Source organism: Mesorhizobium sp. C432A (genome assembly GCF_030323145.1).
Classification (GTDB): domain Bacteria; phylum Pseudomonadota; class Alphaproteobacteria; order Rhizobiales; family Rhizobiaceae; genus Mesorhizobium.
On sequence record NZ_CP100470.1, the window covers coordinates 4947730 to 5388900 of the forward strand.

The following is a 441171-nucleotide window of genomic DNA, read 5'->3' on the forward strand; positions in this document are numbered from 1 at the left end:
CTATAATGTCACCGACGCGCCGGCCTCCGGCGGACCGAACAACACCGGCACCGGCGTCGGCGATCCCGCGACCATGTTCGTGCCGATGTTCGCGCCGGACGAGCCGGGCAATCATTGGTACATAACGCAGGACCCCGACGAGGTGGCCCCCAAGACCTATGGCGCAGCCAACAGCTGGTGGAACGACGATCCGGCGAGCACCACCGGCAAGACCAGGCAGTCCAACATGGCCAAGTATTTCCAGCCACGGCCGATCAATGCTCCGGTGCTGGGGACGGGTGCAGGTCCGAATTACAGCTGCACCACCACGCCGATCACACCGCTGACCGACGTCGCCAACGCCGCCGGGCTGACCAAGATCAAGGCAGCAATCGACCTGATGGCGCCCAACGGCAACACCAATGTGCCGGAAGGCATGGCCTGGGGCTGGCGCACCGTCTCCAGCACGGAGCCTTTCACAGGAGGACGTCCTGAGACGGAACGAGGCAATGACAAGGTGGTCATCGTGCTCACCGACGGCGAGAACACCTATTCGACGGTGAGTTCCGACCCCGCCGGCAACAAGTCGACCTATGCCGGCTATGGCTATACCGGCGTTGGCTACAACGGCACTGCGGTCACCCGCCTGTTCGGCGGCACGTCGAGCGCCATCGGCCAGCTCAACTATTCGTCGAGCAACTACACCGCCGCGCTCAACGAGCAGATGGCGACGCTGTGCAACAACGCCAAGGCGGCCAACATCATGGTGATGACGGTGGCGCTCGATATGTCGACGACCGACGCCGGCGACAAGAGCGCGATGGAGGCACTGAAGACGTGCTCGTCGGACTCGCGCTTCCGCAAGGATCCGACCGACCCGAGCAAGCCTGCAAAACTGTTCTGGAACGCGACCGGCGCCACGCTGTCCGACAATTTCAAGGAAATCGCCAACGAGCTCTCGAACCTGCGCGTGGTGAGCTGAGGGTTGAAGCTGCTGATCTTCCCCCTTGCGGGGGAAATTGGCGGCTTCGCCGCTTTCGCCAATTTTCGACGCTGGCGCAAAGTCTCCGGCCATCATGCTCTTGCGGTGAGTCAAAACGCGTGCTCGGTATCGTCACCGCTTCCCGGAGATTGCCAGTGCCCGAAACCGCCAACCATCTCGCCTTCGCGCTGGTCTGCCTGGGCATGGTGCTGACGCCCGGGCCGAACATGATCTACCTGATCTCGCGCTCGCTGTCGCAAGGCCCGAAGGCCGGGCTGATCTCGCTCGGCGGCGTGGCGGCCGGCTTTCTGTTCTATGTCGTATCGGCAGCGCTGGGCATCACCGCGCTGCTGCTTGCCGTGCCGTTTGCCTATGACGCACTGCGCATTGCCGGCGCGCTCTATCTGCTATGGCTCGCCTGGCAAGCGGTGCGGCCCGGCGGGCGCTCACCATTCCAGGTGCGCGAACTGCCGAAGGACAGGCCGCGCAAGCTGTTCGCGATGGGCCTGATGACCAATCTCCTCAATCCCAAGGTGGCGGTGCTTTATCTGTCGCTGCTGCCGCAGTTCATCTCGCTGGGCAACGGCCATGTGCTGTCGCAGCTTCTGGTGCTCGGCGCCACGCAGATCTCGATCAGCCTGACCGCCAATGCCATCATCGCGGTAACGGCCGGTTCGATCGCCACCTTCCTTGCCGGACGGCCGCTATGGATGGTCATCCAGCGCTGGATGATGGGCACGGTGCTCGCCGCGCTGGCGCTTAAAATGGCGACCGACGCGCAACGCTGATCGGACGCAGCGCGCCGAGACTACATCGGCCGCCGACCTTCCCATTCGAATCGGCCGGCCGAACCTGCACGGAGGCCAGCGATTGAGATTTTCGCAGCCCTGCCCGGCAAAAGCCATGATCGCGGCTAAGTCAGGCAGGCATGACAATGATCTGCACCACCAATCATCCGCTCGCGCAAACCCGCTCTGGCGCAGCAAGTCCAAAACCAAACAGGCGCCTGCTGCTGATCGGCCTTGCAGCCATGGCCGGCCTCGCTGCTTGCAGTACGGTCTCGGTGCCGACCGGCGAAGGCGCCGGTGTGTCGTCCTCGGCCACCGCGACGCTGGCCGGCATCCGAGCTTCGGCCGGACTGCCGGCGCTGGTGCCGGACGCCCAGCTCGAGCAGGCCGCTCGGCAGCAGGCCGGCTATATGGCCTCACGCGAACGCATGAGCCACACGACGGGCTGGGGAAAGGATTTCGCGTCGCGGATGAAGGACAATGGGGTGCGGGGCGCCGCCGCCGAGAACATCGCCGAGGGCCGCTTCGACCAGCAGAAACTGTTCGACATCTGGATGCATTCGGCTGGCCACCGCCGCAACATGCTCGATCCGGATTTCAGCCGCTTCGGCCTCGCCTATGTACGCGACGGACGCGACAGCGCCATCCGCTACTGGAGCCTGGTGCTCGGAAAATAGCAGCCAGCGGTTACGGCGCGAGCCAGCCGTCAGCCTTTCGCGATCAGCTCGCCGATATCCCCAGCCGACAGGGGTTTGCTGAAATAATTGCCCTGCACCTCGTCACAATTGTTCTTGCGCAGGAAGGCGACCTGGTCTTCCGTTTCGACACCTTCGGCCAGCACCCGAAGGTTCAACTTCTGCCCCAGGGAAATCACGGCGCCAGTGACCGCTTGATCGTTCTCGTCGGTCGCGAGATCGTTGATGAAGGACTTGTCGATCTTCAGCCGCGCCACCGGAAACGTCTTGAGGGCGCTGAGACTGGAATAGCCTGTTCCGAAATCGTCGATCGATATCTGCACGTCGAGCTTTTGCAGTCCGTTCATCGTTGCGACCGCCAGCTCGAAATCCTGCATGATCAGGCTTTCCGTCACTTCGAGCTCGAGATACCTCGCCTCCAGGCCGCTTTCCTTCAATGCGTTGACGACGCGGTCGATCAGGTTCTTCTCCCGGAACTGCCGCGCCGACACGTTGACGCAGACGGTTATGGGCGACAGACCGGCGCGCTGCCAGGCTTTGTTCTGCCGGCAGGCTTCGTGCAGGATCCAGTCGCCGAGCGGCACGATCAGCCCGGTCTCCTCGGCGGTCGGGATGAACATCGCCGGCGAAACCAGGCCTCGCGTCGGGTGGTTCCAGCGCACCAGCGCTTCGACGGCGAAAACCTGCCCCGATCGCAGATCCACCTGTGGCTGATAGTGCAGAGCGAATTCCGACCGGGCGAGCGCGTTTCGCAATTCCTCCTGAAGCAGGAATTTTTCATGTGCCGTTGAGTTGAACTCCGGGGCATAGAACTGGAAATTGTCGCGGCCGAATTCCTTGGCGCGATACATGGCGGCGTCGGCATTGGCCAACAGCGTATCCGGGCTGGTCCCGTCCTTCGGGTAATTTGCGATGCCGATGCTGGCCGTCGTTCTCAGCCGATGCTCTCCGACAAGAACCGGTTCCGCGATCGCATCCCTGATCGTCTGCAGGGTTTCCGACACCACATCGACATTGGTGGTTTGGTCGAACAGGACGATGACAAATTCGTCGCCGCCAAGCCGCACGACGGTGTCGGTGGCCTTCACGCATCCAACCAAACGGCTGGCGACGGTCTTGAGGAGTTCGTCGCCGGCATTGTGGCCAAACGTATCGTTCACCAGTTTGAAATTGTCGAGATCGATGAACACCACCGTCATCCAGCGATTGTATCGCTGCGCGTAGAGGACCGCCTGGGAAAGCCGATCCTCCAGCAAAGCGCGATTGGGCAGGCCGGTCAGCGCATCATGGTTGGCCATGAAGTGGATCTGGTCTTCCGCCAATTTGCGCTCGATCGCGATGCCGGCAATGTGTGTGGTGAATTCGATCAGGCGGGTCTCGGCATGGGTGGGTTCGCGCACGGTCATCGAATACATGGCAAAGGCGCCCAACACGACGCCCCGATGCGACAGGATCGGGGTTGACCAGCACGAACGATAGCCATGGGGTGCCGCCAGTTCGCGGTAATTGTCCCAAAGCGGATCCTGCAGAATATCGGTAACAATGACCGGTTCCCGCCGGTAGATGGCGGTTCCGCAGGATCCCACCTTGGGACCGATGGCCGCCCCATCGATGGCGCTCGTATAGGCTTTCGCCAGGCCCGGCGCCGCACCGTGACGCAAATGAATGCCGTCCTTGTCGAGCAGCAGGACGGAACCGAATATCCCCTTCAACTGAGCCTCGACGAAGCGCATGAGGCGGTCGAGCACGTCCTCCAGCGGCGCGCTCGTGGCAATCATTTCGAGGATCTGCGCCTGCCCGCTGCGAAGGACATCCGCCTGCTTGCGGGCGGTGATGTCGTGGGCAGTGCCAACCAGGCCGAAGATTTCATTTTGGCGATTGCGCAACGGCACCTTCGTCGACGAAAGCCATTTGCCGTTCCCCGACGCATCGACGACAAACTCTTCCGCGTCGATCACTGGTTGTCCGCTCTTGAGCAGGCGCTGCTCGACCAGGCGAAATTTCCGCGCAACTTCCGGGGGGTGGAGATCAAAATCGGTCAATCCGATCATGTCGCTGGTCTTGTTGCGGCCGCTATCGGTCGCAAGGGCGCTGTTGACCACGACGAAACGGCTTTGCGTATCCTTGACCCAGAGATAATCGGGCACCCAGTCGATCAGCGCCTGCAGCGAAATGCGCTCGTCGACGATCTGCCGATTGGCGAGGAGTTCAGTGATGTCCTCATGCGTGGCGATCCAACTGCCATCGGGCATGGGCTGGTTACGGATCTGGATTGTGCGACCATCGACAAGTTTGGCGGTCCAGAGCCGCGAAGCCTTGCCCGAATTGATCGAGCGAGCCGTTGCGAGATAGGTGTCGGCGGCCGTCGCCGCCGTGCCGGCGGTGACGCGGCGTTCCACTATTTCGCTCAGTGTCACGCCAGGCCGCAATTCCTCGGGCGCAATGCGGTAGATTTCCGCATAGCGCCGGTTGCTCAAGATCAGCCGTTCATCGGCATCGAAAAAGCAGATGCCTTGCGAAATATTCTCGATCGCAGTCTCGAAGCGCAGGGTCTGCCCTTCGAGACCCGCAATGGTCGTGCGAAGTTCTCCCTCGAGCGTATCGTAGGAGACATCAGCCAGTCTTGCCAATGCGGCTACGCCCACCGGCCCGCGCGCCCCGACGGATCTTCTGGATGACTTCGTGACCAAACAGACCTCCTCCGGTTTGGCACCTGAAACAAGAAAGGGCCTCTGTCGCGCCAGACGAAAGTCGACTGACAATGTTACAGATGTGCTAATTCAAGATGAACTGTAACGGAATTGGATGCGTCAGCAACCAGATACCAAAGGTGCAAATGTCATTCCAAATCAACTTCCAACGGCTCATTATCGATATTTTTTTGCACACGCGGGTTTTGACGATCATCCGAGCAACAAATCATCAGGGGCAACCAGCTTGCTGCCAGCGACCGGCGCCCGCCTCAATCCATATGCGCGGCAGGAGCGGCCGCGCCGGCCGGAGCGGTCTTCGGCTTGCGCAGCAGGAAGACAAACGGAATGGCAACCAGCGTCATCACCATCAGCAGTTTGAAGTCGTTGACGTAGGAGATCATCATCGCCTGGATGTTGACCATGCGGTCCACCTGCGAAAGTGCCGTCGGATCGCCGCCTGCTGCCGCCGGCGAGGCCGCCCACAAATTGGGGTTGAACGGGTTGATGAAAGCCGACAGTTCGGTGTGATTGACCTGCGTGTTGCGCACCATGAGAACCGTCACCACCGACACGCCGATCGACGAACCGAGATTTCGAACCAGGCTGAACAGGGCCGTGGCGTCGGTGCGGAAGCGCACGTCGAGCGTGGCGAAGGCCACCGTCGACAGCGGCACGAACACCATGCCCATGCCCAGGCCCTGGATGACGCCGGAGCTGAGGATCAGCCAATCGTCCATCTGCGGCGTGAAGGAGGACATGGTGTAGAGCGACTGCGCGGTGAGCAGAAAGCCGATGACGACGAGGATCCGGGCGTCGATCCTGCTCATGAGCCGCCCAACGACAAGCATCGAAATCATCGTGCCGACACCGCGCGGCCCCAGGACGACGCCGATGGTGACGGTCGGATAGCCGAAGATGGTCGACAGCATCGGCGGCAGCAGCGACATCGAGGCCAGGATCAGCACGCCCATGACGAAGATGAAGGCCAGACCGGTGACGAAATTGCGGTCGAGGAAGATCTTGGGGTCGATGAAAGGCCGTTCCGCCGTCAGTGTATGGATGATGAAAACCCAGAAGCCGGTGATCGAAAGAGCAAGCTCGATCCAGATTTCGACCGAGGAAAACCAGTCGACCTCGCCGCCGCGGTCGAGCAGCAGCTGCAGCGCGCCGACGCCGAGCGAAATCATGGCGAAACCGAAGAAATCGAAGCTGCGGATCCGCCGGGCAACGACCGGCAAATAGGCTGCCATGCCGAGGAAGGCGATGATGCCGACCGGCAAATTGATGAAGAACACCCAGCGCCAGTTGAAATTCTCGGTCAGCCAACCGCCCAGCGTCGGACCCAGGATCGGCCCCAGCATGATGCCGGCGCCCCAGATGGCCATCGCCTGGCCGTGGCGTTCCCTGGGGTTGATGTCGAGCAGGAAGGTCTGCGACAGCGGCACGATGGCTGCGCCGAACACGCCCTGCATCAGCCGGAAGAACACTATGCTCTCCAGGCTCCAGGCAATACCGCACAGCATCGAGAACACGGTGAAGCCGACAACTGCCGCCAGGAACAGTTCCTTGCGGCCGAAGCGGTCGGCCAGCCAGCCGGTCACCGGCGTCATGATGGCGGCGGCAACGATGTAGGAGGTCAACACCCAGTTGATGTTGTCGGGCGAGGCGCCGAGGTCGCCGGTCATGGTCGGCAGCGCGACATTGGCGATCGTGGTGTCGAGCGCCTGCATGACCGTCGCCAGCATCAGCGCCACTGTGATCAGGCCGCGATGCGGCACTTCCTTGAAAGTTTCTGGTGTGGTCATCATGCGGAACTTCCGACAGGTAACAAAAACGTGTACACTAGGTTTCCGGGCGGCGAGGCCTTCTCTGGTGAAGAGACCCTCATCGCGGTGGGACGCGATCTATCGATGTGGGGGTTACATCGATCGAAGGTCTCGACACATCAGGCGCTTGCCGCCCGGAAATCCAAGGTCCGAAGGATGGGCGCCGAGATGGTCCAGGTTCTGGGCAGGCCGCGATGCGGCCCGGTCCAATCCACCCCTCGTTCAACCTGCCGTCGGACCGATCCTGTCATCTCAACTTCACCTCGCCTGCGGCGGGCGTTCTGCCGGGCCGTGATCCTGCTTTTCGAGATCACGGTCCATTCACAGTCTATTGTGCTTCGCCTGCGGTGGCGTGGCCGAAGATAGTGGGGAACCCGCGAGCAACGCCGGTATCCACCGTAACCGAGGCGCTCATGCCGGTGCGCAGCGCCATTTTGGCGTCGGCATCGGTCAGCTCCAGGCGCACCGGAATGCGCTGCGTGACCTTGACCCAGTTGCCGGTGGCGTTTTGAGCTGGCAGCAGCGAAAACTCCGCGCCGGTGCCGGCGCCGATCGCCTTGACGGTGGCCTCGAAAGTTCTGCCCGGATAGGTGTCGACGACGATCTCGGCCTTCTGGCCAGGCTTCATGTGGGTAAGCTGGGTTTCCTTGAAATTGGCATCGATCCAGGTGTCGCCGGTCTCGACCAACGCAAACAGCGGCGTGCCGGAACCGACATACTGGCCGACCTTGAACGAGGAGGCCTGGCTGATGACGCCGTCGGCCGGCGCCTTGACCGTGGTCTGCGCCAGATCGTAGGCGGCCTTGTCGCGCGCGGCGAGTGCGGCCATCACCGTCGGATGCTTGTCGGTCTCGATATCGGGATTGCCGGCGAGAGCCGCCTTGGCGCTGACGATGCCTTGCTCGGCAACGGCCAGTTGCTGCCTGGCCTTGTCGAGATCGTTCTTGGCCTCGTCCAGCGACGATTTGGCGTTGATGCCCTTCTGGGCAAGGTCGGCGGCGCGGTCATACTGCGACTGCGCGTAGTCGACCTGGCTGGCATCGGACTTTTCCTGCGCCAGTGCCTGGCTGTAGGCGGCGCGCAGCTGTTCGATTCCGACGCGTGCGACTGCGACCGCCGCGTCGGCCTGGGCTAACGCGATCCGGTAGGGCTCGGGGTCGACGGCAAACAGCACATCGCCCTGCTTGACCTGCTGATTGTCCGAGATGCCGACCTGAACGATGCGGCCGGCCGTGTCCGAGGCGATCGACACCTTGGCCTGCTGCAAATTGGCGTTCTCGGTTTCCTGATAGCGGCCGCCGGTCACCCAGACATAACCGCCACCAATGGCCAGCGCGGCCGGCAGGGCGACCGTCAGCAGCAAGCGGCCGATGCGGCGCTTCTTGACCGGAGCCGGAGCGGGTTGAACCGGGGGAGCCACCGCGACAGGTGCTGCGGCCGGCTGTGCAGGCGCTTCGGCAGCCGGCTGTGCAGGCGCTTCGGCAGCCGGCTGTGCCGGCGTCTCGATCTTGGTAACATTCTCGTCTAGTTTGGCTGCCGCGTTCATGCTGCTGCCCCTTCCGTACTCTTCAAGGACGACGTCTCGCCGTCCGCCAGGTTTTGCACGATGGTGTCCAGCGCCCGGATCAGGACGCGGCGGTCGTCCGGCGAAACGCCGACCAGCGATTCCTCATAAACTTCGCCCGCAAGGCTTTTGACCTCGGCATAGGCCGCGTTCGCCTTGGCTGTCGGGAAGATCATGCGCACGCGCCGGTCAGTTGCATCGGAGCGCCGTTCGATCCAGCCGCCCTCCTCCATCCGGTCGACGAGGCGTGAAACGCTGATCGGCTCGATTTCGAGAAGTTCGGCGAGGCGAGCCTGGGCGACGCCGGCCTCCTTGGCGACGCGAACCAGAAGCCGCCATTGTGCCGAGGAAAGGCCAAGACCGCTGGCGCGCGCCTCGAAGCGCTTGCGCATAAGGCGCTGCACGTCGTGGATCAAAAAGCCCAATCTATCTATGCCGTCGGAAACCATGAGCGGTATATATTATAAGCGTGCTTACCATTCAAGGCGCCGCATTGCGCCAGAGCCGAAAAAGAGGGATGGCAGCCATGCAGATGCGGTCACGGCACAGGCAATGACGGTTGCGGATGACCTCCCGACCGAGACGTGAATTGCCGTCGAGAACGCCGTGAGAAGAAAGGTCGTCTTGCGCGTCCTCGCCACCGGCACACCTAAGCTTTCGGCGGCATTTCGCCGGCGGCGAAGGCATCGAGCCGGCGGTGGTTCCACAGGGCATAGGCAAGGATGGTGCCCGCACCCAGCGCGCCCGGATATTGTCCCAGCGAGCCAGGCCGAGGCCGCCCAGCAGCGGCTTTCCACGATGGTGACCTGCCACAGTCGACCAGCGCCCTTCGATTTTACGACAGGCGCAATTTCGATCAAACTGGCCTCGCAAAAGCCGACAAAATGTGCCGCCAAATGCGAGGAGACCTATGAACCCGACCGAGAAAGCGCTGTGGTTTGTCGAGAGCCATCTGCCGGAAGCGATCTCGCTTGAAGATGTCGCGCAAAGCAGCGGCGTCTCGCGCTTTCATGTGACGCGCGCCTTTGGCGCCGCCACCGGCCGTTCGGTGATGGGCTATATGCGCGCGCGCCGGCTGACCGAAGCGGCGCGCAAGCTGGCTTCCGGCGCGCCCGACATCCTCGCGGTCGCGCTCGATGCCGGCTACGCCTCGCACGAAGCCTTCACCCGCGCCTTCCGCGACCAGTTCGGCACGACGCCGGAACTGGTGCGCGCGCAGGGCAGCCTCAGCAATCTCGATCTCGTGGAGCCGATCCTGATGGACCAGTCCTTCCTCGCCTCACTGCCGCCGCCGCGCTTCGAGACCGGCCGTCCCTTCCTCATTGCCGGCATCGGCGAGCGCTACAGTTGCGAAACCAGCGCGGCCATTCCGATGCAGTGGCAGCGCTTCGGTCCCTATATCGGCAACATTCCGGGCGAGACCGGTGACGTCGCCTATGGCGTCTGCGTCAATGGCGACGATGCCGGCAATTTCGACTATATCGCCGGGGTCGAAGTTTCGGATTTCTCGGACCTGCCGAAGGAGCTTTCGCGGGTGCGGGTGCCGGCGCAGAAATACGCCGTGTTCACCCATGCCGAGCACATCTCCACCATCCGCCGCACCGTCAACACGATCTGGAACAAATGGCTGCCGGCCTCGGGGCACGATATAGCCGACGGCCCCGAATTCGAGCGCTACGGCCCGGAGTTCGATCCGCGCAGCGGCAATGGCGGGCTGGAGATATGGGTCCCGGTGGCCTGAACGCCGCTACAGCTCCAGGTTCCAGTTCTGGCCGACCAGATCCTTGCCGAAGGCGTGATGGCGCTCTTCGTCCACCAGCCTGAAGCCGGCACTCTCGTAGATGTGGCGGGCGGCGGTCAGGATGTCGTTGGTCCATAGGGTCAGCGTCTTGTAGCCCTTGGCACGAGCAAAGCCGATGCACTCCTGAACCAGCCGCTTGCCAATGCCGAGGCCGCGCGCCGATGGTTCGACATAGAGCAGGCGCAGCTTCGCCACCGCGTCGGATTTGCGCACGACGAAGACCGAGCCGACCACCTCCCCTTGCCGTTCGGCAATCCAGCTGCGTTCCCATTCTGGATCGAAGGATTTTACGAAGGCGCCGAGGATTTCGGCGACCAGCGCCTCGTAGGTTTCGTCCCAGCCATAGTCCTGTGCGTAGATCTGTCCTTGGCGGCGCACCACCCAGCCGATGTCGCCGACCTGCAAGGGGCGCAGCATATACGGCACTTTGGACTCCGGGCTGTCGCCCAGGAGTTGCTGCACCGTCTGCATGGCCTTGACCAGCCGGTCCTGTTCGGCAGCAGGAAGCCGCTCCAGCAAGGCCGCGACCTGGTCGTGCGAAGCCCGGTTCAGCGGCGCGAAGGCCTGCCGCCCCGCCGGCGTTAGCGTGATCGACGATTGCCGCGCATCCGACGCCAGCGCCGCGCGCGAAATCAGCTGCAGGTGCTCGAACTTCTTCAGGAGCCGGCTGACATAACCGGCATCGAGGCCGAGATCGCGAATGAGATCGCTGGCGGTCAGGCCATCGCGATGCGCCAGTTCGTAGAGCACCCGCGCCTCGGTCAGCGAGAAGGCGCTTTTCAGCAGGCCTTCGTCGAGCAGACCTATCTGGCGGGTGTAGAAGCGGTTGAAAGCCCGCACCGCGTCGATGCGCTCGTTGCCGGGTTGATGATGGCCGGGTTGATGATGGATCGTCATGGGAAGCCTCCTGCCCATCAACGATCGGTCATTTATTTGACTTAGTCAAGTATGTACGAGATGCTCACGCGGTCGCTTCTCAGGCGATCGCGCGGCGCCGCCGCGCGATCACGACGAACAGGCCGAGCAGCACGAGGCTGGCCGCCGCGCTGGCGGCGGCAAATTCCGGCACCGGGCGAAAATCCTTGCCGTCGATCAGCAGCGATGCCGCGACCGGGCCGATCGCCAGACCGAAAAGCTGGGCTGCCGGCACCAGAAGCACGGCCGTGCGCGTCTCGTCGGCGGTGATCGCCAGCCGGATCTGATAGGGCACGATGAACAGAAGGATGAAGCCCATGATCAAGGCCGCGACCCAGAAAACCGTCAGGCCGGGGCTGCCGGCGAGCACCAGGGAACTGGCGACCGCAACAACGCCGATCGCCGCGATGGCGAAGCGGTAGTCGATACTCGCCTCGAAGACGGTAGCCGTCATTGCGCCCAGCACCTGCAATGCGAGGCTGGCCGAGACGATCAGGCCGACGGTGCGGCCATCGATTCCGTATTGTGCGCCAAGCGGCTCCAGAAACGCCCAGACCGAGCCGAAGAACATGAAGTAGCAGAAGACGCACAGCAAAGCGGCAAGCGAAGGAACGGTCAGCACATTGCTGAACTGTTCCTCCTTGGGCAGGTCGGCATAGCTATCCGGGACGATGAAGGCGGCGGCCACCGAGGCGATGCAGACGACGGCAAGAACGATGAAGCCGCCTGCCGATCCGGCGGACGGGATGACGTAAAGCGCCAGCAGCAGGGCGAGGGCGCATTGCGCCAGGGTCTGAAGGGTGACGAAGAAGCCGCCGATGCGCTCGGCCCGGCGCGAACGGGCGATCAGTTCCGTGGCGACCGCCACCAGCCCGCCCTCGGCGAGGCCCGCCACCGCGCGGGCGGCAATCAGCGAGGTCGAGGTCAGCGCATAGGCGGTCGCGCAGTTAGCCAGCGCCAGCAAGAGCAAAAGGCAGGCACTTTTCGAGCGCATATTGTGGGCGGACAGCATCATGGCGATGACCGCCGATCCGATGCCGATGGCGATCATCTCCGCCGTGGCGACCAGCGCGAGTTCGTCACCGCTGACATGCCCTTCGGTGTAGAGCGCGCCAAGAAGCACCGGCTGCAACCCGAGAATCAGCAGGCCGACCGAGCCGATCCACAATGCCGAGGCGAGCTGCGCCCCAGTCGGGTTGCCGACCAGCCAGTCGCCATTCCCGGCATCGGCGTTACCAGCAGAAGTCACGGTCGCCTCCCAACGTCCTTGCCTGTCGGCAAAAAAACTGACAGTCTGTCAGCATTTAGAAACTGATACTCGATCATATTCGTTTGTCAATCAGTAGCGGGACTTGGCACCAACAAGGCTGGGGATGGTCTTGGCGATCGAATGGTCTGGGCGATCGAGAGGATGGCGGCATGAACGAAGCAGTGCAGATGACGACCGAACCGAGGCGCAGGCCCAAACAGGAGCGCAGCCGCGAGCGCATCGACGCCATCCTGTCGACGACCATGCGGCTGATCGGCGAGAAAGGCATCGACGCCGTCACCATGAAGGAAGTCGGCGCACAGGCCGGCGGGCCGATCGCCACTGTCTATCATTATTTTCCCAACAAGTCGGCGATCCTGGCGATGCTCTACGAGCGGTTCTCCGAAGCGAGCCGCGCCCGGCTTGCCGCCATCGTTGCGGACATTGGCGGGCTGGGCGACGTCATCGCGGCGGCCGACCGGCTGCTCGACGACTACTATGAGCGCGTCGCCGGCGACCCCGCCATTCAGGACCTGCAAAACGCCATCCAGGCCGACAAGGCGCTGAAGAATCTCGACATCGCCGAAACCCGGCGCCAGGCGACGATGTTCTGCGACCATGTCGGCCCCTTTCTCGCAGCCGAGCGACGCGATGAGTTCGGCCGTATGGTTTTCCTGATCTTCCAACTGGCCGGCGGCGTCGTGCGCATGGCGCTGACCCAGGACCAAGAGGAAAGCCGCCACACCATCGAGGACTACCGGTCGATCATCCATACGCAGTTGGGGCTGTTTCTCTAGCGGCCGATTCGACCCCGTCCGGTCGGGTGGATGAGGTTTTCGAAGCCGTCGGCCAGGTTGGCGGTGCCGGCGGCAACGATCTTCGACAGGTTTCTGGCGCGACCCGGGGTCTTGTTGGCATCGAGCAGCACGGCCCTGCCCTCATGCACGACAAAGTCGAATTTGCCATAGTCGAAGCCCAGCTTCCGACGCAAGGCGCGCAATTCGTCGGGAACCGCAACCGGCTCCCGGCGGATGGTGTCGTCGCCCTTGACCAGGCGCTGCGGCGAGACATAGCGGGTGCAGCGCTCCCGATCGCCACAGAAAATCCAGAACCGCGCCGCAAACCCGTCGGGCTCGATTTCGGGAATGAATTTTTCCACGATCAGGTCGGCACGCCTGAAAATCTCCGGCGCCACATCGGCCAGCGAGGCATGCACCTGATAGCGGTCGAAGGTCTGCGCGCCCGGAAAAGGCACTGCCTTGCCGGCGCGAACGGATTTTCGGTTGAGCTGCTCCTCGGGCGTCCCCCAATGATTGAGGTTGCTCTTGACGATGACCTGGCCGCTCCAGTTGGCACCCTCCTCGAGGATCGCACCGCTGATGCGGCGCTTGGAAATGTCGGTTGCACCAAGATTGAGACAAATCGGAAATCCGCGCGCGTAGTCGACATAGTCCGATGGCGTCACTGTCGCGTCGACATGCAGGACGGCAATATCGGCGTTATGACTTGCCGAGGGTCCACGCATGATCTGCACGGAGTGACCGCGCCGTTTCAACTCCGCCAGGACGTCGAACAGCATGTAGGGGCTGTGCTGGCGCAGCAGGAGGCCCCGCCGGCTCTGGAAGCGGTCAAATTCATGCGTTATGACGGCAATGCGGGCCATGGCCTTTCCTGCATGAGGTAACTCGCAAGGCAACCAACAGCCTGGAAGGAAATATGTCCAGCCTTTCCCCAAACCGTTCCGCATGACTGAGCATTGGGACGCAATTCGCCGTCATTGGCGGCTTCTCGGGTCGCCGCTGTGTCCGCCCCCGGAAGCTGTCGCCGCCTATGAGCGCGAACTTAGGCTGCAATCAGTCGATGTGGTGCTGCTCGGGGTCACGCCGGAGCTTGCCGGCCTCGGAAGGACCATGCTCGCGATCGACGAGTCCACTGCCATGATATCGGGCATCTGGCCGGGCGATACCGCCTCACGCAAGGCGGTGATCGGCAACTGGCTGGAGTTGCCGCTGGGCGACGAAAGCGCCGGGGCGGTGATCGGCGACGGCTGCCTGTCGGCGCTGGACTCCTCGGTTGCACGGCAGGCGCTGCTTGCCGAGATCGCGCGTGTACTGAAGTCCGGTGGGCGGGCTGCATTGCGCGCCTATGCAAGTCCTCAGGTACAGGATGATCTGCAGGAGGTCCGGGCGCTGACGCTTTCCGGTGGTGTCGCGACCTTCCACGAACTCAAATGGCGCATTGCCATGGCTTGTGCAGGCAGCGATCCCGACCGCGCCATTCCGGTGCGGGCGATCCTCGATGCCTTCGATGCGCTGTTTGCCGACCGGGAGGCCCTTGCCGCGACGACCGGATGGGAGATGCCGGTGATCGGCACCATCGATGTCTATGCGAATTCGCAGACTGTCTACAGTTTCGCCCCGGCGGCGACGCTGGTCGAAGAGGCGAGCCGGTTTTTCGGCCGTGTCCGCCTCGCACCGACAGGGGCTTATGGGCTGGCGGAACGATGCCCGCTTCTGGTGCTTGAATCGCCGCGGCGCCCGTAGGGTCTGCCGTCGGATCGCGGCACGGCTCCAATTGGCACAATTGTGCTCACCGTTCGCCTTGACTCTCGAAAGCCACGCGCTTATTTCAGCGCGACGTTAGCACTCTCTCCAGGTGAGTGCTAACGCACATCCGGCACCGCCGGATCGAGGAACAGCTCTCACCGTTCTCATTCGAGGAAGAAAAAATGGCAAAGTCGAAGTTCCGCCCGCTTCATGACCGCGTGGTCGTACGCCGGGTCGAATCCGAATCCAAGACCGCCGGCGGGATCATCATCCCGGATACGGCAAAGGAAAAGCCGCAGGAAGGCGAGATCATCGCCGTCGGCTCCGGCGCTCGCGACGAAGCCGGCAAGCTGGTCCCGCTGGACGTCAAGGCCGGCGACCGCATCCTGTTCGGCAAGTGGTCGGGCACCGAAGTCAAGCTCAATGGCGAAGACCTTCTGATCATGAAGGAATCCGACATTATGGGCATCATCGGCTGATTATCGGCCTCACCGTCAACTGAATTTCGGGCTTGATCGCAAGCCCCCTGCCAGGAGCTAAAAAATGGCTGCTAAAGACGTAAAATTCTCCCGCGACGCCCGCGAGCGCATGCTGCGCGGCGTCAACATCCTCGCCGACGCAGTGAAGGTCACGCTCGGCCCCAAGGGCCGCAACGTCGTCATCGACAAGTCGTTCGGCGCACCGCGCATCACCAAGGACGGCGTCACCGTCGCCAAGGAAATCGAGCTTGAAGACAAGTTCGAAAACATGGGCGCGCAGATGGTCCGCGAAGTTGCTTCGAAGACCAACGACATCGCCGGCGACGGCACCACGACCGCGACCGTCCTGGCGCAGTCGATCGTCCAGGAAGGCCACAAGGCCGTTGCCGCCGGCATGAACCCGATGGACCTGAAGCGCGGCATCGACCTGGCCGTGACCGAAGTCGTCGCGGCTCTCGGCAAGGCTGCCAAGAAGATCAAGACCTCCGAGGAAGTTGCCCAGGTCGGCACGATCTCCGCCAATGGCGACGAGTCGGTCGGCGCCATGATCGCCGAAGCGATGCAGAAGGTCGGCAATGAAGGGGTCATCACGGTTGAAGAAGCCAAGACCGCCGAGACCGAGCTGGAAGTCGTCGAAGGCATGCAGTTCGACCGCGGCTATCTCTCGCCCTACTTCGTCACCAACGCCGACAAGATGGTTGCCGAGCTCGAGGACGTCTACATCCTCCTGCACGAGAAGAAGCTCTCCAACCTCCAGGCCATGCTGCCGGTTCTCGAAGCCGTCGTGCAGACCTCAAAGCCGCTGCTCATCATCTCGGAAGACGTCGAAGGCGAGGCTCTGGCCACGCTGGTTGTCAACAAGCTGCGCGGCGGCCTGAAGATCGCCGCCGTCAAGGCGCCTGGCTTCGGTGATCGCCGCAAGGCCATGCTGGAAGACATTGCCATCCTCACCGGTGGCCAGGTCATCTCGGAAGACCTCGGCATCAAGCTCGAGAATGTCGGCCTCAACATGCTCGGCCGCGCCAAGAAGGTGTCGATCTCCAAGGAGAACACCACCATCGTCGACGGCGCCGGCAAGAAGGCCGAGATCCAGGGCCGCGTTGCCCAGATCAAGCAGCAGATCGAAGAGACCACGTCGGACTACGACAAGGAGAAGCTGCAGGAACGTCTGGCGAAGCTCGCCGGCGGCGTTGCGGTGATCCGTGTCGGCGGCGCGACGGAAGTCGAAGTCAAGGAAAAGAAGGACCGCGTCGATGACGCTCTCAACGCGACCCGCGCGGCCGTGGAAGAAGGCATCGTTGCAGGCGGCGGCGTCGCTCTCCTGCGCGCTTCGGCCAACATCAAGGTCACCGGCGTCAATGCCGACCAGGCTGCCGGCATCAACATCGTTCGTCGTGCACTGCAGGCTCCGGCCCGTCAGATCGCTTCGAACGCAGGTGCTGAAGCTTCGATCGTTGCCGGCAAGATCCTCGACAACAAGGGCGCGACCTACGGCTACAACGCCCAGACCGGCGAGTATGGCGACATGATCGCCATGGGCATCGTCGACCCGGTCAAGGTCGTTCGTACCGCTCTCCAGGACGCGGCTTCGGTCGCCGGCCTGCTCGTCACCACCGAAGCCATGATCGCGGAGGCTCCCAAGAAGGAGTCTGCTGGCGGCGGCATGCCTGGCGGCATGGGCGGCGGCGGCATGGGCGGCATGGGCGGTATGGATTTCTAATCCAAGCTATCTGGCTTATGCATACGGAAAGGGCGCCGAGAGGCGCCCTTTTTGTTTTGGAAAGCGGATGGTTAGGCGGCGCTGTCCGCCTGCCGCGCAACCTTGCCTGCAAGCACCGCCTGCTCGACAAGCGCCGCCACCTCGTCGGCCACCACCAGCACCGGGCCACGATCGCGGGTGGCCCTCGCAATCACCATCAGCCCTTCCAGCGAGGATTCGACCAGCAGTGCCAGGGCATGCGCCCGGCGTTCGGGCACTCCTGCCCTGACAAAGGCCTGTCGCAGCAAGCCGATCCATTGCTCGAAAGCCGATCGGCAGAGTTCCGCCAGTTCCGGCACATCGGTGGGTGAATCCAGCACCACCGGCGCGATGGGGCAACCCAGCGAAAAATCATTGTCCTCCAGCATGCGCCCGACCGACTGGTATATGTGATGGACGGCCACTGCAGGATCGCTCTCGGCTGCCAGTGCTTCGCCCAGCCTTTTCGTGACGTCGGCAACGCTGTTGCGCGTCACCTCGATGACCAGTTGGTCCTTGCCGCCTGGGAAATGAAAATAGAGCGAGCCGCGCGGCGCCCCGCTGGCGCCCAGAATGTCGTTGAGCGAGGTGCCGCGATAGCCGCGCTGCCTGAGCAACAGGCCTGTGGTCTCAAGTATGCGGGTGCGGGTGTCGTTGGCCATGTCAACCTCTGTCAGCAGTGACGCATTATAGGGCCTTGCCAAGAATATGACAATCGGTCTATATAATATGTAAATCAGTCTATATATTACAAGGAGAGTGACATGCGCAGCTACCGTCTTGAAGGGTTTGGTGGAACCGAATCCCTGGCGATGCGCGACGAGGCGCGGACGGAACCGAAACCGCATGAGATCGTGGTGCGAGTCCGCGCCGCCTCGCTCAATCGGCGCGACACGATGATCCTTGGCGGCACCTATCCGTTGCCGCCGCGGCAAGGCATCGTGCCGCTGAGCGACGGCGCCGGTGACGTCGTCGCAATCGGCGATGCCGCTACCCGTTTTGCCGTCGGCGACCGCGTCACCGGCAGCTACTTCGCCCGCTGGATCGATGGCCGCATCAATGCCGGTCTGATCGACCAGCTCGGCTGTACGCTGGACGGCATGCTGACTGAGTTTGCCGTGCTCGACGAACAATGGGCGGCGCGACTGCCCGATCATCTGAGCTGGCACGAAGCGGCGACGCTGACCTGCGCCGGCGTGACGGCCTGGAACGCGGTGACCGGGACCCGGATTCCGAAGCCTGGTCAATGGGTTTTCACCATCGGTTCGGGTGGCGTTTCGCTGTTTGCTCTGCAGTTCGCCAAGTTGCTCGGCTGCCGGGTTGTCGCCATCACATCGCGCGCGGAGAAGGCCGACAGGCTGCGGGCGCTGGGCGCCGACCTCGTTGTCTCCAGCACCGACATACCGGAATGGGGCGGCTGGGCGCGCGAGCAGACAGGCGGCATCGACCTCGTCGTCGAAACCGGCGGCCCGGCCACCTTCGCGCAGTCGCTGATTGCCAGCACGCTTTATGGACACATCGTGCTGCTGACGCTGCAGGACGCTAGTGGCAGATCGATCGAGATGCCGGCAGCGCTTTATCAGCGCAGCCTCGTCACCATCAGCCGCCTGTTCGTCGGCAGCCGCAGCAATCTCGAAGCCATGCTGCGCGCCGTGTCGCAGCATCGCCTCAAGCCCGTTATCGACAGGGTCTTCCCCTTTGCCGAAGCCCCCGAAGCGTACCGCCACTTCCAGCAGGGCGACGTGTTCGGGAAGGTTGTCATCGACTGCGCCTGACCCAATTGCCCGCTTTTCAACCCCGAATCAGGAGAACGACCATGACCATCCGTGAAGCTTCCGCAGAATGGCAAGGCACACTGAAGGAAGGCGGCGGCCGTCTGCGGCTTGGCAGCGGCGTCTTCGAAGGCGCCTATTCCTTTCCGTCGCGGTTCGAGAACGGTCCGGGCACCAATCCCGAAGAGCTGATCGGGGCAGCACATGCCGGCTGCTTCTCGATGGCGCTGACCTTCATCCTCGGCCAGGAAGGCCACGTCGCCCGCACCATCCGCACCGTCGCCAAGGTGCATCTCGGCGCGACCGCCGCCGGGCCGACGATCACCCGCATCGAGCTCGAAACGGAAGCAGAGATTCCCGGCCTTCAGCCTGCCGAATTCCAGCGTATGGCGGAGACGGCGAAGACGACCTGCCTTGTCTCCCGCGCTTTGGCCGGCGTTACAACCATCACCCTCAAGGCCGAGCTGGCCGCCACCACTGCCACGGAACAATGAAAACCAGGAGGTATGAGATGAGCCAGGACAGCATCACGAGCATTCATCCGGGCGACCACTCTAGCCAGACGGCCGAGATCATGCGTCGCTTCAACGATGTGTTCCAGTTGCACGATCCGTCCGCGCTTGCCGAGTTGGTGGCGCAGGATTGCGTTATCGAAAACACCGTGCCGGCGCCGGACGGCGCCCGCCATGCCGGCAAAGAGGCATGCATTGACCTATGGTCGGCGATCGCCACCCAGCCCGGCACGCGCTTCGACCTCGAGGAAACCTTCGTCGCCGGCGAACGGGCGACGATCCGCTGGCGCTACTTCATGGCCGGCGGCAACTCCATCCGCGGCGTCAATCTGATGCGCGTCGCGGATGGGCTGATCGTCGAGGCGATGGGTTACGTCAAGGGATAGAAGCGTTGTCACGGAGGTGGCGCAAAAGCGCGCAGGCAGTGAAACGGTGCTCACCAAACTGAGCGAACTGATGTTTGTCGACGTGTTGCGCCGTTACTTGGAATCGCTGCCGCCACAAACCACGGGATGGCTGGCTGGCCTGCGCGATCCAAACCTGGCGAGGGCACTGGCGCTGATCCACGACCGGCCGGCGCATAACTGGACGGTGGAGGCGCTGGCGAAGGACTCCGCGCTGTCGCGCAGCGTGCTCGCCGAACGCTTCACCAGGCTGGTCGGCATGCCGCCAATGCATTATCTCGCCAAATGGCGCATGCAGATCGCCTCGGAGCTGCTCAGCGCCGGCACCAGCAACATGGCCAGCATTGCCGCTGAAATCGGCTACGAATCCGAGGCAGCGTTCAGCCGCGCCTTCAAGAAGATGATCGGCCTTCCGCCCTCGGCCTGGCGTCTAGGCATCCGGACCGGATCCGGAACCGACGAAGAGTAGGCCGAGGCCTGGCAGCTCCTGTTCTATCGATCAGCCAGCGCCAGCTTGGCGCCAAGCATGACAAAGGCGCCGGCGAAGGTGCGGCGCATCCAGGTCAGCACCATCGGCCGCGACACGACATGGCTGCGGATCGAGGCCGCAAAGATGCCGTAAGCGACGAAGACGACGAAGGTCAGTAGCATGAAGACGCTCGAGAGTTCGAGCATCTTGGCAAATGCGTTCGGTTCGGTCGTGCTGACGAATTGCGGCAGGAAGGCAAAGAAGAAGATCGACAGCTTCGGGTTCAGGATGTTGATCAGGATACCGGAGGTGATGACCTTGGCTGCCGAGCGGGGTGCCGCGTTTTCATCGACGCTCAGGCCGCCCTTCTCGTTCAGCGTGTTCCAGGCCATGTAGAGGAGATAGGCGACGCCGAGATATTTCAGCGTCTCGAAGGCGACAGCACTTGTGTGCAGCAGCGCCGCCAAGCCGGTGATGGCGGCGGCCATATGCGGGATGATGCCAAGCGTGCAGCCGAATGCAGCAGTGATCGAGGCGCGCGCGCCTCGCGAAAGCCCGGCGCTCAGCGTGTAGAGAACGCCGGTGCCGGGCGAAGCCACAACGATCAGCGACGTCAACAGAAATTCGATGCTCATGGTTCCTCCGACGCCCTGCCCGTGGTCGAAGCTATCGGGGGATGTGGGATGAGGCAAGGTGGGCGTCGGCTAGATCGTTGGCATCCCGTGCGCCTTGCGCGCCATCAGGCAATCGTCGCCGCCAGGCATGCAGGCGTGGCAGACGTCCGGGCGGATCTCGTAGATGCCGCAGGCCGTGTGCTTGCCGATCTCGCCCGTAAGCGCCGAACAGCGCACGCCCTCGCAGCGCATGCCGGACAGGTCGGCGGACACGAACTTTTCCGGAATCCGGTCAAGTTGCGCATCGTCCTCGGTCGAGAAGCGCGGCCATTCGGCCGAGTAGGAGCAGCAGGCGCCGCAGCTCTGGCAATCGAAGATTGCGGCCGCGCCGGCGTCCTCGTCGCCAGACAAAAAGTCGGTGGCGCCAGCCAGGCCGGCAGGCGCTATGGACCGACGACCGGCATCTTGCGGCAAGGCGCTATTTCTTCTTCTTGCCCTTCGGCGCGTCCGCCGGCGACTTGAACAGGTCGGTCGCAGCCTCTGTGGCCTCGGCGGCCTTTGGCGCGGCAGCGGGCTTGGCCTGCTTTGCAGTGGCAGCAGCCGGCGCTGCCGGCTGATCCTTGGTGGAAAACTTTATGGCCATGTCAGTCCTCGTCGGAAAAGCGGGATGATGGTGCGCGCGGATTGCGCAAGCGGCCGATCAGCGCCGAGACCGCTGTGATGTTCATTTCCTCGGGCGACCAGTTCCTCGCCTCGGCAATGTGGTGCGCCGCCAGTTCGCGATGCGTGCTGCCGCTATAGGCGGCATCCTGGTAGGTCACGCGCTCCTGGGTCTTTTTGTCCTCGCGGACATATTCGACCAGATAGTTCGGGGCTTCGGCACGGCCGCGCACGCCGACGCGCACCTGGGCATCGCCATGCGCGCGCTTGCAGCGCTCGAGCTTTTCCAGCACACGGCGGACATATTCGACCGGCTTGTCCAGGCCCGGGACCATGGACGCGATGGTCGCATCGGCATCGATCGGCGTCGGCGGTACGCGCTTGGTGGCCATCAGCGTTTGCCTGCCCGCTTCGGCAGCGTCGCAAGGGCTGCGGCCGCCGCCATGTCGTCGGCTTCCTTTTCCTTGCGCAGTTCGCGCAAGCGCGCGGTCTTGGCTTCGCGAGCCTCGCTGACGGCATCACGCTCGGACAGGATGCGGTTGAGTGACATCGACTGGGTTTGCGTCTTGCTGAACAGCGAGCCGGCCTGGTCGGCGGTCTTGGATTGCGTGGTCAAAACTTTCTCCTGTCGGGAGCCTGGTGCCGATAGAGCGAGAGCGGTCTTCGATTAGGACCAAAGCAATACGGCAGCGGGGCAGTATGGGCGGTTCAGATTGCTGGAGCGTCCCTTAGCACGTTCCGGCCGGCGTGCGGCGCACTTTTAGCGGCATGACGCACAAAATGAAAAAGGCCAGGCACCGCCTGACCTTCCATGAAAGCGCCGCGCATCCAGTTGGATGCGCAAGGCGCTCCTTTCAGCCTTTCATCGGTGCCAGTACATCCGTGGTCACCGGAAGGCCGAATCCTTATCAGGCCGCCTTCAACTGGTCGGCGGACATCTTGCCCGACTTGTTGTCGCGGGTCATCTCGTAGCCGAGCTTCTGACCCTCGACGATGTCACGCATGCCGGCGCGCTCTACGGCCGAGATGTGGACAAAAACGTCGGCGGAGCCGTCGTCAGGCTGAATAAAACCAAAACCTTTGGTGGCGTTGAACCATTTCACTGTGCCGGTGGCCATGAAGAACCCTTTCCCTGGCAAATATTCGTTCACCATCGTGCGACTGCACAACAGCGTTTTGTCTCGATTTTTGATGGGGAAGTTCGTCAAAGGCGCGCATGCATGCGCGGATAACAAAAGTCGGTCAAACAAATATCGACATGTTTCTTATAGACTTCTTTTAGCGCCGAGTCAATTTCTGGTTTGCCCGCAGCCCAAATTCAACCTGAGGATGCCTGAGGCATAAGCCTCAACTGACGAGGTGGCGGAGCGCAAGGCGTTCCCAAAAAATATTCCACGCCCCGGAACCAATCGCAAGCCGGCGCATTTCCGTGGTGTCAGCAATTCAGAGAGCAATCTCAGTAATGCTGGCAAAAGGACGCTTCCCGCACATTAAACGGTGCGAGAGGCGTTCTTGTATGTGCCGTTATCTGACACAATTTCCAAGGGAAAACCGTTTCACACTTTTCCTTAAACTTACGCTCGCCTACAGGATCGCGCTGATCAGCGGCAGGATCTCGTAGCGGAAACCACGGCCGGAGTTCGACACCGGATCGCCGTCGGTGACCGCTCTTGCCTCGGCTTCGCTGCCGACACGCAGGATCAGCAGACCCCAAGGGCCGGCCGGGTCGGCGACCGGCCCGGCCAGGATCATGGTGCCCTCGGCAAGCTTGCCGCGCAGATAGTCGGCATGCCGGCCCATCAACTCCCTCTCCTCCTCCGTCAGGGTGAAGGCGAAGTCCGGCCGAGGCGGGATCAGCCGGCAGTGGAAGATTGTTGGCGCGGTAGTCTCACGCGGTCCATCATTGCCGGCCATCGGTCACTCACCGTGATGTCACTAGTGTCCTATTCGTCCGGGCCGGGTTCCGGCCAGGTCTCCTTCGCTGCTTCCGCATACCAGTGCCGCATCGCCGGCGTTGCCAACACGGCGTCGACATAGGCGCGCGTGTCGGGCGCGAGCTTGCCGCCATAGGTGTCGAAGCGGGTGACGACAGGTGCATACATGGCATCGGCCGCGGTGAAATGACCGAACAGGAAGGGGCCGCCCTTGCCGTATTGTTCCCGGCACTGGCGCCAGATCGTTTCGATGCGCGCGCGCTGCATGTCGCCTTCGGCGTCGAGCGGCTTGTGGGCCTTCGGCCGGCGCAAATTCATCGGCCAGCCATAGCGCACCTCGCGAAAGCCGGAATGCATCTCGGTCGCCACCGAGCGAGCCAAGGCGCGGGCGCCGATATCCTGCGGCCAAAGTTTTTTCTCAGGAAACAGGTCGGCCAGATATTCAAGGATGGCAAGGGTTTCCCAGACGATCCTGCCATTGTGATTCAACACTGGCACCAGGCCGGTCGGCGACACTTTCGCCAGATTGGCAAAAGTCTCGGGCGTGCGCAGGCGCACGAAACCTTCCTCGAACGGGATCTCCAGATGCTTCATCGCCACCCATGGCCTCAGCGACCAGGACGAAAAGCACTTGTTGGCGATGATGAGCGTAAATTCAGCCAAGGCGGTCTCCCCAAAATTTCGTCACACTAGTCACATGATACGACGCGGCAAAGCGTTTCGGCGACCATATAAGCGACCAGATGCGACGATGATCGCCGCCCAGGGAACCTAAGCCAAGCCGGCCCGTTTGCCTCCTGCGAATGAATCCCCGGAATCCCAGGAGATGCAAAGATGGTGAACAAGGATCAGGTTGCCGGCGTGGCCAAGCAGGTCAAGGGCTCGGTCAAGGAGGCCGGCGGCAAGGCGACCGGCAACAGGCAGACCCAGGCCGAAGGCACGGCCGACAAGACCGCCGGCAAGGTGCAGAAGGTCTATGGCGACGTGAAGGACAAGATCAAAAAGGCGCTCTGATTCGATCTTGCAGGCAATGAGGAAGGCGGCTCAAGGCCGCCTTTTTCTTGTCAGAGGCTGAGGCTCTTGCTGAAGGCGCTGGTGAACTTGACCCCGCCCCGGTCGCCCGCCGCCTCGCCCAGCACCACGTCCATGCCGTCCCCGGTTACCCTCACCAGCGCGAAGCCACCCATATAGGCAGCCTTCGGCTTGAACAGGTCGAGGCCATCGCTTTTGTAGATCAGAGGCACTTCGTGCTGATGGCCATGGAAGATGGCGATGACATTGTAGCCCTTCAGCGCCGCCAGCATCGCCTGGCGGTCGGCCTCGCTCCACCAGTGCGGCGCGCCTGCGCCGTCATCGTCATAGGTGCGCTTGGCCGGGTCCCAGCGCTCGACCGAGAAAGTGTCCCAGCCATAGTGCTGGAACAGGATGACGGGACGGCCATCCGCCGCGTAGGTCGCCAGATCCTGCTTCAGCCACGGCAGGCTGCTCACCGCGCCATGGCCGGTGTCGCCGGCAAAGCGGTGGGTCTGGACGAGATGCAGGCCGCCCCAGTCCCAGGAATAGCAGTCGGTGTCGACATCGTATTCGGTGGCCGGCACCGGGGGCTTGAAGAACACGCCGGGGCGGTGGTTGACCTCGACATAGTCGCGCAGTTCACGCCGATACCAGTCACATGGGGCGGCGAGCCATTCTGGTCGAGATCGTGGTTGCCGAGGCCGACATAGACCGGCATGTGCACGCGGTCCGGGCCGACGCCTTGTTGATAGCGCTGGCTGAACTGCAACAGTTGCGTGCCTTCGCTGGGCTCGGTGATCTGGCCGCCGCCATCGTCGGTGATGTCGCCGCCGACGACGAGGCCGAGCGGCGCGCCGATGCGGCTGCCGGCCGAATGCAGGCCAGTGGCGACGCCGTCGATCTCGGCCGGCCATTGCCGGTCGGCGAGGCTGTTGAGAGCGGCGACATTGCGCAGCAAGGCGGCGTCGGTCTTGCCTTCCTCCAGGCAGTTGGGGCTGAGGCCGCTCGACATGCGGCAGGCATGGACGTCGGCGATGAACAGAAAGGTGGCGTCGATGGGCTGGATGCGCTTGCCGGTCTGGCCAAGCGCGGCGCGCGGCAGCATGCCAGCCATGGCAAGGCCGGCTGCCTGTGCGAGGAAATTGCGACGGGAGAGGACGAGCTTGCGATTCATGACCTGAAATTCAGCACAGCCGGCGCCCCACCGTCCAGTTGCCAGGAATGGCAGGTCGACACGGCACTGTGGCTCTGGCATTTCTTGGGTCATGCTGGCGCGCAGCAAATACAAGCAGAGGGGGAGGATTTCATGAGAGCCGTTTCGATAGGCGTGGTGCTGGCTGGGTTGCTACCGGCGGCTGCGGTGCATGCCGCCGATTGTGTCGACGCAAAATCGGCCAAGGCCGGCTTCGTTCTGGAAATGCCCGGCGTCCGCAGCGAGTTTCGGCCGGTGGCCGGCGGCATGGTGTCCGTCGCCAACACCTACGAATCGCAATCACCGCAGACACAGTTCCTGTTTGCAGGCCTGGTCGAAGTGTTTCGCGACAGCGGTACCGGACGGGTGGCGACGATCCCGTTTTCCGATCTGCGAAAACTGTTTCCGCTGAAGACGGGAGCCAAGAGCACGATCGAATTCGTCGAGCTGTCGCCGAACAAGCAGCCGAAGAGCACCAAGACACTGAGCCTGGTCGTCAAGGGCAAGGAGACGTTCAGCGTCGGCGGCTGCAAATACAACGTGCTGGCGGTCACGGAGACCTTCAAGAACGGCGCCGGCGAAACGCTGGACACATTTACCGCGCTTTATGCTCCCGATCTGCAAGCGTCTCTCGCCCGGCGCTACGACGAAGGGACCAGCGCGGAATCGGTGAACGGTTACGAGACGATCAAGCCGCTTTCCAACTAGAACAGCGCAGTTCCGGCCTCAAGGTTTTCCCGGCCGCAGCAGGATCCTGCGACGCCGCTTCGCTCTGCTCGGGAATGGCGGCGTTGAGCTGCCTTGAAGTTCGGCCAGGCAATCGCGCAGCACGCTGGCATCCTGTGCCGCCTTGGCCATCGACATGGCGCCGGAATAGGCGGCGATGGCGAGTGCCGCAAAGCGCTCGGGGTCGGTGCCCTGCTCCCTCCCCGACTGCTGGTCGGCTCGCACCTTGTCGGCAACCGCCTGACGCCATCCGGCAAAGATATCGTCCAGAGCGGCGCGGAAATCCGGGTCAGCGAGCGACAGTTCATGCGCCAGATTGTTGAGCGGACAGCCGCGCACGAAGCCTTGCTGCTCAAGCTCGGTCGCCACCGCCTCGAACACCGCGCGCACGCCTTCGCGCGCCGAGCCTGCCGCCCGTACAGGGTTGATCCAGGTTTCATCGAGGGCCGCTGCCACGCGCTCCTCGATCACCGCCAGAGCGAGCGCCTTCTTGGTCGGGAAATGATGATGCAGCGCGCCGCCGCTGACGCCTGCGGTCGTCATCAACTCGCCAAGAGCTGATGCATGATAGCCACGCGCCTGGAACGACGCTTCGGCGATATCGAGCACCTTGTTGCGCAGCCCTTCGGGATCGTTGGTGCGTTTTCGCGGCGGCCCTTTCGGAGCCCGAGCAATCTCTGCTGACATTTGCCAACGATAGCAGATTGACAAAACAGGACAACCGGTCTGTTTTATAAACCGGATGATCATCCTGTTTTTTGGAGACGACACAATGACCGTACCCCTGAATGCGCCTGCGACGGCAAGCCTGCTCGCTTCGCCTGTCGTCGAGTTGCGGCAGTACACGCTGAAGCCGGGCCGGCGCGAGACGCTGATCGACATCTTCGACAGTCGGTTCATCGAAGGCCAGGAACACGCCGGCATGACCATCATCGGACAGTTCCGCGACCTCGACCGCCCCGACATATTCGTCTGGCTGCGCGGCTTCGATGGCATGGAAGCGCGGAAGCAGGCGCTCACCGCCTTCTATGACGGGCCGGTGTGGACGGCGCACCGCGACGCCGCCAATGCGACGATGATCGATTCCGACGATGTGCTGCTCTTGAAGGCGGCATGGCCAGGCGCCGGCTTCGATCTGTCAGGCGCGCAGCGAGGCGCCATGGCGGCGGATGGAAAGCCAAGCGCAGACAATGGCTTGACCGGTGTTGTTGTCATCCAGATTCATCATCTGCGGTCTGGCGCCGAAGCCGATTTCGCCGGCAATTTCGAAACGGATGCCGTTCCGGTCCTTATCGGCGCCGGCGGACGGTTGCTTGGCGCCTTCATCACCGAGCACGCCGAAAACAGCTTTCCCCGCCTGCCGGTGCGCTTGAGCGAAAACGTCTTTATCGCGGTGACGGGTTTCAACAGTCCCGAGGCGCATGCCAGTTACGAAGCCGCAGTTGCCGCTTCGCCCCAATGGCAAGCGGCCGATGTGACCTGGCGGACCGAAACCTTGCGCCTGACGCCGACGTCGCAGTCGCTGCTGCGGTAACCGGATCGGCACGCGGCCAACCGAAGTTCATACTGAGCGATAGGCCGGCGGCTTGACCGCCCTCGCCGATCGGCATTGCCTTCGTGACGCGGGCAACAGCGAGAGCATTCGATGCGACTGGCCTTCAATGAGACTTTCTGGCAAACGAGCACTGGTGACCGGCGGCTCGGACGGCATCGGCCTGGCGATATCGGAAGCTTTCTTGCGCGAGGGCGCCGACGTGCTGATCGTCGGTCGCGACACCAGCAAGCTCGAGACCGCCCGCGAGACCCTTGCGGCGGAGGGCAACGTCGGCACCCAGTCGGCCGATCTCTCGACCTCTTCCGGCATCGATGCCGTGGTCGATCGCGCGAAAGCAACCGGCCCACTCGACATCCTCGTCAACAATGCCGGCGTCGCCTATCTGGTGCCGTTCGAGACCGTCACCGAGCACCAATTCCAGCAATCCTTCGCGCTCAATGTGACGGCGGCGTTCTTCCTTACCCAGCGGCTGCTGCCGCATCTCGGCGCCAACGCCTCCGTCATCAACATCTCGTCCTACTTCGCCGACAAGATGATCCCGAAGCGGCCGTCGAGCCTGTATTCCTTGTCCAAGGGCGCGCTGAATTCGCTGACCAAGTCGCTGGCCTTCGAGCTTGGTCCGCGCGGCATCAGGGTCAATGCGATTGCGCCCGGCACGGTCGACACCGCCATGCGGCGCAAGTCGATCGACAACCTGCCGGCGGCAGCGCAAGCCGAGCTGAAAACCTATGTCGAGCGCAGCTACCCGCTCGGCCGCATCGGCCAGACCAGCGATCTTGCCGGCATCGCCGTCTATCTCGCCAGCGATGAGGCGGCGTGGACCAGCGGCGGCATTTTCGCGATCGATGGCGGGTATACGGCGGGGTGACCGTTTGGACGGCCCTCGGCCTCGAACAAGCGGAGCACTTGACCAAACTTCCGATACCGCGTCTGTCTGCAGATTGAGCAATGCTTCAGACATTCGTGGTGCCATGCCGTCTATCGATCCACTGATCCTCTTCTACACAACGTTCTTCAGCAAACCCGTCGATATCGCGTCGATACAGTGCGAAATGCCCGGGCGGTGGACACTGGACAAACGACGGATTTCCGAGGCCGCGGCAGTCGTCTTCCATATTCCGAACTTTCGCGAAGTTGGCGATGCCTACAAATACCCTGGTCAATATTGGGTCGCCTGGTCGATGGAATGCGGCCAAAACTACAAGCGACTTGCCGACCCCAAAATCATGCGGCACTTCGATATCATCATGACGCATGAATCCCGGTCCGATGTCTGGGTACCCTACCTTCCGCGTGCGGTGTGGTGGAAAGATGCGCTGGCCAGACCAATCGTGCCGAAAACGGAAGAAGCGCCGGTCGCACTCTTCCAGTCGGCCGGCCTGAATTATAGCGGCCGTGTCGATCTGGCGAACGAACTGGCGCGCCACATGAAGATCGATTCTTATGGCCGATATCGCAACAACCGATCGGTCTCTGGCCCCGATCTGGGCTCGAAGACCAAGATCGAAACCATTGCGCGGCACAAATTCTGCCTGGCCATGGAGAACTCGATCGAGGCCGACTATGTCACCGAGAAAATCTATGACGCGTTCATGGCCGGCACGGTGCCGATCTACCTTGGCGCTCCCAATGTGGACGAGTTCGTTCCGGAGCACTCCTTTATTGACGCCAGGGCCTTCGCCAGCGCCAGCGATCTTGCAGCCTATCTCCAGCGCCTGATAGCAACGCCGCAAGACTACGAGGCTTATTTCGACTGGCGCTCAAAGCCATTGCCCGACAATCTCGTCAAACGGGTGCAATCATTGGAAACACCCGCGTTCTGCAGACTGATGAGCGTCGTGCGCCAGCGTCTGGAGGCGCGGACAAGCAAGCCTTCCGGACGGCGAACACTTCCGTTCGGCTATAGATCCTATCTCAGGACAAAGCTGCGCCGCTGGAGGAAAAAGGTTCCGAGCTGACGGTCCGCGATCAGGCGCGCTTTCAGCAAAATACGGAGGACAAAGAGCGTCCCTTGCGACGTCGAGACGGCTTCGACCTTGCCGCCATGCATCTTGGCAATCCCCGAGGCTATGTGGAGGCGCTCCCAGGGTGGACTTGAAATTCTCGGCTTCGCGATCCGAAGCTCGATCCGGATGCGATGCCGGATTTTGGTCGGGAAACTGAACAGAAGGACAAGCGCGTAAGCTACCTCATCGCTGCTGTTGCCTGTGAGACGCCGGTACGGATGGTAGTTTGGATCGTGTGGCAGCGTCGCTCGTAGGTAGACGTGAATTGCGCATTGCTGATCCTGGGGGAAGTTTGCGTAGAGCAATCCGCCAGCTCGACATGATCTCATCGAGCAAATCCGCAAGTTTCCGTCCACTTTATGGGATCAAGCCGGACTGAGGAGCAATTTCCTTCACACGAAAGTGGAGGGTGCAGGAGTCCCGAAGGGCGGCGCTACTGCTTCAACCGATTTACTGCCTGCCGACCGCAATCTCTGCTTGAAGGCCATTGTGCAACGCGATACGCCGTTGCCGAATTCGATCGTCGGAGAGACAAGTGACCGCTGCCACGACCAGAACCGAAACCGACACGTTCGGCCCCATCGAGGTTGCCGCCGACCGTTACTGGGGCGCGCAGGCGCAGCGTTCCCTCGGCAATTTCAGGATAGGCTGGGAAAAGCAACCGGCCTCGATCGTGCGTGCGCTCGGCATCGTCAAGCGAGCGGCGGCGGAAGCCAATATGGAGCTGATGCGGCTCGATCCGGCAGTCGGCAAGGCGATCATCGAGGCGGCGCAAGAGGTGATCGACGGCAAGCTGAACGATCATTTCCCGCTGGTCGTCTGGCAGACCGGCTCGGGCACGCAGTCCAACATGAACGCCAACGAGGTGATCTCCAACCGGGCGATCGAACTTCTGGGCGGCGTCATGGGCTCGAAGAAGCCGGTGCACCCTAACGACCACGTCAATATGAGCCAGTCGTCGAACGACACCTACCCGACAGCCATGCACATCGCGTGCGCCGAGCGCATCGTGCACGATCTGCTGCCGGCGCTGAAGCATCTCCACGCTGCGCTCGAGGTCAAGACGAAGGCCTTCGCCCACATCATCAAGATCGGCCGCACCCATACGCAGGACGCGACACCCCTCACGCTGGGTCAGGAATTTTCCGGCTACGCCGCGCAGGTGGCCTCTTCGATCAAGCGCATCGAGATGACGCTGCCCGGCCTGCAGGAACTGGCGCAGGGCGGCACCGCCGTCGGCACCGGCCTCAACGCGCCGGTCGGCTTTGCGGAAAAGGTGGCGGCGCGCATCGCCGAAATCACCGGCATTGCCTTCGTCACCGCGCCGAACAAGTTCGAGGCGCTCGCCGCGCACGATTCCATGGTGTTCTCGCATGGCGCCATCAACGCGGCGGCCGCCGCCCTCTTCAAGATCGCCAACGACATCCGCTTCCTCGGCTCCGGCCCGCGCTCGGGCCTCGGCGAACTGTCGCTGCCGGAAAACGAGCCGGGTTCCTCGATCATGCCGGGCAAGGTCAACCCGACCCAATGCGAGGCTCTGACGCAGGTCTGCGTGCAAGTGTTCGGCAACAACGCCTCGCTGACCTTCGCCGGCAGCCAGGGCCATTTCGAGCTCAACGTCTACAATCCGCTGATGGCCTATAATTTCCTGCAGTCGGTGCAGCTGTTGGTCGACGCTTCGATATCCTTCACCGACAATTGCGTCGTCGGCATCGAGGCGCGCGAAGACAACATCAAGGCCGCGCTCGACCGCTCGCTGATGCTGGTGACAGCGCTGGCGCCGACGATCGGGTACGACAATGCCGCCAAGATCGCCAAGACCGCGCACAAGAAGGGCACCACCTTGCGCGAGGAAGCACTGGCCACCGGGCTGGTCAGCGAGGCAGACTACGACCGGCTGGTGCGGCCGGAGGACATGACGCATCCGGGTTAAGCGATTCCAGGGGAAGTGCCTTCCTCGAAGCGCGCAGCCCTTCCTCTTTGGAATTGCGTCAACTAGAAATCCGAATTGTGTGGCGGGACAATTTGCTCCCGCCGCTGCTGGCCGCGACAAGAATTTTGCGTCGGTCGAACGATCCCGAAATGTACGTCCTGTGAACAATGTGTCGCCGGACTGGCGGCTTTGGTGAACAGTCGGCTTGGTCTATCTGACCGGGACATCAACCCTTTTCGGAGAGCCACCATGTCCATCAACACTTCCGCTGCCGGCGCCGGCATCGCGTCCAACAGCTCCACCACCATCCTGCTCGGCCGCATCCTGCTCGCCGCCATCTTCCTGCTTTCCGGCTTCGGCAAGCTCACCGCCATTTCCGGCACCGCCGGCTATTTCGGCGCCATGGGCCTGCCGGTGCCGACCATAACGGCCATTGTCGTCGGCCTGATCGAATTGCTCGGCGGCCTTGCCGTGCTCGTTGGCTTTCAGACCCGCATCGCCGCCTGGGTGCTCGCGGTCTTCACCATCGCCTCGGCCTTTGTCGCCCATACCGGCTGGGCCGACCAGAACCAGATGATCCATTTCCTGAAGAACGTCGCCATCACCGGCGGTTTCCTGCTGCTGGCTTCCTCGGGCCCTGGCGCCTACTCGATCGACGCCAAGCGCGGCTGAGCTTTCCCTCCCAAGCCTGAAAAAAGCGGCGTGGAATTTTCCACGCCGCTTTTTCGTTGTCTGCCCAAGCGCGCGCCCGTCCCATCCCTGCTAGGATCGGTCTCGAAACAGCCGGCGGACAGACAACGGAGATGACCATGCCCCGCGATGCATTGCTTCTGATTTCCCGGCTGCTGCTCGCCGCCCTGCTCGTTCCCTCCGGCTACCACGCGCTCGCCGACATTGCCGGGACGACCGGCTATTTCGCCGGCCTCGGCATGCCATTGCCGACGCTTGCTGCCTGGAGCACCGGGCTGTTCGAGTCGATTGCCGGTCTCTTGATACTGGTCGGCTTTCAGACGCCGGTCGTTGCGATACTTCTTGCCGCTTTCTGCATCGTTGCAGGCTCCATCGGCCACTACGGCCAGGGCGGCGATGACCCGATGCTCACCTTCCTGCACCAGCAGATGCTGATGAAGGATATTGCCATCGCCGGTGGATTCCTGGCGCTAGCCATGGCCGGCGCCGGGGCCTGGTCGATCGACGGGCGCCGCGCCGCGGTCTGATATCGTCAAATATCGTCCCAGGTTGATCCCTCGCCGAGGCAGGTCGACCCCCACTCCGTCTCGGCTCCGCCGAGCCACCTCTCCCCCGATCGACGGAGTAGAGGAAGGGCTCGAGCCTATTGCCGCCAACGCTTTCCAACGAGGCTCCCTTCCTTTCCCTCCGGAGGGGGAAGGTGGCGGTGCGAAGCAGCGACGGATTGAGGAAGCCGGTCCTCGAACGCGAGGCCGACGACGACATGGTTTTGCTGTCAGGCCGCGCCTACTTCACCGACACGCTCTGCCCACCCTCGACCGCCAGCACCAGCCGGCGGTTGGTGATCCGCGCCAGTTGCGCCAGCCGTCCGGCCGGGCGTTCGCCGTAAAGATCGGAAAGTGAGGCCGGCAGCACCAGCGCCAACGTGCCATTGCCGCGGTTTTCCCATTTCAGCCGCGGCATGACGCCGGGCATGGCCGCCGTCAGCAGATAGACGACGCGCAGCACCGCCGCCAGGATGCGGGCGCGCTCGAGATAGCGCGGCGTCGCCAGGCCGCGGATTTCCGGCGCCGCATCGTTGAACACGCCTTCGTGGCGGAACAGGCCGACCAGCGCCAGGAAGGCACGGCCGGGGTGATCGACGCCAATGAAGGAGGCGTGGGCAATGATGTTGAGCGACTGCTTGCCGCGATATTCCGGGTGTGCGCGCCAGCCTATATCGGCCAGCAGACAGGCAGCGTGGCGATAGCGCGCCTCATCCTCCGTCTCGTCGATGCCGAAGGCGGCAAAGGTCTTGTCCGTCCATTCGACAAGCTCATGCGCATGGGTGACCGAGCGCGACCGCAGCCGCGCCAGTTCCTCCGAAGCGGAGACCAGCGGATCGGCCTTCTGCTCGGCAGGGTCGAGCAGCGAATAGAGAAACCCTTCGCGCACGCCCAATGCCGAGACGATGATCTTCGACGGCTGCATCGCCGCCATGATCTCCTGCAGCACGACCGCGCCATAGGGCAGCAGCGAACGGCGGTTCTTCGACACGCCTTCGATGCCCTTGACCTTCTCGATCTCGCCTTTCGCCACCTGCTTCAGGAAATTGGCGGCGCTGTCGACACCGATCTCATAGTGGTGCATGACGCCAAGCGGGTAGTTGGTCATTTCCATGTGCAGCCGGGCAAGGTTTCGCCAGGTGCCGCCAACGGCGTAGAAGGGCCGTCCCTGCCCGCCCTTCAACAATTTGGCGCGCGCCAGTTCGTCGCGGGTGATCTTTGCCGCCTGGGCGAGCGAATTCCTGGCCATGTCCTGCAGCCGCAGGCCACCCAGCGGCAGCGTGATGCCGTCGCCGATCGCCTCGCCATTGATGTCGATAAGCTCCAGGCTGCCGCCGCCAAGATCGCCGGCAATGCCATTGGCGGGGTGGAAGCCCGAAATGACGCCAAGCGCCGAATAATGCGCCTCCTGCCGGCCAGTGAGCACGCGGATCTCGGTCTTGAGCACATCCTGGGCGCGGTGGATGAAATCGGGGCCGTTGATCGCTTCGCGGGCCGCGGCCGTTGCCAGCACAAACATGTGCTCCGCACCCGCCTGGTCGGAGAGCGCGCGGAAACGGCGGAACTCCTCCATCGAGCGCGTCACCGCCTCGGGGTCGAGCTTGCCGGTCGAAACGATGCCGCGGCCGAGGCCGGCCAGCATCTTTTCGTTGAACAGCAAGGTCGGCGAGCGCGCCAACCCTTCATAGACGACAAGGCGGATCGAGTTCGAGCCGATGTCGATGATGGACAGCGGCCGGCGATCCTGCAGCCGGCCTTGGGACGTTGAAATCATGAGCCGCTGTTCTTCTTGCGACGCTTGAACTGCGCGATGCGCTTGGGCGCATGCGACTTCAGCGCGTCACCCCGTCCCGACAGGCTCGGATTGGTCATGAAATATTCCTGCGCGTTGAACGGTTCCTCACCCTCATCCAGCACGACGCGCCGGGAGGTTCCGTCAGCCAATACGTCGAAACTTTGCTGGTTGTCCATGATGTTGCCCAGCATGATCTGGCCAAGGATCTGTTCATGCACCGTCGGATTGGTGATCGGCACCATGGTCTCGACGCGGCGGTCGAGATTGCGTGGCATCAAGTCGGCCGAGGCGATGTAGACGATCGCCTCGTCCGACGGCAGGCCATGGCCGTTGCCGAAGCAATAGATGCGGCTGTGTTCGAGGAAGCGGCCGACGATCGACTTGACTCTGATGTTTTCCGACAGGCCGGGCACCTGCGGCCGCAGGCAGCAGATGCCGCGCACGACGAGATCGATCTCCACGCCGGCACGGCTGGCGTCATAGAGCGCATCAATGATGTTGGGATCGACGAGCGCGTTCATCTTCATCCAGATGCGCGCCGGACGGCCAGCCAGCGCGTAGGCGACCTCGTCGGCAATGTGCTTGAGGATACGGCTGCGCAGCGTAAACGGCGAGATGGCGATCCGCATCTCATCGGTCGGCTCGGCATAGCCGGTGATGAAGTTGAACAGCTGGGCGACATCGCGCGCGATCGTCGGATCGGTGGTGAAGAAGGACAGGTCGGTGTAGATGCGCGCGGTCACCGGATGGTAGTTGCCGGTGCCGAGATGCACATAGTTGCGCAGCTTGCCGTCCTCACGCCGCACCACGAGCGACATTTTCGCATGGGTTTTCAGTTCGAGGAAGCCGAACACGACCTGGACGCCGGCGCGTTCGAGGTCGCGCGCCCAGCGGATGTTGGCTTCCTCGTCGAAGCGCGCCTTGAGCTCGACCAGGGCGGTCACCGACTTGCCGGCCTCGGCCGCGTCGACCAAGGCGCGCACGATCGGGCTGTCGTTGGAGGTGCGGTAGAGCGTCTGCTTGATTGCCACCACCTCCGGGTCGGCCATCGCCTGGCGCAGGAACTGGACCACCACGTCGAAGGATTCATAGGGGTGGTGGACGACGATGTCCTTCTCGCGGATGGCCGCGAAACAGTCGCCGCCATGCTCGCGGATGCGCTCGGGAAAGCGCGGATTGTAGGGGGTGAACTTCAGGTCGTCGCGCGGCACGGCGACGATCTCGGAAATCTGGCTGAGCGCCAGCGGGCCGGTCAGAACGCTGATGCGGCTCGAAGAGACGCCAAGCTCGCCGGCGACGAACTCGCGCAATTCGCCGGGCATCGACTTGTCGAATTCGATGCGGATGACCGAACCGCGGCGGCGCCGCTTCAGCGCCGTCTCGAACAGGCGCACGAGATCTTCCGACTCTTCCTCGACCTCGATATCGCTGTCCCGGATGATGCGGAAGGTGCCGGAACCCTTGACCTCATAGCCGGGGAACAGCTTGCCGATATAGAGGCCGACAGCCTCCTCCAACGGAATGAAGCGAACGTGCTGCTTGCGGTCGGGCAGACGGATGAAGCGCTTCAGCGCCACCGGCAGGCGCAGAAGCGCGCTCATCTCCTCGCCATTCTTGCGATGGCGCAATTGCAGCGCCATCGAGAAGCCGAGATTGGGAATGAACGGAAACGGATGCGCCGGGTCGATCGACAGTGGAGTCAGGACCGGGAAGACCTGGTCCTGGAAATGATCTTCCAGCCAGACTTTCTCATCCTTGGTCAGTGCATCGCGGGTGATGCTCTCAATGCCTTCCTTGTTGAGCAGCAACATCAGCGCCGAAAGGCTGTTCTGCTGGTCCTCCTGCAGCCGCTCGACCTCGCGCAGCAATTGTTCCAGCTGCTGCTCCGGCGTGCGGCCGTCGGGGCTCTTGAGCGCAATGCCTTCGCGCACCTGGCCCGCAAGGCCGGCGACGCGGACCATGAAGAATTCATCGAGATTGGCGGCCGAAATCGACAGGAAACGGACGCGTTCGAGCAGCGGATGGTGCTCGTTCTGTGATTCCTCGAGCACACGCCGGTTGAACTGCAGCCAGGAGAACTCACGGTTGACGAACCGATCGGGGTTGCCGCCCTCGGGGCTCGCCACCTCGACATTGATGAATTCGCTCTGCACCGGCTTCAGTTCGTTCATGGTTCCTGCTCTTCCCCGCCAACCGTCCCTTGGAGCGCCGCTGGACGTGCCATGCCTCTAACACGCTTTTGTGACGCATGGCCCTTCGGCGAAAACCATTCCGATTTCAGGGACATGCACTTAACCGGCTCACCGTATCCTCTGACAGGCTTTTGCGACAGTTTCATTTCATCGATCTTGCAAACAGGTCTGTTATGTTCCAGATGCTTTTCGACGAGATCAAGGAGACGACGATGGCAGGCGGTTCCATTCCCCACTTCCAGAACGATGCGGGCCATCCGGCAATCGACATCGGCGTCAAGGAATTCATGTGCACCGGCGCCAACCCGCCCTTCGACCATCCACACGTGTTCCTCGACATGGGCGACGACAATGAAAAGGTCTGCCCCTATTGCTCGACGCTCTACCGCTATTCGGCGAAGCTGAGGGCGACGGAAACGCTGCCGGCCGGTTGCCTTTATATCGACCAGGCCGCCTGATCCTTCCGCGACAAGCCCGATGGAAGACATCAGGTCCCGGCAGGTCATAATCGCCGGGGCCGGCATCGCCGGGCTGACCGCTGCCCTTGCCTTCGCCGGACGGCGTTATCCGGTAAAGCTGATCGAACAGGCACAGCACCTAGACGCGGCCGGCGCCGGCATCCAGCTTTCGCCCAACGCAACACGCATTCTTGGAAAACTCGGCGTGCTCGACCGGCTGCTGCCCGCAGCGTTGCGGCCGGAAGCGGTCGTGCTCAAGGACGCCGGGACGCTGCGCGAACTGGCGCGGGTACCGCTTGGGCAAGCCGCCGAAGCGCGCTGGCAGGCGCCTTATCTCGTCGCTCACCGCGCCGATCTGCAGGCAGCGCTGCTGGCGCAAATGGCCGAACGGCCGGAGATTGAGCTCATCACCGGCGCCCGCGTGACCCGCATCGTCAAAGACGCGCAATATGTCGCCGTGACCGCCGAAGTGGACGGCCGCGAGATCGAGGCACGCGGCAAACTGCTGGTCGGCTCCGACGGCGTCTGGTCGGCAGTCAGGGCGCAACTCGCAGGCGAGGACTTCGTCAAAAGCCGTTTTTCGGGCGAACTCGCCTGGCGAGTCACGATCGCGGCCGAGAGCGCCGCCGGCGAAGCCTTTGTCGCGATCGGCGCCGCCGACTGCGTCACCACGTTCCTGCATCCAGGCTTCCACATGGTCGCCTATCCCGTCAGCAAAGGCCGGGCCTTCAATCTCGCCGCCTTCACCAAGGGTGAGCGCATGGCCGAAGGTTGGTCGGGCCATGCCGATCCCGCGATCCTCACGGCTGCCCTGCGCGGCACCGCGCCGGGCCTGACGAAGCTCGTGGCACTGGCCGGCCCATGGACGGCCTTTCCGATCCACACCGTCGAACAACAGCGGTGGACGAGCCCGCAGGGCATCGCGCTGATCGGCGACGCTGCGCATGCGATGACGCCGTTTGCCGCACAGGGCGCGGCAATGGCGATCGAAGATGCCATCACGCTTGCCGACGCTATCGCCGATTTCCCTGGCGATCTGCTCAGAAGTTTTCAAATCTGGGAAAATCTTCGGCGGCCGCGTGTCGCCAAGGCCGCGCGTCGTGGGGCCGTAAACCGCCTCGCCTGGCATGCTGCCGGCCCGGTGGCGATCGCCCGCAATCTGTTCCTGGCCATGCGCTCGCCCGACAAGCTCGCCGCCGACCTCGACTGGCTCTATGGATGGCGAGCGGACATTCGGCAGTCTAGATCGTCGACGTAGCGATCCTTCCCACCCCCCTCTGTCCTGCCGGACATCTCCCCCCGCAAGGGGGGAGATTGGATGTCGCCGTCGCCTTCGCCAAAATCGCCGGCGTTGCAGCAGGAGCGCCGCGGGCAAAACGGCTGATCTCCCCCCTTGCGGGGGAGATGGCCGGCTGGCCAGAGGGGGTGCTGTCCCGCTGACTTCAAAAGATCCAACACTGTCGCGGTGCGATGAAGGACTGCTAGTTATGAAACCGCATTGAAAATCCCAGCGAGGCCGGCAGCGGGTTCCACCAGCCGGTGCGCAGGCCGGCGGTGCGCAGGCCGGCGGCTGTCCAGGTGTTGCAGCCGACCAGCGCGTTGAAATGGCCGTTCGCCTCGAAGAAGCGGTCGAAGCTGGAATAGGCGGCGTTCTCGATGACGACCGGACCATGCGGCCCTTGCTGGAAACTCGCGTCGATATAGTCGAGCAGCGCTGCAAAACGTTCCTCATCGATGTCGAAACCGGTGACAGCAGGGTGCGGCTCGGCGATGGCCCCGGCGATATCGACATGCATGACCGAGGCGTCCAGTGTCAGCGCCTTGAGGACGGGCACTGTCTTCAGCTGCGACCAGCTCGGCGTCTCCAGATAGAAGGCCCGGCCGCCCCAGCCAAAGACGATGTAGCGCACTTCCGGGGCGTCGACAGGGATGCCGGCAGCGACCAAGAAATGGAAGCGCCGGTGCACCTCGTCATCGACGGGAATGGCGATGTCGGTGTGGATCGGATTCTCCAGCACCAGAATATGGCGCGTGCCCTCACCCGCCGCTGACGCCGGCCACAGCGGACGCGGCACCAGCGTGCCGAGCGTGGCAGCGAGCGCGACCACGATAATCAGCATGGCCACGAAACGCAGGGCTTTTATCATGCGGCGGCGGCTTTGTGTTTCAATGGAGAAGATCAACCCCGGATAGCAAAAGAGCCCGGCCGCATTACGGCCGGGCTCTTTTGGTTCGCATGAAAATGCTCAGTGCAGGATCTGCGACAGAAACAGCTTCGTGCGCTCGTGGCGCGGATGGTCGAAGAACTCGGCCGGCGTGTTCTGTTCGACGATCTGGCCCTGATCCATGAAGATCACCCGGTTGGCGACCTTGCGGGCAAAGCCCATTTCGTGAGTGACGCACAGCATGGTCATGCCTTCCTCGGCCAGGCCCACCATCGTTTCCAGCACTTCCTTGATCATTTCTGGATCGAGCGCCGAGGTCGGCTCATCGAACAGCATGATGCGCGGGTTCATGCACAGCGAACGCGCGATCGCTACGCGCTGCTGCTGGCCGCCCGACAGCTGGCCCGGATATTTGTTGGCCTGTTCGGGGATCTTGACGCGCTTGAGGAAGTGCATCGCGATTTCCTCGGCCTGCTTCTTCGGCGTCTTGCGCACCCAGATCGGCGCCAGCGTGCAGTTCTCCAGGATGGTCAGATGCGGGAACAGGTTGAAGTGCTGGAACACCATGCCGACCTCGCGGCGCACCTCGTCGATCTTCTTGAGATCGTTGGTGAGTTCCTTGCCGTCGACGATGATCTTGCCCTTCTGGTGCTCTTCCAGCCGGTTGATGCAGCGGATCATGGTCGACTTGCCCGAGCCCGAAGGACCGCAGATGACGATGCGCTCGCCGCGCATCACCTTGAGGTTGATGTCCTTCAGCACATGGAACTCGCCATACCATTTGTGCATGCCGATGATGTCGATTGCGACATCGGTGGTCGAAATGTGCATCTTCTTGGCATCGACCTTGATCTCTTCGGCGCTGACGGCGTTTTCTATGACCATGGCAGGTTCCCCTTTTTGTTCTGTCTTTTAGCTATGATGCATGTCGTTGTCCCAAAACCGCTAAACACTTTTGGGCGACATGCATCAACGTTTGTGGCCGGTGTCGAGCCGGCGTTCCGTGTACATCGAATACCGCGACATGCCGAAGCAGAACAGCCAGAAGACGAAGGCTGCAAAGATGAGACCGGATCTCGCGGTCTGTGGCGTCGCCCAATTGGCGTCCGAGAAGTTCTGCTTGACGACGCCAAGCAGGTCAAACATCGAGATGATGATGACGAGGCTTGTGTCCTTGAACATACCGATGAAGGTATTGACGATGCCGGGGATGACCAGCTTCAGTGCCTGCGGCAGCACGATCAGCACCATCTTCTGCCAGTAGCCCAGGCCAAGCGAATCCGCACCCTCATACTGGCCCTTGGGGATCGCCTGCAGGCCGCCGCGCACCACTTCCGCCATATAGGCCGCGGCAAACAGCGAGACGCCGATCAGCGCCCTGAGATATTTGTCGAACGAAACCCCGGCGGGCAGAAACAGCGGCAGCATGACGCTGGCAAAGAACAGAACGGTGATCAGCGGGATGCCGCGAACGAACTCGATGAAGACCACGCACAGTGTCTTGACGATCGGCATCTTGGAGCGCCGGCCGAGCGCCAGCACGATGCCCATCGGCAGCGACACGGCAATGCCGACAAAGGACAGGCTCAGCGTCACCAGCAGCCCGCCCCATAGCTGGGTCTCCACATGCGGCAGGCCGAAGATGCCGCCGACCAGGAGCACGAACGCGATGATCGGCAGTGCCAGGAATAGAAGAATGGCGTTCAACCCCTTGCGCGGCACACGTGGCATCAGCAACGGCACCAGCAGCGCCACGAACAGGACGGCGACCAGGATCGGCCGCCAGCGCTCTTCCAGGGGATAGCGGCCAAGCATCAACTGGCCGAACTTCGCGTTGACGAAGGCCCAGCAGGCGCCTGACCAGCCGTCCGGCTGGATTCCGCCTTGCGCCACCGTGGCGCATACAGTCCGGTCCGGCCCCGTCCACTGGGCGTTGATGAAGGCCCAGTTGACGATGGGCGGCACGATCATCACCACCAGCGCAATAGCCACTACAGTCAGGATGACGTCGCCCACCGAACCGATCAGGTTCTTGCGAACCCAGGCCAAAGGCCCCCGCACGCCGGCCGGGGCTTGTTGAGCGAGTGCCATTTCGGTCCGCACCCAGGAGGTATCATGTTCCTGCATGGTCTTACCTCTCCACCAGCGCCATCCTGGCGTTAACCACATTCATCACCGCCGACGTCACCAGGCTGATGATGAGATAGACGACCATCATGATCAGCACACCCTCGACCGCTTGACCGGTCTGATTCAGCACTGTGCCCGCGATCGCCGTCAGGTCGGGATAACCGATGGCGATGGCCAGCGACGAGTTCTTGGTCAGGTTGAGATACTGGCTGGTCAGCGGCGGGATGACAATCCGCATGGCTTGGGGAACGACGACAAGCCGCAGGATAGATCCCGGCCGCAGCCCCAGGGCGCCAGCCGCTTCGGTCTGACCCTTGCTGACGCCGAGAATGCCGGCGCGCACGATCTCGGCGATGAAGGAGGCCGTGTAACAGGACAGCGCCAAATAGAGAGACAGGAACTCCGGCCCGATCTGAAAGCCTCCGGTCAGGTTGAAGGTCGATTGTTTTGGAAAGTCGAAGCTCAAGGGAAAGCCGCTCAGCGCATAGGCCAGGAGCGGAAGGCCGACGATCAGCGCCGCCGAAGTCCAGAATACGGGAAACTGCTGGCCCGTTGCCATTTGCCGCTGGCGTGCCGTGCGCGCGACAAAAAAAGCCATGGCGATGCCGACAAGCAAGGCGACAAACATCAGCCAGGAGCCGTCGCCCCAGATAGCGCGCGGAAAATAGAAACCGCGTTGGTTGAGGAAAGAGCCGAACGGCAAATTGAAACTGTCGCGAGGCGCCGGCAGTACCGCGAGCACGCCTGAATACCAGAAGAAGATCACCAGCAGGGGCGGAATGTTGCGGAACACCTCGACATAGACCGTGCAAATCTTGCGAACCAGCCAGTTGCGCGATAACCGGCCGACGCCGACAATGAAGCCAATGATGGTCGCGGTGATAATGCCGGCAACGGCGACGATAATGGTGTTGATAAGCCCGACGACAATGGCCTGGCCATAGGTCGAATCAGAATCATAAGCGATGGGCCTGACTGGAATGTCAAAGCCTGCTCGGTTGTTCAGGAAGCCAAAACCGGAAGTAATATGCAGGCGCTGCAGGTTGACGATGACGTTGTGGACGATCCACCAGACGCCCGCCACCAGCAAGATGACAACCACCGCCTGGAAGAAAAACCCGCGGACTTTCGGATCGTTGATGAAGGAACCGCGGCTCGGCTCCTCGCGAAGAACTTCCTGCGATGCCATTGCTCATCCCCTGGAAAGAGAAACCGGAAGGCAGATGATCTGCCTTCCGGATCACATTTCGATCAGCGGATCGGCGGTGCGTATTGCAGGCCGCCCTTGGTCCACAGCGCATTGATGCCGCGCGCGATCTTCAGCGGGCTGCCGGTGCCGACATTGCGCTCGAACATCTCGCCGTAATTGCCGACTGCCTTGACGATGTTGACGACCCAGTCATTGCTCACGCCAAGGTCGGTTCCGATCTTGGTTTCGGCTTCCTGACCGAGCACGCGCTTGATCTCCGGATTATCCGAGGTCTTCATCTCTTCGACATTGGCCTGGGTGATGCCCAGTTCCTCTGCCTGCAACAGGGCGAAGTAGGTCCACTTGACGATGTGGTACCACTGGTCGTCCCCCTGGCGTACGGCGGGGCCGAGCGGCTCTTTGGAGATGATCTCGGGCAGCACGACATGGTCGGCCGGCGCACTCAGCGTCAGGCGGATGCCATAGAGGCCGGATTGGTCGGTGGTGTAGACGTCGCAGCGGCCGGCGTCATAGGCAGCGTTGACCTCTTCCAGCTTTTCGAAGACGACCGGGTTGTACTCCATCTTGTTCGCCTTGAAGTAATCGGCGAGGTTGAGCTCGGTGGTGGTGCCGCTCTGCACGCAGACTGCCGCACCTGAAAGCTGCAGCGCCGAATTGACGCCAGGCAGTTTCTTGGCGTTGATCATGAAACCCTGGCCGTCATAATAGGTGACGCCGATGAAGTTCAGGCCAAGCGCGGTATCGCGATTGATGGTCCATGTGGTGTTGCGCGACAGGAGATCGATCTCGCCCGACTGCAACGCGGTGAAGCGCTCCTTGGCGCTGAGCGGCGTGAACTTGACCTTGGAGGCATCGCCGAAGACTGCACCAGCGACAGCGCGGCAGAAATCCGCGTCGATGCCTTTCCAATCGCCTTTGTCGTCAGGCGCCGAGAAGCCGGCCAGGCCCGTCGAGACACCGCACTGGATGAAGCCCTTCGCCTTGACGGTATCGAGCGTTGTCGCCGACGCGGCCGAAGCCATCCATCCAAGCGCAGCGGCACCGAGAATGCCAATTGCAATATGTTTCATAACCCACAGACCCTTTTCTGTTTTCAGGTAAACCCTGATCCTCAGGCAAATCCTGATCTTTTCCCGCGTGAACCCGGCTCCCATCCGGCTCATTCCGGAACCTCGCGTCGTAACCGACGCCCGGCCCCTCCCATTCACGAACTGCATCGAAGGCGATTATCTCTGTGAGGTCAAGGGAAATGACCGTTTCACGACAGCTTTGAAAACCAATTGCCGCAAATGCCTGAATTGCGGACAACACCATCAGGAAAGCAGCAAGCCCCGCAAACAAAAACGGCAAAGTCCGTCGACGCTAATCCACATCCACTCATGAAATCCGCGGCTCTGGATTGCTACGCATTCCAGACTATTCATAAGGGAATTGGCCTATGCAAAGGGCACCACCTGGCGGGCGCCCGCTGTTGCACGGCCAATGCCGCCGCTCTATGGCTAGCGCGTTCACCACGAGGCGAAGAGCAATGGCGACTGACGGCAACGAGATGGGTATCAACACGCGGCTTGCCCATTCGGGCAACAATCCGCACGACTATTTCGGCTTCGTCAATCCGCCGATCGTGCATGCCTCGACCGTGCTCTATCCCAATGCGTCGGCGATGGCGGCGCGCAGCCAGAAATACACCTATGGCACACGCGGCACGCCGACCACCGATGCGTTGGCGCATGCGATCGACGCGCTGGAAGGCTCCGCCGGCACCATAATCGTGCCGTCGGGCCTGGCGGCGGTGACCGTTCCGTTGCTGGCGTTTCTCTCGGCAGGCGATCACATCCTGATTGTCGATTCCGTTTACCATCCGACCCGCAATTTCGCCGACACGATGCTGAAGCGGCTGGGTGTCGAGGTCGAGTATTACGATCCGCATGCCGGCGCCGGCATCGCCAGCTTGATCAAGCCGAACACCAAAGTCGTGTTTACGGAATCACCGGCCTCCAACACCTTCGAGGTGCAGGACGTTCCGGCGATCGCCAAGGCGGCGCATGAAACGGGCGCCATCGTCATGATGGACAACACCTGGGCAACGCCGCTCTACTTCCATCCGCTCGACCACGGCGTCGATATCTCGATCCATGCGGCGACGAAATATCCGGCCGGGCATTCGGACGTGCTGCTGGGCACAGTGTCTGCCAATGCCAACTGCTGGAAGCAGCTTTGCGAGACGTTCTACACGATGGGCTGCTGCGCCGGCCCCGACGACGTCTATCAAGTCCTGCGCGGCCTGCGCACGATGGGCGTTCGGCTGGATCACCATCAAAAGAGCGCGCTTGCCATTGCCGTCTGGCTTGAAGGCCAGCCCGGCGTGGCCCGCGTGCTGCACCCGGCGCTCCCCAGCCACCCCGACCACGCGGTGTGGAAGCGTGATTTTTCCGGCTCGAGCGGCATCTTTTCCATCGTGCTCAAAGGCGGCGGCCAGAGACAGCAGCATGCCTTCCTCGATGCCTTGAAAATCTTCGGTCTCGGCTATTCCTGGGGCGGCTATGAGAGCCTTGCCGTGCCGGTCTTCCTCGGCGACCGTACCGTCGCCAAGGGCCCCTATGACGGCCCGCTGATCCGGCTGCAGATCGGGCTCGAGGATGTCGAGGACCTCAAGGCCGATATCCTGCGCGGGCTGGAAGCGGCCGCTGCGGCATGACACCAGCAAACTTGCGAAGCTGATTCCGCTAGCCCGCTTAACCCGTTGAAAGGATTGGCGAGCGACTTTCGTAGGACGATCGACGTCGCAAAGCCGCTCATGGGTAGACCAAGCGCAATGTTATTTCCCCAACGCGCGCTTTTTCGGATCGGTTTGACTTTCAAAATCGTCGGCCCAACGCCATTGCAGGCGCTGCGCCCACAATTCCAGCCGGACTGAGCTTACCATGGCCTTTCGTCTCTTTGTCCCCATTCTCGCCGGCGCGACGCTGCGCGAGCGCCTCATCGCCTGCATCGGGGCGATGATCGGCATTGCGCTGACCGGCGCGATCGGCGCGCTGGTGCTTGGCAACGGCCCGCATGTGCCGCTGCTGGTGGCGCCGATGGGGGCTTCGGCGGTGCTGCTGTTTGCGGTGCCTGCAAGCCCGCTGGCGCAGCCATGGTCGATCATCGGCGGCAATACAATATCGGCGCTGGTCGGCGTGATCGTGGCCCATTTCGTCCATCAGCCCGTTCTCGCAACGGGCATTGCCGTGGCGATGGCGATCGCCGCCATGTCGTTCTCACGCTGCCTGCATCCGCCGGGCGGAGCCGCCGCACTGACCGCCGTGCTCGGCGGGCCGGCCGTGATCGGTGCCGGCTTCCTGTTTCCGTTCGTGCCGGTGGCGCTGAACTCCATGATGCTGGTCGCGCTCGGCTATGCTTTCCACAGGCTGTCGCGACGCAGCTACCCGCATGTGCCGGCCCCTGCCCCGAAAAGCACGCACGGAACCATCGATCCGCCGGCTCAGGAGCGCATCGGCTTCCGGGCCGAGGACATCGATGCCGCGCTGGCTGCGCTCGACGAGACCTTCGACATCGACCGCAACGATCTCGAACAACTGCTGCGACAGGTCGAACTGCAAGCGACGATGCGCGCACACCGAACCATGTTGTGCGAGGACATCATGTCGTGCGACGTGATTTCGGTCGATGAACACGCGTCCGCCGATCGGGCGCGTCATCTGCTGCTCGACCACAATATCCGCACGCTGCCGGTTGTAGACAAGGACGCCAGACTGGTCGGCACCGTTGGATTGAGGGAATTGGCGCGAGCCGACGAAGCCGTCGGAAGCGTTACGTCGACAGCGTCGACCGCCGCCGCCGGTACGCCCGCCATGGCCCTGCTACCGGTGCTCACCGACGGCCGCACCCATGCAGTCATCATCGTGGACGGGGACAGCCGCATCCTTGGCCTGATCACGCAGACCGATCTGCTTGCGGCAACGGCACGAGCGCAGGCTGCTGACAAGCCGCTGGCGGAAGCAGTATTCTAGGCGCCGTCGGAGCCGGGCGAAAATGGCCGGGAACCTTTTGCCGGCGATGTTATCCAATGTCTTGATCGAGGTTTCGAACGGGGATTGGATCGAGGAACTGGCCATGCCTGCTATGTCTCTACCAATGCCCACTGCTGCCTCAAGCGAGATGCTTCTCGTGCGCCGCGCGCTGGCACGCGAAGGCAACGCCTTCCGCATCATCATGAAGACCCATAATCAGCGGCTCTATCGCATCGCTCGCGGGGTGGTGCGCAACGATGCTGAAGCCGAGGACATCGTCCAGGAGGCCTATGTCAGAGCCTTTGCCCATCTCGATGCCTTTCGCGGGGAGTCCTCATTGGCCACCTGGCTGTCGCGCATCGTCATCAACGAGGCGCTCGGTCGTCTGCGCAAAAGGCGGCGGACGGTGGCGAAAAACCCGCAAGCCGAAATCATCCAGTTCCCCCTCAATCCCAGCGACGATCCGGAGCGGACGATGGCGCAGCGGCAGATCCTCGAGTTGGTGGAACGGGCGACCGACAGCCTACCCGATGTTTATCGGACGGTGTTCGTGGCGCGGGTTATCGAGGGGCTCAGTATCGAGGAGACCGCCGAGCTGCTTGGCGTGCGGCCGGAAACCGTCAAGACAAGGCTACACCGCGCCCGCGCCCTGGTACGCAAGGCACTCGACGACCAGATCGGGCCGGTGCTGCTCGACGCCTTCCCGTTTGCCGGCCGGCGCTGCGACAGGCTGACCAGCGCCGTCATGCAGCGGCTCGGCCTGGAGAGCTGATCATCGCTGATTTGGCCGATTTCCCCGGGAACGTTTGCCGCCGCTGCGCATCCAATGACCGTCAACTGAAAAACACGGCCCGGCGCGATCCTGCGTCCGGGCGAAGGAGATGCCATGGTTACCCGACACACCGCCGCCCTCGCTGCCTTGCTGCTGCTTGGCGCTGCCCCGCTCGCGCAAGCCGCCGACAAGCCGACGGACCCGCAGATCGCCCACATCGCCTACACGGCAGGCGTCATCGATGTGGAAGCCGCCAAGCAGGCGATCAAGAAATCGAAGACCAAGGAGGTCGTGGATTTCGCCAACGACATGGTGCGCGACCACGAAGCGGTCAACGCGCAGGCACTGGAACTGGTAAAGAAGCTGAAGGTGACGCCGGAAGACAACGCAACCAGCCAGGCGCTGACCAAGGCTGCGGCCGAGGAGCGGGCGAAGCTCGCCAAACTCGACGGCGCAGCCTTTGACAAAGCCTATGTCGACAACGAGATCGCCTACCACAAACAGGTCGACGGCGCGCTTGAAACCCTTTTGATCCCATCGGCCAGTAATACCGAGTTGAAGAGCCTGCTGGAGACCGGCCTGAAGATTTTCCAGGGCCATGAACAGCACGCCGAGCATGTTGCAGGTATGCTGAAGTAAGGATCAGGCCATGTCGAAACGGCAGCTGTGGATTGCACTGGCGCTGGTCTTCGGGACCTCACCCGTGCAGGCCGAAACCATCCAGGTCACCATCGACAAACTTGTCTTTTCGCCGGCCACCGTCGACGCGAAGGTCGGCGACACGATCAAGTGGGTGAACAAGGACGTGTTCGCACATACGGCTACCGTCAAGGGTGGCTGGGAAGTGATGATCCCGCCGAAGACAACAGCGAGCCTGCCCCTGCGGAAGGCGGAAGCGGTCGAATATTTCTGCCGCTTCCACCCCAACATGAAAGGTCATCTGGCCGTGACGGCGCCTTGATCCCGGTCCGCAAGCCCGTCCTGCTGCGTTGAGGCTCGCCTGGCTTCATCCGGCCGGGTGATATGTGTCCACGAGCCGTCACAGCCCGGCTGGCGCCGTGCGATCCAGGCATCCAGCCCTTCGCGCAGATCAGCGGTCGGAGCCATGCGGGCGAACTGCTCGGCCTCGACAGCCAAGCCTTCCGCGATGCTCTGGTTCAGGCCCCGCGCCACTGCTGTGAGGATCGAGGCAATTGCTGCAGGAGAATGTCTGGTCATGCGCCGGGCGAGATCAATTGCGGCGGGCATCAGCTCCTCATGCGGCACCACCTGGTTGACGAGGCCGAGTTCGACGGCGCGCGGCGGCGGGAACCAATCGCCGGTCAACAGCAGCTCGAGCGCCCGCTTGCGCCCTGCCAGTCTCGGAAGCCGCTGCGTGCCGCCGAAAGCGGGCGGCATTGCAAGGTTGATCTCAGGCTTGGCGAACAAGGCGCGGTCGCTGGCGATAGCGAGCGGCACGGCTTCGGTGATCTCGCAGCCGCCGCCGAAGGCGATGCCGTTGACGGCGGCGATGACGGGCTTGCGGAATGCCTCCAGCCTTGCGGTCAGGCGCTGTCCGCGCATGACGAAGTCGCGCAGGGCAACGTCGACGCCGATGTCCACGCTGCCTGAGAATTCATGGATGTCGCCGCCGGCGGAGAAGGCGCGCTCTCCTGCTCCAGTGAGGATGACGGCGCGGATGGCATCGTCGGTCTCGGCGGCATCGAGGAGCGCAAGCAGGCGATCAATCAGCGCATAGTTCAAGGCGTTGAGCTTTTCCGGCCGATTAAGTGTGAGGATGGCGATCCCGTTGCGGGCCTCGGTGAGCACAAGCTCGGTCATGTCTTCTCCTTCCCTGTGTTTGTCGACGGAGAGGATCAGGCTTTCGGTTGTATGTATATTCACTAGTCGGTATACTTGCGTATGAGCGAAGCACCAAGCCCTACCCGCAAACGCATTGTCGATGCCGCAACGAAGCTGTTCTATGCCGAGGGGATCGGCCGAGTCAGCGTCGATGCAGTGGCGGAAAAAGCCGGGCTGACCAAGCGCACGCTCTACTATCATTTCAAGAGCAAGGACGATTTGATCGCGGCCTATCTCGACGGTCGCGACCAGCCGAACCTCAAGCAGATGGCCGGCTGGTTCGAGATGACCGAAGGCGATGTCGAGCGCAAGGTCGAGGCGATTTTTACCAATCTGGCGCGCGTGGCGAAGCACCCGAAATGGAGAGGCTGCGGCTTTCTGCGCACGGCAGCCGAACTCGCTTCCATGCCCGGACACCCGGCCGTTAAAGCGGGGGCGCGGCATAAGCAGAATTTCGAGACCTGGCTGGCCGGCGAACTCACAGGCCACGGCGTCGACGAGCCGCAGACCCTGGCGCGCGAAATCGTGCTTTTGATGGACGGCGCGTTCTCGATCATGCTGATCCACCGCAACCCCGACTATGTCGAGGCCGCCGGACAGGCCGCTGCAACGCTGGTTCGGGCAAGGTCAGGATCGGCGACTATCCGCTAGAGCGTTCACCGTTTAGTGGAGACGGCGAAACACGCTATCTCTTTGTTTTGACGCAATTCCGGACGGAGAACCGCTTCACATTTTTCGTGGAGTTGCTCTAGAATCCAGCCGCCAGCCATGCCGTGCCGACGGCAAGGGTGAGCAGCGTCAGTGGCAGGCCGACCTTGAAGAAGGCTGAGAAGGACAGCTGCGTGCCGGCCGCCCGCGCCTGTTCGGCGACGATCAGGTTGGCGACCGAGCCAAGCAAGGTGAAGTTGCCGGCCAGCGTCGAGCTCATCGCCACCACCAGCCAGGCACGCCCGGGGTTTTCAAGGCCGGGTATGAATGGCCGCAGCGCCAGCACGGCCGGAACATTGCTCATGATGTTGGAGAGCACCGCGGTGAAGCCCGATAGACGCCAGACGTCGTCCAGCCCGAGGTTCTTGGCCGAGGCGATGATGTCGGGCGTCAGCAGCGTCTTTTCGGCGCCGGCGACAACGATGAACAGGCCGGCGAACATGAACAGCAGCGGGCCGTCGATCTCGCGGTAAATGCGTGCCGGCTTGATGGCGCGGGTGAGCAGCAGGATGGCGCCGCCGATGAGCGCTGCCTTGGCAACCGGTACGCCGGCGAAGAAGGCGATGGCCAGGCCAATGCAGACAACCACCGCCTTCAGCACCTGTCCCGGCAGCATGCGGCCGCGATAGACTTCCGGGTTGAGATCGGCGGTGCGGGCGAATTCGGCGCGGTAGACGATGCGCACGATGACGACGACCGCGACGAGGCCGAAGAGGGCAACCGGCGCCAGGGCGGCCGAAAAAGCTGGGTAGGAAATTCCCGACAGCGCGCCGATGACCATGTTCTGCGGGTTGCCGGTGATGGTGGCGACGCTGCCGCAGTTGGACGCGGTGGCGGTGGCGATCAGATAGGGAATGGGATTGCGATTGATGACACGGGTGACGTGGACGACGATCGGCGCCATGACCAGGCAGATGGCGTCGTTGACCAGGAACGCCGACAACACGCCGGTCAACAGCGTCACCATCACCAGCAGCACGAAAGGCGCGTGCGCATGCTCGATAGCGTAGGCGCCAAGCGCCCGGAAGGCGCCGGACACCTTCAGATGCGCCACCACGATCATCATGCCGAGCAGCAGCGTAATGGTGTCGAAATTGATGGCGCGATAGGCATCTTCCATACTGAGTGCGCCGATGGCGATCATCGCCGCCCCCCCAGCAAGGCGATCCCTGCCCGGTCGAGACGGAGGCCTGGAATACGCCCGATTGCGACGCCGGCATAAGTCAGGACAAGGATCAAAAGTGCCGCTGCGCCCATCAATGTCATTGGCAGACATCCTTGTCCAAACGAACCGACGCAGGAACGGACTGTTCCCGCTCGGGCATTTGCCGGGCAGCTTTAACGCCGCTCCAGCAAAGCGAAAGCCTATAACGATCCGAATGCGAAAATCGGTGGGCAAAATCGCGGGTTGACCGATGCCGGGAGCAACCGGAGCTTGATCTTGAGACGGCCGAGATTGGGAATGAGACACGCGCGGCGGACTGCCGGTGGCCTGAGATTGCCATCCGCGAACTTCCCCTCGGAAGGCTCTCGTGGCGTATGTAATTAAATTCTAATTTAGGCTTTCCGGGTATGGATAGCTTAGCATATTTCGTCCTTGGGGTTTCAGATGGTCCAGGTTCTTGAGAGGGAATGCCGTGTCTCGGAGAACGAGGCTCTGCTGGCGCGTCCGATGGAATGTCCACAATGCCACGGAACCCGCAAGGTGTTTGTCTGTGCCCGGTGGGCCAGCTCGAACGGCCATTGCTGCCCCGGAGGAACACACCGGCTCAGTTGCCCCGGTCACAGCGTCGCGTGCATGGAGTGCGAAGAGAACCTTGAGCGTGTCTGAAGCGATCGCGACTATTTCCTGTCGGGAAAACGCAAAAAGCCCGCTCCGGCGAACCGGAGCGGGCTTTGCAACCATACGCCAAGAGTACCCTGCTGAGACCAGTACCCTGCCGAGAGCCGACCCGCTTTGCGTTTCCGCCACCGCAATAAATTGGTAGCGGCACTTCCAGAAAAGCGATTGTTGGCTAACCGCCGTCGAATTACTCGCCCGACTGGCCGTCGCCAGTCACACTGCTGCCCAGAATTCCAAAGTCCTGAGACTTAGTTCCTTGTCCCGCAGTCAGGAATCCATCCGCGTCCAGGCCGCGCCGCAGCAGTTCCCGCACCGCCGCGGACCGGCTTGGCATGCGCTTTTCGAAGCGCCAGTTTTCCAAGGCAGCCAATTCCTCGGCTGTCAGCATGATCTGCAGTCGCTCGGGTCGTTCCAGCTCGGTCATTCGCGCCTCCAACCGTCAAGACCAAAAAATATGGTGAGTTAGTATGTGTCTCAATTGCAGTATAGCTAGGGGTCCCCGTGCAGCGCGTCAAGAGAGGCTGATGGGTGACTCACATACAAGACCAACGATGAGGAAGACACGCCGATAGCACAACCCGCGCAGTCTGCTAACTACTTGATTTACTTGAGAATACTTTATATTCTTCTTGCCATCTGAAGGTCGTTGGCGCATCTTGACCACGACGGGACAACCGGCTCCTGAAAGGAAGGTTTCCATGCGCTACGGATATTCGGCTCGGCTACGGGAGGATCTCAATTCACGGGTCCTGGGCGCGCTGCGCTCGCGCGGAATGGTCAATATTGCGGTGGTTGCCGAGGACATACGATTGCGTAACCTGGACGAGAACGTCGCCCTTGAAGATGTCGAGCGGCTTGTGATGCAGACGGCCCAACTCTACGGCGCGGTGATGGAGTTGGACGGACTGACCTCCGTCGAGGCGGGGAGATTGACTTCGCTTGCCGACGATAAGCACGAACTGCCTGGCATCGGCAATTCCGACACCACAGGCGGCCAAACCGGTCACCTATTGGGATTGTCCTAAGGCGCGACCCGCTCTTTCAATCGACAAAAATCCGCGAGAGAGATTTGGACCGAGCGCAGCGGCGCCTTGAGCGTCCAGACAACGCCTTGTTCCCCAAATTTTAGTTGTCCGGTGCCGCTAAGCGCTTGTGGCGCAACCCGCTTGAGCACGACGGAGCCAAAACCGCGGCGCGTCGTCCCACTCAGGTTCGGCCCACCCAATTCACGCCAGATCAAGCTAAAGGTATCGGTGCCGTCGGTTGCCGGCGCCGTATCCCATTCGATTTCGACTCGTCCGCCGTGACGTGAAAGTGCTCTATGCTTTGCGGAATTGGTGGCCAGTTCGTGGAAAGCGATGCCGAGATACTGCACGGCATTCGGGCGAAGCGTGATCACAGGCCCGGCCACCGACAAACGGTCCTGCGCCGCGAAAGCTTTGAGTTGCGCCTTGAGCAGGTCGCCGATGCTGGCGCCGCGCCATTCGGCGTCGACCAGGAGATCGTGTGATTGCGAAAGCGCCGAGATGCGCTATCGCACCTGTTCGAGGAATGTCGCCGGACTGCCCGCCGATTTGCTCGTCTCATAGATCATCGAAATGATGACCGGATGCGGGCTTCGTCGGCTTGCGTTTGCGTGCGCAGATCAAGCAGCTGTTGATGGCGCCGAGAATTTCGCCCGATCCGTCGCGGAGCAGGCGTGGGTGGGCTATAAACGGAATAAGTTCGCCGTCCGGCCGCTCTGCCTGCAATGGCCTGGTCCCACGTGATATCGTGTCCTTCAACCATGGAAACGGCCATCGGGCACTCAGCATGCGCCATCGGCCGACCATCGAGGTGACGGAGTTTCCACGAGCCGCACCACAGGTCTCGGCCAAGACCGGACGATGCCCCCAAATGTCGGCAGCGGCCTCGTTGTAGAACGTGATGCGGCCGTTTTTGTCGGAACCTCGTCAGCCCGGGGCGGTTCTCCCGTTAGCCCAGCCTGACCCAGCAACAAGTCGCCTGGAAACCGTGTCGCCGATGGCAAACGACAACCATTACGGCAAACAGACCTGATCGGCATCCAGCTTCAAAGGCCGCGGAACGCTGTTTCGCAGCCTTTACGTTGCGCCGGCGGCTTCGCATCGACAGGAACCAATCTATGGCCAGAGCGTTTGCCGCTGCGTACTCTTCTCAGACGTAGCCAGACGGAGTGAGGGACATGGCTTCATCGGTACTTATCGGCATTCTGATCACTTTCCTGGTGATCATCCTGGTGCTCTATCTCATCCAGCGTCTGCCACTCGATGGCCGCACGAGGCAGATCGCGCAGATCGTTGTCATCATTATCGGCATCATTTCGCTGTTGAAATACCTGGCCGCATTTTAGGATAAGGATCGCCATGATATCCCAAACAATGGCATGGATCATTGGAACGGCGTTGTTTGCAGCAACAAGCACGGCCTACGCCCGACCCGACACGCGTTCGATGACCTGCGAGGAGACGCAGCGCCTGATCCAGAGCCATCACTCGGCGGTGTTGACGACCGGCCGGAATACTTACGATCGCTATGTCCGCCAATACGGCAACGAGTGCGACTGGCCGGAGGTGCCGGTCGCTGCCTCCGTTCCGACACGTGATGGCCAGTGCCGTGTCTATTGGTGCCGGGAACCGGTGTTCGATTTCCCGAACTGACATATCCAGCAGCCTTGCGGCGGTCGTTGCCATGGCGCTCCCGGGTTCAGACGATGCATTGCGCGAGGCGACATGGAACCCTTGCGCTGCGGGTGAATTGATTGTGCGCATGGCGCTGCAAGATGTAGCGGTGTGATGCCCAACCAGATGGAGGAGCGGTCATGCCCAATGATACAAGGCGGAGCGGCAGCTGCCTGTGCGGCGGCATCCAGTTTTCGGTGACGGGAGATCCCTTTCGGATTGGCCTTTGCCATTGCAAGGACTGCCGCAAGGCTAGCGGGTCGGCTTTTTCGGCGTTTGCAGTGTGGCCGCTCGAGGCGTTCGAAACGACGGGTATCGTCAGCAGCTACGGCGACAGAAGTTTTTGTCCCACCTGCGGCGGCCGGGTCCCTTTGGTTCGTGAGAATGAGGTGGAAGTGACGATTGGCAGCCTCGATGAGGTGCCCACCGAAGGGCTGGAGCCCAGCTATGAACTCTGGGTCAATCGCCGTGAGCACTGGTTGCAACGCTTGCCTGCCGCCCGGCAATTCGAGCACGACCGAGTCGATGACGAGCCGACAAACCGGACAGCCGAACCGATTTCTGACGGTGTCGAGACGCCGTCTAGCTTGCCGCAACGCAAGTCGGCCTAGCGCGAGCGGCGCAGACAGCCGGCAGGCACGAAATTCATTCTCGAAACCGCCCGATGCCGACAGGACCGGGTCCGACAACATTTCACCCGGTAGAAGCCAAACGCAAAAAAGCCCGCCTTGGCGTCAAGCCAAGGCGGGCGGTAGATCATCCGGCCTGCGCTGCCGTGGAACGATGGATTGGCCAAAGCCCTGGGCTGAGACCCATGCCGTTTGTAACCGGCGATTGACTACGGAGCGTCCCCGGTCAGCTGGAATTCGTCTTGTGGTTGCAACGATGCTACGTTTTGTTTGGAAACGAGAGCTTAAGACCACGCAATATCGTTACGTCAACTATGCTGTCCAAGTATGTCGTGGTGTGAACTGAAGGAATCTTCCTGTCTTGTACAAAAGAACGCTTTGTTTATTTTCTTTCCGTCACATAGTGTAGCGAATCTTGAATCCGGATGGGGCGGCTTTCATGCAGCCAGCGCCTTCGCAGGATCGCGGTCCGCACGTGCAATATCCACTTCACGGCAATCTTCATGCAAGCATAGTCAGCACAAAGTTCATGCGCAGACATTGGGGGGCACCGATGGACCAGCCGAGCAAAATGGAGAACCTGCAGTTCGCGCAAGGGATACTGCGGGAGCTTCGGCAGAAAGCCGAAGGCGACGGCGAGAAGCTTCTGACCTACCTCATCGACATGGCCTACCTTGAAGCCAGCGACCGTATCCGTGCCCACTGGGTCGGCAATCACGAGCCCGAAAACCGCAGGGCCAAGGGGTAGTGCCAAGGGGTAAACCCGAAACGGGGCGATGGTTGCCCCCACGGAGCGTTTGATCAGACGCTTGGGGCCGGCGAGGCCACCGGTCAGTTGGCAATACCGGCTGAGAGGTCAGCCAGAACCTCCCTCACCCGAGTTTCGCTGACGCCGCGCGTGTCCTTGACCCAGCTGGGCGTCGAAAGCGGCGGTTCGATAAAGCGAACATGGTTGTTTACGGGCCCATGCACATAGGGGCGATTCAGCCCGTAGATGAGCGCGCATGGGACGTTCAGGGCAGCGGCGGCGTGGGAAATCCCGCCATCAACCCCGAGGAACATGGTCGACGCAGCGATTTGGCACATCGCGTCAGCAATCGACGGGGTCGAGGTGAAGTCGATTGCCTCAGGAATGGCGGCGCGGATTTTTGCGGCACCGGCGTGCTCGCGCGGTCCGCCTACAATCCAGATTGCCCAGCCGCGATCATGATGGTCTCTGGCGATCGAAATGAAGCGCTCGACGGGCCATGAGCGGAAATTCTCAATGTCGGCAGTATAGAGCGCCAGTGCCGGTCGGTCGGCATCGATCTTCTTGTGCTGGCGCCATTCGTCCAGTTCGGCCGGATCGACCACAAGCCGGGGCGCCGGCCACTCTGCGCCCGCAGCCGGCTTTTCGCCAAGCGAGGCAATCGAGCAGACTTCCTCGAACAGCCGCGTCTTGCGGGGTCCGAAGGCCCATAGATGGGCCAACCAGCCGGCGGGGAAGCGATTGAGGAGGCCGAATTGCAACTCCTGCGGATAGCCGATGCGCTCCTCTATTCCGGCCATGAACGCCATCAGCGCCGCCTTGGTGCTGCTGGTCATCAGATAGGCCGTACGGTAATTTTCCTTGCGCAACTCGCCAACCAGGCGGCTGCGCTCGCCAAAACCGGGGCGCTGATGACGCTTGGCAAGCGCCCAGCCCTTCCTGACATGCGGCATCAGGCGCGCCAGCGGCGCTGCAACGGGCGAGGTGACGACATCTATGGGGCGATCAGGAAATCGCGCGGCAATGATCTGGATGGCGGAATGGCAACGGACGAAGTCGCCGACCGCGGGGAAGCCGACGAAGAGGATTGGATCGCCGGTCGTCAAGGAAGCGCTTCGCCGTCAAGGATGCGGGCATAGAGATCCAGATAGCCGCGCGCCGCTTTTTGGATGGGAAATCTCGTCGCGGCCGATTCGCGGCATTGCTGAGGCGTAAGGTCGGCGACGGCCTCGAAAGCGGCCGCAAATTCTTCATCGGTCTCAAAGAAGCGCCCGCTGTCGGCATCGACCGTCTCGGGCAATGCGCCTCGCGTCGTCGTCAGCACCGGAGTGCCGCACAACATGGCTTCGACCGGTGCGTTGCCGAACGGCTCCTCCCAGGCGATGGGGTTGAGGAAGGCTCGCGCTTCGCCGAGAAGGCGAAGCTTCGGCTCGCCGTCAACGATTCCGTGGAAACGGTATCGCCTGCCAAGGCTCTTGAAAAACAACCCTTCGCGGCGGGTCTGACTTCGGCCCAGCAGTTTCCAACGCGAGCCACCGGCGATATCGAGACCGAAATCGAATTTTTTGGCGAGATCGACGGCGCGGTTGAGGCCTTTGCTTGATCGTGCAATGCCGGCGAGAAATAGCAGGCGGTCGCCCTTTGCAGCCGACAAACGATAGGCGTCCACCGGAAAGCCATTGTAGACGAATGTCTCGCGCCCATGCTGGCGGGCATGATTGGCGCTGATAAAGCTCCAGTTCGCAACTGGCATGGGCTGGTCCGGCATAAAGCCGCGCTGCGTATTCAGCGTTGGAAATGGCACCTCGACGGGCCAACTATGGGTGTGGACGATTTGCGTGTCCCGCGGAATGGCTGCCCGGCATTCGGCATCGGTCGAAGCGTGCCGGACTTCGAAGAGCGGGTGGCTGGAGCCAGGGCCAGCGATCACCACGACTTCGTGTCCGAGACGAACCATCTCCGTGGCCAGCCATTCGACCTGACGCTGAATCCCACCGTAACCTCGGCAGGGTATTACGCCCTTCAAAACGAGCGTCACCCGCATTGACCTTGCCTCACAATGCTCTCAAAGACGGCCCAGTTGCGTCACGGGCTGGGCATTGTCAAGGTCGCGCCAGAAACGCAAAAAGCCGCGGCGGCCTCGATCGGGTTACGGAATCGTTAATCAGCGCTTGCTACTATACCGGATGACCAAGAATCTCGGCAATGCACCCAGGACCATCTCCAGGCAACAGCCAAAGACCTCCGCTCTTGGTGGGCTGACGCCCGCCCTGTTTCCCCTTGTGGTCGTCGCGCTCGGATACATGATCGGTCGGCAATTCTTCGGCTTCTAGGGCGACTCGTCTAGGCGCGCACGGTAAAGGCTCGCGCCACGCGGGGGACGCCGTCAATGTCCACCCAACCTCCAAAACCAACCGGCGGCACCGTACGCCGCTACCCACTGCCCCGCACGTAAGCAAATTTTGTGCAATCACGGGAACGTGATATTCACTGATCACCAGACAAGGGGGCGCTGATGAGGTGTCTGGTGATCAATCTTGATCGTTCTCGCGATCGGCTGGCGCATGTCGCGTCCGAGTTCGGCCGGATCGGAGTACCATTTGAGCGTGTCTCCGCCATCGATTGCCCCGATTGCTGCTCTGTCGCCAAAAGCCCGCTAAGCGCTGCTGAGGTTTGCTGTTCCTGAGCCACCGCTCGTGTTGGGAGATCGTTGCGAACGGCGCGGATCAATATGGCGCGGTTTTCGAGGACGACGTCGTTTTCGGCGCGGGCGCCGGCTCGCTGCTTGCTTCCGATCGATGGGTGCCGCGCGATGCCGATGTGATCAAGCTGGAAACGCATTTTGCCAAAGTGAGGGTCGGACGCAAGGAAGTCGCTCTCGATGATGGGTTTTCGCTTGCCAGACTTTATGGCCTGCACGCGGGCGCCGCAGGCTATGTCATCTCCAGATCGGCAGCGCAAAGATTGCTGCGCAGGACCATGCATCTGAGAGGAGAGGTCGACTTCGTTCTTTTTCACCCAGGATTCATGACCTGCTCGCTCAACCGAATCTATCAGATCATGCCGGCGCTTTGCGCACAGCACCATTTTGTTTCGGGACGAGAGCGCTTTCCAAGCCTCGTGCGACGGCCCGGGAGGCGGCCAAAACCGTTTCTCGATCGAATTGTCGGAGAAGCGGTGCGAACCTTCGCCTATCTTCGAAACCAGAGCCTGACCGGAACAAAGAAGATCGAGGCCGTCGCGTTCTCAGGCTCTGAGGTCGACGGCAAACCCGTCCACGGCGCGTTCATCTATGGGCAGCCCGAGCACGGCCACCTCAACAAGGCGGCCGGCATACCGATCCAGCGGAAGAATAGTTCGACCGCCAGATAAGCAGACGATAGCGGCTGCGTTACGAAACAGCCTTTTCGCGGACCGGAAGCTTCCAGCCCGGCCTGACAAAGTGGCAGGTATAGCCGTTGGGGTATTTCTCGAGATAGTCCTGATGCTCTGGCTCCGCCTCCCAGAAATCGCCCACCGGCGCAAGCTCGGTGACGACCTTGCCCGGCCACAGTCCAGAGGCATCGACATCGGCGATGGTGTCTTCGGCGACGCGCTTCTGCTCGTCGCTGGTGTAGAAGATCGCAGAGCGATAGCTCATTCCGACATCGTTGCCCTGGCGGTTCCTGGTGGTCGGATCGTGGATCTGGAAAAAGGATTCGAGCAATGTGCGAAAGCTAATCCTGGCCGGATCGAAAACGATCTCGATGGCTTCGGCATGGCTGCCGTGGTTGCGATACGTGGCGTTGGGCACATCGCCACCGCTATAGCCGACGCGGGTAGAGATCACGCCGGGATAGCGCCGGATCAAATCCTGCATGCCCCAGAAACAGCCGCCGGCAAGGACTGCACGTTCGGTGGACGTCGCCATATCATACCTCCATTGGATTGCTCCTTAGGTAGGCATTGTCGCTGGCTTCTTCCAGCATCTCAAGTGCATCACTCGTTGCCGGCCGAGCCGAACCGCCGCACGATGACCTCGAAGACGATGTCGGAAATCCACATGGCCGAGACGCCGATCAAAAAGGCGGCGGCGAGCGTCGTAGTGTCGTCGGCCGGATCGGGGATAGGCATGCCGGTTGCCCTGAACCAGGCGACGGCAGGCAGCGTCAGATACGCAGCCGCCAGCGCCCCGCAGATCGGCGAGGCAATCATCTCGCGCAGCTTGTAGCGATGGCGCGACAGTGCTCGCAGCACGCCGCCAGCTAGCCCGGCGGCGACGACCGGCCCCTTGATGCCGAGCATGTCGAAGAGGTCGTGCATCGGCTAAGGCCTCCATCCGCAGAGCTTTTGTCCCTTGCGGTTGTGCGCCAAGAGCGCTCTCGCCTCGGCGTCCGACAGGACGTCGACGGCTTCGGCCGACAGGCGCAGCGGGCTCGAAATCGCGCAGAAGCCGCCCGAAGCAGTCGTGCACCCGGCAAGCGCCACAAGCAGCGCAAGCATCAGTCCCTTGCCCATGATTTCAGCTCCTTTCGAACAGCGTCCGCCGGCAGTGCGCCGACGTCGTTCTGCACCTGCTCAGCGACCGCGCGCGCCGCGGCCTCAGCGGCCGCCAGTTTGCCGCGCTCGGCCCAGGCGCCGGCCAGCCGCTGGTGAGCGCCCCAGCAAAGGGCGGCGATGGCCGATGCCAGGAAGCCCAGCAGCACTTTGTTGCCAAGCAGGACGGCGAGGAGCGCGCTCACAGCAGCCACCCGGCGACAAGCCCGGCGGCAAAGCCGATAGCATAGGGTTGCGCGGCTTCGAGATAGGCGATGATCAGTTGTTGAAACCCTTCCATGTCAGTGCTCCCAGCCGGATTTGCGGGCCAGCCAGTGCCAGGTCTCGGTGACCGAGGCGATGGCGAGACCGGCGGCGATCTCCAGACCAGCTTGAGTGTCGGGGTCGGAAGAAAATGCCGCCGCGTCGTCGGCGCCGAGCAGGCCACGCGCGACCAGAACACCGGCGCCGTAACGCAAGCCGATGCGGATGAAGACGGCGATCATGTCGAACTCCTTGCGAAAATCGATTTCAGGATTTGAAGCAGCGCACGCCAGAACGGCAGGCGTTCGACGGGGCTGACGCGCCCGCCGGTAGACACCGGCGGCATCGCACTGCCGGGCTTCGGCGAGAGCGCTGATGGCTGGGTCGGGGAGCCCGGCAAAGGTGCCGGAGCGGGCTGTAGTGCCGACATCAACAGCGCCTGGGAACGGACCGACCGGATGCGATCGCTCCAACCCTTGCCGAAAACCGGCCAGGTCGGCAGCCGCCGCAGGAATGCCAGGCGGGCATCGCAAAGATCGTCGATGACTGCGCCCGGTGGCCTGGCGCCGACAGCTTTGAGCGTGGCCGGGCCGATCCTGCCGTCCTGTGCGGTGCCAACTGCCGCCTGCAGATATTTAGCCGCCCTGCCCGGCCCACTGTTCACGGCGAAGTCGAAGACGGCATAGTCGACACCGCCGGGAAGCTCGGCGCCCGCAGCGGCATCCCAATAGAAGCGGCGATAGACCGTCGCCACCTGAGCATCCGTGATATGGCGAAGGTCGTCCTTCGTCGCATCCGCCTTCACGTAGCGGCGGAAATTGGCCAGCGTCACGCCCTTCATGGTAGCGCCGCCCGGATCGGCCGGATTGTCGGACCAGCCGCCTTCCGATTTGAGGACGAGCGCAAGCGCCCGCGCGAAGTTGCGGTTCATTTTGCCTCTTTTGGGGTTGTGGGTTAGGGGGCGAGGATTACCGCCGGATCGATCCCGAGCGCTCGGACCAAGTTCACAGCATCAGGATCGTCGCTGTAGAGAGAGGGATGGTCCGGAGCGAACCAGCGGGCGAAATAGATCGGGTTGCCGGTGAACATGCCATAGGCCTGCGGCGTCTTGCCGCCGTCGATGATGCGCTTGCACTACGAATTTCAGCACAATGCGGCGGACTGCCGGGGCAGCACTCCAAGCCTAGCCATCCCATATTTGACGCGCATCTTCTGGGGCTTCAGGCACTTCGATGCCATTTTCAGGAAGCTCGAGGTCTTCACCATCAAAGCCGCCGAGATAGGCGCCATTGCCATCAACGAAGTATTTTGTCATGGTGTCGCCTCAAAATTGGAAAGGGCTTTTTAGATGTGGCTTTTGTACCGGTATCAGTCCCTGCAAATTGGACTGGCGGCACTTGTCGCGATCGTGTCCCGCGGCGTGGTGTAGCTGGCGGCATTAGTCGCCGTGCTCTCCGGCATGGGGCCGGGCTGATCAGCGCGCCACGGCTGGCAAGGCTGATCAGGGGATCATCGCTCATCTGGCTGATCGTTTCCAGAGTCATATATCTGGCCCGCTGCACTGCCCATTCATCGTTCTGTTCGAGCAGGATTGCGCCGACGAGGCGCACGATCGCATCGTCGTTCGGTAAGATACCGACGACCTCGGTGCGCCGCTTGATCTCGCCGTTGAGAGTTTCGATCGGATTCGTCGAGTGGAGCTTGGCGCGATGTTCCTTGGGGAAGGTCATGTAGGCCAGCACGTCGGGCTCGGCGTCGTCCATGATTGTCGCCAGCTTCGGCACCTTCGGCCGGATCTGGTCGGCGACGGCGCGCCATTGTACGGACGCGGCCTCGGGCGTTTCCTGGGCGAAAGCGGTGGGGATGAAGGCTGAGACGACCCTGCGGCCGCTCTTGCCGGCATGGGCCAGCACGTTCCTCATGAAGTGGACGCGGCACCTCTGTCATGTGCGCGCGCAGCACCTTGGTGACGGCCGCCTTGAGGCCTTCGTGAGCATCGGAGACGACGAGATTGACGCCGCGCATGCCGCGACGTGTCAGCTTGCGCAGGAACTCTGTCCAGATCGGCTCGGCCTCCGAGGTGCCAATCTCCATGCCCAGTACCTCGCGCCGGCCGTCCGCGTTGACGCCGACGGCGATGATAACGGCGACCGAGACGATCCGCCCACCGCGGCGGACCTTCAGGTAAGTGGCGTCGATCCACAGGTATGGCCAATCGCCCTCGATCGGCCGATCGAGGAAGGCCTTCACCTCCCCGTCGATCTCCTCGCACAGCCGCGAGACTTGGCTCTTGGATATGCCGCTCATACCCATGGCCTTGACCAGGTCGTCAACCGACCGGGTCGAGATGCCTTGCACATAAGCTTCCTGGATGACGGCGGTTAGCGCCTTCTCGGCCATGCGGCGCGGTTCGAGGAAACCTGGGAAGTAGCTACCCTTCCTGAGCTTCGGGATGCGCAGCTCGACCGTGCCGGCCCGCGTATCCCAGTCCCGGTCGCGGTAGCCATTGCGCTGGGCGAGCCGCAGCGGGTTCTTCTCGCCATAGCTGGCGCCGGTGGCCGCGCCCACCTCCATTTGCATCAGTCGCTCGGCGGCAAAGCCGATCATCTCCCGCAGCAGATCGGCATCCGGGGACTTCTCCAACAACCAAACCCTACCGGAAAGCGCCGATGACCACCCACACGCCGCTCGCTCGCTACAGCGCTACTAACGGCGCGCTCGTGAGCGACTTCGCTACCGCCGAGCTACACCACCTGATGGGACACGACCCTTGTCGCTCTTGGCGCCTATGTTGCGGTGCCGGATGGCTGCTATCGACAGGCGGCTTCTTTTTGGCTGTTTGCCCGTATCGGTAAGCGTAGACATATACATTTCGCGGTATACGGGGTCGCCTTACGAGAAATACTGCGCTCAGCAGGATCTGCTGCAGGCCAGGAGAGAAGCCGCTAATAATTAGGCCCACGCTCTCACGACGAGCCTCCAGCTACTGTTGGTAATTGTGGTGCCTGCGCCGGTGCCTTTGGCGGTGATATCAACAGCGGTGGACGAAAACCGCACATTGATGTTGGTGGCGTCCGGGACCAGCGATAGACCTTTGTTGCCTGTACCGCCGCCCGGATTAGCCAGTACTTCGTCTCCAATGGAATACCCGGCATCTGCCGTAGTGCATTGCAGCACGGCAAAGTAGTTTTTTGGCTTGACGCCGAGTCCATGCGCTAGCGTCAGTGATCCGGCATTCGTGATGGTCTGTTGCGGGCTTTCATAACACTTCTGAAGCAACGCCGCGGACGACTGGACATAGCGTGCATCCTGTTCGGCCTGCGACCATTGCAGCTTGATCCATCCTCCCCAGGCACCGCCAGCCTGCCTGCGCCGCCATAGCTTTTGGTCTGCCGCCGTAGTGTCGTTGACGAAATCATGCACCGTCTGCGTCCGGTAGCCAGTGCTTCCGTGCGCTTCCACAAACCCCAGGAACCAGTTTACGCCGTCTGGCGCATTAGCCGCCGCCGAGGCCACATACCAGCCATTGTCCAGGGCGTTGTTCCAATCGGTGATCGTCTGCGCGACGACACCAAGGTTGGGTCGGCTATCAAGTTTCAGATCAAACCCAGCCTTGACGAACCCCGTTGTAGCCAATTGCGTGGTATTCGTTCCAGGCGCTGCGGTCGGCCCCGTTGGCGTTCCGGTAAATGTCGGGCTGGCCTTCGGCGCCAGGCTGGACACCGCGATCCCACTATCCTTCCCCACCTTGCCCGTCGTGCCCGCGAAAGTGACAATATTGTCGGTTGCCGAAGACGCAGGCCCCAAAAAATCTCCTACTCCCGTCCCGTCGGCGCCTCTGTCGCCGGCCCGGTCGAACATCAGCCAGATGCCGTTGGCCGTCGTCGGCAAAGTGCCGGCGCCACTGACATAGGCGAGCGTCAGCTTGCGGTAGCGCGTCGCCGCCATCAAATCGTCGCGCAGCTTGACCACATGGCCGTCCTTGCGGTGGTAGAGGCGAAACTCCTCGAACCAGGGCAGCAAGGTCGAAAACACCTTGAAGCGGCCGGACTGCATGCGGTCGAGCATTTCCATCAGCCCCGCCTCGACCGAGACCGAGCCGTCGGCAAAGCGGGCGTGGCCGGTGAGCATGTTCAAGCCGTGGGCGGCATATTGCCTGGCGAGCGCCGTGCCCGCCCCTTCCAGCGTCTCGCGGCGGCCGTCGCGCGGCCAGGCCCAGGGCAGCCATTCGCCCCATGGCTTCAGCGCCAGCACCTGCATGGCCGGCGTCTGCTGCGAGGCCCGCGCCGCCTTGGAGATATAGACGACATCGGCCTCCGTATCCCAGGCCAGCTCGACCGCGGCCGACGGATGGTCCCAGCCGAAATCGAGCGCGCCGATCCGCGGCCAGTAGCGCGGCAGCCGGAACGGCTCGCAGGCGATCAGCTCCTCGGCAATCGGAAAGATGCGGCCGGAGCCCAGCACCGGAACGCCGCGCGCCCGCGCCTCGCGCTCATGTTCGGGATAGGCGGCGACGATCGCGGCGCGCTCGTCAGGCGAATAGTGTTCGACGTCGTCTATGGTCATGAAGGTGACGTGACGGGTCATGCAAGCATGCTCCAATAGAGTGTGGCCATTGATACCAGCGCTCATCAATGCGAAGCTGACCCAAGACTTGGGGGAACACATGATTCGGATTGCAATCGTTGTCGGCATTGCCGCCAGTGCATCGGCATGCACCAGCCAGGCGAATGTTCCTTACGATACGAGTAAAAAAATCTGCAGAACCCGTACCGATCCAGGAACAGGGTTCAAACGCGAGGTCTGCGTCCCCGACACTCCCAATCAATCCTGTATGCTCTATATATATCAGTATACCGGTCGAGAGAAAATATTGTGCGGCCCATTAACGCGCAAATCGCCAACCGCCGAAGGTCGTGCCAGGCAACTTGCCGGCACCAAATACCCCTGATTCGACTTATCAACTGGGTTTGATGCGGATCACCTTTGGCGCCTGCGCATCCATGAACATGTAGCACCTGCCAAGCAGCGCCTCTTTGCCGAGCTCATCGAACACATTCTGCCCCAGCGGCGTGATCAGCACCTCGCCCGTAGCCAGCCCATCCTGGTGGCGGGCCTCGATCTCTTGCCAATGCGCATTCGCAACGTTGGAAAGCACGACATTGAAGGCTGGATGATTGTAGCTGACCAGCACGTTGCCATCATCCATGTCGGACGGCTTCATGTCCGGGTGATAGTTGTAAATCATGGCAAGCGTCTGGATGGCGGCCATGGCTGCCGCCTCATCGGACAGGCCGGCTTCCGTCAGCACGCAGGTGCCGTTTTCAAGGATGGCAAAGTCACGGCCTCTGTCGAAGTAATAGCCGAACCGTTCCTCGATGCGATCGATGGGTTGTGAAAACGAGGGTCGCCATTTGGGCACCTGGGGCTTTGATACCTCAGCACCACCCGCCGGCGACACGACAAGCGACGACAAACCGCCTGTCAATACCTGCCGCCTGTTCATGGACTTGGTTCCTCGACAACCTGGCCACCAGTCTAGTCGCGGTTCGCGATTCCGCAACGCGCCGAAACGGGAAAGCTTCGCTCTCATCTTTTCCTTTATCGCTTTATGCGGTAGGTCTTGCCGTGCATCGGCGACATCGATGCGTCTGGGCTGGTGCATTCTGCGCGGCCTGTACTCTACGCGGGTGGGACAGCCACTCTTTGCCATGACAGATCTATTCGAGGCGATGCGCCTGTCCGCCGAGGACAGCGAGGTTGCTCATCTTTTTTTCAGCGAAGGCGGTAAGATCCTGCTGCCACTCGGCAAATCGACAAATGCCATGACAGGTCAGGAGATGCTGGAGCGGCTGCTGTCGTCCCCGCATGATGACGATGGCGCGCTTGCCAACGACCTTCTCGGCGAGCTCGGCAAGACGGTGCCGTTGGAAAGCCTTCGTCTCCTGCTGACATCTGCCAATGCTGAGACGCGAGCGGCGGGTGCGTTTATTGCCACCTTTCAAAACCAGAACATAACTTCGATGGTGGGTGAGCTGGCCGCGCTGCTTGGGGACAGCAACCCGCGCACGCGCTTCGATGCCGTGGAGTCTATCTTGCGATGCAGTACGCGGAACGATGGTCAGCATCTCGCGCAGGCGTTGTTTGCCCTTGATGATTATCACGATGGTGTACGCATGGGAGCCGTCAAATTTGTGCGCTTTGCAAAAGACTGGCAGTTAAAGCTTGCGCGTCAGCACGCCGCGTTGCTCAGGCCGCAAACGCCGTTTTCGGCGATCGCCGATATCTCCGGGCAATGGCGAGGTGATGCATCAGGCATGATCCGTGCTATGCTCGACCATTCAGAGCCGGTAGTGCGCCGTTACGGCTTGGGGCTGGCCAGCCGGGCGAGGTTGGTCGTTGTTGACGCGTTCGTCGAATGGGCGCAGGCGTCCGCCGATCCTGAAATCAGCAAACTGGCAACCGATTGCATCGAGCACAACCAGATATCGCACCACGCCGTATGGCAATCATCATTGCCGGCAATCGCCTGAGGCACCGCTGATCTCGGGGTCAAGATAGCGACGTGACAGGACGTAGAGCCTGCCGAACTGATTCAAAGTAATGTCGTATGATGTTGTCCGCGCACGATATTTGCGCCGGGCGTGGCGGTTCTTACCTTCTCCCCTTGTGGGGTGAGAAGCGGTCCGCGTGGCGGACGAAAAGCCAATTGCTTGGCTTTTCGAGCTTCGAACGCCCTGAGCCTGCGAAGGGCCGGGTGGTGGCCGATCCAACCTGCCGGGTCCCCGCCGCTCCGCAGCGTCCCGGCGTTCGCCGGCCTTTCGTCGTGCCACTGGCACGACGAATTCGCTTCGCGAACCAGCTGCTCACCCCACAAGGGGGAAGGGAGAACCTCCTGCGCCGTCAAGAACCGCAGCACCACGTCGCTCATGCCAAGCAGCGGCGTAAACGTCACCATGGTGATGCCGCCCGTCGCGTTGGTGCGGGTCAGGCCTTCGGAATAGATATCGAGCGGCGGCTCCTCGTCGAACCAGACGCCGTGCAGGGTTTCGCCCTGCCACTTTTCGCGGCCCTTCTCATAGCTCTTGAACGACAGCACCGATTCATCGGCCTGCACGTCGCCGCCGCCGCCCCAGCGCACCACGATGCTGTCGAGCGCGCCCGGCGCGCCGCGGCCCATCGTGGTCTGGCGGATGGCATCGGCGGGGATCATGCCGGTGCCCCATGCCGCCTGCTGCTGCGGCGGGCCGACCAGCACGCGCTGCGGGTTGTCTCGCGTGCCCTCGCCGGTCACGCCGGCAGCCCATAGCCTGACGGCGGCGTCGAAGGTCTTGCCCTGCCACCACGCGGGATAGCGGCCGGTGAGATGCATGGCCCATTCGGCGCCGCCGGCCCTGGTCTTGCCCAACTGGTTGCCGGCCATGAACAGACGTTCCCGGTTCTGCGCGCCGGCGGCGTGAAACTGCGCCTGCCTGGGATAAGGCCGGTAGGCGGCAAGCTGGTTAGTCCTGCGCCTGCGGTCCAGCTCCTGCAGCAGCGCCAGATAGTGGCGGCGCGTCTTCAGGCTGGTCGCCAAACGGCCCGAGGACGGCTTCGAGGCCACGGATGCGGCGGCGGATCTCGTCATCGCTCAGGGCTTCCAGATTGTCAGATGAAACATGCAAATCCTTGGCCAGATCCTTGGGTAGCACCGATTGCACGATCTTCAGATACTGGTCGGGCTTGTCGGCCCGGACCGCGGCAATGACGCCGGCGCCATGGGCGCTGAAATCGGCGCGAACCGCGTCGAGGAAATCATCGCCAAGCGTCTTCTTCGTCCGCTTCGGCTTGGCAGCGGCGGCAGTCGCCTTGCGGCCAGGGCGCGCACGCGGCGCCGTCCGGTCAGCCATGATCCGAGATCCCGGCGGGCTCGGCGGTAGGTGCCTGTTTCGCTGGCCGCTTGATCTTGCCGGACTTGATCTTGCCGGACTTGCGCCGTGCCGATTTTGGCCCTGACCGTGTTGGGGCGGCCTTGCGGGCTGCATCAGCGGCCGGCGCGTGGCGCTTTCCGGCAGACGCGGCTTTCAGGCTTGCCCTGGCGATCGCCCTTGCGTCGTGCGCGCCGCGCGGAAAGCCGAAGCCGCCGATGGCATCGACAGGACCACCGCGAACCATGCCGATCAGCACGCCCGGCACGACCGGCTCGATACGGCCGATGCGCGCCTGCGGGGCAGCGCCCTCGAACACGCCAATGGCGCTGACGACCTCGCGGCCGTCATCGTCGGTGATGATGGTGGCATAGCGGTTGGACAAGGGAGGCCTCGCGGATAAGGCAGAATGAACCGAGGATAGCGTTCCTTCACGCCCCCCTCTGTCCTGCCGGACATCTCCCCCTCAAGGGGGGAGATTGGCAGCTCCAGGGTCGCGACCAATTTGCAGCGCTGACGATTGGCGAAAGCAAGGCGGCAGTCCGATCTCCCCCCCGTGTGGGGGTTGAGGAGTGGTCCGCGCAGCGGACGGAAAGCCAATTGCTTGGCTTTCCGAACGACGAACGTCCGGCAGGCCAGAGGGGGGCTGTCCCGCCGACATCCGATATCCGCACGTTGTGGGCATCAGGAAAACAAAACCCGCCTCGTGGGCGGGTCGGTGGCGCAAATCAGCACCATGGACAAATCATAGCAAAGCTGCCCTCACCCGTCAATGCAGATAAGAAATAATTCCTACTCCGGTCAAAGCCTCGTCCTTGGCGGCGGCGCGCATTGCGCGAGGGCCGCATCGATGGGATGCTGGGTCTCGTCGGAGAGCGAAATGAGCGATGTGACCAGTCACTATGGCAGCGGCGGCATTGTCGAGCGCATCCTGTCGGCTGTGCCGGACGCAAAGGCCGGCAGCCTCGCAGCCAAACAACTCTATCCGTTCGATCAGCTTCATGGCCGCGAGCTGATCGCCACGCAGGACCATGCTGCGCGTCTTGCGCCCTCCGCCGGCGATCGGGTTCTGGACATCGGCAGCGGCATTGGCGGCCCGGCCCGGTTCCTTGCCGAGACCTATGGGTGCAGCGTCGACGGCGTCGACCTGACGCAGGCGTTCGTCGAGGCATCCCGCCGATTGACCGAGCTCTGCGGCCTCGGCGACAAAGTGCGTTTCCATGGGGCCGATGCGACAAGGCTGCCTTTTGCGGACGACACATTCGACGCGGCGATCTGCTTCTATGTCGGCATGAATATCGCCGACAAGGCGGCGGTCATCGGGCAAGCGTGGCGCGTACTGAAGCCGAAGGCCAGGCTTGTCTGGACCGAGGCGGTGCTGGCGGACGGCGAGCCTCACTATCCCTTGCCTTGGGCGGTGTCGGCTGTGGCCAGCCATCTCGTCGACCGCGAAACCCTGAAGGCTCTGTTTGCTTCAGCCGGATTCCAGGTCGACGACGTCATCGACGAAACCGGCGATCACGTCGAGCTGGCGTTGAAACGGGCAAATTCCGGCATGGTTCCGTCGCCCGCCCAGCAGCAGGCCAATGAGATCGTGCTCGGCGCCGAGTTCGTGCATCGGCGAAAAAACTACATAAGCAGCCTGAGCGAGGGAAAACTCGCGTCACTGGCCATCATCGCTTCCAAGCCGGCCTGAAAAACAAAACCCGCCTCGGCGGCGGGTTGGTGGCGCAAATCAGCAACATCGACAAATCATAGCATAGCTGCCCTCACCGGTCAAGATATGTCAGGAAAGAATTCCTACATCGACATCGATCGGAGACTCGGCGATGCTAGCGCTACCACATCCGGCGTCAAGTCATATGCATATGTTCTAAAGTGCCATGCCGTCGGCGGATGTTGTCTGATAATTTGTCCTTTGGCATCAAGGGGGCAAAAGAAGCCATGTCTGAGGACAAAATCCGAAATATAAATCTGACCGCCGACATCGTCGCGGCATTCGTGCGCAACAATTCAGTGCCTCCGGATAGCCTGCCGGCGTTGATCGAGAGCGTCAATGCAGCGCTCGCGGCCGTGGACAATCCCGTTGCTCCGCCGCAACCTGCGCCTGAGCCCGCGGTCAACCGCAAGCGCTCGGTAACGCCGAATTTCATTTACTGCCTCGAGGATGGCAAGAAGTTCAGGTCGCTGCGGCGTCATCTCGGCTCCGCCCATGGCATGACGCCGGAAGCCTATCGCGCCAAATGGGACCTGCCCGGCGACTATCCGATGACGGCGCCCAGCTACGCCGCCAAGCGCTCGGAGCTGGCAAAGGAGTTCGGGCTCGGCATCAGGACACCCGAGGCCCCGGCCGCCAAGGCGCCGGCCAAGAGCAAGACCAAGGCGTAAAGGCACGCCCCCTCCGTGCCGTACGCCTGCTGGAGGACGATCGTGGTGGCCGGAGAGCCCAATGACGTTCGCGTGGAACGTGTGGACCGCCGCCAATGGGCGGTGCTGGTTGCCGAGAATGGCACGGTGACCCAGCATCTGTTCATGGCCCAGGAAGCGGCCGAGGAGTTTGCCGACGGCGAGCGGACAAGGCTCGGCCTTCCCGCCAGGCCGCCGGCGGCGGATCCGCTGGCCTGAACAGTCCTTCAACGGGCTGCAGGATACAAGACGCAGCCTTCGACAGGCCGTCTAGCGACTGGTCATTAGCTGGCTCTTATGGAATCATTCCACTCCAACTCGGGGGAGAGCGGGATGGACAAACCAGCCATGGCATCCGTGTTCAGGATGCGGCAAGCGCCAGCCACTGTTTCGGGCGTTCGCAGCGTCGGCCAAGGCCAGGCCGATCCGGTCATCGGCAGAAGGCCGCTCGGCGAGGCGATCCGCTTCGTCATCGACGCCCATCCCCATTACGACATCAGCTGCGTTTCGATCGCCTATGGCGACGGCTCGGCCCCGCGCCTCGGCAGCCGGGAGGTCAAGGCGCTGTGGGCCGAATATGGCCGCCGCTGGATGGAAGAGTAGCGCAGGCCATCGGCCGACGCCTATCGCTTGCATCCCCGTCCGGATCGTAACAGCGGCTCATGCGTTGAGCGTGAGCCAAATGGGAGCAACAGCCATGAACGTCGCCAATCTGCAACTCGAAGGCCTGCTGATGGCCGTCGCCTCGATCAATCAGGTGCTGGTGCGCAAGGGCCTGCTCACGGTGGAGGATATCGACATTGCGCTGCGCAAGGCCGAGGCCATCGAAACCGGCGAGGAGCGGTCCGACGGCATGTCGGAGTCCAACCGCGACGCCGTCAACTTTCCGATCCGACTGCTGGAACTGGCCAATCAATGCCAGCCGGAGGCGGACATGCCGTCCTTCTCGAAACTGGCCCGCATGGTCGGTCAGATGAAGGAACCCTACAACGACCAGATGTGAGGCGGTCTGCCGACGCGGGGCCTCACCCTCGGCCAATCTTCGAGGCCAGCACGCTGCCCGGTCCATGCACGGCGGCAAACAGCAGGCCGGCGGCGAACGGGAAATGGGACATGAAGGCGCCGAACTCGGCCTGGTTGCCGGTCCAGTGCGACGGACCGTGGAAGGCAAAGCCGAGGAAGACCACGTAGACGGCGGCGACCAGGGCGGCCGGCGTGAAGAACGCTCCGGTCAGCAAGGCGATCACCAGCAGCGTTTCGAGGATCGCGGCGCACCAGGCCAGAAACAGCGGGAACGGGAAGCCGGCGGCGGCGATGTAGCCGGCGGTCATGTTCATATCCATGAACTTGAAGGCTGCTCCCATCGCGAACATGGCGGCCAAGGTCAGGCGGGCGATGAGAATGGCCGCGGTCTGCCACGGCGATTGAACGGCTTCCATGATGTGCTCCAAAGGTTTGCAACGGGTTTCGCCCCAAGGACGGGCGCCACGCCGCCGATCCTACACCAGCCCGCGAAATTCTTTCGCGGCAAAGCCGGACCTCGCAAAAGGAGGCGCTTGCAATCCTCTTGCCGCGCGTGGCCGCTCAGAGCTTCGCCATCAGCTCCCGCCCCAACCGTTTCGGCGGCTCGGCGCGCAGCACCACATTGGTCGTCACCGCGCCGTAGCGGCCGATGGCATCGACGATGCTTTCGAGGTCGGGCGGCGACGGCACGACCACCTTGACCAGAAAACAATCCTCGCCGGTCACCCGCAGCACCTCGACCACTTCCGGCATGGCCGCGAATTTCTTCAGGCAGGTCTGGATGTGCTCATGCGTGGTGCGCAGGCGGATCATGGCCATGGTGCCGAGACCGAGGGCGGTGGGATCGATCGCGGCCCGGTAGCCGGCGATGATGCCGCGCTCCTCCAGCCGCTTCACCCGCTCCGACGTCGCGGGCTGGGACAGGCCGACGCGGCGGCCGAGTTCGGAAATGCCGATGCGGCCATCCTCCTGCATGATCTCGATGATTGCCATGTCGGTGGGGTCGAGCCGTGGCCGGTAATCGCCGTTTGCCATGAACACCTTCAATCCATCGGAATTCTTCATCGCTTTCCGATGATCTCTCATTCCGCGAACAAGGAGAAGCCCTAGGATTGGGACATCATCTGCGGCGAAGAAACAGGATTTTCCATGACCGACTTCATCATTCTGCCGGGCAGCGGCGGATCGGGCGAGGCCCACTGGCAGACACGCTGGCAACAGGCCGACCCGGCGATGCGCCGCTTCAGCCCGGCAAGCTGGGAGCTGCCGGATTTCGACGACTGGGTGGCGGCGCTGGACGTCGCGGTGTCACAGGCACAGACCCCGCCGGTGCTCGTCGCCCACAGTCTCAGCTGCCTGCTGGTCGCGCATTGGCAGGCGGTGTCGAGCCGTCGGATCGGCGGGGCGTTTCTGGTTGCGGTTCCCGACCCGGCCTCGCCGGTCTATCCCGCTTACGGAATTCCCTTCGCCGATACGCCGCGCGGGCCGCTTCGCTTCCCCTCGCTGATCGTGGCCAGCACCGACGATCCCTATGATCCGAACGGCTATGCCGGTGAGAAAGCCACACAATGGGGCAGCGAACTGCACATCGCCGGGCCGCTTGGTCACATCAACAGCAATAGCGGGCTGGGCGACTGGCCGGCGGGAATGGAGCTGCTGACGGCCTTCGTGAGAGAGAGACAGGCCGACCACGCAATCGCACCGTAGGCGCCCGAAGCGTGCGCGCGGGCTTGCCCCGACTTGTCCCGCCAGCTATCTCTCGGGAGGGGCGTTTGTGAGGGAGCCTGCGAATGGTGTCCGTCCGATATCTGGTCCGCGATGTCGATCTGTCCATCGCGTTTTATACGAGCTATCTGGGATTCGCGCTGAAGCAGCAATTCGGTCCGGCGATGGCCATCCTGACGCGCGGCGACCTCTCGCTCTGGCTCGCCGGTCCCTTGGCGTCGGCAGCCAGGCCGATGCCGGACGGCCGGACACCCGAGCCGGGCGGATGGAACCGCTTCGTGCTCGAGGTCGAGCAATTGCCGTCAATCGTGACTAAGATGGTCGAGGCCGGCGTGCGGTTCCGCAACCAGATCGTCGAAGGTCCGGGCGGGCGACAGATTCTTTGTGAAGACCCGTCCGGCAACGTGATCGAGCTGTTCGAGCCCAGCTAGACTTCGGCCGTCGCCTCGGATTCGGCGCCGGGCTTTGCCTGGCCTTCCCACTGCCGCTCCGCCTCTGCTTTACGCTTCGGACAATCCTCGTAGTCATGCTCTCGCGAACCGCAATAGGAGCAGCATTTTGCCGGCGTGTCGGTTCGAAGCATTGTGGCCATGCACAAGAATGCACGAAAATTCATCCGGTTGCAGCAGCGTCCGCGACGTCGCTGCTGGGATGCGTGACCGCCAGCCTGGCACCGCCCTCAATAGCCGCCGCCGAGGATCGGCAGAATCTCGGCGGCAGACATTGCGCGCGGCGCGTATTCGTCCGGCCTATATCAAAGTTAAATGCGGATGCTGGGCGTGAGGTGGTAGGTGATCGCGATGGGGGGACTCTCAACGCGCTCGAGGTGTCCCATGGACGTTCGAAATCTGATTGCCAAATTGTCAGCCGCGGTATTGCACCGCCGCGCCGCGTCTTCGCCGATACTGTTCAGGCCGATCCGCAACTCGCTCGCCGACATCCCGTTGAAGCCGGCGCCGCGGCCGCCTTATCGTCCGCATCGGCCGATCTGGCCGGCAAGCAACATGTAGCTCGCCGGGCTGCAACCAGTTTGTGATTTCCTCGTTTATGGCGATCCCGTTTTCAAGGAGGCAAGTGATGAGATCGATCCGGGCGAGGCGCGAATGGTTTGGATGGTGAGCGCATGAGCCGTTTTCTGCCCCTGACGATCAGATTCGTGGACGGCAGCGCGATGACGGTGTCGTCGATCGCCGACGCCAGGAGGGCGCTAGGCGGAACATGGAAGAACAAGCAGACGGCGGCCTACAAGGCGGCCGACAGGCTGGTGGATGACGCGTTGAACGGCATTTGCCGCCCGGACATCGCCTTTGCCGCTTTCCAGAATGCCGCCGCCCAACAGGGCTTGCTGAAGCCGGCGAAGCCAAGTGCCGCCCTTGCCATGCTCGACGAATTGGCGTCGCTGGATGGGCATCGTTGAAAGACCGGCTGACGGATTGCCTGCGATGTCATGGCGAACGCCGGATAGCCTATCTCGGCTCGCGGTTCATGCTGAGATAAGTCGGGTCGAACTCGGCGATTTCCACCAGCTGCTGCCAGTCCAGAATGGTCACCATGTAATTTGCCCAGCCGATCACACCGATCTTGCGCAGCGCGCCGATGACCCGGTTCATGTGGACGACCGAAAGCCCAAGCACATCGGCCAGTTCCGCCTGCGACAGGGGAAGCCGGAAACTCATGCCGTTGGTCTGCTTGACGACCTGGAGCCGCACGAACAGCTCGCACACAAGATGCGCCAGATGCGAAGTCTTGGACCGCCGGCCCATGGCCACGATCCATTCCCGATGGATGGCGCCATCGACGAGCGTGTCCAGCCAAAGCAAGCGGCTGAGATGAGGCGCCTGTTCGGTGATCGTCCTTAGCCGACTGTGGTCGGCGGCGATCACCCGGCATGGCGACAAAGCTATAATGCCATGGTCCATTGTCTTGAGCAGGAAGGCGTGCAAATCGACAAAATCGCCTGGCACCTGCAACGAGGTGAACTGGCGGCCGCCATCCTCCAGCACCTTGTAGCGCGCCGCCAGACCCTCGATGATGAGCGTGCTGTAGCCTGGCCTCGATCCCTCTGAAACGATGTCCTGACCGGTGGCAAAATCCATCTCGATGGTCATGGCGGCGGCCAGCAGCCCCTTTTCCTGCTCGGACAAAGCGTCATGCTGGCCAAGGTTGAGATAAAGCGGTTCTAGCATCGAGGATCCAGTTCGAGATTTCGTGGACATTCGTGGCCTAGCCAAACGCCGGAGATCGGGTGCGGTTGCAATCGGCCGGCACGGCGACGGCTCCTGGCAGGAAATCTGCTCAGGGCACAGTCGCATGGAACCATGGGTGCGGGTTGGGATTTAATCCATGTCGCTCAAAAATGGCCCCGATTTTGAGACAACGACATGCATAAAAACACAGACCTGAAGCGCGTCGCCTGCGTCCTTCAACCGCGATGCGCCTTAGCGTTCTCACGCAGGGATCCTTGCACACATGGAACGGTTCTACTTCGACTTGTACAACGCCGAGACCCAGATTGATGAAGAGGGGCAGCTTTTTCCCAGCCGGGAGCGTGCGGGAGCCGAAGCGCTGCGCATATTGCACGATGTGGCGCGCGACGAGATACCGGAGGGCGACCACCGGCGGATCACCGTCAAGATGCTGAACGAGAACAGGGAGCAGATATTCGAAGCGTCGCTGACCATGGCGTCGCTGTGGAGTTGAACTCGTCGACCCTGTCGAGGACTGTATGGAACCTCTTGCCCTCCCCTCTGTTTCCTAAGGAGGGGCCAGCGGCAGAAGCTGCACGGCTGATTGACTGGAGGCATCTATGTCCTTGCAAAAGCTTCATCCCGAGCAGGTCGACGACACACGCAGGCTTGCCTATTCGACCTTTGCCCCGGCGCTGATCGGTTCGCTCACCAAGCGTCTGGCGCGGTGTCAGGGCGTCAAGGAACTGGGCGCCCTGGAAAAGTCGCTCATCCGCCTGATCGAAGACTCTGATGTCGATGGGCCGCAAGCCGAGGCGATGAAAGAGTTCGCCATCGAGCTGGTGGTGTCGACGATATCGGAAGCCCGCGCTCACCCCGACACCAAGAGCGATGTCGAAGCCGTTGGCGAGCGCCGCGCCGAAGGCCGCTCCGAGAACCCGCAGACGCTCGAGGAGCAGTTGCAATCAGGCCTCGAAGACAGTTTTCCGGCCAGCGATCCGCCCGCCGTCCTCTCGACCGCCATTTCCGGCGGCTCGAAGGACCTTGTCGGCACCGACGAGGTGTTGCGCCGCAAGAAGGAGGCGGCGCAGCGAAAGCAGGAGAAGGCCGACGCCGGTTAGCCGGACAAGTCGCGCCAGCTCGGGCGATGAGAAGCCGTCAGCCGAAGCGCTTTTCCGGTGACTGTCCGCTGGATGGTGACTGTTCGCCGGCCCGCGCGACGATCGCCTCGAGCGGCTCCGGCCGGTGCAGCAGAAAACCCTGGCCATAGGCCACGCCCATGCCGCGCAGAATGTCGAGCGCTTCCTGCTGTTCGATCTTTTCGGCCACCACCGCGCAGCCGAGACTTTTGGCGATGCCCGCTATGGCCGAGACGATCTCGCGGTCGAAACGGCTTTCCGCGATGTTCTCGATGAACGAGCCGTCGATCTTGATCTGATCAACCGGAAAGCGCCGCAAATATTCGAACGAGCTCATGCCGGCGCCGAAATCGTCGAGGCTGACACGGCATTGCCGCTCGCGCGCCTTGCGCACGAACTGCTCGGCGGCGTCGAAATTGGTGACGGCCGCGGTCTCGGTGATCTCGAAGCCGATGCCGGAATGCGGCGCCCCGGTCTCGGCGATGACGGCGTCGACGAAATCCCACAGCAGCGGATCGCTCAGCGTCTGCGCCGACAGATTGAAGCCGAGCATGATGGCGCCTGACCGCATCGCCTTGCCATGCTGCGAAAGCGCTGTCCTGATGATCCAGCGGTCCAGCCGCGAGGCAATGCCGAAGCGCTCGGCGACCGGAATGAATTCGTTGGGCGGGATCAGCTTGCCATTGCGCCCGGCAAGCCGCGCCAGCACCTCGACATGGCGGCTCTCCTGCCAGGGCTGGCCGAGCAGATGGATTTCCTGGCCGAACAGTTTCAGCCGCCCGTCATCCATGGCGTCGACAGTGTCGGCGGCGACACGCGCAGCGTTGAGGCCGCCGGAGCCCGACGCCGCATCGGCCGAAAACACCGCGAAGCGATTGCGCCCGGCCGCCTTGGCCGCATAGCAGGCGTCGTCGGCGCAGGCCAACGCATCGGCAACCGTGGTGGTGGTGTCCTCGACGAAGGCGATGCCGATGCTGGCCGCGAGTTTTCGCGAGGTCACCGGCAGTCCGAGGTCGGCGTCACGGACCGCCGCAAGGATGGCGCCGGCCAGCGCCTCGGCCTTGGCCGGTTGGCAATTGGGCACCAGCAGCGCGAACTCGTCGCCACCGAGGCGCGCGGCACGCGCCGATGCCGGCAGGCAGCCCAGAATACCGGCGGCCACACCCTTCAGCGCCAGGTCGCCGGCGGCGTGGCCGGCGAAGTCGTTGAGCGCCTTGAAGTAGTCGAGATCGACATAGAACACCGCCAGCGGCAAAGCCCGCTCGGTGGCGATGTGCACGGCCAGCAGCCGGTCGAAGGCGGCACGGTTCAAGAGGCCCGTCAGCGCATCGTGGTGAGCGGCGTAGGCGAGTTCCCGCTCGCGTTTCTTGTCCTCGGTGATGTCGCGCACGGTGCCGAGAATCTGGCCCGCCGTCTCGGGCGCCGCGATGAAGCGCACCAGCGATTCGACATGGCGGATTTCGCCGTCGCGCCTGACGATGCGGTATTGCGCGGCGACGACGCCGTCGGTCGAAAGCGGCGCCAGATGGGCGCGCTCTGCGGCATCCTTGTCGTCGGGGTGCAGATAGGAATGCCAGAGGTCGGCGGCCACCTCGTCGGTGTCGGCGACCAGGCCGAATATCTCCCTGGTGCGGGCGTCCCAATAGCTCTTGTTGGCGTCGATATCGTGATGCCAGATGCCGGTGCCGCTGGCCGCCAGCGCCAGGCGAAAGCGCACATTGACCCGCTCCAGTTCGGCTTCCGCCTCTTTCTGCCGGCTGATGTCGGTCTGCACGCCCATCAGCCTGACCGGCCTGCCCGTCTCGTCACGCTCGACAATGCCGCCGCGGTCCAGCACCCAGATCCAGTGGCCGTCCTTGTGCTTGAGGCGTAGCTCGGTCTCGATCGAGGCGGTCAGGCCGGAAATGTGCCGCTCTCCGCTGGCCAGCGCCCGCTGGCGGTCGTCGGGATGCGTCAGCTTCAGCCAGAGGTCGTCGCTGTTGGCAAGCTCGCCATCCTCATAACCCAGCATGTGCGACCAGGTTGGCGAATAGAAACAGTCGCCGCTCAAAATATCCCAGTCCCATACGCCGAGATGAGCGCGTTCGAGCGCAAGCGCCCAGAATTCGCCGTTGCGTATTTTCTCTTCAGCCATGCCCTGGTTTCGCTCACTCCGTCGCCGCCACTATGCACGCAAGCAGAGAAGAAAGCGTTACCGGGTGCGCCGCGCCCACAGTGCGGACAAGGCCTGCAATCGTGCCGGACCATGCCGTAAGGCGTCATCATGCGATTGGGGCTCGTCATGCCATTGGCGCCCTGATTGGAACCGCCCTGCCCGGGCCTGGCTCGACGATCCTTATCGCGCGGCGGCGCGCATTGTCCTCAAGCAGGCCGCGCAGTTCCTCACGGCCGCGCGCGATGCGCGACATCAGCGTGCCGGCCGGCACGCCGAGCATCTCGGCGGCCTCGGCATAGGAGAAGCCCTCGATGGCGACCATGGTCAGCGCGGCACGGCGGTCGGGGCTGATCGCCTGCAGCGCGTCGATGATCTCGCGGGCCGCGACATTCTCCAGCTGGTCGGCGGGAGAGGCCTGCACCTCGCCGGCCTCCAGCGGCAGCATCGAGGCCTCGCCTCGCCGGTTCACCTTGCGCATCTGGTCGATGAACAGATGATGCATGATCGTGAACAGCCATTTTCGCGGGCTCTCTCCCGTCTGCCAGTTGTCCAGCCGCAGCAGCGCCCGCTCCAGGCAGTCCTGGACGAGATCGTCGGCGGAATCGCGGTCGCGCAGCAGCGAGCGCGCATAGCGGCGCAGGCGCGGGATTTCGTCGAGAATTGCTCTCTGCTTTTCGTCCATGACCTTTTGTCTTCGTTTCGGCATGCCGTTGCCGCAAAACCGCTGCGCCCCCGGGTGAGGACAGCTTTGGCTGATCTGAAAAATTCCTCTGTTCATGCCTGTCGTCGGCTCCAAAAACGCTGGGCACTTTTGGGCGACAGGCATGACGCGCTCAGCGCGGGCGCGGCGTCGATGGTGACCCGGTGTGGGTAGAAGGCGCCGTGGTCGCGAATTTCAGTCATCTCGTCGAAGGGCTGCTCATAGGCCCACATCGCGTCGTTGCCGGTTTCACCCGCCGGCAGCACGTTCCAGTAGCTGGAGTCGCCCTTGTAGGGGCACAGCGTCGACCGCTCCGTCTTCCTGAGCTTGCGGAAGTCGATGTCCTCGAATGGGATGTAGAAGGAGAAGGGATGGGGCGGCTCGGTCACCATTTTGGCTTTTGCCGAGGAAGCGATGATGTTGCCGCTTGCAAACACGACGACACGCCCGTTGAAGGGCTCGACGGTGATCACCTTGCCCGGATTGCGCCTGAAGCCGGGTGACGGGTTCGCATGCTGATCCATGACTGCTCTCCTTGTCCGCTGGTGGTTCGATGCCGGTCGACGGCGTCAGCTCTCACTGGACACTGATGGGCTGGCGACAGCCGTCACACGCGACAGCTTCTGGCGCTTTTCGAGCTGTGGCTTTTCATAGGTCTTCTTCATCGTTCTTCCTTTTCTGACGTCTGGCAGCCGGTCCGCGCGGCTGCCGGCCGTGGATCATGGCTCCAAGGGACAACAGGCGCATCTCCCGTCCGGCCGATGCGCCGCCGAAGAAATCCGGGCCAGCGTGGCAAGAACGATTCGCATGTGTTTCGCCGCGATCCGACGGCGGTGGATTTATCTCAGCCGGGACGGCCATGCTTGGGCCGGGCGGAACACGGTTTTGGCGAATGCGGCCCTGTCAGCACGACCGCAAGGCTTGGACAGGCGCGAACAGCTACCGGCGCGGCTATGGCGATGGCTGCTTGGCGCCGGTGCACGCCGCGAAATATCGATAATAAAGGACGACAGGTGAGACTCTACAAAATCAAGATGATTTGCCAGATATTTTCGCCTTTTCGGCACGAGAAGCAAAATAAATTTTCGACAGACGAACTTTCACTTCGGAAAAATGTCCATTTCATCTCTGTTAACCAAATATTAACCAAAATTATCCGATACATACCGAAGTTATTCGCTGTCGTAATCCGAATCTAAGTTGTAATAATCATTGCACAGTTCGCTTCTGACATTACTGTATCGTTGATGTCTTGCGAAGCATGCAACGGAGGAGCTGTAGGAGTGAAATCCGGTCAAGACTGTGTTGCGAGGAACGGTCTGCCCGACGGAGGAAACACGCATGAGATTGCTGAAATATGCGCTGCTGGCGGGAGCGTCGCTGCTTCCCATCCTGCCCGCGATCGCCGCGACCGCGACGGGCAGCATGAATGTCCGCATCACGATTACCGACGAATGCAAGGTGCAGACGGCGAGCGATCTCGATTTCGGCTCGCACGGTGTCATTGATGCGAATGTCGACCAGACCAGCACCATCAACGTGCAATGCACGACCGGCAAGTCCTACAATGTTGGTCTGAGCGCCGGAGCGGGCGCGGGCGCAACGGTTGCTGTTCGCAAGATGACCGGGCCGGCGTCGGCGACGATCGACTACACCATCTACAGGGAAAGCACCCGGACGCAGCTTTGGGGCACCACGATCCCCACCGACACGGTCGGCGGAACCGGCAACGGCGCCATTCAGCCGCTGACGGTCTACGGGCGTGTTCCACCGCAGACGACACCGGCGGCGGGCCTCTACACCGACACCGTTGCGATCACCATAACGTACTGACAATCGATACCAACACGAGGACGATCATGCGATCCATGCTTTCATGCATCGGAGCCACGGCTGTTCTGTTGCTGTGCGCCGGTCTCTCACAAGCCGCTTCGCTCAGGGTGGCGCCGACAGGTCTCGAGCTGATCTCGCCCGACGCCTCGGCGGTTCTCAACCTCAGCAACGATGACCCCAAGCGGCCGATCAATGTGCAGATACGCGTCTTCGCCTGGAGCCAGGCTGGCGGGATCGAGACGCTGACGCCGACTACCGACGTCGTCGCCAGCCCGCCATCGACCAAACTCGGACCCAATGCCCAATACGTGGTTCGCGTCGTGCGCGTCAGCAAGGCGCCGGTGCGGGCCGAGGAAAGCTACCGCGTCATCGTCGACGAGTTACCCGACCCGTCGCGCAAGAAGGCCGGTACGATCGCGCTCGCGCTGCGCTATTCGGTCCCGGTGTTTTTCCGCGACGCCGATGCCGCTGCGCCGGCAGTCGCCTGGAGTGTTTCGCGCAAGGGCGGCAGTCTTGTGCTAACAGCCAGCAATACCGGTGAAAGTCGTCTCCGCTTGTCCAACCTATCCCTGACCCAGAACGGCAAAAAGCTCGGCAACCGAAACGGGCTCGTCGGTTATGTGCTGGGCGGCGCGACCATGCAGTGGCCGATCGGCAGCGGCAAATCACTGTCCGCGGGCTCCGTGCTTTTGAAGGCACAGAGCGATCTTGGACCCTTCGATGCCAACGTTGCCGTCAAGGGCAAGTAGCGTCGCTGTCATCGTCGCGGTTGCGACTTTCACACCTTGCTTGGCGGTGCGTTCGCAGGAATTTCCGGCCGTGACGAACCTCGAACAGCCGGCTTCCGTTTTGCCAGCGGGCCGCAGCCTCTATCTCGAGGTGTTCATCAACGACGTTTCGACCAAGCTGGTCGGCAATTTTATCGAGATGCCGGATGGTGGGCTGGCGGCGGCGCCCCAAGAGCTGAAGGAGGTCGGCCTGAAACCGCCGGAGGCCATAGCCGACGCCGGCGGCCTGGTCAGGCTCGACCAGTTGGCCGACGTTTCGTTTCGGATCGATGAGGTAGCCCAGAGCCTCTACGTCACCGCCGCCAATGACAGCCGCGAGGCGCGCATGGTGGATCTCGGCTTGCGCTTGCAGGACCGGCCGGCGCCGCAATCGGGCTTGGGCGCGGTTCTCAACTATTCGCTGTTTGCCAGCTCCAACACATTGTTCGACAAGGACGTCGAGCTGTTCCAAGGCGTTTCCGGCGGCTTCGATGCGCGCGTGTTCAGCCCCTATGGAACGCTCAGCCAATCCTTCATCGCCGGCTATTCCGAGGGCAGGCTGGGCGGCTTCACGCGGCTCAACACGACATGGAGCTATTCCGACCCCGACCGGCTGATGACCTACCGCGCCGGCGACTTCATCTCCGGTGGATTGTCGTGGACGCGTCCGGTCTATCTCGGCGGCATCCAGGCGCAACGCAACTTCCACCTGCGATCGGACCTGGTGACGCTACCCCTGCCCTCCTTCGGCGGCACGGCGGCGGTGCCGTCGACGCTCGAGGTCTATACGCAGAACGTGCGCACCTATTCCGGCGACATCCAGCCCGGACCGTTCCAGGTCACCAATTTGCCGGTGTTCACCGGCGCCGGACAGGCGCAGGTGGTGTTGCGCGACAGCCTCGGCCGCGAGACAACGGCCACCTTGCCGTTCTATGCCTCCAGCATGCTGCTGCGCCAGGGACTGCTCGACTTTTCCGTGGAGGCAGGGATGGCGCGGCGCAATTTCGGCATCTCCTCCGACGATTACGACGGCCGCGTCATGGGGGTCGCCACGGCGCGTTACGGCGTGACCGACCGGCTGACATTGGAAGCCCATGCCGAGGGCGGCGCGGATCTGATCAATGGCGGCATAGGCGCTGCCTTCCCGCTCGGGGCATATGGCGCGGCTTCGCTGGCAGTCGCCGGCAGCCATCATGACGGGCGCACCGGCTCGCTGGTCGATGCCAGGGTCGAGTTCGGTTATGATGGCTGGGCGGTCAATGCCCGCATGCAGCGGGCGTTCGGCGGCTATGATGACATCGCTTCGGTGACGGCACAGCCGGTCATACTCGATCCCGATGATTTCACCCGTTTCAGCGCCGGTGTGCCGCGGGCGGTCGACCAGGTGACGCTCAGCGTGCCGATGCCGATCGATTTCTCCAGCCTCAACTTCTCCTATACCCACCTCAAGGATGCCGAAGGCGAGACCAGCCAGATCGTCGGCCTCTCCTATAGTCAGGCGATCTTCAAGCGCAGCACGCTCTATGCCACGGCCTTCGCCGATCTCGACGACGGCGACAGTTATGGCATCTTTGCGGGGATTTCGATCCCGTTCAATGACGACGTCATGGCGTCGACGGGTGTCGAGCATGGGCCTGACGGCCTCAATGTCGTGGCCGACCTCGCCAAATCGGAGCGGGCCGAGGACGGCAGCATCGGCTGGCGGCTGCGCACCTCGGAGGGCGAGGTCCCCAATCGTTCGGCAGCGGTCAGCTACCGCGCGCCGTTTGCGCGTTTCGAGGCCGGCGCCCAGCAATTCGACAAGGACTTTCGCGTGACCGGCCAGATGGACGGCGCCATTGCGGTCGCAGGCGGCGGCGTGTTCGCCACCAATCGCATCGACGACGCCTTTGCCGTCGTCGATGTCGGCACGCCGGACGTGGAGGTGTTGCATCAGAACCGGCCGGTCGGGAAGACCGACAGCAAAGGCCGCATCCTGGTCACCGGGCTGAATTCCTATGAGCCGAACACGGTGTCGATAGACCCGAAGAACCTGCCCGTCGACGCCGATATTCCGACCACCAAGGAGACTGTCGTTCCGGCCGACCGCAACGGCGTCGTGCTGAAGTTCGGCGTGTCGGAGGCGGCGCAGGCCGCGCTGGTGACGCTGGTCGACCCGAGCGGCACGCCGCTCGAAGCCGGGCTTGCCGGCCGCGTCGACGGCGGCACGGAAGATTTCGTCGTCGGCTATGATGGGCAGGCCTACATCAAGGGCCTCGGCAAGCAGAATGCGGTGGTGGTCGGTCTGGCGGACGGCAGCTCGTGCCGAGCGGATTTCCCGTTCGAAGCGGTGCGAGGCCGGCAAGTGACGATCAAGGATGTGGTGTGCCAATGAAAATCCCAGGCCAAATGATGCGCGCTGCAGTCGTTATAATCCTCGTACTGCTGCCGTCGCTGGCCCGGGCGCAGAGCTGCACCGGTACCGTCACCGACATGAATTTCGGTCTCATCGACACGCTGTCGGCCACCGCAGCCACCGCGACGGCGACACTCAACATGAATTGCACCGGCGGCGTGGTGCGCATCCTGTTCTGTCCGCATATCGGCGCCGGCAGTGGGGGTGCTACCTCGGCGGCAGCCAGGCAGATGGCGAGCGGCGCCAACAGCCTTAACTACCAGCTCTATTCGGACCCCGGAATGAGCGTCGTGTGGGGTTCCTATGCCTGGGCCTATGCATCGCGCCCGCCGCCGCAGGTGCTGGTGCCCATTCTCATCGGCAATGCATCCGGCAGCGCCACGATCTACGCTCGGGTGACCGGCGGCCAGTCAGCGGTTCCGCCGGGCACCTATCAGTCGATATTTTCGGGCATCCACGTCGAGTTTCGCTACCAGAACGACCTGCTCGGCAACAGCTGCAACACCGGCTTCGGTCTGACGGCGCCCGATCCGACCTTCACCATCAACGCCACGGTCCAGGCAAACTGCCTGGTCACCACCCAGAACATCGATTTTGGCTCAAAGGGCGTGCTCACCGCTAATGCCGATGCCACCGGCCAGGTCTCGGTGACCTGCACGCCGTCGACCGCCTATACGGTTTCCCTGGATGGCGGCACGACAGGCGGCACGCCGACCAACCGCAAGATGTCGAAGGGGGCCGAGCGGGTCACCTACGGCCTCTACAAGGACATTGCGCGCGCGCAGCCCTGGGGTGATGCCGGAACGCCGGGAAGCACGGTGGCCGGCACCGGAACCGGTACGGCCCAGGCGCTCACCGTCTATGGCCGCGTGCCGCCGCAGACGACGCCCTCGGCCGGCGTCTACACCGACACGGTGGTGGTGACCATCACCTATTGATCGCGGGCCTCCTCGCCGTTGGCCGGCGCCAGCCAGCGCGCGTAAATCTCGCCGACGATGCCGCGGCGAAAGACCAGCACGCAGATCATGAAGATCAGGCCGGTGGCGATGGTCACCGGGAAGCCGGAGGTGGCGAGGGTGTTTTCCAGCCCGACTACCAGGCCGGCGCCGACTACAGGACCGACCATGGTGCCGATGCCGCCGAGCAGTGTCATCAGGATCACCTCGCCCGACATCTGCCAGGTGACATCGGTCAGCGTCGCGAACTGGAAGACGATCGCCTTGGTGGCGCCGGCAAGCCCAGCAAGGGCTGCCGACATGACGAAGGCGGCGAGCTTGTAGCGGCCGACCGAATAGCCCAGCGAGATGGCGCGGTTCTCGTTCTCGCGGATCGAACGCAGGATCATGCCGAAGGGCGAGTTGACGATGCGCCAGACGGCGAAGACGCCGATGAGGAAGACGGCAAGCACGACGAAATACATGTTGAGCGTGACGTTGAGATCGACGATGCCGAACAGATGCCCGCGCGGCACGCCCTGTATGCCGTCCTCGCCTTCGGTGAACGGCGCCTGGACACAGAAGAAATAAAACATCTGCGCCAGCGCCAGCGTGATCATCGAGAAATAGATGCCTTGCCGGCGGATGGCGAGGAAGCCCATGACCAGGCCGAGCACGGCCGCTCCGGCGGTGCCGAGCAGGATGCCGGCCTCGGGCGGCCAGCCCCATGCCTTGACGGCGTAGGCGCAGAAATAGGCGGCGGCGCCGTAGAAGGTGGCGTGGCCGAACGACAACAGCCCGGTGTAGCCGAGCAGCAGGTTGAAGGCGCAGGCAAACAGCGCGAAGCACAGCATCTTCATCAGGAAGATCGGATAGACGAAGAAGGGCGCGGCTATCAGCGCCAGTATGGCCAATGCCAGCAATACCCGCTCCAGCCGCACGGAGGCGGCGGTGCGCTGTTGGTGAAGGGTTGCCTCGCTCATCTCAGGCGTCCCTTCCGAACAGGCCGGCGGGGCGCAGGAGCAGCACGACCGCCATGATGACGAAGACGACGAGGTTCGACGCCTCGGGATAGAACACCTTGGTCAGGCCCTCGGCGAGGCCAAGCATATAGCCGGTGACGATGGCCCCGAGGATCGAACCCATGCCGCCGACCACGACGACGGCAAAGACGACGATGATGATATCGGAGCCCATCAGCGGACTGACTTGGTAGACGGGCGCGGCGAGAATACCGGCAAGGCCGGCGAGCGCCGCGCCGAGCCCATAGGTGAGCGTCAGCAGCAGCGGCACGTTGACGCCGAAGGCCTGCACCAGCTCGGGATTTTCGGTCGCGGCGCGCAGATAGGAGCCGAGCCTGGTCTTTTCGATCAGGAGCCAGGTGCCGATGCAGATAATGAGCGAGGCCACCACCACCCAGCCGCGATAGTTGGGCAGGAACATGAAGCCGAGATTGGTGCCGCCGGCAAGCTGCGCCGGAACGGCATAAGGGTTGCCCGACACGCCGTAGTAGAAACGGAACACGCCTTCGATGACCAGCGCCAGTCCGAAGGTGAACAGCAGCCCGTAGAGCGGATCCAGGCGGTAGAGCCGCGACAGCGCCACGCGCTCGACCGCCATGCCGAAGACGCCGACGATGAGCGGAACCAGGAGCAGCGCCGGCCAGTAGCCGATGCCGAGATGGACGAGCAGCAGGTAACCGATGAAGGCGCCGAGCATATAGAGTGCGCCATGGGCGAAATTGATGATCCGCAGCAGGCCGAAGATGACGGCCAGGCCGAGGCTCAGCATGGCGTAGAAGGAGCCGTTGATCAGCCCGACCAGCATCTGGCCGAGCAAGGCCTGGACGGGGATGCCGAAGATCATGGTCATGGCGCCGTCACCGAGGGTGTTGCAAGCGGGATGCGTCTGTGCGGCACGTACCCCCACCCGGACCTTCGGTCCGACCTCCCCACAAGGGGGAGGTAGGGCGGTGGCCCTCCACCCTCCCCCTTGTGGGGAGGGTCGCTGCGCAGCAGCGGGGTGGGGGTACTGCCGTGGGCTGTCGTCATCATACCCCCAACACCTCGTGCAGCTGTTGCGTGTGAGCGGCAAGCTCGCTTACGGCAAAACCCTCCACCACCTTGCCATGCTCCATCAGATAGAAGCGGTCGGCGATGCGCGCGGCGAAGCGGAAATTCTGCTCGACGAGCAGGATGGTCATGCCGCGCTTCTTCAAGGTTGCCAGCAGTTCGCCGATGCGCTGGACGATGACCGGCGCCAGGCCTTCGGTCGGTTCGTCGAGCAGCAGCATCTGCACGCCCGTCCGCAGGATGCGGGCGATGGCCAGCATCTGCTGTTCGCCGCCGGACAGTTTGGTGCCGGGGCTGTTGCGCCGCTCCTTGAGGTTGGGAAAGAGATCGAAGATCTCGTGGACGCTCATGCCGCCCTTGGCCACCACCGGCGGCAGGATCAGGTTCTCGTCGACGGTGAGCGTGGCGAAGATGCCGCGTTCCTCCGGCACGAAGCCGATGCCGCGATGGGCAACACGATGCAGCGGCAGGCGCATCAGGTCGCTGCCGTCGAAGGCGACGCTGCCGCTGCGCTTGCGGACCACCCCCATGATGGCGCGCAGCGTTGTGGTCTTGCCGACACCGTTGCGGCCGAGCAGCGTCACGGTCTCACCGCGAAAAACGTCGAGGTTGACGCCATGCAGCGCATGGCCCTCGCCATACCAGGCGTGGAGATCGCGCACGGCAAGCAGCGGCTCACTCATGCTCGGTCCCCCTGCTCGGTCCCCATGTAGGCGACCCTGACGCGCTCATCGTTGCTCACCGTCGCGTAGTCGCCGGCGGCGAGCACCTGGCCGCGCTGCATGACGGTGATCCAGTCGCAGAGGTCGGCGACGACGGTGAGATTGTGCTCGACCATCAGCACGGCGCGGTCCGTTGCCAGCGAGCGGATGATGCCGGAAATGACGCCGACATCCTCGTGCCCCATGCCGGCCATCGGCTCGTCGAGCAGCAGCACTTTCGGGTCGAGCGCCAGCGTGGTGGCGATCTCGAGCACGCGCTTCCTGCCATAGGAGAGATCGCCGGCCGGACGATGCGCGACATCGTCGAGACCGACGACGGCAAGCAGTTCGCGCGCCCGTGGAGTCAGTTGGTCAAGCGCGGCCAGCGAGCGCCAGAACTGGAAGCCGAGCCCGCTCGGCCGCTGCAAGGCGACGCGGACATTGTCGAGCACACTCAGATGCGGAAAGATCGCCGATATCTGGAACGAGCGGACGAGACCCATGCGCGCCACCCTGGCCGGCGCGGTGCGGGTGATGTCGTTGCCCAACAGTTCGATCCTGCCGCTGCTCGGCTGCAGGAACTTGGTCAAGAGGTTGAAGATCGTCGTCTTGCCGGCGCCGTTCGGCCCGATCAGCGCATGGATCTGGCCGTGATGGACGTCGAGGTCGACATTGTTGACGGCGACGAAACCGGCAAAGTCGCGCCGCAGGCCGCGGACGGAGAGCACCACCCGCGGCTTGATTTCGGCACCGTCCGGCTGGACGGCCACGGCTTGCACCAGCGTCACTTAGTGACGAGCGGGCAGCCGCTGTCTTCAGCCTTGATGAAGGCCTTGTCGCCCGGAATGGTCGCAAGGTAGGTGTAGTAATCCCAGTCCTTCTTGCTCTCCTCGGGCTTCTTGACCTGGTAGAGATACATGTCGTGCACCATCGAGCCGTCGGCCTGTACCTTGCCGTTGGCGTTGATGATGTCGTCGACGGGCATTTCATGGAGTTGCTTGGCGACCGCCTCGGTCTCGTCGGTGCCGGCCTTGTCGATGGCCTTGAGATATTGCAGCACCGCCGAATAGGTGCCGGCCTGGATCATGTTGGGCATGCGGTTGGTGCGCTTGAAGAAGCGCCCGGCGAAGTCGCGGCTCTTGTCGTCGCGGTCCCAGTAAAACCCTTCGGTGAGCACCACGCCCTGCGCCGCCTGCAGTCCGAGGCCGTGCACCTCGGCAAGCGTGAACAGAAGTGCTGCCAGCCGCTGGCCGCCGGCGACGATGCCGAACTCGGCCGCCTGCTTGATGGTATTGGAGGTGTCGAGGCCGGCATTGGCAAGGCCGATAACCTTGGCGCCGGAGGACTGCGCCTGCAGCAGGAAGGAGGAATAATCCGTCGATCCCAAGGGGTAACGCACCTCGCCCAGCACTTTGCCGCCGCTTGCCTCAACAACCTTTGAGGTCTGCTCCTTCAGCGAATAGCCGAAGGCATAGTCGACGGTGATGAAATACCAGCTGTCTCCGCCCTGCTGCACCAGCGCGCCGCCGGTGCCGACCGCCTGCGAGTGGGTATCGTAAGCCCAGTGGAAACCGTAGGGCGAGCATTGCTTGCCGGTCAGGTCGGCCGATGCCGCTCCGGTGACGATGTCGATCTTCTTCTTTTCCTTGGACAACCCCTGGACGGCGAGCGCCACTGAGGATGTCGTCAGTTCCATGATCGCGTCGACCTGCTCGGTGTCGTACCACTGGCGCGCAATGTTGGAGGCAATGTCGGGCTTGTTCTGGTGATCGGCGTTGACGATCTCGATCGGCGCGCCCTGCACCTTGCCGCCAAAATCCTCGACCGCCATCCTGGCGGCCTCGACCGACCATTCGCCGCCGAAATCGGCATAGACGCCCGACTGGTCGTTGAGGATGCCGATCTTGACCTTGCCGTCGGAAATTTCGCCGGCCGCCGCCGGCATCGCAGTCGCCGCAAGCAGCGCGGCTGAGACGAGATAGGATGCTTTCACAGGTGGTTCCTCCCTTGTGGCCGACGCCGGGAAACGCGGCGGCCTTGCAATGGTTCAACAGTTCCGTCCGGTTCTCGCTGAAATCCGGGCCAGCGCCCGTCACTTCTCCTCTTGGCAACCCCTCCGCCCTGGGTGCGCCGGGAACCGTAGCATCACATTTCGCGAGGCGAGAATGCTATTTTCGTAGCAGGCGTGCTAGCGCGGCCGCTACCAGTCGGGCTCAATTGGAGAGTCTTCGGAAAAGCCGCTCGGGCCAGGCAGAGAGAGCGTTGCGGCCGCAGCGTCCAGCAGTGCCCCCGGAAGCCCTTTGAGATGCTCGCTGTCCAGCGGAAGCGCAAGATAGCCCGTGGCAATGCGTGCAGCCGCTTCCGCCTGTTCACGATCTCTCATTGCCTTGACCGCAGACCGATCAGGCCGCGTGGCCAGCCAAGCCTTGTGCAGAGCGAACATTCGAGGGTCGACCGTCGGCATGCTTACGGGATAGCCACGCTCATCGATCGCCACAGCCTCCACCTTCGGGGCGTTGATGAGCCATTGCAGCCCCTTCATGGGTGCGCTGTCGAGGTCGTCGGCAAGCTGTGTAATCGAGGTAGTGGCGTTGTCCTTGAGGACATGTCTTGCCTGCGGACGGATCAGGTCGACCAGATAGCCATCACGGTTCGCTGCCCTGAAGGCCCGGGGCTGGAGCGGCTTGAAGGACCTGTCCACTTTACGCAACACGCCTATCAGGCCGGACTGGCTTACCCTCTCGCCGGTCACGAAGCTGATGCGACGTCGGGAATCGAAGAGCAGGTCGATGTCGCCGGTTGCCGTGAGACCGCTGGTGATCTGGACGCCCGCCAGAGCCTCGTAAGCGAACAGCGCATTCGTGCCGACGACCAGCAACTGCTTGCCCAGCAGGTCTGTTGCGGCGCACCGCCGCAATATCCGTGCGGCGATCGCCGGTACCCTGCCCAACCCCATTGCCACATTGACTTTCGCCAGGCCGTTCAGGCGATCGGCCAGACCTGCCAGCAGATCCTTGTTCTGCACCCTGCCCTCGGAAAACGCAGCGAACGCCTTCTCCGTCTGGCTGCTTTTCGGCCCGAGTGAATTCTCGACCTGCCGGACCTTCCGCAGCAGGTATTCAGCACCGCTGCGCTCAACCCAGCGCATGCTGCCTGCAAAGCGCCTTTGGCGCTGGTCATCAGCATGCTGCCAGGCCTCGTAGACCTGTTGCGTATCTATGAGTTGGCGCCGCTGCTCGCCGGTCAACTCTCTCAGCATCGTTTTCCACTCTTAAGCCAGGACCAAGTCAACATAGTGGAAAACTCTTGATTAACAATATGTTGCTATGTTTTTTCCACTATCGCAGCTATCATCTGCACGCCAAGTGGAAAATACTGTAAAAACAATAAGTTATATCCGAGAAAGGGAGGCCAGAACCTCACACGCGGGTTTTTAGCTGCGCGCACCATGGCAGCCGCTTGCCGTCGCCTCACCGCTTCTGCGGATAGATCGTCTCGCCGCGCTTCAGCATCTCGACAAAAGCCTCGATCTTCTTCCTGCGCCCCGCCTCCGTCTTCATGTTGTGCGTTCGAAACGCCAGCGCGAACCGGTTCTGGGCGGAAAGCTTTGCCAGCATCTCCTTCGCCTTCGGCTCGGCGTCGATGGCGGCCTGCAGATCGTCAGGGATCTTCATGTCCTTGCCTGAGGCATAGGCGCGGTCCCAGCGGCCGTCGGCCTTGGCCGCCTCGACCTGTTTCAGCCCGTGATCGGTCATGCGGCCCTCCTCGACCAGGCGGGCGACATTGTCGATGTTGATCTTGCTCCAGATGCTCTTCTTGCCGCGCGGCGTGTAGCGCTGCAGAAAGCTCTTGTCGTCGAGCGGCTTGCGTATGGCGTCGATCCAGCCGAAGCACAGCGCCACGTCGATGGCCTGCTTCGGCGTGATCGAGGCGAGGCCCGAGCCGACCTTGTGGACCTTGATCCAGACCTCGCTCTCGCCGGCATGATTTTCGCGCAGCCAGGCGTAAAAACTGTCGGGATCGGGGAATTCATGAACCTTGTCGGGATCGACCTTGAACGGCGCCATCATCACCTCGTTGTTGCCGGGCCGGCTGTATCGGCTGTCGATGCCAGTTTCCGTCAGCGGCGTCGATACCCCCTAGCCTATTGCGAGCCGGCTTGCGCCCAAGCCGGCGCTCATGGCAGTTTTCCGGCTGGTCGAGCCGGGCAAGGCAGACTGCAATTCGGGGGAAATGCCATGCGATCGATGTTACTCGGCCTCATCCTTCTGCTGCCGGCCTCTGCGCTCGCCGAACCCATCGAAACCCAGAAGATCATCACCGCGCTGACCGGCGACTTCAATGGGGACGGCGCCGCCGATCTGGCGATGATCGTCGAGAGCGAGCCCGAAGACGATACCATGGACATGCATTTCTTCCTGAGGGACAAAAAGTACAATTTTCTGAAACCCGCCGGCGTCGTGCATGAGCAGGTCTACGGCGAATGGAACGACTACGACCAGCCGCATTATGAGGGCTCCGGCATCGAACCGGAGTTGACCTTGCTGCCCAACGGCTCGATCAAGATCTATCTGCCGGGGCTGATCGGCCCCGGCGAGCGGACCGACATGACGCTGACCATCGCCTGGCGCAACGAGGCCTTCGTCGTCGCCGGCGTTGCCTATGACCATTACAAATACCAGTCCGTTGTCGTCTACAGCAGCTGCGACTACGACGTGCTAACCGGCAAGGGCAAAAGTATGCAGACGCAGGATGATGACAGCAAGGTGAACAGTATCGTGTCTGTCGAAGGCCAGGTCGTGCCCTTCGCGGAGTGGGACACGGGGACGCCTTTTAGGGTATGCGGGGATTGAGGGGTTGTGTGCGTCAAGTTCTGCAAAATGGGCGATCATGAAACTGGTCATGCGGCTTGGCGTAGAGCGAGCTTCTTGTGCTCGCGCAGATCATCCATGTTGATATAGCGGTTGGCCTCCATCCAGTTTTCGTTGGTTTCGACGGCCAGCGCCCTGACCAGGCGCAGGCAGCTTTCGGCGTTCGGGAAGATGCGCACGACATAGGTGCGCCGGCGGATTTCCTCGTTGAGCCGTTCAAGCATGTTGGTGGACTTGAGGTGCTTGTGATGCTGACGCGGCAGCCGGAAGAAAGTCAGCGTCTGTTCTATGGCTTCTTCCGCCCAGGTGGTCAGCCGCGGGTAGCGGGCGGACCATTTGGACAGCCACGCGGCGAGATCGGCCTTGGCCTCGGCGAGATCGCGCCGGTCGTAGAGCCAGCGCAGTTCCTGCAGACAATCGTCGCCGTGCTTCCTGGGCAGGTGATCGAGCGCGTTCCTGAGGAAGTGGACGTAGCAGCGCTGCCATGCTGCTTCCGGGATCACCTCGCCGATCGCCGCGACCAGGCCGGCATGGTCGTCGGACACGGCCAGTTCGACGCCCTTGAGACCGCGTCGTTTCAAGCCGACGAGGAAGTCCTTCCAGGCCGAGCGGCTCTCGCGATTGGCCATCTCCACGGCCAGGATCTGCCGGCGCCCGTCCCAGTCGATGCCGACCGCGATCAGCACCGCCTGGCTCATCACGATGCCGGCTTCGCGCACTTTCTCGTAGCGGGCATCGAGAATGAGGTAGGGGAATGGCTCCTGAAGCGGTCGTTCGGCAAACGCCTTCAGGCTCTCGTCCAAGCGCTTGTTGATGGCCGAGATCGACGAAGCCGAGAACGCATGACCGCACAGCTCTTCCGTGATCGCCTTGACCTTGCGGGTCGACACGCCCTGCACATACATCTCCGCAAGCGTCGCCACCAAGGCCCGCTCGGAACGCTGGTAGCGCTCGAACAGCTCGGTGGAGAAGTGACCCGCCCGGTCCTGTGGAACCCGCAGCTCAAGCTTGCCCACCCGGGTGACCAGGGTGCGGCCGTAGTAACCCGAGCGATACCCAAGGCGCTCAGGCGTGCGTTCGCCCTTCGAAGCACCCAGCGCCTCCTCCATCTCGGCCTCGAGAACCTCCTGCATTACCGCACGGATCACTTCGTGCAGCCCCTCCGGGTTCGAAAGCAGAATGTCTTTGACGGCAGCGCTGGTCGATTTACCTTCTGTCTTGGTCATGGTGGCGTTCCTTCCAGGAATCGGTGACGTTGAACATCACCAGCCTGCCATGACCGCCCTCTCTCAGCGAATTTGCAGAACTCTCAGCACACTACCGATTGAGGGGGCAGCCAATCTCCCCCCTCGTGGGGGAGATGGCCGGCAGGGGGGCCGCTGTCCCGCCAACGCACCGGCCAGTGTCAGCCACGTTTATCCCGCGATTCTTGTCAGAAAACAGATCGAGAGGCCGCGATCCTTCGCGCCCCCCTCTGCCCTGCCGGGCATCTCCCCCACTTGGGGGGAGATTGGCCTTCACTGCAGATGCGGTTTCTTCAAAAAGCTGTTTCGGTCGGCGGATTTCACTCGCAGCCAAGTCTCACGACCGTCACGCACGACCCTGAGAGGAATCTCCGAACCCGCCGGATTCTGCCATAGCTTGCGGTAGAAATCGGCGAGACCGTCGACCTCGCCATCGCGCACGTCGGAGATGATGTCGCCCTGGCGCAGGCCGGCCTTGGCGGCGGGGCCGCCTTCGGCGACGCTCATCACCACGACCGCACCGTTCGACTCGGCCGAGAAGGCGCCGAGCCATGGGCGTGGCGGCTTCGCCACCTGGCCGCGCGTCAGCAGATCGTCGAGGATCGGGGTCAGAAGGTTGATCGGCACGACCATGTTGATGTCAGCGACCTCGCCGTTGCGGCTCATCTGCAAAAGCAGCGAACCGATGCCGAGCAGCCTGCCATCCTGGCCGATGAGTGCCGCGCCGCCCCAGGACGGGTGCGCCGGGGCAATGAAGATCGCCTCGTCAAGCAGATATTCCCAATAGCCGGCGAATTCCTGCTTGGTGACGATGTGCGCCTTGACCGAGCGGCCGGTGCCGTCGGCAAAGACCACGGGGTCGCCGATATTGGCCTTTGACGCGTCGCCCAGCGCCACCGCCGGCAGGCCGAGCGGCGCCAGCGCCTGCACCAGGCCGAAGCCTGTCTCCTGGTCATAGGCCAGCGCATGTGCCGGCACGACGCGGCCGTCCTGGTCGGTCAGCCAGACCTCCTCGGCCTCGGTGATGAGATAGCCTATGGTGAGCACCAGCCCGTCGCCGCGGATAACGACGCCGCTGCCTTCGCGGCGCGTGCCCAAGGCATTGGCCGTGAAGGCATCGTCAGGAACCATGGCGCGCACGCCAACGACGGAGCGCAAGAGCGGGGAAACGGGATCGATCGGCATGCTTTCACCCTGGCAGATATTCGTGGGCAGTATCCTCTATAGGTATGCCGCGCTGCACAGGGCGCAAGGGCTTAGGCAACAAGGCAATCATTTCAGAGGCTGGCGCTGCTCCTCATCCGCCTGCCGGCACCTTCTCCCCGTATAGCGACGGGGAGAAGGGAGATGGCCGCAACATCGGCGCTCTTGGCAACGCTGGCAATTGGGGAAATCAGTAGGCGACAGCGTCCTTCTCCCCGTCACTATACGGGGAGAAGTGCCCGGTGTCCGAACCGGATAGATAGGTAACAGAATGGACCGATAGCATGGGTGACAGTTTTCTTGTCCGCCGGAGGACCGGCGATGGTTTGGCGAGAGACTGGCATCATGGACGAGCGGCTACGGTTTGTTGTGGAGTGTCTTTCTGGGGATGAGACGATGGTTGCGCTTTGTGCGGCCTACGGGATCTCACGCAAGAACGGCTACAAATGGCTAGGACGCTATCGGACGTTTGGGCCTGAGGGTTTGCACGACCTGCCGCGAGCCCCGCTCAATCATGGCCGGGCGACAGCTCAGGATCTGGTTGAGCGGATTGTGGCGGCCAAGGAGCTGCATCCGCTTTGGGGTCCAAAGAAGATCGTGGCACGGCTCAGGCGCACGGCTCCCGAGTTCATGTGGCCTTCAGCCTCGACGGTCGGCGCGATCCTTGCGCGGCATGGGCTTGTCCGCGCCCGCAAGCGACCCCGCCTGCGGGCCTGCGGCAATGGACCCTGGCCACAGCCGCAAGAACCGAACGCGGTGTGGACTGGCGATCACAAGGGCTGGTTCCGGACCCGCGACGGCTGGCGTTGCGAACCCTTGACGGTGATGGATGCGTCGAGCCGCTACCTCCTGGCGCTCGAAGCGACGGGATCGACGGCCGATAGCGAAGCCTGGCCGGTGTTCGAACGGCTGTTTGAAGAGCATGGCCTGCCGGATCGCTTCAGAAGCGACAATGGCCCGCCCTTCGCATCGGCCGGCGTCACCGGGCTGACGCCGCTTGTCGTGCGCTTCATCAAGCTCGGCATCACCTTGGAGCGGATCGCACCCGGCAGGCCACAGCAGAACGGACGTCACGAGCGCTTTCACCTGACCATGCTGCCGATGGCCGAGGCACCGGAAGCCGACCGAACGGCACAGGGCCAGGCCTTCGAGACCTTCCGCCAAAGCTACAATGAGGAACGTCCCCATGAGGCGCTGGGCATGGATACGCCCGCCCAGCACTACCGGTCCTCACAGCGCGCCATGCCCAGGACACCACCCGAGCCCGTCTATCCGGCCGAGGCCTCGGTCCGCCGCGTGCGCCACAATGGCGAGATCCGATGGAATGGCGGCTTCATATATGTCTCGCAAGCGCTGGCGGGCGAACCGGTCGCTGCGTTGGAGACCGAAGACGGACAATGGACACTCTCATTCCATGCCCACCCGCTCGGCATCATCGACACACGGCACATGAAGCTTGCCCGCCGCAGCGCCGCGCCAACCAATCCGCTTGGCGCTGCGGCGGACGCATAGGGGGAGAGAAGTGTCACCTATGTATCCGGTTCAAAGTGTTACCCATCTATCGGCTGGACACCGGCAGGGCGATGAGGGGCGGCGCCGACATCGATAATAGTTCAACACAAGTTGAACCTTTCTGAATTGCACCTATGTGTTCCCGTATCTAGGTTCCGCCGACTTTTCCGCCATCAGTCTCGCGCCGTCGCGCAAGTCGTTTCGCCCGCCAAACCAAGGAATTTCCCGCATGACCGAATACACCCCGCCGAAAGTCTGGAGCTGGAAGAAAGCCAATGGCGGTACGTTCGCCAGCATCAACCGGCCTATTGCCGGTCCGACGCATGACAAGGTGCTGCCGGTCGGCAAGCATCCGCTGCAGCTCTATTCGCTGGCGACGCCGAATGGGGTCAAAGTGACTGTCATGCTGGAGGAGCTTCTGGCGCTCGGCCACAAGGGCGCCGAATACGACGCCTGGCTGATCCGCATCAACGATGGCGACCAGTTCGGCTCGGGCTTTGTCGAGGTCAACCCCAACTCCAAGATCCCGGCGCTGCTCGACCGCAGCGGCAAGACGCCTGTCCGCGTCTTCGAGTCCGGCTCGATCCTGCTTTATCTCGCGGAAAAGTTCGGCGAGTTCCTGCCGACCGAACAGCCGGCGCGCGCGGAAACCTTGTCCTGGCTGTTCTGGCAGATGGGTTCGGCGCCCTATCTCGGCGGCGGCTTCGGCCATTTCTACGCCTATGCGCCCGAAAAAATCGAATACGCCATCGACCGCTTCGCCATGGAGACCAAGCGCCAGCTCGACGTGCTCGACCGGCGGCTGGCGGAGACTGAATATCTCGGCGGCGCCTTCTATTCGATCGCCGACATGGCGGTATGGCCCTGGTATGGCGGCCTTGCGCTCGGCCGCATGTACAATGATTCCGCCGAATTCCTGTCGGTGCAGGACTACGAGCACGTACAACGCTGGGCCAAGGCGATCGACGCCCGCCCGACGGTGCAGCGCGGCCGCATGGTCAACCGCGCCTTCGGCGACCCGGCCATGCAACTGCACGAGCGCCACGACGCCAGCGATTTCGAGACGAAGACGCAGGATAAATTGGTGGTGGCGGAGTGAGCTAATCTCCCCCCTTGAGGGGGAGATGGCCGGCAGGCCAGAGGGGGTCGGCTCGACTGGGCGCGACCTCCTGCGACTGATGAAGGTTAGCGCTCCACGCGCGGCGACCCCCTCTGTCGCCTTCGGCGACATCTCCCCCTCGAGGGGGGAGATTAGCCCATCAATTTCGCCAGCCTCGGCACGCCTTCACCCACGGCGCGTTCATCTGCGAGCGTAAAGCTCATCCGCATCGTGTTGCGGCCCGAACCGTCGGCGTAGAATGCGTTGCCCGGCACGAACGCCACGCGGGCTTCCTTGACCGAGCGGGCGAGCAGCGCGGTGGCATCCGAACCCTCAGGCAACGTCAGCCAGACGAACATGCCGCCTTCCGGTCGGCTCCAGCTGACGCCATCCGGCATTTCCGCTTCGAGTGCCGCAAGCAAGCCGTCGCGGCGCTGGCGATAGGCGCCGATCAGCTTTTCCACCTGGCCGTCATACACGGCCTCGGAGACGCGGTGCATGACCAGCTGGTTGATCGACGGGCTGTGCAGGTCCGACGCCTGCTTCATCAGCACCAGCCGCTCGACGACGCGGCGCGGCGCGCAGACCCAGCCGACGCGCATGCCCGGTGACAGGATTTTCGAGAACGAGCCGCAATAGAGCGTGCGGGCGTTTTCGATGCCGCCGGAGCGTTCGCAGTCGAGCGCCAGGATCGGCGGCTGGCCCTCGCCGTCATAGCGCAGCGCGCGATAGGCGGCGTCCTCGATGATAGCAATGTCGAGCTCGTCGGCGAGGTCAAGCACCGCCTCGCGCTGCTGGCGGTTCAGCGTCTCGCCGGTCGGGTTGGCGAAATCGGGCACCAGATAGGCGAATTTCACCTTGCCGCCTGCAGCGGCAGCAGCGGCCTGGTAGGCGGCAGGCGTCATGTTGCCGCCGTCCGGCGTCAGCCGGTCGTAGCGCGGTTCGTAGGCGTTGAAGGCCTGCAGCGCGCCGAGATAGGTCGGCCATGTTACCAGTGCTGTGTCGCCGGGCGACAGGAAAAGCTTGCCGAGATAATCCAGCGCCTGCTGCGAGCCGGAGGTGATGAAGATGTTGTGCTCGTCGCAGGCAATGCCGAGCTTGCCCATCTGGCCGGCCAGCCATTTTCTGAGCGGCAGATAGCCTTCGGAGACCTGATACTGAAGTGCTGCGCTCGCCTCCGCACCGCCCAGCACCGAGGCATAGGCATCGGCGATCGCCTGGGCCGGAAACAAGGCCGGATCGGGGATGCCGCCGGCAAAGGAGATGATGTCGGGCTGGTCGAGCAGTTTGAGCAGCTCGCGGATTTCCGACGCCTTCATGCGCGAGGCGCGCGACGCCAACAGGTCCATCAAACTCACGAGCCCACCTCCCGGGATACGGCATCTGGTCCAGCATGACCGTTCTGGCCATGCGATTTAGGTCAATCTGACTGACCTATTATCAGGCTCCCTCACCCGCTGGAATAGCCAAACCCTCATTCCGCGTGGCCCAGACGAAAAAGCAAACACATTTCTGCCCTGGACAGGGAAAATTGTTGCGCGCCGAGGGGCGCGGATGCAACCTCATTCCGAGCGGACCGGCATAAAAAGAAAAGCGGTCTCAACAAGGGGGGGTTAAAATGACGCTTGAGCTCATCGGGGCCGGATTCGGCCGCACCGGCACATGGTCGACCTTTGCCGCGCTGAACAGGCTGGGCCTTCCCAGCTATCACATGCAGGAAGTCATCCTCAACAAGGCCAACAAGGGCCATCTCGACTTCTGGCGCAAGGTGGCCAACAGCCCGCCCGGCAGCCAGCACGACTGGACCAGAGTCTTTGCCAATTACAAGGCGACGGTCGACAATCCGGGATGCTGCGTGTGGCGCGAATTGATGGCCGCCTATCCCGACGCCAAGGTGCTGCTCACCCTGCATCCGCGCGGCGCCGAGGCCTGGTACGACAGCACCATCGACACCATCCACTTCACCGAGACATTGTGGCAGTTCAAGGTGCTGGAATGGCTGACGCCGTTCGGCCGCAAATTCGGCGACATGTCGCACAGGCTGATCTGGGGCCGCACGCTTGCCGGCGTGATGGACGACCGCGCCAAGGCGGTGGCGCGCTACAACGCCTATACCGAGGAGGTGATAGCGGCCGTGCCGCCGGAGAAGCTTCTGGTGTTCAAGGTCAGCGATGGCTGGGCGCCGCTCTGCGGCTTCCTCGGCGTGGCGCTGCCCAACGAGCCTTTCCCCAACCTCAACGACCGCGAAAGCGTGAAGAAGATCATCCGCGACATCATCAAGGGCAGCTACATCATGCTGGGGCTGTCGGTGGCGGCGGTGCTTGCGGCGGTCGCGGCGCTGTGGTGGTGGCTGGGGTAGCCGCCGGACCGTCAGAATATTGCTACTTGCGCGTGATCCAGCCGAGCAGATCCGGCTCGACGTCTTCGTGGTCGGTCAGGTCGCGAACCAGGGAGGCGGCGAGCGCGCGCCACCGCTTTTCCGGGACATTGTCTTCCATCACCGATTTGATGAAGGCGGCGCGCAGGATGGCGCAATCGAAGGCGGATACATCGAAAAGCAGTTCTGCCATTTCGGTTTTCCCCGTTCACATCGGGCGCGCGAGCCTGTCGAAGTCTCAGGCGCCAGCGCCCCATACAATGGTCGACGACAGCGGATTCATACTCTTGCCGAACCAAGGTTCAACACAATTCGATTGTACGGTTTTTACCAAGCGATTGCGGTTCGTTGCCCGCTTTTGCGCCGATGCTAGATTTGCCGGGCGGCCTCTCCCCAGATGGCCGCAAATGGCCGGCGCGGCTCTGGCAACATGCTTTCACCGGCATTCGCGTCGGCCATTTCCAGCCCGTGCCAGGCTCAGCCCAGCAGCCGTTCGTATTCGGCCTCGGCCTGGCCGTAGAAACCATCGGCGACGGCGATCAGGCCATCCCGGTCGCGAATGACGATCTCGCCGCGCCGCGACCGGATCAGGCCGCGCCCTTCCAGGATCTGCAGGCCGATGGTGACGCCCGGACGCCTGACGCCGAGCATGACGGACAGGAACTCATGCGTGATCTGGATCTGATGGCCGACCACCCTGTCGTCACACATCAGGAGCCATCGGGCCAGCCGATCCTCGAGCTTGGCGCGGGCATTGCTCAGCGCAGTGGATTTGGTCTGGCCGTGCAGATAATGGGCATAGCGCAGCAGGAAGGCGCGAAGCGTCGGGCTTTTCTGCAACGCTGCCTTGAACGGCTCGGAATCGATGCACACCGCCTCGCCCGGCATTTGCATGTAGCAATCATGGGGCGCCCAGTCGGCGCCCATCACCAGAGCGGAGCCCGACATGCCTTCGTGGCCGATGATGCCGACCTCGGTGTCCAGGCCCGGCCGGTTCCTCGCCACCACCGAGGCCAGGCCGCTTTCCAGGAAGCATACCGAGGCGACCGGCTCGCCCGCCATTTCGAGCGGGGCTTTGAGATCGAGCACACGATGGTGCAAATGCGGCGCAAGCAGTGCGAAGTCGGCCGGGTTCATGCGGCGCAAAAGGCCGCTTTTCTCCTTGCTGACCGACTGGTCCATCGCTCTCTCCCCAAGGGCAAGAGCACATGTCATCTCCCAGCCGTCGGCGCCCTGCCCAAATGCAAACGGTCATTGGACGATAGCTGACTCGGATTCAGCCATTGTACTTCGTACAAAACCGACAAATCAGGGGCGACGCCCCATGGATCAATCCAGCAGCTTTCCTGGATCAGCGCTTCGGGCGGTCAGCCGCAACCATGCGCGCTTCGCGCACGATGGACGAGCGATCGTTGCCGATCAGCGATGCGATCTCTTGTATCTGCTGCTCGGAGGCCCCGGTTTCCCGCGCCAAGGCCGCGAGCGCCTCGGCGCTCAGACCGGACTGTCTCGGTTGCTCCGCCATGGCTCCAATGCCTCCTGTCGGGGCAGGAGTGCGATGGTCGCTCCCAAGCGTCAGCGCCCATTGATGTGGCCGACGATGCTGCACTGTACGCTTCCGAACAATCGATGGCGAGCGATATATTAGCGACGCTGGATGCGGCCCTAGAACGGCAGCCTTATCTCATCGATCGACCTCGACTCCGTCCAGCCAATGTCCTTCTGGATCTCCGTCGGCAGCGCGTTCAGTGCGCGCACGGTCTTCCTGTGCTTGCTGGCGCGCGCCAGGGCAGCACGAATTCTGCTGAGACTTTCAAACATCGGTTACCTCCATGCAGCAGCAGAGCGCTGCCTTAGGCCCGCTCTTGCGCCGCCTCTGTAACCGATCGATTGCGCGGCAACGGTGAAGCGCTTCACAAACCGATGCCGCCCAGAAACATTTGTATACAAATTAGTTGCGTTCCCGCGGTGGCGTGATCCGACCTATGGCAGGGCGATCGCATATGGCGCTCCCTCGGGTTCGGCGACCCACCTTCCCTTCGTCGGCGCAAGGCGATCACATATGAGTTCTTACGAAGAGGACCCCCACCCTAACCCTCCCCACAAGGGGGAGGGAACGCTGCCGCAAGCCACCCTTTCTGGCGTGGAACCCAGGCGATTTGCGGCGATCAGCGCCTACCAAGTCTCCCTCCCCCTTGTGGGGAGGGATTAAGGGTGGGGGTATTCGTAGAGCGCAAACCTGTCATATTCGATTGCCCCGCTCCGCGGACGGAGAGGAAATGCCAATCACCGAGGTCGCGGCCTTGATGGGCCTGGGTTTCCTCTCCCCATGGACATGGGGGAGGTGGCCGCGGCGGACGGAGTGGGGCTGGCGCCGCCTTATGCGATTGCCCTGCCCTCCTCCGCGCCATCGCCGGCATCCTCGTCCGCCGCCTCGGCTATGGACGAATCCCATCATGCGCAATAAGGATGGGGTCTGCCGTGGCGCTTTCGCGCCGAGGCAGGCGACGTTCGATCAATGACGCTGCGCCGGGCGCCTTTTACGCCGCCCAGCAAAAGTGTCGATACCGGGGGATCTGGTCATGACCGACAACAAGCCGACCGTAGACGTTACCAAGGACTGGCAGGCAACGCAGGGCCAGAAGTCCGGGGCCACGCGGCTGCGCCTGTTCGCCGTGCTGTCGTGGGTCATCGCCATTGGCGGCGAGATCGCCGGGATCGTACTGCTCTACAAGCACAAGTTCGACCAGGGAAACCTGCCGCTGCTGATCGGCATCCTGGTCGGGATCGCGATATTCGCCATCGCCGGCAGCCTGCTCTGGAAGGCGGCCAACCGGAAGGACCCGGCCCGCGAATCCGACACGTTCCGGTTCTTTGTCCAGAACCAGCTCGGCGCGATCATCACCCTGATTGCCTTCCTGCCGCTGGTTCTCTTGATCCTCAACGACAAGAACATGGACCCGAAGAGCAAGAAGGTGGCCGGCGGTATCGGCGCCGTGCTGGCCGTGCTGGCGACGCTGATCGGGGTCAGCTACCAGCCGCCATCGGTCGAGCAGTACACGCAGGACATGAACACCTGCGCGGAACAGATCAAGGCGGGGCAGCCGACCACGGCCTGTTCGCCCGAAGTCGCCGCCCAGGCGCAGGCGATCGCCACCGACTCCACCACGGTGGCCGCGGCGACGAAGGACGCGGCACACCCCAATGGCCAGGATGTCGTCTACTGGATCGCGCCGGAAAACGGCGCCGCCAAGTCCGACACCGAGCATGTCTTCCACCTCTGCGCAGCCGTCAGCCCGCTGAAGGACAAGACCGTCAACAGCGGCTCGGTGACCGAAGCCTACGCCCAGAACGCCATCCGCATCACGAAGCAGATCGAGATGGAACAGAAGCAGTGCGGGTTTACCACTACGCCGTGAGGGGCGCGTGGGCTGGCGGACCTAGAGGATCACCGCCAAACCGTCTGAGTTCAACTGGCGTTGGCGCTCTTCCGCAAAAGGAGGTCGTCTGAGCCGCGATCGTCACGGCTTTCCTTGAGGCGCAATGGGATTTGCGGTGGGGGGTGCAACAGCTGGCGCGGGCACTGCCGTGGTGCTCACAGCTGGCAACAGGCCATCACCGATTGCCTTGACGGCCGCGCCGACGATTGCGCCGCCGATGACAGCCACAATTGCGAAATAAGTGAGAACGCGTGACTGTCGCTCCTTGATGTCGGCCACCTGTGTTCGCACCCCCTCGTTCTTGTCGCTCAACGCTTTCAACTCATCTTTCATTCGCTTTTCGAGTGCGTAGAGGGAGTCTACGACGCCAGTGATGTTGTTGATCATGCCGGGGGGAATACCGATCGGGCCTAGCTTGTCCTTGTGTTTAACCGATGGCGCATCAAGGTCGGCGATCCAAAGGAGGAATAGGGGCATTCCGCGCTGCAGATGAATTGTGGCCGGACCTGCGTTGAAAACCGCAAAGATTAATGGGCCCGACCAGCCGGGATCGACGTGGAATCCCGATACATTTACGAGTCCCTTGGACTTGTATGTTGCTTTGATGGAGATGAACCCCATCACGTCAACAGGGATCGTGACCGTCTCCTCGGTCAGCAAGAATGCAAACTGGCCGGGCGGAATGGCGATCGGAGCGTTTTCCGATAAAATCTGCTTGGTGTGCGAATTGGGCGCCGGTTGTTCCAATCCAGGCGTGATATAGATTTCGCTACCGACGCGCATTGTGATGGCATTACAGTCAACCACATCGCGATGATCATGGTCGACGAGCTTCATTAACCCAGATTCGAGCCGTTGACTGCTCCAAAATGCCATTCCCGTTGCTCCTCCCCGTCACGAATCGTTAGGGATATTCAAATCCTTTTTATCACTAGACGACTCGGATGCCACATGGGCATCCGTTAAATGCAAGCAGTGACTTGGCTGCTCCTCTGCTTCGCTTTGTCTCCACGCTATCAATGTAAGTTGGGCACCTGAAGGCACGCCCTGTTCGGGAACCGTCGATAGCATTCGACTAGAAGTAGCAAAATACGCTTGTCTGAAAATCGAACATGCGCTACATATGATGTTCGATTATAAGACGGAGCACTCAAATGGACGTGCGCACGCGTTTCAAGCCGGACGTCGGCTTTCCCGATGAAGATGTTGAAGACCGTATTCGTGAAGCAGTTCGCGACCAGATGGGTATTCAGTCGGTTCTGCGACCGAGAACACGTAGTGCATGTGAGCCTGAGATCGATTCGCTCGTCGTGATCGAAATCATTTGCTCGATCGAAGAGGTTCTGGGCATCAAACTGCCGACCACCTTCGCACCGAAAGGTGGCTACGATAGCGTTGAAGCTTGTGTCGGTGACCTTGTGGCTGAAACGCGCGCCGTCTGGAACGCCTCAGTTAGGGAAGAAGAACACCATGACCGATGACCGCGCCGGATTTGCCTTGCCTCCTTCAGAGCCAGATCGCATGGCTCTCGGCGAACGTCTGCGTTCAGCTCGGGAGTATGTGGGTCTTAAGCAGGACGACGTGGCCAAACATCTGGCGATCCCCCGCAGCGCACTCTCCCATATTGAGGCAGGTCAGCGAAAAGTTGACGCACTTGAGTTGTCGAGAATGGCGAAACTCTATCAGCGACCAGTTAGCTGGTTTACCGGGGAGGATGCTGTCGAAGTTCCTGAGGAAGTCGCTCATGTCGCCAGGGCAGCTGCAGCGCTGTCCACGCAAGATCGTCAGGAATTGGCGCGGTTCGCGGACTTCCTAAGGTCGCGCGCCAAAACAAAGGGCGGGCAGTGATGGTCGATGCGCGTAACTCGATCTTGACCGGAACGAAGGCTGCCAGCGAGCTTCACCGTGACCTCGGGATTCGCAAACGTTTGGAGCGTAGCGGTGGCGGGAGAATTGACGTTTTTGGCGCGATCGGCCACCTCGGCGCGACCTTGATGTTTCAACCGTTGGACAAGCTGCTTGGTGCATACGTACCAGCAGATGAACCGGGTGTGCTGATCACGACAAAACGGCCGTTGCCCGTCCAGCGTTTCACCGGAGCGCATGAGCTTGGGCATCTTTATATGCAGCATGAGCCGAGCTTCGACGACGAAAAAATTCTACGTCGTGCTCCGTTCGCCGTAAGCTCGCCTGCGGATGCACAAGAACAGCAGGCAGACGCGTTCGCCGCCATATTTTTGGCCCCGTCCTGGCTACTTGCCATGATTGTTGCGAAACAGAAATGGTTGCCTCAAGCCCTGTCCGATCCTGCCACCGTTTACCAGCTATCTCTCCGTCTGGGCACAAGCTACAGCGCCACCTGCTATGTCTTGGAAAGGCATAAAGTCATTCGGCGAGATGAGCGCGAGAGGCTTCTTTCGCATCAGCCAAAGGACATAAAGCGTAGCCTGCTGACCGGCTATGAGCCACCGGACTGGAGATCTGACGTATGGCTGCTTACGAACCATGATGAAGGCAGCCTGATCGAAGGAGGACGCAATGACCTTTTCGTTGTGCGTCTTCGCGAAAACAGTGGCGCTGGTTATCTATGGGATTTTGATGCGTTAAAGTCAGCGGGCTTCGCAGTTGTGGCCGACGATCAAGAAGCAATCGATCCAGACCTCGTGGGCGGCCTCCTCACCCGGAAAGTGACGACCCGGTCCAACGATCGCAACCAAGGCGAAGTGACCCTGCAAGAGCGCAGGCCGTGGCTTCCAGGCAAGCCCCTCAACGAGCTTCACTTGCAATACGATCTAAGAGGACCGGAAGCGCCCGGCATGTGGGAGCCTGACCTGCGACGCGTCCTCGAGGCGGCCTGACGTGATCACGATTATCAAGGATCTTCGCTCCAAATTTGGGCCAGCGAGGGATCAGGACCCGCGCCCTACATGCATGGCATTTGCCGCGAGCGACGCACACGCGGTGTCGCGCGGAGCCTGGGTGCCATTGTCCGTGGAATGGGCATACTTCCACGCATTGAAGAGAGAAGGCACCAGGCCGCACGTGGGCGTATACTTCGAAACCATGCTGGAAACTCTACGCGGCGATGGGCAGCCCGTTGAGGCACAATGGCCTTATGACGCTTCAGAGTTCGTGGACTTTACAAATTGGCGGCCGCCAGCGGGTGCCAATCCAATCTTTCGGCAACAAGGTCAGAGGATTACGGCAACGGTTAGAAACCTCATTGCGCAAATAGACCAAGGCCGACCCGTCCTGTTTACAATGAGTATTTCTCACGCCTTTTATCAGCCAGCCCCACACGGGATAATTTCTTCGACAGAGGCCATGGAACCGAAGCGTGTTCATGCCTTGGTTGCGGTGGGTCACGGAACTGTTGGCAGCAAAAGCTATTTGCTTGTTCGCAACTCTTGGGGCGAGGCATGGGGTCTTGCTGGATACGCCTGGATCGACACGTCTTACCTCTCGCCGCGCCTGGTGGGTGCGGCCGTTATGGCAGGAGAAATTTGAAATGTATCTTCCGATTGAGCCGCAACCTACGAATGTTAAAGCTTGGCTTGCTGCGGCAACGGCCGTGGAGAACCTAGGTGGCGAGGCTAACAACGTGGTCATCGACATTGCTGATCCTTTGCTCGAGGACGAGACCGACGCACAAATTATTCGTGTCGTCGACAGCTTCCTTCGGACCCATCACTGCAACGCTCTGAATGGGGTCGCCAACACCATTTTTCCACAAAGCCTATTCGATCAGCATGGCCCGGATCAATTCTACCGCGCCTACCATGACCGCGTTTTTCCTCGAATGAAAACCATCACCCGCGACTGGGGACGATATTTCGAGCGACTGACCAGCTGGAAGAAGCTCGTCAACAATAAGGTAGAAGTGATCAATCCGCTGGACGATCTCGTAACGTTTATGCGCGGGCAGATCAGTTCAGACAAAAAGACATATCGAAATGCCTACGAGATGACCGTTTACGATCCTGGTCGAGACGCCGGGAAAGGATCCAATCGGCAGTGCCTAAGCTTCCTGAGTTTCAAACTGACGAACGACAATCGACTTTTGCTCACGGTAATGTATCGCAACCATGCCTACATCGCTCGTGGGCTTGGCAATTTCATCGGACTTGGTCGGCTCCAAGCGTTTGTGGCCGGCCAAGCCGGCGCGCAAATGGGCTCGCTTACCTGTATCTCCACCCATGCGATGATCGACCACGGAAAATCTAGCAAGGGCGATCAGGGTCAAGGCTGGTCGCGCGCAGAAGCTATTGCTTTGCTCGAAGAGTGTCGAAGTTTAATGGGCTAATCCTTCATCCCGCATGACTCTCTGTCTTCCGAAGTCATATCTTCAAACCAAATTTCACGCCGGTTCAAATCGGTTAGGACAACACCTATTCGCGCCGTCTGGAGTTGACGGAACACGGCGTAACCCTGAAGGATCGCCGACTCCCAGAGCCACATTGGCAGCTTCTCGGCTTCATAGCCCCGAACAAAGCGCTTCACGTCCTTCAAGATATCCAGCCCAAGCTTGGGCGTATTGGCGAAAAAGCGATGCTGCTTAGCGGTCTCGAAAATCCACGTCGTCAAACCTTCTTCGATCAAATTTGCTCGTGCACCGTCCTCGTTCTCGTCCAGGGCCTTTTGGCTCTTTCGTTTGATTTTTAGCAGCGCCCTTGTCGTCGGTGACCACCCAAGGACTGCCGCATAAGCAAGATGGAATACATCGTGGAAGCGGAAGTCATCTTCTGGGAGGTGATTGTCGGTCAGGCGATCGCCTAGTAGGAAACCGCCCGCTTTCTGAAACACAAATCGCGTCCCATTGACCTCGCGCTCGTAAATCAGCACTCGCATCTGCCGCGGAAGCTGTTCGTCAATGTGTAGGCCTTCATCGAGAAGTGGCGGAAACACCCGTTGTGTTGGCCAACGATCTTCGGTCTTTACAACGTTCCGGATGGCGGCCTCGGTTAGTGTAACTTCCGCAGCTCGAGCGACTTCACCCAAAAGCCCAAGGATGTAGCTGAGATCATTGTGCAGGGCTGCTACATCAGTATCTTTGGTTTCCGCGCCCTTCCGCTTCGCCAGATGGCCCGTCCCGCCGGCAAGCCCAAGGAGGGCGGACTCAAGTGTCTCGGTTCGCTGCGTTGCTACCGCGTTGTCAAATGTCGCGAAATTAGGCCCGTGGTGCAATCCTCTGGTCAAATTGACGAGAGATGACCCACCTCGCCGTGCGACAGCAGAAAGGTACCAAAGGACATCGCCCAATTCTTCGACTACGGCGTCCCGGTAGCCAAAGAACCCATCGGTGTCACGACGCTTTTTCTTGACCGCGCTGACCAAACTCCCCACTTCACCAACCAGACCCAGGATTGAGGTCCCGATTTCCCCGAACTCCAGTTGATCGGTTCTTGCCGCATGGTCTTCGAATTGTGCGACAGACATGGAGGCATCGTTTGCGGCCGTCATCTTTCCACACTCCATCTGCTGATTGTGCTGACTGGCAAGCCCAGACATCCTAGGATGCGCCCAAGAGAATCGATTTGGCCTTGGGAGCTGAACAATGCCCGTCTCGTTAACTGCGACTTTCGCGCGCACATGAACACCACCGTCGTTTTCGATACCTACTGGAGATTCGCTGCCGAGCGGCTCTCAATGTTTTATCGCAGATTGGCTGATCCATGGGGCCCTTGGACAAACGATCCGATCCTCCGCGAATTTAGGTTCACTAACACCTATCGCGCGGCCGATCGTGTTAGCCAATATTTGATTAGCGAAGTGCAGTACAGGTCAGAGCGCTCGCAGGAGCCGAAAGAGGTTTTTTTCCGCACAATTCTCTTTAAAATCTTCAACAAGGTCGACACTTGGGAAGCACTGGAACGAGAATTTGGGCTGCTGACTTGGAAAGATTTCGATTTCGAAAGAGCCGATCAGTTGCTGAGTCGTCTCCATGCGAAAGGCAGGAAAATCTACTCCGCTGCCTACATCATGCCGCCCCCCCCATTTGGCAAAACCCGGAAACACAGCAATCATCTGGCGCTACTAAACTTGATGATGACTGACCGATTGCCAGACAGGCTGCGACAGGCACCCGACCTTCAAACCGTTTATGAAACAATTCTAGGCTATCCGGGCCTTGGCCGCTTTCTGGCATTCCAGTATGCGATCGACCTGAATTACTCCACTTTGCTCGATTTCGATGAAAGCGAATTCGTTGTCGCTGGGCCTGGCGCGCTTGACGGCATATCTAAGTGTTTCAAGTCGACCGATGGCCAGTCAGCGGAGGAAATCATCAACTGGGTCACCGAACGGCAATCTGACGAGTTTGCAAGTCGAGGCATAGATTTCGCAGGTCTATTCGGACGACGGCTGCAGCCTATAGATTGTCAGAACCTTTTTTGTGAAATCTCGAAATACTCCAGAGTGGCACACCCGGATGTACAGGGTATCGCCGATCGCAAAAGAATAAAGCAGAGCTATCGTCGCACAGCTTTGAAGCTGCCTCAACCAAGGTTCCCACCGCGTTGGGGTGTCTCTACCAATCCTGCAGATGTCATAGTTAATAAGATCAGGTCAGAGGAACAACTTGAACTGCTCTAGTCTTTTCGGTTGAGGCGCGAAGCGGCCATTCACGGACGCAGGAGACAAAGTCGCCTTTAAGAGCAGCCAGCCTTCGCAGGATCAGCCTTCCCCCAAGACAAACAAGGCCCCTACCGGGGCCTTGCGCATCACCTCAGTGCCGGGCTCCGCCCCCTCACTTCCCCATCAGCTGCTTGGCATTCTCGGCCGTGATCGCGGTGGTCTCCACCGTCACCGTCTTGTCCACCTCGGTCGCGCAGTCGAGCAGGATCTTTTTCGACATCTCGATCGCTTCCTTGGCGCCCGTCGGGTAGGTGAAGGTTGCGACCCAGTCGCCCTTGGCCACCGCTTCGATGCCGCCGGCCGGGCCTGGCAGGCCGTCGGTGCCGATGATCTTGACGTCCTTGCCCGCTCCCTTGGCGGCGAGCAGCGCGCCGGCGGCCATCATGTCGTTGGAGGCGTAGAGCACCTTGATGTCGGGGTGTGCCTGCAGCATGGCGGCGAAGGCGACCTGCGCCTTGTCCGGCACCCAGTCGGCGGCCTGCTCGGCGACGATCTGGACCTTCGGGTTGCCTTTCACGCCTTCCTTGAAGCCGTTGAGGCGCTCCACCGCCGGCGTCGAGCTCGGCAGGCCTTGCAGCACGGCCGCCTCGCCGCCATCGGGCAGCAGGGTCTTGGCGGTGTACTTTCCGGCTTCCTCGGCGATCTTGAAATTGTCGCCGCCGATGAAGGCGGTGTAGTCCTTGCCCGGGTCGCCGACCGTCTTGCGGTCAAGCTCGATGACCGGGATGCCGGCATCCATGGCGCGCTTCACCGCCGGCGTCAGCGGTGCGGCCTCGAAGGGCGAGATCAAAAGGATATCGACCTTCTGGGTGATGAAATTGTCGACCTGCGAGGTCTGCGTGTTGACGTTGCCGGCGCCGTCGGCGATCTGCAGCGTGAAGCCAGGCACTTCCTTGGCCGCCGCCTCCAGCTCGTCATTGACGTGCTGGCGGTAGGGCTCGGCATTGTTGGCCTGCGAAAAACCGATGACGAACTGGCCGTCCTTGGCGCAGGCTTTCACCAGCGGCTCGGCGGCGTAAGCGGAGCCTGCAATGCACAGGCCGGCGCCTGCCAGCAGCACGGCCTTGAGGGTCGATCCTCTTAGTGTCGTTTTCATAACTCACTCTCCTCCTCGTCCGGCCGGGGGGCCAGACCTTGGTTTGACGTTCACGTGTTGCCGTCTCCTCCTTGTTTGTTTGTGCATGTCGTCATCGCAAAACCTTTTGCGCGACATGCACTAACGACCCAACCCCTCGCGGCGGCGAACGAGGGATTGAAGCACTGCCGCCAGGACGATGATCGCGGCGGTCGCGAGCAGCTGCATGGCGGGCGTGATGTTGTTGAGCTGCAGGATGTTGGCGAGCGCGCCCAGCATGATGGTGCCGGCAACGGTGCCGACCATGGAGCCGGCGCCGCCGAACAGGCTGGTGCCGCCGATGACCACGGCGGCGATGGCCGTCAGCTCATAGCCCATGCCGTCATTGGCGCTGCCGAAATTGAACTGGCCGGCATGCACGATGCCGGCAAGGGCGGCGGCAAAGCCGGTGATGGCGTAGACGGAGATTTTCACCATCGAGACCGGCACGCCGGATATGCGCGCGGCGCGCTCATTGCCGCCGACGGCAAAGACATAGCGGCCGAAGCGCGTGGTGTTGAGGACGATGGTGGCGATCGCGGCAAAGACGACGAACACAAGCGTCGCCACCGGCACGGTGTTGTTGAACAGCCGCTCGCCCAGCACGGCGAACACCGGCGGCGCCAGGCCCGGCCCTTCGCCATAGGAAATGTTGATGTACTGGTTGCCGGAGACGACCAGCGCCAAGCCGCGCGCGGCCTGCAGGCCAGCCAGCGTGACGATGAACGGTTCCAGCCTGAAACGCGTCGAGATGGTGCCCTGGATGGCGCCGAAGACGATGCCCAAAGCGAGCACGGCGAGGATGGTGGGGATCAGGCCGAAGCCGCCGGAGATCATCATCGAGGCGGTGACGACGCTGGACAGGCCAAGCACCGCGCCGACCGACAGGTCGATGCCGGCAGTGATGATGACGAAGGTCATGCCGATGGCGATGATGCCGGTCTCCGACACGGCGCGCACGATGTTGGCGATGTTGTCTGGGTTGAGGAACAGGATCTCGCCGTGGCGGCGCGGCGAGAAGATGATGCCGCCGATCGCCACCAGCACCAGGCCGATCAGGCTCTGGAAGCGCACGATGAGCGCCAGCGGGTCGCGATGCTTTTGAGGCGCCGCCATCACCGGGCTCGCTGCCACTGGATTGTTGTCCTGAGACATCAGGCCTCCCTGCCGTTAGCCGCGGCCAGCACCGTGTGCTCGTCGACGCCGCCCAAAAATTCCGCCACATTGCGCCCCTGGCGCAGCACCACGATGCGGTCGCACAGACCGATCAGCTCCGGCATCTCGCTGGACGCCACCAGAATGCCCAGCCCTTGCGCCGCGAGTGCCCTGAGCCGCTGGTAGATCTCGCCCTTGGCGCCGACATCGACGCCGCGCGTCGGCTCGTCGAGCAGCAACAGGCGCGGATTGCCGAGGATTTCTTTTGCCAGCACCACCTTCTGCTGGTTGCCGCCGGACAGCGCGCCGACGGCGATATCAGGGTTCTTCGGCCGGATGTCGAACTGGCCGAAGGATTCCTTCACCGCCTCGGCCTGGCGGCGCGGCGAGACCAGCCAGTTCGGCGAGATTCTGGATATGACCGACATCACCAGGTTGAGGCCGACCGCCATGCGCAGCATCAGGCCCGAGCCCCGGCGGTCGTCGGTGACGAAGGCGATGCCGGCGTGGCGGGCAGCACTGATCGAATCCAGTTTCACCGGCTTGCCGCCGACAGCAACCTCGCCCTCCCAGCGGCCGGACAGGCCGGTGCCGTAGAGCGCGGACAACAGTTCGGTTCGCCCTGCCCCCATAATGCCGGCCAGGCCGACGATCTCGCCTTCATGGACATCGAGCGAAACACCTTGCGGCGCCTGCCAGCCGGCGCTATCGCGGGCGAGCTTGAAGCTGGCGTTCCTCAGGCTGAGCAGCGGCTTGCCCGCCGCTTTGGCGCGTTGCGGATAAAGCTCATCCAGCGGACGTCCGACCAGCAGGCGCACCAGCTCGGCTTGCGGCGCGTGCGGCTCGGTGATGCCGGCGACGCGACCGTCGCGCATCACCGTCACCCGGTCGGCAATGCCGGGCACTTCCTCCAGCCGATGCGAGATATAGACGATGCCGACGCCGGTGGCTGCGAGTTTTCTCATGATGTCGAACAGCCGCTCGACTTCGCCGACGGTAAGTGCTGCCGTCGGCTCGTCCATGATCAGCACGCGGGAGGCATAGGACAGCGCCTTGACGATCGCCACCACCTGGCGCTGGCCGATCGACAGATCGGCGACCATGGCAGCCGGATCGATGGCGATCTCGATCGCCTCCAGCCGCTTCTTGGCCTCGCGGCGCATTGCCGGCACGTCGAGGAAGCCGCCGGGACGCATCAGTTCGCGGCCGAGGAACAGATTGGCGGCGACGTCGAGCGACGGCACCAGGTCGAGCTCCTGGAAGATGGTGGCGATGCCTGCCGCTTGCGCCTCGCGCGGGTTGTTGAAGCGCACGGGTTTGCCGTCGATCTCGATCATGCCTTCGTCCGGCGTGTAGACGCCCGACAAAAGGTTCATCAGCGTCGACTTGCCGGCGCCGTTCTCGCCGAGCAGCGCATGGATTTCGCCGGCCTTGAGGTCGAAGTCGACGCCGCGCAGCGCCTGCACGCCGCCGAAGCGTTTGACGGCGCCGGTCATTACCAGCAGCGGCGCGGTCATGTTAGCCTCGTGTGGGTCGGCCTTCCGCAGGAGGCGCGCGCCCGCAGAGTCGCCTGCAGCCGCACCGAACGTGGCTCTGAACCGGTCGCCGCGATGCGGGCGCTGAGTAGCGCCGCCGCCTGCCTGCCGATCTCGGTGCAGGGCTGCGCCACCAGCGTCAGCCGCGGCTCGAAACAATCGGCCCATTCGAAATCGTCGAAGCCGGCCAGCGACAGATCGCCCGGAATGCTGAGGCCTTTTTCGCGGATGGCGCGGACGGCTCCGATCGTCGTCATGTTGTTGCCGGTGACCAGTGCGGTTGGTGGCGACGGCAGCGACAGGATGGCGTGGGTGGATGCGGTCGCCGCCGCCGTGTCGACATTCTCGGCCGAGAGATAGTGCGGCACGCACTCAAGTCCATTGGCGGCGAGCGAAGCCTGGAACGCCTCGATGCGCTCGCGCGTCGTCGTCAGGCCCGGCTGTCCGGCGATATAGCCGATGCGCTTGTGGCCGAAGGAGGCGACATGGTCGATCAGCGCGCGCATCGACGTTTCGTTCTCGACGCCGATCTGGTCGAAGCGCTGGTCGGCGAAACGGTCGATCAGAACGCATGGCATCTTCTTGTCGGCGAGATAGTCGATGGCCCGCTGCGGCGAGCCCGACGGCGCCAGGATGACGCCGTCGACGCGGCGCTGATGAAAAGCGCGCACCACCTGCAGTTCGCGGTCGGGATCCTCCTGGGTGTCCGACAGGAAGACCATCAGCCCGAGCCGCGCGCATTCGGCCTCGACCGCGCAGATGATGTCGGTGAAATAAGGGTTGGAGATCGCCGAGATCGCCAGGCCGACGCTGTTGGTGGTCGAGGCCTTCAGCGAGCGCGCCAGCTCGTTGGGCTGGTAGCCCATGGCGGCAATGGCGTCGTTGATCAGCCTCGCCTTTTCCAGCGAAACGAAGCGCGTGTTGTTGACGACATGCGAGACGGTCGACACCGACACACCGGCGCGCCGCGCCACTTCAGCCATTGTCGGCAAGACATATCAGCGCCTGCAAGCGCTCCTCCCTTATGCGTTTCCCGTCCGCTCTGATGGCGGATTTCAAGGGAGCTTAGGGTGATCGAAACGTTTGCGCAATCGATTCGATCGAAATTTTTAGCGGGCTTATCTCCCCCCTCGAGGGGGAGATGTCGCCGAAGGCGACAGAGGGGGTCGCCGCGCGTGAAGCGCCAACCTTCCATCTGCAGCAAGGACGTCGAGCCCAGTCGCACCGACCCCCTCTGGCCTGCCGGCCATCTCCCCCTCAAGGGGGAGATTCGCGGTTTCACCGAACTCGGCCACCAGCCCCTCATACGCCTCGAAGGCCGGCAGTGCCTCGTAACTGTGCACCGCAGGCGTGGTTGCCCAAGGCAGCTTCTCGCTGGTCCATGTCTCGATGAACGGCGTGAACCAGCCGGGCTCGTCGAGCATGGTCGGACGCAGATTGACGAACCAGTCGAGCCCTTCGGGGCGCGTGAACATCCAGCTCATGCAATGTGGGCAGAAGAAATGTTTCGAGGCGCCGTGCAGCCCGCCGATCACCGGCTCGCCTAGCGTGATCTCGAAGCCGTCGGAGGGAATGGCGGCGTTTAGCGAATAGGCGCTGGCCGACATGCGCTGGCAGCCGATGCAATGGCAAGCCATGGTCAAAAGCGGTTTTGCGGAAATCTTGAGCCGCACACGTCCGCAGCGGCACCCGCCTTCGGCCGGCAATTTCAGGGTTGGCACGGCAGTCTCCCAGTATTCGAAGCGCCGGCGCTTCAGTCGCCGGTCAGCGCCTTCGTCGTCACCAGCGTGACGCCGGCATCGGTGAAATCAGCATTGTACCGGGCGATGATCTCGGTCGCGGTTTCGCCTTCAGTGTCCAGCGTGGAATGGGCATCGGAAACGACGGTAACGCCGAGGCCCTCGGCCAGGGCGCCCTTGACGGTGCCGGCGATGCAGAAATCGGTTTGCGCTCCGGCGAGCACGACTTCGCCGGCCCCCTGCCCGGCCACCCAGGCGCCAAGCTCGGCATTCGAGAAGGCGTTGCGGACGGTCTTGGAGAATGTCGGCTCGTCCTTGGCCTGGCCGAGTTCCGGCCATACCGGCCAACCCGGCTCGCCGGGCGCCAGCGGATCGCCGGCCGGCCCGTCATGCCTGACGAAAGCAACCTTGCGCCCCTCGCGCCGCGCCCAGTCGATCAGCGAGCGGGTACGCTCGGCGATACCCGGCGCATCATGGATCGGCGGCTCGACGCGCCCGTCGAACATGTTGGTCTGGAGATCGATGACGATGAGGGGAGCGAGGTTTGGCATGGCGCGAAGATAACGCGGGCGATGGGAGGGTCAAGACGGCGAAGCTGCTGATCTCCCCCTTGGGGAGATTACCTGTACCCTCATCCGATTCCGCCGGTCACCACGTAAGCACCAGCCGTGCGTCCATCCTCCAGCCGCATGACGGCCGCAACGATCGAGCCGTAAGCGCCTCGCCACACACTGTGCATTCTTTCGTGCTCGCCGGCGGGCACCAGGATGCGACCGTGAAAGCTTGTCCCGCTGCGCCGCAGAGCGACCGGTTCGCCATTGACGTGAACCTTGACGCCAGCGGTCTCCGCATCGAGTTCAACCGTCACGGCGATCTCGGCCTGGTCTCCTCGCCGCGTCGTCTCGGCAACAAGCGTAAGCCTCGGCGTCGGCGCATCGCTGGCCCGCAATCCACCAGGCCGCCCCGCAAACACATCGTCCGGCAATTCCGGCGTGCGCGGCGGGCTGGTGCGGCGTTGGGTGGCGCGCTCGTAATCGCCGGCGAGCCGCAGCAACTCCGCATCATCATAGGCCTTGCCCGCAAAGGTCAGCCCGACCGGCATGCCGATATCGGCCATCGTTCCCATAGGCACGGTGACGGTCGGAATGCCGAGATGACGCCACACCAGATTGCCATTGGCGACCCAGGTGCCGTTGCGCCAGGCGATTTCTGCAGAGGTCTGGTTGACGTCGGCATCGGCCGGGCCGACATCGGCGACCGCCGGCAGCACGACGGCGTCGAGCCGGTTCGCGTCCAGCCAGTCCTCGAAGTCGATGCGCCGCGTCGCCTCCAATCCCTTGAGACCTTCCGCCAGCGTTGGGATATCCAACAATGGCATCACGCCCTGCTTGGCGCTCGTGACGTAGTCGGCCAGATCGAAACCGTCGTCGCCATAGCGGTCCGGCAGCGCGCCCGGCGGCTGCGGGAAAATCTTTGGGCCGTCGACCGCAGCCAGATCGGGGATCGCCGGATCGGCATTTGCGCGCAGGAAATCGTCCCAGCCCCAGATGCAGAGATCCCAGATTTCGCGCTCTGCAAAGGCTTCCGGCACCAGCCCGCGTTCGACCATGGTTTTTGTGCCCGGACGGTCGCGCTCATAGTTCGAGACGACGGGGAAATCGACCTCGACCACCTCCGCGCCGAGCTTTTCCAGGTCACGCGCCGCCTGCCGCCAGAGGTCGAGCACCGAGGCGCGGGTCTCGATGGGTTTGGGCGCGCCGCCGTCGCGGCCGATATACATTTTCGGCACGCCGAGGCGTTTGCCTTTCAACGAGCCCTCCAAGGCTAGTGTAGTGTAGCTTGGCGGCCTGAGATCAGCGCTTTTCGCGATCGACACCCAGGGCTGCGCGCGCCAGAAATCGCCGCGCGTCTCGGCATCGTCGGCGACGATCACATCGAGCAGCTCCAGCATGTCGGCAATGCCGCGCGTGTGCGGCACCACCACATCCATGGTCGGCACCAGCGGCCAGTTGCCCCTGACCGAAATGACGCCGCGCGACGGCGTGTAGGCGACAAGTGCATTGTTGGACGCCGGCGCGCGGCCGGAAGACCATGTTTCCTCGCCGAGGCCGAAAGCGGCGAAGCTGGCGGCGGTGGCCGTGCCTGAGCCGTTGGACGAGCCGGAAGCGAAGGCCGCGGTCAAATAGTCGGCATTGCAGGGGCTCTCGGCGCGGCCATAGACGCCGCGCTGCATGCCGCCATTCGCCATTGGCGGCATGTTGGTCAGCCCGATCAGCACAGCACCACCGGCCCTCAGCCTGGCAATGGTGAAAGCGTCCTCATTGGCGACGAGATGCTCGAAGGCGGGCGAGCCAGCAGCCACCGTCAGGCCCTTCACCTTATAGCTGTCCTTGGCGGTGTAGGGGATGCCGTCGAGGGGCCCGAGGGTGGCGCCATTGCGCCGCCGCAGGTCGGACGCCGCCGCCTCCTCGAACATTGCCGGGTTAAGCACCGGCACGGCATTGAGCGCGATGCCATGGCGGTCGTAGTGCGCGATGCGCCTGAGATAAGCGCCCACCAGCTCGACGCTGGTGACGGTGCCGGCCTCCAGCGCCCGGCGCAGGTCGGCAATCGAGGCTTCGACGATGTGGAGGGGCATGGGATTCTCGAGATGCAGCGGCAAATGAATCTTCGCATCGTGCGATGCGAGTGTCACGCCTCAAACGGAAGGCGTGACGGCGACGCTTATGCACTCGGCTCATAGCATCTTGCTGTCGAGCTGGCCGTTTTCCTTCATCAGGTCGAGATAGGTCTTGGCGCCGGACCTGCCGTGGCCTGCCGCCTTGAAGAACCATTTGGCGGCTTCCTTGTAGTTTGGTTTCCCATCGACGCCGCGGTAGTAGAGCGAGCCCAGACTGAACTCGGCATCGACGCTGCCGGCCTTTGCGGCTTCCAGCCACCAGGACTCGGCAGCCTTGTCGTCTCTGGCAATGCCCACGCCGTTGGCCGAGGCATACGCTGAGGCGAGCTGGGCATCCACATTTCCCTGCCGCGCCGCCTTGAGCCACCAGCCCGCCGCATCCGCACTGCTTTGCGCAACGCCAACACCCTCGCAATAGGCCGTGCCGAGCGCTTTCTGCGCGAATGCATTGCGCTGGTCGGCGGCTTTGCGCCAGAGCCTTGCCGCCTGAACGGGGTCCTTCGTTACTCCTAGACCATCCCAATACAGTCCACCGAGAGCGAACTGCGCAAGGTCATTGTCCTTGTCGGCAGCCTTGCTCAGCCACTCGAACGCCTGCCTTTCATCCTTCCCGACGCCCTGCCCGTCCCGATACACGACCCCGACATTATACTGCGCTACCACATGGCCTTGGACAGCAGCCTTCATCCACCATCGGAAGGCCAGATCATTGTCTTGCGCAACGCCGCGGCCCTGGCTGTAGAGGATACCAAGCAGATATTGAGCGTCGGCGTTTCGCCCGTCGGACGCCTTTTGCGCCCAAGTCGCGGCCAACGCATCGTCCCGTCCCACGCCTTCGCCGAGCGAATACGCCCGGGCCAGATTGGCACCGGCTTCGGCATTCCCCGCTTCCGCGGCCTTGCGCCACCAATAGACCGCCTGCTCGGCGCTCTTCTCGACGCCTTGGCCCATCGAATAGTATCCGCCCAGATTCGACTGGGCGAACACAAAGGCCTGATTGGCGGCTTTGCTCATCCACGCAAACGCCTGGCCGTCGTCCCAGGGGTACCTTTTCCCTGGCCATAAGCGGCCGCCACCGCGTATTGCGCTTCTGTCAGACCGGTGGTTGCGGCCTTCATCCACCACCCGAACGCAAGGCGGTCATCCTGCTCAACGCCGTGGCCCCGCGAGTACAAAGTGCCCAGCAAAGCCTGGGCATTCGGCTCACCCAGATCGGCTGCCCTTTTTCACCCACACTATGGCGGCTTGATCATCCTTCTTGACGCCTTGGTTAAGATAGTAGGCGCGTCCGAGACAGAAAGCGGCCTCCAGGCTTCCTTGGTCAGCCGCCTTGCGCCACCATGAGGCAGCCTGCTCGAAGCTTTGCGCAACACCCCGACCCTGCGCATACAGGACGCCGAGGGCGTACTGAGCGTTCGTATTGCCCTTGTCGGCTGACTGCCTGGAAAACTTCAACGCCAGTTGATCGTTTCTTTCGACCCCTTGGCCATTTAAATAGACTTGGCCGAGAGAATATTCAGCCTCGCCGCTCCCCTGATCGGCCGCCTTGCGCCACCAATAGAGCGCCTGCTCATAATTTTGCGCGACCCCTTGGCCCTGCCAGTACAACACGCCGAGCTGGTACTGCCCATTCATGTTGTCTTTATCGGCGGCCTTTCGTGAGAAACTCTCGGCAAGCCGACTGTCCTTTTCAACGCCCCTGCCCATAAGGTAGGCCTGACCCAGTGCTGCTATGGCTTCCGCATTGCCGCCATCGGCGGATTTCTTCCACCAATACACCGCCTGGCTGTCGTTCTGAGCCACGCCCTCCCCGCGCCAGTACAGCGCACCAAGCTGCCCTTTTGCGTCAACATTGCCAGCGTCCGCCATGATCTTCATTTGACGGAATACCTCGGCATAATCCTTTGCCTGGAGAGCCGCTGCACCCTTTTGTGCCGCTGACCACTGCACATAGTAATTTCGGCCAGGACCGAGCAGCACAAAAGCCGCCAGCAACACCAGAACGACGATAAGGACCCCTCGGCGACGCGACTTGGGCGGGCTGTAGACAGGTGTATCCACTTTGGGCGCCCACTCGTTGTTGCTCACCGTCCCCAATCCATTTGCAGCCACCAGTAATCCATAGCGCAAGCCAGGCTGTTCTGGAATATCCAAAGCATTTGATGTCGCTACTGCGGTGCGCCGGCGAACAGGATTTCGCCATCGCCGCCAGCCGCCGGCCAATCCCTGATGGTGCGATCGTCGCCGCCGGTGACCAGTGTGCCGTCGGTGGCGAAGGCAACGGCGTAGATCGGGCCGGTGCGGCTGTCGAACATGGCGATCTGGTCTCCAGTGCCGAGATCCCACAGCCGCGCCGTGCCGTCGAGCGAGCCGGAGGCCAGGCGCTTGCCGTCGGCCGACAGCGCCAGCGTATAGACGGTGCCTTCGTGGCCCTCGAAGCGGCGCAATTCCCGAAACGTGTCGAGGTCCCAGAGCTTGATCGTGTAGTCGCCGCTGCCGGTGACGACATGATGGCCGTCGGCGGTGAAGACGGCGCCGTAGGTGCCCTGCTCGTGGCCGTGCCAGCTTCGCAATTGCTTGCCGCTTTCGACGTCCCAGAATTTCAGCGTGCCGTCGATGGAGCCGCTCAGCGCGCGCGTGCCGTCGGGCGAGATTGCGACCGTGCTGATCGGCCAGTCATGTCCGGTCATCACATGCAGCACCGATTTGTTGACGAGATCCCAGACGATGACGTTGCCGGTGTCGTGGCCACTGACGGCGCGCTTGCCGTCCGGGCTGATCGCCAGCTTGCGCACGCCGCCATTCGCGCCCGACGAGAAGACATGCAGCACCGCGCCGTCGGCAAGCTTTCGCAGCACGATCTCGCCATCGTCGCCGGCGGTCAGCGCGGTGGCGCCGTCGGGCATGAACAGCGCCGTGCGCGCCATGTCCTTGTGTTCACCAAGGTTGCGGATCAGCCGCTTGCCGGCGACGTCCCAGAGCTTGATCATGTGGTCGGTGCTGGCGCTCATGACGTCGCGGCCATCGGCCGAGACGGCGAGCCAGACGACGGCGTCGCGGTGGCCGTCGGGCTCGGTCGGCAGCGCCGGCGGAGGCGGCGGCAACGGCGCGACGGTTTGCGGTGGCGTGGCCGGAGCCGGCGGTGGAGCAGTCTCCGGTGGCGGTGTCGCCGGAGCGAGTGCGACTTGTGGCGGCTGAGGGGGAGCAGCCAGAGGCGTAGGCTGCGCCGGCTCGGGCGGTTTGGCTGCCTGCACCGGCGGAGTTGGCTCGGGCGGCATGGTGACCTGCGGCGAACTCGGCGGGGCCGGTGGCGTCGCCAGGTCCGGCGGGACACCGTCGATGCCCTGGTCCTTCGGCTCGGCTTTGGGTTCGTTCGGGGCGGCCACCTCAGCGCCCGGGCCGGCGTCACGCGCCCAAGGGAAGTGGTCGGCCAGCAGCGCCAACACGGCGAGCACCGGCAACATGAGGAAGGCGCGCCGCAGACCGGGGCGGCCCTTTGGGTCGATCTCGGCGTCGCGGCCAAAAAGCGGCGTTCCAGCAGGCTGGCTTCGCCGACCCGGCAGCAGTCTGGCCCAGAACAACAGGGCGCCAAGCAGGCAAAGCCCGCCGACGGTCAGGAACACCACCGGTCGCAGCGTGGCTGGGCCGTGCAGCATGTGATCGATCCCGCTCCAGCTGAAATCTCTGTCGCCGAGCAGCAGATACGCCCGCACCAGACAAGCCAAAGCGGCCGCCAGCAGCGGAAGCGCAAACAGCCTTTCGGCCAACCTGTCCATCGGACTTCCCCTCCGGTGCCGCACCTTGCTCCTCATGCGGCCGCCGCACGAAACAAATAGTGCAAAACTGCGCCCACGAAAGTGGGCGCGATCACGCAGCCAAATTCACTTCAATTCGGCCCATACCGGCGCGTGGTCGCTGGCGCCGTCCTCACCTCTGACACCGCGGTCGATGCCGGCAGCGGTGAGGCGGCGCGCCAGTTTCTTCGACAGCAAGATGTGGTCGAGCCGCAGCCCGGCATCGCGCAGCCAGCGGTTGCGGCGATAATCCCAGAATGTGTAGAGCGTTTCCTTCGGATGCTTCTTGCGGAGCGCATCGGTCCAGCCCTGCTCGAGCAGACGCTGGAACGACGCCCGGCTTTCCGGCTGCACCAGCGCGTTGTCGTCATAGGAGCGGGTGGCGTAGATGTCGCGCGGCTCGGGCACGATATTGTAGTCGCCGACCAGCGCCACCGGCAGGCCAGTGTCGAAGAGTTCTGCGGCATGCGCCTCCAGCCTTTCATGCCAGGCCAGCTTGTACTGGAATTTCGGCCCCGGCTGCGGGTTGCCGTTGGGCGCGTAGACACAGGCGATGACGATGCCGTTCACGGCCGCCTCGATGTAGCGGCTCTGCTTGTCGGCGGTATCGCCGGGCAGGACGTCACGGGTCAGCACCGGCTTGGACCCGCGCGCGAGTATGGCGACGCCATTCCAGGTCGGTTCGCCCTTCCACACCGCGCCATAGCCGGCCGCCGCAAGCGTCGTGCGCGGAAACTGCGTATCGCGGGCCTTCAGCTCCTGCAGGCAGACGACATCGGGCTTGGCTGCCGCCAGCCACGCCAGCAGGTTTTGCAGCCGGCTGTTGATGTTGTTGATATTGAAGGTGGCGATTTTCATTTGGCGATCAGGAAACGATCCGCCCTGTCCACGCCTTCACCGTCCCGGCCAGCGTCTTCAAATGATCGGCGGTCGAAAACCCCGACACGCTCTTGCGCGGCTTCAGGTCGTGGTCGCCATCCTCCAGCCAGATCACCTCGATGGCTTTGGAAAGGCCGTAGGTCGCGACCTCTTCTTTCGTGCCGAACTCGTCGCGGGTGCCCTGGAAGATCAGCGTCGGCGTCTTGAGGTCGGCGAGATGTTTTGTCCTGAGTTGCTCGGGCTTGGCTGGCGGATGAAAGGGATAGCCGAGGCAGATGAGGCCCGAAATCTCGCCCTTGGCGAACATCTCGTCGGCGACCATCGAGGCGACGCGCCCGCCCATCGACTTGCCGCCGATGATGAGCGGACCAGCGACGCCCCTCGCCCTCAGATCGGCGATGGCCTTGATGTATTCCGGGTTGACCGTCTCGGCGCGCGGTGGCGGCTTGCGCTGGCCATAGCGGCGGGCCGCCATATAGTGAAATTCGAAGCGCGCGACCTGGAAGCCGGCGGTGGCGAGCGCCTTGGCGGTGGCGGTCATCGAAGGCGAATCCATCGATGCGCCGGCGCCGTGGGCCAGCACGATGGTGACCGGGGCTGTGTCAAAGCCGTCGAAGAGGAAGCTAGTGGGCATCAGGCTGCGGGACCCCGATATAGTGGTAGGTGGTTTTGGAACCGTGAACTTCCTTACGCCACTGCTCCGGATGCAGGGTAACATGGGTGAAAATGGCTGCAAAAAACCCTACGAGCACGATGAAGAATGGCCGGCCGAAGCAAACGCGCTGCTTGTTCGACATACGGTCCTCGGGGCGCTGGGGAAATGGCCAAGTTCTGCGGTTGTAATATGTGGCCCAATTGATTTTGCTGTCTTCGAAAAAATTCCAGCCATTGCTCCAGTAGAAGAGCAGCTCGCGGCCTCCTGCACCGCCAAAACGATGAAGCACGCGGTTAATCCCATACTCGAAATCTGAACAAGATTATCCACGGCAGCCTCACCCCGCCGTCCGCGCCAGCTGCAGATCGACGAACTGTATCCCCTTTTGCGCAGTGCGCGCCCATTCGCTGTCAGCATCGAGTTCGAGATAGCGCACCCAGTGGCGGCGGGCTTCGGTCAGATTGCCGGCGTCGAACTCCAGCCGGGCAAGGTTGAACACCGGATCGGCGTAGCTCTTGTCGAGCGCGATGGCCTTGACCAGATGCCGGCGCGCCGAGGCGATCTTGCCTTCGTCGCTCATCAGCCCGGCGAGGTTGAACCAGGCCTCGACGAACGCCGGATCGAGCTTGATCGCTCTTGCATAGTCATGCGCCGCGTCGGCCACGCGACCGGCGCCACGCAAGCAATTGGCGCGGTTGAACGCGGCGATGGCGTCGCTCGGATCGATGCTGAGGCAGCGTTGGTAGAGCGCCGCGGCATCGTCGTGCCGGCCCTCCTCTTCCGCGCTTTCAGCCTCGGCGAACAATTCTTCCAGCGTGTCGTCGCCGGCTGCGCTTGCGCTGCCGAGATCGAACAGCAGCTGGCCGTCGAGTTCGCTCTGGCCATCCTCGAGATAGATCTGATCGGGCCGGCCATGCTGCGAGCCGACATTGAGCGATTTGGCGGTGAGCGAAGCGACCGGACCGGAGCGATGCACGGAGCGCGCGATCGCGCCCCAGGATGCACCGCCGGCGACCAGCCCGGCATATTTGCGGGCAAGGATCAGATCGCGGAACGAGTAGGGCTCACAATCGTGCTCGAAGGCGTCGAACAGGCTGAGCAGGTCGAGGTCGGCACCGGACAGTCTGGACTGGTCGACGAGAGACTGCCTGGACAGCGAAGACGCCTCCGGCGCCTTCATCAGACCAAGCAGGCGCAGGAAGCCATTTTCGCTAAGGAGCGTGCGGCCGGCGGCTCGCACGGCCGCGACACGGCATTCGATCTCGGCATCGCCGCCCTTCGCCGTGCCGGCCTTGGCGATCAGCGTTCGGCCGAACACAACATGGCTGGTGCGCCTGGTGACGCCGCGCCGCAACTGGCCGTGCTGACGCTCCACCTCGCGGGCCGCGAGCCGCAGCGGAAATGCCGCCAGCGCGCCGATGGTGCCGAAGACGGCGCCCGGAATTATACCGGTCGGCGCCGTCACCCCTTGCTCTTGCCGACGGCCTTGAGCAGATTGGCCTTCAACGGGTTTTCCTTGGCCGCACCCGCCTTACCCTTGGCGGCAGGTTTTTCAGCGTCGTCGGCCTTGCTCTTCGACTTGGCCGGCGGCTTGGCTGATTGCGACAGGCTCGCCTTCAACGCGTCCATGAGGTTGATGACATTGCCACGCTCGGGCGCCGCCGCAATGATCGGCTTATGGCCCTTCAGTTTCTCGCGGATCATCGTCATCAGCGCGATCTCGTAGCGGTCCTCATAATTCTTCGGATCGAAGGTGGTTTCCTTCTGCTTGATCAGCGCTTCGGCCAATTGCAGCATTTCGGGATCCGGCTTGCCGGCCGGGATGTTGCCGAAATATTCAGCCGTGCCGCGCACTTCGTTCGGGTTCCTCAACGTACACACGAACATGCCGTTCTCGCGCGCGCCGATCGTCACCACGCGCTCGCGGCTGGACAGGACAAGGCGGGCAATGGCCAGCTTGCCGGATTTGCGCATGGCCTCGCGCAGCACGGCGAAGGTTTCCTCCGCCATGGCGCCATCCGGCGCCATGTAGTACGGCGCATCCTGATAAATGACGTCGACCTCGTCTTCGTCGACGAAGGCCTCGATGTTCATCGTGTGATTGGATTCGATGCGCACTGCTTCGAGGTCGGCCTCATCGATGATGATGTACTGCTTGTCCTCGTATTCGTAACCCTTGACCAAGTCCGCGCGCTCGACGAGGCCGAGTTCAGGGTCGACCGGCTTCATGTTGATGCGGTTGTGGGTCTTCTTGTGCAATTGGTTGAACGATATGCGCTCGCTGGTCGTCGTTGCCGGATAGAGCCGGACCGGACAGCTGACGAGGCTGAGCTTGAGGTAACCTTTCCAACTTGCCCTGGGCGCCATGATACTCTCCTACGCGGCCACGCACTGACATTTCAGACTGAGCATGATCTTACCGAAAACCGGTTGCCACTTTTCGGGATCATGCTTACTGCAGCGCTTCGTCCAAAGGACGAATGGTGCTGCGGAAATCCTACACCGACCGGGCACGCTACAGGCAAATCCCTAGCGAAATCTTCCAGTGCCCTGAAGGTCCAAGGCCGAGAATAATTCAAATTGTCCGAAGCGTCGATGGACTTGGGTTCCTCGCCCCCATGAAATGGGGAGAAAAACCTTATTTGAAGGCCGGCAAATCCCTCGCGAAATCCTCCATGTCCGCCCAGGGGTCGCCCGAGGTCGCCAACAACCCCGGCAGCGAGGAATAGTTCAGATCCTGCGGCGCATCGATCGTCTCAAGGTCGCTCCAGCTCACCGGCGTCGACGCCGGCAGGTTGGTGCGGGCGCGCAGCGAATAAGGCGCCGCGGAGGTGTGGCCGCGCGCGTTGCGGTGGTAGTCGATGAAGATGCGGCGCTTCCGGTTTTCCTTGCCCATTGTGGTGGTGAAAGTGTCGGGCGCCGTGGCCGCCAGATGCGTGGAGATGGCGCTGGTAGCCTGGTGCAGCTTCTTCCAGTTCTGCTTTTGCGTCACCGGCACGGTTATGTGGATGCCGCCGCCGCCGGATGTCTTGGCGAACGGCACCAGGCCGAGCCGTTCCAATTCGCCCTTGATGTGGACGGCGGCCTCGACCACCTCGCGCCAGGCGATGCCCTCACCCGGATCGAGATCGAAAACGATCTGGTCGGGCTTGTCGAGGCTCAAGCGATGCGTGCCCCAGGTGTGGAACTCGACGACGCCGAACTGCGCCAGCGCCAGATAGCCTTTTGCTCCCTCGACCGACAGATAGGATGTGGTTTCACCTTCGGAGTTGGTGGCGTCAAAAGTGACCACCGACGGCGGCATGCCGGTGAAGGCGTGGCGCTGGAAGAAACAGTCCTTCGGCAGGCCCGTCGGGCAGCGCACCAGCGACACCGGGCGGCCCATAATGTGCGGCAGCATGAAATCGCCGACCAGCGCGTAATAGACGGCGATGTCGAGTTTGGTCGGCCCGGTCTTGCCGAACAGCCGCCGCTCCGGATTGGTCACCCAGATGGTGGCGAGATCGGCTTCGGCGATCAGCCGCTTGCGCTTCGGCAACACCGGCGTCGACAGGCCGACATCCCTGAGGCCGCGAAATACACCGTGGCGCAGCGAATTGTCCGCCGTGCGGTTGGCGTAGTGGATGCGGGCCGACAGCATCGGCCGCACCCATTTCATCTCGCGCATGATCTCGCGCGGCACACCCTCGGGTGCTGTCGCGCCGTCGCGCAGCGGCTGCAGCCGGGCCAGCAAGTCGCCCGCCGTAGCGGCATCGAAGCCGGTGCCAACCTTGCCGCGATAGTGCAGTTCGCCATCCGCGAATTCAGCCATGCCGAGTGCCGCCAGTCCTTCGGCCGCGTCGGAGACGGTGTAGCCGGCGATGATGAAATCGCCGGTCTCCAGCGCCTTGACCTTGGTCCAGCTCTTGGTGCGGCCGCTCTGGTAGATGGCGTTGGCGCGCTTGGAGACGACGCCTTCCAGCCCAAGGATCGAGGCCTGATCGTACAGCCCCTGTCCGTCGCCTTCGACATGGTCGCTCAGCTGGATGGCGGAGGTAGCGCCCTGCCCGGCTAGCAGTTCGGCGAGCAGGGCCTTGCGGTTTGCGAGCGGCGCCTTGCGGAGGTCCCAGCCGTCGAGATGCAGCAGGTCGAAGGCATAGAAATGGAGCTTGCTGCCCGCACCCGCCGACAGCGCATCCTGCAGCAGCGCGAAACGCGAGATGCCCTTCTCGTCCAGCACCATGATCTCGCCGTCGATGATCGCCTGGCTGAGCGGTAGCCGGGAAAAGGCTTGCGGCAGGTCGCCGTAACGCTTCGTCCAGTCGATGCCGCCGCGGGTGATCAACCTGACCTCGCCATCTCCGACATGCGCCATGGTACGATAGCCGTCGAATTTTATTTCATGGAGCCAGAGTTCACCTGTGTCTTCCACCGGCCCGCCCGGCGGTTTCGGCACCTGCGTGGCGAGCTGCGGCTCGATGCGCGACGGCGGATCGCCCCTGACCGCACCGGACAACGCGCCGGGTTTCAGCGCGCCGGGCTTGGGCGGCAGGCGGGCCGGCTTCCTCGGCGGCGCCACCAGCTCCTCGATCCGCTTGCCGGACTTCACGCTTTCCGGCCGCGCTTCCAGGATGTCGAGGCCGGTATCGGCGGCGAGATCGCGCTCCTTGAACAGCAGCCAGTTTTTCTTCTCGCTGTCTTCGCCGGGCTTGGGCTTCAGACGGGTCAGCATCCAGCCGCCATTCAACTTGTCGCCGGCCAGCCGGAACTTGAAGGCGCCGGTGCGCAGGCTCTTGTCGACATCGTCCATCGGCGCCCAGGTGCCGGTGTCCCAGACGATCATCGGCCCGCCGCCATATTCGCCTTCGGGAATGACGCCCTCGAAGTCGATATATTCGAGCGGATGGTCCTCGGTCTCGACTGCGAGCCGCTTGTCGGCCGGGTTGAGCGAGGGCCCGCGCGGCACCGCCCAGCTTTTCAGCACGCCGCCGACCTGCAGGCGCAAATCGTAATGGTCGGCGGTGGCGTGATGCTTGTGGACGACGAAGCGGTTGCCGTCGCCTGAAATGAGCCCGCCCGCCGGTTCCGGCGTCTTCGTAAATTCGCGCTTGGCGCGATAGGCCTTGAGTGTTGGCGGGGTTGGCATGGGTCAGGCGGGAGCGGCGGCGGCGGACGAACCTTCCCGGCGCCGCGTTCCTGCACAGTGCTGTCCCGCCAACATTTCAAATTTCCCAGCGCGGTGCGAAGAATGTGGAGATCACGCTCAATCGTCTGAGGCGGGCGTCAGGTCTAGCTCGGCCGGGGACAGCCCTTGCTGGAGCTGGCTCAGCCGGAACTCGTCGACCCAGTAGGCCTCGCCGTCGACCAGCACGCGGGCCGAGTAGACGCCGCCGGAAAAGCTTTGCGCGGTGACGTAGACCTTGTGGCGGTCGAGCGCCTTGCGCACCGCGGCGCGCTTGGAATTCTGGCTGGTGACGGAACTGGCCATGGCTCACTCATACACAAGACCGCAAGACATGGCGGCGGCATAAGGATGCTGGAGATCGGCCGCTCTGTCAATTTTGACCGCCTGCTTCTGGCAGCGCTACGATCCGACGGCAGCAAAAAACCGCTGCGCCTCGGCAGCGGACTTTGCAATGGCGACGACAATATTCGGTTAGTGGTCCGAAGGAATTATGAGCGCGGTGACGCGCGAGAGCTGCTGACGCCGGTTCAGCGTCGGCTTCTCGTAGATCTTCTTCATTGGTATCCCATGGCCCCCAATGACCGCCGGCAAAGGCGCTTGCGGCTGGGTTTTGTCAAGGGAAGCGCTGTTCTTCCGCCGAACAGCTATGGAAACTGGAGGAGCGGCCGCTATAGTTTTCCTCAGCCCCAAGGAGAACGGCAATGACCCTCAGCACCCGCAAACTTGGCAGCCAGGGGCTGCAGGTCTCGGTGATCGGCCTCGGCTGCATGGGCATGAGCCAGTCCTACGGCCCTGCCGACGAGGCGGAATCGATCGCCACCCTGCACCGAGCCATCGAACTCGGCTGTACCTTCCTCGACACGGCGGAAGTCTACGGCGCCTATGCCAATGAAGAACTGCTCGGGCGGGCGCTGAAGGGCCGGCGCGATGAGGTGACCCTTGCCACCAAATTCGGCTTCCGCATCGAAAACGGCAGACAGGTCGGCACGGAGCGTGACAGCCGGCCCGACCATATCCGCGAGGCGCTGGAGGGCTCGCTGAAGCGGCTCGGCACCGACCATATCGACCTTTACTACCAGCATCGCGTCGATCCGGCGGTGCCGATGGAAGACGTCGCCGGCACGGTCGGCCGGCTGGTTGCCGAGGGCAAGGTGCGCTTCTTCGGCCTGTCGGAAGCGGGCGCGGCGAATATCGGCCGTGCGCATGCCGTGCACCCTGTCTCGGCGCTGCAGAGCGAGTATTCGCTTTGGGAGCGCAATCTGGAGCCGGAGATCATCCCGCTGCTCAAAAAGCTCGGCATCGGCCTGGTGCCGTTCGCGCCGCTCGGCCGCGGTTTCCTCGCCGGCGACGTCAAGCGCGCCGAGGATTATCCGGAAGGCGATTTCCGCCGCGGCGACCCCCGCTACCAGGGCGCCAACTACGACGCTAATGTCGCGGCTGCGGCTGCGGTGCAGGAGGTGGCCGCGGCCAAAGGGGCAAAGCCCGCACAGATCGCGCTGGCCTGGGTGCTCGGCAAGGGCGACGGTTTCGGCATTGACATCGTGCCGATCCCGGGGACAAAGCGGCGCAAGTATCTCGAAGAAAATGTTGCTGCGGCCGCGATCACGCTCGAGCGGCCGAGATAGCTGCGCTCGATGCAGCCCTTGCGCCGGGCAAGGTCTCAGGGCCGCGCTACAATGAGCGGGTGATGACGACGATCGATCGGTAGAGGCGTCTAAGCTGCCAATCTCCCCCCTCGTGGGGGAGATGCCTGGCAAGGCAGAGGGGGGCGCGAAGGATCGCCCGCATCAAGTATTCTGCGTAGAGGTTAGCTCAAAGATGTAAGTGAAATTGGCCAATGTCGGCGGGACAGCGCCCCCCTCTGTCCTGCCGGACATCTCCCCCACAAGGGGGGAGATTAGCAGTTTCAGCCCCTCGCCTCACCTTGCGTAATCGATTTTCCTTGGCTAGCATCCTCGGGTCGGCGCCGTGCGGAGGAGAACGTTGCGGCGGACCGGCTGGAGCGCCTCGCGTCCCCTCGGGGCGTTCACAGGACACTCCATTTTTGAATTGACGCAAGGACCGTCCCGAGCCGCTCCCGGTTTCGGGCTCCTGCGTTCATGTGGAGGATATCTGATGAACAGACGCGAATTCCTGTTGTCGACCGTGGCGACCGGCGCCATGGCGCTGGCCGCGCCCATGGCCTTTGCCGCCGACAAATTGACCATATTGGGCTCGGTGCCCAATCTCGGCTTTCCGTTCTTTGTGCACATGCTGAACGAGATCAAGGCGGAGGCGCAGGCGCAAGGCGTCAATCTGACCGAGAGCGACGGCCAGAACTCGGCGCCGAAGCAGACCGCCGACATCGAGGCCGCACTTGTGCAGAAGGTCAACGCCATCGTGATTTCGCCGCTTGACGTCAACGCGCTGGCGCCGGCGATCGAGGAAGCGGTCAAGGCCGGGGTTCCCGTGGTCACTATCGACCGCCGCGTTGACGGCGTCGAGGGCATTCTGGCCCATGTCGGCGCCGACAATGTCAAGGGCGGCGAGGCCGAGGCGCAGGCCATGGTGGCGGCGTTCCCCAACGGCGCCAAGCTGTTCCATTTGCAGGGCCAGCCGGGTGCCGGGCCCGCGATCGACCGCAACAAAGGCGTCCACAATGTGCTCGATCCGCTCAAGGACAAGTACCAGATCATCTTCGAGCAGACCGCTAATTTCGCCCGCGCCGAAGCGCTGTCGGTGACCGAGGCCGGGCTTGCCGCCAACGGCAAGCCGGACGCCATCATCTGCGCCAATGACGACATGGCGCTCGGCGCGCTCGAAGCCTGTGCCGCGCGCAACTTCACCGACGTCAAGATCTACGGCTTCGACGCGCTGCCGGAAGCGCTGGTCGCCGTGCGCGACGGCAAGCTCGCCGGCACGGTCGAGCAGTTCCCCGGCGAACAGTCGCGCAAGGCGGTGCAGATCGCGGTCGCCTTTGCCAGGGACAAGACCGAGCCGAAGGAGAAGCTGGTGCTGTTGACGCCGATCGTCATCGGCAAGGATAATCTCGACAAGGCGGAGAGGTTGAACGAGACGAAGTGAGAGTAAGGCCCATGACGGGTGGAGGTCGCGCTCTGTCGCGCCCCCCTCTGTCCTGCCGGACATCTCCCCCACTTGGGGGGAGATTGGCCGTCACGTCTGTTTTCGCCAATCGCCAACGTTGTAAAAAAAGTGCTGCCGGCAAAACTGCTGATCTCCCCCCGTGTGGGGGAGATGTCCGGCAGAACAGAGGGGGCGCTGTCCCCCTGCCTATCGCAATCCGGGAGCAATGCTTGTCCGCCGTTGAGCCCACCGCATCATCGCCCCCGCTCCTTTCCGTCGAAGGCGTGACCAAGCATTTTTCCGGCGTCACCGCGCTCAGCGACGTTTCGCTCGAGGTGCGGCCCAGTGAGATCCTTGGCCTGCTCGGCGAGAACGGCGCCGGCAAGTCGACGCTGTTGAAAATCCTGTCCGGCGTGATGCCGCCGTCAAGCGGCCGCATCGTCTTCGACCGCGCCGACTACGCGCCGTCCAGTCCGCAGGATGCGAAGCGGCATGGGATCGTCACCATCTATCAGGAACTGAGCCTGATCCCGACGCTGACGGTTGCGGAAAACATTTTCATCGGCCGCGCGCCGCTCGGGCCGCTCGGGCTGGTCAGCTGGCGCAGGATGGAGGACGCCTCGCGCGCGATCATCGCCCGCGTCGGTCTCGACATCGATCCGGCGACGCCGGTGTCCTCGCTGTCGGTAGCCGAACAGCAGCTGGTCGAAATCGCCCGCGCTCTGTCGCTGGAAAGCCGCCTGATCATCATGGACGAGCCGACCTCGGCGCTAACCGAGACCGAGGTGCAGAAACTGATGTCGATCATGGACAGGCTGCGCAAGGACGGTGTCGCCATCATGTTCGTCACCCATCGGCTGGAAGAAGCGTCGGCGATCTGCGACCGGATGACGGTGTTGCGCGACGGCAGGCTGGCCGGTCATCTCGACCGTGACGGCCAGCCGATCCAGATCCCGAAGATCATCGAGAAGATGGTCGGCCGCGCCGCCTCCGAACTCTACGCGCGGCCGACGCAGCGCGACGTCGCCGGCGAGGTCCGGCTCTCGGTGCGAGGCTTGCGAACGGTGCGCGATCCGCTGGCGCCGCACGCCATCGTGCTCGAAGGCGTCGACCTCGATCTGAAGGCCGGCGAAATCCTCGGCGTTGCCGGTCTCGTCGGTTCCGGCCGCACCGAGCTTGCCCGCGCCATTTTCGGCGCCGACCGCATCGCGGCGGGTAACATCACGCTGGACGGCAAGCCGATCGCCCCGGCCTCCCCCGCAGACGCCATCAAACTCGGCATCGGGCTGGTGCCGGAAGACCGCAAGCACCAGGCGATCTTTGCAGCACTGGGCATTCTCAACAATTTCTCGATCGCCTCGCTCGGCCGCTACAGCAATGGCGCCGGCTTCATGGCCGAACGGCGCGAGCGCGAGGCGCTGGCCGGCTATCGCAAAGCACTGTCGATCCGCATGGCCTCGCCCGACCAGGCGATCGAGGGCCTGTCCGGCGGCAATCAGCAAAAGGTGATCCTGGCCCGCTGGCTGGCGCGCGACCCGAAAGTACTGATCGTCGACGAGCCGACGCGCGGCGTCGATGTCGGCGCCAAGGCCGAAGTGCACCAGATCCTGGTCCAGTTGGCTGCGCGCGGCATCGCCATCATGATGATCTCGTCGGAACTGCCGGAAGTGCTGGCGGTGTCGGATCGCATCGTCACCATGCGGCGCGGCCGTATCACCGGCGAAATGCCGGGCATCGAAGCGACCGAGGAAAAACTGATGGAACTGATGGCGCTCGACCGCAAGCAGGACGCAATCCAATGACCAGCACCACCGAACAGACCCAGCGCAGCGGCATCAACATCGCGCGGCTTCTGATGAGTTTTGGGCCGCTGATGTTCCTGGCGGTGTTGATCGTCATCTTCACCGTGCTGAAGCCGAGCTTCATCGATCCAATCAACCTGTTCAACATTTTGAGGCAGATCTCGATCACCGGGCTGATCGCGCTTGGCATGACCTTCGTCATCCTCACTGCCGGCATCGACCTGTCGGTCGGCTCGCTGCTCGCCTTCTGCGGCATGGTGGCGGCGGTGGTGGCCAAGGGCGGCACCGCCAACACGCTGTCGCTGTCGACCACGGGCACGCAAGGATATGGCTGGTTCGCCGCCTTGCTTGCCGCCGTCATCGTCGGGGCGCTGGCCGGCGGCGTCCAGGGCTTTGCCATCACCAGGCTGAAAGTGCCGCCCTTCGTCGTCACGCTGGGTGGTCTCACAGTGTTTCGCGGCCTGACGCTGACCATCTCCAATGGCGGACCGATCTCCGGTTTCGACGCCTCGATGCGCTGGTTCGGCACCGGGCTCATCGGACCGGTGCCGGTGCCCGCGATCATCTTCGCGGCGGCCGCCATCCTGTGCCACATCGTGCTGCGCTATACGCGCTATGGCCGTGCCGTCTATGCCGTCGGCGGCAATGCCGAGGCCGCACGCCTGTCGGGCCTGCGCGTCGACCGCATTCTGATCTCGGTCTATGTCATCGTCGGCTTCTTCGCCGGGCTGGCGGCCTTCGTTTTGTCAGCACGGCTCAACTCCTCCGAAGCCGTAGCCGGCATCGGCTACGAACTTACGGTGATTTCCGCCGTGGTCATCGGCGGTACCTCGCTATTCGGCGGCATCGGCTCGGTCGGCGGCACGGTGGTGGGCGCAGCGCTGATCGGCGTGCTGCAAAACGGGCTGCAGTTCAACAATGTCTCGTCCTACACACAAAGCATCGTCATCGGCCTGATCCTGATCCTGGCCGTGGCCTTCGATCGTTGGCTGAAGTCGCGGGTAAGGCGGTAAGGGATCGGCCATGGTTCAGATCAGGGCGATGACAGAGAACGATGTAGCGTCGGTATCGCGGCTGCTGGGAGAGTCTTGGCGGCGCACCTATTCGGCGATCCTCGGACCCGAGACCACTGCACGCCTCTCGGACGACAAGCATGCGCCCGAGCGGCTGGCCGAGGAACTTGGGGACGACAACAAGATGTCGTTCGTGGCCGAACGGCCGGACGGTTCGATCGCCGGCTACGCGATGGCGGCGATGGACGACCGTGGCGATGTCCTGCTCGACCGGCTGCACATCGACAAGACAGAGTTCGGCAGCGGGCTCGCCACCGACCTGCTGCACGCGGTGCTTGTCGCGCATGCCGGCATCCCCAGCATTGCGCTGGAAGTGATCGAGGGCAACGACCGGGCGATCGCCTTCTATCGCAAGCACGGTTTCGAAGTGGTCGAGCGCCACACGGCCGCGCACGGCGTTGGCGGCCACGCCTCGCTGATCATGCGCCGGCTGCTGTCGAGGGCGTAAGGGAAGGGAATAGGCCGTAGGGAATAGGGAATAAGGTGGCGCAGACCGATACCCTACGCCTACGGCCTACTGCGACGCCGCTTGCCGGCCGTCCTCGTCGTCCGGCATATCGAGAATTTCGATCAGCCGCGCCACCTTCGTTCCCGGCAAGGGGCGACCCTCGTTGACCAGCGCCTCGTCGGCACCGAGCCAAGCGAACGCCTCGCGCAGTTCTTCAAGGGTGGCGCCGGTCAGCGCGATGTCGGCTATGACCGCCTCGTCTACCGGCCCCAACACCGAAATGATGTCGTTGCGTGTCATGGTCACCTCCATGCTAAGTGCCGGCCGGTCGTCGAGATGACGCCGAGACCCGGCCATCCAGCCAACGGATTGCGAGAAAAAACCGCCGACAAAGCAGAATCTGGGTCTTCTTTTCGACTAAGCAAGGTGAACGCGCGCGCCTTTTGCCGTCAAGCAGCCGAGTGCGGATCGATGCTGTAGAGATGCACGGGATAGCCGGGACCGATGGCGTCGCGCACCCGGTCCGTCCAGGCGAGGAGCGCCGGATAACCCGACAGCGCAAAGCCACAGTCTTCGGCACGGTGGCCGTAGGCATAGACAGCAATGTCGGCGATGGTGAGCGTGTCGCCGACAAGGAAGGGCGTGTCGTTCAGGCTGCGCTCCAGCGCTGCCAGCGTGCGGGCGCCGGCTTCGCGCTTGGCCGGAACAATCGCCTGGTGGCGCTCCAGCCTTCCGGCCAGCGTCCAGAAGCGCAGGGAGCCGATGACCGGCTCGACATGGTACTGTTCGAAGAACAGCCATTGCATAATTTTGGCGCTGACATAGCGATCCGCCGGCAGCAAGGGCGTGCCTTCGGCGAGATAAATGAGGATCGCATTCGATTCGGCGATCGCACGGCCATCCTCGAGTTCGAGCACAGGAACGGCGCCGGCCGGGTTGAGCTTCAGGAAAGCGTCGGTGTGGCTCGCGCCCTCGAAAATCGACACCAGGCGGCTTTCATAGGGAATGTTGAGCAGGCCGAGCACGACCCTCGCCTTCCAACCGTTTTGCGACGGCAAATAATCATGAAGCGTGAGCATGGCTGTCCTTTCGCTGCGGTCGACGCCTGATTTGCACGGTGCCACGATACCAGCCACCCGAATCCTGCAATGTGTACGCGCGGAAACAGATAAACTATACGCATGAGAGCTTTATTGACTTCGCTGTATGTGCGATTTACCCGATAAACACTTGCGTCGGATAACTGCGCGGGCAAGCAATCAGTTTGCGTGTGAGAGGAATCGCAAGCATGAGCCTTTCGCGCCGAAGCGAGATCGCCGCCGAGGCCGTGGGGCCAACGATTGTCGCCGGCGAAATCCTGGTCGAGATCATGGCGACGGAACTGGGTTTCGGCTTCCTCGAGCCGCAATCGCTTGTCGGGCCATTCCCCAGCGGTGCGCCGGCGATCTTCATCGACCAGGTCGCCCGGCTGGGAGGCGGCGCCGGCATCATCGGCTGCGTCGGTCGCGACGATTTCGGCACGCTCAACCTGAACCGGCTGGAGCGCGACGGCGTCGACGTCTCCGCCGTCGATATCAGCGACCGCTTCCCGACGGGATGCGCCTTCGTGCGCTACCGGCCCGATGGTATCAGGGACTTCGTCTACAACATCGCCGAATCCGCCGCCGGGCAGATCCACCTGACCACTGCTGCGCGCCTGCTGGCGGACAGGGCCGGCCATCTGCATATCATGGGATCGACGCTGTCGGTGGCAGGGCTGAAGGAGATCGTCAGCTACGCAGTGCAGGCGGTTCGTGCCCGCGGCGGCTCGACCTCATTCGACCCGAATGTGCGCAAGGAGCTGATCGACGGCTCCGACGGCGCACTGTTTTCCGCCCTCATCGACGATGCCGACCTGCTGCTGCCGTCCGGCGACGAATTGCTCGCTACGGCGGGCGTCGATGACGAGCATCAGGCGGTGGCGGCGCTGTTTGCCAGGGGCGTCGGCGAGATCGTGCTGAAGCGCGGTGCTGACGGCTCTTCCTGGTTCGGCGCCGACGGCGCCAGGATCGACTGCGCCGGTTTTCAAGTCGAGGAAGTCGACCCGACGGGCGCCGGCGACTGCTTTGGCGCCACCTACCTGACTTGCCGCCGCCAGGGGATGGAGCCCGGCAAGGCGCTGCTTTATGCCAATGCCGCCGGCGCCCGCAACATCACCCGGCGCGGCCCGATGGAAGGCACCGCCGGCTTCGATGCGCTTGACCAATTCATCAAGGGAACAGCGAGACGGACATGAGCGCCAACCCGCTTGCAGGCCTCGCCAGCGCGCGCAAAAACGCCTCGCCCTACGGCATCACCTCGATCTGCTCCGCGCATCCGCTGGTGATCCAGACGGCGATCAGGCGCGCCGTTGCCGACAGGGAGAAAAACCTGCTGATTGAGGCAACCTGCAATCAGGTCAACCAGTTCGGCGGCTATACCGGAATGACCCCGGCGCTGTTCGTCGCCTTCGTGCTGGAGATCGCCTGCCGCGAGGGGCTGGAAGCCTCGCGCATCATCTTCGGCGGCGACCATCTGGGACCGAACCCGTGGCGCGCAGAGCCGGCGGCGCAGGCGATGGACAAGGCCGAGGCCATGGTCGGCGCCTATATCGCGGCCGGCTTCACCAAGATCCATCTCGACGCATCGATGGGCTGCGCCGGCGAGCCGGCGGCGCTTGACGACGAGACCATCGCCACCCGGGCGGCGCGGCTGGCAAAGGCGGCCGAAACGGGCGCGCACGCCGCAGGCAGCACCTTGCCGGTCTACATCATCGGCACCGAAGTCCCCGCCCCCGGCGGAGTCGACCATGCGATCAGCGAGTTGAAGCCGACTGAGGCGGCGGCGGCGCGGCGCACGATCGAGGTTCACCGGGAGATCTTTGCCCGCGAAGGCCTGTCCGAGGCCTTCGGCCGCGTCATCGCCGTGGTCGTGCAGCCGGGCGTGGAATTCGGCAGCCAGAACGTCGTCGCCTACGCGCCCGAGAAATCCAAGGGCCTGACCGGCTTGCTCGATGAGCAGCCGTCGCTCGTCTACGAGGCGCATTCGACCGACTACCAGAGCCGTGCGGCTTTGACCGCGCTGGTCGCAAACGGCTTTCCTATCCTCAAGGTCGGCCCCGGCCTGACCTTCGCCTTGCGCGAGGCGCTTTACGGGCTCGACCTGATCGCCTCCGAAATGGCCAGGGACTATGGCGACCGGTCGCTCGCCCGGACCATGGAAAGCGCGATGCTGGCAGCCCCCGGCCATTGGCACAGCCACTATCATGGCAATGAAGCAGAGCTCTATGTGCAGCGGCATTACAGCTACAGCGACCGCATCCGCTATTATTGGAGCAACCCCACCGCTGTCGCGGCCGTCGAGCGCCTGCGCAAGGCGCTGGACGACGTTGCCATTCCCGAAACGCTGATGCGGCAATGCCTGCCGGCGCTGCCGGCCGAACTCGGGCCGGCGGGCAATCCCGAGGCTATCCTTCTCGAAGCTGTCGATCAGGTGCTGGCCGACTATGACGCGGCCTGCCGTGGGACCTGAGTGCATTGCGCCGGGTTGATCTTTGCCTCAGCCCAGTGTCTCTGACGTTTCCATGAAACCAGCCATGTTCTTTCTCCTGTTCGCGGCCTCCCTGCTGGCGTCGCCGGCACGCGCCGACTGGAAGCCGGTCGAAAAGGTCGAGACCTACGCCATCGCAGGGCGGACCGGCCCGGAACTCTATGCCGCGATCGGCGAAGCCGGCCCCTTGCTCGGCAAGGGTCGGGTCATTGCGCACACCAATTTCAAGCTGACCTGGACCAGGGACTACAGGCCGAAAGGCGACGCCTGCGTGCTCAAATCGGCGCGCCCGAAACTGATCATCACCTACACCTTGCCGAAGCCGGCCGAACCGTTGCCGGCTTCCGTCCAGAAGAACTGGACGGTGTTCATCGCCGGGCTCGCCGCCCACGAGAGAGTGCATGGCGCAGCCATCGCCGAGATGGTGCGCAAGATCGAGGCGGTGAGCGTCGGCCTGACCGTTACTGATGACCCCGCCTGCAGCAAGATCAGAACCGAGCTGACGAGGCAACTCGCCCAGATCTCGCTGGCTCAGCGGCAGGCGAGCCGCGACTTCGACCGGGTCGAATTCGGCCCCGGCGGAAACCTGCAGAAGCTGGTGCTGGCTTTTGTGAATGGGGGGTAGTTTGCCGGCGAACCGGTCATTGCGCCGGGTGTTTCGAACGACAAGAAAACCGTCCGCATGGCCGCTTTACAGGCAGGCTTGGTAGCGCTACCGTCTGATCGTCGCGCGACCTGTTGGGGGAATGGGAGACGGTCGCGAGGCGGGAGAGGAGCGGTTTCCTTCGGGGCGTCGCAAGAAGCATTCGGGAGGAGATCGATGGCGTCTGTCGCGATCGGCGACGTTTACAAATCGTTCGGGACCGTCGAGGTCCTGCACGGCGTCAGTGTGGATATCGACGACGGCGAATTCGTCACGCTGGTCGGCCCGTCGGGTTGCGGAAAATCGACCCTTCTCAGGATGATCGCCGGCCTGGAAAAGATTTCTCGGGGCGAGATCGCGATCGGGGATCGGGTCGTTAACAACGTTGCGCCGAAAGAGCGCGACGTTGCCATGGTGTTCCAGAACTACGCGCTCTACCCGCACATGACGGTCGCGGAGAACATGGCGTTCTCGCTCATGCTCAAAGGTGTTTCGAAGGCCGATTGCGCTACCAGCATTCAGCGCGCCGCCGAAATCCTCGGGCTGGTGCCATTGCTGACGCGATATCCGCGCCAGCTTTCCGGCGGCCAGCGCCAGCGCGTCGCCATGGGCCGGGCGATCGTGCGCGATCCACAGGTTTTCCTGTTCGACGAACCGCTCTCCAATCTCGACGCCAAGCTCAGGGTGCAGATGCGCGCCGAGATCAAGGAACTGCACCAGCGGCTCAAGACGACCACAGTCTATGTCACCCACGACCAGATCGAGGCCATGACCATGGCGGACAAGATCGTCGTCATGCATGACGGCATCGTCGAACAGATCGGACCGCCGCTGGAGCTCTACGACAGGCCAAACAATCTCTTCGTCGCCAGTTTCATCGGCTCGCCCGCCATGAACCTGATCAAGGGCGAGATCGTCACCGACGGGTCTCCGTCCTTTCGCGGCGCCGGGGGAATTTCCGTGCCGCTGGCCGGCGCGCCGGCCGTTGGCAACGGTCATCCGGTGGTGCTGGGAATACGGCCCGAGCATTTGCGGCTATCGTCAGACCAAGGCATTCCAGTCACCGTCGCGGTGGTCGAGCCGACCGGGTCGGAAGTGCAGATCATCGGCCGCACCGCCGGCGGCGACGAGATCGTCGCCAATTTCCGCGAACGCCATGCCTTCACACCGGGCGAAACCATACGGCTCACTGCCGCGCCTGGCCTGATTCATCTCTTTGACGGCAAGACCGGAACACGATTTGAAACGCGTAACGGATGGTAAGGACCGCATAGCAAGGAAGATAAACCGGAGGAGACGACCATGAAATTCACGAGACGCGATGTAATCCGCACGACCGCAGGTGCCGCGGCGGGAGCTCTGGGAAGCCGGTTCGTCGGCTCGCCGGCTTTTGCCCAGGAGGGCTTGAAATACAAGCCCGAGGAAGGCGCAAAGCTGCGGCTGCTGCGCTGGTCGCCCTTCGTCAAGGGCGATGAGGATCAATGGCTGGCCAACACCAAGCGCTTCACCGAGGCGACAGGTGTCGAGGTTCGTGTCGACAAGGAAAGCTGGGAGGACATTCGCCCCAAGGCAGCGGTCGCCGCCAATGTCGGTTCCGGCCCGGACCTGATGTTCGTCTGGTTCGACGACCCGCATCAATATCCCGACAAGCTGCACGACGTGACCGAGCTCGGCGAGTATCTGGGCTCGAAATATGGCGGCTGGCACGACGGACCAAAGCAATATGCGACGCGGGACGGCAAGTTCGTCGGCCTGCCGCTGGCCACGATCGGCAATGCCATCGTCTATCGCGAAAGCTGGGTGAAGGAGGCCGGCTTCTCCGAATTTCCGAAGGATACGGCAGGCTTCCTCGAGCTTTGCAAGGCGTTGCAGGCGAAGGGACATCCGGCCGGCTTCACGCACGGCCACGGCGTCGGCGACGGCAACAATTACGCGCACTGGCTGCTGTGGAGCCATGGCGGCCAGATGGTCGACGAGAGCGGCAAGGTGGCGATCAACAGCCCCGAGACGCTAAAGGCGATCGGATACGCGCAGGAACTCTACAAGACCTTCATTCCCGGGACCGAAAGCTGGCTCGACGTCAATAACAACCGCGCCTTCCTGGCCGGCGAACTCGGCGTCATCGCCAACGGCATTTCCGCCTACAATACGGCCAAGATCAACAAGGACAACGATCCGAAGCTGGCTGAGATCGCCAAGGACATCCGCACCACCAACCTGCCGATCGGTCCCGTCGGGAAATCGGTCGAACTGTTCCAGGTGACCACCGCCGTCATCTTCAACTACACGCCCCACCCCAATGCGGCCAAGGCCTATCTGCAGTTCATGTTCGAGGATCCGCAGATGACCGACTGGATCACCTCCTCGGCGGGCTATTGCTGCCAGACGCTGAAGGCCTTCGACAACAATCCGGTGTGGACGGCCGACCCGAACAATGCCGCCTATGCCAAGGCCTCGGCGACGCTGCGCCCCAACGGCTATGCCGGGCCGCTCGGCTATGCCTCGGCGGCGACCATGGCCGACTATGTCCTGGTCGACATGTTTGCCAAGGCGGTGACCGGCCAGGCGACGCCGCAGGAGGCGATGGAGGAGGCGGAGAAGCGCGCCAACCGCTACTACCGCGTTTGATCACGGCACCGCCGGGCGCGTCTAGTGCGCTGCCCGGCCCGTCGCACAATCCCATGGCGGCCGTTGACGCCGTGACCTGATTCCCCGATGAGGAGCCCTCCATGGCCGTGCCGTCCGTTGCCGCCCAGCCGCGTCCGTCGATGCTTTCGCGGATCTCCGAAAGCCGCAACGCGCTGGGCTTCGGCTTCATGCTGCCGGCGGCGGCGCTGCTGCTGGTCTTCCTGACCTATCCGCTCGGGCTGGGCGTCTGGCTCGGTTTCACCGATGCCCGGATCGGCCGCCCCGGCATCTTCATCGGCGTCGAGAATTATCAGTACCTTTGGAATGACAACGTCTTCTGGCTCTCCGTCTTCAACACGCTGCTCTACACGGTCAGCGCCTCGATCCTGAAGTTCGTGCTCGGCCTGTGGCTGGCGCTCATCCTCAATGAAAACCTGCCGTTCAAATCGTTCTTCCGCGCGATAGTCCTGCTGCCCTGGGTGGTGCCCACTGTACTGTCAGCCATCGCCTTCTGGTGGATCTACGATTCGCAGTTCTCCATCCTGTCCTGGGCGCTGCAGCAAATGGGCCTGATCGACCACCGCATCAATTTCCTCGGCGATCCGGAGAATGCGCGCGCTTCGGTTATCGCCGCCAACGTCTGGCGCGGCATTCCTTTCGTCGCCATCACGCTGCTCGCCGGCCTGCAGACCATTCCGCAGTCGCTCTACGAGGCGGCCACGCTCGACGGCGCCAGTCGCTGGCAGTTGTTTCGTTATGTGACTCTGCCGCTGCTGACGCCGATCATCGCCATCACCATGACCTTCTCGGTGCTGTTCACTTTCACCGATTTCCAGCTGATCTACGTGCTGACCCGGGGCGGACCGGTGAATGCCACGCATCTGATGGCGACATTGTCTTTCCAGCGCGGCATTTCCGGCGGCCAGCTTGGCGAGGGCGCGGCCATCGCGGTGGCCATGATCCCGTTCCTGCTGGCGGCGATCCTGTTCAGCTATTTCGGCCTGCAACGCCGCAAATGGCAACAAGGCGGCGGAGACTGACATGGTCAAGACGGCCGCGACAAGGAAGGCGAAACGTGGGGATATCGACGAAGGCGGCATGGGCTACCTGCAGAGCCTGCCGCGCCGCGTGGTGACGGTCTATCTGCCGCTGCTGGTGTTCGTCTTCGTGCTGTTGTTTCCGTTTTACTGGATGACGATCACGGCGGTTAAGCCCAATTTCGAGATGACCGACTATGCGCAGTTCAATCCGTTCTGGGTGGTGCATCCGACATTGGAGCATATCCGCTATCTCCTGTTCGAGACCTCCTATCCGGGCTGGCTGCTCAACACGATCATCATCTCGACCGCCGCTACTTTCCTGTCGCTGCTGGCGTCTGTGTTCGCCGCCTATGCGATCGAGCGGCTGCGGTTTTCCGGGGCGCGGCAGGTCGGCCTCGGCATCTTCCTCGCCTATCTGGTGCCGCCCTCGATCCTGTTCATTCCGCTGTCGGTAATGGTGTTCAACCTCGGGCTCTACGACACGCCCTTCGCGCTCATCCTTACCTATCCAACCTTCCTGGTGCCGTTCTGCACGTGGCTGTTGATGGGTTACTTCCGCTCCATCCCGTTCGAACTGGAAGAATGCGCGCTGATAGACGGAGCGAGCCGGTGGCAGATCCTCACCAAAATCGTGCTGCCGCTCTCGGTGCCGGGCCTGATCTCCGCCGGCATATTCGCCTTCACCCTGTCATGGAACGAGTTCATCTACGCGCTGACATTCATCCAGTCCTCGGAAAACAAGACCGTGCCGGTGGGTGTGCTGACCGAGTTGGTGCGCTCCGACGTCTACGAATGGGGGGCGCTGATGGCGGGAGCGCTGATCGGCTCGCTTCCGGTGGTGGTGCTCTATTCGTTCTTCGTCGAGCACTATGTCTCGTCGATGACCGGCGCGGTGAAGGAGTGACGCGCCGGCTCACGCAAGGCGACCGGCGCGGTCAGATCGCGCCGATGATGCCGCCGTCGACGCGGATGTTCTGGCCGGTGATGTAGCCCGCACCTTCGGAAGCGAGGAAGGCGATGGTCGCGGCGATCTCCTCCGACGTGCCGTAGCGCTGCATCGGCACGCTGTCGCGGCGCTCCTCGGTGGCCGGCAGGCTGTCGATCCAGCCGGGCAGCACATTGTTCATGCGCACATTGTCGGCGGCGTAGGTGTTGGCGAAGATCTTGGTGTAGGCGGCAAGCCCGGCGCGGAACACGGCGGATGTCGGGAACATCGGGCTCGGCTCGACCACCCAGGCGGTCGAGATGTTGATGATGGCGCCAGCCCTCTGCTTGACCATCTGCGGCGCCACGATGCGCACCGGCCGGATGACGTTCATCAGATAGACGTCGAGACCGGTGTGCCACTGCTCGTCGGTGATTTCGAGGATCGGCGCGCGTGGCCCGTGGCCGCCGCTGTTGACCAGCACGTCGATGCGGCCGAAGCGCTCGAGCGTCAGATCGGCGAGCCGCTGCAGATCGTCATTCGACTGGTTGGAGCCGGTGACGCCGAGGCCGCCAAGCTCCTTGGCCAGAGCCTCGCCCTTACCGGAGGACGACAGGATCGCGACCTTGAACCCGTCCGCCGCCAGCCGCTTGGCCGCCGCCGCGCCCATACCGCTGCCACCCGCGACGACGACTGCTACTTTTTCTACACTCATCTCGATTTTCCTTCGCACGGGCTGGCGGGACTCTGAAGCACATGTTTCCGACCTTCGAGCAATGCTATAAACGGTTTTGCCATCTGGTTCGAACCAGAAAGCCTGAAATCAAGCTGTAGAAAAACTCCTGCATGCCTGAAGCCTTCCTGAGCCTGCCACCATTGAATGCGCTGCGTGCCTTCGAAGCCGCCGCGCGTCATCTCAACTTCCGCATCGCCGCCGAAGAGCTGAACGTGACGCAAGGGGCGGTGGCGCAGCATATACGCGGGCTGGAGGCCGATCTCGGCACAAAACTCTTCGACCGGCTGCCGCGCGGCCTGGCGCTGACCGATGAGGGCCGCGCCTATATGCCCAACATCCGCCGCGCCTTCGAGCTGATCTCGGAGGCCACCTTGCTGCTGCGGCCCGAACCGGCGCGGCTGACGATCAGCGTCACGCCGAGCTTTGCCACCAAATGGCTGATCCCCAAACTGCCGGAGTTCGTCGCGCACAACCCGCTGGTCGATTTGCGAATCCTGGCCAGCGAAAGCCTGTCGAGTTTTCAGGCCGATGGCGTCGACATTGCGGTCAGGCAAGGCCGCCTGCCCTCCGGCGCCGGCCTGATGGTGGATCTTTTGTTTCCACAGCAGATCATCGCCATCTGCAGCCCTGCCCTGCTGCCGACCGGCGCGAACGAGATCGCGGCGGCCGATATCCAGCATCACGTCCTGCTGCACGACGCGCACAATCTGTGGCCGGAATTCATGGAGAGAGTACTCGGCCTGAGGATGGCCACCGAGGCCAAACGCATGCGCTTCAACCAGACAGGCCTCGCGATCGACGCCGCCATTGCCGGCCAGGGCATCGCGCTGGCCAGCCGGTTTCTCGTATCCGCCGACATTGCCGCCGGCCGGCTGGTGCAGCCGATCAACGCGGAGATGCGTGGGACGCACGATTTCTATGTCGTGATGCCGCGCAAGCAACGGCACCCAGAACCGACGCAAGCCGTGCGGCGATGGCTGCTGGATGAGGGCGATGCGGCGCGGCTGTCATGGATAGCCGATCTCCCCTTTTACCGCCGCCGCGCAATGTCGGCCGCCACCGCCTTCGCCTCCCTGCCGATTTCTCGTAGCAGACCGGTGACCGGATTGTAGAAGCCGACGAGGTAGAGGCCGAGTTGAGAGGCGCGGGCGTTGACGCCACTGCGCTCCGGCTGCAATTCCACGGGCAGAAACTTTTCGTAGCCCGGGCGATAGCCGGTGGCGAGGATGACGGCGTCGAAATTTTCCTGCCTGCCGTCGGTGAACGCAGCGCCGCGCTCGGTGAAGCCCGCTATGTCGGGTGCGATCTTGATGGCGCCTTTGGTGATGGCGTCGACCGTGCCGACGTCGATGACCGGGATGCGGCCGACTTCGTCGATCTGCTGCAGGATGCCCTGCTTCGGCCTGACGATGCCGTATTTCTCGAGCTTGCCCAGCGCGAAATCGAGGATGATCGGGAACATCCAGTCGTTCAGCGCCTGCGGCATCGGCCGGCTGGCGATGCCGACCATCTGGATCGGCACGCCGAACAGCTGGCGCGGCACGATGTGGACGCCCTTGCGCACCGAAATGGTCGGACGCGCGCCACTTTCCGCCAAGTCGAGCGCGATCTCGGCGCCGGTGTTGCCCATGCCGACGATCAGCACGGAGCGGCCGGCAAAGGGCGCCGCTTGCGTATAGTCGGCGCTGTGCAGCACCTCGCCCTTGAAAGCCTCGATAGCAGGGAGCCGGGGGACGATCGGCTCGGCATTGTTACCGCTGGCGATGACGACATGGCGCGCCTTGATGTTGTCCGATCCTGTCTCGACCAGAAAACCGCCGTCCCCGAGGCGAATGGCTTTCACCGTCACGCCGAAGCGCGGGCGCAGATCGAATTTTTCCGCGTAGTCGTCGAGATAGCGGACCACCATTTCGCGCGGCACGTAGCGCGGATAATTTTTGGGAAAGGGCAGGAACGGCAGCGACGAGAACGACTTGACCGTATGCAGATGCAGCCGCCGATAGTGCCGCCGCCAGGCGGGCGCGATCTCCTGCGATTTTTCGAGCAGGATGAAATCCACTCCTGCCCGCTTCAGGCAGGCACCGACCGCAAGGCCGGCGGGCCCGGCGCCGACAATAACGACAGTGGTGTCCAAGCGATTCTCCTCCCGCTAGCTCCTTAGGCTACGCGTAGAAGCGCAGGCGGGACAAGGCGCGCCTCACCTTCTCCCCTTGTTGGAGAAGGTGGATCGGCGCGCTAGCGCCGAGACGCCTTCGCATCGCGGCGCGCACGCTGCGCATCCTGTCCGGTCTCGGCTCACCCCCGGTGACGAATGTCTATCCCGGCAATCGCCCATGCTGTCGGACGGGCTGCCTGTCGCCGGCCGCACCGCGGTCGAAGAGCTCTACGTGCATGGCGGCATGGGCCAATCGGCATGCATGCCGCCCCCGCCATCGCGCGCTGGCTGGAAGAGGCCGTGGTTCGGGCGATGGCAATCCGAAGCAGACATGGCTCCGGCCACAGCGATTTGCGGGATGGGAAGGGTGAGGCTGCGCGACGTCGTGTCGATGTAGCCCGCCATCGGCCCGAAGGGAGGGCTGGCGTTGCTCCCTAGCCGATATGCTCGGCGCGCAGCTTCTTCTTTATCTGCTCCAGGCCTGCCTCGCCGCCCGTCGCCAATTCATCGGCGATCCTTGCCAGCTTGTCATCGGCGGTGCGGTATTTGCTGCCCCAGGCGCCGAGCGTCGCCAGCACCGGCAACAGGTCGATGCCCGCCTCGGTCAGCTTATAGATCGCCTTGAGCTTGTGCGTGGGGTCGTCGCTTCTGGTGACAATGCCCTCATCCTGCAAGGTCTGCAGCCGCTCGGCCAGCGTGCGCGACGAGATGCCTTCGCCTGATAGCAGAAACTCCCGGAAGTGCCTTTTTCCCGCGAAAATCATGTCGCGGATGATCAGCAGCGTCCAGCGGTCACCGAGCAATTCGAGCGACAGGCTGATGGGGCAGCCGGATCTTTCCCTGGTCGACATTCTCAATGCTTCCATTTCTAAATCACTTTACTATTGACATCATTTTTCTCTCATGTCAATGGTTCCGAAAGTAAAGCGATCACCAACGCCGCCTGACCTGGCGCTGGTGACACCAGAGCTCAATCAGGAGAACGACGATGAGAAAACTGATCCTGCAGATGCAGATGTCGGTCGACGGTTTTGTCGGCGCGGCCGGCGATGAGCACTGGCAGCTCTGGGAATGGGGCGCCAACTGCCCGTGGGACGACGACTTGAAGCAGGATTTCAACGCGGTGTTCGCCGGCATCGATACCATTCTGCTCAGCCGCAAGATGGCCGAAGAAGGCTATCTAACCCATTGGGGCAATGCGGCAAAAAACTATCCGCGCGATCCCTTCTACGCCTTTGCGCAGCGCATCGTCGAGGCGCGCAAGGTGGTGCTGAGCGACAAGCTCGCGGCATCGCGGTGGGAGCGCACGACGCTTGCCAGCGGCGACCTGCCGCGCGAGGTCAAGGCGCTGAAAGCTGAAGGTGAAGGCGACATGGCGGTATTCGGCGGCGCCGGCTTTGCCTCGGCCCTGATTGCAGCGGGACTGGTCGATGAGTTCCAGCTGTTCATCAATCCGGCCGCGCTGGGCGACGGCGAGCGGATTTTCGACTGTGGCGGCTTCCTGAAATTGCGCCTGCTCGGCTCTAAAGCCTATGCCTGCGGAATGGTGGTGAACCGCTACGCGCCGGCAATGTGAAGTAGTTCAGCGATTGAATCCGTGGACCGCTTCAACTCTTTGTTTTTACGAGAACTCCGGACGGATCACCGCAACCCGCTCCTCGTGAACCTGCGCTAGAAATTGATCTCGACCGAAGCGGCACTTCGCTTTGCCGGCCCGTGAAACACCGCCTCGATGTTGTTGCCGTCGGCGTCGAGCAGGAAGGCGGCGTAGTAGCCGGGGTGGTAGGGCCGCTCACCCGGCGCGCCATTGTCGGCGCCGCCGGCATCGAGGCCGGCCTTGTAGAACGCATCGACCATGGCCTTGTCCCTGGCCTGGAGGGCCAGATGATGGCGCCCGGTCAGCTGTCCCCTCGCCGCCCGGCTGTCGAGGCTTGAGATGAACAGCTCGTCGGCCCAGAAATAGTCCTCGGCCTCGCCGCCGATCGGAATGCCGAGCACCTTGAAGACGGCTTCATAGAAGCGCCGGCTCGCCTTGAGGTCCCTGACCACCAGCTGGACGTGGTCGATGAGGCGGCCGCGATGCAGTTCCATGAGCGATATCTCCCGTCGCGAGACCACAAAGCTAGTGCCGCGGAGCGGCTCGTCAATTCGGCAGTCTATCTTGTCGGCGCGCTTGGCAGCCTTACACCCCTGCTTTTGTCATATCCGGATGGACTTCCACGCAGACCGGATAAAAAATGCAACCGGATTGTCGGATTCGAAATCCCGCCAACGTCCTTCGGACGCAAGCGGCGCAACGGAGCTGGAGCGAGTGGCGCCGCATCGAAACCGATCTCGGGAGAAGAGCATGAACAGTTCCTACCGTTGGGTGATCGTCGCGTGCGGCGCGCTGATGACCTGTGTGGCGCTCGGCGCGATGTTTTCGCTGGCGATCTTTCTCGAGCCGATGGCGCTCGACACCAACTGGTCGCGAACCGGCATTTCCAGCGCCATGACGCTGAATTTCTTGGTGATGGGTGCAGGCGGTTTCGCCTGGGGCGCCATCTATGACCGTGTCGGCGCCCGCCCGGTGGTTTTTGCCGGCGCGGTGCTGCTCGGCCTGTCGCTGGTGGTGGCGAGCCGAGCCCAATCGCTGCTGGTCTTCCAGCTGAGCTATGGCGTCATCGTCGGGCTGGCGGCCAGCGCCTTCTTCGCGCCGATGATCGCGCTGACCACCGCCTGGTTCGAGACCCATCGCAGCCTGGCCGTGTCGCTGGTCTCGGCCGGCATGGGCGTGGCGCCGATGACCATTTCGCCCTTCGCGCGCTGGCTGATCACGGCCTATGACTGGCGTACCGCCATGTTCGACATCGGGATCATGGCCTGGGTGCTGTTGCTGCCGGCCGTCTTCCTGGTGCGCCAGCCGTCGGCGGCGGTCGCGGCAGCGGATGGCAGCGCGCCCGCGCCTGCCGCGGCCCCCGGCATGTCAGTCGGCCAGGCGCTGCGCTCGCCGCAATTCCTGGTGCTGGGCATGACCTTCTTCGCCTGTTGCGCGGCGCATTCGGGGCCGATCTTCCACATGGTGAGCTATGCCATGTCGTGCGGCGTGGCGCCGATGGCAGCCGTGTCGATCTACAGCGTCGAGGGCCTTGCCGGCCTTGGCGGGCGCGTGCTCTACGGCGTGCTCGGCGACAGGTTGGGCGCCAAGCCGGTGCTGATCGTGGGCCTCGCCATCCAGGCGGTGGTGATCGCCGCCTATCTCGCCGTCGGCAATCTCGAGCAGTTCTATCTCCTGGCGATCATCTTCGGCGCCACATATGGCGGCGTCATGCCGCTCTATGCGGTTCTGGCGCGCGACTATTTCGGGCCACGCATCATCGGCACGATACTTGGCGCCGCGACCCTGTTGTCCAGCCTCGGCATGTCGTTCGGCCCGCTCGCCGGCGGCATGATCTTCGACGCCTATGCCAGCTATTCCTGGCTGTTCATCGGCTCGGCGCTGATCGGCCTCGGTGCTGCCGGCATCGCCATCGCCTTCCCGCCGCAGCCCGGCCGAGAGAGGCTGCAGGCGGCATGAGCGAAATTTCCCCTCGAGGGGAAATACTCATCACCCTGTCCCCGTTCCCGAGCGCAGCTCTTCCCTGCCCTCGTCGTCGCGGCTGAGCCTGGCGTCCGAGATCAGCACCACCGGGCATTGGCAGCGCTGCAGCACGCCGGTGGTCGTCTCGCCGAAGAAGAGTTCCTCGCCAGGGCGCCGCGCCACGCCCATGACGATCAGCGCCGCCCCCCTGCCGGCCTGGCGGGCAATGGCATCGGCGGCGGCGGCCCGGCTGCGGATGGCCGTCTCGATCTCGACGCCATAGCGGTCGGCTAGTGCGACGGTATCCTTCAGCACCGCCTCCCTGCGGCGATGCGAGACAGTGTCGCGCGGTTCGTCGCGGCCGACGCGCGCGACATAAAGTATCTTGACCCGCGCACCCGTGACCGCTGCAATCGCCAGCGCCATTTCGGCACCCCGGCGGGCGATCGCGGTGCCGTTGACCGGAACCAGAATCTTCCCGCCTTCAGGTCCTAGCCTTGGCATCTGGCGGCCGGCGCCGGTCGCCTTCAGCACCAGGCATAGCGGGCCCTCGAAGGCGCCGGCGATCTCGTTGATGCGGCGGGCAAACCCACCTTTCGACGTGACCGCGCGGCCGAGCCCGATCAGCAGCAGCCCATAGCCTTTGCGCGCCTCCTTGGCAACCGTTTCGGCCGAAAGCTCGGCCTCGTGGCGCCGCGTGACAGGCGCCGCGCCGGCCAGCTCCTCGTCCGAACTCCTGGCGGCCTCGCGGCTGTCCTCGGCACCCTTTTCGATCGGCTCGAGCTTCGCATCCGTGCCGGGCTCGGCCTCCTCCCCCTCGCCTCGGGCATGCAGCACCGTCGTCGGCCTGCCGGCGCCCACGACTCCTGCGAGGTAAGCAGCAAAGCGGCCGACAACGCCCTCATCGGTCACCACCAGCAGTCGTTCCAGATTGGCGATGAAGCCGCGTTGGTCGATCTCCTCGCGCTCCAGACGCTTCTTCTCGTTCTCGCCCATCGGCAAGCGGCCGAGTGCCCAACGCAAGGTCGGCGGCATGGCGAGCGTGGTGATGACGGCCATGGTCACGATCATGGTGAAAAGATTGTGCGACAGAACGCCGATCGACAGGCCAATAGAGGCGACGATGACTTCGGTCGAGCCGCGCGCGTTCATGCCGCAACCGACGGCGATGCCTTCCTTGCGGCTCATGCCGGCAAGCTCGGCGCCGATGAAGGCGCCGGCGAATTTGCCGAAGCTGGCGATCAGCACCAAAGCGGCCGTGAGTAGCGCAAGCTCGTGGTCGACAAGCACTGTGAGATCCGCCGAAAGGCCGGCGACGCCGAAGAAAACCGGCATGAACAGCGCCATGATGACGCCGCGCAATTGCCCTTCGATATGACGCGACAGGATCGGCGATTCCCCAACCAGTATGCCGGCGACGAAGGCGCCGAGCACGGTGTGGACGCCGATCAGATCGGTGATCAGCGCCATTGCGCCCATGATGGCGAGAATGACGGTGACGACGGCGTATTCGCTGCGGAACGTATCGTTGGTCCAGCGGATGGCGTCGAAGACGATGCGGCGGCCAATCGTGAAGGAAAACCCCATGAAGGCGGCGACGCCGACAATGGTGAAGGCAAGGCTGCCGAGCTCGATGCGCCCCTTGGTGGCGATGCCGATGGTGATGGCGATGATCACCCAGCCGATCGTGTCCTCGATGATGGCCGACGAGACGATGGTCTGACCGAGATCGCGGCGCATGAAGTTCATCTCGCGCACCACCATGGCGACGATCTTGACCGAGGAGATCGACAGCGCCGTGCCGAGGAAGAGACCGGCGACAATGCGCTCGGTTCCGTCGGCCAGCAGCGAGGCCGGCATGAACTGCGCGGCGGTGAAGCCGAGCGCGAAAGGCACGGCGACGCCCGCGGCGGAGATGGAAAAGCACGCACGGCCGACCCTGCGCACCAGCCGCAGATCCGTCTCCATCCCGGTGAGCAACAGAAGCATCAACACGCCGAGCTGGGCGATGGCGCTGATCATGCTCTTTTGGGTGGCGTCGCCTGAAAAGATCACGCGTTCTGCTTCCGGCAATAGCCAGCCGAGCAGCGATGGCCCGAGCAGGATGCCGCCGATGAGCTGACCCATCACCGCCGGCTGGCCGAGACGCTCCAGCAACTCGCCGATGCCGCGGCCGACGAGAAGCAGAAGGAGGATTTCGAGAACGAAAATGCCCTCGCTGGACATGCCGGTCTTTTCGGCTGCCAACGATGCGGCCGGCATGAATGCCAAAGCTGCCACGGCAAGCGCGACCGACCGGCGCCGGTTGACCACGAAGGACATGCACCCCCTCATTGTGCCCGGTATAACGTTTGCGGGCGAGATCGGTTGCACGCCACGCTCCCTTGGCGCGCCGCAGGTTCCTCCTTACCTGAATCGCATAACGGGCCTATCTGACTGCGGATAAACCGCCGAGACCCGGGCCGGCGACGGAACATTTTCAACCGATTGCGCGTTGCGCAGATGGGGATGACCGGCGTCGTTTCGGCCGGCCATGGCGTTGGGAGGCGCGTGGCAAGGGATGTCCCAGGTCAAGACCGTGAAAACCGACGAAGCGGCTGCAGCGCCGCGGGCCTCTGATGCGTTCGCGCTGAAGCTCACCTCATCGGAATTCGTGGCCACCATGTCGCATTTCCACCGCGCCGAAATCGCCCGCATGGCCGGCTGGCGCGACCGGCTGGACCGTACCAGCAACTGGGCGATTACTGTCGTCGCCGCCATGCTCTCAGTCTCACTCTCGACGCCCAGCGCCCATCACGGGGTGCTGCTCTTTGCCATGCTGCTGACCACGCTGCTGCTATGGATCGAGGCGCGGCGCTATCGTTTCTTCGATGTCTACCGGGCCAGGGTGCGCCAGTTCGAGCGCTATTATTTCGCGCAGATCTTCTCGCCGCAGCCCGACTACGCCTCCAACTGGCTGGCCATCGTCGGCGAAGGCCTGCGTTCGCCGCGCTTCCTGATCTCGCAACGCGGCGTTGGTGCGCCGGCTGCGCCGCAACTACATTTTCATGTACACGATCCTGATGCTGGCGTGGGTGCTGAAGATCACGACGCCCAGTCTGCAGCGCGAAGGGTCGCCGATAGGCTTGGGCGCGTCATTTCTCGACGCCGCGCGCGTGGCGCAGCTCGGCCCGGTTCCAGGCATCTATGTCGTGTGCATGGTCGGGCTGTTCTATGTCGGCCTACTCGCAGCCGCTTTCCTCATCTCAAGCGACGAGGGCGAGCTTTCGCATGGCACCGTGCATGTCTGAGAGCGGCCTCGAAAAGCGCAATCTGCCGCGGTGATCTTCAGCAGACATTGTCGACCATCAGAGCGGTCGCTTCCGACCGGCTTGCGGCTTCCTCAACCGGAAGCCGTGCGCGATGGCGCTTGTAGGCGGTGAGCGCGATGACCAGCACGCAGCATACGGCGTTCAGCCAGTTGATCGCCGCCAGCGCGGGATCGTTCAGATTGATGTGGGCGTAGAGTCCCGTCGTGGCGTTGGCGCCTGTCCACAACAGCCAGGTCGCGTAGGAAATCGCCGACGCCCCGTGCCTGTCCCGGGCCACCCGCACGATCTGCGGCAGGTAGGACACCACGCGCAAGCCATTGAAAATAGTGAAGAGATAAAAAGACAGATCAGCAAGTGTCATCCGAAACCCCTGTCATGGCCGGACGTCCCATAGCGTTCCTTGCAGTGGCGGCATGTGAGCCCGTTCACATGCCGGCTTCGATTTTCTTGTTGCGGCCCGGCACCCGGATTCTTTCGCCATGTGGGCGTTCGCCGTGAGCCAGCCCGACGAGGTCGACATGAACCAGATCCAGTTTCGGCCGACGGCGCGGGAGTACTAAACAGATCTCGTGCTTGGGCAAAGTTCGGGTTGACCGCTGCCAAGAGCGCGGCGACTATCCCTGCAACGTGCAGGAGGACATGAGAATGGACGAACCCGATCGCTGGCGGCACATGGCGAGCGCGCCCAAGGACGGCAGCCGCATCCTGGTCACGGTCAGGCCATCGGAGCAGGGGCCGGCCGAGGTCGACCTCGCTTACTGGTCGCGCGCCGACCAGTTCGGCACGGAGGGCTGGCGCTCTTCCGATTCGTCGCCAGGACGGGTGATCGAATACCCCGAACCGGAGTTGAAATGCTGGATGCCGCTGCCGACGGCCAATCTGAGCCGGGCTTCAATGCCAAGTCCGTGGCAAGGCGAAGACGTCCCGCTGCTCGACGGCTCCGGGATATGATCTCGGCGGGATGACCGTAGGAAATACGCTGCCGGCCCAATACTTGACGGCCTTACTTCGGCCGACGCACCGATCGCACCATGCCGCCGGGGCCGCTGCCGCAAAAGAAGCGGTCGCCGCCGTCGGATTCGAGCCCGGAAACGCCCGCCCCCGCCGGCATGTCGAGCCGTTCCAGCACCTTGCCAGTTTGCGGATCGACGCGCCGGACATCGCTCTGGTCGCCTTCCCAGGTGCCGTGCCAGAGCTCGCCATCGACCCAGGTGACTCCGGTGACGAAGCGGTTTGAGTCGATGGTGCGCAGGATTTTCCCGGTCTCGGGATCGATCTGGTGGATCTTGCGCTCCCGGTTCTGCCCCACCCAGAGCGTGCCCTCGGCCCAGGTCATGCCGGAATCGCGGCCGCCGCCGGGCGCCGGGATGGTGGAGAGCACCTTGCCGGTATCGGGGTCGATCTTCTGGATGCGGTCCCCGGCGAGCTGGAACAGATGCCGGCCGTCATAGGCGGTGCCGGCATGTGCCGCGACATCGATCGAGCGCAGCGTCTCGCCGCTTGCCGGATCGAAGGCGGTCAGCCGCTCGCCCGTCGCAAACCAGACATTCTGTCCGTCGAAGCTCACGCCGTGCACGGTGTCGACATCAGGAAAGGGCCCGTATTCGCGCAGGATTTCCGCTGCTGAATGTTTCATGTCCTGGTCCTCGATCATGGTCACCTTTCCTAGCCGTTCGGCAGCGGCGACGGGAGTAACAAGGTGGTCGTGAAACCAGCGACCGGGGGCGTCATCCAGCGCCGCGCCCGGCCGTGGCCGAAGGACTGCACTTTGCCGGTCTCGGCCAACTGCTCGAGCGCCCGCTGTACGCTGCGCTGTCCGGCGCCCAGCGCCAGCGCCAACGCCGAGCTGGCCCAGGATTCACCATCGGCCAGGAAGGCCAGCACCGCGGCGTGCCGCTCCTCGATCGGCCGCGCCAGCACCGCCACGGAGCCTGCTTCGCGCGGCTTTAGCGCAAAGCCCTGGCTGGTCGCGCCGATGCCCGCCAGCGGCCGCAATTCGGCGCGCAGCCGGCCGATCTCGACCCGCAGCCTGGCGCGATGCGATTCATCGGCATGCCGGCCGCCAAAGGCGCGGGCAATCAGCGTCGCCCTCGGCACATCCGCCGGCCAGGCTTCGGCAAGCGCGCGCGCCAGCGCAAACAGCACCGGCCGCGTTGCCAGCGAGATCGTTGTTTCCTGCTTGTGCACGATATAGCGGAACGTATCGACGACCAGCGCGCGCGACGCCTGCAGCGCCTCGACCTCTTCGAGCAACAGCGGATGCTCCTCGCCGCCTGCGATCAGCCGCGCCGCCGGCGTCTCCAGCGCCAGGAAGGCGCTGTCGACCTCCGCCATGAGACCCGGAATGCCGGCCCGGCGGGCGGCATGGCGCGCCCACTCAAGGGCTGCGCGCGCGGCCTTCGTCTTCAGGCGCCGCATGGCGATGCCGGCAACCGCGAGTTCATGCGCGGCGCGTGAGGCCGGCGGAAGCGGCGACGGATCGAGCCCAGCCAGCACGTCTTCAGCCTCGTCGAGGCGGCCGATCAGCAGCAGGCGGCGCACTTTGAGATGCCCGGCATGCGCCGCGTTCAGCCGGTCGCCATGCTTTTCCAATGTCGACCGCGCCGCGTCGAGCGCCTTGGACGGCCAGCCGAGATCACGCGAAACAAGTGCGATCTCGGCTTCGGCGACAACGCACCTGGCGCGCGCCACCGCCTCCTTTGGACCGAAGGCACGGCCGGCCCTACGCAACAGTACTTTGGCGCGATCGAAATCGCCGAGCTGCGCCATGGCAATGCCGCGCAACGCCAGCGCCGGGGCATCCTCGCGCAAGGCGACGCGGTCGAGTGCCGCCAGCGGATTGCCCGCCGCCAGCGCCAGCCCTGCCGCGGTGATCAGCGAGTCCATGCAAATCCCGTCACATTTGTAACTCCCACCGCTCCCCTTATCGGCCCTAACTTAAGTCACCACCGCCAAGCAGCAAGCCGCGGACGGCGACCTAGCCATCTGGACTGGTTGAAGACGCCCAGGCCTGCGTTGACGGCAATATTCGCATTCGCTAGCCTGAGCATCTCAGACAGTCGTGTTAAGCTTCTCAATAAGGAAAAACCGACCATGCCTGCTTCCGAGGACTTCGAGCCCACCGTGCGGCCTCGCCACCCCTGCTGCGGTGGCCCGCCTGCAAATGCCGTCACATTTGTAACTCCGCCCTCGCCGCCTCGCGGCCCTAGCCTGCCTCACGATCAACAGGCAACGACAAGCCACAACGGCTCAACAACTGGCAAAGGAAACAAGCAATGACCAAGCACGTGGCAATGAAGACCCCACCGGTCGTTTCAAGGCAAGAATGGGAAGCCGAGCGCGAAAAGATGCTGGTGAAGGAAAAGGCAACGATGCGCGCCAGGGACGCGCTGTCGGCCGAGCGCCGGCGCATGCCATGGATGGAAGTAGACAAGGCCTATGTGTTTGAAGGTCCCAACGGCAAAGCGAGCCTGCTCGATTTGTTCGAGGGCCGGCGCCAGTTGATCGTCTACCGCGCCTTCTACGAACCCGGCGTCCACGGCTGGCCCGAACATGCCTGCCGCGGCTGTTCGCTCGGCGCCGACCAGGTCGGCCATCTCGCCCATCTCAACGCCCGCAACACCACGCTTGCCTATGCCTCCCGCGCGCCGCAGGCCGACATTGCCAGCTTGAAGCAGCGGATGGGTTGGGAGATGCCCTGGTACACAATCACCGACAGTTTTGACAAGGATTTCGGCGTCGACGAATGGCACGGCCACAACGTGTTCATCCAGGACGGCAAGAAAGTGTATCGCACCTACTTCATCAACAACCGCGGCGACGAGCAGATGGGCACGGTCTGGAGCTACCTCGACGCAACGCCGCTCGGCCGCCAGGAAATCTGGGAGGATTCGCCCGAAGGCTATCCGCAGACCGAGCTCTACAGCTGGTGGAACTGGCACGACAATTACGACGCCGCACCCGACAAGACGTGGGAGGAAGTGTCGGCGGCCGGCGAAGCCGCGTTCCGCAACAAGGACGGCAAGTAAGGACCTGGAGCGGCGCCCATCCAGCTTGGTTTCCTGTCCCTCACGGGACAGGAAAGCCGGGCATTGATCATCAAGGGATTATGACCATGAGCGATATCGGCACAGGCACCGGCAGTGAGGTCCCTCAACGCTCCGATGCAGTTTCTCTCCGCACCGCCGAGTGGCTATGCCTCGCCGCGGCCCCTGTTTTCGCCGTGATGGCGCTGCTCACCTGCATTCACGCTGGCGACGGCGTCATGTCGTGCCTGGGGGCCGATGCCTCCCCGCTCACCGGCATGCCGGTGATGTATCTCTTGATGAGCGCCGTCCATCTGGCGCCCTGGCTGCGCGTGATTTCCGGCCGGCCGGTCCGGCGATAGGCTGGACCGCCGCCGCCATTCTATCGCTCTTTACGTCGGAGAGAGACAATGAAGCTGGTCAGGCTGAGAGCGCCGGGCGGGTTGGACAAGCTCGACCTGGTCGAGGAGGATCAGCCCCGGCCTGGGCCGGGCGAAATGCTGGTCAGGATTCGCGCCTGCGCGCTGAACATGCGCGACGATTTCGCCGTACAAGGCAAGGTGCCGCTCGCCGACGGCCGCGTGCCGCTGTCGGATGGCGCCGGCGAGGTGATCGCCATCGGCGACGGCGTCGACACGTTCAAGCCGGGCGACAGCGTCGTCAGTGTTTTCTACCCCTGGTGGCTGGCCGGCGACATGAGATCCGATACAAGCCGCGACATTCCCGGAGACAGTTTCGACGGCTTCGCCAGCGAGTATGTGTGCATGCCGGCGCACGCATTCACCAGGGCGCCGGCGGGCTATACGCATCTCGAGGCGGCAACGCTGACCTGCACGGGCGTCACCGCCTGGCGCGGGCTGGTGACATGCGGCAAGGTAAAGCCCGGCGACACGGTGCTGATCCTTGGCACCGGCAGCGTGTCATTGTTTGCGCTGCAATTTGCCAAGGCCGCCGGCGCAAGGGTCATCGCCACCTCGTCCGATGAAGGGAAGCTGGAGAAGCTCAGACGACTCGGGGCCGACAGCGTCATCAACTACAAGGCGGTGCCGCAGTGGGGCGGCAGGGCCAGGGAACTGACGGACGGACGCGGCGTCGATCATGTGATCGAGGTCGGCGGACCGGCGACGCTGGCGCAGTCGATAGCGGCCTGCCGGACAGGCGGGCATATCGCACTCATCGGCGTCCTGACCGGCTTTGCAGCAGAAGTTTCAATCCCGGCGCTGTTTTCAAACCAGATCCGCATCAGCGGAATTTCCATCGGCAGCAAAGCCGACCAGCAGGACATGATCCGTGCGATAGAGGTCAACCGCCTGAAGCCTGTCATCGACAGCAGCTTTCCACTGCAGGATATCGCCGCCGCCTTCAGGCACTACGAAGCGCAAAGGCATTTCGGCAAGGTCTGCCTCGAGCTTTAGATCCTGCGATCGGCATTCCTACCCAGCGGCCGGCGCCAGCGTCCCGCTTGCCATCAGGCCCCAGAGCTGATCGGCGGTCAGCTGTTTGGCCGAGCCGTCGTAAGCCACCCTGCCGAGGCTGAGCACGACGATCCTGTCGGCCAGCGCCCTGACCGTCGACAGGTCGTGCGTGACCAGGATGACGCCGGTGCCGCTGGCGGCGATCGAACGGATCAGCTTGACGACCTGCGCGGTCTGCTTGACGCCGAGCGCGGCGGTAGGCTCGTCGAGGCAGATCAGCTTGACGTGATCGGCAAGCGCGCGGGCAATGGCGATGGACTGCCGCTGGCCGCCCGACAGCGAGCGCACCAGAACGTTTTCGTCGCGAAGCGTGACGCCCAGCGCGGCAAGCCGGGCACGACACTGCTCGGCGGCCTTTCGGTCGTCGCGAACCGGGAAGACACCGAGCCAACGCCGCGTTTCCTCACGCCCGAGGATCATATTGTGGGCGACGCTGAGGTTCGGGCAGAGCGCCAAATCCTGATAGACGGTCTCCAGGCCGGCGCCGCGTGCATCCTGCGGGCTCCTGAAGGAAATCGGCTGGCCCTCGAGGGTCATCGCGCCGGCATCGGGCTGGATGGCGCCCGAAATAATCTTCACCAGCGTCGACTTGCCGGCGCCATTGTCGCCGAGCAGACAGACGATCTCGCCTTTGCCGACCGTGAAACTCGCCTCTTCCAATGCCGTCAGCGCGCCGTAGGATTTGCGGGCGCCGGCAATCGAGAATGCCGGACCTTGCGGGGCCTCTCCATTGCCCTCCGTCACGGCAGGGCCGGCCGAGGCGACGGCACCATTGTCCGCCACCGTGAAGTTGGTCGCGGCGGCCCGAGCGCGCCGGCCGCGAAAACCGATCGCAGCCTGGTCGGCCACCAACGCCAGCAACAGCATGCTTCCCACCGAAATGGATTGCCACCATGATTGCAGGCCGACGAAGATCAGTCCTGCATTGAGGATGCCGATGGTGGCAACGCCGATGGCGATGCCGAGCGGCCGGCCGGAGCCGCCGGAAAAAGCGACGCCGCCAAGGATCGCGGCGGTGAGCACGTCGAGCTCGAAGCGAACGCCGATGGTCGGCGTGATGCTGCCGAGACGACCGGCGATCAGAACCGAGACCAGGCCGATCAGCAAGCCATTGGCGGCGTAGAGGCCAACCACCGTGCGCCCCACCGGAATGCCGCAGAGTTCGGCTGCGCGCGGGTCGCCGCCTATGGCGTAGAGCCTCAAGCCGGTGACCGTGCTGGTCAAGATAAAGGCTCCGATGACAAAGACAGATGCGGCGATGATCACGGTGTACTGGATGCCGAAGATCTTGCCCCGCCCCAATTCGAGCAGAGCCTCGGGAAAACCATAGACCGCGGTGCTGGAGACGACGAAGGCAAGGCCGCCATAGAGCGCCAGCATCGCCAGCGTGACGATCAACGGCGAGATGCTCAGCCTGCGCACCAGCAGACCGTTGAGCAGACCGAGCAAAAGGCCGAGACCCAGGCCGACGCAGATTGCCAGCGGCGCGCTCTGCGTCGCCACCGCAACCTTGGCAGTGATGATGCCGATCAAGGCGACCATGCTGCCGATGGAGAGGTCGACATAGCCGGCGATCAGCAGCGCGGAGGTGCCGAGCACGGCGATCAGGATCGAGGTCGAGTTGACGCCGATGACGACGAAATTGTCGAGGCTGAAGAACGATTTGTTCAACAGCGAGAAGGCGATGATCAAGCCCAGCGCGACCAGCGCCAGCCCGATGCGGCCAGACGCTTCGCCCGGCGCCTTGACGCCCGGCAGCAAGGATGAAAACCGGCCCGTTTGCAGCGGTGTCGTCCCCGTTCGAAGGCTGTCTGTGCTCATGCTTGCCTCTCACTGAAGCGGGCGGTTTCAGGTCAGGCTGAACCGCCCGTATCGCGCGGGAAAAACAGGCGCTACTTTGCCTCGGATGACCAGGGGAAATTCACATACTGGTCGCGCGTATCGTAGCAGATGTTGCCGTACATCCTGAGATAGATATCGCGGCGCTTCGGGTCCTTGTAGACCGCGGCCGGGTCGGCGACATCGGCCTCGTACTGGGCCATGTAGTCGCTGGTCAGCGCCACGGGCAGGATATCCATCGCCTGCGGGATGCTCTTGCCCTCCAGCCAGTCGGCCGCGTGCTGGCCCATGGCATAAGCGAAGACCGGCGACGCCAGGCTGATGCTTGCCTTGTAGGGACCGCCGCCTTTCTTGATCGCGGCGACTGCCTCCGGTTCGCCGTCGATGCCGCCAAGGAACTGGTCCGGCCGCGCCTTGCCCGCCGCTTCCAGGGCAGCCAGCGCGCCGAGCACGACCGTGTCGGCGCCGAGCACGACATCGACGTCGGGATGGGCCTGGAGAATGGTGCTCATCGTGGCAAAGCCGCCTTCCTTGTTGACGGGATTGGGTGAGATGTCGGCGACGATGGTGACATCAGGCATGGCCTTGAAGATGTCGCGCATGGCGGCAAAGCGCGGCGCCAGGAATTCCATGCTGTCATGGGACAGGATGACGACATTGGCCTTGCCGCCGAGCTTGTCCTTTATGTAGGCTGCGGCCGCTTCGGCCAGCACCTTGCCGGTCTCGTATTGCGGCGCATTGAGCAGCGACGTGGCTGGCGGCGGCACGATGGTGCCGACATAGGCGCCCGACCAGATAAGCTCCTGCAGGCTGCGGCTCATGGAGGCCGGGTCCACAGGCGCCGCCACCAGACCGCCGATCTTGGAGGCGAGAAACAATTGCACCTGCTCGACCCCCTTGGCGGCGTCATTGTTGGCAAGCGCGCGGCGATATCCCAGCCCGCGATCCTTGGCGGCGGCGGCCAGGCCGCGGTCGACGCCCTGCATGAATTCACGCTCGTTATCCTGCGCGAAGGCCAGCACCTTGTTCAGGCCGGGCGGTGGGCTGCAGGCCGGCGCCTTCGGATCGAACGGCGCAAATACCGCCGGCTTGGTGAGCCCGGCCGGGCCGTCCTGCGCGCCTGCCAGAATGGTACCGCCCGCGAGCACACCGGCAACGCCGAGCAGCGTCGCCAGCATCATGTTCCTGTCAGATCGCATTTCACTTCCTCCCTGTCGTTGATTGTTGCCGCGCATCGCAAGCCTCGCGGTCGCTACTCTTCCCAGTCTCCCCAGATACCCACCTTCCCGCTCGCAAGTCAAAACTTTTTCCAGTGGAATTAATTAATCAGAGATAGTCGGGTGACTCGCCCACGCGATCACGCCTTGCCGATCAGCGACTGGACGACTTTGGCCAATTCCGTGCCGAGCACGCGATGCGCGTCGCTGTCGAGGTGAATGCCGTCTACCGCGCTCGACTCGACGACATCGCCGGCGTTGAAGAACGCGGCGCCGGCGCGCCGGGCGGCATCACGGAACAAGCCGGCAAAGTGCATCGACTTTGAAGCGCCGCCCAGGAACATCTGGCCGAACCAGTCGACCTCCAGCATCGGCGGCGGCGCAACAATCAGGACCGCGGGCGCCACGCCTGCGGGGCCAGCTTCGCTGCGCAGCACAATTCTGGCCAAGATCTCAATAGAATCAGCGACATCATTCGGCGTTACCGAGAACCTATGCTTGAGATCGTTGGTGCCGAGCATAAGGATGACGAGGTCGAGCGGCATATGCGTTTCCAGGCACACCGGGAGCGATTTGAGCCCGTTCTTGTGGAGACCTTCGATCGGATCGTCGTGCACGGTGGTGCGCCCGCCCTGCCCTTCTTCGATCACATCCCATCCGCTGCCGAGCTGGCGGCGCATGATGCCCGGCCAGCGCCGGTCGGGCGTGAAGCGGCGCCGTCCGACGCGGGCCAGGGTGGGAATGGCGCCATAGGTATTGGAATCGCCAAAGCACATGATTGTCCGGGTCTGCGTCACGGCATTGCTCCTCCAGGCTTGCATACTTTGAACGACAGCAGGCCGGCCGGCGTCAACTACATTTTTCCATCGGGTGGATTTAAGTGTTGCCTTGCCGTTCCCGCATTGCTACGTCAGCGCTTTGATCGGCTCGCCTTGCGGCCAACCTCCTTGCGCAGGGGAAAGCGTGACCGGCACCAGCTTCTTCAGTCTCGAAAAGATCGCCGAGGGCCGCAGCGGCGGAACCACGCAGGCCGAGAGCCGCGTCTACAACGAACGCCTGATCGTCTCGCTGATCCGCCGGCACGGCCAGCTGGCCAAGACCGATTTGACGCGGCTGACCGGGCTGGCCGCGCAAACCATCACCACCATCGTCAACCGCGCCGCCGACAACAAGCTGCTGCTGCGCCTGGAGCCTTTGCGCGGACGGCTGGGGCAACCCTCGGTTCCCTATGCGTTGAACCCGAAAGCCGCGTACGCCTTCGGCCTCAAGGTCGACCATCGCAGCGCCGATGTCGCCCTGGTCAATTTCGTCGGCGACGTGATGGCGTTCGAACGCACGCTGTTCCACTATCCGACGCCCGTCGAGGTGATGAAATTCGCCAAGGGCGCCATCGCGCGCATGTGCCGCAAGCACAGATCGATAGAGCAAGACCGCATCGCGGGTCTTGGCATCGCCTCGCCATTCCATCAGTGGAACCTGAGCGAAGAGGGCGCGGTGCCGGCGAGCAGGCTGGATGCCTGGAGGGAAATCGACATTCGCGCCGAACTGGACCGGGCGTTCGACTGGCCGGTGTTCCTCTACAACGACGCCACGGTGTCGGCCGCGGCCGAACTGATGTTTGGCGCCGGCGGATCGCGCGCCGACTTTCTCTATGCCTATGTCGGGCACTTCATCGGCGGCGGCCTGGTGCTCGATCATCACTTGTTCCCCGGCCGCAACAAGCTGGCCGGGGCGCTGGGCGACATGCCGGTGCCCGCGCCGGGGCGCAAGGGCGACCGGATGACCCCGTTGCTGCGCGTCGCTTCGCTGCATTCGCTGGCCGGCAAGCTCAACGACCAGGACAATGGGGACGAGGGCGCCGGCCGCATCTGGTCGTCGCCCGACGACTGGGGCGACCTTGGAGAGCCGCTCACCGCGTGGATCGATGAGGTTTCGGACGGGCTTGCCTATGCCGCCCGCAGTGCCGTTGCCTTGCTCGACATCGACAATGTGGTGATCGACGGCGCCATACCGAATGGCGTGCGCAAGGAGATCGCCAAGGCCATGCGCAGAAAGCTGGCACGGATCCTTGTCGATCGCCCCGAGCCGTTCTCCGTCATCGAGGGGACGTTTGGCCATCTCGGCCCCGTTATCGGCGGCGCCAGCATTCCGTTGCTGGTGAAATATTCGAACGACAAGGAACTGCTCTTCAAGGAATAGGCGCGCAGCCGCCGGCACCAGGCATTCCCCAAACAGCGAACTGTGAGACTTGTCACATACCTGCTCGTGAAGCGCGTGCTACTTGCACCCTGCGGTCGGTCGACGCCGAAAGAAATCGCCTGCCATGGTCTGGCGGTGACGGGCCTTTCACTTTATGCTGTGGCAGGTTGCATACTCTCAACGGACCTTGATGCCGCAAGCGGTGTTCTCGTCGGCGTCAGGCCGCGACCAGGAGTTTTGTCATGCTCCGACTTTGCGGATTCATCGCGGCCTTCATCCTTGCCGGCTTCACAAGCTTCGAGGCCTGCGCCGATCGAAGGGTCGCGCTCGTCATCGGCAATTCCGATTATCGCGACATCCCGGCGCTGAAGAACCCGGCCAAGGATGCCCAGGACGTATCGGCCACGTTCCGGCTGGCCGGCTTCGAGGTTTTCGTCGCCGAGAACCTCACCAAGCAGCAGTTCGAAGGCCAGTTCCGGGACTATCTGGCCGCCGCCGACGGCGCCGATCTCGCCGTCGTCTACTATTCCGGGCACGGCTTTCAGATCGGCGGCGAGAATTTCCTGATACCCGTCGACGCCTCGTTGAAGAAGGCGGCCGACATCGAGGTCCAGGCCATCAAGCTCAACGACGTGCTGGAGCAGCTGCGCTCGAAGTCGAAGATCCAGGTGATCATCCTCGATGCCTGCCGCAACAACCCCTTCCCGCGCAACAATTACTGGCTGCGCGACCAGCTTGTCACCGCCGGCAATACCGGGCTGGCGCAGGTGCGAAGCTCGCTCAACACGCTGATTGCCTTCGCCACCGAACCAGGCGCGGTCGCCTATGACGGCAGCGGCGACCTCAGCCCGTTTTCATCGGCCTTTTCGCGGCGCGCGCTGGCGCCGAACCAGGAGATCCGCACGGTCATGTCGGCGGTGCGCCGCGATGTCGTGCAGGCCACCAACGGCATGCAGGTGCCCTGGGAAAATTCCTCGCTGATCGATGACGTGGTGCTGGTGCGCCGCAACAACCGGCCTTCGCTGCCGCCAGTGCTGGAGAAGGTAGTGCTCTCGGGGGTCGGTCCTGTCGCTCTCGGCCTGCCGGAGCCGGTCGATGTCGATGGCGGCGCTATCAGCGTCAGCATCGAACGTCCGCCGGCAATGGGCCGTCTGGTGCTGGACGGCAAAGACGTCGCGGTGGGCGAACCGATCGCCGGCAAGGACCTGCCGCGCCTGCAAATGGATGTCCCCAAAGGCGCCGCCACGCAGGACGAGGTGGATATGCTGGCCTATGCCACGCATGACAATTGGGGCGGCGGGAGCCAGGGCATACTCGTGTTCCGCGTCAAGAGCGGCGAAGGTGCGGCGGGTCAGCAGATCATGGCTTCGCTCGAGGCCGAGCAGAAGCAGCAGGTGCTGGATCGCGGCATCCACATCACCGGCGCTGCCGAAGCGATCGAGAACCGCAAGCTTGATATTCCCGTCGGCGTCGGCCCGGTCGCGCTCAATCTGGATTTCCCCACCGACGATCCGGCGGTCAGCCTGAAGGTCACGGGGTATCCGGCAACGGGAACGCTGTCATTGCCTGATCGAACCTTGTCGCCGCAATCCAGCCTTCTGGCCGGTGAAGTCGACCATCTCCGTTACGAGCCGCAGATCGGCGCCGGCGCGCCGGTCGAGGTCGGCTTCGAAATCCGGGCCGACAGCAGCTCGGCTAAGCCCGCGACAATGAAGCTGTCGCCGACGGTCGATGCCTGCGATACCGCCGCCGGCGAGCCTCTCGACCTGCAAGGGGTGGTGCCCGGCCTGCTGCCGAACGAGATCGGCGCCGGTGCGGTGGCAGCCTGCGAGGCGGCCGTGAAAACCTATCCAGACGTCGCCCGCTTCCACTACGAGCTCGGCCGCGCCCTGCTTGCGGCAGGCAGGGTCGGCGAGGCCAGGTCAGCCATCGAGGACGCCGCCAAGAAAGGCCATGTGCGCGCCGTCTTCGAACTCGGCTATCTCAACGCAACCGGAACCGGAACGACCATAGACCGCACCCAGGCCAACGCTCTCTACAAGGCTGCCGCCGACAAGGGTGATCCTTACGGTATGACCTCGTGGGGACGCGCGCTGTTCAATGGCTATGGCGTCAACCGCGATACGGCCAAGGGCCTCGACCTGCTGCTCAAGGCGGCGGCCATGGGGCACACCTATGCCATGAACGATCTTGCCGCCATCTTCACCGAGGGCCGCAATGGCGTGCCTGCCGATCCGGCCCGCGCCGTCGCCTTCCTGCAAGCGGGGGTGCAGCGCCAGGACATGTATTCGATGAACCTGCTCGGCCGCAATTACCTCGCCGGCCAGGGCATCGACAAGGATCCGAAGACGGCGCAGGCCCTGTTCCAGCAGGCCACCGATCTTGGCCAGCCCTACGCGCCCGGCAGCCTCGCCCGCATGTACAGGGATGGCGCCGGTGTGCGCCAGGACCCGGCGGAAGCGCAAAGGCTGTTCGAACTGGCGACCACGCGCGGCGATCCGTCGAGCGCCTATGATCGCGCGGCGCTTGAAATGGCGAAAGGCGACAAGGCCGATCAGGCTGTCGCGGTGCGCTTCCTGGCATTCGCCGTCGCGCTCGATCTGCGCAAGGAGCTGCCGGACGCCAAAAAGGGCCTGGCGCAGTTCGGCACCAAGCCGAAAACGGCAGCTTTGGACGCCCTGCGTCGAGAGCTCAAGTCGAAGATTCCCGCGTCCGGTTCGCTGGACACGCAACTGGTCAATGCGGCCCGGGGGGTCTGGGAAGAAGCCAATCCGCGTCGGGATTTGTTCTGAACAATAAGGAGGCCATGGTGGGCAAGGCATTCAAGCAGACATTCGGGCAGGCATTCATCGGGATAATTCTATCCGGCGTTCTGGCCGGGCTCATGGGCTGCACCTCGGTGTCGCCGATGTTTGAGCCGGCGCCGCCGGTGAACCATCGCAAGGTGGTTCGCGTAGCACCTCAGCCAAAGGTGGTCAGATACAAGAAGGCGGCCACCGGCAAAGTGGTCAAGCCGGCCGAGGAGATCCCGCAAAAGCCGCCCGTGATTCCTTCTCTCGGCGGCAGCGGAGGCGGCGGTGGGGCTGGCGGCGGCGGCGGCGGTTGGGGATGAGATCGTCGACCAAGGGCGCTGCACTCAGCGGCCCCAAAGGGTCTTGCTAAATTCCGCATGAGCCTTGGACAACGTCAAGCCGAAATCGTCCATCCCTGTCGCGGCATCGGTTGGCCAGCGGACAATTCGGCGCAGCGCTGCACGGAAAAGGCAGCGGACGAACGCTGCCAGTGCAGAGGCCACGACCGCCGCCGGATCGAGTCTGCGAGCCGCCAATGCCCGATGGGCCTGTTGTGTTTCGAGATAGCGGGCCAGCGCAATATCGTGACGCGATGGTGCGCCAAGCTCCTGCCGGTCGCGCCCGGGGTCGTCATGCCAGATGGGCCACTCGGTCGGGCCAGGGTGATGCACGGTATCCTCCTGCGAAAAGAGATCCAGTGCGAACAATCTCCTCAAGCGCCGTGAGCAACGCGTGGGAACCTGCGTGATGGAATCGTGAAAAGCGCCTCGGCGGCGGAATAAGTGTTGAAATGGAGTGAGCTTGAGCGGATCGTCGTCGCGCTGTGACCGTGGCGGATCCGATGACCGGACCTTATCTTCACCTGCTGGGTGGTTTCGACTTTGCCGGCGTCGGGGCCACGGTTCCAGCCATCAGCCGCAAGGCGCGTGCGATGGTCGCCTATCTCGCGCTGCAGTCGGGGCATTCGCAGTCGCGCGAGAAGCTGGCGACCCTGCTCTGGGGCATCAACAGCGAGGCGCAGGCGCGAATGAGCCTGCGGCAAGCGGTATCGTCTGTCAGGAAGGCCATGCAGACGTGCGGCGGCGGCCGCTTCCTCACCGATGGCAACAGCGTCGCTCTGCATCTCGACGGCCTTGATTTCGACGTCGCGCGGTTCGAGGCGCTGGTCGCCAGCCCGGCACCCGAAGACCTCGAACTGGCGCTCAATGTCTACCGCGGCGACCTGCTCGACGGCTTCGGCCTGAAGGAGGAGCCATTCGAGGACTGGCTGAGGATCGAACGCGAGCGGCTGCGGGCACTGGCCGTCGCGGCGCTCGACAGGCTCGTCGCGCATTATGCAGCGACGAACGATCCTGCCGCATGCGTGCGCGCGGCGGCGCGCCTGCTGGCCATGGACCCGTTGAGGGAGGATGTCCACCGTGCCCTGATGCGCGCCTATGCGGCGCAAGGCAGGACCAATCTCGCGCTGAAGCAATATGAGCACTGCCGCACCGCGCTTCTACGCGATCTCAAGCTGCAGCCGGAGCCGGAGACGCGGCAATTGTTCGAGACGCTGCGCACACGCCGCACAATGGCGCCGGCACGGCCACCCACGACTGATGCGGATGACGCTACCGGCTTCAGCCACGAACTCGCAGCCCCCCCGACCCACTATGTCAAATCGGCCGGGATCAACATCGCGTATCAGGTGACCGGCGACGGTCCGGTCGACCTGATCCATGTGCCGGGATGGGTCTCCAACCTCGACCACGCCTGGGGCTCGCCGCGGCTTTCGCATGTGCACCGGCGGCTCGGCACTTTCTCGCGCCTAATCCGCATGGACAAGCGCGGCACCGGGCTCTCGGACCGCAATGTCGGTCTGCCGACCCTGGAAGAGCGGATGGAAGATGTGCGGGCAGTGCTGGATGCGGTTGGCTCAAAGCGCACGGTGCTTTTCGGCAGCTCCGAGGGCGGCCCGATGTGCATGCTGTTCGCGGCGACCTATCCCGAGCGCACAGCGGCACTCGTGCTCAATGGGGCCTACGCCCGCGGCAGGTGGTCACAAGACTATCCGTGGGCGAAGACAAGCGAGCAGGTGGAAGAGGATCTGGCGATCGTCGAGAAAGAATGGGGAGCGGCGGCGGATATGAGCAACGCGGCGCCCAGTCTGATGAGCGACACGTTCGAGACAGAATGGTTCGCCGCCTATCTCAGGAATTCTGCCTCGCCCGCCGACGCGATCGCCCTGTGGCGCTGGGGAGCCGAAATCGATGTTCGCGACATTCTGCCTGCTGTCCATGTTCCGACACTGATCATGCAGACGACTGGCGACGGCTGGGTGAAGCGGGAAGAAGGACGTTACCTGGCGACGCACATCGAGGGCGCCCGATACATTGAGTTCGCCGGCCGCGACCACGTCATCTGGGGCGAGAATTCCGATCGGATCGTCGACGAGATCCAGGCTTTCGTCACCGGCGCCTTGCCGGCGGCCCCAGGCGAACGGCTGCTTGTGTCGGTGCTGTCCCTCGATATGACGGGCTCGCCTTTCGGCATCGACCCGGCCGAGCGGCACGCCGAAGCGCTCCGTGGCGAACTCCTCGCGGCCGAAGGCAGAGAGATCAGGCGATCGGACGGCAAGGTGCTCGCGGTGTTCCAGCGGCCAACGCGGTCGATCCAGTGCGCGATCGCCATCCGCGATCGCTTGCGGCAATCCGGTGTCGAGGTCCGCTCGGCGGTGCATATCGGCGAGTGCGAGCAGCGGGGCCATCAATTTTCAGGCGCGGCGATCGAACTGTCATCGCGTCTGCTTGACCATGCGCGGCCGGGCGAAATCATCGCATCAAGGACGGTGCGCGATCTCGTGGTCGGCTCCGGCCTGCGGTTCGAGAAGCGTGGCGAAATGGCGGCAAGCGGGCTGCCCGGCGCGTTTCCGTTCTATGCGGTCGATGGTTCGGCTTGAGCCGCTAGGTCACCTCTTCCCTGCCCCGAACCGCAGCCCGTCCATCAGCAGCTTGACCAGCCGGCGCGAGCGGTCGCGCCAGTCCTTGGTGTCGGGGGCCGAGTAGATGCCGCCGAGTGCGTGCAGCACATCGGAGGCATCGACGTCGCTGCGGATCGAGCCTTCGGCCACCGCCGCCTCGACCAGTTGCCGCAAGGCCAGCGACACCCGGCCCGACATGTCGGAGAACACGGCGGAATTCGTGTTGAACAGGATGCGCAGGCTGGCCGCCAGGCCGCGCTTGGTGGCGATGTAGTCGACGAAGCGCTGCATCCACTGTTCCAGCGCCATGTCGGCCGAATGGTGGCTGGCGAGGTCATCGGCCGCCGCACAGAGCGCCTCGACTTCACGCCGGTAGACCACTTCGACCAGATGCTCGCGGGTTGGGAAATGCCGGTAGAGCGTGCCGATGCCGACGCCGGCCTGGCGCGCGATCTCCTCCAGCGAGGCATCGACACCGTGCTCGGCAAAGGCCGCTGCCGCAACCTCGACCAGCCGGTCGCGGTTGCGCTGCGCATCGGCGCGCAGCGGCCTTGGCGCTGCGGCTTCGCGCTTCTCGTCGGCAATTGCTTGCGACTGCTCGGTCAATTTTTTCTCCACTGTTGATATATGGGGGCTTGAACCCAAAGGGGTAAGCCCCCAACTAGATAAACGGAGGCGCCTCCGTTTTAGTGGAGCAGTCTTATCATATAATCAGGGGAGCCGATATGTCACGTGTTGAGATTGTGAAGACTGAAGCATCCCCTGCCGGCTGGAGAGTCGGGGCGGCAGAGCTGCCAATCTTCCCCCTCGTGGGGGAGATGTCCGGCAGGACAGAGGGGGGCGCTGTCCCGCCAGCCTATCAAGGCCTGACTAGCGCCTCCTCGGACAAGATTCGTGTCGACGCATGTAAATCGGGAACGTCGCATTCCTTCGCGCCCCCTCTGCCCTGCCGGGCATCTCCCCCACAAGGGGGAGATTAGGCGCACCGTCGCCTCTTCCCTTGTCCTCTCCCACTCGAGCCCATTTCAATCCCCTAGCGTCAAGCAACTGGAGCCAGACGCCTCATGACCGACCAAACCAAATCCACCACTATCCCAATCCGTCTCACCATCAACGGACACAGTCACGAACTGCAGGTCGAGCCGCGCGTCACGCTGCTCGATGCATTGCGTGATCGCCTCGACCTGACCGGCACCAAGAAGGGTTGCGACCAGGGCCAGTGCGGCGCCTGCACGGTGCATGTCGAGGGACAGCGCGTGCTGTCCTGCCTGACGCTTGCAGCACAAGCCGAAGGCCGCGAGATCACCACCATCGAAGGATTGGCCGGCGATGACGGCACGCTCAACGCGGTTCAGGCTGCTTTCCTCGACCAGGATGCTTTCCAGTGCGGCTACTGCACGCCCGGACAGATCATGTCGGCGGTGGCCTGCATCCGCGAGGGCCATGCCGGCTCGGATGACGAGATCCGCGAATACATGGCCGGCAATCTGTGCCGCTGCGGAGCCTATCCGCACATCGTTGCCGCCGTGCGCCAGGCGGCACTGGAGGTCGCGTCATGAGGGATTTTTCCTACGTTCGCGCCCATAGCATCGACGCCGCACGCCAAGCTGCCGCCCTGCCCGGCGCCATGCTGCTTGCCGGCGGCACGACGCTGGTCGATCTCGCCAAATGCGGCGTTGCCGAACCCGAGAGCCTGGTCGACATCACCCATCTCAAAGGGCTCGACGCCATCAAGGTCGACGCTGACAGTGCCATGATCGGCGCGCTGGCCAAGATGAGCCACGTCGCCGACCATGCCGAGATCAAGAGCCGCTTTCCCGCGGTCTCCGAAGCGCTGTGGCAGGCGGCTTCCGCGCAACTGCGCAACATGGCGACCATCGGCGGCAATCTGATGCAGCGCACGCGCTGCCCCTATTTCCGCGATCCCGCGAATTTTTCCGCCTGCAACAAGCGCTCGGCCGGCAGCGGCTGCTCGGCGATCGGCGGCGTCACCCGCGGCCATGCCGTGCTCGGCACCAGCGACGCCTGCATCGCCATGTATCCCGGCGATCTCGCCACCGCGCTGGTCGCCTTCGACGCCGTGGTTCATCTTGGCGAACGCCAGGTTGCCGTCGACGACTTCTTTCTCCTGCCCGGCGCCACGCCCGACAGGGAACATGCCATCCAACCGGGCGAGATGATCACGGCCATCAGCATCCCGGCTTCAGCCGCCGCCCGGCGGTCGACCTATCTCAAGGTTCGCGACCGGCAGTCCTATGAGTTCGCGGCTGCAAGCGCCGCGGTCGGCATCGACTTCGAAGCCGATGGCCGCACCATTCGCGACCTGCGCGTCGCGCTGGGCGGCGTCGCGACGAAGCCGTGGCGGGCGCACGCCGTGGAAGCGGCGTTGAAGGGCAAGGTGCCCAGCGAAGACAGGGTGCGGGCCGCCAGCTTGCTCGCCGTGGAAGGCGCCGTCGACCACGGCGCCAACCACTACAAGATCGAACTGGCGCCGCGCGTCGTTGCCCGCGCCATCCTCAAGACGGGAGCCATGGCATGACCATTCACGACCCAAGAACTCGGCACGGCGACGCTTCGGACGGCACTGCCGATCAGGTTGGCGGGCGGCTGTCGCGCGTCGACGGCCCGGCCAAGATTACCGGTGCGGCAAAATACGCCGTCGAACAGCAGCTCGACGGGCTTGCCTATGGCGTGCTGGTGGAAAGCACTGTCGCCGCCGGCAAGGTACGTTCGATCGACACGTCAGCTGCCGAGGCGGCCCCTGGCGTGCTCAAGGTGCTGACGCCCGATACCATCATGAGCCTGCGGACCGCATCGGACTGGTTCGGCACGCCGCCGCCCGACAAACCCTACTGCCCGCTGGCGCGCGACATCACCTTTTCGGGCCAGCATGTCGCCGCGGTCATCGCGGAGACTTTCGAGCAGGCCGTCGCGGCAGCGGCGATGGTCAAGGTCAGCTATGACGAGACGCCGGCCATCGTAGACCTCAGCGACGCCAAGGCCGGTGACGGCATTCCGATCGCCGCCATGACCAAGGAATGGGGCGATGCGCAGGCCGCTTTCGCCGTTGCCCCGGTGCGCGTCTGCGGCGCCTACAACACGCCGCGCGAATATCAGGCGCCGATGGAGCCGCATGGCCTCATCGCCCGCTGGGAGGGCGACAAGCTCACCGTGTGGGAACCAAGCCAGTGGGTCGACGGTATGGCCCGCACCTATGCCGAATGGTTCGGCCTGCCTTTCGAGAATGTGCGGCTGGTCTCGCCCTATATCGGTGGCGGCTTCGGCTCCAAGGCGCTGGCGCTCGGCCACGGCGCGGTAGCGGCTGCCGCAGCCGAGATGCTGGGACGGCCCGTGAGGGTGGTCATGACTCGGCCACAGACTTTTACCGGCTATGGCGGCCGTGCCGCGACCCGCCAGACGGTGACGATCGGCGCCGACCGTGACGGAAAAATCCAGTCGATCGTGCATCGCGGCGTCAATGAAACGTCGATCGACGGCATGTGGGTCGAGCCGTTGGGCGTGGTCACCTCGATCATGTATGCGACGCCCAACTTCTCCTCGAAGCAGAATGTCGTGCGGGTGAATTCGGTGGTGCCCGGCGCCATGCGCGCGCCGGGCGAAAACCCTAGCGCCTTCGGCATCGAAAGCGCCATTGACGAGCTCGCCTACGAGGTCGGCATCGATCCGCTGGAGATCCGGCTGAGGAATTACGCCGAGCAGGATCCGCACGCAAAAAAGGCCTGGTCGACGCGGCAGTTGCGCGAGGCTTTCGCCGCTGGCGCCGAACGCTTCGGCTGGGCCCAGCGCACGCCCAAACCGCGTTCGATGCGCGATGGCAACCAGCTGATCGGCTGGGGCGTCGCCGCCGGCTCCTATCCGGTGCGGCGCGCTTACGGCGAGGCCATCGTGCGTATCCTTGCCAACGGCTCGGTCGAGGTCGAAAGCTCCTCGATCGACATGGGCCAGGGCACCTACACGATCCTGGCGCAGACGGCGGCCGAAACGGTAGGCGTGGCGGCCGACCATGTCGTGGTGAAGCTCGGTGATTCCCGGTATCCCCGCGCCGGCGTAGCCGGCGGGTCGCGGCTGGCCGGCGTGATGACGGGCGCGGTCTACAAGGCGGCGACATCGGCGCTCGACCAGCTGGTTGGTCTGGCGATCAGCGATTCGCGCTCGCCCTTCCACGCGCTGCAGGCCAACACGCTGGTCGTCGCCAACGGCCGCATCAGGTCGCCGCGCGGCGATGGTCCCGATGTCTCGATTGCCGAGCTGCTGGCCAGCGTCGGCCGCGACCGCATCGAAGCCACCGGCGACACCATGCCGGCGAACTCGACCGCCGAGGATCGCTACAAGAACTACACCACCATCGCGGCGGCGCTGCCGCACACCGAGGGCGACTATTCGCGCCACTCCTGGTGCGCGCATTTCATCGAGGTGCGCGTCGACGAGGATTTCGGCACGGTGCGCGTGTCGCGCGTGGTATCGGCGCTGGATTCGGGCCGGCTCTACAACCCCAAGCTGGCCGAAAGCCAGTGGAAGGGCGGCATCATCATGGGCATCGGCCAGGCGCTGCTTGAAGAAGGCATTGTCGACCGGAGGCATGGCCGCATCGTCAACAACAATCTCGGCGACTATCTGGTGCCGACCAATGCCGACATCCCCGATATCGAGGTCATCTCGGTCGGCATTCCCGACCTGCACTCCTCTGTGCTCGGCGGCAAGGGTGTGGGCGAACTGGCCATCGTCGGCGTAGCGCCGGCGATCGCCAACGCGGTGTTCCACGCAGCTGGAAAAAGGATACGCGACCTCCCGATCACGCTGGAGAAGTTGATCTAGGAAGCGGCGTGCGTAATCTCCCCCTTGACGAGGGGGAGATGTCGCCGAAGGCGACAGAGGGGGTCGCCTCTCGTAGAGCGCCAACCTCCTTCCGCCGCAGTAGGTCGAGCCCGGTCGGACCGACCCCCTCTGACCGCTTCGCGGCCATCTCCCCCTCGAGTGGGGAGATTACGCGCTCAACCGCTTTCGCCAACCCAAAACGTCGCACCAGCCGTGGGCTACCACTCCAACGAAAAGGCAAGCTTGCCGAAATGCTGCCCGCCTGCCGACATGTGCGCGTAGGCTTCGGCCGCCTGCTCCTGGCTGAACACCTTGTCGACGACCGGGCCGATGCGGGCGGCGGCGATGGCGCGGACGGCGGCGCGAAGGTCAGATACCGACCCGGTGTTGTTGCCGACCACCTTCAGCGCCTTGATGATGATCGGCAGCAGGTCGACCGTGGCCTCGGCGCCGGTGACGAAACCGATGGTGAACAGCGTGCCGCCAGGCGCGGTGGCGTTGACGGCGCGGGCGAAGGTGGCGGTGCCGGCGGTCTCGACGACGAGGTCGGCGCCGAGGCCGCCGGTCAGTTCCAGCACCTTGCCGTCCCAGTCGGGCGTCGCGCGGTAGTTGATGAGATGATCGGCGCCGAGTGCCTTCGCCCGCTCCAGCTTCTCGTCCGACGAAGAAGTGATGATGACGGTTGCGCCGGCGGCTTTCGCCAGCTGAAGGGTGAAGATGGAGACGCCGCCGGTGCCGAGCAGCACGACGACCGAGCCCGGCCCGACATCGGCGGCGCGGACGGCGTTCCAGGCGGTGGTCGCGGCGATCGGCAGGGTCGACGCCGCCTCGAAAGAGAGACGGGCCGGTACCGGCACGAGCGAGTTGGCCGGCAGCGCGACATATTCGGCGAGCGACCCCGGCAGCGAAATTCCGCGCATCTGTGTCATCTCGTTAGGCCGGGGCGGACCGCCGATCCAGCGCGGCTTGGCATGGGCAACGACGCGATCGCCGACGGCGAAATCCGTAACGCCCTCCCCCAGCGCGACGATCTCGCCGGCGCCGTCGGCGACGGGAATGAGCGGAAAGCCGGGCACGCGATAATTGCCGCTGGCCACCGCCACATCGACGAAATTCAGGCTCGCGGCGCGCTGGCGGATCAGCACTTCGCCGCGCTGCGGTTCAGGCGTGGCAATGGTGGTGGCGCGAAAGGCGTCCAGTTTGGCGGCGGTCAGTTCGATGGCTTTCATGGCTCACGCATTCCTGTTTAAGGGGTCAATCGTCAGGATTGAGTGAAGCTATCTGCTGCGCTACAAGCAGATAATCCGAAATTTTTACATTTGAGTCCTGTGCTTTATGCAGCAATCACACGACCCCGCCAGCCTTGCCGAAATGGCCGCCTTTGCGGCCATCACCGAAGCGCGCTCCTTCACCAAGGCAGCGTTGCGCGTCGGGCGCGACTCGACGGTTCTGTCACGCCGCCTGCAATCGCTGGAGCAGCGGCTCGGCGTGCGGCTGCTGCACCGGACCACCCGAAGCGTATCGTTGACGGAGGCGGGAGCGGAGTTCCTGGTACGCGTCCGCGCCATCCTGGCCTCGGTAGACGAAGCCGAGGCTGCTGCTTCCGCGCATGCCAGCGGGACGCCGCGCGGCTTGCTGCGGCTGGCGCTGCCGGGAACCTTTGGGCGTATGTGGATCGGGCCGCTGTTGCCGCACTTTCTAGCGACGTTCCCGGATGTCCGCATCGAGGCCGAGTTCTCCAACCGGTTCGTCGATCTCGTTGCAGAGAACTTCGATGTCGCCGTCCGTCTCGGCGCGCTGGAGGACTCGCGCCTGGTGGCGCGCAAGATCGCGACACGGCGGCGGTTGCTGTGCGCTGCTCCCTCCTACCTCGCCCGCAGGGGCGCGCCGGAAGCGCCGGAAGCGCTGACCGAACACGCCTGCCTCGGCTTCTCCGGCTTCCAGACCTTTCCCACCTGGGAGATGACCGACAGTTCGGGCCGCCGCGTTAACGTCGAAGTCTCGGGGCCGATGGTTTGCGACGATGCCGAAGTGCTGGTCGAAGCCGCGGTGCAAGGCCTCGGCCTGATGATGAGCACCGATTGGCTGGTCGGGCGCGAACTCGCCGACGGACGGCTGGTGCCGTTGCTGGAGGACTGGACGCTGGCCGACGAAGGCGCTGTCTATGTCGTCATGCCCTCGGCCAGGGGACAAGCCGCCAAGACACGCGCCTTCGCCGACTGGATCGGTAAGCGCTTCGCGCCGGAGCCGCCCTGGACGTCGAGGCCGGTCTCAAAGGCTTGATCAATGGGGCGGGCCGGGGCTAAGACGGCATGCCGCTGTCGCGAGGCCTTTTGTCCTGTATGATCTCGTTGAATGTAGCTCGGAGGGGATCATGCAAAGTGCATTGGCGAAGTTCATCATGGCAAGTTCCGTTCTGGCCGCGCTGCAAGCCGCGCAGCCGGCTTTTGCCGCGTCCTGCAACTGGAGCGCCAAGATGGAAGAAGACGAAGGCGGCAGCGTGCTGACGGCTTCGGTGTGCGGCGGACCGAAGGCCGAGGCGCATCTGATGCTGGTCTGTTTCGACAAGCCGTTGCTGAGCTACGATCTGGGCGCGGCCGGCCAGCAGCTGGAGCCCGGCATCAGCGCTTCCTTCACCTTCAAGGGCGGTGACAAAAGCATGACCAAAAAGCTCGACCTCGAGGCCATGTACAATTACTTCACGGCTGAGCTGAGCAAAGACGATCCACTGCTCGGCTTGTTGCGCGGCAAGGGCGACGTCACGGTTACGGCCGACAAATATGGCGAGAACAGCTTTCCGCTGACGGGCTCGAGCGCTGCGATCGGCAAGGTGCTGGCGCAGTGCGGCAAAGGTTCGGCCGGCGAAGCGGACTGAAGCTCCCTACTTCGACCACGCAGCTTGGTCCCGCGCCTCCGTCAGGGCAAAGCCAAGCGGGTTCTAGCCGCGCCCCGGTTTGCCGTTTCGCTCATCGACGGGGGCACGGGTTTGGAGGCGGCAACATGCGGCCTGAGTTTTCAACGCGAGCTGCGCTCTCCCTCCGGTGTCGCCACCAGCAAGGCGGCGGTGGCATTGGCTGCGGCAATCGCTGCTTCCATCTGATGGCCACGCGCAAGGCCTGCCGCGAAGGCGCCGACGAATTCGTCGCCGGCGCCATGGGTGCTGACGACCTTGACGGGGACGGCCGCCAGCGCGAAGGCCGCGCCGGTCCGGTCGCAATAGGCGACGCCTTCGCCGCCGGCGGTGACGATCGCCGAGGGGTAGGCATCGATCAGCCGCCGCGCGGCTTCGGTTGCGCCGGCGAGCGTATCGACGACCGGAATGCCGGCCAAAAATTCCGCTTCGATGGCGTTGACGATGACGATGTCTATCAGCGCGGTCAATTCGGCCGACAGTGTTCGCGCCGGTGCGGCGTTGAGCACGACGCGGCCGCCGGATGCCTTCACCGCGCGCGCGGCAGCGATGTTTGCGGCGTCGGGCACTTCGTTTTGCAGCAACAGCACTGCCGTCTGTACCACCACCTCCCTTGCTGCCACGACGTCATCATCGTCCAGCGTGAGATTGCTGCCGGAGACGATCACCGCACCATAGTCGCCATCGCTGTCGAAGATCGCCACGCTCATGCCGGAGCCTGCGCCTGCCGCCACGCGCACGAAGCGGCGATCGACGCCGGCGCGATCTAGATTGGCCAGCAGCGCCGTGCCGAAATCGTCGTCGCCGACGGCGCCGATCATCGCCGCGCGCACGCCGGCGCGTGCCGCCGAGACCGCCTGGTTGCCGCCCTTGCCGCCGCATTTCGGCTGCCAGGCACGGCCGGTCACCGTCTCGCCCTTACGCGGACGGTCGGGCGCGTCCACCATGATGTCGTAATGCAGGCTGCCGAAGACGGTGACCAGCGGAACCGTCATGTGCCGCGGTCTTTTCGTTTCGAGGTGACCGCCGACATGGTGCGGCCGAGATTGCGCTCCGCCGCCTGATAGTCGCGCTGCGCCACCGCCACGAACAAAGCGTCGAGGATGTTGAGCTGGGCGATACGCGCCGCCGCGTTCTCGCCCATCAGCGGCGAGCCTTGCGCCGTCGAGCACAGCACGATGTCGGCAATCTGCGCCAGCGGCGAGTTGTCGTAGTTGGTGATGGCCAGCGTGCGGGCGCCGCTCTTGCGGGCAAGATGGATGGCGTCGATGACGGCCGACGTGTTGCCGGAATGCGAGAAGCCGACGGCGATGTCGTCGGCGCCGAGCAGCGAGGCCGACATCAGCATCATGTGCGAGTCGTCATAGACCGATGCGCGGATGCCGATGCGCAGGAATTTGTGCGAGACATCGCGGGCGATCTGGGCGGAGCCGCCGACGCCATAGAAATCGCGGTTCCTGGCGCGGTAGAGCAGATCGGCGGCACGGTCGAAATCGTCCATGTCGAGGATCGCGAGCGTCTCCTCCAGCGCCTGGATCGAGGTGCGGAACACTTTCTGCACGATCTCGGCCGAGCTGTCGTCGACCGACAGTTCCTGGTGCATCTCGGCGGTCGGGAGGCGGCTGTATTCATAGACGGCGGTGCGGAAGTCGCGGTAGCCGGAGAAGCCGAGTTTCTTGGCGATCTTGACCACCATCGCCTCCGACACGCCGGCCTCCTCGGCGATCTGCTTGAGCGGAATGGTCTCGTCGAAACCGCGCCGGCCGAAGACGGTTTCCACCACCTTGGCCTCAAGCGGGGTGAGATGCGGCATCATCATGCGGATGCGCGGCCCCACGGCTTTCAGATCGAGATTGCTCAACGTCATCCACGTCCCCTCGTCTCCGGCCCGAGCATGGCTTCCTGGACGATAGCCTGCGACGTCACGGCGTCCTGGCTGGCCATCGCGGCGGACAGGCGGTTATCCTTCTCCAGCCGGTCGACAACGCGCAGCAGGCGCTTGACGGTGGCGATGTTGACTTCGCATTCGCGCACCGGATCGAGCCCGGTCATGTCGGGGAAAGTGTCGAAGTAGATGGCGCCGGCGTAGCCGTCGCGACGGATCTGGCACAGCAGTTCGATGGTCTGCAGCGTGTGCACCGCGCCGACCATCAGGCCGTCGTCGCGCTTGGCATAGCCATCGTTGAGATGGACGCCGAGCAGCTTGCTGTGGCGAGCGATCAGCGCCGCGGCGAAGGCCGGCTGTTCGTCGGCATAGAGCACATGGGCGAAATCGAGCGTGACGCCGAGATTGGGTAGGCCGACCTCGCGGATCGCCAGCAAGGTGGTCGCCGCATCCGGCATCAGCGAGTAGGAGCGCGGTTCGTTAGGCTTGTACTCCAGGCTGATCTGGCAGCCGGGATCATGCGCGGCAACTTCACGAATCCCCTCGATTTCGTGCTGCCAGAGCGTCGCATAGTCAGTTTGAAATGCATAGTCGAAGCCATCCTGGCCCAGCCACAGCGTCATCAGACTGGCGCCGGCCGCGCGCACCGCATCGATACCGGCCTTGGTCAAGTCGATGGCTTCGCGGCGCACCGCCGGGTCCGGATTGGTGAAGGCGCCGAGCTTGAAGGCCGGATTGGAGTAGTAACGCATGGCAAAGCCATTGATGGAAAGCCCGAAATCGCCGAGCTTTCGGGCGATTTCAGCCGGCTTTTCACTGACATGATCGGGGAAATTAAGATCAAGATCGGTCAACCCGTCGACCTTGGCCGCGCGAGTGGCCATCTGCAGCATGGACGGCTTGCCGGTGAGATCAGGCCATTCGGCTTGCGGCCGCGAGGCGAAGGAATTCAGGCGGGTGGCGAAGCGACTGTTTGTCATGATCGACCTTTCAGTGATTTACTTCACATAAATACGAGTATTTGTAAAGTTATCATTTGCGAGGCGGTTTGTAGCGCGCAACATCCTGCTTGGCCGAGATCTTCGGCTGCGCCTCTGCATCCATGCCGGGAGTTTCGAGTCCCGCAACGGTGCGGATGCTGGTGCGAGCCCTTGCGCCCTGCCTGCCGATTGACCAATCTGGCCGACACTGTCATGAGCCGCGGTTGGGGGATCGCACATGCCAACGCTTTATCAACTGAAACCGGCCTTTCAGGCCAGGCTGCGGCCGTTGGCCGACCGGCTGGCCGATGCCGGCGTCACCGCCAACCAGATCACGCTTCTCGCCGCAGCACTGTCCATCGCCACAGGCCTGGTGGTCACTGCCTTTGCCTTCCGTCCCCTGGTGTTCCTGTTGATGCCGGTGGTGCTGTTTGTGCGCATGGCGCTCAACGCCATTGACGGGATGCTGGCCAGGGAACATGGACAAGCATCAAAACTCGGCATGTATCTCAACGAACTCTGCGACGTCGTCTCGGACCTAGCGCTGATCCTGGCCTTTGCCACCTTGTTCCCGGCCTGGGGTGTCGTCGCCTTCGCTATTACCGCCATGCTGGTCGAGTTCGCCGGCGTGCTTGGCGTTGCCGCAGGCAGCGGGCGCAACTATGCCGGGCCGTTCGGCAAGAGCGACCGGGCCCTGGCGCTCGGCGTCATCGCCTTCCTCATCGCCTGCGGCCTGTGGTTCCAAGCGATTGTGCCCTTTGTGTTTCCGGTCATGGCTACACTGTCAGTCGTAACCGCCATCAACCGGATACGCGGCGGCCTTAGAGCGGGCGGCGCATGATGCCAAAGCGTCAGGCGCCCGACCGCCAGAGGGAAACCATGATCCACCAGACCATTGCAGCCGGAGCACCGGCAAGCCTCGAGCGCATCGCGCTGGAGCGCACGTTCAAGAGCCATGACGGCACCGAGATCTTCTACCGCTACTGGCCGGCCGCCGGGTCGACGCCAAAGGGTGCGATCCTTCTGTTCCATCGCGGCCACGAGCATGGCGGCCGCATGGCGCATCTGGTCGACGAACTCGCCATGCCCGACCATGCCTTCTACGCCTGGGACGTGCGCGGCAATGGCCGCTCGGCCGGCGAGCGCGGCTATGCGCCATCCTTTGCCGCCCTGGTTCGTGACATCGACTGCCTGGTGCGTGAGATCGGCCGGGATGGTTTTGGCCAGCGCGACATCGCGCTGATCGCGCAGTCGTTCGGCGCCGTGCTGGCTGCTGCCTGGGTGCATGACTATGCGCCCGACATCCGCGCGCTGGTGGTGGCTTCACCGGCCTTTTCGGTCAAGCTCTACGTGCCCTTCGCCAAAGAGGGCATTGCGCTGTGGCAGAAGCTCAAGGGCCGCTTCTTCATCAATTCCTACGTCAAGGCGAAGTTCCTGACGCATGATGCCGAGCGCATCGCTTCCTTCGACGCCGATCCGCTGATCACGCGACCGATCGCCTCCAACATCCTGGTCGAGCTTTACGACCACGCTGCCCGCATCGTCTCGGACGCGCGCGCCATCACCGCGCCGACGCAGCTCTTGATCTCCGGCAGCGATTGGGTGGTGCGGCATGGACCGCAGCACGAGTTCTTCGTCAATCTCGGCAGCAGCGCCAAGGAGCGGCATGTGCTGCCCGGCTTCTTCCACGACACGCTGGGCGAGCGCGATCGCCAGCAGGCGCTGGACCTGATCCGGCCATTCCTCGAAAAGCAATTTGCCACGCCGGGGAGAACCATCGACTTGCTTCAGGCCGACCGCGCCGGCTACACCCGCGACGAGGCCGAGAGGCTCGCCTCGCCGCTGACGCTGCTGTCGCCCAAGGGTATTTTCTGGGCGATGAGTCGCGCCTCGATCCGCATGGGCGCCTGGCTGTCTTCGGGCATGAAGATCGGCATCGCCACCGGCTTCGATTCCGGCTCGACGCTCGACTATGTCTACGAGAACGATGCGCGCGGCACCGGCTTCATCGGCCGCATGGTCGACCGCACCTTCCTCGACGCCATCGGCTGGCGCGGCATCCGCCAGCGCAAGCTGCATCTGGAAGAGCTGATCGGCAACGCCGCCGCCAGCCTGAAGGCAGCCGGCCGTCCCGTCCACATGCTCGACATCGCCGCCGGTCACGGCCGCTATGTGCTCGATGCCGTCGCCAAATGCACTGAACCACCAGCAAGCGTGCGGCTGCAGGATTATTCCGAGCTCAATGTCGGGTTGGGTTCGAAGCTGATCGCCGAGCGGCGTCTGCCGACCAGCGTCAGCTTCCACCAGGCCGACGCCTTCGATGCCGACATGCTGGCCGGGCAAAAGCCGGCGCCGGACCTCGCCATCGTCTCCGGGCTTTACGAATTGTTCGCCGACAACACGATGATTTCCCGCTCGCTCGGCGGGCTGGCCAGCGCCATGCAGTCCGGCAGCCTGCTCGTCTACACCAACCAGCCATGGCATCCGCAGCTGGAGATGATCGCGCGCAGCCTGACCTCGCATCGCGGCGGCCAGGCCTGGGTGATGCGGCGGCGCACGCAGGGCGAGATGGACCAGTTGGTGACGGCTGCCGGTTTCGAAAAGATCGACCAGCGCATCGACCAATGGGGCATCTTCACCGTCTCGGTCGCACGGCGCGTCTGAGACCATGGCCCTGCCTGTCACTGACCCTGCCCCGGCGCGGGAACCCTATTTGGGCATCGTGCTGAGGGCCGCCCTTTGGCTGGCGCTGCTGGCGCCGTTCTTCTATTCGACCTATGGCTTTGCCAACTGGCTGGCGTCGCGGCGCGACCATGTCGGCAGCATCGTGTTTGCCTGGGAACACGCCATCCCTTTCGTCGCCTGGACGATCGTGCCCTATTGGTCGATCAATCTGTTCTACGGCCTATCGTTGCTGCTCAACACGACCAGGCGCGGTGTCGACCGGCTCGCCGGCCGTTATCTCTCGGCGCAGATCATTGCCGTCGCCTGCTTCATCGCGTTCCCGCTGACGGCGACATTCGTGCGGCCGGAAACCACCGGCCTGCCGGGTTTCCTGTTTGCAGTGCTCGGTGGTTTCGACAAGCCGTTCAACCAGGCGCCATCCCTGCACATCGCACTCCTGGTGATCATCTGGGACCATTGGCGTCACGTTCTGGCACGTCACCGTCTCGGCGGCATTCTCCGCCCCGTCTGGCACGTCTGGTGTTTTCTCATCGGCGCCTCGGTGCTGACGACGTGGCAGCATCATTTCATCGACATTCCGACCGGCGCGCTGCTCGGCCTGTTTGCGCTATGGCTGTTTCCGTTCAAGGGCGAATTGCCTTTCTGGGGTTTTCGTCTGACCGCCGACCCCAAGGCGCGGCGGCTGGCGGGCTACTACGCGCTGGGCGCCGCCCTTGCCTTGGCCGGCGCTGCCGGCGGAGCGTTTGTCTCCGCCGATTTTCTCATCCTGTTGTGGCCGGCATTGGCGCTGGCCATCGTCGCCTTCGCCTATGCCGGGGCCGGCGCCAAAGTGTTCCAGAAGGCGGCCGATGCCAGTGTCTCACTGGCCAGCCGCATCCTGCTCCTGCCCTACCGGCTTGGCGCCCGGATCAATGTGTGGGTATGGACCCGCCAACTGGCGCCGCAAGCGGAGATCACCGACGGTGTTTTCCTCGGCCGGTTTCCGAGTGCCGACGAGGCCAACCGCTTCGGCACAGTGATCGACCTTGCCGGCGAGATGGAACGGCCGCGCGGCGTGACCTGCCGCTGGATCAGCTACGCGATGCTCGACCTCGTGGCGCCGCCTCACGACAGGCTGGAGCGAGCGGTGGCGGCGATCGAGCTGGCGCGCCGGCGCGGCACCGTCCTGGTCTGCTGCGCGCTCGGCTTCCAGCGCAGTGCAGCCGTCGTCGCCGACTGGCTGGTGGTGACGGGGCGCTCGTACACAGCTGCACAGGCGCGCAAGAAACTCGCCGCGTCGGGCAGGCCCGTGCACCTTCAGATCGGGCTGGATGAACCGGGGCTGGAAGAACCGGGGCTGGAAGAACCGACATGAGTTGGCCGGCATGAGTGGCGACAATTTTCCCGAGAAGGCCGAAATATTCGCCGCCGGGCTGATGGTGCAGGCGGTGTGGCCGATCCTGCTGGTGGTCGCGGCTGTGATGGCAGCGCCGGTCATCGGCCTGGTGGCCGAACCGCAGACGACAGCGCTGTCCGCGGCGGCCTGGCTGGTCGCGGCGGCGAGCGCCGTGGCCACGCTGGCTCTTTCGGCCTTGCTTTTGTTCGATGCGCTGCTGTTCCGGCTGATGGCAAGCCACGCCAGCGAGGCCGCCGGGGGTGCCGCGGTCGACGATGTGCTGGCGCGCATGCGCCTGAAATCCACCACTGCCGGCGGCCGCTCGCTCGACCATCGCATGGCAGGCACGCGCCGCCTGCTGACAAGGCAGCGCATGGCGCTCGCCATGTTTGCTGCGGCATCCCTTTTCGCAGCATTTGTTTGAGCCATGACAAAACTTCACCTGCGCGCCAACACCTTCACCTTGCTGCAGACGGTGACGTCGGTCGGCCTGTCGGCGGCGGCCTGGGTGGTAACCGGCGTCAGACCAATCTGGAACGGCAGCCAGCCGTCGGAGCGGCAGCGCATCTACTTCGCCAACCATGCCAGCCATGGTGATTTCATCCTGCTGTCGGCCTGTCTGAGTGAGAAGGTGCGCGCCCGGACCCATGCGATCGCGGCGGCCGAATATTGGGGCAAGTCGCGGCTGCGCCGCTTCATCGCGCAGGACATGCTGTCGTCCGTGCTCATCCACCGGCAGTGGACCGACGAAACGCAACACCCGATCTCGATCATGCTGTCGGTGCTCGACGACGGCCACTCGCTGATCCTGTTTCCCGAAGGCACTCGCAACACGACGGAGGCGGATCTGCTGCCGTTCCGCTCCGGCCTCTACAATCTGTCGATGGCGCGGCCCGATGTCGAACTCATCCCGTGCTGGATCGAGAACATGTCGCGCGTGCTGCCCAAGGGCCAGTTCCTGCCGGTGCCGCTTCTGTGCCGCGTCGTCTTCGGTCCGCCGGTGGCGATCGCGCCCGGCGAAGAACGCCGCACCTTCCTCGAGCGCGCGCGCCAGACGCTGCTGTCGCTCAACCCGCGTCCCGATCGGGACCACTAGCATGACCAGGCAAAGAGACTTCGTATGACACTGCCGCCAATGCATGAAACCGTCATCCTGCTGGCCGGCCTGATCTGCGTGCTGACCATGGCGAGCATCGTTGCCGGTATCCTCTCATGGCGGGCGCCGAAGCCGCTGCCCTCGACGCTCGTCAACTTGAACCAGCGCATCAACGCCTGGTGGGTGATGGTGCTGGCGATCACCGTCGCCTTCTTCTTCGGCCGCACCGGCATGACCATCCTGTTTGCGCTGATCTCGTTTGCCGCGCTGCGCGAGTTCGTGACGCTGACGCACAGCCGGCGCAGCGACCACTGGGTGCTGCTCGGCATGTTCGGCATCATCATTCCCTTCCAGTACTGGCTGGTGTGGACCGCCTGGTACGGGCTCTTCACCATTTTCATCCCTGTCTACTGCTTCCTCTTGATGCCGGCGGTCACCGCGCTCAACGGCGACACCGAGCGCTTCCTCGAGCGCGTGTCCGCGCAGCAATGGGCGGTCATGATCTCGGTCTACTGCGTCAGCCATGTGCCGGCGCTGCTGACCCTCAACGTGCCCGGTTTCGAGGGCCGCAACCTCCTGCTCATCGCCTTCCTGATCATCACCGTGCAAGGCAGCGACGTGCTGCAATACATTTTCGGCAAGCTGTTCGGCAGGCATCTTCTGTCGCCCTCCGTCTCGCCCTCGAAGACCTGGGAAGGGCTGGGCGGCGGGCTGGTGGCATCGAGCCTTCTCGGCGCGCTGCTGTCGTTCCTGACGCCGTTCTCGCCGCTGGCGGCGGCAGGCGTCGCCTTCATCGCCTGCCTGATGGGGTTCCTCGGCGGGCTGGTGGCGTCGGCGATCAAGCGCGACCAGGGCGTCAAGGACTGGGGTCACCTGATCGAGGGTCACGGCGGCATGATGGACCGCGCCGACAGCCTGGTCTTCGCCGCACCGGTGTTCTTCCACATCGTCCGCTATTTCTGGACGTGAGCGAAGCCGTTCAATCGCGGATGGCCCGGCCTGCCTGCTGCAGCAATTCGAAGGCGGCGAAGCGCTTGTCGTGCCAGGGCACGAGGTCGCCACCGGCCGGGCGATAGATGTCGCCGATGCGCGACATGCCGGTCATCGCCGCGATCACATCGGGAAATTTTTGCGCCGCCACCGCAGCCAATATGGCTGAGCCGAGCAGCACCGGTTCGGGCGAGGTCGAACCGGCGACGGTCAGGCCTGTGGTGTCGGCCAAAAGCTGACGTACCAGCTCGCTTTGCGCCGCACCGCCGCTGACGACGATAGTGTCGATGGCAATGCCTTTTTTGGCCATCGCCGCCAGGATCTGGCGAACGCCGTAGCCGATGCCCAGCAGGCCGGCGACATAGAGCGCGACCAGACTGTCGAGGGACGTGTCCATGCCAAGCCCGGCGATCAGGGCCTTGGACTCAGGATCGGCGAAGGGCGAGCGGTTGCCGAGGAATTCCGGCACGACATGCAGTCCATCGGCTAGGTGCGCTACTGCGGACAGGTCGGCGGACTGTTTCGCCGCCTGCTGACCAAGCCAAGCGGTCAGGCCGAGACCTTCCGCCTTGGCTTTTGCGGATGCCTCAGCCGTGGCCGGATGGAAAGCGACGAGGTGGTCGATTGCAGCACCCGCCGCCGATTGCCCGCCTTCATTGAGCCAAAGCCCCGGCACCATCGAGGAAAAATACGGACCCCAGACGCCGGGCACGAAGGCCGGCTCGCTGGTGCTGGCCATGGTGCAGGCCGAAGTGCCGAACACATAGGCCATGCGCGACTGCAAGGTGCCGACCGAGCCCTGCCCGCCAACCGTGCCGACTCCCCCGGCATGGGCATCGATCAGGCCGGCCGCAACCGGCGTTCCCGGCAGCAGGCCGAGATCGGCCGCGGCGGCCTCAGTCAGGCCTTGGGCAAGCGCGGTGCCGCCCTCGACGATCTCGGTGCCGATGCGGGCAAAGCCTTCATCGGCGAGCGCGCCGAGGCCGATGGCGCGGAAATAGGCTTCGTCCCAGCGCCGCTCGTGGCCGAGATAGGTCCATTTGCAGGTCAGCGTGCAGATCGAACGCCCCAGGCTGCCGGTCGAGCGCCAGGTCAGATAGTCGGTGAGGTCGAAGAAATGCTCGGCGGCATCGAAGGTGGCGGGCAGGTTTTCGCACAGCCACAACAGCTTCGGCGTTTCCATCTCCGGCGATATGGTGCCGCCGACATAATCGAGCACGGCGTGCTTGCCGGCATTGATGCGCTGCGCCTGATCGAGCGCACGATGGTCCATCCAGACGATGATGTTGCGCTGGGCATCGCCGGAATGGCCGACCGGCAACGGCGCGCCGTCCTTGCCGACCACGACCAGCGAACAGGTGGCGTCGAAGCCGATGCCGGCAATGTCGCGCCCAGCGAGCCCCGACTTGGTCACCGCCTCGCGCACGCTGGCGCAAACCGCACGCCAGATGTCCTCGCTCGACTGTTCGGCGATTTCGCCGGGCTCGATGAACAGAGCGATGTCGCGCTTCGCCGAGGCAAGCATGGCGCCCTTGCTGTCGAACACCCCCGCCCTGGCACTGCCAGTGCCGACGTCGATGCCGAGGAAGTGGGACATGGGGAACCTCAGAAGTTAGGCAGTAGGCAGTAGGCAGTAGGCGAGATGGTCAGCAGTGAACGGCCAGTTGCAAGAGCCTCTCCCCATTCCCTACTGCCTAATGCCTACTGCCTCACAAATCATTGCTCTGCGGCAGGATCACCAGGTCCCGGATGGTGACGTTCCGTGGCCTAGTCAGCATGAACAGCACGGCTTCGGCGACCTCGACCGGTTGAATCAGGCCGCCCTTGGCCAGTTCATCCTCAAGCTTGTCCTTCGGCCAGTCGCTGATCAGCGCTGTCACCACCGGCCCCGGCTGCACCGCGCCGACGCGCAGGCCGTGCGGGGCGACCTGGCGGCGCACCGTATGGACGAAGGCCTGCACGGCGTGTTTCGACGCTGTGTAGATCGGCTCCCAGACCACGGGCACCAGTCCGGCGATCGAAGACGTGACGATGATGTCGCCGGTCTTGCGTTCGACCATATGCGGCAGCACGGCGTGGATGGAACGAAAGACCGCATTGATGTTGAGGTTCAGCATGCGGTCCCACACATCGGGGTCGCCTTCGAGCACCGGGCCGCCGACATAGGCGCCGGCATTGGCGTGGAAGATATCGAGCGGGCCGGCCTTGTCCAGGATTTGCGGCATCATCGTCGCGACGCTGGCCGGCTTCATCAGATCGATCACCAGCGGGATCGCGTCGGGACCGAGTTCGGTGCAGACGCTTTTCAGCGCGTCTTCGGCGCGGTCGACGAGCACAACGCGAACGCCGGCGGCAATCAGCGCTCTCGCGCATTCCAGGCCTATGCCCGACGCGGCGCCGGTGATCGCCGCGACCTTTCCACTCAAATCCTGAGCCATTCTATCCTCGTATCGATTGCGGTTGCGTTCAGGCGCGGCCGTGGGAAACCCGCGAGCGGCGTGCCAGGGAGTCGACGATGACCGCAATTGCCAGAACGGCGCCGGTGATCATGTAGCGAAGCGACGATGACAGATCGAGCAAGGTCAGCCCGCTGGCGATCGACTGGATGACGATGATGCCGAGCAGCGCGGAATAGGCGCTGCCACGGCCGCCAAACAGGCTGGTGCCGCCTATGACCGCCGCCGCAATGGCGTTGAGGTTGACGTCGCCGGTGCCGGCCTGCTGGCTGGCAGAGGCCAGCCGCGCCGCCGACAGCACGCCGCCAAGGGCGGCGAACATCGAGCACATGACGAAGGCGCTGAGGTAGATCGAGCGCACCTTGATGCCGGCGCGGCGCGCCGCTTCGCGGTTGCCGCCGACGGCGGTCATCGAGCGGCCCCATTGGGTGCGGGTCAGCGCATAGTTCATCGCCACCACCAGGCCGACGAACAGGCCGAACATCCACGGTATGCCGCGCGCCTGGTTGAGATAGCCGACGATCAGTTCGAGCAGGATGGTCAGGGCGGCGACGCGCACGATGAGGCCGCCGACAGACGGCGCCGACAAATTGACGGCCCGGCGGCGGCTGACGGTGCGCAGGCCGGCGATCAGCATGACAATGCCGGGCAATGCCGCCAGTGCATAGGACAGCCAGTCCGGCATGACCAGCAACTGGCCGAAATTCACCAGGTTCGAGCCATAGGGCAGATTGATCGAGCCGGTGGAGCCCAGAATATACAGCTGCAGGCCCAGCACGGCGAGCAAGCCGGCCAGCGTCGAGACGAAACTCGGCATGCCGAGCCGGTTGAACAGCAAGGCATAGAGCGCGCCGATGAAGCCGCCGACGGCGATCGCGGCGAGGATGGCGAGCGCCACCGGCCAGCCCTGGTTGACCCACAGCGTGCCGACCATGGCCGAAGCAAAGCCGCTGATCGAGCCGACCGACAGGTCGATCTCACCGACCATCAGCACACAGACGATACCGAGCGCGATGACGCCGACGGTCGAGCAGTCGAACAGGAGATTGACCAGATTGCTCGACGAGACGAAGACCGGATTGAGGGCAGTGAACACGCTCCAGATGATGACCAGTCCGACAATCACCGGCAGCGAGCCGAGGTCGCCGGAGCGGACGCGGTCGAAGAAGGCGCTGATGGCGCCACCAACGCCGGCCTGGTGCTTGACGCGGACGTCGCTGCGGTCGAGCGCCGTCGACGAGGAGGTGTCCTGCTTGGGCTCCGCGCTCATGGCCGCTGCTCCTGATTGTTCGCTTGTTCGGCGGCCTTGCGCCGTTCGGCGCGGCGCGACACTGCATTGTTGGCGGCGCCGGTGATGGCGCTGACCAGTTCCTGGTTCGAGGCGTCGGGTTCGAAGACGCCGTTGTTGCGGCCGAGCCTGAGCACCACGATGCGATCGGCGACGGCGCGCACGTCCTCCATATTGTGACTGATCATCAGCACGCCGAGCCCACGTTCGCGCACCCGGTCGATGAGGTTCAGCACTTCCGCCGTCTGGGCGACGCCAAGCGCGGCGGTCGGCTCGTCGAGCAGGATGACCTTGGGGTCGAGCAGCAGCGAGCGGGCGATCGCCACCGTCTGGCGCTGGCCGCCGGACAGCGAGGCGACCGCCTCGCGGACGCTTGGAATACGCGCCGACAATTCGTTGAGCAGCGTCCAGGCGCGAATTTCCATCGCCACCTCGTCCAGCCGCAGCGGGTTGAGCTCCTTGCCGAGAAAGATGTTGGCTACGACGTCCAGGTTTTCGCACAGCGCCAGATCCTGGAAAACGGTGGCGATGCCGAGCGTCAGCGCGGCGCTCGGGTCGGGCATCGTCACTTGCCTGCCGCGGAAATTGATGGTGCCCGAGCTCGGCTGGTGGACGCCGGCCAGAATCTTGACCAGCGTCGACTTGCCGGCGCCATTGTCGCCGACCAGCGCCACCACCTCGCCGGCATGGACATCGAGATCGATATCGGTGAGCGCCGAAACGGCGCCGAAATTCTTCGAGATGCCGCGCAGGCTGAGCACCAGCTCGCCTGCCGAAACCGGTCCGTCAGAGATGTCAGACATGGTGGCAAACCTTTCCGGATGGACGGTCAAGAGTGACTGCGAACTTCCGGCCGCCGCAAGGGCGGCCGGAAAGCAGGATCAGGATTCTAGGTCATCCTTTTATGCATGTCTTATCCCAAAACCGCTGCGCGATTTTGGGCGACCTGCATTGTCACTTTGTGATGCCGAGCTTCTTGCAGCCTTCGGCATAGCGGTCGACGCAGAGCTCTTCGGCGGTGTTGATCTTCTTGTCGATGATCTCGGCCTTGAGGTTTTCCTGCGTCACCACCGCCGGCGTGAACAGCTGCGATGGGGTGTCGTAGAGGGTCATTTCGGCCTTCGGCGTCTCGCCCGACAGAAGCTGGACGGCGACGTTGGCGGCAGCCGCCGCAACGATCTCGCTCGGCTTGGAGATGGTGTTGTACTGATCGCCGGCGATGATCAGCTGCAGTGCGGCGATCGTCGCGTCGTTGCCGGTCACCGGCGGTACCGGATCGACACCGGCGGCCTTGAAGGCGGCGATGGCGCCACCACCGGTGCCGTCATTGGCCGCAACGACGCCGACGATCTGCGTGGAGAAGCGGGTGATCTGGCCGCTTGCCCATTGCTGCGCCTTCGGCGGCGCCCATTCCGGCGTGTCGTATTCGGCAAGGATCTTGTAGCCGCTGTTGTCGAGGCTGGAATGGATGCCCTTCTTGATCAGCCCGGCGGCCGCGTCGGTCGGCGATCCGTTGATCTGCAGCAGGCCGCCGCTGGCGGGGTCGACCTTCAGCGCCTTGAGGTGTTCGACGAGCGAGTCGGCAATGGCCTTGCCGATGCCTTCATTGTTGAACGAGACGTAGAAGTCGGCAGGTGCGGTCGGGATCGGGCGATCATAGGCGATGACCTTGACGCCCTGGCTCTGCGCCAGCTTGACCAGCGAGGCGGCGGCGGTCGAGTCGACGGGGTCAAGCACGATCGCCTTGGCGCCTTGCGAGATCACCGAGTTGAACTGCTGCTGCTGGCGCGAGGCGTCGGCATCGGCGTTCTGATAGATCACCTTGCAGCCGGGGCAGAGTTTTTTCATCTCGGCGACGAAGCCGGGATAGTCGTGCTGCTCGTAGCGCGTCGAGGCCTGGTCGGGCATCAAGAAGGCGACCGTGGCGTCGGTAACCGGGGCGGCAAAGGCAGCGGTGCCGCCAAGAAGAGAAAGAGTGAGCGCGATGGCTCCCGTCGATTTCCAGGCAAATCTGGTCATTTCGATAGCTCCGTTTCAAGGAATGGTTTCATGAAGCCTTGGACACCACATGGCGCCGGGCCTTGACTGCAGTCGGCTGTTGCGAGGAACAACGGAGCACTTGATCCGTGCTGCGCATCCTCTTGATATCTCTGGATTTCGGGACAAGCGATCTCCAGCACGGGGCGCCTCCAACGCACCCCGCGTTCTTACCTCAGTAAATGTCTAGGCTCCTCCCGGTCCTCCCTGTTAGGCGGCAATCTCCGCGCTGACGTTTTCCGCCAGCAGGGCCCTGAAGCGCGAAGGCGACATGCCTTTCTGGGTCAGGAACTGGCGGTTGAAATTCGAGATGTTGTTGTAGCCGGCGGCGTAGCAGATCTCGGTGATCGGCATGTCGGCCTCGCTCATCAGCAACTGGCAGGCAAGGTTGATGCGCAGCCGGTTGACGTACTGAACCAGCGCCATGCCGGTATGACGGCGGAAGCTGCGCGAAAACGCGCTCGGGCTGCGCCCGGCAATCGCCGCCAGATCGCTTTCGCTGAACGGCTCGGTCAGGTTGGCGTTGATAAAGGCAAGCGCCTTGTTGACGCCGGCCGACATGAAGCCTGAGGGATCCGGCAGATAGCTGGCGCTGGTCAGCGTCCGTACATCGGCGGCGCGGCTCAGAATATCGATCAGCTCCATGAACAGCGCGATGCGGCGAACGCCTTGCGCCTCGACCAGTTCGGCCAGCACAGGTGCGGCGAGCTTGGCGGTAGCGGTGGAGAACAGCGCGCCGCGGCGGCTGAGCTCGAGAATGTTTTCACAACCGGCAAGTTCCGGCAACGCGGCGGTGGCGTCTGCGATGAACTCTTGCGAGAATTGCACGACGCGGCCGCGCAGCGGCACGCTGGCGCCTGCCGGCACGTCGCTGACCCAGTTGTGCGGCAGGTTCGGGCCGGTGAGCACGAGATTGCCGGGCTCGAACTCGCCGATGAAGTCACCGACGAAATAATGGCCCGTGGTGGCGACGACGTGATGGATTTCGTATTCGGGGTGGAAGTGCCAGCGCACCGTGTGGAAGGGGTAGCCGTGGGCCCAGGCCTTGAACGACTCGCCGCGTCTGATCTGGACGACTTCCAAGTCCGGATTCATGTCAGTTCCTCCCGGCGCCGGTCCGGTCATGCGACCAGTTGCAGTGCCATCTCCCGCAGGCCGCGTTTGCCGCTCTCTGCAGTGATCGAAGCTTAGGCGGCAATTCATGCAGCCGCCACCACGGTGTGTCCACCTCACTGATACTTTTTTGACGTTTTTGTGGTCAAGGCGATACGTTTGCGAGTACGCGGGAGAGATCAGGCCCCGCTTGCGAGACGGTAACGACGCAAACGTGTCGCCGGCGACGAGAGCTGGTCGTTCGATTTCGGCTCCGTCACAGTGATAGTATGCAAAAGGAGCGGATCGGCATGACAAGGACGTTCACCTACTCCGGCAGCCCTGCGCATATTGTCTTCGGCAATGGCGCGTCGTCCGAGGTGGGCACCTGGATCGAAAAGCTCGGCTGCAAGCGCGCGCTGGTGCTGTCGACGCCGCATCGGGCTGCCGACGGCGAGGCGCTTGCCAAGTCCCTCGGCGCGCTGGCGGCCGGCATCTTTTCGGGCGCCGCCATGCACACGCCGGTCGAGGTAACCCAAACGGCAATGGCCAAGGCAACCGAGGTCAAGGCTGACTGCGTTGTCGCGCTTGGCGGCGGCTCTACCACCGGTCTCGGCAAGGCGATCGCCTGGCGCACCGACCTGCCGCAGATCGTCATCCCGACCACCTATGCCGGCTCGGAGGTGACGCCGATCCTCGGTCAGACCGAGAACGGCGAAAAAACCACAATGCGTGACGCAAGGATCCTGCCGGAAGTGGTGATCTACGATCCAGAGCTGACCGTCGGCCTGCCGATAGCGATGAGCGTCGCGTCAGGACTCAACGCCATGGCGCACGCGGCCGAAGCGCTTTACGCGCAGGATCGCAATCCGATTTCCACCCTGATGGCGAAAGAAGGATTGCGCGCCATGAAGGCGGCGCTGCCGGTGTTGACCAAGGAGCCTGGAAATATCGATGCACGCGGCGATGCGCTTTACGGCGCCTGGCTGTGCGGTACGGTGCTCGGCGCCGTCGGCATGGCGCTGCATCACAAGATCTGTCACACGCTCGGCGGCTCTTTCGACATGCCGCATGCCGAGACGCATGCGGTGATGTTGCCGCACACGATCGGTTTCAACGCCGTCGCGGTGCCCGACTTGTTGAAGCCGGTCGCCGACTTGTTTGACGGCAGCGCCGGTAGCGGTCTCCACGATTTCGCCAAGGCGGTCGGCGCGCCCCTTACATTGAAAGAACTCGGCCTCAAGCAGGCCGATCTCGACCGCGCCGCCGAGATTGCGACCAGGAACCCATACTGGAATCCGCGGCCTTTCGACCGCGCCGCAATCCGCGCCCTGTTGCAGGACGCGTGGGAGGGAAGGCGTCCGCAAAACTGACGTCAACAAGCAAGGAACTTACCCGCCGCGAATTCATCAGGATACCGCCATGAGTGGCTCCGCCTGATCGGCGCAGGCCGCTCACGGTTTTGTGCGCGTGAAAAACTGCGCGGCTCGAAAAGCCCATTGACATCAGCCGTATTTTCGACGCAAACGTTATATTGTTACTGTTATACAGTTACACAGCCCGCCTCTCCGGCGACATACATTTCAGACTGCAAGGAGACCACGGATGCGTCGCATTCCCTTTCTCGCCGCGCTGCTCGTCGCGGTGCCGCTTTTGACCGGCACGGCTGCCCGCGCCGAAGACAAGCTGACCATCGTGGCGGCCGAGAATTTCTATGGCGACCTTGCCCGCCAGATCGGCGGCAGCAACGTCACCGTCACCAGCATCCTGGCCAATCCCGACGACGATCCGCATCTGTTCGAGACCAGCCCGTCGACGGCGCGCACCATCGCCGATGCCAAGATCGTCATCTATAACGGCGCCGATTACGATCCGTGGATGGACAAGCTGCTGTCGGCCTCGACAGCCAAGGATCGCACGACCATCGTCGCCGCCGACCTGATCGGCAAGAAGTCGGGCGACAACCCGCATCTGTGGTACGACCCGGCGACGCTGCCGGCCATCGCCAAGGCGCTGAGCGCCGACCTTGCCAAGCGCGATCCGGCCAATGCCGTGTATTATGAGGCGAACCTGAAGGCATTCCAGACCTCGCTCGAGGCCATTGACAAGGAAATCACCGACGTCAAGAACACCTATGCCGGCACCGAAGTGACGGCTACCGAGCCGGTCTTCGGCTACATGGCGGAAGCGCTCGGTCTCAAGATGCTGAACTACGATTTCCAGGTGGCCTTGATGAACGATGCGGAGCCGAGCGCCACGCAGGTGGCGGCGTTCGAAAACAGCCTGAAGGACGGCTCGGCCAAGATCCTGTTCTACAATTCGCAGGTGACCGACGAGGCAACGACAAGGCTGCTCGACATCGCCAAGCAGAACAAGGTCACGGTCATCGGCGTCACCGAGACGGAACCGGCGGGTCAGACGATCCAGACTTGGTTCGGCGGCCAGATCGACGCGGTCCAGAAGGCGCTCGCCGCCCGCACACAATGAATGTGACTGCGAATGAATGTGACTAAATGAACGCAATCGAATTCGACAAGGTCACGCTGACCTATGGGGACGCCGGGTTTTATCCGACGTCTCCTTTTCTCTACCGCAAGGCGCCTTTGTCGGCCTGCTCGGCGCCAATGGCGCCGGCAAGACGACGATGCTGCGCGCCATTCTCGGCCTGATCAAACCGGCCGGCGGCGCCATTTCGGTCCTTGGCAAATCGCCGACGCGCGGCAACGCCGACATCGGCTATATGCCGCAGGCGCGGCGCGCGCTTGGCGATGTCGGCGTCAGCGGCCTCGACTTCGTGCTGAGTGCCGCCGGCGGGCATCGCTGGGGCTGGCCCGTCGCATCGGCTGCCGAGAAGGAGGCGGCGTGGAAGGCTCTTGAAGAGGTGGGCGCCGGCGACCTTGCGCGGCGGCCGCTGGGCGAGCTTTCCGGTGGCGAGCGCCAGCGCATCCTGATCGCGCAATCCTTGATCGGCAATCCGCAACTGCTTTTGCTCGACGAGCCGCTGATCAGCCTCGATGCAGGCCATCAGCGCGCGATCATCGACCTGGTGCATCAGATCGGCGAACGGCTCGGCATTGCGGTGCTGTTCTGCTCGCACGAGATCAACCCGCTGCTGCGCGCCGTCGACCGCGTGCTCTATCTCGGCAACCGCAAGGCGGCGATCGGCTCCGTCGACGAGGTCATCAGCGGGCCGGTGCTGTCGAAACTCTACGGCACGCATATCAATGTGGTGCGGGTTGCCGGCCGCATCTTCGTCATGGCCGACGATGTCGAACTGGAGAGCGGGGCGCATGTCCACGATCTTTGACTATGAATTCATGCGCAACGCCTTTTATGCCTGCACCATCGTCGGCATCGTTTCGGGCGCGGTCGGCTATTTCCTCGTGCTCCGGGGCCAGACCTTCGCCGGCCATGCGCTCTCCCATGTCGGCTTTCCCGGCGCCACCGGCGCCGGCCTGATCGGGCTGTCGCCGTTTCTCGGCCTCACCGTGTTTACCGTCGCCGCCGGCATCGGCATCGGCCTGCTCGGCGAACGCGCGCATCGCGACGTCGCCATCGGCATCGTTTTGACGCTGTCGCTCGGCCTGGGCTTGCTGTTTCTGCATTTCTACACCGCCTTCGCCTCGCAGGCGACCAACGTGCTGTTCGGCAATGTGCTGGGCATCAGCCTGCGCACCGTGATCGTGCTTGCGGTGCTGGCGGTGGCGATCCTTGTCGCGCTTTTGCTGATAGCGCGGCCGCTGCTGTTCGCCAGCCTGCAGCCGGAACTCGCCGAAGCGCGCGGCGTGCCGCTCACTCTTGTCTCGACCCTGTTCATGGTGCTGGTCGCCGTCGCCACGTCCGAGGCGGTGCAGATCGTCGGCGTGTTGCTCGTCTTCGCGCTGATGGTGGCGCCTGCAGCCACCGCCCTCAGGCTTACCAGCGGCGTCGGAGCCGGCGTGCTGACCTCCATCGCGCTTGCCGTGATCATCGCCTGGATCAGCCTGACGCTCGCCTTCCTGACCGACTGGCCGACGAGCTTCTGGATCACGGCGCTGGGCGCGGCGGCCTATGTCGTCAGCGGCATGGTCCGGCGCCCGTCCGTCCGAGAGTCTCAGAGCGCCGACGCCGGCCCCTGAGGCTTGCCCTCCGGCAGGTCGATCGGGCCGGCTGAGGTGCAAAACTGACGTGAGGGAAATACACCCAAAAAAAGTCAGGTCTACAAACCGGCTCCTGAAACGTTTCAGCCGAGAAAGACAAATTCATCCAATCGCCTAGATCGCGACCTCTGTCGCGCCAAAGGGCCGCTCCGGAGCGGCCGGAACACCCGGAAAACCGCCATTTCAAGCGCATTTTGCAGCGGCGAATGGCTTGCGCGAGGCCGGCTGGAAAGCTGGCCGGGAGACGCAAAAGGGACCTCCCGCGGCCATTGCGGGCGGCGTTGACAGACCGCGGTGCTGCATGCGTATAGCAAGCCATGGGTCACGCCATGGCCGTGGCGGTTGAGACGGGGCTGGGGGGTTTCGTAACAACAGCATTGACGGCCCGGCGCCGGACGGGCGGCATGCACTCTCGAAGTGCGCCGCTCGCTCTTGGCTGACGCGCCGGCGACCCGGCAGCAGTCCTGGCCTGCGTTCTCTCGACCAGGCTCCGCAGAACGCCATCGTCTCAGCTTTTCGATCCGCATCGGTTCGAAGCGAACGAGGTGACGCCCTCTTAACCGATATTCGCTTCGCTACGTCCCCCTCCCCTGCTGGGCGAGGGGGACGCTGGCGATGAACCGCGCCGGCCGAGGTGTATCGGCACCGATCAGGCAAGCCTGACGACGTCGATCAAGCAAGCTTGACGACGAAGTGCTTGGTTACCGGCTCGAGGATCTGCCAGGTGCCCTTGAAATCGGCTTCGACCACGAACGCATCGCCCGGACCGACCTCGACAGGCGTGCCGCCATCGGGCGTGATGATGATGCGGCCGGCGATCATGTGCACGAACTCATAGTCGGTGTAGGTGGCGTGATAAGTGCCGGGCGAGGCCCGCCAGGTGCCCGACAGCACCTTGCCATCGGCGGTGGTGTGCTGCACGGCGGTCTGCATGGTCGGCCGGCCCGCCACAACGATCCAGCCCGGCAAGTCGCCGCCCTCGGCATGCTCGACAGCGCCGAATTTGAAAATGGTGGTGTTGGTCATGGGAGGCTCCGTTTGAATTGCATGGCTGCCGGTTGGATAGCCGATGCGTGTGACAGGGGCAACGCAAGGGCCGACCCCGGATGTCGGAGATTTGGCGAAGGAGGCGGTGGCCGCGCGTGGAGCGCCTGCCTGCATTGCCGCCAGCGCCGCGCAGCCTTCCACGGCGCGCGCGGCCGGCTGTATTCTCTCCTTTGAGACGGTGACGCCGAAGGCCTGCGTGTTCGGCAACAAGGACGCCCCGCGCTCGATTGCGCTGTTCGGCGATTCGCATGCCGACCACTGGTCGACGCCGCTGATCGAGGCCGCCGAGAAGAACGACACCAAGGTCGTCACCTGGCTCAAATCCGGCTGCCGCGCCTCGCGGCTGACGGTATGGGCGACCAAGCTGAAGCGGAACTACACCGAATGCGATCAATGGCGCGCGCAATCGATCCGGCAGATCATCGCCGCGCGGCCGAACCTGGTGGTGATCTCGGAGATCGCGCTGGACAGCCTGGACAAGATGTCAGCCGGCACGCAGGCGCCCGTCAGCCAGGATGCCGACGGGCGCGCCGGCCTGCACGCGACGCTCACCGCGTTCAGCCAGGCGGGCTTAAAGGTTGCCGTCATCCGCGACGTGCCGTTCAGCGACGATCATGTCGACACCTGCGTGGCGCGCGCGCTGTGGCGCGGCGAAAAGCCGTCGCTGTGCGACCAGAAGCGCACCGAAGCCGCCAACGACGCCAACGCGGCGGCGGAGCGCAACATCGTGCGCGCCGTGCCCGGCGCCAGCTACATCGACATGACCAACCAGTTCTGCGACGCCAAGACCTGCCACGTCTTCATCAACGGCAAGATCGCCTACCGCGACCAGCATCATTTGGCGACACCATTTGCGGAGACGCTGGAGCCGGCGGTGGAGAAGGCGCTGTTTTAGGGCCGGTGGGGCGAGGTAGAGGTAAAGATGCGACACTCCGAAATCGCCGAGATCATCGGCGTAGGTAACATGACGGTTCGCTTGAAAGCAGCTTGGAGCAACGAGGAAGGCGCCGTCTTCAATCGTCTCGACCTGTCGGAGCGCCACTTTTTGATAGCCAGCCTCCAACACTTGGTTGCCTTATCCTGCTCGACCGCCCCCTCGGATTCCATGATTGAGAGCAGTGTCCTTGGTATGTGCCCCTGATGCTCAACATGGCCCATATAAATGCCCAACTGGCGGCCAATCTCGGAATTCCTAAGCCCCTGTTGTGGCGCTTGACTTAGAAGCATATGAATGGCCGCCTTCAGTTGTGCCATAGCCGACTGCGCCATGAGGTAAGGTTGAGTGATGCTTGTCACCTTTCGTTCCTTCTGAAACGATCGAACTCTGGCGGCAGCTTACTCAGCAGCTGGGCTGATGACATGGCAAACAGATCCCACGTCACATCCAGCTGCTGGCGCACCTTTGCAAGACGACGGGCAGACCCCCCTCTCTTGCCTCCGGCCCCCCTCCGCAACCCTCTCTGAGCCTCATCATAGTAGAGGTTGCGCGCTGCCCCCTGAAAGGTTTGGTGAAACATGTCTTGCTGGCTTGTCAGCTGCTCTCTCAGTTCCCCAGGGACCGAAGGCGATCCACAAAGCAGATGGTCCGCATTATCTCCTAGTGTTGAAAAAAGCAGAACCGGCATTCGGATTAAGTGGCGCTGTCCTTTCTGCCAATCATTTAGATTGCTAGGATACCAGCGATGAACCTCGCCAAGTTTTCGCACCCCATCCTTGTTCTCAGGAAATAATTCATCCCGAGAAACAAAAGCGAGCCATGCCCAAAGCCCGTTATTTGCGAGCAGTTCCGGGACGTCTCGTGCCCCCATCGCAGCGACTATTTCTTCGGCCATACTCTTTGACGTTTTCCAAGCGCCGACGGTGAAGGACGCAGTGCCCGACAACCTCCTCGCGATCGTCTGGTCTTGGAGATCAACTGCCTCGTCGGGAATCTGTCCGATCATTGCCGCTTGAAATGCGAGCATGCCGTGCTCGGTGAACTCGTAGAGTGCAGCGTATTTCATTTGTCCACCTGACTAGCGGTCAGCATATCCACAATTCTATCCGACAGATGATGTCGCTGGCAGAATGAATCGATCAAGTCCTCGATCCACCTCCGTCTGTCTCCAACTTCATCCGATGAGGCCGGCGGCGGTTTACCAGGCATGACGGAATCGGCCCACATGATCCAGTCCTTCATCCAAGGCGTGTCTTGCGGAGAATCCTGCGACAACACGTCGTCAAACACCTGATACAGTATCGCAGGTAGCACCGCGCTAATGAAGACCGGGTCGGTTCTAACCCACGTACGCGCATCCGGGATGCGCTTATCGATCTGAACGACTGGATGGGCATTTTCTTGGATATCGAGCTTCCAGACTCGTGGCGCAATATCCTTAGGGAGGAAGCGAAGAATGCCCTTGCTGCCGCCCTCTTGGTGTTCTTTCTCAGAGTTCAGGCGCCAAGAGTCGCTGCTGCCCAATAGCAGGCCAAGCTGATCAGTGCTGGCAGAAGCCACACGCAACTGGCAGCTGGGATCACCGAACGAAGTATTGTTGATCTCAGTAGCATGCCTAGGCGAGCCCACCGCTCCGAATTGGACTGATTCCATTTGCTTGTTTTCTGTCAAGCGCACGCTTATTCGCGCGTCTTCAGGAAAACCTCGAAATACTTTTGGATCGGTGATGGCAATAGTGAGAAGTCTCTTTTCGCCAACCTCGGTAACCCGCACCGCGACGGATGACTTTGCAAGCTGCCGCCTGCCGGTCAGTCTAATCGTCCTGTGCATTTTTCCATACCTTTATTCGAGCATCCAACTCTCGCTTTATGTCAAAGCCCGAAACTTCAATGACCGAATTAGGGCCACAGTTCACCGCCCGGAGTTTGTTCTTTATGTATTGATATTCACAGTTGCTGGCGACCGTTGTCAGGTCGCTAGAACGAAAGTCGAACTCACTCCAAGCTGGGCTGCGGGAACCATCCGCATAGGCCATTGTGATCGAAACGTTCACTGGCCACTCTGTGTAAGCTGGGTTTGCCTTGAATCGAAAGCCATCGCCTACAGTCTCGAGCGCAAAGGGCGGGATCCTCGGCGGTGGCGGCGGAGGTGGCGGCTCAGGCGGTTTGTCCGGCTTCTTTACCTTCCCCGACTTCTTGCCTGGGTCTGGATCGGCTATGGCGAAGAACGTATCGAACACATTTTCGTCTGGTTCGGTTATGTCGGGCGTCAGGAAGTTTCTGAGCTCTGCTTGCAATCCCTTCACTAACCTCTTCACCTTAAAAGGCTGACGATAACCTCGATCCTCAAGCTTAGTCCTGATCTCCTTAGATTCCAGCAGATCTAGGTGAGCCTTCCCTTCACAGCAGTTGAGGTAGGTTGCCAGCTCGAGTTCCTCAACCAGCAAGATAACATCAAGTTCACCTGGAGTTTTCGCTCGAACGTCAGGCAAACTCATGCCTTCGCGATAGAACCTGTCAATGGGCCTGCTGTTTTCCGGCGTCTTCCTGACAATGGCCTTCAGTGAGACGTCGTGGGTTTTTGCACCCTTCTGGAGAGGGAAACCAATTTCAAGACAGACGGCCTTTCCTTCCCGCACCGCGTTCTGGAGAACTATGGCCCATTGCTCGTTTCTTAGGCCCTGCAATCCCGAATTTACGTCCGAAATCGAAATCGCGATGGGCTCGGCCCTTAGGGCCTCACGAATGAGTTCGAGATATCGCGCCACGTCTTTTTGAATGGCCTCCACCCGGAATTCCGAAACAACCCCTTCCGCTATTTCGTCAATGGTGCTGGCATCAAGAACGGTGTCATTAGTTCGGACTACAAGTGTCCCGGATATGATTGCAGGGGCGAAATGTTCGATAGACGAAGCCAGAATTCCTTCGCGCGTGAGTTCTTGGTGAGGATAAGGGATAATCAGTGCAAGCCCGCTCTGGGCGCTGGCGTCTCTGTACCCCGTCAGTCCAAAAGCAGACACGAGGCTGTCGTGAAATTCTGTGCTATCGTGAAGCCGGTAGATAGAGGCTTCGTCATCCTCCTCCGCAGCCAGATACGCATGAGTAGATCTGAACCCTTTGGGCGTCTGCATAGCTCGGAGGACAGTCATTCCACAGGCTACAGTCCTGCCGTCCTGCACCCTTCTCGTGAACCCGACAACAGAATGAACCCGCGATGCAATCAGAAACGTTACACGACCGATTCCTCGTCCGCCTCGGCCCGCTCCATCCTTGTTCGATTGCCCGAAATTGAGCCAGTAATTCCAAAAATTGCTGATTCGGCTACCAAGGTCACCATCAAGTCCCCTTGCATTGAAATCCTCGATCGCGATCCACGATACTTCGCCTCGAGCCCATTCCTCAGGCACTGCTAGTCCCGCCTGATTTCTCAGATCAATGGCTTCTGCAAGAAAAACCCTTTGTTCGCCGAGGTCTTTCTGATGGAAGGTGAAACTGATTGTAACAGGGAGCGTCAGATCGTGCCGGGCATCTAGACTGTTTTGGATTGCCTCCCGAACAAACGTATCCGAGTAAGGATAGTCCGCCCGGTCAAACATCTCGCTATCGAGTCCCTGCGAGATCGGTGTTGCCCCTACGCGAGGCCAAATCCACTTCCACATAATACTTCCCCCCATACTTCTCTAACCCAGATCGAGCCTGCAGCAAAATCTATTCCAACCTGAAACCCTCTGTCCGATCGCTGGCGTCGTCCCCAAACTTGGATTTCGCAGCTTCGAGTTCACGGTGCAGCGCTTTAAACATCTTACGAATGTCGTCGTCTCCGTACGCATATGCGCTTCTGTTTGACAGATTTCCGATCAGCCGTATGTCATTCATTGCCCGCGTAACACGGGCCTCAGCCAGCTGCACAAATTTCTTTCTCTTGTCTCTCACAATCGGCATCCTTTTGTACAAATTGGATTTGTACATAACATTTCGTATTTGTGCGGTCAAACTTTTAACAGGTACGTGATTCTGGTATGCAAAATGCATAAGAATTGGCGACTCCTTGCCGCACTTAGCCACATGGGCGTGAAAGGAGTGCTAAAGGCTCAGGGCAGGTTCTATGACCGGCCGCGAGAGCTTGGCTTCCGCACCGCTATCGAAGACCGGTAGCAGTGTTTTTGCGATCTGATATGCCAAGAACGGAGGAACAGCATTTCCGACCTGGACATACTGCTCGGTTCGGTTTCCGAGAAAAGTGTAGTTGTCCGGAAAGGTCTGCAAACGGGCGGCTTCGCGCACCGTCAGACTGCGGCACTGCGCGGAATCGGGATGGATAAAATAGTGGCCATCCTTTGAAATGTGACTGGTGACCGTGGAAGAAGGACGGCTCGCCAGTTGCACCCGGAAACGATCGTTGAATTTGCCAGTCTCCCAATTGCGGTGATTGGGTGCGAGCGCAGCAGGAAAATCTGCCGCCTTGGGACTGTTCCCAAAGACACGGCCGTAGCAGGCTGCGAACAAATATCTTCCGAGGTCCGAAGGCATATGTCCGCGTGTTTCGTTTTGGGGGAGTCGGTTCAGTTGCGTATCGGAAAGCCAGGCGCGCAGGTCGGGCGGACAGTCATTGGGCAGTGCAATCCCGCCGATGACTTCATGCCCGCGCGAAACAATGGACCGGTGCTCATCTTCGACCCTGCGAAGCTCATGCACGAACGCTTCCCGGCTTGGTGACGGGAGCCGGTACAGCTCACCCTTCACGATCCCGATCGCCTCTGCCATGGCGCCGGCCCACGCCGATGCGTTGTCGGCTCGACTGAGACCACTTCGCATTCTCGGCATGGCGCCCAGAACCATCGAAAGGGTCACCGGTTGCTCCCTGCGATTGAGACGCGGCAAAAGATATTCAGGCAGCCCCCCAATTACGTCTCGCCGCAGGCCTATAATAATTACCCGATGGCGGGCCTGCGGAACCCCATGGTCCTCGGCTCGGACGATGAAATCCTGCGGCCGTGGTTCGTCGCCGAACTGCAGTTGACCCGACGGCGCAAGGGCAAGGAGCCGATAGTTGTCGGTGCCGCCTGCGTGCCTTAGATCTTGCATGACCTTCTGGAATATGGCGCTGCCCTCGACCGCGGCGGACAGCATCCCCTTGACGTTCTCCATAACGAATGCAGTGGGTGCCAATGCCTCCAGCACCTTGACGTATTCGTCGTACAGGAAGTTCCGACTATCCAGTTCTGGTTGATAATTCGCCTTTCCGACGTTCCTTGCGCGTCCAACGAGGGAATACGCTTGGCAAGGTGGCCCCCCGATCAGAATCGTTCGACCACCGTGTCGCGAGCGAATTGCCCGAATCCGGCTGTCAAGAAAGCGAGATGTCTCCGGCCGCCCTAGTTCGAGACAGCGTGCTTCGTCTTCGGCCGCTGCCCATTCACGTGGAAAGATCGATCTCCAGTCGGGTTGCTCGCTTTCGCCATTGAGCCATGCATGATACTCGGACGGAAATTCATCGAACTGGCGCAGGAAAGCTCGCAGTCTAAGTGTCTGATGAGCGGAAGCTTCCTTTTCGATCGACACGTCGATCTGGTACTGCCGCTCGCCTGTCGGCGTCCGGCAAGCCGAAAAACCTTCTCCCAGGCCGCCTGGCCCTGAGAAGAGATCGACCACAGCAACCGGACTGGACTCGCGAGAAATCATTGGGAAACTCATTGGCTAATGTCTTCCCAGGTTCTGCCTCCCATGTAAAGGGCCTTGCCTGATGACGGACGTGGTCGACAAGGCAACCCGATCGAGAATGATGGCGGGTATACAGGGGAAGAATACCATCCCCGAATTGATGCTCCGCAAGGCGCTGCATGCAAAAGGCATCCGCTATCGCTTGCATTACGCCAAACTGCCGGGCCGCCCGGATATCGTGTTCCCCAGGTTCAAGTCCGTCTGCTTCGTTCATGGCTGTTTCTGGCACAGGCATCCTGGTTGCCGGTTTGCAACCACGCCCGCAACGCGCCCTGAATTCTGGCAGACAAAGTTCGCTTCGAATGTGGCCCGCGATCATCGAAACCGAGACGAGCTGATGGCCATCGGCTGGAGGGTTGCCACGGTTTGGGAATGTGCATTGCAGCGGAAAGATCTTGATCCCGTGGTCACCACATTGATTGGCTGGCTGATAGGCGGCGGCTCAGAAGTCATTGAGATTGGAGGGGGGTGACGGGCAAGTCCGGCATTCCCCTCGCGCGCTCCGCTCGCACCGCTTGCAAATCTCCCCCCAAATGCCATCTACATCACAGACGCACCGCCGGTGTGCCGGCAGCCACGGAGACAACCCTTGACGCAGCGAAGCGGCAGTGCGGACTTGCCGCTGCATGGCGGGCGGGTGCCGAAATGGCTGGGCGATCGCATGACGCGGCTGGGCGCGGTGCTGTGCGAGGCGATCATCCATCATTATGGCCGCGACGAGCTGTTGCGGCGGCTGGCGCATCCGTTCTGGTTCCAGTCCTTCGGCGCCGTCATGGGCATGGACTGGCACTCCTCGGGCATCACCACCTCGGTCGTCGGCGCGCTGAAGCGCGGACTGAACCCGATGTCGCGCGAGCTCGGCATCCATGTCTGCGGCGGGCGCGGCGCGCATTCGCGCAAGACGCCGCAGGAGCTGGCGGCAATCGGTGAGCGCGTCGGCATCGATGGCGCGGCGCTCGCCACGGCCAGCCGCCTGGTCGCCAAGGTCGACAGCGCGGCCGTGCAGGACGGTTTCGACCTCTATCTGCACGGCTTCATCGTCACCGACGACAGCCGCTGGGTGGTGGTGCAGCAAGGGATGAACGGCGACAGCCGCCAGGCGCGGCGCTATCACTGGCTGTCCGAAGGGCTGACCAGCTTCGTCGACCAGCCGCACGCGGCGATCGAGGGTGAGCGGCAGGGCGAGATCGTCAACCTCACCGACCATCGCGCCGAGCCGTCGCGGACCGGACAGCTCGACCTGTTGAAGACCATGAGCCCGGAGCGGATCCTTGACGAGCTTGCCGTGCTGGAGCCGCCGCCGAAAGCGGCGCCCGCGAAACCGCCGGCGCAGCCGATGCTGCCCAATCTGGTGATGCCGGCGCATCATGACGTGCGCGAGAGCGACATCGTCATGCACCGGCTGCACGGCAACATTTCGGCCGCCATCGAAAGCGGGCCGGCCGATTTTCCCGAACTGCTGTTGGTGCCCGGCGTCGGCGCGCGCACCGTGCGAGCGCTGGCCATGGTGGCGGAAGTTGTGCACGGCGCGCCCTGCCGCTTCTCCGATCCGGCGCGCTTCTCGCTCGCCCATGGCGGCAAGGACCGCCACCCCTTCCCGGTGCCGCTGAAAGTCTATGACGAGACGATCGCGGTGCTGAAATCGGCCGTCGGCAAGGCCAAGCTCGGCCGCGAGGAAGAGCTCGGCGCGCTGAAGCGGCTGGATGGCGAGTCGCGTCGGCTGGAGCGCTACGTCACCGGGCCAAGCCTTAAGGAGATCGTCGCCGGCGAGTTCGACCAGTCGCATCTGCTTGGCGGGCGCAGTGTGTTTGGGTGGGAGGGGGCGGCGGAAAGCGACGACGGTTCAGACAGGGGCCGCCAGTAGCGGCCTGTCCATCATGCAGAGATAGTGCGCGGCCGATAGAAACACGTGCTCGGCTTGTTTTGATAATGCTTGCAAAGACCCATTTCTCAAGTGATGCTCTGCCAGGCGAGGCTCGGCATGAAGACATTCGCATGGACGTTGGTTTTCGTGCTGCTGGCGATTGGCGGCGCGATCGCCCAAACGACGCCTGAGCCTGCCATACTGGCATATACACCGCCGATGCACTTCGTCGTTGTACGCAACAGCACGCCAGGATGCGAGCCGACATGCCCGGAATGGATTTCGGCGGAAGGTCACATCGTGGCCGGCACGCCAGCTTTGCTGAAGGCCTTGCTGAAAAAACTCGGCCCCCGCAAATTGCCTTTGGCGTTGAATTCCCCGGGCGGCGAGACCGATGCGGCGATGGCGCTTGGCCATATGATCCGCGCCAGCGGGCTCGACACGATGGTTGGCAAGACGGAGTTCTCCGAATGCGCGCCAGACACAAAAGCCTGCGGGCCGGGCGACCTCCGCTTCGGCGTCGCCAACCCCGTCGGCGCAGTCTGTTCGTCAGCTTGTACGATGGTTCTTGCGGGCGGCGTACGGCGCCTGGCAGACAGCCGCGCCTTTGTCGGCATTCACCGGATCATGCTGCCGACCGCCAAGAAAATCCACGGCAAGAAGACCATCGTCCTCGTTCCGATACCCAAATGGTATGAACGCAAGGTCGACAGCTATTTCACCGAGATGAAAGCAGGTTCGTGGATCGTATCGGCCATGCAAAAAATACCCGACGACAGCATACGATACCTCGTGACATACGAACTTTTGGACCTGAATCTGGTAACCGAAACCGGTCACGGCGACACGCGCACCTCCATCGATATCTGCAAGACCACGCCGCCGGCGGGCAACTGCCGAACGGTCAGGCAATAGGAATAGCGGGCCACGTAGGTCGTCGAAGCGCCTGTTTCTCAACAGCAACCCTTCACTTTACGCTGCGCCCTTCAACAGGTCTTCCGGCCGGCCCTCGATGAGCGCAGCAATATAGCTTTCCAGGCTGGTCGTGCCGCGCTCCGGGTTTTCCGGCTGCATCGGCTTGTCCAGCGTGGCCCCGGTCATGCGGGCATAGGACTCGGCCGCCGCTTTGGAGAAGCCTAGTTTTTCGTAGGTTTCTGTCCAGCGCTCCCGCGGCACCGTGACCACGCGCACGTTTTTGCGCAACGCCGCACTGAAGGCTGCGGCGACATCGGCGGCGGAGTAGCGCCGAGGACCCTCGATATAGTGCGTGCCGGTCTTGTCCGCCGGCTCCAGCAGACGTCTCGCCGCAGCCTCGCCGAGATCCTGCGGCGCCACCATCGGCAGCTCGAAATCCGCCGGGAAGAAGGAGGTGATGACGCCGTCGCGCCGCGCCGTCTCCAGGGCCTGATCCCAGTTGCTCATGTAATAGGCGGCGCGGTTGATGCTTGCCGGAATGGCCTGGGCCTTCAGCTTCTGCTCGAGGCCGTAAAGGACGGTGAGATCGCCGACACCCTCGCCGGCTTGCGCGCCATAGGTCGATTCCGCTACCACTTTTTCGAGGCCGGACCCCTCCAGTGCCGTCGCAATCGCGGCAACCGTCTTGCGCTCCTCGGCGTCGGTGTCGGTCGATGGATCGGCCGGCGGGTTGAGCAGAAACGCCCGCTTGCCGCGCCGCAAGATTTCACGCAGTGCCTCGACATCGAGCACATCGGCAACCGCGGCCTCCGCGCCCTGTTCAACCAACCATGCGGCCTTCGCCTCGTCGCGCGTCACCACCGTGACATCCTCGCCCTGCCGCAACAGCGCCATTGCCGCCGCCGAGCCGACATGGCCGGTACCTCCAAGAATGACATGCATGGTCTCGTCCTTCCCTTGCTGATTCATGCCGGATTAATGGCTGGGGCGGCGAAGGGTTCAAAAATCGGGGGACGATGCTGACAGGAGGTGACGCTGACTTTCCTCGCAATGCACGGCGCAGGGGTCGTTCGCATCTTGCAAAATTATGGAACGAGGTCGTGCCCAGCGAGTTATATTAGCGCAACCTTGAATAGGAGGCAGCTATGAGAAAGCTCCTGCTTGCTTCGGCTATCGCTATCACTGCGGCGGCGGCGATGATCGCCCCGGCGAATGCCGGCGGGCGCGTCGTGATCGGCATCGGCAACGGCTACTATGACGATGAGTACAATGACAGCTATGGCGACTATTACGATCGCTACGCTCCTCGCCCCTACTACCAGTATGATGCCTACGACAACGGCTTCAGGTACCACAGGTATCACAGGCACCATCGCCATTGCCGTATAGAGTTGGTCAAGCATTGGCGCCATCATCACAGGATCGTCGAGGAAATTCGCGTTTGCGAACGGTGATCCGATAGGGTGAAACCGGTTCGGCCGGCATCTGCCGGCCGGCCGCTTCACTACGCGGCTGCCGGCCTTATCGCGGCTTCCGCATCAGCATCATCCCATAATCCACGGCCAAAAGGTCGAGCCCGACCTTCAACAGCTTCACCACCACATCTCGTCCCTCGCCGGTGCGTTCGGCGAGCGCCTTCACCGACTGGCCTTCGAGGCAGATTTTGCGAACCACCTCCGCCACTTCCCAGTGGGCCATGGCGGCGATGGCATGGGTGTGGGCGCGGCCGGCGTTGAGCACGCGGTCGGGGATGCCGCCATTGATGCGGCCGCCGTCAATGCGCTCTTCCCACGGCATCGGCCGCAGCCCGTCACGCGAGGCGCGCTCGAAATCGTCGCGAAACCGCTGGCCGGCCTCACGCTGCTGGCGGGTCAGCGAGGTGATGCCGACCAGCGGATCGACATTGCGCACCCGCACGATGCCGCCGGTCGCGGTGTAGCCGTCATTGGAGACCTCGTAGACGCGCCGCGCCTCTTCGGTGCCGACGCTCAGCCGCTTGCGGCCGAAGCGATCGTCCTTCAGCGCGAAATCATGGCCGATCTCGCGGCGGATGCGCACCTGCTCGGCTTCGCCCGCAGGCAATTTCGGCGGTTTGGCTTTCTGCGCGGTTTTTTTGCTCATCGGGGGATCCTTGTGGGATTGGGTTGTTGAGCCGGAAGGTTGAGATCCTTCGCGCCCCCCTCTGCCCTGCCGGGCATCTCCCCCTCAAGGGGGAGATTGGCAGCTTCGGTCACGTCGCTGACTTGCAACGCCGGCGATTGGCAAATGCGGTGGTGACATCCAATCTCCCCCCTTGAGGGGGAGATGGCCGGCAGGACAGAGGGGGGCGCTGTCCCGCCGGCTTTCGATCATTGGTGGGGTCGTCCGGAGGCGAGGAACGGAGCCCAGCCGCTCACACCACCTCCGCCACAGGCCGGTGGAAGCGCGCCTGGTGGTATTCGCAGTAGCTTTTCAGCGCCCTTGTGCGCAGGCCGCAGCACAGCATCTCGAGCCCCGGCCGGCTGCCGGGAGCATCGTTGTCGGGGTCTTCCTCCAGCGTCAGGTCGAGCGGCGCGCGGCAGCGGTCGAACAGGCAGTCGATGAAGCGCATGGCGGCGACATGCGGCTGACGCCCGAGCGAGGCAGGGCGCGGCGCCGGCACATTGAAGCGGTAGATTTCGCCGTCCACCACCAGCCGTCCTTCACCCGGGATCGAGGGCGCCGGACGGGCTGGCAACAGAGGCCTGGCCGATGGCTGACGGGTCGGTTTGGCGGCCGGTTTGACCGGCGCGGCCTGCTTCGAAACTCCTACTTCCCTTACGGGCTTGCTTGGCTGCGCCGGCGGATTCCTCTTGGCGGTATTCTCGTTTGCCGCAGTCTTCCCCGTCGCATTCTTCCTCGGTCGGCCGCCGGACCTGCCGCCTCTGGGGTTGGCGAAGCCGATGGTCTTCAACGCGCTGTTGCGGTGGACGATGCCGATGATGGAATTGCGCGAGACCGGACTGCCGCGCAGCGCCGTGAAGCGGACGGCGATCCCTGTGGCCGACAGGCCATCCCTCAGCCAGACGGCGATCTCCTGCAATTCGGTGTCGGTATAGGCAGTCATGTCGGTATCCATTGATTGCGCGCGCAAAGGCCGAGCGCCGGCCCCGAGGGCCCACGGGAAAAAATCAGAGCGGATGGTCGGTGCGGTCAGCCGATACTGGCGGCCGGCAGCGAGCCGGCGAGATGCCGCAAGGCGGCTTCGGCGGCCGCTTTGGTGAGGGCGGAAACCGCCCTGCCCGTCAGCCGGTCGAACAGGATGACGGTGCCATCTTCCGTGCGGATGCAGGAAATACCCTGCCCGCCGGAGACAGCCCTTGGCGCACCGGCGGCGCCATGGGCTGAAGAGGTGGCCGGAGCCGGGAGAGGAGCGGCTCCGGCCGTTCCGGTCGATCGGGGGGACGACGGTTCGACCGGATCCGGGGCAGAAGCCCCGGTTTGCGTCCGGACCGGGGAGGAGGACAGCCCGGACGATGGGAGAAAGCTGAGGATGTCTGCGGAAACGCTTGCGATTTGTTCGATCATGCGCTAAGCGTACGATATGTACGAAACGTACGCAAGCGAAATCGTACATATTGGACGATAAATTTCAGGCAATTTGTACGATGCAGGAACCGAGGCACAGATTGCAGCAGGCGCGGGCGGAGGCGGGCTATGCCTCGCCGAGCGACGCTGCGCGGGCATTGCGCGACATCAACAAGAACACGCTGATCAGTCACGAGAACGGTAACCGGCCGCTGTCGCGCAAGGCGGCGGAGAAATACGGCCGCCTGTTCGGCGTCGATCCCGGCTGGCTCTTGTTCAACGGCGACGGCGGCAGCCTTTCGGGTGGCCATTTCGGCTTTGACGAGTCGGGCCGGCAGATCCCGATGCCGTCGCTGGCCACCGTCGACGTGCCCATCGTCTCATGGATCAGCGCCGGCGAACTCGGCAGCCAGGACATGGTGGTCAATCTCAGCGACTATCCGACCATCCCCACCACCGATCTGGAGCAGGGCCAATGGATTGCGCTACGCGTCGACGGCCCGTCGATGAACAAGATCTCGCCACCGGATTCGATCATCTTCGTCAACCTCAGGGACAAGCGGCTGGTGACCAATGGCTGCTACGTCATTTCGGACGAATCCGGCCAGGCCACCTACAAGCGTTACCGCCCCAACGAGAACCCGCCCTTCCAGCCGGCCTCCTACATGGACATCCCGCCGCCGGCGCTCGAAGGCGCCATCACCATCATCGGCCGGGTGAAGCGCTCGATGATCGATATGTGAGGGAGAAGGCGGTGAGGCGCAATCTCCCCCCTCGAGGGGGAGATGGCCGGCAGGCCAGAGGGGGTCGCACGCGTAAGGCGCTGACGTCCTCTGTCCGCGATAGGAAGTCGCGTCAGGACGTACCGACCCCCTCTGTCGCCTTCGGCGACATCTCCCGAGGGGGGAGATTACGCGCCCAAAAACTCGTTCGTAAAATACCCCCCGAAATCCGGCCGCTCTTTCAGCCCCTTGCCATCGGCGTCAAGCAGAATGCCGGCCCTGAAGAGGTAGGTTCCGATCGCCTCGATCTTGGCCTTGTCGATGGTGCCGATGACGCCGGCCTGGCTTCTGAGGAAGTGCCCGTCGACGAGCATCTTCAGCGAAGCGTGGATCAGCGCCGGGTCGGTCAGCGCGTCCTTGTTGGACGCGATCAGCAGGTCGCCAGCCTCTTGCGCATGATCGACCGCAAACTGATAGCCACGGCGCGTCGCCTCGAGAAAGGATGACGCCGCCTTTGGATTTGCCTGGAGATAGGCATCACTGGAGGCGATCAAGGTGGTGTGCTCGTCGGGCACGCCGTAGTCGGCGTAGCGGAAGCCGCGCTGCCTGACGCCTTTCAACTCGGCAGCGACGCCTTCCCAGGTCGAGACCTCCAGCGTGAAGTCGACCGAGCCGTTGGCCAGCGCCTCATAGGCCGAGGTGCCTAATGTCACCGTCTCGAAAACGCCCTTGCCGCCATCGTGGCGGATGATGGTCGAGATCAGCGTGTTTTCCCAGGCGCTGCCGAAGCCGCCATAGGTCAGACCGTCGAGATTCCTGGGACTCTTGATCTCGCCGCGATCCGCGTTGAAGACCAACCGGCCGGTCTCCTGCTGGACCACGGCGTAGACCGCCTTGAGATCGGCGCCGGCAGCCCGCTGGGTGAACAGGCCGACGCCGGCAATGCCGAAATCGGCGATGCGGTTGGCGACCAGCGTGCCGGCGCCAGTATCGCCATAGGGCAGGATCTCAACATCGAGCCCGGCCTCGTGGTAGAACCCTTTGTCGCGGGCAACGAACAGGCCGACATGGTTGGTGTTGACCGTCCAGTCGAGCGCGACGGTGATTTTTTGCGCAGCCGCATGAGCGCGCGAGGCCAGCGGCAATCCGGCGGCCAGCGTCAGCAGCAAAGCCTGCCGGCGTGTGAATTCGGTCATGAAAAACTCCTTTGAGCGGTCTGCGGAAACAAGCCCCGGTCAGTCCCGGGATTGAGCAGCGTGTCGAGGATGTCGGCTTCGAGCGCGGCGGCCTGGCGCGCGGCATCGCTGCCGGTGGTGCGCGGGCGCGGCAGCGGCACGGCAATCTCGCCGATGATGCGGGCCGGCCGCGCCGACATCAGATAGATTCGATCGGAGAGGTAGACGGCTTCGCGCACGTCATGGGTGATCAGCAGCGCGGTCCAGCGGTGGCGCTGCCACATGCCTTCCAGCCAGCGCTGCATACCCGCGCGGGTCAGTGCATCCAGCGCGCCAAAGGGCTCGTCGAGCAGCAGCATGTCGCGCTGCTGCACCACGGTGCGCAAAAGGGCGGCGCGCTGGCGCATGCCGCCGGAAAGCTCGGCCGGCCAGGCGCGCTCGAAACCGGCAAGGCCGAACTCAGCGAACAATGGCGCAACGGACGCGCGCGCCTCGCGGCGCTTCATGCCCTGCACCTCCAGCCCCAGCGTCACATTGTCGATGACGCGTCGCCACGGCATCAGCGCGTCGCGCTGCGGCATGAAGGCGAAGGGGCTGCCCTGCAATGGCGCGCCGTCGAAGCGCATGTCGCCCTCACCTTTCAGCGCGCCGGTCAGCAACTGGAACAGCGTCGACTTGCCGGCGCCGGAAGGGCCGAGGATGGAGACGAACTCGCCGGCCGCGACATGAAGCGAAATGCCGGCGAGCACCTCAAGCGCGCCGAAGTTCTTCCTGATGTCCCGGAGTTCGAGCCGCGTCATTGACGGTTCTCTTCTGCAGCTTCAACCTTGCCGTCGCGGCTTTCGCTCCCTGCATTCTCCCAAGGCATGGCGAAGCGCTGGACGAGCACCGCAATGGCGAACAAGACAAGCGTGAGCGCGGCGCTGACGGCGACCGCGGCGAGCACCAGATCGGGCCGAAAGTTGTTCTTGGCATTGAGCATGTAGATGCCCAGCCCCTTCGCCGCCCCCGCATATTCGGCGAAGATCGCGCCGACGACGGCGTAGGTGATGGAGATGCGCAGCCCGGCGAAGAAATAGGGCAGCGCCGAAGGCAGGCGCGCCAGCCAGAAGATGCGCCAGCGCCCTGCCCCCATGGTGGCGAGCATCTGCGAAATCGCCTTGCTGGTCGCGGCAAAACCCTCGACCAGCGCCACCATCATCGGGAAGAAGGTAACGAGCGCCACAAGCAGGATTTTTGGCATCAGCCCGAAGCCGAACCACAGCACGATGAGCGGCGCGATCGCGACCAGCGGCAAGGTCTGGCTGACGATCAGCAGCGGAAACAGCGCGCGGCGCAGCGGGGCCAAGAAATCGACCAGCGCCGAAAGCACGAAGGCAGCGACCAACGAGCAGGCGAAGCCGGCTGATGTGGCGCGGATGGTAGGCAGCGTGTTGTCGGCCAGGGCGGCGCGATGCTCCCAGGCCTGCTGCAGCACGCGCGACGGCGCCGGCAGCACGGTGGGGGCGACACCGCCGTAGCGGGCGTAGAGCTCCCAGGCCGCGAGGAGCAGGGCGAAGGCGAAGGCGGCGGGGATGGTCTTGGCGATGCCGGCGGCTAATCTCCCCCCTCGAGGGGGAGATGTCGCCGAAGGCGACAGAGGGGGTCGTCTCGCATAGAGCGCCCACGCCTTGCCGATGCGAAAAGGACGTCGGCGCTCCACGCGCTGGGACCCCCTCTGGCCTGCCAGCCATCTCCCGCTCGAGGGGGGAGATTCGTGGGCATCGCGGTCTTCGCCAATCGCCAATGGCTCCCCTCCTCTTTGTGCTGAGGGGTCAGAGGCATCTCCTCCACGCAATGGGTCAGATAAACCAGCCACGGCAATATCCTCAAGGAACGACGCTTGAGCCGCGGCTCAGACGGCGCTCGGGCTGTTCGCCGAGATCGTGATGTCGAGGGTGACGTGGCCGGCGCCGGGGCCGAAGCGGCAGAAGGCCTCGTTGAGCGTGGCAAACACGGCACCGGCATCGCCACGCAATTTGGTGCAGAAGTTCTTTGAGCGCTCAAAGACGCCGGACTGTTTCAGGAAATCGATGCAGCCGTAGATCTCGTCCATATGGTCGCCCGTGCCCATAACGTAGAGCGAGAACTGCGCCGCCACCGGCTGGCCGGTCGACGGCGTGGCCTGGACAGCGCGGATCGCGGCGATCTTGCGCTCGTCCAGCGGAATGGCGGGGCCGCCGGTCTCGTCGGAGCGGCAGATCGGATCGTCGGGCTCACCCGGACAGCCGCGCGAGACCGCCGCCGAAAGCACGCAGTGCTTGCCGCTTTTGGCCGCCGCCACGAACAGGTCGCGCATAGCGGGAAACAGCACCTCGGGCGGCCCGACCGTAAGGGTCGAGATGTCATCGGTTTCGATCCGCAGCCGGTCGCGCCACGGATCGAGCGCGCCGAGCGCGCCGAGGATGACGCCGACGAAATCGTCGGTCATGGGATAAAGGGAAATCTGTGCGCCTGAAAACATCGCCCGCCTCGCTCCGCTGGTATTATCCAGATCAGCTTTAGGGTCCGAAGGCTTGCCGCCCTCATCTCAGCCCCGACGATACGGAGCACCCCTGTGGATGGGCGGGTTAAAGCATTGTTCGAGACATTGGGGAAGCCGTTTGTTGAGGCACTGCGGCAAAGTGTTTTAGGCCAGACGTGCCGGGCGCCTGGGCGTTAACAGACGACTCGTCAGTTCGTTGCGTTATAAGGTTTCCACGAACTTCTTATAACTGCGTTGGAATTCAAGCTGATAAACGTAATTATAAGAAAACGGCAGAGACTCCGCGCAGCCCTTACGGTTTCTGGATCTCCTTATCCGCGACCCCATCCGGACTGTGCTCCTGCATCGCTCGGGCTTGCCTGTGCTGGTCCCCTCGCCCCAGCGCCACGCCATCCACAAGCTGATCGTCGCCTCGCGACGCGGGCCGAGCGCTGGCGCCAAGCGGGAGAAGGATCTCCATCAAGCGCGCCTGCTGACCCAAGTGCTCGAAGCCACGCGTCGCCAGGACGACCTTGCCTTCGCCTTCATGGAAGCGTGGGAGAGGGGCGAAAACTGGCGCGAGACGATCCGGGGCGGCTTGAACCTGTTCGACGCCGCCACGAGGGAAACAGTCAACACCATCCTGGGGAAATCCCTCCGCGAAATTGGTGCGACTCCTGAAGGATTCACGATGCGGGATTAGCTGAAGCGACCGCTGCTATATTCATTTCCATCGTCCCAACTGTACGAATTGGCTTGACGCTTATTCGTACATAAAGTACGATATCTCTTTTCTCAGAGAGGAATGTCCTTGAGCACAGCGAACCATGTTGCCTTCGCCGATCTCTCTCGTCCTTTGCAGTCATCTCCGTCGTTGCCGCCGCCTTTATTGCCGCCCCCTTTGTTGCCCTTGTCATTCGATCAGTGCCAACGCCTCGCCGGGGCCTGGCGAATGGCCAGCCAGGACATCGCCGACGACATCCGCTTCATCCGCCAATATCTGAAAGTCGTTGCCGAGAAGGACGAGAGGCTGTCGACCGGCACCCTTGTTCACAGCCGCGCCTATGTCGAGGCCTGCGCCGGCTGGCTGCCACAGACTGTAACGCGCTATCTGCGCCACCTGCGCCAGATCACCGAATGCGAACTGGCTATGACAGCTGCCGGGATTCGCTTTGCGCTGTCGAGTTATGCCTGGGAGGCATGAGGGGCGGCTGTCGCCAAACACAAGGAATTGCGCTGCCCGTCGCAGGCGCAATTCGTCAGGTTGAGAGGCTCGGGCGCGCCTGAACGGCGGGCGCCAAGGATGGCCCGGCCAGCGAATTCCGGCCTTGCTTTATTTCGACTGGCCTTATTTCTGGCCTTATTTCGATTTGGCTTTGCCGGACTTTGCGGCGGCAGGCTTCGCGGCCTTTGGCTTGGCGGCTGCCTTGGCGGGCTTGGCGTCAGCTTTCTTCGCCGCCTTTTTGGGCTTGGCGACCGCGCCATCAAATTCAGCCGTGGCCTGCTCCCAGTGTTCCTGATGCGCGCCTTCAGGCCGGCCGGCCTTTTCCCAGATCTCGTGCGCGCGCTGGCGAATGCGGTCCTGTTTGTCGTCCGTCACTTAAGCCTCCGTGGTTGGGTCCGGTCGGTTGGTCCAGATTCCACGAAAACATTAGCCGAAAATTCGGCCGGCGTCTTGAGTGACGAGACATCTCAGCGCGGGTCGGAAATCACCGCAACGCCGAGCAGCGCCGCCTTCTTGACGATCAGCCCCGCGAGGTCGGCATCCGAACGATCGGTGCCGGTGCGCTCCCGCAGGAGCGCGATCGCTTCCTTCATCGATAACAGCGCCGTGTTGCGCTCGGCCAGCAACTTGTCGCAACACGCCGCAACATTGGCGGAGTTCGGGGTCTCGACATGCGGCAACATGGCAATTCTCCTTCATCATGTTCATCATTCGGCCCTGCCGCCCTTTTAGGAAGAACGACAGGGCCGTATCACCGATGAATGGTTAGGTTGTCGAGCGTTACTCGACCACCTCGACAATCCTGCGCGTGCTGGGGTCGACCAACACGGTATGGTTGTCGACGACGGCGTATCTGTACTGAACGTCGGGAACCTCCTGCAGCTCGACAGTGTCAGGCAAGGCAGTGCCGACATTCAATTCGACGCCGAGCAGATTGACCGAGGCAAGCGGATGTTTCTTTACGTATTGGTGCACGACCGTGCGCTGTTCCGGGGTGATGATCACCTGCTGCTGTGCCGGCTGCGTGACGATGACCTCGTCGGCGGCGGCAATGCCGATACCAGCGATCATGGCGAGCCCGGCGACGGCGGGAATAAGGATGGTTTTCATCTTCGTCTCCTGTCGTTGTTGGCGAGCTCCGCCGTGTTCCCGCATAAGGCGAAAACAGCGCAGATCGAGGTGGCGGGCTCCTGGAGGCAAACGCAGCCGGTACGGTCTTGTTCCGCAAGCGGAGACTAAATTGATCGGCTTCCGGTCATGCCAGCAGAACCCGCACCCGCAAGATTCGCATTGAAGCACAATCCCTCAGGAGACCTTCGACATGGATGATGCACGGCTCCAATTCCGGTGGCGATTGCGGCCGGCGCCGGCATTGATCCGGTGACCGCGTCGCCCGGCCAAGACCGGAACCGACCGCCTTCGTGCCACGCCGTGAAGTTTCAAGCAAAGGTCATTGCTTCGGCGGCTGCGCAGGCACCTCGCCAGGCTTGATCACCGGCGTCTTGCCCTGATCCGGCGGCGGCTGCGTCATACCCTGGTCACCACTGGGCGGCGGCTGCAGCACGCCGCCGCAGGGACCGAGCGTGCTGGTCGATTCGCCGCCGCCATTGGCGACCGGCGGCTTCTGACCATCGTCCTGAGGCTGCGCCTGGCAAGGCGCGGCAGGGCCGTGCTGGTCGCCATTGTCCTGCGCAGCCGCCGGGTCGGCCAGCGCCAGGAGCAGCACGCATGGGATGAGGGGGAAAGTCTTCATGGTCCAGCTCCTCTGGATTCATCTCCTTGGCAAAGCAGACTAGTCCTTGGCAAAGCAGACTGGCGGCAATTGGTTCCACGGAGATGGAGTGGTTGCCGGAACCTGACAGCCGGAAGTGAGTTCCACCTTCTCGACGCAAAGCCGCCCGGAGGAGGCAATCATGGAAGAACGAAACAGAAAACCCAATGACGAGGTCGAGGCGCCACCGAGCAAAACGATGCCCGCGACAGGATCGCCAATGACGAGGTGGAAGCGCCGACGCCGCGCCGGCAGGATTAGGATGCGCTGCGTGGCGCAACGGTCCTGCCCGACGGAGCAGATGAGGAAAGCCTGCCGGACACCACCGGTGTCGAGAAGGAAGGCGAATTGCCCGAGGAGGATGACGACAACCCCTACCAGGACAGTGACGATGCCTTGCCCGACGACGCCGAGGAAGCCGCCATTGGTCACGACCTGGCGAGGCGCGGCGGCCCGTTCGACGACGTGTAAGGCAGCGACCGCGGACTTTCGAGAGGTTTCCCGGGACGTCCACGCCGTCACCAGTTGGACCAAGGATGAGCTGAAGGCGATGCCGGAGCATCGCGATTTTTCGAAGGATCCGGCTGGCCGGATCCTTCGTTTAAGCCGCCTTGGCGGTTTGGCTTAGCCCTTGTGGTCAAGGGCTGGACGGCGACAATCTCGGCACCTTCGACAGCCGAGAAGCAGCCGAGAAGCACGAACGCGAAGCCCAATATTTCAAGCGCCGTCGAGGCCGCTCGCCTGAAATCTTCAAAGTGCGCAAGAAATCCCCGCCGCGGGCGGTGCAGACACGCTCCGGCATCGCGGCGCTGCGAACCGGGCCATCGACCGCCGGCACTTGGGTGCCGACGGGCTCTGACCTTCAATTCGACCCGGGATCGCCGAGCGCCTCGGTGACGAAGGACGCCGCGATCAGGTCGTCGGCGTCGAGGCGTAGGGAGCCTTCGACACCTCCCATGATGGCTGCGACCTTCTGGAAGGTCTGCATCTCGTGTTCAGTAACGCTGGCGTCTCGCATCCTGGCTTTCAGATCGGCGATGCGTCGGCCCAGGGAGGCCGACGTTCCGATTTCTCTGTTCGACATGGTGTCCTGCTCCTCCCCCAACCCATGCTGTGGACGTACTCAAGGCTGCCTATATATAAGGCAGCGCGAATACAGTCGCCGCAACGCGCGATATCTGGGAAGGTTCCGGCGCCAAATAGTCACGAAATAATACGTGGTGGGACTCGGGTATGTTAAGCGCCGACGCGGAGATAGACACCGCAGCAAGCGGCTGCGGCAATCGGCCTGGCCAACCCGTGTCGCGGGTCGCGAACGCGGGTCGGACTTTGATCGCCGCGCGCGAACAGTCAGCGAGAGGCCGGAACCACGCCGGACACCGAGCGCGTTTCGGGCGAAAACACCACGAAAGCAAAAACCAGAACGGCAGCGGCGATAATGAGCGAGCCGCCGGCGACGATCGGTTCAAGCGCCGGGTTTCCCTGCAGCATCACGTACAGCGCCGGCAGCATGATCACCAAGCCGAGAGTGTAGAGCCCGTAGTGGATCATGGCGACGCGACGCGCCGCCTTTTGCGGATTGAGCGCGTAGTAGCCGCCGAAGATGGCGCTCGTCACCCAACCGAGCAGATTGATATGCGCGTGCGCCGGAAAAGCGGCGTGGTCGCCCGAGATCGCCATCTGCAGGCCGGCCGCAATCCCCAACATCAGGAACAAGATGGCAGTTTTGAAAAAGAGTTCCGAAATCCTCGGCATGTCATTTCTCCCCCTATGCGGTCTGCGACCGCTTGCGTCCTGGAGAATACACCCACGCGCAGAAATTTTCCACGCCGCGCTTATGGGCCATGCCTGCACAGCTTTTTGCACGCTGTTCGACTTTTCTGGCTGCCACAACCCGGCGCCGCCCCGCTACGGCGTCAGCAAGATGTCGGCGCCCGCTCGCTCGTCGAACACCACCGCGCAGCCGCGCCCCAGCGCCACTGCCGACAGCGCGTTGGCCACCGTCTCGTCCGGCGATACGAAATCACCGGTCAGCACTCGCAACTCCTCCACCGCCCTGGCCATTGACACGCAGTGCCCGGCAACGCGATCGCTCGTGCAGGCGTCAATGACGCTGACGAGGTCGATCATCTCGAACTTGCCCATACCGGCCTCCACAAAAACAGCGTCCCGTCGCGGATATGAACGCCGAGGCGAGAGACAATGTTCCGCAGGTCCGATGCCCAGGCGGAGCACTCGACAGCCCGACCTGGAACGGGCCGGCCGGCGACAACCGCTTCGCTTGACAATAGGCCCTGTTTGTTCTCTATTTGTTCGGCAAAAACGCCTCTCACAACAGACGCGGCTAATGCTGCAACGCCGCAAAGGGAACGGTCGGGATGGAGCCCACCATCCTGCATGCGGATCTCGACGCCTTCTACGCCTCGTCGAGCAGCTGCTCGACCGGCGCTCAGGGGCAAGCCGATCGCCGTCGGCGGCGGCGTCGTGCTTGCCGCTTCCTACGAAGCCAGGGCTTTCGGCGTGCGCGGCGGCATGCCCGGACGACGCGCGCGCGAGCTTTGCCCCGGACTGATCTTCGTCGGCGGCCATTTCGCCGACTATCAGCGGCTGGGCGACGCCGCCATCAAGGTGCTCGACGATTTCACGCCGCTGGTCGAGCGGATTTCCATCGATGAAGCCTTTGCCGACGTCGCCGGCTGCACGCATCTGTTCGGGTCGCCGGCCGAGATCGCCGCCACGGTGCGTCGGCGCGTCCGGGCAGAGCTCGGCCTGCCGATCTCGATCGGCGTGGCGCGCACCAAGCATCTGGCCAAGATCGCCTCGCAGGTGGCCAAGCCCGACGGGCTGGTGGTGGTCGATCCGGACACCGAACTTGCCTTCCTGCATGATCTGCCGGTCGGGCTGATGTGGGGCGTCGGCCCGGCGACCAGAGCGCGGCTGGCCGAGATCGGCATCGAGACCATCGGCCAGTTGGCAAAGACGCATGGTGGGGCGCTGCGAAGATTGCTCGGGCCCGCCGCCGGCGAAAAGCTGGCGTCGCTGGCATGGAACCGCGACCCGCGAAAGCTCGAAACCCACAGGCGGTCGCATTCCGCCGGCGCGCAGTCGGCGCTTGGCAGACGGCCGGCCGAGGCGCGTATCTTCGGACCCGTCCTGCTGCATCTGGCAGACCGGGTCGCCAGCCGGCTCAGGGCGAAATCACGGCCCGGGCGCACGGTGACGGTGCGCGTGCGTTTTGCCGATCTGCACGCTGTCACACGCTCGCTGACGCTCGAGCAGCCGATTTCGGCAACCGCGATGCTGGCCGAAATCGCCGGGGAGCTGGTGCGCGGCGTGCTGGCCGCCAACCCTCGAGAGAAGACCATCTCGCTGCTGGCGATTTCGGTGTCGCAGATGGAAGAAAGTGCCGAGCTGCAGCTGGAGCTGCCGCTCGGGCTTGCCGATGAAAAGCAGCGACCCGGCAGCAGGCAAGGCCTGGCGCGCTTTGGCGCCGACCGCGCCATCGACAAGATCCGCCAGCGCTTTGGCAGAGAGGCTGTCGGCTACGGCGCCGTGGCGCTGGAAGCCCGGCGCTCGGTTCCCGATGCCTTCCGCGAACTGGCGGAAAAGGAACTGTGAGTGCGGCGCGACGGCGAGGCCAATGTTTAGGCTGGGCCAGTCCGCGCTGCATTGCCGCTCTGTTTGAGCAGGCCGACCAACCAGGCCAGACCCGCCGCAGTTTCGGACATTTTTCGCACCGCAACCCGGCCACGCCATGCACGCCCAAGAACAACGCTTTGTCGATGAAGGTGGACTTGCAGTTAGTGCATCGGGACCAAGAAAACCCGGGACGGGACGACGGCGCCGCGAAGGTTGACAGTGCCGATCCGTCTGGCATTATCGCGTAAGCTTGGAGGATTCACTATGAAGAAAACCTATTCGAAGCCTGTTCTGGTCAAAAAAGGCAAGCTTTCGCAGGTTACGGCGCTCGCCAATGGAGCGGGTTCCGGCCCGATCGAGTGAGGTCGTTGAGTCGGACTTTCGCCTGATCTGGCGGCCCGCCTTACACTGGAGATGCGGCATGAAGAAGACCTATTCGAAGCCGGTGCTGGTCAAGAAGGGCAAGCTCTCGCAGGTTACAGCCGACAATGGTAACGGCTCCGGGCCAGTCGCAGTCTAGCAGCCGATTATCCGACGCCTCGTGCCGTCTGGCCGGGAACAGGGCTTTGGGTGCCCGACGTGGAGAGTGGAAAATGAAGAAAACCTATCTGAAACCGGTGCTGGTCAAAAAAGGCAAGCTCTCGCAGGTCACCGCGAACGGTGCTTCCAATCCGCGATAAACCCTTTCACCCCGATTAATCGCGACACGCTTCAGCGCACAACCACCAGATCGTCGAGCACGAGCTGCCAATAGTGGCTCGTGGAGAGGCGCACGCGCGTCACCGCCGCCAGCATCGGCGCATAGTGGACGGGCGCCAGTGCCGACAGGACGATCGTGTCGCTGGCGATCAGCCGGTCGCCAAGCCAGCTCTCGACCAGTGCGGTTTCGCCTTCGGACTTCAACCATGCCGCTGTCAGCATCACGGAATGGAACCCGAACGGTTTGTCGCTCGAGAATTCGGCCGGGTGTCCGCTGCTCGTATAGCAGACATGGTCTCCCGAGATATTGCCGTTGACGTAGCCTTCGCTGCCTTCGGTATGATCGCGCGCCAGTGCGTTCAGGTTGAACCAGGTCAACCCGGCATAACCGGACGGCACCTTGCGTAGGCCGCGCGTCGTGACATCGTCGAAACCGATGGCCTGCAAGGACGCGGCGCTGTCGACAGCCGCGTTCTCGGGCGACAGCAGGCCGAGCTCGGTCGGGTAGGCGGACAAGGCCAGTCGTCGTTCCATGCCATCGCCGGTGACTTCGATCGCGTCGGCGTCATCGGGCAGATCGAGACGGAAGCCAGCCCCAGCACTTAGCGGATGCACCGCCACCTCTTGCCCTTTCGCCATCACCGAGATGCTCGCCGAAGCACCGTCCGCTACGCGGCCGCTGAGCCGGCGTATCGCAAACAGGCCGACCGGCTGCAGCATTGCTTCCGAGGCCAGCCCGGTGGGCGAGCCCGGCAGCGGCCGGAGGTGCTGCGACTGGACCTCGTTGGCGCTGCTGGAGCGCCAGCCGGGCGGAACCGACACGGTGAAGCGGTAGCTGCCCGGCACATGGATGGGCGCGGCCCGACGTTTCGCCGACGCCAGGAAATTGGCAAAGCCGCCGCGGTTGCTCCGCGCCGCGGCGACGAAGCGGCCGTCGCCATCATGCAGTCTGACCATGATGCCGGCCATCGGGCGGTCGCCGAGCCCGTAGCGGCCGTCGCGATCGGCATCGAAATAGACAAAGGACGAATGATTGAGCTTGCCGTGGTTGCCCGACCAGTCCCGGCGCACGGCGTAGTCGTTGGCCGGATCTTCACGAAGCCGGGCTCTGAGACGAGACCGCGCCAGCCGCCAGGCGAGAGCCGCAACGACAGCGGCGAACCCGACAAGGAGTATTGCCTTGATCACGGACGGCTCAAGCAATGCTGTCGGCCCTGCTCATCTGGATCTCCTGCACATACATCGATCCATATATCGATGCTGCAGGCGCTTGAGCAACCGGACACGGGACCGGCGGACCACGGCATCGGCGTCACATACCCATTTCAGGCACCTATTCCGGCGATGGCACCGGCGGCTTCGTGGTCAGCGCGGCGCCGAAGGCGGCGACGACCACGGCGGCGACGCCCGCGCATTGCAGCGGGCTCAGGGTCTCGTGCAGGAACAGGAAGCCGGCCAGCGCGCCCAGCGCCGGCTCCAGACAAGTCAGCGTGCCGTAGAGCCTGGCCGGCATCCGGGTCAGCGCCACCATCTCCAGCCAGAACGGCAAGGCGCTGGAGAACAGCCCGACCAGCAGCGCGCTGACCAGGATCGCGGGTGCGATCAGGCCGGTACCCGCCTCGGCTAGGCCGAACGGCAGGGCGAGAGCAGCGGCAATGACCAGCCCGTAAGCCGTGGTCTGGCTGCCAAGCTCGGCGCCCGCCTTTTGCGCAAAGACGATGTAGAGCGCCCAGCAGCCGCCGGCGGCCAGCGCCAGCATCACGCCGATCGGGTCGAGTGCACTGCCGGAGTGGATGAAGGGCGACAACAGCAATATGCCGGCAACGGCCAGCACCACCCAGACGAAGTCGGTGGCGCGCCGCGACGACAGCGTCGCCACGAGCAGCGGGCCGCAGAATTCGAGCGCCACCGCGACGCCGAGCGGAATTCTGGCGAGCGCTGCATAAAACAGCAGGTTCAGCGCCGCGAGGTTGACGCCGTAGGCGATGAGCCAGGGCAGCACGGCGCGCGACGGCCGCACCCGCCACGGCCTCAGCACCGCCGCCAGCATCAGCGCCCCCACGACCAGCCGCAGCGCCGTGGTGCCATTGGCGCCGATCAGTGGAAACAGGCCCTTGGCGAAGGTGGCGCCGATCTGGATCGACACCATGGCGCCAAGCAACGCGCCGATCGGCAAGCCCTTCGCTTCAGCTGCGGCAATCTGCGTCGACGTCAATTCCAGTCCCTCCGCGCGGTGCGCCGCAGCGTTGGCCCGAGATATGGATAATAGGCCTGGCTGTCGTGTGGCACGGGCAGACTGTTGATGGGGCAAGACGTGGAAGGCGAACGCCGACGCATTTCCTCTCCTCCGTCGATCGGGGGAGAGGTGTCGAGCGAAGCTCGACGGAGTGGGGGTCGACCGTCCATCACATCCGCCCGATTGCCTGCTTGCCGGAGGCGGCGACCGTGGGTTTCATGAGCGCCTTCCCCCACTCCGTCGCCGCTTCGCGGCGCCACCTCTCCCCCTCCGGAGGGAGAGGAAAAGAGGCTGTCCGAACCGGATAGATAGGTAACAGAATGGACCGATAGCATGGGTGACAGTTTTCTTGTCCGCCGGAGGACCGGCGATGGTTTGGCGAGAGACTGGCATCATGGACGAGCGGCTACGGTTTGTTGTGGAGTGTCTTTCTGGGGATGAGACGATGGTTGCGCTTTGTGCGGCCTACGGGATCTCACGCAAGAACGGCTACAAATGGCTAGGACGCTATCGGACGTTTGGGCCTGAGGGTTTGCACGACCTGCCGCGAGCCCCGCTCAATCATGGCCGGGCGACAGCTCAGGATCTGGTTGAGCGGATTGTGGCGGCCAAGGAGCTGCATCCGCTTTGGGGTCCAAAGAAGATCGTGGCACGGCTCAGGCGCACGGCTCCCGAGTTCATGTGGCCTTCAGCCTCGACGGTCGGCGCGATCCTTGCGCGGCATGGGCTTGTCCGCGCCCGCAAGCGACCCCGCCTGCGGGCCTGCGGCAATGGACCCTGGCCACAGCCGCAAGAACCGAACGCGGTGTGGACTGGCGATCACAAGGGCTGGTTCCGGACCCGCGACGGCTGGCGTTGCGAACCCTTGACGGTGATGGATGCGTCGAGCCGCTACCTCCTGGCGCTCGAAGCGACGGGATCGACGGCCGATAGCGAAGCCTGGCCGGTGTTCGAACGGCTGTTTGAAGAGCATGGCCTGCCGGATCGCTTCAGAAGCGACAATGGCCCGCCCTTCGCATCGGCCGGCGTCACCGGGCTGACGCCGCTTGTCGTGCGCTTCATCAAGCTCGGCATCACCTTGGAGCGGATCGCACCCGGCAGGCCACAGCAGAACGGACGTCACGAGCGCTTTCACCTGACCATGCTGCCGATGGCCGAGGCACCGGAAGCCGACCGAACGGCACAGGGCCAGGCCTTCGAGACCTTCCGCCAAAGCTACAATGAGGAACGTCCCCATGAGGCGCTGGGCATGGATACGCCCGCCCAGCACTACCGGTCCTCACAGCGCGCCATGCCCAGGACACCACCCGAGCCCGTCTATCCGGCCGAGGCCTCGGTCCGCCGCGTGCGCCACAATGGCGAGATCCGATGGAATGGCGGCTTCATATATGTCTCGCAAGCGCTGGCGGGCGAACCGGTCGCTGCGTTGGAGACCGAAGACGGACAATGGACACTCTCATTCCATGCCCACCCGCTCGGCATCATCGACACACGGCACATGAAGCTTGCCCGCCGCAGCGCCGCGCCAACCAATCCGCTTGGCGCTGCGGCGGACGCATAGGGGGAGAGAAGTGTCACCTATGTATCCGGTTCAAAGTGTTACCCATCTATCGGCTGGACAAGGCTAGCTCGCCAGCCCATACACCAGGCTCACACGTCCATCCGAAAGCGCCTCGGCCTTGCGCAGTTCCAGTCCGTGCCGGGCGTGCACCGTGCCGAACAGCGCCTTGCCGTCGCCGGCGAGCAGCGGATAGACAATGAGCCGCATTTCATCCACTAGCCCCGCCTCGATCAGGCTGGCGGTGATGCGGGCGCCGCCCATGAGGTAGATGTCCTTGCCGGGCTCGCGCTTCAGCGCCGCGATGTCGTCGAGGCTGCGCAGGAAGCGCGTCGATGCCCAGGCGGCCGAAGTCATGGTGTTCGACAACACATAGTGCGGTGTCTTGGCGGCAAAGCGCGCCCATTCGAGTTCGGCCGGGTCGACCAGTCTGCCGGTCATCGGCAATGGCTGGTCCGGCTCGTTCTCAAGGATCGCGCTCCAGTAGCGCTCATAACCGGCATACATCACGCCGCCGAGCAGGCAGGCGTCGATCTCAGGCATCAGGCCGTATTCCTCCGACCAGTTGTCGACCCAGTCGGCAAAGCCTTCGGGGCCTTCGATCTTGCCGTCGATGGAGATCTTCATTCCGGTGATCAATTTACGCATGACTTCCTCCTTCGGGCTTGCGGGATGCAAGCACGTTGCCTGGTTTCATTTCCGCTGGCGCGCCGCGGTGTCTGGCGAAGGCGCGTGTTTCGCCGGCCCCTGCGCCGGCATCCGGCGCAAGGGATCGATGGTGCCCGGTTGGACCGGGCGATGCGTCAGGTCAGGTCAGGCCGGCAGGCGCCGGTCGTATTCCGCCACGATACGGCTAAAGCTGTCCCAGAACGGTTCGGGCTTCTCGGCCGCCACGCGGGCAACCAGGAGGTCGAGATGCACGTGCCAGCCGGCGGCATGCATCATCAGGCTCGAGCGGTCCGGCAGGCGGCGGTGGACCAGGGTGAGCAGGACGTCGTCGCCGCGCTGCGCCAATTCGAAGGTGACATTGCCGCTGCCGTTCCAGGTGATGGTGAGCTTGCGCGGCGGATCGCACTCGACGATCTGGTTGTGCATCCGCTGCTCGCCGCCACTGAAGCTGGCCGGCCTGTCGCCGGGCGGGTCGGTCAGTTCGTCATTGCGCCAGACCAGCTCGAAGGAAGAGCCTTCCTCCATCTCCATGTCGCCGGCCGCCAGCCATTTGCGGCGCAGATCGCTCTGCGTCAGATATTCCCAGACGCGCTCCCTGGTTCCGGGCAAAAGCCGTTCGACCCTCAACGTGGCCGGCTGGATCAGCTGGGCGTAGCCGTCGAAGCTGTTCATCTGGTTCATCGGTCGTCTCCCTTGGAAGGTGTTGGCCTGGGTGATTCCGGCTTCGATGGTTCTGGATTTGCCGGTGCCGGCGTTGACGGCGTTGTCGACGTTTTGCGCCCCGCCTCCTCGCGCAAAAGCTGTTCGAGGACATCGAGGCGGCTGTTCCAGAAACGCGCGTATTGGCCGAGCCACTGATAGGCGGTGGCCAGCGGGCGGGCCTCGAGGCGGCAGACATGGGTGCGCCCGCGCACTTCGCGCCGGATCAGCCCGGCATGCTCCAGCGCCTTGATGTGCTTGGAGGCGGCGGCCAGCGACATGGCAAAGGGTTGAGCCAACTCGCTCACCGTACGCTCGCCGCCGGCGAGGTGGTTAAGCATGTTCCGGCGCGTGGCGTCGCCGAGGGCGTGAAAAACCTGGTCCATCTGGGGCGCCTCTAATTCAACCATGTAGTTGAATATAGAGGCGAGATTTTAGATAGTCAACTAGTTGGTTGAATGTTTTTTGGGGATTAGCGCAAACGCCCTACCTCCCCCTTGTGGGGAGGTCGGACCGCAGGTCCGGGTGGGGGTGGTTGGCGCAGGCGAGCGCGAGGAGCGCAATCTCCCCCCTCGTGGGGGAGATGTCCGGCAGGACAGAGGGGGGCGCGAAGGATCGCTACATCTCAGCGAATCCAGATCTTCGGCAAAGCCGTTGCTACATGTAATCGACAGGCCGGCGGGACAGCGCCCCCCTCTGGCCTGCCGGCCATCTCCCCCACAAGGGGGGAGATCAGCAGCTTCAATCTCACCCGGCCATGGCCAGCGGCACCGCGCTCTTGTTGGGGATCTGGATGTCGATCTCCAGCGTCGACATGGTCTCGCCGCGGTCCATCGAAACTTGCAGATAATCCTGGTCGATCTGCACATGCTTGGCGATCACCGCCATGATCTCTTCGCGCAGGATGGAGACGAGATCGGGCTGGCTGCGGTTGCGGCGCTCATAGGCAAGCAGCACTTGCAGCCGTTCGCGCGCCACCGGCGCGCTGGTGCGCCGCTTGAAGATGTCGAGCAGGTTCATGCCGCCCTCCTTCCCAAAAGACGATCGAGGAAGCCCTTGCGTTCGAAGGGCACGATGACCGGCAGCTGTTCGCCCTCGAGGCGCTTGGCCGCGTCGATGTAAGCCTTGGCAGCGGCGTTCAGCGGCTCCGACAGCGTCACCGGCGAACCGAGGTTGGAGGCGCGCAGCACATCCTGGCTTTCCGGAATGATGCCGAGCAGCGGCACCGACAGGATCTCCAGCACATCGTCGATCGACAGCATTTCACCGCGCGCGGCGCGTCCCGCATCGTAGCGCGTGACCAGCACATGCTTGGCGATCTGCTCGCCCTCCTCGGCGCGCAAGGTGCGGGAATCGAGCAGGCCGATGATGCGGTCGGAATCGCGCACCGACGACACTTCCGGATTGGTGACGATGACCGCCTCGTCGGCAAAGCGCATGGCGAGCTGCGCGCCGCGCTCGATGCCGGCTGGGCTGTCGCAGAAGACATAGTCGAACACCGAGCGCAGCTTGCCGATGACCTCGGCGACGCCCTCCTCGGTCAGCGCATCCTTGTCGCGCGTCTGCGAGGCCGGCAGCAGGAACAGCGTCTCGACCCGCTTGTCGCGGATCAGCGCCTGCGACAGCTTTGCCGAGCCCTGGATGACGTTGACGAGGTCGAACACCACGCGGCGTTCGGCGCCCATGATCAAATCGAGGTTGCGCAGGCCGACATCGAAATCCACCAGCGCCACCTTCTTGCCGGTCTTGGCGACCGCCGCCCCCAGAGCCGCGGTAGAGGTCGTCTTGCCGACGCCCCCCTTGCCCGAGGTGACCACCACTACCTTGCCCATCAATAAAGCCTCCGTTGTTGTTCGTTATGTCGTTGTCGGGCGAGACGCATTAGCTGAAAGGGGCGATGCGCAGCATGCCGTTTTCGAGAAATGCCTGCACAGGCTTGCCCCGGACTGACGGGTCCATCTCCTCGGCCGTGCAATACCAGCCATCGACCGAGAGAAGTTCGGCTTCGTTCCTGCGGCAGAAGACACGCGCCGCCGTGTTCCCTTGAGCGCCTGCCGAAGCGCGGCCGCGCAGCGTGCCATAGACGTGGATGGAACCAGTGGCGACGATCTCGGAGCCGGACGCGACGGAGCCCAGCACGATGACATCGCCATGCGGATGGAAGATCAGCTGCCCTGAACGGATCGGCGAGCGGATCATCAGCGTGCCAGCGTCGGGTGCGGCAATTTTGGCGTCTTTCGGCTGTGCCTTGGCATCGCTCGCCGGTTTCAAATCGCCCGCCTTCAAATCGCCGGCCTCTGCCTTGATGTCACCGGCCGCCTTCATGTCGCTTACCGCAGTGTCCTCCTCCGCCCTGCCCGCCTTGCGGCTCGGCTGCAGCAGCCCGTCGGTGGTCGCCTCCTTGGCGCCGACCAGCACCGGCGGCAGATGCGTGCCAAGCTCGGCGCCACCATCGAGTTCCATGGCATAGATGCGGATTCCGCGCTGGCCGAGCAGATCGACCAGCGCTTCGATGGCCACGACATCGGGCTTGAGCACGTTCAGGTCGAGCACCACCGGGCGCCCCGCAAAATATCCCGGCGAATTGCCGACCCAGCGATCGAGGCTCTCCAGCCAAACGTCCAAAGGCGCCTCGGGCGTCAGCGTGAAAGCCACGAAGGAGCGGGCGCGAAAGCGAATGGATTTGGCCTCGAGGGGAGCGGCAAAGGTCACGGCGGGCGATTCCTTACTGAGAGGTAAACGCTAGCGGTGGTATGGTTAATGAAAGGTTAATGGACTGAATAACCGCATGGCAGATCGCAAGAAATTTGAAGATCGGGGTAGACGCCGGTTGCGGACGCCAATTGGCCACACAGACCGCGACATTCACGAACCTAAGCGCGATTGCTAAGGAACAACGCTGGCGTTGCAAGGGCTTTCTAAAGTATCACCACTGGGTGAAATCTGGGGCTTGGCGAGATGAAGTTCTTTCGTGTGGCGTTGGCGGCAATCACCGCCGCGGCAATCTACCTGCCGTCCGCGGCAAGCGGCGGCGAGATCGCTTGCGCAACCACCTACGCCGGCCGGCGAATCACCCTCGTTGTCCCCAACGCTGCCGGCGGCGGCTATGATACCTATGCCCGTGCATTTGCGCCGGCCCTTGCCAGCACGACCGAGCTCAATGTCAGGGTCGTCAATATGCCTGCGGCAGGCGGATTTGCGGCGCTAAAGCGTGTAACGAATGCCCCGTCCGACGAACTGGTCCTTATGATTGAAAGCGTCTCAGACATAATTTCGCAAGGTGACATTCCGGCTGGCGTCGACAACTGGATGAATCGGCTAAATCCGATAGGACTGATTCACATCGATCCCGAAGCGTGGATTGTTCGGAACGATGTCGATTTGCAAAGCGCCAAACATCTGGTCGCGTCGGTTTCATCGCTTGAAGCCGGCATCCTGCCGATAGTGCTCACCGCGCACCTCCTCGATATCAAGGTCGACGTGGTCTCGGGCTATGAAGGCAGCGGCGCACTCATGTCCGCGCTCCTGCGTGGCGAAGGCGATATGACATCCAATTCATTGACGACAGGCTTGCGCTCGACCGCCGCAGGCGAAGCCAAAGTCGGTCTGGTTCTCACGGAGGGACCTGACCCGAACGCGCCAGGCGTGGCTTTCCTGGCGGGTGAAGGAGGGTTGGTGTGGCAGCGCAGCCAAGGCCTTTCCAAGGAGAAGCAGGAAGAACGATTGCGGTTGGCCATCGCCGTCGCGAAAGCTTCGGCGACAGCGCGGGGATTTTTTGCCCCTGCCGACATGGAGCAGAAATCGCTAGGTTGTCTTCGTGACGCCGTCTCCGCCGCGGTCAAGAGCGATGGGTTCAAGGTGGCGCTTGAAGCTCAGAAACGTCCAATCGAGCCGCGCGACGCTGACCAGACCGTCATCGTGATCAACGATATGCTCAGTGCCTTCCATGAGGCGGAAGCGTATCTGAAAAAACACCCGGAACTCGAGCGGGATGCGCGAGCAACGCGCTGATGACCGGATATTGGGCTGCCCTCGGCACTGGACTGGGCAATGTATTCTCCTGGCCGAACATACTGATCCCGGTGCTTGGCACCTTGGTTGCCATGGCTACGTCCTTTCTTCCAGGGATTGGCGGCGCCAGCCTTGCAACCCTTCTGCTGGTCGCAACCGTGCATTGGGATCCGGTATCGGTGTTGTTGCTGTTTGGCGCCCTGACCGGCGGCGCGACCTTCATGGGATCTATAACGGCTATCCTCTTCAACATACCGGGCAACGCGCCAAGCGCGGCAACCCTGCTCGACGGCCATCCGATGTCCAGGGCCGGCCTGCCTCGCACCGCGATAGCCGCCGCGGCAACGGCCTCGGCCGTCGGATCGGTTTTTGGCGTCCTCGTCCTCATAGCGCTCATGCCGATCATTCGGCCGTTCATCCTGCAATTCGGACCGTTTGAATACGTGCTGCTCGGCGTGTGGGGCCTGTCGACGATCATTGCGGTTCCAAGCGCGTCCCGTCTGAAAGCGCTGGCGATGGCGCTGCTGGGGCTTTTGGTCGGTCTTGTCGGAACTGATCCGACCTATGGCCAACCACGCTGGACGTTTGGGAGCATCGCTCTCTTCGACGGCGTCGACATGGTCGCGCTGCTGCTTGGCTTTTTCACCGTTTCTGAAATCATCTCGTGGCGAAAAAGATTGCAGCTTGAAAAAGCGGCTGGCCTGGAAAACCCGAACGACTCGATCTGGACCGGTATGCTTGCTGTCTTTCGTCATTGGGGACTAACAATGCGATCGTCGGCCATCGGCGTGTTGGTCGGCATCATTCCAGGTGTTGGAGGAACGGTCGCCAGCTTCGTTGCCTACGGGCAGGCGATCCAGACAACCCCCAGGGACCAGCGCTCAAGGTTCGGATCTGGTGACATCAGGGGCATCATTGCGCCGGAAGCGGCCGTCGATTCGAAGGACGGAGGCTCGCTTCTGCCGACCGTTGCCTTCGGCCTTCCCGGCAGCGAGGGCGGCTTGATCCTGCTGACAGTCCTGACGGTACACGGCATCGTTCCGGGCATACCGATGCTGACGACCGGCTTGCCCCTGACGTTCACGTTGATTACCGCGCTGCTGCTGTCGAACCTGCTGACGTCCGCAGTGGGATTGGCGTTGACACCATATTTTGCGCGCCTGACTGCTCTCAGGATCGACCGCATCGCGCTCCCGATCATTGTCGTCAGCTTCGTGACGATCGTGCAGCTAAACGGGCTGCTGATCGATCTGTACGTAGCCGTCGCTTTCGGGCTGGCCGGCTACATGCTGAAGCGCCTCGCCTGGCCGCAAATTCCTTTTGTCATATCATTCGTCCTGGGCGGCTTCATCGAGCGAAACCTGGCGCTCAGTGTGGAGTTGGCCCGTGTCGGCAGGCTGAACCCTCTACAACGGCCGGCGTCGTTGACGATCATGGTCATAATCGCGCTTTCCCTCGCATGGATCGTGCGCGGTGGTGTTTTGCCGCCGCGACGTGTCAAGCCAAAGCGTGCCGATGCCGCAGTCGCATGGCTGTTGACCGGTGGATGCGCTGTGATGGCAGCGATATCGCTCCAAGGGCAGCCAGGCTATTCGATCTTCGCGCAGGCCGTGGCCTGGTGTTGTCTGTTTGCGATGCTCGCGGTCGCCCTTGTGCAAACGATCTCGCTTGTTGGCCACGAGAAACAGGGAGGCGGACGGACCCATACGATCCCGGAAAGCCATCGTGTGCCGTTGATGATGATGCTCCTGTTGCCGGCCGCTGTCTGGCTGGCGGGCCTCCCGGCGGCGCTATCCCTGTTTACCCTGATATGGATTGCAGCCGGTCAGAAGCTGACCTTGAAGTCGGCGGCACTGGCATCTTGCACCTCGGTTGCGGTCGCAGTGGCGACCTGGTTTTATCTAGATCGGATAGCGGCTATCGACCTTCCCGCTTCTGCGATGTCGCACTTGTTCTAGTGGTCGGGCTACATCCTGACGGCGACGATTTCGTATCTTGGAATTGTCTGGACGCTGTCGGCAGCGGCAAGCGGGGAAACGCTTTTCCCGGTATGATGCTGCTCCGAGCCGACAATCGTCAGGTTGGATTGCTTCAGCATATCCGCAAGGTCTGAATATGTAGTGCGATCTTCATGCAGCGGTTCACCCCAGAGCGCTTCGACGGCCGTCTTCAGCTCCGCCACGGCAGCGGCAGGAAAATGCGCCGCGACGGCGGCCTTCTCGATGGTCGAAAGCCTTCGGCCGATTTCAGCGATGCCGCGAGGCCCCCTCGGCTGGTCTTTTTCCGATAGCAACCTCTGGGAGAGAAGCAGGCGTCCGCCAGGCTTGAGACTACGCGCCCAACTGTCGACCACCTGCTGGCGTGCGCTGCGGTCGAAGAAATTAAGAACGCTATGCGCGACAACTGCCTGCACCGGCGCACAGTCGCAACCGCGAATGTCGGCGCGGTGGGTCTCGAGCGCAAAACCGGCGGAGCGGGCAAACAGCCTGTTCTGTTCGACCGTCGTTTCACAGCGATCGATCAGCACAAATTCGGGCTCGATGCCGACCGGCCTCGTTTGGCCCAGAACCATTGCCGCCAGGCCGGTGTCGGCCGCGCCCGACAGGAGAATGCGACAGCGGCCCTCCTGGGCCACGGCAGCCAATTCACGTCCAAAGAACCCCCGCCGGCCGGCTTGGCACCTTTCGATTCCAGCAGGCGGATCATGCTCCACGTGCGATGGTAGGGCATACACCCATGGCTCGGGTCACACAGCACCTCAGCCCAATCAAACGAAAAACGGGCAAGTTGCGTGAGTGGTTCGTCGGTGTAAATCGAGAGCCGTTGTCCTGCCGGTGGGCTTTCTCGCGGGCCGTTCATTGCGATTGCATCTTCCTTCGCCGGGCCATTCTTGTTCTCCAAAGCCATCTCACCGGCCATATCCAGCGGCCCGACTGAATGAATTGGTAAGATCCGGCTGAAGGCAGGAAGTCGATTCTCCCGGTGCCGGAACTGTCGATTGCCTCGAATGCAACTTTCAACGCCGCGATAATGTGGCCACGTCGTTCCTCACGGGCGGCTGCGCCACCTTTGAACTTCGGAAAAGTCGGATTGGGGTTGACCTCGAATATCACCAATGCGCCGTCTCGCAACGTGTAGTCCACGCGGCCGAACTGGATATGGCCCGTATTGCAGGCGCGAAGCAGGTCCTCAGCGTGCGGATTGTCCTTTACGAAGGCGAGTTCCTCGCGCACGAAATCCGGGTCGGTGCTGCTTGCCGATGACTTAACGTTCCAGTCGACGGACCTAAGTATGTGCTGGGACACAATCGCGTCCCCAATGCGGAATGCGCCATACTTTCGATAGTAGCCGTTCGAATCGCGATCGGCTTCAAAGGAGACGGCGATGCGCCGCTTCATCGGCTTGGCGTTGCCCTGGAGAACGGCGATCGCCTCTTCAAGTTGGCGTGGGTTTTCCAGAAGCTTGGTTTCCGGCCCCCAGAAGCCATCTTCCATCCGGATAAAAACAGGGTAACGGGTTGGTCGCTCATCCTGCTCCAGACGCGATACTTCGACCGGGTTGATTCCTCTAATACGAAGCCGGCGGAGCAGGGCGAACCGCTCCAGGACAGTCGCGGGATGGTTTAGAATTCGAGCATCAGGGTCGGCGCGCTTTGCGGCTTCGGCAATATCCGCCGCCGCCATCATTTCCATGCCATTCAGATACTCAAAATCAGTAAAAACCAAGGTACCCGCGGGAAAGTTCAGTCGGCGGAAGACTGACTGATAGGTTTCCATGCGCAAAAGCGGCAACAAGTGCCCTGCCGACGAAATCAGCCGCCGCATCGGCGTCTGATTCAACTCGTGCACCAACACTGTGATCATCGTTGCTCGCCACCCCGTCTCGACGTCGTATAGAGAAAGTGGCGAGAGTGTCTACAGGCACGCTGGTGCCGCGAAGTGGTTGGCACTTCGTATCGCAGCATCTGGGCTGCTTCGCCGGCATCGGCACCGTCCGCTTACGGATGTTGCTATGGCCAGCACGGATCAATTTAGGCGCAAAGCTGTCAGAGAATGACGGCCTCTGTCGCGACTGCCAAAGTGATAAGTGTCAACAAGACCACTCTGAAAGATCGTCCTGGGCCTCTGATCAGGACGTCGCCCGCCTCTTCCCCTCAATCCCCCGCGCAGCCTGCTCAACCACCGCCCGGTCCGTGCCCAGCCTGTCGATCAGCTCCTGCGCCTCGTCGCCCGATATGCCGGTGCGCACGGCGAGTTCCTCGACGGTCAGGACGTCGGTGCTGGCGATCTCGCGCGGCAGGGCGTCGTCGGCCGTCAGCGGCAGGGCTGCTTCGCGGTCGATTTCGGCCTCGGCCCGGTGCCAGTGGTGCTCGGGGTCGCCAGTGCCTTCGCGCTCCCAGATCTGGTAGGCGCGCTGCTGTATCTTATGATGCCTGTCGTCGTTCATAGTGGTTCCTCCCCTGGGCTTTGAGGACGATCCGAACGATCCCAGAAATCGCGCGGTCGCAATCGTTCGCGGCGCCCTTCGCGCTGGCTACTCGCATTGCCGTCTCGGCCCGCCGGAATATGGCTGGTAGCTGTTGTCTTCCGGACGGTAGGAGCGATAGCGGCTGAAGCAGGAGGCGACATGGTCCGGTTCGCCGCCGGCAGCCGCGTAGGCGCCCGCGCCCTCGACATAGCTTGCCTCTCGCGGCGCGACGCGGTCGGCGGCGAGATAGGGCGATACGCAGGTGCGCTGCTGTCCGCTATAGGACATGTAGCTGTTGTCGTCGGGATCGTAGGAGCGGTATCGGCTGGCGCACCAGGCGAGATGCGGCGGCGGCAGTTCGGCCGGCGCGATGGCGCCGGTGACTGTGGGATCGGGCTGCTGCCTGGCCGGGTCCTGGGCTGGCTCCCTGGCGGCGATGTCGGCAGGCGCGGACTGCTCGGGCGGCACACGTTCGAAGTCCTGCGCCGTGTTGTCCACCGGCCGCGCTTTCCGGGTCCACAGTTCCGCCACGCTGACGGTGGGCCTTGCTTCCCGCACAGGCTTGGCGGCAAGCAGCCAGGCTGCGAAAACCAGCCCGCTGCCGAACACCGCAAGGGTCAGCACGAAGCCGCCGACCAGTCCCAAAATCGCTTTCACTCGACACTCCTTGTGTCCCTGCCAATAAAATGCGGGACATCACGGCTTGTTCCAGAAAAGCAGGCGCGAGGGACCTAAGTCTGACCGACCCACAACCGGCAGCTCGCCGAGAACCGGGTGCGGCGCGATTTTTTTCGACGGTGAAAATCAAGGGAGCGGTCGAGCAGCCATTGGGCCACGTCGCAGCCGCTATTCCGCCGCCTCGGCATAGTGCTGAGGGACATAGTTGAGGATCGGGCCGAGCCAGCGCTCGACATCGGCCAGCGGCATGGCTTTGCGGCGGGCATAGTCCTCGACCTGGTCGCGCTCGACTTTGGCGACGCCGAAATAATAGCTTTCGGGATGGGCGAGATAGATGCCGGAGACCGAGGAGCCCGGCCACATCGCATAGCTCTCGGTCAGGCTGACGCCGGCATTGCGCTCGCCGTCGAGCAGCCGGAACAAGGTCGCCTTCTCGGTATGATCGGGCTGCGCGGGATAGCCGGGCGCGGGGCGGATGCCGCGATAAGGCTCGCCGATCAGTTCGTCGGGCGCCAGCTTCTCGTCTGATGCATAACCCCAGAATTCCTTGCGCACCTTCTCGTGCATGCGCTCGGCAAAAGCTTCGGCGAAACGATCGGCCAGCGCCTTGACCATGATCGAGGAATAATCGTCATTGGCGCGCTCGAAGCGCTCTGATATCGCCACCTCCTCGATCCCCGCGGTGACGATGAAGCCGCCGATATAATCCGGCTTGCCTATGTCCTGAGGCGCGACGAAATCCGACAGCGCGACATTAGCCTTGCCGTCGCGCCTGGTCAGTTGCTGGCGCAGCGTGAAGAAGGTTGCCAGTTCCTGCGAGCGTGCCTCATCCGTGAACAGCCTGATGTCGTCGCCGACGGCGTTCGCCGGCCAGAAGCCGATGACGGCGCGCGGCGCGAACCATTTTTCCGCGATGATTTTTGTCAGCATCGCCTGCGCATCCTCGAAAAGCTGGCGTGCCGCCGGTCCCTGCTTCTCGTCGTCGAGGATCTTGGGGTAACGCCCTTTCAGCTCCCAGGTCTGGAAGAACGGCGTCCAGTCGATGTAGCGCGCGAGCTCCGTCAGGTCCCAGTTGCCGAAAACCTTGACGCCGGTGAAGGACGGCTTCGGCGGCTCATAGGTCGACCAGTCGACCTTGTGCGCATTGGCCCTGGCCTTGGCCAGCGGCAGCCGCTGCTTGTCGGCCTCGGAGCGGGCATGCGCGTCGGCGACCTTTTTGTACTCGGCCCGCACTGTGTCGACGTAGCCGCCCTTGGTCTCGTTCGACAGCAAGGACGAGACGACGCCGACCGCCCGGCTGGCGTCATTGACATAGACCGTCTGTCCCTTGGAATAGCGCGGGTGGATCTTCACCGCCGTGTGCACGCGGCTGGTCGTGGCGCCGCCGATCAGCAGCGGAATGTCAAACCCTTCACGCTCCATCTCGGCGGCCATGTGCACCATCTCGTCCAGCGACGGGGTGATCAGGCCGGACAGGCCGATGATGTCGACATTTTGCTCGCGAGCCGTCTGCAGGATCTTCGCCGCCGGCACCATGACGCCGAGATCGATGATCTCGTAATTGTTGCAGGCCAGAACGACGCCGACGATGTTCTTGCCGATGTCGTGGACATCGCCCTTTACAGTCGCCATCAGGATTTTGCCGGCTGTCTGGCGCTCGCCATTGTCGATGCCATTGGCGGCGTTGGCCAGTTTTTCGGCCTCCATGTGCGGCAGCAATCCGGCCACCGCCTGCTTCATCACGCGCGCCGACTTCACCACTTGCGGCAGGAACATCTTTCCCGCGCCGAACAGATCGCCGACGACATTCATGCCGGCCATCAGCGGGCCTTCGATGACATGCAGCGGGCGCTCGGATGCGAGGCGCGCTTCCTCGGTGTCGGCGTCGATGAATTCGGTGATGCCGTTGACCAGCGCATGGGAAATGCGCTGCTCGACCGTCCAGTCGCGCCAGGCGAGATCACGCTCCCTGGCTTCCTTGCCGGCGGTGCCCTTGAAGCGTTCGGCGATCTCCAGCATGCGCTCGGTGGCGGTGCCGCCGGCCCTGGGCACGCGGTTGAGCACGACGTCCTCGCACGCTTCGCGCAACTCCGGCTCGATCGTGTCGTAGACGGCCAGCTGGCCAGCATTGACGATGCCCATATCCATGCCGCGCTGGATGGCATGGTAGAGGAACACCGCGTGCATCGCCTCGCGCACCGGCTCGTTGCCGCGGAAGGAGAAGGACAGGTTCGACACGCCGCCCGAGATATGCACATGCGGCAGCGTGGCGGTGATCTCGCCGGTGGCCTCGATGAAGTCGACGCCGTAATTGTCGTGCTCCTCGATGCCGGTGGCGACCGCGAAGACGTTGGGGTCGAAGACGATGTCTTCGGGCGGGAAACCGGCCTGTTCGGTGAGCAGCTTGTAGGCGCGGGTGCAGATCTCGACTTTGCGCGCCCTGGTGTCGGCCTGGCCGGTCTCGTCGAAGGCCATGACGACCACCGCCGCGCCGTAGGCGCGCACCAGCTTCGCATTATGCAGAAAGGCTTCCTCGCCTTCCTTCATCGAGATGGAGTTGACCAGCGGCTTGCCCTGCACGCATTTCAGCCCGGCCTCGATGATCTCCCATTTCGAGGAGTCGACCATCACCGGAACACGGGCGATGTCGGGTTCGGCGGCGATCAAATTGAGGTACTCGACCATCGCCTTTTTCGAATCGATCAGGCCTTCATCCATGTTGATGTCGATGATCTGTGCGCCATTGGCGACCTGGTCGCGCGCCACGTCGAGCGCCGGGACATAGTCGCCCGCCGTGATCAGCTTTCGGAACTTGGCCGAGCCGGTGACGTTGGTGCGTTCGCCGACATTGACGAAGGGAATCTCATCGGTCAGCGTGAACGGCTCCAGCCCGGACAGGCGCATCTTGCGCTCGATCTCGGGGATGGCGCGTGGCGGATATTTCTTGACAGCCTCGGCGATGGCGCGGATGTGGTCCGGCGTCGAGCCACAGCAGCCGCCGACGACGTTGACGAGCCCTTCCCGCGCAAAATCCTCGATCTGCGCGGCCATGAAGTCCGGGCTCTCGTCATAGCGGCCGAATTCATTGGGCAGGCCGGCATTCGGATAGGCGCAGACGAAGGTGTCGGCGGCGCCTGAAATTTCGGCCAGATGCGCGCGCATCGCATTGGCGCCGAGCGCGCAGTTGAGGCCGATGGTGAACGGGTTGGCATGGCGCACCGAATGCCAGAAGGCGGTCGGCGTCTGGCCCGACAGCGTGCGGCCGGAGAGATCGGTGATGGTGCCGGAAATCATCACCGGCAGGCGCACGCCCTTTTCGAGAAAAATCTCGTTGCAGGCGAAGATCGCCGCCTTGGCGTTCAGCGTGTCGAAGATGGTTTCAATGAGAATGATGTCGGCGCCGCCGTCGATCAGGCCGCGCAGCTGCTCGCCATAGGCCAGGCGCAGATCGTCGAAGGTGACGGCGCGGTAGCCTGGATTGTTGACGTCGGGCGACATCGAGGCGGTGCGGTTGGTCGGCCCGACCGTGCCGGCGACGAAACGGCGTTTGCCGTCCTCCTGCTGTGCTCTCACCGCTGCCCGACGCACCAGCCGCGCACCGTCGCGGTTCAGCGCGTAGACGGCATCCTCCATGCCGTAATCGGCCTGGGCGATCGAGGTCGAGGAGAAGTTGTTGGTCTCGAGGATATCGGCGCCAGAGATGGCGTATTGATAATGTATTTCCTCGATCGCCTTCGGCTGCGTCAGGATCAAGAGGTCGTTGTTGCCCTGCTGATGGCAGGCGCAGCCCGCGAAAGCCTCGCCGCGGAAATGCTCTTCGTCGAAGCCGAGACCCTGGATCTGCGTGCCCATGGCGCCGTCGAGGATGAGGATGCGCTCGCGTGCCGCTGCCGTCAGCGCCGCAAGCACTTCGGACCCATCGGGCTTTGCCGCGACGGGGCCGAACAATGCGTCCAGCGATGCAGAATTCTGCGACATTTTTTATCCTTGAGGCGACAACCATCACATAAGGATATCTTTATGTCAACATACGGAATGCAGGCGAACGCGTAGTGGCGAGAGTTTGGTGCGATGGTCATCCCGATCGACAATGTGACGGCGGCGCTCATCGTCGCCGCTGCGCCGTGCCTACACCACCACGTCCCGATATACCCTCACCTCGCCATCCTGGCCGCGGATGCGCCAATCCTGCCCGTCCCGTCCCTCGACATGGCATGGCCCGAGCGGCACCTTGCCGCCGCCTTCCGGCAGGTCCAGCACATAGATCGGATTGCAGATGCCCGACAGGCGGGCGCGCAGCGCGCCGGCCAGCGCCTGTCCCTGCGCAATCGTGGTGCGCCTGTGCGCCATGCCGCGCGCGAGGTCGCCATGGTGCAGGTAATAGGGTTTGACGCCGAGCCGGTACATCAGTTCGCGGCAGAGTTCCTCCAGCACCTCGACCGTGTCGTTGACGCCCTTGAGCAGGACACTCTGGTTGAGCAGCACGAAGCCTGCCTGGCGCATGACGCGGCAGGCCAATTCGGTGGCCGGCGTGATCTCCCGCGCATGGTTGAAATGGGTGACGATTGTGACCATCAGCCGGCCCTGCAACGCGCCAACCAGCCCCGGCGTGATGCGCGCGGGCAGCACGACAGGCACGCGTGTGTGGATACGCAGCAGCCTGACATGCGCGATCGTCTCGATACGGGCGCGGATTTCGGCCAGCGCCTTGTCCGGCAGCGACAGCGGATCGCCGCCGGTCAGGATCACTTCGCGGATTTCGGTATGGGCTTCGATATAGGCAAAGGCGTCTTCGAGCGCCTCGCGCGTGTAGCCGCGGCCGATCGAGGTCAGAGACTCCTTGCGGAAGCAGAAGCGGCAATAGACCGCGCATTGGTAGGTCGCAAACAACAGCACGCGGTCGGCGTGGCGGTGCGTCAGTCGCGGCACCGGACTGAAGGCATGGTCGGCGATCGGATCGTCGAGCTCGCCTTCCATTTCCGTCAGCTCATCCGGCGATGGAATGACCTGGGCGCGGATCGGATCGGCGGGATCGTTCCAGTCGATCAGGTCGAGATAGGTTTTGGGGGCACGCACCTTGTGGTGTACGGCCGCCTCCTGCGCCGCCGCGCGCTCGGCGGGTGACAGCGGCAGCGAGGCGAGATCGCGGACGTGGCGCACGCCCGCGCGGATGTCGTTTTGCCAGGCGGTGTCGGCGTCGCGTCCTTCGTCGGCTGTGGCCGAGTCATCGAAAATTGAGTCTGGGATCATTGGGGCCTCGGGGCAATTCTGGCGGTGCTATCGGCCGGATGGACGGTTCGGTCAACAGCAGTGGCTCGGCGCGGATTGTCGCTGTGCTGCGATCCTTCGCATACCCCGACTATCGCCGTAATCGACCAGCGCAGCAATTTCAGGCAATCTGACCGATAAGGCGCTCCAAGGGGAGATGGGCGCCGCCTAAGGAGGACTGCCATGAGCAAAATGCCGCGCTATGAGGATGCCGTTCAGCGCTTTCGCATCGAAGATGAGATCGCGCGGTTGTATGGCAACCCTGGAACCGGCATCAATGCCTATGTCGAATGCTGCGGCCGCTACACCGGAGAAGACCGGCTGGCGCTGCGCGCGATCTCGGCCGGCGGCGAGCTTCGCGAATTCAGCTTCGACGATCTCGCCGACATGTCGGGGCGCGCCGCCAATGTGCTCAAGGCCGCCGGCGTCGGTGCCGGCGATGTCGTCGCCGGCATGCTGCCGCGCGTCCCCGAACTGGTGGCGCTGATCCTCGGGACGTGGCGGATCGGCGCGGTCTACCAGCCGCTGTTCACCGCCTTCGGTCCGAAAGCCATCGAGCACCGCCTCGGCTATAGCGGCGCCAGGATCGTGGTGACCAACCCGGCCAATCGCGGCAAGCTCGACGAGGTCGAGACATCAGCGCAAATCGCCACCATTCTTGGCAATGGCGGTGTGCTGCCTGCAGGCGACATCGATTTCCGCGCCGCGCTTGCCGCCGCCTCGCCCGAGTGCCAGCCGGTGATGCGCAAGGGCGACGACTTGTTCATGATGATGTCGACGTCGGGAACGACCGGCCTGCCCAAGGGCGTCCCGGTGCCGCTCCGCGCCCTGCTCGCCTTCGGCGCCTATATGCGCGACGCGATCGGCTTGCTGCCCGACGACATCTTCTGGAATATCGCCGATCCCGGCTGGGCCTACGGCCTCTATTACGCCATCACCGGCCCGTTGCAGCTCGGCATCGCCACGACCTTCCATGAAGGCGCCTTCAACGCCAAGAGCACTTACGACATCATCGAGCGGCTCGGCGTCACCAGCCTTGCCGGCTCGCCGACCGCCTATCGCCTGCTGATGGCGGAAGGCGCGGAAGCTGCGGCCCGCGTCAAAGGCAGACTGCGCGTGGTGAGCAGCGCCGGCGAGCCGCTCAACCCGGAAGTCATCCGCTGGTTCGACGCAAATCTCGCCGCGCCCATTCACGACCATTACGGCCAGACCGAGAACGGCATGATGGTCAACAACCATCATGGGCTCTCGCATGTCGTTCGCGCGGGCTCGGCCGGCTTCGCCATGCCCGGATATCGCATGGTGGTACTGGACGAGGCCGGCAACGAGCTCGGCCCCAACCAGCCCGGCATCCTCGCCGTAGATATCGCGAAGTCGCCGCTGCGCTGGTTTGACGGCTATCACCAGGCGCAAACGCCGGCGATCACGGGCGGCTACTACCGCACCGGCGACACGGTGGAGTACGAGCCGGACGGTTCGGTCTCCTTCATCGGCCGCGCCGACGATGTCATCACTTCGGCCGGCTATCGCATCGGCCCGTTCGACGTCGAAAGCGCGCTGATCGAGCATCCGGCGGTCAACGAGGCGGCTGTCGTCGGCGTGCCCGATCCGCAGCGCACCGAGATCGTCAAGGCCTTCGTCGTCCTGGCGCCGGCTTACAAGGGCAATTCGGAGCTCGCCGAAGAGCTGGCCCAGCACGTCAAGAAACGGCTGTCGGCGCACGCCTACCCGCGCGAGGTCGAGTTCATCACGGAACTGCCGAAGACCCCGAGCGGCAAGATCCAGCGCTTCCTGCTGAGGAAGGCGGAGGTGGAGAAGCGCAAGGCGTGATTAGGCGCCAATCTCCCCCCTCGAGGGGGAGATGTCGCCGAAGGCGACAGAGGGGGTCGTTGCGCGTGAAGCGCTAACGTCGTCTCGCGCTGCAAAAGGAGTCAGCGCTTCAAGCGCAACGACGCCTCTGGCCTGCCGGCCATCTCCTTCCTCAAGGGGGCAGCTCCAACGCCGTCTTTTTTCAGCCCAATGTTGTCATGTATCCTTGGAATCGAACGTAGAGCAGGGTTTATATCATGCGGTGGGTCTGGACGTTTCTGTTTGCGCTGGTGAGCAGCGTGGCTTTCACGGCCTCGCCGGAGGACGACTATGTGGCCGCGCGTGACAAGGCGATTGCTGATATCGCGGCGCTGAACAGTGCGAACGCGGCAATCGAGACCATCGACGCTGAGAACGAGAAGGCGCTGGGCGACCTCCAGCAGCGTCTTGCCGGCATTATCGGGCCGCTGGCGGTCAAGGACTTTCCGCCAACCGGCACAATCAATATCGAAAGCCTCAGCGACTCCGATATCGGCTATGGCATGCTCGATGGGCTGCGATACACCAAGGGCGACGACGGCCCCAGCCTGGTGGCAACGACGCGAGGGCTGCTGGAGCGCTGGCTCCAGTCCAGAACCGCCGAGACCGACGAAAGTTTCAAACTGCCCGCCGGCATCGATGAGGCGCTTAAGCTGGATGCCTTCTATACCCAGGCGATCAACAGCGACGCCGCCTTCGAGGGAACGCTCGACTTTCCATTGAAGAAACCCGAAGGCGCCGACATCGCCTTCGCACGGCTCGGCGGCTGGACGCAGGACGTCGGGCCGATCTATGAGCAGGAAGTCATCGTTACGCTCGTCAAAGGCAACAGCGTGAGAATTATCGCAGCGCCGGCAGCCCCTGCCGTTCCGAAGATCGCCGCCTGCGACGCCGTGTGGGCTGCTGCGGACGCCGCCGCGCAGAAATTCCAGGAGGCCTACCAGGCATCGGACCTGAAGGACGAAAAAGCGTTCGAGTCCTCCAACGCCGCCTGGGACAAGGGCGACAGCGACTACCGGGCCTGCATGGCGCAGCGCCTGCCGGCTGACCCGGCTTTCCCGGCGCTGCTCGCCCAGGCGCAGGCGCTGGCCGATCAAATGGCTGGGAAGTAAGCCTCCCGCAGGGGCCCGCGCGGCAAGATCAGGCGGCTTGTTGCAATCTGAGGCGAATATGACTTCGCCGCTGGGTTGCAGAACGCTGCAACCTGGCGTCCTACTTTCGGACACTCATTCAGATTTCGGCTGGACCCTGGCAGCCAAAAGCTTACCGTTTGTTCTCGGATTCGTCTCGAAGCTCAAACTTAAGCTTTAGCTACTATGGTCGACCGAAGGACTACTGTCCTGGAAAGGTCTTCGGATCGAGTTGGCAGGTGCAATGCTCAATTCCGGCCGGTTGAAACGGGCCGTTTTTTCTTCCGCCAACTTGCCGGCGGCGATTGCCTTTGTCGTGCTTCTCGTCTGCGCCCTGGTTGCCGACCAGAGGAACAGAGAGGTCTCCGATCAGCTGGCGCGCGCCGACGTCCTGGCCAAGGTCAACATCATACGCGCCAAGCTCGAAGGCAACATAGGCGGCAATCTCCAGCTGGTTCAGGGTCTCGTTTCGACAATCGTTACCGAGCCCTATATGGGCCAGCAAAGATTTGCGGCACTCGCCCGTAATCTGTTCGAGCAAAAATCGCAGTTGCGCGATATTGCCGGCGCCCCCGACCTCGTCATCGCGCTGATGTATCCGCTGGAAGGCAATGAAAAAGCCATCGGGCTGGACTACCGCAAGAGCGATACGCAACGCATGGCCGCGCTTCGCGCCCGTGACCAGCGCGCGCTGGTGCTCGCCGGGCCGGTCAAACTGGCGCAAGGCGGACGTGGCTTCATCGGCCGTATCCCAGTCTTCGTGCCGACGGCGGGTGGCAGCGACCGTTTCTGGGGTATCGTCTCGGCCGTGATCGATGTCGATCGGCTCTACGCTGCCAGCGGACTGACCGACCCTGATCTGGATATCGATGTGGCGCTTATCGGCAAGGATGCGCTCGGCGGCGGCGGGGAACTGTTCTTCGGCGGCGATAATGTCGTGTCCGGCAATCCGGTGATGGCAGAGGTGCAATTGCCTTCAGGCTCCTGGCAAATTTCAGCCATACCGAAGGGCGGCTGGCCGACCGCTCCGAAAAATGAGTGGCTGTTGCGTCTGCTCATGGCGCTTGCCGGCGCGCTGGTGGTGCTGCCGATCCTCGTGGCAGGACGTCTTTTCGGTGAGCGGCAGAAAAGTGACGCCGAGTTGAGGCGCCTGTCCCGGCGGCTGGAGCTGGCGTTGGAAGCCTCTGCTATAGGCGTGTGGGAGCACGATACCGTCAGCAACGAACTCGTATGGGACGACCGCATCAACGAAATCTATGGCAAACCCGGCGGCGGCAAGACCCGTAGCTATGACGACTGGGCGCTGGCGATCCATCCCCAAGACTTCGAACGGGCTAAAGCAGATTTCGATTCGGCTGTTGCAACACAAGGCCCCTACTCTTCGCAGTATCGGCTCCTGCGGCCGGACGGCACCATTCGCCATGTGCGCACCCGCGCCAGTTTCTTCCGGGACATCGACGGCACGCCAAAAATGATCGGCGCCGAATGGGATGTGACAGGCGACGTGCTGCTCAACGAGAATCTCGTGCGTGAACGTCGCCTTTCAGAATCGAAAAATGCCGAACTGAACCTGGCCAAAGCCCGCATCGAGCATGTCGCGATGCATGATTCGCTGACCGGTCTGCCCAACCGTCGGTATCTGGACGAGATGCTTGCCGAAAACCGCGAAGCCGACGGCCGTGCGGCGTTGCTGCATCTCGACCTTGACCGGTTCAAGCAGATCAACGACACGCTCGGCCATGCAGCGGGCGATGCATTGCTGGTGCATGCTTCGAAAGTCATCAAGGCCAGCGTCGGCAGTGCCGATTTCGTTGCGCGCATCGGCGGCGACGAGTTTGTAGTGCTGAGCCATGGACGCGACGACAAGGAACTCGCCGCGCTGGCCGACCACATTATCGATGCGATGCGCCAGCCGGTCGACTATCTGGGTCACCAGTGCCGGTTCGGCGTCAGCATCGGCATTGCGGCCAATAGCGGCGTCGATGCAAGGCAGTTGCTTGTCAATGCCGATCTGGCGCTGTACCGGGCGAAAGGCCGCGGCCGCAACCGCTACGAGTTTTTCAACGAAGAGCTGCAGAGCGAGATCGTGCGGACCAAGCAGACCGCCGACGAGATTCTGGGCGGGCTCGAGCGGAACGAATTCATCGTCTACTATCAGCCGCAGTTCGACGCCAAGACGCTGGAGATCGTCGGCGTCGAGGCGCTGTCGCGTTGGGATCATCCGCAACGCGGCATGCTGACCCCCGACGCCTACATCAAGGTGGCTGAAGAACTTAATGTCGTGGCGCTTATCGACCGCACCGTCCTGGAGCAGGCGCTCGATAATTTTGAGCGTTGGTCGCGCAGCCACCTCAACATCCCGCGCGTCTCGGTCAACGTTTCCGCACGGCGCCTGGAAGACAGGGACCTGATCAAGGGTTTGCGCAAGCTTCCGATCAAGGAAGGGACCGTGTCGTTCGAACTGGTGGAGTCGATTTTCCTCGACGAAAACGACGAGCTGGTCAGCTGGAACATCGAACACATCAAGGGGCTCGGCATCGACGTCGAGATCGACGATTTCGGCACCGGGCATGCCTCGATCGTCTCGCTGTTGAAGTTGCGGCCCCGTCGCCTCAAGATCGACCGCCAGCTGGTCACCCCCATCACCAGCTCAACCGCACAGCGGCAGCTTGTGTCGTCCATCATCGACATCGGCAAGTCGCTCGGGATCGAAGTGATCGCCGAGGGCGTCGAGACGATGGAGCACGCGCGCATCCTGAAAGAGCTTGGCTGCGACATCCTGCAAGGCTTCCTGTTCGGCTACCCGATGGATGCCAAAGCCTTCAAGGCCTTCGCGCAGTCGCGCAAATGGCTGGCGGCGAGCTGACAAATCCTGGCTTTGCTGGACGCAAATGCGGACGCAGGACCTGCGTCAGGTCCGCAGCCCCGGCGCCTCGTGCCCGGTCCTCTCCACATATTCGGTATAGCCGCCGCCATAGGTGTGGATGCCTTCTGGCGTCAGTTCCAGCACGCGGTTGGAGAGTGCGGCCAGGAAATGGCGGTCGTGCGAGACGAACAGCATGGTGCCTTCGTATTGCGACAGCGCCGTGATCAGCATCTCCTTGGTCGCGATGTCGAGGTGGTTGGTCGGCTCGTCGAGCACCAGAAGATTGGGCGGATCGAACAGCATCAGCGCCATCACCAGGCGCGCCTTTTCGCCGCCTGACAGAACCCGGCATTTCTTCTCGATCTCGTCGCCGGAAAAGCCGAAGCAGCCGGCGAGTGCCCTGAGCGGCGCCTGGCCGGCTTGCGGAAACGCGTCCTCCAGCGTCTGGAACACGGTGCGTTCGCCCTCCAACACCTCCATGGCGTGCTGGGCGAAATAGCCCATTTTCACACTCGGCCCCCGAGCAACTGTGCCGGCATCCGGGTCAGACGCGCCGGCCACCAGCTTCAGCAGTGTCGACTTGCCGGCGCCGTTGACGCCCATGATGCACCAGCGCTCGCGGCGGCGGACCTGGAAGTCCAGCCCCTCATAGATCGAGCGGCTGCCATAGCCCTTGTGGACGTTCTTCAGCGTCACGACATCCTCGCCGCAGCGCGGCGCCGGCTGAAAATCGAAATTCACGATCTGACGGCGCTTGGGCGGCTCGACACGATCGATCTTGTCGAGCTTCTTCACCCGGCTCTGCACCTGGGCGGCGTGTGACGCCCGCGCCTTGAAGCGCTCGATGAAAGCGATCTCCTTGGCCAGCATGGCCTGCTGGCGCTCGAACTGCGCCTGCTGCTGCTTGTCGGCGATCGCCCGCTGCTGCTGGTAGAATTCGTAATTGCCGGAATAGGCGGTGAGCGAACCGGCGTCGATCTCGACCACCTTGTTGACGATGCGGTTCATGAACTCGCGGTCGTGCGAGGTCATCAGCAGCGCGCCCTCATAACCTTTCAGGAACTGCTCCAGCCAGATCAGGCTTTCGAGATCGAGATGGTTGGACGGTTCGTCGAGCAGCATGACGTCGGGCCGCATCAACAGGATGCGGGCCAGCGCCACGCGCATCTTCCAGCCGCCGGACAGCTTGCCGACATCGCCATCCATCATTTCCTGGCTGAAGCCCAGGCCGTCCAGCACTTCGCGGGCGCGGCCATCGAGCGCATAGCCGTCGAGCTCTTCGAAACGATGCTGCGCCTCACCGTACTTCTCGATGACCTCCTCCATCCGGTCGGCCTGTTCGGGGTCGGCCATGGCCGCCTCGAGTTCGGCCATTTCGGCCGCCACGTCGCTGACCGGCCCGGCGCCGTTCATCACTTCGGCCACAGCACTATGGCCCGCCATGTCGCCGACATCCTGGCTGAAATAGCCGATGGTGACGCCGCGATCGACCTGCACCTGGCCCTCGTCGGGCTGCTCCTGGCCGGTGATCATGCGAAACAGCGTCGTCTTGCCGGCGCCGTTCGGCCCGACAAGGCCGACCTTCTCGCCCTTCTGTAGCGAGGCCGAGGCCTCGATGAAGACAAGCTGGCGGCCGTTCTGCTTGCTGATGCTTTCAAGACGGATCATGAGGCGGTCCGGGGGAGTTGGTGCAAAGTTGAGGGATTTGCCCGGGGCCATACGCGAATGAGCGCAAGGAGGAAAGAGGCAGAAGCGCCACAGATGGTGGCGAGGACCCGTCATCGCGCCCGAAACAAAAATCCAGCGATTGTCGAAAACCGCCCTCGCGGAACGACATTGGCACGGCGGCCTGCATGGCCCCCAAACAGCGACACCAACAGGCAGGAATATGACGATGGCCAAGATGCTCGTGATCTACAAAACCCCGGCTGATCCGGAGGCGTTCGACCGGCACTATTTCGAGGTTCATGTGCCGCTGGCCAAGAAGCTTCCCGGACTGCGGCGCTACGACATCAGCAGGCGGCCCATCATCAAGCGCTCGGCGGGCGAGATTCCGTATCTGGTCGGGACACTCTATTTCGACAGCCTCGCCGATATGCAGAGCGCATTTGCCACCGAAATCGGCATTGCCTGCGCCGCTGACCGGCGTATACTCGCCCCAGGAGACGATGACTTGACGATGCTCCTGTTCGACGTCGACCAAGTGTGAATCTTAGCCGATCTCGGAGTGGAACGAAGGAGCCGCGCCGAAGCGGACGACGTTACTTCGCGTCGTGGAAGATGATTCCCACCGTATGCCGCCGTCCCGAGCGCAGGCGGCTGACGCCGTGCCGGAGATTGACGCGGTAGTGCCCTTTCGTACCTTGCACCGGGCGATTGTGGACAGCAAAGATCACTGCATCGCCCCGGGTCAGCGGCACCACTTCGGCACGGCTTTGCATGCGCGGGCGCTGCTCGGTCAGCACGAATTCGCCGCCGGTGAAATCCTCGCCCGGCTGCGACAACAGGATCGCGACCTGCAGGGGAAAAGCGAGGTCGCCATAGAGATCCTGGTGGAGGCAGTTGAAGTCGCCGGGGCCATATTGGAGGAGAAGCGGCGTCGGCCGCGTTTGGCCGCCTTCGTGGCAAAGCTGGAGGAAGGCGGCGTGGTCATCGGGATAGCGCCGTGCCGCGCCCATGCGATCGTTCCAGTCGTTCGCGACGCCGGCCAGCCTGGGATAGAGCGCGGTGCGCAGGCCACCGACCAGATCCGGCAGCGGATAGCGGAAATAGCGGTACTCGCCCTTGCCGAAGCCATGGCGGGCCATCACCACATGGCTGCGGAAATGGTCCTCATGCGGATAGAGACCGGCGATCTCGGCGCACTCCTCGGGTGCAAGCAGCGCCGGCATGACGGCGCTGCCGTGGCTGTTCAGTTCGCCGATCAGAGCACTCCAGTCCTGCGCTGCGACGCGCGCTTCGGCCGAATGGGCTGCGCGTTTGGTGCTTATCGAATGGATGGTCATCGATGCCTCCTTTGATGTGATCAAAGTGGGGCGAACGGCGGGCGTGAACCACCCGATTCCTGCGGAGGTGAAGCGCGATCTTCCCCTTCGCCCCCTGTGGTAGAAGGGAAAACGCGCTTCACCGCTTGCGATACACCTCCAGCTCCGGGTCGAGATCAACGCGCACCGCATTCGTGAACAAGCAGGTCGCCACCATGACGCCGGCGAAGGCGACGAGGTTGACCAGCAGTGTGTCGTCGTAGCGAGCCTTGATTGCCGCCCAGACATCGTCGGGAACGGCGTTGGTATCGGCAGCGACTGCCTTGCCGAATTCGATCAGCAGTGTCTCGTCGGCGCTGGGCTCGATCGCCTCGGGATCAAGACCGCTGTCGATCAGCGCGCGGCGGAAGAAGGTAAGCGGAATCTCGGCGCGGCATCTCTCGGAGACCGCCAGCGACAACAGCCAGATGGCGCGGTCGTCGAGCGTGGGCTTCAAGAGATCGCGCAGGGTGAACCATTCGGCATAGATGCGGTGGGCTGCCGGTGAATGCAGCAGGATGCGCTTCATGTTGGTCATGCGCCCGCGCAGGCCAAGTTCCCTGTCGTGCTCGGCGCGGATGTCTTGCGATGTCGAGGCGTAGTCGATCGGCGGGATCATGGCCATGGAACGGTCCTTGGTTGGTGGCAGCGAGGCATTCTGCGACACCCTCACCCAAGCGTCGTATGCAATTGCGGCACGGCGCGCAGCGTGTTGGACACCGTGCAGGTCGCTTCGGCGTCCTCGACGATCCGCTGCTTGGTCGCAGCGTCGAGATCGCCTGAGATGTCGAGCCTGATATTGAGCCTTTCGACGCGCGACGGCTCGTCCTTGGCCTTCTCGCCGCTGACCTCGGCGCGCACCTCGCCAAGCGCGGCGGCAACCCCGAGGCGGGAGGCGGCGATGCGCGCGCTCAGCACCATGCAGGCGGCGAGCGAGGCGTAGAGCAGGTCGAGCGGATTGAAGCCCGGCGCGCTGACGCCGGTGACGACATCGACTGCACCGCCGGTCGGAGTGGTGATGGAAGGCAAGCCGCCGGGCTGCAGCGTCGCCGTCGCGCCGGTGACGCGGGTCCTGACCTTCAACTCAGCCATCGCAAATCCTTCTGGCCGGCAGTCCGGCAAAGGGGTAAGGATCGCCCGTGGCGTGTCCTGTCCCGCTATATGGTATGTCCTGGGCCGATACCGCAACCTCCGCAGAAGCGGCACCCTGTCAGCAATCTTCACCACGCCCGTTCCCTCTCCGCCCTGCCCTGCGGTAGGCTCGCGCGATCCGCAACAGGATCGCGAGAGCCATGATCGTCCAGGCCTGCATCAATGGCGCGCGCGCCGCCGATTTTCACCCCACACTGCCGCTCGACTCCGACGCTATGGCGCGCGACGGGGCGGCTTCGATTGCCGCGGGCGCAGCTGAGCTGCATGTCCATGCCCGCAGCGCGGACCGCCGCGAGAGCCTTGCGCCGGCAGCGATGGATCCGACCATCGCAGGGCTGCGCCGTGCCTGCCCCGGTACGCTGATCGGCGTCTCCACCGGCGCCTGGATCGAGAATGACGATACAAGCACGCTGGTCGCCATCGCCGGCTGGCGCGAATTGCCGGACTATGCCTCGGTCAATCTCAGCGAGGCGGCCGCGCCTATCGTCATGGAGAGCCTGCGGCAGCGCGGCATCGGCATCGAGGCGGGTCTGGCGTCGGTCGCCGACGCCGAGCGGCTGGTCGGCCTCGACCATGGCGGGCGCGTGCTGCGCGTGCTGATCGAGATTTCCGAGCAGACGCTAGACGAGGCTTTTGCGGTCGCCGGCGGCATCGAACAGGTCCTGGAGCGCGCCGGCATTCGCCGTGCCATCCTGCTGCATGGCGAGAACGCGACGGTGTGGCCGTTCGTGCGCCGTGCCGCGGATCGCGACTGGTCGACGCGCGTCGGGCTGGAGGATGGGAAGCATCTGCCGGATGGCACGGTTGCGGCCGGCAATGCCGCGCTGACGGCGGCAGCCGTGGCGATGTTCCAGTCCATTCGATCAGCGTAGCAACAAACTGACCTCTTGCTGTTATTATAAATATCTCGTAGGCTATTTTCATATCAGGAAGAAATTCCACCACATTTTTCTCCTTTATGAAAGCCTTGCCTTTTGCGTGAGCATCTCGATCAAACCGATCGACGGCTGGTAAAGCTGTTGTCGCAGGATGCCCAGCCCGGCATCAACCGGCTCGCCGAGACGATGGCGATCTCGGTGCCGACGGTGCGCTCAAGGTTGCGCAATCTGCTCGACCGCAACCTCTTGAAGATCGTCGGGCTGCTCAATCTGACCGAACGCCCCGAGTTGATCTCGGCCATTGTCGGCATCAACGCTCAGGGACGTGGCCGCGCCCGGGAACTGGCGCAGCGCATTGCCGAACTGCCTTTCGTCAACTCGGCCTCGGTGGTTACCGGGCGCTTCGACATCATCGTCGACGTGACCGTCGCCGGCGATGTCGCCGACCTCTACCGCATCACCAGCGAGCTGATTCCGGGCGCCGGCATTCCCGGGGAAGTCGTGCGCAGCGAAACCTTCGTCGTCATGGCTTCATGCAACAAATGGGTCAGCCTTCCCGAAGGCTGCTGGTCGGAAGAAACACCGTCACGCAAGGAGCCGGCATGAGAATAGCTGTTCTCGGCGGCCTCGGCCTGCAGGGACGGGCGGCCATCGCCGATCTCGTCGCCAGCGCCGGTGTCGAGGAAGTCGTCTGCGTCGATACGTCGGCTGACGGCCCTGCCCGGCTTGCCGGGCTGACCGACCTTTCCCGCGTGCGTTTCGTCATGCCCGAGGGCGCGATCGGTCCGGCGCTTGCCACCGTGCTGGCGGATGTCGACGCCGCCATCGATCTGCTGCCGCAGCCATTGATGCGCGAGGCGGTGCAGGCCGCGATCGCAACGCGCACGCCGCTGGTCACCACCAACTACGGCAAGGCGATTGCCGATCTGGCGCCGGAGGCTGCACAGGCCGGCGTTTCGATCATGACCGAATGCGGGCTCGACCCCGGCATCGACCTCGTGCTCTATGCGCGCGCCGCAAAGCAGTTCTCTACGATTTCTTCGATCGATTCCTATTGCGGCGGCATCCCCGAACCGAAGGCGATGGCCAAGCCGCTCTGCTACAAGGTAAGCTGGAATTTCGACATGGTTCTGGTCAGCCAGAACCGCGACAGCGTGATGATCGAGTATGGCAAGCGCGTCGAAGTGCCGGCCGGCCGACAGCACGACAATGCCTTCATCCACGAGATCGAGGTCGCGGGCCTCGGCCGGCTGGAAGCTTTCCCCAATGGCGACGCTCTGCACTATGTCGAGATGCTGGCAGCCGCCAAGGGATTGCAACGCTCGGGCCGCTATACGCTGCGCTGGCCGGGATGGTCGGCGTTCTGGGCGCCGCTGAAGGAACTCGGCTTCCTCTCCGAAGACAAGGTGCCCGGCACCGGCGCCAGCCCACGCGAATTTCTCGGCCGTCTGCTCGGCCCGCAACTGCAATATGGCGCCGACGAGAAGGACCTTTGCGTGATGCGCAATGTCTTTTCCGGTCTCGAAGGCGGCCGCGCCAAAACGGTGACGTCGGACCTGATCATCGAACGCGACCTGGCATCAGGCCTGTTCGGCATGAGCCTTGGCGTCGGCTATCCCGCCAGCATCGTGGCGCAGATGCTGGCGCGGCGCGAGATCGCCACACCAGGGCTTTTGAACCCGCTGCTGCATGTGCCGGACGGGCCGTTCTTCGACGAGCTGGCCAGGCGTGGCATCAAGGTTGCCGAGACGGTGGCCTGGGACTGAGGATTTTCGAACGGTGGCTGCCGCCGGAAAACGGTGCCGCCGCTCAAAAAACACCCAAAAGGGTGGAATAACAAAGTGGAACAACAACGATAACAGGAGGAATGCCAAATGAAGATTGCCAGACTTTTCATCGCCGGACTTGCGCTTGCGGGCCTGACCGCTGCTGCCAGTGCCGGAACGCTCGACGAGATCACCAAGCGCGGCGAACTGCGCGTCGCGGTACAGACGCAAGGACCTCCCTTCTCGCTGGTCGGCGCGGCCGGCGAGCGCACCGGCAGTTCGGTCGAACTCGCCGAACTGATGGCCAAGGAAATGGGCGTCAAGATCACCTTCCTCGACTATGATTGGGACGGGCTGATCCCGGCGCTGCTTTCGGGCAAGGCCGACCTGCTCGTCGCCGACATGACGCCGACGCTGGCGCGCGGCATGAAGGTCGCCTTCACCACACCTTACATGTATACGGGCAGCACCGTCTTCACCAAGGCCGACAGCAAGTTCAAGACAACCGAGGACTGCAAGGCCAAGGGCACCAAGATCGCCGTGCTGTTAGGCGCCACCGGCGAAAAGGAAGCCAAGAACGCCTTCCCGGATGCCGACATCAAGAGCTACAAGGGCGGCGGCCCGCTGCTGCTCGACGCAGTCAACAACGGCCAGGCCGATTGCGGCGTCAACGACGTCTCGGCGGTCAAGGGTCAGTCGACAGCCTATCCCGCCGGCACCTTCACCATCATGCCGGACCTGTTGTCGAAGGAGCCGCTTGCCTTCGCCACCCGCTACGACGAGCCGGACCTGTTGATCTGGATGAACCTGTTCCTCAACCAGGTCAGCATCGACGGCCGCCTGCAGAAGAACCTCGACTACTGGGTCAATTCCGACGCCTGGAAGAAGGATCACTAAGCAGAGGTAAGCAGGGAGTAGTGAGTAGGAAGTAGTGAATGGTGAATGGTGAATGGCCATTCCGGACGCCCTTCACTGCTCACCACTCACTACTCACTACTGCCCATTCACCATTCACAATTCACCGCCATGCTCGAAAATTTCAGCTTCCGCACCATCGTCGAATATCTGCCGCTGTTCGGGCAGGGTCTGATCACGACCGTGTGGCTGTCGGCGCTGTCTTTTGCGGGCGCGCTGGCCGTCGGCATCGTGCTCGCCGCCATGAACCTGCAGCGCGGCCAGCTGTTTCGCGTGCTGGCCAAGGGCTATATCGATGCCGTGCGCGCCACGCCGTTGCTGGCGCAGCTCTACTTCCTCTATTTCGGCCTGCCGCGTCTCGGCTTCGTCCTGCCCGAGCTCGTCGTCGGCATCATCGCTTTGTCGCTGAACAGCGGCGCCTATGTCGCGGAAATCATCCGCGCCGGCATCCTGTCGATCCCGCGCGGCCAGGTCGAGGCCGGGGTTGCCTCGGGAATGACCTATGTCCAGCGCATGCGCCTGGTCATCCTGCCGCAAGCCTTCAAGGTGACGATCCCGCCGCTGCTCGGCCAGGCGATCGTGCTGGTCAAGGATTCCGCGCTTTTGTCGCTGATCTCGGTTTCCGAACTGACGCGCGCCGGCCAGTTGCTGGCGTCCGACCGCTTCATGCCGGCGGAAGGCTTTCTCACCATCGCCGCTTTCTATCTGCTGCTCTATTACTGCCTCAAAGGACTGGCGGGGCTGTCCAGTCGCTGGCTCGGTCTGCAACCGGCAAGGAGCAGCACATGATCTGGCAACAGCTGCAAAGCCTGGCCGGCAGCTACCCCCTCGCCTTGCGCGGCCTTGGCATGACCGTGATGCTGTCGGCGATCAGCCTGGTGCTGGGCACGCTGCTTGGCTTCGGCCTCGGCATATTGCGCACCGGCGGCAACCGGCTGATCTCGAGCGTGATCGGGGCCTGGGTCGACCTGATCCGCGGCACGCCGTTCCTGGTGCAGATCTTTCTGATCTTCTTCATCCTGCCGGAATTCGGCATCGAGCTCGATGCCTTCACCGCCGGCATCATCGCGCTCACCAACCTCGCCGCGTGCTTCATCTGCGAGATCGTCGCCGCCGGCATCCGCTCGGTGCCGACCGGCCAGGTTGAGGCAGCTCTGGCGTCTGGCCTGTCGCGCTGGCAACGCATGCGCCAGGTGGTGCTGCCGCAGGCGATGCGCATCGTGCTGCCGCCGCTGGTCGGGCAATATGTACTCTTGATCAAGGATTCCTCCGTCGTCTCGGCGATCGGGCTGACCGACCTCACCCGCGTCGGCTGGCTTGTGGTGCAGCGTGTGCCCAACGGCCTGCTGGTCTTCTTCCTGGTCGGCGTCGGCTATTTCGTCGTCTGCTATCCGCTGATCATGCTCGCCCGCCGGTTGGAGCGACGCATGGGCGCGGCGCATGGCGAGGTGCAGCTGTGACATCGAACCCAAAGGGCTGACCGCCATGACCAATCCAAGCCCGACCAAGACAAACCTGACCGAAACGGGCATGATCGACTTTCGCGGCGTCAACAAATGGTTCGGCTCGCTCAATGTGCTGAAGGACATCACGCTCAGCGTCGAGCCGCGCGAAGTGGTCGTCGTCTGCGGCCCAAGTGGTTCGGGCAAGTCGACGCTGATCCGCTGCATCAACGGCCTGGAAGCGATCAAGGATGGCGACCTCGTCGTCGACGGCCAGCGCCTCGGCGACCCCGCCACCAACATGACGAAGCTGCGCACCGAGATCGGCTTCGTCTTCCAGTCGTTCAACCTCTACCCGCACAAGACGGCGCTGGAAAACGTCACGCTGGCGCCGATCCATGTGCGCAAGATCCCCCGCGCCGAGGCCGAGCAGGCCGGGCGCGACTTGCTGGCCAAGGTCGGCCTCGCCGACAAGGTCAACGCCTACCCGTCACAGCTGTCCGGCGGCCAGCAGCAGCGTGTGGCCATCGCGCGCTGCCTCGGCATGCGCCCCAAGATCATGCTGTTTGACGAACCGACCTCGGCGCTCGATCCCGAGATGATTTCCGAAGTGCTCGACGTCATGGTCGCGGTGGCCGAGGAAGGCATGACCATGATGGTGGTAACGCACGAAATGGGCTTTGCCCGCAAGGTGGCGCAGCGCGTGGTGTTCATGGACGCCGGCGCCATCGTCGAAAGCGGCACGCCGGAGGCGTTTTTCTCCGACCCGAAGACCGACCGCAGCCGGGCTTTTCTAAGCAAGATTCTAAGGCATTAGAGTTTAGCCAAAGCCGGTCGTCCGAAAGGCCGCGGGGCAGGAACTGTCGACGCACAGCGCCAAACAACGAGCCGCCGGTAGAGTGGATCGGCTACGTTTAGGTCTCCGCTACGCCTCTGGGAACTTCCACGTGCCGTCCATAACCTCCGCGCGTGGTCGATAGAGCCGTACCATCCAGTTCCAGCCGGGCCACCATCGGCTGTACGGTCAAGCCACCGGCGCCGCGCCGCGCCGCTCGAGCGCGGTCCTGCGGATGATTTCCGCGATTTCCGGGCTGCTGCTGCACAGCATCTGGAAATCCGCCGCGTGCAGCGACAGGAGTGAGACAGAAGTCGCGGCAGTGACGGTCGCCATACGCGGTTCGCCGCTGATCAGCGCCATCTCGCCGAAGAAGGCGCCAGGGCCAAGCTCCACCGGGTTGGGCGTCGCGACGCTGACGCGGCCCTCCACGACGAAGAACATCCGATCACCGGTCTCGCCACTGCGGCAGATCACGGCGCCCGCCGGCACCGTGCGAGGCCTTAACGCGCGCACGATCTCGACCAGCGTGGCCGGGCCAAGCTTCTGAAACAACGGAACGCCGGCAATCAATTGCCAATTGCGGACGAAATCCTCGCGACGGACTTCTTGATAAAAGCCGGAGGCAAGAATGCCGGCCCAGAGCCCGAAGATGCCGATGCCACACATCATGACAGCCCCGGCAAGGACGCGGCCGGCGAAGCTTTGCGGAATGTCGTCGCCATAGCCGGTAGTGGACAGCGTGACCACCGCCCACCACATTGTCTCGGGGATGCTGCCGAACTTTTCCGGTTGGACGTCGCGCTCGATGACATAGGCCGCGAGTGCGACACCGAACAGAACCAGGCCGAAGACCGTGGTGACGCCGACCAGGTTGCGCGCTTCGTTGGCCAGAACCCTGCCAAGCAGCGGGAAGAAGGTCGAGTCGCGCAGCGGCTTCAGCAGCCAGACAGCACAGTAGAGGCTCCGGTCGGGCGTGCCGTCGAGCAGAAATGCGGCGACTGGAACCAAAACCGCGAGCACATCGATCGCGATTGCCGGCGTCCTGTCCCTGAGGTCTCCCGCCCAGCGCTTGAGCAGGGTCTCGGCCATCTGCAGAAGATAGGCGGCCCAAATGACAGCAAGCACGGCAGCCAGAGCCAGTCTGCTTCGTCCGGACATGTTCGGCATCGTGAGCGCAGCCACCGCCAGAAGCCCAGGCGCAGCGAGCACCGCATTTAGCGGTGCGTAGATTCTCAGAAAAGGCAGTACCGACATTCTATCCCACCAGCGGCCACTGTGCTCCAGAATAGAGGCCTTCCGGGCAAGCGCAAAGGGTGCTTTGCGATCGCAAGATCAGGTCACGCCAATGGCTTTCGGGCGCCGCTATCGGCGCTCCACGGTCGCACCGCAGGCGACGGATCAGCTCGGGAGCCGCCACATTCGCACGCGACCCGCACCGCGCAATTCCGTTTCCTCGAGTGGGTCGCAAGCAAATTTCGGTCCAAGCAGTTGGCAAGTTGCATCGGAAATACGGATTTCATCGGGCTCCGCGGACGTTTGAATACGTGAGGCGAGATTAACGGTCTCACCCCACAGGTCATAGGCGAACCGCCTCTTGCCTATGACGCCGGCGACGATCGGTCCTGAATGAATTCCAATTCTCAGCCTTATCGGCTCTCCTGCGAAGCGTTCCCGCTTGACCGCCTTGCGCAGCTCAATCGCATAGCGCGTGAGGGCCTTTGCATGATCGGATCGCGCCGTGGGCAGGCCGGCGACCACCATCACACAATCGCCAATTGTTTTGATCTTTTCGCAGCCGTATCGCTCAGAGAGCCGATCCGCCGCCTTGAAGAAGTAGTTTAATATAGCGAGCGTCGTCACCGCTCCGACGCTGCGCGCTCGTTCCGTAAAACCGACGATGTCGGCAAAAAGCACACTCACCTCTGCGTGGTTGTCGGCAATTTTCTTTTGCGCTTTCAATCGCTCCGCGATCGAGGCCGGGAGAATGTTGAGGAGCAGGTTTTCGGCGCGCTGATATTCACGCGCCAATCCCTCCTGGCTCTTCCTCAACGCCTCGTTCGTCGATTGCAATTTTTCGTTGAGTTGACGCTCCCTCTCTTGCAGGAGCGTCATTTCATAGGCCTTCTGTTGAAGCCGCTGCCTGTTGTCTCGTTCGGCAGTGGCGTCCAGAAAAAGCAGCCACACGAACGCATTGTCAGCAAAAAAATGGAGGTCGGCGACACGCCCGCCGGGCAGTTCAACCATGTCCATGCGAAACGGAAGCTCCGGGCAAGGCAGCAAACCCTCCATGAATTCAAGCTGCTCGGCAACAGGCTTGCCGATGCGAAGTGATGACAGCCCGTAATGTTCAACATTACCGCCCTTGGCAGCTATGCAAAGCTCAGGGTCGATTTTCAGATAAGCGACAGCGTGCCCGTCGAAGAAGAAATTGAAAAACCAATTTCTGACTTCTTTTGGCAATTCATGCATGGTCTATTTGGTGACCATCAAGGCAAGTTGACGAAAGGCGTCATCTACCTGCTCGCCCGAAAGCGCACTTGTTAGATAGATTTGCCATCCACGTTGCCTCAACTCGTTGATCTCACCATCCGATATCGCCCACCGATCGGCCAGATCGGACTTGTTGAACAGCAATACGAACGGCATGGCGCCGAATTCGGCCTCGACCCGTTCGCGCAGCGTGAGTGCCACGGCAAGAGTAGCGGCGCGGGTTCCATCGACGACAAGCACGAGCCCGGTTGCACCGCGAACATAGCTGACGCGGAATGAGCCGATATCGTCTTCGCCGGCCAAATCCCACAAAATCAGATCCACGGTTTTGTCCGGGAGCGCGACGCTCTTCTTGTCGATTTTCACTCCAACGGTGGTCAAGTAGGTTTCTGAGAAGATGCTCTGCACAAACCTGCGGACCAGACTCGTCTTTCCGACAGCGAAACCGCCCAGCATGCAGATCTTTTTTTGCAACATGTTGGGCTCCGCTAGTCCAGGTTTACGGTAATCGAAACCCGGCGATTGGTGGAGCTACCGGTTAGACTGTTTTCAGGTACAGCCGGCTCAAAAGTGCCCGCGCCCCGAACCAGCAGCAATTCGGGAGCGACGCCCCGCTTGTTGAGAAGCGCACGAACTGTCTCGGCGCGGGCGGCGCTGATCGACGCGTTGGCCGTCTCACGGCCTGTGGTGTCCGAATGCCCGGTCAACATGAACCGCGCCGTTACGCCGGAATTGCGGGCACTCTGGGCGAATTCCTTTATTTGATCCGCCAACCTGTCGAGAACCGGCGTCTGCTCCGGTCCCGGCACAACCTTGCCGGAAGAGAAGAAAATATCGGTCGTCTGGATGGCCTGCCTCAAATGATTAAGTTCTGCAAGGTTCAGTTCACGCAGCTGCGAGACATCCAGAACCACGCCGTCCGCCGAAAGTTGTTCAGCGGCGGCCCGTGCCCGGTTGATCCAGCCGGCAGGAGCCTCACCCACGGCCACGATGCGACCCTGGATGATCGAGAGCTGAACGGTTTTCGGCGGGGACAGCGCCGCGGTCAGCCGCTTCACCACAAACTTCGGATCAAGGCTCTGATAGAATTGCCACTGTGCATGAACGCGGGCAGGATCAACGTCCGTTCCGGACAGCAGGGCTTGCGGGTCGGCGGCAAGCGGGTCTCTCAAGCCGGAAATGTAGAAATGTCCGCCCCTCGCGCTTTGTTGGGCGACGATGATTCCCGGTTGGGCCTCAAGTCGCGACACATAATACTGCCAGTGCTCCGCCGCGCGCGCTTCGGGGCTCACGTCACGAACCTTGGAGATGTCGAATTCGGGTCCGCCTGCCGAAAGCTGCCGGGCCGCCGCGCGCGCGCGATCGATCCAGGTGTCGGGAGCCTCGCCCTCGGCAACGATGCGATCATCGACAATCGAAAGTCGTACTGTATCCGGCGGATACAGCGACGCCGTCAGCCGCTTCAACACGAACTCCGGCTCAAGACTCTGATAGAATTGCCACTGCGCATGAACCCGGGCGGGATCGACCTCTGTTCCCGACAACAGCGATTGCGGATCGGCGCCAAGCGGGTCTCGCAGGCCGGCGATATAGAATTGGCCGTCGCGTATCTTTTGGTCTGCAACGATGATGCCCGGCTGGGTCTCCAGTCGCGACACATAGGCGTGCCAGCGCTCCGCCTCGCGCACTTGGGGACTTACGTCACGAACCCCCGAGATATCGAAGACCGGCCCGCCTGCCGAAAGCTGCTGGGCCGCCGCGCGCGCCCGGCTGATCCAGGTGTCGGGAGCCTCACCCTCGGCGACGATGCGGCCATCGACAATCGAAAGTCGCACTGAATCCGGCGGAGCCAGCGACGCCGTCAGCCGCTTCAGCACGAACTCCGGCTCAAGGCTCTGATAAAATTGCCATTGCGAATGAACCCCGGCCGGATCGACTCCCGTGCCTGACAACAGCGACTGCGGGTCGACGGCAAGCGGGTCCCTCAGGCCGGCAATATAGAACTGGCCATCGCGTACCTGCTGTTCGGCAACGATGATGCCCGGCTGGGCCTCCACTCGCGACACGTAAGCCTGCCAGCGCGACACGTAAGCCTGCCAGCGCTGCGCTGATTGCCAGGAAAGAAAGTACCAACCGCCTGCCAGACTCAAGAGCAACAGGGCAACGGCTGCCACCAGCCACGGAAATCCGTCGTTTGATTCCTCCTGCTTCAGCTCGACGCAGGTCTGCAACTGCGCCTCTACGCTGGCCAGCTGCGAACCGTCGCCGTCAAACTGCTCTAAGGCCTGGGAGCTTTCCTCATGGATGCGAAGCAACACATCGCGAACGATTTCATGCAATTCCTCCGGCGGATTTCCCCGGATCACCGAAACCAGGGTCGCAAACGGTCCAACTTCCGACCAGAGACGAAGCTCGCCGAAACGGATTGTGTCCAGGCCGCTCTGCTCTTTCTCGTTAAATGAGTCTTTTACAAAATCCTGAATCGCACTGAGCATCGAAGAAATGAGCTGAGGATCTTCGCTCGTTGCATTGTCGGCCGTTACATGCGCTATCAAAAGGCCGGAATTCCGATGAATGAGAAACGCATGTTCCACACGGTATACAAGGGAATGCTTCAGAACAACTGCCGAGAAGCTTGCCCCTGTTCTCCAGGCTTCAAGTCTCCACTTGAGCCCGTGCCAGGTGAATATGTGCCTTAGAGTTTCATTCAGCGACTGAAAGGTCTGGTCGATCTTTTCGCCGATCGACTTGCGAATTGCCGGCAGAAACACCGGGTACAATATGTCCGTCAGCGTGCGCGGGCTCTTCTGGATCGACCGTTGCACAGCCCGTTCGACAGCTGGCGCAAGCGCCTCGCCGAGTTGCGCGTAAGGCGCTCGTCCGGCAGCACTGGGAAGAACGTCGCCCACGGCCGCCGCAAGCTGCTCGGGTTCGTCGAGCAGATGCGTAACGCGTGAAAGCTCCGAGATTTCGCGGCTGACCAGCAACTGCCGCAGCGTTTCCATGCGCGGATCGGCGGTGGGAACCGCCTCGAACTGCGCACGGTAGTCCGGATCAACGTTCCGGGCAATTTCGATCAAAAGACGAGCCAGAGCCTCGCGATCAATCTCTGTATCGTTCGAGGCTGTTCTTTGCGGAAGGTTGAATGGGTCGACGGTGGACGTCAAGGTCCCATCAACTCACTTTCCAGCTGCGGTCCGAGTTGCTCTTGCTCCCGACGGGATCCTGATTGAGACATTTTGCAACCTCGACAAACAGGCCAGCCAAAAGATTTCGGTCGGTCTTGACGTTGCTGAGGTCGGCAAACATCTTCTCGATCAGCATCTGAACGCCTTCATTCTTCTGCTTGATTTCCTCACGCAGCAAATGATCGTTTCGATTTATCCGGTCCGAAACGTCGCGCTCGAGCGCGCTCAACTGATCCGACAACGTGCGCACCTGCTTTTCAAGAGCCTGGTTTTGCTCGCGAAGATTCCGGTCGATCTCCTTGTCGGCATCGGCTCGTGAATCTTTTTCGCTCCGCAATTGCCCTGCAAGCGAATCGATCTGCTTCTTTGCATTCGACTCGTACATTTCGAGATTGCGCTTGGCCTCGGACTCGACATCCTTGAAGCGCTGCAACACCCGTTCTTCAAGCTTGGAAAAACGGCGGTCATAGTCCTGCATCTGGTTGCCGAACAGCAGGTCACGGATCTTGTCGACACCGACGGCGTCGCCGGCGGTTCCGTTTTCGCGGGCCTGAACTCCCATGAAGTTCAGCCCGTTTCCTTCTGTGTTACCTATCAGATTTACGTCCGCCTTCTTTTCTGAAGAAGCGGAATTCGAAGATTCCTTAGCCATCCATATACCCCCATTGAACACATGCCGTCAGGTAAGCATGTCAGCAATCGGGCCGCAAGCCGGATTCGTCTTGACTTATGCCTATTCATGGGGCAGCCGAGCGCGATGGCTAACGGCCCGGCAATGGCAATCAGGGGCGATGCCCTCTTGAAGGCGCGGAGCGTGCGGACGGTTCCGGGTATCCAAAAAGCGGCCTTCAGTCGAACGTCGCCAGCGGCTCGGCGTTGATCTCGACCCACTCACAGCGACGGCTTTCGTGGTAAAAAGACTGGAAGGGCGGCGGGAACGACGGGTCGGCGAAGGCGCCGACGGGAATGGCGATCACACCGGGCTGCGTGTCGATGCGATAGTGGACGGCGGCGCCGCACTCCGGGCAGAAATTGTAGATGACGCGGCCGCCCTCGTCGCCGGTGCGCGTGAACTGCTTCGCCCGCCCCTCGATCGATACATCAGCTTGCGCAAACCGGACATTGTAGCTGAAGACGCTGCCGGTGCGGCGCTTGCAGTCGAGGCAATGACAGACCGAGATGCGCACCGGCTCGCCCGAACAGACGGCTGAAAGCTGGCCGCAGAGACATTGCGCGCGGCGCGTGACCATTGTTTCTTCCTCCCTTCACATCACTGCGTATCGGCGCTGGCCCTCAGTTCCGTCCGCTTCTGTTCCGAAACCATGGCTAGATCCAGCACCTTCTGCAGTTCGGCGGCATGGTGGAATGAAGGCTCGGCCTGCACGCCGCTGCGAACCGCATCGACGAAGCGCTGGTAATTGGTCGGCACCGTGCCGGCGTCGAGCACCTGCCATTTGGCGTTCTCGATATCCTCGCCGATACACGCCTTCAGTTCCGAACCCTCGAGATTGTGCACGACTTCGATGCCGCCCTTGTCGCCATAGATGCGCAGGCGCAATTCGTTGATGTGGCCGGTCGCCCAGCGGCTGGCGTGAACGACGCCAAAGGCGCTGTTGGAGAAATCCAGCGTCATGGCGAAGCTGTCATTGGCGTCGAGGTCGTATTCGCCGATGCGGTTGCCTGGCGCCTTGTCGAAGGTGCGCAGCCGGCAAAACACGTGGTCGATGTCGAGTGCGGCCCCATAGCTGGCGAAATCGAGGATGTGGATGCCGACATCGCCGAGCACGCCGTTGGAGCCGTGGTCACGCGACAGCCGCCACAGCCATTTCGGGTCGGTGCGCCAGTCGCCCCAGAATTTCGACACCAGCCAGCTCTGCAGATAGGAGGACTCGACGTGGCGGACGGTGCCGATCTCGCCGGCCAGCACCATCTGTCGCGCCTTCTGCAAGGCAGCGACATTGCGATAGGTGAGGTTGACCATGTTGACGATGCCGGCGGCCTCAGCCGCTTTGGCCATCTCGCTTGCCTTGCCGAAGTCTTCGGCCAGCGGCTTTTCGCACAGTACCGGCTTGCCGGCCGCGATCAGCGCCATGGTGGTCGGGTGGTGAATGCGGTCGGGCGTGACGTTGGCGACCGCATCGAACTCGCCCCACGCCAGCGCGTCTTCCAGCGATGTGAATCGCTTCGGTATCTTGAACCCGTCGGCGAATTCGCCCACGCGCTTTTCATCGACGTCGACAGCACCGACGATCTCGACGCCGTCGATGCCGCCGAAACGGCGGGCATGCTCCTGCGCCATCCAGCCGGTACCCAGTATCAAAAGCCGCATTCTCTGCACTCCGAGCGAATTGGTTCGATTCAATCATATGGCGCAGATACGGTCTAGGAAACCCATGCGGAAAGCCGCTACGCCTTTTTTCCTGGATTTTGCTTTAGCGGAAGCCGGCCTCGCCCGAAGCGTGCAGCTTGCCGCCGCGCTCGACGATCGGCTCCAGCGCCTTTTCGACCGGCACGTTCGGCGCCTCAAGGATCGCCGACTTGGTGCCCTGCGGATTGTGCGCCCACTTAACCGCATTGCGCAGCACCTTGTGCACATTGGCGTCGTGATAGGTCGGATAGGTCTCGTGGCCCGGGCGGAAGTAGAAGACATTGCCGGCGCCGCGGCGATAGGTCAGCCCAGAACGGAACACCTCGCCGCCCTGGAACCAGGAGATGAAGACGGTCTCCAGCGGTTCGGGCACGGCGAACTGCTCGCCATACATTTCTTCATTCTCGAGCTCGAAATATTCGCCGACGCCTTCGGCGATCGGATGGCTGGGACTGGTCGCCCAGAGCCGCTCGCGCTCACCCGCCTCGCGCCATTTCAGCGTGCAGGGCGTGCCCATCAGCCGCTTGAAGATTTTCGAGAAATGGCCGGAATGGAGAACGATCAGCCCCATGCCTTCAAAGACCCGGCGGGCGACGCGCTCGACGATCTCGTCGGCAACGGCGCCATGGTCCTTGTGGCCCCACCAGACCAGCACGTCGGTCTCGGCCAAGCGCGCCTCGGGCAGGCCATGCTCGGGCTGTTCGAGCGTGGCGGTCGAGGCGGAGATCGCCTCGTCGGCATTCAGCGCCTTGGCGATGGTCGTGTGCATGCCCTCGGGATAGAGGGCTGCGACCACCTCATTGGTCCGCTCATGGATGTTCTCGCCCCAAACGACAGCGCGTATTGTCATGATGTCCTCGTGGTGAAGCCGACCCGCAGCGGTCACTCATAGTCTGCCTTGGGGTCAAAGGGGAATAGGCAGTGGGGAATAGGCAATAGGGGCAGAAAAACAAGGAACAGGCGATGGACGCTCCTGGGCCCTATGCCTACTGCCTACTGCCTTACGCTCCCCGGCCTTCCTGAGCGACCCGCGTCAGCGGCTTGGTCAGGCGCGGCACGACGACGAGGCGCTTGATCTTGCCCTTCTTGTAGGCGGCAAGGAAGCGGGCGTAGTCCTTGAAGACGACGCAGCCATTGGATTCCGCACGGCCGCCGCGCAGCATGTAGGTGTGGGCGAGCAGGCCGTCGCGGCCGTATTTATTGCCGCCGCTGACGGGAGTGAGACGGAGCGCCTCGACGCCATGGAAGCGGGATTCGCGCAGTCGCAGATCATAGGTGTTGGGCGGCGTCGGGCCGACATTCTTCTTGTGCACGAAGCGCGGCTGGTCGACCATTGAACCCAGCCCCGAATGGGCCTCCAGCCGCGAGCCGTCCGGCATATAGACGGTCTTGGCCGAGATATCGTAGACGGCGACGCCGCCGCCCATTCCGGGCGTGGCGAACAGATCCTTGAAGGCGCGACCGACACCGCCCGCCGGGACGTCCGGCTTGGCATAGGCCAGCATCTCGCCGGCCTGTGTCTTCGACCGTTTGCCAGGCTTGATCCGGCTTGATTGGATGCTCTGGCTGTCTGGCACGCCAGGCAGTGCGGCGACCTCCGAAGTACTGCGTGGCGAGCGCGGCGACGAATTGCCCGGCGACTGGGGTGCGGGGCTCTCGGGCGTCCTGTCGGTCTGTGGCTTGGCTGCCCTGGGCTTGCTGGCTTGCCGAGCCTCGGCAGGCTGAGCGGTTTCGGCGCGTGGACGCCAACCGGGCAACGCAATGTTGTCGGGCAGATCGTCCTGCGGCGGCAGCGAAGCGACCTGAACCTCGGCCTGCTCAGGATCCTGCCCTCCGGCGATTGCTTCAACGGCCGGCGGCGGGGCCAGCATGTCAGCGTCTTCCGGCAAGCTGTTGGCCAGCGCCAGCGCCAGGCGCGATGAGCGTTCGATCTCAGCCACTTCCGGCCCAAAGCGTTCCGAGGCCGGGCCATGCTGATCGGGCAGCCGGACTTCGGCGAAACGGGCAGCGACCGGAAGGCTGGCAAGCATGAAGGGCGCATTCGAGGCCTTGGCGAAGGCGGCAGCCAGCTTTTGCGGCGACAGCTCTGCCTTGGCCACCACGCCGTCGAAGCGCATGCCGCGCGAAGTGGCGAGAGCGACGCTGGTGTTTGGCGCAATGTTTGAGGCGACACTGCTCGGGGCCACAGCGTGCGTGGCCGGCTTCAGCCGCGCCATCTTGCCGTCATTCGCGAAGTTCGCGGCGGCATGCGCGCAGCCGGCGTCGCATTGGCTGAGCAGCGAGGCCTGTGATTTTTGCGCCGAAAGCCGCGGCGCCCACGAATTGGCGAGGCTGCGGCGCGAATCGGCAAGTGCTGCGTTCGGCAGAAGCAGACTGTGCGGAAGGCTGTTGGAGGCTGCGGTGAGGGAGGTACCGAGCGAATAGAGGCCGGCCATGGTTGCCACCGACCACAGCGCCAAGGCCGCGCCGACAACCGGCACCACCACCCAGCGCTGGCCGGATCTCTTCGAAGTCAAACCCCGTTCAGGAGTATCGCCCCGGTCTTTCAAACGCAAAAACGCCATACAACCACTCTCAATCGGCATGCAGGCTTGCGACCCTCGCATCCGTGACATCCACAGTTCGCTGGTGCCCCCTGCACCTTTCGCGTCTGTTGCCGATTGAATCAAAAGATGGACAAAGTTGGTTAACCAATCCCTCCATCAGCCACCGATTATGCGGCGCCTGATACGAAAAAAAGAGCACTCCATGGTCTGCGCCACGGTAGAATGCTCTCCCTCACCCCCGCCTTGCTGCCCGTTTTTGCGATCCAAGTCAAGGAACGCTGCGTCAGCTTGCTGCAAGCCTGTGCTGATTGCCCGCTGATCGGCCTTCTCAATCAGTTGACCTTCCGGTGGCTGGAAGGTCTATCTGCTCAGAGACGGAGACCTCCGGCGACGGAAATTTACCGATGAGAACCGGCATCACGACCGAAGAATCCGACTGCAGGTCGAACCCCTGCTGCGGCTGGCTGAGCACGGATGGATGGGGCAAGGACATCGCGCCGTGAGATGGACTGTGAAAGCGGCGCTGCTGTGGCTGGTCTGTGCCCTTACGATGGGCGCCTCCGTCGGCAGCGGACCGATCGTCACGGCCCGCCAGGCGTCGATGAAGGAGATGGCGGCGGCTGCGAAAACCATTGCCGGCATGTTCGACCGCAGGCAAGCCTATGACGCGGCAGCCTTCAAGGCGGCAGCGGACACGCTGCGCGCGCGCACCGGCCCTGCCCTGATTGCCGAATTTCCGAGCGGCTCGCTTGGACCGCCTTCGCAGGCCAGGCTGGAGATCGATCAGTCACGGGCCGAATTCGAGGCCCTGGCAAATCATATCGGAACGCTGGCCGACGCTCTGGCCGCCAAGGCCGAAAGCGCGCCGGCCGTCATCACCGATGACATGCGCATGGGCACCGGCCTGGCGATGGGCGGCGGCAGCCTGCTCGGCAAGCGGCCGAGCGCCGTTGAAGTCGATCCTACCAAACTGCCGGCGGAGCATATCCTGCATCTCATCCTGCAGGATTGCTCGACCTGTCATTCGAAATTCCGGCAAAAGGTACAGTGAAGCGACATTATCCGGCGGAGCATTTCTTGCTGGCCTGCGCCACAGTCACTTTGCATACAAGTAAATTCGTTTGTGCTAATATATCGCCGGTCGTGCATATCCATGCATGACGAGCATCGGGAGGATGCAATGAAAACCATGAATCGCAGGTCTGCAATTGCCCTCGGTCTGACGACCGCCGCGGTAGCGCCTTTGTTCACCTTGGCGGCATCGGCAAAAATCAAGAAATACGGCCCGAAAGAGGGCAAGGAGATTGCGCCCGGTGTCAGGGTGGTGGAGGTCGGCACCGGCAATGCAGACATTCCCGCCTACAAGAGCATCGCAATCATCGACGTTGTGTTTCAGCCCGGAGCACATGCTCCTCAAACCGTGATGGACAACGACATGGTGTGCACCATTACCTCAGGTGCATTCACGATCAAGAAAGCGGACAAGGAATTCAAGCTCAAGACGGGTGATATGTACACCTGCTCCAAGGGCAAGACCGATGAAGCGACGAATACAAGCAAGGAGGTCGGCGTGCATCGCATCGCCATATTGATACCCGCATAGCAGATGGAATTCCGGCCGGACCACGCCGTCGCGAGTCCGGCCGGCCAGACGAGGCGATCTCGTTCCGTCGTCAGCGCGGCCATCTCACGCCACACTCCCTGATCGCCGGGCGGGCGGGAACGGCGCGGATGCGGTCTTCGGCGCTATGGCTTTGTTGGGCATTATCTTTTGGGGAAGCTGGCTTGGTTTTAAAACCATCGGCTAGGTCGAATGGCTGATCAATCAGCGCATCCACGTGGCCATACGGAGATCGAAACCCGCAGGAGTTTTGCCGGCCACCAGGCGGTGTTCGAGGCGATCGAGCGCCACGAGCCGGAGCAGCCGGCCAGGCGATGCGCGCCGGCGGGCTGCCTTCAATCATACAGCGCGATCCGGTCGTCGGTAACCAGGACGACCGAATTTCGGCCTTCAGCGGCTGGTTGCGCTCAGGGGGCGGGCTTCGACGGGTTTGAAGCGACCAGCGATCCGAGTTTGCCGGCTTTGGCCAGACTCGGCTTTTCGTAAGTTTTCTTCACAGAATCCCTCCTCTAATGGCATCAATTTCCTCTGCCAGGCCTGTTTTGTCAAATCTGGCAGCAGTCCGTCACAGGTCCCGGCGGCAATTCGTGCCGTTACGCCGGCTCGCGCTTCAGCGCCTGCGCCATGCAGTGAATGCCGCCGCCGGTCTTGGAAATCTCGCTCATGTCGACGGCAGCAACCTCGAAGCCGCGCGCTTTGAGTTGGCCGATCAGCGACTGGCTCGACGTCGGCGCGATCACCCTGTCCTTGCCGAGCGACATGAAGTTGCAGCCGAGCGCCATCGTGTCCTGGAAGGGCACGTCGATGATCTCGTGGCCCTTGCCCTTCAGCCAGTCGACAATGCCGGGCTCGGTGCAGGCGAGGCACACCGCGGTGAGCTTTTCAGCGATCGGCACCACCATCAGGTCGATATGGACATAGTATTCGTCGATGAAGGCGAGGCGCGTTTCCCAGCCTTCCTTTTCGAACCAGTCCTGCACCTGGCGGGCGCCCTCTTCCTGCGTGCGGGCGCCGCCGCAGCCGATCAGCACCACGCCCTCCTCGATGACGTTGAAGTCGCCGCCTTCGAAGGTGCCAGCCGTGACCATGTCGTAGATGGGGATGCCGAGCTTTTCATAGGTGCGGATGGCGGCATAGTTCTCGCCGCGCCGCCACCAATTGGCCATGGCGGTGATGAAGGCGCCGTAGGGCGTCATGACGCTGGAGTCTCTGGAATAAACCTGCATCGGCAGCTCCGGCGTCGGCTCGTGCCAGTGGATGTTGACGCCGAAATGTTCATAGGCGGCGACGAGGTCCTTGTGCTGCGCCTGCGCGATCTGGACGTTGCAGGGCGCCTCGCGCAGATGCTTGCGCGACAGCGAACTGGTCGAGAGGTGGCGCAGGAAATTCGGCGAGCCGAGCAGAACGTCGGTCAAGACGTCGGTCTCGTTGGCGAAACCCCATGATGTCAGCGGCTTGGTGCCGCCGGCGGGGTTGCGGCGTTGCAGCGAGAACGGCTCGGCGACGATGCGGTCATGGACGGTCATAAGGTTCTCCTCGATTATGCAGCTTGATTGGGTTGGCTGCTCGGAATCCACCAATCGCGCCCCCGCGCGGTGGTGACATATTCCGGCCAGCGGAAATTGATCGGCGGGTCATAGTCGCAAAGCGGCGCGATCCAGTTGGAGCCACCAATGCCGCCGCCGGTGCGGGTGACGAATTCGTCCATGGCTGCATCACGCGCGGACTTGTCCTCGAGCAGGCGGAGGGCTGCAAGCGCAACCGTCTTGGCGGCGCAAATGACCATCGGGTCAATGGTGGCCGAGATACCGCCCAGCGCGTTCATCGCCCAGGATGGATAGGCATGGCCATTCGCCGAGCGCAGCGCCGGGCGAGCGACATAGAAGCGTGCGGTCGGCGTGTGCCACGACATGTCGGTGTAGTCGTCGGAGGTCGAGTTGATCTGCGACGGAGGCAAATCGCGGCGCAGGATTGCCTCGGCCTCTTGCGGCGCAACCAGCCGCTCCATCTCGTCGATGAAAGGGTTGTCGGTCGCGGTGCCGCCGGCATTGACCTGGACCTCGCGACCGATCGCTTTCGCCGCCTCGTCCCAGCTCGGAGCGCCAACGGTGGACAGCGCCTCATAGGCAATCCCCGCCATGGCGTGATTGGCGAGGCCCGGCCTCGACTTCGACACCCAATGGCGCTCATAGCGACAACCGCTGATCGCCGCGGCCGCGGCCGCATTACGGTCGAGCACCGCGGTGACCTGCTCTGCCATGGCAATGGTCGGCACGCGGATCATGTACTGGATCTCGGCCAGCCCCGCCGGCAGATTGTCGGCGGTCGCCTGCCCGGCGGTGAGGATCGCCTCGCTGATCGACCAGCCGCCCTGGTGAGGCAGCATGGAATCGCGCAGCGCCTTGGAGGTCATGTACATCGTCATCAGCGCGTCATTGGCGCCGGGCGCCCGCACCGCCGAATGCGCCTGCGGGATCGGCGCGCCATCGCTTGCGCGAACCCAGTTTTCGGGTTCGTCGCAGACAAAACGGTAGATCATCGCATAGGCGGCGCCGCAATGCGTGTCCCAGCGCGCCGTGTTGCAGAGCGGCAGCATATAGAAGGGGTGGAAGGAGATCATGCCGGCAAGGCCGTCATAGTAGCCCTTGGCCGCATGGATCGGCTTCGAGCCCCTGACCTTCTCGGCCGGCTCGCCGGTGAAGCGCAGCGTCCCCTTGATGCCGTGGCGTTGCATTGCCGCCTTGGTGGCGAGAAGTCCGCCGAGGCCGGCAATGCCAAGCCCGGAATGCGGATCGGTGTGGCCGCCGGCCTCGCTGCCGAGGCCCGGCCGCGATCGCTTCACCGTTGCCGCGTCCTGGCAGTTGCCAGGCACGGCGTCGTATTCGCCGTACATGCCGATGGTCGGCCCCGGGCCATTCGTCCAGTGGGCGCAAAAGGCGGTCGGCATGCCGGCCGACCCTTCCTCGACCGAAAAGCCCTCATGCTTCAGCCGCGCGACATACCAGGCCGCCGACTGGTATTCGCGCCAGGCTGTTTCGCCGAAATCGAAAATGGTGCGCGTCCACGCCGACAGCGACGGCTGGATGCTATCGAGACAGGCAAGCGCGGTGGCTTGCGCCGAGGTCGTCACCGGTTTCTCCATGCGGCCCAAGAAAGCAGTGAAGCGGCATTGCAAAAAGTGATATGTTTTTCCGGTTCATGCAAATTCGGTTCACCTGAGGCCTCTTGCGAATACCTTCCACACAGGCGCTGCGCGCCCTCGACAGTTTTGCCCGTCACGGCAGTGTCTGGCGCGCAGCCGATGAACTGCATTTGACCCGCAGCGCCGTCAGCCATCAGTTGCGGCTGCTCGAACGCGACCTCGGCTTCGACCTGCTGGAGCGCATCGGCAAGGGCGTGGCGCTGACACCGCGCGGCCAGCGCTATGCCGCCGATGTGAGAAAGGCGCTGACGGTGCTCGGCGATGCGGTGACGCGCCAGGCCGGCACGGGCGTCGGCGGTTCGTTCGCCGTTTCCTGCACGCCGGGCTTCGCCTCTCTGTTTTTATGCACGCACATCGGCGAGTTCCGGCAGATGTATCCGGACGTGGCGCTGTCGATCCTGACGCCGCGGCGGCTGGACGATGTCAGCAATCCAGACGCCGATGCCTTCATTGCCTTTGGCGTCGGCAACTGGCCGAACCGCTCGGTGGAGTTGCTGTGCGAAATCTCGTTCACGCCACTTTGCAGCCCGACACTGCTCAACAAGGTCGGCGGCTTTTCAAAACCGGCCGACGTGCTGCGCGCCAATCTCCTGCATCTCGGCGACACCGAGGACTGGGCGCGCTGGCTGGCGCTGTCCAAGGTGGAAAACCCCGACACCGAAAGCGGTATCTTCTTCTCGGACATGAACCTCGTCTTCTCCGCGGCGATCGCCGGACAAGGCATCGCAATGGGCGACGAACTGACCAGCCGCCGCGCGCTCAGCGAAGGCCGTCTGGTGCGCCCCTTCGATATCGCGATCCCCTCGCCGCGCTCGTATTTCCTGGTGTCGGAACATGCCAAGGCCAGCCACCCGGTGCTGGAAGCGTTCAATGGGTGGTTGAGGTCGAAGCTGTCGGAGAACCGGATCAGCCCGTACTAGCCTCCCATCCGTGAATCAAATTTGCCGATCAGGCGAAAACTATTCGGTTGCGGTGAGCCGGGGCCCTGCCCTACGCTCAAGCCACGACCAAGGAAGAGGCAGGATGCAGCAACCCGGCCGGGCCGCAGAGATCAAGGCAATCGGGATCGGCAAGAGCTTCGGCTCGTTCCGGGCGCTGGACGACCTGACGCTCAATATCGGCCGTGGCGAGTTTTTGACGCTGCTCGGCCCCTCCGGCTCGGGCAAGACCACCTTCCTGATGATCCTGGCAGGCTTCGTGCAACCGACCGCCGGCAAGCTTTTCAGCGACGGTTTCGACATCACCGATCGGCCGGCAGAGCAGCGCGCCGCCGGCATGGTGTTCCAAGGCTATGCGCTGTTTCCGCATATGTCGGTCGAGGCCAACATCGCCTTCCCGCTCAAGGTGCGCAAGAAATCGGCTTCCGAGATCAAGCGCCGCGTTGCCGAGATGATCGAGCGCGTCGGCCTCAAGGGCCATGAGACGAAACTGCCGGCGCAGCTTTCCGGCGGCCAGCAGCAGCGCGTGGCGTTGGCCCGCGCTTTGGTGTTCGAACCCGGCGTGCTGCTCCTCGACGAGCCGTTCTCGGCGCTCGACAAGAGCCTGCGCGGCCAGATGCAGGCCGAGATGAAGCGGCTGCATCAGGAGACCGGCACCACCTTCGTCTTCGTCACCCACGACCAGAGCGAGGCGCTGGCGCTGTCGTCGCGCGTCGCCATCTTCAACCATGGCAAATTGCTGCAGGTCGGTGCACCGGACGAGGTGTATGACCGGCCGGCCAACCGCTTCGTCGCCGAGTTCCTGGGCGAGATCAACATGCTGCCGTTGAAGGGGGTCAAGCCCGCCGACAATGGCTCGACGGGCCTCTGCGAGGAGCGCGCGGTCAACATGCTCTGCAAGGCCGAGAAAGTCCGTGGCGATGCGATCCTGGCGATCCGGCCCGAGCATATGTCGATCGCGCGCGAAGCCGCCGCCGGCGAGAATGGCATCGCCGCCACCGCCATCGGCTCGACCTATCTGGGTGCGGCGACCAAACTCGATCTGACGACGCGCCAGGGCGCCAAGGTGACCGTCTCGGTGCCGAACGAGGTCGCGGCGGCGGCGCTGAGCAAAGGCAATTCCGTCTGGCTGACCTGGCCGGCGGAAAAGGGTTTCCTCCTTCCGGACGGAGGATGACGACGAGAACGGCGAAGTCTTCCAGCAAAGAATCTGGAGCGCGCCATAACCACCGGAACCAATAACGAAAAAGGGGAACTAAAATGACAGACCAAAGCAAAAAACAAGCCATGGACGCGCTATCCGCCCGGGCTGTGCGCGGCGAGATTTCGCGCCGGCAATTCACCCAGCTTGCAGCCTTCGTGCTGGCCGGCACGCCGATGCTGCTGCGCTCGACCGGCGCGTTTGCGCAGGCCAAGGAACTGGTGCTGGTCAACTGGGGTGGCGATGCCCTCACCGCTTATGACGCCGCCTATGGCCAGGCCTTCACCAAGGAGACCGGCATCGCCGTCAAGATGGACGGTTCGGGCCCGACCGAAGGCGCGATTGCCGCACAGTTCAAGAGCGGCGCGCCGACCTGGGATCTCGTCGATGTCGACCCGTTCTCGGCCATCACGCTCGGCGCCCAGGGTGCGCTCGAGCCGATCGACTACGCCGTCGTCGACAAGAAGAAGATGCGAGAAGGCTTCGGCTGGGAATACGCGGCCTCGACCTATTTCTTCTCCTACGTCATCGCCTATGACTCGGAGAAATACGGCAAGGACGCGCCGACCGGCATGGCCGACTTCTTCGACGTGAAGAAGTTTCCGGGCAAGCGCTCGCTCTACAAATGGGGCGTGTCGAGCTGGGAAGCAGCGCTGCTTGCAGACGGCATCGCGCCGGCCTCGCTCTACCCGCTCGACCTGAAGCGAGCGCATGACAAGATCGCCGCTTTCAAGGAAAACGTCGTGGCTTACTGGGGCGGCGGCGCCGAGAGCCAGAGCGTGCTGCTCAACGGCGAAGCCTCGATGGCGATCGTGTGGTCGACCCGCGCCTCGCTGATCGAGCAGGACTCGGGCGGCAAGATCAAGTTCATCTGGGATCAGGGCCTGATTTCGCCCGGCGCGCTGGCCGTGCTCAAGGGCAACCCCGGCGGCAAGGACGCAGCGATGAAGTTCATCGCCAGCGCCCAGGATCCGCAAAAGCAACTGGTGATGTTCGACAAGCTCGGACAGGGTCCGGCCAATCCGGCCGCCGATGCGCTGATCCCCGCCGACAAGAAGCGCATCAACCCGGTCGATCCCGAAAACATGAAGAAGCAGATCGCGCTCGACATGGACTGGTACGCCAAGAATTACGGGGCAGCACTCGACGAATACACCAAGATCATCTCGGCCTGACCAGGCCGGGCACGAGCTTCGATGAGAGGCACCCTCTCCGACAGGATGGGCGCGGCGGTGCTGATGGCGCCGCTGCTCCTGTTCCTTGTGCTGGCCTACGCCTGGCCGTTCCTCGGCGTCGTCAAGTGGAGCGTCACCTTGCCGACACCGGGGCTCGGCCAGTATGGCGCGCTCGCCACCGATGCTCTGGTGCAGTCTGTGTTCATCCGCACGCTGCGCATCGCGCTGATCGTCACCGTGGTTTCCGTGGCGGCGGCATACGCCATCACCATGGTGTGGGTGCGCGGCAGCCCGGCACAGCGCATAATCGCTGAATTCTGCATTCTCGTCCCCTTCTGGATCTCGGTGCTTACCCGCGCCTTCGGCTGGGTGGCGCTTTTGTCCAACCGCGGCCTGATCAACACCTGGCTGCAATCGATCGGCTTCATCTCCGAGCCGCTGGCGCTGGTGCGCAACGAGTTCGGCGTCATCGTCGGCATGACGCATTTCCTCATTCCCTTCGCGGTGTTCCCGCTGGCCTCCACCATGCGCAGCCTCGACGAGCGCGTGCTGCTCGCGGCGCGCGGGCTCGGCTCCAGCCGTATGCGCACCTTCTGGACCGTGTTCGTGCCGATGACGCGCTCCGGCATCATCGGTTCGGCGATGATCGTGTTCGTCTTCTCGCTCGGCTTCTTCGTCACGCCGGCGATCCTCGGCGGCGGCCGCAGCGTGATGATCGCCGAGCTGATCTACCTCAGGATATTCCAAAGCCCCGACTGGGGACTGGGTGCGGCGATCAGCGTCGTGCTGGTGCTGTTCGTCGGCGCGCTCATGGCGCTGCTGTTCCGCTATGTCAGACCGAAGCAACTGATCTGATGCCGACCTATCGCCCCGGTCCCGTCTCCCTGATCCTCGCCGTGCTAGTGGCGCTGTTCCTGCTGCTGCCGCTGTTGGCGGTCATCCCGGTGTCGCTGACGCCAAGCCGCATGCTGGCTATGCCGACGGGCGAACTGTCGCTGCGCCACTACCGCGCACTGATCGAGGATCCGCGCTGGCTCGACGCCGTCCTGCTGTCGATCCGCATCGGCATCGTCAGCAGCGTCATCTCCACCGTGCTGGCGCTGTGCTTCAGCCTTGGCGCCTGGATGTTCCAGCCGCGATTTACCGCCGCCCTTGTCGGCTTCGTGCTGTTGCCGATGGTGGTGCCGCCGGTGGTCTCGGCGATCACGCTCTACTTCCTGCTGACGTCGATCTCGGGCATGAGTTCGTTCTTCGGCTACGACACCTGGCTCGGCGTCGCCATGGCGCATTCGGTGATGACGGTGCCTTTCGCCACGGTGCTGATCCTGGTCTCGCTCAGCCAGCTCGACCGCCGCATCGACCTTGCCGCGCGCGGCCTTGGCGCCGGCGTGTGGGAACGCGCCACGCGCATCATCATGCCCAACATCAAGTTCGGCATCGTCACCGCCGCGCTGCTGTCCTTCGTGCTGTCCTGGGAAGAGATAGGCGTCACCCTGTTCATCACCTCGGTCAACGCCATCACGCTGCCGCGGCTGATGTGGATGGGCCTGCGCGACAACATCGACCCGGCGATCGCCGCGCTCTCGGTGATCCTGATCATCATCACCGTGCTGGTGCTGGCGGTGCGGACTGTGGTGGTGAAGATGCGCGGCGGGCACTGAGCCAAGGTGGCCAACAACAATCGGCGATAGCCAAGCCGCTGTGTGAAGGGCGTTACGGACGGTGAGCGCCGGGTACATTACGCGGCGTCATGGGAAACCTGCCGCTGGTGACATTTGCCTTCGTGTCGGTGCTCGGAATGGCGGTTCCGGGACCGGACGTCGTGCTCGCCATCACCAACGGCTCCCGCTACGGTTTTCGACGCGCGTTTCTCGGCATGGCCGGCGTCGTACTGTCTGATTTCGTTCTTATCAGCATCGTCGCGCTGGGCTTCGGCGCTCTTCTGCTGGCTTCGGAATTCTATCTCTCGGCTCTCAGGATGTTCGGCGCGGGCTATCTGCTTTTCGTCGCCATCGGTACCCTGCGCACCGCGTCCCGACCTTCGTTCAACCCTAACCTTCCCGAAACACGCCATTCAGCCAAGGCACTCATTGGGCGCTGCTTCCTGGTGGCGGTCACAAATCCGGCGGCCTGGCTGCTTTTCCCCGCGATCCTGCCGCATTTTGTCCGCGTGGATGAGCCGATCGCGATCCAGTATGGCATCCTGGCCATTATCGCCGCGCTTGCCGATGTGTTTGTGCTGACGTTTTACGCAGCCCTTGGCGCGCGGGCTGCAAGGCTTCTGGCTGGGCCAAACGCCGTGTGGATCGACCGGTTGTACGGTATCGCCCTGCTTGGTCTTTCGAGCACTTTGATCCTGCAATCCCTCGGGCATCTGAGATAGTCGACACAGGACTACACAGGGCCGGATTTAGCAATCGGCCCGTAGTCAGCTTGCGAAGAATCTCGACAGCCTTGCAGCCGTGTCTTCGGGGTGCTCTTCCGGGAAGAAATGCCCACCCTTGACCGAGCCGCCTCCGACGTTATCAGCCCATTGCCGCCAGATCGCCAACGGGCCACCTTCCTCCGCATACCAGTTTTCCAACCCGCCCTCGCCGCTCCAGAGCGCAAGCAGCGGGCATCTGATGCGACGGCCGTCAGCCTGGTCCTGCGCGTCGTGCTCGCGGTCGATGCCTGCGGCGGCGCGATATTCCTCGCAGATGGCGTGGGCATGGGCGGGATCACGCAGCGCCTCGATATAGGCGGCCCTGACCTCAGCGGGAAAAGCATCTGGAGCCGAGCCCCAGCCGGCGATCGCATTGTCGACAACTGCGTCGGGTGCTGCGGACAACAGGCGCTCAGGCAGCGGTTCCGGCTGGGCGAGCAGGCTCCACGGCCAGAAGGCCAGCGCCAACCTGGCATCGACCCGATCCCAGGCGGAGGCCGTGGGGACGATGTCGAGAACGGCGACCTTCGATACGATTTCACGGTGGTCGAGCGCCATGCGGTAGGCGACGCGGCCGCCACGGTCGTGGCCGGCAACCATGAAACGGTCGAAACCGAGAACGTCCATAACCTGCACCATGTCGCGCGCCATCGCTCGTTTGGAATAGGCGGCATGATTGGCTCCGGAAGCCGGACAGCCGCTTTGTCCGTAGCCTCTCAGATCGGCGGCAACCACGCTGAAGTGCGGCGCCAATGCCACGGCGATGTCCCGCCACATAACATGCGTTTCGGGAAAGCCATGCAGGAGCAGCAGCGGCGGCCCTGAGCCACCGGCCCTGACGAAGATCGATGTCTTCTTCATTTGAACGGTCCTGGCGTCAAAGCCCGCAAACATCAGCTGCCGCCTACCATTCCGTGGCTGGAAAGGATGCGCAACACCTGGACACCCTTCGGCAATTCGATCAGGAACTCCTTGTCGCGGTCGAGATGGTGGATGCTTTGCGGATCGCCGCCGGTAAAGGCGGCCATTGCTTCGACGCTCTCCCAATAGGAGATGGTGATGAATTCCGAATGCGTCGGCGTGTCCTCGCGAAAAGTCTGCACGCCAAGCGCTTTCTCGATCAGCGGCTTGATACCAGCCTCGTAATTGTAGCGCTCATAGGCGTCGGCCCTGTCGGGCGAGGTCCTGCCGCGCCAGATGCGCGCAATGGTCGGGGTTTTCGGTGCCATCTGCGACAAACGCCTGAACGCGAGCCGCGTTCCGAACATCTCGACTGGTGGCAGCCGGATCGCGGTCCGAACCTGCGAGCAGAGGCCGGCCAAGTTGACTAGCTGTCGCGGTCAATGCACAAGGAGCCATGGTCTGAGGGCGGGACGGTGACGCATCGGTCTGCAAAACCGACGTAGTGGGTTCAATTCCCACTCAGGCCTCCACACTATCTCTTTGAAGTTGTTGGCGATCCCGACAGGATTCGAACCTGTGACCATCGGCTTAGAAGGCCGGTGCTCTATCCAGCTGAGCTACGGGACCGCTGGCCGGCATTTGATATCTTGGCCGGCTGATGTCTATGTGCCAGGCGCTGACCGCCGGTCAATGCGTCCAGGGTATCCTGCGGTCATAGCGGAAATTTTCCGCATAGGAAATCTGCCGGCGCTTGGTCTCTTTCGGCTCCTCGACACGGAAGGCCAGCCCCTGCTTTTCGGCATAGGCCACCGCTTCTTCCCTGGTGTCGAAGGTCAGCCTGATCTGGCTCAGCATGTCGCCCGATGTGGTGTAGCCCATCAGCGGGTCGATCTTCTTGCGCTGGGCGGGATCGAATTCCAGCACCCAATGGCCGGTTTTGGCCTTGCCGGACTGCATCGCGGTTTTGGCTGGGCTGAAAATACGCGCGGACATGGGCACCTCGTAGCTGCGTTGGCGGTAGCGCCGCCTTATTTCAGTCAATACTGTGCAACACTGCCGACGGCAAGGCCGAAGCGGCCTGCAACCAGGCCGCTTCGGCAGCGGCATCGACTGGATACACTGGCGTAGCATCAAAAGTCATGGTCATGATGGCGACACAAAGAGGCATGGACGCAGGGATTTTGCACGCCGAGGCCGACAGCCAAGCGATTTTCGACGGCGCGATCGTGATCGGCGCCGGGGCAGCCGGCTTGACCGCAGCCCATGCGCTGCTCAAGACCGGCGTGCCTGTGATGGTGTTGGAAAAGGAAGCCCGGCTGGCCGAGCCATGGCACGGGCGGCACGAGCGACTGCATCTCAATACGCATCGCGACCTTTCGGCGCTGCCGGGCGTTTCCTTTCCTGCCGGCACCCCTGCCTTTCCGCACCGAAACACCATCATCGGCCATTTGAACGAATTCCACGCCATGCACCGGCTGCCGGTCGAGTTCGGCATCGCGGTCGAGGAGATTGGCTTCGAGGGCGACCACTGGCTTGTGCGGACCAGTGCCGGGCCGCGGCAGGCGCGCCATGTCGTCATCGCCACCGGGCGCGACCGGCAGTCCTTCATTCCGGCCTGGAAAGGCATGAAGGCCTTTGCCGGACGCATCATCCATTCGGCCGCATTCGGCGACGCCAAGGCCTATGCGGGCAAGAAAGTGCTGGTCGTCGGCGCCGGCAATTCCGGCTTCGACGTGCTCAATCACCTGGCGGCAGCCGGCACGGGACAGATCTGGCTGTCGGCGCGCAACGGTCCGGCACTGCTGCCCAAGCGCCTCGGCCAGATCGCCGTCCACCGGTTTTCGCCGATCCTGGCGCGGCTGCCGTTCAAGCTCGCCGATGCGGTGATGGCGGCGACGCAGCGATGGGCCTTCGGCGACCTCACGGCCTACGGCCTGCCGCCGACGCCTTCGGGCGGCGCAAGCCGGCTGGCGTCGGATTATACCGCCATCGCCACCGATGACGGCGCCGTCGATGCCATCAAGGACGGCAGGATCATCGTGCTGCCAACCGTGCGGGAATTTACCGGCGACACGGTCGTTTTCGAGGATGGTGCGACGATCCAGCCCGATATCGTCATCGCCGCGACCGGCTACCGCACCGGGCTCGAGGCCATGCTGGGCAAGCTCGGCGTGCTCGACGAAAAGGGCGTGCCGCTGTTCAACGGCGCCGACAGCGACCCGAAACTGCCGGGCCTGTGGTTCACCGGCATGCGGCCAAGCGTCCGTGGCTGCTTCGCCAATGCCCGCATCCAGGCCAAGGCGATCGCAGCCAGGATTGCGCGGGAGCGCAGACCGCCAAGCCCCGTTTGATGTTTTAGGGGTTGCGCGACAGGGTTCGGAACCTTATACGCCGCAGGGCCTCGGAGTGTAGCGCAGCCTGGTAGCGCATCTGGTTTGGGACCAGAGGGTCGGGAGTTCGAATCTCTCCACTCCGACCATTTTTTCACACAAAGCCCGTCCTTGCCCAAGGTCACCCCCCAAGATCGCCAATGGCTGCCTCGCCGGTAGCGCATGGCGGCACGCATTGCCCAAGCAGCAGCCGCTCGCCGATCGGACCCTACATTGGAACACCGGTTCGCTCCGAGAGTTGTGTATGTTCAACCAAGGAGCCAACAATGAAAACCCTTCTCATCGCCTCGATGATCGCGTTCGCCGGAACGGCGGCTTTGATCGCACCGGCGCAAGCCGCCAGTCTGACTATCCAGTCCGATGACGACGATCAATATTCGTCCGACGGTGGCGATATACAGATTCTTCGCCATCACCAGCGCCACAAAGACTATAGCGACGACTATGGCGACGACTACAGCGACAACCAGGATGGCCAATGGCGGCGCCACCATCGCCATCACCGCTGCCATATCGAACTGGTCAGGCACTGGCGCCATCACCACAGGGTCGTCGAAGAGGTCAGGGTCTGCGGCTGATCCGATCGCTTTGGACCTGCTCCGGCCGGGTTGGCGGCCGGAGCACCAATCTGACCTAAAGCGCGTCGCTTTGAACGGACTCACGCGACGCGCTTAAGGTGCTTGTTTGATGCATTTCGTTCTCTCAAAAACCGGGGCCACTTTTTTTGCGACATGCATTAGGCGCCGGTATCATCGACAGCATCCCTTCTGCGGGTTTGGCTGAAAATCCGACGCAGGGATAATCCTCCCGCTTCCACCTCTATCGCCGGTCTAAAAGCGCGTCGCGCTGAAACGGATTCAGGCGACGCGCTTTGATTTTTGTTTTGATGCATGTCGTTCTCTCAAACCGGGACCACTTTTGAGCGACATGCATTAAACTCCGGGCAAAGGGGAGATTCTGGATGCTTGGTCTCGAGGCATGGCTTTCGCTGATTGGCCCTGCCTACTTCGCTTACATCGGCATCACGGTTCCGTTCGTCGTCGTCTGGGCCATTATCTGTGCAGCCCTGTGGATCTGGAACAACCGGCCGAGCAAGAGGCAAGGCCCTCCCCGCTCGTGGCCCGCCAGCGTGCTGTTCTTTCTCGTCGTCGCCGCGTGCTACGTGGCAGCGCATACGGTGGTCTATCTGCTGGTCCGGTATTTTGCGGCGTTGTGGGCATAAACGTAGCTCTATAGAGCGCTCTCGATATCGGTCTTCGAAAAATCGTCGCCAACATAGAGCAAGCGGCAGGCTCGATCCTTTGCCACTTCATAGGCAAAGCAATCGCCGAAATTGAGCCCGGCCGGATGAATACCCTTGCCCCATCGCCCATACGCCTCGGCTATGCGCCGGCCAGAGGCTGGTGTCACCGCCGGGACCTCGAAGCCGAGCCCGTCGATCAGGCCGGCCATTTCCTCACCGACATTGCGCCTATCCGCCACGATCAGCGCCTCGGCCACTGTGCCAGCCGAGATCAGAATATCGTCTTCGGCTTCCAGCGCCGCAATGCAGGCACTGGATTGAGGTTCGGCAAGAACGATCGCCATCAGGGCCGAGGTATCGACCACGATCATTCGGGCAGGCCATCAGCGCCATAGAGGAAATCCTGACTGCGCGCTGCATCCGGCCCGGCCTTCGCCTTGGCAGCGCCGGATGCTCGCATTGCCTCCAGCAATGCCCGGCGGCCTTTCCTGTCAGGGGCAGCCTTCACGGGAACAAGGCGCACGGCTGCATGACCATGGCGGGTCAGGATAATTTCATCCCCAGCCTCGGCACGACGCACCAGTTCGGTGAGCTGCCCCTTGGCGTCTGTAACGGATACCTGCATTGACCACTCCTTTATGGACCATGCTCTGGTCCATATTCAAAAAGTAGACCATCTAATGGTCCATTTCAATGCAGGACGATGAGATCTTGCGGCTTGGTGAAGTCTGAATGACAGCTGGCGCGCAATCGTAGGCCTTGCGGCGATTCTATCTGAAGGTAAGCTCGCCGGGCGAGAACCCCAATCATCACTCCCGGCGAGCCTACAACCCGATCAGGAACGCGATCAGGACCGGGGTCAGCCGGCAAACGCAGTGTTGCAAGATGGATGCCAGAGGTTTCTTCTCGAAATGGGACAGGAGCGGAGTCTTCTCCTTCCACTGCCTACACGTCGAACTCGCCCTGCCCTTCGTCCATTGCGCTGACGGTTTCGGCGGCGAGCGCCCTGGTGATCGGCGTCTTGCGCTCGAGCGCGGTGCGGTCGAGGCGCTCGACCACGCGCATGGCGGTGGCCAGCGAGCGCTCGATGCGGCGCACCAGATATTGCACGACATGCGGCTCGACCTCGACCTGGCGGTCGGCGAAGAGTTTGGTGATGACACCGGCCAGAAGCAAATCGTCCGGCTCATGGATCTCGACGGTTGCCGCCGCCTTCAGCCGCGAGGCAAGATCGGGCAACCTCACCCTCCAGGCGGCGGGGAAGCGCCGCGCCGTCAACAGCAAGGTGGCCCCGGCGCCGCGCACTTCATTGATGAGATGGAACAGGCCCGCCTCGTCGATGGCTGTCTTGTCGACATCGTCGATCAGCGCGGGCCTGCCGCCAAGCCCGGTGATGGCATTGCCGATGCGCTGGGCATCGACCGCCACAGCGTTGGCCCGCGCCTGCCAGATCGAGCCCAGATGTGTCTTGCCGGAACCGGCCGGGCCAGCGAGCACGATCACCGGCGACGGCCAGTCCGGCCAGCGATCGACAAGGGCTGCCGCCTCGCGGTTGGTGGCCGACACCACCAGTTCGTCGCGCGAGTAGCCGGTGCCGTGGCCAAGGTCGAGCGGCAGTTGGCGCGGCGGTTCGGTCTTATGATCCGTCACGTTCAGCCGCGCGGCGACCGGTGGCCGCCGCCGCGAGCGGCGGGCAGCGGCGGGACGGGCTCGGTGGAGTGTCCCTTGTAGAGCGGCGATTCGAGATAGCGGGCAATGGCAAAGCGCACCAGCACGGCAACCGCCGCCGAAGCAGGAACGGCAATCAGCAGGCCGACGAAGCCGAACAAGGCGCCGAAAGCGAACAGCGCAAACATCAGCCAGACCGGGTGCAGGCCGACGCTTTTTCCGACCAGCCGGGGCTGCAGGATGTTGCCTTCGATGAACTGACCGATGAAGAAGACCACCGCGACAGCAACGATCATGGTCCAGTCCGGCCAGAACTGGACGAAGGCGACGCCGACGGCCAGCACCAGCCCGGTCAGCGAGCCGACATAGGGAATGAAGGAGATCAGCCCGGCGAAGAGCCCGATCAGGATGGCGAAATTCAGCCCGGTCAGCGTCAGGCCAGTGGCATACATGCCGCCGAGCACCAGGCACAGCGTGCCCTGGCCGCGCACGAAGCCGGCCGTCGCGGTGTTGATGTCCCTGGAGATCGCCCTGACCGTCCCGACATAATCGCGCGGCACCCAGCTGTCGACGACCGCCACCATGCGATCCCAGTCGAGCAGCATGTAGAAAGCGACGACCGGTGTGACCACGAACAGGCTGACCACCGACACCAGAGCAACGCCGGAACTCCAGATCGAGGTGAAGACGGTGCTCAGCAGGCCGAAACCGGACGTGAGCAGCGAATTCAGCCCGTCGCGCAGGCCATTGGCATTGACGCCGAATTTCTGCTCCAGCCATTTCGGATCGAAGCTGGTGATCAGCGACTGCAGCCGGGTCAGATATTCCGGAAGCTTGCTGGCGAAATCGGCCATCTGCGTGGCCAGAACCGGAACCAGGATGACGAAGGCCAGCACCAAAAGGACGATGAAGGCGATCAGGATGACCACCGTCGCCATCAGCCGGGAGAGGCCGAGGCGTTGCAGCCGGTCGGCGACCGGGTCGAGGAAATAGGCCAGCACCATGCCGGCAACGAACGGCAACAGGATGCTGGAAAAAATGTAGAGGAACAGCGCCAGGAAGATTGCCGTGCCCAGCCAGAAGAAAATCTGGCGGCGAAACGCCAGGGACGCAGCCGCCTCTGCCAGCGCTGCAGTCGCGGCATTCTTGTCAACTACCCGGGGTGGAGCCTTCGCCATAGCCGCTCATATGCCTCAGCCAAGCCACGAGATAGGCCGCGGCCGAAGCCACGGTCAAGACCCCGGACAGCAATATGAGCGTAGGCCTGAGCGGGTCGAGGTGGAGGCCAAGGGCAAGTTCGCCCAGCACCACGGCGCCAGCACGATCTGGGCGGCGGTGTTGGCCTTTCGACACATAGAGCGGCTTCATCTCGACCGGATGCGCCATGACCGTGGACAAAAGCACGGCGCAGATGATCAGCGCATCGCGTGACACCATGGTCACCACCAGCCACAGCGGCAATTGCCCGATGAAGCCCATGACCACGAACACCGAGACCAGAAGCACCTTGTCGGCCATTGGATCGAGATAGGCGCCGAGTTTCGAATGCTGGTTGAAACGGCGGGCGATGAAGCCGTCAACGCCGTCGGAAATGCCGGCGACGAGAAAGCCGGCAAAGGCCCAGTCCCAGCGCATATTCAGCATCGCCAGTACGACGGCCGGAACCAGCACGAAGCGCAGGATGGTGATGAGGTTGGGAATGGTCAAAGGCATGTCCCGCCATGCTTGTTCTGCAGATCGATGGTGGAGATGGATTGTGGCTGCAAGGACCCAGCGGTGAAGGGGCGACTGTCCACGTATTTATCTTGGGCAAAAGCCCGGTATCCTGTCGTCATCCTTGCCCCCCGAAACCATTCATGCGAAGAGCCGCCGAGGGAAACAGGGATGCGCCGACGATGAGCAAGGGCGACCGGGCCAAGCGCAAGAACGGGCTCACCTATGCCGAGGCGGGCGTCGACATCGATGCCGGCAACCTCATGGTCGAGAAGATCAAGCCGCTGGTGCGCGCGACGCGCCGGCCGGGCGCCGATGGCGAGATCGGCGGTTTTGGCGGCCTGTTCGACCTCAAGGCGGCGGGTTTCACGGATCCGGTGCTGGTTGCCGCCAATGACGGCGTCGGCACCAAGCTGAAGATCGCCATCGATGCCGGCAAGCACGACACGATCGGCATCGACCTCGTCGCCATGTGCGTCAACGACATCGTCGTGCAGGGCGCCGAGCCACTGTTCTTCCTCGACTATTTCGCCACCGGCAAGCTCGACCCCGACCAGGGGGCGGCAATCGTCGGCGGCATAGCAATCGGCTGCCGACAGGCCGGCTGCGCGCTGATCGGCGGCGAGACGGCCGAAATGCCCGGCATGTATCACGACAAGGATTACGACCTGGCCGGTTTCGCCGTCGGTGCTGCCGAACGCGGCCAGTTGCTGCCGACCGACGATATCGTCGAAGGCGACGTGCTGCTTGGCCTGGCTTCCTCGGGCCTGCATTCGAATGGCTTTTCGCTGGTGCGCCGCATCGTTGGCGTCAGCGGTCTTGCCTGGGGCGATCCGGCGCCGTTCAACGATGAGGCGACGCTGGCAGAGGCGCTGCTCGAGCCGACCCGCATCTATGTGAAGTCGGTCCTCAAAGCGATCCGTGGCACGCACGGCATCAAGGCGCTGGCCCACATCACCGGCGGCGGTTTCCCCGAAAACATCCCGCGCGTCCTGCCAAAGGACTTTTCCGCAGAGCTCGATCTCAATGCCATCGATGTGCCGCAGGTGTTTTCCTGGCTGGCGAAGACTGGCGGCGTGGCGCCGGAGGAGATGATGCGCACCTTCAACTGCGGTATCGGCATGATCCTCGTCGTCGCCTCCGGCCAGGCCGCACAGGTCGCAGCCGTGCTGCAGGAGGCCGGCGAGACGGTGACGCCGATCGGCCGCATCGTGCCGCGCCGCGACGCCGGCGTTATCTATCGGGGCTCGATCGGCCTATGAGCAGGAAACGCACGGTTGTTTTGATCTCGGGACGCGGCTCGAACATGACGGCGCTAATCGCGGCGGCGAGCGACCCGGCCTATCCCGCCGAGATCGTTGGCGTCATTTCCGACCGGGCCAACGCCGCCGGCCTCGGCATCGCGGCCGCGCGCGGTATCCCGACCAAGGTCATCGTGCGCGCCGACCATGCCAGCAAGGAAGCCCATGATGCGGCGATCGACGCCGCGCTGATTGCGTTCAATGCCGAGATCGTGGCGCTGGCCGGCTATCTGCGCATTCTCTCCCGCGGCCTGGTCGAGAAGTGGCAAGGGCGCATGCTCAACATCCACCCTGCCCTGCTGCCGGCCTTCAAAGGGCTCGATACGCATGCGCGCGCCCTGCGCGCCGGCATTCGCATTCATGGCTGCACGGTGCATTTCGTCACATCAGAGATGGATGACGGCCCGATCATCGCGCAGGCAGCGGTGCCGGTGATGGTCGGCGACAACGAAGACACGCTGGCCGCCAGAGTGCTGAAGGCCGAGCACCGGCTTTATGCGCTGGCACTCGGGCTGGTCGCCGACGGCAAGGCGCACATGGAAGGCGGCCGCACCGTGCTGGCGCATTTCGCCGACGATGCCGAAAACGGAACTTCCGTGGTGATGGCGCCCGACCCGCTGCGCGAAGAACGCGATCTCGAACATCTGGCGCGGATCACGCCGTAGGCCGACATGGCGACACCGAGACAATTGCTCCTGCTGCGCCACGCCAAGTCGAGCTGGGACGACCCGGCGCTTGCTGATTTCGACCGGCCGCTCGGGCCGCGCGGGCTGAAGACGGCGCCGCTGATGGGGCGCGAACTGGCCCGGCGCAGTTGGCTGCCTGACCTGGCGCTGGTGTCGCCGGCGCTGCGTACGCGCGAGACATGGCGGCTGGTCTCGGCGGAACTGTCGGCGAGCGTAACGGTGGAGTTCGCCGAGGCGCTTTTCGAAGCCACGGCTGGCGACATTCTGGCCGAGCTGCAGCAGGCAGTCGCATCGGCTAGCTGTCTCCTGGTGCTCGGCCATAATCCCGGCCTGGAGGACTTTGCCCGCCGGCTCGCCGGTCCGCGATCGGGTGTGGCTGCTCTCAGGAAACTTGAAGAGAAATTCCCGACCGGCGCCCTTGCCCGCTTTGTCATCGACGGCGACTGGGCGGATCTCGGCTTCGGCGCGGCCCGGTTGACGCATTGCATCAAGCCGAAGGATCTAAGCTAGACCAAGCTGCCTAACGGGCTAGCCGCAGGTGACAGCCGCAAACCGTGTTTTGAAAAGACCACGGTCAAACAAGGAGATAGGACCAATTGCTGGCGGATTGATTCAAGATCTTTGCGGCCCCGAGTCGATTGCATAAAAACAAGAGCGGTGGGCCGGGCCCACCGCTCTTTGTGGTCGTAGATTTCTCAGAAAATCAACGACCCCAGATGCCCTGGCCGGATTCCGGCTGGTTCGAGTCGCCCTTGATCGTGAAATCGCCGAGGCTGGCCGGCTTGCGGATCGAGGCGGTATAATTGTGATCGATGTTGCCGGCGGGCGCTGTTACAGCAGGCTGGTTGACGCTGTCGGAGCCGTAGTGGTCGCTGCCTGCGAAAGCGGTGCCGGTGGCAAGGAGGATGGCAGCAGCGGTAAGTGCGATCTTGGTCATTTCAGGTAATCCAGATTTTTCAGTTCTGTCCGTCAAGTGGCGTGCCTTGGGAGGAATTCGCGTCGCTCGGACCACCCCGAAATGGGTGTGCGTTGCTGCCATTGCCAATCACAAAAATGTGCGAACCGAACCGTTCGGTTCGGTCTAGGAAGGCGCGAAATGGCGTAGTTGTTGCTATATTCTATTCTCTATACGGCTCCGACCTCGCAACGCCCCTCGTTGCGTTACGCTTGCATCTCAAAAGGTCGTGAAGCCCAGTACGTCGCGCATGTCGTATTCGCGGGGCGGCCGGACGGCGACCCAGCGTGCTGCCGCAATGGCGCCGCGCGCGAACATCGAGCGGTCGGCGGCCGAATGGGAAAGCGTGAGCGTCTCGCCCTCGGCCAGCAAGCTCACGCTGTGCTCGCCGACGATGCTGCCGCCGCGCAGCACGGCAAAGCCGATCTCGCCGGCAGGGCGTGGACCTGTAACGCCGTCGCGGATGCGTTTCGCCACATCGTCCAGCCTGACGCCATGTCCGCGAGCGGCCGCCTCGCCCAGTATCAGCGCCGTGCCCGACGGTGCGTCGACCTTCATGCGGTGATGCGCTTCCAGGATTTCGATGTCGGTGTCGGGACCAAGTGCTCGCGCCGCCTGCTCGACCAGCCCGGTCAGCATGCTGAGCCCGAGCGAGTAGCTGCCGGAGCGAACGATGGCGACGGAGTTCGAAGCAGTAGCGATGGCGGCGAGATCGGCCGGCTCGAAGCCGGTCGAGCCGATGACCAGCGCCGGGCCGCCGCGGGCCGCGCAAGCTTGTGCAAGATCGACGGAGGCCGCAGGCGTGGTGAAATCGATGACGACATCCGCAAGCGCCAGTGCTTCGTCGCGCTCGACCAGCCCCTCACCGATGCTGCCCGGCCTGTGAAAGCGGGCGACGAGCGCCAGCCTGGGATCGGTCTCGACGGCCAGCGCCATCTCCCTGCCCATGCGGCCGAGCGCACCGGCTATGGCTATTTTCAATGGATGCGGCATGGCGGCTTTCACTGGAAATGCGAGTCGCAACAATGATCTACCATGCCGCCCTGCCAGATTGATTCAGCCGGCGCCATGCGTCTTGAGCATCATGCCGGCGATCTCCTTGACCAGCTTGGCGGCAACCAGCGCGGTGAGATTGGAGACGTCCTGGCTTGCATTGTATTCGACGACATCGGCGCCGACGATGGGCTGGTCGATCCGCTGGATCAGGTTGATCACTTGCCGGGTTGTAAGACCACCGGGTTCGCGGTGCGACACGCCGGGCGCACAAGCCGGGTCGAGGCCGTCGAGATCGATCGAGAGATAGACCGGCGTCTTGAGATCGAGCTGCAGATCCTCGCTGAAATGCCGCGCCTCGATCATTTCGACGCCGAAGCGCTTGAGCTGGTCACGAAGCTCATCATTGAGGGTGCGCAAGCCGATCTGGATCAGCCGGTCAGCCAGCCCCTCCTCCAGGATGCGCGCGAAGGACGAGGTGTGGGACCGCCTGTTGCCCTGATAGGCATCGTAGATGTCGGGATGGGCGTCGATCTGGACGATCGTTAGCCTGGCATGGCGGCGGCGCACGGCACGCAGCACCGGCCAGGCGATGGCATGATCGCCGCCGAGGCTGATCAACGGGTGGCCGGCATCCAGCGCGCGGCCGACCTCGGCCTCGATTCGCTCCCACGGATCGCCGGCGCCTGAAAAGTCGATGTCGCCGTGGTCGACGAAACTGTCCGCCACATCGAAGCCGGTTTCGCTCCACGAGCTGTGCGCGTCGCTTTTGAGTTCGCGCCGGATCAGGGCCGGCGCTGCAGCCGCGCCCTTGAGATAGGACGAGTTCTCGTCATGTGGTATTCCCAGAAGCGAAACCCTGGTCATCGGCGTGCGATCTCCGGCAACAGGCAATCTCCCTAAACCCGGCATCTGGCTGGCGATAGCAGTGCCGCTTGGGCCAGTTGCGAAGGCGATCAGGCGTCACTTCCCGATCGCGCCGCCCAGTCTTTGCCTGACGATCGCGATATGGAAATCCGTGCCGTGCAACAGCCCGTCATCGTTGAAGTCGTAGCTGGAATTGTGCAGCGGCGGCGAGGTCTCGCCATTGCCGAGAAAGACGAAGCAGCCCGGTACGTGATCGAGGAAGCGGGCGAAATCCTCCGAGGCGGTCATCGGCTCCGCCGCGATGCTGGCGGCGCCATAGGCCAGCACGCGCCTTGCGGCGACAAAGGCCGCGTCCACCAGGTCGGCATCGTTCTGCAGCGGCACGAATTCCCTGCTATAGGTCACGTCGGCGGTGACATTGTAGGCGGCGGCGGTACCCGCTGTGATGACCCGCATCTGGCGCTCGATCTCGGCGCTGACCTCGGGACGAAAACTGCGGGCGTCACCGAGGATGCGGGCGAGGCCGGGCAATGCGTTGCGGGTGCCGTCGGTGATCAGTTCGGTCACCGAAACCACCGAAATGTCGGCCGGGCTCAGCCGGCGCGAGACGATGGTCTGCAGATTGGTGACCAGCGCGCAGGCGGCGACCAGCGTCTCGTTCCCGGAATGTGGCCGCGCCGCATGGCCGCCGATCCCCTTGAGCACGATCTCGAAATTGTCCTCCGCCGACATGAACGGGCCGGCACGGGTCTCGAAATGTCCAATGGGCAGGCCCGGCATGTTGTGCAGGCCAAAGATCTCGTCGAAGGGGAAGCGCTGCAGCAGCCCGTCATCGAGCATTGCCAGCGCGCCCTTGCCCCACTCCTCGGCCGGCTGGAAAACGAAACGCACGGTGCCGTCGAAACCGCCCTCGGCGGCGAGCAGCTTTGCCGCGCCGAGCAGCATGGTGGTGTGGCCGTCATGGCCGCAGGCATGCATGATGCCGGGGTTCTGCGAGCCATAGGCTGTCGCGGACTGCTCGGTGATCCGCAGCGCATCCATGTCGGCCCTGAGCGCAATCGCCCGGTTGCCGCTGCCGCGCTTCAACGTGCCGACGATGCCGGTGCCGCCGACCCCCCTCTGCAACGTCGTCCAGCCCGAATTCGCGCAGCTTCGCGGCGACAAAGCCAGCGGTGCGCTTTTCCTCGAAACCGAACTCGGGGTGCGCGTGCAAATCGCGCCGCCAGCCCGTCATCTCCCGCTTCAGCGCATCACGATCGAGTTCAGCCATTTTTCTCCCCGACCTCTTTTGCAAGCTCACTGGCGACATCAAGCAGGATGTTGGCGCCGGCGACAAGCTCGGCATCTTCAGTGTGTTCGCGCGAATTGTGGCTGATGCCACCGGCGCTCGGCACGAAGATCATTGCCGCCGGCGCGAGGCGGGCCATCATCTGCGCGTCATGGCCGGCGCCCGATGTCATGCGCCTGACGCCGAGACCGCGGTTCTTCGCGGCCGCCTCGATCAGTTCGACGATGCCGATGTCGAACAGCACCGGTTCGAAGCGGGCGAGCCGCTCGACCGAGATCGATACGTTCTCCGAAACCTCAAGCTCCTCGAGATAGGCAGCAAGGGCCGCCTCATGCGCCTGCAGGCGCTGTTCGTCGGGATCGCGCAGGTCGATGGTGAAGACGGCGCGCGCGGGAATGACGTTGATGGCGTTGGGTTCGAAGCGCATCGTGCCGACCGTGGCCACGGTTGGCCCATTTGAAGCCCTGGCCCGATCGTGCAGGAAGGTGATGATGCGGGCGGCGGCGTGGCCGGCGTCGCTGCGCATCGACATCGGCGTGGTGCCGGCATGGTTGGCGGCGCCGTCGATGGTGATGCGCTGCCAGGAAATGCCTTGCAAATTCTCGACCGCGCCGATCGGCACGCCTTCACGCTCCAGCACCGGCCCTTGCTCGATATGAAGTTCGAGATAGGCATGCGGCTTGAGGAAGCCGGGTTCGCGGTCGCCGGCATAGCCGATGCGGGCGAGCTCCTGGCCGAGCACGCTGCCATCCGTGCCGATGGCGGCCAGCACGGCCTCGGCGCTGACGCCACCGGCATGGCATAGCGAGCCCATCATGTCAGGCGTGTAGCGCACGCCTTCCTCATTGGTGAAAGCGGCGACCGCGACCGGGCGCGACGGCGAAAAGCCCGAAGCCTGCAGCGTCTCGATCACCTCCAGCCCGGCCAGCACGCCGTAGCAGCCATCATAGATGCCGGCATCGATAACGGTGTCGATGTGCGAACCGATGAGCAGCGGCGCCTGCCCGGCATTGTCGGGGCTTTGCCAGATGCCGAAGATATTACCGACCCGGTCGATGGCGACTTCCAGCCCGGCCTGCCTGAGCCAGCCGACAAAGAGGTCACGGCCCTGTCTGTCTGTGTCGGAGGCGGCGAGCCGGATCAGCCTATCCTCACTGTCGCGGCCAACGGCGCCGAGTTCCCGGATGCGGCCAAGCAGACGCTGTGCATCGATCCCGATCATGGCTATGCCTCGGCCTTCAGCTTGCCGGCCAGCACATCGGCGGGGCTCTGCCCGACCAGCTCGGTATAGCGATGCGGGTCTGTGGCGCCTTCGGTGTTGATCAGCAGCACGCGGGATTTGTCGTCGAGCCCGAGCGCGGCCTTGTGGTCGGCCACCGCCCGGATCAGCCCGGCCAGACCGACGCCGCCGCTTTCGCCGGCGACGATCACTGGATCATTGCCAGCCGGCCGTGCCAGCCGCCGCATCACCGCGACCGCCTCCTCCTCATCCACTGTCATGAAGGCATCGGCAACCCGCGCCAGAACGCGCCAGGCAACTTGCGAGGCCTCGTAGCATTCGAGCATCGCCATCACCGTCGGCTGATCGTGTGCGACCTTGACCACGTGGCCCGCCCGGGCGGCTGCGACAACGCAGGCGGCGCGGGCCGGCTCGACGACGATGAAGGTCGGCCTGGCGTCACCGAGCACGATGGCGAGATGGCCGGCCAGGGCGGCGGCAATACCGCCGACACCGGCCTGCACGAAGACATGGGTCGGCGGCTGCGGCAACTGGCCCAACGCTTCGCGCACGATCGCCGTATAGCCCTGCATGACCAGACCGGGGATGCGCTCGTAGCCCGGCCAGGAGGTGTCGGACACCACGGTCCAGCCTTGCTCCGCTGAAACCTCGGCGGCCTGCCTGACCGAGTCGTCATAATTGCCGTCGACGCGGATCATCTCGGCGCCATAGCGGGCTATTGCTGCAATGCGCGCCTCGCTGACGCCGGCGTGAACGAAGATTGCCGCTTTCGCGCCAACCAACTGTGCACCTTGCGCGACCGAGCGGCCATGATTGCCGTCGGTGGCGCAGGCAACCGTCATGCCGGCAGCGACCGCCCGGACGTCGAACCGGTTGAGATCGGCCACGTCAACGGGCCGATGAAGCGATCGGCTCGCCTCCTCCAGCACCAGTCGAAAAACGGCATAGGCGCCGCCGAGCGCCTTGAAACTGCCGAGACCGAGGCGAAAGCCTTCATCCTTGATGTGGACGGCGCCGAGGCCGAGTTCGCCGGCCAGCGTCGGCAATGCATGCAACGGAGTTGCCAGGTGATTGTCGCGATGGGCCAGAAAGCGCTCGACCGTATCGGCGCCGGCATTCCCCAGCGTTTCGGCCTCGACCGGATCGAGCGGCCGACGGTGCAAGGCATTGCTGTTGAGCAGGAACACGGGTGGCCTCCTTTGGGTGTGACGAAATCATATTGCAGCCGAGGCGCAAATAGCGCTGTTATTGGCGCTTCGAAATGCAAGTTTGTTTCGCCAGGATAGCGCTTTGCCTCGATCGCCTTCGCTCGACAGTTTCGACCTCGCCATCCTTGCCATCCTGCAGCGGGACAACACGACGCCGCAGCGGCTGATCGGCGAAGCCGTCAACCTGTCGGCGCCGGCGGTGCAGCGGCGCATCAAGCGCATGGAACAGTCCGGCGTCATTGCGGGCAATGTCGCCGTGGTCGACCCGGCGGCGGTCGGCCATCCCATCACCATCTTCGTCGAAGTGGAACTGGAGAGCGAACGCTCGGACCTGATCGACGCGGCCAAGCGGCAATTCTCGGCAGAGCCCGAAGTGCAGCAATGCTACTACGTCACCGGCGAGGCCGACTTCATCCTAGTCATCACCGCGGCCGACATGGGGGCCTATGAGGCCCTGACGCGCAGACTGTTCTTCGACAGCAAGAATGTCCGAAAATTCCGCACCTTCGTTGCCATGGACCGTGTCAGGGTGGGGCTGACGGTGCCTCTGCCGGGATAGCCAGTCACTTTTACGCAATTCCGGACGGAAAACCGCTCACACTTTTCCTGGAATTGCTTCAGCCAGCCGGCCGCAGCCAGACCTTGTTGTCGTGGAAGGCCGCACCGCCATAGGGCGCTGGTGCGTCGGCGCCGGTGAGCACATTGATGCCTTCGCCACGCTCATGGGCGCTGTTTGGCCAGATGCCCTCGGCGATCACCACGCCGCGCTTGAGGCCTTCGAACAGCTTTGCGTGCAGCACCACCTCGCCGCGCCGGTTGCCGACCTCGATACGGTCGCCGTCGCCCAAGCCAAGCGCGGCAGCGTCGTCCGGATGCAACAACAATTCCGGCCGGCCTTCCTTGGCCTTCGACACCGGCGTTTCCGAGAAGGTCGAATTGAGGAAGTTGCGCGCCGGTGATGTCGTCAGCCGGAACGGATGCTCCGCATCCGCGACCTCGATCAGGTCGACATGGTCGGGGAATTCGGGGAGTTCCGCCACCGGCCCGAACAGGCCCATGCTTTTCGGCGGCCGGTTGGGCGCCGCCTGCCCGCTCCAGTTGGCGCGGAAGTGAAATTTCTTGTCGGCATGGCCGAAACCATCGATAAAATGCGCCGCCTCGAAATCCGGCTGCAGGTCGACCCATTTGTCTTCCTTGAGGCTGGCGAAGGAGCCCAGCCCGCGCTTGCCGAGGATGATGTCGATATGCTGCTGCTCGGTCAGGCCAAAGCCCGGCCGGTCGGCGACGCCGAGACGCTGCGCCAATTGCTCGATGACGAAATGGTTGGTGCGCGGCCCTTCCGGCGGTTCGATCAGCTTGGGACCGAGCGTGATGTGCTGGTTGCCACCGCCCTTGTAGACGTCGTCATGCTCGAGAAACATCGTTGCCGGCAAAACGACATCGGCAAGCTTTGCCGTGTCGGTCATGAACTGTTCGTGCACGCAGGTGAACAGGTCATCACGCAGAAAACCATGTTTCACCAGCCGCTGCTCGGGTGCGACATTCACCGGGTTGGTGTTCTGGATCAGCATCGCCGTCACCGGCGGGCCACCGTAAAGCGCGTCCGCTGCGCCGGTCAGCACCGGACCGATGCGCGACTGGTCGAGATGGCGAATATTGGGATCGCGCATCGCGGTGCCTTCCAGCACATCCTGGTTGAGCTTGAAGATGCCGGAATTGGAATGGAAGGCACCGCCACCCTCATATTGCCAGGCGCCGGTGACGGCGGCGATGCAGGACGCCGCGTGCATGTTGACCGAACCATTGCGCTGACGCCCAAAGCCATAGCCGAGGCGGAAATAGGTTTTCCTCGTCGTGCCGACGAGGCGGGCGAAAGCCTCGATCTCGGTGACGGCAAGACCGGTGATGGCGGAAGCCCATTCCGGCGTGCGCGTCTCCAGATGCGCTTCCAGCCCCTTCGGATCGTCGGTGTATCTTTCGAGATAGGCGCGGTCGGCCATGCCTTCCCTGAACAGCACATGCATGACCGCGCAGGCCAGCGCGCCATCGGTGCCGGGCTTCAGCACAAGGCCTATATCGGCCTGCTTCATCGTCGCGTTCTCGTAGACATCGATGACGACGATCCTGGCGCCACGCTCCTTCCGCGCCTTGATGGCGTGGGTCATGACATTGACCTGCGTGACCACGGCATTGGTGCCCCAGATCACCACGCAGTCGGACTTCGCCATCTCGCGCGGATCGGGACCGCGCAAGGCGCCCGCTCCCATCATCCAGCCGGTCCAGGCCAGATTGGTGCAGATCGAGCCGAAGAAGCCGGAGTATTTTTTCGCATGGCGCAGCCGGTCGATGCCGTCGCGCTGCACCAGCCCCATCGTGCCGGCATAGAAATAAGGCCAGACGGTCTCGGAGCCGTATTTTTCCTCGGCCGCGATGAAGTTCTCGGCGACGACGTCGAGTGCCGCTTCCCAGCTGGATTCCTTCCAGACGCCGTCGCCCTTGGCGCCGGCGCGCATCAGCGGCTTCAGCAGTCGGTCCGGATGATGGACACGATCGGCATAGCGCGCGACCTTGGCGCAGACGACGCCAGCCGTATACGTATTGGACTTGGCGCCATGGACACGGCCGATGCGGTTGCCATCGAGCAGCTCGACCTCGAGCGCGCAGGTCGAAGGGCAATCATGCGGACAGGCGGAGTGGCCGATTCTGAGCTTGGCGTGCTGGTTCATGCGGCGTTTTTAGCGGGTTTCGCAGGCGGCGTGTAGGGCCAGATCTTACCCTCCCCTTGATGGGGAGGGTCGGCGCGCAGCGCCGGGGTGGGGTGCGGCGCAGACCCCCGCCCCGCTCGGCTTTGCGGATCGACCCTCCCCACAAGGGGGAGGGTAAATCACTCCGCCGTGCCTTCCTCATACTCGGCCGACATGGTCAGCCACTTTTCCTCGTGACCGGCAAGCTGCTGTGCCAGTTGCGAGCGCTCCTTGGCCAGCCGGGTCGCGGTCGAGGGATCCTTTTCGTAGACGGCCGGGTTGGCGAGCTCGTCCTCGATCAGGTCGATGCGCTTGCGGATGCGGTCCATCAGCGCTTCGGTGGCGCGTATTTCCTTGGCCAGCGGCTCAAAGGCGGCGCGGCGCGCGGCTGCATCGCGGCGGCGATCGGCCTTTGATGCCTTCTCGGCCTCGCGCTTGCCGCGTCGGTCGCCGGACACGCCGGTGACCAGCGTCTTGTAGTCCTCAAGGTCGCCGTCATACGGGTTGACCGCCCCGTCCTTGACCAGCCACAGCCGGTCGGCGGTCGCTTCCAGCAGATGGCGGTCATGCGAGATCAGGATGACGGCGCCGGGAAACTCGTTCAATGCATGGATCAGCGATTCGCGACTGTCGATGTCGAGATGGTTGGTCGGCTCGTCGAGGATGAACAGGTTCGGGCCTTCGAAGGCCGACAGGCCCATCAGCAGGCGCGCCTTCTCGCCGCCGGACAGGTCCTTGGCGGCGGTGTTCATCTTCTCGGTGGTGAGACCGAACTGGGCGACGCGGCCACGTACCTTGGATTCCGGCGCCTCCGGCATCAGCCGGCGGACATGCTCATAGGCGTTTTCATCAGGCCTGAGATCGTCGAGCTGATGCTGCGCGAAGATAGCCACTTTCAGGCCCGGCGCGACCGTCATGGTGCCGCTCTCCTGCTTCAACCGGCCCGACAGAAGCTTGGCGAAGGTCGACTTGCCGTTGCCGTTGGCGCCGAGCAGCGCGATGCGGTCGTCGGCATCGATGCGCAGCGTCATCTTCTTCAGGATCGGCTGGCCCTCGGTGTAGCCGACATTGACGTTGTTCAAGGCAATGATCGGCGACGCCACCGTTTTCACCGGCTCCGGGAAAGAGAACGGCCTCACCGTGTCGTTCACGATCGCCGCGATCGGCTTCATCTTCTCCAGCGCCTTGATGCGCGACTGCGCCTGTCTCGCCTTCGAAGCCTTGGCGCGGAAGCGTTCGACGAAGGACTCCATGTGTTTGCGCGCGGCTTCCTGCTTGACACGGCCCTTCTCCTGCAACTCCTTCTGCTCGGTGTACTGGCGCTCGAACTGGTCGTAGCCGCCGCGCCAGAAGGTCAGCTTCTTCTGGTCGAGATGAACGATGGAATTGACGGCGCGGTTGAGCAGGTCGCGATCGTGCGAAATCAGAAGCACCGTGTGCGGGTATTTCGAAACATAGTTTTCCAGCCACAGCGTGCCTTCGAGATCGAGATAGTTGGTCGGCTCGTCAAGCAGCAGAAGGTCGGGCTCGGCAAACAGCACGGCGGCAAGCGCGACGCGCATGCGCCAGCCGCCGGAGAAGGACGAGGCCGGGCGGCGCTGCGCGGCGTCGTCGAAGCCAAGGCCGGCGAGGATGGTGGCCGCGCGGGATTCCGCCGAATGCGCATCGATATCCGCCAGCCGCATATGGATGTCGGCAATGCGGTGCGCGTCGGTGGCGGTCTTTTCCTCCTCGAGCAATGCGGTGCGCTCGAGGTCGGCCTTGAGCACGATTTCGATCAGCGGCTCCTCGGTGCCGGGCGCTTCCTGCGCCACCTGGCCGATGCGGGTGTTCTTGGGCAGGCTTATCGAGCCGGTCTCGGAGGGAAAGTCGCCGGTGATGGCCTTGAACAGCGTCGTCTTGCCGGTGCCGTTGCGGCCGACGAGGCCGGCCTTGGTGCCGGCCGGCAAGGTCAGCGAGGCATGATCGAGAAGCAAGCGTCCGGCCATGCGGAGCGAAAGATCGTTGATGATAAGCATGCCGGGGCTTTTGCACGGGAGGGCGGCGCTTCGCAAGGGCCTGGGCGCCGGCGGGGGCATAAGGCATGAAGACGGCGCGCCTTAAGCGCGCCGTCCATTGCAAACAGCAGACTGACTTTTCAGAGGCTGCCTGGTTCAGGCTTTGGGTTTGCGCTTCGTCACCTTGGCCGCGGCGGCCGGAACGGCCGGCTTGCGGCCGAGGCCCGAAGACTTGGCCAGTGCCGAACGGGTCGCGGAGTAGTTCGGCGCCACCATCGGATAGTCCGACGGCAAGCCCCATTTGCCACGATATTCCTCCGGGCTGAGACCATGGTCGGTCATCAAGTGGCGCTTCAGCGACTTGAATTTCTTGCCATCTTCCAGACAGACGATGTGGTCGGGAAACACCGACCGCTTCGGATTGACAGCCGGGTTCAGCGCGGGGCTTTCCACGGCGGCAATGCTGCCCAGCTTGCGCACCGATGCGCTGACGCTGGCAATCAGATCCGGCAGGCCAGACGCAGGGAGAGGATTGTTGCCGACATAGGCCGAGACGATGTCAGCAGTCAGTTCAATAGCGGTCTTGCTGTCGATGGTGTGCAATTCTGTTTCTCCCGCCGGTCATGAAGTTGCCGGCTTTTTTTAAGACTTCTCTTGATGTATCGACCTAGCTGCACCCCCCAACGGGTCGCTAAAGTCTCAATAAACGATCAAGAATCGGAACAGGAGGATGTTTCCACAACAGGTTGCAACGTTGCAAATTAGAAAATCTAATACTTGGAAACGGCCGACTTCGCGCCAGCAGATTTCAACTGCACGGACGCCGCAGGTTTAGAGTCGGCCAGTATGTCCAGAATGCGCTTCCAGCGGGCGCACCGGCCGAAATCTTTTTGCTCTATCGCCTTTTCGGCCTTCATGGCGGCGTAGAGCGGCGCCTCGGCGCCGAACTCCTTGAGCAGCCAGAATGCTTCCTGTCTGGCGAGGCGTTCATCGTCGTCAAGCATGTTCAGCCTCCGAGCGTTCTATGCCCACCGCAATACAGCTGCCGATGACGAGGACCGCACCGGCTATCGCGGTCAGCGTCAGCCTTTCGCCCGAAAGTGTCAGCAGCAGCGTCGATGCGATCGGGGTCAGATAGGCGATGACCGCAACCTTGCCGCCGCCTTCAAGCTTCAAGGCGCGCGACCAGAAATAATATCCCAGCCCCATCGGACCGGCGCCGAGATAGAGGCCAAGCAGGAGGTGCTCGCTGGATGGCCAGGCTGCGCCGTCGTGAATACACCACAGCAAGGTCAGGCCGACGCCGACCAATGCCGAAGGCAAAAGCAAACGCTCCGACGGTGTGGCCAGGCGGGCGACCGCAATCGAATAGAAGGCCATGCACAGCGCCGAGCCGAAGGCAGCGAGATAGCCGACGATGCTGCCCTGGAGAAAAGGCTGGCCGCGGCCACCCGAGATCACCAGCGCCACGCCGACAAAGCCGAGCACGGCAGTCAAACCCAGCAGCACGGGGCGTTGCCGCTTGCCCAGCACGATGACCGCCGCCGCGACCATCAGCGGCCAGGTGTAGGCGACGAGATTGGCCTCGATCACCGGCATGGACGCAAAGGCGATGTATTGCAGCACCATGGTGCCGACCAGGCCAATAAAGCCGACCGCGACCGGCGCCAGGGTGCCGTCAGCACCCTTGGAAAAGGCTGCGTCTTGCAGGCCCCTCTTCCGGCTCGCCAGATGGATGACGGCGAACACCAGAGCCGCTCCACAAAATTGCAGCAACTGCACCAGCGACACCGGATGGCTGGCCAGCAGCGATTTGCCGACCAGCGCGTTGGTCGACCACAGGGCGACCGCGCCGGCGGCGAAGACCAGGGCCGATGGCGAGCCCGATCCATCCCGGAATCGCCGAGACGGTGCCTTGTCCTTATCGCCGACCATGATGTTACCGACGGCCAAACCGGCGTCCACTTCTATGCTCTGGCTACCAGGATTCCCTTGACCCGCCCGGGACCGGCGCATCGGCCGCCGCCGCAACGGGACGTTCTTCCTCGAAGCGCCGATAGGCCGGCAGCTGGTTCGTCCAGACGTCTTCGGCCAGTTCGTTGACCCATTCGCGATCGTGATCATTATCGGCTGCGAGATAGAACATGCGATTGTCGTCGACATAGGGCTTGGCCACAGAGCGCTGGTTGAGGACCAGCGTGACGCGCGAGCCGAGCTGGATCGGCGCGGTGCGGTGCAGCACACCGAGAAACTGGCCGAGTGTGGCGTAGTTCATCTTGTGGTCGATGCGCATGACCTGGTTGCGCGGAATCTCGCGGCCGGATTCAAGGATGGCGCGGCCGGTCTCGGAATCGTCGCAGTAGATTTCGAGATGGCCGCCGACCAGCGGATTGCTGATCGACAGCGGAATGAGTTCGGTGACCGGGACACCGTCGCAATGCCAATCGACGGCGCCGTCCTTGGGATTCATGAAAGTGACGGTCGAGCCGACGATCGACAGCGGATAGGGCTCGAGCTTGGTGCCCATCATGTCGGACAGACGTTCCAGGCGCAGCTTGTCATGCAGCAACTCCTTGATCTCCGGGATAAAACGGTCGGCGCCGGTGATGAAGGTAAGGTCGAGGTGCTTGTGCACGGCGTGGCTGGCCTTGAGCTTCAACGCCGCCTCTTCGATCGCCGCCAGCAGCGCCGGGTCGTAGCCATGCAGATACTGCGCAACGCCGAAACCGGACACTTTCCAGGCCGTCTCATGACCGATAATGGCTTCTCGGCTCATCGCGTAGCGCAGTTCAGGTATGGTATGGGCGTTCATTCTACTTCTCCAGGATGGGGGCATCACTTGGTAAACTGTCGATTAATTTCCCCACCCCTGTAAAATTAGGAATGCTGGTGCTAGTGTAAGCCCAGCTTAAGGTCGAAACGCGTGCGTCTGCTCAGTCAGGTCAACCTCAATTCGCTGAAGATTGTCGAAAGTGCCGCCCGGCACCGTAACTTCACGCGCGCCGGCGAAGAGCAGTTTATTACTGCCTCCGCCGTCAGCCAGCGCGTTAAAAGCCTCGAGGACCAGCTGCGCTTCAAGATCTTCCAGCGCGGTGGCAATGCGGTGTCGCTGACACCCGAAGGCGAGACCTATGTGTCGCGCGTTCGCGAGGCGCTGGAGCGCATCGTGGCGGCCAGCATGGAGGCGACCGGACAGTCGCAGGCGCATGTGCTGAAGATTTCGGTGCTGCCGACGTTCGCGGCGCGCTGGCTGTTTGCCCGCCTGCCGCTGTTCCAGCGGCAATATCCCGAAATCGAGATGCGCGTCTCGACCTCCTACGCCACCAATGAGTTCGCCACCTCCGAGTTCGACCTTGAGATCCGCTATGGCGACGGCAGCTTTCCCGACCTCAAAGCGGACCTGCTGTTCAAGGAGGATTTGACGCCGGTGTGCAGCAGGAAGCTGTTCCACGAGGTTCTCGGCGATAGGCCGCCGTCAAAGGTGACGCCCGACGACCTCAGGCATTTCACGCTGCTGCATTCCGACACCTGCACGCAGAACTGGCAGTCGTGGCTGGGTTTTGCCGGCGCGAGTTCCGTGCTCGGCGAGACCAAGAGCATCTATTTCGATTCCTGCATGATGTCCTATGAGGCGGCCAATGCCGGCATGGGCTTTGCAGTCGCCAACCGCGCCTATATGGCGAGCGAGATCCGCGCAGAGAGACTGGTGGCGCCGTTTGCCGTGCATCACCCCAACACCGCCGGCTGGTATTTCGTCTGCCCGGTCACCGCGCCCTACACGCGCAAGGTGGAACTGTTCAAACAGTGGATCATGGCCGAGGCGGCGCTGACGCAGTGCCAGCTGGACGCCGGGATTGCCAGCGGCCCGGTGCTGCGCAAGGCCATTGCCTGAGGTCGGATTCTTTCCGCGGCCTTGCGGGATTTGCGGCCGTTTCAGCTGGTTTTGCGCAGACGGCACGAGCAGAACCGGCACGAAAACTGCCACCTCATGACGCAGGCGAGAGACTCAGCTATCTTCGGTTGTTGCGGCGGACCTGATATCCGCCTGGCCGGCGCTATCAGCTCACCTCCCAAGCGGCGCCGGCCTTCTTCTCCCGAAGGCTACCTTCAGCCTTGTCGTCCCGCTAAAACGATCATTGCGCCGGCTGATCGCCGCTGGCCGCCGGCTTTGGCGCCGAATCCGTCTGCGGGGTTTGATCGAGCACCGGGGCTTTGGTTGGCTGGATGTCGCCGTCGCAGGCGGCGAGCGCCAAGCTGGCGGCCAACAGAATCAGAAGCCTCTTCATGGCGACCTCCTAGGTCTGCCCTCTCCTTCGTAAGGCAACGAGGTGGTTCTTCGTAAGGCAACGAGGTGGTTCGGCTTTGGTTGCACGCTCGCAAACGACGCCGCGTCGGCTGGAACCAAACGGCGGCTCTGAGGTTGGTTGCCCAAAGGAGATCGCGCCATGATCCGTCTGCTCATTACCGGCCTTTTCGCTTACGCGACCTATCGCATCGCCAAGGAGATCATCAAGGACGTGCCTGACAATTTCGATCCGTTGCCGGTGCCTGGCGACGAACGCGCCGCCTTGCGGCGCCAGTCGGCGGCAACGGGTGTCGCGCCACGGCGGTAAGGGCGACTTCCGCCCGTTGCGAACAAAGCGGAAACGATGCTTGATAGGCGATGACCATCGCCATCAATGATTCGTCCTTGCGGCCCGCCTATCTGGCGAAGCTCAACGCCGAGCAGCGGCTCGCTGTCGAACATGGCGACGGCCAGATCGCCGGGCCGCTGCTGGTGATCGCCGGCGCCGGCTCCGGCAAGACCAACACGCTCGCCCACCGGGTCGCGCATCTGATCGTCAAGGGCGCTGATCCCAGACGCATTCTGCTTATGACATTCTCGCGCCGCGCCGCCACCGAAATGGCCAGGCGGGTCGAACGCATCGCCGGCGAGGTGCTGGGCCGAGACGCGTCCGTCATCGCCGACGCGCTGAGCTGGGCCGGTACGTTTCACGGCATCGGCGCCAGGCTATTGCGCGACTATGCGCTGACGATCGGCCTCGACCCGGCCTTTACCATTCACGACCGCGAGGATTCCGCCGACCTGATGAATCTTGCCCGGCATGAACTTGGATTCTCGAAGACCGAAAGCCGTTTTCCGACCAAGGGCACCTGCCTGGCGATCTATTCGCGCGCTGTCAACGCGCAGGCGCCGCTTGGCGAGGTGCTGGGTTCGGCCTTTCCGTGGTGTGCCGGCTGGGCCGAACAACTGAAGGCTCTGTTCGCCCGATATGTCGAGGCCAAGCAGGCGCAGAACGTGCTCGATTACGACGACCTCCTGCTCTACTGGGCGCAAATGGCCGCCGAGCCGGAGATCGCGGCGCATCTGGGCTCGCGTTTCGACCATGTGCTGGTCGACGAATACCAGGACACCAACCGGCTGCAGGCCTCGATCCTTTCGGCGCTGAAGCCGGACGGCGCCGGACTGACAGTGGTGGGCGACGACGCGCAGTCGATCTATTCGTTTCGCGCCGCGGAAGTGCGCAACATCCTCGATTTCCCGCAACAATTCGCGCGAGCCGCCGATGTCATCATGCTGGAGCGCAACTACCGCTCGACCGTGACTATTTTGGCGGCAGCCAACGCGGTCATCTCGGAGGCGTCGGAGCGCTTCACCAAGAACCTCTGGTCGGAGCGCAAATCCTCGCAAAGGCCGAAACTGGTCAGCGTGCGCGACGAGGCCGAGCAGGCGAACTATGTCTGCCAGGCCATCCTGGCCGAGCGCGAGGCCGGCACGGTGCTGAAATCGCAGGCGGTGCTGTTTCGCGCCTCGCACCACGGCGGCCCGCTGGAGATCGAACTGACGCGCCGCAACATCCCCTTCGTCAAGTTCGGCGGGCTCAAATTCCTCGACGCCGCCCACGTCAAGGACGTGCTTTCGGTGCTGCGTTTTGCCGAGAACCCGCGCGACCGCGTCGCCGGCTTCCGCGTGCTGCAGCTCCTGCCCGGCATCGGCCCTTCGGCGGCGAGCACCATCGTCGAGACCATGGCGACATCGCTCGACGAGGAAATGGGGCTGGCCCGCTACCGGCCGCCGCAACGCGCGGCTGAGGACTGGCCAGCCTTCGTTGCGCTTTATTCCGGCCTGCGCGCCCGGTCGGGGAAATGGCCGGCCGATCTCGAACAGGTCAGGCTGTGGTACGAGCCGCATCTTGAGCGCATCCACGAGGATGCGACGACGCGGCGGACCGACCTCATGCAGCTCGAGCAGATCGGTTCCGGCTATGCTTCGCGCGAGCGCTTCCTGACCGAGCTGACGCTGGATCCACCGGATGCGACCAGCGACCAGGCCGGGCCGCCGCACCGCAACGAGGACTATCTGATCCTGTCGACCATTCATTCGGCCAAGGGCCAGGAATGGAAGAACGTCTTCGTGCTCAACACCGTCGATGGCTGCATCCCGGCCGATCTCGGCGTCGGCACCAAGGAAGACATCGAGGAGGAGCGCCGGCTGCTTTACGTCGCTATGACGCGGGCCAAGGACGGCCTGCATCTGGTGACGCCGCAGCGCTTCTTCACCCACGGCCAGGCAGCGCGCGGCGACCGCCACGTCTACGCCTCGCGAACCCGTTTCATCCCGGCCTCGATCCTCGGCGCTTTCGAGCAGACCTCGTGGGCGAGCGTCCACGCCAAGGACGATCCGCGCCACAGACCTGAAGTCCGCGTCGACCTCGGCGCCCGCATGCGCGGCATGTGGAAATAGCCGCAACCGTGAATGCCGGCAGGGAGCGACCTCAAGAGCAAATCGTCCTGTCATGGCATCTCTCAGGGAACCTCGGGCCGCCAGCCGCGTTTTCTGGCGTCCAACCCGCGATCGGAGGGCGGCGGCCGCCGCCCTTCCGCCCATCCAGAGAGGCCAGAATGCACGACGCGATGTTCTTCACCCCGGTTGCCGTTAGCGTTGGCGCCGGCCACAAACGCATGCTCGCCTCGCTGTTCGACATGCATGATTTCCTGACCGAATTTCCGCCGTCACGCCGGCGCCTGAGCTATGGCGCGGCCGTGAGGGCTTGCGAGGCGGCGCGCGCCGGAGAAATCTCGACCGAGGCCGCACGCGATGCCCTGATCACCTTTGCGGTCACGGCAGGCATCCTCTGGCCCGCGGTCCAGCCGGCCGTCTCGGTCAAGCCGGTCGCACACGGTTATGGCGGCTACGCCGTCTGAGACGGCCGGGACCAGGCCTGCCCAGCAAAAAAGATCACTCGGACTTGCCGGCAGACGTCGAACGACAAACACGTCTTGGTGATCCCACCAAGCGTCCACTTCATCTTGGAGTAACTCGGCATTGGAAGCGTCTTGAGATAGTTTGATCACGAACCCAAGATCCATGGCCCATGCCGTATTTCTCAACCGCGATGTCGGCCTGTTCACTGTTCAAATGCAAACCGAAAGCCAAATTCACTCGGTGGCGTCTCCATTTGAAGAAAAGGCAGGGTTCGCGAGCCGTGAGTTGTGAAATCGGAATGCCACCAGGCCGCACAAAGCTGAACAGACGAACCAGCCATCGCGACCAGTTGTTATCGGCATGTGGAAAAGAATGAAAGCGCAAAGACTGCATCATAGAGCCGGCCAAAAACTGCCTCCTCCGGTATCGATCGCGACTAAATGGCTTTAACCTTGAATTCGTTCGCCAGGAAAGAAATCGCTTGTGGATAATCGGAACTGACGAGATCGATGTCTTCATCCTTTACAAGGTGCCGCGTCACGCATCCATACCTTGAGGCGAACTCGAGGAGTGAAAAAGGCCCCCGGCCTAGATGCCGTGTTAAAATTCCTTTGAGTTTTTGCATTGCTTGCCCATTTCTGAGATATTAACTGGCCTTTGAGACGTCAGACACAAATCCATTATGGCTGATCAGGAAAATGAAAGGATGGAACAACGGAAACTCTACGGATTATTTGTTCTCTAAGTAATTGTCGTTCCAACAGTTTAGGCCGACTTCTGGATCACTGACTCATCCGATCTATGAGCAGTGGATAACGGTACAAGCCGCCGAGGCGGGTACCACGCGCGATAGCGAGCGACGCTGCAGCCACCGTTTCGCCATCGGGTTGATCCACACCTCGAAGCAGAAATGGACGGCCAACCCGCAAGCAGCGGCGGACGCAGCAAGCGAGGACTATTTTAGGTACATCTGAAGGCATCATATCGATGCGGCAGGCCAACGGATCGCAGCGCCACCATTAGACCGAAACACTTGCGTTAAGGAACGAGGCCTGCTGCAGTCGACACCATGGAAGCTGACGGCGCCGCTGCGTGTTCCAGGTCGCATTGCCGCGATCAGTTTGAAAAGCGCCTGCGCCCGACCGGAGCCTCGCCTGGCGCCCGCATTTCAATGCAACGTCGGATCACCGGCCAGCAGGGCGCGCGGCCCGGTCGTTTCGAAACTGACCTGGTCGCGGCCGTTGGACTTGGCCTTGTAGAGGTGCCGGTCGGCCGTCAGGAACATGTCGGCATAGGTGGTGGGTCCGCTGAAGGCGACGCCACCGATGCTCACCGAGAGCGGACAGGGCCGTCCATCCGGGGCAAACTCGACCTCGCGGATGCGCCGCCGGATCCCCTCGGCAACCAGCCAGGACTGCGACGGGTCGGCGCCAGGCAGGAAGATGGCGAACTCCTCGCCGCCGATGCGCCCGACGATGTCGGCGCCGCGCAGCTGGGCCTTGATCGTCTGCGCAATCAGCTTGAGCGCCTGATCGCCGCAATCGTGGCCCAATCGATCGTTGATGGTCTTGAAATGATCGGCGTCGACGATCAGCAGGGCGCCGGCATCGACGACGGCCTGGCTGCGCGCCTGTTCGAGATAGGCCTCGACCAGCATCGAAAACGCGCCGCGGTTGAACACCGCGGTCAGGCTGTCGGTCGCCGCGACGATGCTCAGATTCTTCTGGGCGATCGCCAGCTGGCGCATCTTGTACATCAGGAAAGAGAAGAACGATCCACCCAGCACGAGCGGCAGCAACAGGTCGGTGAGCTGCGCCCAACGCAACGCTTCGGGCGACAGCGACGGAAAATTGTAGGAATCGACAAGGAAGGCCGCCGCGATACAGATCGCCGTGCCGACAACCGTGACTGCTATGACCCTGCCCAAGCTCGTGGGCGAAAGATCGACCCGCATGCCATTTCTCCCACTGTGTTCGCCATTTTGCAGCGGGAACACAAATGAAACCCTAAAATCTTACCTGCAATTCGAATGTGGTTAACCAGAACAATTCCAGGAAAGTGTGAGCAGCTTTCCCGGGAGAAGCGCGTGGGCGCTTTCCCTGAGAATTACCAAGACAAAGGGATAGCGCGTTTCACCGTTTCCGTTAAACGATAAAAAACTCCGGCAATCGAAAGGCGCGATCGGTTGCCTTGTGAGTGGCGACAAAAAGCCCGCCACTTGCGCGGCGGGCTTTCCGACTGGCCGGAGGCTTCTCGTCAGCGCATGTCCCTCGGGAAGTCTGGGCCATGCGGTAGGAGAGTGCCGTAAAGCCTCACGGCTGGCTCGACACTCCCGGCGAAACCTGTCTCAGCGACGCGAGATCATAAGGCATAGCTGCCGCAGATCGCTGTCGTAGGTGCCCTCGCTGGCGAGCACATCGACGCAGCGCTTCTTCATACGTGTCAGCTGGCTGTTCGACATGCTGGCGACGATACCGGGTGTCCCAGGGGTGCCTGGTGTTCCAGGAGTTCCTGGAGTGCCGGGGGTACCGGGCGTGCCCGGCGTTCCGCCAATGCCGACGCCGACACCGACGTTGATGCCGCTGCCGACGTTGACGCCGACACCGGCATTGATACCTCCGCTGCCGCCGACCGTGGCCCCAACACCGGCATTGATGCCACCGGCTCCGCCGACCGTCGCGCCAGCGCCAGCCTTAATGCCGCTGCTACCGCCGACTGAGGCGCCGAGGCCTGCTGTAACGCCGCTATTGCCGCCGACCGTTGCGCCAGCACCCGCCTTGATACCGCCGCTGCCGCCAACCGAGGCGCCGGCACCGGCCTTGACCCCGCCGCTGCCGCCGATCGAAGCGCCAACACCGGCATTGATGCCGCCAGCACCGCCGATAGATGCGCCGACACCGACGCCAATTCCGCCGCCTGCATTCGCGGGAGCGGCAAAAATGACGATAATTGCACCCGCCGCCAGTGTTCTAGCGATTTTTTGAGTGATATTAACCATGACACTCTCCTTGTTGCCGTTCTGCTTTGTGCATTGCAACATGCCAGCAAACCAAAGCAGACATATGCTTATGCACTCACAGCTACGCACGAGTCTTCCTTATAGTTTCTTTATTTTTTCCAAGAATAAGGATTGTAGTTCTCAAGGCGTGCACTGGTCTGCTAAAAAAAAATATGTTTTTGCTTCAATATTTAAACTTTGTTTAATTCTCTCGACAGAAATTCCACCGGAGTTGGAGCGGGTTGTGGCTGCGGCGGCCTGGAGCCGAAGGCCCACAAAAGGCGGGCCACTGACAGCCCAGCCATCTGGCCCAGTCACCGGGCAGCGTTGTGCCGACAGGGTCCTCAAACCCGGCTTGGATCCAGAGCTGGTGCCGGGCATCGACGGCCGCGCAAATGCACCGGTTAACGCTCCCGTGCGTTTAAACGGGAAGCGCGGTCAGGAGATCAGGCGTAGGCGCGGCCTTCGTCGGTGCGTTGGAAAAACGCCAGGTCGAGCTGCACCGAAGGCCGGCCGAGAATGGTCAGGATGGTATGCGCCTGGCCGCGGTGATGGGTCTGGTGGTTGAAGACGTGTCCCAGCGCCGGCGCCAGCCGCTGCGAGACGGTGCGCATGTCGGAAACGGTCATGTAGGAGAAGCGGCCGGACAAAGCCTTTTCGGTCAAACCGCCGACCCAGTCGACGATCCGCCTGTCCTCGGCCTCACGCGCCAGCTTTAGACCAGGCAATGCGCGGTGCAGGATGGCGTCGAGCTTCGTCGGCGCGTCACCCTCGCCGGTGAAGCGTTTCATCCAGATGCGGTCGGTGGCCAGCAGATGGTTGAGCGTGCCCATCATCGAGCCGAAAAATGCGCCGACATCGCGGTTGAACTCTTCTTCGTCAAGTGCGGCGACGGCATCGTAGATGCGGCCATTGGCCCATTGATTGTAGGCCGCGAACATCATGAAATGCTGTTTCATCTTTTTCCCGCCGACGAGTTCCGCTTCAGCCGCAGGCGCCTAATTAGACCGCGAGGACGCAGCCGCCAATGACCATTCTGTTCTATGAACTCGTCGGACACGACGCGACCCGTCCGCTCAACCGGCATTGCTGGAAGGAGGCGGCGGCAGCAGCTTAGGGAATAGGCAGTAGGCAATAGGGTCTGAGCGCTGTACTGCCTACTGCCTACTGCCTGCTGCCTACTGCCTACTGCCTATTCCCCACACAAGTCTCCTGATCGCCATGCCACCACCCCCCGATTTCACCGATGATTTTCGCGCCGGGCTGGTCACGCTGCTGCGCTGGCGCCGGGATGTGCGGCGCTTCGAGCGGACGGCTTTGCCCGAGGATACGCTGGAGCGGCTGCTGGAGCTTGCCAGCGTCGCGCCGTCCGTCGGTCTCAGCCAGCCGTGGCGCTTCGTGGTGGTCGAGAGCGCCGAGCGGCGGGGCGCGGTGAGAGACTGTTTCGAGCGCTGCAATGCCGAGGCGCTGGCATGCTTTTCGGGCGAGCGCGCCGCTCTCTATGCCCGGCTGAAGCTCGCCGGTCTCAATGAAGCGCCCTGCCAGTTCGCGGTTTTCGCCGACCGCACGACGCAACAGGGCCACGGGCTCGGCCGCATGACCATGCCGGCGACCATCGACTATTCGGCCGTCATGGCGGTGCACACACTGTGGCTGGCGGCGCGGGCGGAAGGCATCGGCATGGGCTGGGTGTCGATCCTCGACGCCGCCGAGATGGCCGCAATCCTGGACACCCCGCCTGAGTGGACGCTGATCGGCTATTTCTGCCTCGGCTATCCCAGCGAGGAGCATGAGATGCCGACGCTGGAGCGCGAGGGCTGGGAGCGCCGGCGGCCGCCCGTTGTTATCAGGCGGTAGTGATACTGACAGTCACTTCGCGCCCTCTTTGCCGACCAGCTTGACGCAGATCGGGTCGCCCTTCGGCATCAGCGTGCATTGCCATTCGGGGCCGAAGCCGAAGTTCGTATCTGTGCGGAGTCCCGGAAAGAGCAGCATAACAAGGCCCACGGCAGCAAAAATGCCGATAATCAATAGGCTCCCTTTTATGTCGCCCGGCCTGAGGTGGTGGTAGGGCCAGCGCGTCCCGTCAAACATGGTCCGATGTCTTTCCATTCCGCTGGTTTCCCTTCGAAACCGTGCGTGCCTGCGCAATCGCCATTTTCCCGCAAAGCCTTGCCTTTGACCACAGCGTTGCGAACGGCCATGCGGGCGGTCGCGGTCGAATAACGCTGCCGGGGCGCCTCCCCTTGGCAATGGGCCGGGCGGCTTGTATAGAGCCCGCCACTCCACATTCCGATCTCAAGACTTTCCATCTCAAGACAAGGACGACCCCATGGCGCTCGAACGCACCTTTTCCATGATCAAGCCGGACGCGACCCGGCGCAATCTTACCGGCGCCATCACCAAGATGCTGGAAGAGGCCGGCCTGCGCGTCGTCGCCTCACGTCGCGTGTGGATGAGCCGCCGCGAGGCCGAAGGCTTTTACGCCGTCCACAAGGATCGTCCGTTCTTCGGCGAACTGGTGGAATTCATGTCATCGGCGCCGACCATCGTGCAAGTTCTGGAAGGCGAAAACGCCATTGCCAGGAACCGCGAAGTGATGGGCGCGACCAACCCCGCCAACGCCGCCGAAGGAACCATCCGCAAGGTCCACGCGCTGTCGATCGGCGAGAATTCCGTGCACGGCTCCGACGCGCCGGAAACCGCCGCGCAGGAGATCAAGTACTGGTTCTCCGACACCGAGATCGTCGGCTGAGCCGACCATCAGCTTTGAATAAAAAGGCCGGCTCATTGCCGGCCTTTTTCGTTGCTGCCCGTGATCAACTCGCTGCGTTGAATCGCAAAATGTCGCGGCCGTCTTTGTCGGCGATGATCAGCTTGCCGCCATCGACACGGTATGACGCCGCCTTGGCGAGCGCCTCGAACATGGCCTTTTCCTCGGCCATGATCTCCGGCGCGCAGGCCTTGTAGGTCGAGCCGATGTCGCTGATGACGATGGTCTCGCCATCGACTTTGGCGGTGGCGAAATAGGCGTTGCACGGGCCGCTGCCGCCCGCCTTGCCGGCTTCGCTGACCCGGAACGTCGCCTGCGGCTCCGAAATCACGCCGATACCGTCGATATATTCGACTAGCCAGCTCTGGCCGAACAGCGAGGCCGAGGTCGGCTTGTCGCTCGGCGCCACCATTTTCAGCACAATGGCGTGCGGCGCCTCGCTGAGCGGATCGACCTGATAGCGCGAGTCCGTGACGAACAGCAGCTTGTCGTCGGCGGTGATGCGCGCCTGCAGCGCATAGGTCATGTTGGGCCGGATCACCGTTGGATCGAAGCTGATCTCGAACTTGATCGGCACCTGGCCGGCCGGCGCTACCTTGCGCTCGCCGACAATGGCGGCCGGCGCATCGGCCAGCGATACATCGGCAAGTTGAACCGACAGCACGGCGTTGGGCGGCAGCGCGATGCGCTCGCGATACATCACCTCGCCCTTCAGGGTTTTCTCGGCGGCGACGGAAGGCTCGGGAACGGCCAGAACGCCGATAACCAGCGGCACAAAACCGAAGACGAAGAATTCGGCGATCCTGTCCAGCATGCCCTTGCTCCCTTTTTGCCGATGCGATTTGGCCAAGGGAATGCGGTCAATACATGGCTGCGCCGAGATTTATTCGGGCCGCGCCTTCCAGCGCGCCGCAGCCTGGTCGTCGGCGTCCTTGGCCTCGACCCAGCCGCCATCGGTGCCGTCCACGCGGTGCTCCTTCTTCCAGAAGGGTGCACGCGATTTCAGGAAATCCATCAGGAAATTGGCCGCTTCGAACGCCGCCTGCCGGTGCGAGGACGCCGCCACCACCAGCACGATGTTTTCGCCCGATGCGATCTTGCCGTGGCGATGGATGACGGTCAGGCCTTGCAACGGCCAGCGCTGAAGCGCCTCGCCGGCGATCCGGCTGATTTCGGCCTCGGCCATGCCTGGATAGTGCTCGAGTTCCAGCGCCGACAGCTGGCCCTGCTCGTCGCGGCAAAGTCCTGAGAAGGACACCACGGCGCCGATGTCGGCGCGACCCCCGGTCAGTTTCGCGATCTCGGCGGCAACGTCGAAATCGTCGCGCTGGATGCGCACCGTCGGCGCGCCGGACATGGTGTCAGCCCCCGGTCATCGGCGGAAACAGCGCGATCTCGCGCGCGCCGGCTATCTTCTCGCGATGCTCGACATGTTCCTGGTTGATGGCGACGCGGATCACATCAGGATATTGCAGCGCGTGCTCATATTCCTCGCCACGCGATTTCAGCCAGCGCAGGAGGTCGGCCACCGTCTCGATACCGGCGGGCAGTTCGACATCCTCTTCCGGCTTGCCGATCCGTTCGCGCACCCAGGCGAAATAAATGAGCCGGGTGATCATCTCACTCGTCCATGATGTGCTTGAGGCCGGCGCGGAAATAGTCGTAGCCGGTGTAGAGCGTGACGAGGGCTGCGATCCACAGCAGCACCAGTCCGGTCTGCGTGGTCAGCGGGAAGATCTTGTCGCCGGCAGGCCCGGCCAGCAGGAAGGCGATGGCGACCATCTGGATGGCGGTCTTCCATTTGGCGAGCTGCGTCACCGGCACCGAGACTTTCAATGCCGCCAAATATTCGCGCAGCCCCGAAACCAGGATTTCGCGGCACAGGATGATGATTGCCGCCCACAACGACCAGCCTGCGATGCCGGCATGGCGGTCGGTGTCGGCGGCGAGCAGCAGCAGGCAGGTGGCGACCAGCAGTTTATCGGCGATCGGATCCAGCATCTTGCCGATGTTGGACGTCTGCTGCCAGGCGCGCGCCAGATAGCCGTCGAGATAGTCGGTGATCGAAGCCAGCAGGAAGATGATCAACGCCGACCAGCGGGCGAAGTCGCTCGATTTCAGATGCCCCTCGAGAAAAAAGCACAGCACCACCAGCGGCACCGCGACGATGCGGGCATAGGTAAGCATGTTAGGCAGGTTGAACGCGCGCTTGGCCATATCTCAGGGACTCTTTCTGCCTGCGTACTCAAATCAGAACCGGATGTAGGGGGTCAACAGGCGAGATTCGATTGGCCAGACGAAAATAGCGCGCGATTGCCGGGATTCGAGTGGCCTGCGAGAAAAGAACGGCTGCTGCCATTTGATCGGGACAGCGGCGTCACCGGCGCTCAGCTCTCATGGAAATGATTGTAGACGAGCTTGGCGACCTGCTCTGAAATACCGTCGACCTTGACCAGATCCTCGACTGCCGCGCGGCTGACCGCCTTCGCAGTGCCGAAGGCCAGCAGCAGCGCGCGCTTGCGGCCGGGACCGATGCCGGCGATCTCGTCGAGCGGGCTCTTGACCAATTCCTTCTTGCGCCGCGCGCGGTGCGAACCGATGGCGAAGCGATGCACCTCGTCGCGCAGCCGCTGGACGAAATAGAGCACGGGATCGCGGACGGGCAGCGAAAACGAGTCCCTGCCTCTGACGAAGAAACGCTCGCGGCCGGCATCGCGGTCCTGGCCCTTGGCGATGCCGATGGCCGCCACGCGATCCTCGATGCCGAGGTCGGCGAGGATCTTGCGCACCGCGCTCATCTGGCCCTGGCCGCCATCGATCAGGATGACGTCGGGCCAGGCCGGGAAGCTGCCGGAGATGTCTTCTTCGATGTCGTCGCCTGCTCCACCGGCTGCCGCGTCGTCGGGAACGACATCGCCATGTTCCTTCAGCAGCCGCGAAAAGCGCCGTTCCATCACCTCGCGCATCATGCCGAAATCGTCACCGGGCGTGATCTCGGTCGAGCGGATGTTGAATTTGCGGTACTGGTTCTTCACAAACCCTTCCGGCCCGGCGACGACCATGGCGCCAACGGCGTTGGTGCCCATAATATGCGAATTGTCATAGACCTCGATGCGCACCGGCGGCTTCGGCAGGCCGAAGGTCTCGGCAAAGCCGGCGAGCAGCCGGCCTTGCGTGGAGGTTTCGGCCAGGCGGCGGCCGAGCGCCTCGCGGGCATTCTGCAGCGCGTTGTCGGTCAAATCCTTCTTCTCGCCGCGCTGCGGCACCGAGATCGACACTTTACGGCCGGCGCGGGTGGACAGCGCTTCGGCCAACAGTTCCTGATCCTGGACGCCTCGCGACAGAAGGATGTTCCGTGGCGTCGGCTTGTCGTCATAGAACTGCGCCAGGAACGAGCCCAGCACTTCCGCCCCCTCCAGTGCCGGATCGGCCTTGGGGAAATAGGCGCGGTTGCCCCAGTTCTGGCCGGTGCGGAAGAAAAACACCTGGATACAGACCTGGCCGCCCTCCTGATGGATGGCAAAGACATCGGCCTCGTCGACCGTGGCCGGGTTGATGCCCTGATGGCTCTGCACATGGGACAGTGCAGCCAACCGGTCGCGATAAATGGCGGCGCGTTCGAAATCGAGCTCCTGCGAGGCCTGCTGCATGGCGGCAGAGATTTCGGTCTTCACCTTCTGGCTGCGGCCCGACAGAAAATCCTTCGCCTCGCTGACCAGCTCGGCATAGTCGCTATGCGAGATCTCCCCGGTACATGGACCGGCACAGCGCTTGATCTGGTAGAGCAGGCACGGCCGGGTGCGGTTTTCGTAAAAGGAGTTGGTGCAGCTCCTGAGCAGGAAGGCGCGCTGCAGCGAATTGATGGTGCGCCCGACCGCGCCGGCCGACGCAAAAGGTCCGAAATAGTCGCCCTTGCGCGATCGCGCACCGCGATGCTTGTAGATGCCGGGCGAGACGTGATCGCCGGTCAACAGGATGTAAGGGAACGACTTGTCGTCCCGCATCAGCACATTGAAACGCGGCCGCAAGCGCTTGATGAGATTGGCCTCGAGCAGCAGCGCTTCGATTTCGGTGCGGGTGACGACGAACTCCATCGTCGATGTCTCGCGCACCATGCGGCCGATGCGGGCGGTGTGGAACCGGCCTTGGGCGTAGTTGGTCACCCGCTTCTTCAGGCTGCGCGCCTTGCCGACATAAAGCACGTCGCCGGCAGCGTTCATCATGCGGTAGACGCCGGGCGCATTGGGCAGCCGCTTGACCAATGTCTGGATGACCTCGGCGCCGACCATGCCGTCGGCGTCGCCGGCATGCGGCGCCCAGTCTATCGCTGTGAAGGCGACATCGGGCCCGGTGGCCTCGGGCTCGACGATCTCCTCGACCGCTTCATCCTCAAGGTTGATCTCGGGCGGCATATCGTCGGCGGCGCCGGCGCGCGTCTTGTGTTTCTGGTCTGCGGGACTCATTCCACCATGCCTGTCACATCCGGCGTCTGCCATGCAAGATGCTGGCCGCCGTCGAGCGCGATCATCTGGCCGGTCACCGAGCGCGCATCCCAGAGATAGCGGATGGTGGCGCCGAATTCGGCCAATTGCGGGCCGCGCTTCAGAATCAGGCCGTCGACCTGCTTCTGGAAATCATCATCGTCCTGGCGCGCATTCTTCAGCGTCGGACCGGGACCGATGGCGTTGACGCGGATGCGCGGACCGAGCGCCTGTGCCAGCATTTCGGTCTGCGTCCACAAGGCCGACTTCGACAGCGCATAGGAGAAATAGCGCGGCGTCGGCCGCCAGACGCGCTGGTCGATGATGTTGACGATCAGCCCCTCCTGCCCTGGCGGCAAGGCGCGGGCGAAGTTTTGCGCCAACAGCGCCGGCGTCTTCACATGGATGGCGAAGTGAAGGTCCCATGCCGCCCAGTCGAAGTCCTCGACGCTATCGTCGACGAACAGCGACGCATTGTTGACAAGAAGCGTGACCGGGCCGAGCGCTGCCGCGGCGCGGCCGACGAGATCGCCAACCGCATCCATGTCGGTCAGATCGGCGGCTACCACGCCGGCGCGGCCGCCTCCGTCCCTGATGTTCGCAGCCAGCGCGTCGGCCTCGGCGGTCGAGCGGTTGGCGTGGATGGCGACGGCAAAACCGTGCGCGGCCAGATCCTCGACGATCGCCTTGCCGATCCGCTTCCCCCCGCCCGTCACCAGCGCCGTTCCGGCGGCTTCGATCATCTGTCAATCCTCAATCTGCGCCTCAATTCGGCTGGCGGCACATTGTGACGCGTCCAGGGGTTAAATGCCGTTTCCACCTGGGGCAGGAATGTGGCGAAACGGCTTTTTCGCCGCCGGCACCGCCCCGGATTCGGGTCGGCAGGACCGCAATATAGGACGCTGAACCCGTTGCACCAAGCCGAGTGCAGTGCAGCATCGCCTGCGTACTGACATTTCGCTGTTGCGAAGATGCAACGTCAAGCTTCGGCCTCATTCGTGCCGGGGAATGACCCATTTTCAGGTTCGCTGCCGCCGCATTTTGACACGACATTCGGAACCGTTGAGTGCCAGATCCGTTTCACCCCCCGGACGGGTTGATGGCGCTCAGGACAAACAGGCCTACGTGTCTTGTGGCTTAAGGAGTAAACAACAATGCAAACCAATCTCAAATTCGCGCCGCTCGCGGTTGCGCTCGGGCTCTTCGCCCTCAGCGGTACCGCTTTTGCTGCCGATGTCGTCTCGGAAGAGCCCCCGGCGCCGGCCCCGATCGCCGAGCTCCCCGTCGCTTCCTGGGCCGGCCCGTATGCCGGTCTCAGCGCCGGCTACGGCTTCAGCGGTCATGCCAAAGTCCAGGACGGCGGCCCCGACATCAAGACCAAGGGCTTTGTCGGCGGCGTTTTCGGCGGCTACCAGTGGCAGCAGGAAAACTTCGTGTACGGTGCTGAAGCCGATCTCGGCTACAATGGCGTCAAGGGTGACAGCGGCGGCGTCAATTCCAAGGGCGGCTTCGAAGGCTCGCTGCGCGCCCGTCTGGGTTACGCCGTGACCCCGGAAATCCTGCTCTACGGCACCGGCGGCGGCGCCCTGAAGAACCAGAAGGTCTCGGTCCCCGGCGACAGCGACAGCAACACCATGCTCGGCTGGACGGCCGGCGTCGGCACCGACATCAAGATCACCGACAATGTGTTCGGCCGTGTCGAGTACCGCTACACCGACTTCGGTTCCAAGAGCTTCGACAGTGTCGGCACCAAGGTCAAAGAGAGCGACAACCGCGTCACCTTCGGCGTCGGTATGAAGTTCTAACTGTCGTTCAAGCCACGACACAAGAAAGCCGGGCCTCGCGCCCGGCTTTTTTTGTTTCGCCCGTCAGGCCGGCACAGCCACCTTCAGCCCCGGAAACTTCTCATCGAAACGCGCTGCCCAGCGGGTCAGGCGGCCGCGGCCCTTTTCCCATTTGCCGGCGAAGCGCAGAGAGAGATAGCCGAGGCAGGCACGCAACGCCAGCTGGCCAAGCGTGATCTTCTTCGGCAGCTTCGGCGGATTGGCGTTGAGGAAATCGAGTGCGGCGGTGATCTTGGTCCACTGGCGATCGAGCCAGGGTTGATAGACCATCTCCTCCGGACGCGTGCGCCGCTCATAGACCATCGACAGCGCGCAGTCGCATATGCCGTCGGCCAGCGCCTCCAGCACTTCGGCCTTGAGGCGCTTGTCGGCATTGCGCGGCAACAACAGGCTCTTGGAAGCGCGGTTGAGATGCTGAGTGATCGCGCGGCTGTCGTGGATCGAGCGGCCGTCGTCGAGCACCAGCACCGGAATCTTGCCGAGGGGATTGGCTGACATCAGTTCAGCAGGCTTGTCCTCGGTCTTGACCGGCACCAGCTCGACGGCAATGCCGGCATGGAGTGCTGCCATGCGCACCTTGGAACTGTAGGGGGATGAGGACGCGTAGAGCAGCTTCGGCATGATCGGTTCCCTGTTTTCGGACGGCCAGTGCATGTCGCTCAACAATGCGGCTCCGGTCTTGAGAACGACGCGCGTAAAACAAAGGTCTAGAGCGCGTCGCCTGAACCCCATCGAATGCGACCGCCTTAGTGTTGGCCGATCTTCCCTGAGGGAGCAACTGCCAGAAGGGCAAAACCAGGCGGCCAATCCGCCGACAATGAAATCGCCAATGCATGTCTCACAGAAGTGGCCTCAATTTCGAGAGAACGACATGGATCAAAACAAGGCCTAAATCACCACAAAAAAGCTCCCGGGAATCTGCCAGTCGGCAAAGTTCCCGGGAGCTTTGAGATGGAACGTCGTTACTTCTTCTTGGCGGCTGGCTTTTTGGCCGGTGCAGCCTTCTTCACAGCTGCCGTCGACTTGGCGGCGGCGGCCTTCATCGGAGCCTTGGCGGCGGGTTTTGCCGCTGCCTTGGCTGCCGGCTTCTTGGCGGCGGGCTTGGCTGCTGCCTTCGCAGCAGGCTTCGCCACAGCCTTGGCGGCCGGCTTCTTGGCGGCGGGTTTCGCTGCTGCCTTGGCGGCGGGTTTTGCTACTGCCTTAGCTGCCGGCTTTGCCGCTGCCTTGGCGGCCGGCTTTGCCGCTGCCTTCGGTGCTGCCTTCTTTACTGCTGCAGGTTTCGCGGCAGCTTTCGGTGCCGCTTTCTTTGCCGGCGCTTTCGCCGCCGGCGCCTTCGTCGTGGTCTTTGCCATGCGATGCCCCTTGCGTTTGTGCCGATGGCCGTGAGTGACCCGGCGAGCTAATGCATATCTGACTCGTGCGTATCTAGCCAGCGAAGCATTACATAGAATTTCGCAGATTAAGTTTCGGTTACGCTGAGAGCATGATCGCAATGATCGGCACAGAAATCGGCAAGAAATCTTCCCGCTTCGCAGCGAACTGTTGCGAGAGAAATCTCTGATATCGCGACTCACACGTTCTTCTCGTCAAGCTCACATTCTCTTGCAACGCCGTCGATCTCACGCGGTCATCGGCGGCCTATTGGATGGCAACAATCATCGCACCGCAGAGGCTGATCTTGCTTCATCCCCACGGTTGCAGGAACAGCACTAAACTAAACGCGAGCTTTTTACTCGTATATCGAAAGTGGTTGGATGGAAGCCAGGAAAGACAGTACTTGAAGGGACAGCCTGTTGTGTTGGACGTTTCCCAGACGAGAAGGGAGGTCGCCAGCTTCGGCGCAAGAGATGCCCAACGGAAATGGGAAACGAAAGATCGGGGAATCCTCCTCCCGGGAAGCCGCGGTCCCTTGGAAGCCAACGGGTGCGGGCCCCTAAGCGCCAACCCGTTCGCGCACCTGCAGCCGGCGCGAAGGCTCGGCGTGGTGGAGGTGGACGGCAAACGTATCCCACGGCGGCGCAATGCCGATCTGCATCAGGATCCGCCCGATCTCGCCGCGGTGATAGCCGCCATGCGTGACGACATGTGTCAGCATTTCCTGGCGTGACATCATCGCCCTGTCGCCGTCGGTGAAGGTGAAAGGCACAGGCTCTGACATGAGCTTTGGCGAGACGGCTTCGATATAGTCGAGATACCAACGATCCACCGCAGCGACATCAGCGCTCAATTCATCGAGTGCCGGTGTGTCCTCGGTGTTGTCGGACGCATAGCCATGACGCGTGCCGGAAAGATGCGCGGCGAATATCTTCGATACGACAAGGTTGTGGTTGATGAGACGGGTCGCCGTGTGGCGCTGATCGACATGCTCCTGCTGGTCGAGGCCCGCAAGCTTCTGCAGCAATTCACCATTCGCCCAGGCTTGATAAACGAAGAGGCTGCGGAGCAAATCCAGCGCGTCCATGGTCTGTATCCTTTGCAAAAAATGTGAGTATATTATCTATATTCTTGGCTGCTGGAGCAGACATGTCTACTCGCATTGCAAAGCCGCGCTCACGCATGCGCAAGCAGCCGCGCCAGGCGCGTTCGAGAGCGACGGTCGAGGCGATCATCGAAGCCGGTGCTCATGTTCTAAGCGCGCTCGGCTGGGCCGGCTTCACCACCAACAAGGTGGCCGATGCGGCCGGCGTCAGCATCGGCTCGCTCTATCAATATTTTCCCGACAAGCTGTCGCTGGTCGAAGCAATTCGCCGGCGACATTTCGATCAGGTGCTGTCGGTGATCGCCGAATCAACAGAAGGCGACAAGCCGCTCAAACGATTCGCGCAGGAGCTGGTGCGCGGCATGATCGATGCGCACAGCATCCATCCGACGCTGCATCAGGTGCTGCTCGACGAGGCGCCGGGCGATCGCGGCTCACGCGCCGCCCATGCCTCGTTCCAGTCGCGCTATCTTGATCACTACACGGCGGCGGTGGCGCAATATCGCAGGCGCAGAAAGGACAATGAGACCGTGGCCCGGGTGCTGTCCTCAGCGGTCGAGGGCGTCATCCACAATGCCGCGCGGCGAGACATGCTCGACTTGCCGGAACTGCAGAAGCAGTTGGTCGAGCTGATCTGCGCTTACGTATCTGGTGGGAAGGCGATGTGAGGCAGCGGCAGCAGTTCGGAGATTGGCGAAACCGGAGCGACATCAGATCTCCCCTTGCGGGAGATAGCAGGTTCAACGGCGGTTCTTATCCGACCTTAGCGCAGGACGCGGCAGCGGCCGTTGTAGACCATCCAGCGGTCGAAGCCCGAGACGCAGAATTCGACATTGTCGCCGATCGAGGCAAAACCCTGGCCTTCCTCGATCAAGTACCAGATGGTGCGGGCGCGGCCATCGGAAAGGCTGACGGTGGCGCCGCAATAGCGGCGGCCGATCGGCCATTCTTCGCTGGCCGGGAGATAGCGATGCTGGTGGATGCGTTGGAAATCGGTGATCGAAACATCCGGCAGATGCGGCACGTGATGCACCTGGTAGGAGAAGCGGCTGGAGATCTTGCTTAGCACCCAGGCCTCGCCGCAAACGCCGCTGTCCTCGTCGGAATAGACGGAAAGATCGGCGGCCTGCGCTGGCTGGCCGAGGGGTGCGGCCAGCGGCGTGCAAAGCGAAATCAGGGCAGCAAGAGCGGATTTGGCAAAGCGAGTCATGGCAGCCTCTCAAAGGTCGACTGCGCCCACTTTGCGGATTCGGCGGCGCGCGGTCAAGCGGTCGCGCTGCCGATGGTTTCCCGCTCCGCAACCGGTTTTTCCGGTGCGAAGCTGCGAAACCACGTCCTGACGTTTGAAAAAGCTCGCCTTGCCCATTAGGAAAAGCGGCCTGCCCATGGCCGGCGGGCCGCCGAAACCCGGTTCAGCCTTGCTTGGCGTCGCCCTGCGGTATGGCGGCCGGGTCCATCCACATCGCTTCCCAGACGTGGCCGTCAGGATCGGCCAGGCTGCGATTGTACATGAAGCCATAATCCTGCTGGGCGTTGATGTCGGCGGCGCCGCCATTTTTAGCCGCCGCCTCATTCATCGCATCGACCGCCGCGCGGCTGTCGCAGGACACGGCAAGCATGACCTCGCTCGAGGTGGCCGGTGGGATGGGGCGATCGGTGAACTGACGCCATTTGGCATGGGTGAGCAGCATGACGTTGATCGTTTCGCTCAGCACCATGCAGGCTGCGGTGTCGTCGGTGAAGTGCGGGTTGTTGTCGAAACCGAGAGCTTTGTAGAAGGCCATCGACGCAGCGAGGTCGGCGACGGGCAAGTTGACGAAGATCATACGGGGCATAGCGTCTCCTTGACAGTACACAGTTGAAACCGGACCGGCGTTGCGCCGGACCATCCTCCGATGCCTTCTCTCAACGCACCGGTTTTGCTTTGCCGCGCACCCTCTCGGTCTGCGCCTTCTGCATCGCTTCGACCTCTTGATAAGCCGAGCAAAAACTGCATCTCGGCCGCCGAATATTTCTCCAGCAATGCGTCGCCCGCCTCGAGGATCGGATGGTAGCAGCGCCGGACGAGTTCCTCGGTGCCCGCCGCGACCATGACCTTGCGCCTGTCATCGGGATCCGGCTGGCGGCTGACGAAGCCGCGCTTTTCCAGCCGGTCAATCAACGTCGTAACCGCCGCCGGCGTGAGATTTGTCTCCCTCGCTACGACGTTTGCCGGCCGCGGGCCGTGACTGATCGCGCCGAGACAGCGGCGCTCGGCAGCGCTCAGCACATAGATTTCGGCAACGGTCCCATCGAACGTTTCAACGGCATCCTGCCAGCGCGACATCGCGAAGCCTATCGCGTTGACCCGTTCCTTTTTTGTCGATCTTGGCTTCGATTCGAAATCTAATAATTAGACATCTATCTATCTGATTCTGGGATTAGCGTCAACGCCAAGCCGATTAGATGTGCATCTCCATGGTTTCGGTTCGTTGAACACAGCTGAGCATTCGCGGATGGCGCCACCGTCAAAACTTCTAGCGACTTTGTGTCTTTGCCGCGGGCGTCGCCCGCTGCGAAGCGTCGCTACTCCCCGGCCAGCCATTCCAGCGACCAGTGCGCCGGCTTTTCGACCGCCAGCAATCTGTGCAGGACCGGCAGCACGATGCGCAGTTCGCGCTCCAGCGTGAAGGGCGGGTTGACCACCACCATGCCGCTGCCGTCGAGGCTTGGTTCACGCGATGCCGGCCGGATCTCGAACTCGATGTCGAGCAGTTTTGGAACGCCGGATTGCTTGAGCGCCTTGCGGAAGGCGATGATCGCTTTGCGGTCCTTGATCGGATACCACAGCGCGTAGATGCCACCCGGCCAGCGCCTGTGCGCTTTCTGCATTCCGTCGACCAGGCGGTCGAATTCGCCGGCTTCTTCGAACGGCGGATCGATCAGCACCAGGCCGCGCTTTTCCTTTGGCGGCAGATGCGCGCCAAGCGCCAGCCAGCCGTCGAGTTCGATCACCCTTGTCTGGAAATCGCCGGCAAACAGCGTCTTCAGCCTGGCAGCATCTGCGTCGTGCAATTCGATCGCCGACAACCGGTCCTGCTTTCGCATGAGGTACCTGGCGATCAATGGCGAGCCCGGATATTTCTTCACCCCGCCATCGGGATTGAGCGAACGCACCGCTTCAAGATAGGGGGCAAGCAGCGCAGCCGCCGATTTTTCGATCGGGGCGTGGATGAGGCGGCCGATGCCGCCTTGCCATTCGCCGGTCTTTTGCGCTTCCGCCGACGAAAGATCGTAGCGGCCAATGCCGGCATGAGTGTCGACGACACGGAACGCCTTGTCCTTTTGCTTCAGATAGTCGAGCAGAAGGCTGAGCACGACATGCTTGACGACGTCGGCGAAATTGCCGGCGTGATAGGCGTGACGGTAGTTCATGCTGCGCTCATGTCGAGGAGCCTCTGCCCCAACGCGGCGGTGGCGGCTTCGAGTTCGGGTTCTCCGGCCGGCGACCGCCGAAAGCCAGAGTAAGCAGGAAGCCGATCAGGCCGACGGCCATCAGCCCATAGCCAACCGGCCGTGCGCGTTGATCGATCTCACCGGCGCCGGAGCGCAGTATCAGATCCACTGCGCGTATCGGGATATCGTCGGCGTCGCCCGGGCCGGCGGTGAAGAGATAGGCGCCTGGACTGACGGTTTCGATCACGCCGGCCTCGTCGCGAAAGATCTTGTCGGGCAGTTGCGGGCTGACCTGGCGCGGATTGTCGGCGTGGTTGAATTGCAGCGTCGAGGCAAGCACCGTGCGCCCGGCTGTGGCGGCAGTCAGCGTCAGCACGGTGCGCTGCTGCGAGACAATGCGCTCGGCCTTTGCCGTCAGGTCGACCAGCACTCTGACCGGCGCGTCGCCAGCTTTCAGCGTCACCGTCACAGGCCTAAACCGTCCCTGGTCGTAGACGCGCCAGGTGCCGATCTCGTGGCCGGAGAAATTGCTCATGGCCCAGGGATAGACGAAGCCACTGGCGGCGCCGGCAAGCAGTATCAGGACAAACAGAAAGCGCATTGAGGAGATCCGGGTGTTCGACAGATTGCCAATAACGCCCCGAAGGCCAAAAAGCGATGGCTGACGCAGCGGAGCCACCTTTGTGGAGTGCGTTGGCGGCACGCAAGCCATGTGGCACTTATGGCGAATGAAGCCTTCCGCAGAAGCATCGACTCGTCTTTTCCAACCGATGCCGGTGGCTCATGCCCAATAGCACCGTGCTGATCACCGGTGCCCGCGCGCCGGTGGCGCTGCACCTGGCGCGGCTGCTGCATGGCGCCGGTCGCCGGGTGATCCTGGCCGACAGCCCGGCCCGGCCGATCGCCGCAGCGAGCACGGCCTGCGCCGCCTACCATCGCCTGCCGCCGCCGCGCTTTGCCGCCGACGCCTATGCCAAGGCGGTGGAAGCGCTTGTCCGCGCGGAAGGCATTGAACTCGTTATCCCGACCTGCGAGGAAGTCTTTTATCTCGGTCGTCTCTGGCAGCACCGCGCCATGCCGGCCCGCCTCTTCGCACCCGAGATGGCGATGCTCGCCCGCGTTCACGACAAGCATGCCTTCATCCGGCTGGCGCAGAGCCTTGGGCTCGACGTGCCGGAAACGATACTGCTGCAAAGCGAGGCCGATCTCGACGGCGTTCGTGGCCAATCGCGCGAATTGGTGTTCAAACCTGTGTGGTCACGTTTTGCCCGTGACGTACTGCTGCGGCCATCGCCGGACGAACTCGACGCCGTCCGCCCCTCGCCCGCCGCTCCTTGGGTGGCGCAGCGCTACGTCGCCGGTGAAGAGATCAGCGCCTATGCGGTGGCGATCGAGGGTGAACTCAAAGCGCTGGCGCTCTACCGTTCGCTCTATCGCGCCGGCAAGGGCGCCGGCATCTGTTTCGAGCCGGTCGAGGATATCGCGGCGCGGCGCTTCGTCGAAACCTTCGTCGCCGGCGCCGGCTGGACCGGCCAGATATCCTTCGACCTGATGCGCGAGAACAACGGCAGGGTGCTGCCACTGGAGTGCAATCCGCGCGCCGTGAGCGGCCTGCACTTCTTTCGCGATCCGCGGCGCTTCGCCGACGCGGTCCTGGAGGATGGCGCCGAGGTGAAGCCCGACGTGACGGCGCCGCAGACGGTGAGGCTTGCGATGTGGATCTACGGGATGCCGGCGGCACTGCGCTCCGGTGGTCTCGGCAGCTTTCGCCAGGCGATGCACGATGCCGATGAGCTGCTCGACTGGCCGGGCGACCCCGCGCCGAAGCGGGCGCAGTGGCGCACGCTGGCCGAGATCGCCGGCACAGCACTGCGCCAGCGCATCAGCCTTCAGGCCGCGTCGACGCGCGATATCGAGTGGAATGGGCCGGAGCAGGACTGAATAGAGCGCTTTCCTACAGCTCGATCTGGTACACCCTCGGCTCTGCCGCCGTCGGTGGCATCTTGCCGTCGATGATCGCCGCTATGTCGCGGCGCAGGAAATCCAGCGGGCCGATCGCCGGCTGAACCTGCGGCCATATACGGGCGTTGGCGCTGGCCGATTTCAGCACACGGCGATCCTGCTGCAGGGCAAAGGCAAAGAGCGGCCGGAAAGCAAGCGCCTTGAGTTCGCCGAACAGGCCCTGTCGCGGGCCGATCAGCCAGCCGACGCCTTCGACGGTCCGTTCGTCCGCCTGACGCAAATGGAAAGTGGTCGCCAGCGCCAAGCCGCCCTTGCCCCAATATTCGAGTTCGACGATGCCGGGATGGCGGTAGCGGCCGATGGTCCTGGCGCGCTCGCCTTCCAGCAGCCGGCTGACCAGCCCCTGTTGGCGGTCCTCGCCGGTGTAGCAGCTTTCGACCCAACCCTTGCCGCCGGTCACCTCGACGCGCACGAGATGGCGCTTTGCGGTCAGGCCGCGCAGCACACCCTTGTGGGTGAAGTGGGTGTGAGTGGCGTCGAGAATGTTCTCGGCGGCGTCGAGCACCGTCGATCGCGCCGAGCTTCGCACCCGCTTCACGACGACATCCTTGCCTTGCATGCAATGGAGATAGGGCTCGCCCTCAGGCGTGCCTGCCGAGACGAAGACGACGCCGTCGCGCTCGATCGTGCTGTAGCGGCGGATACGGTAATGCGGGACGTCGCCGACATGGCCGGGAATGGCGGTGCAGCGCCCTTCCCCATTGTAGCGCCAGCCATGATAGGGACATTCGATCTCGCCACCGACGACCTTGCCGGTCGAGAGTTCGACCAGGCGGTGAGCGCAGCGGTCGAAGAGGGCTGCAATCCCCTGCGCCGAGCGGAATAGCACCAGCGGCGTGCCATCGAACAGGATGCGCTTCGGCTTGCCTTTGATATCGACTGACCGCACTACCGCCTGCCAATAGTCTTTGTCTTTTTGCTGCTGGGCTTCGCTCAAAGTTCAAATCTCCTGAGCAGAGGGATGCCGATCTTCGCGAGCACAAATTCCATGATACGCACTGCAGCGCGCTGGCGGCGCCGAAGATGGCCGGCATAGACGGCGTTGTACTCCACCGTTGCCACGGCGCCGCGCAAGCGTTTGAAGGCGGCGGCACCGGCGCTCATGTTGAAGAACAGGCCGTGCGCCATCGCATGGTCCTGTGCGATCGCCATCATCATGCGGTAGAGCCCTTCGCTCACTGGAAGACTTGTGTCGTAGCCAACGATTGGCTGCGTCAAGGTCCTGCCGTTCTGAGACAAAGCGGCGACGGCGACCAGTTCACCGCCGGGACGACGCAGGCCTGCCAGTTGCAGGATGCCGCGACGGTGCGTCTCGCCGATATAGCGGGCGGTGTAGTGCGGGTTGAGTGGCGTGTATTTGTCGAGATAGAGCATCCGGTAGAGCGCTTCGGCGCGCGCATAGTCGGCCTCGGTGAAGTCGCCATTGCCGACCCACTCGAACGGCGTCGTGCGCAGCCGCTTGCGGTCGCGCTTCATGTCGTTGGTCATAGCCGAACCGCGGCCGGCGAAGATGTAGATTTGCCGCGCCGCCAGCATTCGAAAACCCTCTGCCTTCAGCGCTGCGATTGTCGAGGGATCGGCGATCTCGTTCAGGGAGCGGATGAGAACAGCGCGATCGGGAAAACGCGCCGTGAGATCGTCGCGGATCGCAGCGACCGCGTTGCGATCGAGCAGCGGCACCGGATTGGTCGAATAGAGCCAGTTGTTGACCTGAACCTGATGGTCGAGGCCGCTCATCCTGACCAGCGGCGCGCACAGGCCAATCAACATGCGGATTGCTCTTTGCAGCATGGGCGACGAGACGAAATTGCGGGTCTCGTCGATGGCGTAGTCGATATAGGCGCTGGACGGGCAGCAGATATAGCAGTTCGGCGCCTCGCTTCTGTCGTTCAGCGTCAGTGGAAAGAAGCGGCCAGCGATCTCGAAGGCCTCGACGGCGACCGTCAGATTTCGCACGAGGTCGCGCACCGGCACCTCGTTAAAAAGCTGAACGAAGGCTTCGACCTCACGCGGGTTGTTTTCTACCCGGTTCGTCTGATCGAGTGGCAACATAGCGAGCCGGTTCATGATGCCGCTCCCAGGTGGCATTCGACCCGACGCAGTTTGCGGCCGGTCTCCAACGGCAGGTCCCTGCGAACAAGGCTGACCGAAGCTGTCGCCTGGCGCGCCGCCAGCAAATTGCGCACGGCCTGATGGGCGGCGGTGGCGGCTTCGTCGGCAAGCCCGGGGGCCAGGCTAAGTTCGATTGCATCTTCAGCGGTCTGGACCAGGCGAAAATCGTCAATGCGCCGGTCGGCCTTGAGCAACACATTGCGTAGTATGTCGGGCGTGACGAGGAGCTGCCCGTGCGGCGAGGCGAGCCGGAAAGCGTCGTCCATGCGGCCGACGATCTCGTCCAGCGTGCGCAGCGGCGAGCCGCAGCGGCATGGCTTTTCGGACAGCCGCAGCAGATCGTTCATCCGGTAGCGCGCCATGATCTGGGTCCGGCGGCGAAAGGCGGTGATCAGCGGCATGACCAGGCCGTCGCCGGCCGGTTCGAACTCGAAGAACACCGAATCCTCGGCCAGATGCAGCCCGCCCTGGCGGCAGGTGACGGCGAACAGCCCTTCCGTCGCCATGTAGATCTGGTCGAGCTGACGACCAAAGAATGCCTCGATGACCGGCCGGTCAACCGGGTCGAGCGTTTCGGCGGCGCTGAAGACACGCTGCGGCTTGAGCCGAAAGCCCTCGGCCGCGAAGTGCCGCAGTATCTTCGGTGGCGCGATGATCACCGTCGGCGCGAAATCTTCGAGAGCGCCGCGCCAGCTCTCCGGACCGCGCGTCAGATCGAAGAAGCGCAGGTCGATACGCCGCGATTTGCGCGCGCTGTCGTAGAGCCCGGTGTTCTGCGGCAGGATCACCGCAACGCGCTGCCGGCGCCAGAGCAGATCGGGCACGGCTTTGGCCAGGATGGTGCCCAGCCAGCGGTATTTTTCCGCTTCGGAAATGATGAACAGGCCACGATTGCCCGACGTGCCGGTGCTGGCGCCGACTGTCAGTTCGCCAATGCGGCCATCGCCGGCCTGCGCCTTCCAGGCCTCGGCGGCCGAGCCGCCATGAATGTTGAAGCGCTCGAAATTGCCCATCACCGTCGCCTTGTCGATCACCTGGAGGTCGCCGAGGTGACGTGGCGCCTTGCCGTAGAACGGCGCGCGCGGCAGGTCGCGGTCGAGAAAGCGGCGCAAGGCTTGCGCCTGCCAGCGCTCGAAACTCTCGCGGCTTTTGCGCGAAACCCATTGCGTCAGCGCAAACGAGCGGATCGCTTCGGCCGGCCCGTTCATGCGCCCCGTCCGGCAAGATCATACGCCGTCAACGCCGGATCATGGCAAAGCACTACCTCGCCGCCGGACGCCATAAACCGGCGCAGCGTTGCGCTGGTCGGCTCAAGCGCCGTGGCGTCCTCGGCCAGCAGAGTAGCCGGCAGACCGGGCGTCCGGTTTTCCACCAATGCTCTGATCAGCCATTGCGCATCGACGGCGTAGAGCAGTGGCCGCTCCAGATTGGGGAACAAAAGGCCGAACTGGCCATCGGCATGGCCGGGCAGATCGACTGCGACGACGCTGCCGTCGCCGAACAGATCGGCGCCGCCTGGCACGCCGCCGCGAGGTTCGATCCGCCGCTTCGACGACAGCACGTCGAGCCGGCTCTCGAAATCGGGCGGGAACAGTTCCTTGAAAAGGCCGTGGCGCAGATTCTGCAGGGAAGTCTTGGCCTTCGCCCGCGCCCAGGCGGTGTCATTGGCGATAAGCCGAGCGTTGGGAAACAGCGACAGGCCCGACATGTGGTCGGCATGGAAATGCGTGACGATGACGGTGCGCACATCCTGCAAAGACAGGCCGAAGCGCGCCAGTACCGCGAGCGGCTGCTCGGCTTCGTTGAGCTGAGGCCGGAGGATCGCACTGTAAAGACGCAGCGCCGTGCTGCGCCCACTGCCTTGTGTCACATGCGGCGTGTAGCCGGTGTCGATCAGGACGGGGCCGGCTCGCGGATGCATGATCAGGCCGTAGCGGACACGTAGCCTGACCTTCGCCCAGCTGCCGCCGCGCAGGATCAGGCGCTCAGCTGCGCTGACAGAGGCGCTGTTGGCGAAGACGATCTTCACGCTGCCCTCCTGCTTTCCATCGCCTTGCCGAATGTGCGATCGAGCCCTTCCTCGAACGACACTTTCGGCGCCCAGCCGAGGATGCGGCCTGCCTTGGAAAGATCGAGGCTCTGCGCATAGGCGAACAGGCCAAGACCGTAGCGCGTCACCGGCGGTTCCGGGCGGCCGGGCAATATGTTCGCTACCGCCTCCGCTATCCCGGCCGTCAGCATGGCGGGCCAGAGCGGCATTCTGCGCCAGCGCGGCTGCACGAGGGCGCGGGCGCAGGCCGCCTCGGCAATGCGGCGGACCGGCACCACTTCGCCGCCGGAGATGTTGAATATCTGTCCCTCGGCAGCGCTCCCGGCGGACAGCGCGGCAAAGACCGCATCGACGACATCCTCTATATAAGTGAGATCGATGCGCGCCCTGCCGTCGCGAAACAGCGGCAGCGGGCGCTGCCGTGCCACCTGCAGCAGACGCGGCAGCAGCGTGCGATCGCCGGGACCGTAGAGGCCGCGCGGCCGCAGCACCACCGGGCCGGTTTCGGGCGCCGCCAGAACGATCTCCTCGCCCTGCCGCTTGGTGCGGGCATAGTGGTTGACTGGAGGCGGCAAGGCCGCATCTTCGCTGACATCGAGCTGATCGCGGTAGGCGAAACAGACCGTCGGGCTGGAGATATGGACGAAGCGGCGCACGCCTTGCCCGCGCGCGAAATCGCTGAGGTTGCGGGTAGCTGTGACATTTGCCGTCTGGAAACCCGCCAACCTGCCGAAGGGCGCGGAAAGTGCCGCGCAGTGGATGATCGCATCGACGCCGTCGAGAGCGCGCGCGGCAGCTGCATCGAATGGTTGAGACAAATCCAGCCGAACGACCCGATGACCAGCGGCTTCGAGCGCGGCGCAGCGTTTGGCGTCCCTGCCAAGACCCAGCGCCGGTGTGCCCACTGCCGCCAGCCGCGCCATAATATGCGCGCCGAGGAAGCCGCTGGCGCCGGTGACGAGGACGCGTCCCACGGTCATGCTTCCAGCGCCATGCCGCCGAACGACACGCCGGCCGAGGTGCCGAGGAACAGCACCTTGGCGCCCGGCCCAATGCGTTGTTCGCGGCGTGCGACATCGAGCGCAAACGGGATGGAAGCGGCGATCTGATTGCCGTAGCGCGCCGCGATGTCGACGAGCTTTTCCCTGGCGAAGCCGGTCTGGCGCGCCATGTGGGCGAGCGCCAAAGGGCTCGCCTGATGCGGCACGACGAGGTCGACATCGTCGTGCCGCCAGCCGGCGCGATCGAGCAACTCCGCTACAAAGCCGTTGAAATGGCGTGACGTGACGCGAAACAGTTCCTTACCCTCCATGTGGAACAGGCTGTGGCGGGCGAATTCCTCAGGCTCACGATGAAAGTCGAACCGGGTGCCGCCGGAGCCGATGCTGCAGGCCTCATAGGCGGAAGGGTAGGTGCGCATCAGGTTGGCCGCGACTCGACCCTCGGCAGGGGCTGCCTGTTGCAGCACGGCGGCCGCCGCGCCATCGCCGAAGAGGGCCGCAATTTCCGGCTGGTCCTGCCACGGCAGCGCGCGCGAGGCGATTTCAGACGAGAACACCAGCGCCGTCCGGCATTGCCCGGCCTCGATCAGGCGCGACGCGGTCTCGAAGGCTGTGAGGAAGCCCAGGCAGGTGCTGTTGACGTCGAAAGCGGCCGCCGACCCATCGGCAAGGCCGAGGCGCTGCATGACCAGCGGCGCCGTCGACGGCAACGGCTGGTAAGGCACGCCGCAACCGCCGATGACCAGATCGACACTGCCTGCCTCAAGTTCGGCATCGGCAAGCGCCAGACGGGCTGCGGCACAAGCAAGGTCGACCTGCGATTCGGCGTCGCAGACATAGCGTTCGATGACGCCGGTCGCGGCCTCGAAATGTCCATCGCCAAACCCCAGCCGCGCATCGAGGGCGCGCGACGTCACGCATCGAGCCGGCACGGCCCGCCCGGTTCCGATGATCCTGATCCGCATTCTCAGCCCGCCCAATGAGCCTGCATCCAGTCAATCCATAAAACGGATCCAATGTGATGGCCATCATCAAGACGAATGCGTGGGAACTATGGAGCCTTCAGTGGATTGCGGCTAGAATCTCTCGCAAGTATAAAGACCCGTACGGGGGCGATTATGGCCAGATCTTTTTTCCGCTTTATTTCTTCAATTTTTGGCGCGTCCGACGCCAGACAGGAAGGAAAAGCCGAGGCCAACAGAGCCAATACAGGGGGCTTGATCAGAGCCGAATGGCCCCATGACTATCAGTTCCTCTTTATCGAACCACCTGCGAACGAAGTCGCGGAAGCGTTGGACGGCTGGAAGTGGATCGGACTGGATGGCCTTGAACCAGCTGCGGTGTCAGCTTTCGGCGACATATTTTTCCGTGCCGGCGACGGGTCGGTTCGTCATCTCGATATGCTCGACGGGAAATTGACCAGAATTGCGGGTCATTGGGCGGAATTTCAGGCCGACTTGCAGAATGAAGCGCGCCGCGACGAGTTGCTGCTGGCGGGCCTTGTCGTTGCCGCCCGAAAGAACGGACTGATTCCGGCAGCCGGCCAATGCTATGATTTCAAGAAGCCGCCGGTGCTTGGCGGCGAAATGAGTCTGCGAGAGATGGAAACGACGTTTTTCGTTGTGAAGGTGCATATCGCCGGCCAAATCCATCGGCAGGTGAAAGATCTCCCGCAGGGCGCGAAGATAAACAAGGTTACGATCAGCGACCGATAACGCGACTTACGCCTTGCGCTCCCAGCGACGGTCGGGCGTCTGCTGCCAGTAGGTGACAGCGTGGCCCGCTTCTTTCAACACCTTCCAATGCGTCCGCGCCCCTTCGACCTGGGCCGCGTCATGGCCGTCGAACAGGAACACGGCGCGTTCGTAGCCGGCGAGATCGGCGGGTGCGGCGCCATCGACGAGGAAGCGTATCTGCGCCTGGTTGGGGTTGGCGTCGCTCGTGGTGAGCAGGATTGGCTGTTCGGCCGGATGGGCTTCACGGTCGGTCGCGTGCGCGAGGAACGAATCGTCCCTGAATGTCCACAGATGCAGGTCGAGCGCATCGCGCCGCTCCTCGGTCCCTGTCTGCACCACGGCGCGCCAGCCGCGATCGACGCTGCGCTCGAGCAGGCCGGGAAGCGCATCCTCCAGCGTCGATTCGGTCAGGTGGTAGAACAGGACATCGGCCATTCCCTGCCTTATCCCTCGTAATTGTCGCGCACCAGCCGGTCGAGCAGCCTGACGCCGAAACCCGAGCCCCAGGACTGGTTGATCTCGCTCGGCGGAGAGCCCATCGCGGTGCCGGCGATGTCGAGATGCGCCCACGGCGTTTCCTTGACGAAGCGCTGCAGGAACTGCGCGGCGATGATGGCGCCGCCATAGCGGCCGCCGATGTTCTTCATGTCGGCGTTCTTGGAATCGATCAGCTTGTCGTATTCGGGCCCAAGCGGCATGCGCCACAGCCGCTCCTGACTCGCCTGGCCGGCCGCCGTCAACCTGTCCGAAAGTTCGTCATTGTTGGAGAACAGGCCGGCATAATGCTGGCCGAGCGCGACCATGATGGCGCCGGTCAGCGTCGCCAGATTGACCATGAATTTCGGCTGGAAGCGGTCGTTGCAATACCACAGCGCGTCGGCCAGAACGAGGCGTCCTTCGGCATCGGTGTTGAGCACCTCGATGGTCTGACCCGACATCGAGGTGACGATGTCGCCGGGGCGCTGGGCATGGCCGTCGACGGCATTTTCCACCAGCCCGACGATGCCGACGACATTGGCCTTGGCCTTTCGCGCGGCCAGCGCCTGGATGAGCCCGATGACGGCCGCGGCACCGCCCATGTCGCCCTTCATGTCTTCCATGCCGGAGGCCGGCTTCATAGAATTGCCGCCGGTGTCGAAGGTGACGCCCTTGCCGACGAAGGCGACCGGTGCGTCCTTGGCCTTGCCGCCCTTCCATTGCATGACAGCCATCCGGGCGCCGCGCGGCGAACCCTGCGCGACACCGAGGAGCGAGCCCATGCCGAGCTTCTTCATTTCCTTCTCGGTGAGGATCTCGACCTCGACGCCGAGCGCTTCCAGTTCCTTGGCGCGGGCGGCGAATTCGATCGGGCCGAGCGTATTGGCCGGTTCGTTGACAAGGTCGCGCGCCAGAAGCACGCCGTCGATGACCGCAACCTCGTCGGCGAAGGCCTTTTTCGCCGCGGCAGGATCGGCGGTGTGGATGGTCACCTTGACCGGTTTCTTCGGCTCGGCATCGTCCTTGTCTTTCCTGGTCTTGTATTTGTCGAAGGAGTAGCTGCGAAGAATGATGCCGGCGGCAAGGTTCGCCGCTTGCCTGCCGCCAATCTTTGCGCCCGGCACATCGAGGATGACGGCCACCTCCGCTGCCTTGCGCAGGGACGCGGCGATGGTGCCGCCAAGCTTCAGCCAGGCAAAGTCATCGAGGCCGGCGACCTTGCCGGCGCCGACCGCCACCAGTCGGTCGAGCGATGTTCCCTGCGGCGCCAGCACTTCGACGACACCGGCGAATTTTCCGGAAAACTCCGCCACCGGAAACGCCCGCGCCAGCGTTCCTGAGGGGTCGCAGGCCTTTGCCGGTTCGCCAAGACCACCATCGTCGGCCGCCAGCACGATGATGCTGCCCTTTTTGGGTGCGGCAAATTTGGCGAAGGCGATCAATGGTCTCAAAGTCATCAGGTCCTGCTTTCGGGAAACGGCTCAGATTTTCAGGAAAAATGCATTCTCAGGGAAGATGCGCGACATTTGGTCGTTTTCCTTGATTTGGCAAGACTTTGCCGGAATCAGGGCTCATATGCGCAGCGGAATCGATAACGATTCGTCGCGGCACGGCTCCGCTTTCCTGCCGCAACCTTTTGTTAACCATTGATGTTCTCCCTTTCTTATTCATTGCCGCCGACACTCCGGCCTGCGGAACGGGCGATGTGGGACGGAGAATCGGATCGAACCGCCTGAAAGAAATGGCCAAACGCACCCAGTTGTACAGCCGCAGCCGGACGACTACCTTGTCGGCGGGCATGATGCCGTTCGGCAAATCGAGAAAAGCCTTACATGAAGGTCGTTGAACGCTACATCATGCGTCGCGCACTGGCGGTGTTTCTCGCTGCGCTGATCTGGACGCTGGCCATTGTCTGGACGACGCAGGTGCTTGCCCGCATCGACCTGGTCACCGACAGTGGCCAATCGGCGCTCACTTTTTTCGAGGTCGCGGGCCTCATCATCCCCACCATCATCCCGATCGTGGTGCCATTCGCCCTGGTGGTGGCGGTGGCCCAGACGCTCAGCGTCATGAACTCCGATTCGGAATTGGCCGTCATCAACGCCGCCGGCGCCTCGCGCTGGACGATTGTGCGGCCGGTCCTGCTGATCGCGCTGGCGGCCAGCGTCTTTTCCTTCGCGGTCGACAATGGCGTCGAACCCTATGCCAGGCAGAAGAACCGCCAGCTGATAGCATCCTCGCGCGCCGATCTCTTGTCGCTGATCATCCAGGAAGGCACGTTCCGCAAGATCGACGACGGGCTGTTCCTGCAGATCGGCGAGCGGCTGCCGGACAACCGGCTCGGCGGCATCTTCGTGGCCGATTCGCGCGAGGAAGGCGCCAATCTGATCTATTATGCCAAGAGCGGCAGCGTCGTCGAAAAGGGTGACGAGAAGGTGCTGATGATGAATGACGGCGTCATTCATCGCAAGACGCTGACCGGCGACCTGTCGGTCATTCGCTTCACGTCCTACGCCTTCGACCTTTCCGCCTTCATGTCGGCGGCGAACGATATCATGCTCCTGCCCAAGGACCGAACGACGCAATACCTGCTCAACCCGGATCCGAACGACAAGATCTTCCAGCGCAGGCCCGGCGCCTACAAGGCCGAGCTCGACCAGCGCTTTTCCGAATGGTCCTATTCGCTGGTGTTCGCGCTGATCGCGCTGGCCGTGGCAGGCGATGCGCGCTCACACCGCGAGGCGCGCATCCACCCGCTGATCACAGCCATCGCCATTGCGCTGTTCGTGCGCTGGCTGGGCTTCTTTGCCGCCGGCAAGGCCGACAAGATCCCGCAATACGCCTATATGGTCTATGGCGTGCCGGTCATCGCCTCGGCGGTCGCCATCTGGTTCATCGTCACCTCGCGAAGCATGGAACTGCCCGGCAGCTGGGCCGACTGGATGACGAATTTCGCCGGCCGCGTCAGCGATGGCTGGACGGCGCTCAAGCTGCGCCTCAATCGGCGCTACACATCCGGCCAGGGAGCCTGACGATGGGCTGGACCCTGGGCCGCTACTTCTTCTTTCGCTACGTGTCGATCACGATCTGGTTCTTCATCGGCCTTCTGGCGCTGGTGTTCCTGATCGACTTCACCGAGCTGTCCGGCCGCATCACCGGCCTGCCGGGCTTCACCTACGGCACGGCGGTCGCCATCTCGGCGCTGAGGATGCCGATGATCATGCTGCAGACGGTGCCGTTCGTCGGCCTGTTCTCGGCGATGGCGACGCTGGTCTCGCTCAACCGAAAATACGAGCTGGTGATTGCGCGCTCGGCCGGAGTGTCGGCCTGGCAGTTTCTGTTGCCCTGCTGCATCGGTGCGCTGTTATTCGGCATATTGTCGGTCGGCGTGCTCAATCCGATCGCCGCGCATGGCTTCTCATGGTCGGAGCAGATGGAAAACCAGCTGCGATCCGGCAATTCGAACGCGGTGGCGGCCGATGCCACGCCGTGGATCCGCCAGAAAACCAACTCCGGCGATACCATCATCGGCGCCCGCGCCATCCTGAACCAGGGCCTGGAAATGGCCGACACCGTGTTCTTCGTCCTCGATCCGCAGGGCAATATCGTCGAGCGCAAGGACGCCGCCCGGGCCTTTCTGCGCGACGGCTACTGGGAATTGCAGGACGTCAAGGTGTTCAAGGACGGCAACATCCGTTCCGAAACGACCGACCAGTTGCCGACCAACCTCAAGCCGGAATTCGTGCAGGAACGGCTGGCGCGCCCCGAAACCATCCCGTTTTACGACCTTCCCGGCAAGATTGAGGTTGCCCGCTCCTTCGGCCTCAAGGCAAATGCCTTCGCCATGCAGTTCGATTCGCTGGTGGCGTTACCGTTCCTGCTTGTGGCCATGACGCTGATTGCGGCAACAGTTTCAATGCGATTTGCGAGGATGGGGCAGTCGGCAACGATGATTCTGGGTGGCGTCCTCGCCGGCTTTCTGCTTTATGTCGTTTCGGTATTGGTCAAGGCATTCGGCGTTGCGGGATTCGTGCCCACAGCCGTGGCTGCATGGGTTCCGGTTGTCGTGGCTATGTTCTTTGGGGTGACATTCCTGCTATACAAGGAAGACGGCTAGTGAGGGAGGCGGCTTTGCGCAGCCATAGGCAGGCCGGTTTGGCGCGCCTCTATTCGGCGAGCGCCTTGGCATGCCTGCTCGCCTGCGGCGTGCTGACGGGCCCTGCGCTGGCGCAGGACGTTACCGACGTGGCAACGAAGGTTCCCTCCGGCTCCCAGATGCTGCTGGCGGCCGACACGCTCGTCTATAACAACGACAACCAGACGGTCACCGCCATCGGCGGCGTCCAGATCGACTATGGCGGCAACAAGCTCGTCGCCCAGCGCGTCGTCTATGATCGAAACACCAAGCGGCTGGTTGCCAGCGGCAATGTCGAGATCGTCAACAGCGACGGCACCAAGATCAACTCGCAGCATATCGATATTACCGACGATTTCGCTGACGGTTTCGTCAATGCGCTGCGCGTCGAAACGCCCGAAAAAGCCTATTTCGCCGCCGAAAGCGCCGAGCGCATGGGCGGCGTGCTGACAACGTTCCACAACGGCGTCTATACGGCCTGCGAGCCTTGCGAAGACAAGCCGGACAAGGCGCCGACCTGGCGGATCAAAGCCAGGAAGATCATCTGGAACGGCGAAAAGAAAACGGTTCGCTTCGAGAACGCGAATTTCGAATTCTTCGGTTTCCCGCTGGCTTATCTGCCGGCGTTCGAGATCGCCGACCCGACGGTCAAGCGCAAAAGCGGCTTCCTGATCCCCAGCATCGGCTACAACAATCGTCTCGGCGTCGGCGTCAAAGTCCCCTACTACTTCGCTTTGTCGCCGACCTACGACCTCACCGTTACCGGCAGCGGCTACACCAAGCAGGGTTTCCTCGGCGAGGCCGAGTGGCGCCAGCGCTTCAACAATGGCCAATACACGCTGAAGCTTGCCGGAATCAACCAGCAGGACCCTGGCGCTTTCCGTGATTTCGCGGCTTTCCCCGGCGGCTACAATGTCAATTCGGGGCCAGCAGGCGATCCGAACAAGTTCCGCGGCATGATGGGCACCAAGGGCCAGTTCGCCATCAATCCGCGCTGGGACTTCGGCTGGGATATCCTGCTTCAGACCGACAAGAATTTTTCGCGTACCTATACGATCGAAGGCTACAACGACGCCGTGCATCAATCGTCGGTCTACCTGACCGGCCTAAACGACCGCAATTATTTCGATGTGCGCGCCATGCGCTTCCAGGTTCAGGAGAACACACCGGACGGCAACGTCGCATCGCGCAGCGACAAGCAGCCCTGGGTGTTGCCGTCGCTCGACTATGCCTACATCCCCGACATGTCGGTGGCCGGCGGCCAGCTGTCGTTCAACGTCAATGCGCGCATCATCCGCCGCGACGATCTCGATCAGGCCTATTTTACCCCCTATGTGCCGGGCTCAGGCGTCCAGCGCGTGCGCGGCATCGAGGGCGAATCCGGTCGCCTCACCGCCGAGGCCGAATGGAAGCGTACCTTCACCACGGACGGCGGATTGCAGTTGACGCCCCTTCTGGCTCTGCAGGGCGACGTCGACTATCTCAACGCTTCTTCGGCTTCGCTGACTGCGGTAAACCAGATGGCAACGAATGTCGGTGCCGCCGACGACATGCGGTCTTCCTTCGCCCGGTACATGGCGACCGCCGGACTTGAAATGCGCTGGCCGGTGCTGTTCTCGATGACCGGCTCCAGCCATATCGTCGAGCCGATGGCGCAGGTCTTCATGCGCCCGAATGAGCAGTATGTCGGCGGGCTCGCCGTTCCCAACGAGGATGCACAGAGCTTCGTCTTCGACGCCACGACCCTGTTCGAGCGCGACAAGTTCTCCGGCTACGACCGCGTCGAAGGCGGCAGCCGCGCCAATGTCGGGTTCCGCTATTCCGGCGCCTACGACAGTGGCTGGGGCACCAACGCGATCTTCGGCCAATCCTACCAGTTGGGCGGGCGCAACTCGTTCGATTCACCGGATCTGGTCAATGCGGGCGCCGATTCCGGCTTGGAGACTTCGACCTCCGACTATGTCGGCCTTGTCGGCTTCAGCAGCCCGAGCGGCTTCTCCGGTTCGCTCAGCGGCCGCTTCGACGAGCAGACCTTCGAAGTTCGCCGTGCCGAGGTGAAGGCCGCCTATTCCGGGCTGCCGGTTTCGCTGAGCGCCAAATACGCCTTCATCCAGGCGCAGCCGCTCTATGGTTTCACCACCGACCGCCACGAAGTCACGCTCGGCGCCTCGACACACCTGGCCGAAAACTGGCGCGTCTTCGGCACCGGCACCTACGACCTGCAACAAAGCGTGCTGGTCAAGGACGGCGTCGGCTTTGCCTACAATGATTCCTGCTTCACCTACCTGATGACGTACTCGGAATCACGCGACATCAACACCAAGGAAGTGTCGCAGAATGTCGGCTTCAACCTGTCGTTCCGCACGCTCGGCGATTTCGGCTCGTCCCAAAGCTCGATCGACTCCATCCAGTAGAGCCGGCTGACGACATCGTTTTGCCGCATAAAGCGGGCACGGATTTCGCCAATATCGGGCTGGAATCGGCCAAAACCGGGCTAGAATGGGATGCTTTCGATGAGGAAATACCTGTTTTCGGCAGGATTCGCGCTCCTGTTCGCGGCGACCTCGGTCTCTGTCACCACGATGGTACCGCCGGCCTTCGCCAGTGAAATCAAGTATGTCGTCAACAACATGCCGATCACCACCGGCGACATCGCGCACCGGGCTGCCTTCCTGAAACTGCAGCGCAAGAAGGGTGACGCGGGTCAGGAAATGATCGACCAGACGCTGCGTATGGCGGAGGCCAGGCGTCTCGGCATCCGCATCTCCGACGCCCAGGTAGAGGCTGCCTATCAGCGCTTTGCCTCGAGCAACAAGATGCAGCTCAAGCAGCTCGACGGTGTCATGGCGCAGTCCGGCGTGACCAAGGAGCATTTCAAGGAATTCATCCGCTCCCAGATGGCGTGGAACCAGGCGCTGAGCGCACGCTACGGCGGCGGCGGCGGGGAGGTGAGCGAACAGGATCTGGTCAAGCGCATGCTCGAAAAAGGCGGCGCCAAGCCAAGCGCCACCGAGTACATGCTGCAGCAGGTGATCTTCGTGGTGCCGAAGGCCGAGCGCAGTGCCACACTCGCCAAACGCAAGCGCGAGGCCGAAGCCATGCGAGCCCGCTTCAATGGCTGCAACACCACGCGTGAATTCGCCAAGGGCCTGATCGACGTCACCGTTCGCGACCTCCCCCGATTGCTGGCGCCACAACTGCCGCCGGACTGGGCCGAGCAGATCAAGGCCACCAAGCTGGGCGGCGCCACGGCCGTGCGCGAGACCGATCGTGGCATTGAATTCATCGGCATCTGCTCGTCGCGCGAGGTTTCCGACGACAAGGCGGCCCAGATGGTGTTCCAGAGCGAAGGCAGCGACAAGAACGCCGACGAGCTCTCGGCCAAATATGTCGAAGAGCTGAAGGCGAAAGCCAAGATCGTTACGCGCTGAACCGGCCCAGCCGTGCGTGAGACAGAGCTTCCGCTGGCGCTGAGCGTCGGCGATCCATCCGGCGTCGGTCCGGAAATCGCCATTGCCGCGTGGCAGAGCGCCCGCGGTTCCGGTGCCGCGCCCTTCTATCTTCTCGCCGATCCGGCGCTGATTGCCGCGCGGGCGCGCCGGCTCGGCGCGGCGGTGGCAATCGCCGAGACGGTGCCGGCCCAAGCAGCTGGTGTCTTTCAACACGCCTTGCCCGTGGTGCCGCTGGCGGCCCACTTCACCGACGATCCCGGCCGGCCCGACCCGGCCAATGCCGCCGGCATCATCGAGGCCATCGATCGCGCCGTCGCCGACTGCCTTGCCGGTCACGCGGCCGCGGTCGTCACCTGTCCGATCGCGAAGAAGCCGCTTTACGATGCCGGCTTCGGCTTTCCCGGTCACACCGAATATCTGGCGCATCTGGCCTCGCTCCACACCGGCGGCACGGTGACGCCGGTGATGCTGATCGCCGGCCCCGAATTGCGCACCGTTCCTGTCACCATCCACATCGCGCTGGCCGAGGTGCCGAAGACGCTGACGACGGAGCTGATCGTTGCCATCGCGCGCATCACCGCCGGCGATCTTGCACGCCGTTTCGGCATCGCCAGGCCGAGGCTCGCGCTTGCCGGCCTCAATCCGCATGCCGGCGAAAGCGGCGCCATGGGGACAGAGGACGAGCGCATCATTCGTCCTGCGGTCGACATGTTGCGGGCGCAAGGCATCGATGCCTTCGGGCCGCTGCCGGCCGATACGATGTTTCATGCGCGCGCCCGCGCCGGCTACGACGTGGCGGTCTGCATGTACCATGACCAGGCGTTGATCCCGGCCAAGGCGCTGGCCTTCGACGAGGCCGTCAACGTCACGCTTGGCCTGCCGTTCATCCGCACCTCGCCCGATCACGGCACAGCCTTCGACATCGCCGGCAAGGGCATCGCACGTCCCGACAGCCTGATCGCGGCGCTGAAGCTGGCCCGCCGGCTGGCCGATACCGGCGCAAAGCCCGCAGCTGCATGAGCCAAAAATCATGAGCCCAAATCATGAGCCCAAAATTCATGAGCATTGACGGGCTGCCGCCGCTGCGCGAGGTGATCGAGCGCCATGGACTGCAGGCAAAGAAGGCGCTTGGCCAGAATTTCCTGCTCGACCTCAATTTGACCGGCAAGATCGCGCGGGTCGCCGGCGACCTCAGCGACAGCACGGTGATCGAGGTCGGCCCCGGCCCCGGCGGGCTGACCAGGGCGCTGCTCGCTGCCGGTGCCGGCCGCGTCGTCGCCATCGAGCGCGACGAACGCTGCCTTGCGGCCTTGGCCGAGGTCTCCAACCACTATCCGGGCCGGCTCGAGGTGATCAGCGGCGATGCGCTGAAGACGGATTTTGCCGCTCTTGCCAAGACCGCGTCACAAGACGGCCCGGTGAGGATTGCCGCCAACCTGCCCTACAATATCGGCACCGAGCTGTTGATCCGTTGGCTGACCGTGGCGGACTGGCCACCCTTCTATCAATCGATGACGCTGATGTTCCAGCGCGAGGTGGCCGAGCGCATTGTCGCCGGTGCCGGCAGCGATGCTTATGGCCGGCTCGGCGTGCTGGCGGGCTGGCGGACCGAGGCGAGGATCGCCTTCGAGGTGCCGCCGCAAGCGTTCACGCCGCCACCCAAGGTAACGTCCTCGGTGGTGCATCTGGTGCCGCGCGCCAGCCCTTTGTCAACCGACGTGAAAAAACTCGGTCGCGTCACCGAAGCCGCTTTCGGCCAGCGCCGGAAAATGCTGCGGCAGAGCGTGAAGAGCCTGGGTGGCGAGGCACTGCTGACGCGCGCCGGCATCGATCCGACCCGGCGTGCGGAGACGCTCAGCGTCGAGGAATTCGTGCGGCTGACAAACGCGGTTTGACCGGCGGCGCTAGCGCCGCCTAGCAATCGTCATTCAAACGCATTACATTGACGTCGAAGGAGATTGCCATGCCAGCAAATGCACTGGTCCAGACGCGTATCGACGCCGACATCCGGGATCGAGCTTCGGCGGTGCTCGAAAGCATGGGGCTGACGGTCTCGGATGCGGTGCGGATATTGCTCACCCGAACCGCCAACGAGGGTGCGCTGCCCATCGATCTCGTCACAAACAACGAGGCGTATGATTTATGGTTTCGCGCCAAGGTTCGCGAAGCGCTCGACGACACCCGACAAGACATTCCTGATGATCAAGTCGAGGCGCATTTTGCCGAGAGACGCGCTGCGGCGCGGCGTTCGGGTGAACCTAAATCTTGAAGATCGTCTGGTCGCCATTCGCGCTTTCAGATCGCGACGGCATCTTCGCGCATATCGAGGCCGACAATCCTGCGGCCGCGATCGCCACCGATGAGCGGATCGTCGCCGCAATCAACCGTCTTCGGGACCTTCCCCAAAGCGGCCGGATCGGCGGGCTTGCAGGGACACGAGAGAGCGTCATCGTCGGCACGCCATATGTCGCGGCCTATCAGCTGACCAACAGCACGATTCGAATCCTGCGCGTGCTTCACGGAGCGCAGCGTTGGCCGGACGATCTGCCAGGCAGCTGATGCGGCTAATTTAGATTGCCAGCGGTGGACGAGCTATTCCGTCTTCTCGTCCAGCAACCCCGAGACGAAATCGAACAGCCCGGGCCGGCGGTCGCGCCGCAGCCTTTCCGCCGTCACGATGCCACGCACTTCGGCGAAGGCGCGGTCGAGATCGTCGTTGACGATGACAAAGTCATATTCCTTCCAGTGCTCGATCTCGTTGCGGGCGTTCTTCAGCCTGGTCTCGATCACGTGCTCCTGGTCCTCGGCGCGGCGCTTGAGGCGCGACTTCAATTCCTTCATCGACGGCGGCAGGATGAAGATCGAGACGATGTCGGCGCGCATCTTCTCCTTGAGCTGCTGGGCGCCTTGCCAGTCGATGTCGAAGAGCATGTCACGGCCCTGCGCCAGCGCCAGTTCGGCCGGCTCGCGCGGCGTCGCGTAGCAATTGCCGTGCACCTCGGCCCATTCGAGCAACGCGTCGGAATCGCGCAGCCGCTCGAACTCGCGCGTGGTGCGGAAGTGATAGTGGACGCCCTCGATCTCCGAGCCGCGGCGTGGCCTGGTGGTGACCGAGACCGATAATTCCAGGCTGCCGTCGCTTTCCAGCAGGTTGCGCGCGATCGTCGACTTGCCGGCGCCCGACGGCGACGACAGGACCAGCATCAGCCCGCGGCGGCGAATGCGGGATCCGAGATCCCTGGCAACCATCGGCTCCTTGGCACCCATTCGGGTTTACTCCAGATTCTGGACCTGTTCGCGAAACTGGTCGACCACCGCCTTGAGTTCCAGCCCGATGGCGGTGACAGTGGCGGCGTTTGACTTGGAACACAGCGTATTCGATTCGCGGTTGAATTCCTGCGCCAGAAAATCGAGCTTGCGGCCGATGGCGCCGCCATTTGCCAGCAGCGCTCTGCCCGACGCCACATGCGTCTTCAGCCGATCGATCTCTTCACGGATATCGGCCTTGGTGGCCAGGAACGCCGCTTCCATGTGCAGCCGGCCGGCATCGAGATTGGCCGACGCATCCATCAGCAGCCGCACCTGTTCGGCGATCCGCTCGCGGATCGCCGCCGGTTCGCGCGACGGGTCGGCCTCGGCTTGAAGCGTCAGCGCCTCAATGGCGTCGATATGGCCGGAAAGCAGCGAACGCAGCGCTTCGCCCTCGCTCTGGCGTGCCTGCTCGAGACCTGTAAGCGCCGTTTCCAGCGCCGACAGGATTGACGCGTCGAGTGCTGCCCGCACCTCCTCGGTTTCGCTGGTTTCAGGGATATCGAGCACGCCGCGCAGAGAAAGCAGACCGTCGGCAGTTGCCGGACCAACACCGAACTGGTCCTGCAGCCGCTTGGCCAAGCCCGCCAGATCCCTGAGGAAGGCTTCGTTGACCACCGGCTGCGCCTGCTGGCCGGCGGCGCGGCCGACGGTCAGCGTCGCCTGGAAATTGCCACGCGAAAAGCGCTTCTGCAGCGTCTGCCGCACAGTCGGTTCGAGCCGCTCGAAACCTTGCGGCAACCGCAACCTGACCTCGACGCTCTTGCCGTTGACCGACTTGACCTCCCAGGCGATCGAGGCGCCGTCATGTTCGGCAACAGTGCGTGCAAATCCGGTCATGCTCTGCAAATTCATGATGCGGCTCGTGTCTCCCTGATGGTCCGATTCTACAAATCGCGCATGCGTTCGATATCACGGGCGGCGCGAATGTCAGAATCGCAACACCAGCAAGATGTTGATTTCCGCTGTCGTTTCGATCTCGCAGGGCTGAAATCGAGAAGCAGAGGCACCCGAGCAAGACCGAAAACGCTTCGAACCCCGCTACTCGTTCAAAGCAGCAGCGCGTCCGCCTCTGTCCGCATCGCTTAAGGTCGATCCGTCTGAAAGCGCCGGCCTGCTATTGGGCGGCACCCCTATCGCCGGCATCACCGCTGTCACCGGCGGCATCGCCACTTGCGTCACCGTTGTCGTTGCCATCCGCCGGTGCATCGGTCTGGCCCGGAGTCTTGGCGCCCTTGGCGGCGTCTTCAGCCTCCTTCTTCTGCAGTGCCCGGTAGCGGGCAACGTTCTCATTGTGCTCGGCAAGCGTGGTGGCAAAGACGTGGCCGCCGGTGCCGTCGGCGACGAAATAGAGATCATCGGTCTTCGACGGGTTGGCGACGGCTTCGAGCGCGGCGCGGCCGGGATTGGCGATCGGCGTCGGCGGCAGGCCGTTGATCAGATAGGTGTTGTAAGGCGTCTGTTTCTGGATGTCAGACTGATAAATCGGCCGGTCGGCGGGTTTGCCCTTGCCGCCGAACAGGCCGTAGATGATGGTCGGATCGGATTGCAGCCGCATGCCCTTGGCCAGACGGTTGAGGAAGACGGCGGCAACGCGCGAGCGCTCGTCGCCCCGGCCGGTTTCCTTTTCGACAATGGAGGCCAAGGTGACGAAGTCGTCGACATTGGCCAGAGGCAGGTCGGGCGCGCGCCGCTGCCAGACCTCGTCGACCAGCTTCTTCTGGTCGGCGAGCAGCTTGTCGACCATCTGTTGGCGCGTGGCGCCGCGGGTAAAGCGCAGCGTGTCGGTGGCGAGGCTGCCCTCAGCCGGCTTGGCGGCCGGCATGTCGCCGGTCAGCGCATCCTGCTCGGCGATGCGCTGCAGCGCCTGCTCGACCGTCAGGCCCTCGGGAATGGTCAGCGAATACATCACCGACTTGCCGCTCTTCAGAAGCTCCATGATGTCGCGCATGGAGGCGCGCGGCTTTATCTCGTATTCGCCTGCCTTCAGCGCTGAATCATTGCCATAGACCCGCACGGCGATGCGGAAGATGCGGGCATCGCTGATCAGCCCACGCCGTTCGAGCTGGTCGGCAATATCCTGGACGCCGGTGCTCGGCTTGACCAGGAAGGTGTCGCCGGCCACCGACGGGCCCGGTTCGTTGAATGCCTGCTTGCCGAAATAGAGCGAAACGCCGGCGGCGAGGATCATCAACATCACCGCGGAGATGACGAAGTTCATGAACACGACGACTTGGCTGCGCGAGGCGCGCGAGCGCTTTGGTGGTGGTGTGCCGGCTTCCGGGCGCAAAGCTTCGGCCGCGGTCTTCGGCACGATCGGGCCGGTCTGCTGGTTTTGTCCGAATTGTCCGCTGCCGCCCGGATTGGTGTTCATTAGCGCCCTACCATCTGATCTCTTAGAGCGACCATGCGCCCGATTGGACGCACAGCGTGCCCTAACATTTCAAGCCTACGCATCGTGCTTTTAAAAAAGCGCCTTCGGTTTCAGGCCGATGCGACGAATCCCCAGCGGCAGAGTAGGCTTGAATATGGCAAAATTGACGACAGACCGCTGGCGCGCCGGTCGATACCGCAATCAGCCTGTATAACGCTGGAATACCAGCGAAGCGTTGGTGCCGCCGAAGCCGAAGGAGTTGGACAGCGCCACGTCGACCTGGCGATGCCGTGGCGTGTTCGGAACAAGATCGATCGCGGTTTCGCGTTCCGGGTTGTCAAGATTGATGGTGGCTGGCGCGATGTTGTCTCTGATAGCGAGGATCGAAAAGATCGCCTCGGCGGCGCCCGCGGCACCCAGGAGATGGCCGATCGACGACTTGGTCGACGACATCGAGATTTTCGAGGCGGCGTTGCCGACCAGCCGCTCGACGGCGCCGAGTTCGATCGTGTCGGCCATGGTCGAGGTGCCGTGCGCGTTGATGTAGTCGACGTCGGCGGGCGTCAGCTTGGCCCGGTTCAGCGCCGCCGTCATGCAGCGGAAGGCGCCGTCGCCGTCTTCGGCCGGTGCGGTGATGTGATAGGCATCGCCGGTCAGGCCGTAGCCGGTGACCTCGGCATAGATCTTGGCGCCGCGCGCCTTGGCGTGTTCGAGTTCTTCCAGCACCACGACGCCGGCGCCCTCGCCCATGACGAAGCCGTCACGGTCGCGGTCATAGGGACGCGAGGCCTTCTCAGGCGTGTCGTTGCGGTCGGTGGACAGTGCCCGGCAAGCAGCGAAGCCGGCAAGCGATAGTCTGGTCACCGGCGATTCCGCGCCGCCGGCCAGCATCACGTCGGCATCGCCGAAGATGATCAGCCGGGCGGCATCGCCAATGGCGTGCGCGCCGGTCGAGCAGGCGGTGACGACGGCGTGGTTGGGGCCTTTCAGCCCATGCCGGATCGATACCTGGCCAGATACCAGGTTGATAATGTTGCCGGGAATGAAGAATGGACTGATACGGCGCGGTCCGCGCTCTTTCAGGATGATAGCGTTCTCGGCGATGCCCTCGAGGCCGCCAATGCCGGAGCCGATCATGACGCCGGTGGCGCAGCGCTCGGCTTCGGTGCTGGGCTCCCAGCCGGAATCCTTCAGCGCTTCGTCGGCGGCCGCAATCCCGTAAAGGATGAAGTCGCCGATCTTGCGAAGTTCCTTGGGCTCGAGCACGGCTTCGGGATTGAGCGTGCCGTTGGTGCCGTCACCGCGAGGAATGACGTGGGCGATCTTGCAGGCAAGATCTTCCACTTCGAACTCGGTGACGCGCTTGGCGGCGCTGCGGCCGGTCAGAAGTTCCTTCCAGCTGTGCTCGAAGCCCATGCCGAACGGCGAAACCAGGCCAAGGCCCGTGACGACGACACGCCTCATCGCAGGTCCTCCCCGGTGATGACTGCGGATAGTGTCAGGCCGAAGCCTTGTCGATGTACTTCACGGCATCGCCGACGGTCAGGATGGTCTCGGCCGCATCGTCCGGAATCTCGACGCCGAACTCTTCTTCGAAGGCCATGACGAGTTCGACCGTGTCGAGGCTGTCCGCGCCCAGATCATCGATGAAGCTCGCCTGCTCCGTCACCTTGTCGGCATCGACGCCAAGATGTTCGATGACGATCTTCTTGACGCGCTCTGCGGTGTCACTCATTTGGGGCATCCTCGTCTTTTGTTTGTCTGTCTTCGTTAGCGGGCAGAATGCCGCTAATCAAGCTGAAAGATGGTCCTGCCGGAAACGCAACGATGCCGGACCGGTTTTTGCCCGAACCGCCGGGTTGCGGGCCGCATTACACGAAAAATGGCTGAGGTCCAAGGCGAAATGGTCTCTTTTCACAAGCCGGCCATGTCTTCTTATCACCCGGCAATATCCTGTCAGATCATGGCCATGCCACCGTTCACATGGATGGTCTGGCCGGTGACGTAGGCTGCCTCGTTGGAGGCGAGATAGGCGACGGCCGACGCCACTTCAACACTCGTGCCCATGCGGCGCGTCGGGATCGCGGCCATTATCGCGTCTTTCTGCTTGTCGTTGAGCTTGTCGGTCATGGCCGATTCGATAAAGCCCGGGGCGACGCAGTTGACGGTGATGTTGCGGGTGGCGATCTCCTGCGCCAGCGACTTGGAAAAGCCGATCATGCCGGCCTTGGAGGCGCAATAATTGGTCTGGCCAGGATTGCCGGTGACGCCGACCACCGAGGTGATGTTGATGATGCGGCCATGGCGGCGGCGCATCATCGGATGGGTCAGCTCGCGGGTCAGCCGGAACACGGCGGTGAGGTTCACCTCCAGCACGCTGTCCCAATCCGCGTCCGCCATGCGCACGAACAGGCCGTCCTTGGTGATGCCGGCATTGTTGACCAGTATGTCGACGCCTTCGAGTTCGGCTTCGGCCTTCTGGCCAAGCGCCTTGACCTCGTCACGGTCGGCAAGATTGGCCGGGAACAGCTTTACCCGGTCGCCGAGTTCGCCGGCCAGGGTCTCCAGTTTCTCGACGCGGGTGCCGTGCAAGCCGACAATGGCGCCTTGCGCATGCAGCACCCGGGCAATCGCCTCGCCAATGCCGCCCGATGCGCCGGTGACGAGCGCCTTGCGGCCGGTCAGTTCGAACATTTTCGTCTCCTGATCTTAAGAGAACACCCTTCCCACGGGACGGGTTGAATCGCCAGTGGATTATGCAAGCGCGGCCAGCGCCGCCTCGACATCGGCCGGCGTGCCGACGGCCGATGTGGCGATGTCGCGGCTGATCCGCCGCGCCAGGCCGGAAAGCACCTTGCCGGCGCCGATCTCAAAGAGCGTGGCGACGCCATTGGCGCCGAACCACTCCACCGTTTCGCGCCAGCGCACGCGGCCGGTGATCTGCTCGACCAGGCGGCGCGCGATCTCGTCGGGGTCGCTGGTCGGGACTACAGTGACGTTGGAGACGACGGGCACCACCGGTGCATTCTTGGTCACGCCGGCCAGCGCCTCGCGCATGACATCGGCCGCCGGCGCCATCAGCGCCGAATGGAAGGGTGCGGAGACCTGCAGCATCAGCGCCCGCTTGGCGCCCTTTTCGGTGCACAGTTTCGCGGCGAGTTCCACCGCCGCCCTGGCGCCGGAGATCACCAGCTGGCCGCCGCCATTGTCGTTGGCGATCTGGCAGACCTTGCCGGATCCCGTTGCGGCCTCGGTGCAAGCGGCTTCGACGTCGGGCTGTTCCAGTCCGATGATCGCCGCCATAGCGCCCTCGCCGGCCGGCACCGCCGCCTGCATGGCGTTGCCGCGGATGCGCAGCAGCCGGGCGGCATCGGCGACCGAAACGAAACCGGCCGCGGCAAGGGCGGAATATTCGCCGAGCGAATGACCGGCAACGTAGGCAACCTTGTCCTTCAGCGAAAAGCCGCGCGCTTCCAGCGAGCGGATTCCCGCCAGCGAGACCGCCATCAGCGCCGGCTGGGCATTGGCAGTCAGGGTCAGCGCCTCTTCCGGGCCTTCCCAGATCAGTTTCGACAGCTTTTCGCCCAGCGCATCATCGACTTCCTCGAACACCCTGCGTGCCTCGGGGAAGGCGTCGGCGAGGTCCTTGCCCATGCCGACAGCCTGGCTGCCCTGTCCCGGAAAGGTGAATGCGACGGCCATTTGGGCGCTCTCCAGCGGCTGATTTTTCCTGCCTGTGACGCAAGGCGGACCGCCAAGTCAAGCCCGAAGGCGGCATTTCGGCTCTCGCTTGAACCGGAGCTGACCTCGAGTCCCTGTTCCCAAAGGCTTTTTGCCGATCACACCTGATGAAAACCGCTCACGAATCGTTTGCTGGCTCTTCTTATTTTCGCCACAGGCGCTAGCTTTTGCATGACAGTTCTATGACAGAACGGTGGCGCGAGTGGAAATGCGCGTTGCTTGGGCCGGGGGAAGAGACGTGGCTAGGATCAGGAAGGGCGCGACCGTACCCGCGCCACAGTTCTTGGAAGACGATCCGTCCACCGGCTACCTGCCGGGGCGCAGATGGCCGGTCATCCGCTACGGTCTGGTCACGCTGCTTGCCTCCGCCATCCTGGTGTTCGCCATCGAATGGATCGTGCGCGGCGACTTCTTCGGCACGGTCGACTTCTTCCTGCAGCCATTCAAGCCGGGCTGGACCACCATCATTGTCTTTGCATTGGTGCTGATGGGACTGGACGCCGTGCTTGGCCGCAGTCACCAGAGCCTGATGATCGTGGCGCCGCTGACGCTGGCGCTGGCCTTTGTCGGGCATCAGAAGTCGCATTATCTCGGCGATCCGCTCTACCCAACCGATTTTCTTTATTCGCGCCAGATCATGGCACTGATGCCGCTCCTGGTGCGCGAACGGCCCTGGACGGCGCTCGCCATGGCGGTCGGCATCGTCGCCGGCCTGTCGCTGCTGATCTATGGCTGGCGGTTGTGGCGCCGCAAGGTTCCGATCCTCAGCCGCAAAGGGCGGCTGGCGCGGCTGACGCTGGCAGTGCCGCTGCTCGCCTTCTTCGTCTCAATCATGGACTACGCCACCTTCTCGTGGACCCGCGACCGGCTGCAGATCATCCCGATCATGTGGGACCAGAAGGAGAACTACGCCTCCAACGGGTTTGCGCTGGCCTTCGCGCTCAACGTGCCGATGGCGCATGTCTCGGCGCCGGCGGGCTATTCCGACAAGGCGATCGACGCGATCGACAGGCCTGCTGTGGCGGCCTCGGTACCGGATGAGAAACCCGACATCATCGTGGTGATGAGCGAATCTTTCTGGGATCCGACCAAGCTGCCCGGCGTCACAATCACGCCTGACCCGATCCCCAATGTGAGGGCGCTGCGTTCCGGCTATATGTTTTCGCCGGAATTCGGCGGCATGACCGCCAACATCGAATTCGAGGCGCTGACCGGCTTTTCCAATGCCTTCCTGCCGGCGGGCTCGATCCCCTACCAGCAATATGTGCGCACGCCGACGCCGTCGCTGGCGACCTTCCTGAAAAGCGAGGGCTACCGGGCGCGCGCCATCCATCCGGGCACCAACTGGTTCTGGAACAGGGGCGCCGTCTATGCCGATTTCGGCTTCAACGATTTCCGCTCGGAAGAGACGCTGCCGCCACTGGAAAAGCGCGGGCCGCTGGCTTCCGATGCCTCGATGACCGACGAGATCATCGCAGAGGCCGACGCCAGCGAGCGGCCGGTGTTCTTCTTCGCCGTCAGCCTGCAGAACCACGGTCCCTACGAGCCGTACCGCTATTACAATCCGACCCACAAGGTCGCGGCGCCGATCAGCACATGGGCGCGGGAATCGCTGCTCAGCTATGCCGAAGGCTCCGCCGATGCCGATCGCGGCCTCGAGCGGCTGATCGAATGGGCGAAGAAGCGCGACCGGCCGACGGTCATCGCCTTCTTCGGCGACCATCTGCCGCCGCTCGGCCCCGTCTATGTCGAAACCGGTTACCTGAAGGACAATGTCGCGCCGCGCAAGGAACCGACGCCGGCGGCGGCACTGGAGCATCATCAGACGCCGCTGGTCATCTGGTCTAACCGCACCGGTCCGGCGCAGGATATGGGCGCCGTGAGCCCGGCCTTCCTGCCCTACCACATCCTGACAACGGCCGGGATCACGCACCCCTACTACACCGGCTTCCTGGGCGCGCTGCGCGAACGCTATCGCGTCGTCGACCGCAATCTGCTTTTGACACCGTCAGGTGAGGCCACGCCGGACTGGGCGCGGCAGAAGGACGTTGATCCGGCGATCAACGATTACCGCTTGCTGCAATACGACATGATGTTCGGCAAGCGTAAGGCGGCTCCGGACTTCTTCCCCGAAACGATCAACGGTGGTACCCCCGCATACGAGTTGATGCCTGGTCTTTATCCAACCCTGCGACGCCAGGACGCTGTCCGGAGCATGCGTTACCCTTGCCTTCCAGCCAAATTGCTATATAGACGCCCGCAATCTGCCGGTCCTTGCTGGGGGCTGAACGGAGGGCCGGAGGTTTTACCCAAAACCTTCGTGTGAAGCCAGAAGCGCTTCCGCCTCCCGTGTCTCCGCTCTCGACCGTCTCGAAATGCTCCTTTCTTCCCCGCCCCTTCGGGATCAGCGGGTCAGAGAAGTTGCAGAGGCTTTTGCCGCGAGGATCCGGGAGAGAAACGAAGAAAGGCACTGAACCACTATGGCTCTATACGAACATGTGTTCCTTGCCCGGCAGGACCTCTCGCAGCAGCAGGTCGATGCGCTTGTCGAACAGTACAAGGGCGTCATCTCCGCAAATGGCGGGTCCGTCGGCCGGGTCGAGAACTGGGGACTGAAGTCCCTCACCTACCGGGTCAACAAGAACCGGAAGGCTTACTACACGCTTATGGACCTCAACTGCCCGCCGGCAGCGCTCAACGAGATGGAGCGCCAGATGGGCCTGTCCGAGGACGTGCTGCGTTTCCTGACCGTCAAGGTCGAGGCGCATGAGGAAGGCCCGTCGGCCATGATGCAGAAGCGCGAAGAGCGCTCGGAACGCGGCGGCTTCGGCGACCGCGACCGTGGTGATCGTGGTCCGCGCTCGTTCGGCGACCGTGATCGCGGCGACCGTGGCGATCGTCCGCCGCGCTCATTTGGCGACGCCGGTGGCGATCGTGGTCCGCGCCGTCCGCGCGAAGGCGTTGAAGGAGGTGCAGAATAATGGTCGACATCAATCAGATCCCGACCCGGCGCCCGTTCCATCGCCGCCGCAAGACCTGCCCGTTCTCCGGCGCCAACGCGCCCAAGATCGACTACAAGGACGTGCGTCTTCTGCAGCGCTACATTTCCGAGCGCGGCAAGATCGTGCCGTCGCGCATCACCGCCGTCAGCCAGAAGAAGCAGCGCGAACTCGCCAAGGCGATCAAGCGCGCCCGCTTCCTCGGCCTGCTGCCCTACGTGGTTCGCTAAGACTTTCGAGCGGGCGGTTCGCCGCCTGCTTCCTTCTCCCACGGCGACGGGCGCCGCAGGGGTAATTTGATGATGCATGTCGTTGTCCCAAAACCGGGACCACTTTTGGCGACATGCATTGAAATCCCGAGTTGAGCTGAAAAGCCTCTAACTGCCGCGACAGGCAGGACAGCGACACCGGCGCCAAGGCGCTCAGAGCTTCCTGACCTGTTCCATTCAATTCGGCGCCGATCCCGCGGTCGGTGCCAGACGAAGGAACAAGACCATGCAAGTGATTCTTCTCGAACGCGTTTCCCGCCTCGGCCAGATGGGTGATACCGTCAAGGTCAAGGACGGCTTTGCCCGCAACTTCCTCTTGCCGCAGGGCAAGGCGCTGCGCGCCAACGAAGCCAACAAGAAGAAGTTCGAAGGGCAGCGCGCGCAGCTCGAAGCCCGCAACCTCGAGCGCAAGTCGGAAGCCAGCCAGGTTGCCGAAAAGCTCGACGGCAAGAGCTTCATCGCCGTACGTTCGGCCGGCGAGACAGGCCAGCTCTACGGTTCGGTGTCGACCCGCGACATCGCCGACCTGCTGACCGCCGAAGGGTTCTCGGTCAACCGCAACCAGATCCAGCTCAACCAGCCGATCAAGACTATCGGCGTCACCAATGTGGCGATTGCGCTGCATCCGGAAGTCGAGGTCACCATCAGCCTCAACATCGCCCGCACGGCCGACGAAGCCGAGCGCCAGGCCAAGGGCGAGACGCTGACCACCGCCGAAGCCATCTATGGCGATGACATCAACGACAACGCACGGCCGGAGAACTTCTTCGACCCGAACACCGAGTTCGAAGGCGGCGAAGAAGACAACGCCTGATCCCGCACGGGGCCTGATCGGGAAGCGAGGGGAGCAGCGCTCCAATCACTTCCTCGTCATCCAGCCTTTCTGGACCAATGCCCGGGCCTCTCGCCCGGGCATTTTTGTGCCAAATGGAACTTTTCGAACCCCTATATATTGTTGCAGAATTGGTCCGCCAGTCTGACCGTGAGGGGACATTTGGTGATGAATATTCTGTTGAAGCGCGTTCTCGACCGCCTGGTGCGTACGGGCAATCTGAAAGTCACCGGGCCGAAGGGCTCGACAGTGGTTTTCGGCGACGGCAGCGGCGAGCCGGTGCATATGCACATCAAGACCGCGCATGCCGAGCGCGCCATTACCTTCGATCCGATGCTGGCCGTGCCGGAAGCCTATATGGACGGCGAACTCGACATCATCGAGGGCGGCGTACTGGGTATGATGCGCATCGCCTTCCAGAACATGGGCAGCGGCGGTATCGACGCCACCTGGTCGAAGGCCATCGAGGGTCTGCGCCACGCCTTTCGCCGCCTGCAGCAGATCAACACCGCATCACGGGCGCGCCGCAACGTGCAGCGCCACTATGATTTGTCGGGTGACCTCTACCGGCTCTTCCTAGACGACGACATGCAGTATTCCTGCGCCTATTTCGAACAGCCGGACATGACGCTCGACGAGGCGCAGATGGCCAAGAAACGCCATATCGCCGCCAAGCTCAGGCTAAAGGCCGGCCAGACCGTGCTCGATATCGGCTCCGGCTGGGGTGGGCTCGGCCTCTATCTCGCCAAGGCTTTCGATGTCGACGTGCAAGGCGTGACGCTGTCGACCGAGCAGCACGGCGTCGCCACCGACCGGGCGCATGCGCAAGGCTTGCAGGACCGCGTGCATTTCGACCTCAAGGACTACCGCGAACTCAACGAACGCTTCGACCGCATCGTCTCGGTCGGCATGTTCGAGCATGTCGGCGTCAACCACTTCCGCACTTTCTTCGACAAGTCGGCGACGCTGTTGAAGCCGGACGGCGTCATGCTCTTGCACACGATCGGCCGCTCCGGCGTGCCGTGGGCGACCAGCGCCTTCATCCGCAAGTACATTTTTCCGGGCGGCTACATTCCTTCGCTGTCGGAGGTGATGCCGGCGATCGAGAAGTCGGGCCTTGTAGTCACCGACATCGAGATTCTGCGGCTGCACTATGCCGATACGCTGAAGCATTGGGGCCAGCGCTTTGCCGCCAACCGGGACAAGGCCAAGGCCATCTATGACGAGCGCTTCTGCAGGATGTGGGAGTTCTATCTGGCGGCTTCGGAAGCCGCCTTCCGCTGGCAGGATCTGGTGATCTTCCAGATCCAGATCGCCAAGAAGAACGACACGCTGCCGATGACGCGCGACTACATGGCCAAATGTGAAAAGGCGCTCGAAATGCGCGAAATGGGGCATCGTCAGGAGGCGGCGGCCGCCGAGCCTGCTGTCGCCAGGTCTGTGCCTGCCAGGTCCGTTGCTGTCAGGTCCGTTGCGGCCAAGCCAGCGCGCCGTCGCAAGGTGGCGGATCGCGAATAACGCCTCGATTGCGATTGCCGCTTGCCATTGACGGCTCTGACACTGAAAAAGGTCTCGTTCTCGCGAGACCTTTTTTAATGACCTGCCTGCCCACCATCGCCACCACCCTTGTCGAGTTCGCCCGCGCCTCGGTGCTCGCGCCACGCGGAGCCTGAGCGTGGAACTCCCCGCCTCGCTGCGACAAGGCGTCGAGCGCCTGCTCGAAACGATACCGCTGGCGGTGCTGCGCCAGGCGGCGAAGACGCTGTCTGACCGCTACCGCGCCGAATTGCGCGACGGCCGCCTGCACATGGCCGAAGAGATGGCGGTAAAAGCCTATCTGGCGACGCGGCTGCCGGCGACCTACGCGGCGGTACGGGCCGGTCTCGACGAACTCGCCTATGCGCGGCCCGATTTCCAGCCAACGAGCTTGCTCGATGTCGGCGCCGGTCCTGGCACGGTGCTTTGGGCCACTACAGACCTGTGGCCCGACCTCGAAGAGGCGGTTCTGGTTGAAGCAAGCGCCGCGGTGCGCAAGGTTGGCCAGTCGCTCGCCCTTGATACCATCGCCACCAGGATGGACTGGCGCGCCGGCGACGTGACCATCGACCTTGCCGATCTCAAGCCTGCCGATCTGGTCACCTGCGCCTATGTGCTGGACGAGATCGCGCCGGCATCGCTGCCGAAGCTTGTCGGCCGGCTCTGGCAGTTGACCGGCGACACACTGCTGATCGTCGAGCCCGGCACACCGGCCGGCTGGCAGCGCATCCTGGCAGTGCGCAGGCAATTGCTGGAGGCCGGGGCGCACGTGCTGGCGCCTTGTCCGCATGAGGCGCCCTGCCCGCTTGAGCCGCCCGACTGGTGCCATTTTTCGCGCCGCGTCGCCCGCTCGCGCCGGCACCGCCTGGCCAAGGACGCCGACGTGCCGTGGGAGGACGAGAAATTCATCTACGTCGCGGCGTCGCGGCAAGCCGCGCCTGTACGTCAGCCGCGCGTGATTGCGCCGCCGAAATCGGGCTCCGGCAAGGTGCTGCTCAAACTGTGCCAGCCGGATGGCGGCGCCGGCGAGACACTTTTCACCAAGCGCGAGGGCGAGCTGTTCAAGGCAGCGCGGCGGCTGGACTGGGGCGATACATTGGACGGAAGAAGCGGGTAATCACCGAGATTGTTCTTGCTCTGTTCCAACGACTCGGATAGAAGTCAGCGCCTTTCTGAGTCAACCGGAATCGGGGCGCGGAAACACTCTTCTGTGGACGGTTTGCCGCCCCTGTGAACAACGGGGCATCGAGGTTGATTGGTCGTGCGGTGATGCAGAAAGGTCAGCACCGATTTATCTCGTTCTGATATCGAGAAGCCGGGATCAAAATCGGGGACATCATGGCAGAGGCAGCGCGAAAATTCGGCGTGGCGGAGCAGCAACCGCTTTATCGTGAAGCGCCGAACAACATCGAGGCCGAGCAGGCGCTGCTCGGCGCCATCCTCGTCAACAACGATGCCTTCTACCGCGTCTCCGACTTCCTCAAGGCCGGCCATTTCTACGAGCCGCTGCACCGGAAAATCTTCGAGGTCGCGGCCGAGCTAATCCGCATGGGCAAGGTGGCGACGCCGATCACGCTGAAAACCTTCCTGCCGGCCGACGAGAAGGTCGGCGACATGACGGTGGCGCAATATGTGGTTCGTCTGGCGGTCGAAGCCGTCACCGTCGTCAATGCCACCGATTATGGCCGCGCCATCTACGATCTGGCCACGCGCCGGGCACTGATTACCGTCGGCGAGGACATGGTCAACATCGCCTATGACGCGCCGGTCGACATGGCGCCGTCCGAACAGATCGAGGATGCCGAGCGGCGGCTGTTCGAACTGGCCGAAACCGGCCGCTATGATGGCGGCTTCGAGAGCTTCACCGACGCGGTCAAGACCGCCGTCGACATGGCCAACGCCGCCTATATGCGCGACGGCCATTTGTCGGGCCTCGCCACCGGCATGCGCGATCTCGACCGCCGCATGGGTGGCCTGCAGGCGTCGGATCTGATCATCATTGCCGGCCGTCCGGGCATGGGCAAGACGTCGCTCGCCACCAACATCGCCTTCAACATTGCCGAGATGTATGAGCCGGCGCAGCAGGCCGACGGCTCGTTCAAGGCAGCCAATGGCGGCGTCGTCGGCTTCTTCTCGCTGGAAATGTCGTCCGAGCAGCTCGCCACCCGCATCATTTCCGAACAGACGGAAATTTCGTCGTCAAAAATCCGCCGCGGCGAGATTTCGGAGATGGATTTCGAAAAGCTGGTCGCCTGCTCGCAGACCATGCAGAAGATCCCGCTGTTCATCGACCAGACCGGCGGTATCTCGATCGCGCAGCTGTCGGCGCGGGCGCGGCGGCTGAAGCGTCAGCGCGGCCTCGACCTCATCGTCATCGACTATATCCAGCTGATGCAGGGGTCGAGCGCGAAATCGTCACAGAACCGGGTGCAGGAAATCACCGAGATCACCACCGGCCTCAAGGCGCTGGCCAAGGAACTCTCCGTTCCGATCATCGCGCTGTCGCAGCTGTCGCGTCAGGTCGAAAGCCGCGAAGACAAACGCCCGCAGCTGTCCGATCTTCGCGAATCCGGCTCGATCGAGCAGGACGCCGACGTGGTGATGTTCGTCTACCGCGAGGAATATTATCTGAAGAACCGCGAACCGAAGCCCGGCACCGACGATTACATCAAGTGGGAACACGAGATGAACGAGATGCGCGGCAAGGCCGAAGTCATCGTCGCCAAGCAGCGCCACGGCCCGACAGGTTCGGTGAGCCTCGCCTTCCATGGCGAGTTCACACGGTTTTCCGACCTCGCCGAAGAGCATCATATTGCGGAGAGGTTCGAGTAGCTTTTTGGCCTACCGCAGCGCTCCGTCACACCCCCCTCTGGCCTGCCGGCCATCTCCCCCGCAAGGGGGGAGATCAGCAGCTTTGCGAATGGCGCTCATCTTGCGACGTTGGGGATTGGCGAAAGCAGCGACGATAGCCAATCTCCCCCCTTGCGGGGGAGATGTCCGGCAGGACAGAGGGGGGTGTGCAAGATCACCCTCCTTCGGTCATTTGCAGGCAGCATCACTCCATGGCTAAATCGCGCGTCCAGTTCATCTGCCAGAATTGCGGGTCGGTGCATCAGCGCTGGGCCGGCAAATGCGATGCCTGCGGCGAGTGGAACACACTCGTCGAGGAAGGCACGTCCGGCGGCATCGGCTCGGGACCGGCCAACACGCGCAATGCGCGCAAGGGCCGCGCCGTGGTGCTGACCAGCCTGTCCGGTGACATCGAGGATGCGCCGCGGATCATCTCCGGCATTGGCGAACTCGACCGCGCCACCGGCGGCGGTTTCGTGCGCGGCTCGGCGCTGCTGGTCGGCGGCGATCCCGGCATCGGCAAGTCGACGCTGCTTACCCAGGCCGCAGCAGCATTGGCGTCAAAAGGCCACCGCATCGTCTATGTCTCGGGCGAAGAGGCTGTCGCGCAGATCCGGCTGCGGGCGCAGCGGCTTGGCGTCGCCGACACGCCGGTCGAACTTGCCGCGGAGACCAATGTCGAGGATATCCTGGCAACAATAGCCGACGGCAGAAGGCCGGACCTCGTCATCCTCGATTCCATCCAGACGCTGTGGACCGACATGGCCGACTCGGCGCCCGGCACCGTCACCCAGGTGCGCGCCTCGGCGCAAGCGATGATCCGCTACGCCAAATCCACCGGTGCTGCCATCGTGCTGGTCGGCCATGTCACCAAGGAAGGCCAGATCGCCGGTCCGCGCGTCGTCGAGCACATGGTCGACGCCGTTCTCTATTTCGAAGGCGAAGGCGGCCATCACTACCGCATCCTGCGCACGGTGAAGAACCGTTTTGGGCCGACCGACGAGATCGGCGTCTTCGAGATGTCGGACAAGGGCTTGCGCGAGGTCGCCAATCCGTCGGAGCTGTTCCTCGGCGAACGCCACGCAAAATCGCCGGGTGCCGCGGTATTTGCCGGCATGGAAGGGACACGTCCGGTGCTGGTCGAGATCCAGGCACTGGTGGCGCCGTCCACATTGGGCACGCCGCGCCGTGCCGTCGTCGGCTGGGACGGCGCACGGCTGTCGATGATCCTTGCCGTACTCGAAGCCCATTGCGGCGTGCGCTTCGGCACCCACGATGTCTACCTCAACGTCGCCGGCGGCTACCGGATTTCCGAGCCGGCGGCCGATCTGGCGGTTGCCGCTGCACTGGTTTCGTCGCTCACCGGTCTTGCCCTTCCCGCCGATTGCGTCTATTTCGGCGAAATCAGCCTGTCGGGCGCAGTGAGGCCGGTTGCGCATGCGCAGCAGCGCCTTAAAGAGGCCGAAAAGCTGGGTTTTGGAAGTGCGGTTCTGCCCTTGGGCAGCGAGGAGGTTGTCGGGGGGATCGGGGCCGGCGCTTTCCAGCCGACCGAACTTGCCGATCTCGTCGCACGCATAGCCGGCTCACGGCGCAGCCGTGTCGACGTGGAAGATTGACGCGGCTCGCCCGAGCCGTGAAAAGACAATCTGAGTGGGGCGAAAGACATGCCGATTACGCTGCTGGACGGAATTCTCGTCGGCTTCACCCTGGTCTCGGCGATGCTCGCCATGGTTCGCGGCCTGTCACGCGAAATCCTGTCCGTCGTGTCCTGGGCGGCTGCCGCCGCGGCGGCATTCTTCTTCTACAAGCCGGTGCTGCCTTACGTTCAGCCCTATGTCGAAAGCGACAAGATCGCCATGGCGGCATCCGCCGGCATCGTCTTCCTCATCGCGCTGATCGTCGTTTCCGTCATCACCATGAAGCTTGCCGACTGGATCATCGATTCCAGGATCGGCGCGCTCGACCGTACGCTGGGCTTCCTCTATGGCGCCGCGCGCGGCGTCCTCGTAGTCGCCGTGGCGCTACTGTTCTTCAACTGGCTGGCCGGCGCCAAGGCCCCTGCCTGGATCGCCAACGCCAAGTCGAAGCCGCTGCTCGAGACCATCGGCGCCAAGCTGGAAAGCCTGCTGCCCGAAGATCCGGAAAACGCCATCCTGAAGAAGCTCAATCCGAATCAGCCGGCAGCCGAGACGCCTCCGGCGGCCGATGCACCGGCGGCGGATGCTCCGGCAACCGGTGACGATACGCCGGCGCCCGACGACGAGACCGACGCTCCGGCCGATAACGCACCCGCGCCCGCTGCTCCGGCTCCGGCCGCGCCGGCAAACTGATACGGACGGATGGTGCCGGACAGGCGCCATCCCGGCAGTTCCGGCCTGACTACGTTGCTTTCGCGGCGCTATCGCACTATATGGCCATTTTAGCGGAGCTTGAGCCCCATGGCAGTTTCGAAGGCAGACGCGGACGACGTGCTTTCCGCCGAAGCAGACGATCATTTCCACGACGAATGCGGGGTGTTCGGCATTTTCGGCCGGCAGGACGCTGCGGCCATCGTAACGCTAGGCCTGCATGCGCTGCAGCATCGCGGCCAGGAAGCGGCCGGCATCGTCTCCTATGACGGCACGCAGTTCCATGTCGAACGCCATGTCGGCCTGATCGGCGACACCTTCACCAAGCAGCACGTCATCGACAGCCTGCAAGGCAACCGTGCCATCGGCCACACGCGCTATGCCACGACCGGCGGCGCCGGCATGCGCAACATCCAGCCCTTCTTCGCCGAACTCGCCGATGGCGGCTTTGCCGTCGCCCATAACGGCAATCTCACCAACGCCATGACCGTGCAGCGCGCGCTGCAGAAGCAGGGCGCGATCTTCTCGTCGACCTCCGACACCGAGACGCTGCTGCATCTCGTTGCCACCAGTAAGGAACGCGATTTGAATTCGCGCTTCATCGACGCCGTGCGTCAGGTCGAAGGCGCTTTCTCGCTGGTCGCGATGACCTCCAAGAAGATGATCGGCTGCCGCGATCCGCTCGGCATCCGCCCGCTGGTGCTCGGCGACCTGGACGGCGCCTGGATCCTGGCCTCCGAAACCTGCGCGCTCGACATTATCGGCGCCCGCTTCGTGCGCGACCTGAAGCCCGGCGAAATGGTCGTGGTGACCTCGAAGGGCATCGAGAGCCTGTTCCCCTTCGAGCCGCAGAAGACCCGCTTCTGCATCTTCGAATATGTCTATTTCGCCCGCCCGGACTCCTCGGTCGAAGGCCGCAATGTCTACGAAGTGCGCAAGCGTATCGGCGCCGAATTGGCGCAGGAAAGCCCGGTCGAGGCCGATATCGTCGTGCCGGTGCCGGATTCCGGCACGCCGGCGGCAATCGGCTTCTCCCAGGCGGCAGGCATCCCCTTCGAACTCGGTATCATCCGCAACCACTATGTCGGCCGAACCTTCATCCAGCCCGGCGATTCGATCCGCCATATGGGCGTCAAGCTCAAGCACAACGCCAACCGCCGGATGATCGAGGGCAAGCGCGTGGTGTTGGTCGACGATTCGATCGTGCGCGGCACCACCAGCCAGAAAATCGTGCAGATGGTGCGCGACGCCGGCGCCAAGGAAGTGCATATGCGCATCGCCTCGCCGCCGACCAGCGCGTCGTGCTTCTACGGCGTCGACACGCCGGAGAAGTCGAAGCTTTTGGCATCGCGCATGTCGATCGAGGAAATGGCCGAGTTCATCCGTGTCGATTCGCTCGGCTTCCTCACCATTGACGGGCTCTACCGCGCCGTCGGCGAAGCCAGCCGCGACAATGAGCAGCCGCAATTCTGCGACGCCTGTTTCACCGGCCAGTACCCGACCCGCCTGCTCGACTTCGAAGGCCACGACAATGTGCGCACGCTGTCGCTGCTGGCGAACAACGGGGCGTAAAGCCCAACTGCTATCCTTGAAAGCGCTCGCATGACCCTCGACCTCTCCGGCCGCGTCGCGGTCGTTACCGGCGCCTCGCGCGGCATCGGCTACTTCATCGCCAAGGAACTTGCCGCCGCCGGCGCGCATGTCATTGCGGTAGCCCGGACCGTCGGCGGGCTGGAAGAACTCGACGACCAGATCAAGGCCGAGCGCGCGAAAACCGGCAAGGGCGAAGCGACGCTGGTGCCTCTCGACCTCTCAGACATGGCCGGCATCGACCGGCTGGGCGGCGCCATTCACGAGCGCTGGGGCAAGCTCGACATTCTGGTGGCCAATGCCGGTGTGCTCGGCGTCATCTCGCCGATCGGCCATGTCGAGGCCAAAACCTTCGAGAAGGTTATGACCATCAATGTCACCTCGACCTGGCGGCTGATCCGCTCGGTCGACCCGCTGCTCAGGCTGTCCGACGCCGGCCGCGCCATTCTCATGTCGTCCGGGGCCGCGCATTCGGCGCGCGCCTTCTGGGCGCCCTATGCGGCGTCGAAGGCGGCTGTGGAAGCCATGACGCGTTCCTGGGCGCATGAGACGCAGAGCCTGGCGCTCCGCATCAATGCGGTCGACCCCGGCGCCACCCGCACCGCCATGCGTGCGCAGGCCGCGCCCGGCGAGGATCCGGAAACGCTGCCGCACCCCTCAGAGGTGGCAAAACGCATCGTGCCGCTGGCGAGCCCCGAGATGAAAGAGACGGGGCTGATCTTCCAGGTCAAGAACAACCGCTTCGTCGCCTACCGGCAGCCGGAATAAACCGGGTTGTAGCGGGATTAAACAGGCCTCCAGTTACGTTTCTTCGAATGTAGGACATTCGAAACCGGAGGACCGACATGCGTAGACTTCTTCTCGTTGCCGCCGCCGCGATTGCCGCCACAGCCGGCGTGGCGCTGGCGCAAGACGCAAAGATGAGTTTCTTCGTCACCAGCGTCGGTTCCGGCAAAGGCGCCGATCTCGGCGGTCTCAAGGGTGCCGACGCGCATTGCGCCTCGCTGGCGGAAGCGGCTGGGGTTACCGGCAAGGAATGGCACGCCTATCTCTCGAGCGCCAATGTCGATGCGCGCGACCGTATCGGCAAGGGTCCCTGGGTCAACGCCAAGGGCGAGAAGATTGCCGATGACGTCGCCTCGCTGCACAGCGACGCCAACGCCATCAACAAGCAGACGGCGCTGACCGAGAAGGGCCAAGTGGTCAATGGCCGCGGCGACAAGCCGAACCGGCACGACATATTGACCGGCTCGAAGCCTGACGGCACCAAGATCGCCGACCAGACCTGCGGCGACTGGACCTTGAGCGGGGCGGAGGGCGCGGCGATGATGGGCCATCACGACCGCACCGGCCTTGATGAGTCGGCGGCGGCGAAATCCTGGAACTCCTCGCATGCCTCGCGCGGCGGCTGCAGCCAGGAGGCGCTGAAAGGCACCGGCGGCGACGGCCTGTTCTACTGCTTTGCCGCGAACTGAGAGACGTCTGGGAGCGGTTCGTTCACGGGTCTGTGATGGTCCTGCAGGTCCCTCCCCCATCGCCCTGCTTTCGCCATCAGCCGGGAGTTGCTAGGGTCGACCCGACTCCGACACCCAGCAAAGCGAGGAATTCCCATGGCTGCTCCCAGCGTAGCATTGGTCTGGTACCTGGTGATCGCCGGCCCGCAAGGCGGCATGGTGGTGCTGCCCAGCACCTTCGACACCCGCGAACAGTGCACAAACGCGATTACCGAATATCAGAAGCAGCCGACGCCGGCCGGCTGGGCGGTCAACTGCGTGCCGAGCGCCTCCCCGTTTACCGATGAGGGCGACGCGGAAGAGCCTGCGGCGCAGTAGCGCAATCTCCCCCCTCGAGGGGGAGATGGCCGGCAGGCCAGAGGGGGTCGCCTCGCGTAGAGTGCCAACCTCCTTCCGCACAAAGGGCGTCGCGTCCAGTCGGCCGACCCCCTCTGTCGCCTTCGGCGACATCTCCCCCTCAAGGGGGGAGATCAGGCGCGCGCCTTCACCGTCAGCTCCGGCTTGCTGTTGATGGTCTGGAAGACCACGCAATAGCGTTCCGTCAGCTTGATCAGCGCGTCGATGCGATCCTGCGGCTCATCCGTGTCGAGGTTGAAATTCAACCGGATGGCGCGAAAGCCCACGGGGGCGTCCTTGGCCACGCCCAGCGTGCCGCGAAAGTCGAGATCGCCTTCGGCCTCGACGGTGGCTGCGCCGAGTTTGAACTCTAGTGCGGTGGCCACCGCCTTCAGCGTCACCCCGGCGCACGCCACCAGCGCCTCAAGCAGCATGTCGCCCGAACACAATTCGAGCCCGGAACCGCCGGTCGCCGGATGCAGGCCGGCGACCGCCAGCGCCCTGCCCGTCTCGACCTTGCAGGCAATCGACTGGTCGTCGATGGAGCCTTTGGCGCGAAGCGTGATCAGCGCTCGCGAGGAATCGTCGCGATAAGCCTCCTTGATCGGCGCCTGCATGGCCTTGAGTGCGGTGGCGTCCATGTTGCATTCCTTTTCGAGTCCGTCGCGCTTTGATAGCACTGATATGCCAGCGAGACAGCGCCCCCCTCTGGCCCGGCCACCTCCCCACAGGGGGGAGATCTGCAGCTTCGCCGATGGCGCTTTCTACGCCGGCGATTAGCGAAGGCGGTCGCGACATCCAATCTCCACCCCTGTGGGGGGAGATGTCCGGCAGGACAGAGGGGGCTGAAGGAATGCTACCTCACGAAGAGTTACTTTGACTTCGACCGCCCCGGCCATACCTAAGCAGAGTCATTCCCGCGGAGACATCATGCCGTTCAAGCTGAAACTGATCTCGCTTACCCTGTTGGTGCTTGCAGCCTTCGCGCAGCCAGTCCTCGCCGAAACGCCCGAGCGCTCCGCACCGGCAGGCGGCGTGCTGTCGCTGCTGCCGGCACCGCAGACGACCAGCCATTCAATCACCATTGCCGGGCGCAAGCTGGACTATCAGGCTAAGGCCGGCACGCTGTCACTGCTATCCGGCAAGGGCGAGGTCACCGCGGAAATCTTCTATGTCGCCTATACGCTGCCGCCACTGGCGGGCGCGGAGAAGGCTCGCCCCATCACCTTCGTCTTCAATGGCGGCCCGGGCGCGGCATCCGCCTATCTGCATCTCGGCGCACTCGGCCCGCGTGTCGTCGCGACCGGCGCCGATGGCCAATTCCTGCCGCCGCCGCAAAAGCTGATCGACAATCCCGACAGCTGGCTCGACATGACCGACCTCGTCTTCGTCGATCCGGTCGGCACCGGCTACAGCCGCGAGGCCCCCGGCCAGGACACAAAAGATTTTTGGGGCGTCAGCCAGGACGCCAGTTCGATCGGCGCTTTCATCCGGCTCTATCTCGCCCAGAACGGCCGCACCGGATCGCCGCTCTTCCTTGCCGGCGAAAGCTATGGCGGGTTCCGCGCGGCACTTCTCGCCAGGACCCTGCAGGAAGATGTCGGCCTGAGCCCCAACGGCATCGTGCTGATCTCGCCTGCACTGGAGTTCACGCTGGTGCTGCCCGACGAATTCCAGCCGCTGCATTGGGCGCTGGAACTGCCCTCGATGGCGGCGGTGCGCCTGCGCAGCGAAGGCCTCAGCGGCGAAGCACTGCGCGAAAAGGTCGCCGAGGTCGAAAAGTATGCGCTGGGCGACTACCTCACGGCTCTGACCGGCGGGCTGGAACAGGGCGGGCGGCTGGCCAGCCAGCGCGTGGCCGAGATCACCGGCCTGCCGCTCGACCTCGTGCAGCGCAATTCCGCCCGCATCCCGACCGGCCTGTTCGCGCGCGAATTCCAGCGCGCCAGTGGCAAAGTGCTCAGCCCGTATGACGGCACCATCGCCACCAGCGACATCGCCCCGGAGAGCGCCCGCAGCGCCGGCCCAGATCCGGTGCTCGACCGCAGCGTGCCGGCGCTGACCTCGGCCTTTGTCGGTTATGCGCGCGACGAGCTGAATTTTCGCACCGATGTCAGCTACAGGTTGCTCAATGGCGATGTGACCCACGCCTGGGACTATGGCGGCTCGCGGCAAGGCTATGCCGGGGTGATGGACGATCTGCAGCGGGCGCGCTCGCTCAACCCGGGGCTCGGCGTGGTGATCGTCAACGGCGACACCGATCTGGTCACTCCCTATCTGGCCTCACGCTATCTGGTGAGCCAAATCCCGACGCTCGGCGGGGCAAAACCTATCCGTCTCGACGTCATCGAGGGCGGCCACATGATGTATCTCAGGCCGGGCGGCCGGCGCGCCCTGAAGGAGGCCGCTTCGGAGCTCTACCAGGCAACACAGTGAACGGCGTGCCCACGCTGTCGGCCAGGCTGCGCCAACGCAAGCTTGCCACTGGCGTAGCGCCCCGCAGGCTTTCGCCCGTATAGCCTGCAATGGGAGCCTGATTGGCGCAGGCTTCTTCTTCGTCCTCTTGACAGCGCCGGACACGCCGCATGGCCGATATTGCCATTCTGGAAACCCGCGAAAGGGTGCTTGCCGGCATCCTGTTCACCGGCTGCGCCTATTTCCTGTTTTCGACGCAGGACGCCGCGATCAAGCTTCTGGTCGTCGGCATCAGCGTCTGGCAGATCATGTTCTTCCGCTCGATCGCTGTGCTTATCGGCTGTGCTGCAATCGGCGGACCGCCCATCTTTGCCGACACAATGCGCTCGCCCATCGTGCGGCCGATGCTGGTGCGCAGCGCCTTCACGCTCGGCGCCTGGCTCTGCTACTACAACGCGGCCCGCTCCCTGCAGCTGGCCGAACTCACCACCATCTATTACGCCGCCCCGATCATCGTCACCGTGCTGTCGGTGGTGATGCTTGGCGAAAAGGTGCCGCTGTTGCGCTGGCTGGCGGTGTTCATCGGCTTCGTCGGCGTCTTCATCGCCTGTGATCCCACTCGTCTCGGCTTGTCCGTGCCGATGCTCTTGGTACTGGCTGCGGCAGTGCTGTGGGGCATTGCCGTGGTGCTGTTGCGCAAGACGGCGCTGGCCGAGCGCACGCTGATCCAGCTTGTGCTCAACAATTTCTACTTCCTGGTGTTTTCCGCGGTGCCGGCGCTGTTGGTCTGGCAGATGCCGGACTGGCGCCAGTTGCTGCTTTTGATCAGCGTCGGCGCGCTCGGCGGCGTGGCGCAATTTATGCTGTTCGAAGGCATGAAGTGGGCGCCGGTGTCGATCGTGGCGCCGTTCGAATACACCTCATTGGTCTGGGCCTTCGGGCTCGGCTTTGCGGTCTGGGGCGACGTGCCGCGTCGCGAGGTGTTTCTGGGGGCGGCGTTGATCGTCGGCGCCGGCCTGCTGATCATCGGCAACGAGCATTTCCGCAAGCGGCTATGAGTACTCCCGTGCTGACAGCATGGTGGCAGGAGAAGACGGATAGGCTGCTGAGATGACGGAAGCGCTCGACGGCCCAGGCACCACAGATACCGCTGCCGAGCGTACGCTCGGCATCATGCTGGTGGCGGCTTCGGCGGCTTTCTTCGCCCTCACCGGCGTGCTGACCAAATCGATCCACGCCGACCCGCTGACCATCACTTGCTGGCGCGGCTTTGTCGGCGCGATCCTGATCACCTTCTATGTGCTGTGGCGCCGGCGCCGCTCCGGCGGGCGGGAAAGCTTGCGGCTTGGCTGGCGCGGCTGGCTGCTGGCCCTCGAGGGCGCCGCGGCCAGCATCGCCTTCATCTCGGCGTTCAAATTCACCTATGTCGCCAATGTCGCGGTCATCTACGCCACCGCGCCTTTCATCACCGCGCTGCTCGCCTTCGTGCTGGTGCGCGAGCCGTTCCGGGCGCAGACGCTTGCCGCCGCCGCCGTTTCGCTGTGCGGCGTAGTGATCATGGTCGGCTCCGGCTTCGGCAGCGGTCATCTGTTTGGCGATGGGCTCGCGCTGCTGATGACCGCCGGCAGTGCGCTCTACATGATCATGGTGCGCGCCTTCCGCGACACGCCGGTGGTGTGGGCGGGCGCAGTCTCGGCGCTTCTGCTGTTCGTGCTCGGCTGGTTCGTCACCGACCCCCTGGCGATTTCTGCTCGCGACGCCGTGCTGCTCGTCGCCTTCGGAGGATCGTTCGCAGCGGCGTCGATCCTGTGGACAGAAGGCTCGCGGCTGATCCCGGCGCCTGAGTCCGGCCTTCTCGGTGCCGCCGAAGTGCCGTTTGCGATCCTGTTCGCCTTCCTGTTCCTCGGCGAGATCGCGCCGGCCGCCAGCCTGATCGGCGGCGCCATAGTACTCTGCGCGGTTTTCGCCCATGCGGGGCGCGACTGGCTGGCTGCGAGAAAAAGTGCGGCAACCCAATAATTATTTTCCAAGTCATGGAACCATCATGCGGATCAGGCAGTTTTATGTGCGACGGGTCACCCCCCAAGTCCCCCCAAACCCCTCGACCCGTCCTCCTCAAAGCCGACCGTAAGGTCGGCTTTTTCTTTGGACATCAGCCGGCAAAGCCGGGCAAGGCGAGGTTGTCGCTGAGCAGGATGGCAAGATCGCGCGCCGGCCGCTCAGCGCCCTGGCCGAGTTTTATCGCGAATTGCGCTGTCGGCACCGGCGGCAGGGCGAATTCGCGCGGTGCTTCGGCAATGCCTGAATGGGCAAAGCGGGCGGTGCGCAAGGTCAGCGCGATGCCGGCATTGACCGCCGTACGCAAGCCGGCAAGGCTGGCGCTGCCGGCGGCGATGCGGTAGCGGCGGCCGGCAGCATCGAGGGCCGCGAGTGCTGCTTCGCGAAAGCCGCAATAGGGGTCGAGCAGCGCCAGCGGCAATTCCTCTTCCCGCACGGCAAGCCCTTTTTGCGAGCACAGCCACAGCATCGGCTCACTGAACAGCCCGACTTCGTCATTGGCCGGCGTCTTGCGCATGACAACGGCCAGATCGAGCTGCCCGGCCTGCAGCGCCTCGCCAAGCTCGGCCGAACGGCCGACGCGGAGTTCGACCCTGACGCGCGGATGGCTGGTCGCGAAGGCGCGCAGCAGCTCCGGCAGGCCGCTATCGGCGAAATCCTGTGTCGTGCCGATGGCGACGCGACCAGCGGCACGCGCGCCCTTGAGCGCCAGCCAGGCCTCGCTGTGCACGGCAAGAATGCGGCGGGCATGACCGACAAGATCCTCGCCGGCCGGCGTCAGCCCGCGCCCGCGCCCCTGCGCCACCAGCAGCGGTTCGCCGACGATCTCCTCCAGACGCTGCATTTGCGCGGTCACCGCCGAGGGCGAGCGGCCGACAGCAGACGCAGCCTGAGCCAGCGAGCCGCCATCGACAAAGGCAAGGAAGGTTTTGAGCAGATCGGGATCGAGAGCTTGCATGCTTCGATAATACAGAACCTTTTGTTCGAAACAATTCGATTTTTTTGATTCAAAGATGATGGCATTGTCTCTCCAACGGCAAACAGACGCCGCTCAAACGAAGGAGAGAAAAATGCCCATCATCAACATCAGCGTCACCGGCAAGCCCGACGCCAAGCTGTCCGCCACAATCGCCAAGGAAATCACCGAGCTGACGGCAACCCATCTGCGCAAGGACCCGACGATTACCGCCGTCGCCGTCACCTATGTCGACCCGCAGCATTGGTTCGCCGGCGGCAAATCGCTGGCAGAGCATGGCGCCAATACCTTCTGGCTCGACATCAAGGTGGTCGACGGCACCAACACCAAGCTGGAGCTGGAGGCTTATCTGAAGGCGATCTTTGAGGCCTTCGGTAAGTTGCTGGGTGGTGTGCACGAGGAAAGCTATGCCTTCGTGCATGAAGTCCCGGCCGCGGCATACGGTTATGGCGGCAAGTCGCAGGAGTTCCGGTTCATCAGTGGGCGGCTGAAGGCCACGGCCTGATTGCTACCCAGCGGGAGGATGAAGCCTTGTATCAAGCGCGAAATCCTCCCGGAGATGCAAGCTATAAAGGCCTGCCGCCCGGTTGGGATCGAACACCAGGTTCCAGCTGTGCTGGGATACCGCGCTGGGGATCAGAAAGAACGGATGCTTTGCCAGCAGACCATCGCCGAACTGCTGCTGTCCCGCGCCTGGGATGCCGGGACGCAGCCAGTTCGCGTTCGGAATATCGTCGGTTTGGACCACATAAATCTCTGATGGATCGACGATGTCGAATGCCGTCAGCACGTGAGGGACAGCATCCAGCGTGCGAAACCCCTTGTGGACCGCCACCTCCAAGATGGCGGTCGACGGGTCGATGGACGCATATACGGCTCTGATCCCTTTGCTGTTCCACCTTCCCCCAAGCTTGAAGGCTCCTTCGCCACTGTCCCAGCTCGCCTTGAAGCGTCTATGATCAAGCCTCCAGCCCAAAACCTGCCCTGTTCCGAGGGAGCCCGGCAAAGGCGTCACGCGTAGACACCATAGTCGAGCCGCTCAAGAAACTCCTGCACAAGCGCAGTGCCCGCCGCCGTGGCCAGCAGATCGATCGGCCGGCGATTGTCCAAACCCATGACAGACTCGATCATCCATTTTTCCGCGTCTTCCTGAGTCCCGAGCACGGACGTGGCCTTTGTCAGGAGCTTGGCGAAGTTCCAGGTTCTGGAACCTTGCTCCCGACTGAGGGTCTTGGAGTGATCCGATTTGTGCCGCTGAAATGTCCGCTCGCTCATGCCGAATGCGGTCTCAAACGCATCGGCGGGATCAATGACCATCAGATGCCTGACGAGGCTTTCGAGCGCCTGGCCCGGAATTCCATGCAGGATCATTTCATGTGCCTCAAGAGGACTGGCTACCGAGAATCCAAGAACCTTCCGTCCACCAAACAGGTCGACCATTCGTTCGAACTCCGGCTCCATATGTGGTGCCTCGGCAAAACCCAGCGGGGAACTGGCCATATTACCTCTCCGTCACGTGTCGCTTTATTTACGACACGTGTCGCAACATTTCAAGGCCTGCGTTTGGGTCATTGCCTGGCGAGGTCAGGTGGAACACCGCTCCCTCGCACCCGCGCATTGACCTTGCTCCCCATTGCGCTACCCTCTGCTCTCGAAGCGGACGAAGAGCCGCATACCGGACCGTTGGGAGAGACGCGGCATGATCCTGACACTGGCGCTGCTTGCAGGCCTCGTGCTGGCCTGGCTGCTGATTGGCGCTATCGAGACGTTTCGTCTCGACCTGCGCTTTACCCAGGCGCTACTCTATGTGCCGTTCAAGCTCGCCTACCGGATCGATGACCGGCGCATCCGCATCGCCCGCAACGCGCCGACGCCGGTGATCTATGTGGTCTCGCACCAGTCACGCTTCGAGCCGGCGCTGATGCTGTCGCTGCTGCCCGACGACACGCTGCACATTCTCGACGAGGCCTCGGCGCGCTCGCCCTGGATGGAGCCTTGGCGCGAGCTTGGCCGCACCATCGCCTTCAACGCCGAGCATCTCTTCGTCAGCCGGCGGCTGGTCAGGGTGCTGAAGGGTAAAGGCCGGCTTGCCGTCTACCTGCCCGATGACGTCGAGCCCGATGTGAAGACGTTTCGCCTGTTCCGCGCCGTCACCCGCATCGCCATGCAGGCCGACGCCCGCATCGTGCCGATCTTCGTCACCGGCTCGCGCGACCTGCCGGTTTCCTTGACGCCAAAGAACCGGGCGCCGCGCCACTGGTTCCCAAAACTCTCGATCAGCGTGCTGGAGCCAATGACGATTGCCGAACTGGTGGCGCGCAACCCCGACCAGGCTTCCAACACCAATGCGTTGTTCGACCGCATCGCCGAGGCGCGGCTTTATGGCAGCAACCTCGATCGCGGCCTGTTCCTGGCCATGCGCGATGCCGCGGATCGCACCGGCGCCTCGCATCCGATCATCGAGGATGTGATCAGCGGCTCGCTCAGCTATCGAAAAATGTTCATCGGCGCGCGCGTGCTCGGCCGCCGTTTCGAGGCGGTGGCGGCGCCCGGCGAAGCGGTCGGGGTTTTGCTGCCCAATGCCAATGGCGTGGTGCTGTCCTTCGTCGGCCTGCTCTCGGCCGGCCGGGTAGCGGCGATGATCAACTACACGGCAGGGCCGGCCAGCGTAACCGCCGCGGTCCGCACGGCAGTCATCCGAACAGTGGTTTCCTCGCGCGCGTTCGTCGAGAAGGCGGCGCTTGCCGACATCATCGCCGCGGTCGAGGCCGGCGGCGCCAAGATGCTGTGGCTGGAGGATGTGCGCGCAAGCGTCACCACACTGGAAAGGCTCGCAGCAGCGGTGCTCTGGCGGTTCCCGCTGCAGCGGCAGGCTGCGGCCAAGCCCGCCGCAATCCTGTTCACCTCAGGCTCGGAAGGCACGCCCAAGGCCGTGGTGCTGTCGCATCGCAATCTCCACGCCAACGCCATGCAGGCTGAGGCGCGCATTACCATTTCGCCCTCCGACATCCTGCTCAACGTACTGCCGGTTTTTCACTCTTTCGGCCTGACCGGCGGCACCATCCTGCCGCTGGTGACCGGGGTGAAACTGTTCCTCTACCCGTCACCGCTGCACTACAAGATCATCCCGGAGATCGCCCGCAAGGTGAAGCCGACCATCATGTTCGGCACCGACACTTTCCTTGCCAACTATGCCCGCACGGCCAAGGATGGCGATTTCTCCAGCCTGCGCTTCGTCGTCGCCGGCGCGGAAGCGGTGAAGCCGGAGACGCGGCGCGTTTATCGTGAGCGCTTCGATGCCTCGATCATCGAGGGGTTCGGGCTGACGGAGGCCGCTCCGGTCGTCGCCGTCAACACCGCCATCCATGGTCGCGACGGCACGGTCGGACGGTTGTTGCCGGCGATGCGCATGAAGCTCGAACCGGTCCAGGGTATCGAGGGTGCCGGCCGCCTGTGGCTCGACGGGCCGAATTTGATGATGGGCTACATGACCGCTGACCGGCCCGGCGAATTGCAGCCGCTGGACGGCTGGCACGACACCGGCGACATCGTCTCGGTAGACCGCGAAGGCTTCATCACCATTCGCGGCCGGGCAAAACGCTTCGCCAAGATCGCTGGCGAGATGGTGTCGTTGGGTGCCGTCGAGATGCTGGTGCAGTCGCTGTGGCCGGAAGAGCGCCACGCCGCGGTGGCGGTGCCGGACAAGAGGCGCGGCGAGCGCATCGTGCTGGTCACCACCGCCGACGACGCCGATCCGGAAGAACTGCGCGCCTTCGGCAAGAAAGCAGGGGCGGCCGAGCTGATGGTGCCCAACGACATCGTCAAGGTCGAGGAGATCCCGGTGCTGGGTTCCGGCAAGACGGATTATGTCTCGACGCAGAACCTGGCGATCGAGAAGCTGGGGTTGGGCCTGGCGGCTTAGCGTATCTCCCTCCTCGAGGGGGAGATCGCCGGCAGGCCAGAGGGGGTCGCCTCGCGTGAAGCGCCGACGTCCTCTTCGCTCAAACGAGGTCGCGTCCGGGGCGTACCGACCCCCTCTGTCGCCTTCGGCGACATCTCCCCCGGGGGGAGATAACAACTACCCGATATCCGAAGGCGGCACTTTTTCGCCCTCGCGCTTGGCGCGCTTCGAATACGCCCGCACGCTGAAAGGCAGGAAGATGAGATAGCCCGCGACAGAGGCAGTCAGCGTGTACCAGGGATAGGTCATCAACAGCAGCACGTAGAGCACGACCGCCAGGATGATCGGCAGCACCTTGTCGCCGGGCACTTTCAGGCTTTTGCCGGAATAGACCGGCAGCCGGCTGACCAGCAGGAAAGCGACCAGCACAGTGAAGCCGGTGGCGACGAATGCCGTCAGGCGGTCCGGCTCGAGACCGAGCCGCAGGAAGGACAGATAGAGCGGCAGCATAACCAGCACGGCGCCGGCCGGCGCCGGCACGCCGACGAAGTATTCGCTCTGCCAGATCGGCCGGTCATGGTCTTCGTCGAGCACGTTGAAGCGCGCCAGCCGCAGGCCACAGGCGATGGTGAACAGAAGAGCTGCGATCCAGCCGAAGGAGCCGGCGCGGTCGAGCAGGAAGGCGTAGAGCACCAGTGCCGGCGCGACGCCGAAATTGACGATGTCGGCCAGCGAATCCATCTGCGCGCCGAATTTGGATGTCGCCTTCAACATGCGCGCCAGGCGCCCGTCTATGCCGTCCAGGAAGGCGGCGAGCAGCACCATCACCACGGCCGGCTCGAAACGGCCCTCGAAGCCGAAGCGGATGCCGGACAGGCCGGCGCAGATGGCAAGCACGGTGACCAGATTGGGCAGCACCATGCGCATCGGAATTTCGCGGATGCGCGGGCCGCCGCTGCCATGGGCCTCGAACTTTTTGAACGGCGCGCCCACCGCTTACGAAATCCTGACGAGCGGGGTTGCGGCGACGCCGCCGAATTCGGCGAGCACGGTTTCGCCGCCGACCGCCGTCTGGCCGACGGCGACGCGCGGCACCGCGGTCGACGGCAGGAAGACATCGACGCGCGAGCCGAAGCGGATCAGGCCAAAGCGTTCGCCGACGGCAATGGAGCCGCCGGTCTCGGCCCAGCAGACGATGCGGCGCGCCACCAGGCCGGCAATCTGCACGGCGACAACGATGCCGTTGGGACTGTCTATGACCAGCCCGTTGCGCTCGTTCTCCGAGCTTGCCTTGTCGAGTTCGGCATTGAGGAACTTGCCCGGCCGGTGCTCGATTTTGGTGATGCGGCCGCGCACCGGAGCGCGGTTCACATGGCAGGAAAAGACGTTCATGAACACCGAGATGCGGGTCATCTCGGTGTTGCCGAGGCCAAGCTCGCGCGGCGGCACGGCCGGGCCGACCGCCGAGATGACGCCGTCGGCGGGACTGACCACCAGCCTGTCATCGACCGGGGTGACACGCTCGGGGTCACGGAAGAAATAGACGCACCAGGCGGTCAGGATCAGGCCGATCCAGAACAGCACCGAGGAGAAATAGCCGAGGAACAGCGTGCCCGCACCAAAGGCGGCAATGAACGGATAGCCCTCGCGATGGATCGGAACGAAGGCATTCTTGATCGAATCGACAAGGCTCATCGGATGGGGCTCATGGGATGGGGGCGGTCCCTGTTTCAGGTCCGGCCTCAATACCGGAAAGGCTCCGCTGCCGCAACGCAACATTGGGCAAGGCCGCATCGTCCGCAGCCGGCAGGAACGGTGACGTGCTTGCCTGTCGGCTGCTTTGCCGCCAGAATTCGGGCCAACGCCGGCTGAACGCGCGGCGAAAAGGCCGACTGCCATGGCGCCAAATTCAGGCAAAACGTATCTTGTTGCCATACGATCGTCAGCCGTGGGTGCCGTTTTGACCGTACTTGTGGCAGCGAGCGACCACGCAGTTGCGCAAGGCAAGCCATCCTTCGACTGCGCCAAGGCCGCCAGCGTGGCGGAAAAGGCCATTTGCGCCGATCCGGTCCTGGCGCAAGCCGATGCCGACGTCGCGAAGAATTATACCGCGCTGCTGAAGAGGCTCGATGCTCATGCCGGCAAGGCGCTGCGGGACGACCAAAGCGATTTCATCGCGTATCGCGACCAGATCGCCGGCTTCAACGAAAGTTCGCCCAAGAACCAACAGACTTTCGATCTCGGCGAATTCCTGCGCGACCGCGCAACCTTCCTGTCCGGCATACGCAAGCCCCCCGATGCAGGTTTGATCGGCACATGGAGCAGCGTGCGCGGCAGCGTCGACATCAAGGCTGTTGGCGGAGGCAAGGTCGAAATCTCGGAAGATGTCGTTTCCAATCCAGTCTCGGGAAGTGGGTCATGCGAGATCGACGGCACGGTCGAGGAGCGCAATACGCTTCGACTTGAGGACACCGACGACAACGACAAACCGACTGGATTCGTCTTCACCTTTCGCCGCGACGGCGATGCGCTTGTCGTCGAGCAGAGCGGCGCCGGCAAGGATGGCAAATCGGAGCCCCTGTCATGCGGTGCCAACGGCCATGCCGATGGCACGTTCTTCCTGACGGAGAAAAAGTAGGCTTGCTGTCGCTAACCCGCCGCAGCGGAGCAATCAAAGTGGGCATTGAGCTCGGCCATAGCGGCCTCAGCGAGGCTTTCATCATCCTTGCCGCGCAAGAGCACACCGCCGTTCCGCAACGATTGGAAAAGGAAGACTTGGCCTGATGCCAGCACCACCCAATTCACGATTGCTCCTTCCTCCTTCTGCACCACCGAATTCGCAGAAACGATGGCATCCGTCGGGTCGAAGCCTGCCTTGCGGAGCAGGAGGTCGACGGCGGCGGGAGCATGGTATTGTTCCGCCAGCTCAATGACCGCTGTGATCTCGGTCTCTTCAGCAATGCCAAGCTTGGCGCCAACTTTCGGGGCGTTAGCCGCTAGCGGGCTCTCGCCTGGCGGTATGACAAGCAACTCTTCTGGAGCGATGTACTCGTAGACCGTGACGTGTGTCTCCGTCGCACTGCATAGTCGGGTCTTCTTCGCGCTGGTCTGAAGTTGAAAAACCAGCTGTTTCTCTCCTTCTATGTTCAGCATCCTTGCCATGCCGAACGCGATTTTGATCTCGGGCGGCGCGATCTTGGCGCAGGCAAGGCCGGCCCCGACATCGCGCCAGCTGAAGATCATCTGGCCTGCCAAGTTGCCAACGGACTTATGAAGAAGCCTGCCTTCGCGCTTCGGATTGGCCATCACCAGCCGGTGTATGACGTCGTCGTAATCGTCACTATCGACAACTTGCAGATCAGGCCATGACGCGATCCAGCGCGCCAAAAGGTTTTCCATGGGCGCGGCCTCATCCGCAACGTAGAACGCATGATCAAGTGTATCGAGAAAATCATCCCGCCCGCCCTCGAAGCCCGTCTGCTGGGCGGCTTCGTTGGGATGGTCTGCAATCCAGCTGGACATCTTTTCCAAAGTCGCAAGCTGGCCCTTTGCGCCACAAGCAGTGAGTCCAGCTCGTGCGTTGGCAATCATGGCGCCGATTTCCTGCCCGGCATTGTGGATGAATTGACTATGGCCGCCGTTCTTTACCTCCGAAGAGTACGAGTCGGCATGAAGGACCTGCATCGCCTTGGTGTCGATTTCGGGATAACGATAGAGTCCTTTGGAAACCATCGCTGTGACGAATTGCATGACAGCGAAGACGAGAAAAAACGGCTCTTCATCAGGATCCTCGACGTTCGAACGCAGTACGACGACCGGCAACGGCAGGCCGAATTCCAACTGCTTTCCAGAATCTGATGCCGACTTCTCGGGCGTTTTCTTGGATTTGCGGGAAAAGAAACCGAACATCGAAAATACTCTCTTGGTCGCAAAACTTGCGCGAATGGGTTATTTCCGACGCGACAATATCAGCTGCCCTCAAGGATTAAAGGCACTCTGATCCAGAGGCATCCGCACGATGGTTTGCCGAAATTGTCGACGGTGTCGGGGCGCCACAGATTCATACGTCCTTGGCAGGAAAGCGCTTCGCGACAATGCCGAATTGCGGCGAGTCGACAAACCAGGGTCAGAGATGCCATCCTCGAAATCAGTCGCCCTGAACGCCAAGGTCATTACAGAAGGCCTCGCTTTCGGAGAGTCTCCCCGCTGGCACGACGGACGCCTGTGGCTCTGCAACTGGGGAACCGGAGAGATCGTCGCGGTGGATGAGGACGGCGGGAACCAGGTGATGCTCACCGTGCCGGCCATCCTGCCCTATTCGATCGACTGGTTGCCGGATGGCCGATTGCTGATCGTCTCGGGTCGGGATGGCTTGTTGCTGCGGCAGGAGGCGGATGGAACGCTGGCCACCCATGCCGATCTTCGGTCGCTGTCAACAGCCCGTGGAACGAGATCGTCGTCGACGGGCGCGGCAACATCTATGTCAATGGCGGCGGGTCGGCGCCTGCACCGGGCGAGCATTTCGGGCCCGGCACCATCGTGCTGATCACGCCGGACGGCTCGGTTCGACAAGTGGCCGAGAACATCGCTTTCGCCAACGGCATGGCGGTGACGCCGGACAACAGGACACTGATCGTGGCGGAGTCGCATGCCAACCGGCTGACCGCCTTCGATATCGCGGAGGATGGCGGGCTTTCCAACCGCCGGGTCTGGGCCGATCTCGATGGCTTTCCCGACGGCGTCTGCCTCGATGCCGAAGGAACTGCCTGGTATGCGGATTGCCCGCACCGGCCAGGTGCTGAGCGTCGAGGCGCCAGCACCTGGCACGGGCTGGCCCTCCTACATCTCAGGCAGACGCTGATAGTTGGCGATATCGGCCTTCACACCCAGCCGGGCAATGGTCTCCTGCGGGTTGAAGCCCGCCCGCTCGTGGGCCGCCTTGACGATCGGCACGACATTGTCGACGGCCGCCTGGTTTTCCCATTCGACAATGGTGACCAGGTTGAACTCACCCGGACCCGAAAATTGCTCGAGCACGAAATCCTGGACGAAGCCTTGCTGCAGGCGCAGCAGTTCATGCGTTGCCCTGACCTTGCGAAGGATTTCTTCACGGGCCTCGGCAGGAACGACGAATTTGTCGACCTGAACACGGCTGCCTCGGCAAGTTTATCCATTTGAATCTGTCTCCGTTCTTGAACGACTTGGGTTCGGTGGCTCAGGAACGGGTTTGCGATCTCAACTTAGGTTGAGGTCAAGGGGAAATTTTCGGTGGTGATGATGGCGACGACGCTGCATATCACCCCCCTTGAGGGGGAGATGGCCGGCAGGCCAGAGGGGGTCGGTTCGACTGGATGCGCCCCCCTTGCGACCGATGAAGGTTAGCGCTCCACGCGCTGCGACCCCCTCTGTCGCCTTCGGCGACATCTCCCCCTCAAGGGGGGAGATCGGCGCTCCGCCGCCTAGCTCACCTCCGAAGTCCGCCTGCGCACAACCACACCCAGCTCATCGCTCTCGCGTGCAACTCGAAGCCTCTCTTCGGCTTCTGTCGCTTCGCGCTGGCGGTCCCACATCGACGCGTAGAGGCCATGCTTTTGCATCAGCTCGGCATGGGTGCCGCGCTCGGCGATCTCGCCGTCCTTGAGCACGATGATCTCGTCGGCGGTGATCACCGTCGACAACCTATGCGCAATGACGATGGTGGTGCGGCCCTTGCTGACCAGGTCGAGGGCGGCCTGGATTTCCTGTTCGGTGTGGCTGTCCAGCGCCGAGGTGGCCTCGTCGAGCATCAGGATCGGCGGCGCCTTCAAAATCGTGCGGGCAATCGCCACGCGCTGCTTTTCGCCGCCCGACAGCTTTAGCCCGCGCTCACCGACCATCGAGCGATAACCTTCCGGCAGCCGTTCGATAAACGGGCCGATCTGGGCAAGCTCGGCGGCTTTCTGCATATCCTCTTCGCTGGCACCGATGCGACCGTAACGGATGTTGTAGGCGATGGTGTCGTTGAACAGCACGGTGTCCTGCGGCACCATGCCGATCGCGCCGCGCAGGCTCTGCTGGGTCACATCCCTGACGTCCTGGCCGTCGATCAGCACCTGACCACCCTGGACGTCGTAGAAGCGGAATAGCAGCCGCGAAATCGTCGACTTGCCGGCGCCGGACGGTCCGACAATGGCCACCGTCTTGCCGGCCGGCACCTCGAAGGAGACACCTTTCAGGATCTTGCGGTTGGGATCGTAGGCAAAATGCACGTCGCGGAACTCGACCTTGCCGGCTGTAACGGCCAGTGGCTTGGCATCCGGCTTGTCGGTGATTTCCTGCGGCACATCGAGCAGGTCGAACATTTGCTCGATGTCGGTCAGCCCCTGGCGGATTTCGCGGTAGATGAAGCCGATGAAATTGAGCGGCACCGCAAGCTGCATCAGCATGGCGTTGATGAAGACGAAATCGCCGACCGTCTGCGTGCCGGCCTGCACCTCCAGCGCCGACATGCACATGACGATGACGGTGCCGAGACCGAAGATGATGCCCTGGCCGAAATTCAGCCAACCGAGCGAGGTCCATATTCTGGTCGCCGCCATTTCATAGCGCGCCATCGAACGGTCGAAGCGCTCAGCCTCCATACCCTCGTTGTTGAAGTATTTGACGGTCTCGTAGTTGAGCAGCGAGTCGATCGCCTTGGTATTGGCGTCGGTGTCGCTGTCATTCATGTCGCGGCGGATCGAGATGCGCCAGTCGCTGGCGCGCACCGTGAACCAGACGTAGAGCCACACCGTGGCCGCCACCACGACCACATATTTCCAGCCATAAGTGTAGGCGAAGATGCCGGTGGTCAGCGCGAATTCGAGGATAGTCGGCGCCGTGTTCAGCATGATGAAGCGCACGATCGTCTCGATGCCCTTGGTGCCGCGCTCTATGATGCGCGACAGGCCGCCGGTGCGGCGCTCGAGGTGAAAGCGCAGCGACAGCTGGTGCATGTGAACGAAGGTGCGGAACGCAAGCTGGCGCACCGCATACTGGCCGACGCGGGCAAACAGCGCATCGCGCAGCTGGTTGAAGCCGAGTTGCACCAGCCGCACGACATTGTAGGCGACGACCAGCATCACCGGCGCCAGCAGGAAGGATGGCAGCGGCGGCGGCGATTTGGCGTCACCGGCCAGAGAATCGGTCGCCCATTTGAAGAAGTACGGCCCGGCAACCAGTGTCAGCTTGGCAACGACCAGAAGCAGCGTTGCCCAAGTGACGCGTGCCCTGAGATCGGGGCGGTCGGCCGGCCACATATAGGGCCACAGATTGCGCAAGGTGCTGAAGGTCGAGCTATCGGAAACGGTTTTTTCTGCCACTTGTCTTGCCTTTTGGGTGAGAAATCAGCGGCCGGAGCAGCAGGAATTGACGAGTGCGGTCAGCGATGCGGAAACGTCGGCGAGCGCGGCGCGGTCGAGTTGATAGCGCGAGCGCTGGCGGTCGGGCTCGAAGCGGACCAAGCCTGCTTCGACCAGGATTTTCAGATGCTGGGAGACCGTCGACTGCGCGAGGTCGAGATGGTCGACAACCTCACGGCAGCAGCAGGAGCGGCTGGCCGACAGATGTCTAAGGATCTCGATGCGCGCCGGGTGCGAGAGTGCGGCGAAGCTCGCGGCAACGGCGCGGCTTTGGGGCGGTGCGCAGTTTGCGTGGTCTGGTTCAGCGAGCGAGTCTGCCATCGTTCATCGGCGATAGACGATGAACGGGTGCGTGGCAAGCTATCCCGATGGGTAGAGCGACCTAATCTCCCCCCTCGAGGGGAGATGTCGCCGAAGGCGACAGAGGGGGTCGGTACGTCCTGACGCAACGTCGTTTGCAGCAAAGAGAAGGTCGGCGTTCTATGCGCGGCGACCCCCTCTGGCCTGCCGGCCATCTCCCCCTCAAGGGGGAGATCAAGCGCTCGGCCGCTACTGCGTCTTCACCGGCGCCGTTGTCACCTGCTCGCCCATCGCCTTGAGGTCGGCGGCTTCGCCTTCCTTGGACTTTTCCGGAACCTTGAACACCTGCCCCGGCCAGATGCGGTCGGGATCGCTGATCTGGTCCTGGTTGGCGAGATAGATGGTCGAGAAGCGCACGCCGTGACCGTAGACGCGCCGTGAGATCCGCCACAGCGTGTCGTGCCTGCGGATGATCACCGCGCCGTCGGCATGTTCAAGCTTTGGCGCCACCGTCTCTGGCACATCGGGCGTTGCCGCCGCGACGACGGCTGGAACCTCAGCGGCAGGCGCTGCCGGTGCCGCAGGTGCCCCGGCAACCGCCGGGTCAGCCGGAGCCGGCGCTTCAGCCGCCGGTGCGGCTGGTGCGGATGCGGCAGCAGCTGGTGCGGGCTTCGCAGGGGCAGCCGCGATAGTGGCTGGCGCCGCAGGCTTCGGAGCGGCCGGTGCTTCGGCAGCAGCCGGTGCGGCCGGCTCAGCAGGCTTTGCTTCGGCGGGCTTGGTCTCGGTGGGCTTGGCCTCCGCGGGCGCCACGGCGGCGATCGCTTCGCCGGGTTCGCGCTCGAACGGCACGGCGGCGCGGGCCACGACCTTCACGCCGTCGGCGTCGAGACCGTCGACATGGATGGTGTAGCTGCCGACCGGGATGTCGCGCGTCGCCTCGACCAGGAAATGACCGTCGGGCGAGGTCACCGCATCACCAAGCAGGATATCGTTGGCATAGGCGCGCACCTTGCGGCCGGCGTCAGCCAGACCGGCGACGAAGATCTTGTTGCCGTCGATCTCGACCGCTTCGACGACGATCTTGGGTGCAGCCACGCCTGCCGCCGGCGGCGCTGCAGGTACTGCTGGCGCTGCAGGGGCAGTTGCGGCTTCCACAGCCGGAGCAGCAGGTGCTGTTTCAGCGGGAGCGGCAGGCGCTGCCGCGACCACGGCAGGCGCAGCCGTAGCAGGCGCCTCAGCGGCTGGGGCAGCGGCCTGATCGCCGGCGGCCGGTGCCGCGGGCTTGGTCTCAGGCGCCGGGACGCTAAGCAGCTCGGCCGGCTTGCCGGGTTCCTCGACCATCGCCAGCACCTGGCCGGCGGCGTCCTTGGGAACCGAAACGACGGCGGTCTGCACGGAAGGGGTAACCACATCGTCGGCCGTCGCGCGCAACGCAATCGTATAGTCGCCGGGCTTCAGCGGATCGTCGAGAACGATGACGAAGGCGCCGTCCGGACCGGCGACAGTCGAGCCAAGCACCGAGGAGCCGTTGAGGATCTCGATCTTCGAATTGGGCGCAGCATTGCCGGCAACGACGATCGAGCCGTTGCTTTCGACGCGCACGACGTCGAAGCTCGGCGCAACCGGCCCGGCCGTGGCCGGCGCGGGAGTTGCTGGGGCTGCAGCCGGCGCGGCAGGTGCCGCCGGAGCCGCAGCTTCGGTCGCGGGAGCGGTTGCGTCCGCAGGTGCAGCCGGAGCCTTGACATCGGCGGGCGCGGCAGGCGCCGGCGGCAGCCTTCCCTCGGTCCCGGAATCGGCCGGCTTCTCAGCCGGCGGCGTCAGCGCTGCAATCTCCGCTGGCGGCTTGGGGTTGAGATACGGGTCGAGTGCGCCCGATACATAGGCGGTTCCGACGATCGCGACGGTCCCACCCGCCGCGAACAGAAACGCCTTCAAAGGATTAATTGCCATATTTCCCTGCCCCTTAGCCACCTAAAGCCGGTCTAGCGTGTTTTATCTGGACCGACAAGAAAAAGCCCGGGCTTGTCAGCCTCAGGGGCTTGACCCCGCATTCAGACCCAATCACCAATCACGCATGAACACGATTCGATCCGTCTGCGTCTACTGCGGCTCGTCGCCGGGCCGCGATGAAATCTATGCCAAGGCCGGGCACCTGCTTGGCCGCTCGCTCGCCAAAGCCGGCCTGCGGCTGGTCTATGGCGGCGGCACCAAAGGCATTATGGGCGCAGTCGCCGAAGGCGCGCTCAAGGCCGGCGGCAAGGTAACGGGCATCATTCCGCGCTTCCTCATCAACAAGGAGGCGACCGAAACCGCGCTTGACCGGCTCGACGAGTTGCTGATCACCGACAACATGCACGAGCGCAAGCACAAGATGTTCGAGAAATCCGACGCCTTTGTGGCGCTGCCCGGCGGCATCGGCACGGTCGAGGAAATCGTCGAGATCATGACCTGGGGCCAGCTCGGCCATCACCGCAAGCCGATCGTCTTCGCCAACGTTCAAGGGTTCTGGGATCCGATGCTGGCGCTGCTCGACCATATGGCCAGCGAAGGCTTCATCCACACCGCACAGCGGGTCAGGCCGCTGGTGGTCGAAGACCCCGAGGCAATCGTCGCCGCCATCATGGTGGCGGGGTCGTCGGTCGATGCCCCGACGGAAGGCGTGCAGTCGGTGATTGATAAGATGTGATAGTGAATAGTGAGAGAGGCCCCGCTGCCCATCACGCCGTAGCGCGAAGATCCTCGACGATGGTGCCGGCGGCAGCGACCTCCGCCTCATGGTCCGGCTCCCGCCAGGTCTCGGCGAGACCCGCGGCATACCATTCCTGCATGGCCGGCAGGCCAAGCAATTGCGCGGGATAGGCTGCAGCTGCCCCTTCGAAAGACAATCCATAGGACTGGACGCGGAACGCCACCGGGGCGAAGAAGGCATCGACGGCGGTGAAGTGGCCGCCGGCAAGGAACGGCCCGCCGAACCGGGCAAGGCCATCGTCCCAGAGATCGCCCAAACGGAACAGATCCTGCTTCAGCGCGTCCGACATCGGCAACGGTTTTACCCGCAAGCCGCAATTCATCGGGCATGCGCCGCGCAAGGCCGTGAAACCAGAATGCATTTCGGCGGCGGCCGAGCGCGCCCAGGCTCGCGCCTTGGCCTCGGCAGGCCACACACCGTGGTGGCGCTCGGCAAGGTACTCGGCAATAGCCAGCGAATCCCAGACAGCCCAGCCGTCATCCACCAGGCAAGGCACACGCCCGCTGGGCGAGAACGCCCGGTAGAGATCGAAACTGGGCCCGGTCGGAAACGGCGTCAATTGCTCCTCGAACGGAATGTCGAGGGTGCGCATCAGCACCCATGGCCGCAGCGACCATGACGAATAGTTCTTGTTGGCGATATGCAGCACGTACATCGAAAGGCTCCCTACTTCGGGGCCAACGCCACCGGGCGGATTTCACGGCCACGAAACATCGACCAGGAATACATCGCCAATGCCGCCCAGATCAGCGCGAAGGCAATTGCTTGCGTGGTGCCGAACGGCTCGTCGAAAATCAGCACGGCGATCAGGAACACCATGGTCGGTGCGATGTACTGCATGATGCCGATGGTGGAGAGGCGCAGAAGCTTGGCGCCGAAGGCGAACAGAAGCAGCGGCACCGAGGTGACTGGGCCGCAGCCGATGAGCAAAGCCATATCGGTGCCGTTGCTGGAGATGAAATGGTCCTGGCCGTTGACGACCAGGAAGACGATGTAGGCAAGCGCCGGCACCGACAGCAAAAGCACTTCGAGCAGAAAGCCCTGGCTCGGGCCGATCGGCAGCGTCTTGCGGAAGAACCCATAGGCAGCGAAGGAAAACGCCAGCGCCAACGACACCCAGGGCAATTTGCCGGCATCGACGGTCAGAACGGCAACTGCGACCGCCGCCAGCAACACGGCCGCGATCTGCAGCCGGTCGAGCTTCTCGCCGAGCAACAACGCGCCGACGACGATGCTAACTAATGGGTTGATGTAGTATCCGAGCGCGGTCTCGACGGTGCGGTCGACCGAGATCGCCCAGACATAGATGGCCCAGTTGACGGAGATCAGGGTCGCCGTCAGCGCCGCCATGGCGATGCTGCGCGGCGAGCGGATCGCCGCCTTGAAATCGGCTGTGCGGCCGGCCCAGACCAGCACTGCAGCAGCAATCGGCACCGACCAGACGATGCGGTGGGCGATCACCTCGATCAGCGGCAGATGCGCAACCGCCTTCATGTAGAAGGGCAACAGGCCCCATAGCAGATAAGCGCCGAGCGCGAGGAGAAAGCCGCTGCGGGCTTTGGAGTCGGCGTCGGGCTGGATCGTGTCGCTGGCCATGGCAAACGCTATGGCCCAGTGGGCCATCCAAAACCATCGCAAAATTATGATGGATCAATGGACTTCCGCTGATGGTTCAAGGGGCGCCGCCAGTTCCTCGCCCCACTTCGAGGGGCGAGGAACCCAAGTCCTGCAAGCTTACTCCGCCGCCACCAATCCCGCCATGTCGCGGTTCTTCATCAGCTTGTAGACGATCGAATCCATCAGCGCCTGGAAGGACGCATCGATGATGTTTTCCGAGACGCCGACCGTCCACCAGCGTGCGCCGGTGCCGTCATGCGATTCGATCAGGACGCGGGTGATCGCCTCGGTGCCGCCATTGAGGATACGCACCTTGAAATCGGCGAGCTCCATGTCGGCGATCTCGCTCTGGAATTTGCCGAGGTCCTTGCGCAACGCGATGTCGAGCGCGTTGACCGGGCCGTGGCCTTCGGCCACCGACATCTTCTCCTCGCCCTCGACCATCACCTTGACGATGGCTTCGGAGACCGTCTTCAACTGGCCGTTGGCATCGAAGCGGCGCTCGACCATGCAGCGGAACGAAGTGACGTTGAAGAACTCCGGCAGGCCGTGCAGCATTTTGCGCGCCAACAGCTCGAAGGAGGCATCGGCGCCCTCATAGGCGTAGCCCTCGGCCTCGCGCTCCTTGACCACCGAGATCAGCGCATCGAGACGATGGTCGTCTCTGGGCACATCGATGCCGCGCCGCTTCAGTTCGGCGAGGAAATTGGCCTTGCCGCCCTGGTCCGAAACCATAACGCGGCGGCGGTTGCCTACCGCCTCGGGCGGCACATGTTCATAGGTCGCCGGCTCCTTGGCCAGTGCGGAGGCATGGATGCCGGCCTTGGTGGCGAAGGCCGAGGCGCCAACATAGGGCGCCTGCGCTTCCGGAGCACGGTTCAGCAATTCGTCGAAGGCGCGGGAAAGCCGGGATATCCCGGTCAGCGCCTCGGCCGAGATGCCGGTTTCAAACCGATCGGCGAAGGCCGGCTTCAGCGCCAGCGTCGGTACGATCGAGACCAGATTGGCGTTGCCGCAGCGCTCGCCGATGCCGTTCAGCGTGCCTTGGATCTGGCGCACGCCGGCCTCGACGGCGGCGAGCGAATTGGCCACCGCCTGGCCGGTGTCGTCATGGGCATGGATGCCGAGATGGTCGCCCGGAATGCCTGAAACAATGACCTTGTCGACGATGGCGCGCACTTCCGAGGGCTGCGTGCCGCCATTGGTGTCGCACAACACCACCCAGCGCGCGCCGGCTTCATAGGCAGTCCTGGCGCAGGCCAGTGCGTAGTCCGGATTGGCCTTGAAGCCGTCGAAGAAATGCTCGCAATCGACCATCGCTTCCTTGCCCGCGGCGATTGCTGCTTCGACCGAAGCCTTGATGGAGTCGAGGTTTTCCTCATTGGTGCAGCCGAGCGCGACGCGGACATGATAGTCCCAGCTCTTGGCGACGAAGCAGATGGCGTCGGACTTGGACTGCACGAGCGCTGCCAGGCCCGGGTCGTTGGACGCCGACACGCCTGCCCGCTTGGTCATGCCGAAGGCGACGAACTTTGCCTTCGCCGTGCGCTTCTGCTGGAAGAAGGCGGTGTCGGTCGGATTGGCGCCGGGATAGCCGCCTTCGACAAAGTCCATGCCGAACTCGTCGAGCAGCTTGGCAATCGCGATCTTGTCCTCGACGGAAAAGTCGATGCCCGGCGTCTGCTGGCCATCGCGGAGGGTTGTGTCGAAGAGATAGAGGCGTTGCTTGGTCATTGTTCTGTTGGCGCGCGAGCACCCCCCTCTGGCCTGCCGGCCATCTCCCCCTCAAGGGGGGAGATCGGCAGCTTTAGCGTCGGATCTTTTCCCGCAGCGATGAAGATTTGCGAAAGCGCCGATGACAGCCAATCTCCCCCCTTGAGAGGGAGATGTCCGGCAGGACAGAGGGGGGTGCCGCGCGCTGTCATTTCCCCGCAAACCCATCCGTCGCGCGTATCAGCCGATCCAGAATCCCCGGCTCCGAATAGGAATGGCCGGCGCCTTCGATGAGGTGGAAATCCGCCTTCGGCCAGGCCTTGTGCAGGGCCCAGGCATAGCGCGCCGGGCACGGCATGTCGTAGCGGCCGTGGACGATTGTGCCGGGAATATCCGCGAGCTTATAGGCATCGCGCAGAAGCTGCCCCTCCTCCAGCCAGCCGGCGTGGACGAAATAGTGGTTCTCGATGCGGGCAAAGGCGATGGCGAAGTCGTCCTCGCCGAACTTGTCGCTGGTCTCCGGCTCCGGTAGCAGCGTGATCGTCTCACCTTCCCACAGGCTCCAGGCAAGGGCGGCTTCCAGCTGCGCCTTGCCATCGGCGCCGACCAACCGCCTGCGGTAAGCGGCCATCATGTCGCCGCGCTCGGCTTCAGGAATTGGCGCCAGGAAACGCTCCCATTTGTCGGGGAACATCTCGGAGACGCCGAACTGATAGTACCATTCGAGTTCGGCGCGGGTCAGCGTGTAGATGCCGCGCACGACAAGCTCGCTGACGCGATTAGGATGCGTCTCGGCATAGGCCAGCGCCAGCGTCGAGCCCCACGAGCCGCCGAACACCAGCCATTTTTCGAAGCCGCACATCTCACGCAGCCGCTCGATGTCGGCAACCAGGTGCCAGGTGGTGTTGGCCTCGAGCGAGGCGTTGGGTGTCGATTTCCCGCAGCCGCGCTGGTCGAACAGGATGACGTCGTAAAGCTTCGGGTCGAACAATTGCCGATGTTTTGGCGAGAAGCCGCCGCCGGGACCGCCATGCAGGAAAACGGCCGGCTTGGCGCCCCTGGTTCCGGAGCGCTCCCAGTAGATATGATGGCCGTCGCCGACATCGAGCATGCCGGACTCGAACGCCTCGATCTCTGGATAAAGAGTACGAAGTTCACTGTTCATTTCATTGCTCATATCTTCAGGCCGTGCGCGGGCCAGTCCGTGGTTTCGTGGTCGGGATGCTGGAAGGAGATGATCTGCTCCTGGCGGGAGTAGAAATCCGGATCCTGATGCATGGGCTGGTCAAAGATCGTTTCCACCCAAGGCAATCGGACCGCGTAGTTGACCTGGATCTGCGGCGCCAGATCGGAGCGGTCGTCGAAGGCGCCGATGGCGATCTCCAGTGCGCCAGGTTGGCGATAGGTCAGCGGTGTACCGCAGCGGGCACAGAAGCCGCGATCGATGTTGACCGACGACTGGAAATAGGTGGGCTCTTCGCGCATCCATTCGACGCCATCCTTGGGCACTGTCACCAGCGCGCCGAAAAACGAACCGAACTGTTTCTGGCACATGCGGCAATGGCAGATGGACGCCCGGCCGAGCTTGCCCTTGATGCGGAAACGCACGGCACCGCACTGGCAGCCGCCGGTTCGAACTTCATCCGTCATGATTTTCCCTCTGGCGGCCGGTGTTCGGTGTCCCATTGGTCGGTGTCATGGTCGGGATGCTGGTAGGAGACGAGCTCGGCGAGATAAGGCGCCGACGACATGTCGGCCATAGTGTCCTCGGCCGGCAATTGCGGGATGGTATCGACATAGGGAAGTTTTGCCTCCGTGCCCCACTGGATCAGCGGCACGATATCAGCCGGATTGTCGAAGGCGCCAATGGCGAGGCCGATGCCGTCGGGCGCGGTAAAGGTCAGCGGCGTGCCGCAATTGGCGCAAAAGCCACGATCGACATGGCTGGACGAGGCGAAATATTTCGGTTCGCCGCGCGTCCAGTCGAGTTTGGCGCCACGCACCGAGACCAGGGGCGCGTAAAATGAGCCGAACGCCTTCTGGCACATGCGGCAATGGCAGATCGAGGCGTCACCCAGCGCACCCTCGACGCGAAAGCGCACCGCGCCGCACTGGCAGCCGCCGGTGTAGATCGGCCGGTTGTCGAGGCTCATGGCGTTTCACTCCGTTTCATAGTCATTCGGGCGCATGGCAGACGGCCTCGACATTGTTGCCGTCGGGATCCAAGACGAAGGCGCCGTAATAGTCCGGGTGATAATGCGGGCGCAGCCCCGGCCCGCCATTGTCCTTGCCGCCGGCGGCGAGCGCCGCGGCATGGAAGGCGTCGACCTCGGCGCGGCTGCGCGCGGTGAAGGCGACGTGCTGATGGGTCCTCGGCTTGTCATCGCTGGCCTGCAGCCAGAACACCGGCCGGTCGCGGCCATAACCGCCGACCTTGGCGCCGCCGGTATATTCCAGTGGCACCATGTAGATCAGCGAGGCGCCAAGCGGCGCCATCGCCTGGTCATAAAAGGCTTTCGACGCGCCGAAATCGGCGACATTGATGCCGAGATGGTCGATCATGAAACAAGTTCCTCCCTTGCTGGCGCCGGCACGTCGGCGCCGGCCAAGCCGGCCTCGATCACGATGTGCTGGCAGACATTGTCGATATCGCGGATGACGTCGTCGTTCCAGAAGCGCAGGATGGTCCAGCCACTGGCACTCAATTGAGCGCTGCGTGCCTTGTCGCGTTCTGCATCTTCTACGTCGGCATGCTGACTGCCATCAACCTCGACTACGAGGTGGTGGGCCGAACAGGCGAAGTCGACAATGTAGGGCCTAATCGGTACCTGTCGGCGAAAGCTCATCCCCATCAGCCGGTGAGCCCGCAACTCATTCCACAGTTTCAGCTCGGCATCGGTCATGACGCGACGCATGGACTTTGCATTCTTGCGCTGACGCGATGGAACGAGGTCGTGACCCATGCTCAGGCCACTCCGCGCTGGCGATTAGCGAAAACCGAGGCGAGGGCTGATCTCCCCCCTTGCGGGGGAGATGTCCGGCAGGACAGAGGGGGGTGCTGTCCCGCCAGCGTCTCAACCGGCAGCCATTGCGTTCTCAGAAAGTGGCCGAAATGAAAGTGGGCAAGAAGGAACGCTGGCGTTCCTTCACACCCCCCTCTGTCCTGCCGGACATCTCCCCCGCAAGGGGGGAGATTGGCTGTCGCTCCGGCCTTCGCCAATCTTACAACGGTGTCTCGCGCCACCCTCACCGCTTTACCTCCCACGTCGTCACGCGTTCGCCAGTGATAGGATCCTTGCCGTCTTTCAGCTGCACGCCCTGCGCCAGAAGCTCATCGCGGATGCGATCGGCTTCGGCCCAGTTTTTCGCTGCGATCAGTTCCAAGCGCTTGGCGATCGCCTTGGCGACCGCAACCTCGTCGACCTTGGCCGCGCCGATATCGAAGCCGAGGAACAACAGCGATGCCTTCAGCGATGCGGCCGCTTCGTTGCCCTCCGCGGCCTCACCGGCAAGCTGCGTGAGCTGCTGGAAGGCGGCATAGGTGGCGAGGTCGTCAGACAGCGCCGCCACAACCTCCGCCGGAACTTGCCCTGCCGACGGGGCGAGATCGGCGGCGCGCTTCCATTTGCGCAGCGTATTCTCGGCCTCTTCCAGCTTGCGTACGGAAAAGTCGATCGGCTCGCGGTAATGCGTCATCAGCATCGCCAGCCGCAGCACCTCGCCCGGCCATTTGCGGCCGCCGAAAGTGTCGGTCTCCAGCAGTTCGGCGATGGCGTAGAAATTGCCGAGGCTCTTCGACATTTTCTGGCCCTCGACCTGCAGGAAGCCGTTGTGCATCCAGACATTGGCCATGACGTCGGTGCCGTGGGCGCAACGCGACTGGGCGATCTCGTTCTCATGGTGCGGGAAGATCAAATCGAGGCCGCCGCCATGAATGTCGAAGACATCGCCGAGATAGGCGGCCGACATGGCCGAGCATTCGATGTGCCAGCCCGGACGGCCCCTGCCCCACGGGCTGTCCCAGCCGGGCTCTTCCGGTGACGACAATTTCCACAGCACGAAATCGCCCGGGTTCTTCTTGTGAGCGTCGACGGCAATTCGCGCACCGGCCTGCTGTTCGTCGAGATTGCGCTTCGACAGCTCGCCATAATCCGGCATCGAGGCGGTGTCGAACAGCACTTCGCCGGCGGCGACATAGGCGTGGCCGCGTTCGATCAAACGTTCGATGAGGGTGATCATGTCAACCTTGCCGTCGGCGCGGCGCGCAACGAACTCGGTGGCGCGCGGCTCGACCGTAGGCGGCAAGCAACCGAGTGCGGCGACATCCTTGTGGTACTGGTCGGCGGTCTTTTCGGTGACGCGGCGGATCGCCTCGTTGAGCGTCAGGTTTCCCGACGCGATCTCGGCGCCGAAATCGCGCAGCGCGCGGGCGTTAATCTTGTCGTCGACATCTGTGATGTTGCGCACATACGTGACACCAGCCTCGCCGTAGAGGTGACGCAGCAAACGGAACAGCACGTCGAAGACGATCGCCGGACGCGCATTGCCGATATGGGCAAAGTCGTAGACGGTCGGACCGCAGACATACATGCGCACATTCGACGGGTCGATCGGGACGAACACGTCCTTCGTCCGCGTTAGCGTGTTGTAGAGGCTGAGACCCTTCGATGCGTCAGACATGCGTGCCCTTCCGGTCCGTTAAGTTCTGGATGGAGCCTACCTGTGCCAAGGCACAAATCGGGCTCCAGCCTGCTGGCCGGGGCGTTTGTCCACTCTGGGGAAAGATGAGGCGAAAACGTCCGGACCAGCGCGAAGCTAGCCAATAATGCAAATGCCACAAATGGCGAAAAACGTTTTCATCGGCGGCTTTATCGCCTTGGCCGGTGTTGCCGTCAAGTCGCAACTTCCGGCAAAAGCGTCGCTGGATCATAGGTCAGGAGCCGCTGAAACATTTTATTAAACATGTCGGCACAGTCATGAAACATTCGCCGGCTAGTCCACCATAGGTCACGATTCGGTCAGATTCGGCCGGCAAACGCAGACACGGAAATGTTACCAGGGAAGAGATCGATGTCACGAACCAAGCAGGAATCGAGCCGCGCCAAGCAACCGGCGCTCGCCAACCACTACCGTGCGATCGGTCCGGCCGCGATCGTCGCCGCCCTTCTCCATACCGCGAAGAATAAAAAGCCGGCGCCGAAAATCACTTCGCCCCGCGCTGCCTGAACAGGCATCGTGCCGGCCGCCGACAAGGCGTGCGCCGGAACGGAAGGCTGAGGCGCCCATAGCGCGCCTGAAAACAACAGCTCTTCCTATTGAGCAGGTTCTTCCCGAAGACCGGACCTGGCTTCTTGGGAGCGCGCTCTAAAACAGCGTCATCTGACTGTCGTCCGCGCCGGGCTTCTGGCGCCTGACCTTGCCGGGCTCGACGATGCCCATGTCCTGTATCTCCGGCCCGATGTTGGCGACCTTGTTGACGAGGTCGGAGACCGGAATTGCCTCGAAGAAATCGGGCAGCGCGGGCTTGAGCAGGTCGGCCACATCGCGCGGTTCGAGCGTGCGGCAGTCCAGCCAGCCGGGCAAAATCTTCAGGCGCGATCACCACCGGCATCCGGTCATGGATATGGGCGATGCCGGCATTGGCGTTGACGGTAAGAATAGCGCCGGTGTCCATTTCCGAACCGCCCGGCTCGGCATAGGTTTCGATCAGCCCGGCAAAGGCGATCAACCCGCCATGCCTAGGCCGTATCCAGTAGGGCTGGCCCTTCTTGCCGCTGCCGGATTGCTGCCACTCATAGAAGCCGGAGGCCGGCACCAAGGCACGGCGATGGCGCATGGCGGCTTTGAACGAGGCTTTTTCAATAGCGCCTTCCGAACGCGCGTTGATGAGCAGCGGAAATTTCCTGGTGTCCTTGACCCAGGTGGGGACCAGCCCCCAGCGCACCAGCATCGCCTGGCGATCCGGGAAATTCGAGCCCGGCATGCGCGGCGGCCCCGACAGCGCCATTAGCACCGGCTGCGTCGGCGCGATGTTGTAGCGGGCCGGAAAATCCTCCAGCTCCGCCAGGCCGAACAAGGCGGCGGTCTGGTCCGGCGTGGCCGTCAGGGCAAAGCGTCCGCACATGGGAAAGCTCGATGAATTGATCCGATCGCGAACGTGGCGATGGAACCGGCGCTGCGCAACCGCTAAAGCTGCTCGCTGCCAGCCGGTCCACAAGGGTTTGGCCTCACATAGGCGAAACGAGATCGATGAACGAGCAGCGCAAGACACTTCCCGCAGTCTCGGTCGCCGTCGTGCGCGGCAGGACGGTGCTGCTGGTCAAACGGGCGCGGCCGCCGTCGCAGGGGCTTTATGCCTTTCCCGGCGGCAAGGTCGAGCCCGGCGAGACGCTGCAAGAAGCAGCGTCGCGCGAATTGCTGGAGGAAACCGGGCTGCGGGCGCAGGACTATCGTCCGCTTCGCGACATCCACATCGACGGCAGCGGCGAGAATCACGCGGTCGACTATCTGCTGACCGTGTTCGGCGCCGTTTATGCCGGCGGCGAAGCGACGGCCAGCGACGATGCCGAGACCGCCGCCTTCTATAGTCTTGATGAAATGGCGACGCTGCCGCTCGCGGGTGACGTCATGGAGGTGGCTGAAGAGCTTTTGGCCTGAAGCAGGCCCATATCTGCCCGCTCCGAGAATCGCCTTGCAGGCGACAAAATGTTTCGTCAGATAGACTTATGACCCGCACCTCGCTGTTCCTTGCCGCATGCATCGCCGCCGCCACGGCTTTTGCCGTGCAGCCGGCGCTGGCCGCCGAGTCGCCGTTCGAGCCCGGGCTGATGCGACTGGCCGAGGTGCTGGGGTCGCTGCATTTCCTGCGCAATCTGTGCGGCGAAAAGGGCGACCAGTGGCGCACCGAGATGGAAAAGCTGATCGATTCGGAAAATCCCGATCCGGAGCGGCGTGCCCGCTTCATCGCCAGCTTCAACCGCGGTTACCGTTCCTTCGGCGGCACCTATACCCAATGCACGCCGTCAGCGACCGAAGCCATCAGCCGCTACATGAAGGAAGGCGAGACGCTGTCGCGCGACATCGCCTCGCGTTACGGCAACTGACGAGCGCCAGACGGCGTTTAGCCAACGCCTTTTCGAGCACCCGCCTTGTATCCACGGCACGTTGATGCAATCTTGGTGTTGCACTTGCGCAACAGTATTAACGAAACGTTAGCGCGCGAATGCGGAATTAACTCAAACTGAAGGTTTTCATCCCGCTCACCGGTCTAATCGGCTAAGTTTGAATCGGACCGAACGCAGGCGACGAAGTTTGTAAAGACGATCAAAAAAATGTCGTATTTACAGATACTTACTTAGCCTGCGTGAGATAGGGGCAGCCCAAGCCGGATCCGACCCGTCGGACCGCCGCTTGAAAAGGTGGACATCGCAAATGGAACATGGCGTCAACGACATCGACGCGCTTGTCAGGGAAGAAAAGCGCCTGACCGCGGTGGAAAGCCATAGCGAGGCCTGGGCGGAAGGTCTGTCGGCCGGCATAGAACCTGAGATCATCGCCGAGGCAGCGCTTGAAACCGCGTTCGGCGAGATGCTGCGAGCCAATGGCGAAACCTCGGCCCTTGCCCTGCTCGATCGCATGCGTGAAAAGGTGATCGCCGGCGCCTTCGAGCCGGAGCGGTTTCGGCACTAGGCGTCGCGCGTCTCAGAGGGTGCACTGCCAGCTTACCGGTTCTTTGACGACGGCGAGTCGTTTGGGCATCATGCCTGAAGAGCCTAGGCCCGAGGAGAGGCAAGCGGTGAATTTTTCGATGTCAGGCCGGCCTCGCGGCGTGGTCCTCAGCATCTGGCTTGCCGCTTCCTGCGCCGCGGTTCCGCTGGCGCTTGTCCTGACCAGCAACCCTGCCTATGCGCTGAGCGAGATCAAGCGCGAGGAGCTTCCAGCTCCTGCCGGGCCACCAGCCAATGGTGAGACGGCGCCGTCTGAAAATTCAGTGCCAATGCCCGATCTGCCCGGCACGGCGCCACCGGCCGCCAGCCAGCCGAAATCGCCCACGGAGCCCGAACAAAGCCAACCGGAAGCCCCCGCCAACGATGGCGGCGTGGCCAACCCAAGTGCCGATCCCGAAGGGCCGGTGCCTGAAGTCGTCTACGACCTTTCCAAATTGCCGGAGCCCGTCAGGCGCATGCGCGATCTGATGGTCGAGGCCTGCGTCAGCGGCGACATCGAGAAGCTGCGGCCGCTGATCGGCAAGGGCGACACCATGACCCAATTGTCGCTGGGCGAAATCGAGGGCGACCCGATCGCGTTCCTGAAAGGGCTATCGGGCGACAAGGAAGGTCAGGAAATCCTCGCTATCCTGGAAGAGGTGCTCAATGCCGGCTATGTCCATGTAGACGTCGGCACACCGCAGGAACTCTATGTCTGGCCCTATTTCTTCGCCCTGCCGCTGGACAAGCTCAACGCCAGACAGCGGGTCGAACTGTTCAAGATCGTCACCGCCGGCGACTATGACGACATGAAGCAGTTCGGCGCCTACATCTTCTACCGCGTCGGCATCACGCCGGCCGGGCAGTGGACATTCTTCGTCGCCGGGGATTGAACGGCGATTCCCCTGGGATGGCTACTGGCTAGGGCTAGAAAGCTCGAGGCCTGTGTCAGGCCATATGCGGATACCTTCATTTCGAAGGGCCGAAATCGCTTCGACCGCCGCGTTGGGATCCATTTGCAGCACCTCGGCGGCATGCCGCAATTCTTCCTTGTCCCGCAGCCTGTTTACCACCCAAGCCACCTTGCGCTCGATATCCACGCCATAGGCCGCCTTCGCCTTGCCAACAGCGTCGCTCGGGATTTCCTTATAGATGCCAACCAGCACTCCAAGATCGATGGCATCGCGATATGCAATTGCACGGTCCTGACATCGATCCGCGTTCGCCAGCAACTTCTCGGCAAACATATCCGCCGGGACCAGGGCGGATACATTCAGATCGTCGTCGAAATGGCCTCGCAGTTTTATGCGGCCTTCGCGGATGACTTCAAACTTGATCGTTTGGCCTTTCAACCGCACGATCGTCCGCAAGCCATATTGATCGATCTGGAAGTCCCGAACAGCCTCGACCGGCTCAGGAAAGAATGCTCTGACGCCACGTTCGGCTGCGGAGGTCCGCAATTCGCGATAGCCATCACTGTCGGCACACAGGAAGTCCACATCCAGTGAGCGGCGATATTCCCCGAATTTCATAACGATCGCAGTGCCACCGCCGAACCAGCACTGGTTTGCGGTCAGGAAATGGCGATCCATCAACCCGAGCGCTTCGGCAATGATCTGGTGCTCGGGCCTCTTGAATTCCATCATGACGCTCGCGGTGTGTCCTGTTGATATTCCGGCTGCGAGGAACGATCAGGTGAGGGAAATCAGCCGGCGGTCAAGAGCACGCCGTGACCGAATTTGTCTGCCAAACTTTGGATAAGCATCTTCTCACGCACAGTAAGACGCTTTTGATCGACAAACCGCCAATTACGCTCATACAGCGCAAATGCCTCTTCGGCCGGAATCGGGCGTGCCGCATCGCGGTTCCAGGCGAGCGCCTGGAGCTCCGGAAACTCCGCAGGGACAATCATGGGCGCGATATCTGCGTTCATAATGCCCTTAACGTAGTGGATAGCGCTTAAAAAATCCAACGCAGCAAGAAACCGCTAAGCCGGCAGCGCCTCGGAAAACTCTACCGGCCTGCCCTGCCCGGGCGTGACGATCTCGCCTTCCCACATCACGCGACGACCGCGCACGATGGTGCCGATCGGCCAGCCGGTGACTTCCTTGCCGTCATAGGGCGTCCAGCCGGCCCTGGAGCCGGCTTGCGCATTGGTGATGGTCTCGCGCCGCTGGAGGTCGACAATGGTGAAATCGGCATCGTAGCCGGCGGCGATGCGGCCTTTCCTGGCCATGCCGAAGATGCGCTGCGGGCCGTGGCTGGAGAGGTCGACGAAGCGCTGCAGGGTCAGCAGGCCTGAATTGACGTGGTCGAGCATGATCGGCACCAGCGTCTGCACCCCGGTCATGCCAGACGGTGAGGCCGGATAGGGCTTTGCCTTTTCGGCCAGCGTGTGGGGGGCGTGGTCGGAGCCGAGCACATCGACAATGCCTTGCGCAATGCCGTGCCAGACGCCGTCGCGATGGCGGGCCGCGCGAACCGGCGGATTCATCTGGATCAGCGTGCCCAGCCGCGCATAGTCGTCGGCGGTGAGCGTCAAATGGTGCGGCGTCGCCTCGCAGGTGGCGACATCCTTGTGCTGTTCGAGGAACACGATCTCTTCGGCAGTGGAGATGTGCAGGACATGGATGCGGGCGCGGGTGCTGCGCGCGATGCGCACCAGCCGCTCGGTGCAGCGCAAGGCCGCGATCTCGTCGCGCCAGACGGGGTGTGAGGACGGGTCGCCCTCGACGCGCAAGCCGAGGCGCTCGCGCAGCCGGAACTCGTCCTCCGAGTGAAAGGCGGCGCGGCGGCGGGTGTTGCGCAGGATCGATGCGACACCCTCGTCGTCCTCGACTAGCAGGTCGCCGGTGGACGAGCCCATGAACACCTTTATCCCGGCAGCACCCGGCAGCCGCTCGAGCTCACCGACATCATTGGCATTCTCGCGTGTGCCGCCAACCCAGAAGGCGAAGTCGCAATGCATCCGGCTGGTGGCGCGGCGCACCTTGTCGGCAAGCGCCGCCTCGCTGGTGGTCAGCGGATTGGTGTTGGGCATTTCGAAGACGGCGGTGACCCCGCCCAGAACAGCGGCGCGAGATCCACTCTCGAGATCTTCCTTGTGCTCCAGCCCCGGCTCGCGAAAATGCACCTGGCTGTCAACGACGCCGGGCAGGACGTGCAGCCCGCGACAGTCGATCGCTTCGCCGGCCGAAGCTTGGCGAAGATCGCCCATTGCGACGATGCGACCACCCTTGACGCCGACATCGCGCGCGCCCTCGCCATCATGGTTGACCACCGTGCCGCCTGTCAGGATGAGGTCGTAGGTGGTGGCCATGGGCGTTCGGTCTCTTGCGGGGGGAGTATCGTCGGCTTACGTAAAGGCCGCCCGTTTTGCAAGATCAGGTTCTTTGCCACCCATGCCTTTTGCCCTGCTCAAAGACCGCGCTCTCATTTCCGTGTCAGGCCCGGATGCCGAGCATTTTTTGCAGAACATCCTCACCACCGACCTCGACACGCTGGCCGTCGACGCGGCAAAGCCCGGTGCGCTGCTTTCGCCGCAAGGCAAGATCCTGTTTGATTTCCTGATCTCGCGTAGCGGCGAAGACGCATTCCGGCTGGATTGCCGTGCCGATATCGCAGACGACTTCCTGCGCCGGCTGATGCTTTACAAGCTGCGCGCCAAGGCCGAGATTGCTAGGCAGGATCAAGTGCTTGTGACGGTTGCCTGGGGCGATGATTCAAGCGCCTCACCTTCTGATTCAACGACACTTGCCGATGTCCGCTTCCGCGATGTGGTTGTGAGCCGTTCCTATGGCGGCGCATCCGCAGGTGGCGACCCGGCTGCGTGGAAGGCGCTCCGCATCGCCAAAGGCATTGCCGAAAGCGGTTCCGATTATCAGCTCGGCGATGCCTTCCCTCACGACGTGCTGCTCGACGAGACCGGCGGCGTCGGCTTCAAGAAAGGCTGCTATGTCGGCCAGGAAGTGGTCTCGCGCATGCAGCATCGCGGCACCGCCAGGCGCCGCGTGCTGATCGTTTCGGCCGACCGCGCCTTACCCGCGCCCGGCACGGAGCTGACGGTTGCGGGGCGGCCGGTCGGCACGCTCGGCTCGACCGCGGGCACGGCCGGACTCGCCATTGCCCGCATCGACCGGGTCAAGGCGGCGCTCGACGCTGGCCAGCCGGTACTGGCCGGTGATGTCACCGTCTCGCTCGCCATCCCGGCCTGGGCGCAGTTCAGCTTTCCCAGGGAAGCCATCGGCGCGGAGGATGCCTGATGGCTGCCGATCGCGTCGGAGCGCCACCGCGCGCGTGGCAGCGCATGCTGTCGGGACGGCGGCTCGACCTGCTCGACCCCTCGCCGCTCGACATCGAAATCTCCGACATCGCCCACGGGCTTGCCCGCGTCGCCCGCTGGAACGGCCAGACCCGCGGCGATCACGCCTTTTCGGTTGCCCAGCATTCGCTGCTGGTCGAGGCGCTGTTCAGCGAGTTGCAGCCGGACGCCTCGGCCAACGCTCAGTTGGCAGCACTGCTGCATGACGCGCCGGAATATGTCATCGGCGACATGATCTCGCCGTTCAAATCGGTAATGGGCGGCTCCTACAAGGAGTGTGAGCTGCGTCTCCAGCGCGCCATCCATCAGCGCTTTTCGCTGCCGCCCGAACTCGGCGTCGGCTTGCGCAAGGAGATCAAGCGCGCCGACCAGATCGCCGCCTATTACGAGGCGACGCTGCTTGCCGGTTTCTCGACCGCGGAAGCAACCGAGTTCTTCGGCCGGCCGCGCGGGTTCAATGCCGACCGCTTCGACTTTAAGCCGCACTCGGTGACCTCGGCGCAAGCTGCCTTCCTCAAACGCTACGCAACGCTTGAAAAGCAACGCCAGGCAACGGTTGCCGTGCATTCGGCGCAGTGAACATACGCTAAATTAACCAGCGGTAACCACAGTACCGGGTTTCGATCACGGTCAGCAGGCACGCCTCATGTCCGTTGCGCACGTCAAGGGTGGTTCGCCCGTCCGCAGACGGGGAGCCGGAGGCGTCGCCGCGCCACGGCAGATCGCCGACGAACTGCGCCACCAGAACGAGCGCTTTTCCGCGGCCGTCGAGAATATGTCGCATGGGCTGTGCATGTTCGACGCCGACGAGCGGATGATCATCTGCAACGGCAACTATATCAGCATCTTCTCCCTCGACGCGAAGATCGTGCGGCCCGGCATCGCGTTCCTGGACATTCTAAAGCACAGCGTCGACATCGGTGTCGCCTCACAGAGCGCCGAAGACCTGTATGCCATCCGCAAGCCCTATATCGAGCGCGCGCAAGCCTCGACCTACGAGGAAATACTGTCGGACGGACGCATCGTTTCCATCACGCACCGGCCGCTGGCCTCAGGCGGCTGGGTGTCGATCTATGAGGACATTACGGAGCAAAGGCGGGCCGAGCAGGAACTGAAGGAGCAGCACCGCCGCTTCGATGCGGCGCTCGCCAACATGTCGCAAGGCCTGTTGATGTACGACGCCGAAGGCACGCTGATCGTGCGCAACCAGCGCTTCCTCGACCTCTACAAGGTCACGCCTGACGACTTCCCGCTCGGCATGAGCCAGCGCGCCCTGCTCGAACAGATGGTGCGACTGCGCATCTATCCGTCGATGGACATCGACGGCGAGATCGCCAACACCAGAGCCAGCCTGCAGGCCGGTGAGGAGCGTTCGACAGACCGCAGCCTTGCCGATGGCCGAACGCTGCTGGTTGCGCGCCGGCCGCTTGCCGGTGGCGGCTGGGTGGCGACCTTCGAAGACATCACCGAGCGCCGGCGCGCCGAAGAGCGCATGAGCCACCTTGCCCATTACGACACGCTGACCGACCTGCCCAACCGATCGATGTTTCGCGAACGGCTCGACCAGGCGATGGCCGGCGATACACCGTTGGCGATCTTCTCGCTCGACCTCGATCGCTTCAAGGCCGTCAACGACACCTGGGGACACCCGGCCGGTGACTGGCTGCTGAAATGCGTGGCGGAGCGGTTGCGGCACAGCCTGCGCAGCGACACCGATGTGGTCGCCCGCCTCGGTGGCGACGAGTTCGCCATCCTGCAGTTCAATCCCAAAGGCGCCACCGATGCGGAACAACTGGCAAAACGCATCGTCGCTGTCGTCAGCCAGCCGTTTCGCGACAAGGGCCGCGACATGCATGTCGGCATCAGCCTTGGCATCGCGCTGTATCCCGGTGACGGCAAGGACGCCGACACGCTTTTGAAGAACGCCGACATGGCGCTTTACAGCGGTAAGAGCGAAGGCCGCAACGTCTACCGCTTTTTCGAGCCCGGCATGGATGCCTTGGTGCGGGCGCGCCTGGCGCTCGAAACCGATCTCGAGACGGCACTGAAGCGGCGGGAGTTCGTGCTGGAGTTCCAGCCGATCACCAACATCGCGTCGGGCAAGATCGTCGGCGCCGAAGCGTTGATGCGGTGGAATTCACCGACGCGCGGCCTGGTGGCGCCCGACGATTTCATCGCAGCCGCCGAAGACAGCGGGCTGATCGTTCCGCTGGGCGAATGGGCGCTGAAACAGGCCTGCAGCGTGGCCGCCGGCTGGCCGCCTGGAATGCGCATCGCCGTCAATGTCTCGGCAGTGCAGATCAGAAGCGCCGACTTTGCCCGCAGCGTGATTTCGGCGCTGGCCGTTTCCGGCGTGCCGGCCAGCCGGCTCGAACTGGAAATCACCGAGACCGTGCTGATGGATGAGAGCGAGACGGTGCTGAAGACGCTGAGACAGCTGCGCGAACTCGGTATCCGCATCGCGCTCGACGATTTCGGCACCGGCTATTCGTCGCTCGGCTATCTCAGGCGTTTTCCCGTCGACAAGATCAAGATCGACCGCTCCTTCATCCACGATATCGACAACAAGGACACGGCGGCGATCGTGCGCACGATCATCGGGCTTGGTGCCGAACTTGGCATCACCGTCACCGCCGAAGGCGTCGAGACCGAAGCGCAGCTCGACATATTGCGCAAGGCTGGCTGCGTCGAGGTGCAGGGCTTTCTGATCGGCATGCCGTCAAAGGCCGCCGACATGGCTCGACTTCTCAAGACGAGGGCAGCGTCCCGGCGCGCCTGAACATCCCCGGCGTCATTCCATGCGCGGCGCGGAAGGTGCGCGAGAGATGGCTTTGGTCGGAGAAGCCGGCCGCAAAGGCGGCACCGGCGAGATCTGAACCTTGCCGGATCAGCAGATCGGCACGGCGCAGCCTGCGGTCACGGATGAAGGCAGCAGGGGTGAGACCCAGCACTTTCCTGAAATCGCGGATAACTTGAAAGCGCGTCACGCCTGCGGCTTCAGCGAGCCGCTGCAAATCGAGGCCCGAGTTCAGATGGTCTTCGATGACCTGTTCATAGACCCGGAGCCGGCTTTTCGATCCGAAGCTTTCGACCGCCTCGCGCCGCCGGCCGCCCCAATCGCCATGGCGCAGGATGAGCTTGCGCAAGGCGATCAGCATGGATGTTTCGGCGCTCGTGGCATCACCCGATGTCGAAGCCAAGTGCGCGACGCCTACTGCCTGGACGAGATCGGCATCATCTACGATCGCTTGTGAAAACAACGGCGGGCGATCCTGCCCGAGTTCGTCCGCGATCGCACCCACGAGCGAGGCCGAGGGATAGAAGGTGCGGTAAGCCCAGCCCTGGTCGGCGCCCGCCTCGCCGTCATGCCATATCTCCGGATTGACGAGCAGAACCGTGCCCGACGGCGCGAGGACAGTCTCGTTGCCGATGCGGACCCGCTCGCACCCTTGCGTGATCAGGGCGACGACATAGGTCGGGTGCGTGTGCAGCTGGTAGCGATGCCGCGTGAAGCGCGCCTTGAGCATGCCAAGATCGCGAAAGCGCGGATGACGCCAGAACTGCGTCGTCTCCTGAGGCTGTTGAATTCCAGACACGGTCAATCCTGTTCAAGACGCTGCCGGCGCAAATCCTTTACGTGCTGGCATCGACAAGGCCGAATTTACGATAGCCGGCAAGGAGAGCGCAATGCTGCACAACGACCCCATCGCCGCCCTCACCCCGCAGGTGGTGGAATGGCGGCATCACATCCACGCCAACCCCGAACTCGGTTTCCAAGAGTATGAGACCGCGCGCTTCGTCGCCGACAAGCTGCGCACCTTCGGGCTTGACGAGGTTCATGAAGGCATAGGCGGCACCGGCGTGGTTGGCGTCCTCAGAGGACGACCAGGCGTGCGCGCCATCGGGCTTCGGGCCGAACTCGATGCCTTGCCCGTGCTGGAGAAGACCGGACTGCCCCACGCGTCGAAAAAAGACGGCGTGATGCATGCCTGCGGCCACGACGGGCACATCGCGATGCTGCTCGGCGCCGCCAAGCTGCTCGCCGACAACAGAGCCTTCGACGGCACCGTCTGTTTCATCTTCCAGCCGGCGGAAGAAAATGAAGGCGGCGCCATGCGGATGATCGAGGACGGACTGTTCGAGCGCTTCCCCGTGGAAGCCGTCTACGCCGTCCACAACTGGCCGGGGCTGCCGCTCGGAAAGATCGCGGCCCGTGCCGGGTCGATGATGGCGGCCGTCGACACTTTCGAACTGAACTTTGAGGGGGCCGGCGCGCATGCCGCCATGCCGCAGCTAGGCGACGATCCCGTGCTCGCGGCCGGCGCCTTCGTTCAAGCCGTGCAGCGCATCGTCAGCCGTTCGGTCGACCCGCAAATGGCGCTGGTCGTTTCGATCACCCAGATCCATGGCGGCAATGTCGGCAACATCGTGCCGGGCAAGGTCTGGCTGCAGGGAACCTGCCGCTTCTTCGAGCCCACTTTGTCGGACCATTGCGAAAGGCTGATCGGCGACATCGCGCAAGGCATTGCCTCGGCGCATGCACTCACCGCCAAGCTCGCCTACAAGAAAGGCTACCCGCCGCTGGTCAACACGTCGGCTGCCACTGACCGGGCCGTCCAGGCGGCAACCGCGGTTATCGGCCGCGAGCAGGTCGAGACCGCATTCAACCCGAGCCTCGGCTGCGAGGATTTTGCCTACATGGTCCGCGAAGCCGGCGGCTGCTATGCCTGGGTCGGCGCAGGAGCGGTCAGACTGGGCGAAGGGCTGCACGGCGATCGCTATGTCTTCAACGACGCCATCGTCCCCACCGTGCTCCGCTATTTCGTCACGCTCGTTGAGCAGACGCTACGCTGACGGCCGAGCGCCTCAGCGCAAAGTCTCGACGTATTTCTCGTGGAAGCTGACATAGCCGGGTTGGACGACTTTGAGATGGCGCTCGATCAGCAGGTGGAAGGCCGGCAGCTGATGGAAGGGCACGCCGGGATTGGCGTGGTGCTCGGCGTGATACGGCATGTTCCAGGCGACTTTGCGCACCAGCCAGTTGGTCAGCGTGGTGCGGGTGTTTTCCAGCATGTTGGCGACAAGCGGGCAGCGGCCATGCTCGGCCAGCAGATAGAGCCTGAGGAAGGGCTGGCCGAGCAGCGCCGGCACGATCCAGACATAGAGCAGTACACTTGCCTCGAACCACAGGGCTAGCGCGGCGACCACGACATAGAAAGCGATCATGGCGCGGGCTTCAGTGCGCACCTTGGGCAGGCCTTTCGGCGGCACGTAGCTGTCGTGGCAGCCGCCAATCGCGTTGGTGTAGAGTGTCTGCAAATGCCCCCACCACACCGGCAGGCCCGAGACGTGGACGATGTATTGCCGCATCGTCTCCGGTTTCGGGAAGGCGAGTTCCGGATCGGTCTCTGGATCCTGGGTGAAACGGTGATGGGCGAAGTGGAAATAGCGAAACCAGTCGGCGGGCAGCGCGATCGCCAGGCTGCAGACCCTTGCGGCGGCATCGTTGAGCCACTGCGTCTCGAACGCCGTCCTGTGCACCGTCTCATGCAGCAGCGTGAACAGGAAGACGATAAGAATGCCTTGCGGCAACATCAACAGCGGCCAGTACGACACCTTGGCCGCAATCAGCCCGCCGATAGCCACAATCGCGCCGAGATGGAAGGCGAGTTGGACCAGACCCGGCCCGTCCGACTTGCCGGTCAGGCGGCTGCGCTGCTCATTGGTCAGAGACGCGACGACGTCGCGATGGTCTCTGGGTTCAAACTGGGCCGATACGGTCATGGCGCCAAGCTACTCGAATAAGAAAGCTTTCGAAAGACGAGGATTTCTGCGACACAGATAAGCTGACCTTACCTATCGGATCACCCAATGACCGCGCTTCCTTCCCTGAGAGGACTTCAAGCCTTCGAGGCGGCGGCGCGCTCGGGGAGTTTCGCCGCAGCGGCGGATGAGCTCTCGATCTCGGCGGCTGCGGTCAGCCAGCTCATTCGCACCGTCGAGGAGCAGATGGGTCGAAAACTGTTCCATCGCGTCAACCGCCGCGTGGTGCTGACGGAAGCCGGCGTCGAGATGCTGCCCCGGCTGACCCTGGCTTTTCGGGAGATCGGCAGCATCGCGCGTGGCAGCGATGCCTTCCGCCCGCGGCTTGTCGTATCGGTGCCGCCGTCCATGGCGATGGGCTGGCTTTCCGAACGCCTCGCCGGCTTTGTCGCCAGCCACGGCGCCGTCGACATATCCCTGCGCGGCGATGACGATCCGGTGCCGTTCGACCGCGAACTGATCGACATCCGGCTGTCCTTCGGCCCGCACTATCGTGAACACCCGAGCGAGGAGATCGTCAGGGACGCCGTCTACCCCGTCTGCGCGCCAGAACTCACCGCCAAAACCGACAGCCTCGCCGGCCTGCCACTGATTCACACCGACTGGGGACCGACCGGCGCGTCGTTTCCGTCTTGGCGCACATGGTTCGAGGCGGCGGGCATAGAGCCCGGCCGCACAGTGCAGCGCGGCCTGTCGGCGAACTCGTCGCGGGCAGCGCTCGACCTTGCCATTTCAGGGCTGGGCGTGGCGCTGGCGCAAGGCATTTATTGCGCCGGGGCGCTGGAATTGGGCCGTTTGGTCCGGGCTAATGCCCTATCGATCGCGCTGCGTCAGCCCTATTGCCTGACGATCCCGGAACGCAGTGCAAGGCGCGACCTGGTGGCGGCGTTTCGCAATTGGCTGATTGAGGAATGCCGGCGGTCGGTGGGTTCGCCGGTGCTCGGCTGATGGACCGAACTGCTCAGAGATGGCCGGCCAGTGCGGCGACCATGTCCTTGTTCGTCGCCACGGGAATGATCTCGAACTCCACCAGGTCAGACCATTCGATGACCCAGCGCTGCAGCAGCGTGACGTCATCGGCCTCGACCAGCAGGAAGCAGCGGCTCATATCAGCCGCGATCCAGGAGTGGTGCACGACAAGCGCGTCCGGCTTCAATCGGCCGCGCTCGCCGAAACGGCGGTAGATCTCCTTGCGGTCGCAGCCGGTGAAATCCTCGATGACGATGAACTGCATTTTTCCCCCTCGGTTGAATTACCGCCCGGGACGGCAAACTAACGCCCGGGACGGTCCAGCCGCTCCAGGAACCATTGCGTCAGCCGCACCCAGACTTCGTCCTTTTCGCCGGAATCCTCCCAGCCATGGTCGAGGTTCGGGTTGTCGTTGACCTCGATGACGAAGACGCCATCCTTGGTTTCCTTGAGATCGACGCCGTAAAGCCCGTCGCCGATGCAGCGCGCCGCCTTCACCGCGGTGTCGACGACATGCGGCGGCGTCTCTTTCAGCGTGAAGGTCTTGATGCCGCCCTGGTCGGGCTTGCCGCTGGCCTTGTGGTTGACGATCTGCCAGTGTTTTTTCGCCATCAAATAATGCACGGCAAACAGCGGCTGCCCGCCGAGCACGCCGACGCGCCAGTCATATTCGGTCGGGATGAATTTCTGCGCGATCAGAAGATCGGAATCCTCCAGCCACTCGGTGGCGAGCGTCTTCAGTTCTTCGAAGTTGCCGCATTTCTTGACGCCGCGCGAGAACGATGAATCCGGGATCTTCAGCACCAGCGGAAAGCCCAGCGTCTGCGCCGCCAGTTCGAGGTCCGAGGTGCCGGCTATCATCACCGTCGGCGGCACCGGCACCTTGTTGTAGGCCATCAGTTCGTTGAGATAGACCTTGTTGGTGCAGCGGATCATCGACAGCGGGTCGTCGATCACCGGCATGCCTTCCTGCTGGGCGCGGCGCGCGAAGCGGTAGGTGTGGTTTGAGATCGAGGTGGTCTCGCGGATGAACAGCGCGTCGTAATTGGCGAGCTTGGCCAAGTCCTTCCTGGTGATCGGCTCGATTTCGACGCCCATCTTTTCGGCGATCTTGGCCCAGTAACGCAGCGAGGAAATCTCCGACGGCGGCAGTTCCTCATGCGGATCGACCAGCGTGGCGAAGGTGTAGCGTGCCGGGGTGCGGCCCTTGGTGTCGCGCCACTCGCGGTTGGTGTACGTCTCGAGCGCCTGCACGAATAAGGCTTCTTCCTCCTCGGCCATCCTGGCCAGCGGCAGGAAGCCGATCTTGCGGATCGAAGCCCATTCGGCGCTGTCCTTGATGTGAACCTCAAGCGCCGGAGCGCGGAACCAGTCGAACAAAAGCTTGGCGAAGCGGTCCCAGACCTTCGACGGTCCGATGCCGAAGAAGATGCAGATTTTTTGCGGGAAAACGCCTCCGAGATCCTTGCGGCATTTGTTGAGCGCCAGCTCCAGTTCCGGCAGCGCGTGCTCGTAGAGCTTGCGCTCGGACAGGTCGATCATCGTCTCGACCGTCGGGATGACCTTGTGGCCGCGCGAACCGGCGAGCAGAGAGGCATAATAGCCGCGGCTCTGGTAGGCGTAATTGTTCGACAGGTTGATGACCTTCGGCTGCTGGCCGCGAAACAGCGCCGGATGCGCAAGATAGTCACGGTTGGTGATGATCTTGTGCGGCGTCGCCGCCGGGTCGAGATCGTTCTGACGGCCGGTGAGGATGACCCAGGTCATTGTTATCAGCGTTTCCCAAGAGTGATGGCAGCACGCAGTCCGTCGCGGCCGAATTGCGCCATGTTCATGAAGATGCCGTGCGGCACGGGAATGTTGGCGGCATCGAGGATGGTCTCCTGTCTTTCGTCCTCGACCCAGGGATCGTGGATCAGGATGTGGTCGCCATCGTCGCCGATAGCCAGCACCCAATGCGGCACCTTCTTGCCGAACATCAGGAAGCCGCTGATCAGCACCAGCACCAGTTTTCCCTGAGCCAGGGCGCCGCGGATATCGTCGATGGTGAATGGACGGTAATTCACCGGGATGCCGTAAAGTTCCGCGCGGCGGCGAAAGTCCACCTGGGCAAGTTCCATCACCCGGCGCTTGTCTTCGCTGCGCACCGATTGCAAGAACAGCGCGCCATAGAAGGACACGAAGATTTCCGCCGCAAGCCCGCTTTCGTAGCCGGAAACCGCAAGGCCGAAGGGCTCGCAGCCGCCCGGGCCGGACATCATGAACACGGTCGTTGCCTCGCGCCATAGGCGGATTTCCATGACCGGATCGGGCACGAAGCCGGAATCGAAATTGGCCATCGCCATCATCAGGCAGCATGGACCGCAGGTGAACTCGCAGGTCTGCTGGTAGAACGGGACTTTGGTGGCGACGGGAATATCGCCGCGCAAGGTCTTTTCGTAGCGCAGCGCGGTGGCGCCATCCTCGTAATAGTGGGGCTCGCGACCGATCTTGCGGTAGCCGCTCTGCTCATAGATGCCGATGGCGCGAAGATTGTCCTCGCGCACTTCGAGACGCAACATCATGCGGTCGTGCTCGAAGGCAGCTTCTTCGGCCGCTGCAAGCAGCATGCGGCCAGTGCCGCGGCCGCTGAAAAACGGGCTGGTGGCAAGCGAATAGAGCCGGGCGACGCCGCTGCCCTTGCGAAACAGCACGATGGCGTAGCCGGCGACACGACCATCGCTTTCGGCGACCAGCATCTCGGCTGTCTCGCGTTCGATCAACAAGCGGAAGGAGCGCCGGGAAATGCGGTCACTGGAAAAGACCGCCTTCTCGATGGCGGCGAGGTCATCGACGTCGGACGCGCGGGCCTTGCGAATCTCGGCAGGCATGCGGGTTTGGAAAACCTCGATTGGGTGGAGGAAAAGGCCGCGGTCAAAAACGTCGCAAACATCAGCCGAAACGCCGATATCAGCCAAGCGCTATCGCACCTTGAATAGGGCCGAATTGTGACAGTTCCACCGCGAGTGGCGGGCGGTGACCGCGGCACCGCCAGGTGCGGCGCCGCCTCGGCGCATGACGCCAAAACGGAATGTGCTCAACTGGCGATACCGGCCAGAAGCTGACCGTAGGCGCGCTTGGCGACCGCGGCCAGCTGCTCTCGCGGCAGCGAGCCGACGACGGCGCAGGCATAGCCCTTGTCCAGCCAGTAGACCGCCTCGGGGCCGTCGGCGTCCGCCATGTAGGTGCCCTTGGACTTGGCTGAGGAATCAGCGGTAACGAACAAGGAGATGCGCTGACCCTTGGCGTCCTCGTAAAGCAGCATCGCTGCCTTGCCCTGGCCGGCGGGCAGCAGCCGGCCGCCAACCAGCTGGAAGCCTTCCGCCACCAGATCCGGCGCGACCAGTTTCAGGCCGACGCGGTTGGACAGCCAGGTCTGCAGGTGATCCTTGTCGCTTGCCGGCACTTCCACCGCATGGCGCTGTTCGGCGGCATAGATGACATGGGCGGCGATCGCCTCTTCGGCCAGTTGGTCATCGGCGCCATCTTCCCTGCCGATGCCGTCGATGCCGGCAAAATAGCCGCCAAGACCGCCGATGACGAGCACTGCGGCCGCCGCGGCCGCAAGCCACCAGCGCGACTGCCGCGCCGCCGCTTTGGTCGCGCCTTCACCGCTAACGATCTGCTTGAACAGCACCGGCACGGGCTCGTCGAGCACACCGGCAAAGGCGGCGCGCAACGCGGCGCGGTCGGCGGTGTAGCGGGCGCTTTTCGCCTTCATTTCGGGATTGGCGTCGATCCAGGCGTCGTAGGCGGCGCGCTCGTCGCCCGGCAGCTCGCCGTCGAGAGCCATGTGGATATCGCGTTCGGAAAAATCGCGGCGGGTCATTTCTCGACGATCCTTATCGAGCGGCGGCGCGCCGTGTCATCGAGCAGGCTGCGCAGCTCCTCGCGTCCGCGCGCTATGCGCGACATCAGCGTGCCGGCGGGCACGCCGAGAATGTTGGCGGCTTCGGCATAGGAGAATCCTTCGATGGCGACCATGACGAGAGCGGCGCGGCGGTCGGGGCTGATCGCCTGCAATGCGTCGATGATCTCGCGCGAGGCGGCGTTCTCGGCCTGCTCGGCGGGGACTGCCTGCGCCTCGTTTGCGTCAAGCGGCAGGATCGCCGCCTCACCGCGCCGGTTCACCTTGCGCATCTGATCGATGAACAAATGATGCATGATCGTGAACAGCCACCTCCGGGGGCTTTCTCCCGTCTGCCAGCTTTCAAGCCGCAAGAGCGCTCGTTCGAGGCAATCCTGGACGAGATCGTCAGCGGATTCGCGGTCGCGCAGAAGCGAGCGTGCGTAGCGGCGCAGGCGCGGTATTTCGCCAAGGATTGCTGCCTTCTTTTCGTCCATGACCGCTGGTTCTGAGGTCGCCCTTGTTTAACCCGATTGAACGCGCCTTCCCGGCGCGGCGCAAGCGGCCAGCGCGAAGCGGTCTGCCGCCCCGGTCACCCAAGCAGTGAGATAACGAGTTGATCGGCTAAATTATTCCCCGCAATCAACAAAAGGGCCGAATTATCCTAAATCGGTCAGTGCGAAATCATGGCCTTTGTACAGCAGTGGAAGATCGCGGCTTTTCGCGCAGGCGTAAGCAAAACAGTCCCCGAGATTCAGATCCGCCTTGTGGCCAACGGCTTTGCCGTAGCGGGCACTCGCGTCAATGGCCCGAGAGCCGATGTTGTCGTCAATGGCCAGACTCTCTCCCATGATCTCCACAATGAACTCATCGATCAGATCGCGGGCATGGAGAAGGGCTTCAGCGCTGGGTCTGCGCGGGCCGGCGCCGGCCCGTGCCAATGCCTGTGTTGCTTCGAAGTGAACCAACGGAGAAACCCAGACCTGCCCGGAAAAACCGGATAGCTGCTTCAGCAATTGCTCCCACCCAGGTTCCTGGTTGAGAATGGCGACGATCACCGACGCGTCGACAAACATCAGTCTTGCCACATCTCGTCGGTGAACTTCTTCATATCGAAATCGGGATTGGGCAGGCCAAGCTTCCTGGCCCTGTCCTGAAGACTGGCGATCCGATCGCGCAGCGGCACCTTCGCCCGATTGCGCTCAAGTTCGTGCACGAGCGCGACCCGCACCGCCTCCGTTTTGCTCGGAGCGTTCGTCTCGCGTTGCAATCTGCTGGCCAGCGCATCCACTTCGTCGTCGCGGATATAGAGCGGCATCGAATATCCTCCGTTGGATATTCATATATTCCACCTCGTATATCACTTCAAGTTGCAGCGTTGGCCTCCCTCGCCGCCCGCGTCAGCAGCCGCTGGTAGAACAGGCCGATGCCGATCAGCACGGCGCCAAGACCGATGAAGGACAGCGCCCTGAGCACGCCTTCCAGTTCCGACATGTCGAACAGGAAGACTTTTACCACGGCAATCGCGATCAGCGCCGCCGAGGCAATGCGCAGCACCTGCGACTTCAGCCAGACGCCGGCGGTGAGCAGCACGACGCCGATGATCAGCCAGAGCGCCGAATAGGTGTAGGTCTCGAGCTGGCCGAGGCCGCTCCACAGGCCGATGAACTCGCCCTTGAACACGCGCCTGACCGACAGTGTGGCGTAGGCGAAGACAAGCAATGCCGCCACCACCGCCAGCATCTGCGCATACCATGGCGGCCGCTTGTCCCTGGCATAGAGCGCCAGCCCGCCGGCGGCGATGGCCGGCAACAGGTAAGCCAGGAACAAGAGGTTGAACACCGGGATCTGGCCGGTCGATTCGTCGGTGAACAGCGGATTGAGCACCAGGAAATGCTGGAGGACGATGAAGGCGACCGAGAGCACGCCGGCGGCCATCGAGCCGTAGCGCAGCACAGAGCTTGGCGAGCGCATGTCGATGGCCACCAGTATTGCGCCGGCGCCGATGGCGATCAGCGTATAGATCGCCTGTTCGGCGAGCGTCACCGGGCCGGTGTCGATGACGCCACCATGCATAGCGTGGCGCACCAGCATGGCAACGGTGAGCAGCGCGAAAAGGGCTGCACCCGCTTCCATGGCCAGGCGCGGCCGGCCATTTGTGGTGCGGGCGAGTTGCCAGGCGGCAAAGCCGAAGGCCAGCGCCGGTACGCCGTATCCCGGCAGCAGCCAGTTGAACACCGGCGTCGTCGTCAGGAACTCGGCGCCGACGATGGTTGGATCGAAGGCGACGCGGCCGAGCACGGCGACGACCGCGCCGACCGAAATCCAGCCCAGCACGGGATAAGAACGCCAACGCGTCGCCAGCGCCGGCACGATGGCGGCAACGCCGGCAAGCAACGTGGTCCAGCCGGAACCGAAGGCCATGTGCAGCATCAGGAGCCCGGCCAGAGCCGAGCCGCAAAGCGCGAAGGAGACGGCGACGTCGCCCTTGAGCGGCGGCTGTTCGGCGCGCGCAATCCATTCGCCGCCGGCGGCGAAGATGACGACCAGAAGGGCAGCTATCGCTGCGTAGACAAGGTCGCGGTCGAGATTGCCGTAGGCGAGCCACAGCGTCAGCAGAATAAGCAGCGGCGCAGCGACGCCCCATGCCGCCCAGCATGCCGCGCGGACCCGTGCTGAGGCGGCGAAGCGGCGTGCGGCCCAGAAGCCGGCGCCGATGAAAACCAGGCCGAGGGCAATGCCGATGCGCAGCGTCAACGGATTTCCGGCCGCCACCGGCATGCCGTCAAAGCCGATATTCCCCTGGGTTATGTCGGAGCCGATGGTGGTGGGCGGAATGATGCCGAGATGGATCATCACGCTCGCCACGCCGGCGGCATGCAGCAGCGGCAGCGCGCGCGGCCGGTAGAGTGCGGTGGCGACAAGGGCGACGAGGACGAAGGCGCCCGGCAAGGCGCCGCCGGCGGCGACCAGCGTCGTGTCGACGGACAGGCCCAGCGCTGAAAACGCAACGAAAACGCCTGGCACGATCGAGGGCCAGTCGAAGCCGGTCTTCGCCGTCTCCGCTTCGCTGTCACGTGTGCCCAGCCACACAAAGGCAAGCACCGCCAGCGTCACCGCGTCGATGAACAGGATGACGGCAAGGTCGGCGACGAGCGTGCTCATCATGTAGGCGATGGTCCAGGCGCCGGTGCCGAAGAAGGCGGCCGCAATCAGGAATTTCCAGTCGCGAATGCGGGCGATCACGGCTGTGGCGGCAAGCACGATCGCCAGGTAGACGAACAGCGCCCATGGGTTGGGCGCCTGCGAGGACACAAGCGCCGGCGTCGCCATCGAGCCGACAAGGCCGATGCCGGCCAGGGCCTGACCGTGGACGAGAGCGGCGACAATGGTCGCTACGCCGATGGCGCCGAGCACGGTGAAGGCGAAGGCCGGGCCGAGGAAACCGTAAATGGCGTGCGCGGCATAGACCGTACCGAACAGGATGAAGGCGCCGGCAGCCGTCAGGATCGCCGGAATATAGGCGCCTGCAGCCCCTTGCACCGGCACCTTGAAGCCGGTGCGGCGGATGAACTCGCCGCCGCCGATCAGCACCACGCCGAGCAGCGCCGCCAGGGACAGCCGCACTTCGGGGCCGAAAATGCCGGCCTCGATGGTGTAGCGGATCAGGAACAGGCCGCCCAAAGCCAATGCGACGCCGCCGACCCAGACCGCCCAACGGGTGCCGAGCGCGGTTTCGACCTCGGACTGGCGGGCTGCCTTCGCCGTGGCGGCAGGCGCGGATCCGGTGAATGCCGCCTTGGCCGCGGCTGACAGTTCTGGCACGGCCTCGCTGGTGGCCGCATCGGCTTCGGCGGCCGGTGCCTGGGCATGTGCCGCGTCGGCTGTTGTTGGCGAAGCTACGTCGGCAACTGGTGCGCTAGCGTGAGCGGCATCCGCCGGTGCGCTTGCAGCCTGCTCGACCGGTTTGGCAAGGGGCGGTGTCGCATGCACTCCGGACAGAACCAGGCTGCGCAGCGCTCCGAGTTCGCGCTCGATCAGACTGACGCGGCCCTGCTGGCGCAAGACGAGGACAAAAAGCACGATAACGACGACGGCGCCAATCAGGCTTTCAAACATGGCGGTTCCCCCAAACCAGGCCAGTTTTCACTGACGATTGCGGCGGCCACACGGCCACCCCAGACGGCTATTCAAGTCACGCCACCGCAATGGTGGCCGAAAAGAAGTTATCGAGCATGTTTCGTCGGCAAATTCCAGCGGCCTACGGTCTTTATCCTCACCCATCATCTGAGATAGCCAGGAATGGCATGCCGCCGCCACTTGCCCAGGAGCCATGCTATCCTCGGATGAACTACGAGGAAATCGAATGCCGAAACGAAGTGCAGGGCTGCTGATCCACCGGACAAGGGCCGGCATTCTCGAATTTCTGCTCGTCCATCCCGGCGGCCCGTTCTGGGCAAGGAAGGATGAAGGCGCTTGGTCGATCCCCAAGGGCCTCGTCGAGGACAATGAAGATGAGTTGGCCGCCGCCCGGCGCGAGGCTGGGGAAGAACTCGGAGTCAGCATCGATGGCGATTTCGAACCTGTCGGCAGCTATCGGCAAGCCGGCGGCAAGATCGTCATCGCCTGGAGCGTCAAAGCCGATTTCGATGCCGATGCCGTTAAAAGCAACATGTTCACGATGGAATGGCCGCCCAGGTCAGGCGTGACGAGGGAATTTCCCGAAATCGACAGGGCCGGCTGGTTTTCCTTCGCCGAGGCCAGCCTCAAGATCCTCGGCGGTCAGCGCGCCATCCTCGATGATTTCATGGAGCATCGCAAAGCCGGCTGAGGCTCTTGCCCTATGAGTACCCCCACCCTAACCCTCCCCACAAGGGGGAGGGAATGCTGCCGCATGCAGCTTTTGCTGTGAACCTGGACGGTTGCGGAGGTCAGCACCCACCGAGTCTCCCTCCCCCTTCTGGCGCAGCGTCTGCCGTAAGGGCGGCCTTGCCGCCCGAATGATGCTTGCGCAAGGCGGCGAGGAAGCCGGCACGGGCATCGGGCTGTTCGATGCCGCGCGGCTCGTAGACATGGCGGGTGAAAAAGAAACCGGTCAGATGGAAGGCGTCCTCGAGTGCCGCGTGGTCCGCCCGCAAGCCGGAGCTGCGCTGCAGGAAGGCCGGCAGCGCCAGCATCTTGTCGCGCCACGGCGCACCGGCGGCTCGCGACACGGCACGGCCGGATTTCGGCGAGACATAGGCCAGATCCTGCCTGGCGCCGGTCGCCGCGCACTGGCTGAGATCGAGGCCGAAGCCGAGTTCGTCGAGGATGAGCAGTTCGAAGCGCGCCACCAGTTCCCCGGCGGCATCCGAATCGTCCAGATGGGCGATCATCACGGCAAGCGTCTCATACAGGCCGCCATGGGCGTCGCGCTCCGGCAGGAGCCTGAGATGCGCGGCCATGGTCTGCAGGCCGTAGACGGCGACTGCGCTGTCCATCAACCGGGCGGCATTCATCTCGATCGCCTCGGCCTGGAAGGTGCCGAGATGCTCGTCGAGGCGTGCCCGCCACAAAAGGTCGACGCGGTTGCCGGGCTGCAGCACCGGCTGCTGCTTGCGCGAGCGCCCGCCGCGCACCAGGCCGAGATGGCGGCCATGCGCACGCGTCATTACCTCGAGAATGGCGCTGGTTTCGCCATGCTTGCGGGTGCCGAGTATGATTCCCTCGTCGCGCCATTCCATGGCAGGAGCTTGTCACCGGTTGCGTGGCGAAATCAAGATTTTGGCGCGCCGCGTGCGATCTGTGCTGACATTGGATCCCCGCACATCGTCGAAAGGCTCTGATCACGCGAATTCCCCGGTGATCGGCCAGGACGTCGTCGATGACGCAGCGCGATCGCTCGGCTTCGACTTGGTTGGCGTCGTGTCCGGCAACGGTGATCAGCGCCTTCCACAGCGTCCAGCCGCGGCCGCGCGCCCAGGTCGCTTCATCGACGTCGATGGCGGCACGGAACGCCTCCCGGCTGTCGCCCTGGAAGAACGTCCAGGCGATCGCCAGGTCGCAAGAGGGATCGCCGATCCCGGAGGTGCCGAAGTCGATGACGGCGCTCAGGCGGCCGTTTTGGACCAGAAGGTTGCCCCAGGCGACGTCTCCGTGGAACCAGACGGGCGACCCTTGCCAGGTGGCGGCAAGGGCCGCATACCAGACAGCGGTGGCCGCCTGGGTGTCGATCTGCCCCTCCAGCGCCTGGAGTGCTTCCCTTGTCTGGTTGTCATACACGCTCAGCGATCCGCCGCGGAAGAAATTGTGCTGGCCCGCGGGCGGCCCGCCCGCCGGATCGATCCGCCGGAGCGCAATGAGGAACTTGGCCAGATCGACCGCGAACTGTCGGCGATCGGCGATTTCGGCGGTCTTGGCTGTTTCGCCGTCGATCCAGCGGTAGACGGACCATTGCCAGGGGTAGTCCTCCCCAGGCTCGCCCATCGCCAGTGGAACCGGGATCGGCAGCGGCAGAAGCGGCGCCAGCCTGGGCAGCCAGCGGTGCTCTTTTTCGACCTGCAAGGCATATGGTGCGGCACTCGGCAGCCGCACAGTCATATCATTGCCGAGGTGGAAGGTTCGGTTGTCCCAGCCGCCAAACGCCACCGGCCTCACCGGCAGATGCCGCCATTGCGGAAATTGCGCGGCGATCAACCGGCGCACGAGATCGGTATCGATGGTCGGTTTTGGATCAGGCATGTCATCGTCTCAAACTGCCGGGCGGCATTTCTAGACGATGAAGCTCAATGGGGAAACTCAAGCCCCATCTCGCGGTAGCGCTCGGGGTCGTCGCCCCAGTTTTCACGCACTTTGACAAACAAGAACAGGTGCACTTTCTGCTCGAGAATGCCGGCTATTTCCATGCGCGCCGACTGGCCGATGGCACGGATCGTCTCGCCCTTGTGGCCGAGCACGATCTTCTTCTGGCTGTCGCGCTCGACATAGATGGTCTGGTCGATGCGTACCGAGCCATCCGGTTTCTCTTCCCATTTCTCGGTCTCGATATGCGAGGAATAGGGCAACTCCTGATGCAGCCGCAGATACAGTTTCTCGCGGGTGATCTCGGCCGCCAGCTGGCGCATCGGCAGGTCCGAGATCTGGTCTTCCGGATAGTACCAGGGGCCGACCGGCAGCGCTTGCGCGAGATAGTCGAGCAAATCCTTGCAGCCGGAGCCGGTCAGCGCCGAGACCATGAAGGTGCGCTTGAACGGCACCTTTTCGTTTGCTGCCGCGGCCAGGGCCAGCAGCGCCTCGTGCTTGACCCGGTCGACCTTGTTGAGGATCAGCACCATCGGCTGGCGGACGTCCTTCAGCCGCTCGAGGATGGCGTCGGCGTCGCCCCTGATGCCGCGCTCGGCATCGATCAGCAGCAGCACGATATCGGCGTCCTTGGCGCCACCCCAGGCGGTGGTCACCATCGCGGTGTCGAGCCGGCGCTTCGGCTTGAATATGCCGGGCGTGTCGACAAAGACGATCTGCGCGTTGTCATGCGTGGCGATGCCGCGCACGATGGCGCGGGTGGTCTGCACCTTGTGGGTGACGATCGACACCTTGGCGCCGACCAGCTGGTTGACCAGCGTCGACTTGCCGGCATTGGGCGCCCCGATCAGGGCAACGAAACCGGAATGCGTGGCCTCCGCTGCCGGAGGGAGATCTTCGCTGCCGGTCATGCCGCACTCCCTTGGTTGGCCCAGATGCCTTCGCGCATAAGAAACGCCGATGCCGCCGCTTCTTCGGCTGCGCGGCGAGAGCCGCCCGTGCCGCTTGCCGGCGCAAAACCGCCGACCTTCACGGACACCGTGAAAACCGGTTGATGTTCAGGTCCCTCGCGTTTCTCGATCGCGTATTCGGGCCTGACATCGCTGGTCTTGGCGATCCATTCCTGCAGGTCGGATTTCGGATTGGGCGGCTTGGCCACCACCTTTTGCGAGCGCGGCTCCCAGTAACGCAGGACGAATTGCCTTGCGGCATCGAGGCCGCCATCGATATAGACCGCCGCGATCAGCGCCTCGACCGCATCCGCCAGATAGTTTCCGCCCGAGCCGCGCGAGCGCGCCTTCAAGGCAGCGTCGGCCCGAACAAGATCTTCGAGCTGCATTTCAATGCCGATCTCGGAGCATGTCCGCGCATCGACCAGGGCATTGAAGCGCGGGGCGATTTCACCTTCCGGCGCCTCAGGAAACTTTTCGAAAAGCAGGTCGGCAACGATCAGGCCGAGCACGCGGTCGCCAAGGAATTCGAGGCGCTGGTTGTTGCTGCTTGCCTTGACCGCACTGGAATGGGTCAGCGCGGTCTCGAGCAAACGGACATCCCGGAAGGAATGGCCGGTTTTGGCTGTCACCAAATCGGCCAGAGTTTCACCCGTCGGGCGCTTCAAAGCCATCAATTCACGAAATGGAACAGGCGCGACAGGCGCACCAGCGACGGCCATTTCCAGATCTCGAGCGGGCTCGCCTTCCCGGCGATCGAGAAGAAGACGATGTTGGCGCGGCCGACAAGGTTCTCCGCCGGCACGTAGCCGACGCTGAGGCGGCTGTCGGAGGAATTGTCGCGGTTGTCGCCCATCATGAAATAGTTGCCGGGGGGCACGACGAACTCGCGGGTGTTGTCGGTGATCGAATTCGGTGTCAGGTCGAGCGTGTCGTAGCTGACGCCGTTGGGCAGGGTCTCGCGATAGACGTCGACCGGCTCAGGCACTTCCGTGATATCAGGATTTTGGATCTGGCCGGTTTTCACACGAGGCACGCCCTGGCCGTTGATGAACAATTGGCCGTCCTTCATCTGGATCTTGTCCCCCGGCAGGCCGACGACGCGCTTGATGTAGTCGAGCGACGGATCCGGCGGGAACTTGAAGACCACCACGTCGCCGCGCTTCGGATCGGAACCCCAGATGCGGCCGGAAAAGATGTCGGGGCCGAATGGCAGCGAATAACGCGAGAAGCCGTAGGACCATTTGGTGACGAACAGATAGTCGCCTTCGAGCAAGGTCGGCCGCATAGAGCCGGACGGGATCGAGAAGGGCTGGAACAGCAACGTGCGGATGACCATGGCCAGCAGCAAAGCCTGGATGATGACGCTGACGATTTCGCCAAGCCCGCCGGATTTCTTCTCGGATTTTTCAGCCACGCTCATGTCGTCCTCGATTGTGCGTTGGATGGTATAGAGTCTCGGCGCGCGCTGGGCAACGTCAAGTCGGCGTTAGATGGCGGTCGTCTGATGCAATCAATGTGGCGCTTGTTCGGCGGGCAACGCCTCGATGATCACAAAGGCTTGAGCAAGCGGGAAATCATCGGTGATTGTGAGGTGGATCGCCGCTCTGTGCCCCTGTGGCAGGATTTTGGCCAGCCGTGCCGCCGCTCCCCCGGTCAGCGCCATCGTCGGCGCGCCGCTGGGCAGGTTGGCGACCCCCATGTCGCGCCAGAACACGCCCTGCGCCAGGCCGGTGCCAAGCGCCTTGGCGCAGGCCTCCTTGGCGGCGAAGCGCTTGGCATAGGAGGCGGCGCGGCCCTTGCGGCCTTCGGAGCGGACCTGTTCGACCTCGGTGTAGATGCGCTGGATGAAGCGCTGACCATGCCGTTCCAGCGACTTTTCGATGCGTCTGATGTCGATCAGGTCGCTGCCGATGCCGATGATCATTCCGCCGGAACTTCCCGTCCGCGGTGCCCGGCCTTATGCGCCCGCTCTGCCATGCGCTTCCTGCGCTGCTCGCGAAAGGCTGTCATCCCCCAGCGGGTAATGCCGTAGAAGATCAGCCCGAAGATCAGGCCGAGCGGCACAGCGCCGATCAGCATCGGCTCGAGCACCGGGTGCCACAGCTTTGCAAACGACAGCGTGTGCATCATCTCACCAAGATGCGCAGGCGGTCCGTTCTTGGGCAGGCGCTCATGCAGGATCAGCTTGCCGACTTCCCAGGACGCTCCCCACAGCAGCGGGAAAGTCAGCGGATTGCCGAAGAATACCGCGCCGAGGGCGGCGGCCACCAGATTGCCGGCGACCACCCAGCAGAGCACGGCGGCGACGGCGAAATGGAAGCCGAGCGGAAAGAAGGAGGCGAAAACGCCGGCCGCGACGCCGGCCGCGACCGCATGCGGTGTCGCCTTCAGCCGCAGGATGCGCTTGGAGAAATATTGCAACGAGCGCGAAAACGAGCGGCGCGGCCACAGATAGGTACGCACCCGCTCCAGAATGCCATCAGGCTTTCGGCGTCGAAAAAGCACTCTGTTCCAGTTCCCGGTTCATCACGCCCAAATTGCAACCATCCCTGGCCGGGCGCGGTCGCTCCATCTTGCGCTTCGAGGGCGCAGAAAGGCAACAACGACTTTGATATAGCGACTGCCTTGCGGCGGAACAATGAAACGCCGCCGCGATGGTCTGCCGCAGGCGGGTAACGATGGTCTGCCGCAGGCGGGTAACAAGAGCGCCATTGGGGCGAAACTGAGGACAATATCGATGAAAGCTCCCTGACGACGGCAATGTCCGCGCGAAGACGACGCCGAGGCGGATAGACTATTCCCGATATTCGCTGACTTCGACCAAATTGCTGTCCGGATCGCGGAAATAGACCGACATCATCTTACCGCGGGCGCCGGTGCGCTCGACCGGGCCGACTTCGATGGCAACGCCGTTGGCTTCCAGACTGGCGCAAATCTCGGCAAGCGGCCTTGCGGCGATCAGGCAGAAATCGCCGGACCCAGGCATCGGCGTCTTGGCTTTCGGTTCAAAAGTGTGCGTTGCCTGATGCAGATTGATCTTCTGCGATCCGAACAGCAACGCCGTCGGCCGGTTCGGCTCGTCGAGGCGCTTGAGGCCAAGCACCCGCTGGTAGAAGGCGCAGCTGTCCTCCAGCGAGCGGACCGTCAGCACGAAATGATCGATGCCGGCGATCATGGTGATGTCCCCTAAATGTTGCGGCTACCCGGCTTGATCGCCGGGATGGCGGCAAGTTCCGGCGGCAGGCGGTCGGCGGGATAGGCCGGCACCTCATATTCGGCAAGCGCGATCAGCGGCACGCCGACATTGGTCTTGCCGGCCGAGCGGTCGATGATGCAGGCCGCCGCCACGACCTCGGCGCCAATAGCGCGCAGGCAGTCGATGGTTTCGCGGATCGAAAGACCAGTGGTGACGATGTCCTCGACGATGACGACGCGCGAGCCGGCAGCGATCTCAAAGCGGCGCAGCCTGAACTCGCCGCCTTCGCGCTCCACCCAGATTGCAGGCACACCGAGATGGCGCGACGTCTCATAGGCCGGGATCAGGCCGCCGATCGCCGGGCCGACGACGTAGTCGATCTTGCTCGGCACCGCCTTGCGGATCTTTTCGGCCAGCGCCTTGCAAAGCCGCTCGGTCTTGTCGGCATGCATGAAGACGCGCGCCTTCTGCAGGAAGACCGGGCTGCGCAGACCCGACGTCAGGATGAAATGTCCCTCCAGAACAGCGCCCGCCTCGCGGAAAATGCCCAGCACCTCGTCGGTATTCATAACTCGCCCCATGTCCATGGTGAATGGTGAAATGGTGAAATGGTGAATGGTGAATGGTGAATGGTGAATGGTGAATGGTAGTGAGAGCGCCTTCTTTCACTATTCACTATTCACTATTCACTATTCACTATTCACTATTCACTATTCACCCATTCACACGCCGCGCATCGCTGACGCTCGAATTATCCTTGAGCTGCGACAGCAGCCGGTTGAGGTGCTTCAGATCCCAGACTTCGAGATCGATCAGCATTTCGGTGAAGTCGGGCGCGGTGCGCACCATCGACAGCGTATGAATGTTGGCGTCGTTGGAGGCAACGACCTGGGCGATATCGGCGAGCGAGCCCGGCGCGTTGATGGCGGTGACCGAGACGCGCGCCGGAAAGCGCTCCTTGGTCTGCTCGTCAATGTCCCAGCGCACGTCGATCCAGCGCTCCGGCTGGTCGTCGAAGGCCTGCAGCGCCGGCGACTGGATGGGATAGATGGTGATGCCGGTGCCCGGCTGGACAATGCCGACGATGCGGTCGCCTGGCACGGCCCCTTCCGGCGCGAAACGCACCGGCAGGTCGCCGCGCACGCCGCGGATCGGCACCGCGCCATCGCGCGGCTGGTCCTTGTCCTTGCGCGCGGCTCGTGTGCCGGGCATCTGGAACAGCATGCCGGCGGCGTTGCGGATCTTCGACCAGCCCTCCTCGCGCTGCTTGGGGGCGCTGACGGTGACGCGCTCGTCCTTGTAGTCTGGGAAGACCGCCTTCATGACGTCGGTCGAGGCAAGTTCGCCGCGCCCGACCGAGGCCAGCACATCCTCGATGTCCTTGCGCGCCAGCCGGTGCAGCACCGGCTTCAGGCTTTCCTTGGTGAAGGTCTTGCCGGCGCGTTCGAAGGCGCGCTCGAGAATGCGGGCACCAAGACCTGAATATTGCTTGCGAATGGCGTTCTTGGTGGCGCGGCGGATGGCTGAGCGCGCCTTGCCGGTGACCACCACCGACTCCCAGGCCGCCGGCGGCACTTGCGCCTTGGAGCGGATGATCTCGACCTCGTCGCCGTTCTTCAGTTCCGTCATTAGCGGCATGATGCGGCCGTTGACCTTGGCACCGACGCAGGTGTCGCCGACATCGGTGTGCACGGCATAGGCGAAGTCGATGGGCGTGGCGCCGCGCGGCAGCGCAATCAGCATGCCTTTCGGCGTGAAGCAGAATACCTGGTCCTGGAACAGCTCCAGCTTGGTATTTTCGAGGAAGTCTTCCGGGTTGTCGCCTTCTGCCAGTTGCTCGATGGTGCGCCGCAGCCAGGCATAGGCGTTGGTCTCCTTCGAGATCGCATGGGCGGCGCCGTTCGTCTTGCCGCCGGTGTCCTTGTAGATCGAATGGGCGGCGACGCCATATTCGGCGATCTTGTTCATCTCGCGGGTGCGGATCTGCAGTTCGACGCGCTGGCGCGACGGGCCGACAATGGTGGTGTGGATCGAACGGTAGTCGTTCTGCTTGGGCGTAGAAATGTAATCCTTGAAGCGGCCAGGCACCATCGACCATGTGGTGTGGATGGCGCCGAGCGCGCGGTAACAGTCTTCGACGCTGTCGACGACGACGCGGAAGCCGAAAATGTCCGAGAGCTGCTCGAAGGACAGCGCCTTGGCCTCCATCTTGCGGAACACCGACCACGGCTTCTTCTGCCGGCTCTTCACCCCGGCATTGATGGCATGCTTCTCGAACAGCGCCGACAGCGCCTTTTCGATGTCGGTCAGCACACCCTTGTTGCGCTCGAATATCTCGGCAAGCCGCGCGGTGACGGCGCGGTAGGCTTCCGGATTGATGAAGCGGAAGGCGATCTCTTCCAGTTCCTCGCGCATGCCTTGCATGCCCATGCGCCCGGCCAGCGGCGCGTAGATGTCCATCGTCTCCTCGGCGATGCGCAGGCGCTTGGCCTCGGGCATGTGGTCGAGGGTGCGCATGTTGTGCAAACGGTCGGCGAGCTTGACCAGCAGAACGCGGACATCCTCCGAGATGGCCAGCAACAGCTTGCGCAGGTTTTCCGCCTGCTCGGCCTTCTTGGAGACGAGATCGAGCTTCTTCAGCTTGGTCAGGCCTTCGACCAGCTTGCCCATTTCGGGGCCGAACAGATCGTCGATCTCGGCCCGCGTCGCGGTGGTGTCCTCGATCGTGTCATGCAGCAAGGCGACGGCGATCGTCGCCTCGTCCATGTGCATTTCGGTGAGGATGGCGGCGACTTCGAGCGGATGCGAGAAATAGGGATCGCCGGAAGCGCGCTTCTGGTGGCCATGCTTCTGCATGGCGTAGACATAGGCCTTGTTGAGCAGCGCCTCGTTGACGTCAGGCTTGTAGCGCGCGACGCGCTCGACAAGCTCATACTGACGCATCATGGGCGGGTTCTCACGGTGCTGAAATGATTGATGCGCCGCACTGATGTACGGCGCATCTCATAGATAGCCACGAAACTCACGGGACGGAAGTGCCGGAACCATATTCCCGGCAGGTCCAGGGCAGCGATTAGTAGTCGTCGCTCTTTTCCGGGGGAACCAGGCCCTCGATGCCGGCCAAAAGGTCTTCCTCGGTCATGCGATCGAAGGTGACGTTTTCTTCGGCGTCGTCGGCATCGGTAGCTGCAACTGCGTTGCCGGTCTGGTCGGCGATCGCCTCGCCGTCGGCCTCGGGCTCGTCGACCTCGACATGCTTCTGCAGCGAGTGGATCAGATCTTCCTTGAGGTCGTCGGGCGACAGCGTCTCGTCGGCGATCTCGCGCAGCGCTACGACCGGGTTCTTGTCGTTGTCGCGGGGCACGGTGATCGGCGCGCCCTGGCTGATCTGGCGGGCACGGTGGCCGGCGAGCAGCACGAGCTCGAAGCGGTTGTCGACCTTGTCGATGCAGTCTTCAACGGTTACGCGGGCCATTGATTGCCCCTTTCATGCCTGGATTTGATGGAAAACAGGCGCGGTCCATAACCCGAACGCCGCCAAAATACAAGCATTATGGCGCCGTGGCCCCATCGGCTGGCGAATGCCAGTCTCTGGCGCCGGTGAATGCCTTGCCGGCAAAGCCCGCCTACCGGCGACGACACGGCTCCGATCACAATTGCTTGCAGTGCGCCCCGGCACCCTTGGATTGCCGCAAAACTGGCGCTATCTCGGTTGACGATAGGTCAGCCGGTTTATTTACGAGCCGAGCGATATAACGACCCATTTCGATTAGTCCGCCACCTATTTCGAAAAAGGAATATTGCCATGTTCGACCCCCGTGAAAAAATCGCTCTATTCATAGACGGCGCCAATCTCTACGCCACCTCGCGCGCACTCGGCTTCGACATAGACTACCGCAAACTGCTGTCCAGCTTCCAGAAGCGCGGCTATCTGCTGCGGGCCTATTACTACACCGCTCTGGTCGAGGATCAGGAATACTCTTCGATCCGTCCCTTGATCGACTGGCTCGACTACAATGGCTTCAAGGTGGTGACCAAGCCGGCCAAGGAGTTCACCGACTCGACCGGCCGCCGCAAGATCAAGGGCAATATGGACATCGAACTGACCGTCGATGCGCTCGAACTTGCCGATGTCGTCGACCACTATGTCATCTTCTCCGGCGACGGCGATTTCCGCACACTGGTCGAAGCGCTGCAGCGGCGCGGCCGCAAGGTCTCGATCGTCTCGACCATGGCCTCGCAACCGCCGATGATCTCGGACGATCTGCGCCGCCAGGCCGACCATTTCATCGATTTGACCTCGCTGAAGAACGAGGTCGGCCGCGATCCCTCCGAACGGCCGGTGCGCAGGCCCGAGCCGGCCGAAGTCGAAGAGGAAGACTATTGACGGCGGCGGCCTTGGAGGCCGCTCCCGAACCCGACCGCGACTGCCCCCTCTGCCCACGCCTGCATGATTTCATCTCAGACTGGCGACGGCGCGAGCCGTCGTGGTTCAACGCGCCGGTGCCGACCTTCCTGCCGCCTGATGGCGAGGACGCCGTCGAGCTGCTGATCGTCGGGCTGGCGCCCGGCCTGCGCGGCGCCAACCGCACCGGGCGACCGTTCACCGGCGACTATGCCGGCGACCTGCTCTACTCAACGATGATCGCTCACGGTCTTGCCCGCGGCGAGTTCAAGGCGCGGCCGGATGACGGGCTCGAACTGATCGGCACCGCGATCACCAATGCGGTGCGCTGCGTGCCGCCGGAGAACAAGCCGGTCGGCGCCGAGATCTCCACTTGCCGCAGCTTTCTGGTGCCGACGATCGCGCGCTTTCCAAAATTGCGCGCCGTGCTGGCGCTGGGCTCGATCGCCCACCAGTCGACCGTCAGGGCGCTCGGTCAGCGCGTCGCTGCCTATCCGTTCAAGCACGGCGGTCGGTTGCCGGCCGGCGGCGTCACGCTGTTTTCCAGCTATCATTGCTCGCGCTACAACACCAACACTGGGGTGCTGACCGAAGCGATGTTCGTCAAGGTATTCAGCGAGATCGCGTCGTTCCTGCGGAACTAGACGCTGCCTCTCAAAATCCCTCGAGCACGATCTTGCCCTTGGCCTTGCCGGTCTCGATCAGCGCATGGGCGCGCTTCAGATTGGCGGCATTGATTGGGCCGAACGTCTCGCCCAGCCTGGTGGGGATGGTGCCGGCGTCGACAAGGCGCGCCAGTTCGTTGAGATGTTCGCCCTGCGCGGCCATATCGGGCGTTTCATACAGCGAGCGGGTGAACATCGGCTCCCAGTGGACCGAAACGCTCTTGCGACCCAGTCGCGGGTTTCGGGCCGCGATGCGGTGGCGATCACCGTCAGATCGGTCAGCTGGCGCGCGAGCTGGACCGCGATCGACCCGACGCCGCCGGCGCCGCCGACGATCAGGATGGTGTTCGCGGCGCCGATGACTAGCTTCTTCACATCGAGGCGGTCGAACAGCGCCTCAAAGGCGGTGATCGCCGTCGTCGGGAGTGCTGCCGCCTGCGCATAGCCGAGCGAGCCAGACTGGGCTCATCGCCCGCAAGGTCTATGCGCAGATGCCGCCGAAGGTCGAGTACAGCCCGACGCCTCGTGGCCGAAGCCTGGAGCCCGTGATCACCGTGCTGAAGGTCTGGGGCGATGCGAATGTGACGCTGGCGCCGGAGGTTTCCCAGGCCGCTTGAAGCCGAGGCGTGGCAACCGCTTGCGTTGGTCCGGCCCTCACACCGGCAGCAGCGCGTCCGGCTTCACGTCCGATATCGACGCATAGGTGTGCGTTTCCCTGACACCCGGCAGCGGCAGGATCACGCGCTTCAAAAAATCCTGATAGGCGGCCATTTCCGAAATGCGCGCTTTCACCAGATAGTCGAAGCCGCCCACGACCATATGGCACTCCAGCACTTCGGGGGCCTTTGCTACCGCTTCGGCGAAACGGTCGAACACATGCGGCGCCGCCTGGTCGAGCCTGACTTCGATGAAGACGAGCGTGCCGCGGCCGATCTTTTGCGGATTGAGCACGGCCCGGACCGCGGTGATGAAACCCTCACGGAAAAGGCGCTTCACGCGCTGGCTGGTGCCGGTCGGCGACAGGCCGACACGGGCTGCTAGGTCAAGCGTCGTGCGACGCCCGTCCTCCTGCAGCAACCGAAGCAGGCTGCGATCGATGGCGTCGAGCTGATCGGATTCATGATTCACGTTTGCAGCGCCCATATCGCGTGACTTTCACTTCCACATTGCGAAAACAGCATATTTTGACGCACCATTTTCGACAATAGGCTGCGTTTTCAACGAAAGCCGTCTGGAGGAAGTACCCTTCCGCTGGCAGGATCGAGCGGGACAAGAATGCGCGTGACAGAGGACCGAAACACGAAGCCGGCAATCCTTGCTGGCCTGGCCATGATCGGCATCTACGCCGTGCAGTTCGTCGCCGCCCGCTTCAGCCTGCGGGAACATCTGACCGCGACCGATTTGGCAACGTTGCGCTTTGCCGGCGCCGGCATGGTCATGCTGCTGGTCGTCTGGAGAAACGGCCGGGCGACTGGCAAGGCATTGGGCTGGAGGCGTGCCTTGACGCTGGCGGCACTGGCCGGACTGCCCTACCCTATCATCATCAATTGGGGACTGACCTATGCGCCGGCAGCGCATGGTGCCGCACTTTGCCCTGCCTCGATCGTGTTCTTCTCATTCGTGCTGTCGCGCATCGCCACGAGGGAGAAAACCTCGCGCCAGCGAACCATCGGCGTCGCAGCCATCATCGCCGGGCTGATCCTGTTCATTGCACCCGTGCGCACTGGCGGCGGCATGAAGGATGTCCTCTTCGGCGATCTTCTGTTCGTCGGATCCGGCGCGATGTTTGCCACCTATGCCGTTCTCGTGCGGCGCTGGCGCGTCGATCCGGTTGCGGCGACCGCAACGGTGGTGCTGCTGTCATGCGTGCCGCTGCCGTTGCTCTATTTCTTTGCCCCAAGCGGCCTCCGCGCGGCATCAGTGGCCGAGATTGCCAGCCAGATCGTCATTCAAGGGTTTTTGGCAGGTGCGGCCGCCATGTTCCTGTACACCTATATCGTCCGGCAGCTGGGGTCGCAGGCGGCATCGCTGTTCATGCCATGCGTGCCGATCGCAACCGTGCTGATCGCGATGACGGTGCTCGGCGAGACGCCGACCGGCGCCCAGTTCGCCGCCGTACTGATCATGGCCGCGGGGATGGCTTTTTCGGCTCTTTCCAGGCCTGTTCCCAAGCCTGCGTAAGACTGCGGATGCCAAACTCAAGGCCAGCTGATTCGTTCAAGGCGATGGAGGCTTTTGCGAAGAGAGCGATGCGGGCGCAGCAAATAGCTCGGCCAGCGTTTGCTGCCCACCCTGCAGGACGTTGAGATCGACATCGCCCTCGATCCCGTCGACACGGCCCATATTGTGGTACTGCCAGTAAATCCAGCCGTCCTCGCTCGGCTTGAACGCCAGCGAGCGCAGCCAGCGCTGCCGCACAGCCATCTGTCCGGCATAGGCGTCCTCAGCCTCGTCGGTCAGGTAGATGATCGCCGGCTTGCCGAACGCAGCTTCAACCGGTCCGAGGAAGGCCTGGAGTTCCGCGCTCAGCTGCTCCGGCGACGGGCGTTGCGGGCAGTTGCCGCCGAATTCGATGTCGACGACCGGCGGCAGCAGCGGCTGGTCGTGCGGCACCACCGCGATGAAATTTTCGCCTGGTCGGCGCCCGGCCGGCAGAAGGTGAAGAAGTGATAGGCGCCGACGGCGAGGCCGGCCGCGCGCGCCTCGCGCAGATTCTTGGCGAAGGCATCGTCGACATGGTCGCCGCCCTCGGTCGCCTTGATGACCGCGAAGGCGACATCGTCGGCGGCAACGCGCCGCCAGTCGATCTCACCCTGATGATGGGAAACGTCGATACCCCTGACCGGATAGCTGTCACGATCCGGCGAGAACGTCCGGAAATAGAAGATGCCGCCTGCGGCGACGATGCCGGCGAAGACCAGACTGGCCGCACCCCAGAGGATGATCCGGTTCTTCAAGCCTTCCCCCGTCATGTTTTGCTGTTGCAGCTGTTCGAAACTTGAAAGCCGATGTCTGGCTTTTCTGGGGCTGCCTGAGATTCTAGCCGCGTTCCTTCATGAGCCGGCCCTTTTCGCGCGACCAGTCGCGCTGCTTTTCGCTCTCGCGCTTGTCGTGCAGTTTCTTGCCGCGGCCGACGGCGAGCAGCAGCTTGGCACGGCCCTGGTCGTTGAAGTAGATTTTCAGCGGCACCAGCGTCATGCCTTCGCGGTCGATGCTCTGCGCCAGTTTTGCCATCTCGCGCTTGTTGAGCAGCAGCTTGCGGCGCCGCCTGGGCTCGTGGTTGAAGCGGTTGGCCTGCAGATATTCCGGCAGATAGGAGTTGATCAGCCAGATCTCGCCGCCCTCGACCGAGGCGTAGCTGTCCTGGATGTTGGCCTGACCCTGGCGCAACGACTTGACCTCGGTGCCGGTCAGCACAAGGCCGGCCTCGACCGTGTCGAGCACCTCATAGGAAAACCGCGCCTTGCGGTTTTCCGCAACGGTCTTGTTGTTGGGATCGGCTTTTCTGACCTGGTTCATGATGCGGAGAGGTGGCGCCTCATCCTTAATTTATCAAGCCGGCGTGTTTCATCGCCGCATCGATCTTCTCGGCGGTCGACGCCTCGATGGTCACCAGCGGCGAGCGCACCACGTTCTCGACCTTGCCAATTTTCGACAGCGCGTATTTGACGCCGCACAGGCCGGGCTCGAGGAAGATCGCCTTGTGCAGCGGCAGCAGACGGTCCTGCAATTCCAGCGCCTTGGCGCTGTCACCGGACAATGTGGCTTCCTGGAATTCGGCGCACAGCCGCGGCGCGACATTCGACGTCACCGAGATGCAGCCGACGCCGCCATGGGCGTTGAAGCCGAGCGCCGAGGCATCCTCCCCTGAAAGCTGGATGAAATCCTTGCCGCAGGTGGCGCGCTGTTCGGACACGCGCTCGACCTTGCCGGTGGCATCCTTGACGCCGACGATGTTCTTGAAGTCGTGCGCCAGCCTGCCCATCGTCTCCGGCATCATGTCGATCACCGAGCGCGGCGGGATGTTGTAGATGATGATCGGCAGCTTGGTCGCCCTGGCGACGGCGGCGAAATGCTCGTACAAGCCGCGCTGTGTTGGCTTGTTGTAATAAGGCGTGACCACCAGAGCGGCGTCGGCGCCCGCCTGCTCGGCATACTGCACCAGACCGACCGCTTCAGCGGTGTTGTTTGAGCCGGCGCCGGCGACGACCGGAGCGCGGCCCTTGGCCACCTCGATGCAGACCTTGACGACATGGCGATGCTCGTCATGCGACAGCGTCGGCGACTCGCCGGTGGTGCCGACCGGGACGAGGCCCGTCGTGCCCTCGCCAAGTTGCCATTCGACGAAGGCGCGAAAGGCTTTCTCGTCGAAACGCCCGCTCTTTTCGAACGGTGTCACGAGCGCAGTAAGCGAGCCTCTCAGCATGTCGTCCAACTCCTTGGAACTTGTTTGTTTATGCATGTCGTCGTCCCAAAACCGGTTCCCGCTTTTGGGCGACTGCATCGGGCGCCTTCTAGCCGAAAGCGAAGCCGCGCACCATAGTCTCGACACTGTTGCGCGGCAAGCATGCCGATGGTGCCAGCAAGCGCAATTCGAACGGCCTCGATAACCCTTTGTTTACGGGCTCTTCACGACCTAAGTCTAGGCTCTCGGGCACCTGGGCTTGCCATCTAAAGTGCCGCAACAGGGAAAGATCAGGATCATGCCGGCCGGTCGGCCACTCCGCTTCATATTGCTTGGCGCCGTTGCCCTGCTGATAGTGGGGACGGCGGCAAACGAGAGCGTCGACGAGCAGACGACCTCATCGATCCCGATGCCCGACATGCAAGACAGAGCGCAGACCGATGCGCCCTCCCCCAGTATCGTCGTGCTGAAAAGCGGTCTCGACGCATTGGCGACCGGCGATATCGCCGCGGCGCGAGCCGTGCGCGAAACATTGCCGGCCAATTCGCTGGACCGCCATATCCTGGCCTGGGCAATCGCGCTCTATGGCGGCGACCATGTGCCGAGCAGCGAGATTGCCGATACCGCAAAGATGCTGCCGAACTGGCCGGGCACCATGACCTTGCGCAAGAACAGCGAGCGCGCGCTCTACCGCGAAAGCCCGTCGCCGCAGACCGTGGTGAAAGCCTTTGACGGCAGCCAGCCGCTGACCTTTCAAGGCGTGATCATCCTTGCCCGTTCTTATGTAGCTCTTGGCAACACCAAGGCTGCGCTTTCCGTGCTGTCGCCATTCTGGCGCACCGAGAAGCTGGAAGCCAGGGACGAGGCGGCCGTCAGCAAGGAGTTTGGCGCCATCATTCCGGCTGCCGACCATCGTTTCCGCATGGAACGGATGTTTTATGCCGACCGGGAGAATTCGGCACTGCGGGTCGCAGCCCTTGCCGGCGCGCAACCGCTGGCCGATGCCTGGGCCGCCGCCTCGCGTGGCGACAAGAACGCGGCCAAGCTGTTGAAAGCGGTGCCTGCCGCGCAGCAATCGGCCGGCTATTTCTTCGCGCAAGCCGAATATCTGCGCAAGCAGCGGAAGTTTGCGGACGCCGCCGCGGTGATGATGAAAGCGCCAACGAACCGCGACGCGCTGGTCGATCCCGATGCCTGGTGGGTCGAGCGCCGCGTGCTGTCGCGCGCACTGGTCGACCAGGGCGACTGGAAGACCGCCTACAAGATCGTTGCCGCGCATGCCGCCGAAAGCCCCGCCAGCGCCGCCGAGGCCGAATTCCACGCCGGCTGGTATGCGTTGCGCGGCCTCAACGATCCTGCGACGGCCTCGACCCATTTTGCCCGCATCGCCGATCTCGCGCAGGGACCGATGTCGCTGTCACGCGCCTATTACTGGCTTGGCCGCGCGGCGGAAGTCGGCGGTCCCGGCAATGCGAAGGATTATTTCACCAAGGCGGCAGCCTATGGCACCACTTTCTACGGGCAGTTGGCGGCGGAACGGGTTGGCTTGCGCACGCTGAACATCGTCTATCCCGAGCCAAGCACTGCCGACCGCCAAAGCTTTGACGGCCGCGAAGCCGTCAGCGCCATCAAGCGGCTGCAGGAGGCGGGCTACGACCGCTATGCCGAGACGCTTTACCGCGACCTCGCCGGGCAGTTGACCAGCCCCGGCGAGCTGGCGCTGCTTGCGGTGCTGGCGGAAAAGCAGGGCAATCATTTCATGGCGCTGAAGATCGGCAAGATCGCCGGCGCGCGCGGCATCGATGTCGGCGCGCTGTCGCATCCGCTGGGCGTCATTCCCGACACCGCCGACATATCCGGCTCGGGCAAGGCGCTGGCCTATGCGATCGCCCGCCAGGAAAGCGAATTCAATGTCGGCGCCGTCTCCAGCGCCGGCGCGCGCGGCCTGCTGCAGCTGATGCCGGGCACCGCCAAGCAATTGGCGAAGAAGGCAGGACTGAGCTTTTCCCAGGATCGGCTGACCAGCGATGCCGGTTACAATGCGACGCTGGGGGCTGCCTTCCTTGGCGAGCAGCTCGACCGCTTCGGCGGCTCCTATGTGCTGACCTTCGCCGGCTACAATGCCGGCCCTAACCGCGCCAGCCAATGGGTAGCCAAGTACGGCGACCCGCGCGGCAAGGGCATCGACGCCGTCGTCGACTGGATCGAGCGAATTCCCTACACCGAAACAAGAAGTTACGTGCAGCGCGTGATGGAGAATTACGAGGTCTACAAGATGCGCATTTCGGGGAAGTACGATATCGTTGGGGATTTGGTGAACGGAAGAGGCTGAGGCCGCAGAGCTGTCGCCACGGGCAGACGTTGGCGATCCTTCGCGCCCCCCTTGCCGGCCATCTCCCCCACGAGTGGGGAGATCAGCTGTCATTGCCGATTTCGCCGATCTCCAACGTCGAAGGAAGGGCGTAGCGCCTGAACCGCCAATCTCCCCCCTCGTGGGGGAGATGTCTGGCATTTCCAAGAGTGTCAGCTTGCCGACAACCCTCGATTTGACCGCTCCCACCCTCGCCTGTAGCAGACGGAGACAATCCGGACAGGGAGTCCTTTTAATATGTTGAGCACCGACGGCTTCTCCGACTTTTTCTACACCGCGCCGGACGGGCTCAAGCTTCACGCCCGCGTCTATGGCGAGACCAATTCGGCAGACTGGCAGGTCGTTTGCCTGCCCGGCCTGACCCGCAACGCGCGCGATTTCCATGAGCTGGCGCTTTATCTGTCGCAGCGAACCGACAATCCGCGCAAGGTCATCGCCTTCGACTACCGTGGCCGCGGCCAGTCCGCTTACGATCCTGATATCTGCCACTACAATGTCGGCATCGAAGCCGGCGATGTCCTCGCCGGACTGGCCGCTCTGAACGTCGAGGAAGCGGCCTTTATCGGCACCTCGCGCGGCGGGCTGATCATCCACGTGCTCGGCGCGCTGCGGCCGGCCGCGCTGAAAGCCATCGTGCTGAACGACATCGGACCGGTGATCGAGGCCGCGGGGCTCGCCTATATCCAAACCTATCTCGACCCGGCACCGAAACCGAAGAGCCGCGCTGAGGCGATCGATGCCCAACGCGTCGCTCACGGCGCGGATTTTCCCGCTCTGACCGCAGCGGATTGGGAGCGGATGGTGTCGGCCCTCTACCGCGAGACGGACGAAAGCCTCCTGCTGCCGGATTTCGACACGCAGCTGGTCGAGACGGTGGCGGGCCTCGACCTCAGCAAGCCGTTGCCGGATCTGTGGCCGCAGTTCGAGGCGCTGGCGGCCATACCTTTGCTTGCCATTCGCGGCGCCAACTCGAAACTCCTGTCGGCCGACACACTCGACGAGATGCAAAAGCGTCATTCCGGCATGGAAGCGATCACCGTCGAGGGCCAGGGCCATGCGCCCTTCCTGGAGACAGGCAATCTGCCGGGCGCTATCGCGGCTTTCCTGGATGGAGTACCAAATGCGGCCCAGAAAAAGTAAACCCCAAGATCAAAGATGATCCTGGGGTTGCCGAGGCAGTATATGAAAGCCTTGGGTAACTATTTGGCTTTCGAGCTTTTCCGGGGCGCCTTGGGTGCCTTCGCCGCTGCCGCTTTACTTTTTTGAGCAGGCGCTGGCACTGAGGCCGTGGTCAGCGGCGATGCGAAGGCCGAGCTTTTTCCATCGCCGGATAACCCCTCGCCGCGGGGCGTTTCCAGCACGACAACGCAGCCGTCGAGATCGTTGGTGGCCAGATGCGCATAGCGCATGGTCATCGAAAGCGTCTGGTGACCGAGCCACATCTGTACGCGGCGGATGTCGATGCCGCCCTGGACCAGACGCGAGGCACAGGTGTGACGCAAGATGTGCGGCACCACCTGATCGTCGGCGCCGAGACCGACTTCGGCCTTGGCATCGTTCCAGATGGCGCGAAACTGTGCCTGGCTGAGTTTGGTGAACGGACCCTTGGGCCGGCGGCCCTCCGAGGGCGGCAGTTTGATCACCTCTTTGACCCGCTCGGTCATCGGGATGGTGCGGCTGCGGCCGGATTTGGTGATCCAGAACGAGACGCGGTGTTCCTGGATGTCGTTCCAGATCAGCCCGAGCGCCTCGCCGAGACGGCATCCGGTGTCCACGAGAAAGCACGAAAGACGGTAAGCATCCTCGCTGCGGGTCCTGATGGCGGCGAACAGCCTTGCTTCTTCGTCCCTTTCGAGGAAACGAATCCGTCCCGCCCGCTCCTTCTGGCGGCGGAACTCGGGCAGGCTGTGGATATCCCCCATCTTGTAAGCCTTGCGCAGCAGTTTGCTGAGGGCAGCCATCTTTCGATTGATGGTTGCGTTGCTGTTGCCGCGCTGGCGCAAGGTGCCGATAAGGTTGTCAAGGGTGCTCTGGTCGAAGGCGCTGAACCGTTCTCCGAGGAGAATCTCGTCTATTTCGCCGATGAAGGAGCTGACATTGTATTTGTGCCGTCCATCATCCCACAGTATGTCTCGGTATGCTGAAAAAAGGCTCTCCGACCCGATGCGACTTTACTTCTCTGATCTTGTTTAGCTGTATCTTATCTTCGCATTTTGAGAAGAGAACATTGAGAAATGTTCGGAGGGGTCACCCTCTTGTATCGCGTCGATGGTCATAAATTGCCACACCCCCGAGTGGATAGAGTCAGACCTACCCGCTTGGAAGCGTCCTTTCAAGAGATTTAATCACGCGGTTGTGAATTCATCCGCCCATCAGCGGATCCCACGAACTCACCCTACGGACTGTTCAGCTGCCGATTCCCCCTGTTCCTTCTGCTTGTCTTGACCCAGTCACGAAACAAAAACAGCCCGGACGTTGAAGCGCCCGGGCTGGTATTCACCTGTTTAAAGCCAGCCCTTAGAACGAGCGCTGGAAGCGGAGCATGCCGCCAAAGTTGCTCTTCTTGTCGGCATTGGTCCAGTTGTGGTTCGTGCCGTCGGTATCGGCCTCATCGAAGCTGCCTGCATTGAGGTAGTCAACTTCGGCCGTGACCGTGAAGCCAGGAACAACGTCGTAGGCGATGTTCGCGGCAACGCCGAGGTTCTCACCTTCGTCATACGAGACCTGGACGTTGAACGAAGTCTTCTCGTTGATGGTGTACGTGCCACCACCCCAGACTGCCCAATTGCCGTCCCACTGCTTGTAGAAGCCGCGGCCGCCAGCTGGCAAGGTATAGGTCGGATCCGAATAATTGTCGTCGGTGCCGTAGCCGCCCATGATGAACAGCGACAGGTTCTGCATCGGGGTGATGTCCAAACGAACCTTGCCGGCGACTTCTTCGTAGTTGCTGTCGTAAGCGAGCACGCCGGTGATGGCGCCCCAGCCCTGCGTGTACTTCACGCCGCCGACCACATGCGGAACGTAGCTGTCGATCGTACCGACGCCGTAGTCACCGAACGAGCCGCTGCCCGAACCTTCTTCGAGAGAGATCACGGCGGAGAAGCCGTTGCCAGCGTCGAAATAGTACTGGATGACGTTGGTGTCGAAATCGCCGTAGGGAACCAGCGTATCCTGGATGACGTTGCCGGCGTAACCGATGAACGTGTTGAAGGCCGATTCGTCCTTACCGACACGGAGACCACCGAGCTGGATCCAGGCGAAGTTCAGCGAGGCGCCCGTGTTGCCAGCAGGATTGCCGTATTCGGTGGCATAGCGGTTGCCATTTTGGAAGTTGAAGCGGGTCTCGGTATAGGTCTTCAAGGTGCCGAGTTCGGTTTCCTGGCCGGTCCAGGTCTTCAGAGCGAAGCGGGCCTTCTTGCGCCAGGTATCCTGAGCGTCGCCATCCTTCACGTCACGGCTCTCCGCGCCATCGAACGAGCCGACGTCGCCACCGCTGATGTCATAACGGACATAGCCACCGATGCGCAGGCAGGTTTCGGTGCCGGGGATGTAGAAGTAGCCCGAGCCGTAAACGTCGCAAATCTTGACGTATTCAGCC

450 protein-coding genes, 3 tRNA genes, 19 pseudogenes and 1 riboswitch (2 of these 473 cut by a window edge) are annotated in these 441171 nt (G+C 63.1%); of the genes and pseudogenes, 203 read left to right on the forward strand and 269 right to left on the reverse strand.

Annotated features, from left to right (window positions below; all coding sequences use genetic code 11):
* The 3 genes from NLY33_RS24215 to NLY33_RS24225 all read left to right on the forward strand — a co-directional run.
* Positions 1 to 961, forward strand: partial view of a pilus assembly protein gene (locus tag NLY33_RS24215; RefSeq protein WP_023705732.1) — the end only. Its footprint begins 1013 nt before the window's first position; 961 of the gene's 1974 nt are visible here — the last part of the coding sequence; the start codon falls outside the window, past its left edge; it ends in the stop codon at positions 959 to 961.
* Between the two features lie 155 nt (positions 962 to 1116).
* Positions 1117 to 1749, forward strand: a complete 633-nt coding sequence (locus NLY33_RS24220) for a LysE family translocator (protein ID WP_023671530.1) — start codon at positions 1117 to 1119, stop codon at positions 1747 to 1749.
* Positions 1750 to 1895: 146 nt separating this feature from the next.
* Positions 1896 to 2426, forward strand: a complete 531-nt coding sequence (locus NLY33_RS24225) for a CAP domain-containing protein (RefSeq protein ID WP_023671529.1) — start codon at positions 1896 to 1898, stop codon at positions 2424 to 2426.
* 29 nt (positions 2427 to 2455) lie between these two features.
* On the opposite strand, the gene NLY33_RS24230 is transcribed toward NLY33_RS24225, so the two are convergent.
* From NLY33_RS24230 to NLY33_RS24250, 5 genes and pseudogenes are all read right to left on the reverse strand, one after another.
* On the reverse strand, positions 2456 to 5074 hold the full coding sequence (locus tag NLY33_RS24230) for an EAL domain-containing protein (RefSeq protein ID WP_023708516.1): 2619 nt from the start codon (positions 5072 to 5074) through the stop codon (positions 2456 to 2458).
* Between the two features lie 332 nt (positions 5075 to 5406).
* Entirely contained in the window at positions 5407 to 6942 is a 1536-nt protein-coding gene (locus NLY33_RS24235; RefSeq protein ID WP_023709707.1) for a DHA2 family efflux MFS transporter permease subunit, read from the reverse strand.
* A 349-nt stretch (positions 6943 to 7291) separates the two neighbouring features.
* Positions 7292 to 8509, reverse strand: coding sequence for an HlyD family secretion protein (locus NLY33_RS24240; protein ID WP_023708518.1), 1218 nt, complete (start codon positions 8507 to 8509; stop codon positions 7292 to 7294).
* Positions 8506 to 8976, reverse strand: a complete 471-nt coding sequence (locus tag NLY33_RS24245) for a MarR family winged helix-turn-helix transcriptional regulator (RefSeq protein WP_023705728.1) — start codon at positions 8974 to 8976, stop codon at positions 8506 to 8508. The genes NLY33_RS24240 and NLY33_RS24245 overlap by 4 nt, the downstream gene beginning before the upstream one ends.
* 126 nt (positions 8977 to 9102) lie before the next feature.
* Positions 9103 to 9310, reverse strand: a pseudogene (locus tag NLY33_RS24250) (iron chelate uptake ABC transporter family permease subunit); the annotation flags it as partial.
* Between the two features lie 127 nt (positions 9311 to 9437).
* Between NLY33_RS24250 and NLY33_RS24255 the strand changes: the two are divergent.
* On the forward strand, positions 9438 to 10268 hold the full coding sequence (locus NLY33_RS24255) for an AraC family transcriptional regulator (RefSeq protein ID WP_023708519.1): 831 nt from the start codon (positions 9438 to 9440) through the stop codon (positions 10266 to 10268).
* A 6-nt stretch (positions 10269 to 10274) separates the two neighbouring features.
* Here the strand turns inward: NLY33_RS24255 and NLY33_RS24260 are convergent, their stop codons facing one another.
* Positions 10275 to 11225, reverse strand: a complete 951-nt coding sequence (locus tag NLY33_RS24260; protein ID WP_023708520.1) for a bifunctional helix-turn-helix transcriptional regulator/GNAT family N-acetyltransferase — start codon at positions 11223 to 11225, stop codon at positions 10275 to 10277.
* Between the two features lie 79 nt (positions 11226 to 11304).
* Positions 11305 to 12492, reverse strand: coding sequence for an MFS transporter (locus tag NLY33_RS24265; protein ID WP_023709384.1), 1188 nt, complete (start codon positions 12490 to 12492; stop codon positions 11305 to 11307).
* A gap of 170 nt (positions 12493 to 12662) precedes the next feature.
* On the opposite strand from NLY33_RS24265, the gene NLY33_RS24270 reads away from it, so the two are divergent.
* Positions 12663 to 13289 carry a TetR/AcrR family transcriptional regulator gene (locus NLY33_RS24270; protein WP_023708522.1) on the forward strand — a complete coding sequence of 209 codons (627 nt, stop codon included), beginning with the start codon at positions 12663 to 12665 and terminating at the stop codon, positions 13287 to 13289.
* Here NLY33_RS24270 and NLY33_RS24275 read toward each other — a convergent pair.
* Positions 13286 to 14155 (reverse strand): hypothetical protein, encoded by an 870-nt coding sequence (locus tag NLY33_RS24275; RefSeq protein WP_023708523.1) that lies wholly within the window; start codon positions 14153 to 14155, stop codon positions 13286 to 13288. The genes NLY33_RS24270 and NLY33_RS24275 overlap by 4 nt on opposite strands.
* An 82-nt stretch (positions 14156 to 14237) precedes the next feature.
* On the opposite strand from NLY33_RS24275, the gene NLY33_RS24280 reads away from it, so the two are divergent.
* The 3 genes from NLY33_RS24280 (at position 14238) to groL (ending at position 17237) form a co-directional block, all read left to right on the forward strand.
* Positions 14238 to 15035, forward strand: coding sequence for a class I SAM-dependent methyltransferase (locus NLY33_RS24280; RefSeq protein WP_023708524.1), 798 nt, complete (start codon positions 14238 to 14240; stop codon positions 15033 to 15035).
* 185 nt (positions 15036 to 15220) lie between these two features.
* Positions 15221 to 15517, forward strand: a complete 297-nt coding sequence (groES, locus tag NLY33_RS24285) for a co-chaperone GroES (RefSeq protein WP_006203049.1) — start codon at positions 15221 to 15223, stop codon at positions 15515 to 15517.
* Between the two features lie 64 nt (positions 15518 to 15581).
* Positions 15582 to 17237: a chaperonin GroEL gene (gene groL / locus NLY33_RS24290; protein ID WP_023709705.1), complete on the forward strand. Its 1656-nt coding sequence runs from the start codon at positions 15582 to 15584 to the stop codon at positions 17235 to 17237.
* A gap of 71 nt (positions 17238 to 17308) precedes the next feature.
* Here the strand turns inward: groL and NLY33_RS24295 are convergent, their stop codons facing one another.
* Complete coding sequence (locus NLY33_RS24295) at positions 17309 to 17917, reverse strand: TetR/AcrR family transcriptional regulator (protein WP_023709381.1); 609 nt, start codon at positions 17915 to 17917, stop codon at positions 17309 to 17311.
* Positions 17918 to 18019: 102 nt separating this feature from the next.
* On the opposite strand from NLY33_RS24295, the gene NLY33_RS24300 reads away from it, so the two are divergent.
* Genes NLY33_RS24300 through NLY33_RS24315 form a run of 4 tightly spaced genes read left to right on the forward strand, consistent with a single transcriptional unit; the run spans position 18020 to position 20412 of the window.
* The gene (locus tag NLY33_RS24300) at positions 18020 to 19030 is read left to right on the forward strand and encodes a zinc-dependent alcohol dehydrogenase family protein (protein ID WP_023705716.1); all 1011 of its coding nucleotides are present in this window, start codon (positions 18020 to 18022) and stop codon (positions 19028 to 19030) included.
* A gap of 41 nt (positions 19031 to 19071) precedes the next feature.
* Positions 19072 to 19521, forward strand: a complete 450-nt coding sequence (locus NLY33_RS24305) for an OsmC family peroxiredoxin (RefSeq protein WP_023705715.1) — start codon at positions 19072 to 19074, stop codon at positions 19519 to 19521.
* A gap of 17 nt (positions 19522 to 19538) precedes the next feature.
* Positions 19539 to 19925 carry a nuclear transport factor 2 family protein gene (locus NLY33_RS24310; protein WP_023705714.1) on the forward strand — a complete coding sequence of 129 codons (387 nt, stop codon included), beginning with the start codon at positions 19539 to 19541 and terminating at the stop codon, positions 19923 to 19925.
* A gap of 46 nt (positions 19926 to 19971) precedes the next feature.
* Positions 19972 to 20412, forward strand: a complete 441-nt coding sequence (locus tag NLY33_RS24315; protein ID WP_023709380.1) for a helix-turn-helix transcriptional regulator — start codon at positions 19972 to 19974, stop codon at positions 20410 to 20412.
* A gap of 23 nt (positions 20413 to 20435) precedes the next feature.
* Here NLY33_RS24315 and NLY33_RS24320 read toward each other — a convergent pair whose 3' ends face one another.
* The 8 genes from NLY33_RS24320 to NLY33_RS24355 form a co-directional block, all read right to left on the reverse strand.
* Entirely contained in the window at positions 20436 to 21047 is a 612-nt protein-coding gene (locus NLY33_RS24320) for a LysE family translocator (protein WP_023671507.1), read from the reverse strand.
* A gap of 69 nt (positions 21048 to 21116) precedes the next feature.
* A complete protein-coding gene (locus tag NLY33_RS24325) occupies positions 21117 to 21500 on the reverse strand; it encodes a YkgJ family cysteine cluster protein (RefSeq protein WP_023709379.1) in 384 nt (127 codons plus the stop codon).
* A 4-nt stretch (positions 21501 to 21504) separates the two neighbouring features.
* Positions 21505 to 21669 (reverse strand): hypothetical protein, encoded by a 165-nt coding sequence (locus NLY33_RS24330; RefSeq protein ID WP_023705711.1) that lies wholly within the window; start codon positions 21667 to 21669, stop codon positions 21505 to 21507.
* Position 21670: 1 nt separating this feature from the next.
* Positions 21671 to 22078 (reverse strand): hypothetical protein, encoded by a 408-nt coding sequence (locus tag NLY33_RS24335; RefSeq protein ID WP_023671504.1) that lies wholly within the window; start codon positions 22076 to 22078, stop codon positions 21671 to 21673.
* Positions 22078 to 22302 (reverse strand): hypothetical protein, encoded by a 225-nt coding sequence (locus NLY33_RS24340; RefSeq protein WP_023705710.1) that lies wholly within the window; start codon positions 22300 to 22302, stop codon positions 22078 to 22080. The genes NLY33_RS24335 and NLY33_RS24340 overlap by 1 nt, the downstream gene beginning before the upstream one ends.
* 292 nt (positions 22303 to 22594) lie before the next feature.
* The gene (locus NLY33_RS24345) at positions 22595 to 22804 is read right to left on the reverse strand and encodes a cold-shock protein (RefSeq protein ID WP_023671502.1); all 210 of its coding nucleotides are present in this window, start codon (positions 22802 to 22804) and stop codon (positions 22595 to 22597) included.
* A 466-nt stretch (positions 22805 to 23270) separates the two neighbouring features.
* Positions 23271 to 23600 carry a YciI family protein gene (locus NLY33_RS24350; RefSeq protein ID WP_023705709.1) on the reverse strand — a complete coding sequence of 110 codons (330 nt, stop codon included), beginning with the start codon at positions 23598 to 23600 and terminating at the stop codon, positions 23271 to 23273.
* A gap of 29 nt (positions 23601 to 23629) precedes the next feature.
* Positions 23630 to 24283, reverse strand: a complete 654-nt coding sequence (locus NLY33_RS24355) for a glutathione S-transferase family protein (RefSeq protein ID WP_023705708.1) — start codon at positions 24281 to 24283, stop codon at positions 23630 to 23632.
* A gap of 171 nt (positions 24284 to 24454) precedes the next feature.
* Here NLY33_RS24355 and NLY33_RS24360 point away from each other — a divergent pair, with 171 nt between their 5' ends.
* A complete protein-coding gene (locus NLY33_RS24360; RefSeq protein WP_023671498.1) occupies positions 24455 to 24634 on the forward strand; it encodes a CsbD family protein in 180 nt (59 codons plus the stop codon).
* Between the two features lie 50 nt (positions 24635 to 24684).
* Here NLY33_RS24360 and NLY33_RS24365 read toward each other — a convergent pair.
* A pseudogene (locus tag NLY33_RS24365) lies at positions 24685 to 25808 on the reverse strand (metallophosphoesterase).
* Between the two features lie 132 nt (positions 25809 to 25940).
* Here NLY33_RS24365 and NLY33_RS24370 point away from each other — a divergent pair.
* The gene (locus NLY33_RS24370) at positions 25941 to 26534 is read left to right on the forward strand and encodes a hypothetical protein (RefSeq protein WP_023709704.1); all 594 of its coding nucleotides are present in this window, start codon (positions 25941 to 25943) and stop codon (positions 26532 to 26534) included.
* A gap of 18 nt (positions 26535 to 26552) precedes the next feature.
* Here the strand turns inward: NLY33_RS24370 and NLY33_RS24375 are convergent, their stop codons facing one another.
* Entirely contained in the window at positions 26553 to 27239 is a 687-nt protein-coding gene (locus NLY33_RS24375) for a TetR/AcrR family transcriptional regulator (protein WP_023689911.1), read from the reverse strand.
* Positions 27240 to 27324: 85 nt separating this feature from the next.
* Here NLY33_RS24375 and NLY33_RS24380 point away from each other — a divergent pair, with 85 nt between their 5' ends.
* The 6 genes from NLY33_RS24380 (at position 27325) to NLY33_RS24405 (ending at position 33263) form a co-directional block, all read left to right on the forward strand.
* Positions 27325 to 28086 (forward strand): NIPSNAP family protein, encoded by a 762-nt coding sequence (locus NLY33_RS24380; RefSeq protein WP_023705704.1) that lies wholly within the window; start codon positions 27325 to 27327, stop codon positions 28084 to 28086.
* 127 nt (positions 28087 to 28213) lie between these two features.
* On the forward strand, positions 28214 to 28975 hold the full coding sequence (locus NLY33_RS24385; protein WP_023705703.1) for an SDR family NAD(P)-dependent oxidoreductase: 762 nt from the start codon (positions 28214 to 28216) through the stop codon (positions 28973 to 28975).
* 4 nt (positions 28976 to 28979) lie between these two features.
* Positions 28980 to 30065 carry a glycosyltransferase family 10 domain-containing protein gene (locus NLY33_RS24390; RefSeq protein WP_245262867.1) on the forward strand — a complete coding sequence of 362 codons (1086 nt, stop codon included), beginning with the start codon at positions 28980 to 28982 and terminating at the stop codon, positions 30063 to 30065.
* 583 nt (positions 30066 to 30648) lie between these two features.
* Positions 30649 to 32046: a class II fumarate hydratase gene (gene fumC, locus NLY33_RS24395; RefSeq protein ID WP_023705701.1), complete on the forward strand. Its 1398-nt coding sequence runs from the start codon at positions 30649 to 30651 to the stop codon at positions 32044 to 32046.
* A gap of 249 nt (positions 32047 to 32295) precedes the next feature.
* Positions 32296 to 32718 (forward strand): DoxX family protein, encoded by a 423-nt coding sequence (locus tag NLY33_RS24400; RefSeq protein ID WP_023671490.1) that lies wholly within the window; start codon positions 32296 to 32298, stop codon positions 32716 to 32718.
* 137 nt (positions 32719 to 32855) lie between these two features.
* Positions 32856 to 33263 carry a DoxX family protein gene (locus tag NLY33_RS24405; RefSeq protein WP_023705700.1) on the forward strand — a complete coding sequence of 136 codons (408 nt, stop codon included), beginning with the start codon at positions 32856 to 32858 and terminating at the stop codon, positions 33261 to 33263.
* 259 nt (positions 33264 to 33522) lie between these two features.
* Here the strand turns inward: NLY33_RS24405 and ppx are convergent, their stop codons facing one another.
* Positions 33523 to 35055 carry an exopolyphosphatase gene (gene ppx, locus NLY33_RS24410; protein ID WP_023705699.1) on the reverse strand — a complete coding sequence of 511 codons (1533 nt, stop codon included), beginning with the start codon at positions 35053 to 35055 and terminating at the stop codon, positions 33523 to 33525.
* Positions 35052 to 37247 (reverse strand): RNA degradosome polyphosphate kinase, encoded by a 2196-nt coding sequence (locus NLY33_RS24415; RefSeq protein ID WP_023705698.1) that lies wholly within the window; start codon positions 37245 to 37247, stop codon positions 35052 to 35054. The genes ppx and NLY33_RS24415 overlap by 4 nt, the downstream gene beginning before the upstream one ends.
* A 233-nt stretch (positions 37248 to 37480) precedes the next feature.
* Here NLY33_RS24415 and NLY33_RS24420 point away from each other — a divergent pair, with 233 nt between their 5' ends.
* Positions 37481 to 37726: a zinc-finger domain-containing protein gene (locus NLY33_RS24420; protein WP_023705697.1), complete on the forward strand. Its 246-nt coding sequence runs from the start codon at positions 37481 to 37483 to the stop codon at positions 37724 to 37726.
* A gap of 19 nt (positions 37727 to 37745) precedes the next feature.
* Positions 37746 to 38984 (forward strand): FAD-dependent monooxygenase, encoded by a 1239-nt coding sequence (locus NLY33_RS24425; RefSeq protein WP_023705696.1) that lies wholly within the window; start codon positions 37746 to 37748, stop codon positions 38982 to 38984.
* A gap of 223 nt (positions 38985 to 39207) precedes the next feature.
* On the opposite strand, the gene NLY33_RS24430 is transcribed toward NLY33_RS24425, so the two are convergent.
* The 5 genes from NLY33_RS24430 to NLY33_RS24450 form a co-directional block, all read right to left on the reverse strand.
* Positions 39208 to 39873 carry a TIGR02117 family protein gene (locus NLY33_RS24430; protein WP_023705695.1) on the reverse strand — a complete coding sequence of 222 codons (666 nt, stop codon included), beginning with the start codon at positions 39871 to 39873 and terminating at the stop codon, positions 39208 to 39210.
* A 99-nt stretch (positions 39874 to 39972) separates the two neighbouring features.
* On the reverse strand, positions 39973 to 40776 hold the full coding sequence (locus NLY33_RS24435; RefSeq protein ID WP_023671483.1) for an amino acid ABC transporter ATP-binding protein: 804 nt from the start codon (positions 40774 to 40776) through the stop codon (positions 39973 to 39975).
* Between the two features lie 84 nt (positions 40777 to 40860).
* Positions 40861 to 42018 (reverse strand): amino acid ABC transporter permease, encoded by a 1158-nt coding sequence (locus tag NLY33_RS24440; RefSeq protein ID WP_023705694.1) that lies wholly within the window; start codon positions 42016 to 42018, stop codon positions 40861 to 40863.
* A 4-nt stretch (positions 42019 to 42022) separates the two neighbouring features.
* On the reverse strand, positions 42023 to 43210 hold the full coding sequence (locus NLY33_RS24445; protein ID WP_023671481.1) for an amino acid ABC transporter permease: 1188 nt from the start codon (positions 43208 to 43210) through the stop codon (positions 42023 to 42025).
* Positions 43211 to 43272: 62 nt separating this feature from the next.
* Positions 43273 to 44301, reverse strand: a complete 1029-nt coding sequence (locus tag NLY33_RS24450) for an amino acid ABC transporter substrate-binding protein (RefSeq protein ID WP_023671480.1) — start codon at positions 44299 to 44301, stop codon at positions 43273 to 43275.
* Between the two features lie 458 nt (positions 44302 to 44759).
* On the opposite strand from NLY33_RS24450, the gene NLY33_RS24455 reads away from it, so the two are divergent.
* The 5 genes from NLY33_RS24455 to NLY33_RS24475 all read left to right on the forward strand — a co-directional run bounded on the left by NLY33_RS24455 (position 44760) and on the right by NLY33_RS24475 (position 48977).
* Complete coding sequence (locus NLY33_RS24455; RefSeq protein ID WP_023705693.1) at positions 44760 to 45929, forward strand: cystathionine beta-lyase; 1170 nt, start codon at positions 44760 to 44762, stop codon at positions 45927 to 45929.
* Between the two features lie 226 nt (positions 45930 to 46155).
* Positions 46156 to 47244, forward strand: coding sequence for an HPP family protein (locus NLY33_RS24460; RefSeq protein ID WP_023671478.1), 1089 nt, complete (start codon positions 46156 to 46158; stop codon positions 47242 to 47244).
* A 103-nt stretch (positions 47245 to 47347) separates the two neighbouring features.
* Positions 47348 to 48016 carry an RNA polymerase sigma factor gene (locus NLY33_RS24465; protein WP_023705692.1) on the forward strand — a complete coding sequence of 223 codons (669 nt, stop codon included), beginning with the start codon at positions 47348 to 47350 and terminating at the stop codon, positions 48014 to 48016.
* Positions 48017 to 48130: 114 nt separating this feature from the next.
* Positions 48131 to 48655: a DUF4142 domain-containing protein gene (locus NLY33_RS24470; RefSeq protein ID WP_023705691.1), complete on the forward strand. Its 525-nt coding sequence runs from the start codon at positions 48131 to 48133 to the stop codon at positions 48653 to 48655.
* A 10-nt stretch (positions 48656 to 48665) separates the two neighbouring features.
* A complete protein-coding gene (locus NLY33_RS24475) occupies positions 48666 to 48977 on the forward strand; it encodes a cupredoxin domain-containing protein (protein WP_023705690.1) in 312 nt (103 codons plus the stop codon).
* On the opposite strand, the gene NLY33_RS24480 is transcribed toward NLY33_RS24475, so the two are convergent.
* Complete coding sequence (locus NLY33_RS24480) at positions 48953 to 49837, reverse strand: crotonase/enoyl-CoA hydratase family protein (protein ID WP_023705689.1); 885 nt, start codon at positions 49835 to 49837, stop codon at positions 48953 to 48955. The genes NLY33_RS24475 and NLY33_RS24480 overlap by 25 nt on opposite strands.
* 81 nt (positions 49838 to 49918) lie before the next feature.
* Between NLY33_RS24480 and NLY33_RS24485 the strand changes: the two genes are divergently transcribed.
* Entirely contained in the window at positions 49919 to 50509 is a 591-nt protein-coding gene (locus NLY33_RS24485) for a TetR/AcrR family transcriptional regulator (protein ID WP_023705688.1), read from the forward strand.
* Positions 50510 to 50606: 97 nt separating this feature from the next.
* Here NLY33_RS24485 and NLY33_RS24490 read toward each other — a convergent pair.
* Both NLY33_RS24490 and NLY33_RS24495 read right to left on the reverse strand, forming a co-directional pair.
* A pseudogene (locus tag NLY33_RS24490) lies at positions 50607 to 51832 on the reverse strand (anion transporter).
* Between the two features lie 764 nt (positions 51833 to 52596).
* Positions 52597 to 52833 (reverse strand): hypothetical protein, encoded by a 237-nt coding sequence (locus NLY33_RS24495; RefSeq protein WP_023708541.1) that lies wholly within the window; start codon positions 52831 to 52833, stop codon positions 52597 to 52599.
* Between the two features lie 274 nt (positions 52834 to 53107).
* Between NLY33_RS24495 and NLY33_RS24500 the strand changes: the two genes are divergently transcribed.
* Positions 53108 to 53434 (forward strand): hypothetical protein, encoded by a 327-nt coding sequence (locus NLY33_RS24500; protein WP_023705687.1) that lies wholly within the window; start codon positions 53108 to 53110, stop codon positions 53432 to 53434.
* On the opposite strand, the gene NLY33_RS24505 is transcribed toward NLY33_RS24500, so the two are convergent.
* Together NLY33_RS24505 and NLY33_RS29560 are read right to left on the reverse strand one after the other, a co-directional pair.
* Positions 53431 to 53808: a sensor histidine kinase family protein gene (locus tag NLY33_RS24505; protein WP_245261169.1), complete on the reverse strand. Its 378-nt coding sequence runs from the start codon at positions 53806 to 53808 to the stop codon at positions 53431 to 53433. The two genes, NLY33_RS24500 and NLY33_RS24505, sit on opposite strands and share 4 nt — an antisense overlap.
* A 60-nt stretch (positions 53809 to 53868) precedes the next feature.
* Positions 53869 to 53937, reverse strand: a pseudogene (locus NLY33_RS29560) (hypothetical protein); the annotation flags it as partial.
* Positions 53938 to 54612: 675 nt separating this feature from the next.
* Here NLY33_RS29560 and NLY33_RS24510 point away from each other — a divergent pair.
* The 4 genes from NLY33_RS24510 (at position 54613) to NLY33_RS24525 (ending at position 56485) form a co-directional block, all read left to right on the forward strand.
* Complete coding sequence (locus NLY33_RS24510) at positions 54613 to 54780, forward strand: Thivi_2564 family membrane protein (RefSeq protein WP_023705685.1); 168 nt, start codon at positions 54613 to 54615, stop codon at positions 54778 to 54780.
* 28 nt (positions 54781 to 54808) lie between these two features.
* The gene (locus tag NLY33_RS24515) at positions 54809 to 55087 is read left to right on the forward strand and encodes a hypothetical protein (RefSeq protein WP_023705684.1); all 279 of its coding nucleotides are present in this window, start codon (positions 54809 to 54811) and stop codon (positions 55085 to 55087) included.
* A 161-nt stretch (positions 55088 to 55248) separates the two neighbouring features.
* The gene (locus NLY33_RS24520; RefSeq protein ID WP_023705683.1) at positions 55249 to 55719 is read left to right on the forward strand and encodes a GFA family protein; all 471 of its coding nucleotides are present in this window, start codon (positions 55249 to 55251) and stop codon (positions 55717 to 55719) included.
* A 571-nt stretch (positions 55720 to 56290) separates the two neighbouring features.
* Positions 56291 to 56485, forward strand: coding sequence for a hypothetical protein (locus tag NLY33_RS24525; protein WP_023705682.1), 195 nt, complete (start codon positions 56291 to 56293; stop codon positions 56483 to 56485).
* Positions 56486 to 56568: 83 nt separating this feature from the next.
* On the opposite strand, the gene waaF is transcribed toward NLY33_RS24525, so the two are convergent.
* Both waaF and NLY33_RS24535 read right to left on the reverse strand, forming a co-directional pair.
* Entirely contained in the window at positions 56569 to 57591 is a 1023-nt protein-coding gene (gene waaF, locus NLY33_RS24530; protein WP_023671465.1) for a lipopolysaccharide heptosyltransferase II, read from the reverse strand.
* Complete coding sequence (locus NLY33_RS24535; RefSeq protein ID WP_023808296.1) at positions 57588 to 58529, reverse strand: glycosyltransferase; 942 nt, start codon at positions 58527 to 58529, stop codon at positions 57588 to 57590. The genes waaF and NLY33_RS24535 overlap by 4 nt, the downstream gene beginning before the upstream one ends.
* Positions 58530 to 59000: 471 nt before the next feature.
* Between NLY33_RS24535 and NLY33_RS29565 the strand changes: the two genes are divergently transcribed.
* Both NLY33_RS29565 and NLY33_RS24540 read left to right on the forward strand, forming a co-directional pair.
* The gene (locus NLY33_RS29565; protein ID WP_352447940.1) at positions 59001 to 59171 is read left to right on the forward strand and encodes a glycosyltransferase family 25 protein; all 171 of its coding nucleotides are present in this window, start codon (positions 59001 to 59003) and stop codon (positions 59169 to 59171) included.
* Positions 59159 to 59857 (forward strand): glycosyltransferase family 25 protein, encoded by a 699-nt coding sequence (locus NLY33_RS24540; protein ID WP_023708544.1) that lies wholly within the window; start codon positions 59159 to 59161, stop codon positions 59855 to 59857. The genes NLY33_RS29565 and NLY33_RS24540 overlap by 13 nt, the downstream gene beginning before the upstream one ends.
* Positions 59858 to 59876: 19 nt before the next feature.
* On the opposite strand, the gene msrA is transcribed toward NLY33_RS24540, so the two are convergent.
* The 11 genes and pseudogenes from msrA to NLY33_RS24595 all read right to left on the reverse strand — a co-directional run bounded on the left by msrA (position 59877) and on the right by NLY33_RS24595 (position 66929).
* Entirely contained in the window at positions 59877 to 60395 is a 519-nt protein-coding gene (msrA, locus tag NLY33_RS24545) for a peptide-methionine (S)-S-oxide reductase MsrA (RefSeq protein ID WP_023671461.1), read from the reverse strand.
* A gap of 68 nt (positions 60396 to 60463) precedes the next feature.
* Entirely contained in the window at positions 60464 to 60787 is a 324-nt protein-coding gene (locus NLY33_RS24550) for a hypothetical protein (RefSeq protein WP_023689880.1), read from the reverse strand.
* Positions 60788 to 60790: 3 nt separating this feature from the next.
* Complete coding sequence (locus tag NLY33_RS24555; protein WP_023671459.1) at positions 60791 to 60982, reverse strand: hypothetical protein; 192 nt, start codon at positions 60980 to 60982, stop codon at positions 60791 to 60793.
* Positions 60967 to 61206, reverse strand: a complete 240-nt coding sequence (locus NLY33_RS24560; protein ID WP_023705680.1) for a hypothetical protein — start codon at positions 61204 to 61206, stop codon at positions 60967 to 60969. Before NLY33_RS24560 ends, NLY33_RS24555 begins: the two co-directional genes overlap by 16 nt.
* A gap of 96 nt (positions 61207 to 61302) precedes the next feature.
* Positions 61303 to 61506, reverse strand: a complete 204-nt coding sequence (locus NLY33_RS24565) for a Pam3-gp28 family putative phage holin (RefSeq protein WP_023705678.1) — start codon at positions 61504 to 61506, stop codon at positions 61303 to 61305.
* A complete protein-coding gene (locus NLY33_RS24570) occupies positions 61503 to 62195 on the reverse strand; it encodes a glycoside hydrolase family 108 protein (RefSeq protein WP_023705677.1) in 693 nt (230 codons plus the stop codon). Before NLY33_RS24570 ends, NLY33_RS24565 begins: the two co-directional genes overlap by 4 nt.
* A gap of 23 nt (positions 62196 to 62218) precedes the next feature.
* Positions 62219 to 62353, reverse strand: coding sequence for a hypothetical protein (locus NLY33_RS24575; protein ID WP_023705676.1), 135 nt, complete (start codon positions 62351 to 62353; stop codon positions 62219 to 62221).
* Positions 62354 to 62447: 94 nt separating this feature from the next.
* Entirely contained in the window at positions 62448 to 62579 is a 132-nt protein-coding gene (locus tag NLY33_RS24580; protein ID WP_280790706.1) for a hypothetical protein, read from the reverse strand.
* A 172-nt stretch (positions 62580 to 62751) separates the two neighbouring features.
* Positions 62752 to 63871 (reverse strand): annotated as a pseudogene (locus tag NLY33_RS24585) (IS256 family transposase); the annotation flags it as partial.
* Positions 63872 to 64216: 345 nt separating this feature from the next.
* Positions 64217 to 65851: a phage terminase large subunit family protein gene (locus NLY33_RS24590; RefSeq protein WP_023707132.1), complete on the reverse strand. Its 1635-nt coding sequence runs from the start codon at positions 65849 to 65851 to the stop codon at positions 64217 to 64219.
* A gap of 373 nt (positions 65852 to 66224) precedes the next feature.
* Positions 66225 to 66929 (reverse strand): hypothetical protein, encoded by a 705-nt coding sequence (locus tag NLY33_RS24595; RefSeq protein WP_156932618.1) that lies wholly within the window; start codon positions 66927 to 66929, stop codon positions 66225 to 66227.
* Positions 66930 to 66975: 46 nt separating this feature from the next.
* On the opposite strand from NLY33_RS24595, the gene NLY33_RS24600 reads away from it, so the two are divergent.
* Positions 66976 to 67797, forward strand: coding sequence for a HEAT repeat domain-containing protein (locus NLY33_RS24600; RefSeq protein ID WP_023708548.1), 822 nt, complete (start codon positions 66976 to 66978; stop codon positions 67795 to 67797).
* Positions 67798 to 67859: 62 nt separating this feature from the next.
* Here the strand turns inward: NLY33_RS24600 and NLY33_RS24605 are convergent, their stop codons facing one another.
* From NLY33_RS24605 to NLY33_RS24615, 3 genes are read right to left on the reverse strand one after another with little or no spacing between them, the layout of a single operon-like run.
* Positions 67860 to 68840, reverse strand: a complete 981-nt coding sequence (locus tag NLY33_RS24605; RefSeq protein WP_286439208.1) for a terminase large subunit domain-containing protein — start codon at positions 68838 to 68840, stop codon at positions 67860 to 67862.
* Positions 68767 to 69153 (reverse strand): hypothetical protein, encoded by a 387-nt coding sequence (locus NLY33_RS24610; RefSeq protein WP_023671450.1) that lies wholly within the window; start codon positions 69151 to 69153, stop codon positions 68767 to 68769. Before NLY33_RS24610 ends, NLY33_RS24605 begins: the two co-directional genes overlap by 74 nt.
* Entirely contained in the window at positions 69146 to 69556 is a 411-nt protein-coding gene (locus tag NLY33_RS24615; protein WP_023671449.1) for a hypothetical protein, read from the reverse strand. The genes NLY33_RS24610 and NLY33_RS24615 overlap by 8 nt, the downstream gene beginning before the upstream one ends.
* Positions 69557 to 70051: 495 nt before the next feature.
* Here NLY33_RS24615 and NLY33_RS24620 point away from each other — a divergent pair, with 495 nt between their 5' ends.
* The 5 genes from NLY33_RS24620 to NLY33_RS24640 all read left to right on the forward strand — a co-directional run bounded on the left by NLY33_RS24620 (position 70052) and on the right by NLY33_RS24640 (position 72580).
* Complete coding sequence (locus NLY33_RS24620; protein WP_023707128.1) at positions 70052 to 70867, forward strand: class I SAM-dependent methyltransferase; 816 nt, start codon at positions 70052 to 70054, stop codon at positions 70865 to 70867.
* 248 nt (positions 70868 to 71115) lie between these two features.
* Positions 71116 to 71559 (forward strand): Ros/MucR family transcriptional regulator, encoded by a 444-nt coding sequence (locus NLY33_RS24625; RefSeq protein ID WP_023671447.1) that lies wholly within the window; start codon positions 71116 to 71118, stop codon positions 71557 to 71559.
* A 72-nt stretch (positions 71560 to 71631) separates the two neighbouring features.
* Positions 71632 to 71796, forward strand: a complete 165-nt coding sequence (locus NLY33_RS24630) for a hypothetical protein (RefSeq protein ID WP_023685951.1) — start codon at positions 71632 to 71634, stop codon at positions 71794 to 71796.
* A 114-nt stretch (positions 71797 to 71910) separates the two neighbouring features.
* The gene (locus NLY33_RS24635) at positions 71911 to 72180 is read left to right on the forward strand and encodes a hypothetical protein (RefSeq protein ID WP_023671445.1); all 270 of its coding nucleotides are present in this window, start codon (positions 71911 to 71913) and stop codon (positions 72178 to 72180) included.
* Between the two features lie 94 nt (positions 72181 to 72274).
* Complete coding sequence (locus NLY33_RS24640) at positions 72275 to 72580, forward strand: hypothetical protein (RefSeq protein ID WP_023671444.1); 306 nt, start codon at positions 72275 to 72277, stop codon at positions 72578 to 72580.
* Positions 72581 to 72602: 22 nt separating this feature from the next.
* Here the strand turns inward: NLY33_RS24640 and NLY33_RS24645 are convergent, their stop codons facing one another.
* Together NLY33_RS24645 and NLY33_RS24650 are read right to left on the reverse strand one after the other, a co-directional pair.
* On the reverse strand, positions 72603 to 73016 hold the full coding sequence (locus NLY33_RS24645) for a DoxX family protein (protein ID WP_023700688.1): 414 nt from the start codon (positions 73014 to 73016) through the stop codon (positions 72603 to 72605).
* Positions 73017 to 73161: 145 nt separating this feature from the next.
* Positions 73162 to 73665 carry an Lrp/AsnC family transcriptional regulator gene (locus tag NLY33_RS24650; protein WP_023671442.1) on the reverse strand — a complete coding sequence of 168 codons (504 nt, stop codon included), beginning with the start codon at positions 73663 to 73665 and terminating at the stop codon, positions 73162 to 73164.
* Between the two features lie 84 nt (positions 73666 to 73749).
* On the opposite strand from NLY33_RS24650, the gene NLY33_RS24655 reads away from it, so the two are divergent.
* Together NLY33_RS24655 and NLY33_RS24660 are read left to right on the forward strand one after the other, a co-directional pair.
* Positions 73750 to 74307 carry an RBBP9/YdeN family alpha/beta hydrolase gene (locus NLY33_RS24655; RefSeq protein ID WP_023671441.1) on the forward strand — a complete coding sequence of 186 codons (558 nt, stop codon included), beginning with the start codon at positions 73750 to 73752 and terminating at the stop codon, positions 74305 to 74307.
* An 83-nt stretch (positions 74308 to 74390) separates the two neighbouring features.
* On the forward strand, positions 74391 to 74756 hold the full coding sequence (locus NLY33_RS24660) for a VOC family protein (RefSeq protein WP_023697758.1): 366 nt from the start codon (positions 74391 to 74393) through the stop codon (positions 74754 to 74756).
* Here the strand turns inward: NLY33_RS24660 and NLY33_RS24665 are convergent.
* The gene (locus tag NLY33_RS24665) at positions 74753 to 74917 is read right to left on the reverse strand and encodes a hypothetical protein (protein WP_023685945.1); all 165 of its coding nucleotides are present in this window, start codon (positions 74915 to 74917) and stop codon (positions 74753 to 74755) included. The two genes, NLY33_RS24660 and NLY33_RS24665, sit on opposite strands and share 4 nt — an antisense overlap.
* A 241-nt stretch (positions 74918 to 75158) precedes the next feature.
* On the opposite strand from NLY33_RS24665, the gene NLY33_RS24670 reads away from it, so the two are divergent.
* Complete coding sequence (locus NLY33_RS24670; protein ID WP_023671438.1) at positions 75159 to 75335, forward strand: hypothetical protein; 177 nt, start codon at positions 75159 to 75161, stop codon at positions 75333 to 75335.
* Positions 75336 to 75448: 113 nt separating this feature from the next.
* Positions 75449 to 75742 (forward strand): DUF982 domain-containing protein, encoded by a 294-nt coding sequence (locus NLY33_RS24675; RefSeq protein WP_023685943.1) that lies wholly within the window; start codon positions 75449 to 75451, stop codon positions 75740 to 75742.
* A 49-nt stretch (positions 75743 to 75791) separates the two neighbouring features.
* Here the strand turns inward: NLY33_RS24675 and NLY33_RS24680 are convergent, their stop codons facing one another.
* Positions 75792 to 76511, reverse strand: coding sequence for a Crp/Fnr family transcriptional regulator (locus tag NLY33_RS24680; RefSeq protein WP_023671436.1), 720 nt, complete (start codon positions 76509 to 76511; stop codon positions 75792 to 75794).
* A gap of 283 nt (positions 76512 to 76794) precedes the next feature.
* Here NLY33_RS24680 and NLY33_RS24685 point away from each other — a divergent pair, with 283 nt between their 5' ends.
* Positions 76795 to 77025 carry a DUF6894 family protein gene (locus NLY33_RS24685; RefSeq protein WP_023671435.1) on the forward strand — a complete coding sequence of 77 codons (231 nt, stop codon included), beginning with the start codon at positions 76795 to 76797 and terminating at the stop codon, positions 77023 to 77025.
* A 106-nt stretch (positions 77026 to 77131) separates the two neighbouring features.
* Entirely contained in the window at positions 77132 to 77632 is a 501-nt protein-coding gene (locus NLY33_RS24690; protein WP_023671434.1) for a hypothetical protein, read from the forward strand.
* A gap of 37 nt (positions 77633 to 77669) precedes the next feature.
* Here the strand turns inward: NLY33_RS24690 and NLY33_RS24695 are convergent, their stop codons facing one another.
* From NLY33_RS24695 to NLY33_RS24705, 3 genes are all read right to left on the reverse strand, one after another.
* The gene (locus tag NLY33_RS24695) at positions 77670 to 79784 is read right to left on the reverse strand and encodes an EAL domain-containing protein (protein ID WP_023707126.1); all 2115 of its coding nucleotides are present in this window, start codon (positions 79782 to 79784) and stop codon (positions 77670 to 77672) included.
* Positions 79785 to 79929: 145 nt separating this feature from the next.
* Positions 79930 to 80487, reverse strand: coding sequence for an RNA polymerase sigma factor (locus tag NLY33_RS24700; RefSeq protein WP_023693751.1), 558 nt, complete (start codon positions 80485 to 80487; stop codon positions 79930 to 79932).
* A gap of 92 nt (positions 80488 to 80579) precedes the next feature.
* The gene (locus NLY33_RS24705; protein WP_023707125.1) at positions 80580 to 81029 is read right to left on the reverse strand and encodes a DUF427 domain-containing protein; all 450 of its coding nucleotides are present in this window, start codon (positions 81027 to 81029) and stop codon (positions 80580 to 80582) included.
* Positions 81030 to 81846: 817 nt separating this feature from the next.
* Here NLY33_RS24705 and NLY33_RS24710 point away from each other — a divergent pair.
* From NLY33_RS24710 to NLY33_RS24725, 4 genes are read left to right on the forward strand one after another with little or no spacing between them, the layout of a single operon-like run.
* Positions 81847 to 82338 carry a Csu type fimbrial protein gene (locus NLY33_RS24710; RefSeq protein WP_023685937.1) on the forward strand — a complete coding sequence of 164 codons (492 nt, stop codon included), beginning with the start codon at positions 81847 to 81849 and terminating at the stop codon, positions 82336 to 82338.
* Positions 82339 to 82364: 26 nt separating this feature from the next.
* Complete coding sequence (locus NLY33_RS24715; protein WP_023707124.1) at positions 82365 to 83087, forward strand: fimbrial biogenesis chaperone; 723 nt, start codon at positions 82365 to 82367, stop codon at positions 83085 to 83087.
* Positions 83059 to 85479 (forward strand): fimbria/pilus outer membrane usher protein, encoded by a 2421-nt coding sequence (locus NLY33_RS24720; protein WP_023709701.1) that lies wholly within the window; start codon positions 83059 to 83061, stop codon positions 85477 to 85479. The genes NLY33_RS24715 and NLY33_RS24720 overlap by 29 nt, the downstream gene beginning before the upstream one ends.
* A gap of 14 nt (positions 85480 to 85493) precedes the next feature.
* On the forward strand, positions 85494 to 86438 hold the full coding sequence (locus tag NLY33_RS24725; RefSeq protein WP_023707121.1) for a Csu type fimbrial protein: 945 nt from the start codon (positions 85494 to 85496) through the stop codon (positions 86436 to 86438).
* Here NLY33_RS24725 and NLY33_RS24730 read toward each other — a convergent pair.
* The 7 genes from NLY33_RS24730 to NLY33_RS24760 form a co-directional block, all read right to left on the reverse strand.
* A complete protein-coding gene (locus tag NLY33_RS24730) occupies positions 86432 to 87418 on the reverse strand; it encodes a branched-chain amino acid ABC transporter permease (protein WP_023707120.1) in 987 nt (328 codons plus the stop codon). The two genes, NLY33_RS24725 and NLY33_RS24730, sit on opposite strands and share 7 nt — an antisense overlap.
* Position 87419: 1 nt before the next feature.
* Positions 87420 to 88307, reverse strand: a complete 888-nt coding sequence (locus tag NLY33_RS24735) for a branched-chain amino acid ABC transporter permease (RefSeq protein ID WP_023671423.1) — start codon at positions 88305 to 88307, stop codon at positions 87420 to 87422.
* Between the two features lie 178 nt (positions 88308 to 88485).
* Complete coding sequence (locus tag NLY33_RS24740) at positions 88486 to 89190, reverse strand: ABC transporter ATP-binding protein (RefSeq protein ID WP_023707119.1); 705 nt, start codon at positions 89188 to 89190, stop codon at positions 88486 to 88488.
* Positions 89187 to 89978: an ABC transporter ATP-binding protein gene (locus NLY33_RS24745; RefSeq protein WP_286439222.1), complete on the reverse strand. Its 792-nt coding sequence runs from the start codon at positions 89976 to 89978 to the stop codon at positions 89187 to 89189. The genes NLY33_RS24740 and NLY33_RS24745 overlap by 4 nt, the downstream gene beginning before the upstream one ends.
* Before the next feature lie 14 nt (positions 89979 to 89992).
* Complete coding sequence (locus NLY33_RS24750) at positions 89993 to 91201, reverse strand: ABC transporter substrate-binding protein (protein WP_023707116.1); 1209 nt, start codon at positions 91199 to 91201, stop codon at positions 89993 to 89995.
* 207 nt (positions 91202 to 91408) lie between these two features.
* Complete coding sequence (locus NLY33_RS24755) at positions 91409 to 92467, reverse strand: GSU2403 family nucleotidyltransferase fold protein (RefSeq protein ID WP_023708554.1); 1059 nt, start codon at positions 92465 to 92467, stop codon at positions 91409 to 91411.
* A gap of 211 nt (positions 92468 to 92678) precedes the next feature.
* Positions 92679 to 93275, reverse strand: coding sequence for a YdeI/OmpD-associated family protein (locus NLY33_RS24760; protein WP_023709699.1), 597 nt, complete (start codon positions 93273 to 93275; stop codon positions 92679 to 92681).
* A gap of 171 nt (positions 93276 to 93446) precedes the next feature.
* Here NLY33_RS24760 and NLY33_RS24765 point away from each other — a divergent pair, with 171 nt between their 5' ends.
* Entirely contained in the window at positions 93447 to 94061 is a 615-nt protein-coding gene (locus tag NLY33_RS24765; protein ID WP_023707113.1) for a hypothetical protein, read from the forward strand.
* Positions 94062 to 94108: 47 nt separating this feature from the next.
* Here NLY33_RS24765 and NLY33_RS24770 read toward each other — a convergent pair whose 3' ends face one another.
* Positions 94109 to 95305, reverse strand: a complete 1197-nt coding sequence (locus NLY33_RS24770) for an IS256 family transposase (RefSeq protein WP_023700062.1) — start codon at positions 95303 to 95305, stop codon at positions 94109 to 94111.
* Positions 95306 to 95596: 291 nt separating this feature from the next.
* Complete coding sequence (locus tag NLY33_RS24775) at positions 95597 to 96508, reverse strand: S1C family serine protease (protein WP_023707112.1); 912 nt, start codon at positions 96506 to 96508, stop codon at positions 95597 to 95599.
* A 339-nt stretch (positions 96509 to 96847) separates the two neighbouring features.
* On the opposite strand from NLY33_RS24775, the gene NLY33_RS24780 reads away from it, so the two are divergent.
* Together NLY33_RS24780 and yghU are read left to right on the forward strand one after the other, a co-directional pair.
* Positions 96848 to 98038 (forward strand): integrase core domain-containing protein, encoded by a 1191-nt coding sequence (locus NLY33_RS24780; protein ID WP_286439223.1) that lies wholly within the window; start codon positions 96848 to 96850, stop codon positions 98036 to 98038.
* A gap of 229 nt (positions 98039 to 98267) precedes the next feature.
* A complete protein-coding gene (yghU, locus tag NLY33_RS24785; RefSeq protein ID WP_023693764.1) occupies positions 98268 to 99137 on the forward strand; it encodes a glutathione-dependent disulfide-bond oxidoreductase in 870 nt (289 codons plus the stop codon).
* Between the two features lie 152 nt (positions 99138 to 99289).
* Here yghU and NLY33_RS24790 read toward each other — a convergent pair whose 3' ends face one another.
* Entirely contained in the window at positions 99290 to 100486 is a 1197-nt protein-coding gene (locus tag NLY33_RS24790) for an aminotransferase-like domain-containing protein (protein ID WP_023708936.1), read from the reverse strand.
* Positions 100487 to 100755: 269 nt separating this feature from the next.
* Here NLY33_RS24790 and NLY33_RS24795 point away from each other — a divergent pair, with 269 nt between their 5' ends.
* Positions 100756 to 101496 carry a sulfotransferase family protein gene (locus tag NLY33_RS24795; protein ID WP_023697773.1) on the forward strand — a complete coding sequence of 247 codons (741 nt, stop codon included), beginning with the start codon at positions 100756 to 100758 and terminating at the stop codon, positions 101494 to 101496.
* 22 nt (positions 101497 to 101518) lie between these two features.
* Here NLY33_RS24795 and NLY33_RS24800 read toward each other — a convergent pair whose 3' ends face one another.
* From NLY33_RS24800 to NLY33_RS24815, 4 genes are all read right to left on the reverse strand, one after another.
* Positions 101519 to 101707 carry a hypothetical protein gene (locus tag NLY33_RS24800; RefSeq protein ID WP_023671412.1) on the reverse strand — a complete coding sequence of 63 codons (189 nt, stop codon included), beginning with the start codon at positions 101705 to 101707 and terminating at the stop codon, positions 101519 to 101521.
* Positions 101708 to 101991: 284 nt separating this feature from the next.
* Positions 101992 to 102696: a Crp/Fnr family transcriptional regulator gene (locus NLY33_RS24805; protein WP_023685922.1), complete on the reverse strand. Its 705-nt coding sequence runs from the start codon at positions 102694 to 102696 to the stop codon at positions 101992 to 101994.
* Positions 102697 to 102865: 169 nt separating this feature from the next.
* Positions 102866 to 103039 (reverse strand): hypothetical protein, encoded by a 174-nt coding sequence (locus NLY33_RS24810; protein WP_023689840.1) that lies wholly within the window; start codon positions 103037 to 103039, stop codon positions 102866 to 102868.
* A 140-nt stretch (positions 103040 to 103179) separates the two neighbouring features.
* Positions 103180 to 103335 (reverse strand): DUF1127 domain-containing protein, encoded by a 156-nt coding sequence (locus NLY33_RS24815; RefSeq protein ID WP_023671409.1) that lies wholly within the window; start codon positions 103333 to 103335, stop codon positions 103180 to 103182.
* A 761-nt stretch (positions 103336 to 104096) separates the two neighbouring features.
* Between NLY33_RS24815 and NLY33_RS24820 the strand changes: the two genes are divergently transcribed.
* Positions 104097 to 104933, forward strand: a complete 837-nt coding sequence (locus NLY33_RS24820; protein WP_023705089.1) for an SLC5/6 family protein — start codon at positions 104097 to 104099, stop codon at positions 104931 to 104933.
* A gap of 102 nt (positions 104934 to 105035) precedes the next feature.
* On the opposite strand, the gene NLY33_RS24825 is transcribed toward NLY33_RS24820, so the two are convergent.
* Positions 105036 to 105830 carry a dCTP deaminase domain-containing protein gene (locus NLY33_RS24825; protein ID WP_023705090.1) on the reverse strand — a complete coding sequence of 265 codons (795 nt, stop codon included), beginning with the start codon at positions 105828 to 105830 and terminating at the stop codon, positions 105036 to 105038.
* Between the two features lie 278 nt (positions 105831 to 106108).
* On the opposite strand from NLY33_RS24825, the gene NLY33_RS24830 reads away from it, so the two are divergent.
* From NLY33_RS24830 to NLY33_RS24845, 5 genes are all read left to right on the forward strand, one after another.
* Positions 106109 to 106435: an acyl carrier protein gene (locus NLY33_RS24830; RefSeq protein ID WP_023705091.1), complete on the forward strand. Its 327-nt coding sequence runs from the start codon at positions 106109 to 106111 to the stop codon at positions 106433 to 106435.
* A complete protein-coding gene (locus NLY33_RS24835; protein WP_023705092.1) occupies positions 106425 to 106802 on the forward strand; it encodes a helix-turn-helix domain-containing protein in 378 nt (125 codons plus the stop codon). Before NLY33_RS24830 ends, NLY33_RS24835 begins: the two co-directional genes overlap by 11 nt.
* Positions 106802 to 107812 (forward strand): ImmA/IrrE family metallo-endopeptidase, encoded by a 1011-nt coding sequence (locus NLY33_RS24840; protein WP_023708939.1) that lies wholly within the window; start codon positions 106802 to 106804, stop codon positions 107810 to 107812. The genes NLY33_RS24835 and NLY33_RS24840 overlap by 1 nt, the downstream gene beginning before the upstream one ends.
* A gap of 205 nt (positions 107813 to 108017) precedes the next feature.
* Complete coding sequence (locus NLY33_RS29570; RefSeq protein ID WP_353620309.1) at positions 108018 to 108461, forward strand: C1 family peptidase; 444 nt, start codon at positions 108018 to 108020, stop codon at positions 108459 to 108461.
* 1 nt (position 108462) lies between these two features.
* Positions 108463 to 109257, forward strand: a complete 795-nt coding sequence (locus NLY33_RS24845) for a thymidylate synthase family protein (RefSeq protein ID WP_023705095.1) — start codon at positions 108463 to 108465, stop codon at positions 109255 to 109257.
* On the opposite strand, the gene NLY33_RS24850 is transcribed toward NLY33_RS24845, so the two are convergent.
* Positions 109254 to 110414 (reverse strand): nucleoside triphosphate pyrophosphohydrolase family protein, encoded by a 1161-nt coding sequence (locus NLY33_RS24850; protein WP_031196971.1) that lies wholly within the window; start codon positions 110412 to 110414, stop codon positions 109254 to 109256. The genes NLY33_RS24845 and NLY33_RS24850 overlap by 4 nt on opposite strands.
* Positions 110415 to 110543: 129 nt before the next feature.
* On the opposite strand from NLY33_RS24850, the gene NLY33_RS24855 reads away from it, so the two are divergent.
* Positions 110544 to 111545 carry a nucleotide kinase domain-containing protein gene (locus tag NLY33_RS24855; RefSeq protein ID WP_023705097.1) on the forward strand — a complete coding sequence of 334 codons (1002 nt, stop codon included), beginning with the start codon at positions 110544 to 110546 and terminating at the stop codon, positions 111543 to 111545.
* 154 nt (positions 111546 to 111699) lie between these two features.
* Here NLY33_RS24855 and NLY33_RS24860 read toward each other — a convergent pair whose 3' ends face one another.
* The 12 genes and pseudogenes from NLY33_RS24860 to NLY33_RS24915 all read right to left on the reverse strand — a co-directional run bounded on the left by NLY33_RS24860 (position 111700) and on the right by NLY33_RS24915 (position 125117).
* A complete protein-coding gene (locus tag NLY33_RS24860) occupies positions 111700 to 112683 on the reverse strand; it encodes a substrate-binding domain-containing protein (RefSeq protein ID WP_023689831.1) in 984 nt (327 codons plus the stop codon).
* 120 nt (positions 112684 to 112803) lie between these two features.
* The gene (locus NLY33_RS24865; protein ID WP_023705098.1) at positions 112804 to 113856 is read right to left on the reverse strand and encodes an ABC transporter permease; all 1053 of its coding nucleotides are present in this window, start codon (positions 113854 to 113856) and stop codon (positions 112804 to 112806) included.
* Positions 113856 to 115373 (reverse strand): sugar ABC transporter ATP-binding protein, encoded by a 1518-nt coding sequence (locus NLY33_RS24870; protein ID WP_023708941.1) that lies wholly within the window; start codon positions 115371 to 115373, stop codon positions 113856 to 113858. Before NLY33_RS24870 ends, NLY33_RS24865 begins: the two co-directional genes overlap by 1 nt.
* Entirely contained in the window at positions 115370 to 116383 is a 1014-nt protein-coding gene (locus NLY33_RS24875; RefSeq protein WP_031196975.1) for a LacI family DNA-binding transcriptional regulator, read from the reverse strand. Before NLY33_RS24875 ends, NLY33_RS24870 begins: the two co-directional genes overlap by 4 nt.
* Before the next feature lie 291 nt (positions 116384 to 116674).
* A pseudogene (locus NLY33_RS24880) lies at positions 116675 to 117112 on the reverse strand (GFA family protein); the annotation flags it as partial.
* A gap of 32 nt (positions 117113 to 117144) precedes the next feature.
* Positions 117145 to 117681 carry an isochorismatase family protein gene (locus NLY33_RS24885; protein ID WP_023708944.1) on the reverse strand — a complete coding sequence of 179 codons (537 nt, stop codon included), beginning with the start codon at positions 117679 to 117681 and terminating at the stop codon, positions 117145 to 117147.
* Between the two features lie 80 nt (positions 117682 to 117761).
* Positions 117762 to 119768: an amidase gene (locus NLY33_RS24890; RefSeq protein WP_031196979.1), complete on the reverse strand. Its 2007-nt coding sequence runs from the start codon at positions 119766 to 119768 to the stop codon at positions 117762 to 117764.
* Between the two features lie 99 nt (positions 119769 to 119867).
* Positions 119868 to 120932, reverse strand: coding sequence for an SEL1-like repeat protein (locus NLY33_RS24895; RefSeq protein ID WP_245261228.1), 1065 nt, complete (start codon positions 120930 to 120932; stop codon positions 119868 to 119870).
* Positions 120933 to 121013: 81 nt separating this feature from the next.
* Positions 121014 to 121898: a tetratricopeptide repeat protein gene (locus NLY33_RS24900; RefSeq protein ID WP_156932649.1), complete on the reverse strand. Its 885-nt coding sequence runs from the start codon at positions 121896 to 121898 to the stop codon at positions 121014 to 121016.
* An 80-nt stretch (positions 121899 to 121978) separates the two neighbouring features.
* The gene (locus NLY33_RS24905; protein ID WP_023749536.1) at positions 121979 to 123586 is read right to left on the reverse strand and encodes a WD40 repeat domain-containing protein; all 1608 of its coding nucleotides are present in this window, start codon (positions 123584 to 123586) and stop codon (positions 121979 to 121981) included.
* Positions 123587 to 123691: 105 nt separating this feature from the next.
* Positions 123692 to 124462 carry an exodeoxyribonuclease III gene (locus tag NLY33_RS24910; RefSeq protein WP_023708724.1) on the reverse strand — a complete coding sequence of 257 codons (771 nt, stop codon included), beginning with the start codon at positions 124460 to 124462 and terminating at the stop codon, positions 123692 to 123694.
* A gap of 7 nt (positions 124463 to 124469) precedes the next feature.
* Positions 124470 to 125117: an alpha/beta hydrolase family protein gene (locus NLY33_RS24915; protein WP_023708723.1), complete on the reverse strand. Its 648-nt coding sequence runs from the start codon at positions 125115 to 125117 to the stop codon at positions 124470 to 124472.
* Here NLY33_RS24915 and NLY33_RS24920 point away from each other — a divergent pair.
* Complete coding sequence (locus NLY33_RS24920; protein WP_198018664.1) at positions 125008 to 125454, forward strand: hypothetical protein; 447 nt, start codon at positions 125008 to 125010, stop codon at positions 125452 to 125454. The two genes, NLY33_RS24915 and NLY33_RS24920, sit on opposite strands and share 110 nt — an antisense overlap.
* 21 nt (positions 125455 to 125475) lie before the next feature.
* Here NLY33_RS24920 and NLY33_RS24925 read toward each other — a convergent pair whose 3' ends face one another.
* From NLY33_RS24925 to NLY33_RS24940, 4 genes are all read right to left on the reverse strand, one after another.
* Complete coding sequence (locus NLY33_RS24925; protein ID WP_023708721.1) at positions 125476 to 126603, reverse strand: tetratricopeptide repeat protein; 1128 nt, start codon at positions 126601 to 126603, stop codon at positions 125476 to 125478.
* Entirely contained in the window at positions 126600 to 127505 is a 906-nt protein-coding gene (ku, locus tag NLY33_RS24930) for a non-homologous end joining protein Ku (RefSeq protein WP_023685883.1), read from the reverse strand. The genes NLY33_RS24925 and ku overlap by 4 nt, the downstream gene beginning before the upstream one ends.
* Positions 127506 to 127776: 271 nt before the next feature.
* Entirely contained in the window at positions 127777 to 130263 is a 2487-nt protein-coding gene (gene ligD, locus NLY33_RS24935; RefSeq protein WP_023708720.1) for a DNA ligase D, read from the reverse strand.
* Between the two features lie 117 nt (positions 130264 to 130380).
* Positions 130381 to 130605, reverse strand: coding sequence for a hypothetical protein (locus NLY33_RS24940; RefSeq protein ID WP_023673483.1), 225 nt, complete (start codon positions 130603 to 130605; stop codon positions 130381 to 130383).
* Positions 130606 to 130650: 45 nt separating this feature from the next.
* Between NLY33_RS24940 and NLY33_RS24945 the strand changes: the two genes are divergently transcribed.
* The 6 genes and pseudogenes from NLY33_RS24945 (at position 130651) to NLY33_RS24970 (ending at position 136688) form a co-directional block, all read left to right on the forward strand.
* Positions 130651 to 131007, forward strand: a complete 357-nt coding sequence (locus NLY33_RS24945) for a hypothetical protein (RefSeq protein WP_156932639.1) — start codon at positions 130651 to 130653, stop codon at positions 131005 to 131007.
* Positions 131004 to 132010 (forward strand): annotated as a pseudogene (locus NLY33_RS24950) (aldo/keto reductase). Before NLY33_RS24945 ends, NLY33_RS24950 begins: the two are co-directional and overlap by 4 nt.
* A 407-nt stretch (positions 132011 to 132417) precedes the next feature.
* Positions 132418 to 133365: a substrate-binding domain-containing protein gene (locus NLY33_RS24955; protein ID WP_023673481.1), complete on the forward strand. Its 948-nt coding sequence runs from the start codon at positions 132418 to 132420 to the stop codon at positions 133363 to 133365.
* A 230-nt stretch (positions 133366 to 133595) separates the two neighbouring features.
* Positions 133596 to 135167: a sugar ABC transporter ATP-binding protein gene (locus NLY33_RS24960; protein ID WP_023708718.1), complete on the forward strand. Its 1572-nt coding sequence runs from the start codon at positions 133596 to 133598 to the stop codon at positions 135165 to 135167.
* Positions 135164 to 136180, forward strand: coding sequence for an ABC transporter permease (locus NLY33_RS24965; RefSeq protein WP_023685887.1), 1017 nt, complete (start codon positions 135164 to 135166; stop codon positions 136178 to 136180). Before NLY33_RS24960 ends, NLY33_RS24965 begins: the two co-directional genes overlap by 4 nt.
* Positions 136181 to 136190: 10 nt before the next feature.
* Positions 136191 to 136688 carry a GNAT family N-acetyltransferase gene (locus tag NLY33_RS24970; RefSeq protein WP_023705110.1) on the forward strand — a complete coding sequence of 166 codons (498 nt, stop codon included), beginning with the start codon at positions 136191 to 136193 and terminating at the stop codon, positions 136686 to 136688.
* Between the two features lie 66 nt (positions 136689 to 136754).
* Here the strand turns inward: NLY33_RS24970 and NLY33_RS24975 are convergent, their stop codons facing one another.
* Together NLY33_RS24975 and NLY33_RS24980 are read right to left on the reverse strand one after the other, a co-directional pair.
* On the reverse strand, positions 136755 to 136988 hold the full coding sequence (locus tag NLY33_RS24975; RefSeq protein ID WP_081731260.1) for a hypothetical protein: 234 nt from the start codon (positions 136986 to 136988) through the stop codon (positions 136755 to 136757).
* A 149-nt stretch (positions 136989 to 137137) separates the two neighbouring features.
* Positions 137138 to 137767, reverse strand: coding sequence for a glutathione S-transferase family protein (locus NLY33_RS24980; protein WP_023709493.1), 630 nt, complete (start codon positions 137765 to 137767; stop codon positions 137138 to 137140).
* 209 nt (positions 137768 to 137976) lie between these two features.
* Here NLY33_RS24980 and NLY33_RS24985 point away from each other — a divergent pair, with 209 nt between their 5' ends.
* From NLY33_RS24985 to NLY33_RS25015, 7 genes are all read left to right on the forward strand, one after another.
* Positions 137977 to 138963 (forward strand): tagatose kinase, encoded by a 987-nt coding sequence (locus tag NLY33_RS24985; RefSeq protein WP_023708714.1) that lies wholly within the window; start codon positions 137977 to 137979, stop codon positions 138961 to 138963.
* Entirely contained in the window at positions 138960 to 140237 is a 1278-nt protein-coding gene (locus NLY33_RS24990) for a D-tagatose-bisphosphate aldolase, class II, non-catalytic subunit (RefSeq protein ID WP_023708713.1), read from the forward strand. The genes NLY33_RS24985 and NLY33_RS24990 overlap by 4 nt, the downstream gene beginning before the upstream one ends.
* Before the next feature lie 52 nt (positions 140238 to 140289).
* Positions 140290 to 140880, forward strand: a complete 591-nt coding sequence (locus NLY33_RS24995; RefSeq protein ID WP_023705115.1) for a DUF922 domain-containing Zn-dependent protease — start codon at positions 140290 to 140292, stop codon at positions 140878 to 140880.
* Positions 140881 to 141075: 195 nt separating this feature from the next.
* The gene (locus NLY33_RS25000) at positions 141076 to 142161 is read left to right on the forward strand and encodes an ABC transporter ATP-binding protein (RefSeq protein ID WP_023705116.1); all 1086 of its coding nucleotides are present in this window, start codon (positions 141076 to 141078) and stop codon (positions 142159 to 142161) included.
* 39 nt (positions 142162 to 142200) lie between these two features.
* Positions 142201 to 143526, forward strand: coding sequence for an ABC transporter substrate-binding protein (locus NLY33_RS25005; RefSeq protein ID WP_023705117.1), 1326 nt, complete (start codon positions 142201 to 142203; stop codon positions 143524 to 143526).
* Positions 143527 to 143666: 140 nt separating this feature from the next.
* Positions 143667 to 144566, forward strand: a complete 900-nt coding sequence (locus tag NLY33_RS25010; protein ID WP_373432851.1) for a carbohydrate ABC transporter permease — start codon at positions 143667 to 143669, stop codon at positions 144564 to 144566.
* A 1-nt stretch (position 144567) separates the two neighbouring features.
* Positions 144568 to 145470, forward strand: a complete 903-nt coding sequence (locus NLY33_RS25015; protein WP_023708711.1) for a carbohydrate ABC transporter permease — start codon at positions 144568 to 144570, stop codon at positions 145468 to 145470.
* Positions 145471 to 145501: 31 nt separating this feature from the next.
* On the opposite strand, the gene NLY33_RS25020 is transcribed toward NLY33_RS25015, so the two are convergent.
* Positions 145502 to 146206: an SDR family oxidoreductase gene (locus NLY33_RS25020; protein ID WP_023673468.1), complete on the reverse strand. Its 705-nt coding sequence runs from the start codon at positions 146204 to 146206 to the stop codon at positions 145502 to 145504.
* A gap of 131 nt (positions 146207 to 146337) precedes the next feature.
* Here NLY33_RS25020 and gcvA point away from each other — a divergent pair, with 131 nt between their 5' ends.
* Positions 146338 to 147339, forward strand: coding sequence for a transcriptional regulator GcvA (gcvA, locus tag NLY33_RS25025; protein WP_023708709.1), 1002 nt, complete (start codon positions 146338 to 146340; stop codon positions 147337 to 147339).
* Here gcvA and NLY33_RS25030 read toward each other — a convergent pair.
* Positions 147258 to 148361, reverse strand: coding sequence for a flavin-containing monooxygenase (locus NLY33_RS25030; protein WP_023708708.1), 1104 nt, complete (start codon positions 148359 to 148361; stop codon positions 147258 to 147260). The genes gcvA and NLY33_RS25030 overlap by 82 nt on opposite strands.
* 455 nt (positions 148362 to 148816) lie before the next feature.
* On the reverse strand, positions 148817 to 149233 hold the full coding sequence (locus NLY33_RS25035) for a winged helix-turn-helix transcriptional regulator (protein WP_023708707.1): 417 nt from the start codon (positions 149231 to 149233) through the stop codon (positions 148817 to 148819).
* Positions 149234 to 149370: 137 nt separating this feature from the next.
* Here NLY33_RS25035 and NLY33_RS25040 point away from each other — a divergent pair, with 137 nt between their 5' ends.
* On the forward strand, positions 149371 to 149958 hold the full coding sequence (locus NLY33_RS25040; RefSeq protein ID WP_023673464.1) for a dihydrofolate reductase family protein: 588 nt from the start codon (positions 149371 to 149373) through the stop codon (positions 149956 to 149958).
* Positions 149959 to 150053: 95 nt separating this feature from the next.
* Here the strand turns inward: NLY33_RS25040 and NLY33_RS25045 are convergent, their stop codons facing one another.
* Complete coding sequence (locus NLY33_RS25045; RefSeq protein ID WP_156932640.1) at positions 150054 to 150482, reverse strand: VOC family protein; 429 nt, start codon at positions 150480 to 150482, stop codon at positions 150054 to 150056.
* Between the two features lie 247 nt (positions 150483 to 150729).
* Between NLY33_RS25045 and NLY33_RS25050 the strand changes: the two genes are divergently transcribed.
* Positions 150730 to 151938: an MFS transporter gene (locus NLY33_RS25050; RefSeq protein ID WP_023708705.1), complete on the forward strand. Its 1209-nt coding sequence runs from the start codon at positions 150730 to 150732 to the stop codon at positions 151936 to 151938.
* Between the two features lie 30 nt (positions 151939 to 151968).
* On the opposite strand, the gene NLY33_RS25055 is transcribed toward NLY33_RS25050, so the two are convergent.
* Entirely contained in the window at positions 151969 to 154263 is a 2295-nt protein-coding gene (locus tag NLY33_RS25055) for a cation:proton antiporter domain-containing protein (RefSeq protein ID WP_023708704.1), read from the reverse strand.
* Between the two features lie 238 nt (positions 154264 to 154501).
* On the opposite strand from NLY33_RS25055, the pseudogene NLY33_RS25060 reads away from it, so the two are divergent.
* A pseudogene (locus NLY33_RS25060) lies at positions 154502 to 155231 on the forward strand (DUF2270 domain-containing protein).
* Positions 155232 to 155268: 37 nt separating this feature from the next.
* Here NLY33_RS25060 and NLY33_RS25065 read toward each other — a convergent pair.
* Complete coding sequence (locus tag NLY33_RS25065) at positions 155269 to 155613, reverse strand: PQ-loop domain-containing transporter (RefSeq protein ID WP_023673886.1); 345 nt, start codon at positions 155611 to 155613, stop codon at positions 155269 to 155271.
* Between the two features lie 284 nt (positions 155614 to 155897).
* On the opposite strand from NLY33_RS25065, the gene NLY33_RS25075 reads away from it, so the two are divergent.
* Positions 155898 to 156203 (forward strand): hypothetical protein, encoded by a 306-nt coding sequence (locus tag NLY33_RS25075; RefSeq protein ID WP_023689804.1) that lies wholly within the window; start codon positions 155898 to 155900, stop codon positions 156201 to 156203.
* A gap of 52 nt (positions 156204 to 156255) precedes the next feature.
* On the opposite strand, the gene NLY33_RS25080 is transcribed toward NLY33_RS25075, so the two are convergent.
* Together NLY33_RS25080 and NLY33_RS25085 are read right to left on the reverse strand one after the other, a co-directional pair.
* Complete coding sequence (locus NLY33_RS25080; protein ID WP_023742416.1) at positions 156256 to 156888, reverse strand: Vgb family protein; 633 nt, start codon at positions 156886 to 156888, stop codon at positions 156256 to 156258.
* A gap of 29 nt (positions 156889 to 156917) precedes the next feature.
* A complete protein-coding gene (locus NLY33_RS25085) occupies positions 156918 to 158138 on the reverse strand; it encodes a hypothetical protein (RefSeq protein ID WP_023685490.1) in 1221 nt (406 codons plus the stop codon).
* 389 nt (positions 158139 to 158527) lie between these two features.
* On the opposite strand from NLY33_RS25085, the gene NLY33_RS25090 reads away from it, so the two are divergent.
* From NLY33_RS25090 to NLY33_RS25100, 3 genes are all read left to right on the forward strand, one after another.
* Positions 158528 to 159280, forward strand: a complete 753-nt coding sequence (locus tag NLY33_RS25090) for a DUF899 domain-containing protein (RefSeq protein WP_023695474.1) — start codon at positions 158528 to 158530, stop codon at positions 159278 to 159280.
* Positions 159281 to 159366: 86 nt separating this feature from the next.
* Positions 159367 to 159639 carry a hypothetical protein gene (locus tag NLY33_RS25095; RefSeq protein ID WP_023695475.1) on the forward strand — a complete coding sequence of 91 codons (273 nt, stop codon included), beginning with the start codon at positions 159367 to 159369 and terminating at the stop codon, positions 159637 to 159639.
* A 48-nt stretch (positions 159640 to 159687) separates the two neighbouring features.
* Positions 159688 to 160692: a zinc-dependent alcohol dehydrogenase family protein gene (locus tag NLY33_RS25100; protein ID WP_023708699.1), complete on the forward strand. Its 1005-nt coding sequence runs from the start codon at positions 159688 to 159690 to the stop codon at positions 160690 to 160692.
* An 18-nt stretch (positions 160693 to 160710) separates the two neighbouring features.
* Here NLY33_RS25100 and NLY33_RS25105 read toward each other — a convergent pair whose 3' ends face one another.
* The 3 genes from NLY33_RS25105 to NLY33_RS25115 all read right to left on the reverse strand — a co-directional run bounded on the left by NLY33_RS25105 (position 160711) and on the right by NLY33_RS25115 (position 164605).
* On the reverse strand, positions 160711 to 162573 hold the full coding sequence (locus NLY33_RS25105; protein WP_081726142.1) for an ATP-binding cassette domain-containing protein: 1863 nt from the start codon (positions 162571 to 162573) through the stop codon (positions 160711 to 160713).
* Between the two features lie 71 nt (positions 162574 to 162644).
* Positions 162645 to 163790 (reverse strand): sugar ABC transporter substrate-binding protein, encoded by a 1146-nt coding sequence (locus NLY33_RS25110; RefSeq protein ID WP_032886623.1) that lies wholly within the window; start codon positions 163788 to 163790, stop codon positions 162645 to 162647.
* Between the two features lie 158 nt (positions 163791 to 163948).
* Positions 163949 to 164605 (reverse strand): SGNH/GDSL hydrolase family protein, encoded by a 657-nt coding sequence (locus tag NLY33_RS25115; RefSeq protein WP_023705133.1) that lies wholly within the window; start codon positions 164603 to 164605, stop codon positions 163949 to 163951.
* 166 nt (positions 164606 to 164771) lie between these two features.
* Between NLY33_RS25115 and NLY33_RS25120 the strand changes: the two genes are divergently transcribed.
* From NLY33_RS25120 to NLY33_RS25130, 3 genes are all read left to right on the forward strand, one after another.
* Complete coding sequence (locus NLY33_RS25120) at positions 164772 to 166007, forward strand: ROK family protein (RefSeq protein WP_023705134.1); 1236 nt, start codon at positions 164772 to 164774, stop codon at positions 166005 to 166007.
* Positions 166008 to 166249: 242 nt separating this feature from the next.
* A complete protein-coding gene (locus tag NLY33_RS25125; RefSeq protein ID WP_023705135.1) occupies positions 166250 to 168799 on the forward strand; it encodes a caspase family protein in 2550 nt (849 codons plus the stop codon).
* A gap of 14 nt (positions 168800 to 168813) precedes the next feature.
* Positions 168814 to 169119: a hypothetical protein gene (locus tag NLY33_RS25130; RefSeq protein ID WP_023705136.1), complete on the forward strand. Its 306-nt coding sequence runs from the start codon at positions 168814 to 168816 to the stop codon at positions 169117 to 169119.
* Positions 169120 to 169143: 24 nt separating this feature from the next.
* Here the strand turns inward: NLY33_RS25130 and NLY33_RS25135 are convergent, their stop codons facing one another.
* A complete protein-coding gene (locus NLY33_RS25135) occupies positions 169144 to 169506 on the reverse strand; it encodes a hypothetical protein (protein WP_023672522.1) in 363 nt (120 codons plus the stop codon).
* Between the two features lie 134 nt (positions 169507 to 169640).
* Here NLY33_RS25135 and NLY33_RS25140 point away from each other — a divergent pair, with 134 nt between their 5' ends.
* Positions 169641 to 171737: an alpha/beta fold hydrolase gene (locus NLY33_RS25140; RefSeq protein WP_023705137.1), complete on the forward strand. Its 2097-nt coding sequence runs from the start codon at positions 169641 to 169643 to the stop codon at positions 171735 to 171737.
* Between the two features lie 9 nt (positions 171738 to 171746).
* On the opposite strand, the gene NLY33_RS25145 is transcribed toward NLY33_RS25140, so the two are convergent.
* A complete protein-coding gene (locus NLY33_RS25145) occupies positions 171747 to 172364 on the reverse strand; it encodes a TetR/AcrR family transcriptional regulator (RefSeq protein ID WP_023709407.1) in 618 nt (205 codons plus the stop codon).
* A 458-nt stretch (positions 172365 to 172822) separates the two neighbouring features.
* Between NLY33_RS25145 and NLY33_RS25150 the strand changes: the two genes are divergently transcribed.
* Genes NLY33_RS25150 through NLY33_RS25160 form a run of 3 tightly spaced genes read left to right on the forward strand, consistent with a single transcriptional unit; the run spans position 172823 to position 176594 of the window.
* The gene (locus NLY33_RS25150) at positions 172823 to 173317 is read left to right on the forward strand and encodes a (2Fe-2S)-binding protein (protein WP_023705138.1); all 495 of its coding nucleotides are present in this window, start codon (positions 172823 to 172825) and stop codon (positions 173315 to 173317) included.
* The gene (locus NLY33_RS25155) at positions 173314 to 174297 is read left to right on the forward strand and encodes an FAD binding domain-containing protein (protein ID WP_023705139.1); all 984 of its coding nucleotides are present in this window, start codon (positions 173314 to 173316) and stop codon (positions 174295 to 174297) included. Before NLY33_RS25150 ends, NLY33_RS25155 begins: the two co-directional genes overlap by 4 nt.
* Complete coding sequence (locus tag NLY33_RS25160; protein WP_023708695.1) at positions 174294 to 176594, forward strand: xanthine dehydrogenase family protein molybdopterin-binding subunit; 2301 nt, start codon at positions 174294 to 174296, stop codon at positions 176592 to 176594. The genes NLY33_RS25155 and NLY33_RS25160 overlap by 4 nt, the downstream gene beginning before the upstream one ends.
* Before the next feature lie 218 nt (positions 176595 to 176812).
* Here NLY33_RS25160 and NLY33_RS25165 read toward each other — a convergent pair whose 3' ends face one another.
* Positions 176813 to 177823, reverse strand: a complete 1011-nt coding sequence (locus NLY33_RS25165; protein WP_023705142.1) for a zinc-dependent alcohol dehydrogenase family protein — start codon at positions 177821 to 177823, stop codon at positions 176813 to 176815.
* Positions 177824 to 177929: 106 nt separating this feature from the next.
* Between NLY33_RS25165 and NLY33_RS25170 the strand changes: the two genes are divergently transcribed.
* Together NLY33_RS25170 and NLY33_RS25175 are read left to right on the forward strand one after the other, a co-directional pair.
* Positions 177930 to 178877 carry a LysR family transcriptional regulator gene (locus tag NLY33_RS25170; RefSeq protein WP_023705143.1) on the forward strand — a complete coding sequence of 316 codons (948 nt, stop codon included), beginning with the start codon at positions 177930 to 177932 and terminating at the stop codon, positions 178875 to 178877.
* A gap of 91 nt (positions 178878 to 178968) precedes the next feature.
* Positions 178969 to 179469, forward strand: coding sequence for a hypothetical protein (locus NLY33_RS25175; protein WP_023708694.1), 501 nt, complete (start codon positions 178969 to 178971; stop codon positions 179467 to 179469).
* Between the two features lie 140 nt (positions 179470 to 179609).
* On the opposite strand, the gene NLY33_RS25180 is transcribed toward NLY33_RS25175, so the two are convergent.
* From NLY33_RS25180 to NLY33_RS25190, 3 genes are read right to left on the reverse strand one after another with little or no spacing between them, the layout of a single operon-like run.
* Positions 179610 to 180500 carry a ribokinase gene (locus NLY33_RS25180; protein WP_023705145.1) on the reverse strand — a complete coding sequence of 297 codons (891 nt, stop codon included), beginning with the start codon at positions 180498 to 180500 and terminating at the stop codon, positions 179610 to 179612.
* Complete coding sequence (locus NLY33_RS25185; protein WP_023672510.1) at positions 180497 to 181372, reverse strand: MurR/RpiR family transcriptional regulator; 876 nt, start codon at positions 181370 to 181372, stop codon at positions 180497 to 180499. The genes NLY33_RS25180 and NLY33_RS25185 overlap by 4 nt, the downstream gene beginning before the upstream one ends.
* Complete coding sequence (locus NLY33_RS25190; RefSeq protein ID WP_023672509.1) at positions 181369 to 182370, reverse strand: sugar phosphate isomerase/epimerase family protein; 1002 nt, start codon at positions 182368 to 182370, stop codon at positions 181369 to 181371. The genes NLY33_RS25185 and NLY33_RS25190 overlap by 4 nt, the downstream gene beginning before the upstream one ends.
* A gap of 238 nt (positions 182371 to 182608) precedes the next feature.
* Here NLY33_RS25190 and NLY33_RS25195 point away from each other — a divergent pair, with 238 nt between their 5' ends.
* The 6 genes from NLY33_RS25195 to NLY33_RS25220 are packed head-to-tail and all read left to right on the forward strand — an operon-like array spanning position 182609 to position 188495.
* Positions 182609 to 183211, forward strand: coding sequence for a CDP-alcohol phosphatidyltransferase family protein (locus NLY33_RS25195; RefSeq protein WP_023688982.1), 603 nt, complete (start codon positions 182609 to 182611; stop codon positions 183209 to 183211).
* A 41-nt stretch (positions 183212 to 183252) separates the two neighbouring features.
* On the forward strand, positions 183253 to 185034 hold the full coding sequence (locus tag NLY33_RS25200) for a bifunctional alpha/beta hydrolase/class I SAM-dependent methyltransferase (protein ID WP_031196778.1): 1782 nt from the start codon (positions 183253 to 183255) through the stop codon (positions 185032 to 185034).
* Positions 185035 to 185038: 4 nt separating this feature from the next.
* On the forward strand, positions 185039 to 186409 hold the full coding sequence (locus tag NLY33_RS25205; RefSeq protein WP_023685465.1) for a phosphatase PAP2/dual specificity phosphatase family protein: 1371 nt from the start codon (positions 185039 to 185041) through the stop codon (positions 186407 to 186409).
* A 10-nt stretch (positions 186410 to 186419) separates the two neighbouring features.
* Positions 186420 to 186854 carry a hypothetical protein gene (locus NLY33_RS25210; RefSeq protein WP_023705147.1) on the forward strand — a complete coding sequence of 145 codons (435 nt, stop codon included), beginning with the start codon at positions 186420 to 186422 and terminating at the stop codon, positions 186852 to 186854.
* 3 nt (positions 186855 to 186857) lie between these two features.
* Complete coding sequence (locus tag NLY33_RS25215; protein ID WP_023672504.1) at positions 186858 to 187526, forward strand: lysophospholipid acyltransferase family protein; 669 nt, start codon at positions 186858 to 186860, stop codon at positions 187524 to 187526.
* A 39-nt stretch (positions 187527 to 187565) separates the two neighbouring features.
* The gene (locus NLY33_RS25220) at positions 187566 to 188495 is read left to right on the forward strand and encodes a phosphatidate cytidylyltransferase (protein WP_031193489.1); all 930 of its coding nucleotides are present in this window, start codon (positions 187566 to 187568) and stop codon (positions 188493 to 188495) included.
* Positions 188496 to 188505: 10 nt separating this feature from the next.
* Here NLY33_RS25220 and NLY33_RS25225 read toward each other — a convergent pair whose 3' ends face one another.
* The 6 genes from NLY33_RS25225 to NLY33_RS25250 form a co-directional block, all read right to left on the reverse strand.
* Positions 188506 to 190113, reverse strand: a complete 1608-nt coding sequence (locus tag NLY33_RS25225) for an FGGY-family carbohydrate kinase (protein WP_023705149.1) — start codon at positions 190111 to 190113, stop codon at positions 188506 to 188508.
* A 112-nt stretch (positions 190114 to 190225) separates the two neighbouring features.
* A complete protein-coding gene (locus NLY33_RS25230) occupies positions 190226 to 190954 on the reverse strand; it encodes an SDR family oxidoreductase (RefSeq protein ID WP_023685460.1) in 729 nt (242 codons plus the stop codon).
* Between the two features lie 28 nt (positions 190955 to 190982).
* On the reverse strand, positions 190983 to 192242 hold the full coding sequence (locus NLY33_RS25235) for a sugar ABC transporter permease (RefSeq protein WP_023695496.1): 1260 nt from the start codon (positions 192240 to 192242) through the stop codon (positions 190983 to 190985).
* Complete coding sequence (locus NLY33_RS25240; protein WP_023695497.1) at positions 192239 to 193063, reverse strand: ATP-binding cassette domain-containing protein; 825 nt, start codon at positions 193061 to 193063, stop codon at positions 192239 to 192241. The genes NLY33_RS25235 and NLY33_RS25240 overlap by 4 nt, the downstream gene beginning before the upstream one ends.
* Before the next feature lie 151 nt (positions 193064 to 193214).
* Positions 193215 to 194279 carry an ABC transporter substrate-binding protein gene (locus NLY33_RS25245; RefSeq protein ID WP_023672498.1) on the reverse strand — a complete coding sequence of 355 codons (1065 nt, stop codon included), beginning with the start codon at positions 194277 to 194279 and terminating at the stop codon, positions 193215 to 193217.
* A gap of 228 nt (positions 194280 to 194507) precedes the next feature.
* Positions 194508 to 195392, reverse strand: a complete 885-nt coding sequence (locus tag NLY33_RS25250) for an AraC family transcriptional regulator (RefSeq protein WP_023695498.1) — start codon at positions 195390 to 195392, stop codon at positions 194508 to 194510.
* Positions 195393 to 195700: 308 nt separating this feature from the next.
* Between NLY33_RS25250 and NLY33_RS25255 the strand changes: the two genes are divergently transcribed.
* From NLY33_RS25255 to NLY33_RS25275, 5 genes are all read left to right on the forward strand, one after another.
* Positions 195701 to 196762 carry a maleylacetate reductase gene (locus tag NLY33_RS25255; RefSeq protein ID WP_023705150.1) on the forward strand — a complete coding sequence of 354 codons (1062 nt, stop codon included), beginning with the start codon at positions 195701 to 195703 and terminating at the stop codon, positions 196760 to 196762.
* 232 nt (positions 196763 to 196994) lie between these two features.
* On the forward strand, positions 196995 to 197876 hold the full coding sequence (locus tag NLY33_RS25260; protein WP_023708690.1) for a metal ABC transporter solute-binding protein, Zn/Mn family: 882 nt from the start codon (positions 196995 to 196997) through the stop codon (positions 197874 to 197876).
* A 26-nt stretch (positions 197877 to 197902) separates the two neighbouring features.
* Positions 197903 to 198058, forward strand: a complete 156-nt coding sequence (locus NLY33_RS25265; protein WP_286439240.1) for a hypothetical protein — start codon at positions 197903 to 197905, stop codon at positions 198056 to 198058.
* Positions 198001 to 198696 (forward strand): metal ABC transporter ATP-binding protein, encoded by a 696-nt coding sequence (locus NLY33_RS25270; protein WP_286439857.1) that lies wholly within the window; start codon positions 198001 to 198003, stop codon positions 198694 to 198696. Before NLY33_RS25265 ends, NLY33_RS25270 begins: the two co-directional genes overlap by 58 nt.
* Positions 198680 to 199507, forward strand: coding sequence for a metal ABC transporter permease (locus tag NLY33_RS25275; RefSeq protein ID WP_023708689.1), 828 nt, complete (start codon positions 198680 to 198682; stop codon positions 199505 to 199507). Before NLY33_RS25270 ends, NLY33_RS25275 begins: the two co-directional genes overlap by 17 nt.
* Before the next feature lie 693 nt (positions 199508 to 200200).
* Here the strand turns inward: NLY33_RS25275 and NLY33_RS25280 are convergent.
* Positions 200201 to 200554 carry a cupin domain-containing protein gene (locus NLY33_RS25280; RefSeq protein ID WP_023688994.1) on the reverse strand — a complete coding sequence of 118 codons (354 nt, stop codon included), beginning with the start codon at positions 200552 to 200554 and terminating at the stop codon, positions 200201 to 200203.
* A 43-nt stretch (positions 200555 to 200597) separates the two neighbouring features.
* Here NLY33_RS25280 and NLY33_RS25285 point away from each other — a divergent pair, with 43 nt between their 5' ends.
* On the forward strand, positions 200598 to 201470 hold the full coding sequence (locus tag NLY33_RS25285; protein WP_023708688.1) for an SGNH hydrolase domain-containing protein: 873 nt from the start codon (positions 200598 to 200600) through the stop codon (positions 201468 to 201470).
* Between the two features lie 397 nt (positions 201471 to 201867).
* On the opposite strand, the gene NLY33_RS25290 is transcribed toward NLY33_RS25285, so the two are convergent.
* From NLY33_RS25290 to NLY33_RS25305, 4 genes are all read right to left on the reverse strand, one after another.
* Positions 201868 to 202578 carry a hypothetical protein gene (locus tag NLY33_RS25290; RefSeq protein ID WP_023705155.1) on the reverse strand — a complete coding sequence of 237 codons (711 nt, stop codon included), beginning with the start codon at positions 202576 to 202578 and terminating at the stop codon, positions 201868 to 201870.
* Complete coding sequence (locus tag NLY33_RS25295; protein ID WP_023709401.1) at positions 202575 to 203342, reverse strand: hypothetical protein; 768 nt, start codon at positions 203340 to 203342, stop codon at positions 202575 to 202577. The genes NLY33_RS25290 and NLY33_RS25295 overlap by 4 nt, the downstream gene beginning before the upstream one ends.
* Complete coding sequence (locus tag NLY33_RS25300) at positions 203326 to 205107, reverse strand: hypothetical protein (protein WP_156932623.1); 1782 nt, start codon at positions 205105 to 205107, stop codon at positions 203326 to 203328. The genes NLY33_RS25295 and NLY33_RS25300 overlap by 17 nt, the downstream gene beginning before the upstream one ends.
* Before the next feature lie 487 nt (positions 205108 to 205594).
* A complete protein-coding gene (locus NLY33_RS25305; protein ID WP_023749884.1) occupies positions 205595 to 207193 on the reverse strand; it encodes a DNA cytosine methyltransferase in 1599 nt (532 codons plus the stop codon).
* A gap of 61 nt (positions 207194 to 207254) precedes the next feature.
* Between NLY33_RS25305 and NLY33_RS25310 the strand changes: the two genes are divergently transcribed.
* The 3 genes from NLY33_RS25310 (at position 207255) to NLY33_RS25320 (ending at position 210011) form a co-directional block, all read left to right on the forward strand.
* Entirely contained in the window at positions 207255 to 207704 is a 450-nt protein-coding gene (locus tag NLY33_RS25310; protein WP_023705160.1) for a very short patch repair endonuclease, read from the forward strand.
* 117 nt (positions 207705 to 207821) lie between these two features.
* Complete coding sequence (locus NLY33_RS25315) at positions 207822 to 209096, forward strand: DUF763 domain-containing protein (protein ID WP_023705161.1); 1275 nt, start codon at positions 207822 to 207824, stop codon at positions 209094 to 209096.
* 69 nt (positions 209097 to 209165) lie between these two features.
* Positions 209166 to 210011, forward strand: coding sequence for a COG3904 family protein (locus NLY33_RS25320; RefSeq protein ID WP_198020371.1), 846 nt, complete (start codon positions 209166 to 209168; stop codon positions 210009 to 210011).
* Positions 210012 to 210068: 57 nt separating this feature from the next.
* On the opposite strand, the gene NLY33_RS25325 is transcribed toward NLY33_RS25320, so the two are convergent.
* Positions 210069 to 210953, reverse strand: a complete 885-nt coding sequence (locus NLY33_RS25325) for an NmrA family NAD(P)-binding protein (RefSeq protein ID WP_023705163.1) — start codon at positions 210951 to 210953, stop codon at positions 210069 to 210071.
* A gap of 203 nt (positions 210954 to 211156) precedes the next feature.
* Here NLY33_RS25325 and NLY33_RS25330 point away from each other — a divergent pair, with 203 nt between their 5' ends.
* The gene (locus NLY33_RS25330) at positions 211157 to 211465 is read left to right on the forward strand and encodes a hypothetical protein (protein WP_023708679.1); all 309 of its coding nucleotides are present in this window, start codon (positions 211157 to 211159) and stop codon (positions 211463 to 211465) included.
* 67 nt (positions 211466 to 211532) lie between these two features.
* Here NLY33_RS25330 and NLY33_RS25335 read toward each other — a convergent pair whose 3' ends face one another.
* The 3 genes from NLY33_RS25335 to NLY33_RS25345 form a co-directional block, all read right to left on the reverse strand.
* Positions 211533 to 212132: a DUF6456 domain-containing protein gene (locus NLY33_RS25335; protein WP_023705164.1), complete on the reverse strand. Its 600-nt coding sequence runs from the start codon at positions 212130 to 212132 to the stop codon at positions 211533 to 211535.
* Between the two features lie 271 nt (positions 212133 to 212403).
* Positions 212404 to 213096 carry a GcrA cell cycle regulator gene (locus NLY33_RS25340; protein WP_023705165.1) on the reverse strand — a complete coding sequence of 231 codons (693 nt, stop codon included), beginning with the start codon at positions 213094 to 213096 and terminating at the stop codon, positions 212404 to 212406.
* A gap of 86 nt (positions 213097 to 213182) precedes the next feature.
* Positions 213183 to 213557, reverse strand: coding sequence for a hypothetical protein (locus tag NLY33_RS25345; RefSeq protein WP_023689007.1), 375 nt, complete (start codon positions 213555 to 213557; stop codon positions 213183 to 213185).
* A gap of 80 nt (positions 213558 to 213637) precedes the next feature.
* On the opposite strand from NLY33_RS25345, the gene NLY33_RS25350 reads away from it, so the two are divergent.
* Positions 213638 to 214300: a LexA family transcriptional regulator gene (locus tag NLY33_RS25350; protein WP_023689008.1), complete on the forward strand. Its 663-nt coding sequence runs from the start codon at positions 213638 to 213640 to the stop codon at positions 214298 to 214300.
* A gap of 167 nt (positions 214301 to 214467) precedes the next feature.
* Here NLY33_RS25350 and NLY33_RS25355 read toward each other — a convergent pair whose 3' ends face one another.
* The 4 genes from NLY33_RS25355 to NLY33_RS25370 form a co-directional block, all read right to left on the reverse strand.
* Positions 214468 to 215475 carry an ABC transporter substrate-binding protein gene (locus tag NLY33_RS25355; RefSeq protein ID WP_023705166.1) on the reverse strand — a complete coding sequence of 336 codons (1008 nt, stop codon included), beginning with the start codon at positions 215473 to 215475 and terminating at the stop codon, positions 214468 to 214470.
* Complete coding sequence (locus NLY33_RS25360) at positions 215472 to 216254, reverse strand: ABC transporter ATP-binding protein (protein WP_023705167.1); 783 nt, start codon at positions 216252 to 216254, stop codon at positions 215472 to 215474. Before NLY33_RS25360 ends, NLY33_RS25355 begins: the two co-directional genes overlap by 4 nt.
* Positions 216251 to 217093 carry an ABC transporter permease gene (locus NLY33_RS25365; protein WP_023705168.1) on the reverse strand — a complete coding sequence of 281 codons (843 nt, stop codon included), beginning with the start codon at positions 217091 to 217093 and terminating at the stop codon, positions 216251 to 216253. Before NLY33_RS25365 ends, NLY33_RS25360 begins: the two co-directional genes overlap by 4 nt.
* A gap of 255 nt (positions 217094 to 217348) precedes the next feature.
* Complete coding sequence (locus NLY33_RS25370; protein WP_023705169.1) at positions 217349 to 217957, reverse strand: YkoF family thiamine/hydroxymethylpyrimidine-binding protein; 609 nt, start codon at positions 217955 to 217957, stop codon at positions 217349 to 217351.
* Positions 217948 to 218060: riboswitch (TPP riboswitch) on the reverse strand. (Overlaps the previous gene by 10 nt.)
* Positions 218061 to 218270: 210 nt before the next feature.
* Between NLY33_RS25370 and NLY33_RS25375 the strand changes: the two are divergent.
* Together NLY33_RS25375 and NLY33_RS25380 are read left to right on the forward strand one after the other, a co-directional pair.
* Positions 218271 to 218660: pseudogene (locus NLY33_RS25375) on the forward strand (GSU2403 family nucleotidyltransferase fold protein); the annotation flags it as partial.
* Positions 218661 to 218909: 249 nt separating this feature from the next.
* Entirely contained in the window at positions 218910 to 219161 is a 252-nt protein-coding gene (locus NLY33_RS25380) for a hypothetical protein (protein WP_023684826.1), read from the forward strand.
* 156 nt (positions 219162 to 219317) lie between these two features.
* Here the strand turns inward: NLY33_RS25380 and NLY33_RS25385 are convergent, their stop codons facing one another.
* From NLY33_RS25385 to NLY33_RS25420, 8 genes are all read right to left on the reverse strand, one after another.
* On the reverse strand, positions 219318 to 219557 hold the full coding sequence (locus tag NLY33_RS25385; protein ID WP_023705172.1) for a DUF2934 domain-containing protein: 240 nt from the start codon (positions 219555 to 219557) through the stop codon (positions 219318 to 219320).
* Positions 219558 to 219649: 92 nt separating this feature from the next.
* On the reverse strand, positions 219650 to 219865 hold the full coding sequence (locus tag NLY33_RS25390) for a hypothetical protein (RefSeq protein WP_023670360.1): 216 nt from the start codon (positions 219863 to 219865) through the stop codon (positions 219650 to 219652).
* Between the two features lie 97 nt (positions 219866 to 219962).
* Positions 219963 to 220292 (reverse strand): DUF1236 domain-containing protein, encoded by a 330-nt coding sequence (locus NLY33_RS25395; protein WP_023670359.1) that lies wholly within the window; start codon positions 220290 to 220292, stop codon positions 219963 to 219965.
* Positions 220293 to 220632: 340 nt separating this feature from the next.
* A complete protein-coding gene (locus tag NLY33_RS25400) occupies positions 220633 to 220935 on the reverse strand; it encodes a hypothetical protein (RefSeq protein WP_023684824.1) in 303 nt (100 codons plus the stop codon).
* A 39-nt stretch (positions 220936 to 220974) separates the two neighbouring features.
* On the reverse strand, positions 220975 to 221487 hold the full coding sequence (locus NLY33_RS25405) for a hypothetical protein (protein WP_286439868.1): 513 nt from the start codon (positions 221485 to 221487) through the stop codon (positions 220975 to 220977).
* Between the two features lie 328 nt (positions 221488 to 221815).
* Positions 221816 to 222037: a hypothetical protein gene (locus NLY33_RS25410; protein ID WP_023670355.1), complete on the reverse strand. Its 222-nt coding sequence runs from the start codon at positions 222035 to 222037 to the stop codon at positions 221816 to 221818.
* Positions 222038 to 222303: 266 nt separating this feature from the next.
* Entirely contained in the window at positions 222304 to 222708 is a 405-nt protein-coding gene (locus NLY33_RS25415) for a heme-copper oxidase family protein (RefSeq protein ID WP_023705174.1), read from the reverse strand.
* A gap of 153 nt (positions 222709 to 222861) precedes the next feature.
* Positions 222862 to 223098, reverse strand: a complete 237-nt coding sequence (locus NLY33_RS25420; RefSeq protein ID WP_023705175.1) for a hypothetical protein — start codon at positions 223096 to 223098, stop codon at positions 222862 to 222864.
* Between the two features lie 233 nt (positions 223099 to 223331).
* On the opposite strand from NLY33_RS25420, the pseudogene dinB reads away from it, so the two are divergent.
* The 3 genes and pseudogenes from dinB to NLY33_RS25435 all read left to right on the forward strand — a co-directional run bounded on the left by dinB (position 223332) and on the right by NLY33_RS25435 (position 225112).
* Positions 223332 to 224571 (forward strand): annotated as a pseudogene (dinB, locus tag NLY33_RS25425) (DNA polymerase IV).
* A gap of 285 nt (positions 224572 to 224856) precedes the next feature.
* Positions 224857 to 224955, forward strand: a complete 99-nt coding sequence (locus NLY33_RS25430) for a hypothetical protein (protein ID WP_023670351.1) — start codon at positions 224857 to 224859, stop codon at positions 224953 to 224955.
* Between the two features lie 58 nt (positions 224956 to 225013).
* Positions 225014 to 225112: a hypothetical protein gene (locus tag NLY33_RS25435; protein WP_023684816.1), complete on the forward strand. Its 99-nt coding sequence runs from the start codon at positions 225014 to 225016 to the stop codon at positions 225110 to 225112.
* Between the two features lie 191 nt (positions 225113 to 225303).
* Here NLY33_RS25435 and NLY33_RS25440 read toward each other — a convergent pair whose 3' ends face one another.
* Both NLY33_RS25440 and NLY33_RS25445 read right to left on the reverse strand, forming a co-directional pair.
* Positions 225304 to 226479 carry a hypothetical protein gene (locus tag NLY33_RS25440; protein WP_023693873.1) on the reverse strand — a complete coding sequence of 392 codons (1176 nt, stop codon included), beginning with the start codon at positions 226477 to 226479 and terminating at the stop codon, positions 225304 to 225306.
* A 145-nt stretch (positions 226480 to 226624) separates the two neighbouring features.
* A complete protein-coding gene (locus tag NLY33_RS25445; protein WP_023693874.1) occupies positions 226625 to 227506 on the reverse strand; it encodes an EamA family transporter in 882 nt (293 codons plus the stop codon).
* A 391-nt stretch (positions 227507 to 227897) separates the two neighbouring features.
* On the opposite strand from NLY33_RS25445, the gene NLY33_RS25450 reads away from it, so the two are divergent.
* Positions 227898 to 229088: an integrase core domain-containing protein gene (locus tag NLY33_RS25450; RefSeq protein WP_286439223.1), complete on the forward strand. Its 1191-nt coding sequence runs from the start codon at positions 227898 to 227900 to the stop codon at positions 229086 to 229088.
* A 63-nt stretch (positions 229089 to 229151) separates the two neighbouring features.
* Here the strand turns inward: NLY33_RS25450 and NLY33_RS25455 are convergent, their stop codons facing one another.
* The 6 genes from NLY33_RS25455 to minC all read right to left on the reverse strand — a co-directional run bounded on the left by NLY33_RS25455 (position 229152) and on the right by minC (position 233165).
* Positions 229152 to 229733 (reverse strand): dihydrofolate reductase family protein, encoded by a 582-nt coding sequence (locus tag NLY33_RS25455; protein WP_023705176.1) that lies wholly within the window; start codon positions 229731 to 229733, stop codon positions 229152 to 229154.
* 165 nt (positions 229734 to 229898) lie between these two features.
* Positions 229899 to 230435, reverse strand: coding sequence for an SRPBCC family protein (locus NLY33_RS25460; RefSeq protein ID WP_023695516.1), 537 nt, complete (start codon positions 230433 to 230435; stop codon positions 229899 to 229901).
* Entirely contained in the window at positions 230432 to 230863 is a 432-nt protein-coding gene (locus NLY33_RS25465; RefSeq protein WP_023693878.1) for an ArsR/SmtB family transcription factor, read from the reverse strand. Before NLY33_RS25465 ends, NLY33_RS25460 begins: the two co-directional genes overlap by 4 nt.
* A 337-nt stretch (positions 230864 to 231200) precedes the next feature.
* Complete coding sequence (minE, locus tag NLY33_RS25470; protein WP_023684809.1) at positions 231201 to 231473, reverse strand: cell division topological specificity factor MinE; 273 nt, start codon at positions 231471 to 231473, stop codon at positions 231201 to 231203.
* Positions 231470 to 232285 carry a septum site-determining protein MinD gene (minD, locus tag NLY33_RS25475; protein WP_023670342.1) on the reverse strand — a complete coding sequence of 272 codons (816 nt, stop codon included), beginning with the start codon at positions 232283 to 232285 and terminating at the stop codon, positions 231470 to 231472. Before minD ends, minE begins: the two co-directional genes overlap by 4 nt.
* 49 nt (positions 232286 to 232334) lie before the next feature.
* Positions 232335 to 233165, reverse strand: a complete 831-nt coding sequence (gene minC, locus NLY33_RS25480) for a septum site-determining protein MinC (protein ID WP_023695517.1) — start codon at positions 233163 to 233165, stop codon at positions 232335 to 232337.
* Positions 233166 to 233411: 246 nt separating this feature from the next.
* On the opposite strand from minC, the gene NLY33_RS25485 reads away from it, so the two are divergent.
* Positions 233412 to 234464 carry a Bug family tripartite tricarboxylate transporter substrate binding protein gene (locus NLY33_RS25485; RefSeq protein ID WP_023695518.1) on the forward strand — a complete coding sequence of 351 codons (1053 nt, stop codon included), beginning with the start codon at positions 233412 to 233414 and terminating at the stop codon, positions 234462 to 234464.
* Positions 234464 to 236422, forward strand: a complete 1959-nt coding sequence (locus NLY33_RS25490) for a tripartite tricarboxylate transporter permease (protein ID WP_023695519.1) — start codon at positions 234464 to 234466, stop codon at positions 236420 to 236422. Before NLY33_RS25485 ends, NLY33_RS25490 begins: the two co-directional genes overlap by 1 nt.
* A gap of 8 nt (positions 236423 to 236430) precedes the next feature.
* Here the strand turns inward: NLY33_RS25490 and NLY33_RS25495 are convergent, their stop codons facing one another.
* The 6 genes from NLY33_RS25495 to NLY33_RS25520 form a co-directional block, all read right to left on the reverse strand.
* Entirely contained in the window at positions 236431 to 237099 is a 669-nt protein-coding gene (locus NLY33_RS25495) for a class I SAM-dependent methyltransferase (RefSeq protein WP_245272523.1), read from the reverse strand.
* 220 nt (positions 237100 to 237319) lie between these two features.
* Positions 237320 to 238327 (reverse strand): hypothetical protein, encoded by a 1008-nt coding sequence (locus NLY33_RS25500; RefSeq protein WP_023695521.1) that lies wholly within the window; start codon positions 238325 to 238327, stop codon positions 237320 to 237322.
* Positions 238328 to 238592: 265 nt separating this feature from the next.
* Positions 238593 to 238910 (reverse strand): DUF2934 domain-containing protein, encoded by a 318-nt coding sequence (locus tag NLY33_RS25505; RefSeq protein ID WP_023695522.1) that lies wholly within the window; start codon positions 238908 to 238910, stop codon positions 238593 to 238595.
* A gap of 87 nt (positions 238911 to 238997) precedes the next feature.
* Positions 238998 to 239588: a BA14K family protein gene (locus tag NLY33_RS25510; RefSeq protein ID WP_023695523.1), complete on the reverse strand. Its 591-nt coding sequence runs from the start codon at positions 239586 to 239588 to the stop codon at positions 238998 to 239000.
* Positions 239589 to 239777: 189 nt separating this feature from the next.
* A complete protein-coding gene (gene metH, locus NLY33_RS25515; RefSeq protein ID WP_023708601.1) occupies positions 239778 to 243587 on the reverse strand; it encodes a methionine synthase in 3810 nt (1269 codons plus the stop codon).
* Between the two features lie 150 nt (positions 243588 to 243737).
* A complete protein-coding gene (locus NLY33_RS25520) occupies positions 243738 to 244859 on the reverse strand; it encodes a KamA family radical SAM protein (RefSeq protein ID WP_031196552.1) in 1122 nt (373 codons plus the stop codon).
* A gap of 201 nt (positions 244860 to 245060) precedes the next feature.
* Here NLY33_RS25520 and NLY33_RS25525 point away from each other — a divergent pair, with 201 nt between their 5' ends.
* The 3 genes from NLY33_RS25525 (at position 245061) to NLY33_RS25535 (ending at position 250721) form a co-directional block, all read left to right on the forward strand.
* Positions 245061 to 246707 carry an acyl-CoA synthetase gene (locus tag NLY33_RS25525; RefSeq protein WP_023705193.1) on the forward strand — a complete coding sequence of 549 codons (1647 nt, stop codon included), beginning with the start codon at positions 245061 to 245063 and terminating at the stop codon, positions 246705 to 246707.
* A 236-nt stretch (positions 246708 to 246943) separates the two neighbouring features.
* Positions 246944 to 247837, forward strand: coding sequence for a hypothetical protein (locus NLY33_RS25530; RefSeq protein ID WP_023705194.1), 894 nt, complete (start codon positions 246944 to 246946; stop codon positions 247835 to 247837).
* 262 nt (positions 247838 to 248099) lie between these two features.
* Entirely contained in the window at positions 248100 to 250721 is a 2622-nt protein-coding gene (locus tag NLY33_RS25535) for a bifunctional diguanylate cyclase/phosphodiesterase (RefSeq protein WP_031196553.1), read from the forward strand.
* 45 nt (positions 250722 to 250766) lie between these two features.
* Here the strand turns inward: NLY33_RS25535 and NLY33_RS25540 are convergent, their stop codons facing one another.
* Entirely contained in the window at positions 250767 to 252389 is a 1623-nt protein-coding gene (locus tag NLY33_RS25540; RefSeq protein WP_023705196.1) for an ABC-F family ATP-binding cassette domain-containing protein, read from the reverse strand.
* 226 nt (positions 252390 to 252615) lie between these two features.
* Here NLY33_RS25540 and NLY33_RS25545 point away from each other — a divergent pair, with 226 nt between their 5' ends.
* The gene (locus NLY33_RS25545; RefSeq protein ID WP_023705197.1) at positions 252616 to 252930 is read left to right on the forward strand and encodes an EthD family reductase; all 315 of its coding nucleotides are present in this window, start codon (positions 252616 to 252618) and stop codon (positions 252928 to 252930) included.
* Between the two features lie 52 nt (positions 252931 to 252982).
* On the opposite strand, the gene NLY33_RS25550 is transcribed toward NLY33_RS25545, so the two are convergent.
* From NLY33_RS25550 to NLY33_RS25560, 3 genes are all read right to left on the reverse strand, one after another.
* Entirely contained in the window at positions 252983 to 253726 is a 744-nt protein-coding gene (locus NLY33_RS25550) for a 2OG-Fe(II) oxygenase (RefSeq protein ID WP_023705198.1), read from the reverse strand.
* A gap of 118 nt (positions 253727 to 253844) precedes the next feature.
* Positions 253845 to 254369: a carboxymuconolactone decarboxylase family protein gene (locus tag NLY33_RS25555; protein WP_023708602.1), complete on the reverse strand. Its 525-nt coding sequence runs from the start codon at positions 254367 to 254369 to the stop codon at positions 253845 to 253847.
* A 44-nt stretch (positions 254370 to 254413) separates the two neighbouring features.
* Complete coding sequence (locus tag NLY33_RS25560) at positions 254414 to 254836, reverse strand: OsmC family protein (RefSeq protein WP_023705200.1); 423 nt, start codon at positions 254834 to 254836, stop codon at positions 254414 to 254416.
* A 200-nt stretch (positions 254837 to 255036) separates the two neighbouring features.
* Between NLY33_RS25560 and NLY33_RS25565 the strand changes: the two genes are divergently transcribed.
* The 7 genes from NLY33_RS25565 to NLY33_RS25595 all read left to right on the forward strand — a co-directional run bounded on the left by NLY33_RS25565 (position 255037) and on the right by NLY33_RS25595 (position 260714).
* Positions 255037 to 255768, forward strand: a complete 732-nt coding sequence (locus NLY33_RS25565) for a 3-keto-5-aminohexanoate cleavage protein (RefSeq protein ID WP_023705201.1) — start codon at positions 255037 to 255039, stop codon at positions 255766 to 255768.
* 102 nt (positions 255769 to 255870) lie between these two features.
* Positions 255871 to 256380, forward strand: coding sequence for an Lrp/AsnC family transcriptional regulator (locus tag NLY33_RS25570; RefSeq protein WP_023670324.1), 510 nt, complete (start codon positions 255871 to 255873; stop codon positions 256378 to 256380).
* A complete protein-coding gene (locus NLY33_RS25575) occupies positions 256377 to 257540 on the forward strand; it encodes a saccharopine dehydrogenase family protein (protein WP_023705202.1) in 1164 nt (387 codons plus the stop codon). The genes NLY33_RS25570 and NLY33_RS25575 overlap by 4 nt, the downstream gene beginning before the upstream one ends.
* 108 nt (positions 257541 to 257648) lie before the next feature.
* Positions 257649 to 258437, forward strand: coding sequence for an ABC transporter substrate-binding protein (locus NLY33_RS25580; RefSeq protein ID WP_023705203.1), 789 nt, complete (start codon positions 257649 to 257651; stop codon positions 258435 to 258437).
* 129 nt (positions 258438 to 258566) lie between these two features.
* A complete protein-coding gene (locus tag NLY33_RS25585; RefSeq protein ID WP_023695534.1) occupies positions 258567 to 259244 on the forward strand; it encodes an amino acid ABC transporter permease in 678 nt (225 codons plus the stop codon).
* Complete coding sequence (locus NLY33_RS25590; RefSeq protein ID WP_023684787.1) at positions 259241 to 259915, forward strand: amino acid ABC transporter permease; 675 nt, start codon at positions 259241 to 259243, stop codon at positions 259913 to 259915. Before NLY33_RS25585 ends, NLY33_RS25590 begins: the two co-directional genes overlap by 4 nt.
* A 70-nt stretch (positions 259916 to 259985) precedes the next feature.
* Positions 259986 to 260714 carry an amino acid ABC transporter ATP-binding protein gene (locus tag NLY33_RS25595; RefSeq protein WP_023705204.1) on the forward strand — a complete coding sequence of 243 codons (729 nt, stop codon included), beginning with the start codon at positions 259986 to 259988 and terminating at the stop codon, positions 260712 to 260714.
* Between the two features lie 207 nt (positions 260715 to 260921).
* Here NLY33_RS25595 and NLY33_RS25600 read toward each other — a convergent pair whose 3' ends face one another.
* The 9 genes from NLY33_RS25600 to NLY33_RS25640 all read right to left on the reverse strand — a co-directional run bounded on the left by NLY33_RS25600 (position 260922) and on the right by NLY33_RS25640 (position 271345).
* Positions 260922 to 261989, reverse strand: a complete 1068-nt coding sequence (locus tag NLY33_RS25600) for a cyclic nucleotide-gated potassium channel (RefSeq protein WP_023684786.1) — start codon at positions 261987 to 261989, stop codon at positions 260922 to 260924.
* A 144-nt stretch (positions 261990 to 262133) separates the two neighbouring features.
* The gene (locus tag NLY33_RS25605; protein WP_023693905.1) at positions 262134 to 263204 is read right to left on the reverse strand and encodes an adenylate/guanylate cyclase domain-containing protein; all 1071 of its coding nucleotides are present in this window, start codon (positions 263202 to 263204) and stop codon (positions 262134 to 262136) included.
* A 3-nt stretch (positions 263205 to 263207) separates the two neighbouring features.
* Positions 263208 to 263702, reverse strand: coding sequence for a Rab family GTPase (locus tag NLY33_RS25610; protein ID WP_023670316.1), 495 nt, complete (start codon positions 263700 to 263702; stop codon positions 263208 to 263210).
* A gap of 11 nt (positions 263703 to 263713) precedes the next feature.
* Complete coding sequence (locus tag NLY33_RS25615; protein ID WP_031196554.1) at positions 263714 to 266392, reverse strand: OmpA family protein; 2679 nt, start codon at positions 266390 to 266392, stop codon at positions 263714 to 263716.
* Between the two features lie 7 nt (positions 266393 to 266399).
* On the reverse strand, positions 266400 to 267065 hold the full coding sequence (locus NLY33_RS25620; protein WP_023670314.1) for a hypothetical protein: 666 nt from the start codon (positions 267063 to 267065) through the stop codon (positions 266400 to 266402).
* 196 nt (positions 267066 to 267261) lie between these two features.
* Positions 267262 to 267663 (reverse strand): GFA family protein, encoded by a 402-nt coding sequence (locus NLY33_RS25625; protein WP_023708603.1) that lies wholly within the window; start codon positions 267661 to 267663, stop codon positions 267262 to 267264.
* Between the two features lie 20 nt (positions 267664 to 267683).
* Positions 267684 to 268742, reverse strand: coding sequence for a Gfo/Idh/MocA family protein (locus tag NLY33_RS25630; RefSeq protein ID WP_023705206.1), 1059 nt, complete (start codon positions 268740 to 268742; stop codon positions 267684 to 267686).
* Positions 268743 to 268845: 103 nt separating this feature from the next.
* Positions 268846 to 269631, reverse strand: a complete 786-nt coding sequence (locus NLY33_RS25635; protein ID WP_023689044.1) for a ThuA domain-containing protein — start codon at positions 269629 to 269631, stop codon at positions 268846 to 268848.
* Positions 269632 to 269782: 151 nt separating this feature from the next.
* On the reverse strand, positions 269783 to 271345 hold the full coding sequence (locus NLY33_RS25640; RefSeq protein WP_084013524.1) for a DUF2778 domain-containing protein: 1563 nt from the start codon (positions 271343 to 271345) through the stop codon (positions 269783 to 269785).
* 481 nt (positions 271346 to 271826) lie between these two features.
* Here NLY33_RS25640 and NLY33_RS25645 point away from each other — a divergent pair, with 481 nt between their 5' ends.
* Both NLY33_RS25645 and NLY33_RS25650 read left to right on the forward strand, forming a co-directional pair.
* Positions 271827 to 272378: a cytochrome c gene (locus NLY33_RS25645; RefSeq protein ID WP_031196556.1), complete on the forward strand. Its 552-nt coding sequence runs from the start codon at positions 271827 to 271829 to the stop codon at positions 272376 to 272378.
* Between the two features lie 129 nt (positions 272379 to 272507).
* Complete coding sequence (locus NLY33_RS25650) at positions 272508 to 272930, forward strand: hypothetical protein (RefSeq protein ID WP_023705211.1); 423 nt, start codon at positions 272508 to 272510, stop codon at positions 272928 to 272930.
* Between the two features lie 611 nt (positions 272931 to 273541).
* Here NLY33_RS25650 and NLY33_RS25655 read toward each other — a convergent pair.
* Together NLY33_RS25655 and NLY33_RS25660 are read right to left on the reverse strand one after the other, a co-directional pair.
* The gene (locus NLY33_RS25655) at positions 273542 to 274474 is read right to left on the reverse strand and encodes a dimethylarginine dimethylaminohydrolase family protein (protein ID WP_023693913.1); all 933 of its coding nucleotides are present in this window, start codon (positions 274472 to 274474) and stop codon (positions 273542 to 273544) included.
* Between the two features lie 14 nt (positions 274475 to 274488).
* A complete protein-coding gene (locus NLY33_RS25660; protein WP_031196557.1) occupies positions 274489 to 276090 on the reverse strand; it encodes a zinc-binding metallopeptidase family protein in 1602 nt (533 codons plus the stop codon).
* An 83-nt stretch (positions 276091 to 276173) separates the two neighbouring features.
* Here NLY33_RS25660 and NLY33_RS25665 point away from each other — a divergent pair, with 83 nt between their 5' ends.
* From NLY33_RS25665 to NLY33_RS25690, 6 genes are all read left to right on the forward strand, one after another.
* Positions 276174 to 277070, forward strand: coding sequence for a LysR substrate-binding domain-containing protein (locus tag NLY33_RS25665; protein ID WP_023705214.1), 897 nt, complete (start codon positions 276174 to 276176; stop codon positions 277068 to 277070).
* Between the two features lie 103 nt (positions 277071 to 277173).
* Positions 277174 to 278265, forward strand: coding sequence for an ABC transporter ATP-binding protein (locus tag NLY33_RS25670; protein WP_023705215.1), 1092 nt, complete (start codon positions 277174 to 277176; stop codon positions 278263 to 278265).
* 83 nt (positions 278266 to 278348) lie between these two features.
* Positions 278349 to 279464, forward strand: a complete 1116-nt coding sequence (locus NLY33_RS25675; protein ID WP_023705216.1) for an ABC transporter substrate-binding protein — start codon at positions 278349 to 278351, stop codon at positions 279462 to 279464.
* 21 nt (positions 279465 to 279485) lie between these two features.
* Positions 279486 to 280319 (forward strand): ABC transporter permease, encoded by an 834-nt coding sequence (locus NLY33_RS25680; protein WP_023708605.1) that lies wholly within the window; start codon positions 279486 to 279488, stop codon positions 280317 to 280319.
* Complete coding sequence (locus NLY33_RS25685; protein WP_023705217.1) at positions 280319 to 281125, forward strand: ABC transporter permease; 807 nt, start codon at positions 280319 to 280321, stop codon at positions 281123 to 281125. The genes NLY33_RS25680 and NLY33_RS25685 overlap by 1 nt, the downstream gene beginning before the upstream one ends.
* 137 nt (positions 281126 to 281262) lie before the next feature.
* A complete protein-coding gene (locus NLY33_RS25690; RefSeq protein WP_280790699.1) occupies positions 281263 to 281847 on the forward strand; it encodes a LysE family translocator in 585 nt (194 codons plus the stop codon).
* A gap of 45 nt (positions 281848 to 281892) precedes the next feature.
* Here NLY33_RS25690 and NLY33_RS25695 read toward each other — a convergent pair whose 3' ends face one another.
* Both NLY33_RS25695 and NLY33_RS25700 read right to left on the reverse strand, forming a co-directional pair.
* On the reverse strand, positions 281893 to 282783 hold the full coding sequence (locus NLY33_RS25695; protein WP_023705219.1) for an alpha/beta fold hydrolase: 891 nt from the start codon (positions 282781 to 282783) through the stop codon (positions 281893 to 281895).
* Positions 282783 to 283118: an antibiotic biosynthesis monooxygenase family protein gene (locus tag NLY33_RS25700; protein WP_023670297.1), complete on the reverse strand. Its 336-nt coding sequence runs from the start codon at positions 283116 to 283118 to the stop codon at positions 282783 to 282785. The genes NLY33_RS25695 and NLY33_RS25700 overlap by 1 nt, the downstream gene beginning before the upstream one ends.
* 130 nt (positions 283119 to 283248) lie before the next feature.
* Here NLY33_RS25700 and NLY33_RS25705 point away from each other — a divergent pair.
* Positions 283249 to 283322 (forward strand) — tRNA-Cys (locus tag NLY33_RS25705).
* 20 nt (positions 283323 to 283342) lie between these two features.
* Here the strand turns inward: NLY33_RS25705 and NLY33_RS25710 are convergent.
* Positions 283343 to 283419, reverse strand: a tRNA-Arg gene (locus NLY33_RS25710).
* A 60-nt stretch (positions 283420 to 283479) separates the two neighbouring features.
* Positions 283480 to 283785, reverse strand: coding sequence for an ETC complex I subunit (locus NLY33_RS25715; RefSeq protein ID WP_023670294.1), 306 nt, complete (start codon positions 283783 to 283785; stop codon positions 283480 to 283482).
* Positions 283786 to 283958: 173 nt separating this feature from the next.
* On the opposite strand from NLY33_RS25715, the gene NLY33_RS25720 reads away from it, so the two are divergent.
* The 4 genes from NLY33_RS25720 to NLY33_RS25735 all read left to right on the forward strand — a co-directional run bounded on the left by NLY33_RS25720 (position 283959) and on the right by NLY33_RS25735 (position 286404).
* A complete protein-coding gene (locus tag NLY33_RS25720) occupies positions 283959 to 285143 on the forward strand; it encodes a flavin-containing monooxygenase (RefSeq protein ID WP_023705312.1) in 1185 nt (394 codons plus the stop codon).
* Between the two features lie 51 nt (positions 285144 to 285194).
* Positions 285195 to 285271, forward strand: a tRNA-Pro gene (locus NLY33_RS25725).
* Between the two features lie 177 nt (positions 285272 to 285448).
* Positions 285449 to 285760, forward strand: a complete 312-nt coding sequence (locus NLY33_RS25730) for a hypothetical protein (protein WP_023705313.1) — start codon at positions 285449 to 285451, stop codon at positions 285758 to 285760.
* A gap of 383 nt (positions 285761 to 286143) precedes the next feature.
* Entirely contained in the window at positions 286144 to 286404 is a 261-nt protein-coding gene (locus NLY33_RS25735; protein ID WP_023705314.1) for a hypothetical protein, read from the forward strand.
* Positions 286405 to 286412: 8 nt separating this feature from the next.
* On the opposite strand, the gene NLY33_RS25740 is transcribed toward NLY33_RS25735, so the two are convergent.
* From NLY33_RS25740 to NLY33_RS25760, 5 genes and pseudogenes are all read right to left on the reverse strand, one after another.
* Positions 286413 to 286796, reverse strand: coding sequence for a type II toxin-antitoxin system VapC family toxin (locus tag NLY33_RS25740; RefSeq protein WP_023705315.1), 384 nt, complete (start codon positions 286794 to 286796; stop codon positions 286413 to 286415).
* Complete coding sequence (locus NLY33_RS25745; RefSeq protein ID WP_023705316.1) at positions 286793 to 287050, reverse strand: type II toxin-antitoxin system Phd/YefM family antitoxin; 258 nt, start codon at positions 287048 to 287050, stop codon at positions 286793 to 286795. The genes NLY33_RS25740 and NLY33_RS25745 overlap by 4 nt, the downstream gene beginning before the upstream one ends.
* 320 nt (positions 287051 to 287370) lie before the next feature.
* The gene (gene hdaA, locus NLY33_RS25750) at positions 287371 to 288075 is read right to left on the reverse strand and encodes a DnaA regulatory inactivator HdaA (protein ID WP_023705317.1); all 705 of its coding nucleotides are present in this window, start codon (positions 288073 to 288075) and stop codon (positions 287371 to 287373) included.
* A 2-nt stretch (positions 288076 to 288077) separates the two neighbouring features.
* The gene (locus tag NLY33_RS25755) at positions 288078 to 289271 is read right to left on the reverse strand and encodes an AI-2E family transporter (RefSeq protein ID WP_023705318.1); all 1194 of its coding nucleotides are present in this window, start codon (positions 289269 to 289271) and stop codon (positions 288078 to 288080) included.
* Positions 289243 to 289800: pseudogene (locus NLY33_RS25760) on the reverse strand (CDP-alcohol phosphatidyltransferase family protein). The gene NLY33_RS25755 and the pseudogene NLY33_RS25760 overlap by 29 nt, the downstream one beginning before the upstream one ends.
* 188 nt (positions 289801 to 289988) lie before the next feature.
* Between NLY33_RS25760 and purM the strand changes: the two are divergent.
* From purM to NLY33_RS25775, 3 genes are read left to right on the forward strand one after another with little or no spacing between them, the layout of a single operon-like run.
* Positions 289989 to 291068, forward strand: a complete 1080-nt coding sequence (gene purM, locus NLY33_RS25765; protein WP_023689059.1) for a phosphoribosylformylglycinamidine cyclo-ligase — start codon at positions 289989 to 289991, stop codon at positions 291066 to 291068.
* Complete coding sequence (purN, locus tag NLY33_RS25770; protein WP_023689060.1) at positions 291065 to 291772, forward strand: phosphoribosylglycinamide formyltransferase; 708 nt, start codon at positions 291065 to 291067, stop codon at positions 291770 to 291772. Before purM ends, purN begins: the two co-directional genes overlap by 4 nt.
* A 6-nt stretch (positions 291773 to 291778) precedes the next feature.
* Positions 291779 to 292303: a SixA phosphatase family protein gene (locus tag NLY33_RS25775; protein WP_023705321.1), complete on the forward strand. Its 525-nt coding sequence runs from the start codon at positions 291779 to 291781 to the stop codon at positions 292301 to 292303.
* A 193-nt stretch (positions 292304 to 292496) separates the two neighbouring features.
* On the opposite strand, the gene NLY33_RS25780 is transcribed toward NLY33_RS25775, so the two are convergent.
* From NLY33_RS25780 to NLY33_RS25805, 6 genes and pseudogenes are all read right to left on the reverse strand, one after another.
* Positions 292497 to 292730 carry a DUF680 domain-containing protein gene (locus NLY33_RS25780; protein ID WP_023689062.1) on the reverse strand — a complete coding sequence of 78 codons (234 nt, stop codon included), beginning with the start codon at positions 292728 to 292730 and terminating at the stop codon, positions 292497 to 292499.
* 237 nt (positions 292731 to 292967) lie between these two features.
* Positions 292968 to 293741 carry a 4-hydroxy-tetrahydrodipicolinate reductase gene (gene dapB, locus NLY33_RS25785; RefSeq protein ID WP_023689063.1) on the reverse strand — a complete coding sequence of 258 codons (774 nt, stop codon included), beginning with the start codon at positions 293739 to 293741 and terminating at the stop codon, positions 292968 to 292970.
* Between the two features lie 63 nt (positions 293742 to 293804).
* Positions 293805 to 294608: an agmatinase gene (gene speB, locus NLY33_RS25790; RefSeq protein WP_023689064.1), complete on the reverse strand. Its 804-nt coding sequence runs from the start codon at positions 294606 to 294608 to the stop codon at positions 293805 to 293807.
* A 96-nt stretch (positions 294609 to 294704) separates the two neighbouring features.
* Positions 294705 to 295878: pseudogene (locus NLY33_RS25795) on the reverse strand (amidohydrolase).
* Positions 295871 to 297118: a Zn-dependent hydrolase gene (locus NLY33_RS25800; protein WP_031196559.1), complete on the reverse strand. Its 1248-nt coding sequence runs from the start codon at positions 297116 to 297118 to the stop codon at positions 295871 to 295873. The pseudogene NLY33_RS25795 and the gene NLY33_RS25800 overlap by 8 nt, the downstream one beginning before the upstream one ends.
* Positions 297119 to 297120: 2 nt before the next feature.
* Positions 297121 to 298323, reverse strand: coding sequence for a diaminopropionate ammonia-lyase (locus NLY33_RS25805; RefSeq protein ID WP_023705323.1), 1203 nt, complete (start codon positions 298321 to 298323; stop codon positions 297121 to 297123).
* A gap of 103 nt (positions 298324 to 298426) precedes the next feature.
* On the opposite strand from NLY33_RS25805, the gene NLY33_RS25810 reads away from it, so the two are divergent.
* Positions 298427 to 298903: an Lrp/AsnC family transcriptional regulator gene (locus tag NLY33_RS25810; RefSeq protein WP_023705324.1), complete on the forward strand. Its 477-nt coding sequence runs from the start codon at positions 298427 to 298429 to the stop codon at positions 298901 to 298903.
* 58 nt (positions 298904 to 298961) lie between these two features.
* Here the strand turns inward: NLY33_RS25810 and NLY33_RS25815 are convergent, their stop codons facing one another.
* From NLY33_RS25815 to NLY33_RS25840, 6 genes are all read right to left on the reverse strand, one after another.
* Complete coding sequence (locus NLY33_RS25815; protein WP_023695559.1) at positions 298962 to 301070, reverse strand: molybdopterin-containing oxidoreductase family protein; 2109 nt, start codon at positions 301068 to 301070, stop codon at positions 298962 to 298964.
* Between the two features lie 158 nt (positions 301071 to 301228).
* Positions 301229 to 303106 (reverse strand): ABC-F family ATP-binding cassette domain-containing protein, encoded by a 1878-nt coding sequence (locus tag NLY33_RS25820; RefSeq protein ID WP_023705325.1) that lies wholly within the window; start codon positions 303104 to 303106, stop codon positions 301229 to 301231.
* 135 nt (positions 303107 to 303241) lie between these two features.
* Complete coding sequence (locus tag NLY33_RS25825; protein WP_023670270.1) at positions 303242 to 303688, reverse strand: Ros/MucR family transcriptional regulator; 447 nt, start codon at positions 303686 to 303688, stop codon at positions 303242 to 303244.
* Positions 303689 to 303855: 167 nt separating this feature from the next.
* Positions 303856 to 304089: a hypothetical protein gene (locus NLY33_RS25830; RefSeq protein WP_023684750.1), complete on the reverse strand. Its 234-nt coding sequence runs from the start codon at positions 304087 to 304089 to the stop codon at positions 303856 to 303858.
* Complete coding sequence (locus NLY33_RS25835) at positions 304082 to 305050, reverse strand: DMT family transporter (RefSeq protein WP_245261183.1); 969 nt, start codon at positions 305048 to 305050, stop codon at positions 304082 to 304084. Before NLY33_RS25835 ends, NLY33_RS25830 begins: the two co-directional genes overlap by 8 nt.
* A 13-nt stretch (positions 305051 to 305063) precedes the next feature.
* Positions 305064 to 305897, reverse strand: a complete 834-nt coding sequence (locus NLY33_RS25840) for a hypothetical protein (RefSeq protein ID WP_023670267.1) — start codon at positions 305895 to 305897, stop codon at positions 305064 to 305066.
* A gap of 111 nt (positions 305898 to 306008) precedes the next feature.
* Between NLY33_RS25840 and NLY33_RS25845 the strand changes: the two genes are divergently transcribed.
* Positions 306009 to 306977 (forward strand): LysR substrate-binding domain-containing protein, encoded by a 969-nt coding sequence (locus NLY33_RS25845; RefSeq protein ID WP_023705327.1) that lies wholly within the window; start codon positions 306009 to 306011, stop codon positions 306975 to 306977.
* A gap of 241 nt (positions 306978 to 307218) precedes the next feature.
* On the opposite strand, the gene NLY33_RS25850 is transcribed toward NLY33_RS25845, so the two are convergent.
* Positions 307219 to 307371: a hypothetical protein gene (locus NLY33_RS25850; RefSeq protein WP_023693936.1), complete on the reverse strand. Its 153-nt coding sequence runs from the start codon at positions 307369 to 307371 to the stop codon at positions 307219 to 307221.
* Between the two features lie 159 nt (positions 307372 to 307530).
* Here NLY33_RS25850 and NLY33_RS25855 point away from each other — a divergent pair, with 159 nt between their 5' ends.
* The 3 genes from NLY33_RS25855 (at position 307531) to NLY33_RS25865 (ending at position 310291) form a co-directional block, all read left to right on the forward strand.
* Positions 307531 to 307698, forward strand: coding sequence for a hypothetical protein (locus tag NLY33_RS25855; protein WP_023684745.1), 168 nt, complete (start codon positions 307531 to 307533; stop codon positions 307696 to 307698).
* A 50-nt stretch (positions 307699 to 307748) separates the two neighbouring features.
* On the forward strand, positions 307749 to 309830 hold the full coding sequence (locus NLY33_RS25860) for an ATP-dependent helicase (RefSeq protein WP_023705329.1): 2082 nt from the start codon (positions 307749 to 307751) through the stop codon (positions 309828 to 309830).
* Positions 309831 to 309988: 158 nt separating this feature from the next.
* Positions 309989 to 310291 (forward strand): DUF982 domain-containing protein, encoded by a 303-nt coding sequence (locus NLY33_RS25865; protein ID WP_023684743.1) that lies wholly within the window; start codon positions 309989 to 309991, stop codon positions 310289 to 310291.
* A 1169-nt stretch (positions 310292 to 311460) separates the two neighbouring features.
* On the opposite strand, the gene NLY33_RS25870 is transcribed toward NLY33_RS25865, so the two are convergent.
* The 3 genes from NLY33_RS25870 to NLY33_RS25880 form a co-directional block, all read right to left on the reverse strand.
* The gene (locus NLY33_RS25870; protein WP_023705331.1) at positions 311461 to 312246 is read right to left on the reverse strand and encodes a GGDEF domain-containing protein; all 786 of its coding nucleotides are present in this window, start codon (positions 312244 to 312246) and stop codon (positions 311461 to 311463) included.
* Positions 312247 to 312639: 393 nt separating this feature from the next.
* Positions 312640 to 313290 carry a hypothetical protein gene (locus tag NLY33_RS25875; RefSeq protein ID WP_023689083.1) on the reverse strand — a complete coding sequence of 217 codons (651 nt, stop codon included), beginning with the start codon at positions 313288 to 313290 and terminating at the stop codon, positions 312640 to 312642.
* Between the two features lie 446 nt (positions 313291 to 313736).
* Complete coding sequence (locus tag NLY33_RS25880) at positions 313737 to 314249, reverse strand: DinB family protein (protein ID WP_023705332.1); 513 nt, start codon at positions 314247 to 314249, stop codon at positions 313737 to 313739.
* A gap of 262 nt (positions 314250 to 314511) precedes the next feature.
* Between NLY33_RS25880 and bluB the strand changes: the two genes are divergently transcribed.
* Entirely contained in the window at positions 314512 to 315147 is a 636-nt protein-coding gene (gene bluB / locus NLY33_RS25885; protein ID WP_023705333.1) for a 5,6-dimethylbenzimidazole synthase, read from the forward strand.
* A 12-nt stretch (positions 315148 to 315159) separates the two neighbouring features.
* On the opposite strand, the gene NLY33_RS25890 is transcribed toward bluB, so the two are convergent.
* Complete coding sequence (locus NLY33_RS25890; protein WP_023754715.1) at positions 315160 to 315384, reverse strand: hypothetical protein; 225 nt, start codon at positions 315382 to 315384, stop codon at positions 315160 to 315162.
* Positions 315385 to 315622: 238 nt separating this feature from the next.
* Between NLY33_RS25890 and ndk the strand changes: the two genes are divergently transcribed.
* Positions 315623 to 316045: a nucleoside-diphosphate kinase gene (ndk, locus tag NLY33_RS25895; protein ID WP_023705335.1), complete on the forward strand. Its 423-nt coding sequence runs from the start codon at positions 315623 to 315625 to the stop codon at positions 316043 to 316045.
* Positions 316046 to 316109: 64 nt separating this feature from the next.
* On the opposite strand, the gene NLY33_RS25900 is transcribed toward ndk, so the two are convergent.
* The 6 genes from NLY33_RS25900 to NLY33_RS25925 form a co-directional block, all read right to left on the reverse strand.
* Positions 316110 to 316877, reverse strand: a complete 768-nt coding sequence (locus tag NLY33_RS25900; RefSeq protein WP_023705336.1) for a YbaY family lipoprotein — start codon at positions 316875 to 316877, stop codon at positions 316110 to 316112.
* A 69-nt stretch (positions 316878 to 316946) separates the two neighbouring features.
* Positions 316947 to 317420 carry a molybdenum cofactor biosynthesis protein MoaE gene (locus tag NLY33_RS25905; protein WP_023684727.1) on the reverse strand — a complete coding sequence of 158 codons (474 nt, stop codon included), beginning with the start codon at positions 317418 to 317420 and terminating at the stop codon, positions 316947 to 316949.
* 4 nt (positions 317421 to 317424) lie between these two features.
* On the reverse strand, positions 317425 to 317682 hold the full coding sequence (gene moaD / locus NLY33_RS25910) for a molybdopterin converting factor subunit 1 (RefSeq protein ID WP_023673448.1): 258 nt from the start codon (positions 317680 to 317682) through the stop codon (positions 317425 to 317427).
* Position 317683: 1 nt separating this feature from the next.
* On the reverse strand, positions 317684 to 318280 hold the full coding sequence (pgsA, locus tag NLY33_RS25915; RefSeq protein ID WP_023673449.1) for a CDP-diacylglycerol--glycerol-3-phosphate 3-phosphatidyltransferase: 597 nt from the start codon (positions 318278 to 318280) through the stop codon (positions 317684 to 317686).
* Between the two features lie 170 nt (positions 318281 to 318450).
* Positions 318451 to 320526, reverse strand: a complete 2076-nt coding sequence (uvrC, locus tag NLY33_RS25920; protein WP_023705337.1) for an excinuclease ABC subunit UvrC — start codon at positions 320524 to 320526, stop codon at positions 318451 to 318453.
* Complete coding sequence (locus tag NLY33_RS25925) at positions 320523 to 321287, reverse strand: SDR family oxidoreductase (protein ID WP_023705338.1); 765 nt, start codon at positions 321285 to 321287, stop codon at positions 320523 to 320525. Before NLY33_RS25925 ends, uvrC begins: the two co-directional genes overlap by 4 nt.
* Before the next feature lie 411 nt (positions 321288 to 321698).
* Between NLY33_RS25925 and NLY33_RS25930 the strand changes: the two genes are divergently transcribed.
* Positions 321699 to 322349, forward strand: a complete 651-nt coding sequence (locus NLY33_RS25930; RefSeq protein WP_023673452.1) for an outer membrane protein — start codon at positions 321699 to 321701, stop codon at positions 322347 to 322349.
* Between the two features lie 63 nt (positions 322350 to 322412).
* On the opposite strand, the gene NLY33_RS25935 is transcribed toward NLY33_RS25930, so the two are convergent.
* The 3 genes from NLY33_RS25935 to NLY33_RS25945 form a co-directional block, all read right to left on the reverse strand.
* Positions 322413 to 323009, reverse strand: a complete 597-nt coding sequence (locus NLY33_RS25935) for a glutathione S-transferase family protein (protein WP_023705339.1) — start codon at positions 323007 to 323009, stop codon at positions 322413 to 322415.
* A gap of 341 nt (positions 323010 to 323350) precedes the next feature.
* Positions 323351 to 323740, reverse strand: a complete 390-nt coding sequence (locus NLY33_RS25940) for a hypothetical protein (protein WP_023673454.1) — start codon at positions 323738 to 323740, stop codon at positions 323351 to 323353.
* Between the two features lie 581 nt (positions 323741 to 324321).
* Entirely contained in the window at positions 324322 to 324849 is a 528-nt protein-coding gene (locus NLY33_RS25945; protein WP_023705340.1) for a DinB family protein, read from the reverse strand.
* A gap of 62 nt (positions 324850 to 324911) precedes the next feature.
* Between NLY33_RS25945 and NLY33_RS25950 the strand changes: the two genes are divergently transcribed.
* Positions 324912 to 325535 (forward strand): TetR/AcrR family transcriptional regulator, encoded by a 624-nt coding sequence (locus tag NLY33_RS25950; protein ID WP_027048822.1) that lies wholly within the window; start codon positions 324912 to 324914, stop codon positions 325533 to 325535.
* A 95-nt stretch (positions 325536 to 325630) separates the two neighbouring features.
* Here NLY33_RS25950 and NLY33_RS25955 read toward each other — a convergent pair whose 3' ends face one another.
* From NLY33_RS25955 to NLY33_RS25975, 5 genes are all read right to left on the reverse strand, one after another.
* Positions 325631 to 326077, reverse strand: a complete 447-nt coding sequence (locus tag NLY33_RS25955; protein ID WP_023673457.1) for a hypothetical protein — start codon at positions 326075 to 326077, stop codon at positions 325631 to 325633.
* A gap of 202 nt (positions 326078 to 326279) precedes the next feature.
* A complete protein-coding gene (locus tag NLY33_RS25960) occupies positions 326280 to 326702 on the reverse strand; it encodes a VOC family protein (RefSeq protein WP_023684718.1) in 423 nt (140 codons plus the stop codon).
* On the reverse strand, positions 326690 to 327193 hold the full coding sequence (locus tag NLY33_RS25965; protein WP_023705343.1) for a MarR family winged helix-turn-helix transcriptional regulator: 504 nt from the start codon (positions 327191 to 327193) through the stop codon (positions 326690 to 326692). Before NLY33_RS25965 ends, NLY33_RS25960 begins: the two co-directional genes overlap by 13 nt.
* A 239-nt stretch (positions 327194 to 327432) precedes the next feature.
* Positions 327433 to 328281: a 23S rRNA (adenine(2030)-N(6))-methyltransferase RlmJ gene (locus NLY33_RS25970; RefSeq protein ID WP_023705344.1), complete on the reverse strand. Its 849-nt coding sequence runs from the start codon at positions 328279 to 328281 to the stop codon at positions 327433 to 327435.
* Positions 328282 to 328288: 7 nt separating this feature from the next.
* On the reverse strand, positions 328289 to 328903 hold the full coding sequence (locus NLY33_RS25975; RefSeq protein ID WP_023708607.1) for a hypothetical protein: 615 nt from the start codon (positions 328901 to 328903) through the stop codon (positions 328289 to 328291).
* A 182-nt stretch (positions 328904 to 329085) separates the two neighbouring features.
* Here NLY33_RS25975 and NLY33_RS25980 point away from each other — a divergent pair, with 182 nt between their 5' ends.
* Entirely contained in the window at positions 329086 to 330243 is a 1158-nt protein-coding gene (locus NLY33_RS25980; RefSeq protein ID WP_027048820.1) for an ATP-grasp domain-containing protein, read from the forward strand.
* Positions 330244 to 330256: 13 nt separating this feature from the next.
* Here NLY33_RS25980 and NLY33_RS25985 read toward each other — a convergent pair whose 3' ends face one another.
* Genes NLY33_RS25985 through NLY33_RS26010 form a run of 6 tightly spaced genes read right to left on the reverse strand, consistent with a single transcriptional unit; the run spans position 330257 to position 336404 of the window.
* Positions 330257 to 331261, reverse strand: a complete 1005-nt coding sequence (locus NLY33_RS25985; protein WP_023705346.1) for a Rieske 2Fe-2S domain-containing protein — start codon at positions 331259 to 331261, stop codon at positions 330257 to 330259.
* Positions 331258 to 332391: a GNAT family N-acetyltransferase gene (locus NLY33_RS25990; protein WP_023705347.1), complete on the reverse strand. Its 1134-nt coding sequence runs from the start codon at positions 332389 to 332391 to the stop codon at positions 331258 to 331260. Before NLY33_RS25990 ends, NLY33_RS25985 begins: the two co-directional genes overlap by 4 nt.
* Positions 332388 to 333644 (reverse strand): F390 synthetase-related protein, encoded by a 1257-nt coding sequence (locus tag NLY33_RS25995; RefSeq protein WP_023705348.1) that lies wholly within the window; start codon positions 333642 to 333644, stop codon positions 332388 to 332390. Before NLY33_RS25995 ends, NLY33_RS25990 begins: the two co-directional genes overlap by 4 nt.
* A complete protein-coding gene (locus NLY33_RS26000; protein WP_023705349.1) occupies positions 333641 to 334465 on the reverse strand; it encodes an MBL fold metallo-hydrolase in 825 nt (274 codons plus the stop codon). Before NLY33_RS26000 ends, NLY33_RS25995 begins: the two co-directional genes overlap by 4 nt.
* Entirely contained in the window at positions 334462 to 335466 is a 1005-nt protein-coding gene (locus NLY33_RS26005; protein WP_031196565.1) for an NAD-dependent epimerase/dehydratase family protein, read from the reverse strand. Before NLY33_RS26005 ends, NLY33_RS26000 begins: the two co-directional genes overlap by 4 nt.
* Positions 335463 to 336404, reverse strand: a complete 942-nt coding sequence (locus tag NLY33_RS26010; protein WP_245261185.1) for a 3-oxoacyl-[acyl-carrier-protein] synthase III C-terminal domain-containing protein — start codon at positions 336402 to 336404, stop codon at positions 335463 to 335465. The genes NLY33_RS26005 and NLY33_RS26010 overlap by 4 nt, the downstream gene beginning before the upstream one ends.
* A 201-nt stretch (positions 336405 to 336605) precedes the next feature.
* Between NLY33_RS26010 and NLY33_RS26015 the strand changes: the two genes are divergently transcribed.
* Complete coding sequence (locus NLY33_RS26015) at positions 336606 to 337202, forward strand: T6SS immunity protein Tdi1 domain-containing protein (protein WP_023685696.1); 597 nt, start codon at positions 336606 to 336608, stop codon at positions 337200 to 337202.
* 6 nt (positions 337203 to 337208) lie between these two features.
* Here NLY33_RS26015 and NLY33_RS26020 read toward each other — a convergent pair whose 3' ends face one another.
* Genes NLY33_RS26020 through NLY33_RS26030 form a run of 3 tightly spaced genes read right to left on the reverse strand, consistent with a single transcriptional unit; the run spans position 337209 to position 339500 of the window.
* Positions 337209 to 337658, reverse strand: a complete 450-nt coding sequence (locus NLY33_RS26020; protein ID WP_023672739.1) for a DNA polymerase III subunit chi — start codon at positions 337656 to 337658, stop codon at positions 337209 to 337211.
* Positions 337659 to 337666: 8 nt separating this feature from the next.
* Positions 337667 to 339157, reverse strand: a complete 1491-nt coding sequence (locus tag NLY33_RS26025; RefSeq protein WP_023695590.1) for a leucyl aminopeptidase — start codon at positions 339155 to 339157, stop codon at positions 337667 to 337669.
* Positions 339158 to 339206: 49 nt separating this feature from the next.
* Complete coding sequence (locus NLY33_RS26030) at positions 339207 to 339500, reverse strand: hypothetical protein (protein ID WP_155921583.1); 294 nt, start codon at positions 339498 to 339500, stop codon at positions 339207 to 339209.
* Between the two features lie 32 nt (positions 339501 to 339532).
* Between NLY33_RS26030 and lptF the strand changes: the two genes are divergently transcribed.
* The 8 genes from lptF to NLY33_RS26070 all read left to right on the forward strand — a co-directional run bounded on the left by lptF (position 339533) and on the right by NLY33_RS26070 (position 347846).
* Entirely contained in the window at positions 339533 to 340732 is a 1200-nt protein-coding gene (lptF, locus tag NLY33_RS26035) for an LPS export ABC transporter permease LptF (protein WP_023672737.1), read from the forward strand.
* Positions 340733 to 340734: 2 nt separating this feature from the next.
* Positions 340735 to 341817, forward strand: coding sequence for an LPS export ABC transporter permease LptG (gene lptG / locus NLY33_RS26040; RefSeq protein WP_023695591.1), 1083 nt, complete (start codon positions 340735 to 340737; stop codon positions 341815 to 341817).
* Positions 341817 to 344249 carry an LPS-assembly protein LptD gene (locus NLY33_RS26045; protein ID WP_023705353.1) on the forward strand — a complete coding sequence of 811 codons (2433 nt, stop codon included), beginning with the start codon at positions 341817 to 341819 and terminating at the stop codon, positions 344247 to 344249. Before lptG ends, NLY33_RS26045 begins: the two co-directional genes overlap by 1 nt.
* A 90-nt stretch (positions 344250 to 344339) precedes the next feature.
* Entirely contained in the window at positions 344340 to 345266 is a 927-nt protein-coding gene (locus NLY33_RS26050; RefSeq protein WP_023705354.1) for a peptidylprolyl isomerase, read from the forward strand.
* A 12-nt stretch (positions 345267 to 345278) separates the two neighbouring features.
* The gene (gene pdxA / locus NLY33_RS26055; RefSeq protein ID WP_031196567.1) at positions 345279 to 346307 is read left to right on the forward strand and encodes a 4-hydroxythreonine-4-phosphate dehydrogenase PdxA; all 1029 of its coding nucleotides are present in this window, start codon (positions 345279 to 345281) and stop codon (positions 346305 to 346307) included.
* A 38-nt stretch (positions 346308 to 346345) separates the two neighbouring features.
* Positions 346346 to 347182, forward strand: a complete 837-nt coding sequence (gene rsmA, locus NLY33_RS26060; protein WP_023708608.1) for a 16S rRNA (adenine(1518)-N(6)/adenine(1519)-N(6))-dimethyltransferase RsmA — start codon at positions 346346 to 346348, stop codon at positions 347180 to 347182.
* A gap of 68 nt (positions 347183 to 347250) precedes the next feature.
* Entirely contained in the window at positions 347251 to 347556 is a 306-nt protein-coding gene (locus tag NLY33_RS26065) for a type II toxin-antitoxin system RelB/DinJ family antitoxin (RefSeq protein WP_023672731.1), read from the forward strand.
* Entirely contained in the window at positions 347553 to 347846 is a 294-nt protein-coding gene (locus NLY33_RS26070) for a type II toxin-antitoxin system RelE/ParE family toxin (RefSeq protein WP_023705357.1), read from the forward strand. Before NLY33_RS26065 ends, NLY33_RS26070 begins: the two co-directional genes overlap by 4 nt.
* A 33-nt stretch (positions 347847 to 347879) precedes the next feature.
* Here NLY33_RS26070 and gmk read toward each other — a convergent pair whose 3' ends face one another.
* From gmk to fabD, 7 genes are all read right to left on the reverse strand, one after another.
* Positions 347880 to 348554, reverse strand: coding sequence for a guanylate kinase (gene gmk, locus NLY33_RS26075; protein WP_031193552.1), 675 nt, complete (start codon positions 348552 to 348554; stop codon positions 347880 to 347882).
* Between the two features lie 6 nt (positions 348555 to 348560).
* On the reverse strand, positions 348561 to 349451 hold the full coding sequence (locus NLY33_RS26080; RefSeq protein ID WP_023695597.1) for a YicC/YloC family endoribonuclease: 891 nt from the start codon (positions 349449 to 349451) through the stop codon (positions 348561 to 348563).
* Positions 349452 to 349713: 262 nt separating this feature from the next.
* A complete protein-coding gene (mltG, locus tag NLY33_RS26085; protein WP_023705358.1) occupies positions 349714 to 350970 on the reverse strand; it encodes an endolytic transglycosylase MltG in 1257 nt (418 codons plus the stop codon).
* A gap of 201 nt (positions 350971 to 351171) precedes the next feature.
* Complete coding sequence (fabF, locus tag NLY33_RS26090) at positions 351172 to 352434, reverse strand: beta-ketoacyl-ACP synthase II (protein WP_023685687.1); 1263 nt, start codon at positions 352432 to 352434, stop codon at positions 351172 to 351174.
* A gap of 34 nt (positions 352435 to 352468) precedes the next feature.
* Complete coding sequence (locus tag NLY33_RS26095) at positions 352469 to 352705, reverse strand: acyl carrier protein (RefSeq protein ID WP_006203723.1); 237 nt, start codon at positions 352703 to 352705, stop codon at positions 352469 to 352471.
* Positions 352706 to 352926: 221 nt separating this feature from the next.
* Positions 352927 to 353664, reverse strand: a complete 738-nt coding sequence (gene fabG / locus NLY33_RS26100; protein ID WP_023705359.1) for a 3-oxoacyl-[acyl-carrier-protein] reductase — start codon at positions 353662 to 353664, stop codon at positions 352927 to 352929.
* Positions 353665 to 353724: 60 nt separating this feature from the next.
* Positions 353725 to 354672 (reverse strand): ACP S-malonyltransferase, encoded by a 948-nt coding sequence (gene fabD, locus NLY33_RS26105; protein ID WP_023705360.1) that lies wholly within the window; start codon positions 354670 to 354672, stop codon positions 353725 to 353727.
* A gap of 277 nt (positions 354673 to 354949) precedes the next feature.
* On the opposite strand from fabD, the gene NLY33_RS26110 reads away from it, so the two are divergent.
* The 13 genes from NLY33_RS26110 to NLY33_RS26170 all read left to right on the forward strand — a co-directional run bounded on the left by NLY33_RS26110 (position 354950) and on the right by NLY33_RS26170 (position 368967).
* Positions 354950 to 357037 (forward strand): LTA synthase family protein, encoded by a 2088-nt coding sequence (locus tag NLY33_RS26110; RefSeq protein ID WP_286439290.1) that lies wholly within the window; start codon positions 354950 to 354952, stop codon positions 357035 to 357037.
* 154 nt (positions 357038 to 357191) lie between these two features.
* On the forward strand, positions 357192 to 357692 hold the full coding sequence (rpsF, locus tag NLY33_RS26115; protein ID WP_023672722.1) for a 30S ribosomal protein S6: 501 nt from the start codon (positions 357192 to 357194) through the stop codon (positions 357690 to 357692).
* Positions 357692 to 357940 carry a 30S ribosomal protein S18 gene (gene rpsR, locus NLY33_RS26120; RefSeq protein WP_006203718.1) on the forward strand — a complete coding sequence of 83 codons (249 nt, stop codon included), beginning with the start codon at positions 357692 to 357694 and terminating at the stop codon, positions 357938 to 357940. The genes rpsF and rpsR overlap by 1 nt, the downstream gene beginning before the upstream one ends.
* A 265-nt stretch (positions 357941 to 358205) precedes the next feature.
* Positions 358206 to 358793 carry a 50S ribosomal protein L9 gene (gene rplI, locus NLY33_RS26125; RefSeq protein ID WP_023672721.1) on the forward strand — a complete coding sequence of 196 codons (588 nt, stop codon included), beginning with the start codon at positions 358206 to 358208 and terminating at the stop codon, positions 358791 to 358793.
* A 186-nt stretch (positions 358794 to 358979) separates the two neighbouring features.
* Positions 358980 to 360329, forward strand: coding sequence for a cyclopropane fatty acid synthase (locus NLY33_RS26130; protein ID WP_023672720.1), 1350 nt, complete (start codon positions 358980 to 358982; stop codon positions 360327 to 360329).
* 157 nt (positions 360330 to 360486) lie between these two features.
* On the forward strand, positions 360487 to 361464 hold the full coding sequence (locus NLY33_RS26135) for a small ribosomal subunit Rsm22 family protein (protein WP_023705362.1): 978 nt from the start codon (positions 360487 to 360489) through the stop codon (positions 361462 to 361464).
* Between the two features lie 221 nt (positions 361465 to 361685).
* Positions 361686 to 363179 (forward strand): replicative DNA helicase, encoded by a 1494-nt coding sequence (locus NLY33_RS26140; protein WP_023705363.1) that lies wholly within the window; start codon positions 361686 to 361688, stop codon positions 363177 to 363179.
* A 230-nt stretch (positions 363180 to 363409) separates the two neighbouring features.
* Positions 363410 to 364813, forward strand: coding sequence for a DNA repair protein RadA (gene radA, locus NLY33_RS26145; RefSeq protein WP_023672716.1), 1404 nt, complete (start codon positions 363410 to 363412; stop codon positions 364811 to 364813).
* 48 nt (positions 364814 to 364861) lie between these two features.
* Positions 364862 to 365527, forward strand: a complete 666-nt coding sequence (locus tag NLY33_RS26150; RefSeq protein ID WP_023672715.1) for a CvpA family protein — start codon at positions 364862 to 364864, stop codon at positions 365525 to 365527.
* A gap of 108 nt (positions 365528 to 365635) precedes the next feature.
* The gene (purF, locus tag NLY33_RS26155) at positions 365636 to 367117 is read left to right on the forward strand and encodes an amidophosphoribosyltransferase (protein WP_023672714.1); all 1482 of its coding nucleotides are present in this window, start codon (positions 365636 to 365638) and stop codon (positions 367115 to 367117) included.
* Between the two features lie 30 nt (positions 367118 to 367147).
* Positions 367148 to 367903 (forward strand): SDR family NAD(P)-dependent oxidoreductase, encoded by a 756-nt coding sequence (locus NLY33_RS26160; RefSeq protein ID WP_023705364.1) that lies wholly within the window; start codon positions 367148 to 367150, stop codon positions 367901 to 367903.
* Positions 367904 to 367980: 77 nt separating this feature from the next.
* Positions 367981 to 368610: a hypothetical protein gene (locus NLY33_RS26165; protein WP_023708609.1), complete on the forward strand. Its 630-nt coding sequence runs from the start codon at positions 367981 to 367983 to the stop codon at positions 368608 to 368610.
* A gap of 135 nt (positions 368611 to 368745) precedes the next feature.
* Positions 368746 to 368967, forward strand: a complete 222-nt coding sequence (locus tag NLY33_RS26170) for a hypothetical protein (protein ID WP_023689120.1) — start codon at positions 368746 to 368748, stop codon at positions 368965 to 368967.
* Between the two features lie 152 nt (positions 368968 to 369119).
* On the opposite strand, the gene NLY33_RS26175 is transcribed toward NLY33_RS26170, so the two are convergent.
* Positions 369120 to 369626 carry an OsmC family protein gene (locus tag NLY33_RS26175; protein ID WP_023702954.1) on the reverse strand — a complete coding sequence of 169 codons (507 nt, stop codon included), beginning with the start codon at positions 369624 to 369626 and terminating at the stop codon, positions 369120 to 369122.
* A gap of 289 nt (positions 369627 to 369915) precedes the next feature.
* Here NLY33_RS26175 and NLY33_RS26180 point away from each other — a divergent pair, with 289 nt between their 5' ends.
* The 3 genes from NLY33_RS26180 (at position 369916) to NLY33_RS26190 (ending at position 373419) form a co-directional block, all read left to right on the forward strand.
* A complete protein-coding gene (locus tag NLY33_RS26180) occupies positions 369916 to 371421 on the forward strand; it encodes a S10 family peptidase (RefSeq protein ID WP_023708610.1) in 1506 nt (501 codons plus the stop codon).
* A 149-nt stretch (positions 371422 to 371570) separates the two neighbouring features.
* Positions 371571 to 372458, forward strand: a complete 888-nt coding sequence (locus NLY33_RS26185; protein ID WP_023705366.1) for a DMT family transporter — start codon at positions 371571 to 371573, stop codon at positions 372456 to 372458.
* Positions 372459 to 372510: 52 nt separating this feature from the next.
* Positions 372511 to 373419, forward strand: coding sequence for a DMT family transporter (locus NLY33_RS26190; RefSeq protein WP_023705367.1), 909 nt, complete (start codon positions 372511 to 372513; stop codon positions 373417 to 373419).
* Positions 373420 to 373552: 133 nt separating this feature from the next.
* On the opposite strand, the gene NLY33_RS26195 is transcribed toward NLY33_RS26190, so the two are convergent.
* Positions 373553 to 374416, reverse strand: a complete 864-nt coding sequence (locus tag NLY33_RS26195) for a LysR substrate-binding domain-containing protein (RefSeq protein WP_023693978.1) — start codon at positions 374414 to 374416, stop codon at positions 373553 to 373555.
* A gap of 112 nt (positions 374417 to 374528) precedes the next feature.
* Here NLY33_RS26195 and NLY33_RS26200 point away from each other — a divergent pair, with 112 nt between their 5' ends.
* On the forward strand, positions 374529 to 374939 hold the full coding sequence (locus tag NLY33_RS26200; RefSeq protein WP_023672705.1) for a tautomerase family protein: 411 nt from the start codon (positions 374529 to 374531) through the stop codon (positions 374937 to 374939).
* Positions 374940 to 374942: 3 nt separating this feature from the next.
* On the opposite strand, the gene NLY33_RS26205 is transcribed toward NLY33_RS26200, so the two are convergent.
* Both NLY33_RS26205 and NLY33_RS26210 read right to left on the reverse strand, forming a co-directional pair.
* Positions 374943 to 375449, reverse strand: coding sequence for an RES family NAD+ phosphorylase (locus NLY33_RS26205; protein ID WP_023705368.1), 507 nt, complete (start codon positions 375447 to 375449; stop codon positions 374943 to 374945).
* Positions 375446 to 375934: an Xre family toxin-antitoxin system antitoxin gene (locus NLY33_RS26210; RefSeq protein ID WP_023705369.1), complete on the reverse strand. Its 489-nt coding sequence runs from the start codon at positions 375932 to 375934 to the stop codon at positions 375446 to 375448. Before NLY33_RS26210 ends, NLY33_RS26205 begins: the two co-directional genes overlap by 4 nt.
* A gap of 199 nt (positions 375935 to 376133) precedes the next feature.
* On the opposite strand from NLY33_RS26210, the gene NLY33_RS26215 reads away from it, so the two are divergent.
* Positions 376134 to 378356 (forward strand): AMP-binding protein, encoded by a 2223-nt coding sequence (locus tag NLY33_RS26215; protein ID WP_023705370.1) that lies wholly within the window; start codon positions 376134 to 376136, stop codon positions 378354 to 378356.
* A gap of 156 nt (positions 378357 to 378512) precedes the next feature.
* On the opposite strand, the gene pssA is transcribed toward NLY33_RS26215, so the two are convergent.
* A complete protein-coding gene (gene pssA, locus NLY33_RS26220) occupies positions 378513 to 379328 on the reverse strand; it encodes a CDP-diacylglycerol--serine O-phosphatidyltransferase (protein ID WP_023672701.1) in 816 nt (271 codons plus the stop codon).
* Positions 379329 to 379331: 3 nt separating this feature from the next.
* Positions 379332 to 380390: a phosphatidylserine decarboxylase gene (locus NLY33_RS26225; protein WP_348625843.1), complete on the reverse strand. Its 1059-nt coding sequence runs from the start codon at positions 380388 to 380390 to the stop codon at positions 379332 to 379334.
* Here NLY33_RS26225 and NLY33_RS26230 point away from each other — a divergent pair.
* The gene (locus NLY33_RS26230) at positions 380296 to 380973 is read left to right on the forward strand and encodes a lysozyme inhibitor LprI family protein (RefSeq protein WP_033001048.1); all 678 of its coding nucleotides are present in this window, start codon (positions 380296 to 380298) and stop codon (positions 380971 to 380973) included. The two genes, NLY33_RS26225 and NLY33_RS26230, sit on opposite strands and share 95 nt — an antisense overlap.
* Before the next feature lie 11 nt (positions 380974 to 380984).
* Here the strand turns inward: NLY33_RS26230 and NLY33_RS26235 are convergent, their stop codons facing one another.
* Positions 380985 to 382244: a DMP19 family protein gene (locus NLY33_RS26235; protein WP_023705372.1), complete on the reverse strand. Its 1260-nt coding sequence runs from the start codon at positions 382242 to 382244 to the stop codon at positions 380985 to 380987.
* A 223-nt stretch (positions 382245 to 382467) separates the two neighbouring features.
* Between NLY33_RS26235 and NLY33_RS26240 the strand changes: the two genes are divergently transcribed.
* On the forward strand, positions 382468 to 382881 hold the full coding sequence (locus tag NLY33_RS26240; RefSeq protein WP_023705373.1) for an SMP-30/gluconolactonase/LRE family protein: 414 nt from the start codon (positions 382468 to 382470) through the stop codon (positions 382879 to 382881).
* Positions 382812 to 383054, forward strand: a pseudogene (locus NLY33_RS26245) (SMP-30/gluconolactonase/LRE family protein); the annotation flags it as partial. The gene NLY33_RS26240 and the pseudogene NLY33_RS26245, both read left to right, overlap by 70 nt.
* A gap of 120 nt (positions 383055 to 383174) precedes the next feature.
* Here NLY33_RS26245 and NLY33_RS26250 read toward each other — a convergent pair.
* The 4 genes from NLY33_RS26250 to NLY33_RS26265 form a co-directional block, all read right to left on the reverse strand.
* Positions 383175 to 383438, reverse strand: coding sequence for an antibiotic biosynthesis monooxygenase (locus NLY33_RS26250; RefSeq protein ID WP_050589133.1), 264 nt, complete (start codon positions 383436 to 383438; stop codon positions 383175 to 383177).
* A 356-nt stretch (positions 383439 to 383794) separates the two neighbouring features.
* A complete protein-coding gene (locus tag NLY33_RS26255; protein ID WP_023705375.1) occupies positions 383795 to 385675 on the reverse strand; it encodes an ABCB family ABC transporter ATP-binding protein/permease in 1881 nt (626 codons plus the stop codon).
* A 24-nt stretch (positions 385676 to 385699) separates the two neighbouring features.
* Positions 385700 to 386035 carry an ArsR/SmtB family transcription factor gene (locus tag NLY33_RS26260; protein WP_023685665.1) on the reverse strand — a complete coding sequence of 112 codons (336 nt, stop codon included), beginning with the start codon at positions 386033 to 386035 and terminating at the stop codon, positions 385700 to 385702.
* A 228-nt stretch (positions 386036 to 386263) separates the two neighbouring features.
* A complete protein-coding gene (locus NLY33_RS26265; protein ID WP_286439304.1) occupies positions 386264 to 387964 on the reverse strand; it encodes a LysM peptidoglycan-binding domain-containing protein in 1701 nt (566 codons plus the stop codon).
* Between the two features lie 124 nt (positions 387965 to 388088).
* On the opposite strand from NLY33_RS26265, the gene NLY33_RS26270 reads away from it, so the two are divergent.
* A complete protein-coding gene (locus tag NLY33_RS26270; RefSeq protein ID WP_023705376.1) occupies positions 388089 to 388700 on the forward strand; it encodes an LOG family protein in 612 nt (203 codons plus the stop codon).
* A 31-nt stretch (positions 388701 to 388731) separates the two neighbouring features.
* On the opposite strand, the gene NLY33_RS26275 is transcribed toward NLY33_RS26270, so the two are convergent.
* The 9 genes from NLY33_RS26275 to cysS form a co-directional block, all read right to left on the reverse strand.
* Complete coding sequence (locus NLY33_RS26275; RefSeq protein ID WP_023705377.1) at positions 388732 to 389418, reverse strand: glutathione S-transferase family protein; 687 nt, start codon at positions 389416 to 389418, stop codon at positions 388732 to 388734.
* 11 nt (positions 389419 to 389429) lie between these two features.
* On the reverse strand, positions 389430 to 390359 hold the full coding sequence (gene rarD / locus NLY33_RS26280) for an EamA family transporter RarD (protein ID WP_023673577.1): 930 nt from the start codon (positions 390357 to 390359) through the stop codon (positions 389430 to 389432).
* Between the two features lie 138 nt (positions 390360 to 390497).
* Positions 390498 to 392114: a citramalate synthase gene (gene cimA, locus NLY33_RS26285; protein ID WP_023705378.1), complete on the reverse strand. Its 1617-nt coding sequence runs from the start codon at positions 392112 to 392114 to the stop codon at positions 390498 to 390500.
* 187 nt (positions 392115 to 392301) lie between these two features.
* Positions 392302 to 393258 carry a prolyl aminopeptidase gene (gene pip, locus NLY33_RS26290; RefSeq protein WP_023702703.1) on the reverse strand — a complete coding sequence of 319 codons (957 nt, stop codon included), beginning with the start codon at positions 393256 to 393258 and terminating at the stop codon, positions 392302 to 392304.
* An 8-nt stretch (positions 393259 to 393266) separates the two neighbouring features.
* Positions 393267 to 393743 carry a GFA family protein gene (locus NLY33_RS26295; protein ID WP_023687309.1) on the reverse strand — a complete coding sequence of 159 codons (477 nt, stop codon included), beginning with the start codon at positions 393741 to 393743 and terminating at the stop codon, positions 393267 to 393269.
* On the reverse strand, positions 393740 to 394246 hold the full coding sequence (locus NLY33_RS26300) for a GFA family protein (protein ID WP_023705379.1): 507 nt from the start codon (positions 394244 to 394246) through the stop codon (positions 393740 to 393742). The genes NLY33_RS26295 and NLY33_RS26300 overlap by 4 nt, the downstream gene beginning before the upstream one ends.
* A gap of 22 nt (positions 394247 to 394268) precedes the next feature.
* Complete coding sequence (locus NLY33_RS26305) at positions 394269 to 394655, reverse strand: VOC family protein (protein WP_023684472.1); 387 nt, start codon at positions 394653 to 394655, stop codon at positions 394269 to 394271.
* Entirely contained in the window at positions 394652 to 395056 is a 405-nt protein-coding gene (locus tag NLY33_RS26310) for an endonuclease domain-containing protein (protein WP_023684473.1), read from the reverse strand. Before NLY33_RS26310 ends, NLY33_RS26305 begins: the two co-directional genes overlap by 4 nt.
* 283 nt (positions 395057 to 395339) lie before the next feature.
* A complete protein-coding gene (gene cysS / locus NLY33_RS26315; RefSeq protein WP_023705380.1) occupies positions 395340 to 396773 on the reverse strand; it encodes a cysteine--tRNA ligase in 1434 nt (477 codons plus the stop codon).
* A gap of 390 nt (positions 396774 to 397163) precedes the next feature.
* On the opposite strand from cysS, the gene NLY33_RS26320 reads away from it, so the two are divergent.
* Complete coding sequence (locus NLY33_RS26320) at positions 397164 to 397319, forward strand: hypothetical protein (protein ID WP_023673568.1); 156 nt, start codon at positions 397164 to 397166, stop codon at positions 397317 to 397319.
* Positions 397320 to 397457: 138 nt separating this feature from the next.
* On the opposite strand, the pseudogene NLY33_RS26325 reads toward NLY33_RS26320, so the two are convergent.
* Positions 397458 to 398217: pseudogene (locus tag NLY33_RS26325) on the reverse strand (SOS response-associated peptidase).
* Between the two features lie 125 nt (positions 398218 to 398342).
* On the opposite strand from NLY33_RS26325, the gene NLY33_RS26330 reads away from it, so the two are divergent.
* From NLY33_RS26330 to NLY33_RS26345, 4 genes are all read left to right on the forward strand, one after another.
* The gene (locus tag NLY33_RS26330) at positions 398343 to 398750 is read left to right on the forward strand and encodes an NUDIX hydrolase (protein WP_031196461.1); all 408 of its coding nucleotides are present in this window, start codon (positions 398343 to 398345) and stop codon (positions 398748 to 398750) included.
* A 68-nt stretch (positions 398751 to 398818) separates the two neighbouring features.
* Positions 398819 to 399196: a TIGR02301 family protein gene (locus NLY33_RS26335; RefSeq protein WP_023705383.1), complete on the forward strand. Its 378-nt coding sequence runs from the start codon at positions 398819 to 398821 to the stop codon at positions 399194 to 399196.
* A 328-nt stretch (positions 399197 to 399524) separates the two neighbouring features.
* Positions 399525 to 399782 (forward strand): hypothetical protein, encoded by a 258-nt coding sequence (locus tag NLY33_RS26340; protein ID WP_023673564.1) that lies wholly within the window; start codon positions 399525 to 399527, stop codon positions 399780 to 399782.
* Positions 399783 to 399888: 106 nt separating this feature from the next.
* Complete coding sequence (locus NLY33_RS26345; RefSeq protein ID WP_023705384.1) at positions 399889 to 400692, forward strand: hypothetical protein; 804 nt, start codon at positions 399889 to 399891, stop codon at positions 400690 to 400692.
* A gap of 21 nt (positions 400693 to 400713) precedes the next feature.
* On the opposite strand, the gene NLY33_RS26350 is transcribed toward NLY33_RS26345, so the two are convergent.
* The 3 genes from NLY33_RS26350 to NLY33_RS26360 all read right to left on the reverse strand — a co-directional run bounded on the left by NLY33_RS26350 (position 400714) and on the right by NLY33_RS26360 (position 403118).
* On the reverse strand, positions 400714 to 401442 hold the full coding sequence (locus tag NLY33_RS26350) for a nucleotidyl transferase AbiEii/AbiGii toxin family protein (RefSeq protein ID WP_023684480.1): 729 nt from the start codon (positions 401440 to 401442) through the stop codon (positions 400714 to 400716).
* 62 nt (positions 401443 to 401504) lie between these two features.
* Entirely contained in the window at positions 401505 to 401732 is a 228-nt protein-coding gene (locus NLY33_RS26355) for a hypothetical protein (protein ID WP_027049982.1), read from the reverse strand.
* A 54-nt stretch (positions 401733 to 401786) separates the two neighbouring features.
* Positions 401787 to 403118 carry a dihydroorotase gene (locus tag NLY33_RS26360; protein ID WP_023705385.1) on the reverse strand — a complete coding sequence of 444 codons (1332 nt, stop codon included), beginning with the start codon at positions 403116 to 403118 and terminating at the stop codon, positions 401787 to 401789.
* An 82-nt stretch (positions 403119 to 403200) separates the two neighbouring features.
* On the opposite strand from NLY33_RS26360, the gene ygfZ reads away from it, so the two are divergent.
* From ygfZ to NLY33_RS26375, 3 genes are all read left to right on the forward strand, one after another.
* Complete coding sequence (ygfZ, locus tag NLY33_RS26365; RefSeq protein ID WP_023684483.1) at positions 403201 to 404061, forward strand: CAF17-like 4Fe-4S cluster assembly/insertion protein YgfZ; 861 nt, start codon at positions 403201 to 403203, stop codon at positions 404059 to 404061.
* A complete protein-coding gene (locus NLY33_RS26370) occupies positions 404061 to 404699 on the forward strand; it encodes an HD domain-containing protein (RefSeq protein ID WP_023670260.1) in 639 nt (212 codons plus the stop codon). Before ygfZ ends, NLY33_RS26370 begins: the two co-directional genes overlap by 1 nt.
* Before the next feature lie 67 nt (positions 404700 to 404766).
* Positions 404767 to 406899, forward strand: coding sequence for a putative bifunctional diguanylate cyclase/phosphodiesterase (locus NLY33_RS26375; protein ID WP_023705386.1), 2133 nt, complete (start codon positions 404767 to 404769; stop codon positions 406897 to 406899).
* Here NLY33_RS26375 and NLY33_RS26380 read toward each other — a convergent pair.
* Positions 406868 to 407716: an AraC family transcriptional regulator gene (locus NLY33_RS26380; RefSeq protein WP_031196463.1), complete on the reverse strand. Its 849-nt coding sequence runs from the start codon at positions 407714 to 407716 to the stop codon at positions 406868 to 406870. The genes NLY33_RS26375 and NLY33_RS26380 overlap by 32 nt on opposite strands.
* Before the next feature lie 91 nt (positions 407717 to 407807).
* On the opposite strand from NLY33_RS26380, the gene NLY33_RS26385 reads away from it, so the two are divergent.
* Complete coding sequence (locus tag NLY33_RS26385) at positions 407808 to 408974, forward strand: amidohydrolase (RefSeq protein ID WP_023705387.1); 1167 nt, start codon at positions 407808 to 407810, stop codon at positions 408972 to 408974.
* 12 nt (positions 408975 to 408986) lie between these two features.
* Here the strand turns inward: NLY33_RS26385 and NLY33_RS26390 are convergent, their stop codons facing one another.
* A complete protein-coding gene (locus tag NLY33_RS26390; protein ID WP_023705388.1) occupies positions 408987 to 409904 on the reverse strand; it encodes a fatty acid desaturase family protein in 918 nt (305 codons plus the stop codon).
* A gap of 87 nt (positions 409905 to 409991) precedes the next feature.
* On the opposite strand from NLY33_RS26390, the gene NLY33_RS26395 reads away from it, so the two are divergent.
* Positions 409992 to 410891 carry a LysR substrate-binding domain-containing protein gene (locus tag NLY33_RS26395; protein ID WP_023670255.1) on the forward strand — a complete coding sequence of 300 codons (900 nt, stop codon included), beginning with the start codon at positions 409992 to 409994 and terminating at the stop codon, positions 410889 to 410891.
* Positions 410892 to 410904: 13 nt separating this feature from the next.
* On the opposite strand, the gene NLY33_RS26400 is transcribed toward NLY33_RS26395, so the two are convergent.
* The 8 genes from NLY33_RS26400 to NLY33_RS26435 all read right to left on the reverse strand — a co-directional run bounded on the left by NLY33_RS26400 (position 410905) and on the right by NLY33_RS26435 (position 418917).
* Complete coding sequence (locus NLY33_RS26400; protein ID WP_023670254.1) at positions 410905 to 411177, reverse strand: DUF3303 domain-containing protein; 273 nt, start codon at positions 411175 to 411177, stop codon at positions 410905 to 410907.
* A gap of 38 nt (positions 411178 to 411215) precedes the next feature.
* A complete protein-coding gene (locus tag NLY33_RS26405) occupies positions 411216 to 412679 on the reverse strand; it encodes a RimK family ATP-grasp domain-containing protein (protein WP_023692866.1) in 1464 nt (487 codons plus the stop codon).
* 5 nt (positions 412680 to 412684) lie between these two features.
* Positions 412685 to 413782, reverse strand: a complete 1098-nt coding sequence (locus NLY33_RS26410; RefSeq protein WP_023705389.1) for a peptidase C39 family protein — start codon at positions 413780 to 413782, stop codon at positions 412685 to 412687.
* Positions 413783 to 413988: 206 nt separating this feature from the next.
* Entirely contained in the window at positions 413989 to 414780 is a 792-nt protein-coding gene (locus tag NLY33_RS26415) for an anti-sigma factor family protein (protein ID WP_023687291.1), read from the reverse strand.
* The gene (locus NLY33_RS26420; RefSeq protein WP_023670250.1) at positions 414777 to 415295 is read right to left on the reverse strand and encodes an RNA polymerase sigma factor; all 519 of its coding nucleotides are present in this window, start codon (positions 415293 to 415295) and stop codon (positions 414777 to 414779) included. The genes NLY33_RS26415 and NLY33_RS26420 overlap by 4 nt, the downstream gene beginning before the upstream one ends.
* A gap of 162 nt (positions 415296 to 415457) precedes the next feature.
* Positions 415458 to 415874 carry a type II toxin-antitoxin system VapC family toxin gene (locus tag NLY33_RS26425; protein WP_023708433.1) on the reverse strand — a complete coding sequence of 139 codons (417 nt, stop codon included), beginning with the start codon at positions 415872 to 415874 and terminating at the stop codon, positions 415458 to 415460.
* On the reverse strand, positions 415874 to 416116 hold the full coding sequence (locus NLY33_RS26430; protein WP_023705392.1) for a type II toxin-antitoxin system VapB family antitoxin: 243 nt from the start codon (positions 416114 to 416116) through the stop codon (positions 415874 to 415876). The genes NLY33_RS26425 and NLY33_RS26430 overlap by 1 nt, the downstream gene beginning before the upstream one ends.
* Before the next feature lie 47 nt (positions 416117 to 416163).
* Positions 416164 to 418917, reverse strand: coding sequence for a DUF2339 domain-containing protein (locus tag NLY33_RS26435; RefSeq protein WP_023708432.1), 2754 nt, complete (start codon positions 418915 to 418917; stop codon positions 416164 to 416166).
* A 247-nt stretch (positions 418918 to 419164) separates the two neighbouring features.
* On the opposite strand from NLY33_RS26435, the gene NLY33_RS26440 reads away from it, so the two are divergent.
* A complete protein-coding gene (locus tag NLY33_RS26440) occupies positions 419165 to 419629 on the forward strand; it encodes an NUDIX hydrolase (RefSeq protein ID WP_023705394.1) in 465 nt (154 codons plus the stop codon).
* Between the two features lie 100 nt (positions 419630 to 419729).
* Here NLY33_RS26440 and recO read toward each other — a convergent pair whose 3' ends face one another.
* The 11 genes and pseudogenes from recO to rpoZ form a co-directional block, all read right to left on the reverse strand.
* Positions 419730 to 420521, reverse strand: a complete 792-nt coding sequence (recO, locus tag NLY33_RS26445) for a DNA repair protein RecO (RefSeq protein WP_023705395.1) — start codon at positions 420519 to 420521, stop codon at positions 419730 to 419732.
* A gap of 115 nt (positions 420522 to 420636) precedes the next feature.
* A pseudogene (locus tag NLY33_RS26450) lies at positions 420637 to 421518 on the reverse strand (aminoglycoside phosphotransferase family protein); the annotation flags it as partial.
* 44 nt (positions 421519 to 421562) lie between these two features.
* Positions 421563 to 422489 (reverse strand): GTPase Era, encoded by a 927-nt coding sequence (gene era / locus NLY33_RS26455; RefSeq protein WP_023670243.1) that lies wholly within the window; start codon positions 422487 to 422489, stop codon positions 421563 to 421565.
* Positions 422486 to 423202 carry a ribonuclease III gene (gene rnc, locus NLY33_RS26460; RefSeq protein ID WP_023692856.1) on the reverse strand — a complete coding sequence of 239 codons (717 nt, stop codon included), beginning with the start codon at positions 423200 to 423202 and terminating at the stop codon, positions 422486 to 422488. Before rnc ends, era begins: the two co-directional genes overlap by 4 nt.
* The gene (lepB, locus tag NLY33_RS26465) at positions 423202 to 423951 is read right to left on the reverse strand and encodes a signal peptidase I (protein ID WP_023670241.1); all 750 of its coding nucleotides are present in this window, start codon (positions 423949 to 423951) and stop codon (positions 423202 to 423204) included. The genes rnc and lepB overlap by 1 nt, the downstream gene beginning before the upstream one ends.
* Before the next feature lie 90 nt (positions 423952 to 424041).
* Positions 424042 to 424455, reverse strand: coding sequence for a holo-ACP synthase (acpS, locus tag NLY33_RS26470; protein WP_023670240.1), 414 nt, complete (start codon positions 424453 to 424455; stop codon positions 424042 to 424044).
* On the reverse strand, positions 424452 to 425036 hold the full coding sequence (locus NLY33_RS26475) for a DUF2062 domain-containing protein (RefSeq protein ID WP_023670239.1): 585 nt from the start codon (positions 425034 to 425036) through the stop codon (positions 424452 to 424454). The genes acpS and NLY33_RS26475 overlap by 4 nt, the downstream gene beginning before the upstream one ends.
* 289 nt (positions 425037 to 425325) lie before the next feature.
* Positions 425326 to 425706: a VOC family protein gene (locus tag NLY33_RS26480; protein WP_023705397.1), complete on the reverse strand. Its 381-nt coding sequence runs from the start codon at positions 425704 to 425706 to the stop codon at positions 425326 to 425328.
* 11 nt (positions 425707 to 425717) lie between these two features.
* Entirely contained in the window at positions 425718 to 426296 is a 579-nt protein-coding gene (gene pyrE / locus NLY33_RS26485) for an orotate phosphoribosyltransferase (RefSeq protein WP_023705398.1), read from the reverse strand.
* 145 nt (positions 426297 to 426441) lie between these two features.
* On the reverse strand, positions 426442 to 428673 hold the full coding sequence (locus NLY33_RS26490) for a RelA/SpoT family protein (RefSeq protein WP_023670236.1): 2232 nt from the start codon (positions 428671 to 428673) through the stop codon (positions 426442 to 426444).
* Between the two features lie 127 nt (positions 428674 to 428800).
* On the reverse strand, positions 428801 to 429202 hold the full coding sequence (gene rpoZ, locus NLY33_RS26495) for a DNA-directed RNA polymerase subunit omega (RefSeq protein ID WP_023670235.1): 402 nt from the start codon (positions 429200 to 429202) through the stop codon (positions 428801 to 428803).
* Positions 429203 to 429532: 330 nt separating this feature from the next.
* Here rpoZ and NLY33_RS26500 point away from each other — a divergent pair, with 330 nt between their 5' ends.
* Positions 429533 to 430114, forward strand: a complete 582-nt coding sequence (locus NLY33_RS26500) for a LabA-like NYN domain-containing protein (protein ID WP_023670234.1) — start codon at positions 429533 to 429535, stop codon at positions 430112 to 430114.
* Positions 430111 to 430776, forward strand: coding sequence for a uracil-DNA glycosylase (locus NLY33_RS26505; RefSeq protein WP_023705399.1), 666 nt, complete (start codon positions 430111 to 430113; stop codon positions 430774 to 430776). Before NLY33_RS26500 ends, NLY33_RS26505 begins: the two co-directional genes overlap by 4 nt.
* 10 nt (positions 430777 to 430786) lie before the next feature.
* Here NLY33_RS26505 and NLY33_RS26510 read toward each other — a convergent pair.
* Positions 430787 to 431250, reverse strand: a pseudogene (locus NLY33_RS26510) (zinc-binding dehydrogenase); the annotation flags it as partial.
* Between the two features lie 8 nt (positions 431251 to 431258).
* Between NLY33_RS26510 and NLY33_RS26515 the strand changes: the two are divergent.
* Positions 431259 to 431414 (forward strand): annotated as a pseudogene (locus tag NLY33_RS26515) (winged helix-turn-helix transcriptional regulator); the annotation flags it as partial.
* 37 nt (positions 431415 to 431451) lie between these two features.
* Here NLY33_RS26515 and NLY33_RS26520 read toward each other — a convergent pair.
* Positions 431452 to 431925, reverse strand: a complete 474-nt coding sequence (locus tag NLY33_RS26520) for an Lrp/AsnC family transcriptional regulator (protein WP_023705402.1) — start codon at positions 431923 to 431925, stop codon at positions 431452 to 431454.
* A 147-nt stretch (positions 431926 to 432072) separates the two neighbouring features.
* Here NLY33_RS26520 and NLY33_RS26525 point away from each other — a divergent pair, with 147 nt between their 5' ends.
* Positions 432073 to 432978, forward strand: a complete 906-nt coding sequence (locus NLY33_RS26525; protein WP_023705403.1) for a DMT family transporter — start codon at positions 432073 to 432075, stop codon at positions 432976 to 432978.
* Positions 432979 to 433014: 36 nt separating this feature from the next.
* Here NLY33_RS26525 and NLY33_RS26530 read toward each other — a convergent pair.
* The 3 genes and pseudogenes from NLY33_RS26530 to dapA form a co-directional block, all read right to left on the reverse strand.
* Positions 433015 to 433769: pseudogene (locus tag NLY33_RS26530) on the reverse strand (glycoside hydrolase family 25 protein).
* 67 nt (positions 433770 to 433836) lie between these two features.
* Positions 433837 to 434316 carry an SsrA-binding protein SmpB gene (gene smpB, locus NLY33_RS26535; protein WP_023687280.1) on the reverse strand — a complete coding sequence of 160 codons (480 nt, stop codon included), beginning with the start codon at positions 434314 to 434316 and terminating at the stop codon, positions 433837 to 433839.
* A gap of 25 nt (positions 434317 to 434341) precedes the next feature.
* Entirely contained in the window at positions 434342 to 435223 is an 882-nt protein-coding gene (dapA, locus tag NLY33_RS26540; protein WP_023687279.1) for a 4-hydroxy-tetrahydrodipicolinate synthase, read from the reverse strand.
* Positions 435224 to 435500: 277 nt separating this feature from the next.
* Here dapA and NLY33_RS26545 point away from each other — a divergent pair, with 277 nt between their 5' ends.
* Positions 435501 to 437534, forward strand: a complete 2034-nt coding sequence (locus tag NLY33_RS26545) for a lytic transglycosylase domain-containing protein (protein WP_023705405.1) — start codon at positions 435501 to 435503, stop codon at positions 437532 to 437534.
* Positions 437535 to 437810: 276 nt separating this feature from the next.
* Positions 437811 to 438713 (forward strand): alpha/beta fold hydrolase, encoded by a 903-nt coding sequence (locus tag NLY33_RS26550; RefSeq protein ID WP_023705406.1) that lies wholly within the window; start codon positions 437811 to 437813, stop codon positions 438711 to 438713.
* A gap of 59 nt (positions 438714 to 438772) precedes the next feature.
* Here the strand turns inward: NLY33_RS26550 and NLY33_RS26555 are convergent.
* Positions 438773 to 439849: pseudogene (locus NLY33_RS26555) on the reverse strand (tyrosine-type recombinase/integrase).
* A 241-nt stretch (positions 439850 to 440090) separates the two neighbouring features.
* Positions 440091 to 441171: the 3' portion of a porin gene (locus NLY33_RS26560; protein ID WP_023708431.1), read on the reverse strand. 98 nt of this gene lie beyond the right edge of the window; 1081 of the gene's 1179 nt are visible here — the last part of the coding sequence; its start codon lies beyond the right edge, outside the window; it ends in the stop codon at positions 440091 to 440093.

What these genes read in the sequence shown, in the direction of transcription:
- NLY33_RS25490 (WP_023695519.1), top strand. Translation starts at nt 234,464, where the DNA reads ATGACCGGATATTGGGCTGCCCTCGGCACTGGACTGGGCAATGTATTC.
- NLY33_RS25820 (WP_023705325.1), bottom strand. Translation starts at nt 303,106, where the DNA reads ATGCTTATCATCAACGATCTTTCGCTCCGCATGGCCGGACGCTTGCTT.
- NLY33_RS24305 (WP_023705715.1), top strand. Translation starts at nt 19,072, where the DNA reads ATGACCATCCGTGAAGCTTCCGCAGAATGGCAAGGCACACTGAAGGAA.
- NLY33_RS25675 (WP_023705216.1), top strand. Translation starts at nt 278,349, where the DNA reads ATGACAGACCAAAGCAAAAAACAAGCCATGGACGCGCTATCCGCCCGG.
- NLY33_RS25230 (WP_023685460.1), bottom strand. Translation starts at nt 190,954, where the DNA reads ATGGCTCAGGATTTGAGTGGAAAGGTCGCGGCGATCACCGGCGCCGCG.
- NLY33_RS24975 (WP_081731260.1), bottom strand. Translation starts at nt 136,988, where the DNA reads ATGACACGCAACGACATCATTTCGGTGTTGGGGCCGGTAGACGAGGCG.
- ndk (WP_023705335.1), top strand. Translation starts at nt 315,623, where the DNA reads ATGGCGCTCGAACGCACCTTTTCCATGATCAAGCCGGACGCGACCCGG.
- NLY33_RS26305 (WP_023684472.1), bottom strand. Translation starts at nt 394,655, where the DNA reads ATGATCGACCATCTCGGCATCAATGTCGCCGATTTCGGCGCGTCGAAA.
- NLY33_RS24470 (WP_023705691.1), top strand. Translation starts at nt 48,131, where the DNA reads ATGGTTACCCGACACACCGCCGCCCTCGCTGCCTTGCTGCTGCTTGGC.
- NLY33_RS26550 (WP_023705406.1), top strand. Translation starts at nt 437,811, where the DNA reads ATGTTGAGCACCGACGGCTTCTCCGACTTTTTCTACACCGCGCCGGAC.
- NLY33_RS26375 (WP_023705386.1), top strand. Translation starts at nt 404,767, where the DNA reads ATGTCCGTTGCGCACGTCAAGGGTGGTTCGCCCGTCCGCAGACGGGGA.
- NLY33_RS25290 (WP_023705155.1), bottom strand. Translation starts at nt 202,578, where the DNA reads ATGAAATACGCTGCACTCTACGAGTTCACCGAGCACGGCATGCTCGCA.
- NLY33_RS26065 (WP_023672731.1), top strand. Translation starts at nt 347,251, where the DNA reads ATGCCAGCAAATGCACTGGTCCAGACGCGTATCGACGCCGACATCCGG.
- NLY33_RS24555 (WP_023671459.1), bottom strand. Translation starts at nt 60,982, where the DNA reads ATGGGCAAGGGACTGATGCTTGCGCTGCTTGTGGCGCTTGCCGGGTGC.
- NLY33_RS26195 (WP_023693978.1), bottom strand. Translation starts at nt 374,416, where the DNA reads ATGCAAGCTCTCGATCCCGATCTGCTCAAAACCTTCCTTGCCTTTGTC.
- NLY33_RS25175 (WP_023708694.1), top strand. Translation starts at nt 178,969, where the DNA reads ATGCAAAGTGCATTGGCGAAGTTCATCATGGCAAGTTCCGTTCTGGCC.
- NLY33_RS25925 (WP_023705338.1), bottom strand. Translation starts at nt 321,287, where the DNA reads ATGATCGAAGCCGCCGGAACGGCGCTGGTGACGGGCGGGGGGAAGCGG.
- NLY33_RS25905 (WP_023684727.1), bottom strand. Translation starts at nt 317,420, where the DNA reads ATGTCCGGCGCGCCGACGGTGCGCATCCAGCGCGACGATTTCGACGTT.
- NLY33_RS24425 (WP_023705696.1), top strand. Translation starts at nt 37,746, where the DNA reads ATGGAAGACATCAGGTCCCGGCAGGTCATAATCGCCGGGGCCGGCATC.
- NLY33_RS25390 (WP_023670360.1), bottom strand. Translation starts at nt 219,865, where the DNA reads ATGTTGCCGCATGTCGAGACCCCGAACTCCGCCAATGTTGCGGCGTGT.
- NLY33_RS25260 (WP_023708690.1), top strand. Translation starts at nt 196,995, where the DNA reads ATGCGTCGCATTCCCTTTCTCGCCGCGCTGCTCGTCGCGGTGCCGCTT.
- NLY33_RS25170 (WP_023705143.1), top strand. Translation starts at nt 177,930, where the DNA reads ATGCAGCAATCACACGACCCCGCCAGCCTTGCCGAAATGGCCGCCTTT.
- NLY33_RS25960 (WP_023684718.1), bottom strand. Translation starts at nt 326,702, where the DNA reads ATGCCCCGTATGATCTTCGTCAACTTGCCCGTCGCCGACCTCGCTGCG.
- NLY33_RS24760 (WP_023709699.1), bottom strand. Translation starts at nt 93,275, where the DNA reads ATGGCGCCGTTCAAGGTCGATCCCGACAAGGTTCATGAATTCCCCGAT.
- NLY33_RS25780 (WP_023689062.1), bottom strand. Translation starts at nt 292,730, where the DNA reads ATGACCAAGATCGCACTTACCGCTGCTGCCATCCTCCTTGCCACCGGC.
- NLY33_RS25035 (WP_023708707.1), bottom strand. Translation starts at nt 149,233, where the DNA reads ATGTCGACCAGGGAAAGATCCGGCTGCCCCATCAGCCTGTCGCTCGAA.
- rsmA (WP_023708608.1), top strand. Translation starts at nt 346,346, where the DNA reads ATGAGCATTGACGGGCTGCCGCCGCTGCGCGAGGTGATCGAGCGCCAT.
- NLY33_RS26405 (WP_023692866.1), bottom strand. Translation starts at nt 412,679, where the DNA reads ATGACCTGGGTCATCCTCACCGGCCGTCAGAACGATCTCGACCCGGCG.
- NLY33_RS24475 (WP_023705690.1), top strand. Translation starts at nt 48,666, where the DNA reads ATGTCGAAACGGCAGCTGTGGATTGCACTGGCGCTGGTCTTCGGGACC.
- NLY33_RS24795 (WP_023697773.1), top strand. Translation starts at nt 100,756, where the DNA reads ATGACGCTTGAGCTCATCGGGGCCGGATTCGGCCGCACCGGCACATGG.
- NLY33_RS26005 (WP_031196565.1), bottom strand. Translation starts at nt 335,466, where the DNA reads ATGACCGTGGGACGCGTCCTCGTCACCGGCGCCAGCGGCTTCCTCGGC.
- NLY33_RS24280 (WP_023708524.1), top strand. Translation starts at nt 14,238, where the DNA reads ATGACTGAGCATTGGGACGCAATTCGCCGTCATTGGCGGCTTCTCGGG.
- era (WP_023670243.1), bottom strand. Translation starts at nt 422,489, where the DNA reads ATGACCGGCAGCGAAGATCTCCCTCCGGCAGCGGAGGCCACGCATTCC.
- NLY33_RS25945 (WP_023705340.1), bottom strand. Translation starts at nt 324,849, where the DNA reads ATGGACGCGCTGGATTTGCTCCGCAGCCTCTTCGTTTATCAAGCCTGG.
- purN (WP_023689060.1), top strand. Translation starts at nt 291,065, where the DNA reads ATGAGCAGGAAACGCACGGTTGTTTTGATCTCGGGACGCGGCTCGAAC.
- NLY33_RS25235 (WP_023695496.1), bottom strand. Translation starts at nt 192,242, where the DNA reads ATGAGCGCGGAGCCCAAGCAGGACACCTCCTCGTCGACGGCGCTCGAC.
- NLY33_RS25240 (WP_023695497.1), bottom strand. Translation starts at nt 193,063, where the DNA reads ATGTCTGACATCTCTGACGGACCGGTTTCGGCAGGCGAGCTGGTGCTC.
- NLY33_RS26350 (WP_023684480.1), bottom strand. Translation starts at nt 401,442, where the DNA reads ATGGAATTCAAGAGGCCCGAGCACCAGATCATTGCCGAAGCGCTCGGG.
- NLY33_RS25560 (WP_023705200.1), bottom strand. Translation starts at nt 254,836, where the DNA reads ATGGCTGAGTTGAAGGTCAGGACCCGCGTCACCGGCGCGACGGCGACG.
- NLY33_RS26410 (WP_023705389.1), bottom strand. Translation starts at nt 413,782, where the DNA reads ATGCCTGCCGAGATTCGCAAGGCCCGCGCGTCCGACGTCGATGACCTC.
- ligD (WP_023708720.1), bottom strand. Translation starts at nt 130,263, where the DNA reads ATGCCAACCCCGCCAACACTCAAGGCCTATCGCGCCAAGCGCGAATTT.
- speB (WP_023689064.1), bottom strand. Translation starts at nt 294,608, where the DNA reads ATGACCAGGGTTTCGCTTCTGGGAATACCACATGACGAGAACTCGTCC.
- NLY33_RS25580 (WP_023705203.1), top strand. Translation starts at nt 257,649, where the DNA reads ATGAAGATTGCCAGACTTTTCATCGCCGGACTTGCGCTTGCGGGCCTG.
- NLY33_RS26130 (WP_023672720.1), top strand. Translation starts at nt 358,980, where the DNA reads ATGAATATTCTGTTGAAGCGCGTTCTCGACCGCCTGGTGCGTACGGGC.
- NLY33_RS25980 (WP_027048820.1), top strand. Translation starts at nt 329,086, where the DNA reads ATGCCCAATAGCACCGTGCTGATCACCGGTGCCCGCGCGCCGGTGGCG.
- NLY33_RS25095 (WP_023695475.1), top strand. Translation starts at nt 159,367, where the DNA reads ATGAGCGATATCGGCACAGGCACCGGCAGTGAGGTCCCTCAACGCTCC.
- NLY33_RS25640 (WP_084013524.1), bottom strand. Translation starts at nt 271,345, where the DNA reads ATGGCGTTTTTGCGTTTGAAAGACCGGGGCGATACTCCTGAACGGGGT.
- NLY33_RS26440 (WP_023705394.1), top strand. Translation starts at nt 419,165, where the DNA reads ATGCCGAAACGAAGTGCAGGGCTGCTGATCCACCGGACAAGGGCCGGC.
- msrA (WP_023671461.1), bottom strand. Translation starts at nt 60,395, where the DNA reads ATGGCGACGTCCACCGAACGTGCAGTCCTTGCCGGCGGCTGTTTCTGG.
- NLY33_RS24775 (WP_023707112.1), bottom strand. Translation starts at nt 96,508, where the DNA reads ATGCCGATCGATCCCGTTTCCCCGCTCTTGCGCTCCGTCGTTGGCGTG.
- NLY33_RS24595 (WP_156932618.1), bottom strand. Translation starts at nt 66,929, where the DNA reads ATGCACCAGCCCAGACGCATCGATGTCGCCGATGCACGGCAAGACCTA.
- NLY33_RS25155 (WP_023705139.1), top strand. Translation starts at nt 173,314, where the DNA reads ATGAGGGATTTTTCCTACGTTCGCGCCCATAGCATCGACGCCGCACGC.
- NLY33_RS25950 (WP_027048822.1), top strand. Translation starts at nt 324,912, where the DNA reads ATGTCTACTCGCATTGCAAAGCCGCGCTCACGCATGCGCAAGCAGCCG.
- ppx (WP_023705699.1), bottom strand. Translation starts at nt 35,055, where the DNA reads ATGATTTCAACGTCCCAAGGCCGGCTGCAGGATCGCCGGCCGCTGTCC.
- bluB (WP_023705333.1), top strand. Translation starts at nt 314,512, where the DNA reads ATGCCACCACCCCCCGATTTCACCGATGATTTTCGCGCCGGGCTGGTC.
- NLY33_RS25685 (WP_023705217.1), top strand. Translation starts at nt 280,319, where the DNA reads ATGCCGACCTATCGCCCCGGTCCCGTCTCCCTGATCCTCGCCGTGCTA.
- NLY33_RS26215 (WP_023705370.1), top strand. Translation starts at nt 376,134, where the DNA reads ATGATCCTGACACTGGCGCTGCTTGCAGGCCTCGTGCTGGCCTGGCTG.
- NLY33_RS25215 (WP_023672504.1), top strand. Translation starts at nt 186,858, where the DNA reads ATGACAAAACTTCACCTGCGCGCCAACACCTTCACCTTGCTGCAGACG.
- NLY33_RS25585 (WP_023695534.1), top strand. Translation starts at nt 258,567, where the DNA reads ATGCTCGAAAATTTCAGCTTCCGCACCATCGTCGAATATCTGCCGCTG.
- NLY33_RS24830 (WP_023705091.1), top strand. Translation starts at nt 106,109, where the DNA reads ATGGACGTGCGCACGCGTTTCAAGCCGGACGTCGGCTTTCCCGATGAA.
- acpS (WP_023670240.1), bottom strand. Translation starts at nt 424,455, where the DNA reads ATGATCATCGGCATCGGCAGCGACCTGATCGACATCAGACGCATCGAA.
- NLY33_RS26260 (WP_023685665.1), bottom strand. Translation starts at nt 386,035, where the DNA reads ATGGCAGACTCGCTCGCTGAACCAGACCACGCAAACTGCGCACCGCCC.
- minE (WP_023684809.1), bottom strand. Translation starts at nt 231,473, where the DNA reads ATGAACCTGCTCGACATCTTCAAGCGGCGCACCAGCGCGCCGGTGGCG.
- pgsA (WP_023673449.1), bottom strand. Translation starts at nt 318,280, where the DNA reads ATGGCCAAGCGCGCGTTCAACCTGCCTAACATGCTTACCTATGCCCGC.
- NLY33_RS25420 (WP_023705175.1), bottom strand. Translation starts at nt 223,098, where the DNA reads ATGGGCAAGTTCGAGATGATCGACCTCGTCAGCGTCATTGACGCCTGC.
- NLY33_RS24720 (WP_023709701.1), top strand. Translation starts at nt 83,059, where the DNA reads ATGCCAACGTTGCCGTCAAGGGCAAGTAGCGTCGCTGTCATCGTCGCG.
- NLY33_RS25500 (WP_023695521.1), bottom strand. Translation starts at nt 238,327, where the DNA reads ATGATCACAGTGTTGGTGCACGAGTTGAATCAGACGCCGATGCGGCGG.
- NLY33_RS25930 (WP_023673452.1), top strand. Translation starts at nt 321,699, where the DNA reads ATGCAAACCAATCTCAAATTCGCGCCGCTCGCGGTTGCGCTCGGGCTC.
- NLY33_RS25265 (WP_286439240.1), top strand. Translation starts at nt 197,903, where the DNA reads ATGAACGCAATCGAATTCGACAAGGTCACGCTGACCTATGGGGACGCC.
- NLY33_RS25630 (WP_023705206.1), bottom strand. Translation starts at nt 268,742, where the DNA reads ATGCGGCTTTTGATACTGGGTACCGGCTGGATGGCGCAGGAGCATGCC.
- NLY33_RS25865 (WP_023684743.1), top strand. Translation starts at nt 309,989, where the DNA reads ATGCACGACGCGATGTTCTTCACCCCGGTTGCCGTTAGCGTTGGCGCC.
- NLY33_RS24360 (WP_023671498.1), top strand. Translation starts at nt 24,455, where the DNA reads ATGGTGAACAAGGATCAGGTTGCCGGCGTGGCCAAGCAGGTCAAGGGC.
- NLY33_RS24860 (WP_023689831.1), bottom strand. Translation starts at nt 112,683, where the DNA reads ATGAAAACGACACTAAGAGGATCGACCCTCAAGGCCGTGCTGCTGGCA.
- NLY33_RS25355 (WP_023705166.1), bottom strand. Translation starts at nt 215,475, where the DNA reads ATGACCGAATTCACACGCCGGCAGGCTTTGCTGCTGACGCTGGCCGCC.
- fabD (WP_023705360.1), bottom strand. Translation starts at nt 354,672, where the DNA reads ATGGCCGTCGCATTCACCTTTCCGGGACAGGGCAGCCAGGCTGTCGGC.
- NLY33_RS24695 (WP_023707126.1), bottom strand. Translation starts at nt 79,784, where the DNA reads ATGGCTGAAGAGAAAATACGCAACGGCGAATTCTGGGCGCTTGCGCTC.
- NLY33_RS25830 (WP_023684750.1), bottom strand. Translation starts at nt 304,089, where the DNA reads ATGCTTGACGACGATGAACGCCTCGCCAGACAGGAAGCATTCTGGCTG.
- NLY33_RS25185 (WP_023672510.1), bottom strand. Translation starts at nt 181,372, where the DNA reads ATGACGTTGAGCAATCTCGATCTGAAAGCCGTGGGGCCGCGCATCCGC.
- NLY33_RS25020 (WP_023673468.1), bottom strand. Translation starts at nt 146,206, where the DNA reads ATGAGTGTAGAAAAAGTAGCAGTCGTCGTCGCGGGTGGCAGCGGTATG.
- NLY33_RS24660 (WP_023697758.1), top strand. Translation starts at nt 74,391, where the DNA reads ATGGTGTCCGTCCGATATCTGGTCCGCGATGTCGATCTGTCCATCGCG.
- NLY33_RS25330 (WP_023708679.1), top strand. Translation starts at nt 211,157, where the DNA reads ATGAGAAAGCTCCTGCTTGCTTCGGCTATCGCTATCACTGCGGCGGCG.
- NLY33_RS24985 (WP_023708714.1), top strand. Translation starts at nt 137,977, where the DNA reads ATGAGCCTTTCGCGCCGAAGCGAGATCGCCGCCGAGGCCGTGGGGCCA.
- NLY33_RS25190 (WP_023672509.1), bottom strand. Translation starts at nt 182,370, where the DNA reads ATGACAAACAGTCGCTTCGCCACCCGCCTGAATTCCTTCGCCTCGCGG.
- NLY33_RS25965 (WP_023705343.1), bottom strand. Translation starts at nt 327,193, where the DNA reads ATGTCGCGCTGGCAGGATGCCGTTGAAACGTTCGATGGGACCGTTGCC.
- NLY33_RS25850 (WP_023693936.1), bottom strand. Translation starts at nt 307,371, where the DNA reads ATGAAGAGGCTTCTGATTCTGTTGGCCGCCAGCTTGGCGCTCGCCGCC.
- NLY33_RS24690 (WP_023671434.1), top strand. Translation starts at nt 77,132, where the DNA reads ATGTCCTTGCAAAAGCTTCATCCCGAGCAGGTCGACGACACACGCAGG.
- NLY33_RS25285 (WP_023708688.1), top strand. Translation starts at nt 200,598, where the DNA reads ATGCGTGTGACAGGGGCAACGCAAGGGCCGACCCCGGATGTCGGAGAT.
- dapA (WP_023687279.1), bottom strand. Translation starts at nt 435,223, where the DNA reads ATGCTGAGAGGCTCGCTTACTGCGCTCGTGACACCGTTCGAAAAGAGC.
- NLY33_RS25870 (WP_023705331.1), bottom strand. Translation starts at nt 312,246, where the DNA reads ATGCGGGTCGATCTTTCGCCCACGAGCTTGGGCAGGGTCATAGCAGTC.
- NLY33_RS24620 (WP_023707128.1), top strand. Translation starts at nt 70,052, where the DNA reads ATGAGCGATGTGACCAGTCACTATGGCAGCGGCGGCATTGTCGAGCGC.
- NLY33_RS24610 (WP_023671450.1), bottom strand. Translation starts at nt 69,153, where the DNA reads ATGGCTGACCGGACGGCGCCGCGTGCGCGCCCTGGCCGCAAGGCGACT.
- NLY33_RS25130 (WP_023705136.1), top strand. Translation starts at nt 168,814, where the DNA reads ATGGTGGGCAAGGCATTCAAGCAGACATTCGGGCAGGCATTCATCGGG.
- NLY33_RS24440 (WP_023705694.1), bottom strand. Translation starts at nt 42,018, where the DNA reads ATGCAGGAACATGATACCTCCTGGGTGCGGACCGAAATGGCACTCGCT.
- NLY33_RS24835 (WP_023705092.1), top strand. Translation starts at nt 106,425, where the DNA reads ATGACCGATGACCGCGCCGGATTTGCCTTGCCTCCTTCAGAGCCAGAT.
- NLY33_RS26360 (WP_023705385.1), bottom strand. Translation starts at nt 403,118, where the DNA reads ATGGCCACCACCTACGACCTCATCCTGACAGGCGGCACGGTGGTCAAC.
- NLY33_RS25655 (WP_023693913.1), bottom strand. Translation starts at nt 274,474, where the DNA reads ATGACCGTCCATGACCGCATCGTCGCCGAGCCGTTCTCGCTGCAACGC.
- NLY33_RS26150 (WP_023672715.1), top strand. Translation starts at nt 364,862, where the DNA reads ATGCCGATTACGCTGCTGGACGGAATTCTCGTCGGCTTCACCCTGGTC.
- NLY33_RS26210 (WP_023705369.1), bottom strand. Translation starts at nt 375,934, where the DNA reads ATGGCCAGTTCCCCGCTGGGTTTTGCCGAGGCACCACATATGGAGCCG.
- lepB (WP_023670241.1), bottom strand. Translation starts at nt 423,951, where the DNA reads ATGAGCGTGGCTGAAAAATCCGAGAAGAAATCCGGCGGGCTTGGCGAA.
- NLY33_RS24480 (WP_023705689.1), bottom strand. Translation starts at nt 49,837, where the DNA reads ATGACCGAGCTTGTGCTCACCGAGGCCCGCAACGGGATCGCCATCCTC.
- NLY33_RS24445 (WP_023671481.1), bottom strand. Translation starts at nt 43,210, where the DNA reads ATGGCATCGCAGGAAGTTCTTCGCGAGGAGCCGAGCCGCGGTTCCTTC.
- NLY33_RS26270 (WP_023705376.1), top strand. Translation starts at nt 388,089, where the DNA reads ATGAACACGATTCGATCCGTCTGCGTCTACTGCGGCTCGTCGCCGGGC.
- NLY33_RS24225 (WP_023671529.1), top strand. Translation starts at nt 1,896, where the DNA reads ATGATCTGCACCACCAATCATCCGCTCGCGCAAACCCGCTCTGGCGCA.
- NLY33_RS26500 (WP_023670234.1), top strand. Translation starts at nt 429,533, where the DNA reads ATGTTCGACCCCCGTGAAAAAATCGCTCTATTCATAGACGGCGCCAAT.
- mltG (WP_023705358.1), bottom strand. Translation starts at nt 350,970, where the DNA reads ATGAACACCAATCCGGGCGGCAGCGGACAATTCGGACAAAACCAGCAG.
- NLY33_RS24460 (WP_023671478.1), top strand. Translation starts at nt 46,156, where the DNA reads ATGGCCTTTCGTCTCTTTGTCCCCATTCTCGCCGGCGCGACGCTGCGC.
- NLY33_RS24350 (WP_023705709.1), bottom strand. Translation starts at nt 23,600, where the DNA reads ATGGCCGGCAATGATGGACCGCGTGAGACTACCGCGCCAACAATCTTC.
- NLY33_RS26370 (WP_023670260.1), top strand. Translation starts at nt 404,061, where the DNA reads ATGGCTGCCGATCGCGTCGGAGCGCCACCGCGCGCGTGGCAGCGCATG.
- NLY33_RS25325 (WP_023705163.1), bottom strand. Translation starts at nt 210,953, where the DNA reads ATGCATGTCATTCTTGGAGGTACCGGCCATGTCGGCTCGGCGGCGGCA.
- NLY33_RS25275 (WP_023708689.1), top strand. Translation starts at nt 198,680, where the DNA reads ATGTCCACGATCTTTGACTATGAATTCATGCGCAACGCCTTTTATGCC.
- NLY33_RS26425 (WP_023708433.1), bottom strand. Translation starts at nt 415,874, where the DNA reads ATGTTTGTCGACGCGTCGGTGATCGTCGCCATTCTCAACCAGGAACCT.
- NLY33_RS25335 (WP_023705164.1), bottom strand. Translation starts at nt 212,132, where the DNA reads ATGAGCAAAAAAACCGCGCAGAAAGCCAAACCGCCGAAATTGCCTGCG.
- NLY33_RS25575 (WP_023705202.1), top strand. Translation starts at nt 256,377, where the DNA reads ATGAGAATAGCTGTTCTCGGCGGCCTCGGCCTGCAGGGACGGGCGGCC.
- NLY33_RS24380 (WP_023705704.1), top strand. Translation starts at nt 27,325, where the DNA reads ATGACCGTACCCCTGAATGCGCCTGCGACGGCAAGCCTGCTCGCTTCG.
- NLY33_RS29565 (WP_352447940.1), top strand. Translation starts at nt 59,001, where the DNA reads ATGAGGTGTCTGGTGATCAATCTTGATCGTTCTCGCGATCGGCTGGCG.
- NLY33_RS24990 (WP_023708713.1), top strand. Translation starts at nt 138,960, where the DNA reads ATGAGCGCCAACCCGCTTGCAGGCCTCGCCAGCGCGCGCAAAAACGCC.
- smpB (WP_023687280.1), bottom strand. Translation starts at nt 434,316, where the DNA reads ATGAACCAGGTCAGAAAAGCCGATCCCAACAACAAGACCGTTGCGGAA.
- NLY33_RS24275 (WP_023708523.1), bottom strand. Translation starts at nt 14,155, where the DNA reads ATGGCCCGCATTGCCGTCATAACGCATGAATTTGACCGCTTCCAGAGC.
- NLY33_RS24600 (WP_023708548.1), top strand. Translation starts at nt 66,976, where the DNA reads ATGACAGATCTATTCGAGGCGATGCGCCTGTCCGCCGAGGACAGCGAG.
- NLY33_RS24245 (WP_023705728.1), bottom strand. Translation starts at nt 8,976, where the DNA reads ATGGTTTCCGACGGCATAGATAGATTGGGCTTTTTGATCCACGACGTG.
- NLY33_RS25730 (WP_023705313.1), top strand. Translation starts at nt 285,449, where the DNA reads ATGAAAACCCTTCTCATCGCCTCGATGATCGCGTTCGCCGGAACGGCG.
- NLY33_RS25990 (WP_023705347.1), bottom strand. Translation starts at nt 332,391, where the DNA reads ATGAACCGGCTCGCTATGTTGCCACTCGATCAGACGAACCGGGTAGAA.
- NLY33_RS24420 (WP_023705697.1), top strand. Translation starts at nt 37,481, where the DNA reads ATGGCAGGCGGTTCCATTCCCCACTTCCAGAACGATGCGGGCCATCCG.
- NLY33_RS26170 (WP_023689120.1), top strand. Translation starts at nt 368,746, where the DNA reads ATGGCTGCTCCCAGCGTAGCATTGGTCTGGTACCTGGTGATCGCCGGC.
- NLY33_RS25225 (WP_023705149.1), bottom strand. Translation starts at nt 190,113, where the DNA reads ATGTCCCACTTCCTCGGCATCGACGTCGGCACTGGCAGTGCCAGGGCG.
- NLY33_RS26400 (WP_023670254.1), bottom strand. Translation starts at nt 411,177, where the DNA reads ATGCAGTTCATCGTCATCGAGGATTTCACCGGCTGCGACCGCAAGGAG.
- rpoZ (WP_023670235.1), bottom strand. Translation starts at nt 429,202, where the DNA reads ATGGCCCGCGTAACCGTTGAAGACTGCATCGACAAGGTCGACAACCGC.
- NLY33_RS25620 (WP_023670314.1), bottom strand. Translation starts at nt 267,065, where the DNA reads ATGGCTAAGGAATCTTCGAATTCCGCTTCTTCAGAAAAGAAGGCGGAC.
- NLY33_RS25180 (WP_023705145.1), bottom strand. Translation starts at nt 180,500, where the DNA reads ATGACGGTTCCGCTGGTCACCGTCTTCGGCAGCCTGCATTACGACATC.
- NLY33_RS25600 (WP_023684786.1), bottom strand. Translation starts at nt 261,989, where the DNA reads ATGTCGGTACTGCCTTTTCTGAGAATCTACGCACCGCTAAATGCGGTG.
- rplI (WP_023672721.1), top strand. Translation starts at nt 358,206, where the DNA reads ATGCAAGTGATTCTTCTCGAACGCGTTTCCCGCCTCGGCCAGATGGGT.
- NLY33_RS26095 (WP_006203723.1), bottom strand. Translation starts at nt 352,705, where the DNA reads ATGAGTGACACCGCAGAGCGCGTCAAGAAGATCGTCATCGAACATCTT.
- NLY33_RS24575 (WP_023705676.1), bottom strand. Translation starts at nt 62,353, where the DNA reads ATGTTCACCGGCAACCCGATCTATTTCGCCCGCTGGTTCGCTCCGGAC.
- NLY33_RS25635 (WP_023689044.1), bottom strand. Translation starts at nt 269,631, where the DNA reads ATGACAATACGCGCTGTCGTTTGGGGCGAGAACATCCATGAGCGGACC.
- NLY33_RS25720 (WP_023705312.1), top strand. Translation starts at nt 283,959, where the DNA reads ATGGACGCAGGGATTTTGCACGCCGAGGCCGACAGCCAAGCGATTTTC.
- NLY33_RS24625 (WP_023671447.1), top strand. Translation starts at nt 71,116, where the DNA reads ATGTCTGAGGACAAAATCCGAAATATAAATCTGACCGCCGACATCGTC.
- NLY33_RS24790 (WP_023708936.1), bottom strand. Translation starts at nt 100,486, where the DNA reads ATGGACCTGTTGGCGTCGCGCGCCTCGCGCATGAAGGCGTCGGAAATC.
- purM (WP_023689059.1), top strand. Translation starts at nt 289,989, where the DNA reads ATGAGCAAGGGCGACCGGGCCAAGCGCAAGAACGGGCTCACCTATGCC.
- NLY33_RS25100 (WP_023708699.1), top strand. Translation starts at nt 159,688, where the DNA reads ATGAAGCTGGTCAGGCTGAGAGCGCCGGGCGGGTTGGACAAGCTCGAC.
- rarD (WP_023673577.1), bottom strand. Translation starts at nt 390,359, where the DNA reads ATGGCCAGCGACACGATCCAGCCCGACGCCGACTCCAAAGCCCGCAGC.
- NLY33_RS24335 (WP_023671504.1), bottom strand. Translation starts at nt 22,078, where the DNA reads ATGGCCACCAAGCGCGTACCGCCGACGCCGATCGATGCCGATGCGACC.
- radA (WP_023672716.1), top strand. Translation starts at nt 363,410, where the DNA reads ATGGCTAAATCGCGCGTCCAGTTCATCTGCCAGAATTGCGGGTCGGTG.
- NLY33_RS24670 (WP_023671438.1), top strand. Translation starts at nt 75,159, where the DNA reads ATGGACGTTCGAAATCTGATTGCCAAATTGTCAGCCGCGGTATTGCAC.
- NLY33_RS25840 (WP_023670267.1), bottom strand. Translation starts at nt 305,897, where the DNA reads ATGAACGCCCATACCATACCTGAACTGCGCTACGCGATGAGCCGAGAA.
- ygfZ (WP_023684483.1), top strand. Translation starts at nt 403,201, where the DNA reads ATGCCTTTTGCCCTGCTCAAAGACCGCGCTCTCATTTCCGTGTCAGGC.
- fabG (WP_023705359.1), bottom strand. Translation starts at nt 353,664, where the DNA reads ATGTTCGAACTGACCGGCCGCAAGGCGCTCGTCACCGGCGCATCGGGC.
- NLY33_RS24980 (WP_023709493.1), bottom strand. Translation starts at nt 137,767, where the DNA reads ATGCTCACGCTTCATGATTATTTGCCGTCGCAAAACGGTTGGAAGGCG.
- NLY33_RS25625 (WP_023708603.1), bottom strand. Translation starts at nt 267,663, where the DNA reads ATGGTCACGCGCCGCGCGCAATGTCTCTGCGGCCAGCTTTCAGCCGTC.
- NLY33_RS24955 (WP_023673481.1), top strand. Translation starts at nt 132,418, where the DNA reads ATGAACAGACGCGAATTCCTGTTGTCGACCGTGGCGACCGGCGCCATG.
- NLY33_RS25280 (WP_023688994.1), bottom strand. Translation starts at nt 200,554, where the DNA reads ATGACCAACACCACCATTTTCAAATTCGGCGCTGTCGAGCATGCCGAG.
- gmk (WP_031193552.1), bottom strand. Translation starts at nt 348,554, where the DNA reads ATGGGTGCCAAGGAGCCGATGGTTGCCAGGGATCTCGGATCCCGCATT.
- NLY33_RS26390 (WP_023705388.1), bottom strand. Translation starts at nt 409,904, where the DNA reads ATGACCGTATCGGCCCAGTTTGAACCCAGAGACCATCGCGACGTCGTC.
- NLY33_RS24890 (WP_031196979.1), bottom strand. Translation starts at nt 119,768, where the DNA reads ATGCCCCTCCACATCGTCGAAGCCTCGATTGCCGACCTGCGCCGGGCG.
- uvrC (WP_023705337.1), bottom strand. Translation starts at nt 320,526, where the DNA reads ATGAGTCCCGCAGACCAGAAACACAAGACGCGCGCCGGCGCCGCCGAC.
- NLY33_RS24565 (WP_023705678.1), bottom strand. Translation starts at nt 61,506, where the DNA reads ATGATCGCCGTCTTCATCCGCATCGGCTTGCGTTACGGCGCCGGTGTT.
- NLY33_RS25400 (WP_023684824.1), bottom strand. Translation starts at nt 220,935, where the DNA reads ATGAAGACTTTCCCCCTCATCCCATGCGTGCTGCTCCTGGCGCTGGCC.
- NLY33_RS26240 (WP_023705373.1), top strand. Translation starts at nt 382,468, where the DNA reads ATGCCATCCTCGAAATCAGTCGCCCTGAACGCCAAGGTCATTACAGAA.
- groES (WP_006203049.1), top strand. Translation starts at nt 15,221, where the DNA reads ATGGCAAAGTCGAAGTTCCGCCCGCTTCATGACCGCGTGGTCGTACGC.
- NLY33_RS25540 (WP_023705196.1), bottom strand. Translation starts at nt 252,389, where the DNA reads ATGATCCGTCTTGAAAGCATCAGCAAGCAGAACGGCCGCCAGCTTGTC.
- NLY33_RS24535 (WP_023808296.1), bottom strand. Translation starts at nt 58,529, where the DNA reads ATGCGGGTGACGCTCGTTTTGAAGGGCGTAATACCCTGCCGAGGTTAC.
- NLY33_RS24270 (WP_023708522.1), top strand. Translation starts at nt 12,663, where the DNA reads ATGAACGAAGCAGTGCAGATGACGACCGAACCGAGGCGCAGGCCCAAA.
- NLY33_RS26265 (WP_286439304.1), bottom strand. Translation starts at nt 387,964, where the DNA reads ATGGCAATTAATCCTTTGAAGGCGTTTCTGTTCGCGGCGGGTGGGACC.
- purF (WP_023672714.1), top strand. Translation starts at nt 365,636, where the DNA reads ATGGCAGTTTCGAAGGCAGACGCGGACGACGTGCTTTCCGCCGAAGCA.
- NLY33_RS24450 (WP_023671480.1), bottom strand. Translation starts at nt 44,301, where the DNA reads ATGAAACATATTGCAATTGGCATTCTCGGTGCCGCTGCGCTTGGATGG.
- NLY33_RS24650 (WP_023671442.1), bottom strand. Translation starts at nt 73,665, where the DNA reads ATGAAGAATTCCGATGGATTGAAGGTGTTCATGGCAAACGGCGATTAC.
- NLY33_RS25860 (WP_023705329.1), top strand. Translation starts at nt 307,749, where the DNA reads ATGACCATCGCCATCAATGATTCGTCCTTGCGGCCCGCCTATCTGGCG.
- rnc (WP_023692856.1), bottom strand. Translation starts at nt 423,202, where the DNA reads ATGGCTTTGAAGCGCCCGACGGGTGAAACTCTGGCCGATTTGGTGACA.
- NLY33_RS26080 (WP_023695597.1), bottom strand. Translation starts at nt 349,451, where the DNA reads ATGAATTTGCAGAGCATGACCGGATTTGCACGCACTGTTGCCGAACAT.
- NLY33_RS24385 (WP_023705703.1), top strand. Translation starts at nt 28,214, where the DNA reads ATGAGACTTTCTGGCAAACGAGCACTGGTGACCGGCGGCTCGGACGGC.
- NLY33_RS25545 (WP_023705197.1), top strand. Translation starts at nt 252,616, where the DNA reads ATGGCCAAGATGCTCGTGATCTACAAAACCCCGGCTGATCCGGAGGCG.
- NLY33_RS26225 (WP_348625843.1), bottom strand. Translation starts at nt 380,390, where the DNA reads ATGGCCTTTTCCGCCACGCTGGCGGCCTTGGCGCAGTCGAAGGATGGC.
- NLY33_RS25075 (WP_023689804.1), top strand. Translation starts at nt 155,898, where the DNA reads ATGGACGAACCCGATCGCTGGCGGCACATGGCGAGCGCGCCCAAGGAC.
- NLY33_RS25890 (WP_023754715.1), bottom strand. Translation starts at nt 315,384, where the DNA reads ATGTTTGACGGGACGCGCTGGCCCTACCACCACCTCAGGCCGGGCGAC.
- NLY33_RS26185 (WP_023705366.1), top strand. Translation starts at nt 371,571, where the DNA reads ATGGCCGATATTGCCATTCTGGAAACCCGCGAAAGGGTGCTTGCCGGC.
- NLY33_RS24345 (WP_023671502.1), bottom strand. Translation starts at nt 22,804, where the DNA reads ATGGCCACCGGCACAGTGAAATGGTTCAACGCCACCAAAGGTTTTGGT.
- NLY33_RS24685 (WP_023671435.1), top strand. Translation starts at nt 76,795, where the DNA reads ATGGAACGGTTCTACTTCGACTTGTACAACGCCGAGACCCAGATTGAT.
- NLY33_RS25465 (WP_023693878.1), bottom strand. Translation starts at nt 230,863, where the DNA reads ATGGTTGAATTAGAGGCGCCCCAGATGGACCAGGTTTTTCACGCCCTC.
- NLY33_RS25255 (WP_023705150.1), top strand. Translation starts at nt 195,701, where the DNA reads ATGACAAGGACGTTCACCTACTCCGGCAGCCCTGCGCATATTGTCTTC.
- NLY33_RS25370 (WP_023705169.1), bottom strand. Translation starts at nt 217,957, where the DNA reads ATGTTTTCAGGCGCACAGATTTCCCTTTATCCCATGACCGACGATTTC.
- recO (WP_023705395.1), bottom strand. Translation starts at nt 420,521, where the DNA reads ATGGAATGGCGCGACGAGGGAATCATACTCGGCACCCGCAAGCATGGC.
- NLY33_RS25435 (WP_023684816.1), top strand. Translation starts at nt 225,014, where the DNA reads ATGAAGAAGACCTATTCGAAGCCGGTGCTGGTCAAGAAGGGCAAGCTC.
- NLY33_RS24810 (WP_023689840.1), bottom strand. Translation starts at nt 103,039, where the DNA reads ATGGCGGAGCAACCGAGACAGTCCGGTCTGAGCGCCGAGGCGCTCGCG.
- NLY33_RS24240 (WP_023708518.1), bottom strand. Translation starts at nt 8,509, where the DNA reads ATGAACGCGGCAGCCAAACTAGACGAGAATGTTACCAAGATCGAGACG.
- NLY33_RS25605 (WP_023693905.1), bottom strand. Translation starts at nt 263,204, where the DNA reads ATGCATGAATTGCCAAAAGAAGTCAGAAATTGGTTTTTCAATTTCTTC.
- NLY33_RS25340 (WP_023705165.1), bottom strand. Translation starts at nt 213,096, where the DNA reads ATGACTGCCTATACCGACACCGAATTGCAGGAGATCGCCGTCTGGCTG.
- NLY33_RS25715 (WP_023670294.1), bottom strand. Translation starts at nt 283,785, where the DNA reads ATGTCCGCGCGTATTTTCAGCCCAGCCAAAACCGCGATGCAGTCCGGC.
- NLY33_RS25220 (WP_031193489.1), top strand. Translation starts at nt 187,566, where the DNA reads ATGCATGAAACCGTCATCCTGCTGGCCGGCCTGATCTGCGTGCTGACC.
- NLY33_RS25855 (WP_023684745.1), top strand. Translation starts at nt 307,531, where the DNA reads ATGATCCGTCTGCTCATTACCGGCCTTTTCGCTTACGCGACCTATCGC.
- pip (WP_023702703.1), bottom strand. Translation starts at nt 393,258, where the DNA reads ATGAACAGTGAACTTCGTACTCTTTATCCAGAGATCGAGGCGTTCGAG.
- NLY33_RS24845 (WP_023705095.1), top strand. Translation starts at nt 108,463, where the DNA reads ATGTATCTTCCGATTGAGCCGCAACCTACGAATGTTAAAGCTTGGCTT.
- NLY33_RS26190 (WP_023705367.1), top strand. Translation starts at nt 372,511, where the DNA reads ATGACGGAAGCGCTCGACGGCCCAGGCACCACAGATACCGCTGCCGAG.
- NLY33_RS26030 (WP_155921583.1), bottom strand. Translation starts at nt 339,500, where the DNA reads ATGCCCGCCGACAAGGTAGTCGTCCGGCTGCGGCTGTACAACTGGGTG.
- NLY33_RS26480 (WP_023705397.1), bottom strand. Translation starts at nt 425,706, where the DNA reads ATGATCGCCGGCATCGATCATTTCGTGCTGACGGTCCGCTCGCTGGAG.
- NLY33_RS26420 (WP_023670250.1), bottom strand. Translation starts at nt 415,295, where the DNA reads ATGGACGAAAAGAAGGCAGCAATCCTTGGCGAAATACCGCGCCTGCGC.
- yghU (WP_023693764.1), top strand. Translation starts at nt 98,268, where the DNA reads ATGACCGAATACACCCCGCCGAAAGTCTGGAGCTGGAAGAAAGCCAAT.
- NLY33_RS25000 (WP_023705116.1), top strand. Translation starts at nt 141,076, where the DNA reads ATGGCGTCTGTCGCGATCGGCGACGTTTACAAATCGTTCGGGACCGTC.
- NLY33_RS26275 (WP_023705377.1), bottom strand. Translation starts at nt 389,418, where the DNA reads ATGTACGTGCTGCATATCGCCAACAAGAACTATTCGTCATGGTCGCTG.
- NLY33_RS25430 (WP_023670351.1), top strand. Translation starts at nt 224,857, where the DNA reads ATGAAGAAAACCTATTCGAAGCCTGTTCTGGTCAAAAAAGGCAAGCTT.
- groL (WP_023709705.1), top strand. Translation starts at nt 15,582, where the DNA reads ATGGCTGCTAAAGACGTAAAATTCTCCCGCGACGCCCGCGAGCGCATG.
- NLY33_RS24300 (WP_023705716.1), top strand. Translation starts at nt 18,020, where the DNA reads ATGCGCAGCTACCGTCTTGAAGGGTTTGGTGGAACCGAATCCCTGGCG.
- NLY33_RS26395 (WP_023670255.1), top strand. Translation starts at nt 409,992, where the DNA reads ATGACCGCGCTTCCTTCCCTGAGAGGACTTCAAGCCTTCGAGGCGGCG.
- NLY33_RS24430 (WP_023705695.1), bottom strand. Translation starts at nt 39,873, where the DNA reads ATGATAAAAGCCCTGCGTTTCGTGGCCATGCTGATTATCGTGGTCGCG.
- NLY33_RS24735 (WP_023671423.1), bottom strand. Translation starts at nt 88,307, where the DNA reads ATGACCATGATCTTCGGCATCCCCGTCCAGGCCTTGCTCGGCCAGATG.
- NLY33_RS26320 (WP_023673568.1), top strand. Translation starts at nt 397,164, where the DNA reads ATGTCACGAACCAAGCAGGAATCGAGCCGCGCCAAGCAACCGGCGCTC.
- NLY33_RS25160 (WP_023708695.1), top strand. Translation starts at nt 174,294, where the DNA reads ATGACCATTCACGACCCAAGAACTCGGCACGGCGACGCTTCGGACGGC.
- NLY33_RS24310 (WP_023705714.1), top strand. Translation starts at nt 19,539, where the DNA reads ATGAGCCAGGACAGCATCACGAGCATTCATCCGGGCGACCACTCTAGC.
- NLY33_RS25125 (WP_023705135.1), top strand. Translation starts at nt 166,250, where the DNA reads ATGCTCCGACTTTGCGGATTCATCGCGGCCTTCATCCTTGCCGGCTTC.
- NLY33_RS25210 (WP_023705147.1), top strand. Translation starts at nt 186,420, where the DNA reads ATGAGTGGCGACAATTTTCCCGAGAAGGCCGAAATATTCGCCGCCGGG.
- NLY33_RS25815 (WP_023695559.1), bottom strand. Translation starts at nt 301,070, where the DNA reads ATGAACCAGCACGCCAAGCTCAGAATCGGCCACTCCGCCTGTCCGCAT.
- NLY33_RS26200 (WP_023672705.1), top strand. Translation starts at nt 374,529, where the DNA reads ATGCCCATCATCAACATCAGCGTCACCGGCAAGCCCGACGCCAAGCTG.
- NLY33_RS25380 (WP_023684826.1), top strand. Translation starts at nt 218,910, where the DNA reads ATGGCCAGCCAGGACATCGCCGACGACATCCGCTTCATCCGCCAATAT.
- NLY33_RS25940 (WP_023673454.1), bottom strand. Translation starts at nt 323,740, where the DNA reads ATGGCAAAGACCACGACGAAGGCGCCGGCGGCGAAAGCGCCGGCAAAG.
- NLY33_RS25015 (WP_023708711.1), top strand. Translation starts at nt 144,568, where the DNA reads ATGGTCAAGACGGCCGCGACAAGGAAGGCGAAACGTGGGGATATCGAC.
- minD (WP_023670342.1), bottom strand. Translation starts at nt 232,285, where the DNA reads ATGGGCAAGGTAGTGGTGGTCACCTCGGGCAAGGGGGGCGTCGGCAAG.
- NLY33_RS26140 (WP_023705363.1), top strand. Translation starts at nt 361,686, where the DNA reads ATGGCAGAGGCAGCGCGAAAATTCGGCGTGGCGGAGCAGCAACCGCTT.
- NLY33_RS24840 (WP_023708939.1), top strand. Translation starts at nt 106,802, where the DNA reads ATGGTCGATGCGCGTAACTCGATCTTGACCGGAACGAAGGCTGCCAGC.
- NLY33_RS24400 (WP_023671490.1), top strand. Translation starts at nt 32,296, where the DNA reads ATGTCCATCAACACTTCCGCTGCCGGCGCCGGCATCGCGTCCAACAGC.
- NLY33_RS24715 (WP_023707124.1), top strand. Translation starts at nt 82,365, where the DNA reads ATGCGATCCATGCTTTCATGCATCGGAGCCACGGCTGTTCTGTTGCTG.
- NLY33_RS25455 (WP_023705176.1), bottom strand. Translation starts at nt 229,733, where the DNA reads ATGCGTAAATTGATCACCGGAATGAAGATCTCCATCGACGGCAAGATC.
- NLY33_RS24820 (WP_023705089.1), top strand. Translation starts at nt 104,097, where the DNA reads ATGACCGACAACAAGCCGACCGTAGACGTTACCAAGGACTGGCAGGCA.
- NLY33_RS24705 (WP_023707125.1), bottom strand. Translation starts at nt 81,029, where the DNA reads ATGGATCAGCATGCGAACCCGTCACCCGGCTTCAGGCGCAATCCGGGC.
- NLY33_RS24520 (WP_023705683.1), top strand. Translation starts at nt 55,249, where the DNA reads ATGCCCAATGATACAAGGCGGAGCGGCAGCTGCCTGTGCGGCGGCATC.
- NLY33_RS24590 (WP_023707132.1), bottom strand. Translation starts at nt 65,851, where the DNA reads ATGACCCGTCACGTCACCTTCATGACCATAGACGACGTCGAACACTAT.
- lptF (WP_023672737.1), top strand. Translation starts at nt 339,533, where the DNA reads ATGAAGGTCGTTGAACGCTACATCATGCGTCGCGCACTGGCGGTGTTT.
- NLY33_RS25395 (WP_023670359.1), bottom strand. Translation starts at nt 220,292, where the DNA reads ATGAAAACCATCCTTATTCCCGCCGTCGCCGGGCTCGCCATGATCGCT.
- NLY33_RS25310 (WP_023705160.1), top strand. Translation starts at nt 207,255, where the DNA reads ATGACGGACGTGGTCGACAAGGCAACCCGATCGAGAATGATGGCGGGT.
- NLY33_RS26235 (WP_023705372.1), bottom strand. Translation starts at nt 382,244, where the DNA reads ATGTTCGGTTTCTTTTCCCGCAAATCCAAGAAAACGCCCGAGAAGTCG.
- NLY33_RS24640 (WP_023671444.1), top strand. Translation starts at nt 72,275, where the DNA reads ATGAACGTCGCCAATCTGCAACTCGAAGGCCTGCTGATGGCCGTCGCC.
- NLY33_RS24730 (WP_023707120.1), bottom strand. Translation starts at nt 87,418, where the DNA reads ATGAGCGAGGCAACCCTTCACCAACAGCGCACCGCCGCCTCCGTGCGG.
- NLY33_RS25775 (WP_023705321.1), top strand. Translation starts at nt 291,779, where the DNA reads ATGGCGACACCGAGACAATTGCTCCTGCTGCGCCACGCCAAGTCGAGC.
- NLY33_RS25360 (WP_023705167.1), bottom strand. Translation starts at nt 216,254, where the DNA reads ATGACGCGGCTCGAACTCCGGGACATCAGGAAGAACTTCGGCGCGCTT.
- NLY33_RS25050 (WP_023708705.1), top strand. Translation starts at nt 150,730, where the DNA reads ATGAACAGTTCCTACCGTTGGGTGATCGTCGCGTGCGGCGCGCTGATG.
- NLY33_RS25875 (WP_023689083.1), bottom strand. Translation starts at nt 313,290, where the DNA reads ATGGTTAATATCACTCAAAAAATCGCTAGAACACTGGCGGCGGGTGCA.
- rpsF (WP_023672722.1), top strand. Translation starts at nt 357,192, where the DNA reads ATGGCTCTATACGAACATGTGTTCCTTGCCCGGCAGGACCTCTCGCAG.
- NLY33_RS25040 (WP_023673464.1), top strand. Translation starts at nt 149,371, where the DNA reads ATGAGAAAACTGATCCTGCAGATGCAGATGTCGGTCGACGGTTTTGTC.
- NLY33_RS24910 (WP_023708724.1), bottom strand. Translation starts at nt 124,462, where the DNA reads ATGAAAATCGCCACCTTCAATATCAACAACATCAACAGCCGGCTGCAA.
- NLY33_RS24710 (WP_023685937.1), top strand. Translation starts at nt 81,847, where the DNA reads ATGAGATTGCTGAAATATGCGCTGCTGGCGGGAGCGTCGCTGCTTCCC.
- NLY33_RS26180 (WP_023708610.1), top strand. Translation starts at nt 369,916, where the DNA reads ATGCCGTTCAAGCTGAAACTGATCTCGCTTACCCTGTTGGTGCTTGCA.
- NLY33_RS24320 (WP_023671507.1), bottom strand. Translation starts at nt 21,047, where the DNA reads ATGAGCATCGAATTTCTGTTGACGTCGCTGATCGTTGTGGCTTCGCCC.
- NLY33_RS24800 (WP_023671412.1), bottom strand. Translation starts at nt 101,707, where the DNA reads ATGGCAGAACTGCTTTTCGATGTATCCGCCTTCGATTGCGCCATCCTG.
- NLY33_RS25590 (WP_023684787.1), top strand. Translation starts at nt 259,241, where the DNA reads ATGATCTGGCAACAGCTGCAAAGCCTGGCCGGCAGCTACCCCCTCGCC.
- NLY33_RS25485 (WP_023695518.1), top strand. Translation starts at nt 233,412, where the DNA reads ATGAAGTTCTTTCGTGTGGCGTTGGCGGCAATCACCGCCGCGGCAATC.
- cysS (WP_023705380.1), bottom strand. Translation starts at nt 396,773, where the DNA reads ATGTCTGACGCATCGAAGGGTCTCAGCCTCTACAACACGCTAACGCGG.
- NLY33_RS25250 (WP_023695498.1), bottom strand. Translation starts at nt 195,392, where the DNA reads ATGAATCCGGACTTGGAAGTCGTCCAGATCAGACGCGGCGAGTCGTTC.
- NLY33_RS24915 (WP_023708723.1), bottom strand. Translation starts at nt 125,117, where the DNA reads ATGCCCACTAGCTTCCTCTTCGACGGCTTTGACACAGCCCCGGTCACC.
- NLY33_RS25505 (WP_023695522.1), bottom strand. Translation starts at nt 238,910, where the DNA reads ATGAACGACGACAGGCATCATAAGATACAGCAGCGCGCCTACCAGATC.
- NLY33_RS25550 (WP_023705198.1), bottom strand. Translation starts at nt 253,726, where the DNA reads ATGACCATCCATTCGATAAGCACCAAACGCGCAGCCCATTCGGCCGAA.
- NLY33_RS25660 (WP_031196557.1), bottom strand. Translation starts at nt 276,090, where the DNA reads ATGGAGAAACCGGTGACGACCTCGGCGCAAGCCACCGCGCTTGCCTGT.
- NLY33_RS24415 (WP_023705698.1), bottom strand. Translation starts at nt 37,247, where the DNA reads ATGAACGAACTGAAGCCGGTGCAGAGCGAATTCATCAATGTCGAGGTG.
- NLY33_RS25650 (WP_023705211.1), top strand. Translation starts at nt 272,508, where the DNA reads ATGAAAACCATGAATCGCAGGTCTGCAATTGCCCTCGGTCTGACGACC.
- NLY33_RS25245 (WP_023672498.1), bottom strand. Translation starts at nt 194,279, where the DNA reads ATGACCAGATTTGCCTGGAAATCGACGGGAGCCATCGCGCTCACTCTT.
- NLY33_RS25110 (WP_032886623.1), bottom strand. Translation starts at nt 163,790, where the DNA reads ATGCGATCTGACAGGAACATGATGCTGGCGACGCTGCTCGGCGTTGCC.
- rpsR (WP_006203718.1), top strand. Translation starts at nt 357,692, where the DNA reads ATGGTCGACATCAATCAGATCCCGACCCGGCGCCCGTTCCATCGCCGC.
- NLY33_RS24675 (WP_023685943.1), top strand. Translation starts at nt 75,449, where the DNA reads ATGAGCCGTTTTCTGCCCCTGACGATCAGATTCGTGGACGGCAGCGCG.
- NLY33_RS25755 (WP_023705318.1), bottom strand. Translation starts at nt 289,271, where the DNA reads ATGGCGAAGGCTCCACCCCGGGTAGTTGACAAGAATGCCGCGACTGCA.
- NLY33_RS24825 (WP_023705090.1), bottom strand. Translation starts at nt 105,830, where the DNA reads ATGGCATTTTGGAGCAGTCAACGGCTCGAATCTGGGTTAATGAAGCTC.
- NLY33_RS24885 (WP_023708944.1), bottom strand. Translation starts at nt 117,681, where the DNA reads ATGCCAAACCTCGCTCCCCTCATCGTCATCGATCTCCAGACCAACATG.
- pyrE (WP_023705398.1), bottom strand. Translation starts at nt 426,296, where the DNA reads ATGAATACCGACGAGGTGCTGGGCATTTTCCGCGAGGCGGGCGCTGTT.
- NLY33_RS24945 (WP_156932639.1), top strand. Translation starts at nt 130,651, where the DNA reads ATGCTGGAGATCGGCCGCTCTGTCAATTTTGACCGCCTGCTTCTGGCA.
- NLY33_RS24740 (WP_023707119.1), bottom strand. Translation starts at nt 89,190, where the DNA reads ATGAGTGAGCCGCTGCTTGCCGTGCGCGATCTCCACGCCTGGTATGGC.
- NLY33_RS25090 (WP_023695474.1), top strand. Translation starts at nt 158,528, where the DNA reads ATGACCAAGCACGTGGCAATGAAGACCCCACCGGTCGTTTCAAGGCAA.
- gcvA (WP_023708709.1), top strand. Translation starts at nt 146,338, where the DNA reads ATGCCTGAAGCCTTCCTGAGCCTGCCACCATTGAATGCGCTGCGTGCC.
- NLY33_RS26545 (WP_023705405.1), top strand. Translation starts at nt 435,501, where the DNA reads ATGCCGGCCGGTCGGCCACTCCGCTTCATATTGCTTGGCGCCGTTGCC.
- NLY33_RS25085 (WP_023685490.1), bottom strand. Translation starts at nt 158,138, where the DNA reads ATGGACTCGCTGATCACCGCGGCAGGGCTGGCGCTGGCGGCGGGCAAT.
- NLY33_RS26015 (WP_023685696.1), top strand. Translation starts at nt 336,606, where the DNA reads ATGGCCAGATCTTTTTTCCGCTTTATTTCTTCAATTTTTGGCGCGTCC.
- NLY33_RS24580 (WP_280790706.1), bottom strand. Translation starts at nt 62,579, where the DNA reads ATGACAAAATACTTCGTTGATGGCAATGGCGCCTATCTCGGCGGCTTT.
- NLY33_RS26355 (WP_027049982.1), bottom strand. Translation starts at nt 401,732, where the DNA reads ATGAACGCAGATATCGCGCCCATGATTGTCCCTGCGGAGTTTCCGGAG.
- NLY33_RS24780 (WP_286439223.1), top strand. Translation starts at nt 96,848, where the DNA reads ATGGTTTGGCGAGAGACTGGCATCATGGACGAGCGGCTACGGTTTGTT.
- NLY33_RS24850 (WP_031196971.1), bottom strand. Translation starts at nt 110,414, where the DNA reads ATGACGGCCGCAAACGATGCCTCCATGTCTGTCGCACAATTCGAAGAC.
- NLY33_RS25460 (WP_023695516.1), bottom strand. Translation starts at nt 230,435, where the DNA reads ATGAACCAGATGAACAGCTTCGACGGCTACGCCCAGCTGATCCAGCCG.
- NLY33_RS24370 (WP_023709704.1), top strand. Translation starts at nt 25,941, where the DNA reads ATGAGAGCCGTTTCGATAGGCGTGGTGCTGGCTGGGTTGCTACCGGCG.
- NLY33_RS24500 (WP_023705687.1), top strand. Translation starts at nt 53,108, where the DNA reads ATGCGCTACGGATATTCGGCTCGGCTACGGGAGGATCTCAATTCACGG.
- NLY33_RS26330 (WP_031196461.1), top strand. Translation starts at nt 398,343, where the DNA reads ATGAACGAGCAGCGCAAGACACTTCCCGCAGTCTCGGTCGCCGTCGTG.
- NLY33_RS24465 (WP_023705692.1), top strand. Translation starts at nt 47,348, where the DNA reads ATGCCTGCTATGTCTCTACCAATGCCCACTGCTGCCTCAAGCGAGATG.
- NLY33_RS24965 (WP_023685887.1), top strand. Translation starts at nt 135,164, where the DNA reads ATGACCAGCACCACCGAACAGACCCAGCGCAGCGGCATCAACATCGCG.
- NLY33_RS26160 (WP_023705364.1), top strand. Translation starts at nt 367,148, where the DNA reads ATGACCCTCGACCTCTCCGGCCGCGTCGCGGTCGTTACCGGCGCCTCG.
- NLY33_RS24700 (WP_023693751.1), bottom strand. Translation starts at nt 80,487, where the DNA reads ATGGACGAAAAGCAGAGAGCAATTCTCGACGAAATCCCGCGCCTGCGC.
- NLY33_RS24435 (WP_023671483.1), bottom strand. Translation starts at nt 40,776, where the DNA reads ATGGTCATAGAAAACGCCGTCAGCGCCGAAGAGATCAAGGTCGATGCC.
- NLY33_RS25690 (WP_280790699.1), top strand. Translation starts at nt 281,263, where the DNA reads ATGGCGGTTCCGGGACCGGACGTCGTGCTCGCCATCACCAACGGCTCC.
- cimA (WP_023705378.1), bottom strand. Translation starts at nt 392,114, where the DNA reads ATGACCAAGCAACGCCTCTATCTCTTCGACACAACCCTCCGCGATGGC.
- NLY33_RS24455 (WP_023705693.1), top strand. Translation starts at nt 44,760, where the DNA reads ATGGCGACTGACGGCAACGAGATGGGTATCAACACGCGGCTTGCCCAT.
- fabF (WP_023685687.1), bottom strand. Translation starts at nt 352,434, where the DNA reads ATGAGGCGTGTCGTCGTCACGGGCCTTGGCCTGGTTTCGCCGTTCGGC.
- metH (WP_023708601.1), bottom strand. Translation starts at nt 243,587, where the DNA reads ATGTCGCAGAATTCTGCATCGCTGGACGCATTGTTCGGCCCCGTCGCG.
- NLY33_RS25350 (WP_023689008.1), top strand. Translation starts at nt 213,638, where the DNA reads ATGCAGGAACCGAGGCACAGATTGCAGCAGGCGCGGGCGGAGGCGGGC.
- NLY33_RS25295 (WP_023709401.1), bottom strand. Translation starts at nt 203,342, where the DNA reads ATGCACAGGACGATTAGACTGACCGGCAGGCGGCAGCTTGCAAAGTCA.
- NLY33_RS24260 (WP_023708520.1), bottom strand. Translation starts at nt 11,225, where the DNA reads ATGACGATCCATCATCAACCCGGCCATCATCAACCCGGCAACGAGCGC.
- NLY33_RS25150 (WP_023705138.1), top strand. Translation starts at nt 172,823, where the DNA reads ATGACCGACCAAACCAAATCCACCACTATCCCAATCCGTCTCACCATC.
- NLY33_RS26310 (WP_023684473.1), bottom strand. Translation starts at nt 395,056, where the DNA reads ATGGGTCACGACCTCGTTCCATCGCGTCAGCGCAAGAATGCAAAGTCC.
- NLY33_RS25740 (WP_023705315.1), bottom strand. Translation starts at nt 286,796, where the DNA reads ATGATCGTGGTCGATACCTCGGCCCTGATGGCGATCGTTCTTGCCGAA.
- NLY33_RS24570 (WP_023705677.1), bottom strand. Translation starts at nt 62,195, where the DNA reads ATGAACCGCAACTTCGCGCGGGCGCTTGCGCTCGTCCTCAAATCGGAA.
- NLY33_RS26490 (WP_023670236.1), bottom strand. Translation starts at nt 428,673, where the DNA reads ATGATGCGTCAGTATGAGCTTGTCGAGCGCGTCGCGCGCTACAAGCCT.
- NLY33_RS25900 (WP_023705336.1), bottom strand. Translation starts at nt 316,877, where the DNA reads ATGCTGGACAGGATCGCCGAATTCTTCGTCTTCGGTTTTGTGCCGCTG.
- NLY33_RS25165 (WP_023705142.1), bottom strand. Translation starts at nt 177,823, where the DNA reads ATGAAAGCCATCGAACTGACCGCCGCCAAACTGGACGCCTTTCGCGCC.
- NLY33_RS25670 (WP_023705215.1), top strand. Translation starts at nt 277,174, where the DNA reads ATGCAGCAACCCGGCCGGGCCGCAGAGATCAAGGCAATCGGGATCGGC.
- NLY33_RS25680 (WP_023708605.1), top strand. Translation starts at nt 279,486, where the DNA reads ATGAGAGGCACCCTCTCCGACAGGATGGGCGCGGCGGTGCTGATGGCG.
- NLY33_RS26050 (WP_023705354.1), top strand. Translation starts at nt 344,340, where the DNA reads ATGCTTTCGATGAGGAAATACCTGTTTTCGGCAGGATTCGCGCTCCTG.
- NLY33_RS24755 (WP_023708554.1), bottom strand. Translation starts at nt 92,467, where the DNA reads ATGCTGAGAGAGTTGACCGGCGAGCAGCGGCGCCAACTCATAGATACG.
- NLY33_RS25975 (WP_023708607.1), bottom strand. Translation starts at nt 328,903, where the DNA reads ATGCGCTTTCTGTTTGTCCTGATACTGCTTGCCGGCGCCGCCAGTGGC.
- NLY33_RS25610 (WP_023670316.1), bottom strand. Translation starts at nt 263,702, where the DNA reads ATGTTGCAAAAAAAGATCTGCATGCTGGGCGGTTTCGCTGTCGGAAAG.
- NLY33_RS24680 (WP_023671436.1), bottom strand. Translation starts at nt 76,511, where the DNA reads ATGCTAGAACCGCTTTATCTCAACCTTGGCCAGCATGACGCTTTGTCC.
- NLY33_RS26435 (WP_023708432.1), bottom strand. Translation starts at nt 418,917, where the DNA reads ATGTTTGAAAGCCTGATTGGCGCCGTCGTCGTTATCGTGCTTTTTGTC.
- NLY33_RS24515 (WP_023705684.1), top strand. Translation starts at nt 54,809, where the DNA reads ATGGCATGGATCATTGGAACGGCGTTGTTTGCAGCAACAAGCACGGCC.
- NLY33_RS24645 (WP_023700688.1), bottom strand. Translation starts at nt 73,016, where the DNA reads ATGGAAGCCGTTCAATCGCCGTGGCAGACCGCGGCCATTCTCATCGCC.
- NLY33_RS25345 (WP_023689007.1), bottom strand. Translation starts at nt 213,557, where the DNA reads ATGATCGAACAAATCGCAAGCGTTTCCGCAGACATCCTCAGCTTTCTC.
- NLY33_RS24295 (WP_023709381.1), bottom strand. Translation starts at nt 17,917, where the DNA reads ATGGCCAACGACACCCGCACCCGCATACTTGAGACCACAGGCCTGTTG.
- NLY33_RS24655 (WP_023671441.1), top strand. Translation starts at nt 73,750, where the DNA reads ATGACCGACTTCATCATTCTGCCGGGCAGCGGCGGATCGGGCGAGGCC.
- NLY33_RS24770 (WP_023700062.1), bottom strand. Translation starts at nt 95,305, where the DNA reads ATGACCAAGACAGAAGGTAAATCGACCAGCGCTGCCGTCAAAGACATT.
- NLY33_RS25105 (WP_081726142.1), bottom strand. Translation starts at nt 162,573, where the DNA reads ATGAGCACAGACAGCCTTCGAACGGGGACGACACCGCTGCAAACGGGC.
- NLY33_RS24525 (WP_023705682.1), top strand. Translation starts at nt 56,291, where the DNA reads ATGGACCAGCCGAGCAAAATGGAGAACCTGCAGTTCGCGCAAGGGATA.
- NLY33_RS25555 (WP_023708602.1), bottom strand. Translation starts at nt 254,369, where the DNA reads ATGGCCATGATCCCGCCGATCGACTACGCCTCGACATCGCAAGACATC.
- moaD (WP_023673448.1), bottom strand. Translation starts at nt 317,682, where the DNA reads ATGATCACCCGGCTCATTTATTTCGCCTGGGTGCGCGAACGGATCGGC.
- NLY33_RS24255 (WP_023708519.1), top strand. Translation starts at nt 9,438, where the DNA reads ATGAACCCGACCGAGAAAGCGCTGTGGTTTGTCGAGAGCCATCTGCCG.
- NLY33_RS25520 (WP_031196552.1), bottom strand. Translation starts at nt 244,859, where the DNA reads ATGATCCCAGACTCAATTTTCGATGACTCGGCCACAGCCGACGAAGGA.
- NLY33_RS26385 (WP_023705387.1), top strand. Translation starts at nt 407,808, where the DNA reads ATGCTGCACAACGACCCCATCGCCGCCCTCACCCCGCAGGTGGTGGAA.
- NLY33_RS25055 (WP_023708704.1), bottom strand. Translation starts at nt 154,263, where the DNA reads ATGTCCTTCGTGGTCAACCGGCGCCGGTCGGTCGCGCTTGCCGTGGCA.
- NLY33_RS24510 (WP_023705685.1), top strand. Translation starts at nt 54,613, where the DNA reads ATGGCTTCATCGGTACTTATCGGCATTCTGATCACTTTCCTGGTGATC.
- NLY33_RS24970 (WP_023705110.1), top strand. Translation starts at nt 136,191, where the DNA reads ATGGTTCAGATCAGGGCGATGACAGAGAACGATGTAGCGTCGGTATCG.
- NLY33_RS26340 (WP_023673564.1), top strand. Translation starts at nt 399,525, where the DNA reads ATGGAACATGGCGTCAACGACATCGACGCGCTTGTCAGGGAAGAAAAG.
- NLY33_RS26175 (WP_023702954.1), bottom strand. Translation starts at nt 369,626, where the DNA reads ATGGACGCCACCGCACTCAAGGCCATGCAGGCGCCGATCAAGGAGGCT.
- NLY33_RS25410 (WP_023670355.1), bottom strand. Translation starts at nt 222,037, where the DNA reads ATGTCGAACAGAGAAATCGGAACGTCGGCCTCCCTGGGCCGACGCATC.
- NLY33_RS24375 (WP_023689911.1), bottom strand. Translation starts at nt 27,239, where the DNA reads ATGTCAGCAGAGATTGCTCGGGCTCCGAAAGGGCCGCCGCGAAAACGC.
- ku (WP_023685883.1), bottom strand. Translation starts at nt 127,505, where the DNA reads ATGGCGCCCAGGGCAAGTTGGAAAGGTTACCTCAAGCTCAGCCTCGTC.
- NLY33_RS26165 (WP_023708609.1), top strand. Translation starts at nt 367,981, where the DNA reads ATGCGTAGACTTCTTCTCGTTGCCGCCGCCGCGATTGCCGCCACAGCC.
- NLY33_RS24485 (WP_023705688.1), top strand. Translation starts at nt 49,919, where the DNA reads ATGAGCGAAGCACCAAGCCCTACCCGCAAACGCATTGTCGATGCCGCA.
- NLY33_RS25005 (WP_023705117.1), top strand. Translation starts at nt 142,201, where the DNA reads ATGAAATTCACGAGACGCGATGTAATCCGCACGACCGCAGGTGCCGCG.
- NLY33_RS24870 (WP_023708941.1), bottom strand. Translation starts at nt 115,373, where the DNA reads ATGACCGCGCCGCTGCTGGTAATGACCGGCGCCGTCAAACGCTTCGGC.
- NLY33_RS25745 (WP_023705316.1), bottom strand. Translation starts at nt 287,050, where the DNA reads ATGCAGGTATCCGTTACAGACGCCAAGGGGCAGCTCACCGAACTGGTG.
- NLY33_RS24235 (WP_023709707.1), bottom strand. Translation starts at nt 6,942, where the DNA reads ATGACCACACCAGAAACTTTCAAGGAAGTGCCGCATCGCGGCCTGATC.
- NLY33_RS24815 (WP_023671409.1), bottom strand. Translation starts at nt 103,335, where the DNA reads ATGTTTGAAAGTCTCAGCAGAATTCGTGCTGCCCTGGCGCGCGCCAGC.
- NLY33_RS24405 (WP_023705700.1), top strand. Translation starts at nt 32,856, where the DNA reads ATGCCCCGCGATGCATTGCTTCTGATTTCCCGGCTGCTGCTCGCCGCC.
- NLY33_RS25415 (WP_023705174.1), bottom strand. Translation starts at nt 222,708, where the DNA reads ATGCCGAGGATTTCGGAACTCTTTTTCAAAACTGCCATCTTGTTCCTG.
- NLY33_RS24665 (WP_023685945.1), bottom strand. Translation starts at nt 74,917, where the DNA reads ATGGCCACAATGCTTCGAACCGACACGCCGGCAAAATGCTGCTCCTAT.
- NLY33_RS25205 (WP_023685465.1), top strand. Translation starts at nt 185,039, where the DNA reads ATGGCCCTGCCTGTCACTGACCCTGCCCCGGCGCGGGAACCCTATTTG.
- NLY33_RS26525 (WP_023705403.1), top strand. Translation starts at nt 432,073, where the DNA reads ATGCGCGTGACAGAGGACCGAAACACGAAGCCGGCAATCCTTGCTGGC.
- NLY33_RS24865 (WP_023705098.1), bottom strand. Translation starts at nt 113,856, where the DNA reads ATGTCTCAGGACAACAATCCAGTGGCAGCGAGCCCGGTGATGGCGGCG.
- NLY33_RS26020 (WP_023672739.1), bottom strand. Translation starts at nt 337,658, where the DNA reads ATGGCCGATGTCCTGTTCTACCACCTGACCGAATCGACGCTGGAGGAT.
- NLY33_RS25935 (WP_023705339.1), bottom strand. Translation starts at nt 323,009, where the DNA reads ATGCCGAAGCTGCTCTACGCGTCCTCATCCCCCTACAGTTCCAAGGTG.
- NLY33_RS24550 (WP_023689880.1), bottom strand. Translation starts at nt 60,787, where the DNA reads ATGCACGACCTCTTCGACATGCTCGGCATCAAGGGGCCGGTCGTCGCC.
- NLY33_RS25880 (WP_023705332.1), bottom strand. Translation starts at nt 314,249, where the DNA reads ATGAAACAGCATTTCATGATGTTCGCGGCCTACAATCAATGGGCCAAT.
- NLY33_RS29570 (WP_353620309.1), top strand. Translation starts at nt 108,018, where the DNA reads ATGCTGGAAACTCTACGCGGCGATGGGCAGCCCGTTGAGGCACAATGG.
- NLY33_RS24725 (WP_023707121.1), top strand. Translation starts at nt 85,494, where the DNA reads ATGATGCGCGCTGCAGTCGTTATAATCCTCGTACTGCTGCCGTCGCTG.
- NLY33_RS25010 (WP_373432851.1), top strand. Translation starts at nt 143,667, where the DNA reads ATGCTTTCGCGGATCTCCGAAAGCCGCAACGCGCTGGGCTTCGGCTTC.
- NLY33_RS25800 (WP_031196559.1), bottom strand. Translation starts at nt 297,118, where the DNA reads ATGATCGGGATCGATGCACAGCGTCTGCTTGGCCGCATCCGGGAACTC.
- NLY33_RS25195 (WP_023688982.1), top strand. Translation starts at nt 182,609, where the DNA reads ATGCCAACGCTTTATCAACTGAAACCGGCCTTTCAGGCCAGGCTGCGG.
- NLY33_RS25955 (WP_023673457.1), bottom strand. Translation starts at nt 326,077, where the DNA reads ATGACTCGCTTTGCCAAATCCGCTCTTGCTGCCCTGATTTCGCTTTGC.
- NLY33_RS25530 (WP_023705194.1), top strand. Translation starts at nt 246,944, where the DNA reads ATGCGGTGGGTCTGGACGTTTCTGTTTGCGCTGGTGAGCAGCGTGGCT.
- NLY33_RS25305 (WP_023749884.1), bottom strand. Translation starts at nt 207,193, where the DNA reads ATGATTTCTCGCGAGTCCAGTCCGGTTGCTGTGGTCGATCTCTTCTCA.
- NLY33_RS24805 (WP_023685922.1), bottom strand. Translation starts at nt 102,696, where the DNA reads ATGGACCAGTCGGTCAGCAAGGAGAAAAGCGGCCTTTTGCGCCGCATG.
- NLY33_RS25300 (WP_156932623.1), bottom strand. Translation starts at nt 205,107, where the DNA reads ATGTTTGACCGGGCGGACTATCCTTACTCGGATACGTTTGTTCGGGAG.
- NLY33_RS25595 (WP_023705204.1), top strand. Translation starts at nt 259,986, where the DNA reads ATGATCGACTTTCGCGGCGTCAACAAATGGTTCGGCTCGCTCAATGTG.
- NLY33_RS26025 (WP_023695590.1), bottom strand. Translation starts at nt 339,157, where the DNA reads ATGACTTTGAGACCATTGATCGCCTTCGCCAAATTTGCCGCACCCAAA.
- lptG (WP_023695591.1), top strand. Translation starts at nt 340,735, where the DNA reads ATGGGCTGGACCCTGGGCCGCTACTTCTTCTTTCGCTACGTGTCGATC.
- NLY33_RS24995 (WP_023705115.1), top strand. Translation starts at nt 140,290, where the DNA reads ATGAAACCAGCCATGTTCTTTCTCCTGTTCGCGGCCTCCCTGCTGGCG.
- NLY33_RS24495 (WP_023708541.1), bottom strand. Translation starts at nt 52,833, where the DNA reads ATGACCGAGCTGGAACGACCCGAGCGACTGCAGATCATGCTGACAGCC.
- NLY33_RS26430 (WP_023705392.1), bottom strand. Translation starts at nt 416,116, where the DNA reads ATGCCGCTCTATATCCGCGACGACGAAGTGGATGCGCTGGCCAGCAGA.
- NLY33_RS25695 (WP_023705219.1), bottom strand. Translation starts at nt 282,783, where the DNA reads ATGTTTGCGGGCTTTGACGCCAGGACCGTTCAAATGAAGAAGACATCG.
- NLY33_RS25080 (WP_023742416.1), bottom strand. Translation starts at nt 156,888, where the DNA reads ATGAAACATTCAGCAGCGGAAATCCTGCGCGAATACGGGCCCTTTCCT.
- NLY33_RS25995 (WP_023705348.1), bottom strand. Translation starts at nt 333,644, where the DNA reads ATGAACGGGCCGGCCGAAGCGATCCGCTCGTTTGCGCTGACGCAATGG.
- NLY33_RS25970 (WP_023705344.1), bottom strand. Translation starts at nt 328,281, where the DNA reads ATGAACTACCGTCACGCCTATCACGCCGGCAATTTCGCCGACGTCGTC.
- NLY33_RS25450 (WP_286439223.1), top strand. Translation starts at nt 227,898, where the DNA reads ATGGTTTGGCGAGAGACTGGCATCATGGACGAGCGGCTACGGTTTGTT.
- NLY33_RS25525 (WP_023705193.1), top strand. Translation starts at nt 245,061, where the DNA reads ATGAGCAAAATGCCGCGCTATGAGGATGCCGTTCAGCGCTTTCGCATC.
- NLY33_RS25565 (WP_023705201.1), top strand. Translation starts at nt 255,037, where the DNA reads ATGATCGTCCAGGCCTGCATCAATGGCGCGCGCGCCGCCGATTTTCAC.
- NLY33_RS26295 (WP_023687309.1), bottom strand. Translation starts at nt 393,743, where the DNA reads ATGACGGATGAAGTTCGAACCGGCGGCTGCCAGTGCGGTGCCGTGCGT.
- NLY33_RS26415 (WP_023687291.1), bottom strand. Translation starts at nt 414,780, where the DNA reads ATGACCCGCCGCGATTTTTCCGAACGCGATATCCACATGGCTCTCGAC.
- NLY33_RS25535 (WP_031196553.1), top strand. Translation starts at nt 248,100, where the DNA reads ATGCTCAATTCCGGCCGGTTGAAACGGGCCGTTTTTTCTTCCGCCAAC.
- NLY33_RS25735 (WP_023705314.1), top strand. Translation starts at nt 286,144, where the DNA reads ATGCTTGGTCTCGAGGCATGGCTTTCGCTGATTGGCCCTGCCTACTTC.
- NLY33_RS24330 (WP_023705711.1), bottom strand. Translation starts at nt 21,669, where the DNA reads ATGGCCATAAAGTTTTCCACCAAGGATCAGCCGGCAGCGCCGGCTGCT.
- NLY33_RS24905 (WP_023749536.1), bottom strand. Translation starts at nt 123,586, where the DNA reads ATGGACAGGTTGGCCGAAAGGCTGTTTGCGCTTCCGCTGCTGGCGGCC.
- NLY33_RS25700 (WP_023670297.1), bottom strand. Translation starts at nt 283,118, where the DNA reads ATGGCACCGAAAACCCCGACCATTGCGCGCATCTGGCGCGGCAGGACC.
- NLY33_RS24635 (WP_023671445.1), top strand. Translation starts at nt 71,911, where the DNA reads ATGGACAAACCAGCCATGGCATCCGTGTTCAGGATGCGGCAAGCGCCA.
- NLY33_RS24855 (WP_023705097.1), top strand. Translation starts at nt 110,544, where the DNA reads ATGAACACCACCGTCGTTTTCGATACCTACTGGAGATTCGCTGCCGAG.
- NLY33_RS26300 (WP_023705379.1), bottom strand. Translation starts at nt 394,246, where the DNA reads ATGAGCCTCGACAACCGGCCGATCTACACCGGCGGCTGCCAGTGCGGC.
- NLY33_RS24940 (WP_023673483.1), bottom strand. Translation starts at nt 130,605, where the DNA reads ATGGCCAGTTCCGTCACCAGCCAGAATTCCAAGCGCGCCGCGGTGCGC.
- NLY33_RS25065 (WP_023673886.1), bottom strand. Translation starts at nt 155,613, where the DNA reads ATGACACTTGCTGATCTGTCTTTTTATCTCTTCACTATTTTCAATGGC.
- NLY33_RS25140 (WP_023705137.1), top strand. Translation starts at nt 169,641, where the DNA reads ATGACCGGACCTTATCTTCACCTGCTGGGTGGTTTCGACTTTGCCGGC.
- NLY33_RS26335 (WP_023705383.1), top strand. Translation starts at nt 398,819, where the DNA reads ATGACCCGCACCTCGCTGTTCCTTGCCGCATGCATCGCCGCCGCCACG.
- dapB (WP_023689063.1), bottom strand. Translation starts at nt 293,741, where the DNA reads ATGCCGCATCCATTGAAAATAGCCATAGCCGGTGCGCTCGGCCGCATG.
- NLY33_RS24765 (WP_023707113.1), top strand. Translation starts at nt 93,447, where the DNA reads ATGCGATCGATGTTACTCGGCCTCATCCTTCTGCTGCCGGCCTCTGCG.